This is a genomic window from Comamonas sp. AG1104 (assembly GCF_003350425.1).
In the GTDB taxonomy this organism is placed as follows: Bacteria; Pseudomonadota; Gammaproteobacteria; order Burkholderiales; family Burkholderiaceae_C; genus Comamonas; species Comamonas testosteroni.
This window is the reverse complement of record NZ_QQAS01000003.1, coordinates 227,117-683,531: the sequence shown is the minus strand read 5'-3', so window position 1 is coordinate 683,531 and position 456,415 is coordinate 227,117. Positions and strand designations below refer to the sequence as shown.

Annotated in this window: 415 protein-coding genes, 3 tRNA genes and 1 other RNA gene (2 of these 419 cut by a window edge); 251 read left to right on the top strand and 168 right to left on the bottom strand. The window is 62.4% G+C overall.

Annotated elements, in window-relative coordinates; genetic code table 11:
- The 6 genes from DFO48_RS11630 to urtE all read left to right on the top strand — a co-directional run.
- Nucleotides 1-982, top strand: partial view of an FAD-binding oxidoreductase gene (locus tag DFO48_RS11630; protein ID WP_114863466.1) — the 3' portion only. It extends 407 nt beyond the left edge of the window; only the last 982 of its 1,389 coding nucleotides appear in the window; the start codon falls outside the window, past its left edge; it ends in the stop codon at nt 980-982.
- 249 nt (nt 983-1,231) lie between these two features.
- Nucleotides 1,232-2,500 carry an urea ABC transporter substrate-binding protein gene (urtA, locus tag DFO48_RS11625; RefSeq protein WP_003060644.1) on the top strand — a complete coding sequence of 423 codons (1,269 nt, stop codon included), beginning with the start codon at nt 1,232-1,234 and terminating at the stop codon, nt 2,498-2,500.
- A gap of 105 nt (nt 2,501-2,605) precedes the next feature.
- A complete protein-coding gene (urtB, locus tag DFO48_RS11620; protein WP_114863465.1) occupies nt 2,606-4,219 on the top strand; it encodes an urea ABC transporter permease subunit UrtB in 1,614 nt (537 codons plus the stop codon).
- A 165-nt stretch (nt 4,220-4,384) separates the two neighbouring features.
- Nucleotides 4,385-5,593, top strand: coding sequence for an urea ABC transporter permease subunit UrtC (urtC, locus tag DFO48_RS11615; RefSeq protein ID WP_114863464.1), 1,209 nt, complete (start codon nt 4,385-4,387; stop codon nt 5,591-5,593).
- Nucleotides 5,590-6,465: an urea ABC transporter ATP-binding protein UrtD gene (gene urtD / locus DFO48_RS11610; RefSeq protein WP_003081012.1), complete on the top strand. Its 876-nt coding sequence runs from the start codon at nt 5,590-5,592 to the stop codon at nt 6,463-6,465. Before urtC ends, urtD begins: the two co-directional genes overlap by 4 nt.
- Before the next feature lie 211 nt (nt 6,466-6,676).
- Nucleotides 6,677-7,369 carry an urea ABC transporter ATP-binding subunit UrtE gene (gene urtE / locus DFO48_RS11605; protein ID WP_003081014.1) on the top strand — a complete coding sequence of 231 codons (693 nt, stop codon included), beginning with the start codon at nt 6,677-6,679 and terminating at the stop codon, nt 7,367-7,369.
- Nucleotides 7,370-7,446: 77 nt separating this feature from the next.
- Here the strand turns inward: urtE and DFO48_RS11600 are convergent, their stop codons facing one another.
- Entirely contained in the window at nt 7,447-8,436 is a 990-nt protein-coding gene (locus DFO48_RS11600; RefSeq protein ID WP_114863463.1) for a TauD/TfdA family dioxygenase, read from the bottom strand.
- 27 nt (nt 8,437-8,463) lie between these two features.
- Nucleotides 8,464-9,531 carry a tripartite tricarboxylate transporter substrate binding protein gene (locus tag DFO48_RS11595; protein ID WP_233506376.1) on the bottom strand — a complete coding sequence of 356 codons (1,068 nt, stop codon included), beginning with the start codon at nt 9,529-9,531 and terminating at the stop codon, nt 8,464-8,466.
- A 166-nt stretch (nt 9,532-9,697) separates the two neighbouring features.
- On the opposite strand from DFO48_RS11595, the gene DFO48_RS11590 reads away from it, so the two are divergent.
- Nucleotides 9,698-10,528, top strand: a complete 831-nt coding sequence (locus DFO48_RS11590; protein ID WP_003081024.1) for an urease accessory protein UreD — start codon at nt 9,698-9,700, stop codon at nt 10,526-10,528.
- 74 nt (nt 10,529-10,602) lie between these two features.
- Here DFO48_RS11590 and DFO48_RS11585 read toward each other — a convergent pair whose 3' ends face one another.
- From DFO48_RS11585 to DFO48_RS11575, 3 genes are all read right to left on the bottom strand, one after another.
- Nucleotides 10,603-11,910 (bottom strand): hypothetical protein, encoded by a 1,308-nt coding sequence (locus DFO48_RS11585; protein WP_114863462.1) that lies wholly within the window; start codon nt 11,908-11,910, stop codon nt 10,603-10,605.
- A 100-nt stretch (nt 11,911-12,010) separates the two neighbouring features.
- Nucleotides 12,011-14,362 (bottom strand): cytochrome P450/oxidoreductase, encoded by a 2,352-nt coding sequence (locus DFO48_RS11580; RefSeq protein WP_114863461.1) that lies wholly within the window; start codon nt 14,360-14,362, stop codon nt 12,011-12,013.
- A 103-nt stretch (nt 14,363-14,465) separates the two neighbouring features.
- On the bottom strand, nt 14,466-15,452 hold the full coding sequence (locus DFO48_RS11575; protein ID WP_114863460.1) for a tripartite tricarboxylate transporter substrate binding protein: 987 nt from the start codon (nt 15,450-15,452) through the stop codon (nt 14,466-14,468).
- A 199-nt stretch (nt 15,453-15,651) separates the two neighbouring features.
- Between DFO48_RS11575 and DFO48_RS11570 the strand changes: the two genes are divergently transcribed.
- On the top strand, nt 15,652-16,539 hold the full coding sequence (locus DFO48_RS11570; protein WP_114863459.1) for an IclR family transcriptional regulator: 888 nt from the start codon (nt 15,652-15,654) through the stop codon (nt 16,537-16,539).
- 8 nt (nt 16,540-16,547) lie between these two features.
- Here DFO48_RS11570 and DFO48_RS11565 read toward each other — a convergent pair whose 3' ends face one another.
- Entirely contained in the window at nt 16,548-17,375 is an 828-nt protein-coding gene (locus tag DFO48_RS11565; protein ID WP_003081039.1) for an IclR family transcriptional regulator, read from the bottom strand.
- Between the two features lie 147 nt (nt 17,376-17,522).
- On the opposite strand from DFO48_RS11565, the gene DFO48_RS11560 reads away from it, so the two are divergent.
- From DFO48_RS11560 to DFO48_RS11540, 5 genes are all read left to right on the top strand, one after another.
- Nucleotides 17,523-18,479 carry an MBL fold metallo-hydrolase gene (locus DFO48_RS11560; RefSeq protein WP_114863458.1) on the top strand — a complete coding sequence of 319 codons (957 nt, stop codon included), beginning with the start codon at nt 17,523-17,525 and terminating at the stop codon, nt 18,477-18,479.
- Nucleotides 18,480-18,734: 255 nt separating this feature from the next.
- Complete coding sequence (locus tag DFO48_RS11555; RefSeq protein ID WP_114863527.1) at nt 18,735-20,405, top strand: FAD-dependent oxidoreductase; 1,671 nt, start codon at nt 18,735-18,737, stop codon at nt 20,403-20,405.
- 131 nt (nt 20,406-20,536) lie between these two features.
- Complete coding sequence (locus DFO48_RS11550; protein ID WP_114863457.1) at nt 20,537-20,803, top strand: DUF2783 domain-containing protein; 267 nt, start codon at nt 20,537-20,539, stop codon at nt 20,801-20,803.
- Nucleotides 20,804-20,899: 96 nt separating this feature from the next.
- Nucleotides 20,900-21,874: a tripartite tricarboxylate transporter substrate binding protein gene (locus DFO48_RS11545; RefSeq protein ID WP_003081051.1), complete on the top strand. Its 975-nt coding sequence runs from the start codon at nt 20,900-20,902 to the stop codon at nt 21,872-21,874.
- A 107-nt stretch (nt 21,875-21,981) separates the two neighbouring features.
- Entirely contained in the window at nt 21,982-22,620 is a 639-nt protein-coding gene (locus tag DFO48_RS11540; RefSeq protein WP_003081054.1) for a response regulator transcription factor, read from the top strand.
- Between the two features lie 126 nt (nt 22,621-22,746).
- Here the strand turns inward: DFO48_RS11540 and DFO48_RS11535 are convergent, their stop codons facing one another.
- From DFO48_RS11535 to DFO48_RS11520, 4 genes are all read right to left on the bottom strand, one after another.
- Entirely contained in the window at nt 22,747-23,148 is a 402-nt protein-coding gene (locus DFO48_RS11535) for a GFA family protein (protein ID WP_114863456.1), read from the bottom strand.
- 41 nt (nt 23,149-23,189) lie between these two features.
- Nucleotides 23,190-23,666: a hypothetical protein gene (locus DFO48_RS11530; RefSeq protein ID WP_114863455.1), complete on the bottom strand. Its 477-nt coding sequence runs from the start codon at nt 23,664-23,666 to the stop codon at nt 23,190-23,192.
- 49 nt (nt 23,667-23,715) lie between these two features.
- Nucleotides 23,716-24,252 carry a DUF2867 domain-containing protein gene (locus DFO48_RS11525; protein ID WP_114863454.1) on the bottom strand — a complete coding sequence of 179 codons (537 nt, stop codon included), beginning with the start codon at nt 24,250-24,252 and terminating at the stop codon, nt 23,716-23,718.
- 178 nt (nt 24,253-24,430) lie between these two features.
- Nucleotides 24,431-27,094, bottom strand: a complete 2,664-nt coding sequence (locus DFO48_RS11520; RefSeq protein WP_114863453.1) for a PAS-domain containing protein — start codon at nt 27,092-27,094, stop codon at nt 24,431-24,433.
- 215 nt (nt 27,095-27,309) lie between these two features.
- Between DFO48_RS11520 and DFO48_RS11515 the strand changes: the two genes are divergently transcribed.
- Entirely contained in the window at nt 27,310-28,626 is a 1,317-nt protein-coding gene (locus DFO48_RS11515) for a dicarboxylate/amino acid:cation symporter (protein WP_042437594.1), read from the top strand.
- A gap of 113 nt (nt 28,627-28,739) precedes the next feature.
- Here the strand turns inward: DFO48_RS11515 and DFO48_RS11510 are convergent, their stop codons facing one another.
- Nucleotides 28,740-29,558 carry an RIO1 family regulatory kinase/ATPase gene (locus tag DFO48_RS11510; RefSeq protein WP_114863452.1) on the bottom strand — a complete coding sequence of 273 codons (819 nt, stop codon included), beginning with the start codon at nt 29,556-29,558 and terminating at the stop codon, nt 28,740-28,742.
- Nucleotides 29,559-29,628: 70 nt separating this feature from the next.
- Complete coding sequence (locus DFO48_RS11505) at nt 29,629-31,377, bottom strand: FMN-binding glutamate synthase family protein (RefSeq protein WP_114863451.1); 1,749 nt, start codon at nt 31,375-31,377, stop codon at nt 29,629-29,631.
- 180 nt (nt 31,378-31,557) lie between these two features.
- Between DFO48_RS11505 and DFO48_RS11500 the strand changes: the two genes are divergently transcribed.
- From DFO48_RS11500 to DFO48_RS11430, 15 genes are all read left to right on the top strand, one after another.
- Nucleotides 31,558-32,355 (top strand): YecA family protein, encoded by a 798-nt coding sequence (locus tag DFO48_RS11500; RefSeq protein ID WP_003076152.1) that lies wholly within the window; start codon nt 31,558-31,560, stop codon nt 32,353-32,355.
- Between the two features lie 209 nt (nt 32,356-32,564).
- Nucleotides 32,565-32,879: a helix-turn-helix domain-containing protein gene (locus DFO48_RS11495; protein ID WP_034348855.1), complete on the top strand. Its 315-nt coding sequence runs from the start codon at nt 32,565-32,567 to the stop codon at nt 32,877-32,879.
- 420 nt (nt 32,880-33,299) lie between these two features.
- On the top strand, nt 33,300-33,479 hold the full coding sequence (locus DFO48_RS11490; protein ID WP_114863526.1) for a Flp family type IVb pilin: 180 nt from the start codon (nt 33,300-33,302) through the stop codon (nt 33,477-33,479).
- Nucleotides 33,480-33,540: 61 nt separating this feature from the next.
- Nucleotides 33,541-33,720: a Flp family type IVb pilin gene (locus DFO48_RS11485; RefSeq protein WP_114863450.1), complete on the top strand. Its 180-nt coding sequence runs from the start codon at nt 33,541-33,543 to the stop codon at nt 33,718-33,720.
- Nucleotides 33,721-33,723: 3 nt separating this feature from the next.
- Entirely contained in the window at nt 33,724-34,194 is a 471-nt protein-coding gene (locus tag DFO48_RS11480) for a prepilin peptidase (RefSeq protein WP_114863449.1), read from the top strand.
- An 18-nt stretch (nt 34,195-34,212) separates the two neighbouring features.
- Complete coding sequence (locus DFO48_RS11475) at nt 34,213-34,749, top strand: TadE/TadG family type IV pilus assembly protein (protein ID WP_114863448.1); 537 nt, start codon at nt 34,213-34,215, stop codon at nt 34,747-34,749.
- 51 nt (nt 34,750-34,800) lie between these two features.
- Complete coding sequence (gene cpaB / locus DFO48_RS11470; protein WP_114863447.1) at nt 34,801-35,790, top strand: Flp pilus assembly protein CpaB; 990 nt, start codon at nt 34,801-34,803, stop codon at nt 35,788-35,790.
- A gap of 3 nt (nt 35,791-35,793) precedes the next feature.
- The gene (locus tag DFO48_RS11465; protein WP_114863446.1) at nt 35,794-37,158 is read left to right on the top strand and encodes a type II and III secretion system protein family protein; all 1,365 of its coding nucleotides are present in this window, start codon (nt 35,794-35,796) and stop codon (nt 37,156-37,158) included.
- Nucleotides 37,159-37,186: 28 nt separating this feature from the next.
- On the top strand, nt 37,187-38,524 hold the full coding sequence (locus DFO48_RS11460) for a histidine kinase (protein ID WP_233506375.1): 1,338 nt from the start codon (nt 37,187-37,189) through the stop codon (nt 38,522-38,524).
- The gene (locus DFO48_RS11455; RefSeq protein WP_114863444.1) at nt 38,521-39,855 is read left to right on the top strand and encodes a CpaF family protein; all 1,335 of its coding nucleotides are present in this window, start codon (nt 38,521-38,523) and stop codon (nt 39,853-39,855) included. Before DFO48_RS11460 ends, DFO48_RS11455 begins: the two co-directional genes overlap by 4 nt.
- Nucleotides 39,848-40,816: a type II secretion system F family protein gene (locus DFO48_RS11450; RefSeq protein WP_114863443.1), complete on the top strand. Its 969-nt coding sequence runs from the start codon at nt 39,848-39,850 to the stop codon at nt 40,814-40,816. The genes DFO48_RS11455 and DFO48_RS11450 overlap by 8 nt, the downstream gene beginning before the upstream one ends.
- Nucleotides 40,816-41,769, top strand: a complete 954-nt coding sequence (locus DFO48_RS11445) for a type II secretion system F family protein (protein ID WP_114863442.1) — start codon at nt 40,816-40,818, stop codon at nt 41,767-41,769. Before DFO48_RS11450 ends, DFO48_RS11445 begins: the two co-directional genes overlap by 1 nt.
- Nucleotides 41,766-43,442, top strand: coding sequence for a tetratricopeptide repeat protein (locus DFO48_RS11440; RefSeq protein ID WP_114863441.1), 1,677 nt, complete (start codon nt 41,766-41,768; stop codon nt 43,440-43,442). The genes DFO48_RS11445 and DFO48_RS11440 overlap by 4 nt, the downstream gene beginning before the upstream one ends.
- A gap of 20 nt (nt 43,443-43,462) precedes the next feature.
- On the top strand, nt 43,463-43,888 hold the full coding sequence (locus DFO48_RS11435) for a DUF3613 domain-containing protein (protein WP_114863440.1): 426 nt from the start codon (nt 43,463-43,465) through the stop codon (nt 43,886-43,888).
- 21 nt (nt 43,889-43,909) lie between these two features.
- Nucleotides 43,910-45,814 carry a TadG family pilus assembly protein gene (locus DFO48_RS11430; protein ID WP_114863439.1) on the top strand — a complete coding sequence of 635 codons (1,905 nt, stop codon included), beginning with the start codon at nt 43,910-43,912 and terminating at the stop codon, nt 45,812-45,814.
- On the opposite strand, the gene DFO48_RS11425 is transcribed toward DFO48_RS11430, so the two are convergent.
- The 6 genes from DFO48_RS11425 to apaG all read right to left on the bottom strand — a co-directional run bounded on the left by DFO48_RS11425 (nt 45,811) and on the right by apaG (nt 52,207).
- On the bottom strand, nt 45,811-46,329 hold the full coding sequence (locus DFO48_RS11425) for a CinA family protein (RefSeq protein WP_003076173.1): 519 nt from the start codon (nt 46,327-46,329) through the stop codon (nt 45,811-45,813). The genes DFO48_RS11430 and DFO48_RS11425 overlap by 4 nt on opposite strands.
- Before the next feature lie 23 nt (nt 46,330-46,352).
- Nucleotides 46,353-46,946 carry a phosphatidylglycerophosphatase A gene (locus DFO48_RS11420; protein WP_114863438.1) on the bottom strand — a complete coding sequence of 198 codons (594 nt, stop codon included), beginning with the start codon at nt 46,944-46,946 and terminating at the stop codon, nt 46,353-46,355.
- Between the two features lie 21 nt (nt 46,947-46,967).
- Nucleotides 46,968-48,584, bottom strand: a complete 1,617-nt coding sequence (locus tag DFO48_RS11415) for a DUF4139 domain-containing protein (protein ID WP_114863437.1) — start codon at nt 48,582-48,584, stop codon at nt 46,968-46,970.
- 187 nt (nt 48,585-48,771) lie between these two features.
- Nucleotides 48,772-49,749 (bottom strand): thiamine-phosphate kinase, encoded by a 978-nt coding sequence (gene thiL / locus DFO48_RS11410; protein WP_114863525.1) that lies wholly within the window; start codon nt 49,747-49,749, stop codon nt 48,772-48,774.
- Nucleotides 49,750-49,811: 62 nt separating this feature from the next.
- Entirely contained in the window at nt 49,812-51,779 is a 1,968-nt protein-coding gene (locus tag DFO48_RS11405) for a site-specific recombinase (protein ID WP_053283138.1), read from the bottom strand.
- Between the two features lie 20 nt (nt 51,780-51,799).
- On the bottom strand, nt 51,800-52,207 hold the full coding sequence (apaG, locus tag DFO48_RS11400; RefSeq protein WP_019043152.1) for a Co2+/Mg2+ efflux protein ApaG: 408 nt from the start codon (nt 52,205-52,207) through the stop codon (nt 51,800-51,802).
- 31 nt (nt 52,208-52,238) lie between these two features.
- Between apaG and rpe the strand changes: the two genes are divergently transcribed.
- From rpe to speE, 3 genes are all read left to right on the top strand, one after another.
- Nucleotides 52,239-52,919, top strand: a complete 681-nt coding sequence (rpe, locus tag DFO48_RS11395) for a ribulose-phosphate 3-epimerase (RefSeq protein WP_012840118.1) — start codon at nt 52,239-52,241, stop codon at nt 52,917-52,919.
- A 178-nt stretch (nt 52,920-53,097) separates the two neighbouring features.
- A complete protein-coding gene (gene gph / locus DFO48_RS11390; RefSeq protein ID WP_114863436.1) occupies nt 53,098-53,781 on the top strand; it encodes a phosphoglycolate phosphatase in 684 nt (227 codons plus the stop codon).
- 137 nt (nt 53,782-53,918) lie between these two features.
- Nucleotides 53,919-55,166: a polyamine aminopropyltransferase gene (gene speE / locus DFO48_RS11385; RefSeq protein ID WP_114863435.1), complete on the top strand. Its 1,248-nt coding sequence runs from the start codon at nt 53,919-53,921 to the stop codon at nt 55,164-55,166.
- 1 nt (nt 55,167) lies between these two features.
- On the opposite strand, the gene DFO48_RS11380 is transcribed toward speE, so the two are convergent.
- Nucleotides 55,168-55,773, bottom strand: a complete 606-nt coding sequence (locus DFO48_RS11380) for a chalcone isomerase family protein (RefSeq protein ID WP_114863434.1) — start codon at nt 55,771-55,773, stop codon at nt 55,168-55,170.
- Between the two features lie 439 nt (nt 55,774-56,212).
- Here DFO48_RS11380 and trpE point away from each other — a divergent pair, with 439 nt between their 5' ends.
- The 6 genes from trpE (at nt 56,213) to trpC (ending at nt 60,900) form a co-directional block, all read left to right on the top strand.
- Complete coding sequence (gene trpE, locus DFO48_RS11375) at nt 56,213-57,712, top strand: anthranilate synthase component I (protein ID WP_114863524.1); 1,500 nt, start codon at nt 56,213-56,215, stop codon at nt 57,710-57,712.
- A 166-nt stretch (nt 57,713-57,878) separates the two neighbouring features.
- Complete coding sequence (locus DFO48_RS11370) at nt 57,879-58,208, top strand: chorismate mutase (RefSeq protein ID WP_114863433.1); 330 nt, start codon at nt 57,879-57,881, stop codon at nt 58,206-58,208.
- A 4-nt stretch (nt 58,209-58,212) separates the two neighbouring features.
- The gene (locus tag DFO48_RS11365) at nt 58,213-58,794 is read left to right on the top strand and encodes an aminodeoxychorismate/anthranilate synthase component II (RefSeq protein WP_114863432.1); all 582 of its coding nucleotides are present in this window, start codon (nt 58,213-58,215) and stop codon (nt 58,792-58,794) included.
- Between the two features lie 111 nt (nt 58,795-58,905).
- Nucleotides 58,906-59,949: an anthranilate phosphoribosyltransferase gene (trpD, locus tag DFO48_RS11360; protein WP_114863431.1), complete on the top strand. Its 1,044-nt coding sequence runs from the start codon at nt 58,906-58,908 to the stop codon at nt 59,947-59,949.
- Nucleotides 59,946-60,107, top strand: a complete 162-nt coding sequence (locus DFO48_RS25440; protein WP_199406984.1) for a hypothetical protein — start codon at nt 59,946-59,948, stop codon at nt 60,105-60,107. Before trpD ends, DFO48_RS25440 begins: the two co-directional genes overlap by 4 nt.
- Nucleotides 60,100-60,900, top strand: a complete 801-nt coding sequence (trpC, locus tag DFO48_RS11355) for an indole-3-glycerol phosphate synthase TrpC (protein ID WP_114863430.1) — start codon at nt 60,100-60,102, stop codon at nt 60,898-60,900. The genes DFO48_RS25440 and trpC overlap by 8 nt, the downstream gene beginning before the upstream one ends.
- Nucleotides 60,901-60,921: 21 nt before the next feature.
- On the opposite strand, the gene DFO48_RS11350 is transcribed toward trpC, so the two are convergent.
- Nucleotides 60,922-61,326, bottom strand: coding sequence for a winged helix-turn-helix domain-containing protein (locus tag DFO48_RS11350; protein ID WP_114863429.1), 405 nt, complete (start codon nt 61,324-61,326; stop codon nt 60,922-60,924).
- Between the two features lie 172 nt (nt 61,327-61,498).
- Here DFO48_RS11350 and DFO48_RS11345 point away from each other — a divergent pair, with 172 nt between their 5' ends.
- The gene (locus DFO48_RS11345) at nt 61,499-62,236 is read left to right on the top strand and encodes a uracil-DNA glycosylase (RefSeq protein WP_114863428.1); all 738 of its coding nucleotides are present in this window, start codon (nt 61,499-61,501) and stop codon (nt 62,234-62,236) included.
- Nucleotides 62,237-62,256: 20 nt separating this feature from the next.
- On the opposite strand, the gene DFO48_RS11340 is transcribed toward DFO48_RS11345, so the two are convergent.
- From DFO48_RS11340 to DFO48_RS11325, 4 genes are all read right to left on the bottom strand, one after another.
- Nucleotides 62,257-63,162, bottom strand: a complete 906-nt coding sequence (locus tag DFO48_RS11340; RefSeq protein WP_114863427.1) for a DMT family transporter — start codon at nt 63,160-63,162, stop codon at nt 62,257-62,259.
- A gap of 124 nt (nt 63,163-63,286) precedes the next feature.
- Nucleotides 63,287-64,141 carry a Wzz/FepE/Etk N-terminal domain-containing protein gene (locus DFO48_RS11335; protein ID WP_114863426.1) on the bottom strand — a complete coding sequence of 285 codons (855 nt, stop codon included), beginning with the start codon at nt 64,139-64,141 and terminating at the stop codon, nt 63,287-63,289.
- 126 nt (nt 64,142-64,267) lie between these two features.
- Complete coding sequence (gene queA / locus DFO48_RS11330; RefSeq protein ID WP_114863425.1) at nt 64,268-65,356, bottom strand: tRNA preQ1(34) S-adenosylmethionine ribosyltransferase-isomerase QueA; 1,089 nt, start codon at nt 65,354-65,356, stop codon at nt 64,268-64,270.
- Nucleotides 65,357-65,443: 87 nt separating this feature from the next.
- Nucleotides 65,444-66,658, bottom strand: coding sequence for an HD-GYP domain-containing protein (locus tag DFO48_RS11325; RefSeq protein WP_114863424.1), 1,215 nt, complete (start codon nt 66,656-66,658; stop codon nt 65,444-65,446).
- 148 nt (nt 66,659-66,806) lie between these two features.
- Here DFO48_RS11325 and recG point away from each other — a divergent pair, with 148 nt between their 5' ends.
- From recG to ubiA, 5 genes are all read left to right on the top strand, one after another.
- Nucleotides 66,807-69,002 carry an ATP-dependent DNA helicase RecG gene (gene recG, locus DFO48_RS11320; protein WP_114863423.1) on the top strand — a complete coding sequence of 732 codons (2,196 nt, stop codon included), beginning with the start codon at nt 66,807-66,809 and terminating at the stop codon, nt 69,000-69,002.
- Nucleotides 69,003-69,144: 142 nt separating this feature from the next.
- A complete protein-coding gene (locus tag DFO48_RS11315; protein ID WP_003050465.1) occupies nt 69,145-70,113 on the top strand; it encodes a LysR substrate-binding domain-containing protein in 969 nt (322 codons plus the stop codon).
- 63 nt (nt 70,114-70,176) lie between these two features.
- A complete protein-coding gene (locus DFO48_RS11310) occupies nt 70,177-70,713 on the top strand; it encodes a Dps family protein (protein ID WP_003068377.1) in 537 nt (178 codons plus the stop codon).
- 97 nt (nt 70,714-70,810) lie between these two features.
- Nucleotides 70,811-71,659 carry a phosphatase PAP2 family protein gene (locus DFO48_RS11305; RefSeq protein WP_114863422.1) on the top strand — a complete coding sequence of 283 codons (849 nt, stop codon included), beginning with the start codon at nt 70,811-70,813 and terminating at the stop codon, nt 71,657-71,659.
- Nucleotides 71,660-71,709: 50 nt separating this feature from the next.
- Nucleotides 71,710-72,591 carry a 4-hydroxybenzoate octaprenyltransferase gene (ubiA, locus tag DFO48_RS11300; RefSeq protein ID WP_114863421.1) on the top strand — a complete coding sequence of 294 codons (882 nt, stop codon included), beginning with the start codon at nt 71,710-71,712 and terminating at the stop codon, nt 72,589-72,591.
- Nucleotides 72,592-72,677: 86 nt separating this feature from the next.
- Here the strand turns inward: ubiA and proC are convergent, their stop codons facing one another.
- Both proC and DFO48_RS11290 read right to left on the bottom strand, forming a co-directional pair.
- Nucleotides 72,678-73,517, bottom strand: coding sequence for a pyrroline-5-carboxylate reductase (gene proC / locus DFO48_RS11295; RefSeq protein WP_114863420.1), 840 nt, complete (start codon nt 73,515-73,517; stop codon nt 72,678-72,680).
- A 70-nt stretch (nt 73,518-73,587) separates the two neighbouring features.
- Nucleotides 73,588-74,766 (bottom strand): esterase-like activity of phytase family protein, encoded by a 1,179-nt coding sequence (locus tag DFO48_RS11290; RefSeq protein ID WP_114863419.1) that lies wholly within the window; start codon nt 74,764-74,766, stop codon nt 73,588-73,590.
- 100 nt (nt 74,767-74,866) lie between these two features.
- Between DFO48_RS11290 and aqpZ the strand changes: the two genes are divergently transcribed.
- Entirely contained in the window at nt 74,867-75,565 is a 699-nt protein-coding gene (gene aqpZ / locus DFO48_RS11285; RefSeq protein WP_012840095.1) for an aquaporin Z, read from the top strand.
- A 109-nt stretch (nt 75,566-75,674) separates the two neighbouring features.
- Here the strand turns inward: aqpZ and glpK are convergent, their stop codons facing one another.
- From glpK to DFO48_RS11270, 3 genes are read right to left on the bottom strand one after another with little or no spacing between them, the layout of a single operon-like run.
- Nucleotides 75,675-77,171: a glycerol kinase GlpK gene (gene glpK / locus DFO48_RS11280; RefSeq protein WP_114863418.1), complete on the bottom strand. Its 1,497-nt coding sequence runs from the start codon at nt 77,169-77,171 to the stop codon at nt 75,675-75,677.
- Between the two features lie 14 nt (nt 77,172-77,185).
- Nucleotides 77,186-77,665: a GNAT family N-acetyltransferase gene (locus tag DFO48_RS11275; RefSeq protein WP_114863417.1), complete on the bottom strand. Its 480-nt coding sequence runs from the start codon at nt 77,663-77,665 to the stop codon at nt 77,186-77,188.
- Complete coding sequence (locus DFO48_RS11270) at nt 77,662-78,426, bottom strand: DeoR/GlpR family DNA-binding transcription regulator (protein WP_003068405.1); 765 nt, start codon at nt 78,424-78,426, stop codon at nt 77,662-77,664. The genes DFO48_RS11275 and DFO48_RS11270 overlap by 4 nt, the downstream gene beginning before the upstream one ends.
- A 501-nt stretch (nt 78,427-78,927) precedes the next feature.
- On the opposite strand from DFO48_RS11270, the gene DFO48_RS11265 reads away from it, so the two are divergent.
- The 19 genes from DFO48_RS11265 to DFO48_RS11175 all read left to right on the top strand — a co-directional run bounded on the left by DFO48_RS11265 (nt 78,928) and on the right by DFO48_RS11175 (nt 89,872).
- Nucleotides 78,928-80,523, top strand: coding sequence for a glycerol-3-phosphate dehydrogenase/oxidase (locus DFO48_RS11265; protein WP_114863416.1), 1,596 nt, complete (start codon nt 78,928-78,930; stop codon nt 80,521-80,523).
- Between the two features lie 422 nt (nt 80,524-80,945).
- A complete protein-coding gene (rplN, locus tag DFO48_RS11260; protein ID WP_003050500.1) occupies nt 80,946-81,314 on the top strand; it encodes a 50S ribosomal protein L14 in 369 nt (122 codons plus the stop codon).
- A 12-nt stretch (nt 81,315-81,326) separates the two neighbouring features.
- Nucleotides 81,327-81,644 carry a 50S ribosomal protein L24 gene (gene rplX / locus DFO48_RS11255; protein WP_003050504.1) on the top strand — a complete coding sequence of 106 codons (318 nt, stop codon included), beginning with the start codon at nt 81,327-81,329 and terminating at the stop codon, nt 81,642-81,644.
- A gap of 10 nt (nt 81,645-81,654) precedes the next feature.
- A complete protein-coding gene (rplE, locus tag DFO48_RS11250; RefSeq protein WP_003050507.1) occupies nt 81,655-82,194 on the top strand; it encodes a 50S ribosomal protein L5 in 540 nt (179 codons plus the stop codon).
- A gap of 8 nt (nt 82,195-82,202) precedes the next feature.
- Nucleotides 82,203-82,508: a 30S ribosomal protein S14 gene (gene rpsN, locus DFO48_RS11245; protein ID WP_003050509.1), complete on the top strand. Its 306-nt coding sequence runs from the start codon at nt 82,203-82,205 to the stop codon at nt 82,506-82,508.
- Between the two features lie 20 nt (nt 82,509-82,528).
- Nucleotides 82,529-82,924: a 30S ribosomal protein S8 gene (gene rpsH, locus DFO48_RS11240; RefSeq protein ID WP_003050510.1), complete on the top strand. Its 396-nt coding sequence runs from the start codon at nt 82,529-82,531 to the stop codon at nt 82,922-82,924.
- A gap of 24 nt (nt 82,925-82,948) precedes the next feature.
- Nucleotides 82,949-83,482: a 50S ribosomal protein L6 gene (gene rplF, locus DFO48_RS11235; RefSeq protein ID WP_003073853.1), complete on the top strand. Its 534-nt coding sequence runs from the start codon at nt 82,949-82,951 to the stop codon at nt 83,480-83,482.
- An 11-nt stretch (nt 83,483-83,493) separates the two neighbouring features.
- Nucleotides 83,494-83,859: a 50S ribosomal protein L18 gene (gene rplR, locus DFO48_RS11230; protein ID WP_003050513.1), complete on the top strand. Its 366-nt coding sequence runs from the start codon at nt 83,494-83,496 to the stop codon at nt 83,857-83,859.
- 15 nt (nt 83,860-83,874) lie between these two features.
- Entirely contained in the window at nt 83,875-84,396 is a 522-nt protein-coding gene (gene rpsE / locus DFO48_RS11225) for a 30S ribosomal protein S5 (protein WP_003050515.1), read from the top strand.
- A gap of 14 nt (nt 84,397-84,410) precedes the next feature.
- Complete coding sequence (gene rpmD, locus DFO48_RS11220) at nt 84,411-84,593, top strand: 50S ribosomal protein L30 (protein ID WP_003050517.1); 183 nt, start codon at nt 84,411-84,413, stop codon at nt 84,591-84,593.
- An 11-nt stretch (nt 84,594-84,604) separates the two neighbouring features.
- Nucleotides 84,605-85,036 carry a 50S ribosomal protein L15 gene (gene rplO / locus DFO48_RS11215; protein ID WP_003050519.1) on the top strand — a complete coding sequence of 144 codons (432 nt, stop codon included), beginning with the start codon at nt 84,605-84,607 and terminating at the stop codon, nt 85,034-85,036.
- Between the two features lie 24 nt (nt 85,037-85,060).
- Nucleotides 85,061-86,374, top strand: coding sequence for a preprotein translocase subunit SecY (gene secY / locus DFO48_RS11210; RefSeq protein WP_003050520.1), 1,314 nt, complete (start codon nt 85,061-85,063; stop codon nt 86,372-86,374).
- Between the two features lie 118 nt (nt 86,375-86,492).
- Nucleotides 86,493-86,606, top strand: coding sequence for a 50S ribosomal protein L36 (rpmJ, locus tag DFO48_RS11205; RefSeq protein ID WP_003050535.1), 114 nt, complete (start codon nt 86,493-86,495; stop codon nt 86,604-86,606).
- A 22-nt stretch (nt 86,607-86,628) separates the two neighbouring features.
- Entirely contained in the window at nt 86,629-86,994 is a 366-nt protein-coding gene (rpsM, locus tag DFO48_RS11200) for a 30S ribosomal protein S13 (protein ID WP_003050537.1), read from the top strand.
- Nucleotides 86,995-87,011: 17 nt separating this feature from the next.
- Nucleotides 87,012-87,416, top strand: coding sequence for a 30S ribosomal protein S11 (rpsK, locus tag DFO48_RS11195; RefSeq protein ID WP_003050538.1), 405 nt, complete (start codon nt 87,012-87,014; stop codon nt 87,414-87,416).
- 89 nt (nt 87,417-87,505) lie between these two features.
- A complete protein-coding gene (rpsD, locus tag DFO48_RS11190; RefSeq protein ID WP_003068426.1) occupies nt 87,506-88,129 on the top strand; it encodes a 30S ribosomal protein S4 in 624 nt (207 codons plus the stop codon).
- Between the two features lie 112 nt (nt 88,130-88,241).
- Nucleotides 88,242-89,240, top strand: a complete 999-nt coding sequence (gene rpoA / locus DFO48_RS11185) for a DNA-directed RNA polymerase subunit alpha (protein ID WP_003050542.1) — start codon at nt 88,242-88,244, stop codon at nt 89,238-89,240.
- A 131-nt stretch (nt 89,241-89,371) separates the two neighbouring features.
- Nucleotides 89,372-89,755: a 50S ribosomal protein L17 gene (rplQ, locus tag DFO48_RS11180; RefSeq protein WP_003050544.1), complete on the top strand. Its 384-nt coding sequence runs from the start codon at nt 89,372-89,374 to the stop codon at nt 89,753-89,755.
- Between the two features lie 40 nt (nt 89,756-89,795).
- Nucleotides 89,796-89,872 (top strand) — tRNA-Met (locus DFO48_RS11175).
- A gap of 84 nt (nt 89,873-89,956) precedes the next feature.
- Here DFO48_RS11175 and DFO48_RS11170 read toward each other — a convergent pair.
- A complete protein-coding gene (locus DFO48_RS11170; RefSeq protein ID WP_114863415.1) occupies nt 89,957-90,274 on the bottom strand; it encodes a hypothetical protein in 318 nt (105 codons plus the stop codon).
- A gap of 268 nt (nt 90,275-90,542) precedes the next feature.
- Here DFO48_RS11170 and DFO48_RS11165 point away from each other — a divergent pair, with 268 nt between their 5' ends.
- Nucleotides 90,543-92,048: a DASS family sodium-coupled anion symporter gene (locus DFO48_RS11165; RefSeq protein ID WP_003073847.1), complete on the top strand. Its 1,506-nt coding sequence runs from the start codon at nt 90,543-90,545 to the stop codon at nt 92,046-92,048.
- Nucleotides 92,049-92,057: 9 nt separating this feature from the next.
- Here DFO48_RS11165 and DFO48_RS11160 read toward each other — a convergent pair whose 3' ends face one another.
- Genes DFO48_RS11160 through DFO48_RS11130 form a run of 7 tightly spaced genes read right to left on the bottom strand, consistent with a single transcriptional unit; the run spans nt 92,058 to nt 99,746 of the window.
- On the bottom strand, nt 92,058-92,648 hold the full coding sequence (locus tag DFO48_RS11160) for an alkylhydroperoxidase domain protein (protein WP_114863414.1): 591 nt from the start codon (nt 92,646-92,648) through the stop codon (nt 92,058-92,060).
- The gene (locus tag DFO48_RS11155) at nt 92,645-93,340 is read right to left on the bottom strand and encodes a CMD domain protein (RefSeq protein ID WP_114863413.1); all 696 of its coding nucleotides are present in this window, start codon (nt 93,338-93,340) and stop codon (nt 92,645-92,647) included. Before DFO48_RS11155 ends, DFO48_RS11160 begins: the two co-directional genes overlap by 4 nt.
- Nucleotides 93,337-94,455, bottom strand: coding sequence for a putative FMN-dependent luciferase-like monooxygenase (locus tag DFO48_RS11150; RefSeq protein WP_114863412.1), 1,119 nt, complete (start codon nt 94,453-94,455; stop codon nt 93,337-93,339). The genes DFO48_RS11155 and DFO48_RS11150 overlap by 4 nt, the downstream gene beginning before the upstream one ends.
- Nucleotides 94,436-96,121 carry an ABC transporter ATP-binding protein gene (locus DFO48_RS11145; protein WP_114863411.1) on the bottom strand — a complete coding sequence of 562 codons (1,686 nt, stop codon included), beginning with the start codon at nt 96,119-96,121 and terminating at the stop codon, nt 94,436-94,438. The genes DFO48_RS11150 and DFO48_RS11145 overlap by 20 nt, the downstream gene beginning before the upstream one ends.
- On the bottom strand, nt 96,118-97,062 hold the full coding sequence (locus DFO48_RS11140; protein WP_114863410.1) for an ABC transporter permease: 945 nt from the start codon (nt 97,060-97,062) through the stop codon (nt 96,118-96,120). Before DFO48_RS11140 ends, DFO48_RS11145 begins: the two co-directional genes overlap by 4 nt.
- On the bottom strand, nt 97,059-98,006 hold the full coding sequence (locus tag DFO48_RS11135; RefSeq protein WP_114863409.1) for an ABC transporter permease: 948 nt from the start codon (nt 98,004-98,006) through the stop codon (nt 97,059-97,061). Before DFO48_RS11135 ends, DFO48_RS11140 begins: the two co-directional genes overlap by 4 nt.
- Nucleotides 98,007-98,033: 27 nt before the next feature.
- Entirely contained in the window at nt 98,034-99,746 is a 1,713-nt protein-coding gene (locus tag DFO48_RS11130) for a TIGR04028 family ABC transporter substrate-binding protein (protein ID WP_199406983.1), read from the bottom strand.
- A 221-nt stretch (nt 99,747-99,967) separates the two neighbouring features.
- Here DFO48_RS11130 and DFO48_RS11125 point away from each other — a divergent pair, with 221 nt between their 5' ends.
- The 3 genes from DFO48_RS11125 (at nt 99,968) to DFO48_RS11115 (ending at nt 102,765) form a co-directional block, all read left to right on the top strand.
- Nucleotides 99,968-100,552: an OsmC family protein gene (locus DFO48_RS11125; RefSeq protein WP_199406982.1), complete on the top strand. Its 585-nt coding sequence runs from the start codon at nt 99,968-99,970 to the stop codon at nt 100,550-100,552.
- 22 nt (nt 100,553-100,574) lie between these two features.
- Nucleotides 100,575-101,396 carry a VOC family protein gene (locus DFO48_RS11120; protein ID WP_003073829.1) on the top strand — a complete coding sequence of 274 codons (822 nt, stop codon included), beginning with the start codon at nt 100,575-100,577 and terminating at the stop codon, nt 101,394-101,396.
- A gap of 118 nt (nt 101,397-101,514) precedes the next feature.
- Complete coding sequence (locus DFO48_RS11115; RefSeq protein ID WP_034348226.1) at nt 101,515-102,765, top strand: Hsp70 family protein; 1,251 nt, start codon at nt 101,515-101,517, stop codon at nt 102,763-102,765.
- 111 nt (nt 102,766-102,876) lie between these two features.
- Here the strand turns inward: DFO48_RS11115 and rsmI are convergent, their stop codons facing one another.
- Nucleotides 102,877-103,800: a 16S rRNA (cytidine(1402)-2'-O)-methyltransferase gene (gene rsmI, locus DFO48_RS11110; RefSeq protein WP_003073824.1), complete on the bottom strand. Its 924-nt coding sequence runs from the start codon at nt 103,798-103,800 to the stop codon at nt 102,877-102,879.
- Between rsmI and DFO48_RS11105 the strand changes: the two genes are divergently transcribed.
- From DFO48_RS11105 to DFO48_RS11095, 3 genes are all read left to right on the top strand, one after another.
- The gene (locus DFO48_RS11105) at nt 103,800-104,201 is read left to right on the top strand and encodes a YraN family protein (protein WP_114863408.1); all 402 of its coding nucleotides are present in this window, start codon (nt 103,800-103,802) and stop codon (nt 104,199-104,201) included. The two genes, rsmI and DFO48_RS11105, sit on opposite strands and share 1 nt — an antisense overlap.
- Before the next feature lie 89 nt (nt 104,202-104,290).
- Entirely contained in the window at nt 104,291-104,899 is a 609-nt protein-coding gene (locus tag DFO48_RS11100) for an SIS domain-containing protein (protein ID WP_003073820.1), read from the top strand.
- A complete protein-coding gene (locus DFO48_RS11095) occupies nt 104,896-105,549 on the top strand; it encodes a BON domain-containing protein (protein WP_003073818.1) in 654 nt (217 codons plus the stop codon). The genes DFO48_RS11100 and DFO48_RS11095 overlap by 4 nt, the downstream gene beginning before the upstream one ends.
- Before the next feature lie 61 nt (nt 105,550-105,610).
- Here DFO48_RS11095 and DFO48_RS11090 read toward each other — a convergent pair whose 3' ends face one another.
- The 3 genes from DFO48_RS11090 to DFO48_RS11080 form a co-directional block, all read right to left on the bottom strand.
- Complete coding sequence (locus DFO48_RS11090) at nt 105,611-106,522, bottom strand: NAD(P)-dependent oxidoreductase (protein ID WP_114863407.1); 912 nt, start codon at nt 106,520-106,522, stop codon at nt 105,611-105,613.
- Nucleotides 106,523-106,670: 148 nt separating this feature from the next.
- Nucleotides 106,671-107,807 (bottom strand): PilT/PilU family type 4a pilus ATPase, encoded by a 1,137-nt coding sequence (locus DFO48_RS11085; RefSeq protein ID WP_034373781.1) that lies wholly within the window; start codon nt 107,805-107,807, stop codon nt 106,671-106,673.
- 145 nt (nt 107,808-107,952) lie between these two features.
- Nucleotides 107,953-108,996 (bottom strand): type IV pilus twitching motility protein PilT, encoded by a 1,044-nt coding sequence (locus tag DFO48_RS11080; RefSeq protein WP_003073812.1) that lies wholly within the window; start codon nt 108,994-108,996, stop codon nt 107,953-107,955.
- Between the two features lie 37 nt (nt 108,997-109,033).
- On the opposite strand from DFO48_RS11080, the gene DFO48_RS11075 reads away from it, so the two are divergent.
- Nucleotides 109,034-109,765 (top strand): YggS family pyridoxal phosphate-dependent enzyme, encoded by a 732-nt coding sequence (locus DFO48_RS11075; RefSeq protein ID WP_114863406.1) that lies wholly within the window; start codon nt 109,034-109,036, stop codon nt 109,763-109,765.
- A gap of 132 nt (nt 109,766-109,897) precedes the next feature.
- Here DFO48_RS11075 and DFO48_RS11070 read toward each other — a convergent pair whose 3' ends face one another.
- Nucleotides 109,898-111,145, bottom strand: coding sequence for a branched-chain amino acid ABC transporter substrate-binding protein (locus DFO48_RS11070; protein ID WP_114863405.1), 1,248 nt, complete (start codon nt 111,143-111,145; stop codon nt 109,898-109,900).
- A 47-nt stretch (nt 111,146-111,192) separates the two neighbouring features.
- A complete protein-coding gene (locus DFO48_RS11065) occupies nt 111,193-111,975 on the bottom strand; it encodes a TetR/AcrR family transcriptional regulator (RefSeq protein ID WP_114863404.1) in 783 nt (260 codons plus the stop codon).
- Nucleotides 111,976-112,140: 165 nt separating this feature from the next.
- Between DFO48_RS11065 and DFO48_RS11060 the strand changes: the two genes are divergently transcribed.
- From DFO48_RS11060 to DFO48_RS11045, 4 genes are all read left to right on the top strand, one after another.
- Complete coding sequence (locus DFO48_RS11060) at nt 112,141-113,739, top strand: AMP-binding protein (protein WP_114863403.1); 1,599 nt, start codon at nt 112,141-112,143, stop codon at nt 113,737-113,739.
- A gap of 68 nt (nt 113,740-113,807) precedes the next feature.
- Nucleotides 113,808-117,104: a carboxyl transferase domain-containing protein gene (locus DFO48_RS11055; RefSeq protein WP_114863402.1), complete on the top strand. Its 3,297-nt coding sequence runs from the start codon at nt 113,808-113,810 to the stop codon at nt 117,102-117,104.
- A 211-nt stretch (nt 117,105-117,315) separates the two neighbouring features.
- The gene (locus DFO48_RS11050) at nt 117,316-118,458 is read left to right on the top strand and encodes an aminotransferase class V-fold PLP-dependent enzyme (RefSeq protein ID WP_114863401.1); all 1,143 of its coding nucleotides are present in this window, start codon (nt 117,316-117,318) and stop codon (nt 118,456-118,458) included.
- 89 nt (nt 118,459-118,547) lie between these two features.
- On the top strand, nt 118,548-118,958 hold the full coding sequence (locus DFO48_RS11045; RefSeq protein WP_003073797.1) for an FKBP-type peptidyl-prolyl cis-trans isomerase: 411 nt from the start codon (nt 118,548-118,550) through the stop codon (nt 118,956-118,958).
- Here DFO48_RS11045 and norR read toward each other — a convergent pair whose 3' ends face one another.
- Nucleotides 118,959-120,545, bottom strand: coding sequence for a nitric oxide reductase transcriptional regulator NorR (gene norR, locus DFO48_RS11040; RefSeq protein WP_114863400.1), 1,587 nt, complete (start codon nt 120,543-120,545; stop codon nt 118,959-118,961).
- A gap of 159 nt (nt 120,546-120,704) precedes the next feature.
- On the opposite strand from norR, the gene hmpA reads away from it, so the two are divergent.
- The gene (gene hmpA, locus DFO48_RS11035) at nt 120,705-121,883 is read left to right on the top strand and encodes an NO-inducible flavohemoprotein (protein ID WP_114863399.1); all 1,179 of its coding nucleotides are present in this window, start codon (nt 120,705-120,707) and stop codon (nt 121,881-121,883) included.
- A gap of 293 nt (nt 121,884-122,176) precedes the next feature.
- Here hmpA and DFO48_RS11030 read toward each other — a convergent pair whose 3' ends face one another.
- On the bottom strand, nt 122,177-122,422 hold the full coding sequence (locus tag DFO48_RS11030; RefSeq protein WP_003050615.1) for a DUF3297 family protein: 246 nt from the start codon (nt 122,420-122,422) through the stop codon (nt 122,177-122,179).
- A gap of 152 nt (nt 122,423-122,574) precedes the next feature.
- On the opposite strand from DFO48_RS11030, the gene DFO48_RS11025 reads away from it, so the two are divergent.
- From DFO48_RS11025 to DFO48_RS11015, 3 genes are all read left to right on the top strand, one after another.
- Nucleotides 122,575-123,900: a DUF445 domain-containing protein gene (locus DFO48_RS11025; protein ID WP_199406981.1), complete on the top strand. Its 1,326-nt coding sequence runs from the start codon at nt 122,575-122,577 to the stop codon at nt 123,898-123,900.
- Between the two features lie 349 nt (nt 123,901-124,249).
- Nucleotides 124,250-126,271, top strand: coding sequence for a ligand-gated channel protein (locus tag DFO48_RS11020; RefSeq protein ID WP_114863397.1), 2,022 nt, complete (start codon nt 124,250-124,252; stop codon nt 126,269-126,271).
- Nucleotides 126,272-126,352: 81 nt separating this feature from the next.
- Nucleotides 126,353-127,321 carry a siderophore ABC transporter substrate-binding protein gene (locus DFO48_RS11015; protein ID WP_114863396.1) on the top strand — a complete coding sequence of 323 codons (969 nt, stop codon included), beginning with the start codon at nt 126,353-126,355 and terminating at the stop codon, nt 127,319-127,321.
- A gap of 112 nt (nt 127,322-127,433) precedes the next feature.
- On the opposite strand, the gene DFO48_RS11010 is transcribed toward DFO48_RS11015, so the two are convergent.
- The 3 genes from DFO48_RS11010 to DFO48_RS11000 all read right to left on the bottom strand — a co-directional run bounded on the left by DFO48_RS11010 (nt 127,434) and on the right by DFO48_RS11000 (nt 129,891).
- Nucleotides 127,434-127,865: a hypothetical protein gene (locus DFO48_RS11010; protein WP_003073784.1), complete on the bottom strand. Its 432-nt coding sequence runs from the start codon at nt 127,863-127,865 to the stop codon at nt 127,434-127,436.
- 100 nt (nt 127,866-127,965) lie between these two features.
- On the bottom strand, nt 127,966-128,370 hold the full coding sequence (locus DFO48_RS11005; RefSeq protein WP_042437610.1) for a hypothetical protein: 405 nt from the start codon (nt 128,368-128,370) through the stop codon (nt 127,966-127,968).
- Nucleotides 128,371-128,469: 99 nt separating this feature from the next.
- The gene (locus tag DFO48_RS11000; RefSeq protein WP_003073780.1) at nt 128,470-129,891 is read right to left on the bottom strand and encodes a heavy metal sensor histidine kinase; all 1,422 of its coding nucleotides are present in this window, start codon (nt 129,889-129,891) and stop codon (nt 128,470-128,472) included.
- Nucleotides 129,892-129,950: 59 nt separating this feature from the next.
- On the opposite strand from DFO48_RS11000, the gene DFO48_RS10995 reads away from it, so the two are divergent.
- The gene (locus tag DFO48_RS10995) at nt 129,951-130,292 is read left to right on the top strand and encodes a DUF5713 family protein (RefSeq protein ID WP_114863522.1); all 342 of its coding nucleotides are present in this window, start codon (nt 129,951-129,953) and stop codon (nt 130,290-130,292) included.
- A gap of 10 nt (nt 130,293-130,302) precedes the next feature.
- Here the strand turns inward: DFO48_RS10995 and DFO48_RS10990 are convergent, their stop codons facing one another.
- Nucleotides 130,303-130,992, bottom strand: a complete 690-nt coding sequence (locus DFO48_RS10990) for a heavy metal response regulator transcription factor (protein WP_003073775.1) — start codon at nt 130,990-130,992, stop codon at nt 130,303-130,305.
- A 147-nt stretch (nt 130,993-131,139) separates the two neighbouring features.
- Here DFO48_RS10990 and DFO48_RS10985 point away from each other — a divergent pair, with 147 nt between their 5' ends.
- The 6 genes from DFO48_RS10985 to DFO48_RS10965 all read left to right on the top strand — a co-directional run bounded on the left by DFO48_RS10985 (nt 131,140) and on the right by DFO48_RS10965 (nt 141,093).
- Complete coding sequence (locus tag DFO48_RS10985) at nt 131,140-132,411, top strand: TolC family protein (RefSeq protein ID WP_114863395.1); 1,272 nt, start codon at nt 131,140-131,142, stop codon at nt 132,409-132,411.
- Nucleotides 132,412-132,426: 15 nt separating this feature from the next.
- Nucleotides 132,427-133,755 carry an efflux RND transporter periplasmic adaptor subunit gene (locus DFO48_RS10980; RefSeq protein ID WP_114863394.1) on the top strand — a complete coding sequence of 443 codons (1,329 nt, stop codon included), beginning with the start codon at nt 132,427-132,429 and terminating at the stop codon, nt 133,753-133,755.
- Between the two features lie 144 nt (nt 133,756-133,899).
- A complete protein-coding gene (locus DFO48_RS10975) occupies nt 133,900-137,022 on the top strand; it encodes an efflux RND transporter permease subunit (protein ID WP_114863393.1) in 3,123 nt (1,040 codons plus the stop codon).
- Between the two features lie 228 nt (nt 137,023-137,250).
- Nucleotides 137,251-137,424, top strand: coding sequence for a hypothetical protein (locus DFO48_RS25435; RefSeq protein WP_199406980.1), 174 nt, complete (start codon nt 137,251-137,253; stop codon nt 137,422-137,424).
- A 27-nt stretch (nt 137,425-137,451) separates the two neighbouring features.
- Nucleotides 137,452-139,686, top strand: a complete 2,235-nt coding sequence (locus DFO48_RS10970) for a phosphocholine-specific phospholipase C (protein WP_114863392.1) — start codon at nt 137,452-137,454, stop codon at nt 139,684-139,686.
- Between the two features lie 84 nt (nt 139,687-139,770).
- A complete protein-coding gene (locus DFO48_RS10965; RefSeq protein WP_233506374.1) occupies nt 139,771-141,093 on the top strand; it encodes a D-serine ammonia-lyase in 1,323 nt (440 codons plus the stop codon).
- A gap of 23 nt (nt 141,094-141,116) precedes the next feature.
- On the opposite strand, the gene DFO48_RS10960 is transcribed toward DFO48_RS10965, so the two are convergent.
- From DFO48_RS10960 to purU, 6 genes are all read right to left on the bottom strand, one after another.
- A complete protein-coding gene (locus DFO48_RS10960; RefSeq protein ID WP_114863390.1) occupies nt 141,117-142,379 on the bottom strand; it encodes a sorbosone dehydrogenase family protein in 1,263 nt (420 codons plus the stop codon).
- A 14-nt stretch (nt 142,380-142,393) separates the two neighbouring features.
- Nucleotides 142,394-143,941 carry an FAD-linked oxidase C-terminal domain-containing protein gene (locus tag DFO48_RS10955; RefSeq protein WP_114863389.1) on the bottom strand — a complete coding sequence of 516 codons (1,548 nt, stop codon included), beginning with the start codon at nt 143,939-143,941 and terminating at the stop codon, nt 142,394-142,396.
- 138 nt (nt 143,942-144,079) lie between these two features.
- On the bottom strand, nt 144,080-145,201 hold the full coding sequence (locus DFO48_RS10950; RefSeq protein WP_003073742.1) for an ABC transporter substrate-binding protein: 1,122 nt from the start codon (nt 145,199-145,201) through the stop codon (nt 144,080-144,082).
- Nucleotides 145,202-145,357: 156 nt separating this feature from the next.
- Nucleotides 145,358-147,277 carry a UvrD-helicase domain-containing protein gene (locus DFO48_RS10945; protein ID WP_114863388.1) on the bottom strand — a complete coding sequence of 640 codons (1,920 nt, stop codon included), beginning with the start codon at nt 147,275-147,277 and terminating at the stop codon, nt 145,358-145,360.
- Between the two features lie 113 nt (nt 147,278-147,390).
- Nucleotides 147,391-148,293 (bottom strand): LysR substrate-binding domain-containing protein, encoded by a 903-nt coding sequence (locus tag DFO48_RS10940; protein WP_114863387.1) that lies wholly within the window; start codon nt 148,291-148,293, stop codon nt 147,391-147,393.
- 24 nt (nt 148,294-148,317) lie between these two features.
- On the bottom strand, nt 148,318-149,166 hold the full coding sequence (gene purU, locus DFO48_RS10935) for a formyltetrahydrofolate deformylase (RefSeq protein WP_003073733.1): 849 nt from the start codon (nt 149,164-149,166) through the stop codon (nt 148,318-148,320).
- Nucleotides 149,167-149,217: 51 nt separating this feature from the next.
- Here purU and DFO48_RS10930 point away from each other — a divergent pair, with 51 nt between their 5' ends.
- Nucleotides 149,218-151,920 carry a GGDEF and EAL domain-containing protein gene (locus DFO48_RS10930; RefSeq protein ID WP_114863386.1) on the top strand — a complete coding sequence of 901 codons (2,703 nt, stop codon included), beginning with the start codon at nt 149,218-149,220 and terminating at the stop codon, nt 151,918-151,920.
- A 25-nt stretch (nt 151,921-151,945) separates the two neighbouring features.
- On the opposite strand, the gene DFO48_RS10925 is transcribed toward DFO48_RS10930, so the two are convergent.
- Nucleotides 151,946-152,851 carry a ChaN family lipoprotein gene (locus tag DFO48_RS10925; RefSeq protein ID WP_114863385.1) on the bottom strand — a complete coding sequence of 302 codons (906 nt, stop codon included), beginning with the start codon at nt 152,849-152,851 and terminating at the stop codon, nt 151,946-151,948.
- A gap of 147 nt (nt 152,852-152,998) precedes the next feature.
- Between DFO48_RS10925 and DFO48_RS10920 the strand changes: the two genes are divergently transcribed.
- Both DFO48_RS10920 and DFO48_RS10915 read left to right on the top strand, forming a co-directional pair.
- Nucleotides 152,999-154,099, top strand: coding sequence for an AbrB family transcriptional regulator (locus DFO48_RS10920; RefSeq protein ID WP_114863384.1), 1,101 nt, complete (start codon nt 152,999-153,001; stop codon nt 154,097-154,099).
- A 77-nt stretch (nt 154,100-154,176) separates the two neighbouring features.
- On the top strand, nt 154,177-154,341 hold the full coding sequence (locus DFO48_RS10915) for a hypothetical protein (RefSeq protein ID WP_233506373.1): 165 nt from the start codon (nt 154,177-154,179) through the stop codon (nt 154,339-154,341).
- An 86-nt stretch (nt 154,342-154,427) separates the two neighbouring features.
- On the opposite strand, the gene DFO48_RS10910 is transcribed toward DFO48_RS10915, so the two are convergent.
- The 3 genes from DFO48_RS10910 to DFO48_RS10900 form a co-directional block, all read right to left on the bottom strand.
- The gene (locus DFO48_RS10910) at nt 154,428-154,727 is read right to left on the bottom strand and encodes a DUF3567 domain-containing protein (protein ID WP_003073714.1); all 300 of its coding nucleotides are present in this window, start codon (nt 154,725-154,727) and stop codon (nt 154,428-154,430) included.
- A gap of 284 nt (nt 154,728-155,011) precedes the next feature.
- Nucleotides 155,012-155,770: a DUF3108 domain-containing protein gene (locus DFO48_RS10905; protein WP_370449569.1), complete on the bottom strand. Its 759-nt coding sequence runs from the start codon at nt 155,768-155,770 to the stop codon at nt 155,012-155,014.
- Nucleotides 155,771-156,197: 427 nt separating this feature from the next.
- Complete coding sequence (locus tag DFO48_RS10900; RefSeq protein ID WP_114863381.1) at nt 156,198-156,989, bottom strand: IclR family transcriptional regulator; 792 nt, start codon at nt 156,987-156,989, stop codon at nt 156,198-156,200.
- Between the two features lie 109 nt (nt 156,990-157,098).
- Here DFO48_RS10900 and DFO48_RS10895 point away from each other — a divergent pair, with 109 nt between their 5' ends.
- The 3 genes from DFO48_RS10895 (at nt 157,099) to DFO48_RS10885 (ending at nt 160,302) form a co-directional block, all read left to right on the top strand.
- The gene (locus DFO48_RS10895) at nt 157,099-158,169 is read left to right on the top strand and encodes a fumarylacetoacetate hydrolase family protein (RefSeq protein ID WP_114863380.1); all 1,071 of its coding nucleotides are present in this window, start codon (nt 157,099-157,101) and stop codon (nt 158,167-158,169) included.
- A gap of 24 nt (nt 158,170-158,193) precedes the next feature.
- On the top strand, nt 158,194-159,228 hold the full coding sequence (locus DFO48_RS10890; RefSeq protein ID WP_370449568.1) for a TraB/GumN family protein: 1,035 nt from the start codon (nt 158,194-158,196) through the stop codon (nt 159,226-159,228).
- A 99-nt stretch (nt 159,229-159,327) separates the two neighbouring features.
- Nucleotides 159,328-160,302 carry a tripartite tricarboxylate transporter substrate binding protein gene (locus DFO48_RS10885; protein WP_114863378.1) on the top strand — a complete coding sequence of 325 codons (975 nt, stop codon included), beginning with the start codon at nt 159,328-159,330 and terminating at the stop codon, nt 160,300-160,302.
- A gap of 110 nt (nt 160,303-160,412) precedes the next feature.
- On the opposite strand, the gene DFO48_RS10880 is transcribed toward DFO48_RS10885, so the two are convergent.
- The gene (locus DFO48_RS10880) at nt 160,413-161,315 is read right to left on the bottom strand and encodes a LysR family transcriptional regulator (protein WP_003050708.1); all 903 of its coding nucleotides are present in this window, start codon (nt 161,313-161,315) and stop codon (nt 160,413-160,415) included.
- A gap of 177 nt (nt 161,316-161,492) precedes the next feature.
- On the opposite strand from DFO48_RS10880, the gene DFO48_RS10875 reads away from it, so the two are divergent.
- The 5 genes from DFO48_RS10875 (at nt 161,493) to DFO48_RS10855 (ending at nt 166,968) form a co-directional block, all read left to right on the top strand.
- Nucleotides 161,493-162,212: a pirin family protein gene (locus tag DFO48_RS10875; RefSeq protein ID WP_114863377.1), complete on the top strand. Its 720-nt coding sequence runs from the start codon at nt 161,493-161,495 to the stop codon at nt 162,210-162,212.
- An 85-nt stretch (nt 162,213-162,297) separates the two neighbouring features.
- Complete coding sequence (locus DFO48_RS10870; protein WP_114863376.1) at nt 162,298-162,975, top strand: isochorismatase family protein; 678 nt, start codon at nt 162,298-162,300, stop codon at nt 162,973-162,975.
- Between the two features lie 73 nt (nt 162,976-163,048).
- On the top strand, nt 163,049-164,938 hold the full coding sequence (locus DFO48_RS10865; RefSeq protein ID WP_114863375.1) for an amidohydrolase: 1,890 nt from the start codon (nt 163,049-163,051) through the stop codon (nt 164,936-164,938).
- Between the two features lies 1 nt (nt 164,939).
- On the top strand, nt 164,940-165,350 hold the full coding sequence (locus DFO48_RS10860; protein WP_003073695.1) for a DoxX family protein: 411 nt from the start codon (nt 164,940-164,942) through the stop codon (nt 165,348-165,350).
- Complete coding sequence (locus DFO48_RS10855; protein WP_114863374.1) at nt 165,340-166,968, top strand: MFS transporter; 1,629 nt, start codon at nt 165,340-165,342, stop codon at nt 166,966-166,968. The genes DFO48_RS10860 and DFO48_RS10855 overlap by 11 nt, the downstream gene beginning before the upstream one ends.
- Before the next feature lie 91 nt (nt 166,969-167,059).
- Here DFO48_RS10855 and DFO48_RS10850 read toward each other — a convergent pair whose 3' ends face one another.
- From DFO48_RS10850 to DFO48_RS10830, 5 genes are all read right to left on the bottom strand, one after another.
- Nucleotides 167,060-167,605: a RidA family protein gene (locus DFO48_RS10850; protein WP_114863373.1), complete on the bottom strand. Its 546-nt coding sequence runs from the start codon at nt 167,603-167,605 to the stop codon at nt 167,060-167,062.
- An 18-nt stretch (nt 167,606-167,623) separates the two neighbouring features.
- Nucleotides 167,624-168,121: a cytochrome c gene (locus DFO48_RS10845; protein WP_003073688.1), complete on the bottom strand. Its 498-nt coding sequence runs from the start codon at nt 168,119-168,121 to the stop codon at nt 167,624-167,626.
- A gap of 30 nt (nt 168,122-168,151) precedes the next feature.
- Nucleotides 168,152-169,747 (bottom strand): flavin monoamine oxidase family protein, encoded by a 1,596-nt coding sequence (locus DFO48_RS10840; protein WP_114863372.1) that lies wholly within the window; start codon nt 169,745-169,747, stop codon nt 168,152-168,154.
- Nucleotides 169,748-170,051: 304 nt separating this feature from the next.
- A complete protein-coding gene (locus tag DFO48_RS10835) occupies nt 170,052-171,662 on the bottom strand; it encodes a sensor domain-containing diguanylate cyclase (RefSeq protein WP_114863371.1) in 1,611 nt (536 codons plus the stop codon).
- Nucleotides 171,663-171,806: 144 nt separating this feature from the next.
- Nucleotides 171,807-173,870, bottom strand: a complete 2,064-nt coding sequence (locus tag DFO48_RS10830; RefSeq protein ID WP_034348245.1) for a molybdopterin-dependent oxidoreductase — start codon at nt 173,868-173,870, stop codon at nt 171,807-171,809.
- 161 nt (nt 173,871-174,031) lie between these two features.
- Between DFO48_RS10830 and DFO48_RS10825 the strand changes: the two genes are divergently transcribed.
- Nucleotides 174,032-175,192, top strand: coding sequence for an ABC transporter substrate-binding protein (locus DFO48_RS10825; RefSeq protein WP_114863370.1), 1,161 nt, complete (start codon nt 174,032-174,034; stop codon nt 175,190-175,192).
- Between the two features lie 84 nt (nt 175,193-175,276).
- Entirely contained in the window at nt 175,277-176,488 is a 1,212-nt protein-coding gene (locus DFO48_RS10820) for a M20 aminoacylase family protein (RefSeq protein WP_114863369.1), read from the top strand.
- On the opposite strand, the gene DFO48_RS10815 is transcribed toward DFO48_RS10820, so the two are convergent.
- Nucleotides 176,475-177,497, bottom strand: coding sequence for an AraC family transcriptional regulator (locus DFO48_RS10815; protein ID WP_114863368.1), 1,023 nt, complete (start codon nt 177,495-177,497; stop codon nt 176,475-176,477). The genes DFO48_RS10820 and DFO48_RS10815 overlap by 14 nt on opposite strands.
- A 156-nt stretch (nt 177,498-177,653) precedes the next feature.
- On the opposite strand from DFO48_RS10815, the gene DFO48_RS10810 reads away from it, so the two are divergent.
- The 6 genes from DFO48_RS10810 to DFO48_RS10785 all read left to right on the top strand — a co-directional run bounded on the left by DFO48_RS10810 (nt 177,654) and on the right by DFO48_RS10785 (nt 183,626).
- Entirely contained in the window at nt 177,654-178,502 is an 849-nt protein-coding gene (locus tag DFO48_RS10810) for a TauD/TfdA family dioxygenase (protein ID WP_114863367.1), read from the top strand.
- A 118-nt stretch (nt 178,503-178,620) separates the two neighbouring features.
- A complete protein-coding gene (locus DFO48_RS10805; protein WP_003073674.1) occupies nt 178,621-179,679 on the top strand; it encodes a 3-keto-5-aminohexanoate cleavage protein in 1,059 nt (352 codons plus the stop codon).
- A gap of 17 nt (nt 179,680-179,696) precedes the next feature.
- On the top strand, nt 179,697-180,665 hold the full coding sequence (locus DFO48_RS10800) for a tripartite tricarboxylate transporter substrate binding protein (protein ID WP_114863366.1): 969 nt from the start codon (nt 179,697-179,699) through the stop codon (nt 180,663-180,665).
- Between the two features lie 107 nt (nt 180,666-180,772).
- On the top strand, nt 180,773-181,744 hold the full coding sequence (locus DFO48_RS10795) for a quinone oxidoreductase (RefSeq protein ID WP_114863365.1): 972 nt from the start codon (nt 180,773-180,775) through the stop codon (nt 181,742-181,744).
- 250 nt (nt 181,745-181,994) lie between these two features.
- On the top strand, nt 181,995-183,200 hold the full coding sequence (locus DFO48_RS10790) for a porin (protein ID WP_114863364.1): 1,206 nt from the start codon (nt 181,995-181,997) through the stop codon (nt 183,198-183,200).
- A 171-nt stretch (nt 183,201-183,371) separates the two neighbouring features.
- Nucleotides 183,372-183,626, top strand: a complete 255-nt coding sequence (locus tag DFO48_RS10785; RefSeq protein ID WP_003073666.1) for an acyl-CoA-binding protein — start codon at nt 183,372-183,374, stop codon at nt 183,624-183,626.
- Between the two features lie 168 nt (nt 183,627-183,794).
- Here DFO48_RS10785 and DFO48_RS10780 read toward each other — a convergent pair whose 3' ends face one another.
- A complete protein-coding gene (locus tag DFO48_RS10780; RefSeq protein WP_003073665.1) occupies nt 183,795-184,793 on the bottom strand; it encodes an isopenicillin N synthase family oxygenase in 999 nt (332 codons plus the stop codon).
- 155 nt (nt 184,794-184,948) lie between these two features.
- On the opposite strand from DFO48_RS10780, the gene DFO48_RS25145 reads away from it, so the two are divergent.
- From DFO48_RS25145 to DFO48_RS10755, 6 genes are all read left to right on the top strand, one after another.
- Nucleotides 184,949-185,155 carry a hypothetical protein gene (locus DFO48_RS25145; RefSeq protein WP_147282734.1) on the top strand — a complete coding sequence of 69 codons (207 nt, stop codon included), beginning with the start codon at nt 184,949-184,951 and terminating at the stop codon, nt 185,153-185,155.
- Between the two features lie 112 nt (nt 185,156-185,267).
- Nucleotides 185,268-186,284, top strand: a complete 1,017-nt coding sequence (locus DFO48_RS10775; protein WP_114863363.1) for an ABC transporter substrate-binding protein — start codon at nt 185,268-185,270, stop codon at nt 186,282-186,284.
- A 13-nt stretch (nt 186,285-186,297) separates the two neighbouring features.
- Nucleotides 186,298-186,798 (top strand): nucleoside deaminase, encoded by a 501-nt coding sequence (locus tag DFO48_RS10770; RefSeq protein ID WP_114863362.1) that lies wholly within the window; start codon nt 186,298-186,300, stop codon nt 186,796-186,798.
- Between the two features lie 53 nt (nt 186,799-186,851).
- On the top strand, nt 186,852-187,880 hold the full coding sequence (locus DFO48_RS10765) for an ABC transporter substrate-binding protein (protein WP_114863361.1): 1,029 nt from the start codon (nt 186,852-186,854) through the stop codon (nt 187,878-187,880).
- A 57-nt stretch (nt 187,881-187,937) separates the two neighbouring features.
- Nucleotides 187,938-188,786 (top strand): ABC transporter ATP-binding protein, encoded by an 849-nt coding sequence (locus DFO48_RS10760; protein ID WP_114863360.1) that lies wholly within the window; start codon nt 187,938-187,940, stop codon nt 188,784-188,786.
- A gap of 8 nt (nt 188,787-188,794) precedes the next feature.
- A complete protein-coding gene (locus DFO48_RS10755) occupies nt 188,795-189,565 on the top strand; it encodes an ABC transporter permease (protein ID WP_003073654.1) in 771 nt (256 codons plus the stop codon).
- An 89-nt stretch (nt 189,566-189,654) separates the two neighbouring features.
- Here DFO48_RS10755 and DFO48_RS10750 read toward each other — a convergent pair whose 3' ends face one another.
- On the bottom strand, nt 189,655-191,352 hold the full coding sequence (locus DFO48_RS10750; RefSeq protein WP_114863359.1) for a phosphoethanolamine--lipid A transferase: 1,698 nt from the start codon (nt 191,350-191,352) through the stop codon (nt 189,655-189,657).
- Between the two features lie 103 nt (nt 191,353-191,455).
- Nucleotides 191,456-192,637: an aminopeptidase gene (locus DFO48_RS10745; RefSeq protein WP_114863358.1), complete on the bottom strand. Its 1,182-nt coding sequence runs from the start codon at nt 192,635-192,637 to the stop codon at nt 191,456-191,458.
- Between the two features lie 42 nt (nt 192,638-192,679).
- On the opposite strand from DFO48_RS10745, the gene DFO48_RS10740 reads away from it, so the two are divergent.
- From DFO48_RS10740 to DFO48_RS10730, 3 genes are all read left to right on the top strand, one after another.
- Nucleotides 192,680-193,297 (top strand): hypothetical protein, encoded by a 618-nt coding sequence (locus DFO48_RS10740; protein WP_114863357.1) that lies wholly within the window; start codon nt 192,680-192,682, stop codon nt 193,295-193,297.
- A gap of 74 nt (nt 193,298-193,371) precedes the next feature.
- Entirely contained in the window at nt 193,372-194,643 is a 1,272-nt protein-coding gene (locus DFO48_RS10735) for a cyclopropane-fatty-acyl-phospholipid synthase family protein (RefSeq protein WP_114863356.1), read from the top strand.
- Nucleotides 194,644-194,655: 12 nt separating this feature from the next.
- Nucleotides 194,656-194,976: a DUF1840 domain-containing protein gene (locus DFO48_RS10730; RefSeq protein ID WP_003073644.1), complete on the top strand. Its 321-nt coding sequence runs from the start codon at nt 194,656-194,658 to the stop codon at nt 194,974-194,976.
- Between the two features lie 76 nt (nt 194,977-195,052).
- Here DFO48_RS10730 and DFO48_RS10725 read toward each other — a convergent pair whose 3' ends face one another.
- From DFO48_RS10725 to DFO48_RS10690, 8 genes are all read right to left on the bottom strand, one after another.
- Nucleotides 195,053-196,042, bottom strand: a complete 990-nt coding sequence (locus DFO48_RS10725) for a tripartite tricarboxylate transporter substrate-binding protein (protein WP_003073641.1) — start codon at nt 196,040-196,042, stop codon at nt 195,053-195,055.
- A 254-nt stretch (nt 196,043-196,296) separates the two neighbouring features.
- Nucleotides 196,297-197,544, bottom strand: coding sequence for a phenylacetate--CoA ligase family protein (locus tag DFO48_RS10720; RefSeq protein ID WP_114863355.1), 1,248 nt, complete (start codon nt 197,542-197,544; stop codon nt 196,297-196,299).
- A 161-nt stretch (nt 197,545-197,705) separates the two neighbouring features.
- Nucleotides 197,706-198,545, bottom strand: coding sequence for an ABC transporter ATP-binding protein (locus DFO48_RS10715; RefSeq protein WP_003073637.1), 840 nt, complete (start codon nt 198,543-198,545; stop codon nt 197,706-197,708).
- A 204-nt stretch (nt 198,546-198,749) separates the two neighbouring features.
- On the bottom strand, nt 198,750-200,066 hold the full coding sequence (locus tag DFO48_RS10710) for an ABC transporter substrate-binding protein (protein ID WP_114863354.1): 1,317 nt from the start codon (nt 200,064-200,066) through the stop codon (nt 198,750-198,752).
- A 182-nt stretch (nt 200,067-200,248) separates the two neighbouring features.
- Nucleotides 200,249-201,313: a branched-chain amino acid ABC transporter permease gene (locus DFO48_RS10705; protein ID WP_003068654.1), complete on the bottom strand. Its 1,065-nt coding sequence runs from the start codon at nt 201,311-201,313 to the stop codon at nt 200,249-200,251.
- A 17-nt stretch (nt 201,314-201,330) separates the two neighbouring features.
- Nucleotides 201,331-202,260, bottom strand: coding sequence for a branched-chain amino acid ABC transporter permease (locus tag DFO48_RS10700; RefSeq protein ID WP_034362866.1), 930 nt, complete (start codon nt 202,258-202,260; stop codon nt 201,331-201,333).
- A gap of 10 nt (nt 202,261-202,270) precedes the next feature.
- Complete coding sequence (locus tag DFO48_RS10695) at nt 202,271-203,056, bottom strand: ABC transporter ATP-binding protein (protein WP_003073630.1); 786 nt, start codon at nt 203,054-203,056, stop codon at nt 202,271-202,273.
- Nucleotides 203,057-203,067: 11 nt separating this feature from the next.
- Nucleotides 203,068-205,005 (bottom strand): long-chain fatty acid--CoA ligase, encoded by a 1,938-nt coding sequence (locus DFO48_RS10690; protein WP_114863353.1) that lies wholly within the window; start codon nt 205,003-205,005, stop codon nt 203,068-203,070.
- A 226-nt stretch (nt 205,006-205,231) separates the two neighbouring features.
- Here DFO48_RS10690 and DFO48_RS10685 point away from each other — a divergent pair, with 226 nt between their 5' ends.
- Together DFO48_RS10685 and DFO48_RS25620 are read left to right on the top strand one after the other, a co-directional pair.
- Nucleotides 205,232-205,963 carry a Crp/Fnr family transcriptional regulator gene (locus DFO48_RS10685; RefSeq protein WP_003068662.1) on the top strand — a complete coding sequence of 244 codons (732 nt, stop codon included), beginning with the start codon at nt 205,232-205,234 and terminating at the stop codon, nt 205,961-205,963.
- An 84-nt stretch (nt 205,964-206,047) separates the two neighbouring features.
- The gene (locus tag DFO48_RS25620) at nt 206,048-208,012 is read left to right on the top strand and encodes a pseudouridine synthase (RefSeq protein ID WP_233506371.1); all 1,965 of its coding nucleotides are present in this window, start codon (nt 206,048-206,050) and stop codon (nt 208,010-208,012) included.
- 206 nt (nt 208,013-208,218) lie between these two features.
- Here DFO48_RS25620 and DFO48_RS10670 read toward each other — a convergent pair whose 3' ends face one another.
- The 4 genes from DFO48_RS10670 to DFO48_RS10655 form a co-directional block, all read right to left on the bottom strand.
- Nucleotides 208,219-209,322, bottom strand: a complete 1,104-nt coding sequence (locus DFO48_RS10670) for a spore coat U domain-containing protein (protein ID WP_003073619.1) — start codon at nt 209,320-209,322, stop codon at nt 208,219-208,221.
- A gap of 10 nt (nt 209,323-209,332) precedes the next feature.
- The gene (locus DFO48_RS10665) at nt 209,333-211,777 is read right to left on the bottom strand and encodes a fimbria/pilus outer membrane usher protein (RefSeq protein WP_114863351.1); all 2,445 of its coding nucleotides are present in this window, start codon (nt 211,775-211,777) and stop codon (nt 209,333-209,335) included.
- 22 nt (nt 211,778-211,799) lie between these two features.
- On the bottom strand, nt 211,800-212,579 hold the full coding sequence (locus DFO48_RS10660) for a molecular chaperone (RefSeq protein ID WP_114863350.1): 780 nt from the start codon (nt 212,577-212,579) through the stop codon (nt 211,800-211,802).
- A gap of 266 nt (nt 212,580-212,845) precedes the next feature.
- On the bottom strand, nt 212,846-213,370 hold the full coding sequence (locus DFO48_RS10655) for a spore coat protein U domain-containing protein (RefSeq protein ID WP_114863349.1): 525 nt from the start codon (nt 213,368-213,370) through the stop codon (nt 212,846-212,848).
- Between the two features lie 665 nt (nt 213,371-214,035).
- Here DFO48_RS10655 and htpG point away from each other — a divergent pair.
- Nucleotides 214,036-215,985 carry a molecular chaperone HtpG gene (htpG, locus tag DFO48_RS10650; protein ID WP_114863348.1) on the top strand — a complete coding sequence of 650 codons (1,950 nt, stop codon included), beginning with the start codon at nt 214,036-214,038 and terminating at the stop codon, nt 215,983-215,985.
- A gap of 112 nt (nt 215,986-216,097) precedes the next feature.
- Here the strand turns inward: htpG and DFO48_RS10645 are convergent, their stop codons facing one another.
- Both DFO48_RS10645 and DFO48_RS10640 read right to left on the bottom strand, forming a co-directional pair.
- Nucleotides 216,098-217,306 (bottom strand): MFS transporter, encoded by a 1,209-nt coding sequence (locus DFO48_RS10645; protein ID WP_114863347.1) that lies wholly within the window; start codon nt 217,304-217,306, stop codon nt 216,098-216,100.
- A gap of 19 nt (nt 217,307-217,325) precedes the next feature.
- The gene (locus tag DFO48_RS10640) at nt 217,326-217,820 is read right to left on the bottom strand and encodes a RidA family protein (RefSeq protein WP_114863346.1); all 495 of its coding nucleotides are present in this window, start codon (nt 217,818-217,820) and stop codon (nt 217,326-217,328) included.
- A 200-nt stretch (nt 217,821-218,020) separates the two neighbouring features.
- Here DFO48_RS10640 and soxR point away from each other — a divergent pair, with 200 nt between their 5' ends.
- Nucleotides 218,021-218,488 carry a redox-sensitive transcriptional activator SoxR gene (gene soxR / locus DFO48_RS10635; RefSeq protein WP_114863521.1) on the top strand — a complete coding sequence of 156 codons (468 nt, stop codon included), beginning with the start codon at nt 218,021-218,023 and terminating at the stop codon, nt 218,486-218,488.
- 6 nt (nt 218,489-218,494) lie between these two features.
- Here the strand turns inward: soxR and DFO48_RS10630 are convergent, their stop codons facing one another.
- Nucleotides 218,495-219,703, bottom strand: a complete 1,209-nt coding sequence (locus DFO48_RS10630) for an MFS transporter (protein WP_114863345.1) — start codon at nt 219,701-219,703, stop codon at nt 218,495-218,497.
- Between the two features lie 120 nt (nt 219,704-219,823).
- On the opposite strand from DFO48_RS10630, the gene DFO48_RS10625 reads away from it, so the two are divergent.
- Nucleotides 219,824-220,531 carry a TetR/AcrR family transcriptional regulator gene (locus DFO48_RS10625; RefSeq protein ID WP_003073603.1) on the top strand — a complete coding sequence of 236 codons (708 nt, stop codon included), beginning with the start codon at nt 219,824-219,826 and terminating at the stop codon, nt 220,529-220,531.
- 11 nt (nt 220,532-220,542) lie between these two features.
- Nucleotides 220,543-221,004: a hypothetical protein gene (locus DFO48_RS10620; protein ID WP_114863344.1), complete on the top strand. Its 462-nt coding sequence runs from the start codon at nt 220,543-220,545 to the stop codon at nt 221,002-221,004.
- A 22-nt stretch (nt 221,005-221,026) separates the two neighbouring features.
- On the opposite strand, the gene DFO48_RS10615 is transcribed toward DFO48_RS10620, so the two are convergent.
- Entirely contained in the window at nt 221,027-222,061 is a 1,035-nt protein-coding gene (locus DFO48_RS10615; RefSeq protein WP_114863520.1) for a serine/threonine protein kinase, read from the bottom strand.
- 177 nt (nt 222,062-222,238) lie between these two features.
- On the opposite strand from DFO48_RS10615, the gene DFO48_RS10610 reads away from it, so the two are divergent.
- Nucleotides 222,239-222,904 (top strand): 2'-5' RNA ligase family protein, encoded by a 666-nt coding sequence (locus DFO48_RS10610; protein WP_114863343.1) that lies wholly within the window; start codon nt 222,239-222,241, stop codon nt 222,902-222,904.
- On the opposite strand, the gene DFO48_RS10605 is transcribed toward DFO48_RS10610, so the two are convergent.
- From DFO48_RS10605 to DFO48_RS10590, 4 genes are all read right to left on the bottom strand, one after another.
- A complete protein-coding gene (locus DFO48_RS10605; protein WP_003073596.1) occupies nt 222,901-223,317 on the bottom strand; it encodes an organic hydroperoxide resistance protein in 417 nt (138 codons plus the stop codon). The genes DFO48_RS10610 and DFO48_RS10605 overlap by 4 nt on opposite strands.
- Nucleotides 223,318-223,380: 63 nt before the next feature.
- On the bottom strand, nt 223,381-223,857 hold the full coding sequence (locus tag DFO48_RS10600) for a MarR family winged helix-turn-helix transcriptional regulator (RefSeq protein ID WP_114863342.1): 477 nt from the start codon (nt 223,855-223,857) through the stop codon (nt 223,381-223,383).
- Between the two features lie 139 nt (nt 223,858-223,996).
- Entirely contained in the window at nt 223,997-225,322 is a 1,326-nt protein-coding gene (locus tag DFO48_RS10595) for a serine hydrolase (protein WP_199406979.1), read from the bottom strand.
- 21 nt (nt 225,323-225,343) lie between these two features.
- Complete coding sequence (locus tag DFO48_RS10590; RefSeq protein WP_114863340.1) at nt 225,344-226,159, bottom strand: crotonase/enoyl-CoA hydratase family protein; 816 nt, start codon at nt 226,157-226,159, stop codon at nt 225,344-225,346.
- Nucleotides 226,160-226,306: 147 nt separating this feature from the next.
- Between DFO48_RS10590 and DFO48_RS10585 the strand changes: the two genes are divergently transcribed.
- Nucleotides 226,307-228,430 carry a radical SAM protein gene (locus tag DFO48_RS10585; protein ID WP_114863339.1) on the top strand — a complete coding sequence of 708 codons (2,124 nt, stop codon included), beginning with the start codon at nt 226,307-226,309 and terminating at the stop codon, nt 228,428-228,430.
- A 52-nt stretch (nt 228,431-228,482) separates the two neighbouring features.
- On the opposite strand, the gene DFO48_RS10580 is transcribed toward DFO48_RS10585, so the two are convergent.
- On the bottom strand, nt 228,483-229,331 hold the full coding sequence (locus DFO48_RS10580; protein ID WP_003050821.1) for a 3-hydroxybutyryl-CoA dehydrogenase: 849 nt from the start codon (nt 229,329-229,331) through the stop codon (nt 228,483-228,485).
- A gap of 196 nt (nt 229,332-229,527) precedes the next feature.
- Between DFO48_RS10580 and DFO48_RS10575 the strand changes: the two genes are divergently transcribed.
- Nucleotides 229,528-231,120 (top strand): GMC family oxidoreductase, encoded by a 1,593-nt coding sequence (locus tag DFO48_RS10575; protein WP_114863338.1) that lies wholly within the window; start codon nt 229,528-229,530, stop codon nt 231,118-231,120.
- 1 nt (nt 231,121) lies between these two features.
- Here the strand turns inward: DFO48_RS10575 and DFO48_RS10570 are convergent, their stop codons facing one another.
- Genes DFO48_RS10570 through DFO48_RS10560 form a run of 3 tightly spaced genes read right to left on the bottom strand, consistent with a single transcriptional unit; the run spans nt 231,122 to nt 235,921 of the window.
- On the bottom strand, nt 231,122-232,336 hold the full coding sequence (locus DFO48_RS10570) for a diguanylate cyclase (protein WP_114863337.1): 1,215 nt from the start codon (nt 232,334-232,336) through the stop codon (nt 231,122-231,124).
- 9 nt (nt 232,337-232,345) lie between these two features.
- Nucleotides 232,346-233,797, bottom strand: coding sequence for an AMP nucleosidase (locus tag DFO48_RS10565; RefSeq protein WP_034354761.1), 1,452 nt, complete (start codon nt 233,795-233,797; stop codon nt 232,346-232,348).
- Between the two features lie 45 nt (nt 233,798-233,842).
- Nucleotides 233,843-235,921 (bottom strand): bifunctional diguanylate cyclase/phosphodiesterase, encoded by a 2,079-nt coding sequence (locus DFO48_RS10560; RefSeq protein WP_034348210.1) that lies wholly within the window; start codon nt 235,919-235,921, stop codon nt 233,843-233,845.
- A gap of 160 nt (nt 235,922-236,081) precedes the next feature.
- Between DFO48_RS10560 and DFO48_RS10555 the strand changes: the two genes are divergently transcribed.
- From DFO48_RS10555 to DFO48_RS10545, 3 genes are read left to right on the top strand one after another with little or no spacing between them, the layout of a single operon-like run.
- Nucleotides 236,082-237,056: a cation diffusion facilitator family transporter gene (locus tag DFO48_RS10555; protein ID WP_114863336.1), complete on the top strand. Its 975-nt coding sequence runs from the start codon at nt 236,082-236,084 to the stop codon at nt 237,054-237,056.
- On the top strand, nt 237,053-237,502 hold the full coding sequence (gene dtd, locus DFO48_RS10550; protein WP_003073578.1) for a D-aminoacyl-tRNA deacylase: 450 nt from the start codon (nt 237,053-237,055) through the stop codon (nt 237,500-237,502). Before DFO48_RS10555 ends, dtd begins: the two co-directional genes overlap by 4 nt.
- Nucleotides 237,503-237,556: 54 nt before the next feature.
- Nucleotides 237,557-239,341, top strand: coding sequence for a dipeptidase (locus DFO48_RS10545; protein ID WP_114863335.1), 1,785 nt, complete (start codon nt 237,557-237,559; stop codon nt 239,339-239,341).
- 45 nt (nt 239,342-239,386) lie between these two features.
- On the opposite strand, the gene DFO48_RS10540 is transcribed toward DFO48_RS10545, so the two are convergent.
- The gene (locus tag DFO48_RS10540) at nt 239,387-240,712 is read right to left on the bottom strand and encodes an amidohydrolase (protein WP_003073575.1); all 1,326 of its coding nucleotides are present in this window, start codon (nt 240,710-240,712) and stop codon (nt 239,387-239,389) included.
- 163 nt (nt 240,713-240,875) lie between these two features.
- Here DFO48_RS10540 and dbpA point away from each other — a divergent pair, with 163 nt between their 5' ends.
- Nucleotides 240,876-242,285, top strand: a complete 1,410-nt coding sequence (gene dbpA / locus DFO48_RS10535; protein WP_003073573.1) for an ATP-dependent RNA helicase DbpA — start codon at nt 240,876-240,878, stop codon at nt 242,283-242,285.
- Nucleotides 242,286-242,407: 122 nt separating this feature from the next.
- Here the strand turns inward: dbpA and DFO48_RS10530 are convergent, their stop codons facing one another.
- Nucleotides 242,408-243,172: a sulfite exporter TauE/SafE family protein gene (locus DFO48_RS10530; protein WP_114863334.1), complete on the bottom strand. Its 765-nt coding sequence runs from the start codon at nt 243,170-243,172 to the stop codon at nt 242,408-242,410.
- A gap of 192 nt (nt 243,173-243,364) precedes the next feature.
- Here DFO48_RS10530 and DFO48_RS10525 point away from each other — a divergent pair, with 192 nt between their 5' ends.
- The gene (locus tag DFO48_RS10525) at nt 243,365-244,348 is read left to right on the top strand and encodes a tripartite tricarboxylate transporter substrate binding protein (protein ID WP_114863333.1); all 984 of its coding nucleotides are present in this window, start codon (nt 243,365-243,367) and stop codon (nt 244,346-244,348) included.
- A 145-nt stretch (nt 244,349-244,493) separates the two neighbouring features.
- Here DFO48_RS10525 and ybeY read toward each other — a convergent pair whose 3' ends face one another.
- Complete coding sequence (gene ybeY, locus DFO48_RS10520; protein WP_012839969.1) at nt 244,494-244,952, bottom strand: rRNA maturation RNase YbeY; 459 nt, start codon at nt 244,950-244,952, stop codon at nt 244,494-244,496.
- 49 nt (nt 244,953-245,001) lie between these two features.
- Nucleotides 245,002-246,015 (bottom strand): PhoH family protein, encoded by a 1,014-nt coding sequence (locus tag DFO48_RS10515; RefSeq protein ID WP_003073564.1) that lies wholly within the window; start codon nt 246,013-246,015, stop codon nt 245,002-245,004.
- 49 nt (nt 246,016-246,064) lie between these two features.
- Between DFO48_RS10515 and ruvA the strand changes: the two genes are divergently transcribed.
- Both ruvA and DFO48_RS10505 read left to right on the top strand, forming a co-directional pair.
- Nucleotides 246,065-246,640, top strand: a complete 576-nt coding sequence (gene ruvA, locus DFO48_RS10510; RefSeq protein WP_003073563.1) for a Holliday junction branch migration protein RuvA — start codon at nt 246,065-246,067, stop codon at nt 246,638-246,640.
- Nucleotides 246,641-246,689: 49 nt separating this feature from the next.
- Complete coding sequence (locus tag DFO48_RS10505) at nt 246,690-248,267, top strand: serine protease (RefSeq protein WP_114863332.1); 1,578 nt, start codon at nt 246,690-246,692, stop codon at nt 248,265-248,267.
- A gap of 23 nt (nt 248,268-248,290) precedes the next feature.
- Here the strand turns inward: DFO48_RS10505 and DFO48_RS10500 are convergent, their stop codons facing one another.
- The gene (locus DFO48_RS10500) at nt 248,291-248,824 is read right to left on the bottom strand and encodes a peroxiredoxin (RefSeq protein ID WP_003073559.1); all 534 of its coding nucleotides are present in this window, start codon (nt 248,822-248,824) and stop codon (nt 248,291-248,293) included.
- A gap of 141 nt (nt 248,825-248,965) precedes the next feature.
- On the opposite strand from DFO48_RS10500, the gene ruvB reads away from it, so the two are divergent.
- Complete coding sequence (gene ruvB / locus DFO48_RS10495; RefSeq protein WP_114863519.1) at nt 248,966-250,063, top strand: Holliday junction branch migration DNA helicase RuvB; 1,098 nt, start codon at nt 248,966-248,968, stop codon at nt 250,061-250,063.
- A 104-nt stretch (nt 250,064-250,167) separates the two neighbouring features.
- On the opposite strand, the gene DFO48_RS10490 is transcribed toward ruvB, so the two are convergent.
- The 9 genes from DFO48_RS10490 to DFO48_RS10450 form a co-directional block, all read right to left on the bottom strand.
- Complete coding sequence (locus DFO48_RS10490) at nt 250,168-250,887, bottom strand: MgtC/SapB family protein (RefSeq protein WP_003050868.1); 720 nt, start codon at nt 250,885-250,887, stop codon at nt 250,168-250,170.
- 105 nt (nt 250,888-250,992) lie between these two features.
- The gene (mgtA, locus tag DFO48_RS10485; protein ID WP_114863331.1) at nt 250,993-253,740 is read right to left on the bottom strand and encodes a magnesium-translocating P-type ATPase; all 2,748 of its coding nucleotides are present in this window, start codon (nt 253,738-253,740) and stop codon (nt 250,993-250,995) included.
- Nucleotides 253,741-253,752: 12 nt separating this feature from the next.
- A complete protein-coding gene (locus tag DFO48_RS10480; RefSeq protein WP_114863330.1) occupies nt 253,753-254,076 on the bottom strand; it encodes a hypothetical protein in 324 nt (107 codons plus the stop codon).
- Between the two features lie 235 nt (nt 254,077-254,311).
- Nucleotides 254,312-254,509: a hypothetical protein gene (locus DFO48_RS10475; RefSeq protein ID WP_003073550.1), complete on the bottom strand. Its 198-nt coding sequence runs from the start codon at nt 254,507-254,509 to the stop codon at nt 254,312-254,314.
- Between the two features lie 389 nt (nt 254,510-254,898).
- A complete protein-coding gene (locus DFO48_RS10470) occupies nt 254,899-256,701 on the bottom strand; it encodes a lysoplasmalogenase family protein (protein ID WP_114863518.1) in 1,803 nt (600 codons plus the stop codon).
- A gap of 74 nt (nt 256,702-256,775) precedes the next feature.
- The gene (locus tag DFO48_RS10465; RefSeq protein WP_233506370.1) at nt 256,776-257,636 is read right to left on the bottom strand and encodes a tripartite tricarboxylate transporter substrate binding protein; all 861 of its coding nucleotides are present in this window, start codon (nt 257,634-257,636) and stop codon (nt 256,776-256,778) included.
- A gap of 157 nt (nt 257,637-257,793) precedes the next feature.
- Nucleotides 257,794-258,894: a nitronate monooxygenase family protein gene (locus tag DFO48_RS10460; RefSeq protein ID WP_114863328.1), complete on the bottom strand. Its 1,101-nt coding sequence runs from the start codon at nt 258,892-258,894 to the stop codon at nt 257,794-257,796.
- Nucleotides 258,891-260,117 carry an acyl-CoA dehydrogenase family protein gene (locus tag DFO48_RS10455; RefSeq protein WP_114863327.1) on the bottom strand — a complete coding sequence of 409 codons (1,227 nt, stop codon included), beginning with the start codon at nt 260,115-260,117 and terminating at the stop codon, nt 258,891-258,893. The genes DFO48_RS10460 and DFO48_RS10455 overlap by 4 nt, the downstream gene beginning before the upstream one ends.
- 27 nt (nt 260,118-260,144) lie before the next feature.
- The gene (locus DFO48_RS10450) at nt 260,145-261,341 is read right to left on the bottom strand and encodes a CaiB/BaiF CoA-transferase family protein (RefSeq protein ID WP_114863517.1); all 1,197 of its coding nucleotides are present in this window, start codon (nt 261,339-261,341) and stop codon (nt 260,145-260,147) included.
- Between the two features lie 104 nt (nt 261,342-261,445).
- On the opposite strand from DFO48_RS10450, the gene DFO48_RS10445 reads away from it, so the two are divergent.
- From DFO48_RS10445 to DFO48_RS10430, 4 genes are all read left to right on the top strand, one after another.
- Nucleotides 261,446-262,411, top strand: a complete 966-nt coding sequence (locus tag DFO48_RS10445) for a LysR family transcriptional regulator (RefSeq protein ID WP_233506369.1) — start codon at nt 261,446-261,448, stop codon at nt 262,409-262,411.
- Nucleotides 262,412-262,602: 191 nt separating this feature from the next.
- On the top strand, nt 262,603-263,595 hold the full coding sequence (locus DFO48_RS10440; protein ID WP_114863325.1) for a tripartite tricarboxylate transporter substrate binding protein: 993 nt from the start codon (nt 262,603-262,605) through the stop codon (nt 263,593-263,595).
- 3 nt (nt 263,596-263,598) lie between these two features.
- Entirely contained in the window at nt 263,599-264,828 is a 1,230-nt protein-coding gene (locus DFO48_RS10435; protein WP_114863324.1) for a M20 aminoacylase family protein, read from the top strand.
- Nucleotides 264,829-264,835: 7 nt separating this feature from the next.
- On the top strand, nt 264,836-265,588 hold the full coding sequence (locus DFO48_RS10430) for a phosphoribosyltransferase (RefSeq protein WP_114863323.1): 753 nt from the start codon (nt 264,836-264,838) through the stop codon (nt 265,586-265,588).
- Nucleotides 265,589-265,714: 126 nt separating this feature from the next.
- On the opposite strand, the gene DFO48_RS10425 is transcribed toward DFO48_RS10430, so the two are convergent.
- From DFO48_RS10425 to DFO48_RS10390, 7 genes are all read right to left on the bottom strand, one after another.
- Nucleotides 265,715-266,899, bottom strand: coding sequence for a DSD1 family PLP-dependent enzyme (locus DFO48_RS10425; RefSeq protein ID WP_114863322.1), 1,185 nt, complete (start codon nt 266,897-266,899; stop codon nt 265,715-265,717).
- On the bottom strand, nt 266,883-267,524 hold the full coding sequence (locus DFO48_RS10420; RefSeq protein ID WP_114863321.1) for a histidine phosphatase family protein: 642 nt from the start codon (nt 267,522-267,524) through the stop codon (nt 266,883-266,885). The genes DFO48_RS10425 and DFO48_RS10420 overlap by 17 nt, the downstream gene beginning before the upstream one ends.
- Nucleotides 267,525-267,874: 350 nt before the next feature.
- Nucleotides 267,875-268,357, bottom strand: coding sequence for a DUF2501 domain-containing protein (locus DFO48_RS10410; protein WP_114863319.1), 483 nt, complete (start codon nt 268,355-268,357; stop codon nt 267,875-267,877).
- Between the two features lie 103 nt (nt 268,358-268,460).
- Nucleotides 268,461-269,192, bottom strand: coding sequence for a DUF4136 domain-containing protein (locus DFO48_RS10405; protein ID WP_114863318.1), 732 nt, complete (start codon nt 269,190-269,192; stop codon nt 268,461-268,463).
- Nucleotides 269,193-269,275: 83 nt separating this feature from the next.
- Nucleotides 269,276-270,271, bottom strand: a complete 996-nt coding sequence (gene ttcA, locus DFO48_RS10400; RefSeq protein WP_043375334.1) for a tRNA 2-thiocytidine(32) synthetase TtcA — start codon at nt 270,269-270,271, stop codon at nt 269,276-269,278.
- Nucleotides 270,265-270,636 carry a dihydroneopterin aldolase gene (locus DFO48_RS10395; protein WP_003050921.1) on the bottom strand — a complete coding sequence of 124 codons (372 nt, stop codon included), beginning with the start codon at nt 270,634-270,636 and terminating at the stop codon, nt 270,265-270,267. The genes ttcA and DFO48_RS10395 overlap by 7 nt, the downstream gene beginning before the upstream one ends.
- A 25-nt stretch (nt 270,637-270,661) precedes the next feature.
- Entirely contained in the window at nt 270,662-271,447 is a 786-nt protein-coding gene (locus tag DFO48_RS10390) for an SDR family oxidoreductase (RefSeq protein WP_034373473.1), read from the bottom strand.
- A 9-nt stretch (nt 271,448-271,456) separates the two neighbouring features.
- Here DFO48_RS10390 and DFO48_RS10385 point away from each other — a divergent pair, with 9 nt between their 5' ends.
- The gene (locus DFO48_RS10385) at nt 271,457-272,584 is read left to right on the top strand and encodes a class I SAM-dependent methyltransferase (protein ID WP_199406978.1); all 1,128 of its coding nucleotides are present in this window, start codon (nt 271,457-271,459) and stop codon (nt 272,582-272,584) included.
- Nucleotides 272,585-272,613: 29 nt separating this feature from the next.
- Here DFO48_RS10385 and DFO48_RS10380 read toward each other — a convergent pair whose 3' ends face one another.
- On the bottom strand, nt 272,614-273,600 hold the full coding sequence (locus tag DFO48_RS10380) for a tripartite tricarboxylate transporter substrate binding protein (protein WP_114863317.1): 987 nt from the start codon (nt 273,598-273,600) through the stop codon (nt 272,614-272,616).
- Nucleotides 273,601-273,808: 208 nt separating this feature from the next.
- On the opposite strand from DFO48_RS10380, the gene DFO48_RS10375 reads away from it, so the two are divergent.
- Nucleotides 273,809-274,009, top strand: a complete 201-nt coding sequence (locus tag DFO48_RS10375; protein ID WP_012839950.1) for a DUF2905 domain-containing protein — start codon at nt 273,809-273,811, stop codon at nt 274,007-274,009.
- A gap of 208 nt (nt 274,010-274,217) precedes the next feature.
- Nucleotides 274,218-274,652, top strand: coding sequence for a thioredoxin TrxC (trxC, locus tag DFO48_RS10370; protein ID WP_114863316.1), 435 nt, complete (start codon nt 274,218-274,220; stop codon nt 274,650-274,652).
- A 75-nt stretch (nt 274,653-274,727) separates the two neighbouring features.
- Here the strand turns inward: trxC and adhP are convergent, their stop codons facing one another.
- The 3 genes from adhP to DFO48_RS10355 all read right to left on the bottom strand — a co-directional run bounded on the left by adhP (nt 274,728) and on the right by DFO48_RS10355 (nt 278,001).
- The gene (adhP, locus tag DFO48_RS10365; RefSeq protein ID WP_003073495.1) at nt 274,728-275,762 is read right to left on the bottom strand and encodes an alcohol dehydrogenase AdhP; all 1,035 of its coding nucleotides are present in this window, start codon (nt 275,760-275,762) and stop codon (nt 274,728-274,730) included.
- Nucleotides 275,763-275,998: 236 nt separating this feature from the next.
- A complete protein-coding gene (locus DFO48_RS10360) occupies nt 275,999-277,261 on the bottom strand; it encodes a multifunctional CCA addition/repair protein (protein WP_114863315.1) in 1,263 nt (420 codons plus the stop codon).
- Nucleotides 277,262-277,320: 59 nt separating this feature from the next.
- The gene (locus tag DFO48_RS10355) at nt 277,321-278,001 is read right to left on the bottom strand and encodes a glutathione S-transferase family protein (RefSeq protein ID WP_003073486.1); all 681 of its coding nucleotides are present in this window, start codon (nt 277,999-278,001) and stop codon (nt 277,321-277,323) included.
- 116 nt (nt 278,002-278,117) lie between these two features.
- Here DFO48_RS10355 and queC point away from each other — a divergent pair, with 116 nt between their 5' ends.
- A complete protein-coding gene (queC, locus tag DFO48_RS10350; RefSeq protein WP_199406977.1) occupies nt 278,118-278,882 on the top strand; it encodes a 7-cyano-7-deazaguanine synthase QueC in 765 nt (254 codons plus the stop codon).
- A gap of 116 nt (nt 278,883-278,998) precedes the next feature.
- On the opposite strand, the gene DFO48_RS10345 is transcribed toward queC, so the two are convergent.
- Together DFO48_RS10345 and DFO48_RS10340 are read right to left on the bottom strand one after the other, a co-directional pair.
- Nucleotides 278,999-279,259 (bottom strand): hypothetical protein, encoded by a 261-nt coding sequence (locus DFO48_RS10345; RefSeq protein ID WP_003073480.1) that lies wholly within the window; start codon nt 279,257-279,259, stop codon nt 278,999-279,001.
- Between the two features lie 27 nt (nt 279,260-279,286).
- Nucleotides 279,287-279,859 (bottom strand): 5-formyltetrahydrofolate cyclo-ligase, encoded by a 573-nt coding sequence (locus DFO48_RS10340; RefSeq protein WP_003073478.1) that lies wholly within the window; start codon nt 279,857-279,859, stop codon nt 279,287-279,289.
- Between the two features lie 15 nt (nt 279,860-279,874).
- Between DFO48_RS10340 and DFO48_RS10335 the strand changes: the two genes are divergently transcribed.
- From DFO48_RS10335 to DFO48_RS10325, 3 genes are all read left to right on the top strand, one after another.
- The gene (locus DFO48_RS10335) at nt 279,875-281,854 is read left to right on the top strand and encodes a lytic transglycosylase domain-containing protein (protein ID WP_114863314.1); all 1,980 of its coding nucleotides are present in this window, start codon (nt 279,875-279,877) and stop codon (nt 281,852-281,854) included.
- Between the two features lie 357 nt (nt 281,855-282,211).
- Complete coding sequence (locus DFO48_RS10330) at nt 282,212-284,392, top strand: TonB-dependent receptor domain-containing protein (RefSeq protein ID WP_114863514.1); 2,181 nt, start codon at nt 282,212-282,214, stop codon at nt 284,390-284,392.
- Nucleotides 284,393-284,601: 209 nt separating this feature from the next.
- On the top strand, nt 284,602-285,174 hold the full coding sequence (locus DFO48_RS10325; protein WP_003073472.1) for a DUF4124 domain-containing protein: 573 nt from the start codon (nt 284,602-284,604) through the stop codon (nt 285,172-285,174).
- A 28-nt stretch (nt 285,175-285,202) separates the two neighbouring features.
- Here DFO48_RS10325 and DFO48_RS10320 read toward each other — a convergent pair whose 3' ends face one another.
- The 3 genes from DFO48_RS10320 to DFO48_RS10310 form a co-directional block, all read right to left on the bottom strand.
- The gene (locus tag DFO48_RS10320; RefSeq protein WP_003073470.1) at nt 285,203-285,883 is read right to left on the bottom strand and encodes a Fe2+-dependent dioxygenase; all 681 of its coding nucleotides are present in this window, start codon (nt 285,881-285,883) and stop codon (nt 285,203-285,205) included.
- Nucleotides 285,884-286,082: 199 nt separating this feature from the next.
- On the bottom strand, nt 286,083-288,440 hold the full coding sequence (locus DFO48_RS10315) for a catecholate siderophore receptor Fiu (protein WP_114863313.1): 2,358 nt from the start codon (nt 288,438-288,440) through the stop codon (nt 286,083-286,085).
- A 339-nt stretch (nt 288,441-288,779) separates the two neighbouring features.
- The gene (locus DFO48_RS10310) at nt 288,780-289,223 is read right to left on the bottom strand and encodes a MarR family winged helix-turn-helix transcriptional regulator (protein ID WP_012839938.1); all 444 of its coding nucleotides are present in this window, start codon (nt 289,221-289,223) and stop codon (nt 288,780-288,782) included.
- Nucleotides 289,224-289,290: 67 nt separating this feature from the next.
- On the opposite strand from DFO48_RS10310, the gene DFO48_RS10305 reads away from it, so the two are divergent.
- Complete coding sequence (locus DFO48_RS10305) at nt 289,291-290,091, top strand: siderophore-interacting protein (protein WP_114863312.1); 801 nt, start codon at nt 289,291-289,293, stop codon at nt 290,089-290,091.
- Between the two features lie 101 nt (nt 290,092-290,192).
- On the opposite strand, the gene DFO48_RS10300 is transcribed toward DFO48_RS10305, so the two are convergent.
- The 5 genes from DFO48_RS10300 to DFO48_RS10280 form a co-directional block, all read right to left on the bottom strand.
- Nucleotides 290,193-291,155 (bottom strand): MBL fold metallo-hydrolase, encoded by a 963-nt coding sequence (locus tag DFO48_RS10300; protein WP_114863311.1) that lies wholly within the window; start codon nt 291,153-291,155, stop codon nt 290,193-290,195.
- 94 nt (nt 291,156-291,249) lie between these two features.
- On the bottom strand, nt 291,250-291,702 hold the full coding sequence (locus DFO48_RS10295; protein WP_003073461.1) for a bacteriohemerythrin: 453 nt from the start codon (nt 291,700-291,702) through the stop codon (nt 291,250-291,252).
- A gap of 159 nt (nt 291,703-291,861) precedes the next feature.
- A tRNA-Val gene (locus tag DFO48_RS10290) sits at nt 291,862-291,936 on the bottom strand.
- 6 nt (nt 291,937-291,942) lie between these two features.
- Nucleotides 291,943-292,017: transfer RNA gene (locus DFO48_RS10285), tRNA-Val, on the bottom strand.
- A gap of 66 nt (nt 292,018-292,083) precedes the next feature.
- Nucleotides 292,084-293,793 (bottom strand): AMP-binding protein, encoded by a 1,710-nt coding sequence (locus tag DFO48_RS10280; RefSeq protein WP_114863310.1) that lies wholly within the window; start codon nt 293,791-293,793, stop codon nt 292,084-292,086.
- Nucleotides 293,794-293,980: 187 nt separating this feature from the next.
- Here DFO48_RS10280 and DFO48_RS10275 point away from each other — a divergent pair, with 187 nt between their 5' ends.
- On the top strand, nt 293,981-294,976 hold the full coding sequence (locus DFO48_RS10275) for an alpha/beta fold hydrolase (protein WP_114863309.1): 996 nt from the start codon (nt 293,981-293,983) through the stop codon (nt 294,974-294,976).
- Here the strand turns inward: DFO48_RS10275 and DFO48_RS10270 are convergent.
- From DFO48_RS10270 to hppD, 4 genes are all read right to left on the bottom strand, one after another.
- Nucleotides 294,916-297,363: a DUF3772 domain-containing protein gene (locus DFO48_RS10270; RefSeq protein ID WP_114863308.1), complete on the bottom strand. Its 2,448-nt coding sequence runs from the start codon at nt 297,361-297,363 to the stop codon at nt 294,916-294,918. The two genes, DFO48_RS10275 and DFO48_RS10270, sit on opposite strands and share 61 nt — an antisense overlap.
- 241 nt (nt 297,364-297,604) lie before the next feature.
- Nucleotides 297,605-298,489 carry a phenylalanine 4-monooxygenase gene (gene phhA / locus DFO48_RS10265; protein WP_003073454.1) on the bottom strand — a complete coding sequence of 295 codons (885 nt, stop codon included), beginning with the start codon at nt 298,487-298,489 and terminating at the stop codon, nt 297,605-297,607.
- 94 nt (nt 298,490-298,583) lie between these two features.
- The gene (locus DFO48_RS10260; protein WP_114863307.1) at nt 298,584-299,594 is read right to left on the bottom strand and encodes a tripartite tricarboxylate transporter substrate binding protein; all 1,011 of its coding nucleotides are present in this window, start codon (nt 299,592-299,594) and stop codon (nt 298,584-298,586) included.
- Nucleotides 299,595-299,905: 311 nt separating this feature from the next.
- A complete protein-coding gene (hppD, locus tag DFO48_RS10255) occupies nt 299,906-301,027 on the bottom strand; it encodes a 4-hydroxyphenylpyruvate dioxygenase (RefSeq protein WP_003073450.1) in 1,122 nt (373 codons plus the stop codon).
- A 219-nt stretch (nt 301,028-301,246) separates the two neighbouring features.
- Between hppD and DFO48_RS10250 the strand changes: the two genes are divergently transcribed.
- The 10 genes from DFO48_RS10250 (at nt 301,247) to DFO48_RS10205 (ending at nt 310,413) form a co-directional block, all read left to right on the top strand.
- Nucleotides 301,247-301,729: an Lrp/AsnC family transcriptional regulator gene (locus DFO48_RS10250; RefSeq protein ID WP_003050977.1), complete on the top strand. Its 483-nt coding sequence runs from the start codon at nt 301,247-301,249 to the stop codon at nt 301,727-301,729.
- Nucleotides 301,730-301,872: 143 nt separating this feature from the next.
- Nucleotides 301,873-302,595 (top strand): GNAT family N-acetyltransferase, encoded by a 723-nt coding sequence (locus DFO48_RS10245; protein ID WP_114863306.1) that lies wholly within the window; start codon nt 301,873-301,875, stop codon nt 302,593-302,595.
- A 188-nt stretch (nt 302,596-302,783) separates the two neighbouring features.
- Nucleotides 302,784-303,665 (top strand): HlyC/CorC family transporter, encoded by an 882-nt coding sequence (locus DFO48_RS10240; RefSeq protein WP_003073445.1) that lies wholly within the window; start codon nt 302,784-302,786, stop codon nt 303,663-303,665.
- A 206-nt stretch (nt 303,666-303,871) separates the two neighbouring features.
- Nucleotides 303,872-305,461, top strand: coding sequence for an apolipoprotein N-acyltransferase (lnt, locus tag DFO48_RS10235; protein WP_199406991.1), 1,590 nt, complete (start codon nt 303,872-303,874; stop codon nt 305,459-305,461).
- Between the two features lie 219 nt (nt 305,462-305,680).
- Nucleotides 305,681-306,205 (top strand): bifunctional 3-hydroxydecanoyl-ACP dehydratase/trans-2-decenoyl-ACP isomerase, encoded by a 525-nt coding sequence (gene fabA, locus DFO48_RS10230; RefSeq protein WP_003073442.1) that lies wholly within the window; start codon nt 305,681-305,683, stop codon nt 306,203-306,205.
- Entirely contained in the window at nt 306,202-307,425 is a 1,224-nt protein-coding gene (fabB, locus tag DFO48_RS10225; protein ID WP_114863304.1) for a beta-ketoacyl-ACP synthase I, read from the top strand. The genes fabA and fabB overlap by 4 nt, the downstream gene beginning before the upstream one ends.
- 79 nt (nt 307,426-307,504) lie before the next feature.
- A complete protein-coding gene (locus tag DFO48_RS10220) occupies nt 307,505-308,092 on the top strand; it encodes an HAD-IIIA family hydrolase (RefSeq protein ID WP_003068019.1) in 588 nt (195 codons plus the stop codon).
- A gap of 131 nt (nt 308,093-308,223) precedes the next feature.
- Nucleotides 308,224-308,964, top strand: coding sequence for a 1-acyl-sn-glycerol-3-phosphate acyltransferase (locus DFO48_RS10215; protein WP_114863303.1), 741 nt, complete (start codon nt 308,224-308,226; stop codon nt 308,962-308,964).
- 13 nt (nt 308,965-308,977) lie between these two features.
- Entirely contained in the window at nt 308,978-309,970 is a 993-nt protein-coding gene (locus tag DFO48_RS10210) for a M48 family metallopeptidase (RefSeq protein WP_114863302.1), read from the top strand.
- Nucleotides 309,971-309,996: 26 nt separating this feature from the next.
- Complete coding sequence (locus tag DFO48_RS10205; RefSeq protein ID WP_114863513.1) at nt 309,997-310,413, top strand: rhodanese-like domain-containing protein; 417 nt, start codon at nt 309,997-309,999, stop codon at nt 310,411-310,413.
- Nucleotides 310,414-310,437: 24 nt separating this feature from the next.
- On the opposite strand, the gene galE is transcribed toward DFO48_RS10205, so the two are convergent.
- Both galE and lysM read right to left on the bottom strand, forming a co-directional pair.
- Nucleotides 310,438-311,448: a UDP-glucose 4-epimerase GalE gene (gene galE / locus DFO48_RS10200; protein WP_114863301.1), complete on the bottom strand. Its 1,011-nt coding sequence runs from the start codon at nt 311,446-311,448 to the stop codon at nt 310,438-310,440.
- 82 nt (nt 311,449-311,530) lie between these two features.
- Complete coding sequence (gene lysM / locus DFO48_RS10195) at nt 311,531-312,001, bottom strand: peptidoglycan-binding protein LysM (RefSeq protein ID WP_114863300.1); 471 nt, start codon at nt 311,999-312,001, stop codon at nt 311,531-311,533.
- Between the two features lie 169 nt (nt 312,002-312,170).
- On the opposite strand from lysM, the gene DFO48_RS10190 reads away from it, so the two are divergent.
- The 5 genes from DFO48_RS10190 to rfbC all read left to right on the top strand — a co-directional run bounded on the left by DFO48_RS10190 (nt 312,171) and on the right by rfbC (nt 316,485).
- A complete protein-coding gene (locus tag DFO48_RS10190) occupies nt 312,171-312,944 on the top strand; it encodes a type III pantothenate kinase (RefSeq protein ID WP_114863299.1) in 774 nt (257 codons plus the stop codon).
- A gap of 69 nt (nt 312,945-313,013) precedes the next feature.
- A complete protein-coding gene (rfbB, locus tag DFO48_RS10185) occupies nt 313,014-314,084 on the top strand; it encodes a dTDP-glucose 4,6-dehydratase (RefSeq protein WP_114863298.1) in 1,071 nt (356 codons plus the stop codon).
- Complete coding sequence (gene rfbD, locus DFO48_RS10180) at nt 314,081-314,986, top strand: dTDP-4-dehydrorhamnose reductase (protein ID WP_114863297.1); 906 nt, start codon at nt 314,081-314,083, stop codon at nt 314,984-314,986. Before rfbB ends, rfbD begins: the two co-directional genes overlap by 4 nt.
- Nucleotides 314,987-315,049: 63 nt before the next feature.
- A complete protein-coding gene (gene rfbA, locus DFO48_RS10175) occupies nt 315,050-315,937 on the top strand; it encodes a glucose-1-phosphate thymidylyltransferase RfbA (protein WP_114863296.1) in 888 nt (295 codons plus the stop codon).
- Entirely contained in the window at nt 315,934-316,485 is a 552-nt protein-coding gene (gene rfbC, locus DFO48_RS10170) for a dTDP-4-dehydrorhamnose 3,5-epimerase (RefSeq protein ID WP_114863295.1), read from the top strand. Before rfbA ends, rfbC begins: the two co-directional genes overlap by 4 nt.
- Here rfbC and DFO48_RS10165 read toward each other — a convergent pair.
- Nucleotides 316,482-317,348 (bottom strand): LysR substrate-binding domain-containing protein, encoded by an 867-nt coding sequence (locus tag DFO48_RS10165; RefSeq protein ID WP_114863512.1) that lies wholly within the window; start codon nt 317,346-317,348, stop codon nt 316,482-316,484. The genes rfbC and DFO48_RS10165 overlap by 4 nt on opposite strands.
- A 346-nt stretch (nt 317,349-317,694) precedes the next feature.
- Between DFO48_RS10165 and DFO48_RS10160 the strand changes: the two genes are divergently transcribed.
- The 4 genes from DFO48_RS10160 (at nt 317,695) to DFO48_RS10145 (ending at nt 322,982) form a co-directional block, all read left to right on the top strand.
- Entirely contained in the window at nt 317,695-318,735 is a 1,041-nt protein-coding gene (locus DFO48_RS10160) for a putative 2-aminoethylphosphonate ABC transporter substrate-binding protein (protein ID WP_114863294.1), read from the top strand.
- Between the two features lie 194 nt (nt 318,736-318,929).
- The gene (locus tag DFO48_RS10155; protein ID WP_114863293.1) at nt 318,930-320,006 is read left to right on the top strand and encodes an ABC transporter ATP-binding protein; all 1,077 of its coding nucleotides are present in this window, start codon (nt 318,930-318,932) and stop codon (nt 320,004-320,006) included.
- A 2-nt stretch (nt 320,007-320,008) separates the two neighbouring features.
- Nucleotides 320,009-321,769, top strand: a complete 1,761-nt coding sequence (locus DFO48_RS10150) for a putative 2-aminoethylphosphonate ABC transporter permease subunit (RefSeq protein ID WP_114863511.1) — start codon at nt 320,009-320,011, stop codon at nt 321,767-321,769.
- A 97-nt stretch (nt 321,770-321,866) separates the two neighbouring features.
- On the top strand, nt 321,867-322,982 hold the full coding sequence (locus DFO48_RS10145; RefSeq protein ID WP_114863292.1) for a TIGR03364 family FAD-dependent oxidoreductase: 1,116 nt from the start codon (nt 321,867-321,869) through the stop codon (nt 322,980-322,982).
- A gap of 155 nt (nt 322,983-323,137) precedes the next feature.
- Here the strand turns inward: DFO48_RS10145 and DFO48_RS10140 are convergent, their stop codons facing one another.
- The 3 genes from DFO48_RS10140 to DFO48_RS10130 form a co-directional block, all read right to left on the bottom strand.
- A complete protein-coding gene (locus DFO48_RS10140) occupies nt 323,138-324,232 on the bottom strand; it encodes a TFIIB-type zinc ribbon-containing protein (RefSeq protein ID WP_114863291.1) in 1,095 nt (364 codons plus the stop codon).
- Between the two features lie 87 nt (nt 324,233-324,319).
- A complete protein-coding gene (locus tag DFO48_RS10135; RefSeq protein ID WP_114863290.1) occupies nt 324,320-324,703 on the bottom strand; it encodes a VOC family protein in 384 nt (127 codons plus the stop codon).
- A gap of 29 nt (nt 324,704-324,732) precedes the next feature.
- Nucleotides 324,733-325,842, bottom strand: coding sequence for an SPFH and helix-turn-helix domain-containing protein (locus DFO48_RS10130; RefSeq protein ID WP_003073404.1), 1,110 nt, complete (start codon nt 325,840-325,842; stop codon nt 324,733-324,735).
- Between the two features lie 390 nt (nt 325,843-326,232).
- On the opposite strand from DFO48_RS10130, the gene glyQ reads away from it, so the two are divergent.
- From glyQ to DFO48_RS10025, 21 genes are all read left to right on the top strand, one after another.
- Nucleotides 326,233-327,171, top strand: a complete 939-nt coding sequence (glyQ, locus tag DFO48_RS10125; protein WP_003073403.1) for a glycine--tRNA ligase subunit alpha — start codon at nt 326,233-326,235, stop codon at nt 327,169-327,171.
- 97 nt (nt 327,172-327,268) lie between these two features.
- Nucleotides 327,269-329,383: a glycine--tRNA ligase subunit beta gene (glyS, locus tag DFO48_RS10120; protein WP_114863289.1), complete on the top strand. Its 2,115-nt coding sequence runs from the start codon at nt 327,269-327,271 to the stop codon at nt 329,381-329,383.
- Between the two features lie 82 nt (nt 329,384-329,465).
- Nucleotides 329,466-330,761, top strand: a complete 1,296-nt coding sequence (locus DFO48_RS10115; protein WP_114863288.1) for a nucleotide sugar dehydrogenase — start codon at nt 329,466-329,468, stop codon at nt 330,759-330,761.
- A gap of 15 nt (nt 330,762-330,776) precedes the next feature.
- Complete coding sequence (locus DFO48_RS10110) at nt 330,777-331,724, top strand: Gfo/Idh/MocA family protein (protein WP_114863287.1); 948 nt, start codon at nt 330,777-330,779, stop codon at nt 331,722-331,724.
- Nucleotides 331,721-332,299, top strand: a complete 579-nt coding sequence (gene wbpD, locus DFO48_RS10105) for a UDP-2-acetamido-3-amino-2,3-dideoxy-D-glucuronate N-acetyltransferase (RefSeq protein ID WP_114863286.1) — start codon at nt 331,721-331,723, stop codon at nt 332,297-332,299. The genes DFO48_RS10110 and wbpD overlap by 4 nt, the downstream gene beginning before the upstream one ends.
- A 58-nt stretch (nt 332,300-332,357) precedes the next feature.
- A complete protein-coding gene (locus tag DFO48_RS10100; RefSeq protein ID WP_114863285.1) occupies nt 332,358-333,446 on the top strand; it encodes a DegT/DnrJ/EryC1/StrS aminotransferase family protein in 1,089 nt (362 codons plus the stop codon).
- A gap of 62 nt (nt 333,447-333,508) precedes the next feature.
- A complete protein-coding gene (locus DFO48_RS10095) occupies nt 333,509-335,350 on the top strand; it encodes an acyltransferase family protein (RefSeq protein ID WP_114863510.1) in 1,842 nt (613 codons plus the stop codon).
- 6 nt (nt 335,351-335,356) lie between these two features.
- A complete protein-coding gene (locus DFO48_RS10090) occupies nt 335,357-336,634 on the top strand; it encodes an oligosaccharide flippase family protein (RefSeq protein ID WP_114863284.1) in 1,278 nt (425 codons plus the stop codon).
- Nucleotides 336,622-337,584 carry a methionyl-tRNA formyltransferase gene (locus DFO48_RS10085; protein ID WP_114863283.1) on the top strand — a complete coding sequence of 321 codons (963 nt, stop codon included), beginning with the start codon at nt 336,622-336,624 and terminating at the stop codon, nt 337,582-337,584. The genes DFO48_RS10090 and DFO48_RS10085 overlap by 13 nt, the downstream gene beginning before the upstream one ends.
- Before the next feature lie 18 nt (nt 337,585-337,602).
- Nucleotides 337,603-338,568: a GNAT family N-acetyltransferase gene (locus DFO48_RS10080; protein WP_233506366.1), complete on the top strand. Its 966-nt coding sequence runs from the start codon at nt 337,603-337,605 to the stop codon at nt 338,566-338,568.
- Complete coding sequence (locus DFO48_RS10075; RefSeq protein ID WP_114863281.1) at nt 338,568-339,932, top strand: polysaccharide deacetylase family protein; 1,365 nt, start codon at nt 338,568-338,570, stop codon at nt 339,930-339,932. Before DFO48_RS10080 ends, DFO48_RS10075 begins: the two co-directional genes overlap by 1 nt.
- Nucleotides 339,933-339,938: 6 nt before the next feature.
- On the top strand, nt 339,939-341,162 hold the full coding sequence (locus tag DFO48_RS25140; RefSeq protein WP_233506365.1) for an O-antigen polymerase: 1,224 nt from the start codon (nt 339,939-339,941) through the stop codon (nt 341,160-341,162).
- Nucleotides 341,156-342,022, top strand: a complete 867-nt coding sequence (locus DFO48_RS10065) for a glycosyltransferase family 2 protein (protein WP_114863279.1) — start codon at nt 341,156-341,158, stop codon at nt 342,020-342,022. The genes DFO48_RS25140 and DFO48_RS10065 overlap by 7 nt, the downstream gene beginning before the upstream one ends.
- Before the next feature lie 2 nt (nt 342,023-342,024).
- Nucleotides 342,025-343,158: an N-acetyl sugar amidotransferase gene (locus DFO48_RS10060; RefSeq protein WP_114863278.1), complete on the top strand. Its 1,134-nt coding sequence runs from the start codon at nt 342,025-342,027 to the stop codon at nt 343,156-343,158.
- Entirely contained in the window at nt 343,155-343,769 is a 615-nt protein-coding gene (gene hisH, locus DFO48_RS10055; protein WP_114863277.1) for an imidazole glycerol phosphate synthase subunit HisH, read from the top strand. The genes DFO48_RS10060 and hisH overlap by 4 nt, the downstream gene beginning before the upstream one ends.
- Before the next feature lie 3 nt (nt 343,770-343,772).
- Entirely contained in the window at nt 343,773-344,570 is a 798-nt protein-coding gene (locus DFO48_RS10050) for an AglZ/HisF2 family acetamidino modification protein (RefSeq protein ID WP_114863276.1), read from the top strand.
- Between the two features lie 8 nt (nt 344,571-344,578).
- Nucleotides 344,579-345,625, top strand: coding sequence for a polysaccharide biosynthesis protein (locus tag DFO48_RS10045; protein WP_114863275.1), 1,047 nt, complete (start codon nt 344,579-344,581; stop codon nt 345,623-345,625).
- 3 nt (nt 345,626-345,628) lie between these two features.
- Nucleotides 345,629-346,759: a capsular polysaccharide biosynthesis protein CapF gene (locus tag DFO48_RS10040; RefSeq protein ID WP_114863274.1), complete on the top strand. Its 1,131-nt coding sequence runs from the start codon at nt 345,629-345,631 to the stop codon at nt 346,757-346,759.
- A 59-nt stretch (nt 346,760-346,818) separates the two neighbouring features.
- Nucleotides 346,819-347,949 carry a non-hydrolyzing UDP-N-acetylglucosamine 2-epimerase gene (gene wecB, locus DFO48_RS10035; RefSeq protein ID WP_114863273.1) on the top strand — a complete coding sequence of 377 codons (1,131 nt, stop codon included), beginning with the start codon at nt 346,819-346,821 and terminating at the stop codon, nt 347,947-347,949.
- 27 nt (nt 347,950-347,976) lie between these two features.
- On the top strand, nt 347,977-349,152 hold the full coding sequence (locus DFO48_RS10030) for a glycosyltransferase family 4 protein (protein ID WP_233506363.1): 1,176 nt from the start codon (nt 347,977-347,979) through the stop codon (nt 349,150-349,152).
- Between the two features lie 3 nt (nt 349,153-349,155).
- Nucleotides 349,156-349,656, top strand: a complete 501-nt coding sequence (locus tag DFO48_RS10025; RefSeq protein ID WP_114863271.1) for a WbuC family cupin fold metalloprotein — start codon at nt 349,156-349,158, stop codon at nt 349,654-349,656.
- Here DFO48_RS10025 and DFO48_RS10020 read toward each other — a convergent pair.
- A complete protein-coding gene (locus DFO48_RS10020; protein ID WP_114863270.1) occupies nt 349,642-350,751 on the bottom strand; it encodes a glycosyltransferase in 1,110 nt (369 codons plus the stop codon). The two genes, DFO48_RS10025 and DFO48_RS10020, sit on opposite strands and share 15 nt — an antisense overlap.
- A gap of 135 nt (nt 350,752-350,886) precedes the next feature.
- On the opposite strand from DFO48_RS10020, the gene argB reads away from it, so the two are divergent.
- The 14 genes from argB to DFO48_RS09950 all read left to right on the top strand — a co-directional run bounded on the left by argB (nt 350,887) and on the right by DFO48_RS09950 (nt 366,670).
- On the top strand, nt 350,887-351,786 hold the full coding sequence (argB, locus tag DFO48_RS10015; RefSeq protein ID WP_003068053.1) for an acetylglutamate kinase: 900 nt from the start codon (nt 350,887-350,889) through the stop codon (nt 351,784-351,786).
- Nucleotides 351,787-351,943: 157 nt separating this feature from the next.
- The gene (locus DFO48_RS10010) at nt 351,944-352,663 is read left to right on the top strand and encodes a response regulator transcription factor (RefSeq protein WP_003068054.1); all 720 of its coding nucleotides are present in this window, start codon (nt 351,944-351,946) and stop codon (nt 352,661-352,663) included.
- Between the two features lie 130 nt (nt 352,664-352,793).
- Nucleotides 352,794-354,293 carry a sensor histidine kinase gene (locus DFO48_RS10005; RefSeq protein ID WP_003081302.1) on the top strand — a complete coding sequence of 500 codons (1,500 nt, stop codon included), beginning with the start codon at nt 352,794-352,796 and terminating at the stop codon, nt 354,291-354,293.
- Nucleotides 354,294-354,469: 176 nt separating this feature from the next.
- Nucleotides 354,470-355,165, top strand: coding sequence for a nucleoid occlusion factor SlmA (gene slmA / locus DFO48_RS10000; RefSeq protein ID WP_003081301.1), 696 nt, complete (start codon nt 354,470-354,472; stop codon nt 355,163-355,165).
- Between the two features lie 185 nt (nt 355,166-355,350).
- Complete coding sequence (locus DFO48_RS09995; protein ID WP_114863269.1) at nt 355,351-356,148, top strand: TetR/AcrR family transcriptional regulator; 798 nt, start codon at nt 355,351-355,353, stop codon at nt 356,146-356,148.
- A 75-nt stretch (nt 356,149-356,223) separates the two neighbouring features.
- On the top strand, nt 356,224-358,020 hold the full coding sequence (locus DFO48_RS09990) for an acyl-CoA dehydrogenase C-terminal domain-containing protein (protein ID WP_114863268.1): 1,797 nt from the start codon (nt 356,224-356,226) through the stop codon (nt 358,018-358,020).
- A gap of 87 nt (nt 358,021-358,107) precedes the next feature.
- Complete coding sequence (locus tag DFO48_RS09985; protein ID WP_114863267.1) at nt 358,108-358,551, top strand: DUF2147 domain-containing protein; 444 nt, start codon at nt 358,108-358,110, stop codon at nt 358,549-358,551.
- 69 nt (nt 358,552-358,620) lie between these two features.
- Nucleotides 358,621-361,023 (top strand): 3-hydroxyacyl-CoA dehydrogenase/enoyl-CoA hydratase family protein, encoded by a 2,403-nt coding sequence (locus DFO48_RS09980; RefSeq protein ID WP_114863509.1) that lies wholly within the window; start codon nt 358,621-358,623, stop codon nt 361,021-361,023.
- A 180-nt stretch (nt 361,024-361,203) separates the two neighbouring features.
- On the top strand, nt 361,204-362,400 hold the full coding sequence (locus tag DFO48_RS09975) for an acetyl-CoA C-acyltransferase (RefSeq protein ID WP_114863266.1): 1,197 nt from the start codon (nt 361,204-361,206) through the stop codon (nt 362,398-362,400).
- A 14-nt stretch (nt 362,401-362,414) separates the two neighbouring features.
- Entirely contained in the window at nt 362,415-363,380 is a 966-nt protein-coding gene (locus tag DFO48_RS09970) for an alpha/beta fold hydrolase (RefSeq protein ID WP_003081293.1), read from the top strand.
- 37 nt (nt 363,381-363,417) lie between these two features.
- Complete coding sequence (locus tag DFO48_RS09965; protein ID WP_003081291.1) at nt 363,418-364,251, top strand: acyl-CoA thioesterase II; 834 nt, start codon at nt 363,418-363,420, stop codon at nt 364,249-364,251.
- Between the two features lie 46 nt (nt 364,252-364,297).
- Nucleotides 364,298-365,092, top strand: a complete 795-nt coding sequence (locus DFO48_RS09960; protein WP_114863265.1) for an enoyl-CoA hydratase — start codon at nt 364,298-364,300, stop codon at nt 365,090-365,092.
- A 176-nt stretch (nt 365,093-365,268) separates the two neighbouring features.
- Nucleotides 365,269-365,781, top strand: coding sequence for a thioesterase family protein (locus DFO48_RS09955; protein ID WP_114863264.1), 513 nt, complete (start codon nt 365,269-365,271; stop codon nt 365,779-365,781).
- A 241-nt stretch (nt 365,782-366,022) separates the two neighbouring features.
- A complete protein-coding gene (locus DFO48_RS09950; protein ID WP_114863263.1) occupies nt 366,023-366,670 on the top strand; it encodes a polymer-forming cytoskeletal protein in 648 nt (215 codons plus the stop codon).
- Between the two features lie 65 nt (nt 366,671-366,735).
- On the opposite strand, the gene DFO48_RS09945 is transcribed toward DFO48_RS09950, so the two are convergent.
- Complete coding sequence (locus DFO48_RS09945; protein ID WP_114863262.1) at nt 366,736-367,203, bottom strand: acyl-CoA thioesterase; 468 nt, start codon at nt 367,201-367,203, stop codon at nt 366,736-366,738.
- 212 nt (nt 367,204-367,415) lie between these two features.
- On the opposite strand from DFO48_RS09945, the gene DFO48_RS25430 reads away from it, so the two are divergent.
- From DFO48_RS25430 to DFO48_RS25610, 10 genes are all read left to right on the top strand, one after another.
- A complete protein-coding gene (locus DFO48_RS25430) occupies nt 367,416-367,907 on the top strand; it encodes a hypothetical protein (RefSeq protein ID WP_172590564.1) in 492 nt (163 codons plus the stop codon).
- Nucleotides 367,865-369,694, top strand: a complete 1,830-nt coding sequence (locus DFO48_RS09935) for an ABC transporter ATP-binding protein/permease (protein WP_003081285.1) — start codon at nt 367,865-367,867, stop codon at nt 369,692-369,694. Before DFO48_RS25430 ends, DFO48_RS09935 begins: the two co-directional genes overlap by 43 nt.
- Before the next feature lie 180 nt (nt 369,695-369,874).
- Nucleotides 369,875-370,639 (top strand): GntR family transcriptional regulator, encoded by a 765-nt coding sequence (locus tag DFO48_RS09930; protein WP_114863261.1) that lies wholly within the window; start codon nt 369,875-369,877, stop codon nt 370,637-370,639.
- 71 nt (nt 370,640-370,710) lie between these two features.
- Entirely contained in the window at nt 370,711-371,787 is a 1,077-nt protein-coding gene (locus DFO48_RS09925) for an aromatic ring-hydroxylating dioxygenase subunit alpha (protein WP_003081278.1), read from the top strand.
- 108 nt (nt 371,788-371,895) lie between these two features.
- Complete coding sequence (locus DFO48_RS09920) at nt 371,896-372,375, top strand: MarR family winged helix-turn-helix transcriptional regulator (RefSeq protein ID WP_003081275.1); 480 nt, start codon at nt 371,896-371,898, stop codon at nt 372,373-372,375.
- A gap of 172 nt (nt 372,376-372,547) precedes the next feature.
- Nucleotides 372,548-373,903 carry an MFS transporter gene (locus DFO48_RS09915; RefSeq protein ID WP_114863260.1) on the top strand — a complete coding sequence of 452 codons (1,356 nt, stop codon included), beginning with the start codon at nt 372,548-372,550 and terminating at the stop codon, nt 373,901-373,903.
- A gap of 14 nt (nt 373,904-373,917) precedes the next feature.
- Nucleotides 373,918-374,997 (top strand): Rieske 2Fe-2S domain-containing protein, encoded by a 1,080-nt coding sequence (locus DFO48_RS09910; protein ID WP_114863259.1) that lies wholly within the window; start codon nt 373,918-373,920, stop codon nt 374,995-374,997.
- 30 nt (nt 374,998-375,027) lie between these two features.
- On the top strand, nt 375,028-375,996 hold the full coding sequence (locus tag DFO48_RS09905) for a PDR/VanB family oxidoreductase (RefSeq protein ID WP_114863258.1): 969 nt from the start codon (nt 375,028-375,030) through the stop codon (nt 375,994-375,996).
- A 93-nt stretch (nt 375,997-376,089) separates the two neighbouring features.
- Nucleotides 376,090-377,031: a 2-hydroxyacid dehydrogenase gene (locus DFO48_RS09900; protein WP_114863257.1), complete on the top strand. Its 942-nt coding sequence runs from the start codon at nt 376,090-376,092 to the stop codon at nt 377,029-377,031.
- A gap of 182 nt (nt 377,032-377,213) precedes the next feature.
- Entirely contained in the window at nt 377,214-378,455 is a 1,242-nt protein-coding gene (locus DFO48_RS25610) for a PIN domain-containing protein (RefSeq protein WP_114863508.1), read from the top strand.
- An 88-nt stretch (nt 378,456-378,543) separates the two neighbouring features.
- Here the strand turns inward: DFO48_RS25610 and DFO48_RS09890 are convergent, their stop codons facing one another.
- The 3 genes from DFO48_RS09890 to DFO48_RS09880 form a co-directional block, all read right to left on the bottom strand.
- Nucleotides 378,544-379,581: a DctP family TRAP transporter solute-binding subunit gene (locus tag DFO48_RS09890; RefSeq protein ID WP_003081260.1), complete on the bottom strand. Its 1,038-nt coding sequence runs from the start codon at nt 379,579-379,581 to the stop codon at nt 378,544-378,546.
- 167 nt (nt 379,582-379,748) lie between these two features.
- Nucleotides 379,749-381,047 (bottom strand): TRAP transporter large permease, encoded by a 1,299-nt coding sequence (locus DFO48_RS09885; RefSeq protein ID WP_043008640.1) that lies wholly within the window; start codon nt 381,045-381,047, stop codon nt 379,749-379,751.
- Nucleotides 381,044-381,607: a TRAP transporter small permease gene (locus tag DFO48_RS09880; protein ID WP_114863256.1), complete on the bottom strand. Its 564-nt coding sequence runs from the start codon at nt 381,605-381,607 to the stop codon at nt 381,044-381,046. Before DFO48_RS09880 ends, DFO48_RS09885 begins: the two co-directional genes overlap by 4 nt.
- 425 nt (nt 381,608-382,032) lie before the next feature.
- On the opposite strand from DFO48_RS09880, the gene DFO48_RS09875 reads away from it, so the two are divergent.
- The 5 genes from DFO48_RS09875 to DFO48_RS09855 all read left to right on the top strand — a co-directional run bounded on the left by DFO48_RS09875 (nt 382,033) and on the right by DFO48_RS09855 (nt 386,733).
- A complete protein-coding gene (locus tag DFO48_RS09875; RefSeq protein ID WP_003081255.1) occupies nt 382,033-382,983 on the top strand; it encodes a LysR family transcriptional regulator in 951 nt (316 codons plus the stop codon).
- A gap of 430 nt (nt 382,984-383,413) precedes the next feature.
- Nucleotides 383,414-384,313, top strand: a complete 900-nt coding sequence (locus DFO48_RS09870; RefSeq protein ID WP_003081253.1) for a transporter substrate-binding domain-containing protein — start codon at nt 383,414-383,416, stop codon at nt 384,311-384,313.
- Between the two features lie 113 nt (nt 384,314-384,426).
- A complete protein-coding gene (locus tag DFO48_RS09865) occupies nt 384,427-385,179 on the top strand; it encodes an amino acid ABC transporter permease (RefSeq protein WP_003068095.1) in 753 nt (250 codons plus the stop codon).
- A 1-nt stretch (nt 385,180) separates the two neighbouring features.
- Nucleotides 385,181-385,852: an amino acid ABC transporter permease gene (locus DFO48_RS09860; protein WP_003068096.1), complete on the top strand. Its 672-nt coding sequence runs from the start codon at nt 385,181-385,183 to the stop codon at nt 385,850-385,852.
- A gap of 143 nt (nt 385,853-385,995) precedes the next feature.
- Entirely contained in the window at nt 385,996-386,733 is a 738-nt protein-coding gene (locus tag DFO48_RS09855) for an amino acid ABC transporter ATP-binding protein (RefSeq protein ID WP_003068099.1), read from the top strand.
- A 210-nt stretch (nt 386,734-386,943) separates the two neighbouring features.
- Here DFO48_RS09855 and DFO48_RS09850 read toward each other — a convergent pair whose 3' ends face one another.
- The 7 genes from DFO48_RS09850 to DFO48_RS09820 form a co-directional block, all read right to left on the bottom strand.
- Nucleotides 386,944-387,939 carry a tripartite tricarboxylate transporter substrate binding protein gene (locus DFO48_RS09850; RefSeq protein ID WP_114863255.1) on the bottom strand — a complete coding sequence of 332 codons (996 nt, stop codon included), beginning with the start codon at nt 387,937-387,939 and terminating at the stop codon, nt 386,944-386,946.
- 35 nt (nt 387,940-387,974) lie between these two features.
- The gene (locus tag DFO48_RS09845; protein WP_114863254.1) at nt 387,975-389,228 is read right to left on the bottom strand and encodes an alkyl sulfatase dimerization domain-containing protein; all 1,254 of its coding nucleotides are present in this window, start codon (nt 389,226-389,228) and stop codon (nt 387,975-387,977) included.
- 1 nt (nt 389,229) lies between these two features.
- Nucleotides 389,230-390,594: a DUF1254 domain-containing protein gene (locus DFO48_RS09840; RefSeq protein ID WP_114863253.1), complete on the bottom strand. Its 1,365-nt coding sequence runs from the start codon at nt 390,592-390,594 to the stop codon at nt 389,230-389,232.
- On the bottom strand, nt 390,591-391,982 hold the full coding sequence (locus DFO48_RS09835; RefSeq protein ID WP_114863252.1) for a DUF1254 domain-containing protein: 1,392 nt from the start codon (nt 391,980-391,982) through the stop codon (nt 390,591-390,593). The genes DFO48_RS09840 and DFO48_RS09835 overlap by 4 nt, the downstream gene beginning before the upstream one ends.
- Nucleotides 391,983-392,037: 55 nt before the next feature.
- Nucleotides 392,038-393,096: a tripartite tricarboxylate transporter substrate binding protein gene (locus DFO48_RS09830; protein ID WP_115597223.1), complete on the bottom strand. Its 1,059-nt coding sequence runs from the start codon at nt 393,094-393,096 to the stop codon at nt 392,038-392,040.
- Between the two features lie 94 nt (nt 393,097-393,190).
- On the bottom strand, nt 393,191-395,329 hold the full coding sequence (locus tag DFO48_RS09825) for an acetate--CoA ligase family protein (RefSeq protein ID WP_114863250.1): 2,139 nt from the start codon (nt 395,327-395,329) through the stop codon (nt 393,191-393,193).
- Nucleotides 395,330-395,341: 12 nt separating this feature from the next.
- Complete coding sequence (locus tag DFO48_RS09820) at nt 395,342-396,406, bottom strand: porin (protein WP_114863249.1); 1,065 nt, start codon at nt 396,404-396,406, stop codon at nt 395,342-395,344.
- A gap of 165 nt (nt 396,407-396,571) precedes the next feature.
- Between DFO48_RS09820 and DFO48_RS09815 the strand changes: the two genes are divergently transcribed.
- The gene (locus DFO48_RS09815) at nt 396,572-397,291 is read left to right on the top strand and encodes a Crp/Fnr family transcriptional regulator (RefSeq protein WP_114863248.1); all 720 of its coding nucleotides are present in this window, start codon (nt 396,572-396,574) and stop codon (nt 397,289-397,291) included.
- 28 nt (nt 397,292-397,319) lie between these two features.
- Here DFO48_RS09815 and rocF read toward each other — a convergent pair whose 3' ends face one another.
- Together rocF and DFO48_RS09805 are read right to left on the bottom strand one after the other, a co-directional pair.
- A complete protein-coding gene (gene rocF, locus DFO48_RS09810; RefSeq protein ID WP_114863247.1) occupies nt 397,320-398,273 on the bottom strand; it encodes an arginase in 954 nt (317 codons plus the stop codon).
- Nucleotides 398,274-398,286: 13 nt separating this feature from the next.
- Nucleotides 398,287-399,393, bottom strand: coding sequence for an ornithine cyclodeaminase (locus tag DFO48_RS09805; RefSeq protein ID WP_114863246.1), 1,107 nt, complete (start codon nt 399,391-399,393; stop codon nt 398,287-398,289).
- 162 nt (nt 399,394-399,555) lie between these two features.
- Here DFO48_RS09805 and pyrC point away from each other — a divergent pair, with 162 nt between their 5' ends.
- From pyrC to DFO48_RS09775, 6 genes are all read left to right on the top strand, one after another.
- Nucleotides 399,556-400,602, top strand: a complete 1,047-nt coding sequence (gene pyrC / locus DFO48_RS09800; protein WP_114863245.1) for a dihydroorotase — start codon at nt 399,556-399,558, stop codon at nt 400,600-400,602.
- 149 nt (nt 400,603-400,751) lie between these two features.
- Nucleotides 400,752-401,633 (top strand): NYN domain-containing protein, encoded by an 882-nt coding sequence (locus tag DFO48_RS09795; RefSeq protein ID WP_114863244.1) that lies wholly within the window; start codon nt 400,752-400,754, stop codon nt 401,631-401,633.
- Nucleotides 401,634-401,647: 14 nt separating this feature from the next.
- Nucleotides 401,648-402,466 carry a DUF3025 domain-containing protein gene (locus tag DFO48_RS09790; RefSeq protein ID WP_114863507.1) on the top strand — a complete coding sequence of 273 codons (819 nt, stop codon included), beginning with the start codon at nt 401,648-401,650 and terminating at the stop codon, nt 402,464-402,466.
- Nucleotides 402,467-402,539: 73 nt separating this feature from the next.
- Complete coding sequence (htpX, locus tag DFO48_RS09785) at nt 402,540-403,412, top strand: protease HtpX (RefSeq protein WP_003068113.1); 873 nt, start codon at nt 402,540-402,542, stop codon at nt 403,410-403,412.
- A 125-nt stretch (nt 403,413-403,537) separates the two neighbouring features.
- Complete coding sequence (locus tag DFO48_RS09780; protein WP_114863243.1) at nt 403,538-403,906, top strand: YXWGXW repeat-containing protein; 369 nt, start codon at nt 403,538-403,540, stop codon at nt 403,904-403,906.
- An 86-nt stretch (nt 403,907-403,992) separates the two neighbouring features.
- Complete coding sequence (locus DFO48_RS09775) at nt 403,993-404,787, top strand: oxepin-CoA hydrolase, alternative type (protein WP_003081219.1); 795 nt, start codon at nt 403,993-403,995, stop codon at nt 404,785-404,787.
- Nucleotides 404,788-404,805: 18 nt separating this feature from the next.
- On the opposite strand, the gene DFO48_RS09770 is transcribed toward DFO48_RS09775, so the two are convergent.
- Both DFO48_RS09770 and DFO48_RS09765 read right to left on the bottom strand, forming a co-directional pair.
- Nucleotides 404,806-405,381 carry a hypothetical protein gene (locus tag DFO48_RS09770; RefSeq protein WP_114863242.1) on the bottom strand — a complete coding sequence of 192 codons (576 nt, stop codon included), beginning with the start codon at nt 405,379-405,381 and terminating at the stop codon, nt 404,806-404,808.
- A 174-nt stretch (nt 405,382-405,555) separates the two neighbouring features.
- A complete protein-coding gene (locus tag DFO48_RS09765) occupies nt 405,556-407,340 on the bottom strand; it encodes an NAD(P)/FAD-dependent oxidoreductase (RefSeq protein WP_114863241.1) in 1,785 nt (594 codons plus the stop codon).
- 208 nt (nt 407,341-407,548) lie between these two features.
- On the opposite strand from DFO48_RS09765, the gene DFO48_RS09760 reads away from it, so the two are divergent.
- Nucleotides 407,549-408,583 (top strand): intradiol ring-cleavage dioxygenase, encoded by a 1,035-nt coding sequence (locus DFO48_RS09760; protein WP_114863240.1) that lies wholly within the window; start codon nt 407,549-407,551, stop codon nt 408,581-408,583.
- A gap of 8 nt (nt 408,584-408,591) precedes the next feature.
- Here the strand turns inward: DFO48_RS09760 and DFO48_RS09755 are convergent, their stop codons facing one another.
- The 4 genes from DFO48_RS09755 to DFO48_RS09740 all read right to left on the bottom strand — a co-directional run bounded on the left by DFO48_RS09755 (nt 408,592) and on the right by DFO48_RS09740 (nt 413,859).
- Complete coding sequence (locus DFO48_RS09755) at nt 408,592-412,023, bottom strand: SbcC/MukB-like Walker B domain-containing protein (RefSeq protein WP_114863239.1); 3,432 nt, start codon at nt 412,021-412,023, stop codon at nt 408,592-408,594.
- Entirely contained in the window at nt 412,020-413,264 is a 1,245-nt protein-coding gene (sbcD, locus tag DFO48_RS09750) for an exonuclease subunit SbcD (protein ID WP_114863238.1), read from the bottom strand. The genes DFO48_RS09755 and sbcD overlap by 4 nt, the downstream gene beginning before the upstream one ends.
- 48 nt (nt 413,265-413,312) lie before the next feature.
- On the bottom strand, nt 413,313-413,489 hold the full coding sequence (locus DFO48_RS25605; protein ID WP_233506362.1) for a hypothetical protein: 177 nt from the start codon (nt 413,487-413,489) through the stop codon (nt 413,313-413,315).
- A gap of 103 nt (nt 413,490-413,592) precedes the next feature.
- Complete coding sequence (locus tag DFO48_RS09740; protein WP_003068137.1) at nt 413,593-413,859, bottom strand: DUF2164 domain-containing protein; 267 nt, start codon at nt 413,857-413,859, stop codon at nt 413,593-413,595.
- A 242-nt stretch (nt 413,860-414,101) separates the two neighbouring features.
- Here DFO48_RS09740 and DFO48_RS09735 point away from each other — a divergent pair, with 242 nt between their 5' ends.
- Together DFO48_RS09735 and DFO48_RS09730 are read left to right on the top strand one after the other, a co-directional pair.
- Entirely contained in the window at nt 414,102-415,076 is a 975-nt protein-coding gene (locus DFO48_RS09735) for a quinone oxidoreductase (RefSeq protein WP_114863236.1), read from the top strand.
- Nucleotides 415,077-415,091: 15 nt separating this feature from the next.
- Entirely contained in the window at nt 415,092-416,036 is a 945-nt protein-coding gene (locus DFO48_RS09730) for a LysR family transcriptional regulator (RefSeq protein ID WP_003081198.1), read from the top strand.
- 78 nt (nt 416,037-416,114) lie between these two features.
- On the opposite strand, the gene DFO48_RS09725 is transcribed toward DFO48_RS09730, so the two are convergent.
- The 3 genes from DFO48_RS09725 to cysK all read right to left on the bottom strand — a co-directional run bounded on the left by DFO48_RS09725 (nt 416,115) and on the right by cysK (nt 420,600).
- Nucleotides 416,115-417,356 (bottom strand): LuxR family transcriptional regulator, encoded by a 1,242-nt coding sequence (locus DFO48_RS09725; RefSeq protein WP_233506361.1) that lies wholly within the window; start codon nt 417,354-417,356, stop codon nt 416,115-416,117.
- A 262-nt stretch (nt 417,357-417,618) separates the two neighbouring features.
- The gene (locus DFO48_RS09720) at nt 417,619-419,463 is read right to left on the bottom strand and encodes an ABC transporter ATP-binding protein (RefSeq protein ID WP_003081192.1); all 1,845 of its coding nucleotides are present in this window, start codon (nt 419,461-419,463) and stop codon (nt 417,619-417,621) included.
- A 216-nt stretch (nt 419,464-419,679) separates the two neighbouring features.
- On the bottom strand, nt 419,680-420,600 hold the full coding sequence (cysK, locus tag DFO48_RS09715) for a cysteine synthase A (protein WP_114863234.1): 921 nt from the start codon (nt 420,598-420,600) through the stop codon (nt 419,680-419,682).
- 156 nt (nt 420,601-420,756) lie between these two features.
- Here cysK and DFO48_RS09710 point away from each other — a divergent pair, with 156 nt between their 5' ends.
- The gene (locus tag DFO48_RS09710) at nt 420,757-421,698 is read left to right on the top strand and encodes a LysR family transcriptional regulator (RefSeq protein WP_003081186.1); all 942 of its coding nucleotides are present in this window, start codon (nt 420,757-420,759) and stop codon (nt 421,696-421,698) included.
- 178 nt (nt 421,699-421,876) lie between these two features.
- Here DFO48_RS09710 and DFO48_RS09705 read toward each other — a convergent pair whose 3' ends face one another.
- From DFO48_RS09705 to DFO48_RS09695, 3 genes are all read right to left on the bottom strand, one after another.
- A complete protein-coding gene (locus DFO48_RS09705; RefSeq protein ID WP_114863233.1) occupies nt 421,877-423,241 on the bottom strand; it encodes an amidase in 1,365 nt (454 codons plus the stop codon).
- 14 nt (nt 423,242-423,255) lie between these two features.
- Entirely contained in the window at nt 423,256-423,933 is a 678-nt protein-coding gene (locus tag DFO48_RS09700) for a DUF2848 domain-containing protein (protein ID WP_034377128.1), read from the bottom strand.
- Between the two features lie 74 nt (nt 423,934-424,007).
- A complete protein-coding gene (locus DFO48_RS09695; RefSeq protein WP_003081179.1) occupies nt 424,008-425,327 on the bottom strand; it encodes an MFS transporter in 1,320 nt (439 codons plus the stop codon).
- A gap of 404 nt (nt 425,328-425,731) precedes the next feature.
- On the opposite strand from DFO48_RS09695, the gene DFO48_RS09690 reads away from it, so the two are divergent.
- A complete protein-coding gene (locus DFO48_RS09690) occupies nt 425,732-425,896 on the top strand; it encodes a hypothetical protein (RefSeq protein WP_230847704.1) in 165 nt (54 codons plus the stop codon).
- Here the strand turns inward: DFO48_RS09690 and DFO48_RS09685 are convergent.
- The gene (locus tag DFO48_RS09685; protein WP_114863506.1) at nt 425,880-426,794 is read right to left on the bottom strand and encodes a DMT family transporter; all 915 of its coding nucleotides are present in this window, start codon (nt 426,792-426,794) and stop codon (nt 425,880-425,882) included. The genes DFO48_RS09690 and DFO48_RS09685 overlap by 17 nt on opposite strands.
- Before the next feature lie 91 nt (nt 426,795-426,885).
- On the opposite strand from DFO48_RS09685, the gene DFO48_RS09680 reads away from it, so the two are divergent.
- Nucleotides 426,886-427,710 (top strand): helix-turn-helix domain-containing protein, encoded by an 825-nt coding sequence (locus tag DFO48_RS09680; RefSeq protein ID WP_003081172.1) that lies wholly within the window; start codon nt 426,886-426,888, stop codon nt 427,708-427,710.
- Between the two features lie 21 nt (nt 427,711-427,731).
- Nucleotides 427,732-428,092: RNase P RNA component class A (gene rnpB, locus DFO48_RS09675), an RNA gene on the top strand.
- A gap of 41 nt (nt 428,093-428,133) precedes the next feature.
- Here the strand turns inward: rnpB and DFO48_RS09670 are convergent.
- Nucleotides 428,134-428,916, bottom strand: a complete 783-nt coding sequence (locus DFO48_RS09670) for a helix-turn-helix transcriptional regulator (RefSeq protein WP_034350167.1) — start codon at nt 428,914-428,916, stop codon at nt 428,134-428,136.
- A 136-nt stretch (nt 428,917-429,052) separates the two neighbouring features.
- Between DFO48_RS09670 and DFO48_RS09665 the strand changes: the two genes are divergently transcribed.
- Together DFO48_RS09665 and DFO48_RS09660 are read left to right on the top strand one after the other, a co-directional pair.
- A complete protein-coding gene (locus tag DFO48_RS09665; RefSeq protein WP_003081167.1) occupies nt 429,053-429,538 on the top strand; it encodes a DUF3237 domain-containing protein in 486 nt (161 codons plus the stop codon).
- 27 nt (nt 429,539-429,565) lie between these two features.
- The gene (locus tag DFO48_RS09660; protein ID WP_003081166.1) at nt 429,566-430,594 is read left to right on the top strand and encodes a tripartite tricarboxylate transporter substrate binding protein; all 1,029 of its coding nucleotides are present in this window, start codon (nt 429,566-429,568) and stop codon (nt 430,592-430,594) included.
- A 57-nt stretch (nt 430,595-430,651) separates the two neighbouring features.
- Here the strand turns inward: DFO48_RS09660 and DFO48_RS09655 are convergent, their stop codons facing one another.
- Complete coding sequence (locus DFO48_RS09655; RefSeq protein ID WP_003081165.1) at nt 430,652-431,419, bottom strand: pseudouridine synthase; 768 nt, start codon at nt 431,417-431,419, stop codon at nt 430,652-430,654.
- Between the two features lie 66 nt (nt 431,420-431,485).
- On the bottom strand, nt 431,486-433,180 hold the full coding sequence (locus DFO48_RS09650; protein ID WP_034350165.1) for an MBL fold metallo-hydrolase: 1,695 nt from the start codon (nt 433,178-433,180) through the stop codon (nt 431,486-431,488).
- Between the two features lie 159 nt (nt 433,181-433,339).
- Here DFO48_RS09650 and DFO48_RS09645 point away from each other — a divergent pair, with 159 nt between their 5' ends.
- From DFO48_RS09645 to murF, 21 genes are all read left to right on the top strand, one after another.
- Nucleotides 433,340-434,122, top strand: coding sequence for a crotonase/enoyl-CoA hydratase family protein (locus DFO48_RS09645; protein ID WP_114863232.1), 783 nt, complete (start codon nt 433,340-433,342; stop codon nt 434,120-434,122).
- Between the two features lie 38 nt (nt 434,123-434,160).
- The gene (locus tag DFO48_RS09640; protein WP_114863231.1) at nt 434,161-436,065 is read left to right on the top strand and encodes a feruloyl-CoA synthase; all 1,905 of its coding nucleotides are present in this window, start codon (nt 434,161-434,163) and stop codon (nt 436,063-436,065) included.
- Nucleotides 436,066-436,125: 60 nt separating this feature from the next.
- Nucleotides 436,126-436,893, top strand: a complete 768-nt coding sequence (locus DFO48_RS09635) for an SDR family NAD(P)-dependent oxidoreductase (protein WP_003081161.1) — start codon at nt 436,126-436,128, stop codon at nt 436,891-436,893.
- A gap of 179 nt (nt 436,894-437,072) precedes the next feature.
- The gene (locus DFO48_RS09630; RefSeq protein WP_003081160.1) at nt 437,073-438,080 is read left to right on the top strand and encodes a Bug family tripartite tricarboxylate transporter substrate binding protein; all 1,008 of its coding nucleotides are present in this window, start codon (nt 437,073-437,075) and stop codon (nt 438,078-438,080) included.
- A gap of 90 nt (nt 438,081-438,170) precedes the next feature.
- Entirely contained in the window at nt 438,171-439,178 is a 1,008-nt protein-coding gene (locus tag DFO48_RS09625; RefSeq protein WP_003081159.1) for a Bug family tripartite tricarboxylate transporter substrate binding protein, read from the top strand.
- 168 nt (nt 439,179-439,346) lie between these two features.
- Nucleotides 439,347-441,110: an acyl-CoA dehydrogenase family protein gene (locus DFO48_RS09620; protein WP_114863230.1), complete on the top strand. Its 1,764-nt coding sequence runs from the start codon at nt 439,347-439,349 to the stop codon at nt 441,108-441,110.
- A 96-nt stretch (nt 441,111-441,206) separates the two neighbouring features.
- A complete protein-coding gene (locus tag DFO48_RS09615; RefSeq protein WP_034350160.1) occupies nt 441,207-441,767 on the top strand; it encodes a MarR family winged helix-turn-helix transcriptional regulator in 561 nt (186 codons plus the stop codon).
- A gap of 50 nt (nt 441,768-441,817) precedes the next feature.
- Nucleotides 441,818-442,696 carry a diaminopimelate epimerase gene (gene dapF / locus DFO48_RS09610; protein WP_034350215.1) on the top strand — a complete coding sequence of 293 codons (879 nt, stop codon included), beginning with the start codon at nt 441,818-441,820 and terminating at the stop codon, nt 442,694-442,696.
- Nucleotides 442,693-443,406, top strand: coding sequence for a DUF484 family protein (locus DFO48_RS09605; protein WP_003069020.1), 714 nt, complete (start codon nt 442,693-442,695; stop codon nt 443,404-443,406). The genes dapF and DFO48_RS09605 overlap by 4 nt, the downstream gene beginning before the upstream one ends.
- Nucleotides 443,407-443,430: 24 nt before the next feature.
- Complete coding sequence (locus DFO48_RS09600) at nt 443,431-444,486, top strand: tyrosine recombinase XerC (RefSeq protein ID WP_114863229.1); 1,056 nt, start codon at nt 443,431-443,433, stop codon at nt 444,484-444,486.
- A 200-nt stretch (nt 444,487-444,686) separates the two neighbouring features.
- Nucleotides 444,687-445,808, top strand: a complete 1,122-nt coding sequence (locus DFO48_RS09595; protein ID WP_114863505.1) for a GTP-binding protein — start codon at nt 444,687-444,689, stop codon at nt 445,806-445,808.
- A gap of 254 nt (nt 445,809-446,062) precedes the next feature.
- A complete protein-coding gene (dksA, locus tag DFO48_RS25425) occupies nt 446,063-446,806 on the top strand; it encodes an RNA polymerase-binding protein DksA (protein ID WP_003069012.1) in 744 nt (247 codons plus the stop codon).
- Between the two features lie 46 nt (nt 446,807-446,852).
- Nucleotides 446,853-448,580 (top strand): STAS domain-containing protein, encoded by a 1,728-nt coding sequence (locus tag DFO48_RS09585; protein ID WP_114863228.1) that lies wholly within the window; start codon nt 446,853-446,855, stop codon nt 448,578-448,580.
- Nucleotides 448,581-448,727: 147 nt separating this feature from the next.
- A complete protein-coding gene (gene hslV, locus DFO48_RS09580) occupies nt 448,728-449,273 on the top strand; it encodes an ATP-dependent protease subunit HslV (protein ID WP_003051248.1) in 546 nt (181 codons plus the stop codon).
- 76 nt (nt 449,274-449,349) lie between these two features.
- On the top strand, nt 449,350-450,669 hold the full coding sequence (hslU, locus tag DFO48_RS09575; RefSeq protein WP_003051251.1) for an ATP-dependent protease ATPase subunit HslU: 1,320 nt from the start codon (nt 449,350-449,352) through the stop codon (nt 450,667-450,669).
- A gap of 354 nt (nt 450,670-451,023) precedes the next feature.
- Nucleotides 451,024-451,452 carry a division/cell wall cluster transcriptional repressor MraZ gene (mraZ, locus tag DFO48_RS09570; protein WP_003051254.1) on the top strand — a complete coding sequence of 143 codons (429 nt, stop codon included), beginning with the start codon at nt 451,024-451,026 and terminating at the stop codon, nt 451,450-451,452.
- Between the two features lie 9 nt (nt 451,453-451,461).
- A complete protein-coding gene (gene rsmH / locus DFO48_RS09565; protein ID WP_003081144.1) occupies nt 451,462-452,391 on the top strand; it encodes a 16S rRNA (cytosine(1402)-N(4))-methyltransferase RsmH in 930 nt (309 codons plus the stop codon).
- Between the two features lie 43 nt (nt 452,392-452,434).
- A complete protein-coding gene (gene ftsL, locus DFO48_RS09560; RefSeq protein WP_003081142.1) occupies nt 452,435-452,716 on the top strand; it encodes a cell division protein FtsL in 282 nt (93 codons plus the stop codon).
- Nucleotides 452,713-454,461 carry a penicillin-binding protein 2 gene (locus DFO48_RS09555; RefSeq protein WP_003081140.1) on the top strand — a complete coding sequence of 583 codons (1,749 nt, stop codon included), beginning with the start codon at nt 452,713-452,715 and terminating at the stop codon, nt 454,459-454,461. Before ftsL ends, DFO48_RS09555 begins: the two co-directional genes overlap by 4 nt.
- Nucleotides 454,458-455,963: a UDP-N-acetylmuramoyl-L-alanyl-D-glutamate--2,6-diaminopimelate ligase gene (locus DFO48_RS09550; protein WP_114863227.1), complete on the top strand. Its 1,506-nt coding sequence runs from the start codon at nt 454,458-454,460 to the stop codon at nt 455,961-455,963. The genes DFO48_RS09555 and DFO48_RS09550 overlap by 4 nt, the downstream gene beginning before the upstream one ends.
- Nucleotides 455,960-456,415 carry the beginning of a UDP-N-acetylmuramoyl-tripeptide--D-alanyl-D-alanine ligase gene (gene murF / locus DFO48_RS09545; protein WP_114863226.1) on the top strand. 972 nt of this gene lie beyond the right edge of the window, so 456 of the gene's 1,428 nt are visible here — the first part of the coding sequence; it begins with the start codon at nt 455,960-455,962; its stop codon lies off the right edge, out of view. The genes DFO48_RS09550 and murF overlap by 4 nt, the downstream gene beginning before the upstream one ends.

The following is a 456,415-nucleotide window of genomic DNA, read 5'->3' as shown; positions in this document are numbered from 1 at the left end:
GGAGCTGCGCTGGCTGCCGTCCACCTACCGCAGCGCCACCCTGGGCGGTCTGTTTGGCGGTGGTTTCGGCGGCGCCGGCTCCATCACCTACGGGCCGCTCGCCTCTGCGGGCAATGTGCTGGCTGCGCGCGTGATGACGGTGGAGGCCGAGCCGCGCATTCTGGAACTGCGCGGTGCCGACGCCATGCGCCTGCACCATACCTATGGCACGACCGGCATCGTGCTTGAGCTCGAAGTGGCGCTGGCAGATGCCACGAACTGGACGGAATGCATTGCCACGTTCACGGGTTTTGACGAGGCGCTGGGCTTTGCGCAGCAGCTGGGCAATGCGCCTGGCATCCGCAAGAAGGAACTGAGCCTGATGGCGGCTCCGGTACCGGCTTATTTCACCAGTCTGGCCGAGCATCTGCCCCAGGGCTGCCACGCGGTCATTGCGCTGGTGGCGCCCGAAGCCGAGGAGGCCATGCAGCTGTTGCTGGAGCGTCACGGCGGCACCCTCAGCTACTGCGAGCGCGGGCGCTGGTCTGCGCAGCCGGCTGCGGGCTACAAGTCGCTGATCGAGTATTGCTGGAACCATACGACCTTGCATGCGCTGAAGCTGGACCGGGAGCTGACCTATCTGCAGACCGGCTACAACCCCGCAAGGTTTGGCGAGCAGCTCAAGGCCTTGCGCAGCGAGCTCGGTGACGAGGTCCTGTTCCATCTGGAGTTTCTGCGCACCAAGGAGGGACAGTTCAACTGCAGCGGGCTGGAGCTGGTGCGCTTCAGCTCGGCCGAGCGGCTCAACGCGATCATGGACATCTATCGCAAGCATGGCGTGCAGATCAACAATCCTCATGTCTATGTGGTGGAAGACGGCAAGGCCAACAACCAGCTCGATCCCACGCTGCTGCAGACCAAGGCCGATCTCGATCCCTTGAACCTGCTCAATCCCGGCAAGCTGCGCAGCGCAGCGCTGCCGGCCTGTATCCAGACGGACTGAGGCAGTCATGCACTTCAATAGTGCCGGCAGCCCGGTGCGGTCTGCATCTGGTGCATGGGGCACTGCAATGGTGCTCGCTGACGGCCGTTGCTGAGCGCAGGAAGACGCATTCGGGCCGTGCCTGCCCCAAAAGAGGCAGCGGCGCCGATTCCGGCGGCTTCCTGGCCATGCTGCGAGGGACTGGCACGGTAATTGCACTTCAGGTTCTGCGGTCAATGTGACCGAACAAAACCTCCTGGGAGTGCTGAAATGAATCGTCGCGGAACCCTCACAACACTGGCTGCATCCATGGCTCTGGGCCTGGGATTGACTTCTCAGGTGCTGGCTGCAGACACCATCAAGGTGGGTGTGTTGCACAGCCTCTCGGGCACCATGGCCATCTCCGAGACCGTGCTCAAGGACACGGTGCTGATGGCCATCGACGACATCAATGCCAAGGGCGGCGTGATGGGCAAGAAGCTGGAGCCCGTGGTGGTGGACCCGGCCTCCAACTGGCCGCTGTTTGCCGAAAAGGCCAAGCAGCTGATCACCCAGGATAAGGTGGCCGTGGTCTTCGGCTGCTGGACCAGTGTGTCGCGCAAGTCCGTGCTGCCGGTGTTCGAGCAGAACAACGGCCTGCTGTTCTACCCCGTGCAGTACGAGGGCGAGGAACTCTCCAAGAACGTCTTCTACACCGGTGCCGCGCCCAACCAGCAGGCCATTCCCGCTGTCGAGTACCTGATGAGCAAGGAAGGCGGCGGTGCCAAGCGCTTTGTGCTGCTGGGCACGGACTATGTGTACCCGCGCACCACCAACAAGATTTTGCGTGCCTTCCTCAAGTCCAAGGGCGTGAAGGATTCCGACATCATGGAAACCTACACTCCCTTCGGCCACAGCGACTACCAGACCATCGTGGCCGATGTGAAGAAGTTCTCCACGGGCGGCAAGACGGCGGTGATCTCCACCATCAATGGCGACTCCAACGTGCCCTTCTACAAGGAGCTGGGCAATGCCGGCCTCAAGGCCAAGGATGTACCGGTCGTGGCCTTCAGCGTGGGTGAGGAAGAGCTGCGTGGTGTGGACACCAAGCCTCTGGTCGGTCACCTGGCGGCATGGAACTACTTCATGAGCGTGAAGAACCCGACCAACACGGCCTTCATCAAGCAGTGGGGCGATTACGCCAAGGCCAAGAACATCGCCGGCCACAAGGACAAGCCGCTGACCAATGACCCGATGGAAGCCACCTGGGTCGGCATCCACATGTGGAAGCAGGCCGTGGAGAAAGCCAAGAGCACGGATACCGACAAGGTGATCGCCGCCATGGCCGGCCAGACCTTTACCGCACCCAGCGGCTTCACCCTGAAGATGGACGAGAAGAACCACCATCTGCACAAGCCTGTGATGGTTGGCGAGATCAAGGCAGACGGTCAGTTCAGCGTGGTCTGGAAGACCAAGGGTCCGATCAAGGCCCAGCCCTGGAGCCCGTATATCGAAGGCAACGACAAGAAGAAGGACGAGCCCAACGGCAAGAGCTCCTGATTCGCTCCCGCGGACTGGAGAGGTCTGGTGGGCTCTCCAGTCCTGAAGAGATAGCTGCTTGCGCTTTATTGACAAGGGCTGCAGCGCTAGAAACCTGAAATTCCTATGAACATACTGCGCAAGTCATTGAGGCTGGCATTGTCCGCCGGACTGGGCTCGTTGCTGAGCTTTGCCAGTCACGCACTGACAACCGAGCAGGCCTATGCCATGGCTGCGGCAGACGACTCCGAGCAGCGCGTGCTGGCGATCAATCAGGCCGTGCTGGCGCCGGATGCACAGACCGACGGCGGTCGCCTGTCGGCCTATCTCGGCGCGCTCGCCAACGATGAAGTGCGCGTGTCCCAGGGCAAGGTCTATGTGATGAGCGGCGACGCGGTCACCGACCCGGTGACCGGCCAGGCCGCCCAACTCCCGGCGGATGCCGAGGAGGTCGTCAGCAACAATTACCTGCGCTCGGTCATCGACACGGCGCAGGCCGCGCTGGCGTTGGGCAGCAGCGATGTGCAGGCGCGCCGCAAGGCTGCCGAGCAACTGGCCTCCGAGCCTGATGCCGGGCGGCTTCCCCTGATCGAGAAAGCGCTGGCCGCCGAACAGGACGGGCAGGTCAGAGCGCTGCTGGAGCGCAGCCAGGCTGCCAGCCTGCTGGGCAGCGACGAGGTGCAGCAGCGTCTGAAGGCGGTGGAGCAGCTGTCGCGCCAGCAGACGCCGGAGACGCAGCTGCTGTTGAACCAGCGCCTGTCCGAAGAGTCCGATCCCGGCGTGCAAAAAGCCATCAAGGCCGCGCTGGCCGGCATTGCAGAAGGCCTGGCCTGGGGCGACAGGCTGGGGGCTATCTTCAGCGGCATCAGCCTGGGCTCGGTGCTGTTGCTGGCGGCGCTGGGTCTGGCTATCACCTACGGCCTGATGGGCGTCATCAACATGGCACATGGCGAGCTGATCATGATCGGTGCCTATGCGACCTATCTGGTGCAGGTCGCATTCCAGCGATGGCTGCCCGAGGCCTGGTTTGGCTGGTATCTGGTGGTGGCCGTTCCCGTGGCCTTTCTGGCCTCGGCGCTGGTGGGCGCGGTGCTGGAGCGCGGCGTGATCCGTTTTCTCTACGGCCGCCCGCTGGAGACCCTGCTGGCCACCTTTGGCATCAGCCTGGTGCTGCAGCAGACCGTGCGCAGCCTTTTCGGAGCGCAGAACGTGGGTGTGGAAAACCCCGTCTGGATGAGCGGCGGGATCGCGCTGCTGCCCAATCTGACCCTGCCCTGGAACCGCATCGCCATCATCGTCTTTGCGTTCGCCGTGCTGGCGGGCGTGGCCTTCATGATTGCCAGAACGCGGCTGGGCCTGTTCGTGCGCGGCGTGACACAGAACCGCGCCATGGCTTCCTGTGTGGGCGTCAACACGGCACGCACCGACACCTATGCGTTTGCACTGGGCTCCGGTATCGCCGGTCTTGCCGGCTGCGCCCTGAGCCAGATCGGCAATGTGGGTCCGGATCTGGGGCAGAACTACATCGTGGACAGTTTCCTGGTGGTGGTGCTGGGCGGTGTAGGGCAGCTGGCGGGCACCGTCTATGCGGCTCTGGGACTGGGCGTGCTCAGCAAGCTGCTGGAAGGCTGGACCGGAGCCGTGCTGGCCAAGATCGCCGTGCTGCTGTTCATCGTGGTCTTCATTCAAAAGCGTCCGCAAGGCATCTTTGCCTTGAAGGGCCGCAGTGCGGAAACATGAAACACCCCCTGAGTCGCTTCGCGACCTCCCCCGCTCTCGCATTGCTGCGCGCTGCGGGCAGGGGACGACACCCTCGCTGCGGGGCGGCCCTTGCTCGGTGTCTCGTACCTGGGCCGCGCCAGCTGCGCAGGCCATGTGCCTTGCTCGACTTGAGGGAAAACTGACATGACAACCCAATTCATACCCATCGAACTGCCCAAGCCAGCGCCGCTGCTATCCGCCAAGGGCTGGACGGCATTTCTGCTGGCCCTGACCATGGTCTGCGCCGTGGCTCCCGCACTCAATCTGTGGGTGCCCGAGGGCAGTGCGCTGCACCTTTCCGACTACATGCTGGGCCTGCTGGGCAAGTTCATGTGCTATGCCATCTGCGCGCTGGCGATTGATCTGATCTGGGGCTATACCGGCATCCTGAGCCTGGGCCACGGCCTGTTCTTCGCACTGGGCGGCTATGTGATGGGCATGTACCTGATGCGCGAGGCCGCAGGCCCTGATGCGTTGCCCGCCTTCATGGGCTTTCTGGACTGGAAGGAGCTGCCCTGGCACTGGGCGCTGTCGGGCAGCTTTGCCGCCACCGTGTTGCTGGTGTTTCTGGTGCCGGGCCTGATCGGCGGGCTGTTCGGCTACTTCGCCTTTCGCTCGCGCATCAAGGGCGTGTATTTCTCCATCATCACCCAGGCCCTGACCTACGCGGCCATGCTGCTGTTCTTCCGCAACGAGACCGGTTTTGGCGGCAACAACGGCTTCACGGGCTTCAAGACCCTGCTGGGTTTTTCCGTCAACTCGCAAGCCATGCATGTGCTGCTGTTCGCGCTGTCGGGGCTGGCGCTGCTGGGCTGCTTCCTGTTCTCGCGCTGGCTGATGCGCAGCAAGTACGGCCGCGTGCTGCAGGCCGTACGCGATGCCGAATCGCGCACCATGTTCTGCGGCTACAACCCGCTGCCCTACAAGCTGTCGATCTGGGTCATCTCGGCCATGATGTGCGGCCTGGCGGGCGCGCTGTATGTGCCCCAGGTGGGCATCATCAACCCCAGCGAGATGAGCGTGGGAAACTCCATCGAAATGGCGGTGTGGACGGCCGTGGGCGGACGTGCCTCGCTGGTCGGCCCCATCATCGGCGCGTTTGCCGTCAATGGCGGCAAGAGCTGGCTCACCGTGGCCGCACCCGAGTACTGGCTGTACGTACTGGGTGCGCTGTTCATCGTCGTGACGCTGTTCATGCCGGGAGGACTGATCCGGCTGCCGCAGCAGCTTCGCCAGTGGCGTGAGAAGCGCAAGGCGCAGGCCCCGGTGCCGTTGAACCAGACTGCAGTCGCAGCTGCCAAAACCGCTGCCGAGCCGGCTTCTGCCGATGCCATCGAAGGAGTGCGCGCATGACCCCCGATCTGATGCAGGAAGGCGAGCAGCGCCTGGCCTCCTACCAGCAGCGCGAAGCCGCGCTGCGCACCGAATCCGGCGGTCGCAACGCCAGTCTGGCTCGCCCCGTGGTGGCCGGCGAAGTGGATGTGACCCATGGCCGAATTCTCTATCTCGAAGACGTGCATGTGAGCTTCGACGGCTTCAAGGCCATCAACGGTCTGAGTCTCGATATCGCGCCCGGCGAGCTGCGCTGCATCATCGGTCCCAATGGCGCGGGCAAGACCACGATGATGGACATCATCACCGGCAAGACCCGACCCGACAGCGGCACGGTGTTCTTCGGCTCCACCATCGATCTGCTGCGCTACAAGGAGCCCGAGATCGCGGCCATGGGCATTGGCCGCAAGTTCCAGAAGCCCACGGTGTTCGAGCAGCTCAGCGTGTTCGAGAACCTGGAGCTGGCGCTCAAGACCCACAAGGGCATTGCCTCCTCCATGCTGTTCAAGCTCAACGGCGCGCAGAAGGACCGGATTGCCGAGGTGCTGCACACCATTCATCTGGCAGGCAGCGTAACGCGCCAGGCCGGGCTGCTCAGTCACGGACAGAAGCAGTGGCTGGAGATCGGCATGCTGCTGGTGCAGGAGCCCAAGCTGCTGCTGCTCGACGAGCCTGTGGCCGGCATGACCGACGAGGAAACGGTGCGCACGGCCGAGCTGTTTCTGACGCTCAAGGGCAAGCATTCGCTGATGGTGGTGGAGCACGACATGAGCTTTATCGACACCATCAGCGAGAAGGTCACGGTGCTTTGCGATGGCTCGGTACTGGCTGAGGGAACGCTGGCCGAGGTGCAAGCCGACGAGCGCGTGATCGAGGTGTACCTTGGGAGGTAGCCCCCTGAGGCACTTTGCCTGGGCGGCCCCGCGCCTTCCCCCTCTCTCTACGCGCTTCGCGCTAAGGGAGGGGGACGACTGCTTCGGTGCGCGGCGGCGCTTCCTCGCTGTCTCGTTAATTGGGTAGCGCCAGTTTCAAACGTCATGCGCTCCGCAGATAGTCAAATTAGATAGCTGCTTGCGCTTGCTGTGTAAGCGTTAGAGGTCGAAAATGCTTAAAGTTCAGAACCTGCATCAGTACTACGGCGGCTCGCATATCCTGCGGGACGTGAATTTCACGGCCGAGATCGGCAAGGTCACGGTGCTGCTGGGCCGCAACGGCGTGGGCAAGACCACCTTGCTCAAAAGCCTGATGGGGCTGGTTCCCATCAGAAGCGGCGGCATTGAATGGCAGGGCCGCGATATCGCGCGCAGGACGCCCTATGAGCGCGCGCGCAGCGGCATCGGCTATGTGCCCCAGGGGCGCGAAATCTTCTCGCGCCTGTCGGTGGAAGACAATCTGCGCATGGGTCTGTCCTATTGTTCGGCAGGCACCCGGATTCCGGGCGAGCTGTACGAGCTGTTCCCAGTGCTGAGGCAGATGCTGCACCGCCGTGGCGGCGATCTCTCGGGCGGGCAGCAGCAGCAGCTGGCCATTGCGCGCGCACTGGCGCCGCAGCCCAAGATCCTGATCCTGGATGAGCCCACCGAGGGCATACAGCCCAGCATCATCAAGGACATCGGCCGCGTGATCCGCATGCTGGCCAATCGCGGAGACATGGCCATCCTGCTGTGCGAGCAGTACTACGACTTTGCCGAGGAGCTGGCTGACCACTATGTGGTGATGGAGCGCGGCGAGGTGATCGCATCGGGCCCGGGCAGCGAGATGCAGGAGAAGAATGTGCGCTCACTGGTGGCGATTTGAATATCGGGCGGAGAAAAAAAGGTGCCGCAAGCGGCACCTCAAAGCCTCAGGCCATGCCCGCAGGACAACTCATTTCGTCAATACGCTGCGCCGTGCGCGGCCAGCACCGGATTGCCCTGTATGGCAGTGCTGGCGCGGCCGTCCGCGCCCCGGGGGACTTCGCCCACCAGCGTGGTGCGGTAGAGCTGGCGATCGAACTCCAGCGCAAAGATATCCTGTGGAGCCACATGGGCTGTGGAGCGGTTGTCCCAGAAGGCCAGCGAGCCGGGTTCCCACTTGAAGCGCACGGTGAACTCGCTGCTGACGGCGTGCTCCCAGAGCAGCTCCAGCAGCACGCGCGATTCGCGGGTGGAGAGTTCCACGATGGATTTGAGAAAGCCGGGGCTGATGTAGAGCACCTTCTCGCCGGTCTCGGGATGAATCGTGACCAGCGGGTGTTCGCTGATCAGGGTGTTGTCGCGCACCAGATCCAGATATTCCTGCGATGCCGTGGCTCCCTGCGGGGCGCTGAATCGGTGCTCGCCACGCAGGCCCTGCAAGAAGGCCTGCAGCGGTTTGGAGAGCGCTTCGTAGGCAGCGGCCAGATTGGTCCATTGCGTGTCGCCGCCATAGGGAGGAATCGTCACGCCGCGCAGAATCGATGCGGCAGGCGGGTTGTGGGCAGCCGTCACATCGGCATGCCAGCCGGTCCAGGGGCGCTGTTCGGCCTGGCCGCTGTGGCGGTTGGCCTTGCGGTGCTTGGCAATCGAATACAGCTCGGGAAAGCCTTCGACATGGCCGAAGACGGGGTGGCCGGGCGTCAGCTCGCCAAACTGGCGCGAAAAGGCGATCTGCTGCTCGTGGCTGAGGTGCTGGTCGCGAAAGAAGATCACCTTCCAGCGCAGCAATGCCGAGCGGATGGTGTGCACTTCGGCGGCGCTCAAGGCCTGCTTCAGATTGACGCCGCTGATCAGCGCGCCGATATGCGCCGACTGCGGCGTGATGCGGATATGCGGAGTGATGTTGCTTGCGGAGCTCAGGCGTTGGTCCAGATGCTGCAGCGGAGCGTGGGGAAGGGGCATGTTCATGGGATTTTTCCTGATGAGAGCGGGGCTTCAGCGGGCCTGGGCAATACGGGAGGCGCTGGGCTGCAGCAGGCCCAGCTCGGTGAGAAGTGCATGGCTGCGTTCGACCTGGGCATGCAGTGCGCGAGCCGTGTCCTGCGGGCCGAGAAACACGGGCTCCCACTGGTTCAGCGCCACAAACTCCTTCCATTCCCGGGTTTCGGAAACCTTGCGCAGCGCGTTCACCCAGTACGTCTGTTGCGCGGCGCTGGCACCGGGTGCCGTCATCACGCCCTGAAACGAATCGCTGACATAGTCGATGCCCTGCTCCTTCCAGGTGGGCGACTGGGCGAACACGCCGTCAAGCCGCTTGTCGGCGGCAATCGCCAGCACGCGCACGCGGCCCGACTGCAGATAGGGCAGCAGGTTCGGCGTGGTGGCCGAAACCACATCGAGATGGCCGCCTGCCAGCGCCACCATGGATTCGGCGGAGGACTTGTAGGGGACGATGCGCAGCTTCTGGATATTCACACCGCCCTGCTGCAAGGGCTGGGCCACGCCCAGATGGATGTGGTTGCCCAGCGTGGTGGCGATGCCGATGGAGTATTTCTCGGGGTCCTTGCGCAACTGTGCGATCAGGTCCTGGGCATTGCGCAGCGGCGAATCCGCACGCACGACCACCGTGGTGAACTCGCGCAGCAAGGTCACCAGCGGCGTGCCTTTCTGCAGGTGTGCGGGCAGGGCATTCTGCGCCAGGCTGTTTCCGTAGCTGGTGCTCAGCGTCATCAGCGTATGAGCGTCGCCAGGGTGGCGGTGCAAGCTTTCCAGCGCGGCGATCGCATGCGCGCCGGACTTGTTGCTGACCACGAACTGCGGTGCATAGCCATCGCGTGCCAGCAGCTCGGTGAGCTTGCGGGCCGCCTGATCCAGCGCCGCGCCGGCCCCGCTGGGGACAATGAATTCTGTAGCTTTGCTGGGCTTCCAGGCCGAGGCCGCTGCACCGCCGGATTGCGCAGCAGCAGGGCCAGTTGCCAGCGTGCAGCACAGCACCGCCATCGATGTCAGCCATGGGGCCAGAGTGCGATGCAGGCGGGAATGAGTTACGGTACTGGCCGACATGAAAGCTCCTGAAGTCAATCGCCATGCGCTTTGCGGGCTGGCGTGCTGAAGACTGTAGAAGCGCGGCAGCATTGCAACAACGAATGAATTTTCATGAGTTAGTAAGCAAAAGAGCTGAGCTACCCGGGCCTGAGCGGCAGGCCTGCTTGAAGAGGCGAGAAAGACAATGACCTGGCATGCGCAACTGGCGCTGAACTATTCCCTGCAGGCCGGCAAGACCTCGGTGCATTTCACGCACGATGGTCCGCTGCGCATCCTCAAAAGTCTGTATCCCGAGGGGCCGGCCATCTGCCACAACGTGCTGGTGCACCCCCCGGGCGGGTTGGTGGGCGGCGATGTGCTGGACATTGATGTCCATGTCGCAGAAGGTGCGCATGCGCTGGTCACCACGCCCGGTGCCACGCGCTTTTACAAAAGCAACGGCAAGCAGGCCATGCAGCGCACCCGGCTGCGCCTGGACCCCGGAGCAAGGCTGGAGTGGCTGCCGCTGGAGGCGATCGCGTACAACGCCTGCGATGCCGTCAACCACCTGGAGTTTGAGCTTGCCGAGGATGCGCAGCTGCTGACCTGGGATGTGACGGCACTGGGCCTGCCGCTGGCCTCCCAGCCCTATGAGTCCGGCAGGTTCGAGCAGCACATCGAATGGCCGGGCCGGTTCCTGGAGCGCGGCGCGATCAACGCGCAGGATGAGCTGCTGCTCAACGGCGACCTGGGGCTGGCCGGGCATCGCTGCCTGGGCAGTCTGATCTTTGCCAGCGGCTCACCCATTGCGCGTCATCAGCGCGAAGCCTTGCTGGAAGGCACGCAGGAGCTGCTTGCCAAGGCTGCCCCGGCAGTGTTGAGCGGGGTCACTGCGCCCAATGAAAACATGCTGGTTCTGCGCTGTGCATCACCTGTGGTTGAGCCTGTGATGATGCTGTGGAAAACCATGTGGAGTTTCTGGAGAAAAGAGCTTTGGGGTCTGCAGGGGGGAGTGCCGAGAATCTGGTCCATGTGAGCCTGTATTTGGCCGGTCTGCGGCTGCTGCAGCCCGGCATCCCTAACAGCTTTGGCACTGTGGCAGGCCCGGGTTCAAGGCGTCGATCGGCCGGTGCACCGGGCCAGCTCGGACCGGCTCCAGTCCAGCCGCTCGCGCAAGCGCGCACAGGCGGCGCTGCCGGCTTGCGGGTCGCGTTCCATGCAGCGCTCCTCGATCATGGCCAGGCTGGCGCGCGTGTAGCGGTATTGCTCCTGCGAGCAACTGCGTGTGCCGGCCTCGGCGCGTGTTCCGCCTTGCGCGCGCGTGCCGGGCGGCACGGCCGTCCAGCCCCGGTTGTGCCAGGGCGAGAAGGAGGCTGAAGGCGTGATCTCTACGTCGCTCACGCGTCCTTCCAGGCCGGGAAATGTGGACAGCATGGCGGCTGCCACCAGGGCCGGGTCGCTCATGCGTCCCAGGGCGGTATCGCAGTCCATGACATCGGGATTCAGGCGAGGCGGCAACAGCCTCAGCACGCCATAGATGCGGGTGGCATCGGTCTCCAGCTCCTTGACGCTGCGCCCGTTGCTGCCCGGCACCAGGCCCATGCCGACCAGTTGGTACTGCGTGTCGCGCAGGGCGGTATCGGGGCCGGCATGGATCTCGACCGCGCCCGAGGCCCGGCCCGCGAACATGAGCAGCCTGAATGCATCCGTGGAGAACAGCGCCTGCACCTCCAGATGGCAACGGGCCGGGGCGGCGGGGCGCAGCACGCTTGGCAATTCCTTGGTGGCGTCGCCGTGGACCAGCATGGCCGTGCGCGGCAGCATCTCCACGGCTATCCGTGCCTTGCCAAGGTTCACTGTGGCCGCCACGCTGGCGTCAATGGAGCCGGCTGCGGGAAATTGCGCCAGTGCCTTGAAGCCGGGCTGCAGCACGGACAGTCTGTCGTTGCTGACGATGCCGCCTGTGGCGATCTCCAGTCGCCCGTCGGCGAAGCGGTAATGGCTGGGCACTTCGTCGGCTTCGGTGTAGCTGCCGTGCCGGGTGGAGACGCGGTAACGGATCTCGCGCCCGCCCATCTCCATGAAGGGGCGTAGCGTCTCCAGCAGGGCCTGGCGTGTGGCGGCATCGTCCTGGCGCAGCGTGATCTCCACGCGTGTGGAGCCATAGCCCAGCAGCTTGTCAAACGCATGGCGCATGACTGCCTGGTTCGGAAAGGTGATGACAGCCCCCACCATGCCCGCCAGAGCAGCCACGCCGCCCAGCAGCAGCGGCCAGGTAGAGCGCTCGTCGGCTTGAACGCGAGTCACGGCGCTCCAGATGGCTTGCGCGCCATGGCCCAGCCAGCTGGTGGCCACGAAGGCAATGAGCGCTGCAGTCGGCGCCCACACAAGAATCAGCAGTATTTGCAACAGGCCCATATGGGCAGTGATTCTAGGCACAACCCATATATGGCCTGGCGGCAGCCGGCCAGGTGCCGCCCGCCCGGGACTGCCCGTCCGGGGCTGCCCGCCTGGGACGCTACAGCGCCAGAACGATTCTGGATTCCTGCGTCCTGGCGCGCGAGCAGCAGCTCATCATCTTGGTGCAGGCCGCACGCTCGGCACGGGTCAGCACCATGTCGCGATGATCGATATCGCCTTCGAGCACCGGCACCTCGCAGGAGCCGCACAGGCCTTCGCGGCAGTCACACTCGATATCGATATTGGCGCTGCGCAGTGCATCGAGCAGGGTCTCATCGTTGCGCACCTGCAGCGTGATGCCGGATTCGCGCAACTCGACTTCAAAGCCGTGCTCCTTGTCCGGGTCCAGCGCTCCCAGGGTGCTGGAGAAATGCTCCACGCGCAGGCTGTCCTCGGGCCAGTGCTGGCTGGCCTGGGCAAGGCCGTCGAGCATGCGCTGCGGACCGCAGGCATAGATCTGTGCGCCGGGCCTGACCTGGGCCAGCAGCGCCGGGTAGTCGGCTCGCCGGCCTTCTGCGCCCACATAGATCTGCAGACGCTCGCCATGCCGTGCCTGCAATGCAGTAAGCAGCGCCATGCGCTCGCGCTGGCTGCAGCTGTAGTGAATCTCATAGGGAATGCCCAAGGCCTGGGCGCGGGCCGCCATGGCTGCGATCGGTGTGATGCCTATGCCGCCGGCGACGAGAATCAGCTGCTGCGCGCTTTCGTCGAGCTTGAAGTGGTTGCGAGGGCCGCGCATCTGCACCTTCATGCCGGCCTGCAGCGCACCATGCACCCAGGCCGAGCCTCCACGGCTTTGCTCCTCGCGCAGCACGGCGATCTCGTAGGTATCCGCTTGCTGCGGGTCGCCGCATAGCGAGTACTGGCGCGAGATGCCCGTGTCGCCGCAGTGCAGGTCGATATGCGAGCCCGGCGTCCAGCGCGGCAGCCCGCGCCCGTCGGGCGCCTTCAGGCGCACGCGCAGCACGTCCTGGGCAATCAGCTCGGTGCTTTCCACCAGCATGCTGCGGCTGACGCCGCCTTGCGAGGATTCGCCGATGCGCACGGGCTGCTGCTCGGCCAGCACGGCGGGGTTGGCGCGTTCGGGGTTGCGGTTCACATCCCATTGCACCCACAGATGTTCGGGGCCTCGGAACGAGGTGTTGGGCACATAGGTGAAGCGTTGCTCGGCCAGCTGCATATGGGGCAGGCGGCGCGTGAACTCTTCAAGGAAGATCTGCATTTCCATGCGCGCCAGATTCTTGCCCATGCACTGGTGGGAGCCGTAGCCGAAGGTCAGGTGATCGCTGGCATTGTCGCGGTGGATGTCGAACAGGTCGGCATCGACAAAATGCTGCTCGTCGTGGTTGGCCGAAGAGGTGACGATGAGCAGCTTGCTGCCGGCCGGAATGGCCTGGCCGCCGATCACCACATCCTTGGTGGCCAGGCGCCGCCAAGCGGCCACCGAGCCGTTGTGACGCAGGCATTCCTCCACGGCATTGGGGATCAGAGAGGGATCGGCGCAGATCTCCTGCCAGACCTTGGGGTGCTGCAGCAGCAGCTTGACCGCATTGGCCGTGGCGTTGGCCGTGGTCTCGTGCGCGGCGACCAGGCCGGCCATCATCATGGAGTGCAGATAGGAGTCGGTGACGACCTCGGGCAGCTCCTTTTGCTTGCGAATGCCGTATTGCATCCAGCCCTCGGCGTCGGGATCGGCACGCATCTTGTCGAGAATCCGGCCCGCGTGCTGCCAGAAGTTGCCCACGGCATGGGCTACGGCCACCTGCTCCTCGGCCTGGGGCCGTCCCCAGGTGTTGACGGTGTGGGCGATGCTGTACTGGCGCAGCGTGTCCATATCGTCTGCGGGCACGCCCAGAAAATGCATGGCCACGGTGAGCGGTACTTCCCACAACATCTGATCGACGAGATCGGCGCGGCCGTCGTCGATGAAGCGGTCCACATATTCGCGGGCCAGCCGGCGCACCATGGGCTCGTGGTGCTTGAGCTCCTCGGGCGTGAAGGGCTGCATCAGCGCGCGGCGGCGCGGCATGTGGGCGGGCTCGTCCTCGTTGACCAGGGTGCGGTTCAGCGCAAAGCCGTAGCTGGCGAGCACGGCATTGGCTTCATCGCCTGTCGGTGTGATCTTCTCCAGTGCGATCGAGGGGCTGAAGGTCAGGTTGTCGCGGAAGATGGCCTTGATGTCGTCGAAGCGCGTGACCACCCAGTAGCCCAGCTGCGGGCTGTAGAACACCGGCTCCTGCTCGCGCGCCCAGCGCACATATTCGGGCGGGTCCTGCTGGTAGCCGTCGGCAAAGGGATTGAAGCTGGCGGCTCCGTGGCTGATGGGGCAGCCCGTAGGGCCGCTCTGGCCGGTGGGCTTGCCGAACTGGCTGTGATCGATGGGGCAACGGCTGGGGGTGGAAACGGTCATGGCTCGCTCGCAAACGCAAAGAGGCAGGAGATGGCTTGCGCCATCGGACGAGAGCGCAGAGGCGGCCTGCCGCCAGCCTCTGCGGCATGGGTCAGCGGGGCAATCAGTCCAGCGTGATGTTCAGATCCTTGATCAGCTTTTGCCAGCGTGTGCTTTCGCTGTGGATCAGCGCCTGGAACTGCTCGGGCGTGTTGCCCACGGGCTCAACGCCGAAGTCGATGAGCTTTTGCTTGACAGCAGGCTCGTTGATGGCGGCGACCACCTGCTTGTTCAGTGCCGTGACGACATTGGCCGGGGTCTTGGCCGGGGCCACCATGCCGACCAGGGCCGCAGCCTGCACGCCGGGCAGGCCCAGCTCGCCGAAGGTGGGCACATCGGGCAGCTGGGGCAGGCGCGTGGCATTGGCCACGGCCAGGGGGCGCACCTTGCCGCCCTTGATGAAGCCAGCGCCGGCGGCCAGGTCCACCATCATCACGGGAATCTGACCGCCTGCCACATCTGCCAGCGCCGGAGCAGCACCGCGATAGGGCGCATGGGCGAGCTTGAGGCCGGCCTCGGACTTCAGCAACTCCATGGCCAGATGATGGGGGCTGCCCGCACCGGCGGAGCCGTAGTTCACGCCCTCAGCACTGGCCTTGGCGGCAGCAATGAACTCCTTGGCGGTCTTGGCCTTCTCGGCGGGGCCGGCCACCAGAATCATGGGAAAGCGACCCATGAGCGTGACGGGCGTCAGATCCTTGCCGGGGTTGTAGCTCAGGCTCTTGTAGAGCACCGGGTTGAAGATCAGTGTGCCGTTGTCGGCCGACAGCACGGTATAGCCGTCAGCCGGTGCGCGTGCGGTCTCCGATGCGCCGATGGCCGTGTTGCCGCCCGGGCGGTTGTCCACGACGATGGGCTGATGGGCCTGCGCGCCCCAGGCCTGGCCTATGGTGCGGGCCAGGAAGTCCGAGCCGCCGCCGGCGGCGTAGGGCACGATCCAGCGCACGCTCTTGCTGGGGTACTTGTCCTGGGCCATGACGGCGCCGGGGGCTGCGGCCAGCCAGAGCATGCTGGTGGCCAGAACCGAGGCGGTGAAGAGGCGTTTTTTCATTGAGGGTGTCTCCTGGGCTGTGGTGTTGTTTGCCTGCGGGTTAACCAAGCTTCACTCCGCCTGCGGTTCCGCTTTAATACGGAGATTTTGCGTAATTTTTATACGCATTGCGTAAATTGAGTCTGAGGGATTTCCATGACCTGAGTCATGAATTTGAATCAGAATGCCGATCCAAGCCCTGCCATCAATCGCTACAGACATGAAAAAAGACCAGAAGACTGCGGACGCCGTGCTGCCGACCACCGCTGCGCAAGCGCCGCGCGCCACAAAGCTGCGCCAGCCTGGTGCCGTCGCAGAAGCTGCGGACGGGCGCGAGCGTCGTCAGCGAGTGCAGGCCGCCGAGACCTGTCTGGCCGTGCTCAAGGCCCTGGCAGGACTGGGCGGGCGTGCCAGCCTCACGGCCATCGGTGCTGCTGTCGATGAAAGTCCGGCCAAGGTACATCGCTATCTGGCCAGCCTCATGGCCGAAGGTCTGGTGGAGCAGGATCGTGGCGGCACCCAGTACGCGCTCGGACGCGAGGCCATCCATATCGGCCTGGCTGCGATGCGCCAGAACGACCCGGTGCGCATGTCCGAGCCCGCCTTGCAGCATCTGCGCGAGTCCTTGCAGGTCACGAGTTTTGTCGCAGTCATGGGCAATATGGGGCCCACCATCGTGCGTTTCGAGGAGCCCAGCCTGCCCATCACCGTCAATGTGCGCGTGGGCTCGGTCATGTCCATGCTGTGGTCGGCCACGGGGCGGGCATTTTTTGCCTTCATGGAGCCGCAGCCCGAGGTCGAGGCGCTGCTGGCGCGCGAGCTGGAGGCCGCCAGCCCCGAGCATCGCCGTCTGCTGCATGCCAGCAAGCCTCTGGAGCAGCTGCGCAGCGAGATTCGCGCGGCCGGCTGTGCGGCGATCCGGGATTTGAATCTGCCCGGAATCAGCGCCGTGGCTGCGCCCTTGCTCGACTACAACGGCCATGTGGTGGCCGTGCTCTGCGCGCTGGGTGCCAGCGGTGGCTTTGACCCCGATCCGCAGGGCCGCATTGCCCGGGCTGTATGCCAAGAGGCGCGCAGTATCAGCGCTTCGCTGGGCTACCGAGTCTAGGTCTGTGATCAGGCCCCGGTCAGCGCAGCCGGGGCTCCGAGGCGCTGGGACAGCGCACGCGCCTGGGCCTGCAGCTTGCGGGCCGGCAGACCGGCGGGGTCCAGCGTCAGCGTGACCGAAGGGCCGATGGCGGCAATCGCCAGCACCAATTGGCCGAAGCCGTCGAACACCGGCACCGCCAGCGCGCTTACGCCTGAGAGCAACTGGTTTTCGACCACGCTCAGGTGGTTGCTGCGAATGGAGTCCAGTTCCTTGGCAAACGCAGGCTCGTCCAGGCTGTGGCCTTCGGCCTGCAGCAGCGGTGCGATGCGGGCCGGCTCGCCAAAGGCCGCAAAAATCTTGCCCGTGGCGGTATGGCGCAAGGAGGCCGGGGTGCCGTGGCGCATGGCCACATAGACATGGGTCGGGCCTTCCTCGACGCGGATGATGGTCGGCCCCTGGCCGCTCCACATGGATACCGATACGGTGTAGCCCACCTCTTGCGCCAGAGCGGGCAGCTCGGCAATCGCCATGCGCACGGGATCTGCCTGCTGCAGGCTGATGAGACCCATCTGGATGGCCAGCGGCCCCAGGCCGTAATGGCCGCTGACGCGATCTTGCTCCATCAGGCCCAGTTTGCAAAAGCTCACCAGATAGGGGTGGGCCTTGGCTGCCGTCATCTCCGCCTCGCGTGCCAGATCCTTGAGCGCCATGCGCCGGCCCGTGCGCGCCAGCACCTTGAGCAACTGGCCGCCGACTTCCACGCTCTGTATGCCGCGCGGTGCGCGCGTGGGTTCGTCGTCACTGGATTCAAGCATCAAACGGGCGTCGGTCAAAGAAGAGTTGGCATGAGGCATGACGGCATTGTGACGGCGGAAAAGCGGCTGGAAGCCCTGCAGGGTTTTTCACTATGACAAATCGATTGTGCAATGTTGAATTTATATCTAGCATTCAGAAATTCGATAAAGCTGAATGCATTTGTTTAAAACAAAGAGATTGCAACGATGAGCACCAAGACCTTTGCCTCCGCCGCCGACCTTGAAGTCAAGAAGGTGAGCTTCGACAAGCTCTCCGAACATGCCTATGCCTACACGGCCGAGGGCGACCCCAACACCGGCATCATCATTGGCGACGACGCCGTGATGGTCATCGACACCCAGGCCACGCCCGTCATGGCCGAGGACGTGATCCGCCGCATTCGCGAGGTCACGGACAAGCCCATCAAATACGTCACGCTGTCGCATTACCACGCGGTGCGCGTGCTGGGTGCCTCGGCCTATGGCGCCGAGCACATCATTGCCAGCCAGGACACCTACGACCTCATCGTCGAGCGCGGCGAGCAGGACAAGGCCAGCGAGATCGGCCGCTTTCCGCGCCTGTTCCAGAACGTCGAGAGCGTGCCCGAGGGCATGACCTGGCCGACCATGACCTTCACCGGCAAGATGACGCTGTGGCTGGGCAAGCTCGAGGTGCAGATCCTGCAGCTGGGCCGGGGCCACACCAAGGGCGATACCGTGGTCTGGCTGCCACAGGAGAAGGTGCTGTTCAGCGGCGATCTGGTCGAGTTCGATGCCACGCCCTATGCCGGCGATGCCTACTTCCAGGACTGGCCGCAGACGCTGGATGCGATTGCCGCCCTCAAGCCCGAAAAGCTGGTGCCTGGCCGCGGTGCGGCACTGCAGAACGCGGCCGAAGTGCAGGCCGGCCTGGCAGGCACGCGCAACTTCATCAGAGACCTGTGGGCCGAGGTCAAGGCCGGTGCGGATGCCAGGAAGGACCTGCGCAAGGTCTACGAGGCAGCCTTTGCCAAGCTGCAGCCCAAATACGGCCATTGGGTGATCTTCAACCACTGCATGCCCTTTGACGTGACACGCGCCTACGACGAGGCATCGGGCCACGCCGACCCGCGCATCTGGACCGCCGAGCGCGACCGCGAGATGTGGCTGGCGCTGGAAGGCTAGTCGCCTCCTGGGCCGCCCGGCTGGCAGTCTTCTGCGCTTGGCGCGGCGGTCAACGACAAAGCTATCTAAAACAGGAGCTACTTGCGCTTGATTTGCAATGAATTCAAATTGAAAAGATATTGAATTCATTGCTTTACAAGCGGTAGCAGCTATCAAAAAGACAGAGTTTGAATCCGGTCGCCAAGAGCCGGAGGGGCGTTTATTGCCCCAAGAAACAGATCCACGCTTTTCAGGGTTTGCGCACCGATGAACGCCATGTCCACCACCGCCATTTCTCTTGACGCACTGCGCGGCAGCGCCGCCGACATTCAGTCCATCCAGATTCCCTATCGACGTCACGCGGACCAGGATGCCGATGCGCCAGCTCGCCACCCCGTGGTCGTCGTCGGCGCCGGGCCCGTGGGCCTGTCTCTGGCCATCGATCTGGCGCAGCGCGGCCAGCCGGTGGTGGTGCTCGATAACGACTGCAAGCTGTCCACAGGCTCGCGCGCCATCTGCTTTTCCAAGCGCACGCTGGAGATCTGGGACCGCCTGGGCGTGGGCCAGCCCATGGTGGACAAGGGCGTGTCCTGGAATCTGGGCAAGGTGTTTGCCAGGGATCAGTCGCTCTACCAGTTCGACCTGCTGCCCGAGGCCGGCCACGAGCGCCCGGCCTTCATCAATCTGCAGCAGTACTACGCCGAAGCCTATCTGGTCGAGCGCGCCCTGCAGCTGCCGCTGATCGACCTGCGCTGGCACAACAAGGTCACGGCGCTGGCGCCACGCGACGATGGGGCGGAGCTGACAGTGGAAACGCCCGAGGGCGAGTACCGGATCGATGCCCAGTGGGTGCTGGCCTGCGACGGATCGCGCTCTCCCTTGCGCGGCCTGATGGGCCAGGAAAGCCATGGCCGCATCTTCCGCGACCGGTTTCTGATTGCCGATGTGAAGATGCATGCGGATTTCCCGACCGAGCGCTGGTTCTGGTTCGATCCGCCGTTTCATCCAGGCCAGAGCGTGCTGCTGCACCGCCAGCCCGACGATGTCTGGCGCATCGACTTCCAGCTGGGCTGGGAGGCCGATCCCGAGGAGGAGAAAAAGCCCGAGAACATCCTGCCGCGCATCCGCGCCTTGCTGGGCAAGGACGCGAACTTCGAGCTTGAATGGGCCAGCGTCTACACTTTTGCCTGCCTGCGCATGGACCGTTTTGTCCACGGCCGCGTGGTCTTCGCGGGCGACAGCGCGCACGGCGTCTCGCCCTTTGGCGCGCGCGGCGCCAACAGCGGTGTGCAGGATGCCGAGAACCTGGCCTGGAAGCTCGACCGCGTGCTGCGCGGCCAGGCTGACTCTGGGCTGATCGCGACCTACGGCGCCGAGCGCGAATACGCGGCCGACGAGAACATCCGCAACTCCACGCGCGCCACCGACTTCATCACGCCCAAGAGCGAGATCAGCCGCCTGTTTCGCGATGCGGCGCTGGAGCTGGCGCGCGAGCACGAGTTTGCGCGTCGCATCGTCAACAGCGGGCGTCTGTCGGTGCCGGCCACGCTGCAGCATTCGCCGCTCAACACGCCGGATAGCGAGGTCTTCGCAGGCTCGCAACTGCCCGGTGCCGTGCTCAGCGACGCGCCCATGCGCCGCCCCGGCGACAGCCAGACCACATGGCTGCTGCGGGCCCTGGGCCCGGACTTCACGCTGCTGCATTTCGGCTCCACGCCGGCCTGGGCACGCGAGCTTGACGGTGTGCTCAATCTATCCATAGCCGCCGAGGGCGATGCCGGGGCCGCGCAAGCCGATCTGCTGGATGTGCAGGGTCTGGCCGCGCAGCGCCTGGATGCGCGCCCCGGCACCTGCTATCTGCTGCGCCCCGACCAGCATGTCTGCGCGCGCTGGCGCCGTCCCGACGAGGCTGGCGTGCGTGCTGCGTTGCAAAGAGCCTCCCCCTGAGTCGCTTCGCGCCTTCCCCCTCTCTCGCTACGCGGGAGGGGGACGACAGCCTCGCTGCGGGGCGGCCCTTGCTAGCTGTCCCTGGTGGAGGCCCACCAAAGGATTCCCCCCATTTTTGTCAGGAGACCGCCATGCTGCTGTCCACACACCCGAATCTGCAAGCCTGCGACGATTTCTATGAAGCCCTTATCGCCACGCATCAGGGCCTGGAAACCGCGCAAAGCCATGCCCTCAATGCCCGCCTGGTGCTGCTGCTGGCCAATCACATCGGCCATCAAGAGACCTTGCTGCATGCGCTCGAACTGGCCCGCGCCAGCGCAGGATTCGCTCCTGCCGGCGCAGACCCGGGCGAGCGCGGCGCCGTGACACCGGTTGCCCCGGTACACGCTGCCGTTTGAGATGCAGCGCGCCGCCGGCCTGGCGGCAGCTGCGCCATCCCCTAAAGGCCCCGTCACCAAAATCTATTCAAGGGGCCAAGAATCAAGGAGACAAGGATGATGCAACGCAAACAGTTTCTGGCCGCACTGGCCTGCTCGACGCTGGCCTGGGCGGCAGGGCCGGCCGCCATGGCACAGGAAAAGCCCCTGGAGTGGGTCATAGGCTACGCCGCAGGCGGGGGCTCCGACGTGGTGGCCCGCGTGATTGCAGAGGCCATGGGCCGCAATCTGGAGCGCCCCATCGTCATCAACAACAAGCCCGGCGCGGGAACCAATATCGCAGCCGAGTACAGCGCGCGCTCGCATGACTTTGGCAACCTGATGTTCACGGCCGACTTCGCCACGCTGGCTGCCAACCCGTTTCTGTTCCGCAAGCTCAACTACAACGCCGAGAAAGACTTCAAGCCCGTGGGCATGCTGGTGCGCTTTCCCATGCTGCTGGTGGTCAACAACGATGTGCCGGTCAGCAATCTGACCGAGTTTGTCGCCTGGGCCAAGCAGCAGAAGACCGGCGTGAGCTGGGGCTCGGCCGGCCTGGGCAGCCCTCATCATCTGGTTGGCGAGCTGTTCCGCGAAGAAGTGGGCCTGGGCAATATGACCCATGTTCCTTATCGCGGTGCGGCGCCCGCAGTGCAGGATGTGATCGGCGGCCAGATTCCCGCCATGTGGGCCGACAGCGCCACCATCATTCCCTTCCTCGGCGAGAAAAAGCTCAAGGCCATAGGCGTGGCCAGCCCGGCCCGCATCGATGTGCTGCCCAAGGTCGCCACCTTGCAGGAGCAAGGCCTCAAGGGCTTCGAGGGCTATGCCTGGCAAGGCATCGTCGTGCCCAAGGGCAGCTCGGCCGAGGTGGTCAAGAAGTTCAGCCAGTCGCTGCAGTTTGCGCTGGCCGACACGCGCACCAAGGCCCGTCTGGCAGCCATGGGGGTCGAGCCCATGCCTGGCAGCTCCGAGCAGATGGAGAAATTTGTCGGCAACGAGCGCAGCAAATGGGGCCGTGTGATCACGGCCAACAACATCAAGCTCGATTGAGATCCGGACTCAGTGGGCCGCAGCCTGGGTGACGGACAGGCCCGGGTGCTGCGGGATATGCGTTTTTGCAGATGCAGCGCCGTGCCAGCCGTGGCAGACTGCGGGCCATGTCCGAGCCCACTCTTCTCGTTGCCGACGATCACCCGCTGTTTCGCGCAGCGCTGATCCAGGTGCTGCACGACCGCTTTCCGCAATTTCGCATTGTGGAGGCGGCCAGCGCCCAGACCCTGGGCGCGGCGATGCAGGATCATCCCGAGATCGAGCTGGTGCTGCTGGACCTGGCCATGCCCGGCGCGCGCGGCTTCTCGTCCCTGCTGCATCTGCGCGGCGAATATGCGCAGGTGCCGGTGATCATCATCTCGTCCAATGACGACCCTCGCATCATCCGCCGCGCCCAGCAGTTCGGCGCGGCAGGCTTTATCTCCAAGTCCGCGGCGGCAGACGATATGAGTGCCGCGATTGACGATGTGCTGAGCGGGGATATCAGCTTTCCCTCCATGGTGGCCGAGCGCTCGGAGGCCGATGCGGCCCTGGCCGCTCGTCTGGCCCAGCTCACGCCCCAGCAGTTTCGCGTGCTGCTGTGCATTGCCGACGGGCTGCTCAACAAGCAGATCGCGCACGAGTTGGGCCTGGCCGAGAACACCGTCAAGGTCCATGTGACGGCAATTCTCAAGAAGCTCGAATGCTATTCACGCACCCAGGCCGCTGTGCTGGTCAAGAGCCTGGAAAACGATCACGAGGTTTGATTGCCCTGGTGGCTCAAGAGCCATCTGTCCTGATAGCTTGCTGCGCTTTGTTGGTAATGGATTGAGGCCTTTTTGACCTCTTTTCTACGCAGCTTGCCGCTGCAAGCCGTCGTCGCAGTTCGATGGCTACAAGTGCGAGAAAAACTCCGGCGTCGCGTCCCAGCGATCGTGCATGCCATCGACATAAGTGATGGGAATTCGCGAAAGCTCCTCCTCCGACAGATCTTCCAGGCAACCGATATTGATGCCGTACATCTGGCCTATCGGCGTGTCGTGGCCCACACCAAAGACGCGGATGCCGCAACGTTTGCAGAAGAAATGCTGGTTCTTTTGCGAGCCAAACACATAGAGGGTGAGTTCCTTCTCGCCCGTAATAAGGCGGAAATTTTCGGGGCTGGCGATGGCGGGCCAGAACCGGCTGCGTCTGCAGATGGAGCAGTTGCAGCGATAGCTGGGCTGGCTCAGATCGAGGCCGACTTCAACCTGAACCCGGCTGCAATGGCAGCTGGCACGATAGGACTTCAGCATCTGGCGATCCCCCTGTGTTGAGACGGGCCGCCATCGGGATGTCAGCCCTGGTCGAAGCTTAGATAGTTCAGATGCTCCTGGCTACGCCAGACCGCACACCATGCATTGATATCGCTGCCGTGGGAGAAAAAAATCTCCCAGCGATGATCGACCTCGTCCTGAAAACCCTGTCTCGCCGCATTGATGAAGCGATGGCAATGGACTTGGAGCGGGCCTTCTACATCTTGCGCATCGATCAGCCAGAGGAAATCCTCTTGCCAGTCGGCGTCCAACGATACTTCATGCACAGACTTCAGACGCAGCCTGCTGACCACATCGGGCCAATGAGCGAGATCGATTCGGCAGCGCACAGCCAGGTGGTCATCAATGCCGCTGCCTCCGGCATAAAAGCCCAGTGCATAGTGCAAGTCTTCCTCTGTAGGCAGAAAGCCAATCAGATTGGCGATGAGTGACATGGGCTTGTTCACGCACATGTCTTTGCTGCTGTGTCGATGAGCCAGGCTGTCGTAGTAGCGCATGTCTTCTGCAACCGTCTAATCAAGAGCTGGCATGCAGAGGTGTGCCTCCTCATGCGGCATGGGTTCGTCCTCCCAGGGAAGACAGTACGGCAGGGGCGATCAGCCTGTGCATGGGTTTGACGGGCAGCATGTAGAGGCGGCCCAGTGCGTTCTTGACATGCACGACGGTGGTGACGGTGATGACGGTGTCCAGGGAGCTGATGTCGCTCTTGCGGTGAATGCTGAGCACGACCTTCAGATGCTTGTCGTCGTCGCCGATCAGGGCTTCATCAAAGGTGTTCTCGAACATCGTGAAGATGCCGACCCTGTCGCCCGGGCCGTAGCTGGCTGCTGGCTTTCCGAGCTTCAGGGCCGACAGGGTGCCCAGGTTCTTGAGTCCCGCCAGGCCTCCCACCAGATTGCGCGCACGCATGCAGATTTCAATCCAGCGCGGCGTTTTGCGCGCGGCAAGAATGAAGTGGTCCAGTGCAGACAGGCCTGTGGCGTCCGAGATGATGCTCCAGGAGTCGTGAAAGCTGGCTCCGGCCAATCGATCTGCGATGCGGCTGCCGGGCGGAACGGCGGATTCAACGGGATGATGGTGCATGCGGTCTGGCCTGAGTGGCGTGAGCTGCGGGCCGGAAATACCGCAGAGGCTGCAGCAGCATATCGAAGAATCCGCCGCTCGGCTTGCGCAGCCACGGCGTGCAGAGGGTCGCTCTTCCTGAATTCATAGCGAGAGTGCAATGCGCTGAAAGCGCCGCCGCTGGAAATGACTTTGTTTCTCAGGCGCTGCCGCCATCTCGTCCGCGCAGAAAAGTCTGGCTCATCAGCGCCCGCAGCGCCGGCGGTCTGACCGGTTTGGCGAGAAAGCCCCAGCCGCGTTCGGCAGCCTGGCGGCGCAGGGTGCTGTCGCCTTCGGCGGTCAGCAGGATGACCGGAGGCTGCTGCCCCCAGCGCTCGCAGAGCAGGGCATAGACATCGGGGCCGTAGAGCTGGCCCAGATGCACATCGAGCAGCACCAGTTGCGGGGCATTGCCGGGCGCTGCATAGGCCAGGGCTTCGGGGGCGTTGGCGGCCAGCGGCACATCGCAGCCCCAGCGCTCGAGCAGGGCGCAGGTGGCGTCGCGGGTGGCGGGATCGTCCTCTACATACCAGACGGTGCCGCCCTGCAGCGGGCTGTCCACGCGGGCGCTTGGAGACGGCTGCTGCGATACCGGCGTCAATGCTGCAGCCTGCCCCAGTGGAACCTTGACCCAGAAGACGCTTCCCTTGCCCAGGGTGGAGCGCAGGCCGATCTCATGGTCCAGCAATCTGCCCAGGCGCTCCACGATGGCCAGGCCCAGGCCGGTGCCGCGGTCGTCGGCATGGCCTTCGTCGAGGCGGCGGAACTCTTCGAAGATTTCCTTTTGCAGGCTCTGGGGGATGCCCGGCCCCTGGTCATGCACCTCGATGCGCACCTGGTCGCCCTGGCGGCGACAGCCCACGACGATACGGCCCTTGCGCGTGTAGCGGATGGCGTTGGAGACGAAGTTCTGCAGTATGCGACGCAGCAGGGCCTCGTCGCTGCGCACGATCAGCCGGCTGGGCATGCAGTGCAGGCTCAGGCCCTCGCTTTCGGCCTGCAGCGCAAAATTGTTGTGCACCACTTCCAGCAAGGAACTGAGCGCGAAATCGCGCACACGGACTTCGAGCTGGCCCGATTCCATGCGCGAGATATCGAGCAGGCTGGTGAGGATGGCATCCTGCGAGGCCAGTGCCTTGTCCACCCGCTGGGCCAGCTGGCGGCCCGCATCATCATGCAGATAGGTGGGCAGCAGGCTGGTGAAGATGCGCGCCGCATTCAGCGGCTGCAGCAGGTCATGCACGGCCGAGGCGACAAAGCGGGTCTTGTAGCGGTTGGCGCGCTCGGCCTCCTGTTTGGCCTGGGCCAGGTCCCGGGTGCGGTCGGCAATGCGCTTTTCCAGCGTATCGGCCAGATTGCGCAGCTCGCGCGCCGTGTTCTTGTAGCTGGTGATGTCGGCATAGCTGGTGACAAAGCCGCCATCGGGCAGGGGGTTGCCGCGAATCTCCAGCACCGTGCCGTCGCCCTTGGCACTCTCGTGCAGATGGGGGCTGCCGCTGCGCAGATGCTGGAGCCGGCGCTGGATCGCGGGCTCCACATCGCCCTTGCCCAGCAGGCCGCGCCTGGCGTTGTGGCGTATCAGGGCCTCGATGGGCTGGCCCACATGCATCAGCTCGGGCGGGTAGCGGAACAGCTCCACATAGCGCGAGTTCCAGGCCACCAGCCGCAGCTGCGGGTCCACCACCACCACGCCTTGCGGCAGGTGCTGCAGGCTGCGCGAAAGTCCGGTGTCGGCCTGCTTGGCGGCCTGGACAATGCCGTCCTGCGCGGTGCGCAGCTCCTGCGCATGCTGGTGCAGAACGGTCTCCAGCTCCTTGCGGCTGCGCTGGCGCAGGGCTGCCAGGCGCTGGCGCTGGCGGATGTAGAGCACCAGCAGCGATGCGGCCAGCCACAGGCCGCCAGCGGCCACTGCCGCCCAGTGGCTGGCTGTCTGGCTATGGGCGATGTCGTGCAGCAGGTGCAGCTGCCATTGGCTTTCGGGCAGTTCCATGCGCAGCCAGAGCATGGGGTCGACCAGTGGCGGCTGGCTGAAATGGGCCAGCATGCCGATGCCAGCAGGCTGCCGGCTGGTGCGATAGCCCAGCGGAATCAGGGCCTGGCCCGCGTATTGATGGGTGTCTCGCACTACCTGCTGGTCGCTGCTGGACAGCGGCTCCAGCAGGCGGTAGCGCCATTCGTCGCGGTTGGAGAGAAAGACCACGCCATGCTCGTCCGAGGCGAAGACGATGTCGGGCGACTGGCTCCACTCGCCTTCGAGTTCCTGAAACAGGATCTTGATGGCGATGAGTCCAAGCACCGAACCGTCATTATCATGAATGGCCTGGGAAAGAAAGTAGCCGGGCAGACCGGTGGTCATGCCTATGCCGTAGAAGCGGCCACTGCCCTGGCTCAGCGCCTGGGTCACATAGGGGCGAAAGCTGTAGTCCTCGCCCACATTGCTGTGCGAGTCGCGCCAGTTGCTGGCGGCCAGGGCCTTGCCGCTTTTGTCGATGAGAGTCAGCGTGGAGGCCTGGCTGGCGCCGTTGGCCTGCTCCAGCTTGTGGTTGAGCCTGTCCACCTCGGTGGCGCTGAGCGGGTGGCTGAGCGCGCTCTTGAGTTCGGCATCGAGCGCCAGCACCTCGGGCAGGGTGCGGTAGCGATCCACGCGCTGCACCATGGCCTGTGCATAGAGCGTGAGCTGGCGCTGCACGCTCTCGCTTTCATCGTGCAAAGAGGTCTGCAGCGCGACGCGACTGGCAGCCCACATGCTCAACAGCATGCCGCTGAGTACGATGACAAGGGTCAGAAAGAGTCGGTTTCGGGCAAGGTTTCGCGCAAGACGCATGACGAGGGCGGGTGATCAAGGAGCCCAGTGTGGCTCTGGAGCAGGTTCAGTGCGGATTTTGACGCCTAGGGATTTCCCTAAGTTGGTGCATGCTCTCCCTAGGAGCGCACCCCGACCTAATACCAATGGGTTATCGGCACAAAAAGGGCGCGGGAGTACAAACGGCAGCAATTCGGCGCACCACGGTGGTGCGCCCGCAATCTTGGAGATGCAGCGTGCACACTCTGCCCACCGAATCTGCTCCGCGCGAGCACTTGCCGTTCTACCGTCAGCTCTACTTCCAGGTGGTGTTCGCCATCATCGTGGGCGTGCTGCTGGGGCATTTCGAGCCCGCCTATGGCGAGGCCATGAAGCCCTTTGGCGATGCCTTCATCAAGCTCATCAAGATGATCATCGCGCCGGTGATCTTCCTGACCATCGTTACCGGCATCGCCAGCATGACGCACCTGAGCGCCGTGGGCCGTGTGTTCGGCAAGGCTATGGCGTATTTCCTGACCTTCTCCACACTGGCGCTGGTCGTGGGTCTGATCGTGGCCAATGTGATGCAGCCCGGCGCCGGCATGCACATCAACCCCGCCGATCTGGACCAGACGGCCGTCAAGGGCTATGTGGCCAAGTCGCACGAGATGACGCTGACCGGCTTCGTGATGGACATCATCCCCAAGACGCTGATCAGTCCGTTCGTGGGTGACAACATCCTGCAGGTGCTGCTGGTGGCCGTGCTGTTCGGTGTGTCCCTGGCCATGGTCGGCGAGGCCGGCAAGCCCGTGCTGAACTTCTTTGAAAGCCTGACCAAGCCCGTGTTCAAGCTGGTCAACATCGTGATGAAGTTCGCTCCCATCGGCGCGTTTGGTGCCATGGCCTTCACCATCGGCAAGTTCGGTCTGGGCTCGCTGGTCAACCTGGCCGAGCTGGTGCTGACCTTCTACATCACCTCGGCCCTGTTCGTGCTGGTGATTTTGGGTGCCGTGGCGCGCTTTTGCGGCTTCTCCGTGCTCAAGCTGATCAAGTACCTCAAGGACGAGCTGCTGCTGGTGCTGGGTACATCGTCTTCCGAATCGGCTCTGCCTTCGCTGATGCACAAGATGGAAAAAGCCGGCTGCAGCAAGTCCGTCGTCGGTCTGGTCGTGCCCACCGGCTACTCCTTCAACCTGGATGGCACCAATATCTACATGACGCTGGCCGCGTTGTTCATTGCCCAGGCGACCGATACCCATCTGACCCTGGGCCACCAGATCGCGCTGCTGCTGGTTGCCATGCTGTCGTCCAAGGGCGCGGCGGGCGTGACGGGGGCTGGCTTCATCACCCTGGCCGCGACCCTGGCCGTGGTGCCCGAGGTGCCCGTGGCCGGCATGGCACTGATTCTGGGTGTAGACCGCTTCATGTCCGAATGCCGTTCGCTGACCAACTTCATCGGTAACGCCGTCGCCACCGTGGTGGTCTCCAAGTGGGAAAACGCGCTGGACTACGAAAAGCTGGATGCTGCTCTGGCAGGCAAGGAAGAAAACGAGGCGGTGTCCGCTCACGCCTGAGCGAGCACAGACCCCATGAAAAAAGCCCCGACCTGATGGTCGGGGCTTTTTTCATGGGCTTCAGGCTTGAGCCCAGTCAGGGAAAGCGCTGGTGGCTATTGCTTTTATGGAATTCAGGCGGAGAGCGGGGGCGCCGCCAGCAAGTCATGGGCTGCGAGCACGCGCAGGGTGTCGCGCCCCAGGCTCTTGCTGCGGGGCAGAAAGCGCACCCAGCTCAGTTTGTTGACGGTTCGCTCCAGTACCTGCCGGGCCTCGGCGGGAAGCTGCTGCACAAACTGCTGCCAGGCCTGTCGGGCCTGCTCCAGCGCACCTGCCTGCTGCAGAAACAGTGCCGTGGACTGGGCGTAGTTGAGCGCATCGCGCGCCATGCAGACAGCTTGCGGCAAATGGGCAGCAGGGTCGTCTTCAAAGTCGATGAAGCCTATGACCCCGTCGGCGCAGACCACCATATTGCGCGCCACGGCCTGGCTCAGCACCTCGCCGCGGGCATGTGCCTGCTGTATGGCCTCCAGGCCTCTTTGCCAGAGTTGCAGCGTGGCCTGTGCCCCTTGGGCAATCGCGTCTTCGATGGCATTGCTCAGCGATGGAGCCTCTTCGCCCGGGCGGCCCAGATGGCGCATCACAAAGGCCTGCTCGTGCGTGGCCAGCACTTGCGGCACGCGCAGGCCCTTGGCCATGAAACTGCGCAGGCGGCGCACCTCGGTTTGCAGGGACTCGGTCCCGCCGGGGTTGGGCACGGGCTGCAGCACGGCGGCCCTGAACAGCTTGGCCAGCGTGTTCAGCAGCCAGTAGTTGAGGGCCGGGTTGCCTTTGTTGGCGCGCTTGACCCAAAGGGTTTCATGCGCCAGTTCATAGCGCATGATGCTGTGAGGCTGGTTCAGATGCTCGCGCAGGAATGCCTGGTAATCGATGGCGTTCTGCGTAGAGGGCATCTGCTCTTGGGCGGAAATATCCTGAGATGGCACGGCTTGGGGTCTGTCGGGCGCGCGAAGCTCTGGCTTCTCAGGTCCAGATGCCGTTGCGCTGGGGAAAAGCCTGAGATTGTGCCGCGTTGTCGGCACTACCCGCAGCAGAGGGGCGCAATACGGGCTCGTGCAGCGGCTGAAAGCTCTGTGCCGTGGCCAGCGGCCAGTAGTTCTGGAAGACCTTGTGCTGGCGCTCCAGGTTCTTGAGCAGGCAGCCTGGCTCCACGCGCAGTATCAGGTTGGACAGCAGGCTGACCTGGGTGTCGTCCAGCCGGCGCACGATATGGTGGGCCGTGATTTCGTTGGGATGCCTGAGGCCGGCGGCCTGAACCAGCTCCTGCAGCGCATGCAAGGTGTTCTTGTGGAAGTTGGCCACGCGCGTGGCCTTGTCGGGCACGACCAGCGCCTGCTGGCGCACGGCGTCTTGCGTGGTGACGCCCGTGGGGCAGGTGCCGGTGTGGCAGCTCTGTGCCTGGATGCAGCCCAGCGCCATCATGAAGCCGCGCCCTGAATTGCACCAGTCGGCGCCCAGGGCCATCATGCGGGCAATGTCGAAGGCCGTGATGACCTTGCCGGCCGCGCCGATCTTGATGCGCTGGCGCAGGTTCGCTCCCAGCAGCGTGTTGTGCACCAGCAGCAGGCCTTCTTGCAGTGGCACGCCCACATGGTCGACAAACTCAACAGGCGCAGCGCCCGTGCCGCCTTCGGCACCGTCGACGACGATGAAGTCGGGCGTGATATTGGTTTCCAGCATGGCCTTGACCATGGCAAACCATTCCCAGGGGTGACCGACACAGAACTTGAAGCCCGTGGGCTTGCCGCCAGAAAGACGGCGCAGCCTGGCAATGAACTGCATCAGCTCCACAGGGGTGGAGAATGCGCTGTGGCTTGAGGGCGAGATGCAGTCCACGCCAATGGGTATACCGCGCGCTGCTGCAATTTCGGGAGTGACCTTGGCGCCGGGAAGCATGCCGCCATGGCCGGGTTTGGCGCCCTGGCTGAGCTTGATCTCTATCATCTTGACCTGCGGATCGGTGGCGTTGGCGATGAATTTCTCTTCGCTGAACGTGCCGTCCGCATTGCGGCAGCCGAAGTAGCCCGAGGCCACCTCCCAGATCAGATCGCCGCCATGCATGCGGTGGTACTGGCTGATCGAGCCTTCGCCCGTGTCGTGGATGAAGCCGCCCATCTTCGCGCCCTGGTTCAGCGCCTGGATGGCATTGCCCGACAGCGCACCAAAGCTCATGGCGGAGATATTGAAGACGCTGGCGTGATAAGGGCGGGTGCAGGGGTCCACTCCTTCAGCTGGTTGCTCCTGCGTGCCGCCAATCCACAGGCGGAAGTCATGCGAGCTGAGCTTGGTGGGTTGCAGGGAGTGGTTGACCCACTCATAGCCCTGCTGACTGACGTCGAGCTGGGTGCCGAACGGCCGGTTGTCGACCTGGCCTTTGGCACGCTGATAGACCAGCGAGCGCTGGGCGCGCGAGAAAGGCTGGGCCTCGGTATCGCCTTCGATGAAGTACTGACGAATCTCGGGACGGATGAATTCGAAGATGAAACGCAAATGTCCCATGACGGGATAGTTGCGCAGAATGGCATGCTGCTTTTGCAGCAGATCCCAGATGCCCAGCAGCACCAACAGGCCTGAAGCGACCAGCCATCCAAGCCCCCTGTCTGCTGTCGTCAGCGTGTAGAGCGAGATGCCCAGCACGACCACCGAAATGGCTAGCGCGCTATAGCGCAGAGGCAGACTGTTGAAGAAGCGATGCACTGCAGATACTCCCATGGCAGGGTGTGTTGATGGTGGCCCGCTAAAATTCAGCCTGTACGGGAGCATCCTGCCCCCAGCTCCATCTCCCGGCCCTGCACTTCGATAGTGATGAAACGGTCCGGGCCATCATAAAAGCCTTTCCCTATGCAAGAACAAGCACCTAACTCCGCAGCAGAAGACGCGGTCCTCGCCGACATGCCCGAGGGCGCACTGAGCAACGATCAGCTTGAAGAGCTGGATGCGCTGCTCGATGAGCTGCGCACCCGTGGCGACGAAATCCCCCAGTGGGAATTCTGTGACGGTTTCCTGACCGCTCTGGTCTGCACGCGTCGCCCCATCGCCGCAGCCGAATACATGCCCATGTTGCTGGGCGATGGCGAAGCCCTGCAAGTGGCCGAAGGCCAGCCCCTGCCCAAGCTGGAAGTCTTCAAGGACGAGGCCCAGCAGGCACGTTTCATGGAGCTGTTCGAGCTGCGCCTGGCCGAAGTGCGCGAGCAGCTCGATGCCGACATCAAGTCCCTGGCCGACGACGCCGCCTTCCAGCCCGAAGCACTGGACACGCGTGGCGCCATCGCCATCCTGCCCGAAGCCGAGCAGGCCGAGCTGGCCGGCGAAGAAGTGCCCTCGTTCTCGCAAGTGTGGGCGTTGGGCTTCATGTTTGTGGTGGAGAACTGGGCCGACGAATGGGCCGCTCCCCGCGACAAGGAAGCAGCCCAGTTGCTGGATGCGGCCATGGAGTTCATCGTCAACCTGACCGAAGACGACACCGATGAGCCGGCGCTGAATCTGTACGACGAAGCCGGCCCCGCCTCGACCAGCCAGGAGCGTGTGGACGCCTTTGGCGAAGCCATCTGGGCCGTGTATGACCTGTACCGCCTGTGGAAGAGCATGGGCCCCCGCCAGGAAACCATCGTGAAGGGCGAGCAGCCCGGCCGCAATGACCCCTGCCCTTGCGGTAGCGGCAAGAAGTTCAAGAAGTGCCACGGGGCCTGACCAGAGCCACCGCCTGAGGCTCTTTGAGCTTTCCCGCCAAGAGGCGGCAGCATCACCGCAGGGCGGTCTTTGCTTGCTGCCTCCGCGTTGGGGATAGCTGCGTTGCAGAGTCCTCTCTCAAGGCGTCTCGGTTGTCGGGAGGCTCAAACTAAAAAAGGCCGCGTGACATTTGCGTAGGCATTGCCGTTCAGTGTGGGTTAGTGGAATAGATGACGCATTTAGGTGAGCGCATACGCGCCCGGCGACAGGCGCTGGGTTTGAGTCAGGGGCGCTTGGCGCAGATGGCGGATGTCACTGCATCCGCCATCTCGCAGATCGAGTCGGGAGCCATTCGCACTCTCAAGAATGACACACTGGCAAGACTGGCCGTCGCGCTGCAGACCACGGCGCTGGAATTGATGGCAGGTCTGCATTCCGAGACCGCATCGCTACCCAGCGACGAGCAGCGCTTGCTCGATTGCTATAGAAAACTGCAGCCACCGCTGCAGGACATTGCTCTCAAACTGATTAAAGCTCTGCAGTGATTTCCGAGTCGCGGTATTGAGCGATCTCTTTTGTTTCAAAAAGGCCTGTTAACTACAGGCCTTTTTGTTTTTTCATTCAAGAACAAGGGTTAACCCGATTACTAAATGTAGGATGAAATCCAATGGTCTGTAGGAAATGAATGAAGATTGCGTAGATTGAACCGGAAGCTACACGTGAGGGATTAGTCGGAAGAATTGCAGATGATCTCTTTCGGTTTGTGAAGTGATTGTTTTTATTGGATTTTTTTGGTGCGATGGAGCTTGCTGCCAGAGGATTGAAATTGTTGAGAGCTATGCTGCATATTTGTTGATAGCTATTTCAAATATTTCAAGATGTTTCTTGATCCGTAAGATCAGTTCCGCGGTGGTCGAAAAGGTCGCCACGGCGATTCTTCAACCTGATTGTTCAAGGAGCTGATCATGAAAGACCAAATCATCAAATTCTGGCGTGATGAAGAAGGTGCAACGGCGATTGAGTACGGCCTGATCGCAGGGCTGATTGCTGTGGGAATCATTGCCTCTGTCACAAATATTGGGACACAGTTAAAGGCATTGTTTGATGCGGTCGTAAATAAGCTTACCGCAATACCGAAAACCTGATTGGGTAGTGAATGAGTATCTTCGATGAGAATTTATATTTCAGTTTCTCAAGGAAAAAATTATGAAGGATCAATTTATTAAATTCTGGATCGATGAAGAAGCTGCAACAGCGATTGAGTATGGATTGATTGCTGGATTGATTGCAGTAGGAATTATTGCTTCCGTTACCAACATCGGATCACAGTTGGTATTGATATTCGGTGCGATTGTGGATAAGTTGACGGCTATTTCAAAGACATGATCCATGGGAATATTGTTTTTGCTTTGGATGTGTTATGCGGCTGTCTACGATGCCTTGCACAGGCGTTGCGAGAACTGGGTGATCATCTTAGGAATATTGCTGGCATTGGCTTCAGTGTCAGTATTTAAAGATGCGCATCCAGTTTCCATCAGTCTTGGTGATTCTTTGTTAGGATTTTTCACTGCATTTGTGGTTCTTTTGTTTTTTTACTCAAGAAATATGATGGGTGCCGGTGATGTGAAATTTGCTGCAGTTGTCGGTTTGTGGGTCGGTTTTGATTTGCTCCTGCCTATCTGGGCACTCAGTTGTTTTTTTGCTGTATTGCATGGAATTTTTGCTAAATTCAGGATAGTATATTTTTTATCTGGTTCACTTGTTTGGGGTGAACGGAATTTTGTGAGAAATGATCGATTCATTCCTTACGTGACATATATGTCAGTCGCAACAGTGATTATCTTGATGTTCAATAAATAAAGGGGAAATGGAGGGTATATGCAAACAAAGAGCCAAAATGGTGCTGCCGCCATTGAGTTTGCAATCCTTTTTCCCATTTTTTTCCTGATTTTCTACGCAGTTGTTACCTATGGGCTGATTTTTGCTGCGCAGCAAACGTTGACGCTAGCTGCTGCGGAAGGCGCAAGAGCTGCGGTGCGTTATCCGTCTGTACCGTCAGGCAGCACCATGACCAAGGCCGCACAGTTGCAGGCCCGGCTCACTGCGGCATGCGCTACTGCCAATGTCGCGACTGATTGGCTGAAAAATATTGGAGCAGGCTTAGGGACTGCATCGTGCAGTACCGGAGTTAGTACTGCTGCTGGTGTTTATGCCACCTCTGGCCAATGCGGCACGGGTTCGGCGAGTTTCACTCCCTCTGGTGATACTAGTTTGGTGAACTGCGTCACGATGCAGGTGAACTACAACTACGCTGTCGCACCTCTAATCCCAAAGCTGCTCGGTCCTTTACTCAGTTTGCCCACGCCTAATCTTTTGCAAGGCAAGGCAGTGGCTCAGATTAGCTTGATTGACTGACTACAACGATAAAGCCCTGCCATAGATGGCAGAGCATGAAGAGAGGAAGTTATGGTGAATCTCGCAAAGATCGCTGTCGGTGTATTGCTGGCCATTGCGTTGGCCTTGGGTGTTTATGGCTGGATGCTGGCCAAGACGCCTCAAGCGAGTGACCCTCAAGTTCAGGCCAGCAATAGCGACAGCAAGTCCAGCGCCGACGTGAGCGTCGTTGTGGCGGCACAAGCCATTCCTGCTGGGCAAGCGCTCAAAGCCGAGGACCTTCAACTCTCCGCTCTTCCTTCCAAGCTTGATGGTGCTTATGACGATGTGGCTGCTGCAGTGGGGTCTGTGCCAGCGGTTGACATCCCCAAAGGCGCTCCTGTGCTCAAAGGGCAGATGGTGACGGGCCTTGCCCTGAAGGTCGCAGAAGGTGAGCGTGCTGTTGCTGTCAAGGTCGATGAAAGCATTGGCGCAGGCAACCGTATACGACCAGGCGACTTTGTCGATGTGTTTTTTGTTCTGCGCCGCGATGGCAATGAAATCGACCAGAGCCAGGCTCGCTTGCTGCTTTCGCGCAAGCGCGTGCTTGCCTATGGCGCTGCATCAGTCGATGCACTGACCACGGCTGAAAAAACTGACGGCAAGCAGGCCAGTGGCCCTGACAACGCACGCACCGCAGTGCTTGCAGTACCTGTGGCAGAGGTGAGTCAATTGGCCTTGGGAGGCTCTAGCGGCAGCTTGGTACTAGCACTGCGCAATCCGACGGATATGACAGAGCCGGACATGGAAAAGTTTGCGCCGCTGCCCGGCGTGCTGACTGTGGCCATGCCCAAAGGCGCTGTTGTAGCGCCGCTGGAAGGTGCTGACGCAGCGCAGGCCGGTGTGGCCATGAGCAGCCTGGCTGGGTCTGCAGGCACTTCTGCAGCGCGCACGAGTGCTGCCAAGCCGATGACAGCTGGTGTTGCCAAGCCTGCAGTGCCGCGCACGCGTACTGCATCTGCAGACACCTCCCTGCCTGTTGAATTTGTACGTGGCGCCAACTCTCAAACCGTGCGGTACTGAGCTATGAATAACAAGATTTTCTGGATCTCGACCCGCACTGCGCCAATGAAGCCGCTGCATCTGCTCTGCGGCCTGTCCTTGAGTGCCGTCACTGTCCCGGCCCTTGCGCAGCAGGCCCCCAATGCAGGCGAAAGCAGAGCGCAGCAAGCAACAGCAGCCAGGGAAATCAAGCTGGTCATGGGGGCTCAGCATGAGCTGGATCTGCCTGGCGGTGTGGAGCGCATTGCAATCGGCGACGACACGATTGCGGCGGTGCATATCAAGCGTGCGGGCAAGGGTGCTGCCGCCAAGATCTTGTTGAGCCCGCTCAAGCCCGGCAGTACATCTTTCATGGTGTGGCCGCGCGGTGAAGCGCAGGCGCAGAGCTATATGCTCAATGTGCAACAGCGTGTGGACTTGCGCACAGCCAGGGCCTCCAGCCTGATAGAGCAGCAGTTTGCCGGTGAGTTGGCGAACGCGCAGTCGGCTGACAAGGCCAAGACCGTCGATCTCTCCAGCGTCCAGCTCAAGAGCAATGTGGTGCAGGTCGATGTCAAGGTGGTCGAGTTCAACAAGACCCAGATGAAGAAGGTGGGTCTCAACCTGTTCAGCACGTCCCCTAACAGCTCCGGCTTCAGCTTTGGCATTTTTGGACGCGGCTCTTATGGCATTAGCGGGGGGAGTTCCACGACGGGCGCCTCTGCGAATCCTTTGACTCAGGCCTTCAACTTGCTGATGCAGTTCGACAAGGCCGGCATCGGTGTCAATATCGGCATGCTCGAAGGCAATAATCTGGCGCGGGTGCTGGCGGCTCCGACCCTGGTGGCTTTGTCCGGCCAAAGCGCCAATTTTCTGTCCGGCGGCGAAGTGCCGGTTCCCGTGCCTGCGGGCACGGGCATGGTGGCCATACAGTACAAGCCTTACGGCATTGGTTTGACGGTCTCTCCCACGGTGCTGTCCAACGATCGCATCGTGCTCAAGGTGGCGCCTGAGGCCAGCGAGCTGGACTATGCCAACACCATTGTTCTGAACAGCGCGACCGTCCCTTCGATTACCACGCGCCGTGCCGATACGACGGTGGAGCTGGGCGACGGCGAAAGCTTTGTGATTGGCGGCCTGGTCAGCCGCAACACCACATCAGGCACCGACAAGGTTCCTTTGTTGGGCGATATCCCGATTTTGGGTGTGCTATTTAAGCGCCAGGAGTTTCAGCAAAAGGAGAGCGAGCTGGCGATTGTGGTCACGCCGCGCCTTGTCAAGCCGCTGGCCCGCGATGTGAATGTGGAGCCGCTGCTGCCCGGGCGCACCGAGCAGCGTGATCCTGCGGTGTGGGGTCCATGGATCGCGGGAGGCCTGTCGTCTAGCGTGGCGCCAGGCTTCTCGCGCTGAGTGTCAGAGTAGAGACATGAATATGCGCATGGACTCATCCCAGCTCAATACCGCGCAGCCAGGGTCTGCGCGCAGCAATGTCCGCGTGGTGCTGGTGACGCAGTCGTCATCGCACGCTTTCTGGCTGGCGAGTGCTCTGGGCAGCGATGCGGAAGTGATACCGGTGGCTGGCGATCTGGCAACGCTTCACGCTGCGATTTCGGCGCCTGGGCTTGGCGTGGTGGTGGCGGATTTCTCGGCTCCCATGACGGAGGCTGCCATCGCCCTGGTCAGCGAGCTGCGTGCCGCATTCCCCGGTGTGGTGATCATGGGATCCGGCTCTGCAGCCGAGCCCGCTTCCATGCGTGCGGCCCTGCGCTGTGGTGTGGCCGAATTCATTGACTGGGATGCGTCCGAAGGAGAGGCCAATGCAGCCGTCAGGCATCAGATGCATGCACGCACTCAGCTGCCTGCTGCCGTGGCGCTGGAGCCGGAAACCAAGGGCTTTTCCCTGCCTTTGCTGGGAGCTCGTGTCGGGATGGGGGTGACTACGCTGGCAACGCATCTGGCCGTGATGTTCCAGGAGATGCATGCCTATGACGTGCGAGGCGCCCAGAACAAAAAGCAGCTTGCTCGGCCCTTTGGCGCAAGTCAGCTGCCGCAGGATGAGTCTGCGCACGCGGCATTGCTGGATCTGGGTTTGCCTGCACGCGATGGCTTGCTTTATCTGGGCATCGCGGGTGACTTCAGCTTTGTGGACGCGGTTCAGAATATGCGCAGGCTGGACGCGACGCTGATCAACTCGGCGTTTGCCAAGCACTCCACGGGCGCGGTGACTCTGGCCTGGCCTTCCGATCTGGGCATGCTGCGCGAAGTCAGCCCTGCGGCTGCAGCGGGCGTAGTCAATACGCTCAAGAGCCTGCTAGGGGTGCAGGTGATCGATCTGGGCGGCATGGTTCAGGCTGATTTTCTGGCGCCTTTGCTGCGCGAGAGCGGGCTAGGCTGGGTGGTTTGTGACCAGTCACTGGGAGGCATTGTGTCTACGGCGCAGATGCTCAAGGAGCTCGATGCCAAGGGCGTCAATCGCGGCACGCTCAAGCTGGTGCTCAACCGCTTCAATGCACAAGCCGGGCTGCCCGCCAAAGAGGTCGCGCAGCGCCTTGGTCTGGAGCTGCTACATGTGGTTCCGGACCGATCCACGGTTTTGCTGAATGCCGCCAGCTGCGGCCAGCTGTTGTCGCAGTCGCTGCGCGGTGACCCCTATGTGACTTGCGTCAGAAGCATGGCCAGAGCATTGCTCAGCGCAGCGGTTGCGGCCGACAAGGTCGCGGCGCCAGTGTCGGGCGTTCTGGGGCAATGGGCCAAGCGATTGAGGAGAGGCGAATGAGCATGGACATTGTTTTCGCCGAAAAAACCAGTCATTTTTCGGACTCCAAGCAACTGCTGCTGATCAAGAACGTCGCGCATGAGCATTTGCTGACGCGTGTGGAGGAACTGGGGGCAGTGTTTGCCAAGTGGTCAACCAGCCGTGTGCGCCAGTTTGTGCACCAGGAGCTGGAGCAGTTTGTGCGTCAGCAGCGCTTTCCCGTCAATGACGAGGAGGTGCAATGGATTGCGCAGGCACTGAACAAGGAGTTGTCGGGGCTGGGGCCGCTTGACGACTTGATGGCCGACCCGGAGGTCGAGGACATTCTGATCAACGGCTATCAGCGCGTATTCGTTTCGCGCAAGGGCATTTTGCAGCAGGAGGCCTTGCACTTCACCGACAACGCCCATGTGCTGCGCATCGTACGCCGCATCATCTCCCCGCTGGGCCGGCGCCTTGATGAATCCACGCCCATGGTCGATGCACGTTTGCCGGACGGCGGCCGTATCAATGTGGTGATAGAGCCTTTGTCGCTGGACGGGCCGGCGGTTTCGATCCGCAAGTTTCGCAATGATCCGCTGCGAGTCCAGGATCTGGTCGACTTCGGCACCATGGACGAAGGCATGGCCCGCTTGCTGGAGCTGGCGGTGCGCGAACGCTGCAATATTCTCATCAGCGGCGGCACCAGTTGCGGCAAGACCTCCATGCTCAATGCGATTGCGGGCTTTATCCCCGGCAATGAGCGGGTGGTGACGATTGAGGACACGGCCGAGCTGACGCTGCCTCACCCTCATGTGGTGCGCATGGAAAGCCGTCCCGGTGGCTTTGAAGGCGCGGGAGTGGTTTCCATTCGGGATCTGCTGCGCAACAGCTTGCGCATGCGCCCGGATCGCATTGTGGTGGGCGAGGTGCGTGGCGCGGAAGTGCTGGAGATGCTCCAGGCCATGAACACCGGTCACGACGGCTCCATGGCCACCATCCATGCAAGCTCTCCGCGCGAGTGTCTGCACCGCATGGAGATGCTTGCCGGCTTTGCGGGCTTTCAGGGCAGCGAGGTCAGCCTGCGCCGCCAGATTGCCAATGCGCTCGATTTCATCGTGCAGATCAGCCGCCTGCCCAATGGCAAGCGGCGCATCACATCGATCACCGAAGTCACGGGCATCATCGACAGCGTGATTGCCACCCAGGAGCTCTATCGTCACGAGCTGCTGCCCCAGCCCGACGGCGAGGATCTGGAGCGTTGGACCACGCTGGGCATGGTGCCGCATACGCCCAAGCTGGCACGCTATCGCGCGGTGCTGCAGCACGCGGGAGGTAACGGCGCAAGCCATGCGGGACTGCGTCATGGCTAGCAATGCGTTTTTACTCCTGAGCCTGGCGCTGCTGATTGCTGCAGCCGCCATGGCGCTGTGGATGTTTGTCAGCCGGCAGCAGAAGACGCACCGTATGACCAGGCATCTGGAGCAGAGCCTGGAGAAAAGCGCAGCAGCTGCGGCTGGGTTTGCGGCCAAGGATGCCGCGGCATCGGCTTTTGACGGCTCCGTGGCGGATGCTTTGCTGGGTCATGAGAAAAAAACAGGATGGCCGGTTCCCGCCGCTTTGTTGGGGACGGCCAGTGCCGGACTTTTCTATGGCGGATTGGTCCTGATTGCTGCGACGTTTTTGGCCGTTGGCTTTGCTGCTGGCTGGCTGGCCGGTAGTGCAGCGCTGGTGGTGCTGGGAATTGGCTTCTTCTTTTTGCTTTACACGCGGGCACAGAAGTACCGCACCAGGCTCACGCAGCAGTTGCCTGGCTTTCTCGACAACACGGTGCGCCTGGTGACCATTGGCAACTCCGTTCAGGCAGCGTTCCAGATGGCTGCAGCCAGCACCAAAGACCCGTTGCAGTCGGTCATGGAAAAAGCCGCCAGTCTGGCCCGCGCGGGCATGGATCTGGAAAATGCGGTGGCCCATGTGGCCAGGCAGACAAGACTGGACGAGCTGCACTTGCTGGCAGCTATTTTGCGCATCAGCGTGCGTTATGGCGGCCGGGTCGACCTGCTGCTGGAGCGTGTGGCCAATTTCATGCGCGACCGCGAGCAGGCCGAGCAGGACTTGTCTGCCATGACGGCCGAAACGCGATTGTCGGCCTGGGTGCTGAGTCTGCTGCCGGTGGCCGTGTGCTGTCTGATCATTTCCTTCAACGCGAGCTATTTCCTGAGGATGTGGAATGACGCCAGTGGCCGCAACATCATCTGGGCAGCGGCTGCGTTGCAGGTCTTTGGTGTGCTGCTGCTCTACCGCATGGCCAAGCTCGATGAGGGGGCCGACTGATGGAGACATCCCGTCTTTTGCTGATGCTGAGCGTGGCATTTGTGGCCTTGGCGGCGCTGATTGGTGCGGCTTTGATTGCCTATGCACATCAGCGACGCGAACGCAGCAGTCAGGTGGTGCAGGATGCACTGAGCCGCAGCGGCGCGGTTGCGGCGAATGAGGCGGCAGCGCCTGCCAGGCCCGCAGATCTGCTGCGCTCGCTCAATGGCGATGGCGATCTGCCTGCACACTGGCTCAATACCTCGTTTGGCAAGGCGCTGGTGGCACAGGAAGACCGCATTTTGCTGAGCAAATGCGGCTGGGGGTCGACTCGCGCGCAGCTGCAATACCTGATAGCGCGCTGCGTGGTCTCTGTATTGCTTGTGCTGCTTGCTGCCTTTGTTCTTTCGGGCAGCAAACAATTTCTGCTCTACCTGTTTGCTGCGTTCACCATAGGTTTTCTGCTTCCCAAATGGGTGCTGCGCAGCGTGGCGCGCCGCCGCAGGGCCAGCGTCGCCAGAGAGCTGCCTTTGCTCGTCGACTTGCTGGGCTTGCTGCAAGGCACGGGCTTGAGCCTGGATCAGACCCTGCAGGTGATTGGCTCTGACTTCGGCAATGTCATGCCCGTGCTTTCGCGAGAGATACAGCTGGCCAACCAGCAGTACAGCCGGGGCAGCACGCGCGAGCGTTCCTTTGGGCGCATGAGCGAGGTCTATCAGAACGACAACCTTGCCAATCTGACATCGCTGATGACTCAGATCGACAGATATGGCGGAGCCGTGCAGGAGCCGCTGCGCATTTTTGGCGAACGTCTGCGCGAGCAGCGCAAGGCCAAGATGAAGGAGTTGATAGGAAAGATCTCGGTCAAGATGACGGGCGTCATGGTGGTGACGCTGCTTCCTGCCCTGATCATCATTACAGCCGGACCGGGGTTTCTTGCCGTGATCCGGGCACTGGGAGGGATGACAAAATGAAAAAAGAAAGCCGATATCTGATGCTGCCATTGGCGGCTGCAACCATGGCTCTGCTGTCGGGCTGTTCCAGCATGGGCAATCTGCTGGGGCAGAACCAGTCCGTGCTGTCGCCCGCGGCCAAGGCCGCAGCAGACAGGCCGCTGGAGAAGGAGGCGGTGGTCGACACGCAGGACACCTACCTCTCTCTGGTCAAGCAGATGCAGTCCAAGTCGCTTTGGTATGCCTCCATCGCGCACCTGGATGCACTGGACAAGCAGTGGGGCGCTTCCAGCGATTCGAGGCTGTTGCGCGCCGATGCATTGCGTCAGGTGGGGCAGCTCAGTGCAGCCATCCCCATCTACCAGGGCCTGTTGGGCAGCGCCAAGGATGGTGCCGCACGCTACGGCCTGGGCCGTGTGGCCGCAGAGCAGGGCGACTTTCGCAGTGCCGCTCAGCAGATGGAGCAGGCGCGCATGAGCAATCCTGTGGATTCGCGCCTGTTGACCGATCTGGGCTATGCCTATCTGCGTGCGCGTGACCTGAATGCAGCGCGCATTCCCCTGATGCAGGCGGCGCAGCTCAACCCCGAGGATGCACAGGCCAACGTCAACCTGAGCCTGTTCATGATGGTCAGCGGCCAGAGCGCGCAGGCCGAGGAATTCATGCGCCAGCGCAAGCTGGATGCACAGACCCAGCAGCTGGTCAAGGAGCAGGCCGGGGAGTGGTTGAGGGATGCAAGTCTGGCCGCAGCAAAGCCTGCCGCGGCTGCGACCGGAAAGGTCGTCAACCTCTCTCGTCCGGAAGTGAAGACTGCACCTGAGGCCGTGGCCAGTTCCGGGAAATCCGCCGAAGTGCCGGAGCCTGCTGCAGTGCAGGAGGTACCCGCCGCAAAAAAGCCCGCACCGGAGCCTGAAGCCGCAAAGGCTCCGGTAGTGACAGTCAAGGCAGCGGACTCTGTGCCGTCTCGTTCCCATGTGACCCAGACCCTGTTGCCGCTGCCCGCAGCTCAGCCCATGGTGGCGCGGAGTGTGGAGCGGGCGCCCAGCGGTGGTCAGTGGATGGTCTCTGGCGGCAGCTTCGATGCAGGAAGGCCGCGTCACCCCGGTCAGGGGGCGAGCCAGCTGATGCCGGCGGCTGCGCAAACCTATGCCTACGTGCCGCCTGTGCCTGGGCAGGCAATGGATGCTCCTGATAATGTAGCAGCTACCGCTTCATTGGAAATACTTTCAGAAGTAAAGCAGTCTGAAATTGCTGTCAATAAAGCGCAAATAGCTCCTGTATCGATAGCTAAAACTGCACTGCCACTGGAGGCGGCCGTGGCGACGGCTTCTCGGTCAGCGAAGCAGGAGACGCCCAAACCTGAACAGCCTCTGCTTACCGAGGCGATGCCCGCCAAAGTGCAGCAGACGCGGCCAGCAATGGCTTTGCAAGCCGAGCCTGCACCGCAGTCCGTGATCCCGCGCCAGCCCGTGCGCCCGACAAGGTCGGTGCCGGAGGCTGCCGTGGTGATGGCTGCGGCAAACCCTGTCGCAGTGCGTCAGAGCGGTGAATCCGGCGGCAAGCAGGCTGTGCGAGCCATGCTGCCGCAGCGCGCAGCGGCGGGTGGATTGTTTTTTGAGACACCCGATGAAGATGCCGGCAGCAAGCCTGCAGCTTCTGCCAAGACGGGTGCGCCCGAGCGTGCCTGGCCCTGAACCTTCAAGGAGTAGTCCACATGAATACGCAGACAGCATCCATCCCATGGGCCCGCGCATTCACCCTGGCATTGATGGCACTGGGCATGGCCTCGGTCGCCATGGCGCAGGCCAGTGGCAATACCGGCCTCGGCACAGGCGTGACCAATATGAGTGCGCCCCGAAGTGCGGCAGCGATGCCCGCAGCAACTGCGCAGGCCGCAGTGACTCAGACTCCGGCTCCGGGCAATGCCTCCCTGACGCCACCGGCAAGCAATCGTGTGGGCGATGCCACCAGCCATCTGCTGGCGCTGCAGGCCGGCGGCCAGTACGCATCGCGCAATGCCTATCCCGTGACAAGCGATGTGGCCCAGCGCAGCTATCAGCGCTATCTGGAGAGCTTTACCCACAAGATCCCGGAGAGCGCTGAAACACAAGTGGGCAGCAAGACAGGTGGTAGCCGCTAAGCGGTCAGAGAGGTTCTCTGCATGCAGTCTTTTGCCAAAGGCCTGAGCGGTCTTCGCACTCGTCGCCAATCGGGCTCCGTGGCGATGCTGGGGGCGCTATGGCTGATGATTGCCGTGATCTGCCTGGCAACCATCGATATCGGCAATATGTTCTGGCAGAAGCGCGAGTTGCAGAAGATTGCTGATTTGGCGGCGTTGGGGGGGGCCGCGACCGTAGTTTCGGCCTGCCAGGACAATGCCCGCAGCAGTGCGCGGCAAAACGGGCTGAATGAAGCTGCGCTCGATGGCGATGCGCTTGTCGTGGAGTGCGGCAGCTGGAGTCCCCGGCGTGCGGGCGCTGCAACCGACTATTTCGTGGCTGGTGGTACGCCCTTCAATGCGAGCCGGGTCACTGTGACACGCGGCGTGCCGTACTTCTTCCTCCTGTCGGCCGGGCAGGCTCAGGGGCGGTTGGTGGTTGCCAGTGCCACCGCGGCGCGCAAGCCCCCTGCGGCGGCCTTGAGCGTTCGAAGCACGCTGCTGAGCGTAGACAGCAGTCAGTCGCCGTTGCTCGATGCGCTGTTCAGCGGTCTGCTGCAGTCGAGCGTGAAAATCGATGCCGTGGGTTGGCAGGGTTTGCTGGATACGCGGGTGAGCTTGCTGCAATTTCTTGATGCGCTGGCGGTCCAACTCAATGTGGCTGCCGGCGATTACGACGGGCTGCTCAAAGCCGATGCGCGTGTAGGCAGCGTGCTCACCGCCTTGCTGGACGTGGTGCGACAGAAGCAGACGGCAGGAGTGGTCGTGGATGCGCTGCAAAAACTCGTGCAAGCCGCCGCCAGTGTGGGCGGAGTGCCGTTGACGCTGGGCCAACTGTTGAAACTGCAGACAGGTCTGCCGGCTTCGGCGCTGGATCTGGGGCTGCGCGCCTTTGATCTCGTGCAGGCAGTCGCGCAGTTGGGCAACGCCAACAGTGCGGCCGTGGCGGCGCTCGATCTGCCGCTGGGTCTGGTGGGCATCTCTGTCAAGCTCAAGGTGATAGAGCCGCCGCAGCTGTCTGCTATAGGCGATCCGTCTCTGGCCAAGCAAAATCCCACGGGCGAGCACGCCATTTTTGTGCGTACGGCACAGGTGCGCACGCTGATTTCGGCGGAAGTGCCGCTGGCCTCGGCCGTAACGGGTCTGGTCAATGGCGTGCTGGTGCTGCTGTCGCCTGTGTTGACGACCGTGAATCTATTGCTCGGAGGCATTCCTCCGAAATGGATGGATATCCAGGTGCTGCCACCGCCTGTAAGGTTGGACATAGCACTGGATGTGGGCAGCGGCAGCGCGAGGCTGACGGATTACTCTTGTCAGGCCGGCAACAAATGGCTGCACACCCGCAGCACCACGGCCGTCTCCAACCTGCGCATAGGGAGGATGGGCAATACGCCGGCAGATGCCGCCAATGCGGCATTTTCCTCCAAGGTCTATCCCATAGTGCAGCCATTGGTCGTGGCCGACGTCGGTTGCCTCGGGTGCAATGGCGCCGGACGTACCCCGCTTTATTTCGGTGGGCTGGGCGCATCCGTGGACTCGCCCGTGGGCGAGAACATCGTCGATCCGCATGTCTTCGTAAATCCGCCGCGGCTTGAGCAGGCGCCGCTGTACCAGAGCGTGGCAGCAAAGAATATCGTCGGCAGCTTGGCTCCGACAGTCGGTCAAATCCAGCTGACGCGCATTCCCGCGACCGGCAGCCCCAACGGCCTTCTAACCGCTTTGCTAGGGACTGTGTTCGATCTGCTGGGTGGGCTGAGTGGCGCCGTTGCCGCTCTGATCGGTCAGGTGCTGTCGCCCTTGCTCGACCCACTGGTCAATGTGCTGCTGAAGGTATTGGGCATAGACCTGGCCACCACCGACGTGGGCGTGCAGCTCAATTGCGCTGCCGATGTTCAGTTGGTGTTCTAAGCCCGCTGGCTAGTCCGGCAGTCAGCATTCAGTTGCGTCAGCAGCCCCGCCAGGGCATGCCGAAGCGTTGCGGCCCGCACGGCGAAGCGGCCACCGGCGAACTGCTGCAGCTCGCTGATACTGCACCCATCCACATTCCAGCCGAACCAGACTGTGCCCACAGGCTTTTCGGCAGAGCCTCCGCTCGGGCCCGCAACCCCCGTCACGGCAATGCTGACCTGGGCGCGTGAATTGCGTATGGCGCCTTCGGCCATGGCGCGCACGACCTCCTCGCTGACGGCGCCGTGCTTGGCGATCAGCTCGGCAGGCACGCCCAGCATCTCGGTCTTGGCCTCGTTGGAGTAGGTCACGAAACCACGTTCGAACCATTGGCTGGAGCCTGCCAGATCGGTGCAGGCCGCAGCAATCATGCCGCCGGTGCAGCTTTCGGCGGTGGCCAGCATCCAGCCTTTTTCGGTCAGCCTGGCGGCCAGTTGCCGCACCAGTTCTTCGATGCCGCTTGCTTGTGTGCTCATCGTCTCCTCCATGGCTTGCGCGGTCAGAAGAAATGCCGCCAGAGGGCCACGACCAGTAGAGTGCAGAAGGCGGCTACCAGGTCATCCCACATGATTCCCCAGCCGCCGCGCGGGCCGAAGCCTTTGAACAGACGGTCTGCCCATTTGACGGGCTGGGGTTTGACGGCATCAAAAAAGCGGAACAGAGCGAAGCAGGTGAGCTGACCCCAGAAGCCCATGGGCATGCACAGCCACATAACCATCCACATGGCGACCACTTCGTCCCAGACGATATGGCCGGGGTCGGCCACGCGCATATGCCTTGCGGTGACGGTGCAGGCCCACCAGCCTACGGGAATGCTGGCGGCAATCAGCCAGCCGATCTGTGCCGGGCTCAGCCACAGTGCCAGCACCAGATAGGCCAGCCAGGCCCACAGGCTGCCCACCGTGCCGGGGGCGACGCGGGGCAGACCGGAGCCAAAGCCCAGAGCAATCAAATGGGCCGGATGCTGCAGCATGAACTTCACGCTGGGGTGGGCGATTCCTGCCGCACTCATGCCGTGGCTTGCTTTGTTATTGATAGCTGCTTGCGCACTATCCGTATGCGCTGCGGCGCTATCTGATAGATCATCCGTCATGGCGTGATGATACGCGCTGCCTTACTGCAGGCCGGTGATGGGCTGGTTTTCTGGGAAGCGGATCTGGTGCGTGGCCTGGAACTGAGCCGTGCTGCGGGCGGCCAGATTCTGCTCCCAGGCAACCATGCCGTTTTGCGCATTCCAACTGGTGGTGGCGGGCTGCGGGCTGTATTGCGACTGCACCTTGATCTGCTCATTGCGCGAAACAGGGGCCGAGTCCAGCACCTGCAGCGCGATGGGCTGGTTGTGGCGGTTTTCCACGGCGTAGTGGCGCACGATGCTGCGCTCGGTTTTGCTGCTGGCCCAGCCGCCGCTGCCGGTGTGGCTTTGCGCAGGCAGGCGGCGCACCACCACGTTTTCATCGCGACCAAAAGACAGTCCTTGCGCCAGCGCCTGGGCGTTGCCAAAGTCCAGTCTGCCGTTGCCAACCAGCGCCTCGTCCCGGAACAGAGCTACCGGGCCCGCTGGCCAGATGCCTGGCGGAGCCTGCAGCGTGGCAATCAGATAGGCCGCCTCTTCCATGGCCGGCGCGGTGCGGGTCAGCAAGCTGGTGGCCAGATTTTCCTGACCTAGCGACAGCGTGATGCGCTCGGCGCTGGAGGGCACGCTGATCTTGTACGGCACGATGAATTGCGTGCTGTAGGCCGTGTTGATGCTGGAGACATCGAGCACCGGCAAGTCCGGTGCCACTGCCTCTTCGCGCATCGCCCGGGCTCCGCTGCGCGCCATCATGGCGACGGGGGCCGGCGCCGGTACGGCGGGGGGCAGCGGCTGGGCGATATCTACCGTCCAGGGGCGCGGCATGACACCCTGGGTGCTGCGGCTGGGTTGGCCGGTGGACAGGCGCAGGCGCACATTGCTCCAGTCCTCGCCACTGGCCTGCACGACCAGGGCCTGGCGCTCCAGCTGCACCTGCTGCTTGGTGGTGTTCAACTGGGCGCGGTAGCTGGGCTGCCAGCTCGGCCCGCGCACCTGGTAGCTCAGGCGCACATTGGCCGCGCGTGCGCTGGCCAGCTGCACGCTGACTTTCATGACCTGAGACTGCTCGGAACCCGTGCGGTCGCGCTCCTGGCGCAAAGGCTGCAATTGCGCCAGCAGATCCTGCTTCTGGCGCTGAATCTGGTGGGCACGCAGGCTGTTGTCGCGGCTGGTCTGGCGCAGCACCTGGCTGGTGCCGGCGATCTGCGCGGGGCTGATTCTGGCTTCGTCACCGGGCTTGCTCATGCCCTGCAGAAAATCGCCCACCAGCCTGGCGGCGCCTTCTTCGGCCTCGATGTTCGCGAGCTGATCCTCAAGGCCGCGAATCTGCTGATCCAGCGGGCTGGTGCATTCCTTGGCAGCCATCTGCCTGGACTGCATCAGGGTCTTGATCTCACCCACGCGCACGCCTTCGTCGCCGCTGATCTGCAGGCTCTGCGTATCCACGCTGGCAGGCAGGCATTCAAAGCTGAGCAGACGGGTCTGGGCGTCGATGCGTGCCTCGCGCTGTACGGCGGCGATGCCGGGATAGAGCGTGACCTCGGTGATGGGCGCGCGATTGCCCGAGACACTGAGGCTGCTGGCGTCGGCCAGGGCGAGCCCGGGCAAAGCAGCTGCGACACAGACCATGGACACAGGCAGAAGACGGCTTGAACGCATTGGCAGCTCTTGTGGGCAGTGGACAGGGACATGACTTACGCAAAACGGGTTCAGGCAAGACGACTGCCTCAGCAGGCAGGCCCTTGTTGCATTCCTGTGTGCGTAAGCCCCAAGGGCGTGAGCTTAACCCAGGCGGTTTCCTATCCCTGTCCTGGCGCCTCTTGCGTCCGGGCCGAGTTCATTGCGTTCATCCGCCGAAGTGGTCGAAGGACTTCCAGCGGTTTTGCAGCAGGGTGCCGTCCGCATCGATCACGCGCAGACCCGGCTCGGTATCGATGCGGCCTATGCAATGCACCGGCGTGCCGCTGGCAGTGCCTGCTGCCAGTACGTCGGCATGCCGGGCTGCTGGGGCGGTAAAGCACAGCTCGTAGTCGTCGCCGCCGGCCAGCGTGCATTGCTGCTGCAGTCTTGCATCCAGTTGCCATGCACTGCCTGACGTGTAGGCGGCAGCCGCCATCAAGGGCGTGATGCAGCGACTGTCTACTGTGGCGCCGACGCTGGACAGCTCCAGGATATGGCCGAGGTCGCCGAGCAGGCCGTCGCTGACATCCAGCGCGCTGCTGGCAATGCCGCGCAGCGCCAGGCCCAGGGCCACGCGCGGCGTGGGGGCTTCAAGCCGCTGGCGGGCCTGCTGCAGCAACTCGGCAGGCAAGGGCGCATGGCCCAGCATGGCCTCCAGTGCCAGGCGTGCATCGCCCAGAGTGCCACTGACCCAGATTTCATCGCCAGCCCTGGCGCCGCTGCGCAGCAAGGCCTGGCCGGCAGGGACTTCGCCAAATACGGTGATGCAGATATTGAGCGGGCCGCCCGTGGTGTCGCCGCCGATGAGTTCGCAGTCATGGGCATCGGCCAGGGTCAGCAGGCCGGCCGCAAATTCGCTGATCCAGGCTTCGTCGGCACCGGGCAGGGACAGGGCCAGCGTGAATGCCAGAGGCCTGGCACCGCTGGCGGCCAGATCACTGAGGTTGACGGCCAGAGCCTTGTGACCCAGCAGGCGCGGGTTCACATCGGCAAAGAAGTGGCGGCCCTCGACCAGCATGTCGCTGGAGATGGCCAGCTGCATGCCGGGGGCTGGGGCCAGCAGCGCGCAGTCGTCGCCCACGCCCAGGGCGGCGCGACGCACGGGGCGCTGGAAGTAGCGGCGGATCAGATCGAATTCACCCATGAAGTCTCTGGCCGCCCGCGATGCTGCGGCCTGGTGGGCCGCTGGTCGGCGGCGGTTGATGGTCAAGGCCAGAAAAAGCTCAGCGGCCTGCGCCAGAAGCGCTGGCGTATAGCCTTGTAGATGCGCGAACGGTCCACGCCGCTGACGTTGTGGGCACGCAGGGCGACACGGAAAGCCAGGTAGAAGCTCACCCCCACATTCAGCGCCGCATTGAAGGGCAGCATGGCCACGGCCCACCACAGCAGATCGTCATGCAGCACCTCCCAGCCCAGCGATGCCACGGCCACGCCGATCTGGCCCGTGGATAGGGTGACGTGGCGTACTTCCAGTCCCAGGCCGAAGAAGGCCGCAAATGCAGGAACCAGGCCCAGCATGAAACCCAGCGAGATATTGGACGCCAGGCTGGAGACATTCTTGCGCAAAAAGCTTGCCCAGCGATCCGCGCGGCCCGTGCCCAGAAAGCGGGTGATGCGCGGGTTGTAGCGAATCACCGAATCGATGTTGCGCAGCACAAACCAGTTTTCCGCACCGCCGGCAATCAGGCTGCTGACAAACAGCAGCACGCCGGTAAAGGCGGCGAAGAGCACGGATGGCCCCAGCAGACTCAGCGAGTCCAGCACCTGGCGCGCATGCGGGGTGCTGAGCGCCTGGTGGCCGACAAGATAGGCATAGCCCAGCGACAGCAGCAACGCCCCTGGGAAGACGATGAGCACGTTGCCCAGAATGGCAGCCACCTGGGAGCGCACCAGATGAGCAACCTCATCGACGAACTCCTGGATGGAGCCATCACTTTGGATGTCCTTGAGCTTGGCGGCCATGGCAGGCGCCGTCATGGCAGGCTGCTTGGTGGCCACCGTGAAGTGCAGCATCTGGATCAGCACAAAGCTGATGGCGTAGTTGAAGCCCGCAGCCAGTCCCGACCAGAAGACGGACAGGCCCAGCGCATACAGCGCAAACTTGGCCAGCGTGGTGAAGGCCATCACAAAGCCGCCGCCCGCGGCCTTGGCCACCATCTTGCGGTATTCGCTGCCGTCGCGGGTGATGTAGTGCTCGCCGGTTTCGGCGCTGCGCTCGGCCACCTTGGCGGCCAGCAGCGATGAGTTGGTGGACATCAGCGCACGCACGCTTCGGCGCTCTATGCCCACGGCCACCAGGTTGGACAGCAGCTCTGACGTCTCGTAGGCGCGGTCTTCTGCCAGCAGGCAATCGAGCAGGCGGCGAATGCGCAGAATGCGCGCACGCACCTGGCGCAGGCGGAAGATCAGGCCGACGGAAATGCCTTCGGCCTCGACATAGGAGTACACCGACGATACGGCGGCGCGGCAGGCCTCGAGCCGTTCGCGCAGCTGGGCGGCTGCGGCGTCGCGCCTGTCGGTGGTGCGCAGCGGCAGCATGACCTCCACACGCAGGTTTTCCACATCGTGGATCAGCGCATGAAACGGCTTTTCCTCGCGTGCCTGCTCGCTCATGCGCAGACGCAGCTCCGGGGCAAAGCCTGTGGAGAGAATCTGTCCCGCGCAATAGGTGATGGCGTCAAGCAGGTTACGCTCCCAGAAGCTCACGCCTTCATCCTGCTGCTGCGGGGTCAGCAAGGTGGTAATGCGGGCCATGAGCTGGCTGTCCAGCGCATGCAGCCAGCGGGCGTCGAAACGCTCGGGAAAGACCAGCATGAACAGCTCGGAGGCATCCTCGGTCTCGGGAGTGCTGGGCAGTAACTTGTAGCGCAGGCGCTCGGCCACTTCGCTGGCCATGGCCGTGCGCGGGGCAAAGCCGAAATCTGCCAGCAGGGCGGTGATGTCCACCGTCTCCATCAGCGTCTGGCTCCAGCGGCGCAGCCGGGCCAGCGCTTCGGGGTCGGCCTCAAAGGCCTCGACGATCTGTTTCACGCGCTGCACGGCGCCTTCGACAGAGGGTTCGGCCGCGCGTATCCATTCGGCCAGATGGATCAGCCACAGATGGCGTTGTGCAAGGCCCGCACCAGGGTCCAAGGACGCCAGCAGGCCGGGCAGGTCAAGAGTGCTTTTCTTCATGCAAATGTGGGGTGGCCGCCTTAGTGCAGAACGCGCTTCTCGGGCATGGGCATGGGGTCGCCGGACTCATTCATCTGCAGCACGAAGAGCGGAATCTCGCACTCGAAGGTCTCGCCCTCGTGATTCACGCAGAGATAGCTTCCCCGCATGGTGCCCGTGGGCGTGCGCAGCTGGCAACCGCTGCTGTACTCGAAGGATTCACCGGGCTGCAGCAGCGGCTGTCGGCCCACCACGCCCAGGCCCTTGACCTCTTCGACATGGCCCAACTCGTTGGTGATGATCCAGTGCCGCGCAATCAGCTGCGCGGGCACCTCACCCGTGTTGGTGACGGTAATGGTGTAGGAAAACACATAGACGCCGGCGGCCGGGGCGGATTGCTCGGGCAGGTAGGCGGGCTGGACTTGGACCAGAAACTCATTCATCGGCATGAGCTAATGGTAACTGCGACAATTGCAATCCATGAGCCCCACCTACCGTATTGCCCCCTCCATTCTGTCAGCCGACTTCGCCCGTCTGGGTGAAGAAGTGCGTAATGTCATTGCAGCCGGCGCCGACTGGATCCACTTCGACGTGATGGACAACCATTACGTCCCCAATCTGACCTTCGGCCCCATGATCTGTCAGGCTTTGAAGCCCCATTCGGTCACACCCGATGGCAAGCCCGTGCCCATCGACGTGCATCTGATGGTGCAGCCCGTGGACGATCTCGCCACGGCTTTTGCCAAGGCAGGTGCGGACTACATCAGCTTTCACCCCGATGCGTCGCAGCATGTGCACCGTAGCGTTCAGAACATCAAGGCTCACGGCTGCAAGGCCGGTCTGGTGTTCAATCCCGCCGCGTCGCTGGAGGTGCTGGACTGGATGATCGAAGACATCGATCTGATCCTGCTGATGAGCGTGAACCCCGGCTTCGGCGGTCAAAGCTTTATTGATAGCACGCTGCGTAAGATCGAAAAGGCCCGCAAGTTGATCGATGCTTCTGGCAAAGACATTCGCCTGGAAGTGGACGGCGGCATCAAGGAAGCCAATATCCGTGCAGTGGCCGATGCCGGTGCCGACACTTTTGTGGCAGGCAGCGCCATCTTCGGCAAGCCGGATTACAAGGCTGTCATCGACACCATGCGCAAGAATCTGGCCTGACTCCCGCTTAAGGCGCTGCACAGAGGCGGCGAGGCCGCCCAGGCCTGGTTCCCAGCCCTGACTTCGGCTGCGCTCGATACACGAGCGCGGCTTTGGGAGTCGGGGGATGGATGTTTTAATTTTATTGGCTGCAAGCCCAATATTGAAAAGCGCATGCAGCTACTGAATTGATAGTTGTATGAAGCTGAATCTGCCCGCTCCCGCCGCCGCTCTGGAACTGGATGCCGTCATGGTCGACCTCGACGGCACCATGGTGAACACGCTGGGCGACTTTGCCGAAGCGCTCAACCGCATGCTGGCCGATCTGCAATTGCCGGCTATCAAGCCGCAGATCATCGAGAACATGGTGGGCAAGGGCAGCGAGCATCTGATCCGCTCCGTGCTGGCCCATGTGGGGGCCGCAGACATCGACGCCCTCTATCCCCAGGCCTGGCAGCGTTATGAGCACCATTACCTGGCCATCAACGGCCAGTTCGCCGATGTCTACCCGGGCGTGGCCCAGGGTCTGCATGCCCTGCGCTCCCTGGGCCTGCGCATGGCCTGCCTGACCAACAAGCCCCTGTCCTTTGCCCAGCCCCTGCTGGCCGCCAAGGGGTTGGACGGCTTTTTCGACTGTGTGTTCGGTGGCGACTCCTTCGCGCGCAAAAAGCCCGACCCCATGCCCCTGGTCGAGACCTGCAAGGCTCTGGGCAGCGAGCCCGCGCGTACGCTGATGGTGGGTGACTCCAGCAACGACGCCCAGGCTGCCCATGCAGCGGGCTGCCCCGTGGTGTTGATGACCTACGGCTACAACCACGGCCAGCCTATCACGGCGGTCAAGGCCAGGGCTCATCTGGATTCGCTGGCGCAGCTTGTTGCGTGATGCTGTGTTTTGTCCGCATATCTGGCATGAAAGAGTGCGGATAAGCATATTTGCTAGAGTCGGTCGCTTTGTCTGAATCCATGCCGGCTCCTGCATCACTGTGCGGTCGGCAGAGAACAAAGGGGGACTCGCGCCACATGCACGGACTGCACCTGACTGCCGACCTTTACCAATGCACAGGCCATGAGCGCTTCATGCTCGATGCCGACGCCATCGCCGGGCTTTGCCGCGAACAGACGGCGGCCTCGGGGCTGACCCTGGTGGACGACCGCTGGGTGAAGTTCCCGCCCTACGAAGGCCAGCCTGGTGGGGTGACGGGTACGGTGCTGCTGGCGGAATCCCATCTGGCCATACATACCTGGCCCGAGACGGGCAGCGTCACCATTGACGTCTATGTGTGCAATTTTTCCGCCGACAACTCGGACAAGGCCCGTCGGCTGATGGACGGCGTGATCGAGGCCTATGCCCCCGGGCAGGTGCTGCGCCAGCAATTGATGCGCGGCGATATCCGCATGGCCCAGCCCCATGTCCAGGAGTCCGAGGCCGGCTGGGCCATGGAGCCGCTCACGCCCCATGCCCGCTTTGGCTATCGCGCCACAGCGCTGCAATCGCTGCAGACCCCGTATCAGAAGCTGGAGCTGCTGCAGACGCCGCAATTCGGCAAGGTGCTGCGCCTGGATGATTGCTTCATGACCTCCGAGGGCGAGGAGTTTTTCTATCACGAGGCCCTGGTGCATCCGGCAGCCATGGCCCATCCCGCGCCGCGCAAGGCCTTGATCCTGGGCGGCGGCGACGGTGGGGCCGCCGAGGAGCTGCTCAAGCACCCGAGCATCGAGCGCGTGGTGCTGGCTGAGCTGGATGAGGCCGTGGTGCAGTTCTCGCGCCAGCATCTGCAGTCCGTGCATCGGGGCGCGCTCGACGATCCGCGTGTCGAGGTCTGTATAGGCGACGGTCTGGCCTTGATGGATGCAAGCGATGAGCGCTTCGATCTGGCACTCATGGATTTGACCGACCCTGACACGCCTGCCAGCGCCTTGTATGCACCTGACTCGCTGGCACGCATGAAGCGCGTGCTGGCGCCGGGCGGTGCGCTGGTGCTGCATCTGGGCAGCCCTGTCTTTCACGGTGCGCAGGTGGCGGAGCTGGTGCGCAGCCTGCGTCAGCAGTTTGCCGTGGTGCGCTGCTACGGCCTCTACATTCCGCTTTACGGCGCTTACTGGGGGCTGGCCGTGGCCTCCGATGAGCTCGATCCGCTGGAGCTGAAGGCGCAGCAAGTGGCCGAGCGCCTCAGGCAGCGCAAGGTGCGGGATCTGCAGTACTACAACGAGCAGGTACACGGCGCGCTGTTTGCGCTGCCCAACTATTACCGCGAGCTGCTCAAGTGAGTCAGCCAGTCTCGCCCAGCAGCGCTTTCTTGAGCTGCTGATCGGCGGGCCTGGGGCCCAGCCAGATGCCCAGCAGGGCGTTGAAGAACTCTGGCTCCTTGAAGGCCTCGCCCTGTGGCTGGCCCTTGACGGTGACGATGGCGCCCTGGCCGGGCAGCCAGTCCACCATGAAGCTCTCGCCCGCAAGCAGCTTCTTGTGCTGGGTGAAGATCTCGCTCATGCGCATCACCCCCGGAATCAGCTTGGAGAAGGCGGCGCGCTCCATATTGTCTTCCATGCCGCGTGAGAACAGCTTGCCCAGCTCGGCCGAGTCGATATCGCGAAGCATGGTCACGCTGATGCGCTTGGGCCCGGGCAGGGCGGCGATTTCCTGCAGGCTGCGCGCCGGCTTTTCCAGATACAGGCCGGCGGTATAGACCTTGAAAACGGCCTTGTAACGTGTGCCTGCACCGTTGAGCTGCAGGGCCTGACCCTGCAACTGCAAGCTGGGTGCGTAGTTCACACCATGCAACTTGACGGGTTCAGTCGGGCGCTCCTGAGCATGGGTGGCAAAGCTGGCAAGCGCAGCGGCCAGCAGCAAAGCCTGTGGCCAACGTAAGCTGGGCATGAATGTCTCCTCGTGTTGGTTGTTCCTGGCCTGCTCTGCAGGTGGCCTTGAATTGCGAACGGTCGTGCATATTTGTGTCTGCCAGATTTCGTCGCAATAAGGACTGTCCCCAGCATGGGGCTTTGAGATGGGTCTTTCCCCGGGTATCTGGACTGCGGAGAAATTCCGCAGTTCATGCGCTACACTGTCCGGCATCATGTTCATTCATCGCACGTTCAATGCAGGTTGTGGAGACCGGGGAGCCTGGCCCTGGCGTAAGCCTGCACATCTGAACTGCTGAAGCACCCGGCACGAGCCCGGCGTGCACCCCGCGGCCCCATGCATTGCATACTTCGGGCCAATTGGAATGAACCGGCGCATCCTCTCTTCAAACGCGTCATCTGCCCTGTAATCCATCCGTGCAGATGCACCATGCGCCATGACTCCCGGAGCTTCTCCCGTGATCACGGAACTGGAATTCAAATCGCTTGCGGCCCAAGGCTATAACCGCATCCCGCTGCTGATCGAGGCCTTTGCCGACCTCGAAACCCCACTGTCTCTCTATCTCAAGCTGGCCCATGCCAATGGCGACGGCAAGTACAGCTTCTTGCTGGAATCCGTCGTCGGCGGCGAGCGCTTCGGCCGCTACAGCTTCATCGGCCTGCCGGCACGCAGCTTTGTGCGCGCCTCGGGCTTCGGTGACCAGGCCAGGACCGAGGTTGTGACCGACGGCAAGGTGGTGGAGACTGCCGGCGGCAATCCGCTGGACTTCATCGCGGCCTATCAGCAGCGCTTCAAAGTGGCCGTCACGCCCGGCATGCCGCGTTTTTGCGGCGGTCTGGCCGGCTATTTCGGCTATGACGCCGTGCGCTTCATCGAGAAGAAGCTGGAGAGCAGCTGCCCGCCCGACAGCCTGGGCACGCCCGACATCATGCTGCTGCAGTGCGAAGAGGTCGCCGTCATCGACAACCTCTCGGGCAAGCTCTACCTCATCGTCTACGCCAACCCCGGCGAGGCAGAGGCCTATACCCGCGCCAAGAAGCGCCTGCGCCAGCTCAAGGACCAACTGCGCTATTCGGTCAGCGCGCCGCAGATTCGTGCCGGTGAAAGCTATCCCGCAGAGCGCAGCTTCGACAAGCAGGACTATCTGGACGCCGTGCAAAAGGCCAAGGAGCTGATTGCGGCGGGCGACTTCATGCAGGTGCAGGTGGGCCAGCGCATTCACAAGCGTTTCACGGCCTCGCCGCTGTCGCTTTACCGCGCGCTGCGCTCGCTCAACCCCAGCCCCTATATGTACTTCTACCATTTCGGAGATTTCCATGTGGTGGGAGCCAGCCCGGAGATCCTGGTGCGCCAGGAGCGCACGCCCGACGGCCAGAAGGTCACGATTCGACCCCTGGCCGGCACCCGTCCGCGCGGCAATACGGTGGAGGCCGACAAGGCCACCGAGCAGGAGCTGATCGCCGACCCCAAGGAGCGTGCCGAGCATGTGATGCTGATCGACCTGGCGCGCAACGATATCGGCCGCATTGCCAAGACCGGCAGCGTCAAGGTGACCGAAGCCTTTGCCGTGGAGCGCTACAGCCATGTCATGCATATCGTGAGCAATGTGGAAGGCATCTTGCAGGACGGTATGGACAATATGGATGTCTTCAAGGCCACCTTCCCCGCCGGCACGCTGACGGGAGCTCCCAAGGTGCATGCCATGGAAGTCATCGATCGGCTCGAGCCCAGCAAGCGCGGCATCTACGGCGGTGCCTGCGGCTATCTGAGCTTTGCCGGCGACATGGATCTGGCAATTGCGATCCGTACCGGCGTCATCAAGGACAACGTGCTCTATGTGCAGGCCGCTGCCGGCGTGGTGGCCGACTCCGTGCCCGAGCTGGAGTGGAGAGAGACCGAGCACAAGGCCCGCGCCTTGCTGCGCGCCGCAGAACTGGTTGAGGAAGGTCTGGAATGAAAAACGACTACCCCCTGAGGCGCTGCGCACCTTCCCCCTTGAAGGGGGACGACGGCCTTTGCTGGGGCAGCCCACGCTGCGGGGCGGCCCTTGCTGGCCGTCTCCTGCAAGGCGCTGCAAAAGTTTTGAGTGCAGTGACTGACCTGCCACGCGATGGAGAAATGCAATGAATCGTTCCATTGAGAAGGTGCAGCACTGCACCACCATGGAAGATGTGCGCCGCAATGTGAATGCGCTCGACGATGTGCTGGTGCCGCTGCTGGTCACCCGCATCGGCTATATGCAGCAGGCAGCACGCATCAAGGGAGACGTGGGCCAGGTGCGCGATGAGGCGCGCATCGAAGCCATCGTCAGCCGCGTGCGTGAGCGCACGGCGCAGGAGGGCGGCCAGCCCGATGTGATGGAGACCGTCTATCGCGCGCTGATGGAAGCCTGCATCGACTACGAACACCAGGAATTTGCGCGTCTGCGTGAACCCAAGAAATCAGGGGAGTAAGACCATGAAACTGCTGATGGTCGATAACTACGACAGCTTTACCTACAACATCGTCCAGTACTTTGGCGAGCTGGGCGCGGAGGTGACCGTGGTGCGCAATGACGAAACCACGGTGGCCGAAGTCGAGGCGCTGATCGCGCGCGAAGGCATCGAGCGGTTGGTGATCTCGCCCGGCCCCTGCTCGCCCAACGAGGCGGGCATCTCGGTGGCGGCGATCAAGCATTTCGCAGGCAGGCTGCCGATTCTGGGCGTCTGCTTGGGTCACCAGAGCATTGGCGCGGCCTTTGGCGGCGACATCATCCGGGCGGGCCAGCAGATGCACGGCAAGACCAGCGTGATCAGCACCGACCAGAAGGGCGTGTTTGCCGACCTGCCCAGGCAGTTCACGGTCAACCGCTATCACTCCCTGGTCATAGACCGAAGCACGCTGCCCGAATGCCTTGAAATCACGGCGACCAGCGAAGATGGTGAAATCCAGGGGGTGCGCCACCGCGAGCTGGCCGTCGAGGGCGTGCAGTTCCACCCCGAGAGCATTCTGACCGAGCATGGTCATGCCATGCTGAAGAACTTTCTCGATCAGAAATAACAGTCGATTTATTGATAGCTGTCAGCGCATGTCACTGCTTGATTTCAGAATGAAAACAATAGGAAGTCGATTGCTGATAAGCGGAGACAGCTATCAAAAACATAGAGAGATATTGCAATGATCACTCCCCAGGAAGCGCTGCAGCGAACCATCGAGCATCGTGAAATCTTCCATGACGAAATGCTGCACCTGATGCGCATGATCATGCGCGGCGAGCTCTCGCCCGTGATGACGGCCTCCATCATCACCGGCCTGCGCGTGAAGAAGGAAACCATTGGCGAGATCTCGGCTGCGGCCGAGGTGATGCGCGAGTTCTCCAACAAGGTGAACGTGCACGACAAGAGGAATCTGGTCGATATCGTCGGCACCGGCGGCGACGGCGCCAACACCTTCAACATCTCGACTTGCTCGACCTTTGTGATTGCGGCGGCGGGCGGCAAGGTCAGCAAGCATGGCGGGCGCAGCGTCAGCAGCAAGTCGGGCAGTGCCGATGCCATGGAGGCGCTGGGCGTCAACATCAACCTCAACGCCGCGCAGATCGCCGATTGCATACGCGATGTGGGCATCGGTTTCATGTTTGCGCCCAACCATCATCCGGCCATGAAGAACGTGGCCCCCGTGCGCAAGGAGCTGGGCGTGCGCACCATCTTCAATATCCTGGGCCCGCTCACCAACCCGGCATCCGCGCCCAATATCCTGATGGGGGTCTTCCACGAAGACCTGGTCGGTATCCAGGTGCGAGCCCTGCAGCGCCTGGGCGCCGAACATGCACTGGTCGTCTACGGCCGTGACGGCCTGGATGAAATCAGCCTGGGCGCTGGCACGTTGGTCGGCGAGCTCAAGGACGGCGTGGTGCGCGAGTATGAAGTCCATCCCGAGGACTTTGGCCTGCGCATGGCGGGCACGCGCTCGCTCAAGGTCGAGAATCCCGAGGAGTCCAAGGCCATGCTGATGGGCGTGCTGCAGGGTGAGCAAGGCCCGGCACGCGATATCGTCTGTCTCAACTCCGGCGCTGCCCTGTATGCCGCCAATGTGGCCAGCTCGATCGAAGAGGGGCTGGAGCGTGCGCAACAGGCCATCGACAGCGGCGCGGCACTGGCCAAGCTCCAGGAACTGGTGGCCTATTCGCAAAAGCTCGGCCAGGCAGCGGCATGAGCCTGCTGGATGCGCCCATCTGGAGTGATGCCGGCACCTGGATCGTGCTGGGCATCTCCCTGCTGTTCATCGTGGTGGGCATAGGCATGCACCGCATCATCGTGAAGGTCTTGCGCGGCCCGGCGGATGCCGCCACCAACAAGGAAAACCATGTCTGACATTCTCAAGAAAATCTGCGACGTCAAGGTCCAGGAAGTTGCTGCCGCCAAGAAGGCCGTGCCGTTTGCCGAGATGCGCCGCGATGCGCAAAGCCGTGTCTCCACGCGCGATTTCGTGGGTGCCATCCGTGCCAAGATCGCCAAGGGACAGGCCGGCGTGATCGCCGAAGTCAAGAAGGCCAGCCCCAGCAAGGGCGTGATCCGTCCCGACTTCGATCCTGCCGATATCGCCCAGAGCTATATGGTGGGGGACGGCAAAATCAGTGCGGCCTGCCTGTCGGTGCTGACTGATCGCCAGTTCTTCCAGGGGCAACCCGACTATCTCAAGCAGGCCCGCGCGAGCACGCTGCTGCCGGTGCTGCGCAAGGACTTCATGGTCGACCCCTACCAGATCTACGAATCGCGGGTGATGGGCGCCGACTGCGTGCTGCTGATCGCTGCCTGCCTGGACGATGCGCAGATGGCGGAGATGGAGCAGATTGCGCACAGCCTGGACATGGATGTGCTGGTGGAAGTGCATGACGGCCAGGAGTTGCAACGAGCACTCAAGCTCAAGACGCCGCTGGTGGGCATCAACAACCGCAATCTGCGCACATTCGAGGTCGATATTCAGACCACGATTGCCCTCAAGAAGGATGTGCCCGCCGATCGCCTGCTGGTGACCGAGTCCGGCATCCTGACCAGGGACGATGTGAAGACCATGCGTGATGCGGGCATTGACGCCTTCCTGGTGGGCGAGGCATTCATGCGTGCCCGCGAGCCGGGCGAGGCCCTGGCCCAGTTGTTTCAATAAAGGGTTGGCCGGTGTGCAGGCTCAGCGCAGAACCTGCACATCGGCATCCAGAAAATAGCCGGCGCCACGCTTGGTCTTGAGCAGCATGGGCGCGCGGCTCGATGCTTCGACCTTGCGGCGCAGACGCAGCATCTGCACATCGATGGCACGGTCAAAGACATCATCTTCGGCCTGTGTCAGATCCATGATCTGTTCACGGCTCATGATTTGCCTGGGGCGCTTGAGCAGGGCCAGCAGCAGCGCGAACTCGCTCTTTGTGAGCCCCACCTCATGCCCGGCAGCGCTGATGAGGCTGCGCGAGCGCAGCCTCAACTCCCAGTCGGCAAACTTGAAGCCCTGTGGACTCAAGGTGAACGCAGGGCGGGCGCAGGAGAAGAAGGCCTGCGCGGCAGAGGCTTGTGAGTGACTGGCAGAAGATGTGTGCATGAATAACTCCTTGTGAGCCTGAGCCGCCAGGTGGTCAGCTATGTTGGAGTCGATTCTTTGCAAATTGTCAGAATGTGTCACTCACTGAAATCAGGTATTTTGAGCCTCGAAATAGGTGAGAACCCTTGAGGAAATCATTCGAGGTGGGCGTGGAAGTTGAGAGAATCCACGCATGAACTTCACTAGCCAGAGCATGAGTGCCAACACCGCTGCGCCTACCCAGTTGATGAGTGCAGATCCGCAGGACTGGCCAGTCTCAACCGGCTGGCAAGCCGTTGTCGAGCCTTTCTTTGCTGGGAGCACGGGCCAGAAGCTGCTGCAGTTTTTGCAGCAAAGACTGGATGCCGGCGCCGTGATCTTTCCCCCTGCCCCCTTGAGGGCCCTGGAGCTGACACCGCCAGAGGACGTGCGTGTCGTGATTCTCGGGCAGGACCCCTATCACGGCCGTGGGCAGGCCGAAGGGCTGGCATTCTCGGTTGCCCCCGGGGTGCGCGTTCCGCCCTCGCTGCAGAACATCTTCAAGGAAATGCAGCGCGAGCTGGGCACGCCGTTTCCGGCTTTTCCCCAGCCCGGCGGCAGCCTGGTGAGCTGGGCTCAGCATGGCGTGCTGCTGCTCAACACCAGCCTGACGGTGGAAGAAGGGCAAGCCGCAAGCCATGCCAAAAAAGGCTGGGAAGAGCTGACCGATGCCATCATCCGACATGTCGCCGAGCAGGGGCGGCCCACGGTCTTCATGCTCTGGGGCTCGCACGCCCAGTCCAAGCGTGTGTTCATTCCTCAGGATCGTGGTCATCTGGTGCTGATGAGCAACCACCCTTCGCCGCTATCGGCCCTGAGGCCGCCTGTGCCCTTTATCGGTAACGGACACTTCGGCAAGGCCAGGGAGTTCAAGCTCAGACACGGCTATTGAGATGGCCGGATTGGGCTGTCTCAGCGCTTTTCCCGAATCCCCAGCCAGACCCCCATCAGGCCGCTGAGCGTCACCACCGCCATGCCGATCAGCGATGTGCTGTCGGGAAGCTGTCCGAAAAACAGCCAGCCCATCAGCATGGCAAAGCCAATCTGGCTGTAGAGGAAAGGCGCCACGGTTGCGGGCGTGGCGTGGGTGTATGCCTGCAGCAGCATCAGGTGGCCAATGCCGCTGCAAAGGCCCATCACAGCTGCCGCTGCGTAGATCTGCCACTGATCGATGGGCTGCCACACAAAGCCTATGAGAGGAGTGGTCAGCAGCAAGGGCAGCCAGGTCGAGTAGAGCTGGGTGGTCGGAGGCGAGTCCAGGCGCGACAGGCGACTTCCGAGGACCTGGTAGGTGGTGCCCGATATCAGCAGACCAACCGGCCACAGGGCGGCCAGGCCCAAGGACTGCCCGTCGTTTTCCGGCCGCACGATGGCAATCACTGCCAGCAGGCCGATCACCAGCAGCGACCAACGGGCAGGACTGACCTGCTCCTTGAAGAAGAGTGCCGATGCGACCACGATAAACAGCGGAGCCGCTGACCAGATGGCTGTGAAATTGGCCAAAGGCATGTTCTTTATGCAGAAAAAGGCGCAGACCGTAGTCAAAAGCCCTGAAGCTGCCCGCAGAAGCTGAAACCTCAAGTTCTGGGTTCTCAGTGTCGAAAAGCCGTGCCGAGGCAAAACCAGCACGCTGGTGACCATGGCCTGGGCCATGAAGCGCAGCCACAGAACCATGAGAGTCGGAAGCAGCGTGCCCGTGAATTTGGTGGCGCTATCCAGAACGGCAAACAGCGCACAGGCGAATATTGTGAGCAGAACACCGCGGATGGCAGACTGCGCTGACGGTGAAAGTGTGGGCGAGAGCCAGCGGGGGAGCATGTCCGTAGCGATTTGCGACAAGAGAATCGCAGAATTCTAGGTGCAGGAGGCTGCCTGCGTTGGTTGCTCCGCCCATAAAAATGCCCGCACTGTTAGGTGCGGGCATGGGATGGGAGGCGAAGGCTTACCAGGGCATGGCGTTACGAATACGCGCAATTTTTTTGGCCCGCTCGGTCGAAGACTCCTTGGCGGTACGCAGCGCTTGCCGGATGAACACAAAAAGCAGCAGGATGAAGCCGGAGCCCACAGCCGCACCAATGGCCAGCATGGATTTCTTGGGTTTGATGGAGAGCTCGGGCAGGGTCGGCATCTGGATCACATCGTCGTTGTCCAGGCCGCCGAGGCGGCGCTCCATGTCCAGGATCCCCTTCTGGCGATTGCTGTTGGCGGTCAGCAGCTCGCCATAGAGGCGGCTGGTCGCTTCGCTGACACTTTTCCCGGAGGAGAGATTGGCGGAGGTGTCATGCTCGAGCTTGAGGGACTCCTCCAGGCGCGTCTTTTCGGAGGCCAGTTGCACTTCCAGCTGCTTTTTTTCCAGGCCGCGTGGCCTGCTCAGGGGAAACAAGGTGTCCAGCAGCGCCTGGTTGAGCTTTTGAGCCGCTTCAGGCGATTTGGCCTGCGTTGCAATATTCAGCAGCTTGTCCTGCTTGCCGACATTGACGGTGATGCGCTTGCTGAGCTTTTTATAGATTTCCTCGTTGGTCAGGCCATCGTCCAGACCCGCAACGGGCGCAATCTGGTGCAGCACGTCTGCAGACATGGCCAAGCTTGCGGCCATGGGGGCGGTAAAGCTGGAGCCGGCACGCTCAACCTGAACCGATGAGCTGCTTTCGTAGGTCTTGGGAATCACAAAGCCGATTCCATAGGCGGCAATGCCCGCCAGTAGCGGGCCGAAAATCAGAATTTTCCAGTTTTCTGCGAGAGTTACCAACAGATCCAGCAGATCCAACTCTTCATCTTGTGGGGCTTGAGCTTCCATTGATTTTTATAAATGAATAAACATTTTGACAAAACAATGAAATCTACCATCAAGAAAAGATTGGACCCAGATTTTCTGTAACTCTATATGCCAGGAGCTGAGGTGGCGGGTCCAATGTGTTGCAGATCAGCGATGGCGCTCCAGCAGCATGGAGTCTCCATAGCTGAAGAAGCGGTAGTGCTGGGCAATCGCATGCTGATACATGCCCATGATGTGCTCATAGCCCGCGAAAGCGCTGACCAGCATCATCAGCGTACTTTTGGGCAGATGGAAGTTGGTGATCAGCAAATCGACCACCTGGTATTGAAATCCCGGGGTGATGAAGATGCTGGTGTCGCCGCTGATATTGCCGTACTTGGCCCAGGACTCCAGAGTGCGCACCGTGGTGGTGCCCACGGCAATGATGCGGCCGCCGCGCTGGCGACAGCGCTCCATGGCGGCCAATGTGGGCAAGGGAATGTCGTACCACTCGCTGTGCATGGTGTGGTCGGCAAGGTTTTCGGTCTTGACGGGCTGGAAGGTGCCGGCACCTACATGCAGGGTGACGCTGGCGCGCTCCACGCCCTTGGCCTGCAGGGCTGCAAGCACGGTTTCGTCAAAGTGCAGGGCTGCGGTCGGTGCCGCGACCGCGCCAGGGTGGGCGGCGAACACGGTCTGGTAGCGCTCGCTGTCTTCCTTTTCATCCGGGTCGTGGTCGGCGTTTTGCTGGCGCTCGATATAGGGGGGCAGTGGCAGGTGGCCGAACTGCTCCAGCAACTCATAAGGCGACTCGCCCTGGCTGCCCTTGAAGGAAAGCTGGAATAGCGGCCCGTTCTCGTCCGGCCAGCGGCCCAGCAGCGTGGCTTCGAAACCGCCGTTTTTGAGGCCGCCGCAAAGATGGATCTTGGCTCCGGGCAAGGGCTTCTTGCTCACGCGCATATGGGCCACAACCTCGTTGTTCTGCAGCACGCGCTCGACCAGCAGTTCGATCTTGCCGCCGCTGGCCTTTTCACCAAAGACGCGTGCCTTGATGACCTTGGTGTCGTTGAAGATCAGCAGGTCGCCGGGCTGCAGCAGATCGGGCAGTTCGCGGAAGATGCGGTCGGTAGCAGGGAGGCTGCGGCCGTCAAGCAGGCGCGAGGCGCTGCGAACGGCGGTGGGATGCTGGGCAATCAGGGATTCGGGCAGGTCGAAGTCGAAATCGCTGAGTGTGAATTCACGGGAGCAGGAAGACATGCGGTGCTTGAGGGCCGTACGAGGCCCGTTCCAAGTTCAATCAAACAAGTGGTCGATTGTCGCAAATCGCCATTAGGGCTGTCGGCTTCAGGGCTGTGCGGCGGTGGCTGGATTCCAGAGTTCATTGAGATTCCTGAAGGGCCAGTCGGCAGGGTCTTCGCGCCCGACGATGCTGTCGTTGGCATGGGGGCAGGCCAGGTCGAGAATCTCGGGCGTGATGCGGCGCTGCTGGCTGAGGCAGTAAAAGCGCCGCACCTTCGGGGTCAGCAGACAGGTTGGCGAGACATCCAGCACCACGGCAAGATGCTGCGACTGCAGTCGCACCAGCGAGCCCAGCGGGTAGATGCCTACCGTCTGCACAAACTGCTCGAAGATGGCTTTGTCGAAATGATGGGGCGCCCATTGCGCCATCCGCTGCAGCGCAATCGCCGGGTGCCAGCCTTGCTTGTAGGGGCGATCCGAGGTGATGGCGTCATAGACGTCGCAGACGGCCGTCATGCGCGCCATCAGGCTGATGTCGTCCTGCTTCAGTCCGTCGGGATAGCCCGTGCCGTCGACTTTTTCGTGGTGATGCAGGCAGGCGTCGGTGACGGCATCGTCCAGCCCCTGAGGCCGCAGGAGTTCGTAGCCCCAGCGCGGGTGGGATTTCATGATGACCCATTCCTCGGCATCCAGCGGCCCGGGCTTGTTGAGAACCTCGATAGGCACTTTGCTCTTGCCGATGTCGTGCAGCAGGCCCGCGATACCGGCCAGATGCACCTGGTGTTCGTCCAGGCCCATGCGGAGCGCCAGCCCGATCATCAGGGCACACACCGCGATGCTGTGCATATAGGAGTAGCTGTCCGCAGTCTTCAGGCGCGCCAGGCTGATCAGGGCATGGGGGTTGCGCTTGATCGACTCGGCCATCTCGTCGACCAGCAGGCTTGAGGCAGGCAGGTCCAGCGGACGGCCCAGGCGAACGTCGCTGAACATGGTCTTGAGGACATCACGTGCCTGCCCAATGATCTGATGGGCCTGCTGCAACTCCACGCTGGTTCTGGTGAGCCGTGCTGGCGAGCACGGCACAGCCTCGTCGACTGGCGACTCGGAGACCTCTGCGGGCGTGATGTCGGGGGCGATGTCGGCCCCCCTGCCGGTGTCTATCCACACCTGGCGGATGGTGGTGGCAAGCAGACGTTCCAGGTCCCTGGGCTGATCGAGCAGGAGGCTGGCACGCAAAAAGGGATGCTCCATCCAAGAGCCGCAGAACTCGTGCACAAACATTCCCGGGCGAAGGTGCTCGACATCAACTCGCTTCAACATGAATTTCTACGGAAACACAAAGTAACAATTTGAGAATGGTAGCGATTTTGACGTTGTTGCGCTGGAGGCAGTTGTTTGCAAACCTGAATATGCTGTATATACATACATTGCTTTCCTGGTCGCGGGGAGTGTAGTCAAGGAGTCTCAGTTGTCTGTGTCAAAAAAGCCTGTTGCCGAGCCGAAGTCTGCTGTCAAGCGCGCTGGCAGCCGCGCTGGCACTCGTGAAAAAAAGGCGGGCACGGATCTGGATGCGGCTCCCAAAAAGACCCTCAGCCCTGCGCAGCAGGCGCTGTTGAAGATGGGGCTGACACGCGATATCGACCTGGCTTTGCACCTGCCGCTGCGCTATGAGGACGAAACCCGCATCGTGCCGTTGAAGAACGCGCGCGATGGCGAGACGGTGCAGATCGAAGCCACGGTCACGCACAGTGAGGTGCAACTGCGCCCGCGGCGCATGCTCAAGGTCACCGTGGATGATGGCAGCAGCACCTGTCTGTTGACCTTCTTCAGTTTCTATCCGTCGCAGCAAAAGACCATGGCGCCGGGCGCGCGCCTGCGCATTCGCGGTGAGGTCAAGGGCGGCTTTTGGGGGCGTCAGATGATGCACCCCGCATTCCGGGTGGCGGGCGGAGAGTTGCCCACGGCGCTGACGCCTGTCTATCCCGCCACTGCCAGTCTCCCGCAGGCTTATCTGCGGCGGGCCATTGCCTCGGCGCTGCTGCGTGCCGATCTGTCCGAGACCTTGCCTCCGGGGCAGTCGCCTCCCATTGCGCAGTTCTATGGTCACGATGGGATTCAGCCCGCACATGACTTGCGCAATGCGCTCACTTTTTTGCATCATCCAACGCCCGATGTAGCACTTGTCACGCTGGAGGATCATTCCCACCCGGCCTGGCAAAGGCTCAAGGCCGAAGAGCTGCTGGCTCAGCAACTGTCCCAGTACGAGGCCAAGCGCGAGCGTGCCCGCTTGCGCGCGCCCGTGCTCAGGCCGCAGGCCGGCATGGCGGATTTGACGCAGCAGTTTCTCACGCAGCTGCCGTTTGGCCTGACGGGGGCGCAGCAGCGCGTGGTGGGCGAGATTCGGGCCGATATGGAGCGCCGCATTCCCATGCACCGTTTGCTGCAGGGCGATGTGGGCTCGGGCAAGACGGTGGTGGCGGCCTTGTCTGCCGTGGCCTGTATCGAGGCCGGCTGGCAGTGCGCCCTGATGGCACCCACCGAGATTCTGGCCGAGCAGCACTTCGGCAAGCTGGTCGGCTGGCTGGAGCCGATTCTGGCGCCGCTGGGCAAAAAGGTCGCCTGGCTGGCCGGTGCCCAGAAAAAGAAGGAGCGCGCCGCGATGCTGGCGCTGGTGGAAAGCGGCGAGGCGGCGCTGGTCGTGGGCACCCATGCCGTGATTCAGGAGCAGGTGCAGTTCAAGAACCTGGCCCTGGCCGTCATCGACGAGCAGCACCGCTTTGGCGTGGCCCAGCGCCTGGCGTTGCGGCAAAAGCTCGCAGCCACGGGCATGGAGCCGCATCTGCTGATGATGAGCGCAACGCCGATTCCGCGTACGCTTGCCATGAGCTATTACGCCGACCTTGATGTCTCCACCATCGACGAGCTGCCGCCAGGGCGCACGCCCATCGTCACCAAGCTGATCTCGGACAGCCGCAAGGACGAGGTGATCGAGCGCATCGGTGCCCAGGTCGCCAGCGGGCGTCAGGTCTACTGGGTCTGTCCTCTGATCGAGGAAAGCGAAGCGCTGGATCTGTCGAATGCCACGGCCACCCATGAATATTTGAGCGAAATGCTGCCCGGTGTCATGGTGGGTCTGCTGCACTCGCGCATGCCCACGGCCGAGAAAAAGGCCGTGATGGAGCTGTTTTCTGCCGGCGTCATGGGGGTGCTGGTGTCCACCACGGTGATCGAGGTGGGAGTGGACGTGCCCAATGCCTCGCTGATGGTCATCGAACACTCGGAGCGCTTCGGGCTCTCGCAGCTGCACCAGCTGCGCGGCCGAGTGGGGCGCGGCGCTGCGGCCTCGGCCTGCGTACTGCTGTATTCGGTCAATGACAACGGGCGGCTGTCCGATACCGGCAAGGAGCGCCTGCGTGCCATGGCCGAGACCAATGACGGTTTCGAGATCGCGAGGCGGGATCTGGAAATTCGCGGCCCGGGAGAGTTTCTCGGTGCCCGGCAGTCTGGTGCCCCCATGTTGCGCTTTGCCGATCTGGAGCAGGATGTGCTGCTGCTGGACTGGGCGCGCGAGCTGGCACCGCTTATGCTTGAGCAGTTTCCTGCGCTGGCTGCACGCCATGTCAGCCGCTGGCTGGGTGGAAAAGCCGAGTATCTGAAGGCCTGAAATACCCAAACCTGCGTTCAAAGACGTAAAAAGTTACGTTTTTGCAGGAATATATGTAATCTTTTGCCTTGGCAATTTGTGATTGAATGCAAAAACAGGATGAATCAATGCTGTTATTGATGATCCCAATGACCCACTCTTTATGACTCTTACCGAATTGAAGTACATCGTGGCCGTTGCGCGGGAAAAGCACTTTGGCCGCGCCGCCGAAGCCTGCTATGTGTCCCAGCCTACGCTGTCCGTGGCGATCAAGAAGCTGGAGGAAGAGCTGGATGTCAAGATTTTCGAGCGCAGTGCCGGTGAAGTCTCGGTGACCTCGCTGGGCGAGGAGATCGTGCGCCAGGCGCAAAGCGTGCTGGAGCAGGCCAACGAGATCAAGGAAATCGCCAAGCGCGGCAAGGACCCGCTGTCCGGTGTTCTGACCCTGGGCGTGATCTACACCATAGGCCCCTATCTGCTCCCCGATCTGGTGCGCAACTCCATCAATATGACGCCGCAGATGCCGCTGATGCTGCAGGAGAACTTCACCGTCAAGCTGCTGGAGATGCTGCGCACGGGCGAGATCGACTGCGCCATCATGGCCGAGCCCTTCCCGGATACCGGTCTGGCACTGGCGCCGCTCTACGACGAGCCCTTCATGGCCGCCGTGCCCAGCACCCACCCGCTGGCGCAGAAGAAAAGCCTGTCCACCACGGATCTCAAGAACGAGACCATGCTGCTGCTGGGCGCGGGTCACTGCTTCCGCGATCATGTGCTTGAGGTCTGTCCCGAATTCGCGCGCTATGCCAGCAACTCCGAAGGCATTCGCCGCACGTTCGAGGGCTCGTCTCTCGAAACGATCAAGTACATGGTGGCCGCCGGCATGGGCGTGACCCTGGTGCCGCGCCTGTCCGTGCCCGAGGATGCGCTGGCTCCCATTGAGCGCCGTCGCCGCGCCGATGAGCCTCATATCCGCTATCTTCCGATTCATGAGGAAGACGGCATTGCGCCGCCCACTCGCCGTGTGGTGCTGGCCTGGCGGCGCAGCTTCACGCGCTACGAGGCGATTGCTGCACTGCGCAATGCCGTCTACGCCTGCCCGCTGCCAGGAGTGCAGCGCCTGTCGCAGTAAGCGTGGCTTCAGCGGCTCCAAGAGGGCGGGAGTCTGGATTCGTTAAACCTGAAAGGTGAGTGCATGACCAAGCAAGGCAAGGACAAATCGCAGAAACAGAAGTCGGACGCCGCGCCGCAGGTGCCCGCAGGCATCCACATAGGCATCAGCGACGAGGACCGCGCCGCCATCGCCAAGGGGCTGTCGGCGCTGCTGGCTGACACCTATACGCTGTACCTGACCACGCACAACTTCCACTGGAATGTCACGGGGCCCATGTTCAACACGCTGCACACCATGTTCATGGCGCAGTACACAGAGCTGTGGAATGCCGTCGATCCCGTGGCCGAGCGCATCCGTGCACTGGGCCACCATGCGCCTGGCTCCTATGCCCAGTTCGGCAAGCTCACCAGCCTGCCCGATGCACCGGCGCAGCCGCCCAAGGCCCTGGAGATGGTGCGTATCCTGGTGCAGGGCCACGAGGCCGTGGCGCGCACGGCCCGCCAGCTGTTTCCCCGTGCCGACAAGGCCGGCGACGAGCCCACGGCAGACCTGCTGACCCAGCGCCTGGCTGTGCACGAGCAGACCGCCTGGATGCTGCGCTCCCTGCTCGAGGAGTGAGCTGCACCCAGGCCGTTGTTCTCGCGGACTCCCCAAGCCCTGACGGGCCCGCCTCCAGAGGCCCGTCAGGGCTTTTTCGCTTTTGCTCCTGAAAGGAATGCCTGTGTTTTCTGCGGCGACTCCCGTGGTCCTGCTGGCGCAGTGGGTGGACGGAAATGCCATCTGGCTGCTGCTGCTGTTGCTGCTGCTCGCGGCCGGCCTGCTGCGCTGGCGTGCGCAGGGTCGGGCCGCGTGGCTGTGGCAGGACCGCAGCGCGGATCTCAGGCCTGGCGGCAACTGGCTGCTGGTGGTGGCTGGGTTGGCTGGCGCTGCTCTGGCTCTGCTGGTCGTTGGCGTGCAGCAGTCCCAGTCCCTTCAGCCGCCTCAGGGGCTGATGGCCCTGGACCTGAAGCTGCAGAGCGCGGTGAGCGCAGGCCTGCCGCCCAGTCTGCAGCCCCTGGTGCGGGGCTGGACCATGCTCGGGGATTTGCGCGTCATGGGGCTGCTGAGCCTGGCCGTGGGTCTGTGGCTGCTGTGGCGACGCCAGGGCCTGCAACTGCTGAGCTGGCTGGTGGCCGTGGCCGGTACGGGACTGTGGGTGCGCTTCATCAAGGCGACCATGCAGCGCGCGCGTCCGCTGGATGGTCTGGTGCATGAGGCAGGCTTCAGCTTTCCCAGTGGTCATAGCGCAGGCACTGCCGCGATTTTCGGCATGCTGGCCTGGCTGGTCGCTCGCCGACTGCCGCCCGGCTGGCGGGCCTGGGTCTTTGCGGTTGCGGTTCTGCTGGCCCTGAGCACAGGCTTGAGCCGTGTGCTGCTGTCCGTGCACCATGCCAGCGATGTGCTGGCGGGTCTGTGCCTGGGTCTGGGCTGGACGGCTCTGGTGCTCTGGTTGACAGACCGTGTCGAGCATGGGGGCGGCGCCCTCAGAGCGGTGCAGGGCGAGGCACAATTGCCGCTGCGCTGACCGCGGCCTGGGGGCCCGGTCGTGATCTCCTGCCTTCCGGAACCCCTCTCATGTCCGCCTCCATTCCTGCTTCGCCGCGCTCCAAGCTGTCGCTGTATCTGGATCTGATCCGCTTCAACCGCCCCGCAGGCTGGCTGGTGCTGGTCTGGCCCACGCTGGTGGCGCTGTGGGTGGCAGGCCAGGGCTTTCCGGGCTGGCATCTGCTCGTGGTCTTTGTGCTGGGCACGGTGCTGATGCGTAGCGCGGGCTGCACCATCAACGATATTGCCGACCGCGACTTCGACAGGCATGTGAAACGTACCACCCAGCGCCCCGTCACCAGTGGCCAGATCTCGGTCAGGGAAGCCGCCATGGTCGGCCTGGTGCTTACTCTGGTGGCTTTCGGTTTGGTGCTGTCCACCCGCTGGGAGGCCGTGGCCTGGTCGGTGCCTGCCGTGCTGTTCACGATTCTCTATCCGTTCACCAAGCGCTTTTTTGCCATGCCGCAGGCCTTTCTGGGCATTGCCTTCAATTTCGGCATCGTGATTGCGTTTGCGGCGGTGACTGGTGAGGTCAGCGCCACGGCCTGGACGCTGTGGCTGGCGAATATGTTTCTGGTGCTGGCCTATGACACCGAATACGCCATGGTGGACCGCGATGACGATCTCAAGATCGGTATGAAGACTTCGGCCATCACACTGGGCCGTTTCGATGTCACAGCCATCATGCTGTTCTTTGGCCTGTGCTGGGGTCTGATCGCCTGGGTGCTGGCGCCTTATCAACTTGGCTGGCCCTTCTGGCTGGGCATGGGCGTGGCGGCGGCCCAGATCGTCTGGCATTTCAGCCTGATCAAGGACCGCACGCGCGAAGGCTGCTTTGTCGCCTTCAGCAAGAGCCACTGGATTGGCGCTGCGATCTTTGCGGGCGTGGCGCTAGGGTTTGCGTTGAAATAGTCCTGTTTTAATAGCTGAAAGAGCTTGACTGATAAGCGATAGAGACCTGAAAGATCAAATAAAAAAACCGGCCGAGGCCGGTTTTTTTATTTGCCGAACTCGGCGGCCAGCTCCTGTGCGCGGACCTGGGCCTTGCGCATGGCCTCGATGAAATGCTCGGGCAGCTTTTGCTCCTGCATATGCGTGATGGCCGCATAGGTGGTGCCGCCCTTGCTGGTCACGCGCTGGCGCAGCACTTCGGCGCTCTCGCTGGAGCGTGCCGCCAGTTCCGAGCCGCCCGCAAACGTGGCCACGGCCAGCTTGTAGCTTTGCTCGGCGCTGAGGCCCATGTCGACGCCCGCCTGGGTCATGGCTTCGAGGAACAGGAATACATAGGCCGGTCCGGAGCCGGAGATCGCCGTCACGGCATCCAGATGTGCTTCTTTGTCCACCCAGCTGAGTTCGCCGGTGCTGCCGATCACGGTCTCGATCAGGGCCTTGCCCTGGGCATCGACCTCGGGGCGGGCGAACAGGCCCGTCATGCCCTTGCCCACCAGGGCCGGGGTATTGGGCATGGCGCGCACGATGCGGCGGGTGCCGGTCCAGGCCGCAATGCTGTCGGTGGTGATGCCGGCAGCCACGCTCAGGTGCAGGGCGTTGCGGGTGTAGGCGGCAACGGGAGCGGCCGCTTCCTTGAAGCTCTGGGGCTTGACGGCCCAGACCACCAGCTGGGCGCTTTGCAGGGCCTCGGTGGCGGCGGGCAGGGCGTCGATGCCGAAGCTGGTCTTGATCGCAGCACGCGTGGCTTCAAAAGGCTCGACCACGGTGATGCTGCTGGCCGGAACGCCCTGGCGGATCAGGCCGCCGATGATGGCGCTGGCCATGTTGCCGCCGCCGATAAAGGCGATGGGAGGGAAAACGGAGGTCGAGTGGTCGGTCTGGCTCATGATGGTTTGATTCGCTCTGCGATGCAGCAAGTGGGCAAGCCTGTATTCGGATTCCAGGCGCACAACGGCACTATAAACCTGCTGCGCAGCGGCCGCGCTCCTCGCTCAGGGCGATGAACTGGGTGACTTCGGCGGGATTGAAGTTGTTGTCGCTGACCAGCAGCAGCACGCGCCGACCATCGGGCAGCGGCGGCCCCCAGCTCATGCCCTCCAGGTTGTCCATGGAGCGCAGGCCGGCATCGGCCAGGTCCAGCAGCAATTCCTTGTCTGCAGGGCGGTAGCTGCCCGGCACGAGCCGGGTCTGGCCCAGCGTATCGCTGCTTGCGTCGGCACGGGTGCTGATGCGGTAGATGCGGGCGCCGAAGCGCAGCGGCGGTGCAAAGGAGCGCTCCAGCACCAGCAGATGTTCAGGGCCGTCGGCCAGCACGGCGCTGATGCCGTTGATGGCGCCGCGTTGCAGCCACAGGCCGGCAGGCAGTGCATCGGGCTGGTAGGCCAGCTGGCGTACGGGCTGCCGCGTGCCCATGTCATAGGTGGTGATGCGAACTGGGCCGCCCAGGTGGTCAGCAGCGGGCAGGGGGCCGTCTTGCCTGAGCGCCGCCTCCATGGCCAGCCAGAGCGTTGCACCATCTTCGCTCAGCGCCATGCCCTCGAGCGTGAAGTTGCTGCGCGGCCCCTGGGACTTGCTGGCCGGCAGGCGCAGCTCGGGCGGCAGCGGCCATTCGCGCTGCCAGCGTCCGTCCGTGCCTGATTGCAGCAATTGCGGGCCGAATCCGCGTGCGAAGTCGCCCTCGCTGCTCCACAGCAGGGACTGTCCTCCTGGCAGCACGCGCAGGGCTTCCGCATCGGGCGTCGCGATGCCGGGCACGGACTGGCGGTGGCTGGGGTAGGGGGCCTGGGCGGAGCTGAGCAGCGGCCGCGCATCGTGCACTCTGACCTGATGCAGGCCGCTGGCGTCGTATTCGATGCGCGCCGTGTAAAAGCGCGCCGGCCCGTGGGCGGAGCGGTCGTCGCTGACCAGGTAGTACAGATGGCTGCCCGCGTCATAGTCGATCGACGACAGACCGCCCACCGGCGTGTCGGCAAACAGCTTGTCATGCTGCCAGCGGATTTCCCCGAGCAGGGACCAGGGCCGGGCCTGGGATGTGCTGCAGATGGGGTGTGGTGCGACCGGTTTCGTCGTGCAGGCAGCCAGGCCGGCGCAGATCAACGAGAGGCCCCAAAGGCAGAGCTGTCGTGGATTGTTCACATTTGTGCCTTGTACTTTTCGCCGATCGCTTTCTAAGATGCCAGCGGCTCTGTGCTGCGTGGGGCGGCACGGACAACGCCATCGGAAATAGGGAGCAATCATGGCATCCAATGTCAAAAAATGGTCGGCGGAGTTTCTGGGTACTTTCTGGTTGACGTTTGGCGGTTGCGGCAGCGCGGTGCTGGCAGCGGCATTTCCCGAAGTGGGCATCGGCCTGCTGGGCGTGTCCTTTGCCTTCGGCCTGACGGTGCTGACGGGCGCTTACGCCTTCGGTCCCGTCTCCGGCGGCCACTTCAACCCGGCGGTCTCCGTCGGTCTGGCAGTGGCGGGGCGTTTTCGCTTTGCCGAGCTGCCCGGCTACATCATTGCCCAGGTGCTGGGTGCCATTGTGGCGGCCGCCGCGCTGTACTTCATTGCCAGTGGCAAGGCCGGCGCCCAGGTGGCCGATCTGGCCACCAACGGCTATGGCGAGCACTCGCCAGGCAAGTTCAATATGGCGGCAGCACTGGTGACCGAAGTGGTGTTGACTGCCGTGTTTCTGCTGGTGATCCTGGGCTCCACCACCAAAAAGGCCGCCGTGGGCTTTGCGGGCATGAGCATCGGCCTGTGCCTGACGCTGATCCATCTGATCTCCATCCCCGTGACCAATACCTCGGTCAACCCCGCCCGCAGCACCGGCCCGGCGCTGTTCGGGCCGGCCATCGCGCTGGAGCAACTGTGGCTGTTCTGGCTGGCTCCCATCGTGGGCGCCATCATCGGTGCCGTGATCCACAAGGCGCTGCTGGGTGATGAAGACTGAGCGTTGAACGCGGCCGCTGCCCAAGCAAAAAGGGATGCCTTGGCATCCCTTTTTTGATGGTTCTTTGAGGGCTTGAGCGCTTGCCTGGCCAGCGCCCAGCGCAGCGGCTTTACTGCGCCGTGGTCTGGCGCACGGCTTGCTCCCAGCGCTGCATCAGCTCGTCGGCGCGGTCCTTGCCAAGGGTGGGCAGGAAGCGGCGCTCGGCCTTCCACAATGCCGACAGCTCCTCGGTGCTCTGATAGACGCCGCTGGACAGGCCCGCCAGATAGGCAGCGCCCAGGGCCGTGGTCTCCACGCAGGCCGGGCGCACCACGGGAATGCCCAGCAGGTCGGCCTGGAACTGCATCAGCAGATTGTTCACGCAGGCGCCGCCATCCACACGCAGCTCGCTGACCGGCGTGCCGCCCGTGGCCACGGCGTCGCGGCTCATGGCGCCGAGCAGGGCCGCACTCTGGTAGGCAATGGATTCCAGGGCCGCGCGGGCGATATGGGCCATTGTCGTGCCGCGCGTCAGGCCGGTGATGGTGCCGCGCGCGTCAGGCTTCCAGTAGGGGGCGCCCAGGCCGGTGAAGGCCGGCACCAGCATCACGCCGCCGCTGTCGGGCACGCTTTCGGCCAGTTGCTGCACCTGGCCGCTGTGCTCGATGGCCTGCAGGCCGTCGCGCAGCCACTGCACCACGGCACCGCCGACGAAGACGCTGCCTTCCAGCGCAAACTGGGGCTGGCTGCTCGCCTGGGCGGCCGAGGTGGTCAGCAGACCGTTGCTCGAGGTCTGGAAGCTGCTGCCCGTATGCATGAGCATGAAGCAACCCGTGCCATAGGTGTTCTTGGCCATGCCGGCGTCGAAGCAGGCCTGGCCGAACAGTGCGCTTTGCTGGTCGCCGGCCACGCCACCGATATTGATGGAGCCGCCCAGCACTTCGTTGGCCGTCTGGCCGAAATCGGCAGCCGAGGGCAGGACTTCTGGCATCAGACACGCAGGAATGTCCAGCAGGGCCAGCAGATCGGTATCCCACTGGTTGCTGTGCACATTGAAGAGCATGGTGCGGCTGGCGTTGCTCACATCGGTGACATGGCGCTTGCCGCCCGTCAACTGCCAGATCAGCCAGCAATCCACCGTGCCGAAGGCCAGCTCGCCGGCCTGCGCTGCGGCGCGTGCGCCGGGCACGTTGTCCAGCAGCCATTTGAGTTTGGTGCCCGAAAAATAGGCATCGATGCGCAGGCCGGTTTTGCGCAGAATCACGTCGCTGTGACCGGCTTCGCGCAGCTGCACGCAGGTGGGTTCGGCGCGGCGGTCCTGCCAGACGATGCCATGGTGAATGGGGGCGCCGGTCTTGCGGTTCCAGACGATGGTGGTTTCGCGCTGGTTGGTAATGCCCACCGAGCGGATATCGCCAGCCTTGAGGCCCGCCTTGGCCAGCGCCTCTTTGGCGGTGCTCAGCTGGGTGCGCCAGATCTCGCGCGGGTCATGCTCTACCCAGCCCGGCTGCGGATAGATCTGCGGCAGCTCCAGCTGAGCCGATGCCACGATGCGGCCTTGCGTGTCGAAGACGATGGAGCGGGAGCTGGAGGTGCCCTGGTCCAGGGCGAGCAGATAGGTTGTCATGGAATGTCCGTGATTCAGAGGGGGAGCACAAAGCGCGCCATTTCGGCCTGCTCGCTCCAGCCCTGGCGGGAGTAGAAGCCGCGCACATAGGAAGGGCGCTCGCGGTTGTTGACCAGCCAGATGCGTATGCAGCGGCGCTCGCGCGCAGCCTGTGTGGCGGCATCCAGCAGCTGCTGGCCCAGGCCGGCGCCGCGCGCCGCTTCGGCGACAAACAGCTCGCTCACATAGGCCTCCCAGCCTTGCTGCACGGCGACCGGCAGCCAGTGCACGGCGCAGTAGCCGTGAATGCGTTGCTGAGCGTCTTGCGCCACCAGCATCAAAGAGCGCTCCGGCCCGGCCTGCAGCTCGTCCAGCAGCGCCTGCACGGCCTGGGTGTTCTCGGAGGCGGAATGACTTTCGTAGGCCTGGAACCAGCCGATGTCATGCAGCAGTCCGGCAATGCCTGCTGCATCTTCGGGCAGCGCGGGACGGATCAGATAGGGGGCAGCATTCATTGGGCGATGGTGCATTGCACCTCGGCATCGCGCAACAGGGCATCGAAGGGGGCGGAGGGCGCAACGTCGGTGAACAGGCGGTCGATCTGGTTCAGTCGGGCCAGCTCCACCATGGCCTGACGGCTGAACTTGCTGTGATCGGCCGCCAGCCAGACTTCGCGCGACTGGCCGATGATGGTCTGGGCCACCTTGACCTCGCGCAGGTCGAAGTCGCGCAGGCTGCCGTCGGATTCGATGGCCGAGATGCCGATCACGGCAATATCCACCTTGAACTGGCGCATGAAGTCCACGGCGGCCTCGCCCACGATGCCACGGTCGCGTGTGCGTACCACGCCGCCCGCGACGATGACCTCGCAATCGGCATTGCTGCTGAGGATGGCGGCGACATTGAGATTGTTGGTGATGACGCGCAGCCCCTTGTGCTGCAGCAGAGCCTGGGCCACCGCTTCGGTGGTGGTGCCGATGTTGAGAATCAGCGAGCAGCCGTTGGGAATGGCCTCGGCGATGGCGCGCGCAATGCGCATCTTGCCTTCGGCGTGCAGCACCTGGCGCTGGGTATGGGCCAGATTCTCCACGGTGGCGCTGGGCACGCGCACGCCGCCATGAAAGCGCACCAGCAAGCCGGCATCGGCCAGCTTCTGGATGTCGCGGCGCACGGTCTGCAGCGTGACCCCGAGGATTTCGGCCAGTTGCTCTACCGAGGTGGATTGGCGGGCGCGGACTTCTTCGACAAGCTGCAACTGGCGGGGATTGCTGTTCATGACTGGTGACTGGTTATATAGGTGCTATTGGCGCATGGACGGGCCTGCAGGCGAAGAGCTCTACAGACGAGAGCGCCAGCCGCAGCGGGCAGTGCAGGGATTGTGAGCGAATCCAAACGAACCTCTAATAGGGTGATTTTCTATGGAATTGCCCGGTAAAAAACAAAAATGAATCCGCGCCGAGTCTGAAGTCTGACAGCAAGCTGCGGTTATATGTCATCGTGGTGAGTTGTTGCAGCAGTAACAATTGGCACGGCAAGAAGAATGCAGTTCATGCATCGAGAGTGTGCAAGCGCACCGATTGCTGATGTTGCGGCCTGGCTGGAGCGGCGCCGGATCGGTGGTTTTGTCTTGAATCGCGCAAAAACGAATCGATATTTGGGATTTGCAATGCACTAAAAGCGAAAAAGAGCGAAAATATTCGATCTGAAATTTGTTCTTTGCTGTGCGCGTCTCATCGCTGGATGATGGCGGCGCGGCGATCACCGCAGAAGTCGTTCCATGAACCAGTCCACTCAACCCTTGGCTACAACACGTGCTCAGCTGCTGGAGCGCCTGGCGCAGACCGAAAGCTTCGATCTGGCCATCGTGGGCGGTGGTGCCACGGGGCTTGGCGTGGCGGTGGATGCGGCGGCACGCGGCTTCAAGGTTGTGCTGCTGGAATCGCTGGACTTCGCCAAGGGCACCTCCTCGCGTGCCACCAAGCTGGTGCACGGCGGCGTGCGCTATCTGGCGCAGGGCAATATCTCCCTGGTGCGCGAAGCGCTGCATGAGCGCACGACCCTGTTGCACAACGCACCGCATCTGGCCCAGCCGCTGGCCTTTGTGATGCCCTCGTACAAGCTGCTGGATACGCCGTTCTACGGCATCGGCCTCAAGATGTACGACGCGCTGGCCGGCAAGGCCGGCCTGGGCTCGACCGAATTCCTCTCCAGCGCCAAGACCGTGAAATATCTGCCCACGGTGCAGCAAAAAGGTCTCAAGGGCGGGGTCAAGTACTGGGATGGCCAGTTTGATGATGCGCGCCTGGCGCTGGCGCTGGCGCGTACCGCAGCGGCCAAGGGCGCTTTGCTGATCAATTACTGCCCGGCAGAAAAGCTGATCTATGAAAACGACCAGATTGCCGGACTGATCTGCCGCGATGCGGAATCGGGTCGCAACTTCACCGTGCGTGCCAAGTGCGTGGTCAATGCCACGGGGCCCTGGGTGGATCTGTTCCGCCAGCAGGATGCCGAGGCCCAGGGTAAGCCCGTCAAGCCCATGGTTGCGCCCAGCCAGGGCGTGCACGTGGTGGTGGACCGCGAGTTTCTGCCCACGGATCATGCGCTGCTGATCCCCAAGACGGCCGATGGCCGCGTGCTGTTTGCCGTGCCGTGGCTGGGCAAGGTCATTCTGGGAACCACCGACACGCCGCGTCACGATCTGGCGCGCGAACCCCTGCCTTTCCCCGAGGAGCTGGACTTCATTCTCGGCGAGGCCGGCAAGTATCTGAATCGCCAGCCCACGCTGGCCGATGTGCGCAGCATGTGGGTGGGCCTGCGCCCGCTGGTCAAGCCGCAGGACGACGATGGCGAGAACACCAAGAAGATCAGCCGAGAGCACACGGTGATGGCCAGCAAGACGGGTCTGGTGACCGTCACCGGCGGCAAATGGACGACTTACCGGGCCATGTCCGAGGATGTGCTGGCCGAATGCTTCCAGATCGGCCGTCTGCCCAGTCGCCCTGCCGGGGTGACCGTGAACCTGCCCCTGGTCGGTGCGCCGGCCGAAGCTGCAGTCACGCACAGCATGAACCAGAGCCAGGGGCTGCACTCCTACGGCACGGATGCCGCCGCCGTGGCGGCCTTGCCGGGCGCGCAGAACTGGCTGATGGACGGTCTTTCCGAGGCCATGGTGCGCTTTGCCGCCCGCTTTGAGTACGCGCGCACCGTCGAAGACATGCTGGCGCGCCGCAGCCGCCTGCTCTTTCTCGATGCCCGCAAGGCGGCCGAGATCGCGCCCCGCGTTGCAGCCATCCTGACCGAAGAGCTGGGGCAGGATGTGCATCTCAACGACTTCCTGGCCCTGACCCGCCAATATCTGCCCGCTCAGGGCTGATCTGCGCGGCCGCGCTGCAGGGCGTGGCGTGCGGGCAACAGGCTGCGATCCGCAGGCCTTGTGAAAATGTGAGCTATCAGCGCTTTCTATCTCTTGATTTCAGATGATTTATTGTTTGAAATCAATGGTGTAAGCGCGTTGTGCGCTATTGTTTTGGGTGCAAGTGCGATAGACCTGTTTGCCAGGCTTTCCACCAGTGAAATCAGTGCGGGTATTGCAGGCTAAACGCTTGACGCACAAAGGATTTCCTGCGACAATCTCCTGCTTCACGTTTAAAAGCGTGGAACTTTCTGCCCAGCGGGAAGCCCTCCGGAATGGTCCGGAAGGTGGACGACGGGCCCAAGACTGACCGGCTGCTTGATCAGCCCTTGAGAAGACTCTGGGGCTGTCGAGCGTTGCTGGAGCAAGTTGGGAATATTGAAATGATCCAAACAGAATCTCGGTTAGAGGTTGCCGACAACACCGGCGCGAAGTCTGTTCAGTGCATTAAGGTGCTGGGCGGTTCTCATCGTCGCTACGCAAGTGTTGGCGACATCATCAAGGTGAGCGTCAAGGAAGCAGCTCCTCGTGGTCGCGTCAAAAAAGGCGAGATCTACAGTGCTGTGGTTGTGCGCACCGCCAAGGGCATCCGTCGTGCAGACGGTTCGCTCGTGAAGTTCGACGGCAATGCCGCCGTGCTGCTGAACGCCAAGCTGGAGCCTATCGGCACCCGCATCTTTGGCCCCGTGACTCGTGAACTGCGTACCGAAAAGTTCATGAAGATCGTGTCGCTGGCCCCTGAAGTTCTCTAAAGGAATAGCACCATGAACAAGATTCGCAAGGGCGACGAAGTTATCGTGCTGACCGGCCGTGACAAGGGCAAGCGTGGCGTGGTTTCTCTGCGCAAGGATGACTCCCACGTGATCGTGGACGGTATCAACCTGGTCAAGAAGCACACCAAGCCTAACCCCATGAAGGGCACCACCGGCGGTATCGTGGAAAAGGCCATGCCTATCCACCAATCCAACGTGGCTATCTTCAATGCAGCGACCGGCAAGGCCGATCGCGTGGGCATCAAGGTGAACGCCGACGGCACACGTGTTCGCGTGTTCAAGTCCAATGGCGCTGAAATCGCCGCCTAAGGAGTAACACATGGCACGACTGCAAAAACTCTATCGCGAAAAGATCGCGGCTGAACTGAAAGAAAAGTTCGGCTACACCTCCGCTATGGAAGTGCCCCGTCTGACCAAGATCACTCTGAACATGGGTGTGAGCGAAGCCGTGGCCGACAAGAAGGTGATGGACAACGCCGTGGCTGACCTGACCAAGATTGCTGGTCAGAAGCCTGTGGTGACCAAGGCCAAGAAGGCTATCGCTGGTTTCAAGATCCGCGAAGGCCAGGCTATCGGCTGCATGGTGACCCTGCGTGGCGTTCAGATGTACGAATTCCTGGACCGTTTCGTGACCGTGGCTCTGCCCCGCGTGCGTGACTTCCGTGGTATTTCGGGTCGTTCGTTCGACGGTCGCGGCAACTACAACGTTGGCGTCAAAGAACAAATCATCTTCCCCGAAATCGAGTACGACAAGGTGGACGCTCTGCGTGGTCTGAACATCAGCATCACGACAACAGCGAAGAACGACGAAGAGTGCAAGGCACTGCTCGCCGCTTTCAAATTCCCCTTCAAGAACTGAGGTGGCGCATGGCTAAAGTAGCAATGATTCAGCGCGAACTGAAGCGCGAAAAGCTGGCAGCCAAGTATGCTGCCAAGTATGCAGAACTGAAGGCAATCGCCGGCGACGTGAAGCGTTCCGACGAAGAGCGCGATGCCGCTCGCCTGGGTCTGCAGAAGCTGCCCCGTAACTCGAACCCCACTCGCCAGCGTAACCGTTGCGAGATCACTGGCCGTCCTCGCGGTACCTTCCGCCAATTCGGTCTGGGTCGTGCCAAGGTGCGTGAATTGGCCTTTGCTGGCGACATCCCCGGTGTCACCAAGGCCAGCTGGTAAGCAAGCAGGAGAGATTAAACATGAGCATGAGTGATCCCATCGCTGACTTGCTGACCCGCATCCGCAATGCACAACTGGTCTCCAAGGCCACTGTGTCGGCTCCTTCCTCCAAGGTCAAGGTTGCCATCGCACAAGTGCTGAAGGAAGAAGGCTATATCGACGGCTTCGAAGTGAAGTCCGAAGGTGGCAAGTCCGAACTCGAAATTACCCTGAAGTACTACGCCGGTCGCCCTGTGATCGAACGTATCGAACGTGTGAGCCGTCCCGGCCTGCGCGTGTACAAGGGTCGTCACGCAATCCCTCAGGTCCAGAACGGCCTGGGTGTGGCCATCGTCACTACTCCCAAGGGCGTGATGACTGATCGCAAAGCACGTGCTGCCGGTATCGGTGGTGAAGTGCTGTGCTATGTGGCCTAACGGACATTAAGGAGAAATACTGAAATGTCTCGCGTAGCAAAAGCTATTGTGACCATCCCCGCAGGTGTGGATGTGTCCATCAACGCTGGAACCATCAAGGTCAAGGGCAAGGGCGGCGATCTGTCGCTGGCTCTGAACGGCCTGGTGACTATCGGCAACAACGACGGCAAGCTGTCCTTTGCTCCCGCCAACGACTCCCGTGAAGCTGACGCTCTGGCCGGTACCATCCGCCAGCTGGTCAACAACATGGTCAAGGGCGTGACTGAAGGCTTCGAGAAGAAGCTGACGCTGATTGGCGTGGGCTACAAGGCCGCTGCACAAGGTTCCAAGCTGAACCTGGCTGTGGGCTTCTCGCACCCCGTCAACTTCGAGATGCCTGCCGGCATCACTGTCGCTACCCCCACTCCGACTGAAATCGTGATCAAGGGTGCTGACCGTCAAGTGGTCGGTCAATTGGCTGCTGAGATCCGTGCCGTTCGTCCTCCCGAGCCTTACAAGGGCAAGGGCATTCGCTATGCGAATGAGAAGGTCGTGATCAAAGAGACCAAGAAGAAGTAAGGAGCTGCATGATGTTGAACAAGAAAGAGCAGCGTCTGCGCCGTGCCCGTCAGACTCGCATCCGCATTGCCCAGCAAGGCGTTGCACGTCTGAGCGTGAACCGCACCAATCTCCATATCTACGCCTCCGTGGTTTCGGAAGACGGCACTACCGTGCTGGCTTCGGCCTCCACTGCAGAAGTCGAAGTGCGTTCGCAACTCGGCGCCGCTGGCAAGGGTGGCAACGTGGCCGCCGCCACGCTGATCGGCAAGCGCATTGCTGAGAAGGCTAAGGCTGCTGGCGTTGAGAAAGTGGCTTTCGACCGCGCCGGTTTTGCATACCACGGCCGCGTGAAGGCTTTGGCAGAAGCCGCTCGCGAAGCGGGCCTGCAGTTCTAAGCGGAGCGGATACAAATGGCTAAATTTTCCCCCAAAGTGCAAGACGAAGGTCGTGACGACGGTCTGCGCGAAAAAATGATCGCGGTCAACCGCGTCACCAAGGTTGTGAAGGGTGGTCGTATTCTCGGCTTCGCTGCACTGACCGTGGTTGGCGACGGTGACGGTCGCGTTGGCATGGGTAAGGGCAAGTCCAAGGAAGTGCCTGCTGCCGTGCAAAAAGCGATGGAAGAATGCCGTCGCAACCTGATGAAGGTTGCACTCAAGAGCGGCACCATTCACCACTCGGTGAAGGGCCATCACGGCGCTGCCAAGGTCGAGCTGCACCCAGCTCCCAAGGGTACCGGCATCATCGCTGGCGGCCCTATGCGCGCTGTTTTTGAAGTGGTGGGTATCACCGACATCGTGGCCAAGAGCCACGGTTCGTCGAACCCCTACAACATGGTTCGCGCAACTTTCGACGCTTTGAAGAACTCCACGACCCCTGCGAACGTGGCAGCAAAGCGCGGCAAGTCGGTCGAAGACATCTTCACCGCCTGATCGGAGTCCAGCACATGACAACACAACAAACTGTCAAGATTCAGCTGGTTCGTAGCCCCATCGGCACCAAAGAGTCGCACCGTGCGACTGTGCGTGGCCTGGGTCTGCGCAAGCTGAACAGCGTCAGCGAACTGCAGGACACTCCTGAAGTGCGCGGCATGATTAACAAGATCGCCTACTTGGTGAAGGTTCTCTGAAAGGATTGATGATGGAACTCAATAGCATCAAGCCTGCAGACGGCGCCAAGCACGCCAAGCGTCGCGTGGGTCGCGGTATCGGTTCTGGTCTGGGTAAGACCGCCGGTCGCGGTCACAAGGGTCAGAAGTCGCGTTCGGGTGGCTACCACAAGGTGGGCTTCGAAGGCGGTCAGATGCCTCTGCAGCGTCGCCTGCCCAAGCGTGGCTTCAAGTCGCATCTGCTGAAGTTCAATGCAGAAGTGACCCTGTCCGAGCTGGATAAGCTCGGCCTGGCCGAAGTCGATCTGGCTGCTCTGAAGCAAGCCGGTCTGGTTGGCTCTATCGCTAAGGTGGTGAAGATCATCAAGAGCGGTGAACTGACTAAGGCTGTCAAGCTCAACGGTATCGGCGCTACCGCCGGTGCCAAGGCTGCCATCGAAGCTGCCGGTGGCAGCATCGCCTGATTAAAGTTCTGAAAGAAGACATCCGTGGCTACTAGCGCAGCTCAAATTGCAAAGACTGGAAAATTCGGCGACCTGCGTCGTCGTCTGGTTTTTCTGTTGCTTGCGCTGGTCGTATACCGCATCGGGGCGCATATCCCCGTTCCGGGCATCGATCCAGCGCAGCTGCAGCAGCTGTTCTCTGGCCAGCAGGGCGGCATTCTCAATCTGTTCAATATGTTCTCGGGTGGAGCGCTCTCGCGCTTCACAGTGTTCGCACTGGGGATCATGCCGTACATCTCGGCATCGATCATCATGCAGCTCATGACCTACGTGGTCCCGACCTTCGAGCAGATGAAAAAGGAAGGTGAAGCGGGTCGTCGCAAGATTACCCAGTACACCCGCTACGGCACTCTGGGCCTGGCGCTGTTTCAGTCCTTGGGAATTGCTGTTGCCCTGGAAAGCTCCGCAGGCTTGGTTCTGAACCCTGGTTTTGGCTTCCGCATGACTGCGGTGGTCAGTCTCACGGCCGGTACCCTGTTCCTGATGTGGCTCGGTGAACAGATCACTGAACGTGGTCTGGGCAACGGTATTTCGATACTGATCTTTGGCGGTATCGCCGCAGGCCTGCCGAGCTCTATCGGCGGTCTGCTGGAACTGGTGCGCACCGGTGCCATGAGCATTCTGGCGGCAATCTTCATTGTTCTCGTTGTGGCAGCCGTGACGTATTTCGTCGTGTATGTCGAACGAGGTCAACGCAAGATCTTGGTGAATTACGCACGCCGACAAGTCGGCAACAAGGTGTACGGTGGTCAGTCTTCGCACTTGCCACTGAAGCTGAACATGGCAGGTGTGATTCCTCCCATCTTCGCTTCATCGATCATCTTGCTGCCCGCTACGGTGGTGAATTGGTTCAGTGCAGGAGAATCCATGCGCTGGCTGAAGGATATTGCGAGCACGTTGACCCCTGGTCAGCCAATCTATGTCATCCTTTATGCTGCCGCGATCATTTTCTTCTGCTTCTTCTATACGGCCCTGGTTTTCAACAGCCGGGAAACTGCCGACAACCTGAAGAAGAGTGGCGCTTTCATCCCCGGGATTCGTCCTGGCGAACAGACAGCCCGCTACATTGACAAGATTCTGGTTCGCCTGACCCTGGCTGGCGCGATCTACATTACCTTCGTGTGCTTGTTGCCCGAATTCCTGATCCTGAAGTACAACGTTCCGTTCTACTTCGGTGGTACATCGTTGCTGATCATCGTGGTCGTGACAATGGACTTCATGGCGCAAGTGCAGAACTACGTGATGTCGCAGCAATACGAGTCGCTCCTGAAAAAAGCGAACTTTAAGGCTGGTATTTGATGACAAGGCTGCCCAAGGGGGCAGCCTGCCAAAAGTTAGTAGACGCCCATCGATCTATCGCGGGCATTGTTTCCCGGTCGATAGGCCGATAGTGGATGGAAAGTTTTAGGAGAAAAGAATGAGAGTTTCGGCTTCGGTCAAGAAAATCTGCCGTAACTGCAAGATCATCCGCCGCAAAGGTGTTGTGCGCGTGATCTGCACTGACCAGCGCCACAAGCAGCGCCAAGGTTGATTGAAAGCATTAGAGGACTAATATGGCACGTATTGCTGGCATTAACATCCCGCCGCACAAGCATGCTGAAATCGGCCTGACCGCCATCTTCGGCATCGGTCGCACTACAGCTCGCAAAATCTGCGAAGCATGCGGTATCGAGTATTCCAAGAAGGTCAAGGACCTGACGGACGCTGATCTGGAAAAGATCCGTGACTTCCTGAATCCCATGACTCTGGAAGGTGATCTGCGTCGCGAAACCACCATGAACATCAAGCGTTTGATGGACATCGGTTGCTACCGCGGTTTCCGTCATCGTCGCGGCCTGCCCATGCGCGGTCAACGTACCCGCACGAACGCCCGTACTCGCAAGGGTCCGCGCAAGGGTGCAGCGGCTCTGAAGAAATAAGAGATTGAAAGATCATTATGGCTAAGTCTCCCGCAAACAACGCAGCTGCTCGCGTTCGCAAGAAGGTCCGTAAGAATATTTCTGACGGTATCGCGCACGTGCACGCTTCGTTCAACAACACGATCATCACCATCACCGACCGTCAAGGCAACGCTCTGTCGTGGGCTTCGTCGGGTGGCCAGGGCTTCAAGGGTTCGCGTAAGTCGACTCCCTTTGCTGCTCAGGTTGCTTCGGAAGTGGCCGGTCGTGCTGCTATCGAACAGGGCATCAAGAACCTGGAAGTCGAAATCAAGGGTCCCGGTCCTGGCCGTGAATCCTCGGTTCGCGCCCTGGGTGCTCTGGGTATCCGTATCACTTCCATCTCGGACGTGACTCCGGTTCCCCACAACGGCTGCCGCCCTCAAAAGCGTCGTCGTATCTAATTTTTTACCAAGCCCACCGCCGCCCAGGTGCATTTGCATCGCGGGCGGCTCCCGTGTTTGCGCACGGTAGATGACACAAAGGAAATCAAGTGGCACGCTATATTGGCCCTAAGGCAAAACTCTCCCGCCGCGAAGGCACCGATCTGTTCCTGAAGAGCGCCCGTCGCTCCATCGCAGACAAGGCAAAGTTCGACACCAAGCCTGGTCAGCATGGCCGCACTTCCGGTCAGCGCACTTCCGACTACGGTCTGCAACTGCGCGAAAAGCAGAAGGTCAAGCGCATGTACGGCGTGCTGGAGAAGCAATTCCGCCGCTACTTCGAAGCTGCTGACCGCAAGCGTGGCAACACTGGTGCCAACCTGCTGTCGCTGCTGGAATCGCGTCTGGACAACGTTGTGTACCGCATGGGCTTCGGCTCCACTCGCGCTGAAGCACGTCAGCTGGTGTCGCACAAGGCTATCACTGTGAACGGCCAGTCCGTGAACATTCCTTCTTTCTCCGTGAAGGAAGGCGACGTGGTTGCTCTGCGTGAAAAGTCCAAGAAGCAAGCTCGCGTGGTCGAGGCTCTGCAACTGGCGGCTCAAGTGGGCTTCCCCGCATGGGTTGAAGTGTCTGCTGACAAGGCAGAAGGTACTTTCAAGAAGTCTCCTGACCGCGATGAATTCGCAGCTGACATCAACGAATCCCTGATCGTTGAGTTGTACTCGCGTTAATCTTTAGCAGCGACATTTCTGTAAACCGTCCCCACGGCGCGAGGCATCGCGCCGTGGGTGCTTCACCAGCCTTACCGGTGTAACGAGCCGAGGGTATTGAGAGGAAGTCTGCATGCAAACGAATTTGCTGAAGCCCAAGACAATCAATGTCGAGCAACTTGGTCACAATCGTGCCAAGGTTGTTCTGGAGCCGTTTGAGCGTGGCTACGGTCATACGCTGGGCAATGCCCTGCGCCGTGTTCTGCTCTCCTCCATGGTGGGTTACGCAGCGACGGAAGTGACGATTGCTGGGGTGCTGCATGAGTACTCCTCCATCGACGGTGTCCAGGAAGATGTGACCAACATCCTGCTGAACCTCAAGGGTGTGGTGTTCAAGTTGCACAACCGTGACGAAGTCACCCTGAGCCTGCGCAAGGATGGCGAAGGTGTTGTCACTGCGCGTGACATTCAGACCCCCCACGACGTAGAAATCGTCAACCCTGATCATGTGATCGCCCATCTGTCGCAAGGCGGCAAGCTGGACATGCAGATCAAGGTGGAAAAGGGCCGCGGCTATGTGCCCGGCAACGTGCGCCGCTACGGTGACGAATCGACCAAGTCGATCGGCCGTATCGTGCTCGACGCCTCGTTCTCGCCCGTCAAGCGCGTGAGCTACGCTGTCGAATCCGCACGTGTGGAACAGCGTACCGATCTGGACAAGCTGGTTCTGGAAATCGAGACCAACGGTGCCATCACCGCTGAAGACGCAGTGCGTGCATCTGCCAAGATCCTGGTGGAGCAACTGGCAGTGTTTGCCCAGCTCGACGGTGGCGATATCGCCAGCGTGTTCGACGCTCCTGCCGGTGGCCGCGGCGCTGCCACGTCGTTCGATCCCATCCTGCTGCGTCCTGTGGACGAGCTCGAGCTCACCGTGCGTTCTGCCAACTGCCTCAAGGCAGAGAACATCTACTACATCGGTGACCTCATCCAGCGTACCGAAAACGAGCTGCTCAAGACTCCTAACCTGGGTCGTAAGTCGCTCAACGAGATCAAGGAAGTTCTGGCTTCCCGCGGTCTGACTCTGGGCATGAAGCTTGAAAACTGGCCACCAGCTGGCCTGGAAAAGCGTTAATTGCTACAATAGAGGACTTTGCTAGAGTTGATCTGGCAAAGTCCAAGTGCCTCGGGCAGTACCTGATACGGCTGCCTGATTTAATTTAGAAAAGATCTCCGGATAAAAACGGGGAGCAAAGGAAAAGCACCATGCGTCACGGCAACGGCCTCCGCAAACTGAACCGCACTTCTGCACACCGCAAGGCAATGCTGCAGAACATGATGAACTCGCTGATCGAGCACGAAGCAATCAAGACCACGGTCCCCAAGGCCAAGGAACTGCGTCGCGTGATCGAGCCCATGATCACTCTGGCCAAGGTTGATACCGTGGCTAACCGCCGTCTGGCTTTCGACCGCCTGCGCGACCGCGACAGCGTGACCAAGCTGTTCAACGTGCTGGGTCCCCGCAACGCTCAGCGTCCCGGTGGCTACACACGTATCCTGAAGATGGGCTTCCGCGTGGGCGACAACGCTCCCATGGCCTATGTGGAACTGGTCGAGCGCGCTGAAGAAGCCGCTGCAGCAGCTGAATAAGCCAGGGCAGGCTGCAAAGCCTGCTATAATTTGGAAATACCGCGCGATGGAGCAGTCTGGTAGCTCGTTGGGCTCATAACCCAAAGGTCGGAGGTTCAAATCCTTCTCGCGCAACCAAATTGAAAAAGGTCACGACATTGTCGTGACCTTTTTTTTGTCCATTTTCTCCATGGGCCAGAAGGCAGCACCCGCCTTAGCTCGTCATACCCCTGATTGCGTGCCTGAGCGACGGCGCAGGTGCTCGCGTACGCGGTCGGCGATCACCTGGGCGATCTCCGGGCTCAGCACCTCGCTGATATGCAGTACCTCGGTGTAGTGCAGATAGAGCAGGCCGCGCAAGGTCCTGAATGCCGTGTCATGTTCGGCACCGCAGATGCCGGCATCATTGGCCAGCACGCGCTCCACGGCACCGGGGTCGAGCAGCCGGATCTTGCAGATAGCTGCCTGATGCAGGATCTCTAGGTCTATTGCCTCAAGGCGGTTTTCCCATTCATCGGGCAAGAATCGATTCGCTGGCATGTAGGGTGGCTCTCCTGCTCAATCCATGGACGTCTGTCCCAGACCCGGATGCTGGCATACCCCGGGTCCGGCCGTTGGTTTTGCTTCTACAAGTCTTGATGCTTATCAAATGCCGGCAAGGTGAAGGTTGGCCTGGGGTCGCGACCGTGCGGCACTGCATCATGATGCCAGTCTGCGACCTGACCACCAATGCCCGTCCGTGTCTCCTGGAATTCTCCGAGCTGAGGTATGGTGTCTCGATGCGCTGCAGGTAAAGAAAAGGACTTGTATGTTCGAGAAAATCGTCTCGATGTTCCGCTACCTCAAATCGGCCGTGCCGTTTCGGCTGGTGCCTGCACTGGTTGCCACTCTGGTGCTGATTGGTCTGCTGCTGACGCCGGTGCCGGCCGGGCTGGATGCCAAGGCATGGCAGCTGGTGGCCATCTTTCTGACGACCATCGTGGCGATCATTCTCAAGGTCATGCCCATAGGCGTGATGGCGTTGATGGCGATTGTCATCGTGTCGCTGTCCCAGGTGACCTCCAGTTCCTCCAAGGGGGCGATCACGGATGCGCTGAGCAGCTTTGCGAATCCCCTGATCTGGCTGATCGTGGTGGCTGTTCTGATCTCGCGCGGCCTCAAGAAAACGGGGCTCGGCAACCGCATCGGATTGCTGTTCATTGCGCTGATGGGCAAGCGCACCATAGGCATAGGTTACGGACTTGCGATCTGCGAGTTGGTGCTGGCCCCGTTCACGCCCAGCAACACGGCGCGCGGCGGCGGCATCGTGCATCCGATCATGAAGTCCATTGCCAATGCCTTCGAGTCGGACCCGGCCAAGGGTACGCAGGGCAAGGTCGGGACCTATCTGGCACTGGTCAACTACCACTCCAACCCGATCACCTCGGCCATGTTTCTGACCGCTACGGCGCCCAATCCTCTGGTTGTGGACCTTGTGGCCAAGGCCACGGGCCAGTCCCTGCATCTGAGCTGGACAAGCTGGGCGCTGTACATGCTGCTGCCAGGCCTGCTGTGTCTGCTGTTGATGCCGCTGGCAGTCTATCTGCTGTCGCCACCCGAACTCAAGGCCACGCCCAATGCCGTGGAGTACGCGCGCGCCGAGATGGCCCGCATGGGGCCGCTGTCAGGCAAGGAGCGGGTGATGCTCGGGACTTTCGGTGGGATGCTGTTGCTGTGGGCGAATGTGCCGCAGATGCTGTTTGGTCCGGCTTTCACGCTGGACCCGACCGTGGTGGCTTTTCTCGGTTTGTTCGCCTTGATCATCACGGGGACCATCGATTGGGATGACGTGCTGTCCGAGAAAAGCGCCTGGGACACCCTGATCTGGTTCGGTGCCCTGGTCATGCTGGCCGAGCAGCTCAACAAGCTGGGGGTGGTTGCCTGGTTTGCCGAGGGCTTGAAGAATGCCATCGTCGCCAGCGGCCTGGACTGGCTGCCCGTGGCTGCCATTCTGGTGGGCATCTTCGTTTTCTCGCACTATCTGTTTGCCAGCACCACGGCCCATATCAGCGCCATGATGCTGGCCTTTCTGACCGTGGGGGCGCAACTGATCCCAGCCGACTACGTCGTGCCCTTTATGCTAATGATGACGGCCGGCTCGGCCATCATGATGACGTTGACGCACTACGCGACCGGCACATCGCCCATCATCTTCGGTAGCGGCTATGTGACTCTGGGTGTCTGGTGGCGTGTGGGGGCCGCGATGTGCGTGCTGGAGTTGCTGATCTTTGCTGTCGTCGGCAGTGCCTGGTGGAAGTTGCTGGGGCTGTGGTGACCTGCGGCCTCAGGTGGCCGTATGCAGGGGCTCGCCCAGAGACAGCATGAGCCGGTTGGCCCAGTTGAAGAAAGCCGTGCCTTGCAGGGCATCGGAGATGGCCGCGTCGTCGAGGCCGGCGGCGCGCAGCGCATCTATATGGCTGGATTCCAGCGCGGGCGGTGTCTGCGTCAAGGCCACGGCGGCGGCGACGATGGCATTCCAGCGAGGGCCCAGGTCGGTGCCCGGACCTTCATCGAGCAGGCGCTGCACATCGGCAGTGCGATGTGAGAAATGCGTGGCAAAGCGCGCATGTACCGAAGCGCAGTAGATGCAGCCGTTGGTGCGTGAGGTTGCAGCTGCTGCCAGTTCACGCTCGGCGCGCGGCAGGCCGGCGTCGGGGTTGTAGAAGATGTCCTTGTCGGTGCGCGTGCGTGCTCCCAGTGTGTCGGGGTCGCGCGCCAGCAGCCGGAAATAGGGTGAACGCGCGCGCGCCGCGTCCACAAGCCCCGCATGGTGGCGCTCGCTCAGCTCGCTCTCCTGCAGCGGAGCTATCCACGGCTGCCAGTCGAGCTGTTCCTGGGTGAAGACCTGGGGGGAGGTGTTGTGCGTAGTGGTCATGGCTGGGCTTGAAGGGCGATGGTGGAAGATGCCGTGGCGGCTGCAGCTCGTGCTCCGAGCACGCGCAGCCCCGCCACGAGGCGGATCTGGAAGGACAGGAAAGAGGCGAGCTGGGACAGGATGACGATATCGGTCTCGCTCCAGCCGGCCTGCTGCAGCGCCAGCAGGGCCTGGGCACTCGCATCGCGTGGGTGGTAGGCCAGCAGATGGGCATGGGCCAGCGCGGCGCTCAGGCGCGGGCCCAGCAAGGCCGCATGCGCCGGGTCCACGGCGTAGCTGGGGCCGCTCTGGTCCTCGCGGCTCAAGGGCCCGGCCGGATAGATCCCGTAGGGGCCGTGCGGGCCGCTGCCGGGCTGCAGGCTGGCAGCGCGCCCGCGCACCACTTCCGAGCTCACGGCATCGGCCAGATCGGCATCCTCGTCCGCCAGGGAGCGTGTGTAGAAGGCCGTGCTGCGTGGCTCGCCGTGCAGGCCTGCCGTGAAGGCAGCCAGCGTCAGGCGCTCCCGCAGGGAGACGGTTCCAGCAACGGGCTCGGCGGGGTTGAACAGCGCGGCAAAGCTTTGCTGAGCCTGGGTACGCGCCTCGCTGCGGTGGCGGCGCACCTGATCCAGCGTGCTGCCTGCAGCGATGTCGGCGAGATGGTCGATCACATCTTCGGGAAAGCGGGTCTGTGCGGTGTTGCTCATGATCATGCGGCTTGAAGCAGTTCGGTCTGGACAAGGGGTTGGGAAGCGCCTGTGGGGGCCTCGCTGCGGCGCCAGCCCAGAGCCGGCGCCACGACGGCTGCCGTCAGCTCGATGGAGCGCAGAATGCCCTGGTGCGGCGGGTCGATGGAGTGGACCTGGAACACGATGTCGGTGGCTTGCGCCAGCGCCGTGTCGGCGCGCAGCGAGGCGATCACCTCCTCGGGCGTGCCCACATGCACGTCATAGGCTTCAATGAGCTGCTGCAGCGGCGCCTGCGGATCGACGCGCGTTGCCCATTGCGTGGACGTGGATGAGGCCAGGGCCGCATGACGCTGGGCCGAACGGCGCAGACCGGCCTCGGCCCATTGCAGTGCCTGTTCGCGCCTGTCGGCAACCAGCAGGGTGCGCGACGCCAGGATGCGCTGTGCGCGCCCTGCGGGAAGGGCCGCGAGATAGGCCTCGATGATGGGGTTCTGTATCTCGGACAGCGTGGCCCGGGGTCGGCCTTCGGGTCGGGGCTGGGTGCGCGAGAGCATCAAGCCGTCCCCGTTGGCGCCGGCGCGTGCCCCGCCCTCGACCGAGAACGTGGCCTGCCAGACGCGCTCCAGCAGTTGCCGGGCTGCGGGGTACAGGCGCACGCCGCCTGCCAGCTCGCGCCCGGCCCAGGCATCCCGCAGCACAGCGAAGTTGCGCGCAAAGACTGCGCCGCGCTCGCTGCCTGTGACGCCGAAGGCCTCGAAGGACTCTGCCGTGCCGCCTGTGCCCAGGCCCACTTCGAGGCGGCCGTTCGACAGCAGGTCCAGCACGGCCGCATCCTCGGCCACGCGCAGCGCGTTTTCCAGCGGCAGCGTGACCACGCCAGTACCCAGACGGATGCGCCGCGTGCGGGCCGCCACATGCGACAGAAAGACAAAGGGCGAGGGCAGGCCGCCCTCGCTTTCGTGGAAATGATGCTGGGCGATCCAGGCTGAGTCGAAACCCTGGGCTTCGGCATGGGCGATCTGCTCGGTCACGAGACGGTAGCGTTCGCCGGCCGGTACCTCATCGAGCAGGCGGCTGAAGAAGCCCAGGCGCGGTGCAGGGCGCGCGCGAGCAAGAGTGTCAGGCGGGGTGGGGGACAAAATCAATGCTCCTTTTGCCGGGAATGGCGTCCATGAGTTCGCGCGTGTAGTCGCTGGTGGGGTGCAGGAACACGTCCTCGACGCTGCCTGCGTCCACCACCTTGCCTGCGCGCAGCACCGACACCGTGTCGGCGATCTGGCGCACCACGGCAAGGTCGTGCGAGATGAAGAGATAGCTCAGGCCCAGGTCCTGCTGCAGCTGCGCGAGCAGGGCCAGGATCTGGGCCTGTACGGTCACGTCCAGTGCCGAAACGGCCTCGTCCAGCACCACCACTTCGGGTTGCAGCACCAGGGCGCGTGCAATCGCCACGCGCTGGCGCTGGCCGCCCGAGAGCGCATGCGGGCGCCGTTCGAGCACGGCGGCCGGCAGGCCCACGCGCTCCAGCATGTCATGCACGCGCTGGCGTCGTTCCTGGGGCGGCAGCGGCTCGAAGTTGAGCAGCGGCTCCTCGATGATGTCGAAGACACGCTGGCGCGGGTCCAGCGAGCTGAACGGGTTCTGGTAGACCAGCTGGACCTTGCGCCGGAGCTGGCGCAGGGCCTCGCCGCGCAGGCCCGTGAGTTCGGCGCCGGCGATGCGGATGCGTCCCGATGTAGGGCGTGCCAGGCCCACGATGTCGCGTATGGTCGTGGTCTTGCCCGAGCCCGACTCGCCGACGATGGCATGCGTGGAGCCCCGGCGCAGGCGCAGCGACACGCCGTCCACGGCGCGGAAAACGCCGCCCCCCTGGCCGGGGGCATGGAAGTCGTGGACCAGGTCCTCGACCTCGATGGCCCAGTCTTGGACAGCGGCCGCCGCCGATGGCGCAGTGCGACGAAGGGCGTGCGTGAGCGACGGAGCATCAGACAGCAAGCGGCGCGTATAGGCGCTTTGCGGATTGCGCAGAAGCTCCAGTGTCGGGCCTTGTTCCTGGATGCGGCCGCCCTGCATGACGATGAGGCGATGCGCGCGGTCGGCCGCTACGCCCAGGTCGTGGGTGACAAGCAGCACGGCGGTGCCTGTTTCGCGGCGCAGCTCGTCGATCAGATCCAGGATGCGCCGCTGCACAGTGACATCCAGCGCGCTGGTGGGCTCGTCGGCGATGATCAGCGCAGGCCGCAGCGCGATGGCGATGGCGATCAGCACGCGCTGGCGCATGCCGCCCGACAGCTCGTGCGGATACTGGCGCGCGCGCAGGGCGGGCTGTGACAGGCCCACGCGTGTCAGCAGGTCGATCACGCGCGTCTCGATGGCGGAGCGGTCGCGCAAGCCGTGAATGCGCAGGATTTCGCCGACCTGGTCGCCCACGGTGCGCACGGGGTTGAGCGAGGTGGTCGGGTCCTGGGGCACAAGGCTGATCACGCGGCCGCGAATGCTGTTCCAGCGCGCGGCGCTCCAGTCCGAGACCTCGGTGTCCTGCAGCCGGATGCTGCCTTGCTCGCGGCGCCCGTTGTCGGCCAGCAGTCCGATCACGGCCTGGGCCGTTGTGGTCTTGCCCGAGCCCGATTCGCCGACCAGGGCCACGACCTCGCCGGGCGCCACGGAAAACGACAGGCCGTGGACCACGCGCTGTTCCTGGCCGCTGTGGTCGCGGTAGGCGATGACCAGATTCTGGACCTCAAGCAGCGGGGCTGCGGTGGCGGCAGGGATTGCGGTGGCGGGTCGGTCTTGCAGCAGGGCGCTCATGCCGGCCTCCGCGCGAAGGAGGCGCCAATGCGGTTGGCGGCCAGCACCACGGCCACCACGACCAGGCCCGGCGCCGTGGTCAGCCACCAGGCGGTGGCGATGTAGTTGCGCCCTTCAGCGATCAGCAGACCCCATTCGGGCGTGGGCGGCGGCGCGCCGTAGCCCAGAAAGCCCAGCGTGGAAATCGACAGGATGGCCGCGCCGAACTGCAGCGCGGCCAGGGCTACCACCGAGGTCAGCGAATTGGGCAGCACATGGCGCCACAGCACGACGGCAAAGCGTCCGCCGCTGCCGAAGGCCGCCTCCACATAGTCGGAGCGCCGCACGCGAACCACTTCCGAGCGCACCAGGCGCGCGAAGCCGGCCACGGATGCCACCCCCACGGCGATGGCAGCATTGATGGTGCCAAAGCCGAGCAAGATGATGATGGTCAGCGACAGCAGCAGCGAGGGCACGGCCAGCAGCACGTCGACGAAGCGCATCAGCGCATCATCGACACGGCCGCCCGTGGCACCGGCCAGCAGGCCGATCAGCGTGCCCGCCACCAGGCCCACGGCCACGGCCAGGAAAGCACCCGACAAGGAGTGCACCGAGCCATGCACCACGCGGGCCCAGAGATCACGCCCCAGCGCATCCGTGCCCAGCCAGTGCGCGAGGCCGGGCTCCAGCAACTGCTGGCCGGCCTGGCCGACGACGGGGTTCTGATAGGCAAACCAGCCCGGAACCAGGGCCCACAGCGCGGCCGTGGCAATCACCAGCCATGCCAGGGCCAGCGTGGGCGGCAGGCGCCTGAGCCTTTGCAGATCGGTCAGGGCGGGGCGCAGGCTTTTTGCGGCCGGTGCCGGTGCCGGTGCCGGCGAGGGCGCCAGCCTGGGCGCTGCGGACGATGCGACGCCGGATGCCAGGGGCTTGGGAATGGCGGTCGAGACGGCGGTGTTCATGCCCGGTTCTCCACAGAATGACGCAAACGAGGATCGAGCAGCGGGTAGAGCAGGTCCACGGCGAGGTTGATGAGCACGAAGGCGGCGGCCGAGACGACGACCACGGCCTGGAGCACGGCCGTGTCCTGGTTGCCCACGGCCTGCTGGGTCAGCGTGCCCAGGCCGTTGAGGCCGAACACGGCCTCGGTGACCACGGCACCGGCCAGCAGCTCGCCGAATAGCACGCCGGCAATGGTCAAGGTGGGCAGCAAGGCATTGCGCGCCACATGGTGCAGCAGCACCCAGGCGCGAGAGGCGCCCTTGGCGCGCGCCACGGCCACGAAGGGCTGGGCCAGCACGGTGTCGATATTGCGCAGCAGGATCTGGGCCAGCGGCGCTGAAATCGGGACGGCCAGCGTCAGCGTGGGCAGGACCAGGCCTTCCCAGGGGCCGGGATTGATGACGGGAATCCAGCCCAGACGGAAGGACAGCACCTGGATCAGCATGATGCCCAGCCAGAAAACGGGCACGGAGACGAAGACCGAGGGCAGGGTTTGCAGGGCATTGCGCAGCCAGGCCAGAGGCGCGAGGCTGGCTGCGGCCGCCAAAGCGATGGCCAGCAGCGCCGCCGTGGAAAAGCCCAGGGCCGCCAGACGCAGCGTGGGCGGCAAACTGGTGGCCAGGCCCTGGCTCACGGGCACGCCGGCCTGCAGCGAGTAGCCGAAATGGCCCGTGAGGAACTGAGCCAGCGTGTGCAGGTATTGCTGCCAGACGGGCTGGTCGGCACTATAGGCGGCGCGGATGTCGGCGATCTCCTGCGGGCCCAGGCCCAGCTCGGGGTTCAGGAACTTGATCAGCACGGCGTCGCCCGGCAGCAGCTGCAGCAGGATGAAAGAGGCCGTGAAAGCCGCCCACAGCACCAGGGCGGCCTGTGCGATGCGGCCAAGCAGATAGCGGCGTGGCATGGGGGCGCCTCCTTGATCGGTGCGCACTCAGCGCTTGGCCAGCCAGGTGCTGTAGAAGCTGGGGCGGCCCACGGCCTCGAAGCCCACCTCACGCACCCAGGTCGCACCCGCGAAGGCCTGGGGTTCCTCGAAGATCGGGATCACATAGGCCTGATCGATCAGATAGTTCTGCACCTCGCCGGTCAGCGCCAGGCGCCGGTTGGCATCGGTCTCGGCCGCGATGGCATCGAACAGGCGGTTGAGCTTGCCGTCCTCGAAGGACTTGACCTTCTGGCTCACGCCGCCTTTTTGCAGCAGCACATTGCGGTTGCTCGGGTAGTAGTTGCTCTTGATCACGTCGGGATCGGCGCGGCCCACCATGCCCGGCAGCACGCCGGTCTTGTCGGGGTCCAGCGTGTCCACCGTGCGGCTGCCCGAGTCTCCGGCCAGCACATTGAGCTTGATGCCCAGCCTGGCCCATTGCTGGGCCACGAGCTGCAAGGTCTCCTTGTTCTGCGGCTGGGGCAGGGATTCGTAGGTCGAGAGCACGAAGTCCTGGCCGTTCTTCTGGCGCAGGCCGTTGGCGCCCGGGCGCCAGCCGGCCTCGTCGAGCAATTGTCTGGCCTTGGCCTCGTCAAAGACCAGCTTGGCCGACAGGTCCACATAGCCGGCTGCCGTGGAGGCGATCACCGAGCGTGCCTGCGGGTAGCGCGGCGAGAAGAGGGTTTCGACGATCTCCTTGGTATTGGTGCCATGCAGCAGGGCCTGGCGCACCTTGAGATCGGCCACCAGGGCGTTGTCGGGACGGATGGCGATGCTGTTGTTCACGCCGCGCGTGGACGGCGCATAGATGGCGAACTTCTGCTGCTCCACGCGCTTTTCGTCATAGGCCTGGACCTGGCGGATGAAGCCGGCCTGGCCGGCCAGCAGTGCGCCTATGCGCACGCTGTCCTCGGGCGTGACGATGAACTTGACTTCATCCAGGCGTGCGCGGCCCTGGTGGGCCAGCTTGGCCGGGCCCCAGCTGTAGTCCTTGCGCGCCTTGAGCACCAGCTCCTTGCCCAGGGTCTCGCTGGCCACCACGAAGGGGCCCGAACCTATGATGCGCGTGGCATCGCCAAGCTCCTCGAATGGACGATCCAGCGTGGCCGGCGAGACCAGGCCCGAGCCGATCACCGAAGTGCCCTGGAGAAAGCCTGGCGAGGGTTTCTTGAAGAAGAATTTCACGGTCAGCGGATCGACGACTTCGCTGCGCTCGTAATTGTTGATGACCTCGGAAACCGGTTGCTTGAGCGCCTTGTTGCCCAGACCGTAGGTGTCGAAGTTGCGCGCCACGGCGGCCGCGTCCAGCGGCGATCCGTCCGAGAAGCTCACGCCGGAGCGCAGCTTGAAGCTGTACTCGGTGGCGTCGGCGTTCACGGTCCAGGACTCGGCGATCCAGGGCTGGATCTCCAGTGTCTCGGGGTCCTGATAGGTCAGCTTGTCCGTGATCTGGTTGAGCACGCCGCCGTTGGGATAAAAGCCCCCCGCAGGCGGATAGAGATTGGTGTGTGCCTGCTGTTCGAGGTAGACCAGGGTGCCGCCCTGGACCGGCTTGGCCGATGCATCGGCCTGGGCCGTGCCGGATTGCCTGGAGCAGCCGGCCAGCAGCATGCCGCCCGTCAGTACCGCCACTGCGGCCCACAGGGCCCGGCGTTTGGCCGACCTGTTCACTGGCTGTTTTATCGATGGATCCGTCTGCGAAGGGAAAAACACGTTCATACCTCGTCGCCGCATGGCGCTGAAAACTCAGGTTCCGGACGCATCGCCGCAGCGACCGACCGGATTCATGGTTCTCATGCTATTGACGCCAAATATTCGTGCTCATATATTGAGTAGCATCGTTATGCGAAAAACAACTAAGCAGCGTGAGCCTGCATATTTGCTACGCGCATAAGCGCAGACGAATTCCTTTGTTGGCCCGACGCGCCGCTCTCACAACAATGGCCTGGCATTCCTTTATCAAAAGCCCGCTCATGAGTCATCTCAACGAATATCTTTCCGAAAAACGCGCGGCCGTGCTGGCACGCAGCGCCGCCATCGAGGCGGGCACGGCCCAGGCCGCCAGACTCAAGGCCAGCGTGCGTGCCGAGGGGCGCAGCGGCGTGCGCCGCCTGCGCATCCGCGAACACCAGGTCATCAGCGACAGCCCGCCCGACTTCGCGGGCTACAACCTCGGCCCGAGCTCGCCCGAGCTGCAACTGGGCGTGCTGGGCACCTGCGTGACCCATATCTTTCTGATCCAGGCGGCCGAGCGCCAGGTGCCGCTGGAGAGCCTCGAAGTCGAGGTCACGGGCATCATCGACCCGCGCGGCGGCAAGCCCGGCCACGAAGCGACGCCGATCTGGCCGCACGATATCGGTTACACCGTGCATATCGATTCGCCGGCCAGCCGCGCCGAGATCGATGCACTGTTCGAGGCCGTGGAGCGAACCTGCCCCATCCTCAACCTGCTGCGCAGCCCCCAGTCCATCCGCGCCGAAGTGCGTCATACCGACTCCAGCGCGCCCGAGCGCCTGGCGGCCTGATAACCTTTAGAAAGACTTTTGCATGAGCCTGCCACTCGACCATATCGTCATCGCGGTCCAGGACCTGGAGCGCACGATTGCCGACTATCAGTCCCTGGGTTTCAACGTGCTGCGCGGCGGCGAGCACCCGGGCCGCTCCACGCACAACGCCCTGGTGGTCTTTGCCGACGGCGTCTATTTCGAACTCATTGCCTGGCGTGCGCCTGCGCCCGAGGAGCGCTGGTGGCAGCAGTTGCAGCAGCACGGCGAGGGGCTGGTCGACTTCGCGCTGCTGCCTTCCGAGACCGGCGCCGTGGTGGCAGCGGCCCAGGCGCGTGGCCTGGGCTATGAAGCACCTTATGAGGGCGGACGTCTGCGTCCCGATGGAGAGCAGCTGCGCTGGCGCAATGCACGCGCCCACAGCCAGGATCTGCCGTTTCTGTGCGGCGACCTGACGCCGCGTGCCCTACGCGTGCCCGAAGGCCAGGCCCGCGTGCATCCCAACGGCGCGACCGGCGTGGCCCGTCTGGAAGTGGCAGTGCAGGACCTGCAGTCCAGCCTGGCGCGCTGGCGGGCATTGCTCGGCGAAGGCGTGGATGTCAGCGCGCTGCGGGTCTCGGCCGACGGCAGCACGCAGCAGGTATCGCTGGGTCTGGGCACCACCGAGCTGGTGCTGGCCGCACCCGTACAGGCTGCAGGCTTCCTGGCCCAAAGACTGGCCACTCGCGGCGAAGGCCCTTATGCCATTGTGCTGTCGGTGCCGCAGCAGGCGGTAGCACGGGAACTGGACGAAGTTGCCACCCACGGGGTGCGCATTGAACTGGCACTGCATTCCGGCAGCGAGCGGGAAACCGCCGCCGCCTAGGCCCAATAACAGGGGCGCTAGAATAGCGCCCCCGCTGACACCCATGCCCACTTCGGTGGGCGTTTTCGTTGCGGCCGCGTCAGCCTTTGCGGGCCGGCGCGGTGCAGCGCCGCCTTCCATGACTACAGCTCTCACGCCTGCCACTCTGGGCATCGATTTCGGAACCTCCAACTCTGCTGCCGCCTATCGCCTGCCTGGCAAGACCGCTAGTCTGCTGCCGCTGGAAGGCGCTGCCACCGGCATGCCAACGGCACTGTTTTTCAATACCGAAGAGCACAGCACGCATTTCGGTCGCGATGCCATGCAGCAGTATCTGGCAGGCGAGGAAGGGCGTCTGATGCGTTCCCTCAAAAGCCTGCTGGGCAGCAGCCTGTTGCTGGAAAAGACTGCGGTGCACGAGCAGCTTGTCAGCTATCAGGACATCATCGCGATCTTTCTCAAGCGCGTGGCCGATCAGGCACGCCGGGCGCTGGACGGCCGTCTGCCGGAGCGTGTGGTGCTGGGGCGTCCCGTGCATTTTGTCGACGAGCACCCGCAGCGAGACCGTCAGGCGCAGGATGCCCTGGCCGCTGCGGCGCGCGCCGCGGGCCTTGGCGAAGTCAGCTTTCAGCTGGAGCCGATTGCGGCGGCGCTGGACTACGAGCAGCGCCTGAGCGAGGAGCAACTGGTGCTGGTGGTCGATATCGGCGGCGGCACCTCGGACTTCACAGTGGTGCGTCTGGGCCCGCAACAGGCCGGGCATGCCGACCGTACTCAGGACATTCTGGCCACCACCGGCGTGCATATCGGAGGCACGGATTTCGACCATCGCCTCAATGTGGCTCAGGTCATGCCGCTGCTGGGCTACAAGCATATCGGCCCCAGCGGGCGCGAGGTGCCCAGCAGCGTGTTCTTCGATCTCTCCACCTGGCATCTGATCCAGTGGCTGTACACGGCCAAGGCCCTGGCTTCGGCGCGTGGTCTCAAGAGCGATTACAGCGATCAGCAACTGCACCAGCGCCTGATGAAGGTACTGGATTGGCGTGAAGGCCATAGGCTGGCCGATGCGGTGGAGCAGGCCAAGATTGCGGCTTCGCAAAGCCATGCGCCCTCGGCCATTGCTCTGGACTGGCTGGAGCAAGACCTGCCAGCGGCCATCTCCCCGGAGGTTCTGCAGGAGCAGTTGCAGGCCTTGCTGCTGCAGGTGGTCGAATGTGCGCAGGACTGTGTGCGCCAGGCCGGCGTGGCGGCACCAGACGCCATCTATCTGACCGGCGGCTCGTCGGCCCTGCGTACCCTGCGCGATGCGCTGCGCGTCGCTTTCCCCGATGTGCCGCAGGTCGAGGGCGACCTGTTCGGCGGCGTGGCCACCGGTCTGGCCTATGCCTGAACTCGAAGCCCCCTGAGCTGCTGCACGGCTTCCCCCAAAGGGGGCGGCACCTGCGCTGCGAGGTAGCCCTTGCCAGGCATCTCCGGTTTGTACCGCGCTCGGTTGACGTGCTTATTCTTCTTCGGCGGCCCGCTTGAGCTCCAGCGCCCGGTCGTAGAGCGTGTTGCGGCTGGCTCCCGTGATTTCGGCGGCCAGTTTCACGGCCGTCTTGGTCGGTAACTCGGCCAGCAGCAGCTTGAGCACGCGCTCGGGCTCGCCCGACTCCTGTTGCACCGCCACAGGGTGCAGCACGATGGCGAACTCGCCCTTGACACGCTGTGGCGAGGCCTGCAGCCAGGCGGCCAGCTCGTGGGCCGGCATGCTCGCGATGTCTTCAAACTGCTTGGTGATCTCGCGCGCCAGCGTGACGCGGCGCTCGCCCAGCAGGGCCAGAGCCTGGGCCAGCTCGATGATGCGGTGCGGGGCTTCGAGCAGCACGGTGCAACGCGGCTGGTCGGCCAGTTTTTGCACGGCGGCCAGTCGCTCGGCATTCTTGGTGGGCAGGAAGCCGGCAAACACAAAGCCGTTTTCGCCCTGTGCCGGCGTGACGGCACCGGCCACGCTGATGGCCGATGTCACGCTGCTGGCGCCGGGCAGCGGAATGCTGCGCAGACCCACGGCCTGCAGCGCTGCGCACAGGCGCGCGCCCGGGTCGCTGACGCCGGGCGTGCCCGCATCGCTGACATAGGCGATGCGCTGGCCTTGCTGCAGGCGCTCGATCACCTGCTGGGCGGCTTCTGCCTCGTTATGCTGATGCACGGCCAGCAACTGGCTGCCGGGGCGGTCCAGCCCGTAGCTGCGCAGCATGCCCTGGGTGTGGCGCGTGTCTTCGCAGGCGATGCAGTCCACGATCTGCAGCACATGCAGCGAGCGCAGGCTGATGTCGGCCAGATTGCCAATCGGCGTCGCCACCACATACAGGGCTGCCTGCGGATAATGCTGGGAAGCGGCCGCGTCATGTGCGGCAGTCAGTGCAGAGGCGAAAGAGGTAGTCAATGGATTTCCTTGGAAAGCGGCCCAAGCCGGCGCAAAGCACAACCGCACGCGGGCAACAGGCCGAGGATGCTGCGTTGGCACATTTGCAGACGCGAGGCCTGAAGCTTGTCGAGCGCAATTATCGGACGCCGGGCCGTGGTGGCGGCGAAATCGACCTGATCCTGCGTGACCGCGACGGGTCTTTGGTGTTCGTCGAAGTCCGCAGCCGCAACACCGATCGCTTCGGCGGTGCAGCCGGCAGCATCGGCCGCCTCAAGCAGCAGCGCATTGTGCTGGCCGCCAGACACTATCTGATGAGGCTTGCGGCAGCGCCGCCATGCCGCTTTGATGTGGTGCTGGTCGACAGCTCCGGGAACCAGATGCGCATCGAGTGGCTCCAAGCGGCATTCGAGGCGCTTTAGTCGCCGCGTCATAGTTGTGCGCAACACTGATGCGCAAATAACGGTTTGCTACCAAAGAGATAACAGGTGGCGGGTATCATCGGGCCTCCATGCTAGAGCAACGAATTCAACAGCATTTCATCGACAGTGCCGACCTGAAGTACCAGGCCGCCCAGGCGCTGAGCCAACCTATCGCTTCCGCCGTACAGGCCATGCTGGCCTGCGTGACGGGCGGCGGCAAGGTGCTGGCCTGCGGTACGGGCGTTTCGGCCAGCGATGCCCAGTTATTTGCCTCCCTGTGCGTGACAGGGTTCGAGCGCGATCGTCCCGAGCTGGCGGCCGTGGCCCTGACTTCCGATGGCGGCCTGCTGGGCAGCGTGGGGGCGACGGGTTCGGGCGGCAATGCCAGCCAGTATCTGGCGCGTCAGGTGCGGGCGCTGGGGCAACCCGGCGATCTGCTGCTGCTCATGTCGGTGACCGGCAACGATACGGCTGTGCTGGAGGCTCTTGAAGCCGCCCACGAGCGCGACATGATGGCCGTGGTGTTGACAGGCCGCACCGGCGGAAATCTGGCCTCCGCCGTGCGCGAGACCGATGTGCTGATCTGCGTGCCCCACGACCGTGCGGCGCGTGTGCGCGAAACCCATACCTTGATCCTGCACTGTCTGGCCGACGGTGTGGACTCTCAACTGCTTGGTGACCAGGAGATGCCTTTATGAAGTTGAAGTGGACCCGTGTTGCATGCGCGGCCCTGACCGTTGCCGCTCTGGGCGGTGCCTTGAGCGGTTGTGTGGCTCTGGTGGGCGGTGGTGCCGCCGTGGCGGGCATGTCGGCAGTGGACAGGCGCACCACCGGCACACAGGTGGAGGACCAGGGCATAGAGCTGCGTGCCGGCAATCGCATCAGCGAGGTGATGGGCGAGAAGGCCCGCGTCAGCGCCACCAGCTACAACCGAGTGGTGCTGCTGACCGGCCAGGCAGGCAATGCGACGGACAAGGCGACCATCGAGAAGCTGGTGCGCGAACAATCCACCGTGCGCCAGGTCTACAACGAGATCGAGGTCGTGCCTTTCACGGCCACTCTGGGTCAGCGCTCCCAGGATTCTCTGATCACGACCAAGGTCAAGGCCAGTCTGGTCAACGCCAAGGACATTTCATCCTCGGCCATCAAGGTCGTGACCGAGAACAACGTGGTCTATCTGATGGGCATAGTCACGCCGCGTGAATCCAAGCGGGCTGCCGAGATCGCCCGTGGCGTCAACGATGTGAGCAAGGTTGTGCGCCTGTTTGAGGTCATCTCCGAAGATGAGCTGGCTGCTGCAACGTCCAAGGCAGCCCCTGTGGTCGAGGACCGCTCCAGCATGAACTGAGGCGAACTGAGGGCCACAAAAAAGCCGGACCCGAGTCCGGCTTTTTTCATGGCGCAGCGGCTCAGCGCAAGCGCTGGATCAGGCTGGAAGTATCCCAGCGATTGCCGCCCATGGCCTGTACATCGGCATAGAACTGGTCCACCAGCGCGGTGACGGGAAGGCGTGCGCCATTGCGCTGGGCCTCGGCCAGCACCAGTCCCAGATCCTTGCGCATCCAGTCCACGGCAAAGCCGAAGTCGAACTTGCCCACGGCCATGGTCTTGCCGCGATTGTCCATCTGCCAGCTCTGGGCGGCGCCCTTGCCGATCACGTCGAGGACCTTCTCCACGTCCAGGTCGGCGCGCAGGCCAAAGGCAATGGCTTCGGACAGCCCCTGGACCAGGCCCGCAATGCAGATCTGATTGACCATCTTGGTCAGTTGACCGCTGCCGCTGGCACCCATATAGGTAAAGGCGCGCGAGAAGGCATCAGCCACCGGTGCCACCTGGTCGAATACCTCCTGATCGCCACCGCACATGACAGTGAGCTGACCGTTGACCGCACCGGCCTGACCACCCGATACCGGGGCATCCATGAAGTGCAGGCCGCGTTTGCGTGCTTCGGCATACAGCTCGCGCGCCACCTGGGCCGAGGCCGTGGTGTGATCGACAAAGATGGCGCCAGGCTCCATCCCCGCAAAGGCGCCGTCGTCGCCCAGCACAATGGAGCGCAGGTCGTCATCGTTGCCCACGCAGGAGAAGACCATGCGTGCGCCCTTGACGGCTTCACGGGGCGTGGCCGCATGGCGGCCGCCGACAAATTCCTCGACCCAGGCTTCGGCCTTGGTGGTCGTGCGGTTGTAGACCGTGACCTGATGGCCAGCCGCAGCCAGGTGCCCGGCCATGGGATAGCCCATGACACCCAGACCCAGAAAGGCCACAGGAGTGGAAGTGCAGCGTGCGTAGCTGCGGGAGGCGATGGTGGCTGTGCTCATGAAATCCTCTAAGACTGGGTGCGGAACAGTTCGATCATGGTAGCGCCGCAGTGCATGGCCTTGGCGTAGAGCAGGGTCCTGGGCGGCCCTGCCGCCCCACAGCAAAGCCAGCGCTCCACCTGTGGGAGGAGATGCCGGCGCCTTGGGGTTAGACGATGGTCAGATGTTCGGTGCCGGCTGCCAGGTCCAGAGTCCGGGCGCGCTGGCTGTTGAGCTTGATCTGCAGACGCAGGTCGTTGACCGAGTCTGCATTGCGCAGCGCATCTTCGTAGGTGATGAGATTGGATTCGAACAGGTCGAACAGCGCCTGGTCAAAGGTCTGCATGCCGATATTGCGGCTTTTCTTCATGATCTCCTTGATCTCGACGACCTCGCCCTTGAAGATCAGGTCGGCAATCAGCGGAGAGTTGAGCATCACCTCGATGGCGGCGACACGGCCCTTGCTGTCCTGCTTGGGAATCAGACGCTGGGAGATGATGGCCCGCAGGTTCAGCGACACATCCATCAGCAGCTGTGGACGGCGTTCTTCGGGGAAGAAGTTGACAATACGGTCCAGCGCCTGGTTGGCACTGTTGGCATGCAGCGTGGCCAGACACAGATGGCCCGTTTCCGAGAACGCAATCGCGTGCTCCATGGTTTCGCGGTCGCGGATTTCGCCCATCAAAATCACATCGGGAGCCTGGCGCAGCGTGTTCTTGAGCGCCGCTTCCCAGCTGTCCGTATCCAGCCCCACCTCGCGTTGCGTGACCACGCAGTTCTTGTGCGGGTGCACGAATTCCACGGGGTCTTCCACCGTGATGATGTGGCCGAAGGAGTTCTCATTGCGCCAGTCCACCATGGCAGCCAGCGTGGTGGACTTGCCCGAGCCCGTCGCGCCCACCAGGATGCACAGGCCGCGCTTGGTCATGGTCACTTCCTTGAGCACCTGCGGCACGCCCAGGCCGTCAATCGTGGGCAGGGTGGTGGGAATGGTACGCAGCACCATGCCGACCTTGCCCTGCTGCATGAAGGCATTGACACGGAAGCGCCCCACACCGGCCGGCGAGATGGCGAAGTTGCACTCCTTGGTGTGCTCGAAGTCCGCCACCTGCCTGTCGTTCATGATGGAGCGCGCCAGGGCCAGCGTATGCAGCTGGCTCAGCGGCTGGGGCGAGACCTTGGTGACCTTGCCGTCAATCTTGATGGCAGGCGGAAACTCCGCCGTGATGAACAGGTCGCTGCCGTTGCGGCTGACCATGAGCTTGAGCAGATCGTTGATGAATTTACTGGCCTGATCGCGTTCCATGATCACTCCTTGTCCAGTGGTCGCAAGCAAAGACCACTCTTAAAAATTGGCACGGCCCAAGCGAGAGGCAGCCAGCAAGGGCCGTCCCGCAGCAAAGGCTGTCGTCCCCCTCAGGGGGAAGCGGCAAAGCCGCTCAGGGGGAACCTTATCCAGGGAAATTTTCGGGAATCTTCGCCTTGCTGCGCGCTTCGGCCGGGCTGATGAGGTTGCGGCGCACCAGATCGGTCAGGTTCTGGTCCAGGGTCTGCATGCCCATGTTCTGGCTGGTCTGGATGGTGGAGTACATCTGCGCCACCTTGGCTTCGCGGATCAGGTTGCGGATGGCGGGCGTGCCCAGCATGATCTCGTGCGCGGCCACACGGCCCTGGCCGTCCTTGGTCTTGCAAAGCGTCTGTGAGATCACTGCCTGCAGCGACTCGGACAGCATGGCGCGCACCATTTCCTTTTCATCGGCCGGGAACACGTCGATGATACGGTCGATGGTCTTGGCCGCCGACGAGGTGTGCAGCGTGCCGAACACCAGGTGACCGGTTTCGGCCGCAGTCATGGCCAGGCGGATGGTTTCCAGGTCGCGCATTTCGCCGACCAGGATCGCGTCCGGATCTTCACGCAGCGCGGACTTCAGGGCTGCCGCGAACGACAGCGTCATGGGGCCGACTTCGCGCTGGTTGATCAGGCATTTCTTGGACTCGTGCACGAATTCGATGGGGTCTTCCACCGTCAGGATGTGGCCGTACTCGGTCTCGTTGAGATAGTTGACCATGGCGGCCAGCGTGGTGGACTTGCCCGAGCCCGTGGGGCCGGTCACCAGCACCAGGCCGCGCGGCTTCAGGGCCAGGTCGGCGAAGATCTTGGGGGCGTTGAGCTGTTCCAGTGTCAGGATCTTGCTGGGAATGGTACGGAACACGGCCGCCGCGCCGCGGTTCTGGTTGAAGGCGTTGACACGAAACCGGGCCAGGCCTTCGATTTCGAACGAAAAGTCCACTTCCAGAAACTCTTCGTACTGCTTGCGCTGGGCATCGCTCATGATGTCGTAGACCATGGCGTGCACGGTCTTGTGGTCCAGCGGATCGATGTTGATGCGGCGCACATCGCCGTGGACGCGAATCATGGGGGGCAGGCCTGCCGACAAATGCAAGTCCGAAGCCTTGTTCTTGACACTGAATGCCAGCAATTGCGTGATATCCACGGAGATCCCTCTCTGGTTTGATACTCTGGCGCCAATTATGACGACGATTGAAAACAATCTGGGGCAGATTCATGCCCGCATTGCAGCCGCTTGCGCCAGTGCAAGCCGGCCCGTGACATCGGTGCAACTGCTGGCCGTTTCCAAGACCTTCGGCGCGGATGCGGTGCGCGAGGCGGTGCTGGCCGGCCAGCGCAGCTTTGGCGAGAACTATATCCAGGAGGCGGTGGAGAAAATTGCCGCCGTGCGCGCCATGCAGCTGGCGGGCGGCGAGGCGCTGCAATGGCATTGCATAGGCCCCATCCAGAGTAACAAGACGCGGCTGGTGGCCGAGAATTTCGACTGGGCCCAGACCGTGGACCGGCTCAAGATCGCCGAGCGTCTTTCGGCCCAGCGTCCGCAGGGCATGGCACGGCTCAATGTCTGCATCCAGGTCAATGTGGATGGCGGTGCCACCAAGTCCGGCGTCATGGCAGAGCAAGCCCTGGAGCTGGCCCAAGCCATGGTGAAGCTGCCCAATCTGCAGCTGCGCGGCATCATGAGCATTCCTGACGATGCTCCTGATTTCGAGGCGCAATGCGCAGTCCACAAAAAGGCCAAGGCTGTTTTTGAGTCCATCAAGACCAGTGGCCTCGCGGGGCTGGAGCATTTCGACACGCTGTCCATGGGCATGACCGGCGATCTGGACGCCGCCGTGGCAGCGGGCAGCACCATGGTGCGCGTGGGCAGCGGGATATTTGGAAGGCGTACCTACGGTACGCCCACCCCCTGAGCCGCGTAGCGGCTTCCCCCTCTCTCTTCGGGAGGGAGGACGACAGCCTCGCTGCGAGGCGGCTCTTGCTCGCTGTCTCTGGCTTGGTGCGCGCCGGTTTCAAGCTTCAGTTGCTGTGTTGCAGTCTTTTGCTCAAGGTCGCTTCATCTGGCATTCGGTCGGTAGATCAAGCTGCTGGGCGGAATAGACGGCATCGGTTCTGAACCCGTAGTTCGTGCCTTCCCAGCCGGTTTTGACCAGCTTGCCATCCACGGGGGCGATGGTATTGACGACCTGGGGCAGCAGCAGCTGATGGTCCTTGCCGCGCATCTTGACGGGGCCGAAGACAGTGTCCATGGACATGTCCTCCATGGCCTTGGCAATTTTCACGGGCTCGGTGGACTGTGCCTTGGCCATGGCAGCGGCCAGCATGCGCGGCACCAGGTCCATGCGCGGGGCCAGAAAGTCCTGGCTCATCCTGGCCTTGTACTCCCTGGCGCGGGCGTCGGCCTGGGTGCGGTCGGCCATGCCGGGGTGCCATTCCGCGACCCAGGTCACCTGGCCGATCCTGGCCTGGGAAATGGAGGTCACGGTGCCTGGAAAGCCGCCTGCGCTGTGGTTGAAGTAGCGCAGGTCGTAGCCCGAGTCTCCGGCGGACTTGAGCAGCAATGCCAGATCCTGGCCCCAGTTGCCGGTGATGATGGAATCGGTTCCGACTTCCTTGATCTTGGCCACATAGGGCGCAAAGTCCTTGATGCGGCCCATGGGGTGCAGGGTCTCGCCCACGAACTGCACATCGGGTCTTGCCTTGCCGACCATGCTGCGCCCGAAGCTGGCCCATTGCTTGCCATGGGCATAGTCCTGGTTGAGCAGAAAGACCTTGCGGATCTGGGGCTGGGTCTTGATGTAGTTGGCGATGGCCTGCATGCGCATGGCCGTGTTGGCATCGAACATGAAATGCCAGAAGCTGCAGGACTTGCCGGTCAGTTCGGGGTCGATGGAGCTGTGGTTGAGTACTAGCACCTCCTTGCCTGGATTGCGCTGGTTGTAGCGCGATGCTGCCTGCACCAGGGCCGTGACCACCGAAGAGCCCGAGCCCCCCGTCACCACCACGCGCGCGCCCTGGTCAATGGCGGCCTGCAGCGCGCTCTGGCTCTCCTGGGCCGAGAGCTTGCTGTCGAACTGCAGCAGCTGGAACTTTGCGCCGTTGTAGAGGCCGCCCTTGGCGTTCACGTCATCGACGGCATGAAGCACATGGTTGCGCATGACTTCACCCACATTGGCAAACGGGCCGGAGAGCGGGTCGATGAATGCGATCTTGAACGGCTCAGCCGTCTGGGCGGATACGCTGCCGGCGCAAAGACCGGCGGCCAGCGCAATGGCTGAGAAGCGAACGGACATGGTGTTGTCTCCAGGGAGTTGGAATGGCGCCTTGGCCGCAGGGGCTCTCAGCTGGCGCTGTGGCTGGTGGAGGAAGCGCTCTTGCGGCGCCTGGGGGGCGAAGGGTCTTGCGGTGGCGGCGCAGTGCGGCTCGCGCGCTTGCGTGGTGCAGGTGCAGGTGCAGGTGCAGGTCCAGGATTGCGCAGGCCCAGCACGCGCGAGGCCAGATCGGTGAGCTCGACCACCATCTCGGCCGGCCCCAGCTTGCCGCCGGGCTGGTACCAGTTGTAGAGAAAGCCCGGCAGGCTGCAGGCCGCCTGGGCCGTGATGCGGGTGTCGCGGAAGTCGAAATGCCCGCTGGCGCGGCCTTCGTCGAGCAGGGCGCAGAACTGCCTGTAGAACTGCTGGGCCACATTGCGGGAGGCCTTGAGATAGGCCGGGCTGAAGGCCTGCGGCTCACGGTAGGGGAAAAAGCCCGCTGGATAGTGCGCAATGGTGGCGGCGATCAGGCGCTGCAGGCCGTCCACGGCTTTCTCATGCGCGGGGCGCGGGTCGTCGGCCGCAAAGTCCAGCACCGTGAAGCAGGCCTCGGTCGGAGCCCAGCACAGGGTCTCGAAGATCTCCTGCTTGTTGCGGAAGTAGTAGTAGACAAAGGGCTTGGTCACGCCCAGCGCCTGCACGATCTGCTCGATGGTGGTGTTGGCATAGCCATAGCGATCGAACAAGGCTTCGGCGGCCTTGAGAATGCGCTCGCGCTTCTCGTCGGAGCCTGCCGTGGGCAGGCGCTGGCGGCCGTGCGGCGCCACGGGCGCAGCCGGCTTTTTTTCGGTCTTTCTGGGCGTGGCAGGCATGAGGGTTTGCGCGTGTCGCATTCGTTATACCAATGGGTAGCATTGTTCTACCGGCAGGTATACATTGACAAGACGCCGAGCAGCAGATTGCCCTAAGGCAATCCCTGAGAAAGCCCGCAAAGTGGCTCCAGACCTCGGTTTTCACGAGACACCCAGGAGACAACCATGGCTGAATCCGAAATCCTCATTCCCCTGCATGAGGCCTTGCGCCGCAATGCGCGCCAGCATCCCGAGCGCGATGCCTATATCTGGTACGGACAGCACATCAGCTGGCGCCAGGTGGATGAGGCCAGCGATGCCGTGGCCGCGCATCTGCAGCAACTGGGCGTGAAGCCCGGCGAGCCCGTCGCCCTGTTCATGAACAACTGCCCGCAGTACATCGTGGCGCACTACGCGGTGCAGAAGATCGGAGCCATCGTCTGCCCCTGCGGGCCGTTGAACAAGGAGCACGAGCTCGAATACCAGCTCAACGATCTGCAGGCACGGATCATCATTGCGGCCGATGTGCTGCTGCCCGTGGTCGACAAGGTGCGCGGCAGCACCGCGCTGCAGCATGTGCTGGCCGTGCGCTACGGCGACTGGTTGCCCGCAGCGCCCACGCTGCCCCTGCCTGCCGAGCTGCAGGCCCCCGTGCGGCGGCTGCCCGCCGATGTGACGTCGTTCTGGGATCTCATGCACAGCGGCGCCAGGCCTTCCCATGTCGAGGTGGACATGGACGAGGTGGCGCTGATGACCTATACCTCGGGGACCACGGGCCTGCCCAAGGGCGCCATGCTGAGCTTTGGCGCGGCCGCATACAAGACCGCCGGTGCGTCCCGGGTGACCGGGGTCAGCGCCGAGGATGTCCTGCTGGCCGTGGCGCCGCTCTATCACATCGCCGGCATGTCCATGGGCGTGAACATGCCTGTGCATTCGGGGGCGCCCTGCGTGCTGCTGCATCGCTTCGATCCGCTGGCCGTGGCGCAGGCGCTGGAGCGCTATCGCGTCAGCTGGTGGTACAGCATCGCGCCCATGAATGTGGCGCTGATGCAGGTGCCCGGCGTGGAGAAGATGGATTTCAGCGCACTGCGCCGCAACACCGTCACCAGCTTCGGCATCACCTACACCGAGGACCTGGCGCAGCAGTGGCGCCGGTTCGCACCCAATGCCATCTCCAGCGAGGCGGCCTACGGCCTGTCCGAAACCCACACCATGGATACCTTCATGCCGGGCGATGCCATCCGCTGGGGCACCCATGGCAAGCCCGCGCCGGGCAACGAAATCCGGGTGATAGATCCGGAGACCGGCGCACCGCTGGCGGCAGGCGAGGTGGGCGAAATCATCATTCGCGGCCCGGGCAACTTCAAGGGCTACTGGAACAAGCCCGAGGCCACGGCCAAGACGCTCAAGGACGGCTGGGTGCATACCGGCGATATGGGCAAATTCGATGCGGACGGCTATCTGACCTTCATCGGCCGCTTCAAGGAGATGATCAAGGTCTCGGGCTACAGCGTCTTCCCCGAGGAGGTGGAGACCATTCTGATCAAGCATCCGGCCATTGCCCAGGCGGCCGTGATCGGTGTTGCCGATGCCCAGAAAGGCGAGGTCGTGCGCGCCTTCATCGTGTGCAAGCCGGGGCAAAGCCTGGAGGCGGACGGGCTGCTGGCCTGGAGCAAGGAAAACATGGCCAGCTACAAGGCTCCGCGCGAGGTGCGCTTCATCGATGCCTTGCCTGCCACCGGCGCTGGCAAGGTGTTGCGCAGATTGCTCAGAGACATTCCCTGAGTCATTGCGCCAAAAGTGGGTGAACCCCTTGGTTGGTGAGTGCTAGAAGCTATTCAAACGAGAGTCCTATGTTCAAGAAAGTCCTGATCGCCAACCGCGGTGAAATCGCCCTGCGCATCATCCGAGCGCTGCAGGAGCTGGGCATTGCCAGCCTGGCAGTGTACGCCGCCGATGATGCACAGGCCCCGCATGTACAGGCCGCAGACGAGGCGCAGGCACTGGGAGCCAGCGGCCCGGCTGCCTATCTCGATGGCGCGCATCTGCTGCGTATCGCGCAGCAGCACGGTTGCGACGCGCTGCACCCGGGCTATGGTTTTCTCAGCGAGAACGCGGACTTTGCGCGCGCCTGTGCGGCAGCGGGGCTGCGCTTTATCGGCCCGACGCCCGAGCAGCTGGCGCTGCTTGGCGACAAGGCCAGAGCCCGCGCGCTGGCGCAGCAATGCGGCGTGCCCCTGATGCCCGGCAGCACCGAGGCCGTGACGCTGGAGCAGGCCCAGCAGTTCTTTGCGCGCCAGCAGGCCGACGGTGCCAGCGGCATCATGATCAAGGCGATTGGCGGCGGCGGCGGTCGCGGCATGCGTGCGGTCACCGAGGCTGGCGAGGTGGCGGCCGCCTACCAGCGCTGCCGCAGCGAGGCGCAGGCGGCCTTCGGCGTGGACGGCGTCTATGTCGAGCGGCTGATGAGCGGCGCGCGCCACATCGAGATCCAGCTGCTGGGCGACGGCAGCGAATGGCCGATGGCGCTGGGCGAGCGCGAATGCACGCTGCAGCGGCGCTTTCAGAAGCTGGTGGAGGTTGCACCCAGTCCCAGCCTGACGCAGCCGCTGCGCGAGCGCATCACCGAAGATGCGCTGCGCATGGCAGCCAGGCTGCGCTACGAAAGCCTGGGAACGTTCGAGTTTCTGGTCGATCTGCAGTCCGAGTCTCTGCCCTATGTGTTCATCGAGGCCAACCCGCGTCTGCAGGTGGAGCACACGATTACCGAAGAGGTCTTTGGCGTCGATCTGGTGCAGGCCCAGATCCGCATTGCGGCGGGCGAGCATTTCTCCGACCTGGGCCTGAATGTGAATGTCCCGCCCCGGCCGCGCGGCTATGCCATGCAGTGGCGCATCAATGCCGAAACCCTGGATGCCCAGGGCAACTCCCGCCCCGGCGGCGGCCGCATTGCCGAGCTGCAATGGCCGCAAGGGCCGGGCATACGCCTGGACGGTCATGCGCAGCAGGGGGCCAGTCCGTCGCCGCACTACGACACCTTGCTGGCCAAGCTCGTCGTGCACAGCAACGCGCCGCATTTCGAAGATGTGCTGCGCCGCTCCCGGCGCGCGCTGGCCGACTGCCGCATCGTGGGCCTGGCCACCAACTTGCCGCTGCTGCAGGCCCTGGCCCTGCGGCCCGAGATGCAGGTTCAGACGGTGCACACGCGCTGGCTGGAGGAGGTCCTGCCGCAGCTGGTGGAGGCTTCAAAAAAGATAGCTTCAAGCGCAAGTCATTCAACAAATTCAAATACTTTTGATACTGAAAGTAAGGCGCTTAAAGCGCAGCAAGCTCCTGAAAATGCTGTGCTGGCCCCCATGCCAGCCAGGGTCGTGCAGTGGTCTGTCGCGGTGGGCGAGACGGTGGCCAAGGGCGCCGAGCTGGGCATTCTCGAAGCCATGAAGATGCAGCATGTGTTGCTGGCGCAGGCCGCAGGCAATGTCTTGCAACTGCTGGCAGAGCCCGGCAGCTATGTGGCGCAGGACCAGGCCTTGCTGGTGCTCGCACCCGCACAGGGCGAGGCCGCGCATGCTGAAGTGCAGGCGCAGCTGCAGGACCCCGACCAGATCCGGGCCGATCTGCAGCGCGTCAAGGATCGCCATGCTTTCACGCTCGATGCAGCGCGGCCAGGCGCCATGGCCAGGCGCCATGGCCAGGGCAGCCGCAGCGCGCGCGAGAACATTGCCGATCTCTGTGATGAAGGCAGCTTCATCGAGTACGGGGCGCTGGCGATTGCCGCGCAGACACGCAGGCGCAGCCTCGACGATCTGGTGGCCAACACGCCGGCCGACGGCATGGTGACGGGCATGGGCTCCATCAATGCAGCCCAGTTCGGCACGGAGCGGTCGCGCGCCGTGATCATGTCCTATGACGCCACGGTGCTGGCCGGCACCCAGGGCGCGCGCAATCACGCCAAGACCGACCGCATGCTGGGCATCGCGCTGCAGCAGAAGCTGCCCGTGGTGCTGTTTGCCGAAGGCGGCGGCGGCCGGCCCGGCGATACCGACACACCCGTGGTCGCGGGCCTGCATGTGCATACCTTCGCGGCCTATGCGGCGCTCTCGGGTCAGGTGCCGGTGGTAGGCATTACCCACGGCCGCTGCTTTGCTGGCAATGCCGCGCTGCTGGGTTGCAGCGATGTGATCATCGCCACGCGCAGCAGCAATATCGGCATGGGCGGACCGGCCATGATCGAGGGCGGCGGGCTGGGCGTCTTCCGGCCCGAGGAAGTCGGCCCCGCCAGCGTGCAGCATGCCAACGGCGTGATCGACATCCTGGTCGACGACGAGGCCCAGGCCGTGGCTGCGGCCAGGCACTATCTGTCCTTCTTCCAGGGGCGCATCGACCAATGGTCCGAGCCCGATCAGCGCCTGCTGCGCCAGGTCGTGCCCGAGAACCGCCTGCGCGCCTACGACACCCGCGCCGCCATGGCCGGGCTGGTGGACGAGGGCAGCCTGCTGATGCTGAGAGCTGGCTTCGGCGCCGGCATCCACACGGCGCTGGCACGCATCGAGGGCCGGCCCGTGGGGCTGATGGCCAACAACCCTGGACATCTGGGCGGTGCCATCGATGCCGATGCGGCCGACAAGGCGGCGCGCTTCATGCAGCTGTGCAATGCCCACGGCATCGCCATCGTCAGCCTGGTCGACACGCCCGGCTTCATGGTGGGGCCGGAGATCGAGAGAACCGCCCAGGTGCGCCATGTCAGCCGGCTGTTCGTCATCGCGGCCAAGCTGCGCGTCCCGTACTTCAGCGTGGTGCTGCGCAAGGGCTATGGCCTGGGCGCCATGGGCATGACGGCGGGCAGCTTTCATGCGCCCATCTTCAATGTGGCCTGGCCCACGGGCGAGTTCGGCGCCATGGGCCTGGAGGGCGCGGTGCGGCTGGGCTTTCGCAAGGAGCTCGAAGCCCTGCCCGAGGGCGCTGAGCGCGAGGCGCTGTTTCAGAAGCTGCTGGCCCAGCAATACGCGCATGGCGAGGCCATGCACATGGCTGCCACGCTGGAAGTCGATGCCGTCATCGATCCTGCGGAGACCCGCGCCTGGCTGGTGCGCGGCCTGGCCGGTGCGCGCCTGCGCGAGGGCGAAGGCCGCTTTGTGGACACATGGTAAACGCTGATGGAGGTATCAAGATTTCAGCATCTAATCGGCTTCAAACTCCAATATGCAAAGCACTTGATGCTCATGTTTTTGATATGAACTCCATACGCAAAACCATATTCCGGCTCATGCTAAGCTGAATGTCTTGCACCAGCGCCCCGGCGGCCCGACGGCTGCTCCGGGGTGTTTTTGATTGCCCAGTATTTGCGATTGGAGATATCCCATGCCCGGACTTTTGCCCGACGTCGATCCCGATGGCCTGCTTGAATTCTCGGTGGTCTACACCGATAGAGCGCTCAACCACATGTCCAAGAAATTCGTGGGTGTGATGCAGGACATCCTGGGCATGCTCAAGGATGTCTATCACGCCAACACGGCCGTGCTGATTCCAGGCAGCGGCACTTTCGGCATGGAGGCCGTGGCGCGCCAGTTCGCCAACCGCGAGCGGGTGCTGATCGTGCGCAACGGCTGGTTCAGCTACCGCTGGACGCAGATCTTCGACGCCGATGCAGGCCTGGGCGGCGGCTCCGTGGTCTGCAAGGCGCGCAAGCAGGGCGAGGGCAGCCAGGACCCCTGGGCGCCATGTCCGGCAGCGGATGTGGCCGAGACCATTCGTGTGGAGCGTCCCAAGGTGGTGTTTGCCCCGCATGTGGAAACGGCCAGCGGCATCATGCTGCCTGACGAATACCTGCGCACCGTCGCCGACGCCGCACACGAGGCCGGCGCGCTGTTCGTGCTCGATTGCGTGGCCTCCGGCGCCATGTGGGTCGATATGGAGAAAACCGGCGTGGACGTGCTGATCTCGGCGCCGCAAAAGGGCTGGAGCAGCTCGCCTTGCTGCGCCATGGTCATGCTCTCGGCGCGCGCCCGCGAGGCCATAGAACACACGCAAAGCTCCAGCTTCTCCTGCGACCTGAAGAAGTGGATGCAGATTGCCGAGGGTTACGAAAAAGGCCAGCATGCCTATCACACCACCATGCCCACGGATGCGCTGCTGCGCCTGCGCGACGTGATGCTGGAGACGCGCGAGTACGGCTTTGCCAAGGTGCGCGAAGAACAGATGGAGCTGGGGCGCAAGGTGCGCGAGCTGCTGCAGTCGCGCGGCTTTCCCAGCGTGGCTGCCGAGGGCTACAAGGCCCCTGGCGTGGTCGTCAGCTACACCACCGACCCGGAAATCCAGAGCGGCCGCGCCTTCCTCAAGGCGGGCCTGCAGACCGCCTCGGGCGTTCCGCTGCAATGCGATGAAGGGCCGGACTTCAAGACTTTCCGCGTCGGCCTGTTCGGCCTGGATAAATGGCATGACTCGGATCGCTCCGTGGCGCATCTGTCCAAGGCGCTGGACGATATCGGCATTGCCCGCAGCTGAGGCCCTGCGGCCGGCGGCAATGCAGCCATGACATTTTTTCGACCCGACTTCGTACTACAGTCGGGTTTTGTTCATTCAGCGCATCCGATATGAAAAAAGCAATCTCCGTGATCGGTCTTGTATGGGCCATGGGTGCTGGCGCAGTGGTTCATGCTGCGCCGGTCACCACCGCCAGCGGGCTGATCTATGAAAGCCAGGTCGAAGGCAGCGGGCCCAGTCCCAAGGCGACGGATACCGTCAAGGTGCATTACCGCGGCTACTTCCCCGATACCGGCAAGGAGTTCGACAGCTCCTATGCCCGCAAGCAGCCCATCGAGTTCCCGCTCAATGGCGTGATCCCCTGCTGGACCGAGGGCGTGCAGAAGATGAAGGTCGGCGGCAAGGCCAAGTTCACCTGCCCGCCAGCCATTGCCTACGGCTCACGCGGCGCGGGCCGTGCCGTGCCGCCCAATGCCACGCTGAACTTCGATGTGGAGCTGCTGGGCATCCAGGGCCGCTGATCAAGGCCTGTCGATCTCCAGCCGCTTGGCCAGGCGCTGCAGATTGGCACGATCGAGCTGCAGCTCGCGCGCTGCGGCGGCCCAGCTGCCCTGGTGGCGGGCCAGGCTGGAGCTGACCAGCTGGCGTTCATAGGCGCTGACGGCGGCGCGCAGGCCGGCCTCGGGCGCAGCCGTCGGTGTGGCCGGGTCCATGGACGCAGGGGCCTGTTCGGTGGCTGGTGCCTCGGCCCGCTCCCAGAGATCGGCCAGCCCCAGCGTCACGATGCGCAGCCTGGCGCCGGCGCGGCTGGCACTGCCGTCATGGCGGCTCAGGGCCCTGAGCACGGCGCGGCTGATGCAGTGCTCGAGCTCGCGTACATTGCCGCTCCAGCTGCGATTGAGCAAGGCCGCCTGTGCGGCCGCATCCAGGCGCAGACCGCCCAGCCTGAGCCTGGAGCGGTTCTCCTCGAGGAAATAGCCCGCCAGCTGCAGCACATCGCTGTCGCGCTCGCGCAGCGGCGGCACATTGAGCGGATAGACGTTGAGGCGGTGATAGAAGTCCGCGCGCATGCGCCCGGCGCCGACTTCTGCAGCCAGGTCGCGGTTGGTGGCGGCGATCACGCGCACATCCACATGGTGCTCCCGGTCCGAGCCCAGGCGCTGCAGCTGGCCGCTTTGCAGCACGCGCAGCAGCTTGGCCTGCACGGGCAGCGAGAGTTCGCCGACCTCATCCAGAAACAGCGTGCCCTGATGCGCCTGCTCGAACTTGCCGCTGCGCTCGCTCAGCGCTCCCGTGAAGGCCCCGCGCACATGGCCGAACAGCTCGCTCTCGACCAGATTGTCGGGCAGGGCCGCGCAGTTGATGCTGATCATGGGCTTGTCGGCCCGGCCCGACTGCGCATGCACGGCCTGGGCCACCAGTTCCTTGCCGGTGCCGGTCTCGCCGGTGACGAGCACGCAAAGATCGCTGGCGGCGACCAGGGCAATGTCTTTTTGCAGCTGGCGCATGACGGGGCTTGCACCCTGCAGTGCGCGCTCCTGCGGCGCGGCCGCTGTGGCAGCGCCGGTGGCGCCGCGCGCGAGCTGGGCCAACTGGTGCACGCGCTCGGCCGTGGCCACGGTGGCTGCAGCCAGATTGCTGAAGGCCTGCAGCATGGCCAGCGCCGCAGGATCGGCAAACCGGCCCGGCTCCAGTGCATCCAGCGTCAGCAGGCCCCAGGGCAGGCCGCCCAGTTGCAGCACGCAGCCCATGCAGTCATGCACATGCAGCTCGGTGATGGCCTGGCCCTTGTGCGCCACCAGCCCGTCATAGGGGTCGGGCAGGGGGCTGTCGGGTTCGAAGCGCATGGCCTGGCCGGCCGCCAGCAGCTGGGCAAAGCGCGGGTGCTCGGCCAGACGAAAGCGCCGGCCCAGCGTGTCCGGCATCAGGCCGTCGATCGCCATGGGGCGCAGCCATTCGCCCTCCAGCTTCAGCAGGGCGACGGCATCGGCGGGCAACAGGTTGCGCAGTGCGGCCAGCAGACGGCGCAGACGTTCGCGCTCGGACAGGTCCTGGGCCAGATCGGCGATCAGCGGGCTGACGGCATTGAGAATGTGGGATGTTGTCATAACGACAGCGTTTGGTGTCAAAAAGACATCAATTGAGCAATGTCATATTGACTCATATTTCTGCAAGCCATTGCTTTGCAATGGTCTTGATGCTGGCATGCCGTTTGCATTTATCCGTTCAAGCCTTGCAGCTGGCAAGGCAGCAACCAGGAGATTTGCATGCTTACCGAACGTCAACGCGAGATCGTCAAGGCCACCGTACCGCTGCTGGAAACCGGCGGCGAGGCGCTGATCACGCATTTCTACCAGACCATGCTGGGCGAATACCCCGAGGTGCGCCCGCTGTTCAATCAGGCGCACCAGCAAAGCGGTGCCCAGCCTCGTGCTCTGGCGCACAGCGTGCTGATGTATGCCAAGAACATCGACCGCCTGGAAAACCTGGGCAATCTGCCCGCCCAGATCATCAACAAGCATGTGGCGCTGCAGGTGCAGGCCGAGCATTACCCCATCGTGGGTGCCTGCCTGCTGCGCGCCATTCGTGAGGTGCTGGGCGCCGAGATCGCCACGGATGAGGTGATCGCCGCCTGGGCCGCAGCCTATCAGCAGCTGGCCGATATCCTGATCGCGGCCGAGCGCAGCGTGTATGAGCAGACGGCGGCGGCCGAAGGCGGCTGGCGCGGTGCGCGCGCCTTCAAGCTGGTGCAAAAGCAGGCCGAATCGGCCGAGATCACCTCGTTCTACCTGGAGCCGGCGGACGGCGGCGCGGTGATCACCCATCAGCCCGGCCAGTACATCGGCCTGCGCGTGGTGGTCGACGGCCTGGAGCAGCGCCGCAACTATTCGCTGTCGGCGCCCGCCAACGGCAAGAGCTATCGCATCAGCGTCAAGCGAGAGGCGGGCGGCAAGGTCTCCAATCATCTGCACGACCAGCTGCAAGTGGGCGATACGCTGGAGCTGTTCCCGCCTGCCGGCCATTTCACCCTGCAGGCCGCCGCCAGGCCTCTGGTGCTGATCAGCGGCGGTGTGGGCATCACGCCCACGCTGCCCATGCTGCAGGCCGCGCTGCCCACGGGGCGCGAGATCACCTTCATCCACTGCGCGCGCGATCGCGGCGTGCACGCCTTTCGCGAGAAGATCGATGCGCTGGCCAGCAGCCACGAGCAGCTCACACGCCGCTATTGCTACGACCAGGCGGACGCGGGCGACGAGGTGGATGCCCAGGGCCTGCTGAGCACCGAGCGACTGGCCCAGTGGCTGCCCGAGTCGCGCGATGCCGATGTCTACTTCCTGGGCCCGCGCGGTTTCATGCGCAGTGTCAAGCAGTCGCTGCGCGAGCTGGGCGTGCCCGACGCCCAGGTGCACTACGAGTTCTTCGGCCCGGCCGAAGCCCTGGCTTGACGTTATCGCACCCCCTGAGCGGCTTTGCCTAGGCCCTTGCTCGGCGTCCCTCGTTTTTGGGTGCGCCGGTTTTGAGCGCTGTGATCTGCAAACCAATGGATGCTCATAAAAAAAGAGCTGCTAGCGCATGTTATTACTAGGTTTTAGTGCTTAAAGCATTTGAAATCCATGTAAATAAAGCGCAAGCAGCTCTCTTTATTGAGGCGGCGATTGGACTCATTGCTCTTTGAACTGGGCGATTGCCCAGTGAGATACATCGAGCAAGGGCCTGGTGGGGGGCACCGCCCAGGCGCTCAACGGTAGTACGCTTCGACCGTGCCCTTGAGCTTGATCAGCAGGGGCTTGCCCTTGCGGTCCAGGGTCTTGCCGGCGGGCACCTTGACCCAGCCTTCGCTGACGCAGTATTCCTCGACGTCAAAGCGATCCTTGCCGTTGAAGCGGATGCCGATGTCGTGCTCGAACACGGCGGCCACATGGTGGGGGCTGCGAGGGTCAACGGACAGATGGTCGGGCAGTTCGGGGCGGGTGGCTTCGGTCATGATTTCTCGAGAGTCAGGCAATACAAGAGCGCTATTTTCGGTGCAATTGCAAAAGCCTGCCGTCTGCTGTCGCAATGGTGCAGCGCAGGCCAAGCGCTGCCATCGGGGCCGTGGGCATAGGCGAGCCGGCTCGACTCGCCTATGCTTGCGCCATGCTCACCGAAGAACAACGCCTGTCCCTGCAGCGCGCCAAGCGGCTGCCGCTGATTTTGCTGCTGCTGGTGACGGCCGGCTTCATCGCCACGGCGCTGGCGGGCTCGCGCTGGGGACTGGAGGGCCAGGCCGTGCCGTTGTGGCTGGTGTGTCTGCGGGCCATCTGCGAGGCTGCCATGGTGGGGGCACTGGCCGACTGGTTTGCGGTCTCGGCGCTGTTTCGCCATATTCCGCTGCCGCTGGTGGGGCGGCACACGGCCATCATCCCGCGCAACAAGGATCGCATAGGGCGCAACCTGGCCACTTTCGTGCGCGACAAGTTTCTCGACGCGCCCTCGCTGGTGGCGCTGATCGAGCGCAACAACCCGGCCCAGGCGCTGGCCGACTGGCTGACGGCCCCAGCCAACAGCCAGCTGCTGGGCAGGCAGGTGGCGCGGCTGGCGCTGGCAGCGCTGGAGATGGTGCAGGACAAGCAGGTTGAGAAGTTTCTGACCCAGTCGCTCAAGGCCGTGATGCAGCATGTGGATCTGTCGCGCGCGGCCGCTTCGCTGCTGTCGGGGCTGACGGCGGGCGGGCGCCACCAGGAGGTGCTCGACGATGTGCTGGCGCGCATCAGCCGCGTGCTGCGCCAGGACCAGACCCATGTGCTGATCGCGCAGACCATCGTGGTCTGGCTCAAGCGCGAGCACCCGATCAAGGAAAAAATGCTGCCAACCGACTGGCTCAGCGACAAGGGCGCGAGCCTGATTGCCAGCGCTCTGGACAGCCTGCTGCAGGACGTGGCCCAGAACCCCGGCCACCGTTTGCGCCAGGCCTTCGACAGCTCCATACAGCGCCTGATCGACGGTCTGCAGAACGACCCGGCCTACGCCGAGAGGGTGGAAAAACTGCGCAACTATCTGCTGCATGACGAGAAACTGGCCGTCTATCTGCGCGAGCTATGGGCCGGCTGGCGTGCCCGGCTGGAGCGTGATCTGGCCGACGAGAATTCGGCCATGGCGCGCCGCGCCGCCGTGATGGGGCGCTGGCTGGGCCAGGCGCTGGCGCATGACGAGGCGCTGCGCGAGTCCATGAACGAGCGTCTCAAGCGCTGGGCGACCACGCTGGCGCCTGATGTCTCGCAGTTCATCGCCCGCCATATTGCGGACACCGTGCAGCGCTGGGATGCCGAGCAGCTGGCCACGCTGATCGAGGCGCATATCGGCAAGGATCTGCAGTACATACGCATCAACGGCACGCTGGTGGGCGGCGCCATCGGCTTGCTGCTGTTTCTGATCTCGCATGCCGCAGCCTTGTGGCGCAGCCTGCTGGCCTGGCTGGGATAAAGCGCTATGAGCAGCATGCCGGTGCCAGTCGGCGCTGGTCAGTCCTTGTCAAAGTACTTAACAGTAAAAATTCTTTGGAAGGTCTGTTGGTTACGGTTACAATGAGAACTATTCGCAACAAGAAGACCTTGCGGTAATCTTTGACTCAGCCAGGCGTGCCCATTGAATGGCCGCATGCCGCCATGCCCCGCTGCATGGTGTAGCCAGGACGATCTCATGCGCAGATCGTGATTGCCTTCTTCATCACTCCAACAGCGCGAATGCTTCGCTGACCTGTACCTGTTGTCCATGGCTCTCGCCATGGGGCGCAGCCGTGCCTGGTCGATGTGCATCTTTTTCCAAACTCATCATGCAAATTCATGCAGCCGCTGCTGCAGGCTTCGCCACGGCCTGCGCCTCTTCGTCTTCCCGTCCTTTGTCCACAGCCTGCCGGTCGCTGCGTCCCATGCTGGGCATGGCGCTGGCGGCTGCCGGCCTGCTGACCCACGGGCTGACGGCGGCTCAGGAGAAATCTCTGGAGACCGTGGTGGTGACGGCCTCGGGCTTCGAGCAGGAGATCAAGGATGCGCCGGCCTCGATTTCCGTCATCACCCGTGAAGAGCTGGAAAAAGGCAGCTACAACAATCTGCACGATGCGCTGCGCGACGTGCCCGGCGTGAATCTGGTGCCTTCGGACAACAACTCCAACGACATCAGTCTGCGCGGCATGGGCGTGAACTACACGCTGATCCTGGTGGACGGCAAGCGCACCAACACCCGAGAAACCCAGGCCAACGGCTCCACCGGAACCGACCAGAGCTGGGTGCCGCCGCTGGAGGCGATAGAGCGCATCGAGGTGGTGCGCGGCCCGATGTCCTCGCTCTACGGCTCGGACGCCATGGGCGGCGTGATCAACATCATCACGCGCAAGGTGGCCAAACAGTGGATGGGCTCCATCCGCACCGAGGCCACACTGCAGGAGCGCTCTTCCTCGGGCAATATCTACCAGAGCAATTTCTATCTGTCCGGCCCCATACAGACCGATCTGCTGGGGCTGAGCATCTACGGCAACTACAACAAGCGCGGCGAGGACAACATCCTCAACGGCTACAACGACTACGACAACCGCGCGCTCAACGTCAAGCTTGCGCTGACGCCCAACAAGGACCACGACATCATTGCCGAGCTGGGCACGGGCAAGCAGCACTACACCTCGACACCGGGCAAGACGCTGGCGGCCACGGCAGCACTCAGCGACCGCAAGTTCGAGCGCGACAACTTCTCGCTGCAGCACAAGGGTCGCTGGGGCTGGGCGTCCTCGGACACCTATCTGCAGCAGGAAAAGACGCGCAACCTGTCGCGCGACATGACCATCAAGAACACGGTGTTCAACAGCAGCTGGGTGACGCCGCTTGGGGCAAGCCATCTGCTGACCACGGGCGTGAGCTACAACGAGCAGGACCTGACGGACACCACCACCAACACCTTGCCCAATGCCAGCCGCACCAGCATCAACCGCAGCCAGTGGGCGGTGTTTGCCGAGGACGAGTGGCGTCTGCACAAGGACTTTGCACTGACCGGTGGCCTGCGCTACGACCACGACAGCCAGGCCGGCGGCCAGGTCAGCCCGCGCCTGTATGGCGTGTGGAATCTGGCCCCGCAGTGGACGGTCAAGGGCGGTGTCTCCACGGGCTTTCGCGCGCCGTCGCTGCGCCAGACCGTGGGTGACTGGGGCCAGAGCAGCCGTGGCGGCAATATCTACGGCAATCCCGATCTGAAGCCCGAGACCTCGCTGACCAAGGAAATCGGCGTGCTCTACGACAGCGGCGCCGGCACCACGGCGGGGCTGACGGTGTTCGACAACGAGTTCGAGGACAAGATCACGCGCGTAGCCTGCCCCAGCTGCGGCCCGCTTAACAGCTCGGGCCGCGTGCCCACCACGAACATCAATGTGGACAACGCCATCACGCGCGGCCTGGAGGCTTCGCTGGGAACCCAACTGAGCAGGACGCTGCGCCTGAAGACCAACTACACCTTCACCAAGTCCGAGCAAAAGAGCGGCGAGTTTGCCGGCATGCCGCTGAACCAGCTGCCGCGCCATCTGTTCAATGTCTCGCTGGACTGGAGCCCCACCGGGCAGCTCAACGGCTGGCTCAAGGCGTCCTACCGCGGCAAGGAAAGCGCCCCCACGGGCGGAGCGTCCTCGGGCAGCTTCACCCAGAAGAGCTACACCATGCTGGATCTGGGCGGCTCCTACAAGCTCAACAAGACCGTCACGCTGTACGCGGGCATCTACAACCTGCTGGACAAGCAGGTCATCTATGACGGTGTCAATTACGACACCGTGCTTGATGGGCGTCGCTACTGGCTGGGCATGAACGTCAAGTTCTGATCCTGGTCATCGCAGCCGTTGCCGGGATGCGCGGCAACCGGCTGCCGACTTTTCTTCTGTTTCCGCTTTTCAAGGTACTTCATGCAACAACTGATCAGCCGTCGCGCCGCCACTGTGGCACTGCTGATGATGGCCGGCTCCGCCTGGGCGCAAACGCCGCAGGCCTTGCCGTCTGCGACCCAGCCCGCCCGTATCCAGGTCGAGCATGCCAGGGGCGTGACCGAGCTGCCCCTGGCTCCTCAGCGCGTGGTGGTGTACGACCTGGCTTCGCTGGACACCATGCAGGCGCTCAAGTTGCCGGTGGCGGGCGTGCCCAAGGCCCATTTCCCCGCCTATCTGGCCGGCTACGCCGATGCCCGTTACCAGGTGGCGGGCTCGCTGTTCGAGCCCGACTACGAGGCGCTGAGCCGCATCCGCCCCGATCTGATCGTGGTGGCCGGCCGCTCGGCCAGCAAGTACGAAACGCTGAGCCGTATCGCGCCCACGCTGGACCTGAGCACCTCGGGCCAGGACTTGCTGGGCGATATGCAGCGCAACGTGACCGCACTGGCCAGCCTGTGGGGCAAGCAGGATGAGGGCGCGCAGCTCATGCAGCAGGTGCGCAGCGATGTGCAGGCCACCCGCGCTGCCGCGGCCAAGGCCGCGCCAGGCCTGCTGGTGCTGGCCGTCAACCGGAATATGAGCGGACAGACCCCGGGCTCGCGCTTCGGTCTGCTGCATGACGTGCTGGGCGTCAAGCCCGCCTTGCCCGCAGATCCGGCGCAGGCGCGCGGCATTGCGCTGAAGATGGAAGATATCGCCAGGATTGACCCCGAGTGGCTGTTCGTGATCGACCGCAATGCGGGCACGGGCAGCACCCGGGACAAGGACGGCAAGCCGGTCGTGCCGTCGCGGGAGCTGTTCGACAACGACACCATCAAGAACACCCGTGCAGGCCGCAGGCAGCAAGTGGTGTTCGTCGATCCGCAGCTCTGGTATTTGCTGGGCAGCAGCGGCCCCCAGGCCATGCGGGCCAATGCGCAGCAGATTCGCGCTGCATTCGAGCGCTAGGCTCCGCGAAAGACAGCAAAGTTAATAGCTGCTTTCGCCAATGAATAAAGGGTTTCAATGCATAAAAGCATTGAAACCCTTTTTTATTAAGCGCAGCAAGCTATCAAAAGTATCAGGCAGCGGGCTCCGAAGGCTCGGGCGGCAGCAGCTGCTTGCCAATCAGCTGCCAGGCCTTGGCGGCATCGGCCTGGCCGGCAAACAGATGGCAGCTGGCGGCCGTCATGGCGATGCGGCCGTTCTCGGGCTCCAGGTCAAAGGCCAGCTCGCATTGCGCAGCGGCGTTGGCCCACATGACCAGCGCGTTCTTGTTCTCTTCCTTTTGCAAGGCATGGGCCTCGGCCATCCAGGCCTGTGCCAGGCGAAAGGCGGCTTCGGGCTCGCTCATATCGGCCTTGTGAGCCAGATAGAACTCCTTGCCGGCGGCCTGCCAGAATGCGCGGGCCTGCTCGAAGTCCTGCGTGGCAATCTTCTGGGCCTGCTGCACCAGCGCGTTGCCGGCCTGCAGATGGGCCTGATAGGTGGATGCGTCTTGATCTTGGGACATGGCGCTTATTGTCCTCATTGCAGGGCCCGGCCGAGCCCGTCCGCGCGCATCGCCCCTGAACAGGCCCGGGGCATTGCCGGTGCCTGCCGGCGGCTTGCCGCTAGTAGCGAAAGTCCAGCTGATGCGGGCCCTTGCCGATCTCTGCCGCCTGGGTCTGGCTGCTGCCTTCCTTGGTGGTGGCCGTGATCTTGTAGCTGCCGGCGGGCAGCTGGATCAGACAGACCGGGCCGTTGGCCGTGAAGCGGCTGCTGTCCTTGGCTGAGCTGACCTCGACCGCCACGTTGGCCAGATAGGCGCCGTCCTTTTGCGCAAACAGCAGCGACAGCGGGTAGTCCTTCATCGCGGCGCGCATGAGCGTGGATTCGTCCTCGCCTATGCCGCCGCAGCTGTAGCGCAGGGCGCCGGCCTGCTGCATATCGGGAATCCGGCCCTGAGCCAGAGCGGGCAGGCCGAGAGCTGCGCTGGCGGCCAGGGCCAGGCAGGCAGCGTTTCTCAAGCAATGCATGGTGTTTCCTTTCTGCGATACACGGCCGGCCATCTTGCGGCCGGGACGCGCAGCTCCATGTCATCCCCGCGCGGTGCTGCTTGTGGGCATCCCCGGCATTTACGCCTGGTTGCTTCCGGAAACAGGTGCCTGGGCTGATGCGTTAAGGTCCGCAGGCAGACTCAGCCCGATGCTGGTGACGGACAGGTCGGAGCGTGCAAACGCCTGTCCGCCGTGCATGCGTGCAATGGCGGCCACGATGGACAGGCCCAGGCCGTGGTTGCGATCGGCCTGGCTGCGGGCAGCGTCTGCACGGTAGAAGCGGTCAAACAGCCTGGACAGATGCTCGGCTGAAATGGCCTGCCCCTGGTTCTGCACCGCCAGCGTGACCTGGCCGGCCTGCGGCGAGCTGATCTGTATTTCTATGTGGCTTCCCGGCGTGGCATAGCGGGTGGCATTGCCCAGCAGATTGGACAGCGCCCGGCGCAGTAAACGCGCATCGACCTGGGCCTGTGCATCGCCCTGTACCCGCACCTGCAGATCGGCCTCCTGCAGCGCGGCCTCGTGGTAGTCCACCACTTCGTGCGCGAGGCTGGCCAGGCTGGCCACCTGAATGCGGTGCGCGCTCTCGCCGCGATCGGCGTGAGAGAGAAAAAGCATATCCGCCACGATGCCGGCCATGCGCTGCAGATCCTCCAGATTGGAGGCCAGGATGTCGCGCAGCTCGCCCGCATCGCGGGGCTTGCGCAGAGCCAGCTCGCAGCTGCTGATGAGAGTGGTCAGCGGGGTGTTGAGCTCATGGGCCACATCGGCGTTGAAGGCCTCCATCTGGCGGTAGGCCACGGCCAGCCGCTCCAGCAGCGCGTTGAACTGGGCAATCAGCGGGCGCAGCTCCTGGGGCTGGTTGCTGTCGTCAAGTCTGGTCTGCCAGTCGTGCGTGAGATCCTTGGCACCCAGTTGCCGGGTCTGCTCGACCAGCGAATGCAGGGGCGCCAGCCCGCGGCGCACCAGCCAGGCACTGAGCAGCGACACCAGCAGCGCACCGCTGACGGCAGCCAGGCCCAGAATCCAGGCCAGCTGGCGCAGCAGGGCATCGTCGGGGCGGCGGTCCAGCATCAGCAGCACCTGCACGACCTGCTGCTCCTGCGGATCCACATGGGCTGGCAGCACGACGCTGAAGCTGCGCCGGGCGCTGTGAACATCGTCGAGGGGCTGGTGCAGTTTCTCGAACAGCAGCGCGCCACTGGCATAGCTGACGCGGATCGACATATCCTCGTGGCCCGTGAGGAAGTCGGACAGCATGTGCTGCATGCTGGACGCGGAGCGGTTGGCACGCGCCTGTTGCAGAAGATGGGTGACGGTGACTTGCTTTTGCTCCAGGCTTTCCTGCTGTCGCTGGGCCAGGGCCAGCCAGCTGCCCCAGTAAACGGCCACGCAGACCAGGCCCAGGCCCAGCATGGTCTGCAGGGCCAGCGAGCGCGACAGCCGCCGGCTCAGGTTCGGGATCTGAGGAGTGCTTGGAGAGGCGTGATCAGCGGTCATGAGTGGCTGCTATGCTGGACGATTCATCGTTTGCGGTTTGCTGGAAAAAGGAATGGACCATGAGTCTTGATAACGCCATCATGAACAACTACGCCTTCTTGCTGGAGATGTACGAGGACAGCTATTTCCCCGAAGAGCTGGTGCGCAAGGGCGAGGATATTCTGCGCGAACTGTGTCTGCAGATCGAGCAGCAAAAGCCGCAGAATCTGGAGCAGCTGTATCGATTGAGCCATGCTGCGACCGAGCGTTTCAACGATCTTCAGCCGGAGTTCGAAGAGCAGGGCAGTGAGCTAGAAACGGCGGCACGTGAATGCATTGCAGCTGACTTCGAGGCCATTGCCAAGGCTTATGGTTTTGAAGATGCGGATGTGGAGGAGCTGATCGCTCTACGCGAATGGTAAGCACCGGCCATCAGACATCAAGGCGAAGCTCCAGCACATAGCCCATGCCGCGTACCGTGTGCAGCAGGGGCAGCTCGAAGGGCGCGTCGAGCTTGAGACGCAGGCGGCGCACGGCGACCTCGACGACATTGGTTTCGCTGTCGAAATTCATATCCCAGACCTGGGAAGCCAGCTCGGTGCGTGACAGCACTTCGCCCTGGCGCCGCAGCAACAGACTCAGCAGATTGAATTCCTTGGCCGTCAGGTCCAGCCGCTGGCCCGCACGCGTGGCGCGGTGACGCAGCAGATCCAGCTCCAGATCGGCCATGCGCAGTACCGTGGCTTCGGGCGTGGCCTGAGCCTGCAGGCCGCGGCGCAGCAGTGCATGAATGCGGGCCACCAGCTCTGAAAATGCAAAAGGCTTGACCAGATAGTCATCGGCGCCGGCCTGCAGCCCTTTGACGCGGTCTTCCACCTGGGCGCGGGCCGTGAGCATGAGCACCGGCGTCTGGCGGGACTGGCGCAGAGCCGCCAGCACGGCCAGGCCGTCTATGCCGGGCAGCATGCCGTCCAGAATGATGAGATCGTAAGGCTGCTCGGTGGCCAGATGCAGGCCGTCAATGCCGTTGTGCGCGGCATCGACCACAAAGCCTTCCTCGCCCAGGCCTTTTTGCAGGTACTCGGCGAGTTTGGTTTCGTCCTCGATGACTAGAAGCTTCATGCGCAGATTGTCGAGCAAGTCGGTTGTTTGCGAAGATGACAAATTTGTCATCTTGAGGTCAGAACCCTGTGGGGTCTACGAGACTAGATTTGCTCCGCTTGCACAAGACTGCCAATGGAAGGGCAGGCATGCCGGCGGAGCATCACCATGACATTCATCACCAAGGCGGCCGCTGCGTTGCTGGGCAGCGGTTTGGGCCTTTTTGTGCCTTGTGCCTGGGCGCAACAAGCTGCGCCAGCAACAGCAACAGCAACAGCAACAGCAGCTCCCATCAGCCTGCAGGCCGCACTGTCGCTGGCCATGGAACACAACCCCAGTCTGCGAGCGGCAGCGCAGGCTCTGGCGGCCAGCGAGGGGGCGTTGATCCAGAGTCGCGCCAGACCCAATCCCGAGCTGGCCTATTCTCAGGAAGACACGCGCCGCGAAACCCGCTCCATGACCCTGCAATGGAACCAGTCCATAGAGATCGGCGGCAAGCGCGAGGCCCGCATGAAGGCGGCCGAGCATGGTCGCGAACTGGCCCGGGCCGAGCTGGAAGCCGCGCAGGCCGGCCTGCGTGCCGATGTGCGCACGGCATTTGCCAATGTGCTGGCCGGCCAGCAACGCGTGCAGCTGCATCAGAAGACGCTGGAGATTGCCAGCAGTGCCCGCGATGCTGCGGCCAAGCGCGTGCTGGCAGGCAAGGTGGCCCCGCTTGAGGAAACCAAGGCCCGTGTGGCTGAGAGCAGTGCCGAGCTGGCGCTGGTGCAAGCGCGCTCCGGTCTGCGTGTGGCACGTCAGCAGCTGGCGGCGCTGTGGGGAGCGCAGCCTGCGGCATTTGGCAGCGCGGTGGGGGAGCTGGCGCAACTGCCGGTGCTGCCCGATGAAGGCTTGATGCTGGAAAAGCTGGAGCATTCACCGCAGATGCTGCGCGCGCAGCAGGCCGTTTTTCAAGCCAGGTCCGTCGCCGAGCTCGAGCGTGCCAGGCGCCTGCCTGACCCCAGCGTGAGCCTGGGCATGAAGCGTGCACAGGAAGTGGGGCGCAATCAGCTGGTAGTGGGTATCTCGGTGCCGCTGCCGATTCTGGACAGCAACCGCGGCAATCAGCTGCAGGCACTGCGTCTGGCCGACAAGGCCGAGGACGAAATGCTGGCCACGCGCCAGCAAATGTACGCACAGTTGCAGCAGCAACGCGAGCAGCTGCAGACCAGCCGGGCCCAGGCCGAGCAACTGGCGCAGCAGGTCTTGCCGGCGGCCGAATCTGCTTACGAAGTCGCTGCCAAGGGCTTTGCCCTGGGCAAGTTCAGCTATCTGGAAGTGCTGGATGCCCAGCGCACGCTGGCCGAGGCACGTAGCCTCTATCTGGAGCAGCTGGTGGCAACCCATCAGGCGGCTGCCGACATCACCCGCCAACTGGGCGATGTGCCCGGTCTTGAGTAAGAACAAGCACGCATCATGAATTCCACATCCCCTAAGCCCCGCCGCACGGCGATTGCCATTGCCATCATCCTGGCGCTGGGTGCGGCCGCTGCTGCAGCCATTGTCTACGGTACGCAGCCAGCGGCTGTAAGCGCCGAAGGCCATGATCACGGCGCTGCAGACAAGAGTCATGCCCATGAAGAAAAGAACGGGCATGAACATGACGAAAAAGAGGGGCATGACCATGGCAGCGAGCCTGGGCATGAACAGGCTGCCAGCACCGGAAAACCCGCAGTCAAGCCCGAATCCGCTCATGCCGATGATGAGGATGAGGGCCTGCTCAAACTCGATGCAGAGCGTGCCAGGGCTGCGGGCGTGGCGCTGGCCGAGGCCGGCCCGGCGTTGATAGCCAGCATGCTGCAGTTGCCGGGCGAGATTCGCTTCAACGAGGACAGAACGGCCCATGTGGTGCCGCGGGTGGCGGGCGTGGCGCAGAGCGTGGCGGCCAATCTGGGGCAGGTGGTGAAGAAGGGGCAGTTGCTGGCCACCCTCACCAGCCCTGCGGTATCCGAGCAGCGCAGCGAGCTGATGGCCGCGCAAAAGCGTCTCGCACTGGCGGGCACCACCTATCAGCGCGAAAAGCAGCTGTGGCAGGAAAAGATCTCGGCCGAGCAGGATTATCTGCAGGCCCAGCAGGCACTGCGCGAGGCCGAGATCGCGTTCGCCAATGCGCAGCAGAAGCTGGCTGCGATCGGTGCCGGCTCAGGCTCTGCCGGGGCGCTGAACCGCTTCGAGCTGCGCGCGCCCTTCGATGGGGTGGTGGTGGAAAAGCATCTCTCCGTGGGTGAGGCCGTACAGGACAGCACGGCCGTGTTCACCATCTCCGATCTGCGTTCGGTCTGGGCCGAAATGAAGGTGGCAGCCAGCGACCTGCCCTTTGTGCGCGTGGGCGAACAGGCCACTGTGCGTGCGACGGCCTTTGAATCGAAAGCCACGGGGACGGTGGCCTATGTGGGCGCCTTGATAGGGCAGGAAACCCGCACGGCACCGGCACGCATCACCCTGGACAACCCGGATGGCGTCTGGCGTCCGGGCCTCTTCGTGAATGTGGATCTGACGGCATCCGGCCAGAAGGCAGCGGTGACGGTGGCCAGTGCGGCCATCCAGAAGATCGACGGCGACAAGCCCGTGGTGTTTGTGCCGGTGGACGGCGGCTTCAAGGCGCAGGCCCTGAAGCTGGGCAAGACCGATGGCCAGAACACCGAAGTGCTGCAGGGCCTGAGTACAGGTCAGCGCTATGTGAAGGACGGGGCCTTCGTCCTGAAGTCCGAGCTTGGCAAGGCAACGGCCGAGCATGTGCATTGATTGCCCCCTGAGGCGCTGCGCGCCTTCCCCCAAGGGGGACGACCCCCTCGCCTGGGCGGCCCCGCCGCGAGGCGGCTCTTGCTCGGTGTCTCTGGTTTGGATTGCGCCAGTGTGACAGGGCAGATGAAGATATTTGGAGTTTGAATGTTTGAGCGCATCATCCGCTTTGCCATTGCCCAGCGCTGGCTGGTCATGCTGGCCACGCTGGCCCTGGTGGGCCTTGGCATCTACAACTACCAGCGCCTGCCCATCGATGCCGTGCCAGACATCACCAATGTGCAGGTGCAGATCAATACCTCGGCGCCCGGTTATTCGCCGCTGGAGACCGAGCAGCGCGTCACCTTTCCCATAGAGACCGTGATGGCCGGCCTGCCGGGGCTGGAGCAGACCCGCTCGCTGTCGCGCTACGGCCTGTCCCAGGTGACCGTGGTGTTCAAGGACGGCACGGACATCTACTTTGCACGCCAGTTGGTTAACGAGCGCATGCAGCAGGCGCGCGACGCCCTGCCGGCGGGCGTCGCGCCTGCGCTGGGGCCTATCTCCACGGGGCTGGGCGAGATCTATCTGTGGACCGTGGAGGCCGATGAGGGCGCCACCAAGCCTGACGGTTCGCCCTATACACCCATGGATCTGCGCGAGATCCAGGACTGGGTCATCAAGCCCCAGCTGCGCAATGTGGCGGGCGTGACCGAGATCAACTCCATTGGCGGCTTCGCCAAGGAATATCTGGTGGCGCCGCAGCCGCAAAAGCTGGCGGCCTATGGTTTCACGCTGGCCGACATCGTCGCGGCGCTGGAGCGCAACAACGCCAATGTGGGCGCCGGCTATATCGAGCGCCAGGGCGAGCAGTATCTGATCCGCGCACCGGGGCAGGTGGGGGGCATTGCCGATATTCGCGAAGTCATCGTGGGGTCGGCGCAAGGTCAGCCAATTCGCGTGCGCGATCTGGCCGATGTGGGCCTGGGCCGCGAGCTGCGCACGGGGGCTGCCACGGACAATGGTCGCGAAGTGGTGCTGGGTACGGTGTTCATGCTGATTGGCGAGAACAGCCGTGCAGTGGCGCAGGCCGTGCATGAGCGCATGCAGGTGATCAACAAAAGCCTGCCGCCCGGCGTGAAGGCCGTGACGGTGTACGACCGCACCAATCTGGTGGACAAAGCCATTGCCACGGTCAAGAAAAACCTGATCGAAGGCGCGGCGCTGGTCGTGGCGATTCTGTTCCTGTTCCTGGGCAATCTGCGGGCAGCGCTGATCACGGCGCTCATCATTCCGCTGTCCATGCTGTTCACCTTCACGGGCATGGTGCAGATGCGCGTCAGCGCCAACCTGATGAGCCTTGGGGCGCTGGACTTCGGCATCATCATTGACGGCGCGGTGGTGATTGTGGAGAACTGCGTGCGCCGTCTGGCCCATGCGCAGGCCGCAGCAGGCCGATCGTTGACCCGCAGCGAACGTTTCGAGGAAGTGTTTGCGGCAGCCAGGGAGGCACGGCGTCCGCTGCTGTTCGGTCAGCTCATCATCATGGTGGTCTATCTGCCCATTTTTGCGCTCACCGGTGTGGAAGGAAAGATGTTCCACCCCATGGCGCTGACGGTGGTGATCGCGCTGCTGGGTGCCATGCTGCTGTCGATCACCTTCATCCCTGCCGCGATTGCGCTGTTCATGGGCGACAAGGTGGCCGAGAAGGAAAACCGTCTGATGGAGTGGGCGCGCCGTGCCTATGCGCCGGTGCTGGACAAGGTCATGCGTGCACCTGCAGTGGTGTTGACGGCGGCCAGTGTCATCGTCGCCCTGAGTCTGTTGCTGGCTACGCGCATGGGCAGCGAGTTTGCGCCCAATCTCAATGAAGGTGACTTTGCGATCCAGGCGTTGCGCATACCGGGAACAAGCCTGACGCAGTCGGTGCAGATGCAGATGCAGATCGAGAGCGAGCTCAAAAAGCAGTTCCCTGAAATCGAGCGTGTGTTTGCGCGCACCGGCACGGCAGAGATCGCCTCCGATCCCATGCCGCCCAATATTTCGGACGGCTACATCATGCTCAAACCGCGTGAGCAATGGCCCGATCCGGCGCGCTCGCGTGACGATCTGCTGGCTGCCGTACAAGAGGCTGTGGAAAGGATTCCGGGCAGCAACTACGAGTTCTCGCAGCCGATTCAGCTGCGCTTCAATGAGCTGATCTCGGGCGTGCGCAGCGATGTGGCCGTCAAGATCTTCGGCGACGACATGGCTCAGCTGGAAAAGTCCGCGCAGGCCGTGGCCGCCATGCTGCAGAAGATTCCTGGCGCTTCCGAGGTCAAGGTCGAGCAGACCACGGGCCTGCCCATGCTCACGGTGCAGATCGACCGTGAAAAAGCCTCGCGCTACGGTCTGAACATGGGCGATGTGCAAGATGCCATCAGCACGGCATTCGGCGGGCGCGAGGCCGGCACGGTATTCGAGGGAGATCGACGTTTCGCCATCCAGGTGCGTCTGCCCGAGGCCATGCGCAGCGATGTGGACAGCATAGGCCGCCTGCCGATTGCGCTGCCGCGCGGCGGCGACGGGCGTCTGGGCTTTGTGCCGCTGTCATCGGTGGCGACGGTGGAGCTGGCACCAGGCCCCAATCAGGTCAGCCGCGAGGACGGCAAGCGCCGCATCGTGGTCAGCGCCAACGTGCGCGGGCGCGATATCGGCTCCTTCGTGGCACAGGCTCAGCAGGAACTCGAAGGCGTTGCGCTGCCTGCAGGTTACTGGACACGCTGGGGCGGAACCTTCGAGAACCTGGAGTCGGCCCGCCAGCGTCTGATGATCGTGGTGCCCGTGGCGCTGGTGCTGGTGTTCACGCTGTTGTTTGCCATGTTCGGCAATGTACGCGACGGTCTCATCGTCTTCACCGGCATTCCGTTTGCATTGACGGGCGGGATTGCGGCGCTGTGGCTGCGCGGAATTCCGCTGTCCATTTCGGCGGCCATCGGCTTTATCGCACTCTGCGGCGTGGCCGTGCTCAACGGCCTGGTGATGATTGCCTATATCCGTTCGCTGCGCGAGCAGGGCATGGGCGTTGAACAGGCCGTCACCGAAGGGGCGCTCACGCGCCTGCGTCCCGTGTTGATGACGGCTCTGGTGGCATCGCTGGGCTTTGTGCCCATGGCGATTGCCACGGGAACGGGGGCAGAGGTGCAAAGGCCGCTGGCCACGGTGGTGATTGGCGGCATTCTCTCGTCCACGGTGCTGACGCTGTTGGTGCTTCCGCTGCTGTACAGACTTGGTTACCAGAAGCGCCAGTAGCCGTGCAAGTGCCAGCGTTCTGACTGGCGTTTCGATGTTTTCTGCACAGGGCCGATGCAAATGCATCGGCCCTTTTTGCATGGCGCTTCGTGCCGGGCAAGGCTCGCGAATCTTGAGCGCTGGCTCGATGCGAGGAAACGTACTGAAACACGGACGTCATCGGGATGACACGAGCTTTGCCTAGATTCTTGCCGGTCGAAACCTGTCGACATCCAAGCGAAAGACTCCATGCAAAACAAGCGTTTGATCAAGGCGCTGGCGCTCGTGTGCCTGACGGCCGCCACACTGGCCGCCTGTGGTGGCAGCGATGACAGCCCGCCTGCCCCGACGACCCCCACCAATCCCACCAATCCCACGAACCCCACCGAGCCGGCCAAGCCGGAGATGCGCTGTGCTCCCTGAGCGCAGTGACAGACAAGACGCCCTACCATGATTTCGCGACGCAATCTTTTGCAGGCCGGCAAGAACGCCGCCTTTTCCGCTGCCGCACTGGCCGCCTTTCCTCCCAGCATCCGCCGTGCGCTGGCCATTCCCGCCAACAATGCCACGGGCACGGTCATGGATGTGCAGCATGTGGTGATCCTGATGCAGGAAAACCGCTCCTTCGATCAGTACTTCGGCACGCTCAAGGGGGTGCGCGGCTTTGGCGACCGGATGACGATTCCCATGCCCAACGGCCGCAAGGTCTGGCAGCAGGAGCGTACCAACGGCACGGTCATCACGCCTTACCATCTGGACGGAACGGCCAACAATGCGCAGCGCGTTTCCGGCACTCCCCATTCCTGGCTGGACAGTCAGCAGGCCTGGGACAACGGCCGCATGTCGCGCTGGCCAGTGGCCAAGACGGACACCTCCATGGGCTATTTCAAGGAGCAGGAGCTGCCCTACCAGTTCGCGCTGGCCAATGCCTTCACGATCTGCGATGCCTACCACTGCGCCATGCACACCGGCACCGACGCCAATCGGTCATTTCACATGACAGGCACCAACGGTGCCATACCGCAGAACGTGGCCTTCGTGAATAACGAGTGGGATGCCATCAACGGCGTGCCCAGCGATGCCAACACCGGCTACACATGGAAGACCTATGCCGAGCGGCTGCAGGAAGCCGGGGTGAGCTGGATCAGCTACCAGAACATGCCCGACGAGTGGGGCGACAACATGCTGGGGGCGTTCCAGAACTTTCGCCGGGCGAATCTGGCCTCCGGCTTTCCTGTCTCCAGCGGCGGTGCACCCAATGCGCCGTATACCAACACCGGCCAGGCCTTGCCCTATCACGCCTATGATGCGGCCAGCGACAACGCTGCCAATCCGCTGTACAAAGGCGTTGCCAACACCTTGCCCGGCAACAAGCCTGAGGAATACCTGGACGCCTTCAAGCGCGATATCCGCGAAGGCAAGCTGCCGCAGGTGTCCTGGGTCAATGCACCGTCCATCTATTGCGAGCACCCCGGCCCATCAAGCCCTGTGCAGGGCGCCTGGTTTTTGCAGGAGGTGCTGGACGCGCTGACGGCCAATCCCGAGGTCTGGAGCAAGACCGTGCTGCTGGTCAACTTCGATGAGAACGACGGCTACTTCGACCATATGCCTTCGCCCTCGGCGCCATCGCAGAACGCCGACAAGACCTATGCAGGCAAGACCACGCTGCCGCAAGCCGATCTGCAGGCCGAGTACTTCACGCATGGCGCACCGGCGGGCAGCCGCAGCCAGCCGGCCCCCGATGGCCGTGTCTATGGTCCCGGGCCGCGCGTTCCGCTGTATGTGATCTCGCCCTGGAGTCGTGGTGGCTGGGTCAACTCGCAGGTGTTCGACCATACGTCGGTGCTGCGTTTTCTGGAGGCTCGCTTTGGCGTGCAGGAGCCCAATATCAGCCCGTTCCGTCGTGCGGTATGTGGAGATCTTCTGAGCACCTTCAACTTCAAGACTCCGAACAACGAGACACTGCCCGTGCTGGCCGGGAGATCCACACGCGGTGTCGCCGACCAGCTGCGTGCCGATCAGCAAAAGCTGCCTGCAGTGCCGGTGCCGCGCGACATGCAACTGCCTTTGCAGGCAGTCGGTACGCGTCCGTCGCGCGCCTTGCCCTACGAGCTGCACACCAGTGCGCGCTGTCAGGCCAACAGCCAGGTGGAGCTGGTGTTTGCCAACACCGGAACGCAGGCGGCCGTCTTCCATGTCTACGACCGCTACAAGCTCGATCGCACGCCACGCCGCTATATGGTGGAAGCGGGCAAGACGCTGTCCGATACCTGGGATGCCGTGCGTGACAACTTCGGCAAGTACGACCTCTGGGTGCTGGGCCCCAACGGTTTTCACCGCCACTTCAAGGGCGACCTGAATCGCCTGGGCAGTACAAATGCCGCCCCCGAGGTGCGTGTCTGCTACGACATCGCCAATGGCAACGTCTACGTGGATCTGATGAACAAGGGCGCTCAGGCTGCAGTGTTCACCATCACGCCCATGGCCTACCTGAGCGACGGTCCATGGACGGTTAGCGTTGCCGCCGCCGCCAGCGCCGAAAGGCATTGGGAGCTGAAGGCCAGCGGCCAGTGGTATGACTTTGCCGTGACCTGCAACAGCGATCCGGCGTACTACCGGCGCTTTGCCGGTCGCGTGGAAACCGGTCAGCACACGATCAGCGACCCTGCCATGGGCGAGGTATAGCGACCATGCTGCGCTTTTGCGGACCTGTCTGGCATGCACCATTGGCCCTAATATGGCGCTCTTGTATGACGATGGATGCCCGCCATGACTTTCTTCGCACTGCGCGACCTTGTTGAAGACCTGCGTGATGCCCGGCCCACGCTATGGGCCGGGCGCAGCGAAGGGGCTCGTTCCACACACGCTATAGACGCAGTCGAGGTTCAGCAGGCTGTACAGCGTTTTGAACGCTTTGCACCCTTGCTGGCGCGGCTGTTTCCAGAGCTGCAGGCGTCTGGCGGACGTATTGAGTCGGCGCTGTTGCCCGTGCCGCAGATGCAGCAGGCTTTGCAGCTGCCCGAGCAACTGGGCCGGCTGTGGCTCAAGGCCGATCACAGCCTGCCAGTAGCGGGCTCCATCAAGGCGCGCGGTGGCGTGCATGAGGTGCTGGAGTATGCGGAGCAGATCGCTTTGCAGCATGGCCTGCTGGCCGATGGCGACTATCTGCAGCTGGCCTGCGATGCTGCGCGTGCGATGTTCGCCCGGTATCAGGTGGCGGTAGGCTCCACCGGCAATCTGGGCCTGTCGATTGGCGTCATGGCTTCGGGCCTGGGCTTCAAGGCGACGGTCCATATGTCTGCCGATGCCAAAGAGTGGAAAAAGCAGCGCCTGCGAGCCCGTGGCGTGCAGGTGGTGGAGCATGCCGGTGACTATGCCCAGGCCGTTGCTGCAGGCCGCGAGCTGGCCGACCAGGATGCGCACTGTCACTTTGTGGATGACGAGCATTCGCTTTCGCTGCTGCTTGGCTATGCGGCGGCGGCTCCGCACTTGGTCGCGCAACTTGCAGAGAACAAGATTGCTGTGGATGAAACGCATCCTTTGTTTGTCTATATTCCCTGCGGCGTGGGGGGCGCACCCGGTGGCGTGGCGCTGGGTCTGCAGCAGGCGTTCGGGCCGCATGTGCATTGTTTTTTTGCCGAGCCCGTGCAGTCGCCCTGCTTCATGGTGGAGATGCTGGCCGGTGCTGCAGCGCTGCCTGGTCTGGAAGCCCATCCTTCGGTCTATGAGCTGGGCCTGAACAACCAGACCGAGGCCGATGGCCTGGCCGTGCCGCGTGCATCGGAGCTGGCTGCCGACGTGGTGCGCGGATTTCTCGGCGGAGTTTTCACGGTGGAGGACGAAACCCTGTTTCGCCATCTTTACCTGCTGAAGGATAGAGAGGGGCTGCAGATCGAGCCATCGGCGGCAGCGGGATTTGGCGGTCCGCGCGCCCTGCTGGAAAGTGCTGCGGGTCAGGACTATCTGCAGCGCCAGAAGCTGCTGCCGCACATGGCAAGCGCCACACATATCGTCTGGACCACGGGAGGCCTGTTTGTCCCCGACGAGGAGTACGCGAGGTTTCTGGCGCGCGGGCGCGATCTGTCGAACTGAGCGCCTTGCCCGGGTTAGCTGGGTTACTTGGGTCTTGGCGCCGTGCCCGCTTCACTCATCAGCATTAGCAGGCTGCGGTTGAAGTCCTCCACCACCAGCAGGCGGCCTGCATGATCGATGTCCATGCCCGTGGGGCGGCCGCCGGGGCGCAGTCCGTGCCTGGCATCCCAGTTGCTCAGCCATTGAATGGGCTTGCCTGAGGGGCGGCCCTTGCCATCACGCGCAAAGCCCACGATGCGTTGACCGTCTGCGCGCTGGCCGTGCCAGGCCACCAGCAATTGCCCGCCAAACGCGCTGCCCGCAGGCGTGGCCAGCATTTGCAGCGGAGCCACATGGGCGGGCCAGAGCATATGCGGCGCCTCGGTCCTGCTGCAGTCAAAGCGCTTTTCATAGCCTTGTGCGTTCTGGCGTGCGCCTATGCAGTAAGGCCAACCGTAGTCGGCACCGGCGCGCAGCAGGTTGAGCTCTTCCGGCGGCTGTTTGGGGTCGCGGTAGTCGATATTGTTTTCGCCTTGCCAGACGGTGCCAGCCGCTGGGCCGTCAGGCATCACGGCCAGCGCCATGGAGTTGCGCAGGCCGCTGGCAAAGGGTTTGAATTCCTTGACGGGCTGCTTGCCAGCCTGCAGCACCAGGCGCCAGACGGCAGCGCGCGGCATGGCCGTGCTGCGCTCGGGGCAGGGCACGGGTTGCTTCTGGTCTTCACCCCGGCAGGCATCGGTGGCCGATCCCATATTGACGTAGAGGCTGCCGTCCGGCGCAAACGCCAGCTCCTTGAGCAGATGGGCGCCGTCGGCCGGCAGGCCGCTGGCAAGCATCTCGGGCTGAGGTGGCTGTCCGAGTGCAGGCACCGCAGCGCGCCATATCTTGTCGGCCTCGCCGATATAGATTTTGCCGTCAGGTCCGCGCACCATGCCCGAAGGATAGTTGAGCTTGCTCAGCAGCACCCGGGCTTCCACGGCCTTGGCCGTGGTGTTGGCATTGGCGGGAGTCGCCGCGTCTGGCGGTAGGCGCAGCTCGATCAGCTGGCCCACCTGGGGCATCCAGTTGCCCATGTCCAGCACCCAGATACGGCCAGGCGCAATTTCCAGCACGCGACGCGGAAAGCGCAGGCCATGGGCGTCGTCGGCTATCAGCCCTACGCAGGTGCCTGAGGGGCTGGTGATGGCCAGGCGCGGATAGATACCGCATTTGCCAGTGGAGGCATAGCCGCGCGCATGCGCACCTGGGCTGGCAGCCATGAGCAGCAGCGCAGACAGACTCAGAATCAACCGGTATTTGCGCTGCATGGCTCTCCTGGAGGTTAAAAGCGCGGCAGATCGGGATGGGCAATCTGTCCGCCGCGCACCAGCATCTTGCCGTACTCGGCGCAGCGGTTGAGCGTGGGAATCACCTTGCCGGGGTTGAGCAGCGATTGCGGATCAAACGCCGCCTTGAGCGCGAACATCTGGGCGTTCTCGGCCGTGGTGAACTGGGTGCACATGCTGTTGAGCTTCTCCACTCCGACACCATGCTCTCCCGTCACCGTGCCGCCCATGGCAACGCTGGTTTCCAGAATGTCGGCGCCGAACAGCTCGCAGCGGTGCAGTTCGTCGGGGTTGTTGGCATCGAACAGGATCAAAGGATGCAGATTGCCGTCGCCAGCGTGGAACACATTGGCGCAGCGCAGCTGGTATTTCTTCTCCATCTCCTGAATCGCCAGCAGGATGTCGGCCAGACGCTTGCGTGGAATGGTGGAGTCCATGCACATGTAATCGGGGCTGATGCGGCCGCTGGCGGGGAAGGCGTTCTTGCGCCCGCTCCAGAAGCGCAGACGCTCTTCCTCGCTTTCGCTGACGGTGATGGCCGTGGCGCCGGCGTGGCGCAGAACTTCGCTCATGCGGGCGATTTCTTCCTCGACCTCCTCGGGCGTGCCGTCGCTCTCGCACAGCAAGATGGCTTCAGCCGTGAGGTCGTAGCCGGCACGCACAAAGTCTTCCACGGCAGCCGTCATGGGCTTGTCCATCATTTCCAGCCCGGCCGGAATGATGCCGGCCGCGATCACCGCAGCCACTGCGTCGCCAGCTTTGCGCACATCGTCGAAGCTGGCCATGATGCAGCGCGCCAGCTGGGGCTTGGGCACGAGCTTGACCGTGACCTCGGTCACCACGGCCAGCATGCCCTCGCTGCCTATCATGATGGCCAGCAAGTCCAGGCCGGGGGTGTCGAGTGCATCCGAGCCGAATTCGACGGGATCGCCTTCGATGCTGAAGCCCTTGACCTTGAGCACGTTGTGCACCGTGAGTCCGTACTTGAGGCAGTGCACGCCGCCCGAGTTCTCGGCCACGTTGCCGCCGATGGTGCAGGCGATCTGGCTGCTGGGGTCGGGCGCATAGTACAGACCGTAAGGTGCAGCGGCTTCGCTGATGGCGAGGTTGCGCACGCCGCACTGCACCAGGGCTGTACGGCTGTAGGCATCGACCTTGAGAATCTTGTTGAATTTGGCCAGCGACAGCGTCACGCCCATGGGGTGAGGCATGGCGCCGCCCGAAAGTCCGGTGCCCGCGCCGCGCGCAATGACGGGGGCCGCTATGGCATGGCAGGCCTTGAGCACGGCCTGCACCTGTGCATAAGTCTCGGGCAGGCAGACCAGCAGCGGGCGCTGGCGGTAGGCCGTCAGTCCGTCGCATTCATAGGGTGTGGTGTCTTCGCTCTGATAGAGCAGGGCATGCGCCGGCACATGGGGGCGCAGTGCTGCCAGCACCTCGGCCTGGCGCCTGGCGCGCTCGGACGGCTCGGGCAGGTGATGCGCGGCGTTGGCCGCCGTGCTGGAGGTGGCGACGAGATCGGTGAATGTGCTGGCGGACGTCATGCCTGCAAATGTAGGGGATGCGCCCGCGCCTTGGTGTGAGCTTTATTGCAAAGCTGCTTGAAATGCTTTGCGATGACAGTTATGAATGCTTTAGAAATAAGAGCATCAACCGATTTGTGGGTAAGCGATTGAGTCGATTTATTCTCTGAAATGGCCGCTTGCATCAATCATGGTCAACCCCACATAGCTGGAGCCGGTGCGAGGCGGTGTGAAGCGCAGATGCATGGTGCCGTAGCGAATCTCGCCCATGGCGTCGAGGGCGGTCAGCAGGCCCGCTCGATTGCTTGTGGGCGCAGCTTTACGCAGCGCATCCAGCAGGGTTCGGGTGTTGAGAAAGACTTCCAGGCCCAGATAGGAGGCAGGCGGCATGCCGCTGTGGCCGAGGAGCTGCTGGTAGTCCTTGATGGCCGGAACCGCACCCTTCCAGGGACTGGGCACCAGGGTGGTGAAGGCGATGCCGCGCGTATAAGGGCCCAGCCCTTGCACCACGGCACGGTTGGCCTGGGCGGCCAGGTTGTAGAACGGTACCGTGACATGAGTCTGTCTGGCCATGGTGATCAGACCTATGGTGGCGGGGGCGCCCGCCAGCACGATGACGCCTTGGAGATCGGGCAGGGCGGCCAGCTGCCTGGCCAGGTCCGGGGTGTTGCTACCCGATGCTTCCACTGCCAGCGTGATGACGGGTTTGAGGTCCTTGGCGGCAAAGGCGGTCAGGGCAATTTGCAGGCTGTCTTTGCCGAAGCCGTCGTTCTGGTGAACGATGGCGATCCGCCGCAGACCTATGGTCTGCATCTGCTGCAGCATAGCCGCGATTTCAGCCTGGGTGCTGGCGCGCAGCGGATAGACGAAACGGCCCGGCTGCTGGCGCATGCTGCCGGCTCCGGCAATCACGCCCACCAGGGCCGTCTGGCCTTGCTGAACCTCGGGTTGCATGGCTGTGCAACTGGCAGTTCCCCAGCAATTGAGCAGGGCCAGGGCTCCTTCCTGGATCAGCTGACGTGCATTGCCGGCGGCGCGCTGTGGCTCGTAGCCATCATCCAGCACCTTGAGTGTCAAAGCTTTGCCGCCCAGGCCTCCCTGCTTGTTGAATGCCTCCACCTGCGCCTGCATGATGCTCAGGCCTTCCTTGCCGGCCTCGGCCTGCGAGCCTGACAGCGGCAAGCTGGCGCCTATGGTGAGGTTGTTCTCCTGCGCATGCAGGGTCAGGCTGGCGGTGATGCCGGTGGCCAGCAGCCAGGCGCAGCGCAATGGGGTTTGCATGGGTCTCCTCCTCGTTGTTGTGAGTCCATGGTGAAAGGGCTGCAACAAGGGTGGGAGAGGGCAACTGTGGCTATGTCGGCTGCGGGCGACGTTATGGTGTTTTGACCCGCTTATGAGATACGGGCTTGATCTGCATCGCCCCATGGCCTTGCGCCGTCATCTGCTTTCCAGCATCCACAGGCGCTTGCTGGCACGGGTCATGGCGACGTAGAGCATGTTGCGTTGTGGGTCGTTCGCGTTGGGCGAGAAGTGCCCGGGATTGACGAAGGGTACGGCCACATACTCGTATTCATGGCCTTTGCTGCGTTCTACCGTGAGCAGTTGCAAGCTGGGTTTTTCATGGCGCTGATGCTGCGCGATGCTCGACTGGACCATGAGGCTGAGGCGGCCAAGGAATTCATCGACGGAAAGCCCGGTGCAGATGCGCGACAGCGCCTGCAGGCTGGCCAGACACTGGCGCAGTTCGTCCTGGCTGATGGGGGCCTGGGCAAAGAACTGTCGCAACAGAGGGTGCCGGAGCAACTGGCCGGCATCGGCGCACTGGTCGGCGGGCAGGGCCAGCAACCGGGCGCATGGGGAGTCCGGTGCGATGTAGGCGGCGAGGAAGCGGCGCATGGCGGCTTGCTGTCCCATGAGTTCGGCGGCAATGCGCAGCGTGTCGGACTCCGGCGGGGCGTCGCCCAGTGCAGTCATGTCGAACAGGCCGTTGGCCAGCAGATCCCGGTCGGGCGGGCTGGCATGGCGCACGTAACGCATCAGGCCTTTGGCTGCGCTGTTCAGAATACCTTGCGAGAGCAGCGCGCCGCCGCTGCAGCCCTGCATGGCCCACAGCATGGCCAGCACCAGGGCGATTTCGCGGCGCTGGTAGAAGCGCTGCATGCCTTTGCAGGCATAGTGCACGCCCTCGTGGGCGAACAGCCATTCAAGCAGTACCGAATCTTCGGGCGAATGCAGGATGACACGCAGCACGGCTGGCGGGTCCTGCGGTTTGCGGGGCAGGTGTGCCACAGCGGTATGAATATCCAGCAATTGCCGGGCGCAGTCCTCGTCATCGCCATGGCGATGTTCGAACCAGGCCGAGGCGTTGCGGTAGTGGGCGTCGAACTCCACGCCGAAGAGCCGGTTCAGTTCCTTGCAGATGACGGGGCCGAAGCGATAGGTCGTGTTGAGCGTGGCCTGGCCGGTGTCCGCGGGCAGCTCCTGCAGTATGCGCTGGGCGCTGTCGCCAAAGATGGAGGAGGCGCCCGGCAGGATGTGCTGGTTGAAGTCGCCGACACCGATGAAGCGCCCATTGCCGCGCGCCAGATGGCGCAGCACCAGCAGCGCGGCCTCGTCCAGGTCCTGCAGTTCGTCGAACAGCACGGCTTCGAAGCGACCCTGCAGCAGAGGGAAATCGGCATCGAAGTCCAGTGCGGCCAGCTGGCAGGCCAGCGCATAGGTGCAGTCGCCGGGTGCATAGAACAGCGGCTCCTGGGTGGGACCCGCGCGCAGCCGCTCATAGCTGCGCAACAGTCGGTACAGGCCGTAGTCCAGGGCGTTGTCTCGGCAATATGCCAGCGCGCCGAGGCCGCTGTCGTCGATGTCGAGTTCCAACATGCACTGCTTGGCCTGGGCCTCGAAAGCGAGGAAGGCACTGATGTCCAGAGGCCGGGCGAAGTAGTCCGCCAGCTCGGGTATGTCGAGCTCGGCATGCCGCTCGGCCTCTTGCGACAGCGCTTCATGCGCCTGCTGGATGAGCAAATTCTTCTCCAGGCCGGAGGAGAGCATGGGTACAGGGTCCCCCTGCTCTTCGAGTATCCGCGTGCAAAACTGCTCCAGAGTGAGCAGATGCAGGCCTTCGAGACGCACGGTGCAGAGGCGGTCCAGGCGAGCCTGAATGGCCTTGATGCCGGCCTCCGAGTAGGCCAGCATCAGCACGTTGCGTGCGCCCTGGGTTCGGATCAGGTCGGCGGCCTTGATGGCCAGCGTGGTCGTCTTTCCCGTGCCGGCCAAGGCGCGGATGAGCAGCGAAGACGCTTCGCTGTTGAGTGCCTGGTTCTGGTCAAGGCCGGGGTAAAGCCTGGGCTGCAGGTTCATGCCGTGAGTGCTCCATCTTCGTTATCCATCGAGCAGCCCGTGCAACGAGCTGCTCGTCGGGCCAGGGGCGGCGAGCAAGAGCTGCGCCACAGCGAAGCCGCTGGGGTTGCAGCTCAGCCCATTGCCTTGCGTAGCCACTCAGCGAAGGCAGCGCATTCCCAGCGGTCCATGATGCCGGTCTTCCAGCACAGGTAGTGGGCATGCGGGCTGGGTGCATCGACATCGAAAAGGCGTACCAGCGTTCCGTTTTCCAGCCAGGGGGCGCCGAGCTTGTGACGTACCAGGGCTACGCCCATGCTGGCCGATGCGGCGTCGCACATCAGACCGATATCGTTGAACTGCGAGCCTTCGTTGGGCTCGGCCATGTCGAGGCCGGTGGCGGCGAACCAGGTGCGCCAGGGCTCCAGCGGGCTGCGCAGCAGCGGCATGCCTTCCAGGTCTTCAGGGCGCTCGAACGGGCCATGTTCGCGGATGAAGCTGGGCGAGGCCAGCGGCGTGACCGTGTCGCGGGCCAGCTCGATGTGCTCCACATCGGCATAGTGGCCGGCGCCGAAGCGAACCATCAGGTCGGCATCCTCGCCGATCACGTCCAGCAGCGGAATCGATACCTGCAGCGCAATGTCGATCTCCGGATAGGCCTCGGTGAACTGGCGCAGGCGCGGGATCAGGATCACGCGTGCAAAAGTGGGGGTGACGGCCAGCTTCAGGCGTCTGCGCCCAGGCGAGGCCGATGCTCCTGGAAAGCGTTGCAAGGCGCCCAGGCCTTCACGCACATGGGCCAGATAGGAGCTGCCGTCCGTGGTCAGCGAGAAATCCGTGCGGCCGAACAGCCGCGCGCCCAGAATCTGCTCCAGCTGCTTGACCCGGTGGCTGACGGCGCTGGGCGTGACGCACAGCTCCTCCGCCGTCAACGTGACCGAGCGCAGCCGCGCCAGAGCCTCGAAGGTGAGCAGGCACTGTATCGGCGGAATCCGCCTGGCCGTAATGCTGTTCAAGGTGCCGGGGCTGCGGGTCATATGATCAATCCCAAGCCCAGGGATTTAGCGGAACACCACGGTCTTGTGACCGTTGAGAATGACGCGGCGCTCGCTATGCCACTTCACGGCCCGGGCCAGAACCTGGCTCTCGGTGTCGCGGCCGCGGGCCGTCAGGTCTTCCACGGTGTCGGTGTGGTCGGCGCGTGCCACGTCCTGCTCGATGATCGGGCCCTCGTCGAGGTCGGCCGTCACATAGTGGGCGGTGGCGCCGATCAGCTTCACGCCGCGGTCATGCGCCTGGTAGTAGGGCTTGGCGCCCTTGAAGCTGGGCAGGAAGCTGTGGTGGATATTGATGGCGCGGCCGGCCAGCTTTTTGCACAGGTCGTTGGACAGCACCTGCATGTAGCGCGCCAGCACCACCAGCTCGGCGCCTTCTTCCTCAATGATCTCGTACTGGCGCTCTTCGGCCTGGGCCTTGGTCGCGGCAGTCACGGGAATGTGATGGAAGGGGATGTTGTAGCTGGCCGCCAGTTGATAGAACTCGCGGTGGTTGCTGATGATGGCCTTGATCTCGATAGGCAGCAGGCCCGACTTCCAGCGGAACAGCAGATCGTTGAGGCAGTGGCCTTCCTTGCTGACCATGATGACGGTCTTGATGCGCTCGGCCTTGGAGTGCAAACTCCACTGCATTTGATATTGATCAGCTAATTCGGCAACGGATGCCTTTAGAGCGGCGGCGTCTTTGCCATCGCAGGCAAACTGCACGCGCATGAAGAACAGGCCGGTCACCGGGTCGTTGTACTGCGCTGCTTCTTCAATATTGCCGCCTTGTTCAAGCAAGAATCCGGAAACGGCATGCACCAGGCCCAGTCGGTCTGGGCAGGATAAAGTCAAAATATAGGCTTGGGTCATAGCTCGGCAATTGTCGCAGCAAGGCGAGGACCCTGCGGACAAAGGAAATTCATGAAAAGCGAGGAGGGGCATTCTGCGCTCACACCCTGGGTGATTGTCACCCTCTATTTGTGCGTGGGGATGCTTTGGTTGGGGGCGCAGGCGGGCGTGCTCGGCTATTTTGATGTATCGCTGAATCGACAGTCGCTGCGTTGGCAGATAGGCCTGTTCATTGTTTGGTTGCTGGCGACAGCGCTGGTTGCACTTTGGTTCATGCAGCGCAAGGCGCGCGCCGACCAGCGTGGCCGGGAGACGGCGCAGGAGCTGGAGTTGGTGGTGCGTCACGCACCGGCCGGAATGGCTCGCGTGCATGTGGGCGGGGCAGAGATTGTCTGGGCCAATGCCAAGCTGGCGGGTTGGCTGGGCCGCAGCGTGGAGTCGCTGCGCGGTCAGGATTTTCGCGTTCTGGTGCCGGTGAATGACCAGGACGAGGTTGCTCTGCAGCTGCAGCGCCTGCTGGACGGCAGCACTGATTACTTCCAGGTGCTGCGTCAATGCGTGCATGCCGGCACCGGCAAGGTTACGCCCGTGCTGTGCACAACCAGTCGCGTGGCGGCATCGGGTGTGGATGGGCCGGTGGCCCTGGTCTGCGTGTTGCAGGATCTCAGCGAGATGGTGAGCGCGCGCAATGCCATGGTGCGCAGCGAGACCATGTTGCGCCTGGCGCTGGAGGGCAGCGGCAATGGCGTGTGGGAATGGGATGCGCTGGAGCAGCGGCTGAACTTCTCCACGGGCATGAGCGCCTTGCTGCGCTACCAGGGCCAGGATCTGGCTCGCGAGTTCGATTTCCAACAGCGCCTGCATCCCGAAGATGCCGCAGGCGCGCGCGCCCAGGCCCTGCAGGCGCTGGAGCAGGGAAGCATGCTGGTGCTGACGGCACGTCTGCTGTGCTTTGACGGTCTGTATCGCTGGTTCCGCGCACGCGGCCAGGCCTACAAGGATGAGAGCGGACGCCTGATACGGATCTCGGGCCTGCTCTCCGACCAGACTGCGAGTCGTGAGGCCGATGAGCGCAGCCGTCTGGCCTCCACGGTGGTGGACAACACCATCGAGGGCGTGGTGGTAACCGATGCACACAGCCGGATTCTCTCGGTCAACCACGCCTTCACGCAACTGCTGGGCTTCAGCGAAGCGGAAATGCTGGGCAAGACGCCGCGCATGTTCAAGTCCGGCCGACATGACAAGGCTTTCTATGACGCCATGTGGGCCAGCATGCATGCCACAGGGCACTGGCAAGGCGAAATCTGGAATCGGCGCAAGAATGGAGAGGTCTTTCCCGAGCGCATGTCGCTGAGTGCGGTCAAGGATGCCAACGACAAGGTCACGCATTACGTCTGCATGTTCACCGATATCTCGGCCGAGAAGGCGCGCGAGCAGCAGCTGGAGTTTCTGGCCCATCGCGACACCTTGACCGGTCTGCCCAACCGCTCTCAGTTCACGCGCATGCTGGGTGAGGCGGTGGAGCTGAGTCAGAGCACCAACCGTCGCATGGCCGTGTTGCTGTTCAATATCGACCGCTTCAAGGACGTGAACGACAGCTATGGCCACTCCATCGGCGACGAGGTGCTCAGGCATGTGGCTGTGCAGATGCAGGGTGCTTTGCGGCACGGCGACATCATTGGCCGCCTGGCGGGCGATGAAATCTGCGTGGTGGCGCAATCTATTTGCGGTCGTGACAGCGCGGTGGACGTGGCCGAGCGCCTGATGGCCGCCGCCGGCCAGCCCTGGACCACGCCAGACGGGCTGTCTGTTGTGGTGAGTGTCAGTGCCGGTATCTGTCTGTATCCCGACCATGCACTGACGGCCGACGATCTGTTGCAGGGCGCCCATGCGGCGGTGTATGGGGCCAAGGCCAGGGGCTCCAATGCCTGGTGCTTCTTCCATGAAAACATGACCCAGGCCGCCCGCGAGCGCCTGGCGCTGGAGGCGCGCCTGCGCCGTGCGCTGGAGCTGGGCCATATGCGTCTGTATTACCAGCCACAGATTGAGCTGGCGACGGGACGCCTGATGGGGGCTGAAGCCCTGTTGCGCTGGCTGGACCCAGAGGAAGGCCTGATCTCGCCGGCCCGTTTCATTCCCGTGGCGGAAAACTCGGGCGTCATCGGCCCGCTGGGTCTGTGGGTGCTGGGTGAGGCCTGCCGTCAGGGCCAGCAATGGCGTGCTGCGGGCCTGCCTGATCTGACGATTGCGGTCAATGTCTCGCTGCATCAGTTTTTGCTGACCGATATTGCCGGTGCCACGGCCGATGCGCTCAACAAGTCGGGTTTTCCGGCCAGCTTGCTGGAGCTGGAGATCACCGAAAGTGCACTGGCCGAAAAGCCCGAAGAGGCGCTGGCCGTGCTCAACCGCCTGCGCGAACTGGGCCTGCGCCTGGCCATTGATGACTTTGGCACCGGCTATTCCTCACTGGCGCACCTCAAGCGCTTTCCGCTTGATCTGCTCAAGATCGACCAAGGCTTTATCCGCGACATTCCGCACAGCGCGGACGACATGACCATCAGCAGCTCGGTCATTGCCCTGGGTCATGCCATGGGTCTGAAGGTCCTGGCCGAAGGCGTGGAAACCCAGGAGCAGCTGACGTTCTTGCAGCAAAAAGGCTGTGACTACTTTCAGGGCTATTTCTGCAGCCGGCCCTTGCCGGCCGAAGACTTCACGCGCCTGCTGGAAAAGACGCGTGAGGGGCAGCCGCTGGTGTCTGTCGCAACCGTGGACTGAGGATCGCCAGCGCTGCATCAGCCTGTCAAGGCTTGGGCGCTGGTTTGTTTTTCCATTGTTCGCGCAGTTGCTGGCATTGGTCTTCGGAGGCATTGCCTTCCAGCGTCAGCTGCTTGTCTGCTTTCATCGTGATAGCAGCCTGAGCCTTGTCTGATTGGGCTATCGCCACTTTTTGCTTGAAGTCGCCAGGTAGCCAGGTCGGCACGCCGATATCGCTGCGCACATGACCACGGCCCGCCACCAGCAGCACGCTTTTGCCGGGCTGGCCCAGCTCGCGCACCGCTGTTTCAGTCACCCCGGCCATGGCTTCGTCGCGGGCCAGCTGAATGCGGGCCATGGGTGCGAACTGCGATTCGGGCAGCAGGCCGCAGTGGCCGTCCTTGATGGCATCGAGCTGCAGCTGCCAGCCCGCAGCCGGCAGATGTGCGTCGTAGCGGGACTCGCCCATGGCCTGCTTCATCCGGGGGCGCGGCAGATTGCCGCCGAGCACGGGCACGCCGGCTTTCACGGCAGCCATCACCACCGGACCATAGTCCTGCCAGGGCCAGCCGCCCGGGCCGCCGCCCTGAGCCCATTGAAGAGCGGTCTTCACCTCCTCGTCGCTGGCCGATGCGGGAAGGCCCCGGGTGCTGCCGCCTGCAGGGGCCATCTCGACCACCAGGGCTGCGAGCCTGTCTTGCGCTGCCAGGTGGCGCACGGTAGAGGCTTCCCACTGGTGATGGGCGATCTGGTCATGCTGCTCGCCGAGCAGAATGATCGGTGTTCCGGCCCATTGGCCCAGTGTCCGCTGCCATTCTGTGTCGGAGGTCAACCGAGCGCTTTGATGGGCACAGCCGCCCAGCAGCAGGGCGCCGGCAAGAGCCGTCATGGCCGAAGGATTGAAACGATTGAAGCGCTGGCGCGGCTGCGCCGCAGAAATGAAAGTCCACATATGAGCTGATTGCGTTCGTCTGAGACGGGGCATGGCTTCGTAGCTGTAGATTTCGTACCGGCTTTGCCCACCGAGTTTTACCGCGATACTGCGGGGCATTGCCCCTGTCGCGCGTCCATTGTCGTGCCTTGCCGGATTCCCGTGCACATGTCCGTATTGCTTCCCCCCGCGTTTCTGGCCCGTGTGGCCGCTACCCTGCTGCTGGCCTGGTTGGCCGCCCAGCTCTGTCTGATGCTGCATACGCCGCTGCCGTGGATGCTGGGGCCGCTGATTTCGATCTCCCTGCTATCGATTGGTGGAGCGCCCACCCAAAGCTGGGCCAGGTTGCGTGATCTGGGGCAGTGGACGATAGGCGGCGCACTGGGCCTGTATTTCACGCCTGCCGTGACCGAGCTGGTGGCAGGCCTGTGGTGGGCGATTGCGCTGGCCATTGCCTGGGCCTTGCTGCTGGGCTGGGTCTTCGGGCGCTGGCTGTATCGCGTGCAGGCGGCCTCCATGCTGGCGCAGCCGGGCATGGACAAAGAGCGCCTGCGCGCCACGACCTATTTCTCGGGTGCGATAGGCGCGGCCTCGGAGATGACGCTGCTTGCAGAGCGTGAGCATGCACGCACCGATCTGGTTGCTGCGGCGCATAGCCTGCGGCTGGTGATAGTCACGGTAAGCATTCCTTTTGCCTTGCAATGGGCCGGGCTGCAGGGAGACCCCGATCTGACGCTGCCCAGCGTGCGCAATGTGCAATGGCCGGGCTTTGCCTGGCTGGCGCTGGCCACTGGCGCGGGGGCACTGCTGATGCTCAAGCTCAGGCGTGCCAACCCCTGGTTTCTCGGCGCGCTGGCCGTATCCATGGGCCTGACCATGGCAGGCCTGGAGCTGTCCGCTGTGCCGCAATGGTTGATGAATGCCGCCCAGCTGGTGATCGGCGTCAGCCTGGGAGTACGCTTTCGACGTGAATTCCTGCACACGGCTCCGCGCTGGCTGGTCATGGTGGCGCTGGGTACCGTGGGCTTGATGGCAGTCTGCGCGGGCTTTGCCTGGCTCCTGCACGGTGCCACAGGCCTGCCCTGGGTGACCTTGCTGCTGGGCACATCGCCGGGCGGCATTACCGAGATGGCCATCACCGCCAAGGTACTGCAACTGGGCGTTCCCGTGGTCACGGCCTTCCAGGTCTGCCGGCTGATTGCCGTACTGCTGCTGGTGGCGCCGCTGTACCGGTGGCTGAACAGAGCGCTGCCGGGGACGAGGCCATGATCCGCGGCAGGCGAAATCCCTGGAAGCCGATCCTGATTATCAGCGCCTGCGTCGGCTTTGTAGTGGCCGGACTTCTGATGTGGATGGCCTGGGAGCACAACCCTCAGTGCGAGATTCACTGCGCAGAGCAGGGCATTGACTGGGGCTACTGGCTGGTGCTGGGGGCGGGAGGGGGGCTGCTGGGCTTTTTTGGCTGCATGCTGCCTGCCGGCGTGTTGATGCTGCTTTGCAGAAAGCCATAGCGGATCGCGCTTTTCCGACAGGCACTTCAGCGTGTTCCCAGACATCAAAAAAGCCACTCGAAAGAGTGGCTTTTTTGCGGGGGTGTTCAGTGAATGATGACCGGCTGCTGGGCCAGGCCCGTGTAGGTGTCGAGAATTTCCTCCACCTCTTCCTCGGTGGGGGCGTCCTGCTGCCAGGCGAGGATCTGCTTCTGGAACATTTCGGCCCAGGAGCCATCCAGATACACCTCCTTGCCCGAGCGCTTGTCCACGATCTCGAAGCCGTGGCGGGGCAGTTGATGGGCTTGCTCGGTCTCGGCCTTGGCTTTGCCTGCCGGAGCGTCTGCTTCCATATCGGGACGCAGATGGAGCACCGCAAAGGATTCAGAGTCGTAAAGCATTTGCATGGTGTTCCTCCTTTCACTTCCGTTATGAGCATGCCTGCCATGGATATGGCGACAGGGTGCCGCATTTCAAGGTGGAAATGCCTGCTCTTGGCACTTGGGCACAGTATTCCATGGATTTGACATGGTTGTGGGCAACCGGCTTTCCCGATCTGTAGTAGGCAAGTCCTTGAACGGCGCGACAGCGTTCAGCCCGAGCCGATGCAGGCTGCAGGCCTTGGCTGGGAGGCGAGTAAGCGCTTTGGGTGCGGTGGTCCCGGGGTTTACGCCAGGGTGCAGCATGGAGGCTATTGCGGCGTGGGCAGATATTTCTTGAGCTGCAGATCGACAAAGTCGTCTTGTCCCTGGGTGAGCTTGATGCGCACGGGCAGGTATTGCATGGACGGTGCCAGCCAGACCGAGCCGTGCTGGTCGCTGCTGCTTTTGCCGGGCAGCTTGTCCAGGCGCAGCGCCATGACACTGCCAAACGGCAGCTCCAGCGCCTCGCTGGCACCCACGCGGAACTGCCAGCGCACGGCCGAGCGTGCGCTGCTGGTGGTCAGCTCTATCAGTGTGCCTGGCGGATATTTTTCGGGGGCGGCAGCCATCAGGGCCGAGAGCTGCAGAAACACGCTGAGGCGGTCCTGCACGCCATCGCCAATGGCCGCATCGGGCTGGCCGCCGCTGTAGTGCGCCTTGCCGCTGGCCACGTCAAAGGCGGCGGACTGGGTTTTGCGCCCTTTGTCGCTGAAGTTGAGCGGCTGCAGGCCCTTGGGCGTGATCAGCCCCTCGCTGGTCTGGGCGCGCTCGCCCAGCAAGAACATGCTGATCGACTGCCTGGCCTGGTAATACTGGCCGTCATGCTGCCACTGCAGCTGTGCGCCGGCCGAGTATTGAAAACCCTTGACCTGACCCGAGGCATTGAACTCCAGCGTGGCGGAGTTAGGCAGCGTCACGGGCAGCACCGTGCCGGGCGGCAGCGGGGGTGTGCCTGCGGGGGTGACCCGGATGGGGCGGGCCGTGTCCGCACCATTGGCTTCGGGTGGCTCAGCCTCCGCTTCTGGCATCGGAGTGGCAGCAGGCTCTGGTGCTGGGGGCGGCGAAGGTGCTTCTGTTTCTGGAGCTGAATGCGCTTGTTGGTTCTGCTCCGAAGGCTGATTTTGGTCAAGTTCTGGCTCCGCCGGAGCAGGGCTTGGAGCGGGTGTAGGGGCTGGAGCACGCGGCTTGGGAGCCGGTCGGGGCTTTGGCGGCGATGGTGGCGATTTTGGGGGCGGCGGCGGAGCAGGCGGTGGTGGGGCAGGCGGCGCCTGAAGCATGCGTGTCTCCATCACAATCTGGGCGTCGACGGCCTTGTCTGGCTGACTCAGCTCGGGCAGCCCCCAGAGCAGCAGCCCATGGGCTGCCAGCACTACGCCGGTGACGGGTAGCAGTACTTTGCGTGTCTGGCTTGCCTGAAGGGTGCGGCCCATGAGCGTGACTTGGAGAGTACGGATGTCAGTGTGACTGGTCTGCGCGCCAGCCCAGATCGCTGGACAGCTGGCGGGCAGCAGCCTGCAGCGGCGCGTCAATGGCTCCACCATATTCGGGGTCGAAAGTCGCCAGCGAGCCCAGGGTCATGAGCCCCAGCACGATATGACCGGACGCGTCGAAGACCGGCACGCAAAAAGCCACTATGCCCGGCAGCACGGTGTCGACCACGCGGGCCGTGCCGCGCGCCCTGACTTCGGCCAGCATGTTCGCAACTGCCTCTTCGGTCTGGGGCAGGTCCTGGCGTCTGGCCTTGCGCGCACGCTCGATCTCGGGCTCCAGCAACGCGGCCGTCGCCTCGCGCGGCAGCCAGGCACCGAAGCAGCGCCCCGTTGCTGATGCCAGCATGGGCATGACGTCTCCCAGGCGCAGATTGGCGGTGACGGATTGCGCCGACTCCTCCCAATGCACGATGGTCGGGCCATGGTTGCCCCAGACGGCGATGGCCAGCGTGTGGTTGAGGGACTCAAGCAGTGCCGGAATGCGTTCACGCGCCAGACGCACCGGGTCGAGGCGGGCCAGCGAGGCCAGGCCGATCTTGAGCGCCGCAGGACCCAGGTCGTAGCGCGAATTGCGCTCGTCCTGCGTCACCAGTCCGATGCGCTGAAAGCTCACCAGATAGCGGTGAGCCTTGGCGGCACTCATGCCGGCGGCGGCGGCGACATCCTTGAGCATCAGCGGTCCGCTGGCCTGTGCCAGCGCCTCGACGAGGGAGAAACCCACTTCGACCGACTGAATCCCTGCGCGTTCCTTTTCCATTGCAATAGAATCGTGTTTTGTTTAGTTAAATCAATTTAACCAATCGTAATTTTGGCTAGCGTTGTCAGGCATTGTGCCAGCACCGCTGCCGTGAGCAGAGGGACAGAGAATGAAACTGGCAACCTACAAGGATGGCTCGCGCGACGGGCAACTGGTCGTGGTCTCGCGCGACCTGAGCCAGGCCTGCTATGCCACCGGCATTGCCAATCGCATGCAGCAGGTGCTGGACGACTGGAGCTATATGGCCCCCCAGCTGCAGGATCTGTCGCACGAGCTCAATCACGGCAAGGCCCGCCACGCGTTTCCATTCGATCCCCAGCGATGCATGGCACCGCTGCCGCGAGCTTATCAGTGGGCCGATGGCTCGGCCTATATCAACCATGTGGAGCTGGTACGCAAGGCGCGCAATGCCGAGGTGCCGGCCAACTTCTACACCGATCCGCTGATGTACCAGGGCGGCAGTGATGACTTCATCGGCCCCTGCGACGATGTGATCGTGCCCAGCACGGCCATGGGCATCGATTTCGAGGCAGAGATCGCCGTCGTTACCGGCGACGTGCCAATGGGCACGGATGCCAGGGATGCACTCGACGGCATCCGTCTCGTCATGCTGGCCAATGACGTGAGCCTGCGCAATCTGATTCCCGGCGAACTGGCCAAGGGCTTCGGTTTCTTCCAGAGCAAGCCCGCCACCGCCTTCAGCCCCGTGGCCGTGACACTGGACGAGCTGGGCGATGCCTGGAAGAGCGGCCGTCTGCATCTGACGCTGCAGAGCACCTGGAACGGCCGCAAGGTCGGCATGTGCGATGCGGGCGAGGAGATGACTTTTCACTTCGGCCAGCTGATCGCCCATATCGCCAAGACCCGCAATGTACGTGCCGGCTCCATCGTGGGCAGCGGCACGGTGAGCAACAAGGGTGTGGAGACCGGCAGCGGCAAGAACAAGCGCACGGAATGGCCCAAGGGCTATAGCTGCATCGCCGAAAAGCGCTGCATAGAGACCATTCAGGACGGCGCGCCCAAGACCGAGTTCATGCAGTTTGGCGACACCATTCGCATCGAGATGAAGGGCAAGGACGGCCAGAGCATCTTCGGCGCCATCGACCAGAACATTGCGCCGCCCGGCGGCAGCAAGGATGACTTGCCCGAAGCTCAGCCTGTGGATAGCTCTGAAGACTAAGCCCTCGTTGCCGCCGTCATGCTCATGCCAAGTCTTAATCTCTCGCGCTGGATCTTGCCTCTGAAGGCCGTGCCGGCCATGGCGCTCGCTTTGTTGACGGGCCTGTCCATGGCGGCAGAGCCGGCAGCCGAACCTGCTGGCAGTTGCCCGCCGTCGTTCAGCCCGCCAACGCCGGCCGAAGTGCAGGCCATGGCCCCCCAGATGCAGGACAGAGGCCTGCTCTGGCGCGTGCAGGACGGCGAGCGCACCAGCTGGCTTTACGGCACTTTGCATGTGGGCAAGCGGGAGTGGATCTTGCCCGGCCGCACCATCTTGCGTGCCATGGTTGCGACGGATTTGCTGGCGCTGGAGCTCGATGTGCTGAATCCGCAGGTCATGCAGCAATTGATCGAAGGCTTCCAGGCTCGTGTCGACGCCCCTGCGCTGCCCGCAGAGCTTGAGGCCAGGCTGGCGCAGCAGCGAAAGCAGGCCTGTGCCGAGCATCTGAGCACGCAACGTCCGGACGCCCAGCTGTTGGGGCTGCTCAGTCAACTAGGCCGCAGGTATGGGCTGATGGCCGAGTTTGGCGCCGATCTGCAACTGGCAAGCCTGGCCGGTGCCATGCACAAGCCTGTGCTGGGGCTGGAGTCGGCGCAGACCCAGCTTGAGGAGCTGCTTTCCGACGACCCTCTCGAGGTCCAGGAGAGCGTGCGTGAGGGGCTGGAGCAGCTCGAAGATCCCAAGTCCCCGCAAATCCTGCAGCAGCTGGCGAATATCTGGGCCAGCGGCAATGAAAGACAGCTGGAGAACTATGCCGATTGGTGTGACTGCATAAAGACCGAGCGTGACCGGCTTAAATACGCGCGCCTGATGGAGGGACGCAATCCAGGCATGGCGCAAGGCATCGCGAACCAGTTCAAACAGGGCAAGACGGTGTTTGCTGCCGTAGGCGCGCTGCATATGGTCGGGCCCATGGGCCTGCCCGAGCTGCTGCGGCAAAAAGGCTATCAGGTCGAGCGCGTGAGCTTCAAACTGCCACCCATACAGAAATCGGAGTCAAAACCGATTAAAACCGAATAGAGACAAGCGCAAGCTGCTATCAATTCTAAAAAAGCAGGCAGCTTGGCGGGGTCCAAAAATCATTCCACACCCCCTACATCACCCTCAAGGAGACAAACGATGGATCGTCGTCAATTCCTGGCTGCCGTGGCAGCCAGCTCGGCTGCTGCCGCATCCCCCTTCGCCATGGCGCAGGACTGGCCCGCCAACCCCGTGCGCTGGGTTGTGCCCTACCCACCCGGAGGCGGCACCGATGTGCTGGCCCGCACCGTGGCCGAGTCCATGCGCAAGACGCTGAACCAGACCATCGTGGTGGACAACCGTCCCGGCGCCTCGACCAATATTGGTGGCCAGCTCGTTGCCTCGGCCAAGCCCGATGGCTACACCATCATGTCGGCCGACAACGCCATCCTGGCGTTCAATGAACACTTGTTCAGCAAGCTTCCCTTCAGCCCCGACAAGGATTTCACCTATGTGGGCGGCATCAGCCGCTTCCCCATGGCGCTGGTGGTCAACCCCGCGTTCGAAGCCAAGGATTTCAAGGAATTCCTGGCCTATGCCAAGGCCAACCCCGGCAAGCTCAACTATGCCTCGCCCGGCAATGGCTCGCCCCACCATCTGGCCATGGAGCTGTTCAAGAACCGCACCGGCACCAGCCTGACCCATATCCCCTACAAGGGCGCCGCGCCCGCGCTGGCCGATGTGATGGGCGGCCAGGTGCCTTGCATGTTCCTGGATCTGGCATCGGGCCTGCCCGTGATTCAGTCCGGCAAGGTGCGAGCCCTGGCCATAGGCACGGCCAAGCGCGTGCCCAATCTTCCCAATGTGCCTACGCTGGCCGAGCTGGGTCTCAAGGATTCCGAGGTCTACGCCTTCCAGGGCATTCTGGGCCCCAAGGGATTGCCGCCAGCCATCGTGCAGCGCCTCAATGCAGACCTGCAAAAAGCGTTCAAGGACCCCGATGTGGTCAAGCGCATGGCCGACTTCGGCATGGAAGCCCTGCCTGGTACGCCCGAGCAGTTCCACCAGCTGGCACGCACCGAAGCCAAGCGTTGGGGTGAGGTCATCAAGGCGGCAGGCGTGAAGCTGGACTGATCGACCTTTTCCTGAGCTTCGCGAGGTCCCGGGCATGGCTTGAGCCGTTGCCGCAGACCTCGTCGGCGCGCATCACCACGGCCCTGCCTCCTTGCGTTGCAGGGCCGTTTTCAATAGGGCAGTATGCCCGGCAGCAGTGGGCGGCTGAGGCGCTCGCGCCACCATTGCTGGGCCCGGCCGCGGGCATCGCTGCGCCAGGCCAGCCAGAAGGTTTCGGGCGGGCGCGGCTCTTCCACCGCCAGTTCCACCAGCACCCCGGTCTCCAGCTCCACACGCACGCAGGCGCGCGGCACAAAGCCGTGGCCCAGCCCGGCGGCCTGGCATTCGATCTTGGCCTGCATGCTCGGCACGGTGATGCGTCGCTGGCCGGTGAGCAGGCCCACGGTGCGATCGGTCAGCGAGCGCGCGCCGTCACCCACCACCACGGCGGTGTGTTCCAGCAGGTCGCTGCGCGCCAGTGGCCGGCCCAGGCGCGCCAGCGGGTGGCTGGCCGTCACGCAGAACACGAAATCGAGCTGGCCCACGGCCACGGCCTTGTGGCCGCCGCCGGCCGGGCCTTCGCCCGCGGCCACGATAAGGTCGGCCCGGCCTTCGCGCAGGGCTTCCCAGGTGCCGGTCAGCGTCTCGCTGCCGATGCGCAGACGCGTGCCGCTGTTCAGCGCCTCGAAGGCCTGAATGTCGGCGCCGAAGGCGCTGGTGGGGATCAACGAGTCATGCACCAGGCGCACTTCGGTCTCGAAGCCCGTGGCGATCTGGCGCAGCCGCGATTCGAGCTGACGCGCGGCCGCCAGCAGCCAGCGCCCTTCCTTGAGCAGTTCTTCGCCCGCTGGCGTGAGACTGACGCGCGGGCCGTTGCGCACAAACAGGTTCAGACCCAGCTGTTCCTCGAGCTTGGAGACGGCATAGGAAATGGTTGACGGTACTTTGTGCAGGCGCTCTGCCGCACCGGCGAACGAGCCATGGCGCGCAATGGTGTCCACCAGTTCGATGGCTTCCAGAGAGAGTTTGAGCATATTGGGGTGCCTGAAAAATAATCATCGAAATTATCGATGATTGAGAAGATTTTCTTTCAGCATAACCGCATATCAGGCCACGGATACTTCATTCATCGCCACACGGAATGCAGCAGAAAAAGGCAGACAGGCCAGCCGCAGGAAGTGTGAACACCATCGATTGTTTAGGAGATAGAAATGCTTGAAGTTCGCCCATCCAACCACCGCGGTCGCGCCAACCATGGCTGGCTGCAATCGCGCCACACCTTCTCCTTCGGCCACTACCGCGATGCCAACCAGCAAGGCTTTTCGGATCTGCTGGTCATCAATGACGACCATGTATCCCCCGGCCAGGGTTTCGGCACCCACGGCCACCGCGACATGGAAATCTTCTCCTATGTGCTCGACGGCGCACTGGAGCACAAGGACTCCATGGGTACGGGCTCGGTGATCCGTCCCGGCGACGTGCAGATGATGAGCGCCGGCACCGGCGTGGAGCACAGCGAATTCAACCACTCGACCCAGGACCCGGTGCACTTTCTGCAGATCTGGATCGTGCCCGCCGAACGCGGCGCCGCTCCACGCTATCAGCAGGTCCATGTGGACGATGCCGACAAGCGCGGCCGCCTGCGCCTGATCATCGCCCCCGAAGGCCGGGACGGCACGCTGGCTGTGCGCCAGGACGCCCGGGTCTATGCCGGCCTGTTCGATGGCGCTGAATCCGCCGAGCTGGATGTGGGGCCCGAGCGCCATGTCTATGTGCATGTGGCCCGCGGCAGTCTCAGCGTGAACGGTGAGCGCCTGTCCGAAGGCGACGGAGCCCGCATTCGCAACGCCGGGGCCCTGCGCTTCGATCACGGTGAAGACGCCGAGGTGCTGGTCTTTGATCTGCGTCCCCGCGAACTGCCCACCTTGTAAGCAACAGTTTTCACATTCCGGTTTTCATTCTGCTTTCTTGTTTTCCTTGCAGCCTCTCGCTCACCTTTTACCCAGGAGTTTCACCATGACCAACGCCAATGCCTCCATCGCCCATCCCGTCGCCGTCGCCAAGCCCGGTGCCAAGCTGCTCAACCCCTATGACCACACGCTGATCATGATCGACTTCCAGTCGCAGATGGCCTTTGCCACGCACTCCATCGATCCCGTGCAACTGCGCTCCAACGCCGCCCTGGTCGCGTCGGCCGCCGCCGGTTTCGGGGCCTCCACCATCCTGACCACCGTGGCCGAGAAGAGCTTCTCCGGCCCCATGTTCGAGGAAGTGACTTCGCCTTTCCCTGGCCAGGCCCTGCTGGACCGCACCTCGATGAATACCTGGGAAGACCAGGCCGTGATCGACAAGGTCAACGAGATCGGCAAGCCTCGCATCGTGCTGGCTGGTCTGTGGACCAGCGTGTGCATCGTCGGCCCGGCCTTGTCGGCCCTGGACCAAGGCTTTGAAGTCTTCGTGATCGCCGACGCCTGCGGCGACATCTCCACCGAAGCGCACAACCGCGCCATGGACCGCATGGTGCAGGCTGGAGCCCAGCCCATCACCTCGCTGCAGTACCTGCTGGAAATGCAGCGCGACTGGGCCCGCACCGAGACTTATGACATGACCACAGGCATCGCCAAGAAGCTGGGCGGCGGCTACGGCATCGGCATCACCTACGCCAAGACCATGTTCGGCGCCCACGAAGGCTGAAAAAGCGCACCATCTACCTGCTTGCCACGAAACCCGGCGCAGTCTTTGCGCCGCCGAACTTCCTGAGACCGTCATGACCCAGCCCACCACTCCCGATCTGATCCTGTTCAACGGCCGCTTCACCACCCTGGACCGCGGCAAGCCCACGGCCACGGCCGTGGCCGTGAGCCAGGGCCGCTTCAGCGCCGTCGGCAGCGACCGCGAGGTCCTGCCCCTGGCCGGCCCGCAGACCAAGAGTATCGATCTGGGCGGGCGCAGTGCGCTGCCCGGGCTCATCGACAACCATCTGCACTTGATCCGTGGTGGCCTGAACTTCAACATGGAGCTGCGCTGGGACGGCGTGAAGAGCCTGGCCGATGCCATGGCCATGCTCAAGGCCCAGGTGGACGTGACACCCGCCCCCCAGTGGGTGCGTGTGGTGGGCGGCTTCACCGAGCACCAGTTCGTGGAAAAGCGCCTGCCCACGCTGGCCGAGCTGAACGCCGTGGCGCCCGACACTCCGGTCTTCATCCTGCATCTGTACGACCGTGCCCTGCTCAACGCAGCTGCCCTGCGCGCCGTGGGCTACACCAAGGACACGCCCGAGCCGCCCGGTGGCCAGATCCTGCGCGACAGCGCCGGCAATCCCACGGGGCTACTGCTGGCCAAGCCCAATGCGTCCATCCTCTATGCCACGCTGGCCAAGGGCCCCAAGCTGCCGCGTGACTACCAGGTCAATTCCACGCGCCACTTCATGCGCGAACTCAACCGCCTCGGTGTGACCGGCGCCATCGACGCGGGTGGCGGCATGCAGAACTACCCCGATGACTACGACGTGATCCAGGAGCTGGCCGATGCCGACCAGCTCACCATCCGCCTGGCCTACAACCTGTTCACGCAAAAGCCCAAGGAAGAGAAGGACGACTTTCTGCGCTGGACCTCTACCTCGCAGTACAAGCAGGGCACAGACTACTTCCGCCACAACGGTGCGGGCGAGATGCTGGTGTTCTCGGCCGCCGACTTCGAGGACTTCCGCCAGCCCCAGCCCGAGCTGGCGCCTGGTATGGAAGGCGAACTCGAAGAGGTGGTGCGCATCCTGGTCCAGAACCGCTGGCCCTGGCGTATGCACGCTACCTATGACGAGACCATCGACCGTGCGCTCAATGTGTTCGAGAAGGTAAACGAGGACACGCCCCTGGCCGGCCTGAACTGGTTCTTCGACCATGCCGAAACCATTTCCGAGAAGTCCATAGACCGCATCGCGGCCCTGGGAGGCGGCGTGGCCGTGCAGCACCGCATGGCCTACCAGGGCGAATATTTCGTCGAGCGCTACGGCGCGGCTGCGGCCGAAGCCACGCCCCCCGTCAAGCGCATGCTGGAAAAGGGCGTGAACGTGTCCGCCGGCACCGACGCTACCCGCGTCGCCAGCTACAACCCCTGGGTCTCGCTGTCCTGGCTCATCACTGGCAAGACTGTGGGCGGCCTGCAGCTCACCCCCCAGCGCAACTGTCTGAGCCGTGACCAGGCCTTGCGCATGTGGACCGAAAACGTGACCTGGTTCAGTAACGAACAGGGCAAGAAGGGCCGCATCCAGGTTGGCCAGCTGGCCGACATCATCGTGCCCGACCGCGACTTCTTCGCCTGCCCCGAGTCTGACATCGCCGATATCTCGGCCCTGCTCACCGTGGTGGGCGGCAAGGTGGTCTACGGCGCCGGCGCCTTTGCCGACTTCGACGAATCGGCCCCGCCGCTGGCCATGCCCGACTGGTCGCCCGTGCGCACCTTCAAGGGCTATGGCGCCTGGGGTGTGCAGGAAGGCGCGCCGCTGCAGTCCGTGATGCGCCATGCCGCCGCCAGCTGCGCCTGCGACAGCAACTGCAACATGCACGGCCACGCCCACGCTACGGCGTGGAGCAGCAAGCTGCCCGTGGCCGATCTCAAGGGCTTCTGGGGCGCGCTGGGCTGCGCCTGCTGGGCGGTGTGACATGGGTGAGGCGCTGCGCTCTGCCGCCACCGCACCCTGGGTGCAGTCGCTTGCCCTGCTGTGCCTGTGCGCCGCCTACCTGCAGGGCGGGGTGGACAAGGCCCGCAACTTCCGCGGGGCGGTCGCCGAGATGCGCCAGTTCGGTCTGGCGCCGGCCGTGCCCATCACGGTGGCCACCATCGCGCTGCAGTTGGGTGCTTCAGCGCTGATTGTGTCGGGCTGGTACCGCTGGGCGGGCGCCCTGGCGCTGGCGATCTTCACCGTGGCCGCTGCCTTCCTGGCCGACCGCTTCTGGGCGGCGCCGCAGGCCGAGCGCCAGCGCAGCGCCAACGCATTTTTTGAACATTGGGGCCTGGTGGGCGGCATGCTGCTCGTCGCCTGGCACGACCTGGGAGGCCACCGTGCCGGATAACACCACCACCACCAAAAACTCGGGCAGCTTCGCGCCGCTCGCCATTCCCGTCTTCGCCGTGCTGTGGGCCGCCACGGTGCTGGGCAACATCGGCAGCTTCATGCGCGATGTGGCCAGCGCCTGGATGGTGACCGAACTCTCGTCCAGTCCCACGGCCGTCGCGCTGATCCAGACGGCGGCCACGCTGCCGGTCTTCCTGCTGGCGATTCCCGCCGGTGTGCTGTCCGACATCCTGGACCGCCGCCGTTTCCTCATTGGCGTGCAGGTGCTGCTGGGCGCCGTGAGCGGCACGCTGCTGGTGCTGGCACAGACCAACACTCTCACGGTGGAATACCTGGTGGCCCTGACTTTTGTGGGCGGCATCGGCGCCGCCCTCATGGGCCCGACCTGGCAGTCCATCGTGCCCGAGCTGGTGCCGCGCAGCGAGCTGAAAAGCGCCGTGGCCCTGAACTCCCTGGGCATCAACATCGCCCGCGCCATCGGCCCGGCCGCCGGCGGCCTGCTGCTGGCCAGCTTCGGTGCGGCCGCCGCCTACGGCCTCGACGTGCTCAGCTATGTGTTCGTGATCGCTGCCCTTATCTGGTGGAAACGCCCCAAGGCCGAGGCCTCGGCGCTCAACGAGCAGTTCTTCGGTGCCTTCCGGGCCGGTGTGCGTTATGCCCGTGCCAGCCGCGAACTGCATGTGGTGCTGCTGCGCGCTGCGGTATTTTTCCTGTTCGCCAGTTCGGTCTGGGCCTTGCTGCCCCTGGTGGCACGCCGCATGCTGGGCGGCACGGCCGGTTTCTACGGTGTGATGCTGGGCGCTGTGGGGGCCGGTGCCATCCTGGGCGCCGTGCTGCTGCCCAAGCTGCGCAAGCGCCTCGACACCGACGGTCTGGTGCTGTTGGCCTCGGTGGTCAGTGCCGTGGTGATGGCAGTGCTGAGCCTGGCGCCGCCCCAGTGGGCTGCAGTGGCGCTGATGCTGGTACTCGGTCTGGGCTGGATTGTTGCGCTGACCACGCTCAACGGGGTGGCCCAGGCGGTGCTGCCAAACTGGGTGCGTGGCCGGGGTCTCGCCATCTACCTGATGGTGTTCAACGGCGCCATGGCCCTGGGCAGCCTGGGCTGGGGCCTGATCGCCGGCCAGTTGGGCCTGCCGGTCACGCTGCTGATCGGAGCCGTGGGCCTGGTGCTTGTGTCCCTGGTCTTCCACCGCGTCAAGCTGCCCACCGGCGAGGCCGATCTGCAGCCGTCAAACCACTGGCCCGAGCCTTTGCTGGCCGCACCCCTGGCCCACGATCGTGGCCCGGTCATGATTCAGGTCGAGTACCGGATTGCGCATCAAGACCTGGCCGCCTTTTTCCGGGCCATGCAGCAAGTGGCCCAGGAGCGCCGTCGTGACGGTGCCTATGCCTGGGGCGTGGCCGAGCACACCGGCGAGCCGGGTCGGGTGATCGAGTGGTTCCTGGTCGAGTCCTGGGCCGAGCATCTGCGCCAGCATGGTCGTGTGTCCAGGGCCGACGCCGACCTGCAGGCCGCCGCTTTGCGCTACCACCAGGGGCCGGACAAGCCCGTGGTCCATCACTTCCTGGCGCTCGATGCGCGCAGCACCCAGCAGGAAGCGGGCTCCCCCCACTGAGCGGCGCTGGAATCGGCATTCATCGCTGACGGGACAGGCGATGAATGCCACACGGTTTATTTTTCCAGAGGCTGGAGCAGAGGTCGTTGCATCACTTGACGGGCTTGGCGGCACGCACTGCCACGACCTCGATTTCCACATACCAGGCCGGGTTGGCCAGGGCCGCAATCTGGAAGGCCGAGCGTGCCGGCAGGTTGGGCTGGGCAGCCGTGCCAAAAAACTGGGTGTAGCCACGCATGAAGCCGGCAAAGTCCATCTTGTTGCCCTTGGCGGGATCGGCCACCAGGAAGACCTGCATTTTCACCACATCGCTCATGCCGAGATTCATGCCCTTGAGTTGATCTTCCAGGCCCTTGAGGATGGCGACGGTCTGACCCTCGGTATCGCCGCCGTAGGCCGCAGGATCAGTGGCGGGCTTGGACTTGTCCACCACGGGCGGTACCTTGCCGGAGAGATAGACAGTGCGTGCATCGGTGGGAATCTCCACGGCCGCAGCAATGGGGAAGGTCGAGCCCGGTGTCCTGTAACGCAGGACATCGCCACTTCCGGAGGTGGTGGCAGCGCAGCCGGTGAGCAGGACTGCCGCTCCCAGCAGGGCGGCAGTGGTGGCGGTCTTGAAGATGGATGGAACGTTCATGTGCTCTCCTGAATGGATTTATGGTGTTACGCGAAAGGGTTTGACGTCGGCGGCAGACAGCTTGTCCGGGTACTGATTGCCGAAGTTGCTGCGCACATAGTTCACGACGTCGGCAATCTGCTCGTCGGACAGCTTGCTGGCAAAGGACGGCATGCCGTGCAGGCCGTTCATGACGACCGAGGCCGGGTAGGCAGCGGCTGCCAGCTTGGGGTTGGAGGCCAGCGCAGGGTAGAAGCCCGCTCCCTTGGCGCCTTCGCCCTTGACCATGTGGCAGCCCTGGCAGATGGCCTGGTACAGGGTCTCTCCGCCGTTCTGGCTGAAGCGTGGACGGACTGCCGAGAAGTTCTGCATCAACGCCTGGGTATCTGCGGGCGAGATGGAAAGAACGGCGGCAGACTGCAGCGTTTGCAGGTTTTTCACATCCTGGGTTTTCACGCCCTGTGATTGGGCCAGGACGGCACCGGAGAAACCCAGGGCCAGGGCGCAAGCGGCGCAAAGACGGTGCAATGTGTGCATGGTGAAGTTCCTTGTGGCAGACATGGGCGATCAGAGACTGGAGGCCTTGGCGTGCAGACGCTGGATTGCGTCCAGCGAGGACAGCACGGCACCTTCCTGCCAGGCGGGGATGTAAGAGACATGCTCGCCCGCCAGCACCAGGCGACCGTCGATCTGGGCCAGATCCTTGTAGTGCTGCTCGCGCAGTGCATCGGTCCAGTTGCCAAAGCAGCCGTTGATCCAGGGCATGCGATGCCAGGCGACCGATACGCCGTTGAGGAACTCCTGCTTGTATTGCGGGTGGATCTGCGCGCCGTACTCCAGCGCCAGGCGAACGCGCTCGGCCGGCTTGAGTGAGGAGAAGCGGTAGCTGTTGGAGTTCTCGAATGCATAGGCGCCCAGCAGCACGGCGGGGCCGCGGCCCATATAGCCGGTGGAGGGGTAGGAGATCTGCTGGATCGGCAGGTCGGTGTAGCTGATGCCGCCGTAGATTCGCTCATCCTCTTCCCAGAAGCGGCGCTTGAACTCCAGTCCGACTTTCATGGAGCTGCCGTAGGGCACGGCAGCAATCGCGTTCTGCATGGCGCTTCCGGCCTGCACTTCGATCTGGCTCAGGATGGACAGTGGAATCGTGCATACGCACCAGTCGGCGCGGGCCTGCAGCGCGGCGCCAGGCTTGAGGGCGTCCGCATAGTCCACGATCACGCCCTTGTCGTTCTGGGCGATCCTGGTGACCTTGGCGTTGTAGCGGATGGCAGAGCCCAGATCGCGTGCCATGGCCTGGGCCAGCATGTCCATGCCGCCTTCGGGCTGGAAGATGGTGCTGTGGAATTCGTAGATATTGCCCACGCCCATCTGGCGCCACAGATTGGATTCAAGCAGCTCGTGCAGGCCCATGGGCGTCGAAGGTTTGGCCAGCGCCATCATGCCGCCGCCTGGGTCGATGTCGTAGCCACGGAAATCGCTGACCGCATTGCTGGCGCGGTAGCGGTACTCCTTGTCCAGCACGCCCCAGGCCTTCAGACTCTCCAGCAGGCGTTCCTTGTCTTCCCGGCTGACGCTCTGGTCCAGCGCGCCCTGATTGGTAGCCTTGGATAGCAGCTCGGCCACATGGCCGTAGACATCGGTCTGCACATGGCGAAAGCGCTGCGGCTTGCCAGCCAGGGCCTTGCTGTTGTGCAGATAGGCGTTGTAGTTGACCTGGTTGAAGGCTTCTAGCTTGATGCCGAAGCGCTTGTAGTAGTCCAGCATCGCATGATGGTGATAGGGCACGCGCCAGGGGCCGGGGTTGAAGTAGTTGCCCTTGGCAAAGCCCACTTTCTGACGTGTACCGTCGAGTTCGCTGAACTCATCGCCGCCGCGCAGCGTCCAGCAGCGGCCGCCGGCTCGACTCTGGTATTCAAGCAACTGCACCTTGTAGCCGGCCGCACGCAATTCGTGGGCTGCCACCATGCCTGCCAGGCCAGCGCCAAGCACCAGAACCGATGCACCAGGTCTGGCGTTGCCGAGCTTGACCGGACCGCTGTAATGCGATTCGGCGGCATATCCCAGTGAACTCATGGCTTGATACATGGCACTGCCGCCCGCGACCTTTCCGATCATCGAGAGCAGTTGTCTGCGACTGACATGTTTGCTTGGCTCTGGCATCTGAAATTCCTTTGCTGTTGTGTATTCCGCTGTCCATTCGGGGCTGCGGGGCAAGGGTTTTCAGCAAGAGCTGTGCCAGGGCTGGGGGCTCAGGGCATTAGTTCAATGAAATCAGTGGCTTGTTATGTATTTCAGGTCAACCTGTGTTCAATCCCCTTAACTTGTATGGTGCATGCTCACTAATTTGAAGCATTAATGACCAAATTGGTGCAACGGAGTCACACAATGAGCTGCAAAAAAGCGTATCGGCTGTGACAGCGGATACGCCTTGAAAGTGGGGGACTGAACTACGGCTCTGCCGGGCTCAGAGCTCGCTGGGAGGCTCGCTGGCCTCACTGACCATGACACGATTGCGTCCACCCCGCTTGGCCGCGTAGAGCATGACATCGGCCTGCTGGAAGACGGCCTTGATATCGGGGTCGCTGTCGGGCCAGTGGGCCACGCCCAGCGAGATGGTGATATGGCCCACAGGCTGTATCTCCATCTTCTCGACCATCTGGCGCAGGCGCTCGGCGACATGGGCGGCGGCCTCCAGCACCGTGCCGGGCAGCAGCAGCAGAAACTCCTCGCCACCCACTCGACAGGGCAGGTCATCGACACGCGAGACCTCGCGCATGGTGCGTGCGAGCTGTTTGAGCACCTCGTCGCCTGTATCGTGGCCAAAGCCGTCATTGATATGCTTGAAGTGATCGATGTCGATGGCAATCACCGAGAACGGCAGCGCCTGAGCCTGGAAGGCGCCGATGGCGGCCTCCAGATGGCGGCGATTGCCAAGGCCGGTCAGCGGATCGGTGTTCACGTCCTCGCGCAGCTTGGTGATATTGCGCTGCAGCAGGCCAAGGCCCTTGAGCATGGCTTTCTTGAGCTCGTAGGACTCGAAGTACCATGACTTGACGGCCTGAATGTTCTGCGCCGTCTCGGGCTTATCCATATCGTGCGCGCCGTTGGCCAGTTGGCGCAGCGGGCTGGCAATGCGGCGCGCGCTCCACCAGATGACCACCAGCATCAGCAGGGCGATGGGCAGGGTCTTGTAGAGCACGGAGCGCATCAGCTTGTTGAGCGGGGCCAGCGTGGCAGCCTTGGGACGCTGGGCCACAATGCCCCAGCCCGAAGCATGGATGACGGCATAGCCGGCCAGCATTTCCACGCCCTTGCTGTTGACGACCGGCGCCGTACCCGACTCGCCCCGGATCACGGAGTTGATGACATCGTTGTTGATCACCTGATCGCCGATACGGTGGTTGTCGGGGTGATAGATGATGTGCCTGTTCTGGTCCACCACGTAGACATAGGTGCCATCCTGGTAGAAGTGCGAGCCCAGCAGGGTGTCGAGGATGCTGTCTTCCTTGAGGTAGATGCTGCCGCCTACCGCTCCCAGGAATTCGCCCTGAGGGTCGAAAATGGGCTGCGATACAAAGACGATGTAGTTGCCGGCCGTTGACATGTAGGGCTGGCTGATGACGGGCCCACGAGTGCTCAAGGTCTGTGTCACCCCGGCACTTTGCAGCGTCTTACCCTTGATCTGCAGGGTTTCGGGCGATGTGGCCAGCACATAGCCCGTGGGGTCGATGATGGTGACGGAGTTGAAGCTCTTGGTTTGCAGGCGCAGACGCGTGGCCTCCTTGGCCAGATAGTCCACGTCATTCATGTGTGCACCCATCAGATTGGCGCTGTATTCCAGCTGCTGCAGGGCGGATTGCAGAAAATCATCCGTGCTCTGCGCCAGCTTGGTCGCATAGGCATGGTGACCCTCGAGCGTGTTGTCGATCAGCTGCTGGCGCTGCACCAGATAGCCGGCATAGAAAGTGTTGAGAAACGGGATCAGCGCGCTGCAGATGGTCAGGACCAGAATCAGGCGGCGCAGGTCAAGTCGGGTCGGTGCGAGGCGGCGTTGCCAGGGGAGAGATTTCTTCACAGATGATGTCGCGAGAGCAGGGCGGCTCTGCGCTGTACCTGTGTGCTCTGACAGGCTCAGACCCTGGCCGCATATTCATTGAGTGTCTGCATTATGGTTGCTTGCGCCGTGGCCCTGCTCATGGTCAACCACAATGCAGCAGCGTCAGGCTGACAACTCCTTGAACTTTTCCACCTGTACCGCGCAGTCGTAGAAGCAGGGCGCCCGGCCAATATCGGTGAGCTGCTGATGCGTCAGCTCATTCACATTCGTGCCGTTGGCTCCCTGCTTGCGCCACCAGATGCCCAGGCCCACAACCACGCCGGTGCGAGCGCGGCCGTTGACGGCGGCGTGGCAGACATGCTCGCCGCGCTGGTTGAACACTCGCAGCTGGTCACCGTCGGCAATGCCGCGCGCAGCTGCATCATCGGGGTGCATCTCCAGCAGCGGACGCTCTTCCATGCGGGCCAGACTGGCCACATTGGCAAAGCTGCTGTTGAGAAAGTTGCGTGCGGGTGGCGAGATCATGGCCAGCGGGTAGGCCGTCGTGGGCGGCTCGTAATTGGGCAGATAGTCGGGCAAGGTGTTGATGCCCAACCGGGCCAGGGCGGGGTTGTCGAATTCGCATTTGCCCGATGGTGTGGCAAAGCCGCCTTCGGCAAACGGCGCATCGGGCAGCGGGATATGGGCAAAGCCCTGTTGCAGCAGCACTTCAAAATCAATAGCTGTGCCCGAGACTGCTGTGCGACATAGAGTTTCATCAGACTCGGAAAAACATGCTGCTGCAAAAGCGGAGTCCAGCCTGGCCATATGCATGGCCAGATCGCGAAAGATCTGTGCATTGCTGCGCGCCTGACCTTGGGGCTCGATCGCTGGGCGATTCAGCAGCACATCGGTATGACCGTAGCTGCCGTGGATGTCCCAATGCTCTAGCTGCGTGGTGGCAGGCAGCACGTAGTCGGCATGGTCTGCGGTGTCGGTCATGAAATGCTCGAGAACCACGGTGAACAGATCTTCGCGCGCAAAGCCCGCAGCCACCTTGGCCGACTCTGGCGCCACCGCCACGGGATTGCTGTTGTAGACCACGACGGCTTCCACCTTGGGGCCGAAGCCGGCATCGCCCTCATGCAGCAGCACATCGCCAATCTGGCTCATGTTCAGCGTGCGTGGGCGACGCTCTCCCAGCAACTGCGGCATCTGAAGAGAAGCCCGCTTGAAAGGCGAGACGCCCGAGGCAGACAGCAGCAGCCCGCCCGCGCGGTGGCGCCAGGCGCCGACAAGAGCCGGCAAACAGGCCACGGCGCGCACGGCATTGCCGCCGCCGCGTGCGCGCTGCATGCCGTAATTGAGGCGAATCGCCGCTGGCCTGGTCGTGCCGTAATCACGAGCCAAAGACTGGATCTGCGCCACCGTCAGGCCGCAGATCAGGGCCGCACGCTCGGGCGGCCATTGCAAGGCTCTGGCCTTGAGTGCGTCCCAGCCCAGGGTGTGTTGGGCAAGGTAGTCATGGTCCAGCCAGCCGTGCACGATCAGCTCGTGCATCAGCGCCAGAGCCAGCGCCGCATCGGTGCCGGGCAGCAGTTGCAGGTGCTCGTGGCATTTGTCGGCGGTTTCACTCTTGCGCGGGTCTATGCAGATCAGCTTGGCGCCCTGGCGCTTGGCTTCCTGCGCATAGCGCCAGAAATGAAGATTGCTGGCAATGCTGTTGCTGCCCCAGATCAGGATCAGCTTGCTTTCGGCAAAGAACTCCACACGCATGCCCAGTTTGCCGCCATAGGTGGCGGTCAGCGCCTCGCTGCCGGCGCTGGCGCAGATGGTGCGATCCAGCAGGCTGGAGCCCAGCTGGTGGAAAAAGCGCCGGTCCATGCTCTCGCTCTGCACCAGTCCCATGGTGCCGGCATAGCTGTAGGGCAGTATGGCTTCGGGCGCGCGCCGAGCGATGCCGTGCAGGCGCTGTGCGATATCGCCGAGGGCTTCGTCCCAGCTCACGGGGGTGAAATGGCCGCTTCCTTTGGGGCCGCTGCGTTTGAGAGGCTGCAGCACTCGCCCAGCGTGGTAGGTGCGTTCGGTGTACTTGCTGACCTTGGCGCAGAGCACGCCTCCCGTGTGAGCGTGTTCTGCATTGCCTTGCACCTTGGTGGCCGTGCCATCGATCACCGTGGTGACCAGGGCGCAGGTGTCCGGGCAGTCATGCGGGCAGGCGCCGCGTACTTGAACGATATGAGGCATGTCGTGGGCTCGAAAAATCTGGAGCGGTTTGCGGCTGAGGACCGTTTTGTGGGCCTATTATGCGGCGCGCATCCATGTCAAAAAACCTGAGATGCAAGACCCCAGGAACGGGCTGATCCAGCCCGTGGCAATGAGTAGCCCGTAGAGAGAGATCGAGAGCAATGCAGGACAAGAGAGTGGAGTGGAATCGTCGTCAATTCATGACTGCTGGCGCAGTTGTGGCCGCCGGGAACTGGACCGGCGCCAGTTATGCCCAGGATTCGAGCGGGCCCATTGTGCTTGGGCAGTCCTGCGCGCTGAGCGGCCCTTCAGTGCAGCTGGGTATGCAGTTTGTGCAGGGCGCCAAGCTGTACTTCGATCAGCTCAACGTCCAGGGCGGCATCGGCCGCCGCCAGGTGGAGCTGCGCACGCTGGACGACGGTTACGAACCCGAACGCTGCGTGGCCAATACCCGGAAATTCATTGCCGACGATGTAATGGCCTTGTTCGGCTATCTGGGAACGCCCACCAGCATGGCCGCACTGCCTTTGCTGCAGAAAGCCAAGCTGCCACTGATTGCTCCACTGACGGGGGGCGCCGGCCTGCGCGACCCCAAGCTGGCGCAGACGGTCTTCAATCTGCGTGCCTCCTATGCCGACGAGACCGCGCTCATGGTCAGGCAACTGGTCTCCCTTGGCCTTAAGAAGATCGCGGTGTTTCACCAGAACGATGCCTATGGCCAGTCCGGTCTCGAGGGCGTGACGCAGGCGCTGCAAGGCCATGGCCTCAAGCCCGTGGGTTCTGCGACGGTTGAGCGAAACTCTCAGGATGTGGCCAAGGCGGTCAGGACTCTGGTGCCGCTGGGCGCCGATGTCATCGTGCAGGTCGGCACCTATGCGGCTAGCGCTGCCTTTGTGCGTGCGGCCCGCCAGGCTGGCTATGGTGGGCAGTTCTACAACGTCTCCTTCGTGGGCACCTCGGCACTGGCCCAGGCCTTGGGCAAGGAGGCAGAGGGGGTTGTGGTCACCCAGGTCGTGCCATCGCCGTTCAAGACCTCGCATCCGCTGGCACGCGAGTTTCAGGCTGCCCTGCAGAAAAGCGGTGCGTCGCTGCAGCCCGATTACTCGAGCATGGAGGGTTATCTGGCCGCCCGTGTCGTGGGCGAGGCGCTGAAATCTGCCGCTGCCGCCGGCCGTCTGAATCGCGAAGGACTAGTGGCGGCGCTGGAGGCCATGAACGGTCAGCAGGTGGCGGGTTTTCCCATCGCCTTCCGCCCACAGGCCGGCAAGCCGCGTTTTGTCGAGCTGTCCATGCTCACAGGCGACGGCAAGGTCCGCGTGTGAGGCTTAGAGGCGTGCAGGGCGCAGGCTCTCTCGCTTTGGGCCATCATGGCATCTTTGCCATTGATGACCCCAAGGAGAGAGCGCATGGCCCTGCTGCCCGAACTTCAAGCAAGCGCCCCTGACATTGCCGCGCTGCGTCGCGATATCCACGCCCACCCCGAGCTGTGTTTTGAGGAAATACGGACCTCGGATCTGGTCGCGGCGAAGCTGGAGCAATGGGGCATAGCGATCCATCGCGGCCTGGGCAAGACCGGTGTGGTGGGTATCATCCATGGCCGCGACGGCGGCAAGAGCGGCCGAGCCATCGGCCTGCGTGCCGATATGGATGCCCTGCCCATGCAGGAGTTCAACACCTTTGACCATGCCAGCCGCCATGCGGGCAAGATGCATGCCTGCGGTCACGACGGCCACACGGCCATGCTGCTGGCGGCGGCGCAATATCTGGCCGCGCATCGCGACAGCTTCGAGGGTACGGTCTACACCATCTTCCAGCCAGCCGAGGAAGGTGGTGGCGGCGCCCGCGAGATGGTCAACGACGGACTTTTCGAGCAGTTCCCCATGCAGGCCGTGTTTGGCATGCACAACTGGCCGGGCATGAAGGCCGGAACGATGGCCGTGGGGGCCGGGCCTGCCATGGCATCCAGCAACGAATTCAGGATCGTGGTGCGCGGCAAGGGCGGCCACGCGGCCATGCCGCATATGGTGGTGGATCCGGTACCCGTGGCGGCCCAGCTCATCATGGCTTTCCAGACCATCGTCAGCCGTAACGTCAAGCCCATTGAGGCGGGCGTGGTGTCGGTCACCATGGTCCATGCCGGCGAGGCTACCAACGTCGTGCCGGACAGCGTGGAGCTGCAGGGCACGGTGCGCACCTTCACGCTGGAGGTGCTGGACCTCATCGAGCAGCGCATGCAGCAGATCAGCGAGGCCGTTTGTGCCGCGCATGGCACGCAATGCACGTTCGAGTTCGTGCGCAACTACCCGCCCACCATCAACACGGCCCCCGAGGCCGAATTTGCCCAGGCCGTGATGCGCGAGATTCTGGGCGATGCCGGTGTGGTGCCGCAAGAGCCGTCCATGGGGGCCGAGGACTTTGCCTTCATGCTGCTGGAAAAGCCCGGTGCCTACTGCTTTATCGCCAACGGCGATGGTGATCACCGCGCCCTGGGGCATGGTGGCGGTCCCTGCACCTTGCACAACCCCAGCTACGACTTCAACGATGCGCTGATTCCGCTGGGCGCGACTTTCTGGGTCAAGCTGGCCCAGCGCTGGCTGGACCAGCCTACGCGCGCCTGAAGGCTTGGGTCCTGGGGGGAAGATTTCTTTCACGCCAGACCTCGGGCGGGCAGCCAAAGAGCGAGCTGAACCAGCGTGTGAAGGCACTGTGGCTGTTGTAGCCCAACATGGAGGCGATCTGGCCCACGGGGTAGTCAGGGTTGCGCACATAGCGCTGGGCAAGATCCGAGCGAACCTCCTGCAGCAGGTTGGTAAAGCTCAGGCCTTCACTGTCAAGCTCGCGCTGCAGGGTCCGTACGCTGCGCCCCAGACCTTGGGCCACGCAGATGCAGGTGGCATTGCCCGAAGGCAGCATGAGGTAGATGGCCTTGCGCACCTGCTGGCCGATGGAGGCCTGACGGTCCTGCTGCGTGGTGTCCACCATCGTCTTGGCATAGCGCACCAGAACCGGGTCGGCCAAGGGGTTAGGAGCATCCAGGTCCTCGGTGCGAAACACAATGCCGTTGAAGTCGGCATCAAACTCCACGCGGCAACGAAACATCTGCTTGTGTAGGCTGGTGTCGCCGGGCGCGGGGTGGCTGAAGCAGACGCGCTGCGGGCGCCATTGCTCATGCAGCAGCAGATTGCAGGTGCGAAACAGTACGCCAATTGCCAGCTCCATGGATTGCGGAAGCGCCTCCGGCAGGGTGAGCTCTTCGCGCAGCACCACGACGCCATTGGCGTCGTCCATATGAATCACCAGCGACTCATTGAGCATGTGCACATGCTCGATCAGCGTACTCAGCACCTTGCGCAAGGTGGGCTGGTGCAGCAACAAAAGGCTGACGACGCCGAAGTTTGAAACCTGCCGCGATTGGGCCATGCGCAGGCCGAAGTTTTCGCAACCGGTGATGCTTGCAGCTTCTTCCAGCAAGCGCCCGGCCGTCAGCGCATCAATCAGCTGGTCCTGTTCGCGCACCACGGCGGGTCGTAGCCCCGCGCGACGCAATGCCGCATCAGGGTCTCCACCCAGCTCGCTGAAGAGTTCCGAGAAATTTGTCAGAGATGCCGCGCGCACAAAAGTGACCATGACTGCTCCATGCATAGAGGCGTGGAAATTCTGGCATGAGATGCATAAGGTGCGGCATGAAATGCACAACCTATGTGACACAGGTTTTCTACAGTGGACTTACCGGGCGGCAGAGACCTGCAACAAGCCTGGGTTCAAAAAAGGTAGGAGACAGTTATGCAGATAAACCCTCAGACCTGTGCCATAGGCGCGGAGTTGGTCGATGTGCAACTGGCGGATGCGCTGCACGATGACGGGCTTTTCGCAGAGATAAAGGCGGCCTTGCTCAAGTACAAGGTACTGTTTTTACGTCGCCAGAGTATCAGTCGCGCCGAGCATGTCGGTTTTGCCCGGCGCTTTGGCGAGCTGGAGGATCACCCGGTGGTCGGCAGCGACCCCGAGCATCCCGGCCTGGTGCAGATCTACAAGACGCCGGACAAGCCGCTGGACCGGTATGAAAACTCCTGGCATTGCGATGCCACCTGGCGCGAGGTGCCACCCATGGGCTGTGTGCTGCGCTGCGTCGAATGTCCGCCGGTTGGCGGCGACACTATGTGGGCCAATATGGCGCAGGCTTACGAGATGCTTCCATCGCACATCAAGGACGTGATAGCCCCGCTGCGGGCACGTCACAGCATTGAGTGCACCTTTGGCGCTGCCATGCCTGCGGAAAAGCGTCTGGCCCTCAAGGCACAGTTTCCCGATGCGGAACACCCGGTGGTGCGTACACACCCGGAAACCGGTGAAAAAGTGCTGTTTGTCAGCGGCTTCACCACTCATTTCACGAACTTCCACACGCCCGCCAATGTGCGTGTGGGTCAGGACTTCACCCAGGGCTCATCCAGTCTGCTGCAGTTCTTGATCAGCCAGGCCGCGATCCCCGAGTACCAGGTCCGCTGGCGCTGGGAGCCCGGCAGCATCGCCATCTGGGACAACCGGGCGACACAGCATTACGCGGTGATGGACTACCCGCCCAGCCATCGAAAGATGGAGCGCGCGGGAATCATTGGCACACCGACTTTTTGAGCATCGGAAGACGCCCGTGGCAAGGCGCAGAACCTGACCGAGCGGTGCGACGCAAGCACAGCTGTACGCAAGGCTCTGAGCGCGGGCATGGCATTCATATAACAACGGAGACACCATCATGAATTTCCTCGACGGTCACCTGGTTGCCGAAAATCAGCAGCCTCTCATCATCACTGCAGCTCCTTATGCGCCTTCGTGGCTGCCTGAGGACTTCCCCGGCGAAATTCCCGTCACGATGGAAGAGCAGATTCAAAAAGCCGTGGACTGCTACAACGCCGGTGCCCAGGTGCTGCACCTGCATGTGCGTGAGCTCGACGGTCGCGGCAGCAAGCGGCTTTCCAAGTTCAACGAGTTGATTGCCGGCGTGCGAGCCCGCGTCCCGGACATGATCATCCAGGTGGGTGGGTCGATCAGTTTTGCACCCGAAACCGATGGCGCGGCCGCCAAATGGCTGTCTGACGATACCCGCCACATGTTGGCCGAGCTGGACCCCAAGCCCGATCAGGTGACGGTGACCATCAATACCTCGCAGATGAACATTCTGGAGCAGTTCGATGCGCGGGATATCCAGGGCACTTCGATGGAGGACCCAGCGGTGTTCAATGCCTACAAGGAAATGACCGTTCCAGCACAGCCAGGCTGGGCCGAAGAACATATACGCCGCCTGAGTGCGGCCGGCATTCAGAGTGCTTTCCAGTGCTACAACATCAACAGCTTCGAGTCGGTTGAGCGGCTGATGCGTCGCGGCATCTACAAAGGTCCGCTGGTGCTGAACTGGGTGGCCATCGGCGGCGGCATGGACCAGCCAAGCGTCTACAGCCTGGCCAATTTTGTGCGCGCCGTGCCCGACGGTGCGGTGCTCACGGTAGAGGCCTCGGTGCTGAACGTGCTGCCCATCAATCTCATGGGCATTGCCATGGGCCTGCATGTGCGCTGCGGCACCGAAGACAATCTGTGGAATCAAACCCGAACCCGAAAAATGGGTACGGTGGAGCAGATCGAGCAACTGGTGCGCATTGCCAAGGAATGCAGCCGCCCTATCGCCACTCCTGCCCAGGCGCGCGAGATCTGCCAGATCGGCGTGTTCTACGACACGGTGGAGGAGAGCCTGGCAAGGAACGGCTTTGCTCCGAATCGCAACGGTGCTCAGCAGGGTTTTCTGCGCAAAGTCGCCTGAGGTCAAAGGAGCGCACGATGCAACGCATTCCCGTTCTTTTATCCATGGCTCTGGCTGCTGCTTTGCCGCTTGGCAGCGCCCTCGCGTTCACCGACAAGCCTGTCAAGCTTATTGTTCCTGCCCCGCCCGGTGGCACGATCGATGTGTTTGCGCGCATCATCAGCGATCAGCTGGCGCATGAGCTCAAGCAGCCAGTGGTGGTCGAAAACCGCCCCGGTGCCGGCGGTGCCATGGCGGTGAAATACATGCTGTCCCAGCCCTCAGACGGCAATACCCTGTTGGTGACGGTGACCAATATCCTGACCGAGGTTCCTCATGTGCTCAAGGGGGGCTTTGATGCCATGAAGGATGTCAGACCCGTCTCGCAGATGGCACGCTCCGTCATGGTGTTCATTGCTTCGCCTCAGTTCCCGGCCAAGGATGCCAAGGAGGCCATTGCCTATATCAAGGCCCATCCGGGTCAGCTGTCCTTTGCCTCCTACAGCCAGGGGACGGCATCGCAATACGCAGGGGCGATCCTGAATCAGAAGGCCGGCCTGGATATGCAGCATGTGCCATTTCCAGGCTCTGCACCAGCATTGGCACAAATCATGGGCAATCAGATTCCGCTGATGTTCGATGGCTCCGTGACCACCAAACCGCTGGTTCCCAGCGGCAAGGTCAAGTTGCTGGCCGTTGCTTACAAGAGCCGACTGCCCGATTTTCCCAATGTGCCGACGATGGCCGAGGTCGGTTATCCGGAGCTTGATTTCAGCAACTGGGCGGGTGTGTTTGCCTCGACAAAGACGCCGCAGCCATTGCTGGAGAAGATCAATGCCACGCTGCAGAAGGTCAACGCCAGCCAGGCGGTGCAGGCCCGCTATCTGTCCACCGGCTTCGAGCCCATCAAGCAGGAGCGCACTCTGGAGCAGCTGTCTACCGATCTGCAGGCCGAATACCAGCGCAACGGTGAGATCGTCAGGAATTTCGGCATCAAGCTGAACTGAGTCGACTCATCAATCGGTCCGGACATGTCTGCGACTGAGGACGCCCGGACTTTTGCTTTGCAGCGCTTGCTGCATCTTGCTGTGAACAATAGAGACAGGAGCATTTCATGACTCAGGCCATTCGCTTTTACGAGACTGGCGGTCCAGAAGTTCTGCGACTGGAAAACGTTGCCGTGGGAGACCCCGGCCCAGGCCAGGCGCGTGTGCGGCATAGCTATATCGCGCTCAACTTCATTGATGTGTACTTCCGCTGCGGGCGTTACCCGCTGGCCTTGCCCAACGGACTGGGCTCGGATGCCGTCGGCGTTGTCGAGGCCGTCGGATCAGGTGTGACGGATATCCGGGTGGGCGACCGCGTTGGCTATCTGATCGGTCCGCAAGGCGCTTATGCACAGGCGCGTGTGATGCCTGCAGAAGTGCTGATTCCGCTGCCCGACGGAATTTCAGACCGTGCTGCAGCCACGCTCATGATGAAAGGCATGACGGCCCAGTATCTGTTCCGTCAGGTCTATCCGCTGCAGGGCGGTGAAACAATTCTCTACCACGCAGCTGCCGGAGGCGTAGGTCTGATTGCCTGTCAGTGGGCCCGCGCCATGGGGGTCAACATGATTGGTACGGTCAGCACGGATGAGAAGGCCGAACTGGCCAGAGCGAACGGATGCGCGCACACCATCGTGACTTCGCGCGAAAACATCGTCGAGCGAGTGAAGGAAATCACGGCAGGCAAGGGCGTTTCCGTGGTCTTTGATTCGGTAGGCAAGGACACTCTGATGGATTCGCTCGATTGCCTGCAGCCGCGTGGCTCGCTGGTCAGTAACGGAACTTCTTCCGGCTCCGTGGTGGTGGACTCATCGCTGCTGGCCGCCAAAGGCTCGATCTGGATGACCCGGCCGGCCATGATGCATTACATCCAGCCCCGCTCACATATGCTGGAGATGGCTGCAGAGCTGTTCGAGCACGTGCTGGCAGGGCGCATTGTGAGCGAGCCGCAGCAGGAGTTTGCATTGGCCGAGGCGGCACAAGCCCATCGCGCATTGGAAGCTCGCAAGACCGTGGGGGCCACGGTACTCGTGCCATGAGCTGCAGGGTGCAAATGTTGGGCGCGTAACGCCATTGCGAAGATCTGTGCCGGCTCCTTTGTCAAGGCGCCTGCTTTTTTCTGTCTGACATTGGCCATGCGGCGGGGCGACATTCCTAGGGATTTCACCTTGGGCTGATGGCACCAAATAAGCAATGAATGGCATCAACTGCACAAGAGCTGCAGCCTTCCTTTTCTAGAGTGACTTCGCGGATCAAGACCGCGAATTCATAACGAAAAGGAGACATGACATGCCACGTATTTCACGCTATATCTGGAGTTTTTTTGCCCTGTCCGCAAGCAGTCTGGCCAGCGCTCAGTCATCTGTGACGCTGTTCGGTGTCATGGATGCAGGCGTCAGCCGCTACATGGTGCGCAGCAATTCCTGGGATGGCTCCGGTCGCACGGCCAGCCAAGGTCTCTGGGCGCTGTCACCATCGGGTAATCTGGCCAGCCGTCTGGGTGTTCGTGCCGTTGAAGATCTGGGTGCTGGAATGTCTGCCAGTATGTGGCTGGAAGCGCCTGTGACCAACGACACGGGCGGCGGCGCGCTGAACTTCGGGCGACGCTCGACCGTCAGCCTGGCGGGCAATTGGGGCGAGCTGCGCCTTGGGCGCGATCACACGCCGTCGTTTCTGAATGACTGGGCTTTTGATCCCTATTCCGTCAACGGCGTGGGCGTCAATTTGCTGGCGGTGGTCAGCAGCAACCTGGCCATCAACCGTGCACTGAGTACGCAGAGCAGCGGCACGCTGCCCGAGCGCTTGCTGGGAAACGGTTTGTCGGCAGGCACGGACAATTATCTGCGCGCCAACAACTCTATCGGCTACCACCTGCCGACAGGGCTGGGCGGACTTTATGGTCAGATGATGTATGCCTTCCCGGAAAATGATGCCAGGCGCGGCCGCTATGCGGGAGGCCGCATAGGCTGGGCCAATGGCCCCACCGATATTGCGCTGGGATATGGCGAAAGCATGCTGGGCACTTTCAACGGCCGCAAGGAAACCATCAAGTCCCTGAACCTGGGAGGCTCGTACAACTTCGGTCCGGTCCGCGTGTTGGGCGAGTGGTCGCAAGTGCGCAATGCGCGTAGCGATGTGCGGGCCACAGACCGCTATGACGGGCTTCTGGCTGGTGTGCAAATCCCTGTCGGACTGCATCAGCTCAGGGCGTCGGTGGCTAGGGTGCAATTCAAAAATGGGCAGGGAACTGGCGACGCATCGGTGAACAAGCTGGCCTTGGGTTATGTGCATAACCTCTCCAAACGTACGGCGCTCTACACCACGGTGTCACGTATCAGCGTGAGCAATGGACACAGCAATCCTGCGGTGATGGGTGTGACGCCGCTGGCCGTCAGCAGCCCGGTCATCATGCCGCAGCCGGCCTATAACAGCAGCCCCGGCATGCAGCCGCGCAGTGCACTGGGCTTTGATCTGGGTCTGCGCATAATGTTCTGAAGGCTGTCCGTTGGGCGAATCACGAAGAGGCGGATTGGAGGGCTAGCGTGCCACAAAGGGCTGCTCGCATGCAGGCGTCTCGGTACTTTGTGAAATAAAAAGAACGGTCGTTCTAATTTGACGTTTTTTTGGCTACACTGACCTCGACTATTAAAGCCCAGGAGACCTTTCATGTCCGATCTCAACGCCCGGTTCGAAGAAACCGTCAAGAATTCCACCTCACTCGGCGAGCGTCCTGACAACGCCACCTTGCTCAGGATCTATGCCTTGTACAAGCAGGCCACCGAAGGCGACAACGAAGCCAAGAAGCCCAGCTTCACCGACATGGTGGCGCGCGCCAAGTGGGATGCCTGGGCCAAGCTGGAAGGCACGACGTCGGATGAAGCCAAGCAGCAGTACATCGATCTCATCGAGTCGCTGCGCTGATCTGCTCCCCCCTGATTGCCGACAAGGCCCCGGATTCCGGGGCCTTGTCGTTTCAATTCAGACCACATCACACTGCGCTAAAGACGGGGGCTGGTGCATCCTCAAAGGGGTATTGAGGAAGCGCCGCCCCGTTCCCTTGGGGGACGCGGCAGGGCTGCTCAGAGGGTCTCAGTACCGGTTCGAAAAATTGGCACTGATGCGCTGGCGCAGGTATTCCGCTCCCGTGATGGGCGGATATTTCTGGGCCGGCCCTTCGATCACCGCATCCTCATTGGCCTGGCAGAAGAAGGCCAGGCTGTAGCGTGCGCCCTGGTACTCATGGGGCTGGGGGTTGCGCACGCGGTGGAAGTTGCTGGGCAACTGGTCGTCGCTCCAGCGCATCAGCATGTCGCCGATATTGCAGGTGATGACGCCATCCACGGGCTTCACGGGCGTCCATTGCTGGGCATCTGCCTCCTTGCCAGGCAGCACCTGTAGCCCACCCTGGCCGGCGCGCTGGAACAACAGCGTCAGGCAGTCGAAGTCCGTATGTGCGCCTGCACGCCACAGGCCGATTTCGTCCTTGAGAGCAGGGTCCACGGCAAAGTAATGCAGCATGCGCAGCGTACTCTGGTAGCTGGGCACGGCGGGGTCATGTGCGCGGGTGAAGAACTCCTCATCAAAGCCCAGCTTGTAGGCAAAGCAGGACAGCAACTGCATGCCCACCTGCCAGCACTGGTGCTCGAAGGCCAGCGTGGCCTGCTGGAATCCCGGCAGCTCCTGCTCGCTGGGCCACAGACCCTGCATGCGGGGACGCGTGACCTGATAGGACTCCTTTTGGTCGGGGGTGCGCGTGGAGGGGCGGATCTGCGCCTTGTGCTCCCAGCCTGCGTTGCGCGATAGCGGCCATTGCGCCTTGGTTTCGGGCGGCAGGGCAAACAGCTGTTCGGCCCTGCCGAATGCGGCGTCGATATCGGCCTGGGCTATGCCGTGGCCGGACACCTGGAAGAAGCCGATTTCCACCGAAGCGCTCCAGATCTGCTCGGCAATCTCCTGCTTGCGCTGCTCGAAGTCGCTGATGTCTATGACGCGAACTTCGCGCGCCGAAGTTTCTGCGCCTTGCCCGCCCATACGGGCCTCCTTGTCCAGCTCGCCAAGGCTGTAAGAGTGGCTGTTCGTGGTCTGCATAGGAATTTCTCTTGCAATGACTTCAGGCGCCGGTGTTGCCTCTGCGGCTTGGTGTGGCGGGCATCTGAAGTGTGGATACCAGGCGCGGCTGTGTGCCGCACCCACTTCAAGAGCAATGACCCGCGAAGCTGCTGACCGACAAGGGCCAGAGCACCGTGCTGAACGCTTCTACTCTTGATTTGAGTGCAGCAAACAGCGTGCCAGTCATTTACCAGGGAACGCGCACTCTTGGTTTTGGTGCATGGCTTCAAACTGGTGCACTGGCGTGCATGAATCCATGCATGCGCGGCTCGGACGTGCACCTTGTTGATACCGCTGCAAGCGGTAAGCAAAAGCAGGCACGCCAATTGCTAGAAGGTTGAACGAGTAGAAGCGTTCAGCCTGCCTCTGTGTGCAGTGCCCGGAAATTGCTCAAGTCCTGCCAGTGGCTGCCGCCGCCGGCAATCCTGTCGCCAGAGACCTGAGAGTTCCTTCATGCAACGTCGCCAATTTCTTGCTGCTTTGCCTTTGTGCAGTGCGCCCTGGGTGCATGCCCAGGGAAAGTCGCTGACACCTCTGAAATTCACGCTGGATTTCCGCGTCAACGGCCAGACCGCACCGTTTTTTCTGGCCCAGCAAAACGGCTACTACCGCGATGAGGGGCTGGATGTGAGTCTGGACGTAGGGTCGGGCTCGGTGGCTTCGATTACTCGTATCGCCAGCGGTGCCTACCAGCTCGGACTGGGTGATATCAGTTCGCTGATCGAGTTCAATGCGCAGAACGCCGGCACGCCGCGCGTGCAGGCCGTCTACCAGTACTACAACCGCACGCCCTTTGTGATCATCGGACGCAAGGACAGAGGCATCACGCCGGACTTCGCAAGCCTTAGGGGCAAGAAGGTGGCAGCAGCGGCGGTGGAGTCCACGCGCCGTGCCTGGCCCATGGTGGCGCGGCGCAAGAACCTGCCCGCCGACCTTTTCGCCTGGTCGACGACGGAGTTCTCGGCACGCGACAACGTCATAGTGCGTGGCGATGTGGATGCCGCCACCTATTTCCATGACTCGGCGGTATCTCTGTTTGCGCGCCTCAAGCCCGAGGAGCTTTCCATACTGCGCTATAGCGATGCCGGCGTTCATCTGTATGGCAATGCGATCCTGGCGTCCAGCCAGCTGATCGCCGAGAAGCCGCAGGTCGTAGCCGCTTTCCTGCGCGCCACCAACCGTGCGATTGTGGAATGCCTTGCCAACCCCGCAGCAGGCATTGCCGCCGTGCGCCAGCGTGAGCCGATTCTCGATGAGAGGCTGGAGCTGGAGCGCTGGTCCATCACCGCGCAGTACGTGGCTGCGGCAGACACGAAAAGCCATGGACTGGGCGACTTCAGCAAGCGTTTGATGGAGCAGCAGCTAGACAGCGTGGTGCAGACCTTTGCGCTCAAGACCACGCCGTCTGCCGACGCACTGTTCAACAGCAGCATGCTGCCCGCCAGGTCGGCGCGCATGCTCAAGGCCTGAGGAGGAAGCCTCCATGTCTCTGCCTCAAGCCCAGACATTGAACGACAGCGATGGCCGCTATCTGCGTGAAGCCATTGCGCTTGCCGATATGGCGCGCGAGCGCGGCAACCGTCCGTTTGGCGCGCTGATCGTGGCGGCCGACGGACGCGTGCTGGCCCGGGCCAGCAATGCCAACGGCGAAAGCGGCGATTGCACGGCCCATGCCGAGCTGTCCGCCATCCGCCTGGCCAGCCCCCTGCATTCACGCGATGAACTGACGCGCGCCACGCTGTATTCCTCGGCCGAGCCCTGCGTGATGTGCGCTGGTGCCATCTTCTGGTCCGCCATCGGCCGCGTGGTCTATGGCATCGATGCCGAGCGGCTGCGCGTGTTCCGTGGCGAGCGGCTCGATCAGAAGGATGCAGAGCTGTCCTGCCGCGATGTGTTTCAGGCCGCTTCGCACGCCATCGAATGCATTGGGCCGGCCTTGATCGAAGAGGCCAGCAGTTCGCACCAGGGCGCCTGGAAGGTCTGAGCCCCGGCACGCATTCAACCGCAATTCATTGACATAGAGAGAGGGAAGCCACCATGCAAACCAAGCGCCTGTTTCTGCAATCCGTTCTGGCCCTTGGCAGCTTTGCCAGCGCCACGACAGCCTTTGCCGCAACGCCTATCAAATTTCAGCTCGACTGGCGTTTTGAAGGACCTGCGGCGCTGTTTCTGCAGCCAGTCGCCAAGGGCTATTTCCAGGCTGCTGGGCTCAATGTGACGGTGGATGCCGGCAGCGGCTCGGGCGGCGCCATCCAGCGCGTGGCATCGGGCTCCTACGACATGGGCTTTGCCGATCTGGCCGCGCTCATGGAGTTTCATGCCAACAACCCCGAAGTCAAGGACAAGCCCGTGGCCGTGATGATGGTCTACAACAACACGCCGGCCTCGGTCATGGCGCTCAAGAAGAGCGCCATCGCCAAGCCGACGGACCTGACGGGCAAGAAGCTGGGAGCGCCGGTCTTTGATGCAGGTCGACGCGGCTTTCCGTTGTTTGCCAAGGCCAACAAGGTCGGCGATGTGCAATGGACCACAATGGATCCGCCGCTGCGCGAGACCATGCTGGTGCGCGGCGATATCGATGCCATCACGGGCTTTACCTTTACCTCGCTGCTGAACCTGGAGGCGCGCGGCGTCAAGGCCGCCGATGTGACGGTCATGCCGTTCGCCGACAACGGCGTCAAGCTCTATGGCAACGCCATCATCGCCAGCGCCAAGCTGGTGCGCGAGAACCCCGAAGCCGTGCGTGCCTTCCTCAAGGCCTTCAGCAAGGGCGCCAAGGAGGTCATGGCCAATCCCGGCAGTGCCATCGCCTATGTGAAGGAGCGCGACGGCATCGTCAACTCGGCGCTCGAGACCCGTCGTCTGCAGCTGGCGATCGACACGGTGATCAACACCGCCGATGCGCGCGGCGAGGGCTTTGGCCAGGTCAGCCCCACACGCATGGCACTGATGGCTTCCCAGATCTCGGACGTCTATGCGACCAAGACACGCGTGAACCCCGAGACGCTCTGGAATGGCCGCTTCCTGCCGCCCGTCGCGGATCTGGACGTCTTCCCCAAAAAGTAATTGCTCATTGATTGATAGCTGGATGCGCTTGTGAGACAAGCGCTACAGCCTTGTTTTATGAAGTCATCAGATACAGAAGCTGCCCGGCCATTTGTCGAATTCAAGGACGTCTGGCTGGCCTATAACGAAGAGCTGCTGCAGGCCAACCACTTTGCGGTGGAGGCCATCGACCTCACGGTACAGCGCGGCGAGTTTATTGCCATCGTCGGTCCCTCGGGCTGTGGAAAGTCCACGTTCATGAAGCTCACGACGGGCCTGAAGATGCCGTCCATGGGGCGCATCACGGTCGATGGCCATCGAGTGACCGGGCCGCTCAAGATCTCGGGCATGGCTTTCCAGTCGTCCTCGCTGCTGCCCTGGCGCACCACGCTGGACAATGTGCTGCTTCCGCTGGAGATCGTGGAGCCGCACCGCTCGCAGTTCAAGCAAAAGCGCAAGGAATACGAGGCACGTGCCATCGAGCTGCTGGGCAAGGTGGGTCTGGCAGGGTATGAGCGCAAGTTTCCCTGGCAACTTTCCGGCGGCATGCAGCAGCGCGCCAGCATCTGCCGCGCCCTGATTCACGAGCCGCAGATGCTGCTGCTCGACGAGCCCTTTGGCGCGCTCGACGCCTTCACGCGCGAAGAGCTGTGGTGCATTTTGCGCGACCTGCAGGCCGAGCAGAAGTTCAATGTGATCCTGGTCACGCATGATCTGCGCGAGAGCGTTTTCCTGGCCGATACCGTCTATGTGATGAGCAAGAGCCCGGGCCGCTTCGTGGTGCGCCGCGACATCGACCTGCCGCGCCCGCGCGATCTGGAGGTCACCTACACCCCCGAGTTCTCGGACATCGTCTACGAGCTGCGCGGCCATATCGGCGCCCTGCGCAAAAGCGGCACCGACACCGCTGCAGCCATTCTTCAATAAGGCGCTCCATGAAACATCAAAAAACCGCCGAGCGCTGGGCCCCCTGGCTGCTGTTGCTGCTGATCGTCCTGCTCTGGCAGATCATCTGTTCGGGCTTCGGCGTCTCGGAATTCATCTTCCCAAGCCCCTGGGCCATAGGCCATCAGCTCTATGAGTTTGCGGGCACGATTGCCATGCATGCCTGGCGCACCTACTGGGTGACTATGGCAGGTTTTGCCTTGGCGATCGTGGTTGGCGTACTGCTTGGGTTTCTGATCGGCTCTTCGCGTCTGGCCTATGCAGCCTTCTACCCGCTGATGACGGCTTTCAACGCCTTGCCCAAGGCAGCGTTCGTGCCGATTCTGGTGGTCTGGTTCGGCATCGGCGCAGGCCCGGCCATTCTCACGGCCTTTCTGATCAGCTTCTTCCCCATCATGGTCAATATCGCCACGGGGCTTGCCACGCTGGAGCCCGAACTGGAGGATGTGCTGCGCGTGCTGGGGGCCAAGCGCTGGGACGTGCTGATCAAGGTCGGACTGCCGCGCTCCCTGCCGTATTTCTACGGCTCGCTCAAGGTCGCGATCACGCTGGCCTTCGTCGGCACCACGGTCAGCGAGATGACGGCTGCCAACGAGGGTATCGGCTATCTGCTGGTCTCAGCCGGATCTTCCATGCAGATGGGCCTGGCCTTTGCGGGGCTGATCGTGGTGGGGGCTATGGCCATGGTGATGTACGAGTTGTTCAATCTGCTGGAAAAGCACACCACGGGCTGGGCGCGCCGCGGCTCTCAGGGCGAATGATGCACTGTTTCTGAGCGCAGCACCTGAAAACGAGAAAGGCCAGCCGGATCATTGATCCGGCTGGCCTTTTTGTGCTTTGTAGTCAATGCCTAGCTGGCCGTGCGGCAGCTGGCAAATGCATCCAGTGGCTGCTTGTAGGTCGGTGAGGTGACATCCATCAGACCCATTACTGTATGAAACAGGTTGTCATGCGAGAGCGGCTGGTCCAGCGTCTTGCTCAGGCAGCTCTGATTCAGGCCGGTGCGAGCACCCAGCGTTCCCAGCCAGGCAATCATGGGCACATGTTTTTGATTGTCGGGCGCCATGGCGTAAGGCATGCCGTGCAAATAGACACCGAGCTCGCCCAGCGATTCGCCATGGTCGGACATGTAGAACATGCCGGTTTCAAACTGGCTTTGCTGAGTCTTGAGCCAGTCTATGGTCTGGGCCAGGAAGTGGTCGGTATAGCGAATGGAGTTGTCGTAGACATTGACCACGCTTTGCTGCGAGCAGCTGGACAGTGCATTGGTGGCGCACTCGGGCTTGAACGCCTTGAGGTCTGCCGTGGAGCGCTTGAAGTAATCGGGGCCGTGACTGCCCATCTGGTGCATGACCAGTACCAGGCCCTTTGCGCGGCGTGCGGGGTCCAGCTTGGCGATGCGCTCGTCCAGGCCGCTGAGCAGCAGTGCATCCAGGCATTCGCCATCCTGGGCGCACAGCGCCTTGCCGGCCGGCGTATTCACGCTGTCGGCGGTATCAGCCATGGGGATGCGCTTGCACACGCCTTTGCAGCCGGCCTGGTTGTCCACCCAGAGCACGGCCAGGCCGGCAGCCTGCAGTACGTCAAGCAGGTTGTCATGCTCGACCTTGGAGGCGTAAAAGCCTTCGCGGCCCAGGTTGGAGAACATGCAGGGCACCGATTCGCGGGTGCTGGTGCCGCAGGAGCGGGCATTGCGCCAGCTCAGCACGTCGCGCTTGGCCAGCTCAGGGTTGGTATCGCGCTCATAACCGTTGAGGCTGAAGTTCTTGGCGCGTGCAGTCTCGCCGACCACCAGAACCAACAGCGGCGGTTTCTGGGCTGCCGCATAGCTGGCACCCAGAGCTGCGCCACCCGTGATACTGACAAAGGGCCTGGGCTTGTTGAGTATGGGGTCCAGCGCCACCGAGGCAGCGGACAGCACGGGGTTGATCGGGTTGATCATGTAGCGCAGCCAAAGATTGTTGCGCACCACGGGGGCCAGATCACGGTACGAAACGGCCAGCGATGCGGCTATCAGGGCAATGCCGCCCAGCAGCAGCAATGCGGTGCGCAGCATATTGCGCCAGGCGCTGTTAGCACGCTTGAGCGGGGTTTTCCACAGCCAGATGGCGGGCAGTATGGCGATGATCAACACCTCGGCCAGCAGCTTGATGTTGAACAAGTCCGAGCTTTCGCGCGCATCGGTCTGCAGGATGTTGTGAATCATGCCCTTGTCCATCACGGTGCCGTAGCTGACCATGAAGTACTGGGAACTGGCCGCCACCAGCAGCAGCGCAACCCAGAGGGGCTTGGTAAAGCGCGGCCAGGCAAACAAAGAGGTCAGCAGAAGGCTGGCACCAAGCACCAGCGGCACAACCCGCAGGGCAAGCAGGGCCGGACTGCCGTGATAGCCGTCCAGGGAAGGCAGGCGCAGCCACAGGGCCCAGTTGGCCGTCAGTGTCAGCCAGATGGCCAGGGCCAGAGCGATGAACTGAGGCGTTCGAGGTTGAAAAAACCCCTTGAAAAATGGGGCAGAAACGGAGTCTTGGGTAGCCACGGCAGACGGCAAAAAATAGGTATCGGAGAAGTCTGGCGAGACTTTCTTAAAAACCGCTGAAGCCTCCTATATGGCTAACCCGTGTAAAAAATTGTTTTATGTCAATTTGACGTATTTATTGGCACTGAGTCGCTGTTTTTGCCGCTTCTCCCCATTGGGCGCATAGCCGCAGCTTGCGTTCTTCAGCAGGCAAGGCTGACAGCTCGCGCATCTGGGTATAGAAGCCGCGCCAGGTCTCTGGAGTGGCCGGGCCTTCGCCGCGCAGCTGCAGCCACCAGCGAGTCATGGCCGGCACCCAGTCGTCATAGGCGGCAAGGGCTCCGAAACTGGCGTTATTGGCCTGCGCCACCCATTCATCGGTCTGGGTCAGGCGCCGGTAATACTGCTCGCGCAGGGCGATGCTGGTCAGCAGGGGCTCGTCAGTGGCAATCCATTGCGCTCTGAGCTGCGTGTAAGTGGCGCGGAATTCGTCAAATACTTTGCTTTTGATGGCTTCCAGCGCTTTGGCATCAACGGTTTGAGTATTTTTCTGCTCATAAATTTGTTGCAGGCGCTGACGGGTCTCGCGCGTCAGCTGCTGCCATAGCTCGCGCCGCTGCAGGCTCTGTTGCCAGCGTTGTTGCGTGGCGGCGCTGGCATGGCTGTGCAGCCACAAGGGTGTGGCCATGCGTTCCACCGTGGTGGCAAAAGATTCGTTGAAGGCCGTGTCATTCTTCACATACAGCAGCTGATGGGCCAGTTCGTGGAACAGCAGGCCGGCAAAGTCGCCCTCCTGCCAGGAGGTGAAGGTGCTGAGCAAGGGGTCGCCGCCCAGCCAGTTCAGATAGCCCAGCGTGGAGTAGGCCGGCACGCCATAGACGCTGGTTTCCAACCCCAGGGACTGAAGCGTTTGTGCCTGCGCCTGTGCGTCGCTCTTGCTGAAGTAGCCTCGGTAGGCAATGCAACCGGTGACGGGAAAGCACCATTGGTGCATCTCCAGGCTGTAGGCCGGGGCTGCCACCACGTTCCAGACGGCAAACGGACGCTGCAGCTGGGCGTAGCGGGTGTAGCTGGCGTTGTCGGGCAGAGCCAGCTCCAGGCTGGCGAAGCGGCGCATCTGTTGCGCGGTCTGCAGGCGCTGACGCAGTGCTGCGGAGGTACTGTCTTCTGCCAGCCAGTCATCGATAGGTCGTGCGGCCTGAAGAATCTGCATCTGTCCCTTGAAACCTTGCCAGTAATAGCCGGCGCTGCTGCAGCCCGTCAGACCTGCAATTGCGGCACTAATTACCAGCAAAGCCCTCAGGCTGACTACACTCATCCTTTTTCTCATTGCGCTTGTCCGCCTGTCTGGTTTCGCTTCATGGATTTTCTAACGCTCGCCATCATTGTCACCACCGTGCTCTACGTGCTCAAGAAGCGGGAGCAGCGCCAGCACACCCAGCTTCTGGCCCAGCATCTGGCACGCTTTCAGATCGAGAAGCTCATGGCCAATCTGATGGAGGGATATCTGCGTGTCATCGGCGAGAAGGATGTGCAGCGACGTGAACAGATCTGGCCCGTGCTGGCCAATACCGAGAGCAGTCTGGTGAGCCAGTTTCAGCGTTTCGCGGATGAGTTCGCCACCTTGCCGGCCGAGCAGACGCGTGCAAGTACCCTGCCGCTGGCGCTGCCCTATATGACCCGGGTTCTGCCATCGGTTACCATGGATGTGCGCGAAACCATGAAGCTTCATGCCCAGGCGCTGGCGGCTGCCCGTGTGGGGGATGCGGCCGACGAGGAAGAGCGCAAGCGCCGAGCCTTCACCATGACGGCCGAGTTGATGCTGATGCAGCACACTTGCCACTGGTTCTGCCGCAGCCGCACCGTTGCTTCCATGCGCTTGCTGGCGCGTCACAAGACGGCTTATGAACAAGTGCTGCAGTCTGTGGCCCCCGCCACCCTTAAGGCCTACGACAGGCTGGTGAAAGCCCGCAACTGATCCTCTGCCAGACCTGGAGGCAGTTTTAGGCAGGGATGTTTTCCGTCTTGACCCTGCCATAGTCGATGTGAACAATGGTTTTCATGAAAAACCTGTTGAGCACATTGGAGCCGCTGCTAGCAAGACTTCCTGTGACTGCATCGATACAGCTTCCCTCGGGCGAGCATATCGGGCCTGAACGCAGTGCGGTTCAACTCATTTTTCGCTCTCCCAAGGCTGTTGCGGCGCTGCTGGATGGTCAGATCGGCTCGATTGGTTCGGCCATCGTCGAGGGCTGGGTGGAGGTCAAGGGCAGCTCCCGCGACATCATGGCGGCAGCGGCCGGGCTGCTGCGCGGTGATCCGGTCAGTCATACGCCCTCCTGGCTGGGGCAGACGGTCTCCAAGGCCAGGTCGCTGGCCATGCACACGCTGACCCGCGATGCCGAGCAGATTCAGTTTCATTACGATCTCTCCGACGACTTCTACGCGCTGTGGCTGGACCCGCGCCGCGTCTATTCCTGCGCTTATTACAAAGAGCAGGGCATGAGCCTGGCGCAGGCGCAGGAGGCCAAGCTCGATCACATCTGCAAAAAGCTCAAGCTCCAGCCCGGAGAGCGCTTCTGGGACATAGGTTCCGGCTGGGGCGGGTTGATCTTCTGGGCGGCCGAGCATTACGGTGCTCAGGCCCATGGCATCACGCTGTCGCGCAACCAGTTCGAGCATGTGCAGCGCCTGATTGCCGAGAAGGGCCTGCAGGGCAAGGTCCAGGTCGAGCTGCGTGATTACCGGCAAATGGGTGATGTGGAGCCGTTCGACAAGATCGGCTCGGTCGGCATGTTCGAGCACGTGGGCAGCGCCAATCTGGAGGAATACTTCCAAACCATTTATTCCATGCTCAGGCCTGGCGGTCTTGCATTGGTCCATGGCATCACGGCGGGCGGCGTCAGCAATGTGGAGCTGGGCGCCGGCATGGGCGAGTTCATCAACCGTTACATCTTTCCCGGAGGCGAACTCATGCATGTCAGCCGCGTGCTGCATGACCTGGCTGCCAGCGGGCTGGAGATGGTGGACACCGAAAACTTGCGCCCGCACTATGCACGCACGCTATGGGCCTGGTCGGATACGCTGGAGTCCCGGCTGGGCGAGGCACAGGCCATTTTGCAGACCCAGTATGACGAGGAAAAAGCCGCTAAGGCGCTGCGTGCTTACCGCCTCTATCTGGCAGGATCGGCCATGGGCTTCGAGCATGGCTGGATTGCGCTGCATCAGATGCTGTGCAGCAAACCTGATGGCGATCTGCGCAGCGGCGCGATGACCGGTGCGCAGAGCGGCTATCCTTTTAACCGCGAATACATCTACCGTTGAAGGAACCGCTCCATGCCCTACAAATTCAAATCGCGTGCCACGGCAGACCTCATCATGCTGGACGCCAACGGCCGCAAGCTGCTGGAAATCATCGGCAAGTCGCCCGACGAGGTACACGGCATCATCACCGTGGAGCAGATTCCAGCCGCCATTGCCGCGCTGGAGGCGGCTGCCGCCGAGGAGGCAGTTAGGCGCAAGCAGCCGGAAGACGACGCGCAGGACGAAGATGCCGCGCCTGCGAGCCAGGACAGCGTGGCCCTGGGCCAACGCATCGTGCCTTTTGTCGACATGCTCAGGCGCAGTGCCGCCGACGGCAAGGAAGTGACCTGGTAAGTTCCATCCCCTTCCGGGCACCCCAAAAAAAAGCCTGCAGATGCAGGCTTTCTGTTTTTTACGAGCTCGCGCCCTGTCAGTCGGCGTAGATGCCGGCGGCCTTGATGACCTTGCCCCACTTGGCGATTTCAGACTCCACAAACTTTTTGTGGCCGGCAGGGTTGGTGCGGTCGTCCGTGGCAATCACGGCACCCAGGGCTTCCTGGCGCTTGATGAACTCGGGGTCCTTGAGCGAAGCCTTCATGGCTTCGTTGATCTTTTGCACCACATCGGCAGGCGTGCCCTTGGGGGCGTACAGACCGTGCCAGATGGTCACGTTGAAGTCCTTCAGACCCAGGGATTGCAGCGTGGGCAGGTCTTTGAGTGCAGGCGTGGTCAGAGGCTTGGCAGTGGTCACGGCATAGGCCTGGACCTTCTTGGCGGCAATCTGCGAAGTGGTGTTGGTGGTCTGGTCGCACAGCAGGTCCACCTGGTTGCCCATCAGGTCGGCAATCGCAGGAGCTGCACCCTTGTAGGGAACGGGCGTCATGTCCTGCTGCAGCGAGGCCTGGAACATCAGGCCGCACAGGTGCGAGGCCGAGCCCACGCCGGCGTTGGCCAGATTCACCTTGCCCTGGTTCTTGCTGACCCAGTCCTTGACTTCGGCGAAGTTCTTGGCGGGCAGGGTGGGGCGACCGATCAGTGTCATGGGCACATCGTTGATGATGCCGGCGTACTCGAAGTCGTTGAGCACGTTGAAGGACAGCTTGCGGTACAGCGTCGGGATGGTGGACATGCCGATATGCGTCAGCAGCAGCGTGTAGCCGTCATTGCGTGCGCGTGCTGCCTTGGCCGTGCCAATCGTGCTGCCGGCACCGTCTGCGTTGTCGATGACGATGGTGGCGTTGTTCAGCTGCTTGCGCATGGATTCGGCCAGGTCGCGTGCCACCTTGTCGGTGGGGCCGCCTGCCGTGAAAGGCACAATGATCGTGATCGTCTTGCCAGCGGCAGGGTAGCTGTCGGCATGGCTGCTGATGGCAGCGGTGGCAGCCAGAGCAATGGTGGCGATCTTGAAAATAGTTTTCACAGTGTCTCCCTAAAAATAATGTGCAAGCAGACCAGGACGGTTCGCTTTTCGTGACGTAAAGCCGGATTCTAGGTAGCGCTAATCTGTGGGGTTTTTGTTATTTTCTAAGTGTTATCCCTTGATGGAGCGGGCGATCACATTGCATTTGCGTTAAAGCAAACTGGTTGCCTGTCGCGTATTGGCGACACATGATCAGGGGCTTGGTCCCGGTACACAGCCTTTAGGCCGCAGAGTCAGCCGAAGCCTGCTGCTCTTCACTGATAGGAACGCGCGTCCTCGATCACCTTGCCGTCATTGGGCAGGCTGCCAGGAGATACCATCTGCACTTCGCCGCGCAGCTTGGTGACTTCTCGCAAGGCGTCGATCACCTGCAGGGCAAAGCCCGGCGCGGTTTCTGTGGTTTCAACCAGCAACTGCATCTGGTCGTTGGCCATCTCACCCGTCACCACCAGCCTGGCCCTGGCGATCTGAGGAAAGCGCTTGGCGACCTCAGCCACCTGTTTGGCATGCACAAACATGCCGCGGACCTTGGTGGTCTGGTCGGCGCGGCCCATCCAGCCTTTGATGCGGGCATTGGTGCGGCCCGTGGGACAGGCTCCTGGAAGATAGGCCGAGAGATCGCCCGTGCCGAAGCGGATCAGCGGATAGTCGGGGTTGAGCGTGGTGATGACCAGCTCGCCCACCTCGCCCTCGGCCACAGGGTCGCCGGTTCCAGGGCGTACGATCTCCACGATCACGCCCTCGTCCAGAACCAGGCCTTCGCGCGCGCTGGTTTCATAGGCAATGAGGCCCAGATCGGCCGTGCCGTAGCTCTGGTATGCGTCGATGCCATGCTCGCGCATCCATTGGCTGAGTGAAGGCGGAAAGGCTTCGCCGCTGACCATGGCCTTGGTCAGGCTGGGCAGCTTCACTCCCATCTCCTGGGCCTTTTCCACAATGATTTTCAGAAAGCTGGGCGTGCCCACATAGGCGGCTGGCCGCAGATCGGCCATGGCCTGCACCTGCTGCTCGGTCTGGCCCGTGCCGCCTGCAAACACCGTGCAACCCAGTGCCTGGGCACCGGTTTCCATCATCGATCCGGCGGGCACGAAGTGATAGCTGAAGCAGTTGTGCACCAGCTCGCCGGCCCTGAAGCCTGCGGCGTACATGGAGCGCGCCATGCGCCAGTAATCGGGGCGACGGCTTTCGGGTTCGTAGATGGGGCCGGGGCTGGCAAACAGCCTGGGCATGTCGTGGCCCAGGTCGATGGCGTTGAAGCCGCCAAAAATCTGCTGCGGACGCTGTGCAGCCTGGCGCTCCAGCAGCTCGCTCTTGCGCGTCACCGGCAGTTGCGCCAGAGCCGCTCGGCTGGTGATGCTGGCCGCATCCACGCCCTTGAGGATCTCGGCAAACGCAGCCGAGCGCTGCTGGGCATGGGCGATCTGCGCGGGTAATGCAGCCATCAATGTCGCTTCGCGCTCATCAGGGCTGCGTATTTCCAGGGAGTCGTAGAAGTCACTCATGGCAAATCCTGTGGGGAAATCTGCAAACAAAACGGAAAACAATGGGCGCTAGCTCTGAGAACTGACCTGCACCCAGCGAGAGGCGGCGAGCAAGCGCCGCCGCGCAGCGAGGCTGTCGTCCCCCTTGGGGGAAGCGGTGCAGCCGCTCAGGGGGGTATCCGTTACGCCAGCCAGCGCTTGCGACGCTTGTAGCTTTTCACATCCTTGAAACTCTTGCGCTCACCGCCGCCCACGCCCAGGTAGAACTCCTTGACGTCCTCGTTGCTGGCCAGATCCTTGGCTGAGCCGTCCATGACGATGCGCCCGCTTTCCATGATGTAGCCGTAGTCGGCGTATTTGAGCGCCATATTGGTGTTCTGCTCGGCCAGCAGGAAGGTGACTTTTTCCTTGCTGTTGAGGTCTTTGACGATGTGAAAGACCTCGTCCACGATCTGCGGCGCCAGGCCCATGGAGGGCTCGTCCAGCAAAACCATACGCGGGTTGCTCATCAGCGCGCGGCCGATGGCGCACATCTGCTGCTCGCCGCCCGAGGTATAGGCGGCCTGGCTGGTGCGCCGGGTCTTGAGGCGCGGGAAGTAGTTGTAGACCTTCTCGAGATTGGCGGCAATCTCGCCCTTGTCCGTGCGGGTGTAGCTGCCCGTCAACAGGTTTTCTTCAATGCTCAGGTGGGCAAAGCAGTGCCGGCCTTCCATGACCTGCACCACCCCGCGCTTGACCAGGTCGGCCGGCGAGAGGTTGGCGATCTGCTCGCCCTCCAGCGTGATGCCGCCCTTGGTGACTTCACCGCGCTCGCCCTTGAGTAGATTGGAGATGGCGCGCAGCGTTGTTGTCTTGCCCGCGCCATTGCCGCCCAGCAGGGCCACGATGCTCTGGTGCGGCACTTGCAGAGAGACGCCCTTGAGCACCAGGATCACATGGTTGTAGATGACCTCGATGCCATTGACTTCCACCAGGGGCGTTGCCTGCGGGGAAGTGGAAACTGTGTGCGCGTTATCGGTCATGCGGTCACCTGGTAACTCAAAATAGATAGCTATAAACGCTTTTTTAGGTAAGCGATTGAGGCTGATTTTTGTCAATCCAATTGCGGCGAGGCGAGCCTTGGTCAGAGACATCAGGCAAGGGCCGATGCCGGCCGCTTGCCCCGCAGCGGGGATGTAGCCCCCCTCAGGCGCTTGGCGCCGGAGAGGGGGAAGGCGCGAAGCGCCTCAGGGGGTGCAGGTCCTTACCTTGACGTTCTTTTCCTTGGCGTACTTGTCCGCAAATTCCTTGTAGAGCGGATCGACCATGGACTTGTCGGCCTGGTACCAGTCGGAGCTCACCTTGAACTTGCTGCCGTCCCAGGTCGCAATGCGCGCCCAGTCGGCGCCCAGATGGTTTTCGCAGCTGGTCTTGAAGGGGCGGATGATCTTGCCGAAGCCCAGTTCATTGAGGCGCTCCTGCGTCAGGTTCAGGTTCTCGAGGCCCCAGCGGACTTGCTCGGGCGTCATGGCCTTGCCCTTGCCGTATTTGTCCTGCGCGGTGCGGATGGCCTCGACCTGCAGCATAGAGATCACCATGCCGCGGGTATGTGCCAGTTGGCCCAGCTCCTTGGCGTCCTTGGCCGTGCCCTGGCCCTTGTCGTAGAGCATGGACTTGATATCCGCATGCACCTTGTCGCTTTCGGCCGTGTTGTGAATGGTCACGGTGTTGTAGCCCTTGGCTCCGGCGCCTATGTCTCGCACGTCATGGTCGGAGCCGCCCCACCACACGGCGTACATCTTCTCGCGTGGGTAGCCCGTGGCCTGTGCCTCACGCACGGCCGTGGGCGTCATCACGCCGGCCGACCACAGCAGCACATAGTCGGGGCGGCTCTGGCGGATCTGCAGCCAAGTGGATTTTTGCTCCACGCCGGGGGCGGTCACGGGCAGCTTGATCAGCTCAAAGCCATCCTTGGCGGCGCGCTTTTCCAGCAGCGGGATAGGTTCCTTGCCATAAGGCGAGTCGTGATAGACCAGTGCGATCTTCTTGCCCTTGAGGTTGCCTTTTTCCTTCTTCAGAATGTCCTGCACGATGGAGTCGGCGGCTGTCCAGTAGTTGCCCAGCAGCGGGAAGTTCCACTCGAAGACCTTGCCGTCCACGGACTGGGACAGGCCATAGCCTGGAGTGACCACCGGCACCTTGTCGCCAGGGGCCTTGTCAGTCACGGCAAAGGTGATGCCGGTGGACTGGGTGTCGAAGCCGGAGGCGCCGCCGTCCTTGTTCTTGAGGCGCTCGTAGCATTCCACGCCCTTGGCCGTGTCATAGGCGGTTTCGCATTCTTCGAACTTGATCTTCACACCGTTGACGCCACCCTTGGCATTGACCAGCTTGAGGTAATCCTGCTTGCCGTCCGCCCATGGAATACCCAAGGGCGCGAACTGGCCCGTTCGATACACCAGCAGAGGCACGAACTGCTCCTGGGCCTGAGCCGCAGGCGAGGCCATCAAGGCTCCCATGCCTGCAGCAACAGCAGCGGCAGCAATCGCAACTTTCTTGAACATCATCGACTGTCTCCTTGGGTTGTATGGGACGCTGTCCCGGTTGCAGGCACTCTGCGGTGTCTTGAAGAAAAGAATACTGAGGTAGCTCAACGGTCCATGAACCTGCATGACTCGCTGCGCGGCATTGAGCCAGGGGGCCGTGCACACGGAGGAAGGCTTGCAGCGTTTCAGCAGATGCTTCATGCTCAATGCGGGAACGGCCAGACGCGCAGCTTCTGACGGGCCGTGGCCCAGAGCTTGGCCAATCCGTGGGGTTCCACAATCAGGAAGAACACGATGAGCGCACCAAAAATCATGTGCTCGAGATAGGTTGCCGTTGCCGTGGATAGCGGCAGGCCCAGCCAGTGAGGCACCTGGTTGAGCAGCAGCGGCAGCAGCACGAAGAAGGCGGCGCCGAAGATGCTGCCCACGACCGAGCCCAGGCCGCCGATGATGATCATGAACAGCAGCTGCAGCGAACGATCCAGACTGAAGGCTGCAGGTTCCCAGGCCCCCAGGTGGACAAAGCCCCAGAGTGCGCCGGCCACGCCGACGATAAAGCTGCTGACTGCAAAGGCCGACAGCTTGGCGTAGGTGGGGCGAATGCCGATCACTGCAGCGGCCACATCCATGTCGCGCATGGCCATCCATTCACGACCTACCGAGCTGCGCACCAGATTTTTGGCGGCCAGGCCGAGCAGACACAGAATCGCCAGGCACAGCAGGTACTTTTCCATGGGCGTGTCGATGGCCCAGCCCAGAATGGCCAGCGGCTTGGCGCTGACCGAGCCGGAAGAGGAGTTGTTCGTCACCCAGGCCGCGCGGGTCGCCAGCCAGTCGACAAAGAACTGGGCGGCCAGCGTGGCCACGGCCAGATACAGGCCGCGAATGCGCAGGCTGGGCAGACCGAACACCACGCCGAACGCCATTGCCACCACGCCGCCGCCCAGAAGTGCTACCAGCAAAGGCATGCCTTCAATGCGGGCCTGCAGGTTGTAGGCCGCATAGGCACCCACGGCCATGAAGGCGGCGGTACCCAGCGAAATCTGGCCGCAGTAGCCGACGAGAATATTGAGTCCCAGCGCTGCCAGCGACATGATGACAAAGGGAATCAGAATCGCCTGAAAGGTGTAGTCGCTGGCAATGAAGGGAATGGCAAGGAAGGCAAAGGCCAGCACCAGCAGGATGACCCAGCGGTCCTGGGCGACGCCAAAGATCTGCTGGTCTGCTGCGTAGCTGGTCTTGAACTGGCCGTTTTCACGATAAAACATTTTCTTGTTCTCCCCGTTCAGACGCGGTCAATGATCTTGTCGCCGAACAGACCTTGTGGCCGAACCAGCAAAAAGCAAAGGGCCAGACCATAGGCAAACCAGGTCTCGATGCCGCCTCCCACCATGGGGCCGATATAGACCTCGGAGAGCTTCTCTCCCACGCCGATGATCAGGCCGCCGATGATTGCGCCGGGCAGCGAGGTCAGGCCGCCCAGAATCACCACAGGCAGTGCCTTCAGGGCCACCAGCGACAGCGAATACTGAACGCCCAGCTTGCTGCCCCAGATGATGCCGACGACCAAAGCCACGCCGCCGGCCACCGACCAGACGATGACCCAGATGCGCGACAGCGGAATACCGATGGACTGAGCGGCCTGGTGATCGTCGGCCACGGCGCGCAGCGCGCGTCCGGTCTTGGTCTTCTGAAAGAAAAGGCTCAGGCAGATCACCAGGATGGCTGCAATGCAGGCCGCATACAGGTCTTCCAGGCTGATCATCACGCCGCCCTGAAACAGGCTGTCCATGATGAAGACCGGGTCCTTGGGCATGCCGACGTCAATCTTGTAGACCTCGCTGCCGAAGACCATGGGGCCGAGACCATCGAGCAAATAGGCAATGCCCAGCGTGGCCATCAGCAAGGTGATGGGCTCCTGATTGACCAGATGGCGCAGGGCCAGACGCTCGATCACCCAGGCCACGCCCACCATCAGCGCCAGAGTGACGACGATGGCCAGCAGATTGCCGACCAGTCCCGGCTCCAGGCCCAGCCAGCCGGGAATCCACTGCGAGAAGCGCGCCATGGCCAGGGCCGAAAACAGCACCATGGCGCCTTGCGCAAAGTTGAAGACGCCAGAGGCCTTGAAGATCAGCACAAAGCCGATGGCGATCAGTGCGTACAGCGTGCCCACCATGAGGCCGCCGAACAATGTCTCTAAGAAAAATCCCATGACTGCTCCTTCAGTGGCCTGCGCCCAGGTAGGCTCTGATCACGTCTTCGTTGTTGCGTACTTCATCGGGAGCGCCGTCGCCGATCTTCTTGCCATAGTCCAGCACCACGACACGGTCCGAAATGTCCATGACCACGCCCATATCGTGTTCGATGAGCACGATGGTGGTGCCGAACTCTTCGTTCACGTCAAGGATGAAGCGGCACATGTCCTGCTTCTCTTCCACGTTCATGCCGGCCATGGGTTCGTCCAGCAGCAGCACCTGCGGCTCCATGGCCAGCGCACGGCCCAGGTCCACGCGCTTTTGCAGGCCGTAGGGAAGCTGGCCCACGGGAGTCTTGCGATAGGCCTGGATTTCGAGAAAGTCGATGATGTGCTCGACGAACTCGCGGTGCTGCATTTCCTCGCGCTGCGCAGGGCCGATACGCAGGGCCTGCATGAGGATGTTGCTCCTGATCTTGAGGTTGCGGCCGGTCATGATGTTGTCGATCACGCTCATGCCCTTGAACAGTGCCAGGTTCTGGAAGGTGCGTGCGACACCCATCTCGGCCACCTGGCGGCTGTTCATATGACTGAAGGTCTGGCCGCGAAAGGTGATGGAGCCTTCGGACGGCGTGTAGACGCCGTTGATGCAGTTGAGCATGGAGCTCTTGCCGGCACCGTTGGGGCCGATGATGGAGCGGATTTCGTGCTCTTTGACATTGAACGAGATATCGGTCAAGGCCTTGACGCCGCCGAAACGCAGGCTGATGTTCTTGATGTCCAGGATCACGTCGCCGCTGGTTCTTGTATTCATGAAAATTCCTCTCAGGCGGCAGCCTTGGCCGAAGCCGGGTGGAGCTTGGCGTCGACAATGGTCAGCGTGGCGCTGACGCTGCCCGTGCGGCCGTCCTCGAACTTCACCAGGGTCTCGATGAACTGCTGCTGCTTGCCGGTGTAGAGTGCCTCCACCAGCACGCCGTACTTGTCGGCGATGAAGTTGCGACGCACCTTGCGGGTGCGGGTCAGCTCGTCGTCATCGGGGTCTAGCTCCTTGTGCAGCACCAGAAAGCGCGCCACCTGGGTGTCGGCCATGCCGGGCTCGCTGGCCAGGTCGGCGTTGACCTTGTCTATGCAGTCGGCCACCAGCTCCAACACCTTGGCCTTGCTGGCCAGGTCCACATAGCCGCCGTAGGGCAGACCCTGGCGCTCGGCCCAGTTGCCCACGGCCTCGTAGTCGATGTTGATGAAGGCGCAGACCTCGTCCTTGCCATGACCGAAGCACACGGCTTCCTTGATATGCGGGAAGAACTTGAGCTTGTTCTCTATGTAGTTGGGTGCGAACATGGCGCCGCGGCTGGTCTTGCCCACATCCTTGGCACGGTCGATGATGCGCAGCTGGCCGTTGGCATCGATCACGCCGGCATCGCCGGTATGGAAATAGCCGCTGGCGTCGATCACCTCGGCCGTGGCATCGGGGCGTTTGTAGTATTCCTTGAGCACGGACACGCCCTTGACCAGCACCTCGCCGTTGTCGGCAATCTTGAGCTCGATGCCCGGAGCCGCCTGGCCCACGCTGGAGAGCTCCACCTGGCGGTCGCGCTGCAGGCAGACATAGGCACAGGTTTCGGTTTGGCCGTAGAGCTGCTTGAGGTTGATACCGATGGAGCGGAAGAAGCGAAACAGCTCGGGGCCGATGGCGGCACCCGCCGTATAGGCCACGCGAATGCGCGACAGGCCCAGTGCATTGCGCAGCGGCCCGTAGATGAACAAGCTGCCCAATCGGTATTTGAGGCGATCCACGGCACCGACGTTCTTGCCGTCCAGAATGTCCGAACCGACGCGACGAGCCACCTCCATGGCCTTGGCATACATCCACTGCTTGATTGGCGACGCATCTTCCATGCGGATGGAGACCGAAGTCAGCATGCCCTCGAATATGCGTGGCGGAGCAAAGTAGTAGCTGGGACCGATTTCGCGCAGGTCGATGGCGATGGTCGAGGCGGATTCCGGGCAGTTGATGGTGAAGCCCGCTACCAGCCATTGCGCAAACGAGAACAGATGGTCTCCCACCCAGGCCGGCGGCAGATAGCAGATCACATTGTCCGAAGCATTCAGGCCATCGGTCTGCACGCCGCCGCGGGCCGATTCGCCAAAGCTGGCATGGGTCTGGCACACCCCCTTGGGCTTGCCCGTGGTACCCGAGGTATAGAGGATGACCGAGACATCGTCGGGCGAGATGGCCTGGACCATGGCCTCATAGGCTCCTGCGTGCTGTGCATCCCATTCCTTGCCCTTGGCCAGCAGCTCCTCGGTGCTGACGAGGCCGGGTTGATCATATTTGCGCAGGCCGCGCGGATCGTCATAGATGATGTGACGAATTCCGGGAACGCTCTCGCGAACTTCCAGCAGCTTGTCCACCTGTTCCTGGTTCTCGGCGAAGGCAAACGCGATCTCCGCGTCCTCCATCACAAAGCGCATCTCGGCGGCCACGGCATCCTGGTACAGCGGAATAGGCACTGCGCCACAGGCCTGAACGGCCAGAAAGCCCATGTAGACATGGGGCCGGTTATCGCTGATGAACGCCAGGTTCTGGCCGCTTTCAAGCCCCAGCGCGCGCAGGCCGCAGGCCATGTGGCGTACGGTCTGCGCAGCTTCGCGCCAGCTCCAGGTCTGCCAGATGCCATACTCTTTCTCGCGCAGGGCGGGCGCATCGGGGCGTTCTGTCGCGTGCTTGAGCAGCAGTTGCGGGAACGTGGTTGTCATGCCTGATCCTCTTGGTTGGGGTTGGAGCCGCCGTGGCTACCCTTCACGAAAGTCTTGCAGACATGCTATGAGTGACTTTGACGTCAGGATGTCTGTTTGACGACAATTTGAGGGAAAGCCTGCATAGTGAAAATCCGCTGTAACAAATGCTGCTGAAAATGGCGCATTTGCTGCCTCGTGGAAATCCCGCTGTTGCGCCAGCGCGGCTTTGGCAATGCTTCTGGGCATGAGTCAAGAACTGTCCCTGCATCAAAGGCGGCGCAAGCCTTTGAGCTCAGAACTCGATGGCATTCCCTGGTGGCCCGTTCTGTTGCCCATAGAGCGTGAAAACGTGGCACGCGTGCTGCTCGTTGGCGATGCCGAGCCGGGTGACTATGTCTGTCGCACCGGTCGCCCGCCTACCTACTGGTTTGGCGTGGTCGACGGTCTGCTCAAGATGAACACCGAAAGCGCCGACGGCGTCAGCATGACGCTGGCCGGGCTGCCGCCCGGCGGCTGGTTTGGCGAGGGAACGGTCATCAAGCGCGAGCCCTATCGCTACAACGTCCAGGCTATCCGCAAGACCGTTGTGGGCGGCCTGCCCATAGACATGTTCCACTGGCTGCTTGATCACTCCATAGGCTTCAATCGTTTTGTAATGAACCAGCTCAACGAGCGGCTGGGCCAGTTCATCGCAGCGCGCGAGATCGACCGCATGAGCAATCCCGATCTGCGCGTGGCGCGCACCCTTGCCGCCTTGTTCAACCCCTTGCTCTACCCTGGCGTGGGGCAGATTCTGCGTATCACCCAGCAGGAACTGGCCAATCTGGTCGGCCTGTCGCGCCAGCGTGTGAACGAGGCCTTGTCGGTGCTGCAGCGCGAGCGCGTGATACAGATCGAGTATGGCGGCCTGCGCGTACTGGACCTGGAGGCACTGCGGCATGGAGAGTTCTGCGCGTCGCGCAAGGCGCTTGCCTGAGGGACGTCCTATAACCTAGCTCCGCGCTGGAATTGTGGATAACTCTCGCCTCGCGCCCGCGCGTCGCGAGACAATTACGCCCAAATGTCAGTCAAACCTCCTAAAGAGTCCGGCGCCCCTGGTGCTGGCAAATCCTCCGCGCCCTCGGATTCCTCGTCGGCGCGCCCTGTTTTGCGTGCACCGGCCAAGCCAGCCAAGGCCGAAAAGCCTGCGGCAGCCCGTGGCCCCCGGCCCGCAGGCGGCTCCGATCGCGGCCCGCGCAGCGAAGGCCCGCGTGGCGAGCGTGGCGCACGCCCTCAGCGCGAGCGCGACGAGCGCCCTCGCGCTTCCGGCTTTGGTCGCCCAGACGGCGGTCGTCCTGCTCGTGACGATGGCGAACGCCGCGGCGGCTTCTCGCAGCGCGACGAGCGCCGTCCCCGCGCTGATCGCGATGACCGCTTTGCCGAAGGCGGCGAGCGCCGCTTTGGCGGCGGTGACCGCGGTTTCCGCCCCTATGGCGAGTCGCGTGATGGTGATCGCGGTGGCGAGCGCCGCGAGTTTCGTCCCCGTGACGACCGCCGTGATGACCGTCCGCAAGGCGGCCGTGACTTTGGTGACCGTCCACGTTCGTCCGGTTTTGGCCGCCCCGACCAGGGCCGCTTTGAGCGCTCCGAAGGCGCAGAGCGTCGCGAATTCCGTCCTCGTGACGACCGCCGTGATGACCGTCCGCAAGGCGGCCGTGACTTTGGCGAGCGTCCACGTTCGTCCGGTTTTGGCCGTCCTGACCAGGGTCGCTTTGAGCGTTCCGAAGGCGGCGAGCGCCGTGAATTCCGTCCTCGTGACGGCGAACGTCGTGGCGGTGATCGCTTTGAAGGCCGCCGCGATGAGCGTCCTCAAGGTCGTGAATTTGGTGACCGTCCGCAAAACCGTGGTTTTGGTCGCCCAGACCGCTCCGAAGGTGGCGAACGCCGCGAATACCAGTCCCGTGATGCCGAGCGCCGTGGTAGTGATCGCCCGCAAGGCCGTGACTTTGGGGACCGTCCGCAGAACCGTGGTTACGGTGACCGTCCCGAAGGCCGCTCCTTTGATCGTGACGACCGCCGCAATGACGAGCGCCGTGGTGAACGCCGCGAAAGCCGCCGCGACGAGCGTGGTGGCGAGCCTGAAAAGCGTCATATCCCCGGCTCGTTTGTGTCGGAGGCCACACGCCGCCCGACGACCGGAATCCGCACCTACCGTCCCGCTGCCGATGGCTCGGACCGTGCAATTCCCGTCAAGCGCGCACCCGAAGCCGAAGCGCGCCAGGACGATCGTCCCGGTGCCGTGCGCATCAACAAGCGCATTGCCGACATGGGCCTGTGCTCGCGTCGCGAAGCCGACGAGTGGGTTGAAAACGGCTGGGTCACGGTCAACGGCGAAGTCGCAACCATGGGCCAGAACGTGGTGCCCGGCGACAGGATCGAGATCGACCAGAAGGCTCAGGAACGCCAGGACCAGCAGGTCACCATCCTGCTGAACAAGCCCATGGGCTATGTCAGCGGTCAGGCCGAGGACGGCCATGAGCCCGCCGTGGTGCTGATCACCAACGAGAACCGCTGGAATGAAGACCGCAGCAAGACGCGCTTCAACTTCAGCCAGCTCAAGGGCCTGGCTCCCTGCGGTCGTCTGGATATCGACTCCGTGGGCCTGCTGGTGCTGACCCAGGACGGCCGCGTGGCGCGCCAGATCATTGGCGAGGACTCGGAAGTCGACAAGGAATATCTGGTGCGCGTGACCTTCGGCGACCGCGACGTGGATGTGCAGTCCGTCTTCCCCGAGGAAAAGCTGGCCCTGCTGCGCCATGGCCTGTCGCTGGACGAGCAGCCGCTCAAGCCGGCCCAGGTGGACTGGCAGAACCCCGAGCAGCTGCGCTTTGTGCTGACCGAAGGCAAGAAGCGTCAGATTCGCCGCATGTGCGAGCAGGTCGGCCTCAAGGTCGTGGGCCTCAAGCGCATCCGCATCGGAGGGGTGACCCTGGGCAATCTGCCCACCGGCCAATGGCGCTATCTGGCTGCGCATGAGAGCTTTTGATACCCCCTGAGCGGCTCCGCCGCTTCCCCCCAAGGGGGGCGGTCAGCTTCGCCGCAAGGCGGCTTTTGTTCGCAGCCCCTCAGAAAAGGGTGACGTTATTTTTAGTGAAAATGGCCTCTACCCCTTTGCTGGAAAGCGCAAGTAGCTATTCTTTTTGAATAAGCGCTTGCGCTTTTTTCATGGCGACATGAAAAGGGACCTGGCTCTCAATACAAGACGTTGACAATCACGTTGTCGGTGTATGAGCCGGGCCTGACATTGCCGTTGCTGATGCGCCCGTATATGTTGATGGGACTTGCGGCGTACGAGCCCGTACCGGTGCCACCGAAGGTATTGCTGTTGCTGACATTGCCCCAAGGCAGGCTGCGTCCGGCATCGCGATATAGCCCGTAGCTGACATAGGTGTCCGGGTTATTGCTTGCCGTGCCGGCATTGCGCAGTGTGCCTTTGCCATCGGTGGGAGTCGGTGTTCCGCTGGGTTCCAGTGCGATGTTGTAGGGCGTGGTGCTGGTGCAGCGGGCATTCAGGCTGCTGCTGGTGTCAAAGGGGCCTGTTGTCAGCGGATTAATATTGCCAAAATCCATATTGCTGGCGCTGCTGATCTGGATTTGGCAGGCTTTTTGCACCGTTGCCGTGACACTGAATGACAAGGTGGCCTGGCTCAGCACGACGTTGGCACTGCTGGTGGATTGGCCTAGGCAGGTCACCGTGTTGCTGCTGCCCGTGCGGACAATGATGCTGGCCTGGGTTGTGCTGAAATCGCTGCGGTAGGCCCCGGGAATGGTGGTGCTCTGGCCGGAACCGATGTTTGCCGTAAACGGTATGGTGGCTGATTGGTAGTTGTATGAACCAAAGACGCCATTGACCAGCCAGGCTGACGGGAGTTGCAGCACGATCTGAGGGGGCGACGAGCCCGCCAGGTTGTAGGAGCCCCAGACTGCGCCATCGCTGCGGTAGATCTGGTACTGCAGCGGCGTCAGGCTTCCTGTCGTGCTCATGTTGCGTGCAGCGGCCGTTCCACCTGCACTGCCGTCACCAAAATTGATGCAAATGGCCGCATAGATGGAGGTGATTCCTAAGAGGCTAATAGTGGTGTTGTAGCACTGAAAGGAAAGCTGTCCGCTGGTGCTGGCTGGCGCATCAAATGGCGTAAAGCTGCCGAAATTCACATTCGGCATGCTGAAGGTATTGCACACCACGTTCTGCGCCTTGGCGGTTGTTGGCACAAGCAGCCAGACCATGGAGACGGCCAGAAGGCTGAGAAGCATGCGAACGGTGGTCTGTTTCAGCAGAGAGATAAGGAATTCCATGGCGCAACCTTTATCGACAGGTGATCGGGCCTATCACGGGAATTTCATTCACGGACTCAGCGGTATCAGGCCAGCGGGCATGGGCAGTGCATTGACCTCCATCGGGCAGGTTGACCGTGATACGGTTGTCGGCAGCCAGTTGCTCGAAGTACACCATGCCGTCATAGCCGACGATGCTGCTGATCGTCGCTGCGTCCCTGCTGTGATCTTGCACGACAGCACGGCTGCCGGTGGCAACGGGCTGACCCGAAGCATCGTGCAGCACGATGCTGGCTGAGCGAATGCGCTGCAGATCGAACTTGACCAGTGTTCCCGCCCTATCTGTCGGGACGATGTTGAGCTCGGGCTGGGGCACTTTGAATTGTGCGGGAAGCTGCATGGGGTCAATGGAAATCCTGTTGTTGCGATAAGCCCCGAGTTGCGTGACCAGCAGCAAGCCTTGCTCGCTGGTCTGCCCTGCAGAATTGTTTTCCCGCTTGATGGGGATGTTTGCAAGTCCATTGGTGCTGACGAGGGCAAAGCCGTCGTAGATACGACGACTGGCCAGCAGATGCCCGTCCATCAGCACGAGCGATCCAGACGCTCCTGCGGAGGCGCTGCTGATGCCTCGGTTGCTGGCGATGGATGCGTTGGCTTCGAAATGCTGGGCCAGATAATCGGCTCGTGCCTGGCCAGAATTGCCATCGCCGTGCTGGGCGGCAACACTCCAGCCCCAGCCGCCATCGTTGGGGCGGGATTGGCTGGCGTAGGCACTCAACAGGCTCTGCTGGTTCTGGCGGCTGGCCGTGGCACCCAGGTTGAGCCTGCCATCGAGAAACCAGCTCAAGGCCAGTTGCACATTGCTCTGGCGGCTATCGTCCAGATCATGATTGACACTGAGGCTGAGGGCGCCTTGGCCTCCCAGGTTACGGCTCCACCCTGCAGTGGCATAGCGCTGTGTCTTGTTGCCATAGCTGGACAGGTACAGCAGGCCGATATTGAACGCTCCCAGTTTTTTATCGTTGTACCCCAGCATGGCGCGCCCGGATGCCTTGGGTCGAACCACGTCATACAAGGATGCCGCATCACGGAAGCTGCGGTTGGCGCGCATGCCTTGCAGTGCGGTGAAAAACGATTGGTTGTTCCAGGTGTGCCCCAGTTGGACCAGCGCTCCAGCCTCGCCATCCTTACGGCTGATGGCGCTGGCTGCAGAAAGCACGCCAAAGGCCCCGGCCTGCCAATGCGCACCAGCACCAAGGTTCAGCAAGCCCGAGGTGGCCTCTGCATGCGTGAGTACGGTCAATTGGTTGCTTACACCCCTGCTCCAGGAGCCGCTGACGACCGGGACGCGGCCATAGCTGAAAGACTCGTAGCCGTAGTTCTTGCGCACCCAGCCAGCCTCTACAGACCAATCGCTCAAACCCTCGGCCAGCAATTGCGTGCTGCCGTAGAGGCTGTATTGCAAAGTGGTGTTGCGGCCCAAGGCATCGGTCAGAACAACCTGTGCATTTCCCATTCCTGAGATGCCCACCGGCGTGTTCAAAGTGAAGGGGCCCGCATTCACCGTGCCCTGGTATTGCTTGATCCCGTTGATGTACAGCGCAATATCGGATGGCAATGCGCTGGTGCCCATCAGCGCCGGCATGGGTGATGTGATGCGATAAGGCTGCAGTGAAAAATTGCGTGAAATCTGGATGCCGCCGATGCGCGTGGCGCGTGACCAGGGCTGCATGCTGGTCAGCGTGTCGCCGAGGCGAAAGGTCAGCATCTGGTTGGGAAAGGACTGGCTGTAGGTCGTATCCAGTCGTACCTGGCGAAATTGATCATGGCTCGTTCCCAGCTGGCTGGTGCTCGAAAATTGGGACAGCATGGTCGTCGCGAGCACCTTGTCCGCCATGAAGGCTCGCCACTCGGTAATCGCACTCAGCGCGCGCGATCCCTTGCTATCAAAGCCATAGGCATCGTAGTTCAGCAGCAGGCCGTGAGAGCTGTGGGATGGCTGGCCTCGGACGCCGTTGGCGGTAAGCTGGGCGCTGGCCCATTGCAGCCGCGTGAAGGGAATGTTCAGCGTCAAACTCTGCATCGCCATATTGAGCTGAATTTGCAGCTCCTCGATGGCATCCAGTTCAATCCATGGATTGGTTGGGGCGGAGGTCTGCGCTGCAGGCGAGGGTAGGGATTCGTTTCTCAGGCCCAGTACGGCAAGTGTGTCCCGGCGCATGGATAAGCGCTTGCCTCGCAGCAAGGCCGGTTGCAGGCCGAAGTCCCGGGTGTTGAGCTGCACGGAGAGCATCAGCTCGATGCCTTCCTCTCTGGAGGCAAGAGAGGCCCGAGGCGCAAGCGGTGCAAGATCCGACAGGCGAAAGGGTTGATTGCTGCCCGGGGCTGGATCGCTCTGTGTCTGGGCCCAGCCACAGGATGTGCCCAGCAAACTCGCTGTGCCAAGGATGAGTGCAGCGTTTCTGCTAAATGCCATGGTGCTCGCGCATGGCACAAGATCACGGCTGAAGCTTGATCATCTGGGTGTCCGAGTTGATCTGTGCCTGAAAACCTTTGAGAGATTGCGCCCGGGGCGCCGCCGCGAGCTTCCATTGCCGGGTGCTTCCGGGGAGCACATAGCCGAGCATGCCGCTGATCAAAGGGCGTGTTTGTCCCTCCGTGGTGACTGCACTGAGATCTGCAAGCTGGGCGCGTACAGAGGCGTGGTTGGTGACACGCACGATCCACTGTCCTGTGGAGTCATCTTTATGGGAAGACCACTCAAGCTGTGAGCCGATATCTTTGATGGAGTCGTCTGTGGCGTCACCGATAAACACTGGGACGGAGTAGCGCATCAAGAAGTTCATACCAAAGGTTCGCCTGGAGGGGGTGGGTGTTGGCGGCCTCAGGGCTTCTGGCACTTCGGCCGGCAGCTCGTCAACGATGAGTCTGTAAGCCGTTTCCGTGCCAATGGCGGGTGCAGCGCCAGTGCGGATGATGCGCACAAGCTGCTTGCCTCCCGGCGGGATTTCCACCACCGGAGGGCTGATCGTGAGCTGAGCGGTGGAGGACATGAGATCTTCCCCGTCTGCTTGTGACCATTTGAAGACCCGAATCTGGGCCGTCAAAGGAGAAGAATTGGTGTTGCTCAGCCAGATGCCAGCGGCATTGTTGTTGATGGGCATCTGTATGGATGCGGGTGCCACCTGCAGTCCGCCCGCATATGCCAATGGCATGTGACAAAACACGCATGCCGCCAGCGAAGCGACGAAGCCCTGTTTTTGAGGCATGAAACGCATGGAGTCCCTCCGCAACTTCTCATTTTTTGATCACCGAACACGGCTCTTGGCGCGCTGCCGGTTTGCCTTGTGCGGGCTAGCGCCTCGTCACGCTCAACTTTTGGTTTTGTGATTCGTGTTGCAAGCGCTTTGTGAAAGCTGCTCACAAAGCTGTCAACCATGAAGCAACTGGAAAATGCAAAGCTTTGGTCAGTCCTGCGATAACCGGACTCTGCACGCATCATGCCAAGGCCTTTGCACTGCTTGGGGCCGTACGTCAGGCTTGATCAGTAGGTCACGGTCACCGTGACTATGTCAGCATAGTTGCCAGGCTCGACATTCCAGACCGTGCCTGCCACTGCTGCAGTTGCGACATAGGTTTGTACTGCGCCAGTGCCTGTCCCGGTGACGGTATTGCCTCCAGCACCCGTCTTGTTGCCCCAGGCGTTGCTTGACGGAGAATTGATTTGGTAGGCAATCCTTTGGTCAGCGGTGGGCGAGGCGGCTCCGACCTTGGTCATGGTCCCTGCGCCTGTGGTGTTGGCGTTAGAGGGTGTGAGGCCGATTTCGTAAGGCGTGCTCTTCGAGCACTGAACAGCAATCGACGTGGTTTTGCTCTGGGCTGTAGTGCTCGTGGTGTCTACAGTGTCAAAAACGATATCGGCCGGGTTGGTGGGCGTGACCGAGCAGGCTTTGAGCACCTGGACCTTGACATTGAACGAGCCGGTGACAGTTTGGGCAAAAGTGGCAGTGGTGGCTATGCCCAGCAGCATGGCTGCGATGCCTGACAGAACGGGGCGTTGACTACGCATAAAGACTCCTTCAAAGCGAAGAGGGACCTCTGCTGTGCCAACTCAGTGCGTCAAGACAAGATATGGAGAAGGTAGTTGAGAAAACTCATGGATCGCTTCATGGAAGATTTGAAAATCAAAATTCAATTCGAATATCTGAATCTCACCAAAAAACATTCATAAGAAGATCTACCTTTTATTTTTTAGCAAAGAGCTGGTGTTTCAAAATTCTCATAAGGATGAAATAGTTCGTCTTGTAGGAGAAAAGCCCGAGCAAATGTAGGAAATTGTAAATATGCTCTGAATTTGTATGGGTGAGAGGCAATTCTCGATCTTGCTTTTGATCAACGTTTCCTAGTGATTTGGTTTTTTGAAATCTTCTGTTGTCTAAAAATGAATCATGTATTCAAAAGTGATTTTGAAAATCAATATTGAATTCTTCATTTGAATGCGTTGATTGACTATTGGTTTATTTTTTGACGCGTTTGATAGGTTTTCGTCAATAGCACTCATGCAAGCAGAAGGAGCGTCGCAGACGCTTGAGGCTGTGACGGTCAGACCTCTATGCAACCCGATCGGGCAATGGATACCCGCAGACTGATGACGAGCTCTTGAATTTGCGCACTTCTGCACTACTTGTATAAACGACAGTTTTTGTGTTCAACGACATCCGTATCCCGAGAACGATGACAAAGCAAACCCATTCCTTCCAGGCCGAAGTGGCCCAGCTGCTGCACCTGGTCACGCATTCGCTGTATTCCAACCAGGAAATCTTCCTGCGCGAGCTGATCTCCAATGCTTCGGATGCTTGCGACAAGCTGCGCTTTGAAGCGCTGGGCGACGCCAGCCTCTACGGTGATCAGCCCGGGCTGGAAGTGCGCGTTTCCTTTGACAAGGCTGCCCGCACCCTGACCATCACCGATACAGGTATCGGCATGAGCGAGCAGGAAGCCATCGACAATCTGGGCACGATTGCCAAGAGCGGCACCAAGGCCTTCATGGAAAAGCTCAGCGGTGACCAGAAGGCCGACTCGCAACTGATCGGCCAGTTCGGCGTCGGCTTCTACTCCGGCTTTATCGTGGCCGACAAGATCACCGTGGAAACTCGCCGCGCCGGTGCGCCTGCTTCGGAAGGCGTGCGCTGGATCAGCGGCGGCACGGGCGATTTCGAGATCGAGCAGATCGAGCGCGCCGAGCGCGGCACCAGCATCATCCTGCACCTGCGTGACGATGCCGAGGAGTTTCTCAACGGCTACAAGCTCAAGCAGGTCATCTCCAAGTACTCCGACCACATCAGCCTGCCCATCCTGATGGAAAAGGAAGAGTGGAAGGAAGGCGAGAACGATCAGCCCGGCGAGATGGTCAAGACCGGCGAATGGGAGACCGTGAACAAGGCCAGCGCCCTGTGGACGCGCCCCAAGAAGGACATTACGGACGAGCAGTACAAGGAGTTCTACAAGGCCATCAGCCATGACTTCGAAGACCCGCTGACCTGGAGCCACAACCGCGTCGAAGGCAATACCGAGTACACGCAGCTGCTGTACATCCCCGCCAAGGCCCCGTTCGACCTGTATCAGCGTGACAAGCATGCCGGCATCAAGCTCTATGTGAAGCGCGTCTTCATCATGGACGATGCAGAGGCGCTGATGCCCCAGTACCTGCGCTTTGTGAAGGGCGTGATCGACTCTGCCGACCTGCCGCTGAACGTGAGCCGCGAGCTGCTGCAGGAAAGCCGCGATGTGCGCCTGATCCGCGACGGCTCGGCCAAGCGCGTGCTCTCGATGCTGGAAGACCTGGCACGGCATGACAAGCATGAAGCGGCAGCTGAGGCTGCGGATGGCGTGCAGGATGTCGTTAGCGAAGAGGACAAGGCCAAGGAAGGCAAGTTCACGCAGTTCTACAACGAGTTCGGCGCCGTGCTCAAGGAAGGTCTGGGAGAGGACTTCGGCAACAAGGAACGCATTGCCAAGCTGCTGCGTTTCGCCACCACCACGCATGAAGGCCTTAATACCTCGTTTGCCGACTACAAGGCACGCATGAAGGAAGGCCAGGACGCGATCTACTACATCACGGCTGACACCCTGGCTGCGGCCAAGAACAGCCCGCAGCTCGAAGTGTTCAAGAAGAAGGGCATCGAAGTCCTGCTGATGACCGATCGCGTGGACGAGTGGGCGCTCAACTATCTGCACGACTTTGACGGAACGCCGCTGCAGTCCGTGGCCAAGGGCGCCGTGGATCTGGGCAAGCTGCAGAACGAGGAAGAGAAGAAGGCCGCCGAGGAAGCCGCCGAAGCCTTCAAGCCCGTGCTGGCCAAGCTCAAGGAAGCCCTGAAGGACCGTGCCGAAGACGTGCGTGCCACCAGCCGTTTGGTCGACTCACCCGCTTGTCTGGTGGTCAGCGACGGTGGCATGAGCCTGCAACTGGCCCGCCTGCTCAAGCAGGCCGGCCAGGCAGCGCCCGAGTCCAAGCCGGTGCTGGAAGTGAACCCCGATCACGCCCTGGTCAAGAAGCTGGACGGCTCCGTCCACTTCAACGATCTGGCACAGATTCTGTTCGACCAGGCCGTGCTGGCCGAAGGCGGCATGCCCGAAGATCCGGCTGCTTATGTCAAGCGTGTGAACGCGCTGCTGGCCTGAGCGGTTCGGTTACCCCGATAAAAATCCCCGCAGAGTGGTGGCTCTGCGGGGATTTTTTATGATTTCTGGCTATATCGCTTATGGGTAGGGCGCTACCGGCTATCAAAATTGATTAACTGCGTGAACGTACAAGCAGGCTGCGATCCCAGAGCACCATGGCCAGGGTGAGCAGGCCAAGCAGGCCACCCATGAGGCTGGTGCCGGTCCAGCCATAGGTCAGCCAGGCCCACGAGCCCAGTGCCGAGCCGAGGGAGGCGCCGAGAAAGTAGGTGGTCATATAGACGGCATTGATGCGCGAGCGGGCCTCGGGCGCCAATGCATAGACCACGTTCTGGTTGCTGATGTGCAGGGCCTGCAAGGCGCCGTCGACCACCAGCAGACCCAGCAGAAACCACCAGATGCTGCTGCCGCCCAGCCACAGGCACAGCCAGCCCAGCAGCATCAGAATGGCGCCGGCCAGCGTGGCGGACTGCTCCAGTCCCTTGTCGGCCATGCGTCCGGCCACATTGGCCATCAGTGCGCCGGCAATGCCCACGATGCCGATCAGGCCGATCATCAGATCCGAGAGTTCAAAGCCCGGCCCGGCCAGCAGCAGCGCCATGGTGGAGAACAGTACGCTCACGGTGGCAAAGCCGGTGCCGCCAATCAGCGCACGGCTGCGCAGGCGCGGATGCCGGAGCAGCAAGTCTCCGAGGGACTTCATGACTTCGCCATAGCTGACGGGAGCGGCGGGAGCCGCCTTGGGCAGGGCCCGTGCCAGCAGCACGGCCATGAAGGCAGTGCTGATGGCCCCCACCCAGTAGACGGTGCTCCAGCCGCCCAGATCCGACAGAATGCCGGCCACGCTGCGCGAGGCCAGAATGCCGATCAGCAGGCCGCTCATGACCAGGCCGACGGCACGCCCGCTGGCGCCAGGCGCGGCAAAGGTGGCGGCCATGGGCACCAGTACCTGGGCGGCCACCGAGAACACGCCGGCCATCAGGGTGCCGGCGGCGAGCAGCGCGAAGCTGCCGGCCAGGCCGCTGATGCCCGACAGCAGCATGCCGCAGGCGGCCAGCAGCATCAGGGTCAGAACCAGGCGGCGGCGCTCCAGCATATCGCCCAGCGGCACCAGAAACAGCAGTCCCAGGCCGTAGGAGACCTGGGCCATGGTCACGGTGCTGGAGGCCTGGGCATCGCTGATGCGCAGATGCTGGACCATGGAGTTGAGCAAGGGCTGGTTGAAATAATTGGCTCCGGCGCACAAGCCGCAGGCCGTGGCCATGAGCAGCAGGGTGGTTCTGGAGAGGACTGTGGTGGCCGCTGGTGTTGTGGTTTTCATGAGGCGCTCAGGTGCAGGGTCAGGCGGGAATGGCGGCTTTGGCGCCCATCGCCATGGGCAGGGCCGCCGTGGCCTCCACCTCGATCAGCATGCCGGGCAGGGCCAGCTTGGGCACGGGAATCAGCGTGCAGGCCGGAAAGCGCGGCCGTTTGTCGCCGGGCTCGCCGCTGCCCCAATGCTCTCTCACGGCGCTTTGCCAGTGCTCGAAGCGCTCCAGCGAATGATCGACGATGAGCACGGTGAGCTTGAGCACATGGCCCATGTCCGCGCCACCGGCGGCCAGGGCGGTCTTGATATTGGCAAGAGCCTGCGCAGCCTGCAGGGCAAAGCTGTCTGGCAGCTCGGCCTGGACGTTTTCTCCGCCCTGGCCCGAGACGAAGAGCCAGCGCAGCGGCTCCTGAACGGTGACCACATGGGTGTAGCCATTGGGCAGGCTGTCATAGAGACCGGCGGGCTGCAGATAGCACGGTTGCGGGGCGGGGGCTTGGGCAATGAAACTGGGCTTGGCGTCCATGAAAGTCTTTCAGGCAAGGCGGCTTCGGCAGGGCCCGTCAGCGGTAGGCCTTTGTTCCCGAAGCTGCTGGAATTGTTCAACCTCAACTAAGCTTGAGGTCAAGCGGTTTGTATGACCACACAGGATTGCGGTCATGGCGGCCAGGTAGGGACAACGGGAAGCAGCGGGAGATGACTGTGCAGTGTGAAGAGGCTGGCGATATGAATGGATGCGGCAGCGGCCTGGTGGCCGAGGCTGAGGGGATGCCGGATCTCAGTGTGGGAGAGGTCGCCAGCCGCAGCGAGGTGGCGGTATCAGCCCTGCATTTCTATGAGAAGCAGGGCCTGATCGAGAGTGCGCGCACCGCAGGCAACCAGCGCCGCTATGCGCGAGTGGTGCTGAGGCGGGTGGCCGTGATCAAGGTGGCTCAGCGCATGGGCGTGCCCCTGGCCGAGATAGCGCAGGCACTGGCCCATCTGCCGGCCAACCGCGTGCCTGGCAAGGCCGACTGGAGTCGCCTGTCCTTGCATTGGCGGGCACAGCTCGATGCACGCATTGCCATGCTGACCCAGCTCAGGGATCAGCTTGACTCCTGCATAGGCTGCGGCTGCCTGTCTCTGCAGGCCTGCCCGTTGCGCAACGACCATGACTGTCTGGCGGCGCAGGGAGCCGGCCCGCATTTCAGATAGCCGGGCTTACTGGCGCGGAACGGGCAGCACGCGTGCTCTTGCGCTGATGACGCCCAGCAGGGCCGACAGCAGGCCTAGGCAGGCGCAAAAGCCTATCAGTGCGCCCGTCAGCCCGATATGGTCGGACAGCCAGCCCATGCCCAGAATGGGGACGATGGTGCCTACATAGCCCACGACCAGATAGGTGGAAAGCAGGCCTGTGCGGTTGGCGGGCTTGGAGACCTTGTTGACCACGGCCATGCCCGAGAGATTGCACAGTGCATGACCGCAGGACATGCTCAGCACACTCAGTGCGAACAACCATGGCGAGCCGGCAAACAGATTGAGAACCAGCAGGGCATTGGTCGCCGCCAGGGCGAAGAAGCCGATGATGATCAGCCGCTTGGTGGGATAGGGCCGGGCGATGAGCTGGATGCCGGCCGACAGAAACAGGATGACGCCGATGGACAGGCCCGAGACTGCAGGTCCATGCCAGGGCAGCATCTGGGCCATGAAGCTGGGGGCCATGGCGGCAAACAGGCTGAACATGCCGAAGGCGGAAAACGCCGCCATGCAGCCCAGCGCATAGTGGTAGAGAAAAGGCTTGCGCGGCTGGGAGATGCTGGGAAGTACATCTTTCAGCGTCAGGCCTGGCGCGCTGTGGGCGGGCGTGCTGGCCGCTGGTAGCTGGATCTTGAACAGCGCATGGATGCCCAGAAAGCTCAGTGCGATGGGCGGCAGATAGCTGCTGATCAGGGGGAATGGCACCCATTGCGCCATCAGGCCGCCCACCACGGGCCCCAGGCCGAAGCCGAAGGCAATCGTCAGGCTGGTGGTTGCCGCCGCACGCTGCAGGTCGCCCTTGTTGTTGAGCTGGGTCATGCCTATGGAGGCCGAGGTGGTGATCAACCCCGAGGCCAGGCCGATGATGAAGCGGGAAGCGCCCAGGCTCCAGGCATTCCAGGACAGGGCTGAGCCGATGACGCCCACGGTCATCACCATCAGTCCCAGGCGCAGCACTTTGAGAAAACCGAAGAGGTTGGTCAGACGGCCCAGAAACAGCAGGCTGATCAAGGCGCCCAACATATAGGTCACGAAAATCTGCGTGATATGGCTGGGCTGCAGCCCCCAGGCCTGCTGGTAGAGCGGGTAGAGCGGGCTGGCAAGCGCCGTTCCCATGACGCCGACGCACATGGAAAAGCACACCCAGGCATAGGGACTCAGACGGGATTGCATTGGGAAAGCTTTGGTGGGGCAGTCATCCGCATGTCCGGTGTGGGCAAGTCGGCTTGACCTAGAATTATTAAAAATGACTATTTGGTCAATTTTATGAATTCTAGAAAAGGATTTCAGCGCATGGCGGATGGTGCGGCGGCTGCCCCTTGTGCAGACCCGGATATCGGCACGCAGGCAAAGCGTCAGCGGCGCACGCGTGGCCCTAGTCTCGACAAGACGGCGCAGACGCGTCAGCAGATTGCGGAGGCCGCGCTGGCCGAGTTCGTGGAGTGTGGTGTGACCCGTAGCACCATGGAGCGCATTGCCTGCCGCGCGCAGGTGGCCAAGGGCACGCTGTATCTCTACTACCCATCCAAGGATGAGCTGTTGCGGGGCGTGGTAGAGCACGCGCTGCGGCATTCGGCCGTCTACCAGCCGCTCAGGCGCCGCAAGGGCGAGACGGTGCGCGCCTTGCTGCGCCGCAGTCTGCTGCCGACGCTGGAGGCCGTGGACAGCAGCGAGCGCGGCATGCTGGCACGCCTGGTTCTGAGCGAGGCACGGCATGCGCCCGAGCTGGCCCGACTGTACAAGGAGCTGGCTTTTGATGCCTGGCAGAACTATGTGCAGGATTTGCTGGCGCTGGCTGTGAAAGAGGGGGAGCTCAGGACCCGCTCGGTCAGCCGCAGTGCCCAGCTGCTGGCCAGCCCGTTCTGGATGGCGCTGGTGCACAACAACCTGCTGGCCTCCGAGGGCTCGCAGAAGCTGGCCCTCAAGCCACTGGTTGAGCTACTGATTGATAACCTTTTTGCGGGCACGGCCGGTGACAATGCGGCTGTCAAACGTCAGTGAGAGTCAGTGAGATGAATTCCATGCCAGTCACCATCAAGCCCGGTCATCACAGAATCCTGAGCGCGGTCTGCGCCGCTGCTCTGGTGCTGGTCTTGCCCGCCTGCGGCTCCGTCGGGGCCGGAGTGGGCGTCGGGATCCCGGTGGGGCCGTTTTCCGTGGGCGTAGGTCTTGGCAGCGGTGGTCTCAGCGCAGGCGTCGGCACGGGTGTCGGGCCTGTCGGTGTAGGCGTAGGCGTCAACCAGCGCGGGCAGGTGCTGGGCAGTGCCGGCGTTGGCGCTTCCACCGGGGTGGGTGGTGCCAGTGTGGGTGTCGGGGTGGGATCCTCCACCGTGCTGCATGATCCCAACCGCCCGCAGGCACCGCAGGCACCGCAGGCACCGCAGGCGCAGCCCGCGCAGAGCGGCGATGCCGTGCAATGGCGCGATGCACGCGGGCAGCTCGTGCCCGAATGCCGCTTGCAAGGGCGCTGCTAGCTCTTTGCCGGTATGGACCGCCCTAGGCGTAGAGCGGCTCCTGCTGCATGGCTTCGATCTGTTCGTTGAGCATGCCCACCTGGCCCTGCCAGTAGTCGGTGCTGCCAAACCAGGGGAAGTTGATGGCAAAGATCGGGTCCTGCCAGCGGCGTGCCAGCCAGGCGCTGTAATGCAGCAGGCGCAGAGTGCGCAGCGGCTCGATCAGTGCCAGCTCGCGCCGGTCGAAGCTGCGGAACTGCTCATAGCCTTCGAGCAGGGCCGACAGCTGCTGGGTCTGCTGGCTCCGGTCGCCCGAGAGCAGCATCCACAGATCCTGCACGGCAGGACCGCTGCGTGCATCGTCGAGATCGACAAAATGCGGGCCGCCGTGGCCTTCGTCATCCAGCGGCGTCCAGAGAATGTTTCCCGGGTGGCAGTCGCCATGCAACCGAATCTGCGTCGCAGAATGCAAGCCAAAATGGCCTGCAGCGCTTAACCCATCTGCGGATGGTGCTATCAATGAAAGAGCTTTGTCGCAGGCCTGCTGCCAGCGGCTGCGCACTTCGAGCGCGACGACCTCATGTTCGAGCAGATAGTGCATGGATTCGTAGCCAAAGCTTTTCAGGTTCAGCGCCGGGCGATGCGTGAAGGGCTGGGCGGCCCCCACGGTGTGGATACGGGCCAGAAAACGGCCTATCCATTCCAGCACCTCCCAGTCGTCCAGCTCGGGGCGGCGCCCGCCGCGCCAGGGGCTGATGCTGAACAGAAAGCCCGCATGCTCATGCACGGTCTGACCTTGCAGCGCCAGCGGCGCCACCACGGGAACCTCGCCAGCCGCCAGCTCCTGGGAGAAGGCATGTTCTTCCTCGATCTGGGCACGGCTCCAGCGGCCTGGGCGGTAGAACTTGGCGACGACCTTGTCGCCCTCGTCCTGGTGGGCCAGATAGACGCGGTTTTCATAGGAGCTCAGCGCCGTCAGCCGCCCGTCCGGCACAAGGCCCGTGCTGCACAGCGCATCGATCACGCAGTCCGGCGTGAGGTCCGCATAGGGGTGAGAAGGGTCTTGGGTATCGCTCATCCCCGCATTGTCGGGCTCAAACAGGCTCTTGCGAACCGGATGACATGGCACATGCGTCAGCAAAATTGCTTTTGATTTGATAGCTGCTGCCGTTTCTCTGGCGGATGTTGGCGGCCGGAAATCCCTGGAAAACCGAGCGGGCGCCGTGCATGTCGCCTAAGCTGGCACACTGCCCGCATGCAAGAGAGCGAAGCACTTTCACAGCCCTGCGAGGACCGGGATTTTGCCGAGTGGCATCAGGGCTGCCCCTGGTGTGCGGTCTGGGTGGTGATGCTGCAAGGCCATGGTCTGGAGTCTGTGCTGCAGCAGGCCAGGTCCAGGCTCGGTGATGCCCTGCTGCCGCGCAATGCGCGCCAGCCGCATATCACGCTGGCCTATAGAGGGCTGTGCGGGGGAGGGGACGAGCATGCGGCGCGGGAATATGACCGGCTGGCGCTGCGCGCCGATGTCGCCATGCTGCAAAGCCTGCGGCTGAGCCCTTTTGCCGTGGAGATCGCGGGGGCTGGCAGCTTTACCACCGTGCCTTATCTGGGCGTAGGTCAGGGTCAGGAATGCCTGCAGCACCTGCATACGGCACTGGTGCCCGTGGAGCCCGCGCCGGGCTGGCGCTATGTGCCTCATGTGACCCTGGGCCACTATGCGAGAAGGCTTCCGCTGCGAGAGACTGTGGACAAGTTGCTGGCACTGACCCGGGACTTGCCGGTTTTAGAGGTGAAGCAGCTGGCGCTGGCCCGCTATGCGGCGGCAGATATTGCCGGGCCGCTGACGATTGAAGGCGTCTTCGAACTGGACACCGGGCGCTATGTGGCTGCGCCCGGTGCTCTGTGGCCTGAGCCGCTTTAGGCGATGGTCAGCGTCACGCCGATATTGCCGCGCGTGGCGTTGGAGTAGGGGCAGACCTGGTGAGCGGCGTCCACCAGTTGCTGGGCTGCAGCCTTGTCCATGCCGGGCAGGCTGATCTTCATGCGCACGGCAATGCCGAACACTTCACCCACGGGGCCTAGATCGACTTCTGCGTCTACCGACAGGTCGGCAGGCAGGGTGATCTTCTGGCGAGCGGCGACGGCCTTCATGGCGCCGATAAAGCAGGCGGAGTAGCCGGCGGCAAACAGCTGCTCGGGGTTGGTGCCCTTGCCGGCGCCGCCGGGCGAGCTCAGCTGGATGTCCAGGCGGCCATCATCGGTGCGCGAATTGCCTTCGCGGCCGCCGGTGGTGTGGGCGTGGGCGGTGTAGAGAACCTTGTCGAGTTGGGCCATGGTGTCTTCCTTTGCGAGATTGCCCGGCAGTGCAGGCGGGTGGAGGAAATCGTCACTCCGGTATCAGCCGGAGTGGCTGCGGCGCGGTGCCAGCCGTGCGCGCAGTGTGCTGAGTTGGCCCGTAAGAGCCTGCAGTTCGGGCAGGGTGCACTGGGTGCTCTGAAGCACGCAGGCAGGTATTTTTTCGGCCTCGGCGCGCAATGCCCGGCCGGTATCCGTGAGGGCGATGCGCACACGGCGCTCGTCCTGTGCATCGCGCTGACGTGCCAGCAGGCCTGCGCTCTCCAGTCGCTTGAGCAAGGGCGTCAGCGTGCCTGAATCCAGATAAAGGCGCTCACCCAGTTCCGAGACCGTGAGCTGGTCGCCTTCCCAGAGCACCAGCATGACCAGGTACTGAGGGTAAGTCAGGCCTATCGCATCCAGCAAGGGTTTGTAGAGCTTGGTCATGGCCAGCGATGCCGAGTACAGCGCAAAGCAGACCTGATTGTCCAGGCGCAGCAGCTCGGAGCTGTCGGGGAGAAGGTTGTCATCGGATCGCATGAGTCTAATTATTGCAGGCAATTTAATTGCGTGCAATTTAATTTGCAGATCACCCAAACCAAGGAGACAGTGCAGAGGTTCGGAGCAATGCAAACAGGCTCCGTGAGCGGAGCCTGTTGCGGCTGAAGCTGTCTCGTGCCTAACGGGTGGTCAGTGCATCGGCCAGCGCCTGGTACATGGGCAGGCTGGTCGGGTCTATGCCCGCATTGCCCGCAATCGGGTGGGAGGCATAGCGCACCACCACCATCTGGGCCTTGGGGTCGATATAGATGGCCTGACCGTGAATGCCGCGCGCCATATAGGCCCCGTTGGCGTTGTGCGAGACCCACCACATATTGCGATACGACCAGCCGGGCAGCGTGGCATAACCAGCCTTCACAAACTTGGCGGGGTCGGCGCCGCGGCGGATGTCCTGGACCACGGCCCTGGGCAGCACCTGCTGGCCGCTGGCGGCGCGGCCTTCGTTGCGCATCAACTCGCCGAAGCGGGCCAGGTCGCGCAGTGTGGTGTTGAGGCCGCCGCCGCCCGATTCCGTGCCTATGCGATCCACCATGAAGTAGGCGTCTTGCTCCGCTCCGATTCGGCTCCAGATGCGTTCGGACAGCAGCTGGGCCAGAGGCTTGCCGCTGGCACGGCGCACGATCCAGGCCAGAACCTCGGCGTTGGCCGTCTTGTAGGCAAAGCCCTGGTCATGTTCGCCCTCTTTCTGCAGGGTCTGCAGAAATTCGTAGAAGCTCCTGGGGCCTGCATAGTCCTTGCCCTGGGGCATCATGCCGCCGGCACGGGCGTAGTCCCAGACTTCGGCCTTGGGATCGGCGTAGTTCTCGGAGTACTTCACGCCGATCGTCATGTCCATCACCTGGCGCACCGTGGCGTCGCCATAGGCGGTGTTCTTCATCTCGGGCAGATAGTTGGTCACCGGTGCTTCGGGCTTGATGAGGCCCTCGTGGGCCAGCAGGGCGGCCAGGGTTCCGACAAAGGACTTGGTGACCGACATGGCCAGGTGCGGGCGCTGCGGCTCCAGCGCACCCAGATATTTCTCATAGATCACGCGGCCCTTGTGCATGACCAGAATGCCGTCGGTGTAGTTGCGATCCAGTGCCTGGGCAAAGGTCAGCTCCTCGCCCGTGCCCATGACCTTGAAGCGCACTTGCTCGATGTCGACCGGAGCCGAGCGCAGGGCGCTGGGAGCGCCCGGGCCGCGCCAGACATTGGCCGTGGGCGTGATTTCGCGGATATGCGAGAAGGTCCAGCGTATGCGCGGGAAGGTATTGCCCACGGGGTTGTCGAAGGTGATGAGCTTGTCGGCAGCGGGCGGAAAGCCCTGCATCCAGCCCATGGCCTGCGCGCTGGTGCTGGCCGGGTCGGGCAGCGCGGGTGCGGCAGTCTGCGCATGGATTGCAGAAACCATAGCTGTCAGCGCAAGTGGCACAAGCGTTTTTCGCGTAAAAGACTTCAAGCTCATCATCACCTCTTGGAGTTGGAATTAATGACCGGTAAAACGTGCTGGGCGTTTCTCGACGAAGGAGCGCACGCCTTCGGCGGCATCCTCGCTACTGGCCAGGCGCTGCTGCACGGGGATGAAATCGGCCACGGCGGCGGCCTGGCCCAGTTCTATGGCCTTGAGGACATTGAGGCGTGTGGCCACCACGGCCTGCGGCGCCTGTGAGGCAATGCGCTCGGCAATGCGAAAAGCCTCGTCCAGTTCCTGGCCCGCAGGCACCACTTTTTGCACAAAGTGGCAGCGCAGGGCTTCGGCTGCATCGAACGTGTCGCCGGTCAGCAGATGCAGCATGGCATTACCCACGCCGGCGCGCTCGGGCATGCGCAGCGTGGCACCGCCCGTGGGCATGATGCAGCGCTGTACTTCCATCTGTGCAAAGCGGCTGCTGTCGGCAGCGACGACGATATCGGCGCCCAGCATCAGCTCGATGCCAACGGTAAAGCAGATGCCTTTGACGGCGACCACCATGGGCTTGGTGCGGCGGCGGTAGCCGGGCAGGCCATAGTCATGCGGCTCCACCAGGCCCGGTGGAATGACTTTCTGGCCGCTCTTCATGAACTCGGCGATCAGGGGCAGGTCCAGCCCCGCCGTGAAGTGTTCGCCAAAGGCGTGGAGCAGGCCCACGCGCAACTCCGGGTCGTCGTCCAGCCTTGTATAAGCCTGGGCCAGTTGCTGGAACATGGCTGGCGTCCAGCCATTGCGCTTGGCCGGGCGGTTGATGCCGATCAGCAGCACATGGCCGCGGACTTCACAAGAAATACAGCCCTCGGGCGGAGGGTTGGGAATGTCGATTTGCATGGTGAATCTCCTGCGCAAAACAATAGACCGCAGCGGTTTCCGCAGCAGTCGCATACAGGACGAGTCATCGCTTGCAGAGCTAGGTGTTAACGCCAGCGCCTTGCACGCAGCTATGCTTTGGGCGTGATCCCACGAATTGGAAAAAAGATGCCAGAAGCGCCGCACCGTCAACTGTTCAGAGACTACCCGCTGGATGGCGCGCTGCTGCGTTTCCACCCGGAAAGCGGCACCAGCATCCGCATTGAAAACGCTGAAACCCGGCATCTGCAGCGCGTGGCACCCCGGGTGGCCATGTTTGGCATTACCAATAAATGCAATCTGGGCTGTGACTTCTGCTCACGCGATGTGCAGCGCGAGAGCGCATGGACGGTCGATTCCGCCGCGCAGGTGCTGCAAGACCTGAGCGCAGCCGGTGTGTTGGAGGTTGCGTTTGGCGGCGGCGAGCCTTTTGTCTTTCGCGGCTTTGCCGATCTGGTTCAGCAGTTGCATGAAACCACGCCGCTGGCGCTGAATGTCACCACCAATGGCCTGCTGATTCGCCCAGGCAGCTTTGCGGCGTATGCGGGCCGCTTGGGGCAGGTGCGCATCTCTCTTTATGACGACCCGCGCTGGCGCGATACGGCGCAGGTTTTGTCCAGCTATGGGCAAAGATGGGGCGCTAATCTGCTGGTCGATGCGGCAGTGCTGACTATGCTGCCCAGTCTGCTGGGGGAGTTGGCGGCACTGGGTTGCCACGATGTGTCGCTGCTCTCGTATATCGGTGCCGATATGCGCAGGCATTTGACGGCTGAGGGGCGGCTGCAACTGGCGGCCATGGTGCAGGATGCTCCACTGCCTTGCCGCCTTTCTGTGTGCTTTGGCGATACCGTTCCATTGCCTCGCTTGTTTGATGGAGCGGACGGTAGCGGGGACTGCGGCGCGGGCGTGGATTTTGTGTCCATCACTCCTGATCAGCGCATGCAGGGTTGCTCGTTCCACGATGGCGGCCTGCCCGCGCGCAATGCGCAGGAGATTCTGGCGGGCTGGCAGCATCAGCGCTCGCGTCTGGCCCAGCCCAGTTTGCGTCATGGCTGTGCGGGCCGCAAACGGGCTGGCGTGCCGCAAGCGCAGCGCGCCCATGCCGCGGCGCCATCCATACGGGTGTGGCAGGCGTTTTCGGGCAATAACAGTGGCGAATGTGTGATGGTGGCCAAGTTCGACACCATTAGCGATGCCAACAGCTATCTGGCGCAGCTGCTGCCAGCCTGGAGGCCGGAAGCAGACTATGCACCTGAATGGCAGCAGCTCTTTCAGGCGCAGGCCGTGGCCGGGCCGGGGCTGGCCTATGGCGAGATGCCGCGCGATTTGCTGGCCATTGGCCGATCGGTGCTGGCAATGGGCTACGGTCTGGAAGACCAGTTCCCCGAGCTGCGGGCGCTGGCCTGGAAGCAGGGTGCAGCGTCGAGGTCCGGTGGCATACACAGCCATGAGGTGACGCTGCTGGCGGCAGTGCGCACCGCCGGTGCAGCTGAAGCCCTCAAGCTCGCTGCAGTCGAGTGGGCTGATGAATTCCAGGCCCGGCCGTTTGTTTATGGCGATACGCTGTTGCTGGCCATGGGCCTGATGGGGCAAGAGGGCGAGCTGGAGGCTTGCAAGCGCAAGCTGGAATCTTTGGCTGATGGGCGCCCTCTGGCCGTTGAAGTGCACTCTGATATTGTCAGCAGCGAGAACATGCTGGAGGTGATGAAGCGGCTCGGTGCGCAAATTCATCAGACGCCGAGGCTGGTGCTGCAGTTCTGGGATGGTGACCCTGTGGTGGCGCAGAAGAAAGCAGCGCATTTTGCCCAGATGGTGACCGAGGCCGAAGTGACTGTGGCTGCAGATTGTGTGCTGATCTCAGGCCTGAGCCGGCGTAAGCGGCTTGCGGTGCTCGCGTATCGCCAGGGGGCGACGGTCGGGGCCTTGGATACTGCTGAGCTGCAGGTGAGCGCGCGGTTGGTGCTGCCTGAGTTGCCCAGACAAAAAGGCAAGCGTGCGATGCAGCCACCCATCGACATTGAGCTATTGCAGGATGAGCTGCGGCTAAGCCTTTGGCCCGGTGAGCAGTTGCAGGTGGCGCAGGGCTACCGAGGCGCAGCCCAGGTGCGCGTGACCAGCACCCAGCCTGAGCGGGTGCTGGAGACCTTAAAGCAAGCGGCGCAAAGACTGGGCGCAACAACCCATTTCTGGGTCAGCGAGCCTCAGGCTCTGGCGATGGCTGTGCGTCGGCTGCTGGCAGAGGTTCGGGAGTAGTGCGAGTGGGCCTTGCTGGCCCTCGCTTCCTGACCGAGCCAGCGACCGTAGATCAGTAGGTGTAGACGCCCTGGCCGGTCTTGCGGCCCAGACGGCCGGCGGCCACCATTTCGCGCAGCAGGAAGCAGGGACGGTATTTGCTGTCGCCGAACTCCTTGAGGTAGACCTCCATCACGGCCAGGCACACGTCCAGACCGATCATGTCGGCCAGGGCCAGCGGGCCAATGGGCTGGTTGCAGCCCAGTTTCATGCCGGCGTCGATGTCCTCGGCCGAGGCCGTGCCTTCGCTGAGCACCTGGAAGGCCTCGTTGATCATGGGCACCAGAATGCGGTTGACCACAAAGCCGGGAGCGTTCTTGACGGTGATGGGCGACTTGCCCAGTTTTTCCGACAAGGCCTTGACCGCATCGTGGGTGGCGTCGCTGGTCTGCAGGCCACGGATGATCTCCACCAGGGCCATCATGGGCACGGGGTTGAAGAAATGCATGCCGATGAACTTGTCGGCACGCTGGGTGGCGGCCGCCAGCTGGGTGATGGAGATGGACGAGGTGTTGGTGGCAACGATCACGTCCTGTGCCAGCAGGGTATCGAGCTGCTTGAGGATCTTGACCTTGAGCTCGTAGTTCTCGGTGGCGGCTTCGATCACCAACTGTGCCGACTTCAGATCGTCGTAGCTGGTCGAGGTCTTGATGCGTGCCAGCGCTGCGCTCTTGTCGGCTTCGCTGATCTTTTCCTTCTTGATCAGGCGGTCCAGGCTGCCGGCCACGGTGGCCAGGCCTTTTTGCACGGCGGCCTCGGAGATGTCCACCATCACCACGTCGATGCCCGACACGGCGCAAGCCTGCGCGATGCCGTTGCCCATGGTGCCGGCGCCGATGATGCCTACGGTTTGGATTGCCATCTTTTTGTCTCCATTCAGATAAGTGCGGTTGAACAGGAAAATGTTATCCCGGTTCTGACCGGGTTTGACCCTAGTCGGGCATGGTTGGCGTGTTAAGAGTCATCACGATGACAGTGTTTTTTTCGCACGACCGTGTTTTTCCGCGTTTCGCCGCTGCAGACCTCTGGTCAGAATTCGCAGCAAAAGGAGTGCGGACATGCGTGACTATCTGGTAGTGGGAGGCGGCTCCGCTGGTGCGGTGCTGGCAGCCAGGCTCAGCGAGAACCCGCAGGTCAGCGTGACCTTGCTGGAGGCCGGTGGCGAAGACAAAAGCGTGCTCATCCACTGCCCGGCAGGGCTGGCGCTGATGGCCAAGCAGAAAAACTTCAACTGGGCCATGAGCACAGTGCCGCAGGCCGGCCTCAATGGTCGGCGGGGCTACCAGCCGCGCGGCAAGGTGCTGGGCGGCTCCAGCTCCATCAATGCCATGATCTATCTGCGCGGCCAGCCTACGGACTACGAATATTGGAGCGCTCAGGGCAATCCAGGCTGGGGCTGGAGCGATGTTCTGCCCTATTTTCTGAAGGCCGAATGCAATGCGCGCGGTGCAGATGTGCTGCATGGCGCAAGCGGCCCTTTGCATGTCAGTGATCTCTGCGACCCGAATCCGCTGGCGCAGGCCTTTGTGCGCGCAGGCGTGCAGGCCGGTCATGCGCACAATCCGGACTTCAACGGCACAGCTCAGGAGGGCGTGGGTCTGTATCAGGTCACGCACCACAAGGGCGAGCGCTGCAGTGCGGCCAAGGCTTATCTGATGCCGGTGCGCGGCAGCCGGTCCAATCTGGAAATCATCACCGCAGCCCAGGTGCGGCGGATCCTGATGGACGGGCGCAAGGCTGTCGGCGTGGAATACGTGCAGGGGGGTCATGCCAGAAAGCTGCTCTGCCGGCGCGAGGTCCTGCTCTGTGCCGGCGCACTGCAGTCGCCGCAGCTGCTGATGCTCTCGGGCATAGGGCCGGGGGAGCATCTGCAGCAGCTGGGCATCGATGTCGTCCACCACCTGCCGGGAGTGGGTGAGCATCTGCACGACCATCCCGATGTGGTGCAGGTGGTGGACGGCCCGCAGCTCAAGGACAGCTTCGGCATTTCGCTCGCCGGTCTCAGGAATGTCTGGCAGGGCATGGGTCGCTGGCGCCATGAGCGCCGGGGCCTGCTGACCAGCAATTTCGCCGAAGCCGGCGGCTTTATCCGCAGCCGGCCCCAGGAGCCGGTGCCCGATCTGCAGCTGCATTTTGTGGTGGGCAAACTGGTCGATCATGGCCGCAAGACCTTGTTGGGCCATGGCTACTCCTGCCATGTCTGCCTGCTGCAGCCAAGGAGTCGGGGCAGCGTGAAGCTCGCCTCTGCCGATGCGGGCACCATGCCTCTCATAGACCCGGCGTTCTTTGCCGAGGCCGAGGACATGCAGCGCATGGTGCACGGCGTACGCCGCATGCGCGAAATTCTCGATCAGCCGGCCTTGGCCCGCTTCGAGGGGCGGGAGCTGGAGTATTCGGCAGGCGCGCGCAGCGACGAGGAGATCGAGCAGTTCATCCGCCGTTACGCCGACACCATCTATCACCCCGTGGGAAGCTGCCGCATGGGGCCAGGCGCTAAGGATGTGGTCGATGCCCGCTTGCTGGTGCATGGTGTGCAGGGGCTGCGCGTGGTCGATGCCTCGCTCATGCCGCGCATCGTGAGCGGCAATACGAATGCGCCGACCATCATGATTGCCGAGAAGGCTGCAGATCTGATCAAGGCCACGTACTGACTCAGGCCAGCGGAGTCAGGTCGGAGGGGGCATGATCCTCGCCGGGCGGAGGTGTCAGAGTGGTGCATTCCACCCTTCCCCGGCCCTGATTCTTGGCTTGTTGCAGGGCGGCTCCTGCATGGCTGGCCAGCTCGTTGAGGCTCAGGCTCTTCCAGGCTGAAGGGACCAGGGCGCAACCCGCGCTGAAGTCCAGATCCATCTGCAGTTCGTACTGCGCGCCGATCTGGAATGCGGACTGGATGCGGGTCAGCAGCGACATGACACCCAATTGGTCGGCGTGAATCAGCAGGCAAAAGGATTCCCCCTGCCATCTGGCCACGACCTCGTCGCCGCGCATCTGCTTTCGCAGAGTGCGTGACATGAGCTGCAGCGCCGCATCTCCGGCCTGATAGCCATGGCGGCTGTTGACCCGGGAAAAGTGATCCATGTCGATCAGAATCAAGGCCAGAGGCAGGCCTTCGCGCCGAGCTCTGTTAAGCATGAAGCGGGCCTGGTTCTTGATGGCCTGGCGCAGCGGCAGGCCGGTCAGGCTGTCCTCTGGTGCGTTGGCAGATCGCTGACGGACTTCTTCGTCACGGCAAGCCATCAGGATCGATACGAAAAAAATGGCTGAACCTATGGGGATCAGCCACGAAAGCAGCATATGTGGACTGGGTTCCTCTGCAAAGCTGTGCAGCCAGGGAGCGTGCAAGGTGAAGTAGCCGCGTATGACCAGAATGCTGGCGACGCAAAGGCCCGCACCCAGTAGCAGATATCGCCAGGCCGTGGCGGAGTTGGTTTGCGGCGATAAGGTCAGGCAGACCAGGGTGGCAAGGCTCAAGCCGTAGCTGATATTGAACCAAGCCAGCCGGTAGGGCTTGCTCTCAATCAGAACCAGCACGCCCGCAAGTGTCAGCAGGCACAGCACGGCCAGGGAGCGGGTGAGTATCTTGTTGCGAGGTCCAAGCCAGCCCTTGAGTGCTTTATGCAGCTGCCACAGTGCACCGGTTGCAACAGCGGCGCTGGAGATCGACAGCAGCGCATTCCATGTGAAGGGTAGTACATGGCCGGCGCAGAAGACGAGCAGCCAGGCCAGCCCCTGCAAAAGCAGGAATTGCTGAGCATTTCTGGCTGCCCGGCTCATTTGCTGACCCATAAACCATGGCAGTGCAAAAGCGACCGTCATCAAATTGACGGCCACCATCAATGTCATGGAAAACTGGTCGGCCTCCGGCATGGCTGGGCTCTACTGGAAGGCCACTTCGTCAAAGCTGCGCAGCTTGCGGCTGTGCAGGCGGTCGGAGCCGCCTTCGCGCAGTATGTCGACGGCACGCATGCCGATGCGCAGGTGCTGGTCCACACGCTCTCGATAGAAATGGTTGGCCATGCCAGGCAGCTTGATCTCGCCGTGCAGCGGCTTGTCGCTCACGCACAGCAAGGTGCCGTAGGGCACGCGGAAGCGGAAGCCGTTGGCGGCAATGGTGGCCGACTCCATATCCAGCGCCACGGCTCTGCTCTGGCTGAAGCGACGCTGGGGCAGGTTGTCGGGCAGCAGTTCCCAGTTGCGGTTATCGGTGCTGGCCACGGTGCCGGTGCGCATGATTCGCTTGAGGTCGGCACGCTCCATCTGCGTGACATCGGCCACGGCCTGCTGCAGCGCGACCTGGATTTCGGCCAGCGCAGGAATCGGCACCCACAGAGGAAGCTCTTCGTCCAGCACATGGTCTTCACGCACATAGGCGTGGGCCAGTACATAGTCGCCCAGTTGCTGGCTGTTGCGCAGGCCCGCGCAGTGGCCCAGCATCATCCAGGCATGAGGGCGCAGCACGGCGATGTGGTCGGTGATGGTCTTGGCATTGGCCGGGCCCACTCCGATGTTGACCATGGTGATGCCGCTGTTGTCAGCGCGCACCAGGTGGTAGCCCGGCATCTGCGGCAGGCGCGGCGGTGCCGTGCCAAGTTCGTCAACGGCTTCTGCAGGCAGGCCTGCGCGGCGGGTCACCACATTGCCAGGCTCGACGAAGGCAATGTATTCGCTGTCCTCCTTGGCCATTTCGGCGTGACCCAGGCGGATGAATTCGTCGATATAGAACTGGTAGTTGGTGAACAGCACGAAGTTCTGAAACCAGTCGGGGGCTGTGCCTGTGTAGTGGCGCAGGCGATGCAGCGAGTAATCCACGCGCGGGGCGGTGAACAGCGACAGAGGCAGGGCCTCGCCTGCCGCCGCGCGCCAGGTGCCGTTGGCGATGCCGTCGTCCATGGACTCCAGATCCGGCAGATCGAACACATCGCGCATCAGCATGCGGCGCTCTGGCGAGAGCGAGCCTTCGATATGGTCGTTGTCAGCGAAAGAGAAATGAATCGGGATGGGCTTGTCGCTGAGGCCTACTTCGATAGGGACCTGGTGGTGCAGGATCAGCAGGCGCAGTTGCTCGCCGAAGTAGCTGGCAAACAGGTCGGGCCGGGTCAGCGTGGCCTCGTAGGTGCCTGGGCCTTCCACAAAGCCGTAGGTCAGCTTGGTATCGGCTTGCGCCACCGTGGTGGTCTTGATGCGTACAAACGGGTAGTAGGCATGAATGGGCGCGGCCGGAGTTTCACCCGCCACGAAACGCTGCATGGCAGCTCGCAGATGGTCGATTTGCTCGCGGTACAGCTGCTGCACATGGGCCAATGCCTGAGGGGCATCCGTATGGAACATGCTGCTGCTTTTATGAGAGGGTGTCGGTGTATTCGAGGCCATGCACTATTGTCTTTGTAGCAGTTGACAGTGTTGCGACATCCATGCCGAAGCCTGCTCGGCAGGTAATGGCGCTGACACGAGAAACCCTTGCATCATGGCACAGCCCATCTCTCTCAGAAGTTGCAGCTGTTCAGTGCTTTCCACACCCTCGGCCAGAATCTCCAGATGCAGGCTCTGGCCCATCTGCACGATGGCATTGACAATGGCGGCGGCATCCGGGTTGTGGGGCAGATCGGTCACGAATGAGCGGTCGATCTTGAGCCGGTCTATGGGGTGCTTGCGCAGATAGGCCAGAGACGAGTAGCCGGTACCGAAATCGTCGATGGCCAGTCCCACGCCAAGTGCCTTGAGGGCGTGCAGAGTCTGCTGCATCTGGTTGCCCGAGAGCATCAGCGTGGTTTCTGTGACCTCGATGTGCAGATAGCAGGCGTCCAGCCCCGTGTCGGCCAGGGCCTGTGCCACTTCCTTGACGACATCGCGCTGGCGGAATTCCTGTGCCGACAGGTTGACTGCCACAGGGATAGGGGGAAATCCTTGCTGCTGCCAGGCACGGGCTTGACGACAGGCCTGATAGAGCACCCAGCGGTCCACGGCTGCGATCAGCCCCCGGTTTTCGGCAAAGCCGATGAACTCGTCGGGCGAGACCAGGCCACGGTGCGGGTGCTTCCAGCGCACCAGGGCTTCGAAGCCTGAAAGCTCGCCCGTCTGCATGAGAGTCTGTGGCTGGTAATGCAGCTCGAACTCACCGCGTTCCACGGCGTTGCGCAGCATCTGCTCCTGCATCAGCATGCGTGTTGCGCGGCTCTCGAGTGCAGGAGTGTAGAACTGGGAGAAGCTGCGGCCGTGACTCTTGGCCATCTGCATGGCAGCCTCGGCATTGCTCAGCAGGGATGCCGGGCATTTCCCGTCCTTGGGATACATGGCGACGCCGACACTGACGGAGATCACCAGCTGGGTGCCCTCTATCAGATAGGGTGCCTCTGCAGTCGCGCGCAGTCGTGCCAGCAGGGCCTCTGTCTCCAGCAGGCCGGGGTTGTCTGGCAGCACGACCACAAAGTCGTCGCTGCCGGTGCGGGCCACGATATCCTGAGCACCTACAGTGCTTCTGAGCCGCTGCGCCAGCTCGCACAGCAGCAGATCTCCAGCCTGATGACTGAGCGAATCGTTCACCGACTTGAATTGGTCCAGGTCCAGCGACAGCACCGCCAGCCGCGATTGCTCGCCGGCAGCCCTGGCGATGGCATCGGCCAGCAAATGGTTCAGACGTGCCCGGTTGGGCAGATGCGTCAGCAGGTCATGCTGGGTCAGATAGTCCATGCGCTGGCGGGTCTGGAGGTTTGCGGTCAGGTCGCGCAGCAGGACGATGCGATGCCTGTCCTTTTCTCCAGGCATGGTGGAGGCCTCTATCTCGACGGGGATGAGTTGGCCGTTCTTGTGCACGACCACGGACTCAAGACGATCTTCGCGCTCGCTGCGCATGTTCTGCAGCGCTCGCAGACGTGCCTCGGGCGCCACGTAATCGAGAACCGGCGTGCCGCGCAGCTCGCCAAGCGAGTAGCCAACCAGCCGGGAAAGCGCATCATTGCCGTCCATGATGATGCCGTCGCGGTGCAGCACGATGGCTTCGGTGGTGATGGCGGCAAACTTGCGCATGCGCTCTTCGCTGTCGCGTATCTGTTGTGTCGCCAGATGGTGGTGGCTGACATCGGTCATCAGCGCCACGACCCCTTTGAGTACGCCTTTTTCCTCATGAGGGCGCAGCACTGCCTCGATGTGTTGCAGCCGGCCAATCTCGTTTTCGACCTGGCGGGTGTAGCGCAGCGTCTGGGTGTTGTCGACGGCCACGGAGTCCAGATAAGGTTCGATCTGTGTCCAGACCAGCTCGCCCACGATGTCACGCACGTCCATGCCCACTATGGTTTGCATGGTGTGGCCAAAGTGCTCTGCATAGCGCGCGTTGGCAAAGCGACAGGCGCGTGTGCCGGCATCAAAATAAGCCAGCATAGCGGGCGCTGTATCGGCCACCAGTCGAAGAATGGCGTCCTCATCCCTCGGTTGCTGTGCTATCAACGTATCAGGCATGCGCCTCCCTTTTCTCTGGGAGTATTTATATAGGAATCAGGTCAGCCTCGACCATGACATGTCCATCACGATAAGGGATTGTGAATTGCTTTTCAGACAACTGGCAAAGACTATTGATGTATCAAAGCACTTGGTGATATAGAGGCTCAGGAACCAGAACATGCTCAAATCCGACCTCTCAAGCTCTTCAAAATGGCTGCAGCCGCACAATCTGCTGCGCCTGTCCGTAGTGGTGGCACTGCTCACCATTGTGCTCAAGACCCTGGCCTGGTGGCTGACCGGCTCGGTAGGCCTGCTGTCCGATGCGCTGGAGTCCTTTGTGAATCTGGCCGGAGCCATGTTTGCTCTGACCATGGTGACCGTGGCCAAGCGACCGGCGGATACCGAACACCCTTATGGGCATTACAAGGCGGAGTACTTCTCGGCCGGTTTTGAGGGGGTGTTGGTCATAGGTGCCAGCCTGGCGATTGCCTGGGCGGCGCTGTCGCGGCTGTGGAACCCGCAACCCCTGGAGCAGCTGAGCTGGGGCCTGATGCTGTCGCTGCTCAGCACCGTCTTCAACGGGCTGCTGGCCTGGGTCATGTTGCGCTCTTCACGTAAATACCGCTCCATGGCACTGGAGGGCGATGCGCGGCATCTGCTGACCGATGTCTGGACTTCGGTGGGCGTGGTGGTCGGGCTGCTGGCCGCCGCCTTGACGGGCTGGCTGTGGGTGGATGCACTGGTGGCTCTGGCAGTGGCTGTGCATATCTGCGTGCAGGGTGTGCAACTGGTCTGGCAGTCCTCGCAAGGACTGATGGATCAGGCGCTGGATGCGCCGCAGCGCCTCAGGATTGACACTTTGCTGGATGGCTATGCCAAGCGCAACGAGGGTGTGAACTTTGACAACATCTCCAGCCGCCAGGCGGGGGAGCGCAGCTTTGTGGACTTCCACATGCATGTTCCCGGCCAGTGGAGCGTGCAGCGAGCGGCACAATTGCGCTCCGAGATTGAAGCCGCGCTGCTGCAGGCCATTCCAGGCCTGTATGCCCGCATCGAGCTGCTGCCCATGGGCATGAATACGGTCAGCGAAGTGGCTGACGGAGAGCAGGGCGGCGCAGCACAAGGCACGGCCAAGGAAGGTTTAAGTACATGATGAGTGTGATTCAGCGCGTCAAGCAGGCGCGCGTGGAGGTCGGCGGTCGTATTACGGGCCAGATCGACCAGGGTTTGCTGGCGCTGGTCTGTGCCGAGCGCGGCGATACCGAGGCCGAGGCCGACAAGCTGCTGGCCAAGATGCTCAAGCTGCGCATATTCAGCGACGAGGCCGGCAAGATGAACAAAAGCCTGCAGGACATTGGCGGAGGGCTGCTGGTGGTCAGCCAGTTCACGCTCGCGGCCGACACCAGGGGCGGCAATCGCCCCAGCTTCACTGCAGCTGCCGAGCCTGGCGAAGGTCGGCGCCTCTACGACTACTTTGTGAACCAGGCCAGGCTTGCCCACGCTCAGGTCCAGACCGGCGAGTTCGCCGCCGACATGCAGGTGCATCTGGTCAATGACGGGCCTGTGACCATCCCCATGCGCATGGAGCCTCAGGTATAGGCGAAGTCAGGCCTGAGACCACATTCACCACAACGATTCCTGCAAAAGCTGTCCATGAAGAAATCCTGCAAGCCCTCTTTGCCGATCATCGCTGCGAGCCTGACCTTGAGTCTGGTTGCAGGCGCCAGTCTGCCCATCCAGGCGCAGACCTTGAAGAAACCCGCGTTGGAGGCACTAGTCGCGTCATCCGCTGCGACCCCGCCCGAATCCTTCAAGGCCTTTGCGCAGCAGGCTGCCAAGGCCGAGCCTGGCGTGGCGGCAGCCGTGCAGCGCTACACGCTCGGCCAATCTCTGTCGGACGGCCAGCTCGCGGATATCGCCCGATTGCTGGGGGTGTACAACCGTATGACACAAGAGACGGCGGTGCTGGAGAGCCTGCAGCGCATGGTGGCGCTGCCCACGGTGCGCGATCCCAAGGTGCCTGCGCATGAGAGTCCGGCCATCCTGGATTTCGGCAAGCTCGTTGCGTCCATGGCAGCCGAGTTCGGGCTGCGCTTTCGCAATGTGGACAACCGCATCTTTGAAGTGACGCTGCCTGCCAATGCGGCGAGCCGCGCCAGCGAGGCCACCGAGTTCGGCATCCTGACCCATGCCGATGTGGTGCCGGTGGTGGCTGCCGAGTGGGTACTGGATGGCAAGCAGATCAACCCGTTCCAGGTCACCCGCGTGGGCGATCGGCTTTACGGGCGCGGCACGATTGACGACAAGGGCTCCATCGCCACCGTGCTGTATGCGATGAAGGCGGTCAAGGACAGCGGTCTGCCGCTGTCGCGTAGCATTCGTCTGATGATAGAGACCACCGAGGAAACCGGCGGCGATGCCATGAAGTACTACCAGAGCAAGACCTCGCTGCCGCAGTACAACATCGTGCTGGACAGCAAGTACCCGGCCGTGGTCGCTGAAAAGGGCACGGGCGCGCTCAAGGCCTTGTTTGCGGATGTTCCCGTGGATGCCGCCAAGCCCGCCATCACCGCCATGGCCGGCGCCGCCTCGGCCAACTCCATTGCGCAGACGGCCTCCGCCACCGTCTCTGCCACCGATGCGGCTGCGCTGGATCAGATCGCGCAGCGGCTGTCCAAGGACAAGGGCGACTTTGTGCGCAGGCATGAGGCGCAGGGGAAGTTCTCCATCGATGTGCAGCGCGCCGAGGGTACAGTCACGGTCAAGGTCAGCGGCGCATCGGCCCATGGCTCGCGCCCCGAGGAAGGGGTGAATCCCGTGCCGCGCCTGGCGCTGTTCCTGCAGCAGAGCCTGATGCTGGAACAGGGCGCCGCACTGGTGCAGCCCAATCAGTACAGCCAGGCCGTGCGCTACATCAATGGCGTGTTTGGCCTGGACTATCTGGGCCGGCAGCTGGGCATTGCCTATGCCGATGATTTCATGGGGCCGCTCACGCTGTCGCCCAATCTCATCAAGTCGGCAGACGGCAAACTGGAGGTGACTGCCAATGCGCGCATGCCGCGAGGCAAGACGCCCGAGCAGCTGCGCGCCGAGGTGGAGCAGGGCATTGCCCGCTGGAGTGAGGCGGCCAAGGTGCCGGTCAGCGTGCAGTACACCCAGGGCAACTGGATGGCTCGCGACCCCAAGGGCGCATGGCTGAGCACCCTGCTCAATATCTTTGGCGACACCACGGGACTGGACGCCAGGCCCGTGCCGACCGCAGGCAGCACCACGGCCAAGCTCATGCCCAACGCCATCAACTTCGGCCCGGCCATGCCCGGCAAGAAGTACACGGCCCACAATGCGCTGGAGTACCAGGAACTGCCGGATCTGCGCACGGACATGCAGATGTTCACCGAGATGCTGGTGCGCATCGGCAATCTGAAGCAGATGCAGTGACGCGCTGAAGGCAAGGCGCAGCCCCGATGGCGGGGCTGGCGCTGCTTACTGCATCACGTTCATGACAGCCAGGGTCATGGTTTCCACGCCGGTCTTGAACGTGGGTTCTGGCTCGGGGGCGAAGAAGGGTGAGTGATTGAAGGGCAGCGGCTTGCCGCCGGGCTGACTGGCCTCGGCCACCTTCTTGGGGTCGTACACGCCCAGGGTGTAGAACATGGATGGCACGCCCTGATTGATGAAGTCCGAGAAATCTTCGCTGGCCGTGATGGGTGAGATGGGGATCACATTGCGGTCGCCGAGTGCGGCCTTGAACAGCTTGACCGTGCGGCCTACCAGTGCCGCGTCATTGACCACGGCATCCGAGCCCTTGACCAGCTTGACCTCGGGTGCAGGAGCGCCCGACATGGCGGCTTCGGCCTTGGCCGTGCGCTCAATGCCTTCGTGCATTTTTGTGCGCACCTCGCTCTTGTAGCTGCGGATTGTTCCGAGCAGCCGCGCCTGGTCGGGAATGATATTGCCCGCGCTGCCCGAGTTGAAGGCGCCCACGGTGACCACGCCGAACTCCATGGGATCTTTTTCGCGGCTGATCACGCCTTGCACATTCACCACGAAGCGCGAGGCCATGAGCACGGGGTCTATGCCTTTGTCGGGCATGGAGCCATGGCTGCCGCGACCGTGAAACGTGATGTCCAGCGAGTCCGAATTGGAGGTCGCCGCCCCGGCCACATAGCCCACCGTGCCATAAGGCATGGAGCCGGTGTGCAGCGCAAAGGCGTAGTCGGGCTTGCCGAACTTCTGGAACAGGCCGTCGGCCAGCATGGCCTTGGCTCCGGTCACGGTTTCCTCGGACGGCTGGGCCACGAACATCAGCGTGCCCTTCCATTGCTTCTTCAGGCCCAGCAGCGCCTGGGCAGTGCCCAGCCAGCTGGTCATGTGCATATCGTGGCCGCAGCTATGGGCGACAAAGCTCTCCTTGCCGTTGTACTGGGCCTTGGCCTTGCTCGCATAGGGCAGGCCGGTTTTTTCCTCCATGGGCAGGGCGTCCAGCTCGGTGCGTACCATGACGGTGGGGCCCGCGCCATTGCGGTAGATGGCGACCAGGCCGGTCTTGCCAATGCCCTCGGTGACTTCAAAGCCCAGCTTGCGCATCTCGGCAGCCAGCTTGGCGGCGGTGCGTGTTTCCTGGAAGCCCAGCTCGGGGTTGGCATGCAGGTCTTCGTAGATGCCGCGCAACTGCGGATACATCTGGGCGATCAGCTGCTGCAGCTGGGGTTTGAGCGGCTGGGGATCCAGCTCTGCTGCCTGGGTCGAGCCCAGAGTGAAGGCCAGCGTGGCGACGGCGCAGAACTTGCGGGTAAGGCTAGGGTGCATGTGAGGGTCTGTGGTTGGCTTCAAACAGAGGCGGCCATTGAAGACCGCGCTTTCAGACTAGGAGCATGGCCGGCTCGAATTGAAGAGGGGCAACCCGCAAACGACACCGTGAATAGCGATGGCTCAAGGCTTTTGCGGCGCAGGCCCGGGATAATCCGCTCCCATGAATACCTCCACCAGCGCCGCCCAGGCCTCTGATTCCACCGCTTTCTCGGCGCTGCCCCTGTCCCCCGAAATGCTGGCCAACCTCCAGCAGCTCGGCTATGCGCAGATGACGCCCATCCAGGCCGCCAGCCTGCCGCTGACCCTGCAGGGCAAGGACCTGATCGCCCAGGCCAGCACCGGCAGCGGCAAGACGGCTGCCTTCGGCCTGCCCATGGTGGACCGCCTGAACCCGCGCTGGTTTGCCGTCCAGGCCCTGGTGCTGTGCCCCACGCGCGAACTGGCCGACCAGGTCGCCACCGAGATCCGCCGCCTGGCGCGTGCGCAGGACAACATCAAGGTCGTCACCGTCTATGGCGGCGTGCCCTCGCGCAACCAGATCGCTTCGCTGGAAAACGGCGCGCACATCGTCGTCGGTACACCCGGGCGCGTGATGGATCTGATGGAGCGCGGCAAGCTCGACATCGGCAACCTCAAGACCCTGGTGCTGGACGAGGCCGATCGCATGCTGGACATGGGCTTTCTCGGCGACATCGAAACCGTGGTGCGCCAATGCCCGGCGGATCGTCAGACCTTGCTGTTCTCGGCCACCTACCCTGAAGGCATTGCCTCGCTGGCCAGCCGCTTCATGCGCGATCCTCAGACCGTCAAGGTCGCGACCCAGCACAGCGCCGGCAAGATCGCACAGCGCTGGTACGAGGTTGGCGCTCGTGACAAGGTGGACACCGTTGCCAAGCTGCTGGCGCACTTCCGCCCCGAGTCGAGCATTGCCTTTTGCAACACCAAGCAGCAATGCCGCGACGTGGTGAGCGAGCTGCAGGCTCAGGGCTTCAGCGCTCTGGCCCTCTTCGGCGAGCTGGAGCAGCGCGAGCGCGACGAGGTGCTGGTGCAGTTTGCCAACAAGAGCTGCAGCGTGCTGGTCGCCACCGATGTGGCGGCGCGTGGCCTGGACATTGCCGATCTGTCGGCCGTCATCAATGTCGATGTCACGCCCGACCCCGAGGTCCATATCCACCGTATCGGCCGCACGGGCCGTGGCGATGCCGAAGGGCTGGCGCTGAATCTGGTGTCCATGGACGAGATGGGCAGTGTGGGCAAGATCGAGCAGCTGCAAGGCCGGGCTTCGCAGTTCTTCCCCGTGGAAGAGCTCACGCCCGCCGCCGGTGGCGAGCTGCTGCCGCCCATGATGACCATCCAGATCATCGGCGGGCGCAAGGAAAAGATCCGCGCAGGCGACGTGATGGGCGCCATGTGCGCCGACTTCGGCTACAGCCGCGAGCAGATCGGCAAGATCAGCGTCAACGACTTTTCCACCTATGTGGCCGTGGATCGCAAGATCGCCTCGGCGGCCTGCGCCAAGCTCAATGGTGGCAAGGTCAAGGGCAAGACCGTCAAGGCGCGGCTGCTCTAAGCACGTCAACACGTTCTAAGCACCGTCCATCAAATTGATCTCCAGCGCTTTCCCACAAAGCGCGGGATGCTCACAAAAAAGCCTTCTCGGTCGCGAGAAGGCTTTTTGCTTTGGACGCCGCTTCAGCCTTTGGCGAAGAACAGCCCTGCCATCACCAGCCCCGTGGCCACAATGCCCCAGCGCAGGACATGGGGCGCAATCTTGCGCGCCACGCGCGCTCCCAGATAGCCGCCCAGGGTGGCGGCCGCCATCATGACCAGGGCCAGCTTCCACTCCACAATGCCGCCCACGGCGTAGATCACCACGGCAATCGCCGTCAGCAGGGCCGAGACCAGGTTCTTCATGCCGTTCATGGCGTTGAGCGAGGTCTGGCCCAGCAGGCCGAACAAGGCCAGCAGCAAAATGCCCAGGCCGCCGTTGAAGTAGCCGCCATAGATGGCCACGATCAGCATGCCTGCAGCGGCCTTGGCCATCGATGGGGTGGCATGAGCGGCATTCTTGCCCGCAGCCCAGGCGCGCAGCTGCGGGCCGAAGGCGAACATGGCGGTGGCGGCCAGCAGCAGCCAGGGCACGACCTTGCGGAAGGTTGCGTCGGGCGTGAACAGCAGCAGCGCCGCACCCGCAGAGCCGCCGATCAGGGACAGCGCCACCACCTGTTTCATGGACAGGCCTGGCGGGGACTGCATATCGTCCTTGAAGCCCCAGGCACCCGCCATATAGCCCGGCAGCAGGGCCACGGTGCCCGTGGCATTGGCAATCACGGGCGGCACGCCGGTGAAGACCAGCGCGGGAAGGGTCAGAAAGCTGCCGCCGCCGGCGACCGCGTTGAGCGCGCCGGCCGTGAAAGCTGCGGCCAGCAAAAGGGCGAGGTGGCCCAGGTTCTCCATGTTCTTGTCTCCTGATTTTCTCTATCGGCTTTGCGCCTTGTGGTTGGGGTCGATCTTAGGTGCTGGCCTGTGTCGCCTCTTTTCTTTTTCTTGCGTAGTTAATTATTTTTGGAAATAAAAGAATGTGAAAACAGTATTTTGAGGAATAAGTGATTGTTTTGACAATCAACTCCTTAGTTAAGGAGTTTTGCCGTGAATCTGCCCCGTTTTCTCTCCCGCACCGCTTGGACCATGCTGGCCGCAAGCTGTGTATCGGGCGCAGCCATGGCACAGCAGCCGGACTTTCCGGCGCGCTCGGTCAGGCTGGTGGTGGCCAACGGCCCTGGCAGCGCTCCGGATCTGCTGGCTCGCCAGGTAGGCAATCTGGTGGGCAGGGACTGGAAGCAGGCCATCGTGGTGGAAAACAAGGGCGCGGCCGGCGGTGTCTCGGCCGTGGATTCCGTGGTCAAGGCCCAGCCCGATGGCTACACCTTGCTGGTGGGCGGCGACAGCGCCATCACCATCATGCCCAATGTGCAGCGCAATCTTCCCTATGACGTCAAGAACGACCTGGTGCCGGTGACCAAGCTGGGCCAGTCCGACTTCGTGCTGGTGGCCAACCCCAGGAGGGGTTTCAAGACCTTGCAGGACTTTGTGGCCTACGCCAAATCGCACCCGGGCAAGATCAACTACGCCTCCTCGGGCACGGGCGGCGCCCAGCACCTGGCCATGGAGCAGTTCAAGCAGCGCGCAGGCTTTTTCGCCACGCATATCCCCTATCGCGGCGGTCCTCAGGGTCTGCAGGATGTGCTGGCCGGCCAGGTCGATGTGATGCTGATTGCGATCGCTCCGGCGCTCACCCAGATCCAGAGCGGCAAGCTCACGGCACTGGCCGTGTCCGGCCTGCAGCGTCATGCTCTGCTGCCCCAGGTGCAGACTCTGGCCGAGAGCTACAAGGGCTTTGAGGCCGGCGCCTGGTTCGGCCTGTTCGCACCCAAGGGCACGCCGGCTGCCGTGGTCCAGACCATCGCCCAGGACACTGACAAGGCGCTCAAGGACCCCGAGCTGCGCAAGAGCCTGCTGCAGCAGGGCATCACTCCCGTGGGCGAGGGCCAGCAGGTGTTTGCCAGACAGATCAAGACCGAAGACGTGCGCGTGGCCCAACTGGTACGCAGCATCGGCCTGAGTGTGGAGTAAGCCCGGCCGGGGTGCTCTCATAAAAAGAGCTGCCTGCGCTTGTCATTATTGATTTTCAAGGCTAAAAGCCTTTGAAATACATGATTGACATGCGCAGGCAGCTCTGTTTTCAGGAGTCTACGGCACGCGGGCCGATGCCTGTCCGCTATTTGGCGTAGGGGTCCTCGTAACCCATCTCCTTCATGATGTCGGTCTCGTAGGCCTCCATCTCTTCCGCGTCTTCCTCGCTGGTCTCGTGGTCCCAGCCCTGGGCATGCAGCGTGCCATGCACCAGCAGGTGGGCGTAATGCTCTTCCAGGCTCTTGTTCTGCTCCTGGGCCTCGCGCTCCACCACGGGGGCGCAGAGCACCAGATCGGCCATCACGGTCGGCTCCTGCTGATAGTCGAAGGTCAGCACATTGGTCGCGTAGTCCTTTTTGCGGTACTCGCGGTTGAGCTTGCGGCCTTCCTCGGCATCGACGATGCGCACCGTGATCTCGGCATCCACGGCCAGCGCATGGCGGATCCAGCGCGTGACGCGGCTGCGGCTGAGCAGTTCGCGGTGGGCGGCCGCCTCGGCGCTGGGGCCGAATTGCAGCGATAGTTGCAGTTGATTCAAGGTCATTTTGGCTTTTAGCCCTTATTTGGTAAGTGCTAGTAGCTATGGATTTTGATTAAAGCTCGTCGGCCGTGGGCAGCGAGCGGGCCGTACGCGGGCTGCTGGCGCGGTGCTTGGGCGCCGAAGTGCCTTCGGACACGCGCCCGCGCGCGTCGTAGGCGTCCACGATGCGCGCCACCAGCGGGTGGCGCACCACGTCGGCGCTGGTGAAGTGGTTGATGGAGATGCCCTTGACGCGTCTGAGCACGCGCTCGGCATCGACAAGACCGCTGGGCGCTCCCTTGGGCAGGTCGACCTGGCTCACATCGCCCGTGACCACGGCCTTGGCGCCAAAGCCGATGCGGGTCAGAAACATCTTCATCTGCTCGGGCGTGGTGTTCTGCGCCTCGTCCAGGATCACGAAGGCGTTGTTCAGCGTGCGCCCGCGCATGAAGGCCAGCGGCGCGATCTCCAGCGCATTGCGCTCGAAGGCCTTCTGCACCTTCTCGTAGCCCATCAGATCGTAGAGTGCGTCGTACAGCGGGCGCAGGTAGGGGTCCACCTTCTGCGTCAGGTCGCCGGGCAGAAAGCCCAGGCGTTCGCCAGCTTCCACGGCGGGCCGGGTCAGCACGATGCGCTGCACGGCGCTGCGCTCCAGCGCATCCACGGCGCAGGCCACGGCCAGATAGGTCTTGCCCGTGCCGGCCGGGCCGATGCCGAAGCTGATGTCGTGGTTGGCGATGTTTTCCAGATACAGCGCCTGGTTGGGCGTGCGGGCGCGCAGATCGGCACGGCGCGTGGTCAGCTGCGGTGCCGTCAGATCGGCTTCCAGCATCTCGACATCGCCGGCCAGCATGAGCTGCAGCGTATCCTCGGCAATCACGTAGTCGGCGATCTCATAGAGCGCCTGCAGCAGCTCCAGCGCTTCATTGGCCTTGGCCTTGGGGCCGTCGATCTTGAACTGCTCGTGACGGTGAGCGATCTTGACGCCCAGCGCGACTTCGATGGTGCGCAGATGCGCATCCGCCGGGCCGCAGAGATGGGTCAGGCGCGTATTGTTATGGGGAGTGAAGGTATGGCGCAGGATCACGCGGATAATTTCTCAAAAGAATCGCCGCACGGTGCGGCAAAGGATTTCAATGATAGGCAAATTGACTGGAACGCTGCTGGAAAAAAACCCGCCCGAAGTCCTGGTGGACTGCGCCGGCGTGGGCTATGAGGTGCAGGTGCCCATGAGCACCTTCTACAACCTGCCCGCCAATGGCGCCAAGGTGGCCCTGCTGACCCATTTCGTGGTGCGGGAAGATGCCCAGCTGCTGTTCGGCTTCGCAACCGCCCGCGAGCGTCAGACTTTTCGCGAACTCATCAAGATCACCGGCATAGGACCGCGCATGGCATTGGCCGTGCTCAGCGGCATGAGCATCGATGATCTCGCGGACGCGGTATCGCAGCAGCAAGCAGGGCGATTGGTCAAGGTGCCCGGCATCGGCAAGAAAACCGCCGAGCGTCTGCTGCTGGAGCTCAAGGGCAAGATCGGCGCGGATACCGGTGCGCAGTCGCTGTTTGCCAACAACAACGAGCAAAACGATATCCAGCAGGCACTGATGGCGCTGGGCTATTCCGACAAGGAAGCCTCGGCCGCCCTCAAGAAACTCCCACCCGATGTAGGGGTGAGCGAGGGCATTAAGCTCGCGCTCAAGGCTTTGACCAAATAGCTTCGCTGGCCCTGTGCCAGTCCGATCGTGAACGGCAGGAGAACACGAGATGTATTGGTGGATACAGGGCAGGCGCGTTTCCTCTCGATGCGCAAGCCTGATGCTGGTGGTGCTGACCGCTTGCGGCGGCGGAGGAGGCGGAGGCGGAGGCGGAGGCGGAGGCGGAGGCAATGTTCAGGACCCGGGCCCTGGCGGCGCAGGTGTCGGTAACGGCGGCGGCAATGGTGCGGGCGTCTCAGAGACCAGTCCCCCACCGGGTCCGCCCACAGCATATGTGCTGGATTCGCTGATAGTGCCTGTCGCCCAGACTGCGGCTTCGGCCAGAGGCGTGGCCGTGGCATCCGTGGCCGTGCGGCCCAAGGCCGTCGATCTGGCATTGCCGCAGTGGAGCGACGCGCCTTCGCCGGTCATGCCCAGGCCCGGCATGCCCATGCAGATAGGGGCGCCGCGGGCGCTGTCATCGCTGCAGTCCGCAGGCGATATGGCACGCACGCTGCGCTGGTCCGAGACCCCGGAGGGCGGTCAGGTGGCGGCGATCAGCATCACCTCGGCCGGCGCCCATGGCCTGCGGCTGGGCCTGGTGGTCGATGCCATGCCCGATGCCGCCGAGCTCAGGCTGTACCGCAAGGATCGCAGCAAGACCGGGTTCGAGACCACTGGCAAGGCCGTCAACGAGGCCATTGCGCGCAACCGCCGCGCCGACGGCGATACCCGGGCGGCCGGCATCTGGTGGACCCCCGACCTGGGGGCCGATGAGGTCACGCTGGAGATTGCACTGCCTGCGGGACTGTCGACATCGCAGCTGCGCATTGCCATTCCCACGCTCACCCATGCCTATGTCAACCTGGCCCTGCCCGTGGAGCTGGAGCTGCGCGATAGTCTCGTGCCCAGAAATGTGGGCGATGCCGCGGGTTGCGAGCTCGATGCCAGCTGCGCCGATCAGTACGCCACCGAGCGCAATGCCGTGGCGCGCATGACCTATGTGGGCTCAGACAACCGCTACTACTACTGCACGGGCTCCCTGCTGAACAACACGCGGCGCGATTTAACGCCGTATTTCCTGTCGGCCAATCACTGCATATCGACCCAGGCATCGGCCACCTCGCTGCGCACGGACTGGTTCTTCCGCTCGGCCAGCTGCAACAGCTTCGAGCCCAGCGCCCAGACCACGGCGCTGCAGCGCGGCGCCACCTTGCTGTATGCCACGGCGGCGCACGATGCCACGCTGATGCGGCTCAATGACGCAGCGCCCGCCGGTGCGACGCTGGCCGGCTGGGATGCGAGAGGCACGGCAGTGACGGGGACGGCCATCTACGGCCTGCATCACCCGCAGGGCGACTTGCTCAAATACAGCGAAGGCCAGGTGCAGAGCTACCGAAACTGCAGCTTGAGTGCCGGCAGCATCACCTGCAACCCAGGCAATGCCCAGAGCGATTTCGTGAACGTCGGCTGGAGCAAGGGCGTGACCGAAGGCGGCAGCAGCGGATCGGCCATGTTTGCGGGCGGACGTGTCGTGGGCACGCTGTCCGGCGGCAGCAGCTCGTGCACGGTCAGCGGCGGCTCCGACGTCTACAGCCGCTTCGACCGGACCTTCAGCAGCCAGATCGGGAACTGGCTGGCACAGTGACGGAGTGCCGGACCGGGCCGGGTCTATTTCCCCTGCAACTGCCTGACGGCGGCCTTGGTCTGCTCCACATGGGCCAGCGGGTCGCTGCTGACAAGGGCGAACTTCACCTTGCCGTCCTGGCCCACCACATAGGAGATGCGGTCGGCCCTGGCCGGGTTGGCGGCAGCCCCCGCGTCATAGGCCTTGATGGTGACGGCCTTCGGGTCCGATGCCACGGCAAACTGGTCGCGGCAGGCCTCGGTGGAAAAGCGCTTGAGGGTGTCGATATCGTCATGCGACATGCCCACCACCGTGGCTTTCATGGCCGCGAACTGGGGCGTGGCTTCGGCAAAGGCATGGGCTTCCAGCGTGCAGCCCTGGGTGAAGGCCTTGGGGAAGAAATACAGCACCACCGGCCCTTTCTTGAGCGCCTCGGCCATATCGAAGTCGAAGGCCTTGCCGGCGACGGCTGCGGGCGTCTTGAAGCTCGGGGCCGCATCGCCGGGCTTGAGCGCGGCCTGGGCCGGGACGGACAGGCAAAGCAGGGCGGCCGTGCAGGCCAGGGTGTGAATACGCATGAAAAAGCTCCTGAGGTCTTTGCCGCCATTGTGCGCAAAGCCCGGGGCCGGCCATCAATGTGGGAGCTGCAACTGTGGGATTTTGTTTTCCCCTGTATTTTTAATCAGTGCTCCGACCTGGCTTGGGGCACAATTGCCGCCATGACGATTCATGTGGACGAATTTGCGGCCAGCCCCGCACCTGCACGCAAGGCCAGAAGCGCGGCCGCCGACCCCGAGGCGGTTGCGCCGCGCATGGTCTCGGCCGGGCATTCGTCCCAGGGCGAAGAGGCGCTGGAGCGCGCCCTGCGTCCCAAGCAGCTCGACGAGTATGTGGGCCAGGCCAAGGCGCGCGAGCAGCTCGAGATCTTTATCGGCGCTGCCAAAAAGCGCAGCGAGGCCCTCGATCATGTGCTGCTGTTCGGCCCGCCAGGCCTGGGCAAGACCACGCTGTCCCACATCATCGCGGCCGAGCTGGGCGTGAACCTGCGCCAGACCAGCGGTCCGGTGCTGGAAAAACCCAAGGATCTGGCGGCGCTGCTCACCAATCTCGAGCCCAACGATGTGCTGTTCATCGACGAGATTCACCGCCTGAGTCCGGTGGTCGAGGAAATCCTCTATCCGGCGCTGGAGGATTACCAGATCGACATCATGATCGGCGAAGGCCCGGCCGCACGCTCCATCAAGCTTGACCTGCAACCCTTCACGCTGGTGGGTGCGACCACGCGCGCCGGCATGCTCACCAATCCGCTGCGCGATCGCTTCGGCATCGTGGCGCGGCTGGAGTTCTACAGCTCCGAGGAGCTCTCACGCATCGTCAAGCGCAGCGCAGGCTTGCTCAATGCCCCGATTGACGAGGAAGGCTGTTTCGAGATTGCGCGCCGCTCGCGCGGCACGCCGCGTATCGCCAACCGTCTGCTGCGCCGCGTGCGCGACTATGCCGATGTCAAGGGCGACGGCCGCATCACGCGTGAGATTGCCGACAAGGCGCTGGCCATGCTCGATGTGGACCCTCAGGGCTTTGACATCATGGACCGCAAGCTGCTCGAAGCCGTGGTGCATCGCTTCGATGGCGGCCCGGTTGGCCTGGACAACATCGCGGCGAGCATCGGCGAAGAGTCGGGCACCATCGAGGATGTGATCGAGCCCTATCTGATCCAGCAGGGCTTTTTGCAGCGCACGCCGCGCGGGCGCATGGCCACGCAGGCCGCCTACCGCCATCTGGGCCTGCAGGCCCCCGCAGACGATTCGGCCACGTAAGCGCTGCCGCTAAAACCGGCGTGGCCAAGAACTGGCACGGCCAAGGCCAGAGACGCCGAGCAAGAGCCGCCTCGCAACGGGAAGCCGCGTAGCGGCTCAGGGGGTCAATTATTCTGCGGCCCGGCGTTCCAGAAGGCCTGCAGCACGCCGGGCAAGGCTTCGATCTGCGTGACCACCTGGTCCAGCTCCTCGGCATGCACGGCCGTGGCGAACAGCTCGGCCTCGATTTCGGTGTTGTGCGGCGGGATCTCGTGCTTTTCGACTGCGCGAACCGGGTAGTTGGCCGCCTCCAGCAGCTCCTGCATGCCCTCGCGAACATCGGCCTGGGCTTGCTGGCCGCAGATCACATAGACATAGTAGGTGGCCTCGCTGGCATGCTCGGCCACGGGGTGGCGGTTGATGTAGTTGACCACGGGGCGCAGCAAGGTGTTGCTGGCCAGCACGAACAGGGTGGCAATGCCTGCCTCGGGCAGCAGACCCGCTCCCGCGCAGGCGCCCACGGCGGCAGAACCCCACAGCGTGGCGGCGGTGTTCAGTCCCGTGATGTTGGCGCCTTCCTTCATGATGGCGCCCGCGCCCAGAAAGCCCACGCCCGAAACCACATAGGAGATGACGCGCGTGGCGCCGTCCGCTCCCGAGACGCGCATGGCCAGGTCGACGAACACGGCCGCGCCCACGGCGACCAGGGTATTGGTGCGCAGGCCCGCCGTGCGCTGGCGTATCTGACGCTCCAGGCCGATGATGCTGCCGCAGACAAAGGCCACGACAAGGCACAGCACCGTGTTCAGCGTGGCGAGCAGATTGAAGTTCTGTAGGGATTGCATGAAGTTCCGATTGTTATTGCTTATGGAGCGGTGTCTGGGTTCATGAAACATGCGGCCCGGGCTGGCGCGCCTGCCCCGCAGGGCAGACGCGAAGCGGCCCGGTGCTCACCAGCCGTACTTGCGGATATAGACGCGCTTGAGCAGCGTGGTCAGCACAGCATAGGCCAGCAATATGACGATGAGCCATGGGAAATAGCCGAGCGGCAGGGCCTGCAGCTTGAAATGTCCGGCCAGCGGGCCCATGGGCAGGAAGATGCCTATGGCCATGATGGCCGCCGTGGCGCCCAGCAAGGGCCAGGAGGCACGGCTTTGCACAAAGGGAATCCTGGGCGTGCGGATCATGTGCACGATCAGCGTCTGCGTCAGCAGCCCCACCACGAACCAGCCCGACTGGAACAGGCTTTGCTGTGCGGCCGTGCTGGCATGGAAGACGAACCACATCAGCGCGAAGGTGAGCACGTCGAACAGCGAGCTGATGGGGCCGAAGAAGAGCATGAAGCGACCCAGGTCCTGAGGGTTCCAGCGCAGCGGCCGCGCGACCATTTCCTCGTCCACGTTGTCGAAGGGAATGGCGATCTGCGACAGGTCGTACAGCAGGTTCTGCATCAGCAGCTGCATGGGCAGCATGGGCAGAAAGGGGATGAAGGCCGAGGCAATCAGCACCGAGAACACGTTGCCGAAGTTGGAGCTGGCCGTCATGCGGATGTACTTGAGCATATTGCTGAAGGTGCGGCGTCCTTCGAGTACGCCCTGCTCCAGCACCATCAGGCTTTTCTCCAGCAAGATGATGTCGGCCGCTTCGCGGGCGATGTCCACGCCGCTGTCGACGCTGATGCCGATATCGGCGGCGCGAAGCGCGGGCGCGTCATTGATGCCATCGCCCATGAAGCCCGTGACATGGCCGTTGGCGCGCAGCGCACGCACGATGCGCTCCTTGTGCAGCGGCGTCAGGCGGGCGAACAGCAGGTGTGACTCCACGCAGCGGCGCAGCTGCTCCTCGTCCATGGCTTCGATGTCGTTGCCGACAATCGCCTCGTCCACCTGCAGACCCACGTCGCGGCAGACCTTGCGTGCCACCAGCTCGTTGTCGCCCGTCAGCACCTTGACCGTCACACCGTGCTGCAGCAGCGCAGCAATGGCTGCCTGGGTGGATTCCTTGGGCGGGTCGAGAAAGGCCACGTAGCCGATCAGGGTCAGTCCGGACTCGTCTGCGATGCCGTAGGTGTTCTTGTCGGGCGCAACTTCCTTCATGGCCACGGCCACCACGCGCAGCCCCTCGCTGTTGAGGCCTTCGGTGACGGCACGCACCTGTTCGCGGCGCTCGGGCGTGAGCGGCAGCCGCGTGTCACCGTCGCTCCCGCTGTCTCGAATATGTGTGCAGACCTGCAGGATTTCCTCGACCGCGCCCTTGCAGATCAGCTCATGGTGATGGTCGCGCTCGGCTACCACCACGGACATGCGCCGGCGCTGGAAGTCGAAGGGGATTTCGTCGACCTTGCGGTAGTCCTCGTTGACATGCAGCCGCGTGCGCAGCTCCACATGCTCGAGCACGGCACGGTCCAGCAGGTTCTTGAGCCCGGTCTGGTAGTAGCTGTTGAGGTAGGCGAACTGCAGCACCTCGTTGCTGGGACGGCCCTGCACATCGGTGTGGCGCTCCAGCGCGATGCGGTCCTGGGTCAGCGTGCCTGTCTTGTCGGTGCACAGCACGTCCATGGCGCCGAAGTTCTGGATCGCGTCCAGGCGCTTGACCATCACCTTCTGGCGCGACAGCACCACGGCACCCTTGGCCAGCGTGGAGGTGACGATCATGGGCAGCATCTCGGGCGTCAGGCCCACGGCCACCGACAGCGCGAACAAAAAGGCCTCGCCCCAGTCGCCCTTGGTGTAGCCGTTGATGAACAGCACCACGGGCACCATCACGGCCGCGAAGCGGATCAGCAGCCAGCTGACGCTGTTCACGCCCTGCTCGAAGGCGGTGGCCGTGCGGTCCTGGTGCGTGATGCGCGCTGCCAGCGTGCCGAAATAGGTCTGGTTGCCCGTGGCGACGACCACGGCCATGGCCGAGCCAGAGACCACATTGGTGCCCATGAAGAGCAGGTTGCCGGCTTCCAGCAACTGGCCCGCCTGCAGGACAGCCAGGGTACGCGCATCCTTTTCCACGGGCAGCGATTCGCCGGTCATGGCTGCCTGGCTCACGAACAGGTCCTTGGCGGACAGCAGGCGGCAGTCGGCCGGGATCATGTCGCCGGCCGACAGGGCCACGATGTCTCCGGGCACCAGCTCGCGCATGGGCAGCTCGGACAGCGAGGCGTCATGGCCGCCGCCGCTGTCGCGAAAGTCTGCGGCCTGTGCATCGGGTCTGCGGCGCACGGTGACGCGGTTGCTGACCAGGGCCTGCAGGCGCGCGGCGGCGCGCCGGGAGCGACCCTCCTGCACGAAGCGCAGCAGTGTGGACAGCAGCACCATGCTTGCGATGACGATGGTGGCCTTTTCGTCCTCGGTGACATAGGAGACCACGGCCAGCAGCGTCAGCAGCAGGTTGAAGGGGTTGCGGTAGCAATGCCACAGGTGCTGCCATGCGGGCAGCGGCTTTTCATGCGCCACCTCGTTGGGCCCATGGCGCAGCTGGCGCTGCCGGGCCTGCTCGGGGCTCAGGCCCCGGCTCGATGTGTCCAGCTGCTGCAGCAGCGCAGCCACGGGGCTGCAGGCGGCGGATTGCAGGGCCTGTACCTGTGCCGGTGGCACGGTGACGGCGGTGGAGGGGCCGCCAGCGGGCATCGGCCGGCGGCCGAAGAGGCCGGCCAGGCGGTGGCTGTGCAAGAAGGCCCGGAACAGGTTTTTGAGGGTTTGCATCACGGCCTCCTGTCAGTGCAGCGTCTTGCCGGAGGTGCCGAATCGCGTCCAGGGCTGCTGCGCCTGGCTGGCGCGCAACTGGTTGTCGATGCGGCTGCGCTGCTCGCGGGTCAGCAGCGACAGCGCATCGGCGCGCTGGCGGATGCTCAGATTGGCCATGGCACTGGCCATGAGGGGCGCGCCGTGGCGGTCGACCAGGTGGCGCAGCACGTCGGTGCGGCGCTCGCTCAGTGCCGAGCTCACGGCATGGGTCAGGCCATGGTGGCGGGTGGTGTCATCGAGGCGGGGGGCGGGGCGGCTGCGTTGCAGCACGCGCAGCCAGGCGAGGCGTTGCATGGGCATACTCCTTGGGTGACCCGGGAGCTGCCCGCCGCTGCTACTGCATCAGGCGTCCAGCCCCGGGTCGGGGTTCCGGTCCCTGCGTGCAGCCCTCAAGGTCACGCGCAGGCCAATGGCTTGACAGCGCGCCGCACGGGGCGCGCTGCAAGATCGACTAGGGTCGGGATCCATACGTGTTCCTTGGTTGAAAGTGAATGAAATACGGGCCGGAGCCGGTCCGCGACGAGGCGGCTCAGCGCACGTTGCGGCTGCTCAGATAGCTGCGGATGCGATGCGTGGGCCAGCTGGTCAGTGCATCGAGTTCCAGCGTCTGTTCCAGCGCTTGCGGCAAGGCTGCCGGTGCGGCGGGCGCTGCCTGGTGGGGCGTGGCGCGGGCGCGCAGCAGCAGGGGGCGCAGCTGGTGCAGAGTGCGGGTCAGGCGGTTGCTCATGGCGTTCTCCTCATTGGTTGAGGGAGCGGGCCAGGCGGCAGCGCGGCACAAACGTTTTGGCGCGACCATGAACCGACGGAAAGCCGGAGCGGTTGGCGGCGCGAAAACTCAGTGATGAGCAGAGCTTGCGAGCTTGAGGGCTCTAGCCGTGCTGTGCACGGCAGGCCGCCCCGAACGTCGGGACGCCAAACAGCAAGTTGCGAGGGGCGCGGGGCAAGGGATGCGGGGCGGTCGATGACGACTCCCGATCCGGGGGAGTCTGTCAGTCGGCCAGCTTCGCAGCCATTGCGGCGTGCGATAAATCACTGGTTGAACTGGCACTGTCCACGTGGGGACTCCTGAAATTGCGATCTGCCGATTATCGGTCGAGACCGGTCCAAGGGTCAACCCTAGGTGGCTTTCAGTTGCAATTGCGCCGGGGCCTGGCGGGTTGCGGGCTCGGCCCATTGGCGCACACAGCCCCAGACAATCAGGGCCTGCGCGGCGTAATAGCTGCCGAGCACGCTCACCGACGACCAGGGCAGTGGCTGCACAAATCGGTTGATGGCCAGGATGGAGTCGCTGAGCATGAAAAAGCTGGCGCCCAGGGCGCTCAGCAGTGCGGCGCGGCTGCGCAGTTGGCGATAGCGTCCCCAGGCCTGGGCCGCCATCAGGGCGATGACGCCGACATAGGCGGCCACGGGCAGACGCAGGGCGGCAGGCAGGCCATGGGTCCAGAGAAAGACATACATGGCGGCGCCGATCGCGGCCACCAGCAGCAGTGCGCTGCGATCTGCAAACCAGGCCACATCAAGCCTGAACAGCGCAACGTAGCAGACATGGGCCAATAAAAAGCTGACCAGGCCGGGAATGAACAGACTGGTTGACAGCTGTCCGTCCAGCATCAGGAAGACATCGCCTGACATGGAAAAAACAATAGCTGTCAGCAGCAGATAGACATGCCTTTGAGGCAGGTTTTGCATTGTTTTCGAGGCATGACTTGCGCAAGAAGCTATGCATATGAGAGCAAAAACCATGGTGGCGGGCTTGAACAGCCAATGCCATGGCTGCAGACCGAGCGCCGCCGTGGCCGTTGCCAGTGCGCCGCTTTGCAGCATCAGTGCCAGCCACAGGCTGATGCGTCCCTGCATGGCAGCGCCCAGAGCCCATTGTCCGGTGAGCAGCACGCCGAACCAGATCAGATTGGTGGCCAGTGGCGACTGGTCGGCATGCCAGAGAAAGACCGAAGTGCCCGCAACCAGCGCCGCAAACTGCAGGCCGGCAAACCAGCGCAGCGCAGCGCTCATGGGGGGCGAATAGATGATGCGGTGCTCGTCCAGATCGAAGGCGGGCCTGGGAAAGCGCTGCGCCACATCGGCCGGCCGCCAGCCCGGCGGCTTGAACCAGACGCGAAGCTTGTCCATCCAGCTGCGTGCGTGCCAGCTGTCATGCGCCAGCTGGCGGTAGACGCTGAAGTTGGCCCACAGCGGGTCCCAGCTCTTGAGCAGGCCGCGCGTGCCGTAGACGCAGGGCTCCTCGTCGTCTTCGGTCTTGTAGGTGCCGAAGAGCCGGTCCCAGACGATGAGAATGCCGCCGTAGTTGCGGTCCAGATAGCGCTCGTTGACGGCATGGTGCACGCGGTGATTGCTGGGCGCGCAGAACCAGCGGTCGAACCAGCCCAGCTTCCTGACCTGCTCGGTATGCACCCAGAACTGGTAGAGCAGATCGATCAGCCCGACCACGGCAAACACCAGCGGCGGCACGCCGGCCAGGGCCATGGGCAGATAGAAGATCCAGCCCAGCAGCGCGCCGGAGCTGGTCTGGCGCAGCGCGGTGGAGAGGTTGTAGGCCTGGCTCTGGTGGTGCACGGCATGGGCGGCCCAGAGCACGCCCACTTCATGACCCATGCGGTGCAGCCAGTAGTAGCAGAGGTCGTAGAACAGCAGGGCCAGCAGCCAGCCCGGCAGGCTGAGCCAGAAGGCATCGGCCTCGATCAGCGCCACATGGCTGGCCACGACGGTGTAGATGCCCAGCGTCAGCAGCTTGGTGAAGACGGCGCTGGTCTGGCTCAGGACGCCCAGGTTCAGCGAGCTGATGGCATCGGCCAGCGCATAGGCATTGCGCCCGCGCCTGAGGCTGACGGCCCATTCCACGGCAATCAATGCAAAAAAGACCGGCGTGGCCACAACGATGACTTGGCTGGGGGAGAGCATGGTCATCGATTGTGGGCAGGGCGCGGCGCGCGGCGCCTCGCATCTTCCCTAGTTGCGGCTCTTGGCGCGGGCGCTCACAACCGTATGCCGCGCTTGTGGATCAACGCGCCCCAGCGCCTGGTCTCCACGGCGATAAGCTCGGTGAAGCGTGCCGCATCCAGTGCCAGGATTTCCGCATCGGTGGCAGCCAGCCGCGCGCGCACTTCGGGCGTCGCCAGCGCGCGCTGGAACTGCCGGCTCAGCCACTCGACCACCGGCACGGGCGTCTTCGCCGGTGCGCCAATGCCGTACCAGGACTGCACCAGGATATCGGGATAGCCGGCCTGTGCGATGGTGGGTACCTCGGGCAGCGAGCGCGTGCGCGCTGCGGCGTTGACAGCCAGAGCCCGTACCTTGCCGGACTGGATCAGCGGCAGCACCAGGCTCTGCGAGATCAGCGCGAACTGCAGCAGGCCGGAGCCCAGGTCCAGCAGCGCCGGCGGCTGGCCCTTGTAGCTCACGTTGGTCAAGCGGATGCCGGTGCGCTCGAAGAACAGTTCCTGCGCCAGGTGGATGGAGCTGCCGGTGCCGGGGTTGGCTGCGTTGAACTCGCCCGGTCTGAGGGCCGCCAGCGCAACGAACTCCTTGAGCGTCCTGGCGGGCACCGTGTCGTGCACCACGAACACCGTCGGCGCGGCGGCGATGCCGCAGATGCCGACGAAATCCCTGCTGCGCAGCCGGCTGTCGGGCATCAGGTGCTCGGCTGTCGTCAGGATCGGGGACGCCGCCAGCAGCGTATAGCCGTCGGCCGGGGCCCTGGCCACCGCATCGATGCCGATGCGCCCGTCGGCGCCCGGGCGGTTGTCGACCACGATGCGCTGCGGCAGTGCGTTGGAAAGCGGGTCGCAGACGGCGCGCAGCACCACGTCGACGACGCCGCCTGCGGGATAGGGCACGACGACGCGCAGCGGCCGCTCGGGATAGCCGCCCGGTCCGGGCGCAACGGAGGCGCGCGCCAGCCCTGGCAGCATCCCTGGCACAAGGCCCAGGCAGGCCGATGCGCCGGCGAGCAGCGCGTGGAGATTGAACTGCCGACGATCCATGACGCTCTCCTCAGTCTGCGGCGATATAGGCCGCCATCGATTGCAGGGCCTGGCGCGTCTCGGTCACCAGGCGGTCCATCACCGCGCCCACGGGCTCGATCCCGCGCAGCCAGTGCACGCTCTGCCCTGCGGCCTCGTACATCAGCGGCTCGATCCGGTGCTGCTCCACCGCCGCCAGCAGACCGCCGGTGAGAGCCTGCTGGTAGGGCATGAACAGCGGCTCGGGCGCGCCGGGCTGTGCCCAGGCGTCGCTGAACGCGCTGCGCAGCACGCGGCAGGGCTTGCCGCTGTGGGCGCGCGTGATCACTGTGTCTTCGCTGTCGGCCGCGATCAGCTTCTTCGCCAGCTCCTGCGGCATCTCGTGCTCGCGCGTGCCCAGCCATAGCGTGCCCAGCCAGGCACCCTGCGCGCCCAGGGCCAGCGAGGCGGCCACCTGCGCCCCGGTGCCGATGCCGCCGGCCGCGATGACTGGCCGGCCCCCGGCTGCAGCCACGATCTGCGGCACCAGCGTGAAGGTGCCGATGGGCCCCGTGTGGCCGCCCGCGTCATAGCCCTGGGCCACCAGGATGTCGGCCCCGGCTGCGATCGCCTTTTGCGCATGGCGCACGCTGCCGACCAGGGCGATGGTGTGCAGGCCGCGGGCCTTGATGCGTGCCAGCGCCTCCACCGGCGTGCCGACGCCGGCGGCAAAGACCTCGATATCGCTGCCCGCAATGGCGTCCACCTGCTCCTCGAACAGGCTCTGCGAGCGTATGTACTGCGAGAAGAAGTTGCCTTCGGTGGCCGGCGGCACGTCGTATTGCCTGAACAGGCCCTGCACGAAATCCCTGTGCCCCTGCGGCAGCGCGGCAGCCACGGCCACGCGGTCGTCGTGTTCGGGCAGGCCGGTGGGCAGCAGCAGGTCCACGCCCACCGGGTGGTCGGGGCACAGTTCGCGCAGCTGGCGCAGCTTCTGTTGCAGCTCGTGCGGGCCGTCACGCGCGGCGGCATAGACGCCCAGCCCGCCTGCCCGTGAGATCGCGGCGGCCACTTCGATACGGTGGGCCAGACCAAAGATGGGCAGGCGTATGCCCAGCCGGCTGCAGAGGTCGTTGGTCAGCGAATGGCTCATGTCCACAGCTCCGGCTCCATGTCCAGGCAAGGGTGCTGCGGCAGCGCTGCGGCGCGCCGCAGCACATGGCGGCCGATCAGCGTCTTGTGAATCTCGCTGGTACCTTCGCCGATCTGGTTCATCTTGGCGTCGCGCAGGAAGCGCTCCAGCGGGAAGGCCTTGAGGTAGCCGTTGCCGCCCAGCAGTTGCAGGCAGTCGACCACGATGCGCATGCACAGGTCGGTGGCATGCAGCTTGGCGATCGATGCATGGACGGCCACGTCGGCGTCGCCTGCGTCGTAGCGCTGTGCGGTGCTGTAGACCAGACAGCGTGCGGCCTCGATCTGCGCCGCCATCTCGGCCACCATCCACTGGATGCCCTGGTGCGCACCCACCGGCTGCCCGAAGACCTGGCGCTGGTTGGCGTACTGGGCGGCAATCTGCAGCGCACCTGCGGCGCGGCCCAGCGCGATCGCAGCGTGGCCGATGCGTGCGCGCAGCAATGTGTCCTGCGCCAGCGCCATGCCTTCGCCTTCCTTGCCGAGCAGGTGCTCCGGCGCGATGTGCACGTCGTCGAAGCTGACCAGCGCGATCGGCACGCCGTACCAGCCCAGCTTGGGAATCACCGGCGATACCGTGATGCCGGGCGTGTCGCGCGGCACGACGAAGGCGCTCAGTCCGCGGCCGCCGCCGGGACCGTCCGCCTGGCGCGCCACCACCACGAACATGTCCGCTACGTTGGCACGCGTGATGAACTTCTTCTGGCCATTGAGCGTCCAGCCGCCCTGCGGTGCCGGCGCATAGTGCGCCCCCAGCCGCGCCACGTCGCTGCCTGCGCCGGGCTCGGTCAGTGCGAAGGCCGACTGGCGTGCGCCGCTGGCCAGGTCGGGGATCAGCGCGCTGCGCAGTGCCTCGCTGCCGCCGGCCACGATGGGGCGCGAGGACAGGTCGGTGCCCGTGACCAGCGAAGCGGCCGTCGAACACACAGACGCTACTTCCTCGATGATGCGCACGCGCAGCATCATCGACGCCTCGCTGCCGCCGTGCGCGCGCGGGAATGCGGTGGCGACGATGCCTTCGCGACATAGCAGCCGGAAGGTATCCCAGGCGAAGACGTCCTCCTGCGCCACGCGGTCAGCGTCCGGACCGATGTGCTCGGTCACCAGCGTTTTCACGCGCTCAAGCAGTGCGGCCTCATCGGGCGACAGGCGCACAAGCGGGTGGTGGGGTTCAGGAATCGACATGGGGGCCTCCTTTGTTTCAGATCTGCCTCAGATGACGCCTGCCTCGCGCAGGCGGGCCAGTTCGGCGGCAGGCATTGCCAGCTCGCCCTGGTAGAACGCTTCGTTGTCCTGTCCCAGCGAACCGCCGGCGTGGCGGATGCCTCCGGGCGATCGGGCAAAGCGCGGCACGACATTGGCCATGCGCACGCTGCCGAAGTCCCGGTCGGGCACGTCGCAAAGGGCCTGGCGAGCGCGCATGTGCGGGTCGGCCTCGATCTGGTCGATGCCGTAGACCGGGGCGATGGTGCCCTGCGCCGCTTCGAAGGCGGTCAGAACCGCCGCCAGCGGATGTGCTGCGCACCAGGCCGCGAAGATGCCGTTCAGCTCTTGGGCATGCTGCACGCGGCTGCGGTTGTTGGCGAAGCATGGCTCGTCTATCAGCTCGGGCCGGCCTATGGCGCGGCAGTTGTTGGCAAACATGGCATTGGTGCTGCCCGACAGCGATACCCATTGCCCGTCGGCAGTGCGGTAGACCGCGGCCGGTGCAGAGTACTGGTTGGCATTGCCCGAACGCTGATACACGGTGCCTAGCTGCTCGTGCTGGATGGGCAGGAACTCCAGCAGCTTGAGCGTGGCCTCGGTCAGCGACAGATCGATTTCCTCGCCCGGGGCCTGCGGGTTGCGGGCGCGGCGCCACAGCGCTGCCAGCACGCCTACCGCGCCGAACAGCCCGCCGACGTTGTCGGCCAGTGGGTAGCCGCAGTGCATGGGTGCTCCCTGGGCTTCGCCGCTGATGTAGGTCAGGCCGCCCATGGCCTCGAACAAGCGTGCAAAGCCCGGCCGGTCGCGGTAGGGGCCGCTCTGGCCGAAGCCCGTGGTGCGCAGTATCACCAGGCTGGGCTGGGCCTGCCACAAGGCCTCTTTGGTCAGGCCCCAGCGATCCAGCGTGCCGGGGCGGAAGTTCTCGATCAGCACATCGAACTGAGGCAGCATGCGCAGCAGCAGCGCGGCCCCCTCGGGCATGCGCAGGTCGAGCGTGATCAGGCGTTTGCCGCGGTTGGTCACTTTCCACCACAGAGGCTTGCCGTCCTTGTGCGGTGGGAAGTCGCGCATGCCGTCGCCTGCGCCGGGCAGCTCGGCCTTGACGACACTGGCGCCGTAGTCGGCAAGGAGGGCCGCGGCCGAGGGTGCGGCAATGATGGTGGCGATGTCCAGGACGCGCAGTCCGGTGAGAGGTCCGTTCATGGTGTGCATGTCTCCTGAAGGTCAATGTAGGAAACAGCTAGCCGCGAGCCAACCAGAAATATGAGAATCAGATATCTCGCTTTCAGATGGATGCAGAAGCTGCCATGACCCACGCCACCGAAGCCCTGGAGTTGTTGACACTGAAGTCGCTGAGGACGCTGGCCGCCGCGATCCAGGGCGGCAGCCTGACACGTGCGGCCGTCGAGCGTGGACTGGCGCAGTCGGCCGTGAGCCGGCAGATCGCCGAACTGGAGCGCGCGCTGGGCGGTGCGCTCTTCTACCGCACGGGACGCGGCGTCAAGCCCACGGCACTGGCCGAGCAGATGCTGCCGCGCGTTTCGGCTTTGCTGTCCGAGGCCGAGGCGCTGTTGCGCATGGGCAAGGAGCTGAACGGTGTGCCCAGCGGCCTGGTTACGCTGGGCCTGGTGCCGGGTGTGGCCGGCTTCATGGCTGCGGCGCTGTATGGCGAGGTGGCGCAGCGCTTTCCCGAGATCCGGCTGCGCGTCATAGAGGGCTATAGCGGAGACATGGAGGTGGCGCTGAGCCAGGGCCGCATCGACATGGCGATCCTGAACCGCTACCGGGCCAGAGGCAGCAACAGCTACCGCAAGCTGGCCGATGCGCAGATATGCGTGGTGGGTCGCCAGAGTGTGCTGCAGCGCATGCTGGCGCCGGTGGATACGGCCCTGCCAGCCAGCATGGCCCTGCAGACGCTCGAGCGCCTGCCGCTGGTGCTGCCGGTGCCTCCCAACGCCATCCGCAACCTGCTCGATGAGCAGGCAGGCCGACATGGGGTGCCCCTGAACGTGATCCTGGAGGCCAGCTCCTCGGTGATCCTCAAGAGCATGCTGGCTCGGCACGACTGCGCCACGCTGCTGCCGCGCCATGCAGTCAGCGAGGAGCTGGCCTGTGGCCGCCTCGCAGCCATTGCGCTGGCGGAGCGGGTGTTTCGTCAGCATGTGGTGCTGGCTACCAGCAGTCAGCGCCCTTTCACTCTGGCAGGCAAGGCGGTGGCGGCCCTGATAACCGAGACCGCCGGCGCCTTGATGGCCCGACAGGCAGTGCTGTGAGGTCGTGGATCAGCGTTTTCTGGGGTAAGCATCGATTGCTAAGTATTTCTATTTATGAGATGGGGCGAGAAGCGAGCCGATAATTTCGCGCATCTCCCCGGTCGGCAAGCTGTCTTGACCCGCCGGCCTGCACGGGCACTTCGCCGTCCGCATGCTGCGGCAAGGTGCCCGTGACCCACTGCTGCCTTTACATGTCCATACCACGCCGCTCTCTTGTCGCGACCGCCGCCCTGATGGCTGCGGCCGGTTTTTCCGCTCCCGTTCTTGCCGCCGCCGATGCCTGGCCCGCCACCAAGCCCATCACGCTGATCGTGCCGTTCAGCGCCGGTGGCAATGTGGACACCACGGCACGCCTGATCGGCCAGAAGCTGGGCGAGCGCCTGCACCAGTCCATCGTGGTGGACAACGTGCCTGGCGCCGGCGGTGTGCTCGGGGTGAGCAAGGCCGTCAAGGCACCGGCCGACGGCTACACCTTGCTCATGGGCTTTGACGGCCCCATCAGCATTGCCCAGCTGGTGAATTCCGCCGTCAAGTACGACGCAGAAAAGGATCTGACCCCTGTGGGGCTGACCACCATCGCCCCCGTGGTCGCCGTGGCCCGTCCCGGCCTGCCGGCACACAATCTGAGCGAGCTGATTGCGCTGGCGCGTTCCAAGCCTGGATCGCTGACCTACGCCACTTCGGGCGTGGGCACCATGCTGCATCTGGCCATGGAAATGCTGCAGGAGCGTGCCAAGATCAAGCTGGTGCATGTGCCCTACCGCGGCGGTGCCCAGATCACCAGCGACGTGATGGGCGGTCAGGTCGATGTGGGCATGCTCACCACCGTGAGCGCCGTGCCCATGATCCAGCAGAAAAAGCTCGAAGGTCTGGGCGTGACATCGGCCAGGCGCATCGATGCCATCCACAACGTGCCCACCTTTGGCGAGACAACCGAGCTCAAGGGCTTTGACCTCAACACCTGGACGGGGCTGTTCGTGCCCGCCAAGACGCCTCAGGCCGTGGTCACGCGCCTGGCCACCGAGCTCGATGCCGTGCTCAAGATGCCCGATGTGCGCAAGCGCCTGGAAGACGGCGGCGCCACGCCCGGCTCCGGCACCCAGGCCAGCTTTGTCCAGTTCCTGAAGAAGGAAAAAGCCGGCTATGCGCAGATCGTGAAGTCGGCCAACATCCAGGCGGAGTAAGCCATGGCCGCGCCACTGAACCCTGTTCACGCCGAAATCCACCCTCCCGTGCTGCCCGAAGTGGCCGCTGTCGCGGACGAGATGCTGGCCCTGCGCCATGATCTGCACGCCCATCCCGAGCTGGCCTACGAAGAGCATCGCACCGGCGATATCGTGGCGGCCAGGCTGGCCGAATGGGGCTACGAGGTCCATCGCGGCCTGGGCGACACCGGCGTGGTGGGGACGCTGCGCTGCGGCGAGCATGCCAATGGCAAGCACATCGGCAAACGTCTTGGCCTGCGCGCCGACATGGATGCGCTGCCTATCCGTGAAGCCACGGGCCTGTCCTATGCGAGTCGTCACGACGGCAAGATGCATGCCTGCGGCCACGACGGGCACACGGCCACGCTGCTGGCCGCAGCCAGGGTGCTGGCCACGCGCAAGAACCAGCTCCAGGGCACGCTCAATCTGATCTTCCAGCCAGCCGAGGAAGGCCATGGCGGTGCGCAGAAGATGGTGGAGCAGGGCCTGTTCGAGCTGTTTCCCTGTGATGCGCTCTATGCGTTTCACAACGAGCCTGGCTACCCGGCCGGGCAGTTCGGCTTTCGCTCGGGCGTGATGTATTCCAGTTCGGACACGGCCATCATCACCATCCGCGGCAAGGGCGGCCATGGCGCCATGCCCCATGTGGCCGTGGACCCCATCGTCGTGGCCTCGCATCTGGTGCTGGCGCTGCAGACCATACGCTCGCGTGAGATCGACCCCAACGACATGGCCGTGGTCACCATCGGTGCCATCCATGCTGGCGATGCGCCCAATGTGATTCCCGAAACCTGCGAGCTGCGCGTGACCATTCGCGCGCGCTGCCCCGAGGTGCGCCAGCAGCTGCGCGAGCGCATCACGGCCATGGCCCATGCCCAGGCCGCCGTGCACCGCGCCACGGCCGAGGTGGACTACAAATGGCGCTATCCGCCCGTCATGAACGACAAGGCCGCGACGGAGTTTGCCGTCGGTGTGGCACGCGAATTTCCGGGCGAGGAATGGCTGATTCCCGACCTGCAGCCGCTGCAGGCCAGCGACGACTTCGCCATCATGCTCAACCAGGTTCCGGGCAACTATTTCATCGTCGGCAACGGCATGGGCGAGGGCGGCTGCATGGTGCACAACGCGGCCTATGACTTCAACGACAACCTGCTGCCCGTGACGGCCTCGTATTGGGTCAAGCTGGCCGAGAGCTATCTGCGCCGCGACTGAGTTTTGTATGAGTGAAATTGCATCCGTGGCCGATCTTTGCGGCCAGAACCTGCCCGGCTTCGATGCCACGACCGACTACTGGCAGGCCACCGTCACCGAGGCCGAGCTGACCCAGTCGCCGCTGCCGCCCTATGCGAAGAGCTACCCGGCCAGGTTGCCCGACGGCCGCTATCTGCTGCTGCCGCTGCGCGGCATGCCCACGGCCGATGGCTCGGCACCGGACCGCTGCGTGGCCTCCCTGATTGCCAATCAGGCATCGATGGAGGTGGTGGAGGAGCTGGCGCTGCACATGGCGCAAGGCGCCGGGGCGCATGACTTCGATGCAGTCATCGGCCTGCCCACGCTGGGCCTGGCCTTTGCGCCGCTGGTGGCGCGCCACCTGGGCCGCAGCCGCTACGTGCCCCTGGGTTATTCGCGCAAATACTGGTATCGCGACGAGCTCTCCGAGCCCGTCAGCTCCATCACCACACCGGGCAAGGGCAAGCTGCTCTATATCGACCCGAATCAGCTGGGCCTGATTGCCGGCAAACGCGTGCTGGTGGTCGACGATGCCGTGAGTTCGGGCACGACCATGGTGTCCGGCCTCAAGCTGCTCGAGCGTTGCGGCGCCGAAGTGGTCGCCATTGCCGTGGCCATGCGCCAGGGCACCCAGTGGCAGCAAAAGCTGGTGCGAGCCGATGGCAGTGCCATCCCCGTGGTCGCGGCCTACGACTGCCCGCGCATGGAGCGCCGCGCCGACGGCTGGTGGCCTGAAAGCTAATAAAAAAAGAGAGCTGTTGGCGCCTTTCAGGCATGAATTTTAGACTGTTTATGCCTTGAAATCATTGCATGAAAGGCGTTAATTGCTATTTTTTATATAGCAATCAAAGCTTGAATCAAGAGCACATCAGGTCAGCGCACCGCGCCCGTCCACGGTAAAGATACGCTCCACCACGCCCTTGAGGCGGCCGCCGCGCACGCCGATCAGATGGTCGTGCAGATTGACCGTGGGGTCGCAGTGGCCGGGAATCAGCCACAGCGTATCGCCCAGCGCGGGCAGCCAGCCGCTGTGGTTGCCAGCCTGGGCGTCGGGGTGCAGCACGCCGTGCTCGTCGCCGCCGTTGGCAAAGCGCAGCGCGTTTTCAGGCGCCAGCGCATGCAGCCTGGGCAGGCCGGAATCTATGGCATGGGCCTTGTGGCCGGCGTCGCAGACGGCGTGATCGCCACTGAGTGACATGACCTGGGTCTTGACGTAGAGCGCATGCTCGAACAGGGGCTGGGCCGCGTCGCGCTGGTTGGCCGCGTAGTCGGCGTCCATGAAGAGGAAGGAGCCGGGCTGGATTTCGCCATAGATACCGCTGGCGGCCTCGTTGACCATGGTGCCCGTGCCGGCTCCCGTGATCAGCGGAATGGCCAGGCCGGCGCGGTCGAACTCGTGGCGCGTGCGGTTGACGAGCTTGAGCACCTGCTCGATGGCTGCCTTGCGCTCCTCGGCGCTGCGCAGATGCTGGGCGCCGCCGTGATAAGCCTGCAGACCCGCAAAGCGTAGCGTGGGCTGGGCGGCAATGGCCTGTGCCAGCACCAGGGCGGCTTCGCCGGGCTCTGCGCCGCAGCGGTTCTGGCCGACATTGATTTCCACCAGCACATCCATGGCCGCGTCGCCGGCCTGCGCATCCTGCAGGGCCCGTGTCAGCCGCGTGATGCCTTCCTCGCAATCCACGGCCAGGGCCAGCCTTCCGCCCTGGGCATTCAGTGCCTTGGCCAGAGCCGCCACGCGCGCCAGCTTCGGCAGGGCAATGACTTCGTTGCTGATGAAGATATTGGTGATACCGCCCCGAGCCAGTGCCTCGGCCTCGCTGACTTTCTGCACGCAGTGGCCGCAGGCGCCGGCATGCTCTAGCAAATGGGCGATATGAGCGCTTTTGTGCAGCTTGGCATGCGGGCGCCAGAGCACGCCATGCTGCTGGGCAAAGCGGGCCATGCGCTCGATATTGCGGTCCATGGCGTCCAGGTCGATGACCAGCGCGGGCGTGTCTATGCGTTTGACGGCCTGGCCGACCAGGGTCTGCAAATGCTCAGGAATGTGCTTCATCTCGGCTGCCTTGCTGAAGGTGTGCGGTATCTGCCCAGCCTACCAAAGACAGACCGTCAGGCGTCCAGAGCAGGCGATTGATGGCGCAGTTGCTCAGATCCCAGGTGCGTGGCGTCTGGAAGTCCTGGCGCGTGGCCAGGCGGTAGAGCACATCCATCACGCCGCCATGGGCGACCAGCACGATCTGCTCGCCCTCATGCTGGCGTGCAATCCGGTCCACGGTGGCAAAGATGCGTTCGCGCAAGGCCTGCAGCGAGTCGCCACCTCCGGGCGGGGCATAGGCCGGGTTGCGAGTGCGCCAGAGCTGTGCGTCCTCGGGCTGGGTGGCTTCCACATCCTTGAAGGTGCGGCCCTGAAAATCGCCGAAGCAGCGCTCGCGCAGGCCGGTGGTGGTGTGCAGAGGTGCACCGGATCTCTGGGCAATCGCCTGCGCCGTGACATGGGCACGCTGCAGGTCGCTGCTGTAGATGGCGGCAATGCTCTCGTCGGCCAGCGCCTGGGCCGCCTGCTCGGCCTGCCACAGGCCGGTGTCGTTCAAGGGGATATCCAGATGCCCCTGGATGCGTCCATCGACGTTCCAGGTTGTCTCTCCGTGCCGGATGGCAATGATGCGCGTGGCGTGCATGTCTTGGCTCGTTCAGCGTAGGTTGTTTTATTGAGCAGTCATTGTCTTGCAAACAAAGTGTGCCTGTACCCCGGTCTGTTGTTACAGACTTTTTGAGAATCGACCTTCATCCGTCAGGCGCAGCGGGCGATGGTGTGCGAATCACCCGCTTGCACAGCCGCAGTCTGGCAGGGCGCACCTGGGGCATGGACGGCAGCGCCCAGTGCGGGCGTGATGATTTCGGTGCAAAGCGCTGCTTTTTCCTGGGCAAATGTTGCCGCAGCCAAGAAAAAAGGCCTGCAACCACGGTTGCAGGCCTTTGGGCATTGCAGCACTTGCGCTTCAAGCGCCGGCTGCCATGTCTTTTAGTGTCAGATCAGTGACTTGGCATTGTCCAGCACAAAGTCGCAGGCCTTTTCCTTGAGGTTGCTCTTGACCTTGTCCAGGCTGAAGCTCTTGCCGTCGGCGCCCGTGACCATGCCCATCAGACCGTTCTGGTAGCCCTGGTCCTTGGGTTCTTCCTTCTGGCCCAGGCCCAGCTTGCCCAGCAGCTGATTCTTGACCTGGGCGGCCTTGTCGGCGTTCAGGTAGTTGTTCTTCATGCAGTAGGTGAGGACACCGGCGGCGTTGCTGGCCGTGCCGGAGCTCAGGTTGCCCAGGCCCAGGGCCGACAGTGCCGAAGAGCCACCGGAGCCGCCGAGCATGCCGCCCAGGCCCGAGGCGCTGGAGCTGCTCTCGGTCGCACCGCCGCCCAGTTGGCCGCGCAATGCGTCGCCGAGGCCGCTGGCATGGGCGCTGAAGGAGCCCGCAGCCACTGTGGCGCAAAGCAGGGTGGAGAGAGCAAATTTCTTCATGACAGTCATCCTTTTCATGGCGAGGGCCCAGGCAGGAGGCCCAGGTTCAAGCCGAGCTGCACGTTAGCACGCGGCAGGCCCGGCAACTGTTGAAGATTGCAAATCAACGTGCCGGGGCCACGCTGGCCGGCGCCACGGCGGCCGGTGCTGCTGGCGCAACCGATGCGGCGGGCTGTGCAGGTGTTGCCGGCGTGCCGCTGGCAGGCTGGGCCCCGGGCGGCTGGATGACGGTGCGCACATTGCGCTGGCCCTGCGGCGGCTTGGGGAAGCCCGTCAGCGCGGCATCAAACAAGATGCCGAAGATGGCCGGGTCGTCGGTCCATACATCCTGGCGCTGGGCCGAGGTTTCGTAGACGATCTGCTGGGTCTTGATATCGCGCATGACGATGCTCACGGCGCGGTAGTACTCCAGCGGCGGTTCGTTGAACATCATGCTGCCGCCAAAACCCATGCCCCAACCGCGACCGTAACTCATGCCCCAGCCCCAGCGCGGGCCCCAGTAGGGGTCGTAGTAGGGCCAGCTCGCGTAGTCGCGCGCATAGCGGGCCATGGCGCTGATCTGCACCACCAGGCTGGCGTGCGAGTCATCGCGCGTCAGGCCGACGCGGGCCAGCGCATGCTGGGCCTGGGCTTCCACGGCCGCGAAGTTCACCTTGCCCTGCTGCGAGGGCAGGGTCTCCAGCCGGTAGGTGGCCGGCACGGGGATGGTGCTCAGTGCGGAAAAGCTCTGCACCGTGCTGTTGACCTCGCGCACCGTGCTGCAGCCGGCCAGCAGAGCCGTCGCAGTCAGGGCCACAAGGCCGATCCAGCGTAAGGAGGTTTTGCGCAGGTTCATGATGATTTCTCTGAAAACGACAAAGGCCCATGGGATGGGCCTTTGATTGGACTGCAGGGTCCGGTTTTAGTTCAAAAGTCCGCTCAGGACAGTTGTACCACTTGTACTCCGCCGGGCAGGGCGGCCATGGTTGGCAGCTCTTCATGGTCAAAGGCCATGTCGCCGTTGGGATCGGCAATGCCCGTGGCCTTGGCGTTCCTGAAGTCGTGCAGCTGGGGGTCCATCATGTGGGTGGTCACGATGTTGCCCATGGCGCGGAACATGCTCTCGATGCGGCCGGGGAACTTCTTGTCCCACTCGCGCAGCATATTGCCCACGGCCACGCGCTGCAGGCCGTCCTGGCTGCCGCAGAGGTTGCAGGGGATGATGGGGAAGTTCTGGTACTGGGCCCAGCGCGTCGTGTCCTTCTCGGGCACATAGCACAGCGGGCGGATCACCACATGCTTGCCGTCGTCGCTGACCAGCTTGGGCGGCATGCCCTTCATGCGGCCACCGTAGAACATATTGAGCATCATGGTCTGCACGATGTCGTCGCGGTGATGGCCCAGGGCCACCTTGGTGCAGCCCAGCTGGTCGGCCACCTTGTACAGGATGGCGCGGCGCAGGCGCGAGCACAGACCGCAGGTGGTCTTGCCTTCGGGCACGACGCGCTTGACGACGCTGTAGGTGTCCTGGTTCTCGATGTGGTAGTCCACACCGATGCTCTGGAAGTACTCGGGCAGCACATGCTCGGGGAAGCCGGGCTGCTTCTGGTCCAGGTTCACCGCCACGATGTCGAACTTCACGGGCGCACGCTTTTGCAGCTTGCGCAGAATGTCGAGCAGGGTGTAGCTGTCCTTGCCGCCGGACATGCAGACCATGATCTTGTCACCTTCCTCGATCATGTTGTAGTCGAGGATGGCCTTGCCCACTTCGCGGCACAGGCGCTTTTCGAGCTTGATCTGTTCGCGCTCGATCTTGATCTTGCCGGGCTTGGCGGCTTCTTCGCCGTTGGCGTTCTCTGCGGCCGCAGCATCGGCGGCTTCTGCCTCTTCGGCAATCCAGGGGTTGTCGTTTACTGCATTCATGGGGTTCACCATTGTCCGGTTTCGATGCGAATGGCTACTTCGCAGTCGTCAAAAATTTCCAGCTTCGCAATTTTCACACGCACGCCGCGCACGCCGGGCAGCTGCAGCAGGCGCTGGGCCAGCTTGCCGATCAGGCTCTCGAGCAGGTTCACATGCTCGGAGGTGCATTCGTCGATGATGATCTGGCGCACCTTGCGGTAGTCCAGCACATGGAGGATGTCGTCATCGCGCGGAGCCAGGGGCTGGGGGCCGAGGTTGAGTTCGGCGTCGACCTGGATCGGCTGAGGCTCTTGTTTCTCATGCGCAAGAATCCCCAGGCTGGCGTCAAAGCGCAGGCCGGTGAGCGTGAGAATCTGTTGTCCGGAAGTGGAAGTCATGGGAAAGGGTGCGGCCTCGGTGGGCTCACATCATCGAAAAATCGCGCTCGAAGCGCTGTAAATGTTGGCCGCCGTCCACCAGCATGGTGGTGCCCGTCATGGAGCGGTTTTCCAGTGCAAAGCACACGGCGGCGGCAATGTCCTCGGGCGAGGAGGAGCGTCCCAGCGGGCTCATGGCGTGCAGGGCCTCGAATTTTTCCTGGCTCAGCATATGGCTGGTCAGCGTCAGGCCCGGCGCCACGCCCACCACGCGCACGCGTGGAGCCAGCGCCAGGGCCAGCATGGTGTTGGCGGCTTCCAGAGCCGCCTTGGAGAGGGTGTAGCTCAGGAAGTCGGGGTTCTGGTTCCAGAGCTTCTGGTCCAGCACATTGACCACAGCGCCCTGGGCGGACTCTTCGCCCGCCGCCACGCGCTCCTGCACATGGGCGTGCAGAGCCTGGGACAGCAATATGGGCGCGCCCGTGTTGCTGCGCAGATGCGCTTCCAGAGCCACATAGCTGAAGCTCTGGGCATCGTCATGCTCGAACAGCGAGGCGTTATTGACCACGGCGTCGATGCGGCCAAAGCGCTCCACCACACGCGGCACCAGCGAGCGCACCGACTCCTCGTCAAAGAAATCCGCGTCAAAAGCCGCGCTGTCGCCCGACAACTGCGCGCAGGAAGCCACGGTCTGCATGGCTTGCTCGTGGGAGTCGCGATAGTGCACAGCCACTTGCCAGCCCGCGCGGGCCAGGGCCAGGGCCATGTCACGTCCGAGGCGACGGGCGGAACCGGTCACCAATACTGTGCGTGGTCGGGCGGGTGAGGACATTCGTGGAAAATGCGGGTTGTGACGACAGAACCCTCAAGTTTAACGAGCGCCTTGCAATCCCGCATTGCCAAGGAGATTGCCGCCGTGGGCGGCTGGCTGCCTTTCGACCGTTTCATGGAGCTCGCGCTCTATGCGCCGGGCCTGGGCTATTACGCCAATGAAACGGCCAAGTTTGGCACCATGCCGGAGTCGGGCAGCGACTTTGTGACGGCACCGGAGATTTCGCCTATTTTTGGCCAACTGGTGGCGTCCCAGCTACGGGAAGCGCTACAAAAAACGAATACCCGTGAGATCTGGGAGTTCGGCGCGGGCACCGGCGCACTGGCGCTGCAGATCCTCGACGAGCTGGCGGCTCAGGGGGCGTTGCCAGAGCGCTACACCATCGTCGATCTCTCGGGCACACTGCGCGCGCGCCAGAAGCTGGCGCTGGCCAAGTACGAACATCTGGTGCGCTGGGTGGACGCGCTGCCGGACGCCATGGAAGGCGTGATCATCGGCAACGAGGTGCTGGACGCCATGCCGGTGCAACTGCTGCAGCGCACCCAGGGCCAATGGCATGAGCGCGGCGTGGTGCTCGCAGGCGACGGTGATGAGGCGGCCTTTGCCTGGGAAGACCGAGCAACCGAACTGCGTCCGCCTGTGGATATCGGCGGGCCGCATGATTTTCTGACCGAAATCCACCGCCAGGGCGAAGCGTTTATCCACACCCTGGGCGAACGCCTGACCCGGGGAGCTGCCTTTTTCATCGATTACGGCTTTGGCGAGAGCGAGTACTACCACGAGCAGCGCCATATGGGGACCCTGGTCTGCCACTACCAGCATCAGGTGGACAATGACCCTCTGGTGCTGGTCGGCCTCAAGGACATCACGGCCCACGTCAATTTCACGGGAACGGCCGTGGCGGCCCAGGATGCGGGCTTCGACGTGCTGGGCTATACCAATCAGGCGCACTTTCTCATCAACTGCGGACTTGCGCCCAAGCTAGATGCGGTCGGCATCAAGGCCCGCTCCATGGCCTCCAAGCTGGTCATGGAGCACGAGATGGGTGAGCTGTTCAAGGTCGTTGCCCTGTCCAAGGGCGTGGAGCCCTGGACGCCGCAGGGCTTTGTGCAGGGCGACCGCACGCACCGTCTATAGCGGCTATAGCGTCTGCGTGCCCGCCGAGCTCACTGCTTTTCGAGCTTGGCGGCCTGGATGATGCTGCCCCAGTGCTTGTACTCGGTGCGCGTGAAGTCGCGGAACGCGCTTGAGCCGAGCAGGCGGGGTTCGCCGCCCAGGGCCGCGACGCGGGCCTTGAACTCTGGGCTGCTGGCCACCTTGAGCGTGGCCGTTTCCAGGCGCTGGACCACGGCGCGTGGTGTCCCCTTGGGCGCAAGCACGCCGTTCCAGGTGGCCGTGACAAAGGACGGGAAGCCGCTTTCCCTCATGGTCGGGACCTGGGGCAGCTGCGGCAGGCGCTCGGCGGAGGTCACGGCCAGCGCCTTGAGCTTGCCGCCCTGGATGAAGGGCAGCGCCGGCGTGATGTTCTCGAAGATGAAGTCGATCTGGCCGCCGATCAGATCGGTCAGGGCCGGAGCGCTGCCCTTGTAGGGCGCGTGAACCAGGTCCAGCTTGGCGGCGCTCTTGAGCAGCTCGCCCGACAGATGCACGGTGGAGCCCATGCCCGGCGAGCCATAGCTCATCCCGGCGCGGCGCTCGCGCGCGTAGCTCACCAGCTCGGCCACCGATTTGACCGGCGTTTTCGACTCGTTGACCACCAGCACATTGGGAATTGAGGTCACCAGAGCAACGTACTCGAAATCGTCCAGGCTTTTCTCGCTGAGATTGCGGTACAGGCTGGGATTGATGGCCTGCGTGCCCGCCGTACCGAACAGCAGGGTGTAGCCGTCATTGGCGGCGGCTGCGACGCGGCTGGCACCGATGGCACCGTTGGCGCCGGGGACGTTCTCCACCACGACGGGCTGGCCCAGCGCCTCGGCCAGACCCTGGCCGACCAGGCGCGCCACGACATCGGTATTGCCGCCGGGCGAGAAGGGAACGACCAGCTTGAGCGGGCGATTGGGGAAGCTGTCGGCAGATGCAGGCAGGGCCAGGCTGGCGCCTAGCAGCGCTGCGGTCAGGAGAAACTGTTTGCGTGAAAAGGTCTGGGGCACGGTATGTCTCGTCGTTTGTAGTTGGAGGGCCGCGACGGCAGACGCACGGGCCCGGACTCTGCATGGCGCAGGGCTTGGACATCATGGGCAGAGGGGGGAATTGAGGTCAATCAATCTTTGGGAAGCATGTCATGCATAAACGGAATGGCTGCCTGACAGCATGGGCGCGCAGGCCGTCAGGACAGTGCGCCCCTATACTTGCGTTCTCATGATTCGCTGGTTGATCGTCATTTTTCTGGCCCTGTTGCTCGTCAACGGGCTGCACGGCTGGCTGCAGCGCATAGGGCTGGGGCGTCTGCCCGGCGACTTCCGCTTTCGCCTGTTCGGCAAGGAGTTCTTCCTGCCGGTGGCCAGCACGGTGCTGCTCAGCGTAGTGGCCGCGCTGATTGCCCGCTTTGTGAAGCTCTGAGATCGCAGCCACGCTCTGACGCTGGCCGACTTGAATCTGCAGGCTTTGGCTGCACATACGGGCCTGAGCCCGAGCAGTGCCTGCTGGCATCGTCAGACATTGCCAAAGAAAGCAAGACTTGCGCAAAGCGGGTTCAGGCAAGGCGCCTGTCTCAGGAGGCGGGCCGTTGTCGCATTCTTGTTTGCGTGAATCCCAGAAAGGTTGCCCCGTGTCCGAATCCCTGCACTACGTCTGCCCTCATTGCCACACCACCAATCGCATCGCCAAAGAGCAACTGGGTAATCAGCCCGATTGCGGCAGCTGCCACCAGCCGCTGGTGACGGGCGAGCCCGTGGCCCTGGACAACGACAGCTTTGCCCGGCACACCGGTCGCAGCCAGTTGCCGGTGGTCGTGGATTTCTGGGCCCCCTGGTGCGGCCCCTGCCGCATGATGGCGCCGGCCTTTGCCCAGGCGGCGCAGCAGCTGGCGGGGCAGGCGCAGCTGGCCAAGCTCGATACCGAGGCTTATCCGCAGGCTGCAGCACCCTTTGGCATCCGCAGCATTCCGACCATGGTGATCTTCAAGGAAGGCCGGGAACTGGCACGCATCTCCGGGGCGCTGCCTGCAGCGGAGATCGTGCGCTGGGTGCGATCGGTGAGCTGAGCGGCGGATTTTCGCGCTCCCGGCTGCATCACCAGGGCATGGCCTGCGGTGACACGGCCGGGGCGCCAGCCTGGTTCAGGCGGCGATGTCCAGCACCACGCGGCCTTCGATCTTGCCTTCGTGCATGCGGGCAAAGATGTCGTTGATGTTTTCCAGCTTGTCGGTGGATACGGTGGCCTTGACCTTGCCCTGAGCTGCAAAGTCCAGCGACTCCTGCAGGTCCAGGCGCGTGCCGACGATGGAGCCGCGTACCGTGATGCCCTTGAGCACCATGGAGAAGATCGGCAGCGGAAAGTCGCCGGGCGGCAGGCCGTTGAGCGAAATCGTGCCGCCGCGACGCACCATGCCCAGCGCCTGCTCGAAAGCCTTGGGCGACACGGCCGTGACCAGCACGCCATGGGCGCCTTCAATCTCTCTTTGCAGATAGGCCGCCGGATCGGTGGTCCTGGCGTTGACAGTGACGGTTGCGCCCAGCTGACGCGCCAGAGCGAGTTTGCTGTCGTCGATGTCGACCGCCGCGACGTTGAAGCCCATGGCCTTGGCATATTGCACGGCCATATGTCCCAGGCCGCCGATGCCGGAAATCACCACCCAGTCACCGGGCTTGGCATCGGTGACTTTCAGCCCCTTGTACACCGTGACCCCGGCGCAGAGCACGGGAGCGACGTCGATAAAGCTCACGTTCGATGGCAGATGGCCCACATAGTTGGGATCGGCCAGTGCGTAGTCGGCAAAGCCGCCGTTGACCGAATAGCCGGTATTGGTCTGAGATTCGCACAAGGTCTCCCAGCCGCCTATGCAGTGGCGGCAGAAGCCGCAGGCGCTGTGCAGCCAGGGCACGCCCACGCGATCGCCTTCCTTGACATGCTTGACGTTCTTGCCCACTGCAGCCACATAGCCCACGCCCTCGTGGCCGGGAATGAAGGGCGGATGAGGCTTGACAGGCCAGTCGCCTTCGGCAGCATGCAGATCGGTGTGGCAGACGCCGGAAGCCGCGATCTTGACCAGGATCTGATCGTCTGTCGGTCGGGGCACCGGCATTTCTTCAATCGTGAGCGGCTTCCCGAAGGAGCGCACCACGGCGGCTTTCATGGTCTGGGGTAAGGACATCAGAGCACCTCCTTGAAGTAGAAGGCAAGGCCCAGACCTGTAGGCCGGACACTTGCCTGTCAAAGAACCATGCCGGTATGGCATGGGGGTTGCAGCGGGTTTCGTGATCCGCTGCATGGCCCGGGCGGAGCGAACCGCCGCAGCCGTCTCGTACTGTGCAATGGCTGCAGCATACCTTCTTTGACTTAACTCAAGCGGTGCCCATCCCTACCCCGTTGGCCTCGGCGCGCGGACTGCTAGGCGCCGCCTTCCAGATAGGAAGCAATCGCCTGCTCGCGCGCCTTGCTCACTGCGTCGCCAATGGCCTTGCCTTTGAGGCCGCGCTGCGCTGCCGCCTGGGCAACGGGGGCGGTTTCCACGGCCAGAGCCGCCGTCAGGGCATTGCCCAGGCGCTGGCGCTGCGGGTAGGCCGCCTCTTCAAAGCCCAGACGTCCGCGTGCGTCGCATTCGCAGGCCAGCAAGGCTTCCTCGAAGCGCTGGGGCTTGCGGATGGCATCGCAGCGCTCCAGCAGGCGCAGCAGGGCGGCGGCATTGAGCTCGTGGCTGCGATGGATGTTGCCATGCTCGCGTGCCACGACCTCGGCCAGCTCCTTGCAGTCGTTGGGCACGCGCCAGCGCTCGCAGACCTGCAGCAGCAGGCGGGCGCTGCGCTGTTCGTGGCCGATATGGCGGGGCAGTACATCGGCCGGCGTGGTGCCTTTGCCGAAGTCATGGCACAGGCAGGCAAAGCGCACGGACAGCGGTGTCTGCAAGCGGGCCGACATGTCCAGCACCATCATGGCATGCACGCCGCAATCGATCTCGGGGTGGTACTCGGCGCGCTGGGGCACGCCCCAGAGCTTGTCGAGTTCGGGCAACAGCCGGGCCAGAGCTCCGCATTCGCGCAGGATGTTGAACATGCGCGAGGGCTGGGCCTCCATCAGGCCGCGGCTGATTTCCTGCCACACGCGCTCGGGCACCAGGGCATCGACCTCGCCGGCCGCCACCATCTCGTGCATGAGTTCCATGGTCTCGGGTGCGACGGAGAAATCGGTGAAGCGCGCCGCAAAGCGGGCCAGACGCAGAATGCGTACCGGGTCTTCGCGGAAGGCATCGGTCACATGGCGCAGCACGCGATCCTTCAGATCCTGCTGGCCGCGATAGGGATCCACCAGGTCTTCGAGGTCGCCGTTGCCTGTCCAGTCTGCGGGAGCAGCGATGGAGTTGATGGTGAGATCGCGCCGCGCCAGGTCTTCTTCCAGCGTCACATCGGCGGCGGTGTGGACCACAAAGCCGCGATAGCCCATGCCGTTCTTGCGCTCGGTGCGCGCCAGCGCATATTCCTCATGGGTCTGGGGGTGCAGAAACACCGGAAAGTCGCGCCCCACGGGCACGAAGCCGCGCGCGCTCATCTGCTCCGGCGTGGCGCCAACCACCACCCAGTCCGTATCGTTGACGGGCAGGCCCAGCAATGCATCGCGCACTGCGCCGCCTACCTTGAAAACCTTGAATTCACTCATGCTGCAATGGTAGTGGCTGCGAGCCGGCGTGCAGATACCGCGATTGCGGGATTGCGGACTCAGCGCTGCTGGCGATAAGGCTCTTCGAACTGCAGAAAATCCTGCTCGGCCAGAGCCGCCTGAATCCATTCCTGGGTGGCGGGCAGCTGGGTGATGCGCTGTATATAGGCGCGTACCGGGGCCGAGGTCGGCAGGCCGTAGCTGTTGATGCGCATGCACACCGGCGCAAAAAAGGCATCGGCAATGCTGAAGTGGCCAAACAGCATGGGGCCGCTGGCGATGCTCAGCAGCGGGGTCCAGAGTTCTTCGAGCTGCTGGACATCGCTGCGCAGATCGGCATGCTCGGCCCAGAGCCGGGCACCGGTCTCCTGCAACTGGGCTTCGATATTCATGGGGCAGAGGCTGCGCAGTGCACCGAAGCCGCTGTGCATCTGTGCCACCAGGCTGCGCGCACGGGCGCGCTGGGCCACGGTCTGCGGCCATAGATGCTTTTCCGGGAAACGCTCGGCCAGATATTCGCAGATGGCCAGGCTGTCCCAGATGACCAGCCCCTCATCGACCAGCAGTGGCACCTTGCCGGTGGGGGCGAGTGCCAGCGCCTGCAGCTTGAAGCTGGAGTCGGGCGCAAAGCTGTCAAAGCGCAGTGTGAGCTCTTCGAAGCTGATGCCGCTTTGGCGCATCAGCACCCAGGGGCGCATGGACCAGGATGAGTAATTCTTGTTGCCGATATAGAGCTTCATGGCGGACTCCTGTGTGATTTGCCGAGCAGCTTATCAAGCTTGGGGCGGGCGGTCTGTGTGTTTTGATTCCACAGTCATGCCGGGGCGCTGCGGCTGATGATGTAATTGGCACCACTATGGCAAATACTTCCACTTCTTCTGCAAACCTGGCCGCGCATGTGGCAGGGGCTGGTCACCACAAGGGCGCGCTGGTGCTGTTCTCGGGTGGCCAGGACTCGACCACCTGCCTGGCTCAGGCCCTGGCCATGTTCGAGCGTGTGGAGACGCTGGGCTTTGACTACGGCCAGCGCCACAGTGTGGAGATGCAGGTGCGCGCAGGCGTGCGCGAGCAGCTGGCTGAGCGCTTTCCCCAGTGGGCGCCGCGTCTGGGCGAGGACCATGTGCTGTCGCTCGATGTGCTCAAGCAGATCGGCGGCTCGTCCCTGACCGAGGACGTGGCTTTTGCCATGCAGGCCGACGGCCTGCCCAACACCTTTGTGCCGGGCCGCAACCTGCTGTTTCTGACGCTGGCCGGTGCGCTGGCCTATCGGCGCGGCCTGACGGTGATCGTCACCGGCGTCTGCGAGACCGATTATTCGGGCTACCCCGATTGCCGCGACGACACCATGAAGGCCCAGCAACTGGCACTGAACCTGGGCCTGGAGCGCCGGCTGCGCATCGATACGCCGCTGATGTGGCTGGACAAGGCCCAGACCTGGCAGCTGGCCCATGATCTGGGCGGCAGCGAGCTGGTGGAGCTGATTCGCACCGAGACCCATACCTGCTACCAGGGCACGCGCGATGTGCTGCACGAATGGGGCTATGGCTGCGGCAGCTGCCCAGCCTGCGAGCTGCGTGCATCGGGCTGGCGCAACTGGCGCGCCAGTCAGTCTAAAACTTGAAATTGATAGCTGCTTGCGCTTGATAAAAAAGGACTTCAGACTGATAAAGCTCTGAAGTCCTTTGATTGAATACGGTAAATGCTCCTTCATAAGGAGCATTTTTTTGACGAACCCGATCAGGCGCTGGGCCGCGTGGCGATCTGCCCAGCCTGGATCTGCGCCGTCATCTGGCTGAGCCAGGTCTGGCTTTCCGGGCGCTCGAACAGAAAATCCCAGATGGCATCGTGCTGGCGCGGTGTCAGGCCGAGCGCGCCATGGCGGCGCATATGGGCTTGCAGCCGCTGCAGCTCTGGCGCAGTCAGCGGCAGCTGCATCACGGTCAGCGGAGGGCGCGGGCGGTAGCGGCGCTGGGGAATGTTCTTGCGGGGACGACTCATGGCAAAGCAATCAATGCGATTCAAAGTTTAGACAGGCCAGACCACGCCGTTGTCATTGAGGATGGCATCCAGCGGCAGGTCATGGGCCTCGGGCTGGAAGTCATCGACATAGCCATTGGTATAGCCCAGACCGACGGTGAACGGGCGCGGGCTCAGCTCGGCCAGCGTGCGGTCATAGAAGCCGCCGCCATAGCCCAGGCGGTAGCCGCCGGCCGCGTAGCCTACACAGGGGACAAACAGCAGCGTGGGCACCAGCAGTTCGGTATCCTTGGGCTTGGGAATGCCATAGGCGTCCTCCTCCATCGGGCAACCGGGGTACCAGGCGTGAAAACTCAGCGTCTTGCGCTGTTTGTCTATCACCGGCAGCCCGATTCTGCGCCTTTGTGGAGTACCCTGTAGCTCGCCGTCTTCCTTCCAGCGATGCAGGGCTGGCAGCGGATCGAACTCTGCCTTGATGGGCCAGTAGGCACCAATCACGGTATCGGGCCGCTCCATCAGCCAAAAGCGCATCACCTGCTGCAGCGCATCGGCGCGTTGCAGGCGATCTGGAAGGTTGAGGCGCAGTTCAATCAACTTGCGGCGTAACGCTGCTTTGTCCATCGGATAATTTCCTCCATGCACTGGCTGAAGATTTTGACACCGCTTTGTGCGGCATCCCTGCTGACTGTAGCTGCTCCGTTTGCGCAGGCACAGAACCCGGGCGATGCCGTGTTGCTGGACATGCAAAAAGCATTCCGCAGCCGCAATCAGACGGCGCTGACCCAGCTCCTGCCTCAGGCTGCCGGTCACCCTCTCGAACCTTGGGCCGCTTACTGGGAACTCAAGAACCGCCTGGAAACCGCATCGCCCGATGAAATCCAGGGCTTTCTGAACCGCTATGCCGGCACCTACCAGGAAGACCGCTTGCGTAACGACTGGCTGCTACTGCTGGGCAAGCAGCGCGACTGGAACACCTTCAGTCAGGTCTATCCCAAGTTCCGCATGCGCGACGACAAGTCCGTCACCTGCTACGCCCTGCTGGCCGACGCCTTGCAAGGCCGGGGCGCGCCCAATGTGGGCCAGCAGGTGCGCGATCTGTGGATGGCGCAAAAAGATGCCGATGACGGCTGCACCACGGCTGCCGGCCAGCTGTATGCGAACAAGCTGATCACCGACGCCGATGTCTGGCGCCGTGCCCGTGTGGCCACAGAAAACAATCGCCAGAAGGCGGCCCGTGATGCGGTGGCCATCGTCGCTCCCGAGTCCGCCGACCAGGTGGCGCAGGTGTTTGCCTCGCCCGCCAAATACCTGGCAGGCCAGAGCAAGGCACGCGGGCGCGAGCGCAAGGAACTGGCCCTGCTGGCCCTGATCCGCATGGCGGCCAGCGACCCCGATGCGGCCGCCACGCAGATCGACGGCGGCTGGGGCGCCCAGCTCAACGGCGAGGAGCGCAACTGGGCCTGGGCCGTGGCCGGCAAGCAGGCTGCCTTCAAGCTCTCGCCCGATGCCAATAGCTATTTCGGCAAGGTACGCCGCAACGAGGACCTGAGCGACGACCTGCTGGGCTGGAAGGCCCGTGCCGCGTTGCGCGCCGGCGACTGGAAGGCCGTGCGCCGCGCCATCGACGCCATGGGGCCGGAGCGCACCGACCCGACCTGGGCCTACTGGAAAGCCAAGGCCATGCTGGCGGGCCGCCCCAATGCCGAGGAAAAGGCCGAAGCCCGCCAGCTGCTGGAGGACACGGCCGGCAGCAGCAGCTTCTACGAGCAGCTGGCGCTGGAGGAAATCGGGCAGCGCATCACCGTGCCGCCCGCGCCCGCACCGTTGACGGCGCAGGAAAAGGCGGCGGCGCGCAGCAACCCCGGCCTGAGCCGCAGCCTGTATGCGATTGGCATGGGCCTGCGCGGCGAAGGCGTGCGCGAGTGGAACTACTCCACCAATCTGCACCAGCCGGGAGGCATGGAAGATCGCGAGCTGTATGCGGCGGCCGATCTGGCCTGCGAGCGCCAGGTCTGGGATCGCTGCATCAACACCAGCGAGCGCACCAAGACCTTTGCCGACTGGAAGCAGCGCTTTCCCATGCCCTATCACGACACGGTGCTGGCCAAGTCGCGCAATATCGGGCTGGATCCAGCCTATGTCTATGGCCTGATCCGTCAGGAGAGCCGCTTCATCATGGATGCACGCTCCGGCGTGGGCGCTTCGGGGCTGATGCAGGTGATGCCGGCCACGGCGCGCTGGACGGCCAGGAAGATCGGCATGACGGGCTTCACTCCCGACATGATCAACGACCGCGACACCAACATCACCATCGGCACCTCCTATCTCAAGCTGGCGCTGGATGACTTCGAGGGCTCAATGGCGCTGGCTGCCGCGGGTTACAACGCCGGCCCGGGCCGCCCGCGCAACTGGCGCAACGGCCCCACGCTGGATGCCGCCATCTGGGCCGAAAACGTGCCCTTCAGCGAGACCCGCGACTATGTGAAGAAGGTGCTCTCCAACACGACCAACTATGCGGCGCTGATCACCGGCCAGCCTCAGTCGCTCAAAAGCCGACTGGGCACCATAGGCCCGCGCCCGGCCAATGATCCAGAGACCATGAAGGACTTGCCATAAGTGGGTGTTTCGATGAGCTGATTGCTCATTTAATGATAGTAAAAAGCGCTCTGCCTGAAAGGTGTGGAGCGCTTTTTTTATTGAACTCTTCAAGTGCTCAAACAAGACCCGCGCCGAGGCGCGCGCGAAATAGCATGCAAAGCCCCTTGTAGGTGAATAACCTACAAACAGATGGCGAATGAGACTGGTTTGCGTTTACAAAAGTACATAATTGCAACCGTCAGAGCCCATAACGTCACATACAACCTCGGCTTTGTCTCCCATTAGCTGCTTGCCAGCTGTCCAGAAGGCCCACCGGGCCGCCGCTTCCTACCCGTATCTGTGAACGACCTGCCCAAGGCAGGCCGAGGAGTCATCATGTCCAACGCAGCTCTGAGCCGCGCCCGCCATATTCGCTGGCAACCCCGTTTACTGGCCCTGGCCGCTGCCGCCGCATGCGCCGGCAATGCCTTTGCGCAAGCCAAGGAGTCCACCATGGAGGAGGTGGTGGTCTCGGCCTCCGGCTTCGAGCAAGAGCTGAAAAATGCCCCGGCCTCCATCTCCGTCGTGACGCGCCAGGAGCTTGAGACCAAGAACTTCCGCGATCTGGCCGAAGCCCTGCAGGGCGTGGAAGGCATTGATGTGATGGGCGGCACAGGCAAGACCGGCGGTCTCGACATCAGCATCCGTGGCATGCCCAGCGACTACACGCTGATCCTGATCGACGGGCGCCGCCAGAACGTGCCGGGCGACGTCACGCCCAACGGCTTTGGTGCGGCGCTGACCAGCTTCATGCCGCCCATGTCGGCTATCGAGCGTATCGAAGTCATTCGCGGCCCCATGTCCACGCTCTATGGCTCGGACGCCATGGGCGGCGTGATCAACATAATCACGCGCAAGGTCAGCAAGGAGTGGGGTGGCGAAGTCAGCGTGGGCGCCGGCATTCCACAAGACAGCGAATGGGGCAACCAGTACAGGAGCAGCTTCTACATCAACGGCCCCATCAAGCAGGACGTGCTGGGCCTGGCCGTGCGTGGCAGCACCTTCAACCGCGATGCGGCCGACTGGGTGCTGGCCCCTGGCGCCGCACAGCCCGCCGGTGCACGCAACCCTGCGCCGGCACAGAGCCGCCAGCACAGTCTGGGCGCCAAGCTGACGCTGACGCCCAGCCGCTATCACGATATCTGGCTGGACGTGGACCAGGCCCGCACCTGGTACAACAACGAGGATGGCCGTCTGGGCAATCGCGATGCGGTTGCCAAGCCTGGTTCGCAGCCCGGTTATCGCGATGCGCTGCGTTTCAACCGCGATCAGGTCAGCATCGGTCATACCGGCCGTCTGGGCTTTGGCACGCTGGAAAGCAGCCTGATGCATACCGAAACCGAGACCATTGGCCGCACCATCCCCGGCGCGTCGGTGCCCAAGGGCGACCCGCGTGCTGGCGCCGATCGCGAGCTCAAGACCACCAATCTGGTGCTGGACAGCAAGCTGGTGGCGCCTCTGGGTGATGCCCATATGCTGACCGTGGGCGGCCAGTTCTGGGATGCCAAGCTCAAGGACGGGCTGCTGCCGCAGAGCCACAAGCAGACCATGTGGTCGCTGTTCGTGGAAGACGAGTGGCGCCTGCGCCAGGGCCTGACCGCCACGCTGGGCGGCCGCTATGACCACCATGACGCCTTTGGCGGCCAGTTCAGCCCGCGTGCCTATCTGGTCTGGGATGCGACGACGAACTGGACCTTCAAGGGCGGCGTGAGTCAGGGCTTCAAGGCTCCGCGCCTGAATCAGCTGATCGACGGTGTCAGCGGCATTAGCGGCCAGGGCCAGACCATCAATATCGGCAACCCCAACCTCAAGCCCGAGACCAGCACCAATGTGGAGCTGTCGGCCCTGTTCGACAACAAGGCAGGCTGGACCAGCGCAGCGACCTTCTTCCACAACGATGTCAAGGACAAGATCGCCTCGGGCGGCTCCTGCCTGACTTCGGCCATCTCCAGCTGCGCCTTCAATCCCACGGCCGATTACTCCATCAACGTGGACAAGGCCAAGACCTGGGGTCTGGAGCTGAGCAGCCGCGCCCAGCTGGCCAAGGACTGGGCTGTCAAGGCCGGCTATACCTGGACCAACAGCGAGGTGATCGAAGGAGGCCGCAAGAACGGTCAGCTGGCCAATACCGCCAAGCATATTGCCAGCGCCCAGCTGGACTGGACCCCGACCAGCCAGTGGCGTCTGTGGGCACGCGGCGAGTACCGCAGCAAGAGCCCGCGCTTCAGCGGCTCCTACGACAATCTGAGCTCAGCCAACAAGGCCGTGTTCGATGCCGTGGGCGATATCAAGGGCTATGCGCTGTTCCATCTGGGCGGCAGCTATCAGGTCAACAAGAGCCTGAGCATCAACGCCAGCATCTTCAATCTGTTCGACAAGGATTTCCGCAAGTACCAGCAGGTCAGCGTCAACGGCACGCCGACCTGGGTGAACAGCTACTTCCAGGGCGGCTCCTCGGTGTCGGGCGTGACCCAGGCCGGTCGTACCTTCTGGGTCACGGCGAACATGAAGTTCTGAGGCTGAGCGCTTCAGCCGCGGCATGAGCTTCTGAATCAGGAGCTGTCAGCGTACTTTAACCATGAGTTTCAAACTGATTTAGGTCTGAAATCAAGGATGAAGAAGCGCAGGCAGCTCCTGTTTTCATATTGCTGATTATTGTTTACACTTCTTTACAAAGATCGTTTCTGCGGATGGCAGATCCATACCGAGTGAGGGAGAAAGTAGCAATGTCAGCAGCAAGAGGCCGCGTGCTCATCGCCACGCTGGGACTGGTCTGGGTCGGAGCCCTGATGGCGCAGCCCGTCTACAAATGGGTGGATGCGCAGGGGCAGACGCATTACGGCTCGCAGCTGCCGCCGCAGCAGGCGGATGCGTCGCAGGTCAAGGTCTCGCCCAACGGCAGCTCGGGGGCGGGCGCGGGGCGCTTTGGCGAAGGAGCCGAGGCACGCAATCCCGACGGCACCAGGAAGCTGCCCAAGGGCGCTCAGGAGATGGCCGACGGTCTGGCCCAGGGCCTGAGAAAGGTCGACGGCAAGGAGGTGGCGCTGAACTGCGCGCTGGCGGTGGACAACATTCGCAGCCAGATCGAGACCATGCTGGAAAACGGCCAGAAAAACCTCAAGGGCGGCTATATCACCCAGGCCCAGTACGACAGCTCGGCGGGTAACTTCGTGAAGCTGCGCTCCCAGGCCACGGTCAGCGACTGCAAGGCCGCCACGGGACGCTCGCGCGATATGTACCAGTGCATGACCAGCATGTACAACCATCTGGTCGGCTGCGCCGAAAAGCACAGGCCCTGAGCAGTTCGGCCGCTTTCAGAACACGTTCTCAGGTCTCGGCCCACATGCGCAGCAGGTTGTGATAGTGGCCGGTCAGGCTCACGGTCTCCTCGGTTTCGCCAAGTTTTCCGCGCAGGCCGGTGATGGCCTGATCCATCTCGAACAGCATGGCGCGGCGCGCATCGTCACGCACCATGCTCTGTGCCCAGAAGAAGGAGCAGACCCGCTCGCCGCGCGTGACGGGCTCGACCCGGTGCAAGCTGGTGGAGGGGTAGAGGATGAGGTCGCCCGCAGGCAGCTTGACCTCGTGCGTGCCGTAGGTGTCGACCACGACCAGCTCGCCGCCCTCGTAGTCCTCGGGCTCGCAGAGAAACAGCGTGCAGGACACATCGGTGCGCAGCCACTGCTCGGAGCCTGCGACGCGGCGCGCCGCGCCGTCCACATGCAGGCCGTAGGTTTCGCTGTCGCTGTAGCGGTTGAACAGCGGCGGCATGGTGCGCGCGGGCAGGGCGGCGCTGAAAAACAGCGGGCTGGCTGCCAGCGCCTGCAAGATGATGCGGCCCTGCTCCTGGGCCACGGGCGAGTGCTCGGGCAGCTGCCGGTTGCGCTTGACCTGGGCGCCCTGGCTGCCCACGGTGGCGCGGCCGTCGACCCAGTCTGCGGCATCAATGGCAGCACGCATGCTGGCGACCTGCTCGCGGCTCAGGACCTGTGGGATATGCAGCATCATGGTGAGAATTCTTTGAAATGGAGAAGCCCCGCTTGGGCGAGGCTGCAAGTCGGAAAGTGGATCGCTGCCGCTGAAGACGGCGCGATCCAGGTAAGAGACAGCGAGCAAGCGCCGCCGCGCAGCGAGGCTGTCGTCCCCCTCCGGCGCTCAGCGCCAGAGAGGGGGAAGGCGCGGAGCGCCTCAGGGGGAGAAGCTCCAATCAGAACTTGAAGTTTGCCGTCAGGCGGGCCGAGCGTGCAATACCGGGGAAGTAGCGGTAGCCGCTCTTGTTGATGGCCGCCACATAGTCCTTGTCGAACAGATTGAAGACATTGAGCTGGATGTCCAGATTCTTGTTCACGCGGTAGCTGGCCATGGCGTCAAACACCCAGTAGGAGTCCGTGTGGCTGGGTGTGCCCACGGCGCCGTCGGTGCCGCGCTTGAGGCCGCCGGCATAGCGCGCGCCGCCGCCGACCGTCAGGCCGAAGGGCAGCTGGTAGGTGCTCCAAAGGCTGAAGGCATTCTTGGGCGTATAGGTCAGGCCGTTGCTGGCGTCGGCTGCCACCAGGGCGCCGGTGTCTACCTTGGTGTTCTGCACGGTGTAGCCCGCGCTCACGCCCCAGGCCTTGTTGATCTGGCCGATCACGCCCAGCTCCAGGCCCTGCACGATCTTCTTGCCGGTCTGGCCCACGGTGCCGTCGGAGTTGGTGACGATCTCATTGGTCACCTCGGTACGGAACAGCGCGCCGCTGAGCATCAGATTCTTTTCCGCCAGCTCCCATTTGCTGCCCAGCTCCAGCGTCTTGGCCTTTTGCGGGTCCATATTGGGGTTGGCGGCATTGTTCACCGCGGCCGACAGCGCAAAGTTGCTGCCGCCCGGGGGCTGCTGCGAGAGAGCGTAGTTCAGATAGACGCTGCCATTGGGGGCTGGCTTGTAGAGCAGGCCGGCCTTCCAGCTCAGCAAGGTGCCGGATTTGCTCAGGCCGTCCGACGTGGTGGGCACCACGGTGCCCACGGGGTTGCTGCCGCAGGGCTGGGTAGTCGAGCTGGCCGCGCAGACCGCCATGGCGTTGTACGAGGTCTTGTAGCGGTCCAGGCGCAGACCCAGATTGGCCTGCCACTGGTCGTTGAATTTCAGCGTGTCGAAGGCATACAGCGCCACGGTGTCGGTCTTGCCCTTGCTGTCGGCACCGTTGCGTACATAGGCAGGCAAAGTGACGCTGGCGTCGGGGTTGTACACGCTGACCCGGCTGGGTACCGAGCCCGAGGTGGCCAGGCCGTAATTGGTCTGTTCCTCGCGTGTCAGCTCCAGGCCCAGGCTCAGATCATGCAGCACGCTGCCGGTGGCAAGGCTGGTGTTCAGATTGGTCTGGTTGGTCAGGATGCGGTTGACCTGATCCTTGGTGTTGATGAGGCGCGCCATCGACCATGTGGATGGATCGGCGGGGTTGGGAGTCTGCAGACCATTGCTGCCCAGTACTCCGCTCGCGGAATAGCCCTGGCCCATGATGGCCGAGAGCAGATAGTCCTGCTTGGTCTCGCCCCAGCGCGTGGTGTTGCGCAGCTTGGTGGTGGATGTGAAGTCATGTTCCACCTTCAGCGTGGCCATGGTGGCCGTCACGTCGTCGTGATCGGAGGCCGTGCCGTAGAAGTTCTTGCTGTTGACGCGTGCTGCCGAATCCAGAAAGGCGCGGCGGCCTGCATAGCCTGCAGCGTCGGGCGAGGTGTAGCCGGGCAGGCCGATGGTGGCGACGCCGCCGTCGGGCACATTGCTCTGCTTGATGTGCAGCAGGTTCACGAACACGCGGGTGGGCGAGTTCAGGCCGAAGGCAATCGAAGGCGCAATGCCCCAGCGGTTGTTTTCGATGCCGTTGCGGCCCGCCACATTGGCGTCCTGCGCCATGGCGTTCAGGCGCACGGCCGTGCCGGTCTCGGCATTGACGACGCGGTTCAGGTCGATGCTGGCGCGCTTGTAGCTGGCCGAACCCAGGCCCAGCGAGCCGCCGAAGCTGTTGTTCAGATTGGCCTGCTTGCTCACCAGGTTGATGGCACCGGTGGGGGCGCTGCGGCCGTAGTCGGTGCCGGCCGGGCCCTTGGTGACCTCGACCTGATCGATGTTGAACATATCGCGCGAGATAGAGCCGATGTCGCGCACGCCGTCCACATAGATGCTGCTGGAGCTGTCGAAGCCACGCATATAGACGGCGTCGCCCGTGCTGGTGTTGCCGTTCTCGCCTGCGTAGAAGGTGCCGGCGCCGGGCACATTGCGCAGCGCCTCTGTCAGCGTGGTGGCGCCTTGCTCCTGCAGCAGCTGCTCCTTGATGACGTTGACGGTCTGGGTGGTGTTGACCAGCGGCTGGGTGAACTTGGGCGAAGACAGCTGGCCGGGCGTGTAGCCGGTGTCGGCATTGCCTTCCACCTTGACTTCCTTGAGTGTGGTTTCCGCAGACTGGGCCAGTGCCGGCATTGCCAGGGTAGCACCGGCCAGCACGGTGGCGCAGGCGACCAGACCGGCGGAGGAAGGCAAGCGGCCCGCAGAATGCTTGCGGCTTTGGATATAGATGTTGGATTGAGCCATGTTGAAAGGACTTGGGTGAAGACAGTTGGCTGGCTGGTACGGGCTGTCTGCACTTGTGATGCGGCCGCAGACGCCGGAGGGCGTGCTGGCGAAGTCCTGGCTGGCTAAAGCGTACTCGGGTACGAATGCAGCGAATGATAATGATTCTTAATATAACTTTGCGAAAGTTTACGGAGAATCATGTCTGGCGTTGTTGCACAGCAACATGGTCGGGATAGGCGGGCACTCGCTTCACTTCGAATATGAGAGCTGCTACCGCCTTTCCTATCTGCATTTCAAGGTGCTAGAGCATTGAAATCATCGAGCAGCGTGCGCTGGCTGCTTCTTTTTTAAGAGTCTTTACGGTCGCGTAGCCTGGGCGCTGTCCCTGGCCTGCAGCAGCAGCCCATGCAGCAAGCCCTGCTGGGCTTCGGGAAAGTCGCTGAGCAGCTCGGTGGCTATCTGCTCGCGCCGGTGTCTGAGCTGATCGAACAACTGCTGTCCCCGGGCGCTGAGTTGCAGGCAGCGCACGCGCTTGTCGGCTTCGCTGGCCGAGCGCTCCAGCCAGCCCTTGTCCTGCAACTGGGCCAGGGTGCGCGCCATCTGGGCCTTGTCGGTGTGACTGTGCTCGACCAGTTCCTTTTGCGTGATGCCGGGGTGGCGGCCGGTGTGCATGAGGATGCGGAATTCGTTGAAGGTCAGCCCTGGTTGCACTGCTTCAAGCGACTCAAGCAGGCGCGCGCGAAACAGGTGCAGCAGATCGTGCAGCACCTCGAACACTTCGGCAGCGATGGATGAACTCATGGTGGGAAAGGTTGTTTGTTGACTTAGTCAACTTATTAATGGATATTTAGTGGACTTTATCAACTTAATGAAAATCATGTCCAACACCGAGACAGTGTCCATCATGCAGCGTGTACGCCACGAATTTCGCTCGCGCCATGTGCAGTTGCTGGCGCGCGAGCAGCTCAGCCCCGGCTTTATCCGCCTGACCGTGGGCGGCCCCGAGCTGGCAGGCTTTGTCAGCGCGGGCTTTGACGACCATACCAAGCTCATCCTGCCCCAGGCCGGGATGGACAGGCCCAATCTGCCGCAGATTGTTGATGGTCGCCCCCATATCGACGGCGAGCGCCCCACCATGCGCGACTACACGCCGCTGAGCTACGACGCCGCCCGCAACACGCTGCAGCTGGAGTTCGCCGAGCATGGCTCGGGCCCGGCCGTGGAATGGGCGCGCACGGCACCCATCGGTCAGTGGCTGGGGCTGGCCGGCCCGCGCGGCAGCCTGGTCGTGCCCGCCGATCTGGACTGGCATGTGCTGCTGGGCGATGAAAGCGCCATGCCCGCCATGGAGCGCCGTCTGGCGGAACTGCCGGTCGGCAGCCGCGCCATCGTGCGGGTGCAGATCGGCAATCCGGCAGACCAGCGCCGCTGGAGCAGCGCTGCGCAGCTGGATCTGCAGTGGGTGGAGTCCCTGGCCGCTGCCGTCGATGCGCTGGAGCTGCCAGAAGGCGAGGGCTTTGTCTGGGCGGCGGGCGAGAATCGTGCCATGGCCGATCTGCGCAAGCGCATTCTGGCCAAGCCCGGCGCCAATCCCAAGCGCATGCGGATTGCGTCCTACTGGAAGCAGGGCGAGGCTGCTCACCACGAGGAACTGAGCGCGAATGACTGAGGAGGCAACCGCCTTCCTGATCCGCAGTCCTGGGGCGCCGAGCACTCGATGCTCCTCCTGCCGCCATCGCGCGTCACTGATCGTGCGTCATCCGACCCGCGTCAGCGGTTGAGCAGCATGGGAGTACCGGCCCCATCGCGCCGCAGCTCGGCTGCGCCGCTGGCCACAAGGCTCTCGATCAGGCTGTCCAGCCATTGCTGTGCAGTTTGCGCGCCAAAGTAGCTCTGGTGCAGAGTGTCGAAATAGGGGGTGGCATGAACCCAGTCCTGCAGCTCCTGCACTCCGATGCTTTGCCACTCCAGCAGCTTGTATTTGAGCAGCACCTTGGCGGCATAGCTGGCATGGCGCTCCGGCGCCTGGACAAAGCCGGCCAGCCGCTTGCGGGCAATGCCCAGAGCCGTCTGCACATCGCCAAACAAGCCGCCGTGTCCGGGTACGACAAGGCGAGGCTCCAGGCGCTCGATCACGTCCAGTGTCGCGGCGACCTCGTCAAAGGCGGCAATGCCTTCGATCTCGGGGAAGACCACGCCAAAGCCGTTTTCCCATAGCGCATCGGCAGAGATCAGGATGCGGCTGTCGGGCTCGAACAGAATCACCGAATGCGGATCATGGCCCGGGGCTGCATGGATCTGCCAGTCGCGGCCCGACAGGCGTACCGTGCTGCCTGGCTGCAGCAGGCCCGTGATGGCAAAGCGTGGGCATTCCTGGCCCGTGGGGGCGTAGCTGAGGGCGGCTTCGTCCCAGCTGCGTACCTGCTCGGCCTGGCCTGGTGCGATAAAGGTCTGCACCTGTGGATAAGCCTGCTGCAGCGCGGCATTGCCGCCGCAATGGTCGCTGTGCAGATGGGTGTTGAGAATGCGCGCCAGCGGCTGACCTGCCAGCGTGCTTTCGATCAGCGCCAGGGTTTGCGCGCTATGCGTGACATAGCCGGTGTCGATGACGGCAGCGCCTTCGGCATCGCCGGCCTGCGCGGCAAAGACGATGTTGTTGGCCGACAGCCAGCCGCGCTCCAGCACGGTCATGCCGGGCGGCAGTGGGACATGCATTGCCGGGGATGCATTCATCGAGCTGGTCTCCTGTGCGGTGCTTGGTGTTTTGCTCAAGCCTAGCAGGCTGATCATCGTGCAGCTGTCGCGCGGGCGGGCTGCTCAGTGCTGCTCAGTGCGATTCGGCCGAAGACAGGATGTTGCGGCGAATCACCACGGGCTTGCCGCCAAAGCGCTGCTTGGACAGCCAGTGCGCCAGGGCTGAATCGAGATGCGTGGCGTGGCCGGGAAACCAGTCCACCAGGGCTTTGGTCAGATCGCGGCAAAGGGCGACATTGCCTTCGGCGAGCTTGACGCGGACTTCTGCCACGGACTTGAGCACGGCCGCATGCTCGTCGATATGGCAGTCGCGTGGAGGGAAGCCGGTGCTCAGCATCCACTGATCCTCTTCGGCAAAGTGGTGCTGCAGATGGGCCTCCATGGCTTGCAGCAGACTGGGCAGCTCGCTGTCTTCGGCGGTTTGCAGCGGGGCAATCAGCTCGACGAATTCCTCGTGCAGCTCGTCCATGGGCCCGTGGCCCATGAGCAGATGGTCTCCCCAGACCAGGGTGGCGGTGTGGCTCATGGCAATGTCTTCTTGTGAATGTTGCGGAGTGTGCGCAGCTTGTCTCTGAAGACCATTATGCAAGCCGTATCGGTGGACAGGCATCCTGCAAAAGAGGGAGGCGGTCTGCCGTGCAGGCAAAGAAAAAGCCTCTTGAACCGAAATTCAAGAGGCTTTGTCTGGTGCGCGATACATGGATCGAACATGTGACCCCTGCCGTGTGAAGGCAGTGCTCTACCGCTGAGCTAATCGCGCTTTAACTGGTGGGTGATACATGGATCGAACATGTGACCCCTGCCGTGTGAAGGCAGTGCTCTACCGCTGAGCTAATCACCCGAAGACCGCAATTCTAGCAGCAACTTTGGATGTCTTCGGGAAAACTCGTAAATTTTCTGAAAAAAGTCAGTTCGAGCGCAGTTCGCGCCGCAGGATCTTGCCCACATTGGTCTTGGGCAGTTCGTCGCGGAACTCGATATAGCGTGGCCGTTTGTAGCCCGTCAGCTGCTCCTGGCAGTAGCGCATGACCCGGTCTTCTGTCAGCGAGGGGTCGCTGCGCACCACGTAGACCTTGATGGATTCGCCCTGCTGATCGTCCTTGACGCCCACGGCTGCACATTCGAGCACGCCGGGGCACATGGAGATGACGTTTTCCAGCTCGTTCGGATAGACGTTGAAGCCGCTGACCACCATCATGTCCTTTTTGCGGTCGATGATGCGGGTGTATCCCTCGTCGTCCAGCACACCGATATCGCCAGTGCGCATATAGCCGTCGGCCGTGAAGGCCTTGGCGGTTTCTGCAGGCTGGTTGTAGTAGCTGTGCATGACGTTGGGCCCCTTGATGCACAGCTCTCCCGCCTGGCCGTTGGGCAGGTTGCGGCCTTCATCGTCCTTGATGGCGACCGAGATGCTGGGCAGAGGCAGGCCTATGGTGCCGGTGAACTCCTTGTTGGTGACGGGATTGTTTGTGCCTATGGCGCAGGTCTCGCTCATGCCCCAGCCTTCAATCATGGCGCAGCCCGTGGCCTGCTGCCACTGACGTGCCGTGCCTTCGGACGCCGCCATGCCGCCGGCCTGGGAGATGAACAACTGCGAGAAATCGAGCTGGCGGAAATCCGGGTTGTTGAGCAGCGCATTGAACAAGGTGTTCACCGCAGGCAGCACATGGAAGGGCCGCTTTTTGAGCACCTTCACAAATTTCGGGATATCGCGTGGGTTGGGGATCAGACTCAGGCTGCCTCCCAGTCGCATGGCGAACAGGCTCACGGTGAGCGCGAAGATGTGATAGAGCGGTAAGGCCGCCACGATATGGGTTTCATTGGCCTTGACCCTGCCTTCCAGCGCAGGAGTGAACCAGGTATGGGCCTGCAGCGTGGCGGCGACGATATTGCGATGGGTCAGCACGGCCCCCTTGGACAGGCCTGTTGTGCCGCCCGTGTATTGCAGAAAGGCGATCGAGTCCAGCGTGGCCGTGCTTGGGATGAGCTTGCGTCCAGCGCCCTCGGCCAGGGCCTTGCTGAACTGGGTGACCTGGCGCTGCTGGCTGCCGGCGCCTGAATCCGAACCAAGGGGCAGGTCAAAGGCCGGCACCATCTTGGCCAGGTGGCGCACGGCAAAGGTGATCCAGCTGCCGTACAGGCCGCCGAGCAGATCGCCCATGCTGGTCAGGCAGATATGGCGGATATGGCTGCGCTCCAGCACCTGGGCCAGGGTGTGGGCAAAGTTCTCCAGGATGATGATGGCCGTGGCGCCCGAGTCCTTGAGCTGATGCTCGAGCTCGCGCGCGGTGTAGAGCGGATTGACGTTGACGCAGGTAAAGCCTGCGCGCAGCACGCCTGCCATGCTGACGGCGAACTGCGGCACATTGGGCAGCATGATGGCCACGCGTGCTCCTGGCTCCAGGCCCAGGCCCTGCAGCCAGGCCCCCATCTGTGCGGATAGCTTGTCCAGCTCGGCATAGCTCATCCAGCGGTCCATGCAGACGGAAAAAGGGCGTTCTGCATGCTGGGAAAAGGCTTCTTCGAGCAGATGTACCAGCGAGCGGTACTGCTCGGGCTGTACATCGTGCGGCACATTGGGCGGATAGTTCTTGAACCAGGGAGCGGCAGCGTCCATAAAAGAGGTACCTTGCAGAAGTCGCCCGTCGTCCAGGGACGCGGGCGGCGGGTTGAACAAAGAAGGCCAGCGTGCAAAACCTGCGCTGCGGCTGATTCTGCGGATGCGCTCTGTCAGGGTCTACGGGGGCTTGTCCTAGGCGCTGAGCGGCATGCTTGCTACGCTATAGCGCCTGGAGGTGCAGGCTTTGAATACCTGGTTCTGGCGCGCAGTGGTGATGGGCAGCTGGCTGGCGCTGCTGCTCTGGTGCGGCTATTGGTGGCCGCGCTCAGTGGCTGTGGCACTGCTGGGCGCGGGCCTGATTGCGGGCGGAGCCGGGCTGCAACTGGGCACGCAGATGCTGATGATGCGCATGGTGCTGCGCCGCCGCGGTGTGCCGCTGCCATCCGCCATGATTGCGCTGCGGGCCTGGCTGTCGGAGTGGCGCTGGGCCTGGTGGTTGTTTGGCTGGCAGATTCCCTTTGGCGAACATGCAGAGCCCGATGGAGTGCCTGTAGATCGCGAGAGCAAGCAGGTGCAAGGGCAGCCGCAAGGGCAGGTGGGCGTGGTACTGGTGCACGGATATTTCTGCAACCGTGGCGTGTGGACCGTCTGGCTGCGCAGGCTCAAGTCGCGCCGCATTGCCTGCATGGCCATGACGCTGGAGCCAGCGCATGGCAGCTCCGTCGACGCCATGGTGGACGATCTCGACAGATGCGTGAAAGCCATGGTCCAGCAAACCGGCTGTGCCCCGCTTCTGGTTGCGCACAGCATGGGTGGTCTGGTGGTGCGGGCCTGGCTCAAGCGGCTCGAAGCAAATGAGCGTGCGCGCCATGCGGCCCATGTGGTCACCGTGGCCACGCCGCATGGGGGCGCCTGGCTGGCGCGGTTTGCGCAGCGTCTGCCCGCCGTGGACATGCGCGAGGGCAGCGAATGGCTGCAGCGGCTGGGGCCGCCGCCCGAGGATGTGTCATTCAGTTGCTGGTGCAGCAGCAGCGACAACATCGTCTTTCCGCCCGATCTGGCTGTCTTGCCGAATGCGCAGCGCCATCAGGTCGACGATGCAGCGCATATGCAGCTGCTGTTCGATCCTCGGGTCTGGCAGCACTGTCTGCAGCTGCAGGCGCAACTGCAGGAGCTATATCAGACTGCCGAGAGGGGCACCTCGGCAGCCGATGCCGGGGCGCGGGCCTGCGGGTCCTGAATCAGGTGGATGTCGGTGGCGGAGACCAGGGCGATATTCTGCTCGGCGCAGCGCTGCAGCAGGCCGAACAGCAGGTCGCTGCGCGTGCTGTAGACATTGCGCGAGCTCGAGACATGGCCGAAGCTGGTGATGTTGACCACGCTGCCATTGATGGAGTCCACATACATTGAAGGGGCCGGGGTGCTCAGCACGGCCTCATGCTCGGCATAAAGGCCCAGCAGCACCTCGCGCAGCTTGACGATATCGGTGTTCAGCGGCACCGAGAACGCGATCGATATGCGGCCCAGCGCGCCATCCATGGTCAGGTTCTGCACGGACTTGGTGATGAACTCCGAGTTGGGCACGATGACGGTGGATTTGTCATCGGTCTGGATCTCGGTGGCGCGCACGCTGATGCGGCGGATGTCGCCGACCTGATCGCCGATACGCACGCGGTCGCCCAGCTTCACGGGGCGCTCGGCCAGCAGAATCAGGCCCGAGACAAAGTTCTGCGTGATGGCCTGCAGGCCGAAGCCGATGCCTACGGACAAGGCGCTGGCCAGCAGAGCCACTTTTTCAAAGCCTATGCCCAGGGCTGCCAGCGTCCAAAGGCCGGACAGCAAAATGCCCATATAGCGGGCCACGGTGCTGATGGAGTTGCGTGCGCCTATATCCAGCTCGGTCTTGGGCAGAAAGGTCTCCACCAGCCAGTGCTGCAGGGCGCCAAACAGCGTCAGCCCCGCCACCAGCACCAGCAGGCCGCGCAAGATCGTCATGGGACGCAGGAAGGAGTCCCCCACGGGCAGGCCGTTGGTCAGCGTATCGGCCAGCACGATCAGGCTGCTGGAGTTGCCAAAGGGCGCGATCAGCGCCATCAGCCCCAGCAGCAGCAGACAGACACGCGTGAATGCCGACAGCAGCACACCGATCTGCTCCAGGCGCGAGGGCTTGAGCCCCGTGCCGGCAGCGAAGCCCTGGCCGATACGGCTCTCGCTGGAGCACAGCCAGGTAAAGAGGTCGTCGGCAAACTTCATCAGCAGCGAGGTCGCCAGAACCACCACGGTGATCCAGACCATTTGCGTGGCTGCGAATACCGAGAAGTTCAGATAACCGATCAGCGCTGCGATCAGCGCGGCCAGCACTGTCAGATGTCCGCCCAGCCAGGCCAGCATCAGCCAGCGACTGGTTGCCGCAGGCCGGTAATCGTCGCCATGGTGAGCGGCTTTCTCGCGCTCGGCCAGTTGCTGGCGCTTGCGCTGCTTGTTGATGACCATCAGCACCGACATGATGAGCAAGGCATAGACAAGCGCAATCAGTCCGTCAAGGGCCACGCTGCTGACGGCGCTGGTGCGTGCGGCAATGTCCACCGCGTTGAGCATCATGGAGAACCAGGTCAGACCGGCAGCTCCCCAGGCAAAGCGTGTGAGCGCAGGGGCGGCAATGTCGTCGATGTTGAGCAGTCGCCAGGTCGGACGCTTTGGCACCAGCAGGCAGGCGCTGACGGACAGGAAGAAGGCAGCGACAAATGAGGATTGAATCCAGGCATCGGCCACGGTCTGCAGGCGCGGTGCAATCGCGTCTATGGAGCGCAGGCTCTCGATGAATACCAGGCTGGCCAGGCCGGGTAGGGCCGTGCCCACTACCAGCATCCAGACAGCCAGACCCGTGCGGCGCAGCCGCCCGTTGGGCGCGCGTTCGGAGGCCGCAAATTTCCGGCCCGCATAGCGCAGGCCGATGCGCAGCGGGAACATTACGAACAGCGCCAGGGCGATGCCGGTCAGCGTGGCCGACCAGCCATGCTCGGCAATGGCGGCGTTGAAGCTGGTACGGCCCTGACGTGTCAGGGCTGCAATGCGTTGCAGGTCGGTCGGCAGATGCTCGGCAAACTGCTTCCACAGCGAAGGCGACAGTGGGGACGCCACCTTGCGGGCGATCTGTGCGTTGAACTGCTGGGTGCGGATCTTCTCGATGCTGTCCGTGGTCTGCTTGGCCTCCATGGACAACAGCTTGCCGCGCTTGAGCGCGGAGTCCAGCTCGCTGTGTTGCTGCGCCAGATCCTTGCGCTGCAGGCTCAGTTCGGGGGATTCCTCGCTGCCTTCGGCCACCGGCCCCAGCTGGGCAATGCGGGCATCGATCTGCTTGAGCAGCGGCTCCAGCGCCGTGACGGCATTGTCGGCATCGCGTTTGGACTGCAGGGCTTTTTCGGACAGGGCCTGCAGCGTTTCGGACGTGTCGGCATCGTCCAGCGACTGGCGTACCTTGTCCAGCGTGTTCGATGCCTGTTGAATCTGGGCGATGGACGTGGTCTGGATATCGCCATTGGCAGGCAGTTCGGCCGCGACGGCCAGACCTATGCAAAGTTGGAGCGCTAAAAGCCAGCGCAGCAGTCGGTTGCAGCGGTAATGCATTGTGAAGAAGTGAGTGGGCGGCAGTTTGCCTCTGGCGCTCACTATAGGTGCAATGCTGCGGTCAGGGTTTCAGGGCGCAGCCAGGTCATGCAGTGCTTGCAGCCTGAATATTCTGCATTAATTGCTATTGAAAATGGAGCTGCATGCGCTTTTCTGAAAAGGGATGAAGCCGAATTTTCGTCAGAAAATTCGGCGCATGGACTCGCGCTTGCCGGGGCCCGAGCTGGTATACATCCGCTGACTAAATCAGCTGTTCGCCTGGCAGCAACTCCTTGGCACCAATGGTGGGCAGCTGACGCAGCTGCTCATACAGAGGCGCAAAGTCGGTATCGGCCAGGTTCAGCAGATGGGGCATGTCGTCGATCACGAAATAGGTCTGCTGATAGGTGTCGATCTTGTAGAGCGTGCGCATGGTGCGCTCCAGCTGCAGCGGCAGGCGATGCGGCTGCGGGCTGTTGACGCTGTACTCCAGCTCGCCCACGGAGCTGAGGATGCCTGCGCCATAGGCGCGTACGCCGCCGCTCTCACGGATCAGACCGAATTCCACCGTGTACCAGTACAGGCGCGACAGCATCTCGCAGGCGCCGAGCTCGGCGGCCTTGAGGCCACCCTGTCCGTAGGCCTGGATGAAATCGGCCATGACGGGGTTGAACAGCAGCGGCACATGGCCGAAGAGGTCGTGGAAGATGTCGGGCTCGACGATGTATTCGAACTCCTCGGGCTTGCGTATCCAGTCGGTGACCGGAAATTTGCGCTGGGCCAGCAGCGAGAAGAACGGCACCTCGGGAATCAGACCCGGAACGCCGACGATCTCCCAGCCCGTGGCCTTGAATAGTCGCTCGTTGACTTCCTCGAAGCGCGGAATGCGCTCCTTGGCGCCCAGCGACGGCAGGGCGTCGATGAAATGCTGGCTGGCGCGGCCCGGCAGCAGCGCGGATTGGCGCTCGTAGAGGCGGTGGTAGGTGTCATGCTCGGCCTCGGTATAGGCGGCATAGTCCTGCGTGCAGGTGTAGTCGGCATGGGCACGCGTGTAGTCGCCGCGTGGCGGACGATCGGACTGGCCATAGACGACGGGGGCCGCGCCGATGCCGCCGGTCATGGCGGTGCTGTTCTGGATGCTGTTCATAAGGCACTCCCTGAGATGAGGGGTCGCGAAAGCTGCGGCCGGAGCTCGTGGCCGGGGCGCAGCAGGGAAAAGGAGAAGCGAGCCGGGAGCTGGCTCAGTGCATCTGTATCTGGGCGCGCTTGACGAGCTGTCCGTAGCGCGCATGCTCGGACTGCACCAGACGGGCAAAGTCCTGCAGACGCAGGTCGTCGCGCACCACGCCCATGGCGTCGAAGTACTGCTGTATATCGGGCCTTTGCAGCGTCTGGGCAAAAGCGTCCGACCAGCGTTTGGCCTGGCTGTCCGCGATGCCGGCAGTGGCAAAGATGCCGAACCAGGTACTCAGATTCATGCCCTTGATGCTGTCGTCCAGGCTGGGCACCTCCGGCAGAGCCGGCAGCGGCGAGCGCCAGGTCACGCCAATGGCCTTGAGCCTGCCGGCGCGCAGATGGGGCAGGGCCGAGGCGATGTTGTCGAACATCAGATCGGCCGTGCCCTCGAGCAGGGCCGACAGAGCCGGTCTGGCTCCGCCAAACGGCAGGTGCTGCAGCGGAACCTGGGTCAGCGACTGGAACCACTGGCCCGCGATATGGCCGATGCTGCCGTTGCCCGCCGAGGCATAGCGCAGGGGCTGCCGGTGCTTGGACATGAAGCGTAGCAAATCTTCGGGCGTGTAGATGCGCCACTGCATGGCCAGCTCGCTGCGCATGACCAGCACATGAGGCATGCGGGCCACGAGTATCAGCGGCTGAAAGTCGCGCAGCGGATCGTAGGGCAGTTGGGGGTTGAGCCAGGGCAGGATGGCATGGGTGGCCACGGCGCCCATCAGCAGCATGGGCTCGCGCGCTCCCGCCCTGGCCACCATGGCTGCGCCCGTGGCTCCCCCCTCGCCCGCGACATTGAGCACATTGATGTTGCCCAGGGCCGTGGTTTCCTGCGTCAGCTTGCGCGCTGAACGGTCCAGTGGGCCGCCCGCTGTATAGGGCACGACCAGAGAGAGTTCGTTGCGGCTGCGGCTGGAATTTGACGGCAGGGCGCTGGCATCCCTGGCCGCATGCGCGCTGCTCGCGATCAAGGTAGTCGCGGAGGCCACCGCCAGCGACAGGGCCTGACGACGGGAAAGCACGGGCGCGTCCAGCCTCGGTGCTCTGCAGTCCTCTGGGGCTGTAGCGGGGGGCTGATGGGGGCGCGACACTTGATCCTTCCGGGCGTTGAAGCTGGCCGCGCCGACTCACGCCATGCGTGGATGCGGCAGTGCAGCATGACGGAAAGTATAGGGACGGAAAGCGATCGCCACATGGTCCGTTTGACGGAGTGGTAACCATTGGTATCTTTTTGAGGCAAGTCGTAGCGCCAGAGCCCAGGCCGGCCACGCGGCAAGCGAGCGCAAGTGGCAGGTGCTGGGCGAGGTGGCGCATGATCGGCTCCGGAAGCGGCTCAGGTCTTGAGCACGCCGCGGCGCATCTGGTCGAGCTCCATGGTCTCGAACAAGGCCTTGAAATTGCCCTCGCCAAAGCCGCTATTGCCCTTGCGCTGGATGAACTCGAAGAAGATGGGGCCCAGCTGGTTTTCGCTGAAGATCTGCAGCAGCAGCTCACCGGGCTGGCCGTCCACCAGGATATTGCGCGCCAGCAGCTCGGCAATGGGCTCCTGCAGGTCCGGGATGCGCTTGGGCAGCAGCTCGTAATAGGTCTCGCTGGTGTTCAGCAGCTTGATGCCGTTCATCTGCAGACCGTCTACGGTGTCATAGAGATTGGTCGAGCCCAGCGCGATGTGCTGTATGCCTTCGCCGTGGTACATGTCCAGATATTCTTGGATCTGGCCGGCCTTGTCGTTGCCTTCCTCGTTGATGGGAATGCGGATCTTGCCGCAGGGGCTGGTCATGGCCTTGCTCTTGACGCCAGTGGCCTGGCCTTCGATGTCGAAGTAGCGGATTTCGCGGAAGTTGAAGATGCGCTCGTAGAACTCGGCCAGCTCGGCCATGCGGCCGCGATAGACGTTGTTGGTCAGGTGGTCGATATAGGTCAGGCCCAGGCCCTCGGGGTGCAGATCGGCACCGGGCAGGGGCTCGAAGTCCACGTCGAAGAAGCTGATATTGCCCAGGTCCCCGTCTTTGGCGCCATTCTTGCCGCGCCATTTGTCGATGAAATAGATCAGGGAGTCGCCAATGCCCTTGATGGCGGGAATGCTCAGTTCACCAGGGGCGGCCTGCTGGGCATAGCCCCAGGCACCCAACGAGGTGGCGCGCTCATAAGCGTACTTGGCGTCATTGACGCGCACGGCGATGGCGCAGACGCTGGGGCCGTGCAGACGCGCGAAGCGCTGGGCAAAGCTGTCGGGCTCTGCATTGATGATGAAGTTGATCTCGCCCTGGCGATACAGGGTCACGTTCTTGCGGCGGTGCTTGGCGATGGCCTGAAAGCCCATGCGCTCGAACAGCTGACCCATGGCCACGGGATCGGGGGCGGCGTATTCGACGAACTCGAAGCCGTCCGTGCCCATGGGGTTGTCCCAAGTCTGGAATGGGCTGGCGTTGCTTTGGGGCAGTGGGGCGTTCATGGCAGAGGTCTCCATCGGGTAGGGCTGCAACACATGAAGAACAGGTGTCGACGATGGATGCACTGTAGGACAGGGCGCGAACAAGCTTCATGCAAAAATGCCTTGGCTGCAAACAGCTTGATGCATGAAAATTGCATGAAAAATCGATTTCGTGCAATTTAAATGGTTATAAAGGGTTAACCATTAATAAAAACTGCGCTGTTTTTATAATCTGCCGCCATGAGTCCCATGCACACCATCGACAAACTGGATAAGGCGATTTTGCGCCGATTGCAGGCCAATGGCCGAGAAACTTATGACGTCATCGGGGAGCAGGTTGGCCTGTCGCCCAGTGCAGTGCTGCGCCGTGTCAAGCGACTGGAGGAAAACGGTGTCATCGACCGCTATGTGGCTCTGGTGCAGCCCGAGACTGTGGGCCTGGGGCTGACTGCCTATATCAATGTGCGTCTGGAAAAATACACCGAAACCAGCAAGCGCAACCCCATGGATGTGTTCCGCGCCAGCGTGCAGACCTGGCCCGAGGTGGTGGAGTGCGTCTCCCTCACCGGCGAGATGGACTATCTGCTGCGGGTGGTGGTGGCAGACATGCAGCATTACAGTCGATTCATCATGGATACCCTGCTCAAACACCCCAGTGTGCAGGATTGCAAAACCAGCTTTGTCATGGATCGGGTCAAGGTCACGACGGCCGTGCCGCTGTAGACCTTCAGGGGAGTCCTTCATACGGACCATGACCTAGCTGGAAACAGGAGCTAAGGTGTTGAATTAGCGGAAAATCCTTACAGGATTGTTGCAATGCAACATGTGGCTTGTGAAACCTCGGGTTTTTACCTATATTTCAGGCTATGAACCTCCCCAAAGACTGGTTGAAATCGCCCTGGCAGGCCGGCTCCGGCTGGCTGCGAGACATGGGCAAGTCCCATGGCGCCGAGCGTCGCTCGCCGTCCTTGGTTCCCATCCGTTCGCTGAGTCCGCGCCATCGCGACCGCATCATCAAGCATCTGCTCAAGCTGGATGCGCGGGACCGCTATCTGCGCTTTGGCTATGCGGCCAACGATGAGCAGGTGCGCCGCTATGTCGAGCAGCTCAATTTCGATCGCGACGATATCTTCGGCATCTTCAACCGCCGCCTGGAATTGATCTCCATGGCGCATCTGGCGTTTGCCGGCCACCCCAAGCATGAGAAATGCGCGGAGTTTGGTGTCTCCGTGCTCAAGAGTGCACGTGGCAAGGGTCTGGGGGCGCGTTTGTTCGAGCGTGCCGTGCTGCATGCACGCAGCAAGAACGTGAGCATGATGTTCATCCATGCGCTGTCCGAAAATACGGCCATGCTCAAGATCGCCCGCAATGCGGGCGCCACGGTCAAGCGAGAAGGCTCGGAGTCCGAAGCCTATCTGGAGCTGCCGCCTGCCGACTTCGAGACCCATGTCAGCGAGCTGGTGACGGAGCACCTGGGCGAGATGGACTACCAGCTCAAGAAGCAGGCTGTCAATTTCTGGGCTTTCCTGGCCGGCGTGCAGGAAGTGCGCAAGGGTGTGCAGGAAGGCCGTCACAAGTCGGGCGAGTAAGCTGGCTTGTGAAGCTGGCAACGCTGCAGCCCAATAGAGACAAGTGCACGCAGCTATCAAAATAGCTTTGACCGAGCGGCCTCGGTGACAGCTGGTCATGGCTTTTGTGAGCTAGCAAGCCGTCTGTCAACACAATCCGTTATTCTTGGGGACTTGTTTGACTACCGCACGTCCTGCACTCCAAGACAGTGTCTGACCCCCATCCTGCGCGCCTTCCCGAGAAGGAAGACAAGCGAAGCTTCCTGCAAAAGGTGGCTGAGTTCATCCATCCGGCACCGGAATCTCCTGATGAACTGATCGAAACCCTGGCCGAAGCCGAAGACAACCAGGTCATCGGCACCGAGTCCCGCGTCATGCTGGAGCGCGTGATCCGAATGGCCGACATGAGCGCCGGGGAAGTCATGGTGGCTGCGCCACGCATGGATCTCATCAATATCGACGCTCCGTACGAAGAAATCCTGCACCAGGTTCTCACCACGGCGCATTCGCGCTTTCCGGTCTACCAGGGCGAACGCGAGAACATCATTGGCATTCTCATGGCCAAGGACTTGCTCAAGCTGCAGCGCTCTCCAACCCTGAATATCCGCGCTCTGGTGCGCCCGGCGGTCTTCGTGCCCGAGAGCAAGGGCTTGAACGACCTGCTGCGCGAGTTTCGCGCCAATCGCAACCATCTGGCCGTCGTCATCGACGAGTTTGGCCGTGTGGCCGGCCTGGTGACGATTGAAGATGTGCTGGAAGAAATCGTCGGCGAGATCGAGGATGAGTTCGACATCCCCGAGGATGAGGGCGATATCTTTGCCCTGGCCGACAACAGCTATCGCGTCGCGGGAGATGCCAGCATCGAGCATGTGAGCGAGGAGTTCGAGACCTCGCTGCATGCCAGCGACCCCGATGCCGAGTTCGACACGATTGGTGGATTGATCGCCCATGAGATCGGTCATATGCCCAAGCGCGGCGAGCAGATTCATCTGGGCGGGCTGGAGTTCACCGTACTCCACACCAAGGGCGGCGCGGTGCGCTGGTTCAAGGTGGTGCGCGATCCTTCGCCGGACAGCCTTGTTCGCAACTGATCGCGATTTGCGCAAATCCGGGTCAGGCCTGGTGTGATGCCGGTGGAAATACCGGTTGTGCCTCTTTGTTTGCGCAAGGCCTGCCGATACCTCGTATGCTTGAATTCACCCAACCACCCGGTTGGGTGTTTTGTTGGTACCCGTTGATTCCTATGACCACCACTGCCTCTTCCGTTCAGACTGCTGCTGTCATGCCCCAAGGCTGGATGCACCGGCTTTTGCTGGTGATTGCAGGCAGTCTGCAAGCGCTTTCCCTGGCCTGGCCATGGGCTCGTGGCCAGGGCGACGGTTGGTTGAGCCTAGTCGGAGGCTATGGTCGTCCGCTGTGGTGGCTGCAGATTCTGTCGCTGGCGGTGCTGGTTCATGCGCTGTTGGCAGCCCGCTGCGCTGCTCAGGCGGCCGGCCGGGCGTGGTTGTTTGGCACGGCATGGCTTGTGGCTACCTTCTGGTGGCTGTTTATCTCGATGCACACCTATGGCGGGCTGGCGGCGCCGCTGGCCGTAGCTGCAGTGCTGGCGCTGGCGGGCTTTCTGGGGGGCTATTACGCCGCGGCTGCATGGTGCTTCAAGCGTTTGGCAAGGACGCCGGATGCAATGTCAACGATGGTCTTTGCTGCAATATGGACGCTGGCCGAGCTGGCGCGCGGTTGGCTGTGGACCGGTTTTCCCTGGGGTGCAGGCGGCTATGCCCATGTGGAGGGCCCGCTGGCCGTGCTGCCGCGCTGGATGGGCGTTTACGGCACGGGTTTTGTGGCGGCCTGGGCTGCGGCCTGGCTGGCGCTGCTGGTCTGGCGCATGCAGACCAGGTCGGTGGTGCTGAAATTCAAGCCGGCTCTTGCATCTGCTGTGACCCTGGGTCTGGTTTGGGGCGGGCTGTGGTGGTCGCGTGATGCTGCCATTGAAGCACCTGGTCAGCAGTCCGGTATGAGCGTGGAGCTGCTGCAGGGCAATATTCCTCAGGATGAAAAGTTTGAAATGGGCTCGGGCGTGGTGGTGGCACTGCGCTGGTATGCCCAGCAGTTGCATGACGCCAGGGCCCAGTTGGTTGTGGCACCTGAGACAGCCATTCCCCTGCTGCCACAGCAGCTTCCCGAAGGCTATCTGGACTTTGTGCGCGCACCTTTTACCGCCAAGGAATCCCGCCGCGCGGCTCTGGTGGGCCTTCCGCTGGGCAATTGGGACAAGGGCTTTACCAATACGGTCGAAGGCTGGTTGCCGGGGCAGACTCAGGCCTATCAGTACGACAAGCACCATCTGGTGCCGTTTGGTGAGTTCATTCCGCCCATGTTCCGCTGGTTCACCGATCTCATGAACATTCCGCTGGGCGACTTCAATCGCGGCGCACTGGGCCAGCCTTCCATGAGCTGGGCGGGTGAGCGACTGTCGCCCAATATCTGCTACGAAGACCTGTTTGGCGAAGAGCTTGCGGCCCATTTCGGCAATGCGGCGACTGCACCCACGGTGCTGGTCAATCTGAGCAATATCGGCTGGTTTGGCGACTCCGTGGCCATCGATCAGCATCTGTCCATCAGCCGAATGCGGGCGTTGGAGTTCGAGCGCCCCATGTTGCGCGCAACGAACACCGGGGCCACAGTGGTGATTGATCACAAGGGGCAAGTGGTGAAAGCACTGGCGCCATTCGAACGTGCGGTTTTGCAGGGCCGGGTTCAGGGGCGCGACGGGCTGACGCCTTATGCGCGCTGGGTGCATGCTTTGGGTCTGTTGCCTCTAACGCTGTTATGCCTGGCGCTCTGCGCGCTGGCCTGGCGGTCGTCGAAAAGACCAGGGAAGGCGTAGTGACGCGCACGGAATAAGCCACGTTGACAGAAGCGGCTGTGGCATTTGTGGCAGAGTCTTGGGCCTGAAAACGGGTATTGTGTCCCGGGTAGGGCTGCGAGCCTTGATAATCCCCGGTTGTACCGCCCGCAGTGGGCGCGCGCAGCGGGCGCGGGTCCCGTCACCCAAAATACAGAGTAACAGGTAGCTTGCACAGGCTGCCGCGGAGCAATTGAGAGAATGGCTGAATCTTTTTCCTACGAACAACTGATCGCGTCCGGCGAAGGCAAGCTGTTTGGTGCCGATAGCGGACGTCTGCCCCTGCCTCCCATGTTGATGTTCGATCGCATCACACATATCTCCGAGGACGGCGGTGCCCACGGTCTGGGCAAGATTGTTGCGGAACTGGACGTCAAGCCCGACCTGTGGTTCTTTGATTGCCACTTCCGTGGCGACCCCGTCATGCCCGGTTGCCTGGGCCTGGACGCCATGTGGCAGCTGATCGGCTTTTACCTGACCTGGCTGCGTTTGCCGGGTCGCGGCCGCGCCCTGGGGGCAGGTGAAGTCAAGTTCACAGGTGAAGTAGGTCCCGATGTCAAACTCGTGACATATGAAATTGATATCAAGCGAGTGATCAAGCGCAAGCTGAACATGGCCATCGGCGACGCACGCCTGCTGGCCGACGGTAAGGAAATTTACGTGGCCAATGACCTGCGCGTGGGTCTGTTCCTGCGTGAAGGTGATGCCAAGGGAACGGCAGCATGAGCAAGAAGCGGGTAGTGATCACCGGAGCGGGCATTGTCTCGTGCATCGGCAATGACCTGGCAACCGTGGAGGCCTCGCTGCGCGAGGGCAAGAGCGGCATCAAGGCCATGCCCCAGTTCACGGAGCTGGGCATGCGCTCGCAGGTGGCAGGCATTCCCGAGATCGATATCGAAGCACGCATTGATCGCAAGCAGTTGCGCTTCATGGGTGATGCTGCGGCTTATTCGCAGATCGCTCTCGAGGACGCGATCAAGCAAGCCGGTCTCACACCCGAGCAGGTGAGCAACCCGCGCACCGGTCTGATCATGGGCTCGGGCGGCGGATCGCCCGCCAATCAGATCGAGGCAGCCGATACGCTGCGTGAAAAGGGCATCCGCCGAGTGGGCCCTTATCAGGTCACACGCTGCATGAGCTCCACGGTGTCGGCCTGCCTGGCAACCAATTTCAAGGTCAAGGGCATCAACTACTCCATCACCTCGGCATGCTCCACCTCGGCCCACTGTATCGGTGCCGCGGCCCAGCAGATTGCCTGGGGCATGCAGGATGTGATGTTTGCCGGCGGCGGCGAAGAGCTGTCCTGGGGCATGTCGCTGCTGTTCGACGGCATGGGGGCGATGTCCAGCAAGTACAACGAGACGCCAGAGAAGGCATCGCGTGCCTACGACGCCAACCGCGACGGCTTTGTGATCGCCGGCGGCGGCGGTGCCGTGGTGCTGGAAAGCCTTGATCATGCGCTGGCGCGCGGTGCCAATATCCTGGCCGAAGTGGTGGGCTTTGGCGCCACCAGCGACGGTGAGGACATGGTTGCCCCTTCGGGCGATGGCGCCATCGCCTGTATGAAGCAGGCCATGGAAACCGTGGATGCGCCCATCGACTACATCAACACCCACGGCACATCGACCCCCGTGGGCGATATGCAGGAAGTTCGTGCCATGCGCGAGCTGTTCGGCGACCAGGTGCCGGCGTTCTCGTCCACCAAGTCGCTGACCGGCCATTCGCTGGGCGCGACCGGTGTGCAAGAGGCGATTTACTGCCTGATCATGCTGAACAAGGGCTTTATCGCAGGGTCCGTGAACGTGGACACACCCGATCCGCTGCTGGGCGATATGCCTCTGGTCACCCAGACCCGCGATGCTGAACTCAAGACCGTGCTGTCCAACAGCTTTGGCTTTGGCGGCACCAATGCTTCCCTGGTGCTCAAGCGCTGGGAAGGGCAGTAAGCGCCGGAGTCCTGGATCGCGAGCCCGCTTGGCCTTGAGGTAAGCGGGCTTTTTTCTGTCGTCGACTACCGTCTCCCCCATGAAGATCGCAATTCTTGACCGTGATGGCACCCTGAACCAGTGGGGAGCTCAAGGTTTCATTGGCCGGCCCGATGAATGGGTAGCAGTTCCCAGTGCGCTGGAGGCCGTTTCGCGCCTGAACCGTGCTGGCTGGCATGTGGTGGTCGCCACCAATCAACCTGGGCTGGGGCGCGGGCTGTTTGATGTGATCGAGCTCAACGCCGTGCACGCCAAGATGCACAGGGAGATGGCAGCCGTCGGCGCGCGGGTGGAGGCAGTGTTTTTTTGCCCGCATGCTCCCGATGAAGACTGCCAGTGCCGTAAACCAGGCGTAGCGCTGTTCGAGCAGATTGCCGATCGCTACGGTGCGGAAGGCCATGAAATCTGGGCCATTGGCAGCGGCGTCGAGCATTTGCAGGCGGGCAAGGCTCTGGGCGCTCATCTGGTGTTCGTGGAGTCCACCGCCAGGCCAGAGTGCAGCAGCGATGCCGACCTGCCTGAAGGCAGCGAGCGCTATCCCGATCTGGAGGCCGTGGTGAATATGCTGCTGCCGCTTGGAGGGGATGAGGATGCTCAACCCCTGGATTCGGCGCCTGCCCCGCATTGAGTCCGGGTTTCAGGTCAAAATAGACTCAACTGCTTGAAAGAGCAGCGCAAGCTGCTATGTTTCTTGTTGAGAACCGTGCCAAATCAATGAGCCAGGCTTCAGGTCTGTGCTCATGTCATTCGATTGCTGTCATGCCCCTGATTCGCTCCGTCCTCCACATGTTGTGGATGGCTATTACCGTCATTCCCTACACTTTCGCGGTGCTGCTGGCCAAGTGGACCAGCGGTTCGTCGGCCAAGGCATACCGCGCTGCCCGCGCCTGGCTCAAGCTATCGGTGGATAGCGCCCGCGTGATCATGGGGGTCCGGTATCAGGTGCAGGGCATGGAGAACCTGCCTGCGGACCCGAATCAGGGGGTGGTGCTGCTGGTCAAGCACCAGTCCACTTATGAGACCTTTCTCATGCCTGCCATCATGCCGCGCCCGCTGGCCTACGTGTTCAAGAAGGAGCTGCTGAAGGTGCCATTCTTCGGTTGGTCCATCGGTGCGCTGGACATGATCCACATCGACCGAGCCCAGCGCTCGCGCGCTTTTCACAAGGTGGTGGAGCAAGGCAAGCGCCTGCTCGACCAGGGCATCTGGGTCATCATGTTTCCCGAAGGTACACGTGTGAATCGCGGAGAAGTGGGTGAGTACAAGACCGGCGCCACCCGTCTGGCCATCATGACGGGTGCTCCCGTGGTACCCATCGCTGTTACCTCGGCCAAGTGCTGGCCGCGCAAGGCCTTCATCAAAAAGCCCGGTGTGGTGGATGTTTCCATAGGCAAGCCTATTTCTTCGGTGGGTCGCAAGCATGACGAGTTGATGGTCGAGGTCGAGGCCTGGATCGAGTCCGAAATGCAGCGCCTGGACCCCGAGGCCTACCGCAAATAAGGCAAAACTGCCCATGTCCACAGGTGATAGCTTGCAGCAAGCTTGGCAATGGCTGGTGCCGCCTGTGGTGGGGGATGGGCGAGGCGGGTTGATGCCGCGCAAGCGCCAGCGCAGCGGCCCTGAAGCCGTTGAACAGCGTTTGGATCAATCCGAGCTGGAATTAGAGAATTATCAACCTGTAGCGCCCGTCAGTAATTCGGTGGGCGCTATCGATTCGGACGAGGATGAGCTGCCTGCAGAGCCCGCACTTCTGGTACATCCGGACGCCAGCCACAGCGCCCGCTTGCAAGGGCGTGAGGTGGCTTATCTGCTGCGCCGTTCGGCGCGCCGCAGCATCGGCTTCAGTGTAGGGCTGCAAGGGCTTGAAGTTACCGCTCCGCAATGGGTGGCCATGCGCGAGATCGAATCAGCGCTGCAGACCAAGGCCGGCTGGATTGTGCGCAAGCTGCAGGAAGCCGGACAGCGACAGCAGATCAAGCAGGAGGCGCGCATTCTCTGGCAGGATGGAGGCGTGCTGGACTATCTTGGGCAGCCCATGAGTTTGCGGCTGAGCGGGGATGCGCTGCAACTGCTGCGTACGCGCCAGACGCATAGAGAGCAGGGGATCGATGGCTCGCAAAGCCTGCATCTGTCCTTGTCGACAGAGGCACCGCCTGCCCAGGTGCGCGCAGCCGTTCAGGCCTGGATACTGCGGGAGGCGCGCAGCTATTTCACGGCCCGCATGCTGCACTTTGCCGCACTCCTGGGCGTGCGCTGGAATGCGCTGCGCCTGACAAGTGCCAGCACGCGCTGGGGCAGTGCCAACAGCAGCGGGATCATTCGTCTGAATTGGCGGTTGATGCAGCACAGCCCGCAAATCATCGACTATGTGGTGGTGCATGAGCTCGCCCATCTGCACCATATGGATCACAGCCAGCAGTTCTGGGCTGTGGTGGCTCAGGTGCTGCCCGACTGGAAGCACTTGCGCAGAGCCTTGAGAGACAGGCCCTTACCCGTTTGGGAATAGCGGCAATGACCGAGACGAGGAATGAAATGAGCAATACAACCCAAATCCAACCTGCTGCTGGCTATGCCGGCGATGTGCCGGCGGAATTGGCATGGCAATGGCTGCAGGCTGGCGAGGCGGTTCTGGTCGATGTGCGCACCGATGCCGAGCGCGAGTGGGTGGGCAAGGTGCCGGGCGCTGTTGCTGTGGCCTGGAAGCAGTGGCCCGGCATGGCTGCCAACCAGAACTTTGACGCCGAGCTGCGAGCAGTGGTACCAGAAGGCAAGAAAGTGGTGCTGCTATGCCGCAGCGGTGTGCGTTCTGTTGCGGCAGCCCAGCGTGCTGCGGGTCTGGGGATCGAGGCCTACAACATTCTTGAAGGTTTTGAGGGCGACGTTGACATCAACGGCCAACGAGGCAAGTTGGGTGGCTGGCGCAAGCGCGGCCTGCCCTGGCATCAGTAAAGCGCAGGGCCTGGCGTGCAGCTTCTAGGCTGAACGATAGCCGTTGGGGTTGCGGCTTTGCCAGCGCCAGGTGTCGGCGCACATGGTGTCCAGATCATGCTCGGCTTGCCAGCCAAGGGTTTTCAGGGCGTGATCGGGGTTGGCGTAATAGCTTGGCAGGTCTCCGGGGCGTCGTGCGGTAATGGCGTATGGAATGGCCTTGCCGCAGGCCTTCTCGAAGGCGTGCAGAACGTCCAGCACGCTGAAGCCCCTGCCTGCGCCCAAATTGAATGTCATGATGCCTGGCTGAAGCCTTTCCAAGGCCTTCACATGTCCGCGGGCGAGATCCACGACGTGAAGATAGTCGCGCACTCCCGTGCCATCCGGTGTGTTGTAGTCGCCGCCAAAAATTTGCAGCTTGTCGCGCCTTCCCACTGCAACCTGTGCGATGTAGGGTAGAAGGTTATTGGGAATATCTGCCGGGTCTTCGCCAATCAGGCCGCTGGGATGTGCTCCGATGGGGTTGAAATAGCGCAGAACTGCCATGCTCCACTTCGGGTCCGAGTGTGCCAGGTCGGCGAGTATTTCTTCTGCCATGAGCTTGGTTCGCCCATAGGGATTCATTGCCGCCGTGGGGTGTTTTTCGTCATAGGGCAGGTATTGGGGTGTCCCGTAGACGGTGGCGGAAGAGCTGAAGACAAGCTTGTGTATCGCCAGACTTTGCATCGCCCGCAGTAAAACAAGGGTTCCGTTGACATTGTTGTCGTAGTAGTCAACGGGCTGTGCGGATGACTCGCCCACGGCCTTCTTGCCAGCCAAATGAACGACGCTGTCAATGCCATGCTCCCGCAAGGCCTGCTCAAGTGCAGCTTGATCGCGTACATCGCCATTGATCACGGCAATGGTGCGTCCAGTGATTTTCTCCACGCGGCGGATGGCTTCAGGATGGCTGTTGCTGAAGTTGTCGAAAATCACGACTTCATGGCCTTTGCCTAGCAGTTCAATGGCGGTATGGCTGCCGATATAGCCGGCGCCGCCTGTGAGCAGAGTTTTCATAAGCTGCAGTCTAGCTTTGTCACGAATGAAAAAAGCGCTCTTCCGAGCGCTTTTCGGCCTAACCGTATATGCAGGGCCGTATTTACAGCGCCGGGATGCGCAGCTTCTGACCGGGATAGATCCTGTCCGGGTTGCTGAGCATGGGCTTGTTGGCTTCAAAAATCACGTTGTACTTGTTGGCGTCGCCATAGTACTTCTTGGAGATGGCCGACAGGGTGTCACCGCGCACCACATCATGGTACTGGGCTTCTGGCTCGGGGTTGGTGACTGTCATCAGGTTGTCCACGGACTGGACATTGGCGACATTGCCGCAGCACAGCGTCACTTTTTCCTTGACAGCCTGAGTTGGAGCCGTGCCGTTGACCGTTACCTTGCCTTGAGAAGCATCGAACTGAACCTGCAGATCGGATACGCCCAGATTCTGGGTGTTGATATAGCTGGCGATCGCCTGAGCCGCCTTGGCATTCAAGTCTTCGGCCGGTGCGGCAGCATGTGCGTCGCTGCCGCCAAACAGTTTTTCTCCGGCTTCCTTGATGAAACTGAACAGACCCATGGTTTCGACTCCTCAAAAGTAGTGGAAGAAAGCGGTTCACTTTAACGGGAAATCGAAATGATTCCTTGCAGGATATGGACTCTGCGTTTTTTTGACAATTTCCTGCCCGCTTGTAATGAATGTGACAAGCGGCTGTCTGTCACAGAGAAAAGTGCTGATAATCCGCCGCATGACATTTTTGGCCATAGACATTGGCAACACCCGTTTGAAGTGGGCCATGTATGAAGATCATCGCCCTGGTGCTGCCTTGCTGGCCCATGGAGCGGAGTTTCTGGAGCATATAGAGCGCCTGGCAGAAGGTGCCTGGGCCGGGCTGCCAGCTCCCGAGCGCATGCTGGGCTGCGTGGTGGCCGGTGAGACGGCAAGGCGCAGGGTGCACGAGCAGATCGAGCTCATGCTGGGATGGAATCTTGAGCCTCAATGGGTAGTCCCCTCCATCGCAGAAGCAGGGGTGACCAATGGCTATGACCATCCTTCCAGGCTGGGTGCGGACCGATGGGTGGCCATGATTGGTGCACGTCACCACATGTTGCAATTGGGCGAGGCCCGGCCCTTGATCACGGTTATGGTGGGTACCGCAGTGACGGTCGATGCCATGGACGCGCAAGGCTATTTTCTGGGCGGCCTGATCATTCCTGGGCATGGCATCATGCTCAGGGCCCTGGAAGGCGGTACAGCAGGTCTGCACGTGCCGACGGGTGAAGTCAGATGCTTTCCCAAGAACACCAGCGATGCGCTGACCAGCGGCGGCACCTATGCCATTGCGGGTGCGGTGGAGCGCATGTACCAGCACCTGGCCGAACACTGCGGAGCAGAGCCCATGTGCATCATGGCGGGCGGCGCCGGCTGGAAAATGTCTCCCAGCATGACCCGACCTTTTGAGCTGATCAACAATCTGATTTTTGATGGCTTGCTGGTGATGGCTGAAAAGCGCTGGGGTTGAGTGTGCTGGCTTGATGGCCGTGGGTTGGGCTCTTCTATCGCTATCACTGAAATTTAGAGGCAGCTCTCTATGATTTTCGTAACCGGCGGTGCAGGCTTTATCGGCGCCAACTTTGTTCTCGACTGGCTGGCACATGTGAACGAGCCTGTGGTCAATATCGACAAGCTGACCTATGCGGGCAATCTGGAGAATCTGGCCAGCTTGAAGGGCGATGCCCGCCATGTGTTCGTGCAGGCCGATATCGGCGACAGTGCAAAGCTGGAGCAATTGCTGGCGCAGCACCAGCCTCGTGCCGTGGTGAACTTTGCGGCCGAGTCGCATGTGGATCGCTCCATTCACGGTCCCGAGGATTTCATCCAGACCAATGTGGTGGGCACTTTTCGCCTGCTGGAGGCGGTGCGCGCCTATTGGAATGGCCTGGCAGGCGAAGCCAAGTCCAGCTTTCGCTTTTTGCATGTCTCCACCGACGAGGTCTATGGCGCGCTGGCGCCGGCGGACCCTGCGTTTACCGAAGAGCACAATTACGAGCCCAACAGCCCGTACTCGGCCAGCAAGGCAGCTTCTGACCATCTGGTGCGTGCCTGGCATCACACCTACGGCCTGCCGGTGCTGACGACCAATTGCAGCAACAACTACGGCCCGTTGCATTTCCCGGAAAAGCTGATCCCGCTGGTCATTGTCAATGCGTTGGCCGGCAAGCCGCTGCCCATCTACGGTGACGGCATGCAGGTGCGTGACTGGCTGTATGTGCGCGACCATTGCAGCGCCATCCGCCGCGTTCTCGAGGCCGGCCAGCTGGGCGAGACCTATAACGTGGGCGGCTGGAACGAGAAGGCCAATATCGACATCGTCAAGACCGTGTGCAGCTTGCTCGACGAGCTGCGTCCGCGCGCCGATGGCAAAGCCTATGCCGAGCAGATCACCTATGTGACCGACCGTCCTGGCCATGATCGCCGCTATGCGATCGATGCGCGCAAGCTCGAGCGTGAGCTGGGCTGGAAGCCTGCCGAAACCTTCGAGACAGGCATTCGCAAGACCGCGCAGTGGTATCTGGCCAACCCCGAGTGGGTGGCCAATGTGCAGTCAGGCGCATACCGCGACTGGGTGCAAAGGCAGTACACCGGCGAGGCTTCGGCATGAAGCTGCTCTTGCTGGGCAAGAACGGTCAGGTCGGCTGGGAGCTGCAGCGCAGTCTCGCACCGCTGGGGGAGGTGATTGCGCTGGATCGCCAGAGCGTGAATGTGGATGGAAATGGTCTGTACGGCGATATCGCTGATCTGCAGACACTGGCGCAGACCATTCGCAGCGTGCGCCCGGATGTGATCGTCAATGCCGCAGCGCATACAGCAGTGGACAAGGCCGAGAGCGAGCCGGATCTGGCCTTGCGCCTGAACGCCGAAGCTCCTGAAGTCATGGCGCTGGAGGCGAAAAGCCTGGGCGCCTTGCTGGTGCACTACAGCACCGACTATGTCTTCGACGGCTCTGGCAGTGCGGCACGCAAGGAGGATGATGCGACCGGGCCGCTATCGGTCTACGGCCGCACCAAGCTGGAGGGCGAGCGGAGGATTGCGGCCACAAATTGCCGCCATCTGATTTTTCGCACCAGCTGGGTCTATGCCGCGCGTGGCGGCAATTTTGCCAAGACCATGCTGCGCCTGGCGCAGGAGCGTGAAGCGCTCAGCGTGATCAACGATCAGTGGGGCGCGCCGACCGGCGCCGATCTGATTGCCGATGTCACGGCCCATGGCGTGCGCCATGTGAGCGCCCACGAAGGCGATGGCGGTCTCTACCATCTGGTCGCGGCAGGAGAAACCAACTGGCATGCCTATGCCTGCCATGTGATCGAACAGGCCAGACGTTTGCGTCCGGATCTGGACTGGAAGGTGCAGAGCATTGCAGCCGTGCCGACCACGGCCTTTCCGACACCGGCCGCGCGACCCTTGAACTCGCGTCTGGATACGCAAAAGCTGCAAGCGGCCATGCAACTGCATCTGCCCACATGGCAGCAAGGCGTGGAGCGCACGCTGCGCGAGATTCTGTAATCTTCCAATAATTCGCTTCAAGTGCCTATCAGTAGAGTGTTTGAAGCCATCCATTGATTCATCATGACGACACAGCGCAAAGGCATCATTTTGGCTGGCGGCTCCGGAACCCGTCTGCACCCCGCCACCCTGGCCATCAGCAAGCAGTTGCTGCCCATCTACGACAAGCCCATGATCTACTACCCGCTGAGCACGCTGATGCTGGCGGGCATCCGGGACATCTTGATCATCAGCACGCCGCAGGACACGCCGCGCTTTCAGCAACTGCTGGGCGATGGCAGCCAGTGGGGCCTGAACCTTCAATATGAGGTGCAGCCCAGGCCTGATGGTTTGGCGCAGGCTTTTTTGATTGCCGAGTCTTTCCTGAGTGGGTCCTCTTGCGCGCTGGTGCTTGGAGACAATATTTTCCACGGCCATGATCTGCAGACCTTGGTCAAAGTTGCCAATCAGACCCAGGATGGAGCGACGGTGTTTGCCTATCATGTGCAGGATCCCAGCCGCTACGGGGTGGTGGAGTTTGACCAGCAAGGGCAGGTGCTATCGGTAGAGGAAAAACCGCTCGAACCAAAATCCAATTACGCAGTGACGGGGCTGTATTTCTACGATTCGCAAGTGGTAGAGATTGCAAAGACTCTCAAGCCTTCTGGCAGAGGCGAGTTGGAAATCACAGACATCAATCGTATTTATCTGGAAAGAGGCCAGCTCAATGTGAAGCTGATGGGGCGAGGCTATGCCTGGCTCGACACTGGCACCCATGACAGTCTGCTGGAGGCAGGACAATTCATTGCCACCCTTGAGCAGCGCCAGGGGTTGAAGGTTGCGTGCCCGGAAGAAATCGCATTTCGTGCTGGCTGGATTGACGCGACTCAGCTCGCCGAGCTGGCAAGGCCGTTGCTCAAGAACGGCTATGGACGGTATCTGATGCAATGTCTGGAGGCTGGAGTGCGATGAAGGTGGTTCCGACCGCGATCCCCGAGATCAAGCTGTTCAAACCCACAATTCATCGGGATGGACGGGGGTTTTTCGCGGAAAGCTTTCGCCAGGATCTCTTCAACCAGGCTACGGGCACGAACTACGAGTTCATACAGGACAACCACAGCCGCAGTGGCAAGGGTGTGCTGCGCGGGCTGCACTACCAGTTGCCGCCCCATGCCCAGGGCAAACTGGTGCGCGTGATCTCCGGTGCGGTGTTCGATGTGGCCGTGGATATTCGCCGCAGCTCGCCCACCTTTGGCCAATGGGTGGGAGCAGAGCTGAGTGCCGAGAATCACCACCAGCTCTGGATTCCGCCGGGCTTTGCTCACGGCTTTGTGGTGCTCAGTGATACAGCGGACTTTGTGTACAAGACCACGGCCTATTACGCGCCGGAGTCGGATCGGGGCCTGCTCTGGAACGACCCAGACATAGCCATTGCGTGGCCACAGCTCGATATCGCTTTTTCCCTGTCCGAAAAGGATAGGAATCAGCCCGCATTCAAGCAGGCCGAACTGTTCGATTAGTTCTTTCTTGATTCGGCCATCTGCAGAAATGGCTGAATCAGCTGCGCATCGCGCCGCTCTCGCAGGCAGTACAGGTATTCGGGAAGACAGGGAACCTCGCCTTCCAGATCCAGCACGACGAGATCCGGGTGGGCCGATGCTTCGTGCCGCGCAAAAATGCTGATGCCCATCTGGCGTATCACGGCTTCGCGTATGGATTCGCGGCTGGCAATTTCCAGAATCCGGTGCGGGCTGACCTGAGCGGCCTCCAGCATCTGCTCGGTCATCTGCCGGGTCATGGAGCCGCGCTCGCGCAGGATCAACGTGTTCTTTGCCAGATCCCTGATGGCGACAGACTTCTGCCCAGCCAGCGCATGCAGCCGGTGCACGACCAAGGCCAGTGGGTCTCGCCCCAGCTCCAGGCGCAGCAGGCGCGGGTCGGTGTCCAGGTGCGAAGAGGTCGCCAGGTCCACCTGGTACTCGGCCAGCGCCTGAATCATCTGGCGCGAATTGCCATTGACGATGCTCACCTCCACCAGCGCATATTGCTGCTGATAGCGCTTGACGATGTCCAGCACATAGTAGGGCGCTGTTGCGCCTATGCGCAGCTGGCCCTGATTGACATGGCCCGACTGGCGCAGCGCCGATTCGATCTGGGCCGACTGCAGCAGCAGCTTTTCTATTTCCGGCAGCAGTTTCAGGCCCGCATCGGTGATGGCCAGCCTGCCGCTCTGACGTGTGAACAGCTCGACTTCATACTGCTCCTCCAAGGCCTTGATCTGCGCCGTGACCGTGGGCTGACTCAGCCCCAGCTGGCGTGCTGCCTGGGTGATGCTGCCGAGGCGGGCGACCCAGAAGAAGGATTTGAGCTGTGTGGCAAACATGACAAGGTCTTCAAGCAAGCGGTACCCGGATTTCACCATGAACGCTGCGAACAGCAATGTGCAAGAGTTGCTTTGATTTCAATAGCTTATTGCGCATATATAAGATAGTTTTTGGATGGTTTTATATATAAATATGAGACAGGTAGAGCGCAATACGCTTCTGATTCAATAGCATCTCGATGGCCAACGCTGGCGCGGCGCGATGACTACAAAGTTTGCTGATGACATCCTTGGCAGATTTCAGTTCTGTGACACCAGCGTTTCACAGTGAGTTTCTACAGTTCCCTCATGCCGCCAATGATCGCGTTGGTCGGGCGGCAACGATCAATCCAAGGGACTGTTATCCATGCGCCACGCTTTTGCACCCGCCACTCGCCGCTTCACCTTGATCGCCTTTGCCACGGCCTTGCTGGGCCTGACCTCCGCGGCCCACGCCAGGACCGATCTGCTCGTGTATTCGGCCCTGGAGGCCGACCAGATCAAGGCCTACAAGTCGGGATTTGAAAAAGCCCATCCCGACATCGAGCTGAAGTTTGTGCGCGACAGCACGGGCATCATCACTGCGCGCCTGCTGGCCGAAAAAGCCAATCCCCAGGCTGATGTGATCTGGGGCGTGGCCGCCACCTCGCTGATGTTGCTGGACAAGCAAGGCATGCTGCAGCCCTATGCGCCCAGGAACCTGGCCAAGGTGCGCTCCACCATGCGCGATGCGGCAGCCACGCCGACCTGGGTGGGCATGGATCTGTGGTCGTCAGCCGTCTGCTTCAACACTGTGGAAGGCGAAAAACGCAAGCTGCCCACGCCTGCCAGCTGGGCCGACCTGACCAGGCCCGAGTTCAAGGGCGCGATCACCATGCCTCACCCTGCGTCCAGCGGCACGGGCTATCTGATGGTCGCTGCCTGGTTGCAGATGATGGGTGAGGACAAGGGCTGGGCCTATATGGATGCGCTGCACCAGAACATCGGCGTCTACACGCACAGCGGCTCCAAGCCCTGCCGCCAGGCCGGCGCGGGCGAGTTTCCCGTAGGCCTGAGCTTTGAGTATCGGGCCAACAAGACCAAGAAGGATGGCGCGCCCATCGCCATCGTCTTCCCCAGGGAAGGCCTGGGCTGGGATGTGGAGGCCACGGCCATTATGAGAACCAGCAAAAAGCAGGAGGCCGCCAAGGCCCTGGCCGACTGGGCGGTGACGCCCGATGCCAACAAGCTCTACGCCGCCAACTTTGCCGTACTGGCCTTGCCTGAAGCCCAGGAGAAACACGAGTTCATTCCGGCCGATCTGGAAAAGCGCCTGGCCAGAAACGACTTCAACTGGGCCGCAGCCAATCGCGATCGCATTCTTTCCGAATGGAGCCGCCGCTACGAAGCCAAGGCGGAGAAGAAGTAACACCCCCTGAGGCGCTTCGCCTTTGCGGCGAAGCGCCTTCCCCCCTCTCTGGCGCTGCGCGCCGGAGGGCGACGACACCAGCGCGGCGGGGCGGCCCTTGCGCGGTGTCTCTGGGTTGGGGCGCGCCGGTATCGACCGGTATGCGCTCTGGTGGAGATAGCAGGCCGTCCGTTTTTGCACGTTGAAAGAGATACATGCTGCGCATTGACCATATCGCCAAGCAATACAGGGACCAGCCGGTGTTGCGCGACATTGACCTGTTGGTGGAGGGCGGCGAGTTCGTCAGCCTGCTGGGCCCTTCGGGCTGCGGCAAGACCACGCTGCTGCGCATTCTGTGCGGCATCGAGCAGGCCGACGCGGGTCGTATTCTGTTTCAGGGCGAGGACATCACGCGCTGGCCCGCCGCGCGCCGGGGCTTTGGCGTGGTGTTCCAGAGCTACGCACTGTTTCCGAACCTGACGGCGGCCCAGAATGTGGCTTTCGGCCTCAAGGGCCAGCCTGCGGCGCAAGTGCAGGCCCGGGTGCAGGAGATGCTGGCTCTGGTAGGCCTGGGCGCGCAGGCGCAGCGCTATCCGGCGCAGTTGTCGGGTGGCCAGCAGCAGCGCATTGCGCTGGCCCGCGCACTGGCGCCGCGCCCGCGCCTGCTGTTGCTGGACGAGCCGCTGTCTGCGTTGGATGCCCAGGTGCGCACCGAGCTGCGCAGCGAAATCCGCCAGCTGCAGCGCCAGTTGGGCATTGCCTGCGTGATGGTCACGCACGACCAGGAAGAAGCGCTCTCCATGGCCGACCGCGTGGTGCTGATGCACCAGGGACGTATCGAGCAGCAGGGCTCGCCCGAGCAGCTCTACGCCAAGCCGGTCAGCCACTTTGCGGCCGGTTTTGTGGGGCGCATGAATTTGCTGCACGCCGTGGCCGAGTCGGGCGATGCGGTGCGCGTGGGCGAGGGTAGGCTTGAATGCTGCACTGCCGGCTTTGAGGCCGGTGATGCCTTGCTGGTGGGCGTGAGGCCCGAAAGCGTGGTGCTGCACCCGGCCCAGCCCGCAGCACTGCCCAATCTGTTCCGGGCGCGGGTGGTTGAGACCTCGTTCCTGGGCTCACTGGTGCTGGTGCGCGTATTCAGCCCCACGCTGCAATGCCAGATCGATGTGCAATGGCCGCTGCGCCATGATGCGCGCCTGCCCGACTGGCTGCAGGGCGAGGTGCTGGTGGAGTTGCCGGCCGCGGCGCTGCAGTCGCTGGCCGCGCCAGAGATTCTGCGAAAGGCGGCATGAGCATGGATGCCTCTTCTTCTGCGCTGCCCGTGCGGAGCTATGCGCCCGCAGCAGCATCACGCCAGCAGCAAGGCACCTGCCCTGCGGCACCACGGCAAACGCGCTTTGTTCATTGGGAAAAGCTGTGGCTGGGCGCGCTGGTGCTGGGCCTGCTGGGCGCGCTGCTGGTGGCCATTGCACTGCCCGTGGGAGCGCTGCTGGGCCGCAGCTTTGTGTCGGCCGATGGCAAGTTCTCGGGCCTGGCCCAGTACCTCACCTATGCGCAAACGCCGGGCGTAGGCCAGTCGCTGTTCAACAGCCTGTGGCTGTCGGCCGTCAGCAGCACCTTGTGTGTGGCCCTGGCCTATGGCTATGCCTATGGCGTGATGCGCAGCTGCATGCCGCTGGCTCGGTTCTTTCGCGCCATTGCTCTGGTGCCTCTGCTGGCGCCGTCGCTGCTCATGGCCATCAGCCTGATCTATCTTTTTGGCGCCCAGGGGCTGCTCAGGAGCTGGTTGGCGGGCGGCACGGCCTATGGCCCGTTTGGCATCATCCTTGGCTCGGTGCTGTGGACGTTTCCGCATGCGCTGATGATTCTGTGCACCACGCTGGCCTCGGGCGATGCACGCCTGTATGAGGCCGCCGCCACGCTGGGCGCAGGCCGCTGGCGCAGCTTCTGCCAGGTCACGCTGCCCGCCAGCCGTTATGGACTGATGATTGCCTGGATCGTGGTGTTCGTTCTGGTGGTCACCGACTTTGGTGTGCCCAAGGTGATTGGCGGCAACACGCAGATGCTGGCCACCGATATCTACAAGCAGGTGATTGGCCAGCAAAACCTGTCCATGGGTGCCGTGGTGGCCATGCTGCTGCTGGTGCCTGCGGGCCTGGCCTTTGCGGCCGAGCGCCATTTGCGTGCCCGGCAGGCCGCTGCCATGAGCGTGCGGGCCGTGCCTCTGGTGCCGCAGCCCTGTGCGCCGCTTGACCGCGCACTGCTGGTGTATTGCAGCTTGATGGCTTTGGCGCTGCTGGCGGTGATGGGAGTGGCCGTGCTGGCGTCCCTGGTCAGCTTCTGGCCCTATAACCTGACGCTGACCCTCAGGAACTATCAGTTCGACCTGATGGATGGCGGCGGCTGGGCCAGTTACGCCAACTCGCTGACCATGGCCGTGGCCACGGCTGCGGTGGGCGCGCTGCTGAGCTTTCTGAGCGCTTATCTGGTGGCCAGGCCCACGGGCTGGGGCCGCGCGCGCCAGTGGCTGCACGCAGTGGCCACGCTGCCCATGGCGGTGCCTGGGCTGGCGCTGGGTCTGGGCTATATCCTGTTCTTCAATGCGGGCAGCAATCCGCTGCACTTTCTGTACGGGTCCATGGGCATTCTGGTGCTGTGCTCGGTGGCGCATTTCTTCTCGGTGGCGCACATCACCCAGCTCACCGCCTTGCAGCAGCTGGACGCCGAATACGAACGCGTAGCCGATTCCATGGGCGTGCCGTTCTGGACGCTGCTGTGGCGCGTGCACCTGCCCGTGTGCCTGCCTGCGGTGATGCAGGTGGCGGGCTACTTCTTCGTGAATGCGATGACCACGGTGTCGGCAGTGGTCTTCTTGTACTCGCCCGAAACCACACTGGCCTCGGTGGCCGTGCTGGCCATGGATGACGCGGGCGATATCGCTCCCGCCGCGGCCATGGCCACGCTGATCTTTGCGACCGCAGCCGCCGGTCGCCTGCTGATTGCGCTGCTGGATGCCTGGCTGCAGCGGCGTACCCAGCACTGGCGCCAGCGCTGAGGGTTTTCTCCACATCACTTGATTCCCCGAATGTCTTTCGCTGCATCGCTCTGGCGCTGCGGCAGGGACTTGGCTTGTCTGCTTTTCCTGTAACGCTATGAAAAACTACGATCTGATCGTCGTCGGCGCCGGCATTGTCGGCCTGGCGCATGCCTATACCGCTGCCACGCGCGGCCGCTCCGTGCTGGTGATAGAGCGCGACGGCGCCTGCCTGGGCGCCTCGATTCGCAACTTCGGCTTTGTCACCATCACGGGCCAGCGCGCCGGCTCCCATTGGCGGCGCGCCATGCGCTCACGCGATGTCTGGGCCGAGATCGCACCCAAAGCCGGTATCGATGTCCTGCATGCCGGCCTGTGGCTGACGGCGCGCCGTCCTGCGGCTGCTGCTGTGCTTGACGCATTCATGCAAACCGAAATGGGCGCAGATTGTGAGCTGCTGACGCCAGCCCAGGCCGCAGCGCGCCATTCGGCGCTGCGCACCGACGGGCTGCAATCCGTGCTCTACAGCCCGCATGAACTGCGCGTGGAGTCGCGCACCGCCATCCCGCAACTGGCCCTGTGGCTGCAGCAGACGCTTGGAGTGGATTTCGCCTATAGCGAAAGCGTGACGGAAGTGGCAACCCCGCGCGTCACCACCTCGCGAGGTACTTACCATGCTGAACGTGTGGTGGTCTGCAACAACGCCGATCAGGGTGGGCTGTTCGCCAGCGGATGGACTGATCACAAAGTGCAGCTGTGCCAGTTGCAGATGTTGCGCGTCAAGCCGCAAGCAGGCTTCAAGCTTGAAGGATCGGTCATGGGGGATCTGAGCCTGGTGCGCTACGAGGGCTATAGCGCGCTGCCCGAAGCCGCTGCACTGCGCGCTCAGCTGGAACTTGAGGAGGCGCAAAGCCTGAAGCACGGCATCCACCTGATTGCCGTGCAAAGCGCCGACGGCTCGCTCGTGGTGGGCGATTCGCACCACTACGGCAGCGCGCCCCAGCCTTTTGCCAGCGAAGCCGTCGACCAGCTCATGCTGCGCCATATGCACGAGGCGCTGCATATCGACAAGGCCCAGGTTGTGGAGCGCTGGACGGGCATCTACCCCGCAAGTGCCGAAGCCCCTTGTTTTGTCAAAGCGCCCGATGCCGCGACACGCGTTGTTGCGGTGACCAGCGGCTCGGGCGCGAGCACGGCGTTTGGCCTGGCCGAGGAAGTCTGGGGAAATTGGTAGTCACCCCCTGAATAGCCCCACCTTGGCGGCCCCACCTAGGCGGCCCCACCCTCTCCTCTTCTCTCGCTACGCGGTAGGGGCACGACACCAGCGCTGCGGGGCGGCGCGGCCGGCTCAGGCCCTTGCCCGGTGTCCCTGGCAAGGAGGGCAGGCGCTCAGCGCTGCACAAACAGCGGTGCAATCAGCACCAACAGCAAGATCACGGCCAGTACGGCAAACATGATCTTGACCCAGCTGTAAGGCCGCTCGCCCGCAATCTGGCCGGTATAGCCATTGGCCACGATCTGGTAGGTCTTGCTGCCATAGGTGTAACCCACCAGCCAGACAGGTACCAGCGTGTGCTTGAAGCTGCGGCCCGAGTATTGGCGCTGGACCTGCAGATTGCGCTGCGTGTCGCCCGGCACCTCACGCGAGCACATGCTGCGCAGCTGGCTGTCCATGTCTTCCTCGTTGATCCTGGCAGCCTTGGAGAGGTCTACCTGGTAGCGCTCCACCGTCCAGCCTCGCACGAACTCTGGGCTGTAGGGCTTGAGGTCGGTGGTGGTCGGGAAGGGCTCCACCTGGCGCAGCAGATGGGCGTGCACACCCACGGTGCCGGGCACCAGCTCATCGTCGAAGAAATGCTGCAAGCTGCCTGATGCCGGCTCCCAGCGCACATGCTGGACCTGGCGGGTCTGCAGATTGCCGTTGGCGTCGCGATAGGACTCGGTGGTGTAGTAGTAATAGCCGGCATCTGCCCGCCACTGTGCGCTGGCATGGGCGTCAAAGGTCCAATAGGGCAGATAGACGCCGTGCAGCGTGTCCGTCAGCGCGGCGCTCTTGAGCTTGCTGGGGGCAAACCAGCGGCTGCCATACCACTGGCGGATCTTGTCGCGAATCTGGCCGTCGCTGATCTTGAACGGCAGGATGCTCTGCGGCGTGATGGCGTCGCTGCGCTCCTCATGGGCGACGATGGCCGGCGAGCCGCAGAAGTCGCAGCGCTGGGCCACGTTCTTGCCGAGAAACACCGAGATGGCGCGGCAGTTCTGGCATTGCACCTCATAGCGCTCGTCCGAGCCCCAGCCGCGACCACTGGCCGGGTTGCGCAAGGCTTCGGCCAGATCCTGCTCCACCACGGAGCGTCCCAGCTCGGGCTGCGTCTGCTCGCTCCAGGGAACGACGGTGCCGCAGTAAGGACATCTGAGCGACTGTGCCTTGGCATTCCATTCCAGATTGCCGCCGCATTCGGGGCAGACATGCCTGCCCACCATGGAGGGGGGTGCCGTCTCGGAGACAGGGGTGAATGCAGATCCGGAAGAGCGAGAGGGAGAAGCGGGTGTGGCCACGGCAAAAACGGGTTAGGCGGCAGCAGCGGCGGGATGGGTTTCGTAGAAGGTCACGCAGTTGCCGTCCTCGTCGAGAAGACTGAATTCCTGGGTGCCCCAAGGCTGCTGGCGCAGACCGCCGTTGGGGTGAACTGCATTCTCGGCCAGACACTGCGCATGAAGGGCGGCAATGCCAGCCACCTGGATGCGGCAGCTGGTCTGCCTGGGAATCTCCGGGTCCTGGCAGGCCCAGAAATGCAGCTCCAGCCCGCCCAGCGAGACGATGGCGTACTCGCCGGGCTGGGCGTGAACGGTTCTGGCGCCCAGCACGCGGGCATAGAAAGCCACGGTGCGCGTCATGTCCAGCGATGCCAGCACCGGAGTGGTGCTGATGAAAACCGGTTTGTGTTCATTCATGACGTGCACCTAAGGCCATGGATTGGGGGTCAGCCGCGCAGGAATTCGTCCAGCGCAGCCTGGGCGATGCGCCACTGGCTGCCGATCTGGCGGGCCTTGAGGTTGCCGGCCTGGATTTCGGCCAGTACATCGGCTTCGGCCACGCCCAGCACCTGCGCCGCCTGGGCAGGGGTCAGCACCTGCAGACCGGCGGCGGCAGGGGCGGCAGGCGTCTGTGCAGCTTGGGCTGCAGCCGGCGAGAAGGGGTCTGCCGCAGCAGCGGCCGGGGCGCCTGCAGCGCCGCCGCCTTGCATGCCCTTCATCATTTCCTGGGCCATGCCGAAGCCCATGGCCATGGTGGCCGGAATGGTGGCTGCGGCAGCGCCTTCGCCGCCGTTGGCCATGGCCTGGCCCATCTGGTACTTCACATAGTCGTTGAGGTTGCCGATGGCGCCCATGCTGGAGCGCTTGTCGATGGCCTGCTCCACCTCGGGCGGCACGGAAACGTTTTCCAGCAGGAAGCTGGTGATTTCCAGGCCGTATTTCTCGCTGACGGCGGGGTTGATGAGCTGCAGCAGCGCGTCGCCCAGCTCGCTGTAGCGCTGGGCCACATCGAGTGCCGGCACCTGGGCCTTGGCCAGGGCTTCGGAGAAGATGCTGACAATGCGCGAGCGCATGGTGTCGGCAAACTCGTCGATGCGGAAGTTCTGATCCGTGCCCGCCACCTCCTTGAGGAACAGGGCGGCGTTGGTGATGCGGAAGTCATAGGTACCGAAGGCGCGCAGACGGATCACGCCAAAGTCCTTGTCGCGCATCATGATGGGGTTGGAGGTACCCCATTTGTTGCCCGTGAACAAGCGCGTGTTGATGTAGTAGACATCGCACTTGAAGGGCGAGTTGAAGCCGTACTTCCAGCCGCGCAGGGTGGACAGAACAGGGATGTTCTGCGTGGTCAGCAGGTGGCGGCCCGGGTTGAACAGGTCTGCGAACTGGCCTTCGGAGACGAACTGCACCTGCTGCGACTCACGCACGATGAGCTGGGCGCCGTTCTTGATTTCCTTGTCTTCATCGGGCCAGCGATACGACAGCGTGTCGCGCGAATCATCGGTCCATTCGATGATTTCGATCAGTTGCTTGGTGATGATTTTCATGAAATCCATGACGTGCTCCGAAAGAGGATGACGGGAAAGGAATCATTCTAGGAGGCAAACCGCAGCAGTCGGTTCCGGGATGCATGGCAGTTGCGCAGAAATTGTTAAAAAGTGAGCGCACTACGCTTGTTATTCAACAGTTTCATGGTCTATTGATACTGAATCTTCCTGTTCATGGTTGGTAAGCGCTAGCATTTTGATTTTCACATTTTGAAATCACCGGCTGGAGCCCTTTCGTGAAAATGCCTGCTGTGGGGCCGCGCAGACAGACTACGTCCGTGATCAGTGGCACAGACTTAGAATCTACCGCTTATGCGGTCGATACCGCACAGAACACCTCTTAATGAAGATGCCGCCCGCAATCGCCAGTGATTGCTGACGTGCGAACGTATACAAGTCATGCTGACCTTCCAACAAATCATTCTGAAACTGCAGTCCTACTGGGCCGAACAGGGCTGTGCATTGCTCCAGCCCTATGACATGGAAGTCGGCGCCGGTACCTCGCACACCGCGACCTTTCTGCGTGCCATCGGCCCCGAGCCCTGGAAGGCGGCCTATGTGCAGCCCAGCCGCCGCCCCAAGGACGGCCGCTATGGCGAGAACCCCAACCGCCTGCAGCACTACTACCAATTCCAGGTGGTGCTCAAGCCCGCACCCGACAACATCCTTGAGCTGTATCTGGGCTCGCTCGAAGCCCTGGGCTTTGATCTGAAGAAGAACGACATCCGCTTTGTCGAGGACGACTGGGAAAACCCCACGCTGGGCGCCTGGGGTCTGGGCTGGGAAGTCTGGCTCAACGGCATGGAAGTGACCCAGTTCACGTATTTCCAGCAAGTGGCCGGCATCGACTGCAAGCCCGCGACCGGCGAGATCACCTACGGGCTGGAGCGTCTGGCCATGTATCTGCAGGGCAAGGAATCGGTGTACGACCTGGTCTATACCGACGGCCTGTCCTATGGCGACGTGTTCCATCAGAACGAAGTGGAGCAGTCCACTTACAACTTCGAGCATTCGAATGCCGATTTCCTGTTCAGCGCCTTTGCGGCCCACGAAGGCACGGCCAATCAGCTGATCGACGCCCAGCTGGCGCTGCCTGCCTATGAGCAGGTGCTCAAGGCCGCCCATACCTTCAACCTGCTGGACGCCCGTGGCGCCATCTCGGTGACCGAGCGCGCTGCCTATATCGGCCGCATCCGCAATCTGGCCCGCGCCGTGGGCAAGAGCTATCTGGACAGCCGCGCGCGCCTGGGCTTCCCCATGGCCCCCAAGGCCCATGCCGACGAGGTGCTGGCTGAGCTGGCCAAGGCCGCAGAGCAGGCAGCCAAGAAAGCCGCTTGAGCCTGTCTGAGCCGCTTTCACGCTACCACCGTCCCAAATTCCAAAATTTCAGCAGCCAGCCTTGATCTAGAAAGCGCTGACTGCTATCAAAATCATCATGAACGCATCGAATCTACTGGTTGAACTGTTTGTCGAAGAGCTGCCGCCCAAGGCGCTGCAAAAGCTCGGCGATGCTTTTGCTGCCGTCATCTTCGAGCAGCTCAAGGCCCAGGGACTGCTGGCATCGACCGAGTCGCGCCTGACCGCCTACGCCTCGCCCCGCCGTCTGGCCGTGCACATCACCGAAGTGCTGCCCCAGGCCGAGGACAAGGCTGTCTCGCAAAAGCTGATGCCTGTCTCCGTGGCGCTGGATGCCGAGGGCAAGCCCACGGCTGCACTGCTGAAAAAGCTGGCGGCCCTGGGGGCCGACGAATCCGCCGTGGCCGCTCTGAAGCGCCAGGGCGAAGGCAAGGCCGAAGCCCTGTTCTACGAATCCACTGCCAAGGGCGTGCTGCTGACCGATGGCGTGCAAAAGGCGCTGGACGAAGCACTGGCCAAGCTGCCCATCCCCAAGGTCATGCGCTACCAGTTGCAGGACGGCTGGACCAGCGTGCACTTTGTGCGTCCGGCCCACGGTCTGGTCGTGCTGCATGGCACCCAGGTGCTGATCGGCGTGAAGGCCCTGGGCCTGACGGCCGGTGCCGCCACCCATGGCCACCGCTTTGAAGCCGCTGTGGACCCCGTGGTCATCCAGAATGCCGACAGCTATGCCGAGCAACTGTGCGAAGAGGGCGCCGTGATTGCCAGCTTCACCGAGCGCCGTGCCGATATCGTCCGCCAACTGCAGGCGGCTGCCGAACGCATTGGTGGCGACGTGCGCCCCATCGACGACCCGGCCCTGCTGGACGAGGTGACGGCCTTGGTCGAGCGCCCCAATGTGCTGGTCTGCGAATTCGAGAAGGAATTCCTGGCCGTGCCCCAGGAGTGCCTGATTCTGACCATGAAGGCCAATCAGAAGTACTTCCCGCTGCTGGACGCCAACGGCAAGCTGACCCACCAGTTCCTGATCGTCAGCAACATCCAGCCCCAGGACGCTTCGGCCGTGGTCGGCGGCAACGAGCGTGTGGTGCGCCCCCGTCTGGCCGACGCCAAGTTCTTCTTCGACCAGGACCGCAAAAAGACCCTGGCCAGCCGCGTAGAGCAGCTGGACAAGGTGGTCTATCACAACAAGCTGGGCACCCAGGGCGAGCGCATCGCGCGCGTACGCGCCATCGCCAAGAGCATTGCCCAGCAGTTGGGCAACTCCGAGCTGGGCCGTCTGGCCGACCAGGCTGCCATGCTGGCCAAGACCGATCTGGTCACCGACATGGTGGGCGAGTTCCCCGAGCTGCAAGGCATCATGGGCCGTTACTACGCCCAGAACGACGGCCTGGATGTGGCTGTGGCAGATGCCATCGAAGACCACTACAAGCCCCGCTTCGCCGGCGACGAACTGCCGCGCGGCGATGTGGGCGTGATCGTGGCCCTGGCCGACAAGCTCGAAACCCTGGTCGGCATGTTCGGTATCGGCAACCTGCCCACTGGCGACCGCGACCCCTTCGCCCTGCGCCGCCATGCGCTGGGCGTGATCCGCATGCTGGTCGAAAAGGACCTGGAGCTGGATCTGGAAACCTTGCTGGTCAGCACCTTGCCCGCTTTTGGCGACAAGATCCAGGACGCCACGCCCCAACTGGTCGAATTCATCTACGACCGCCTGGCCAATATGTTCCGCGAACAAGGCTATAGCGCCCAGGAAGTGGAAGCCGTGCTGGCCCTGCAGCCCCAGCGTCTGTCCGACGTGCAAAAGCGCCTGGAAGCCGTGCGAGCCTTTGCGACCCTGCCCGAGGCTGCTGCCCTGGCTGCGGCCAACAAGCGTGTGGGCAATATCCTGAAGAAGGCCGAAACCGACGTTCAGCCCCAGGTGAGCGAAGCGCTGCTGGTGGAGCAGGCTGAAAAAGACCTGTATGCGGTGCTGCAACAAGTGGCGCCCAAAGCCCAGCAACAGTTTGCAGCAGGTGATTACACCGCCAGCCTGCAAACACTGGCAGCATTGCGCGAGCCTGTTGATGCCTTCTTTGAGCATGTGATGGTGAATGCTGAAGATGAAGCACTGAAAGTTAACCGCCTGAGTCTGTTGGCCAAGCTGCATGCGGCGATGAATCGCGTGGCGGATTTGGCGAAGTTGGCTGTGTGATTTTCAATTGATTGGCCATGGTCAGGGTTGTGCGCGACGCCATGGCCAGTGCACAAGCGATTTTTTAAGGAAAACTGATTCCATGAATTTTTCAGATGCCACCATTGCCATCATTGGCCTTGGTTATGTCGGCCTGCCATTGGCGGTGGAGTTTGGGAAGCATCGTCCGGTGCTTGGGTTTGATATCAATCGGGCTCGCGTGGCAGAACTGCAAAGCGGCAAAGACCACACCTTGGAATGCACATCCGATCAGCTGCAAGCTGCAGCGCAATTGCGCTACAGCTGCGAGGTGGACGACCTAAAGAAATGCCGCGTCTTTATTGTGACCGTCCCAACTCCGGTGGGAGAGGCTAACCGGCCGGATCTCACGCCTTTGATCAAAGCCAGCCAGACCGTGGGTGCAGCGCTGAAAAAGGGCGATGTGGTGATTTACGAATCCACCGTGTATCCCGGTGCCACTGAAGAAGTCTGCGTGCCTGAACTGGAGCGAATCAGCGGCCTGAAGTTCAACCAGGACTTTTTCTGCGGCTACAGTCCCGAGCGCATCAATCCCGGTGACAAGGTCAACACGCTGACCACCATCAAAAAAATCACTAGCGGCAGCACCCCCGCAGTAGCGGATGCCGTGGATGGCCTGTATCGTGAAATCATCACTGCGGGCACCCATAAGGCCAGCAGCATCAAGGTCGCAGAGGCGGCCAAGGTGATTGAAAACACCCAGCGTGATTTGAATATTGCGCTGGTCAATGAGCTGTCCGTCATTTTTGCCCGTTTGGACATTGATACCTTGGATGTCCTGGAGGCCGCAGGCAGCAAATGGAATTTCCTGCCTTTCCGCCCCGGCATGGTCGGCGGGCACTGCATTGGCGTGGATCCATACTATTTGACGCATAAAGCAGAGCAAGTTGGCTATCACCCTCAGGTCATTCTGGCCGGGCGGCGTATTAACGACAACATGGCGCGTTACGTAGCTCGGGCTACCATCCAGCGCATGCTGAAAAACGGCATGGATGTGCCGCGTTGCCGCATCGGTGTGCTGGGCATCACCTTCAAGGAAAACTGCCCGGACATTCGGAACAGCAAGGTTGCTGACATGGTGCGTGAGTTCGAAGCCTGGGGTGCCCAGGTTGTGGTGGCTGACGCCTGGGCCGATGCGGCTGAAGTGCAGCATGAATACGGCATCCCCTTGGGGCAGATCAGCCCAGAGCAGCCAGTTGATGCTCTGGTGGTCGCAGTGGGGCATAACGAATACCGCGCCCTCACTCCCGCCCAGCTCAAAGCCCTGACCCGCAGTCCACAGCCTGTGCTTGCCGATGTGAAAAGCCTGTATGACCGCCATGCGATGGCCGAGGTCGGCTTTAGCGTGTTCCGTCTGTAAACCTCACATAACACAATGAAAAACTTTGCCCTCATTGGCGCTGCTGGCTATATCGCACCGCGCCACCTCAAAGCCATCAAAGACACAGGTAACAATCTGCTGGTGGCCATGGATGTGAACGACTCCGTCGGCATCATGGACAGCCACTTCCCTGAAGCCGAGTTTTTTACTGAATTTGAAGCCTTCTCCGCTTACGTGGAAGACTTGAAGCTCCAAGGTCGAAAGCTGGACTACATCGCCGTCTGCTCGCCCAACTATCTGCACCTGCCGCACATGAAGTTTGCGCTGCAAAACGGCATCGATGTCATTTGCGAAAAGCCCCTGGTGCTGCGCACCGCCGATTTGGACACCCTCCTGCGCTACGAGGCCGCCTATGGCGCCAAGGTCAATTCCATCCTTCAACTGCGCCTGCACCCCTCCATCCTGGCGCTGCGCGAAAAAGTGCAAAACGCGCCCGCTGGCAAAGTGTTTGATGTGGATTTGACCTACCTCACCTCGCGCGGAAAGTGGTACCTCAAATCCTGGAAGGGCTTTGACGAAAAATCTGGTGGTGTAGCCACCAACATCGGCGTGCACTTCTACGACATGCTGCACTTCATCTTTGGCAACATCGTCAAAAACGAAGTCCATTACCGCGACGACAAAACCACAGCCGGCTATCTGGAATATGAGCGCGCCCGCGTGCGCTGGTTTCTCTCGATTGATGCTGATCACTTGCCAGCCAACGCTGTCAAGGGAGAAAAACTTACCTATCGCAGCATTACGATTGAAGGCGAGGAGCTGGAGTTTTCCGGCGGTTTTACCGATCTGCATACACAAAGCTACCAACGCGTGCTGGAAGGTCAAGGCTACGGTACCGAAGACAATCGCGCTGCCATCGCCACGGTGGAAGTCATTCGCACTGCGCCCATTACCGCCAGTCCTGCCAACCCACACCCACTGCTGGCAAAGGTGAGTGCATGACTTACTCCAAGCACGACAGCGCAATTGTTGATGAAGGTGCCCAGATCGGGGAAGGTTCGCGCATTTGGCACTTTGTGCACGTCTGTGCTGGAGCACGCATTGGCAAAGGCGTCTCGCTCGGTCAAAACGTGTTCGTGGGCAATCGGGTCGTCATCGGCGACCGGTGCAAGATACAGAACAACGTCAGCGTGTACGACAACGTCACGCTGGAAGAGGGCGTTTTCTGTGGCCCCAGCATGGTGTTCACCAATGTCTACAACCCTCGCTCGCTCATTGAGCGCAAAAGCGAATACCGGGATACTTTGGTAAAAAAAGGCGCCACTCTGGGTGCGAATAGCACCATTGTTTGTGGGTGCACCATTGGTGAATACGCTTTCATCGGCGCGGGGGCCGTAGTCAACAAGGATGTACCTGCCTATGCCTTGATGGTCGGTGTTCCTGCCCGTCAGATTGGATGGATGAGCGAATTCGGCGAGCAACTGGATCTGCCTTTGCAAGGGCAGGCCGAGGCGACCTGCACGCATAGCGGCGCTCGCTATGTGCTGCAAGGCAGTGCGCTGACCCAGCTCCCTTGATCTTATTTCCCTGCATTTCCTTAGCAGAATATTGCGGGGGCCAAAAACTTACAGACCCATGGACTTCATCGATCTCAAAACCCAATACCAGCGCCTGAAGCGTGATATCGATGCAGGCATCGAACGCGTCTTGGCACATGGCCAATACATCCTGGGCCCCGAAGTGGCCGAACTGGAAGAAAAGCTGGCTGCCTATACCGGTGCCAAATATTGCATCAGCGTGGCCAACGGCACCGATGCGCTGCAGATCGCCCAGATGGCGCTGGGTATTGGGCCGGGTGATGAGGTCATTACTCCCGGCTTTACCTATATCGCTACTGCTGAAACCGTGGCTCTGCTGGGCGCCAAGCCGGTTTATGTGGACGTGGACCGTCACACATACAACCTGGATCCCACGCAGCTTGAAGCCGCCATTACTTCGCGTACCAAAGCCATTATCCCTGTCAGCCTTTACGGCCAGTGTGCGGATTATGATGCTATCAATGCAATAGCAAAAAAGCACCGTATTCCTGTCATCGAGGATGCTGCACAGAGCTTTGGTGCTTCGTACAAAGGCAAGAAAAGCTGCAATCTCACCACAATAGCCTGCACCAGCTTCTTCCCCAGCAAGCCTCTGGGTTGCTATGGTGACGGCGGAGCCATCTTTACCAATGATGACGAGCTCGCCAAGGCCATGCGCCAAATTGCGCGCCATGGTCAGGATCGTCGTTATCACCATGTGCGTGTCGGTGTGAACAGCCGATTGGATACATTGCAGGCGGCCATCTTGTTACCCAAGTTGGCCGTGCTGGATGAAGAAATAGCGCAGCGGCAGCAAGCCGCCCAGCGGTACACACAGCTACTTGGTCAGCACGGCATCAGCACTTCTCCCCATATTGAAGCGCATAACACCAGTGCTTGGGCACAGTACACCATCCAAGTGGACCGTCGGGAGCAAGTGCAGGAGCAACTCAAGGCTGCAGGCATTCCAACTGCCGTGCACTATCCGATTCCGCTCAACAAGCAGCCAGCGGTGGCGGATGCCGATGTGTATCTTCCAGTGGGTGATGCTGTAGCGCAAAAAGTGACAAGCCTACCCATGCACCCTTATCTGGATGAAGGCAGCATTTTGCGAGTGACCCAAGCGGTTGCCAACGCTTGCAATTAATGAAATCCCTGTAAACCATTTTCAGGCGGTCATTGGCTGCTATTGATTTTTTAGCACCACTCATGGGCACCACTCATTACCGTCCTGAAATTCAGGGTTTACGCGCAATTGCGGTGCTAGCCGTGATGCTGTTTCACTACAACCCCGCCTTGCTGCCTGGCGGGTTTGTGGGTGTAGATGTCTTTCTGGTCATCTCGGGCTACCTCATCGTCCGTATCCTGCTGCAGAAGAAGGTCCAGCCGGACTATCAGTTGACAGCTACGCTGCGCGATTTCTATATCAGCCGCATCAAACGCATTGCGCCAGCATATTTCGCGATGCTGGTGCTAGTGTCGATTTTGGCTGCAGTATTGCTATTGCCTCAAGATTTAGCGATCTACAAAAAAGGACTGAACCAGGCTGTCTGGTTTCACAGCAATAGCTACTTTGCCGGTTTTGGCGATTACTTCGCCCCAGCCACTCACGAACAGCCTTTGTTGCATACCTGGTCGCTGGCGGTGGAAATTCAGTTTTACCTGCTGGCGCCGTTTCTGGTTCTGTTGTTACCAGTCAGAGCGCTCAAGTGGATACTTGGCCTGTTACTTGTCGGTCTGACGGTCCTGGCGCAATACAGGCTGAGCGTGCTGGGCATTCATCAAGATACCTATTACAGCCTGTATGCCCGCCTGCCCGAGTTTTTCGCAGGTGGTTTGATTGCTGCGCATGCGCACAGTTACAGAGGTGGGCGGCACGCTTGGGCTGCGGCTGCGGGCTTGGTGCTGGTATTGCTGGCAGCTGCAGTGCAGCCCCGGTTAGGTCCCTTTCCTGGCCTGCCCGCGTTGTTGCCAGTGGTGGGCGCAGCACTCATCCTTTTGCAGCCAGCGCAAGGCTTTACCCGGCGCCTGCTCGGCAGCCGTCCCATGGCCTTGGTGGGCGAGCTGTCGTATTCGCTCTACCTGTGGCATTGGCCGGTACTTGCTTTGCTGCGCTACTACACCGGAGAACAATTACTGGACATGTCATCCAGTGTGCTGTTCCTTGCTGTTACTTTGTTGTTGGCCACCTTGTCTTTCTATCTGGTGGAGGCTCCGCTGCGAGGCAGTCGTACGGGCGCTCGCCAAGTCATGGGCTATGGCCTGGTGGCATGCGCAGCTTTGGTAACCGTACCGAGCATGGCAACGCTCAATCAGGCGTTGTCACCGCCGCCGCTGCCCATCGAGTATCAGCGTTATGCCGATCCATCCGTTATCTGCCATGGACAGATCGTTGGGGACTGCCTGAAAGGTGATCTGAGCAGCGACAAGGAGGTGCTGGTACTAGGTGATTCTCACGCGGCTATGCTTAACCTGTTTTTTGACCAGTTGGGCAAGGAGCTGGGTTTCAAGGCCAGAATCATTACTGCCAGCAGCTGTGTCACCATTCCAGGATTTGATTACCAGAGGATTTCCGAGTGGGCGCGAAAACCCTGCTTGGAGCAAATCGAACATGCTAAAAAATATCTACCCGGCGTCAAAGATGTATTCCTTGCCGCTAGTTGGAATTGGCAATTCGGTTCCGATGATTTCAAGAGTGCCTTGGATGTTTTTTTATCGCGGCAAAGTCAGGTGGGATCAAAAACTTACATTCTGGAGCAGGAACCCCTGCTCAGTAAAAATCCGCTGCGTGCGATCCGTATTAAGGCCTTAGGGCTTGATCCAAAAATAGAGATTGATCCAGCATATCGGCATACAAATGCCATATTGCAAGACTTGGCCACACGCCACTCAGGCGTTGTAAGCATGAATTTTGAATCGACAGGGATATTCGCCAAAGTGCCTTTTTCCGAAGGTGTGCCGATTTATCTAGATGAGCACCATTTGAACGAAGAAGGTGCCAAACGCTACGCAGTCGTGGCACGTAACGCATTCAAAAACATTATCAATTAAAGACGAATGCGCAGACTCCTTCCTCAAAGCGCCTACGCCCGAAACGTGCTTACCTTGATGACTGGCACCAGCTTGGCGCAGGCCATCCCGATCGCTATCAGTCCTATTCTTACGCGGCTTTACAGCCCGGAGGAGTTTGGCCGTTTTGCGCTTTATATGGCGGTCGCGCTGATTGCCAGCGTATTGGTCACCGGGCGCTATGAACTGGCCATCCTGCTGCCACGCCAGGATCGCGATGCGCTGCACATTGCTGCCTTGGCCATGGCGCTCAGCATCGCAATCAGCGCGGTGTTGCTGCTCGTCGTCCTCTTCTTTGCCCATCCGATCGCTGTACTGCTGGGCGATGCCGCGCTGGCGCCCTGGTTGTACTGGGTGCCTGCATCTACCCTGCTGCTGGGCCTATACCAAAGCCTCAACTACTGGAGCAACCGCAAAGCCCAGTACAAGCGCCTGGCCATCAGCCGGACGGTGCAAAGCGGCAGCGCCGCGCTGGCGCAATTGGGCAGTGGCTACGCAGGCAGTGGCGCCGTAGGCCTGGTGGGGGGGCAAATAACCGGGCAGGTGCTGGCTACCAGCGTGCTGGCGCGCCTGATCTGGCGCGAAGACCACAGCCTCATCCGCACCCTTCTCCCCCTGCGCAGCTTGGCGCTGGCCAAAAAATACATCAACTTTCCCAAATATTTGATCGTCGCTCACGGCTTCAACACCGCTTCAGGCCAGATGCCGGTACTGCTCCTCAGCGCCCTGTTCAATACCACAGCGGCGGGATTTTTCACCCTCACCCAGCGGGTCATGGCTGCCCCCATGGCTTTGGTTGCTGGTGCTCTGGGCGATGTGTTTCGGCAAGAGGCTAGCCAAGCCTATATGCGCCAAGGCCAGTGCAAGGCTATCTATCAGAAGACATTCAAGCGTCTACTGTTGATCTCGGTGGTGCCCTTCACCATCTTTTTCTTTGCCGCTCCTGCGCTATTTGCCTGGATGTTTGGCGAACAGTGGCGTGTGGCCGGTGAATATGCGCAAATCCTGACGCCCATGGCATTCTTGCAGTTCATTACCAGCCCTTTGAGCTCAATGTTCATGATTGCAGAAAAACAGAGGCTGGATTTGCTTTGGCAGATATTTCTATTGTTTCTGGTCATTGTTTCTTTTGCGTTGGGAAAATTTTTTTTTAATGCGGCAGATGCAATGAAAATTTTCTCTGCCGCCTACTGTCTTGCCTACGGAGTAAATGGGGTAATGACTTATCATTTTGCAAAGAATAGTACGTTGCTATGGAAAAATTAAGAATATTGTTGATCACGCAAGGTATTTCCAGGCTGGTGAGACCGTTATTCGCATCAGAACATCAGGTGATTGGGATTCTGGAATCCATGTCGCACGATTTTGATGGTTCAAAAAATAAATCTACATTATTTGGAATTCTGAAAAAAATCTATAGCGCCGTAAAAAGGCAAGATGTATTTCTTCCTGATTTCTGTAGAGGGCAAAATATTCCATATAACTTTATATGGAAGAAAAACTCAAAAGAAATCGCTGGATGGATTGAGGGTTTGAATCCGGATCTGATTGTTGTTTTCAGCATGTCCCAGCTTCTGAAAGACGACATTCTGAAAATTCCACGCTTTGGCGTTATCAATCTGCACCCGTCATTTCTGCCTAGCTACCGTGGCGCCAACCCAGATTTTTGGCAATATTACGATATGGAGATGAATCCCGGTGCCACAGTTCATTACGTGAATGCAGGTGAAGATACGGGCGACATCATCTATCAGGAAAGAGTGAATATTCCCTTGGGCACCAAATCCCCTGCGCGGCTGGACAAGCTGATTGGCGAGCTAGGTGTTTCACTGATGCTAAAAGCCACAGATGCGATTGCCCAAGGCAACGTGCTGCGTATACCGCAGCCAGCACAAAGCCCTACGTTGCGCGCCCGCAACCTGAAGCCCGAAGAGCATGCGGGCATCATTGATTGGGAACATTGGCCGATGGAGCGCATATGGCATGTGTTGCGCGGTACGGAACTGTGGCTGGACGCCATTGCACAACCTGTTGGCCTGTTAGCAGGTCAGCGCTGGTCAATTCAGGAATATGAAAAAACAGAGACGCAAAAAGGTATTCCCGGAAAAATTGGAAGATATAAAAACAGAAAATGTGTTTTTACCAAGGATGGGGTGATTTATATTGGTATTGATTTTGATATCAAAAAATCTATCCTGAAATTTTTTCAGAAATAATTTTTCTTGGAAATTGACTTGTACGATCGCATAGATAAATACCGCACCCTCTGCACCCAAGAGCCTTCCATTCCGCTGTTCAGCCAAGCATGGTGGCTGGATGCCACGGCAGGCGAAGGGGCGTGGGATGTGGCCTTAGTGGAAAAGGGCGGCGCCATCGTCGCGGCCATGCCCTATGTGCCGCGCAAGCGCTATGGTTTTACCCTGCTGGGTCAGCCCGCCTTGACGCAAACCCTGGGCCCCTGGCTGCGCGAGACGGACGGAAAATCTTCCACCAAGCTGGCGCAGCACAAGGATTGGTTGCAGGCATTGATTGATCAACTACCGCATTTTTCACACTTCACCCAGAATTGGCACTGGCGAATGGGGAACTGGTTGCCGTTTTATTGGGCGGGCTTTCAGCAGACCACGCGCTACACCTACATCCTGCAGGAGCTGAGCGATGAGCAGGAGCTTTGGCAGGGCTTGCAAGAAAATATCCGCAGAGAAATCAAAAAAGCCAGCAACCGCCTCCAACTGCGCGTACGTGATGATTTAACTGTCGATGATTTTCTGGTGCTTAACCGCATGACCTTTGCTCGTCAGGACATGGCCTTGCCCTATACCGAGGCCTTTGTGCACAAGCTTGATCAGGCGTGCGTTGCACGGCAGGCGCGCAAGATCTTCATTGCCGAAGACGAGCAAGGTCGCCGCCACGCCGGGGTGTACGTCGTGTGGGATGGCAACAGTGCCTATTACCTGATGGGCGGCGGCGACCCTGAATTGCGCAACAGCGGCGCAACCAGTCTGTGCATGTGGGAGGCGATCAAATTCGCGGCGACGGTTACCAAGCGCTTTGATTTTGAGGGGTCGATGATTGAACCCGTAGAGAAATTTTTTCGCGCGTTTGGAGCGCAGCAAACCCCTTACTTCACTGTGAGTAAAACTCCATCGTTTATCCTGAAAACGGCGCTGTTTGCCCGAAGCCTCAAGGAGGCGAAGTGATGAGTATTGCAACGTGGCATTCACCTGCAGCCCTTGCCTGGCTGCAAACCCTGCTACAAGAGCGTTTTGGCCACCTGTTTGAGCTGCAAGTAAAGCCAGATGGCAGCTGCATAACCATGCAACTGTCTGGCGATACGCGCTGTGTCACCCTAGCGTTGGATGGCGCGACCTTCACTCGCGCAGATTCGGATTTGCCCTGTGCCACATGGTCCGCCCCTGCCGAAGGCTGGGTCACCGCCTTGCCGGGCAATCTGCCAGCCCCTGGTGCAGTGCATTTGTCTTTGCCATTAATAGAGGCTACCGATAACGGCAGCTGGCATATAGGCTATGACATTCTTGGCTTAGCCTACTGGATGCTGACCCGCCAAGAGGAAGTGGGCCGCACGGATCTGGACAACCACGGGCGTTTTCCTGCGATCGCCTCACATGCCTTTAAGCACGATTACCTGGAACGCCCCATCGTCGATGAATGGCTGCATGTGCTGGGTCAGGTTATCACCCAGACCTGGCCGGACATTCCACTAAAACAGCTCCAGTTCAGCATGAAGGTCAGCCACGACGTGGACGTCCCCAGTCGCTACGGTTTTGCCAGTGCCAAGGGCCTGCTGCGCGCCATTGCGGGTGATGTAATCAAGCGTGGTGACATTAAAAATGCTCTGCGTGCACCCTGGATCGGGCTGAATACCCGTGATGCATTGCACTCCAGCGATCCATTCAACACCTTTGAATGGATTATGGATTTATCAGACCGGCATGGTCTGACCAGCGCCTTTTACTTCATTTGCGGGCGTAGCAGCAATATGGATGCCGATTATGAGCCTGAGCATCCGGCCATCCGGCATTTGATGCGTCGCATCCATGAGCGCGGCCATGAAATTGGTCTGCATCCCAGCTATGGGACTTATCAAAAACCAGAGCTAATCGCTCAAGAAGCTCGTCGCTTGCGTACCATTTTGGCTGAAGAGAATATCCAGCAAAATGAGATCGGCGGGCGCATGCATTACCTGCGCTGGGAGCAGCCAACCACCTTGCGCGCTTGGGCTGATGCCGGCATGGACTATGACAGCACACTTGGCTATGCCGACAGACCTGGCTTTAGGTGCGGTACCTGTTTTGAATACCCTGCATTTGATCCGGCGGCGCGTGAGCCTTTAAACCTGCGCGTGCGACCATTGGTGGCGATGGAATGTTCGGTGATTGATGCCTGCTATCTGGGGCTAGGCACTGGAGAGGCTGCACGAGCGAAGTTTGCACAATTAAAAGATGCTTGTAGGTCGGTGCTAGGGTGCTTTTCTGTGCTTTGGCATAATTCAACGGTGGGGCATCAAGCAAAGATATTATATGAAAGCAGTCTTGAGTATTAAAAATCCATGATCGGCTCATTTGTTAATTATAGAAATTGCGCGAATTTATGGTCGGCAATATTTTTGATATTCTATTTTCTAGTTCCAGGAATTATTTGGCTAAGTGGAACTTCTGAAGGTGCGTATGGTTTTTTGGCACTTGTCACCTTGTGCTCGGTGTCCTTTATGCAGTTGGGGTTCCGATTTAAAATCGAGAAAATTGTCTATTCGAGAAAAATAAAGAAGATAAATTTCAATTGGAATTTATTATTTTTCTTGGTATGGGTATTTTTTCCTGTTTATTTATATTTGGTGTATTCAACAGCAGAGTCGATACCCTTGCTAGATGCACTGCATGGGGCCTCAGATAATGAGAGTTCTTTATCTAGAGGAGCCTTTCTGAAGGGGCGGCAAGGATGGGAATCTGCATTTCAGTATATCAGTGCATTTTTTACTTATACGATTCTTCCATTGGTTTCTGCTAAATGCTTCTTTGATAGGCGAAGGTGGCGATATATATTTTTGATAATTTGCCTTGTTTATTGTGTGAGTTTTTTGCAAAAGGCATTATTTCTTAATATTTTGTTACCAGCAATTTTTGCCTCGTTTGCTGGCAGGAAATTTAAAGCAAAATATTTTTTCATTTTCTGTGGATTAATATTTTTGGTGCTATTTTCTCTTGTGTGGGCTACATCATCGGATTTGGGTGGTGAAGGAAGTGGCGCGGGATATTTTACGGCGCAGTACTTGCCGGTTAGTGCTTTAGATTATTTCTTGTGGCGTGCTTTTGCTGTTCCTGTTTTTACAGCTCAGGATATGCTTATCGTGTTTTTTAACCAATTTCAATCCATGCCACTGCTTGGCGCATCTAGTACATTGATTTCTGGAATTTTTGGCATGGAGAAGATTAATATTGAGCGTTATGTATTTGAATATCAATTTGGCTCATGGAACGAGATCGCAAATTCAAATGCATTTTTTGCGGTTGATCTGTATGTAAATTTTTTATGGCTAGGTGTCGCCATATTTTCTTTATTGATTGGTATGTTTTTTAGGCTGCTAAGTAAAAATAGGGACCCTGCAATTGGTGTTCAGGGGTTCTTGCTAGGATGGTATTTGTTTTCTGCCCCATTGCTGGGGCTGATGATTGGAAATGGGTATATTGTTTTTGTGGCGATGGTTGTGCTCATGCAAGAGAAATTATCGTGCCAAAGTAATAGCAGTAATGAGAGGTGTGAGAGTATATGTTGATCAGTGTAGTAATGGCTGTAAAAAATGAATCGGCATATATAGAATCTGCAATTCAAAGTATTCAAAGCCAAAATATTGAGGGAATGGAGATTGTTGTTGTCGATGATGGCTCAACTGATTCGACATATGAAATAGTAAAGGCTATCGCTTCCGTTGATAGTCGAATTACCCTTGATAAAAATCCATCATCTGGTAAGGTCTCTGCATTCAAACATGGATATGGACTGGCTCAGGGTGAATATGTCGCATTGTTTGCGGGAGATGACATTATGCCATCGGGCTCTTTGGCTAAAAGGGTGATGGATATTAAGGGAATAGTTTCGCCCTCAGTGTTGATGTCGAAAATTCAGGTCTTGTCAGAAGATAAAAAAATTGATGGAATTTTGATTCCTAAGAAGAAAGGGCTTGGTAATCCGTCGGGTGCATCTATTATTTTTAATAGAGAGGCAGCAAAATATCTGATGGATATTCCCGAAACCCTTCCAAATGAAGATACTTGGATGGATTTCTGTCTCACATATTTGCCGATGCTAAATGTGAGGTCGCATGATGATGTCTCTTGCTTGTGGAGAGTTCACTCTGGTAATTCAATCACCATCAAGGATAGCTACCAAACATTCAATAAGAAATTCTCAAAGCGGATGAATGTGATTGGTGAGTTTTTAAAGAAGTATAGTAATATTTTGCCTGCAGATCGCTCTGCGTATTTGAGGAATCTTGCTTGTGCTGAAGAGGCGCGTCGCAAGGGGGATTGGCTACAAATCTTGTTTGCAAAAATCTCATTTTCTGATAAGGCACGATTTTTGGCATACTCAAATAAATATTTCTACGCTGTACGAAAAATCATTCGAGCAATATAAATATGAAATACCAAATTTGTACCCGCTGTATCATGGATACCTCCGATCCGCGCATTCAGTTTGATGAGCAAGGGGTTTGTGAGTACTGCAGCAATTTCTTAGAAACCATCCAGCCCAATTGGGATACCGGTGCTCAAGGCGAGGCCGCTTTGGTCCGTATGGCAGAGCAGATCAAAGCGGATAGCCAAGGTAAAGAGTTTGATGCCATCATTGGGCTTAGTGGTGGACTCGATAGTTCTTACGCTGCCTATGTGGCGGTGAAGAAGATGGGGCTGCGTCCCTTGCTCTTTCATGTGGATGCGGGCTGGAATACTGATCAGGCCGTGGGGAATATTGAAAAGTTGGTTGATGGCCTTGGCTTGGATTTGTACACCGAAGTGATTAACTGGGAGGAGATGAAGGATCTACAAAATGCTTTTCTTAAGTCTGGTATTCCAGACCAAGATTTGCCCCAAGATGCATCCTTTTTTTCCTCGCTCTACAAATTTGCCCGTAAACACAGGATCAAGCATGTGATTACTGGCTCAAACTTTTCGACCGAGTGCTGCCGGGAGCCTGAAGAGTGGGGTGGGTACTTGGGGATAGACACAATGCTTTTCCATGATATTCATCGTCAGTTCGGTAAGCGTCCGCTGGAAACTTTCCCACTTAAAGATATATTGGTTTACAAGCTGTTTTATCAGAAGATCCTGGGGATGAAGGTTCATCATCCATTGAACCTTGTTCCCTTTGTCAAGAAGGATGCCGAGGATGAACTGGAGCGTTTGTTTAATTGGCAGCGCTTTCAACACAAGCACCATGAATCGCGCTTTACTCGTTTTTATGAGGACTACTGGCTTCCTCGCAAATTCGGATTCCATAAGCGCCGCGCACACTTCTCCAGCCTGATCATGACTGGGCAAATGACTCGTGATGCTGCTCTTGAGCGTATTGCAAAGCCAGAGATGGATGAGCATTTTTTGCAGCAGGAGTTCGAGTACGTAGCCCATAAGCTTGACCTGACGGTTGATGAACTGCAGCAGATATTCGATGCTCCCAACAAAACGTATCGTGACTATAAAAACAAGCGATGGCTGATTGGCTTTGGTGCCAATGCGATGCGCTGGTTGGGTCTGGAAAAGAGGTATTTCCGGTGATTCGAATCATTGATTATGGTGTCGGAAACATTCAAGCTTTTCTGACCATGTTTAAGCGCCTTGGTTTGGAGGCCTCTCGTGCGCGTACCGTCGAGGAGCTAGAGGGTGCCACCCGTCTGGTTTTGCCAGGAGTGGGCGCATTTGACCAAGCGATGGGGTTGCTCAACGAATCAGGTATGCGGCCGCGCTTGGAAGAGATGGTGTTGGCCCAGCATGTGCCAGTGATCGGCATCTGTGTAGGTATGCAAATGCTGGCCAGCGGCAGCGACGAAGGCGAGCTTCCCGGATTGAACTGGGTGCAGGGACGGGTCAAGGCATTTGCGTCTACGCCTGCCTCTAAAGATTTGCCAATGCCGCACATGGGGTGGAATGACATTCAAGCGCGGCCAGGGCATAAGCTGTTCACTGGTTTTGAGCCAGAGCCGCGCTTTTATTTTCTGCATTCGTACTATTTCGATGCGGATGACAAGGCTGATGTTGCCGCCACTGCTGAGTATGGTGTGAACTTTGACTGCATCGTCTCAAAGGGGAACATTCACGGTGTGCAGTGTCATCCAGAGAAGAGTCATCATTTTGGTGCCCAACTCTTGAAGAACTTTGTGGAGCTTTGAACCATGCTGCGTCCCCGCATCATTCCCTGTCTGCTTGTCCATAAAGGTGGGCTTGTCAAGACCCAACAGTTCAAGGCGCCAAAGTATGTCGGTGATCCCATCAATGCCGTCAAGATCTTCAATGAAAAGGAGTCCGATGAGCTGATGGTTATCGATATCGACGCTGCGGTGAATAAGGCCGAGCCGAACTATGCATTGATTGCAAAGTTGGCTGCAGAGTGTCGCATGCCTCTGTGCTATGGCGGTGGAGTTACTACTGCTGAACAGGCGTCACGGATTATCGATCTTGGCGTTGAAAAGGTGGCTGTCAGTTCGGCAGCCGTCTCTGATCCATCGCTGCTGACTCGCATGGCTAATGCGATTGGGAGGCAGAGCGTCGTTGCGGTGCTGGATGTTCGCAAGAAGACGGGTTTCTTCAGCAAAGGCTATGAACTCTGTACGCACAATGGAAAGATCTCGCACAAACTGGATCCGATTACCTTCGCACGTCAGTTGCAAGAGGCGGGAGCAGGAGAGATAGTTGTGAACTCCATCAACCATGATGGTGAAATGAAGGGTTATGACATTGAGTTGGCCAAGCAGATGAGGGCTGCACTGAATGTGCCTCTGACGGTTCTTGGGGGCGCGGGCTCACTGGAGCATATTGGAGATTTGCTAGGTGCTTGCGGAGTGATAGGTGCTGCAGCGGGTAGCTTGTTTGTTTTCAAGGGCCAGTATCGCGCAGTACTGATTAGTTATCCAACACCGCAGCAGAAAGATCTATTGTGCCGAGAGGCACTTGGCATTCTGCAAAAAAATTGAGTTGAACTATGTTTGCTAATAAAACCCTTTTGATCACCGGTGGTACCGGCTCTTTCGGCAATGCCGTCCTGAAGCGCTTCCTGGATACGGATATTGCCGAAATTCGCATCTTCAGCCGTGACGAGAAGAAGCAGGACGACATGCGCAAGCGCTACAACAGCGCAAAGCTTAAGTTCTATATTGGCGATGTGCGTGACGCGCGTAGCGTAGAGCAGGCTATGCGTGGCGTGGACTATGTGTTCCATGCTGCGGCGCTCAAGCAGGTGCCGTCATGTGAATTTCACCCGATGCAAGCTGTGCGGACTAATGTGCTTGGCACAGAGAATGTGCTGGAGGCAGCGATCCAGGCAGGCGTCAAGCGAGTGGTCTGCCTGAGTACTGATAAGGCTGTATATCCCATCAATGCCATGGGGATCAGCAAGGCGATGATGGAAAAGGTGATGGTCGCTGCCAGTCGTAACCTCGAAAATTCGGGCACGGTGATTTGCGGCACGCGTTACGGTAACGTGATGGCGTCACGTGGCTCGGTGATCCCGCTGTTTGTACAGCAGGTGGCCAGAGAGCAGCCTATCACGATCACGGATCCTGCCATGACGCGTTTCATGATGACGCTGGCAGACGCAGTTGACTTGGTGCTTTATGCCTTCGAGCACGGCAATAACGGCGATATCTTTGTGCAAAAAGCGCCAGCTGCCACTATTGAGACGCTTGCTCATGCTGTGACGGGTTTGATGGGTAAGCCTGATCACACGGTGAATGTGATTGGCACACGCCATGGTGAAAAGCTGTATGAAGCCTTGCTCAGCCGTGAGGAAATGGCCTGTGCGGAAGATATGGGAGAGTATTTCCGTGTGCCTGCCGACAGCCGCGACTTGAATTACGGCAAATATGTGGACCAGGGGCAGCAGCGCCTGACCCAAACCGCCCACGGTGAAGACTACAACTCTCATAACACCCAGCGCCTGGATGTGGATGGCATGCAAAAGCTGCTGCTCAAGCTTGAGGGGATGCAACGTATTGCCAGGGGTGAACTGGTTGACGTTGAGGAGTACTGAAGCATGAAAAAGGTCTTGATCACGGGCGCCAACGGCTTTGTGGGAAAGAACCTGCAACTGCATCTGGCCGAGCGCAAGGATGTGCAGGTACTGAGCTTTACGCGTGAGAGCGATGTGGCTCAACTGCCCGGTTTGCTGCAGGAGGTGGATTTCGTTTTTCACCTGGCTGGTGTCAATCGACCGCAAGACCCGCAGGAGTTCACTGTTGGCAACGCCGAACTGACACAGGCCTTGTGCCAGGCGGTGGGGGCGGTGGCTGTGGATACGGGGCGAAAGATTCCTGTGGTATGCACCTCGTCTACCCAGGCGGCCCGTGACAACCCCTATGGGCAGAGCAAGCGCTCTGCCGAAGATGCGCTGTTTGCCTTGCAACGTACGTCGGGCGTGCCTGTGCATGTGTTCCGTTTGCCCAATGTCTTTGGCAAGTGGTGCAAACCCAACTACAACTCGGCCGTGGCTACGTTCTGCCACAACATAGCGCGCGATTTGCCCATTCAGGTAAATGATCCTCAGGCGCCACTGACCCTGGTCTACGTGGACGATGTCGTTGAGCGCTTCATGCAGCTCATGGACGGAGCGGATGCCATGGTCGATGCCGATGGCTTTGCCACAGTGGCTCCGCAATACACGACGACCGTGGGTCATCTCGCCACCCAGATTCAGGCCTTCAAGGACAGCCGTGGCACGCTGATGACCGAGCGTGTGGGGACTGGCTTGGTGCGGGCGTTGTATGCCACGTACGTGAGCTATTTGCCTGTGGAGGCTTTCACCTATGCCGTGCCCCAGCATGGGGACCCGCGAGGCGTGTTCGTGGAGATGCTCAAGACACCGGATTGTGGCCAGTTTTCCTTTTTTACCGCACACCCGGGCATTACGCGGGGTGGCCATTACCACCATACGAAGACCGAGAAATTCCTGGTGATCAAAGGGCAGGCGCGTTTCAAGTTCCGCCATATGCAGACAGGCCAAGCGCATGAGCTTGTCACCAGCGGTGACAAGGCCGAGATTGTTGAAACGGTGCCAGGCTGGACGCACGACATTACCAATATCGGTGCTGACGAGATGATTGTCATGCTCTGGGCAAACGAAGTATTCGACCGCGCTCGGCCGGATACCTTTGCATGCCTTCTGTAACCAGCTTCGTTGAGCGCCCGGTGAGCTCGGGCGCCATCTCCCTTCTTTCCAGATTCCAAATGAAAAAACTCAAAGTCATGACCGTGGTCGGTACCCGGCCTGAAATCATTCGTCTTTCCCGTGTGTTGGCTCGCCTGGACGAGAATTGCGAGCATGTTGTGGTGCACACGGGTCAAAACTACGACTACGAGCTCAACCAGATCTTCTTTGACGACCTGGGCATTCGCAAGCCGGATCACTTCCTGAACGCTGCGGGTGGCAGCGCTGCAGAGACCATCGGCAAGATCATTGCCGCCATGGATGCTGTGTTGATAGCCGAGCAGCCCGAGGCGCTGCTGGTACTGGGTGATACCAACAGCTGCTTGTCGGTAATCCCGGCCAAGCGACGTAAGATCCCTATCTTCCACATGGAAGCGGGCAACCGCTGCTTCGACCAGCGTGTTCCCGAGGAGACCAATCGCCGCATCGTGGATCACACGGCCGACATCAATCTCACCTACAGCAGCATTGCGCGTGAGTATCTGCTGCGCGAAGGCCTGCCACCGGATCAGGTGATCAAGACCGGCAGTCCGATGTTCGAGGTGCTGACGCATTACAGCGAGCGCATCAATGCCTCCGATGTGCTGCAGCGACTGGGGTTGCAGCCGGGAGACTTCTTCGTGGTTAGCGCGCACCGTGAAGAGAACATTGAGTCCGACCGCAATTTCAGCAAGCTGGTGCAGGTGCTCAACAAGGTGGCCGAGGTTTATGGCTTGCCGGTGATCGTTTCCACACATCCACGTACTCAGAAGCGTGTGGAGACCATGGGGGTGCAGTTCCATCCCCTGGTTCAATTGCTCAAGCCGTTGGGATTCACTGATTACAACAAGCTGCAGTTGTCGGCGCGAGCGGTGCTTTCCGACAGCGGAACCATCAATGAGGAATCGTCCATTTTGAACTTCCCGGCTCTGAACCTGCGCGAGGCTCATGAGCGTCCGGAAGGCATGGAGGAAGCGGCTGTGATGATGGTTGGCCTTGAAGAGCAGCGGGTGCTGCAGGGGCTTGCGATTTTGCAGAACCAACCGCGGGGCAACGAGCGGTTGTTGCGCCAAGTATCTGACTACAGCATGCCGAACGTGAGCGACAAGGTGGTTCGTATCATTCACAGCTATACCGATTATGTGAATCGCGTGGTGTGGAAGAAATACTGAGACTGGTTGTGAATAATGAAAATAGCCTTGATCGCTGACACCTTTCCTCCTTTGCGAAATTCTGGGGCAGTGCAGCTAAGGGACTTATCGCGTGAATTTGTGGCTCAAGGTCATCAATTAACGGTAATTCTTCCATCATGGGAGATCAAGGAGGACTTTATTCTTGAACAGATGGAAGGTTTCCAGGTCTTGAGGCTGAAGTCCCCTAAAACGAAGGATGTTAATTACGCGAGAAGAACACTGTCAGAATTTCTGATGCCATTTTTCATGAAAAGGGGTTACAAAAAATCCCCTTTGCGTGACGAAAAATGGGATGGGGTTGCTTGGTATGCGCCTTCCATATTTCATGCTCCTTTTGTCAAAGGCTTGAAAAAATCCAGTGATTGCAAAGGTTATCTGATAATAAGGGATATTTTTCCTGAGTGGGCTGTTGATATGGGCTTGATGGGGAAGGGGATTATTTACCGCTTCTTCAGTGCAGTGGCCAATTATCAATATTCTGTGGCTGATGTCATTGGTGTCCAAACTCCAGGAAATCTCTCATACTTTGAGGCTTGGAAGAAAAAGGGGAAGAAGCTGGTTGTTCTTCAGAACTGGCTTGCGGATACGAAGCCAGATAGTTGCTCGATATCGATTAACAGGACGGCTCTGGCCGGGCGAAAGATATTTGTATATGCTGGGAATATGGGTGTCGCTCAGGGCATGGACATTCTGATAGATTTGGCAGAAAAACTTAGAGATCGAAACGATATTGGATTTTTGTTCGTTGGTCGCGGCAGCGAGGCCAAAAGGCTGGCTGAGGAATCTCGTAAAAGGTCTTTGGATAATATCGAGTTCAAAGATGAAATTCATCCTGATGAGATACCTGCGCTTTATGCTCAATGCTCCGTAGGTATTGTTTCTTTGGATCAGAGACACAAATCCCACAACATTCCGGGAAAGTTCCTTTCCTATATGCAAAGCGGCATTCCCGTACTGGCAAATATCAACCCTGGAAATGATCTTGCGGAGCTCATCAGGAGCGAAGGTGTTGGCGTGGTTTGCGAGGATGCTGATATTCAGGATCTGGAGTGCAAAGCCAATATCTTGATCAATTCTGTCGAGATGGATGCCGATTTCCAAAAAAGGTGCAGGGCCGTATATGAAAGAATGTTCTCGCCTTCTCAGGCGGTCAACCAAATCGTTCTGGAACTGAAGAACTAATATATGTCAGTACGAGTTTTCTCAGGGGACTTGATGGACTCATTGATAGATGAGGCCAAAACCAATCCTCGAAGACGAAAGCACAAGAACCTGCATGCTGACTACCAGGAGGCATGCCAGCGGTTCTTCAATGCAATTGAGCCCAGTAGCTATCTGAGGCCTCACTGTCATGGACCCTTGCAAGGAGCAGAAACCTTGATTGCCATCAAGGGTCTACTGGCTCTCATTGTCTTTGGCGGCGAAGGTGAGGTGCAGGCAGTTCACCTCTTTGGCGCAGGAAACCATGTCGATGAACTCGGCGTGGCTGTCGGGGTCGAGGTTCAGCCAGGGCAATGGCACACAGTCATTTCACTTGAAACTGGCTCTATATTGCTTGAGATGAAGGGCGGGCCTTTTGACCCAGCGGCTCCAAAATATTTTGCGCCATGGGCCCCAGATGAAATGACGCAAGAAGGTGAAATTTACCTTCAAGCTTTAAAGATGCATATTTCACTTCCAGGGTAACCATCTAAAGAGTGCAAGCTTCCGATAAAACATCAAATAGCAAATGAAGCTCAATATGAAGGATATGGCAGTTAATAGCTTGCTTTGATATGTCAAAACAGCTAGAGAGCAGGGAATTGCTGCGTAAATCCAGAGGAATGGTGAGGTCAGCCCGTTTTGCATGGGTTTTGAAAAATTAGAGAATATTTTTCTTGCCCAGCGCTTGTTTGCAAGTGAATGCAGGTGAAAGAAATCTGGCTCTGTCGGGCTGTAACCTTCGCGCATGGTTCGGCGCAAAATACTGAAGCCGACCTCAATAATTGGGTAGGAACAGATCAGTAAACTGGTCCACGGTGATACGGAATGATTTCGCTCAGGTAAAAGTACAGCAATCCAAGCTAGCGTAAATCCCAGGAAGTAGGCGCCGCCGTCGCCCAAAAATATTTTACCCTTGGGCCAGTTGACGAGAAAAAAGCCGGCGACCGCACCTGCGATGATCATGCAAGTGAAAGCGAGGGGAATATCACCCACATGCCTAGCGACGACGCCGAAGGCGGCCAAGATGATCAAAGCTGTGCCAGCCGTAAGACCGTTCAGTCCATCAATAATATTGATAGAGTTGGCGACGCCTCCCACTGCAATCGCAGTAAAGATGACGGAGATGACGGTAAAACCCAGTAAAAAGTCAATACCTGGCACGTCGACATGAGTGAGTGAGGTACCTGTAATGCCCCAGCCTAGTACGCCAGATGCCATGGTTGCCAGCAGTCGTATCTTTACAGAGACTTTTTTGGTCAGATCTTCCAGTAATCCAAAAATGAAAGCGGGTATGCCCGCCAGCAGAATGGCGCTGAGGATAGCTCTTTTTTCTGCTGCAGCAATACCATGACTGGAGGCCGCAAATCCTGCAAAAACCCCGATCGCAATCCCAATGCCGCCGATACGTGGTGTGGGGGTGGTATGAACTTTCTGGACTCCGCTGCTTGAATCCATGGATAAGCTGCCATGCCATTTTTGCGTAAGAACCAGGAGAAGGCAGGTTGCAAAAGATGCCAGTAGGGCAACTGTTGCGTCATATCGTATTAATTCAAGAAGCGAAAATTGAGTTGAAAACATGCAACTAGTTCTTGTTGGAAGGCGTGGTTATCGACCTGGGGCGGATCGGTGGAGCAATCTGTGCTGTAGCGCTGTTTGCGGCACAATGCAGCCCATCTGACTTGAACATTGTCCCACGGGACAGAGCCTTGATCTATGACCACCATTGACCCCACCACCCAGATCGCCCCTCGCGACAAAGCTGAAATCCTCGCGCAAGCGCTGCCCTACATCCGCAAGTTTCATGGCAAGACCATGGTCATCAAGTATGGCGGCAACGCCATGACCGATCCTGCCCTGCAGGCAGACTTTGCGGAAGATGTGGTGTTGCTCAAGCTGGTGGGGATTAACCCTGTGGTGGTTCATGGTGGTGGGCCTCAGATTGAAGCGGCGCTGGGTCGTCTAGGCAAGAAGGGTGAATTCATTCAGGGCATGCGTGTCACGGATGAAGAGACCATGGAAGTGGTGGAGTGGGTGCTGGCCGGCGAGGTGCAGCAGGACATCGTGGGTCTGATCCATCAGGCCGGCGGCAAGGCCGTGGGCCTGACGGGACGAGATGGTGGCTTGATTCGTGCCAAGAAGCTCAAGATGCTGGATAACAAGGATCCGAGCATCGAGCACGATGTGGGTCAGGTGGGCGATATCGTCGCCATCGACCCCAGTGTGGTGAAGGCGCTGCAGGACGATGCTTTCATTCCAGTGATCAGCCCTATCGGTTTTGGGGAGGAGAACGAAAGCTACAACATCAACGCCGACGTGGTTGCAAGCAAACTCGCAACAGTGTTGCAAGCTGAAAAGCTGGTGCTTTTAACCAACACTCCGGGCGTTCTGGACAAGGCCGGCAATCTGCTGACCGATCTGACGGCGCGCGAGATTGATGCGCTGTTTGCCGACGGTACGATTTCCGGCGGCATGCTGCCCAAGATTTCGGGCGCTCTGGATGCTGCCAAGGCCGGCGTGAATGCGGTGCACATCATCGATGGACGCGTGCCGCATTCCATGCTGCTGGAAATTTTGACGGACCAGGCGTATGGCACGATGATTCGCAGCCATTGATGAGCCTGTCTGGCCCTGACATGTGGTTGCTCTTGTCGAGTGACTTTTCACATATGGCGTTAACATCGCCGCAGGGCTTTCCCGGGTGGAGTCGCGCTCAGGACTCCGCCGCAAGCCGCCTTTGGGCGGCTTTTGTTTTTGAGCGAGGTAGGACTTTATGCGTTTGCTTCTGGTGGAAGATGATGTGATGGTGGCCAGCGGTATCAAGCTGGGTCTTTCCGATGCCGGTTATGCGGTGGACTGGGTGGGCAGTGCCGAGCGTGCGCTGGAAGTGCTGGCCCAGGAAGCGTTCGATGTGGCGGTGATCGATATCGGCCTGCCGGGCATCAACGGCCTGGAGCTGACGCGTCGCCTGCGCAGCAGCGATGTGGAAAGCAAGGCCATGCCGGTGTTGATCCTCACGGCGCGCGATGCGCTGCAGGACCGGGTGCAGGGCCTGGACTGGGGCGCCGACGACTATATGGTCAAGCCTTTCGAGCTGCCCGAGTTGCTGGCGCGCCTGCGTGCGCTGATGCGCCGCTCCCAGGCAGCAACTTCGGCTGTCCTGAACTTTGGCTGCATTGAGCTGGATACGGCGGGCCGTCGCGCCGGCGCACGCCAGCTGCCGCAGGAGGGCGAAACTGAAGGCAAGCTGCTGCCGATCGATCTGGGGCCACGTGAATGGACGGTGCTGGAGTATCTGCTGCTCAATGCTCCCAAGCCCGCCAGCAAGGAAAAGCTGCTGCAGGCACTGACCGGTTGGGACCGTGAAATCACGCCGAACGCCGTGGAAGTTTATGTGTCCCGCCTGCGCAGCAAACTGGAGCCGCATGGCGTGGCCCTGCGCTCCATTCGCGGTTTCGGTTATCGGCTGGAGTTGATGCCTGAATCCGTTTGATGCTCGATTTGATAGCTGTTAGCGCTTGATTGATATGGAGTTTAGTTATTTATATATCTGAACTGGTTATTAATAAGGCGCTTGCAGCTATAAAAATTGAATACCCAGAGTTCTCATTAAATAAGCATTAATGACCGCCAATCTGCGTTTTCGGCTGCTGGTTCTGCTTTTGGTGCCGCTGATGCTGTTGGCGGCCATGGGCGGCTGGTTCAGCTACAGCGCCGCAGATGAGGCCTCCACCCAGCATGACCAGCGTTTGTTGCGCTTGCTGCCAGCCCTGGCCGATTCGGTGCTCGCGCCCTCGATTGCGGATGGCACGCCGCCGCTGGTGTCGCTGACGCCAAGCGTCGAAGATTTTTTGCGCAATCAGGGCGATGAAGCAGGCTATGCCGTGGGCGATCTGCAAGGCAATGTGGTGGCAGGCGATACCTGGATCAACTTCGATGTGCCTGCGACCGGCACGGCGGAATTCCATAGCCAGGAGCACGACGGTGTGACCTATCGCGTTGCCGTGCTCAAGGCCGAAACCTATGGCGCCGGCGAGATGGTCGTCATGCTGGCCGACAGCAGCGATGTGCGCCAGCAATGGGTGCGCCAGCTGCTGATGCATGTGCTGCTGCCCAATCTGCTGTTGATTGCGGGCGCGGCCGTGGCCATTTACTGGTCGGTGAGCCGGGCCTTCAAGCCGCTGCACAAGCTGACGCAGGCGGTGGAGCGCCGCTCGCCGCGCGATCTGAGCCCGATCGACGAGCAGACCTCGCCAGCCGAGGTGCGGCCTCTGGTGCGCTCGCTCAATCGGCTGTTCTCCCTGGTCAATGCCCAGGCTGAAGGCCAGCGCCGTTTCGTCGCCGATGCAGCCCACCAGCTGCGCACGCCGCTGGCGGCCCTGCAGACCCAGGTGGAAGCCTGGGCCCTGAGCGGACAGGAGGCCAGGCGCCTGGCCAAGCGTACGGGTGAGCCGGCGCAGGTCGTGCTCACGGTGGAGCAGATCGAGCAGCTGCGCGATGCAACCCGGCGCACTTCCCAGCTGGCGCGTCAGTTGCTGGCCCTGTCGCGTGCCGATGCGCGCAATGCCGAGGTGCAGCCGCTGCAGGAGGTGGATCTCAAGGAGCTCTGCGAAAGCATGCTCGAGACCTTTATCGATCGGGCCTCGATCAAGCATCTGGACTTTGGTCTCGAGGTCGAGCCTGCATCAGTCTGGGGCCATAGCTGGTTGCTGCGCGAACTGGTTTCCAACCTGGTGGAAAACGCCATCAAGTACACGCCCCGCGGCGGCAGCGTCACCTTGCGCTGCGGTCTGCGCCCCCGGCCCGTGGGCACGGACGATGCCACCTTGCTGCAGATGGCAGGTGTGCAGCAATGGGCTTTTGTCGAGGTTGACGATGACGGCCCCGGCGTGCCCGAGGAAGAGCGCAGCCAGATTACCCAGCGTTTCTATCGCGCCCAGGGAGTGATTGAAGAAGGAACCGGTCTGGGCCTGGCAATTGCCGATGAAATAACGCAATTGCATCAAGGTGTACTGAGTTTTTCAGATGGAAGTTTCGGTAAAGGTCTATTAGTAAGACTTGAAATTCCGGTTCAATCAGTTTCAGAAGGCAGTCATGAGGTATCTGAAGCTCTCAAAGGTTAATTTCTCGGTTACGCTTGCGTGTTGGTGAGAGCGGGGGTGAAAGTTCGGGGTGGAGACCGCAAGCCTGCTGTGTATTAAGGTTGGTTTGACGCACCTGGCACCTGCCGGTAAGGATAGTCGTGTGCTTAACAGTGCAACTGGCTGTGAGAAAATTGCTAATAAATACTGAGTCGCCTATGTCTGAGTCTGAAGTCCTGTCGCCTGTTTCCAATATTGAAAATCCCGCGGAGGACAGTCCTGCCGCTCCCGCCATGGCTCCTGCGCGCAAGCGTCCCAAGCCCGGCGAACGCCGCGAGCAAATCCTGCAGGCATTGGCCTCCATGCTGGAAAAGCCCGGTGCCGACCGCATTACCACGGCGGCCCTGGCTGCCCATCTGAGCGTGAGCGAGGCGGCTCTGTACCGCCACTTCGCCAGCAAGGCCCAGATGTTCGAGGGCCTGATCGAGTTCATCGAGCAGTCCGTCTTCACGCTGGTGCAGCAGATTGTGGGTCGTGATGTGCCCGAGGCCGCGCATGATCCGGTCACAAGCGTGCGCAATGCCAACCGCGTGGTGGCATTGCTGCTGCAGTTTGGCGAAAAAAACCCCGGCATGGTGCGCGTGATGGTCGGCGACGCCATCGTTTTCGAGCACGAGCGTCTGCAGACCCGCATGAACCAGTTCTTTGACCGCATCGAGTCCACCTTGCGCCAATGCCTGCGCCCTGCCGCTGGCGCCATGGGCTCTGCTGCACCGACGGCCGAAGCATCGGTGGCTGCCAGTGTGCTGACCTCGTTTGCGCTGGGACGTCTGCAGCGCTATGCCCGCTCGGGCTTTCGCCGCCTGCCCACCGAGCACCTGGATGCCAGCCTGGCCATGATGGTCGTGGTCTGAGTCGCTCGTCGGGCACTCTTTCGGAACGCCGCAGTCTCAGGACTGGCGGCGTTTTTTATTGCGTATCGAGGCAACTGAGCCGGCAAAAGTCCGGGTAGGGAGGGCTAAGTATTTACCCTTGACGGATTCAAAACCGGCCGGAAACTGTGCAAAATAGAACGAACGTTCGTTTTATTGAGAGTTTCATGGCCTCGTCTTCCGTTTCCCGTTCTTCAACTTCGCCCGCAGGTCGGGATGTGGCGCATCCGACCGGCCGTGGGGGGGCTGCTAGCACGAAGACCAGTGCAAAGTCTCGCAAGCTGCACGCCCAGGCGCAAGCTGCGGTTAGCCCCAGTAAGGCCGTGGAAGGGGCTGCTGCAACCAGGTCTGCGGGCAGATCGCTCGCAAAAGGTCAGCAGACCAAGGCCACGATTGTCGAGGCAGCGCTCAATCTTGCCACGCATATCGGCCTTGAAGGCCTGTCCATTGGCGCGATTGCCGAGCTCACGGGCATGAGCAAATCAGGTGTGTTTGCCCATTTCGGCTCGCGCGAGGAATTGCAGATTTCCGTGGTGCACGAGTACCACGACCGTTTCGAGCAGGAAGTCTTCTACCCCGCCATCGAGGCGCCGCGCGGCATTCCGCGTCTGCGCGAGCTGTTTGGCAACTGGATGAAGCGCACTTCCATGGAGATCGATTCCGGCTGCATCTATATCAGCGGAGCGGTGGAGTTCGACGATCGTACGGGCCCGGTGCGCGATGCGCTGGTCGAGTCCGTCAGCACATGGCTGGCTGCCATGCGCCGCACCATTGTGCAAAGCCAGGAATGTGGCGATCTGCGTGCCGATGCCGATGCCAGCCAGTTGCTGTTTGAAATTCACGGTCTGATTCTTGCCCTGCATTACGAGGCACGCTTTCTGCATAGCGACGGCTCGATAGAGCGGGCTCATGCAGGCTTCAACAACATTCTGGCGCGCTATGCCAGCGAGCCGCCAGCCGCCTGACGCCACTCACAACCCGCGTCAGTTCCAACCCCAAAAGCAAACCGTTCAACGCGCAACCATTACAGGAGACGACAAATGCCCAGCTACAACCCGCCACTGCGTGACATGCAATTCCTCATGCACGAGGTCTTCAAGGTCACCGAGACCTATCAGCAGATTCCCAAGTACGCGGAGGTCGATGCCGACACCATCAATGCGGTGGTCGAGGAGGCGGGCAAATTTGCGGCCAATGTCGCGTTTCCCTTGAATATCTCCGGCGATGAAGAGGGCTGCACGCTGAACAAGGAGACCCACGAGGTCACCACGCCCAAGGGCTTCAAGCAGGCGTATGCGCAGTTCATCGAAGGCGGCTGGCCGGCACTGTCCTGCGATCCGGAGTATGGCGGCCAGGGTCTGCCGTTCGTGCTCAATTCGGCGCTGTATGAAATGCTCAATAGCGCCAATCAAGCCTGGACCATGTATCCCGGTCTGTCGCATGGCGCCTATGAGGCTCTGCATGCCTACGGCACGCCCGAGCAGAAGAAGACCTATCTGGGCAAGCTGACCAGCGGCGAGTGGACCGGCACCATGTGCCTGACCGAGCCGCACTGCGGCACCGACCTGGGCCTGCTGCGCACCAAGGCCGAGCCGCTGGCGGACGGCAGCTATCGTGTCACCGGCAACAAGATCTTCATCTCGGCCGGCGAGCATGACTTCACCAGCAACATCGTGCACCTGGTACTGGCGCGTCTGCCCGATGCACCCGTCGGCTCCAAGGGCATCAGCCTGTTCGTCGTGCCCAAGTTCAAGGTCAATGCCGATGGAACGCTGGGCGAGCGCAACCCGATTTTCTGCGGTGCGCTGGAGCACAAGATGGGCATTCACGGCAATGCCACGGCCCAGATCAATATCGATGGTGCCATCGGCACCCTGGTGGGCGAGCCCAACAAGGGTCTGCAGGCCATGTTCGTGATGATGAACGCGGCCCGTCTGGGCGTGGGCAACCAGTCGCTGGGGCTGACCGAAGTGGCCTACCAGAATGCACTGGCCTATGCCAAGGACCGCCTGCAGATGCGCAGCCTGTCGGGCGTGAAGGCCAAGGACAAGCCGGCCGACCCCATCATCGTCCACCCCGATGTGCGCCGCATGCTGCTCACGGCCAAGGCCTATGCCGAAGGCGGCCGCGCGCTGTCCACCTTCTGCGGCCTGCTGCTGGACAAGGAGCTGCACCATCCCGACGAGAAGGTGCGCAAGGACAGCGGCGAGCTGGTGGCATTGCTGACGCCCATCGTCAAGGCCTTCATCACCGACAACGGCTGGACGGCGACGACCCTGAGCCAGCAGGTCTTCGGCGGCCACGGCTTCATCAAGGAATGGGGCATGGAGCAGTTTGTGCGCGATGCGCGCATCAACATGATCTATGAAGGCACGAACGGCATCCAGGCGCTGGATCTGCTGGGTCGCAAGATCCTGGGCAACCAGGGCGCGACGCTCAAGAAGTTCGGCAAGCTGATCGCCCAGTTGGTGGAGGAAGAAGGCGTCAACGAGAAGATGAGCGAGTTCATCACACCCATTGCCGTGCTGGGCGAGCAGATGACCAAGTTCACCACCGAGATCGGTTTCAAGGGCATGCAGAACCCCGACGAAGTCGGCGCCGCCGCCGTGGACTATCTGCGTGTGGCCGGCCATCTGGTCTTCGGCTATCTGTTTGCCCGCATGGCCCAGGTGGCGCTGCGCGAGATCGCGGCCGGCAATGCAGATCCCTTCTACCAGGGCAAGCTGCAGACCGCGCGCTTTTATTTCGCCAAGCTGTTCCCCGAGACGGCGACGCTGATGCGCACCGCGCGCGCCGGCAGCCAGTCGCTGATGGACAGCGACGCGGCCCTGGCCTGATGCTGTGCAGGCGCATGCTGTATTGCTATTGAAAAAGTAGCTTCATGCGCCTATACATCCGTTGTTTTGAATATAAAGGACTCGGAAATGAAGAAGATCAAAGCGGTAGCAGCTCTTGTATTGATAGCGGGCAGCATGTCGGCCGCCTGGGCGCAGATGTCGCCCGTCGGCACCTGGCGCAGCATGGATGAAAAGGAAAACACGCCCAAGGCGCAGGTGAAGATCACCGAGGCCGGCGGCGTGGTCACGGGCAAGGTCGAGGCCCTGCTGCGCAAGGGCGCGGATCCGAATGCGCTGTGCACCGAGTGCAAGGACGAGCTCAAGGACAAGCCCGTGGTTGGCATGACGCTGATCAGCGGCGTCAAAAAGGCCGAAGGCAAGGAAGTCTGGGAGGGCGGCAGGATTCTCGATCCCGAAAACGGCAAGACCTATACCGTGCGCCTGACGCCCATCGACGCAGGCCAGAAGCTGGAAGTGCGTGGCTCCATCGGTCCTTTCTGGCGTACCCAGACCTGGATCCGCGTTCAGTAAATATCAAGACTCAAACAGCCAGCGCTGACGCCGATGGTGCGGCAGCTGGCCCTCAATGGAACATTGCTCATGTCCCGATTCAATGTGAAAAAAGTCGCCGTGCTGGGCGCGGGCGTGATGGGTGCGCAGATCGCCGCCCATCTGGTCAACGTCAAGGTGCCGGTCATTTTGTTTGACCTGCCGGCCAAGGAAGGCTCCAAGAGCGGCATTGCAGAGCGTGCCATTGCCAATCTGAAAAAGCTCAAGCCATCGCCGATCGGCGTGGCCGACGATGTGGAGCTGATCCAGCCGGCCAACTACGAAGAGCATATGAAGCTGCTCAAGGGCTGCGATCTGGTGATCGAGGCCATCGCCGAGCGCATGGACTGGAAGCTGGACCTGTATCACAAGATCGCGCCCTTTGTCGCCAAGCATGCGCTGCTGGCGTCCAATACCTCGGGCCTGTCGATCACCAAGCTGTCCGAGGCCTTGCCCGACGCCATCAAGCCGCGCTTTTGCGGCATCCACTTCTTCAACCCGCCGCGCTATATGCAGCTGGTGGAGCTGATCAACACGCCCACCACGCAGGCCGAGGTGCTGGACCAGCTAGAAGCCTTTGTCACCAGCACGCTGGGTAAGGGCGTGGTGCGTGCGCACGACACGCCCAACTTCATCGCCAACCGCATCGGCATCGCCGGCATGCTGTCCACGATGAAGGAGGTCGAGAACTTCGGCCTGTCCTTCGACGTGGTGGACGACCTCACGGGCAAGAAGCTGGGCCGTGCTTCCTCGGGCACCTTCCGCACTGCGGACGTGGTGGGCCTGGACACCATGGCCCATGTCGTCAAGACGCTGCAGGACAATCTGAGCCTGGAGACCGATCCCTTCTACGGCAGCTTCGGCACGCCGCCTGTGCTGGCCAAGCTGATCGAGCTGGGCAACCTGGGCCAGAAGACCAAGAAGGGCTTCTACAAGAAGGTGGGCCGCGACATCTTCCAGTTCGAGCTCGACAGCGAGGACTACATTCCCGCAGGCGGCAAGGCCGATGAGGTCTACGGCCGCATGCTCAAGAAGCCCGCTGCAGAGCGCCTGAAGCTGCTGCGCAATGCCGAGGGCAAGGAGGGCCAGTTCCTCTGGGCCATTTTGCGCAACAGCTTCCACTATGCCGCCGTGCACCTGCAATCCATTGCCGATTGCGCACGCGACGTGGACCAGGCCATGCGCTGGGGCTTCGGCATGAAGCAGGGCCCGTTCGAGCTGTGGCAGGAAGCCGGCTGGCTGGAGGTGGCCAAGATGGTCCAGGAGGACATCGACGCCGGCAAGGCGCTGTGCAAGGCTCCGCTGCCTCAATGGGTCTTCGAAGGTCCGGTGGCCGATGCCGGCGGAGTGCACACCGGCAATGGCTCGTGGAGCCCTGCGCAGAACAAGTTCGTGCCGCGCCGTGTGCTGCCCGTATACGAGCGTCAGCTGTTCCCTGAAAAGCTGCTGGGTGAGACCGATCTGCCCGACTGGCAGACGGCTGGCACGACGATTGCCGAAACCAGGGCGCTGCGCACCTGGACGCTGGACGGCAAGATCTTGATCGCCAGCATCAAGAACAAGATGCACGCCATCAGCCCCGAAGTCATGGAAGGTCTGATGGAGGCGGTGGATACGGCCGAGAGCGACTTCGACGGCATGGTCATCTGGTCCGGCGATGCGCCCTTCAGCGTGGGCGCTGACCTGGAGGCCACCATGCCTGCCTTTGTGATCGGTGGAGCGGACGCCATCGAGAGCATCGAGCAGGAGCTGCAGAATCTGATGCTGCGCCTGCGTTATGCACAGGTGCCCGTGGTGTCTGCCATCCACGGGCTGGCGCTGGGCGGCGGCTGCGAGATGGCGGTGTACTCGGCGCGTCGCGTGGCCCATATGGAAAGCTATATCGGCCTGGTGGAGGTCGGCGTGGGTCTGGTGCCCGGCGCCGGCGGCCTGACCTATATCGCCCGCCGCGCTGCCGAAAATGCTGCCACCAGCACCGGCAAGGATTTGCTGCCCTTCCTGACCGAGGGCTTCACGGCCGCCGCCATGGCCAAGGTGGGGACCAGCGCGCTGGAGTCGCGCAAGCTCGGCTATCTGCTGGACAGCGACATCATCGTGGCCCACAAGGACGAGGTGCTGTTTGTCGCCATCAACGAGGCCAAGGCCATGGCGGCCGGCGGCTGGCGCGCACCGCACAAGCGCAGCTTCCCCGTGGCGGGCCGCAGCGGCCAGGCCACGATCAAGGGCTCGCTGGTCAATATGCGCGACGGCGGTTTCATCAGCGAGTTCGACCAGCATATTGCGGGCCTGATCGCCAATGTGGTCTGCGGCGGCGATGTCGATGCCGGCACGCTGGTGGATGAGGCCTATCTGATGAGCCTGGAGCGCAAGGCCTTCTGTCATCTGATTGCCCACCCCAAGACCCATGAACGAATCCTGGGCATGTTGAACACCGGCAAGCCGGTTCGCAACTGATTTGATATGAGCATCCCCCTGAGTCGCTGCGCGCCTTCCCCCTTCTCTCGCTTTGCGGGAAGGGGGACGCCAGCAACGCTGCGGGGCGGCCCTTGCTCGCTGGCTGCTGGTATGCACCGCGAAGTAATGGAAGCCTTGCACTCAGGTTAAAGAGCTAAGAGACAACCAAGGAATTTGGTCATGAAACAAGTACAAGACGCCTATATCGTTGCGGCCACGCGCACTCCCATCGGGCGCTCGCACAAGGGCTTTTTCCGCAACTACCGTCCCGACGATCTGCTGGCCACCACGCTCAAGGCGGCGCTGGCCCAGGTGCCTGGCCTGGATCCCAAGGCGATCGAGGACATCGTCTGCGGTTGCGCGATTCCCGAAGCCCAGCAGGGCCTGAACGTGGCGCGCATCGGTGCCGTGCTGGCGGGACTGCCCACCAGCATCGGCGGCATCACCGTCAACCGTTTCTGCGCCTCCGGTCTGTCGGCCGTGGCCATGGCGGCGGACCGTATCCGCGTCGGTGAAGCCGATGTGATGGTTGCTGCCGGCGTGGAGAGCATGAGCATGGTGCCCATGATGGGCAATGCGCCCAGCCTCTCGCCCAGCATCTTCGAGCGCGATGGCGATGTGGGCATTGCCTACGGCATGGGCCTGACGGCAGAGAAGGTGGCCCAGCAGTGGAAGGTCTCGCGCGAGGCGCAGGATGCGTTTGCACTCGAATCGCACCGCCGCGCGATCGCCGCGCAGCAGGCCGGTGAGTTCGCTGCCGAGATCACGCCGATCGAAGTCACCGACCGCACGCTGAACATCGCCACAGGCGAAACCGTGGCCAGCACGCGTACCGTGAGCCTGGACGAAGGCCCGCGCCCCGATACCAGCCTGGAAGGCCTGGCCAAGCTGCGCACCGTGTTTGCGGCGCGCGGCTCGGTCACTGCGGGCAATAGCTCGCAGACCAGCGACGGTGCGGGCGCGCTGATCATTGCCAGCGGCGATGCCGTCAAGCGCTTTGGTCTGACGCCGCTGGCGCGCTTTGTCAGCTATGCCAGCAAGGGCGTGCCGCCTGCCATCATGGGCATTGGCCCCATCGAGGCCATTCCCGCCGCGCTGCGCTACGCGGGTCTCAAGCAGGACGATATCGACTGGTACGAGCTCAACGAGGCCTTTGCGGCCCAGTCCCTGGCCGTCATCAACACCCTGGGTCTGGATCAGAGCAAGGTCAACCCCATGGGCGGTGCGATTGCACTGGGCCATCCCCTGGGAGCAACCGGTGCCATCCGTGCCGCCACCGTGGTGCATGCGCTGCAACGCAAGCAACTCAAGTACGGCATGGTGACCATGTGCGTGGGCATGGGTCAGGGCGCGGCAGGCATCTTCGAGCGCGTCTGAACGCCGCAGCCGCCATGCATACCGCCCAGTCGCAAGCCTCTGTGTCGGCTCCGCTGCAAGCCGCCGTGCAATGGACGGAGATGGCTTTGCCCATCTCCGTGGGCTCGGCCCATCTGGCGCTGCGCCAGTGTCAGCCCCGGGCGGCAGCGCCGCTGGCGCAGGTGGTGGTGGCTGGCGCCATGGGCGTGCAGCAAAGCTATTACCAGGCCTTTGCCCGCTGGCTCGCGGAGCAGGGCTATGGCGTCACCACCTTCGACTACCGTGGTCATGGCCTGTCGCTGCAGGTGCCGCTGCGCGACGCCAGGGCCGACTTGCTGGACTGGGCCAAGGACTGCGAGCTGGTGGCAGCACATCTCAAGCAGCAGTTTCCCGAGCAGCCGCTGATCTGGATCGGTCATAGCGTGGGCTCGCAACTGCCGGGCCTGGCCTCCATCCCCCTGCCCATCAACGGCTTGCTTTCCGTGGGCAGCGGCAGCGGCTACTGGCGCGACAACGCGGCGCCCACCCGGCGCATGATCCGGCTGTTCTGGTGGGGTGTCGCCCCGCTGGTCACCGCCTTGTACGGCGCGTTTCCCGGACGCAAGCTGGGCATTGTGGGCGATTTGCCGGCAGGCGTGATCTGGCAATGGCGTCGCTGGTGTCTGAATCCTCTGTATGCCATGGGGGCGGAGGGGCGCTGGGCAGCCGAGGCCTATGCAGCGGCCCACTACCCCTTGCATGCACTGTATTTCGAGGACGACGAAATGATGTCGCTGGCCAGCGCACAAGCGCTGGTGGGCTGGTACAAAAGTGCGCCCAGCACGCTGGAGCGTGTGGACCCGGGGCTGGCTCCGGCCGGACGCATAGGCCATCTGGGGTATTTCAAGGAAGAGATGCGCGAGCTACTGTGGCAGCCCCTGCTGCCTTTGCTGCAGAGCTGGCGCGACGGTGACCGCGGCCCAGGCAAACCCTTGTTCGGGCCGCATGAGTCACCTGTTTGACGGCTTTCATTCCCGCCCTTGGGCAACACTGCCAATCATGAGCACAGACCTCCACCCCTTTGATCGTGCCGTGGCGCTGAGCGCTACGGGAGTGCCCAATCAGTACCAGGGAACGGCCTCGCCCGATTACTGGAATATGGTCGGCCCATATGGCGGCATCACGGCGGCCAGCCTGGTGCAGGCCATTCAGCAACATCCGCAGTGTCTGGGCGATCCGCTGTCCATCACCGTCAACTATGCGGCAGCCGTGGGGCCGGGCGCTTTCGAGATCGAGGCCAGGCCGGTGCGTACCAACCGCTCCACCCAGCACTGGCTGCTGACCCTCACCCAGCCCGATGCCGAAGGCCAGCCGCAGATCGTGACCACGGCCACAGCCGTGACCGCGGTACGCCGTCAGACCTGGAGCGTCAGCGATATGCCCATGCCCGAGGTCCGGGCTGCTGCCGAGGTGGAGCGCGTGCCGCCGCTGTTCAAGGCCTCCGAGTGGCTGACCCGCTATGAGATGCGATTTGTGGACGGAATCCTGCCGCGTGAGGAGGACGGAGCCGAGCGCGACAGCCTGACGCGGCTCTGGGTGAGAGACAATCCGCCGCGTCCGCTGGATTTCGCGTCGCTGGCTGCGGTCTCCGACGTGTTCTTTCCGCGGGCGTGGCTGCGTCGCTCCAGGCGCGTGCCGGCGGGCACGGTGTCCATCACGGTCTACTTCCATGCCGGACGCGAGGAACTGGCCGAGGCGGGCGACGGACTGCTGCTGGCGCAGGCGCGCGGGCAGGAGTTCCGCAACGGATTTTTTGACCAGACGGCCCAGCTGTGGAGCCAGTCCGGCCAGATGCTGGCGACCAGCCACCAGATTGTTTACTACAAGGAATAGCGCGCTGAAACCGGCAAGCTGTTCACATCATTCACAGGGCAAGATCATGAGCAATATCCAGGATAGCCAGGACATCCTGGTGCACACCGAAGAGGGCGTGTGCACCATCACCTTCAACCGTGCGGCGAAGAAGAACTCCTTCACCGAGGCCATGTACCGCCAGATGGCAGACGCATTGGCTGCCGCTAAGGTCGACGCAGGCGTGCGCGTGGTGGTGTTTCAGGGCGACATCGCCATCTTCAGCGCAGGCAACGATATTGCGGACTTCCTGAAGCAGGCCTCCACCCCCGATACCATGGGGGCCGATGCACCCGTGTGGCGTTTCCTGCAGGAAGTATCGGCCTTTCCCAAGCCGCTGATTGCTGCGGTCTGTGGTCCGGCTGTGGGCATTGGCACCACGCTGCTGCTGCACTGCGATCTGGTCTATGCCGGCGATAACGCCGCTTTCTCGCTGCCCTTCATCAACCTGGGCGTATGCCCCGAAGCGGCATCCAGCCTGCTTTTGCCCCAGATGCTGGGCTATCACCGCGCTGCCGAGGCACTGCTGCTGGGTGAGCCCTTCATGGCAGAAGCCGCGCTGGAAGTGGGTCTGATCAACCGCGTGGTGCCGCCCAGCGAATGCAATGCCGTGGCACAGGCCCAGGCCAGGAAGCTGGCGCGCAAGCCCTTGTCCTCGCTGATCGAGACCAAGCGCCTGATGAAGGGCGGCCAGGCCAAGGCAGTGGGCGAGCGTATCGTGGAAGAAGGCGCAGTCTTCGCCCGCATGCTGCGCGAGCCCGCTGCCAAGGAAGCACTGACGGCCTTCATGGAAAAACGCCACCCTGACTTCAGCCAGTGCTGAAGTCGGACATTGCGGCAGCAAGGCGAGCGCAGCGATGGGTGGCGGTTTTGCCCAAAGCGCCATCCGGATTTCGGCATGTGCCGAATCCGGGCCAGCTTCGCCAGCTTGCACCAGTGCCGATCTGAGAATCGCCCCTTGCCGGGCGATTTTTCTTTGACCGTTTTTCAAGGTTGCCTATGACATCCAGGTCCCTACCGTCCCGCAGTTCAGCGCAGGAGGCTGCCGAGTCCGTGCAGTTCGAGCCTGAGTTCATCTCCGGCTTGCGCGAGATCTTTGAAACGCGCGTGGCCTTCAACCAGACCATAGGGCTCAAGATCGGCGAGATCACGCCCACACTGGTGCAGGGGCATATCGCCATGCGACCTGATCTGATCGGACATTCGGCCTACCAGCGCATTCATGGCGGCGTGATCAGCGCAGGCCTCGATTCCATGGGCGGGCTGGCTGTGATGGCTGCCATTGCGGCCAAGCATATGGACGATACGCCCGCGCAAAGACTGCATCGTTTTTCCCGGCTGGGCACAATCGATCTGCGTGTGGACTATATGCGCCCCGGCATCGGCAAGGAATTTCTGCTCACTGCCAGAGTTCTGCGCCTGGGCTCGCGGGTGGCGAATACCCAGATGGAGTTTCTGTCGATGGATGGCGAGCTGCTGTCTACCGGCACAGCGGCCTATATCGTCTCTTGACGATCTCTGAAACGAGAGCGTAGAGCGCCAGTGAAATATGGACTGGCAGCAAAAAGTGCTTCAAAGACAGGCAAGTGAACACTTGCCCGGATGCAGCCAAATCTTTCATTGTGTGAGATCAGGCAATGCATGCAAGTAACTGAAACTTGTGAAAGCTTTGCTTACCGTTATTGCGAGATGACGGTAAATGTTGCTACTTATGCTGCATAGGATGGCACTTTCTGACTAGGAGATTCCTGCCATGGCTGTGCAAAACCCGTTCTTCGGCAAACGCGATAACGATAACTTTCCTTCACGCAGTTCCGTCACCGGGCTTTCGACAGCGAATACCGCTGCGACATCTGGCGCCAGCTCTCTGAGTAACGCGGGCCTTGGCACGGCACCATCCAGCACCATGCGTGCGGCTTCGACTGCAGCTCCCACCGCGCCTCTTGCGGAGGAAAACGGTGGCAGCAAGCTGACCGTCGGCCCGAACATCAAGCTCAAGGGCGTGGAAATTACGGACTGCGACACCTTGGTCGTGGAAGGAACGGTTGAGGCGACCATGAACTCCCGCGTCATCAAGATTGCCGAGCAGGGTGCGTTTCACGGTACGGCCGAGATCGATATTGCAGAAATCCACGGCAAGTTCGACGGCACTCTCACAGTGCGCGAAAAGCTGGTGATCTATGGCTCCGGCAAGGTCAGCGGCACGATCCGCTATGGCAAGGTGGTGATCGAAGAGGGTGGCGAGTTGACGGGGCAGATCGAAGCGGGAACCCGTTCCGGCACCAGCAGTTCCAGCAATGTCTCCGCTTCCGCCTGGAGCAAGAGCGGTGCCGGCAGCACCAGCAGCCAGGCGGCTGTGGCCAGCAGCAATGAAACGACGGGTAGCGCTGCAGTCGTCTGAATCTCTGCGCACAGCCCATGAAAAAAGCGACCTTCAGAGGTCGCTTTTTTTATGCCTGAACAATGTCAGCTCTTGGCGGTGGCCTGAGCCTGGAGTTTCTCGCGCCAGGCGCGTGTCTGCTCTGTATCAGGCAGAGACTGGGGCTTGCCGGTGGCGTCTATGGCCACATAGGTCAGGCGGGCCTCGGTCACCTTGACATATTTGCCCTGGTCGGAAAAGCGCTCGGCAAAGACTTCCACATCCACGGCGACCGAGGTGCGACCCACATGCTGCACGCCGGCATAAAAGGACAGAATGTCGCCCACACGCACGGGTTGCTTGAAGATGAATTCGTTGACGGCCACGGTCACCATGCGGGTGTGGCTGATGCGCTGCGGCAGCACCGAGCCGGCCAGATCCACCTGAGCCATCACCCAGCCACCGAAGATGTCGCCATTGGCATTGACATCGGCAGGCATGGGCACGACTTTGAGAACCAGTTCCTTGTCGGCGGGCAGGGCAACGCTGGGAAGGTCGGGCGAACGGGGGGGCATGGAAATCTGTGACACGAATGGAAAGATTGAATTGTCCCTCAACATCGGGTTTCTACCATGTTGGCCAGAGAAAGCCACTAACGACGGTTCGGGCAAGTAAGTAGGGAGTAACTATGGGACGGTGTTTGTGGTGGATGGGCGTGGGTCTGAGTGTGCTGCTGTCGGCCTGCAGCAGCCATCCGGTAAAAGCCCCAGTATCGGGTAGAGACGATGTGACATCTGCAACGTCGCTCAAGCCACTTGTACAGGCTGTGCAGCCCTCTTGCCATCCGGAACCCTTGACCGGCGCGGCAGCGCTGGCCGGGCCTTTCACGTCAATGACGCCCGCTCAGGCCTTGCAGGCCGGAGCACTGAATGCGCGTGTCTGCTGGGCTGGCGGGCTGCGTACCATAGAGTCGGTCAGTGAGCAGCGCGATTGCATGGTTGTGCTGCATGCCGAGTTCAGCGAGCAGGGCTTTCTGTCCTGGCCGCGCGAGGCAAGCTTCTTCAAGGCCTGCGGTGCCGGCCCGTATGACAGACAGCTGCTGCAGCCCTTCACCTTGGTCTGGGTGAGCGCAAAAGTGACGGGACAGGCAGAATTCGTGGGTACCCAGATTCCCGTCATAGAAATAGACGCCCTCTACCGCGGCTCCGACTGCCTGCAGGGCGACACAGCCCCACAATGCGTTCACAGTTACCTGCAACCCCAGAAGAAGCCGCAGTAGCGGCAAACCAGTCAGACGGCGCCACGCTGCGTCGCCTCTTTCCCTATATCTGGCGCTACAAATGGCATGCGCTGGCGGCGCTGGCGTTCATGATCTGCGCCAAGCTGGCCAATGTGGGCGTGCCCATCCTGCTCAAGCACTTGGTCGATGCGCTGGATATCAAGCCTGGGCAGGCACAGGCCGTGCTGGTGGTCCCCGTGGGTCTGCTGGCGGCCTATGGATTGCTGCGCTTTTCCTCCACCATGTTCACCGAGCTGCGGGATCTGGTCTTTTCCAAGGCCACGCAGGGTGCATCGCGCTCGATCGCGCTGTCGACCTTCGAGCATCTGCATGCACTGAGCCTGCGTTTTCATCTGGAGCGCCAGACCGGTGGCATGACGCGCGACATCGAGCGCGGCGTGCGCAGCACCGAGTCGCTGATCTCGTATTCGCTCTACTCCATCTTGCCCACGCTGATTGAAATGGCGCTGGTGCTGGGCATTCTGGCCGTGCGTTTCGACATCTGGTTTGCCGTCATCACGTTGGCCGCGCTGGTGTTCTATATCGGCTTCACGGTCACCGTGACGGAGTGGCGCACACGCTTCAGAAAAGAGGCCAATGCCCAGGAGTCGGCGGCCCATACCAAGGCCATTGACTCGTTGCTGAACTACGAGACCGTCAAGTACTTCAACAACGAGCAGTTCGAGTCCGCGCGCTATGACGAGAACCTCGAAAACCTGCGCCGCGTGCGGCTCAAGAGCCAGACCACGCTGTCCATGCTCAACTGCGGCCAGCAGCTCATCATCGGTGCCGCGCTGGTGGCCATTCTGTGGCGGGCCACGCAGGGCGTGGTCGACGGCAGGCTGACGCTGGGCGATCTGGTCATGATCAATGCCTTCATGATTCAGCTCTACATTCCGCTGAATTTCCTGGGCGTCATCTACCGCGAGATCAAGCAGAGCCTGACTGACCTGAACCGCATGTTCACGCTCATGGACAAGGAGCGCGAAGTGGCCGATGCGCCCGGTGCCCAGCCCTTGCAGATTGACAATCCGCCGCCCGAAGTGCGCTTTGAGAACGTGCAGTTCGCCTACGATAGCGCGCGCCCCATCCTGCACGATGTGAGCTTCACCATACCTGCGGGCAAGACCGTGGCCGTGGTCGGTCCCTCGGGTTCGGGCAAGAGCACGCTGGCGCGTCTGCTGTTTCGCTTCTATGACGTGCAGGGCGGCCATGTGCGCATTGCCGGGCAGGACATCCGCACGGTGACCCAGAGCAGTGTGCGGCACTGTGTGGGCATCGTTCCGCAAGACACGGTGCTGTTCAACGACACGGTGGCCTACAACATTGCCTATGGGCAACCGGGCGCCACGCAGGAACAGGTGGTTGCAGCGGCCAAGGCTGCGCGCATCCATGACTTCATCGAGCGCACGCCCCAGGGCTATGCCACGCGAGTGGGCGAGCGCGGCCTCAAGCTCTCGGGCGGTGAAAAGCAGCGTGTGGCGATTGCGCGCACTCTGCTCAAGAACCCGCCGATTCTGATCTTCGACGAAGCGACTTCGGCACTGGACAGCGCCAACGAGCGCGCCATCCAGAACGAGCTGCGCAGCGCGGCGCAGGGCAAGACCTCTCTGGTCATTGCCCACCGCCTGTCCACCGTGGTCGAAGCGCATGAAATTCTGGTCATGGACAGCGGCCGAATCATCGAGCGCGGCACGCACGAGGAGCTGCTGGCCGCTGGCGGGCGTTACTCCAGCATGTGGAATATGCAGCTCAACCAGGCGGAGTCATCGGAGATTCCCGCCTGAGTGCGGTCACCTTTCGCCAGACGTTCGACAAGCCACCTTCGGGTGGCTTTTTTTGGCTTTCTTGCTTTTATGTATACATGTTGCTAGGTGTTTACCCTCTAATTTGCAATTAATTCGCTGTTTTTTGATTTTTATGTATACATTTCTTCCGTCTACCAAGAACTAAATGCCCCGCGAGACATGCCACCCTCCATTGCCACCGCTGCTGCAGCGGAAGAAAACCATTCCCAGGTCGTGAAGGCGCAGCTGCAGCTGCGCGAAATGATTCTTGCCGGCGAGATGGCGGCCGGAGAGCGCATCTCCGAGCTGGTGCTGGCCGAGCGTCTGGGCATCTCCCGCACTCCCATACGTGCAGCGCTGATGCGGCTTGAGCAGGAGGGCATGCTGGAGGCCACGGCTGGCGGGCGCGGCTACAAGGTGCGCGTGCTGTCCGAAGCCGATGTGTCGGACGCCATCGAGCTGCGCGGTACGCTGGAAGGTCTGGCTGCGCGCATGGCGGCCGAGCGCGGGGTCGATGAAGCCCTGCTGGCGAGAGCCGCACGCTGTCTGGATGCCATCGACCGTGTGCTGGATGCCCAGAATTGGGGCGACGAAGCGTTTTCAGCCTATGTGGCCTTGAACTCCGAATTTCACGACATCTTGCTGGAGATGTCGGGCAGCAGCTTCATGCAGCGCGAGCTGGAACGGGTCAAGCGCCTGCCCTTTGCCTCCCCCTCGGGCTTTGTGGTGGCCGACTCCGAGTCGCCGCGCGCGCTGCGCAGCCTGATTCTGGCGCAGGAGCAGCACCGTGAAGTGATTGACGCCATCGAGCACCGCGAAGGCGCGCGTGCCGAGGCGCTGATGAAAGAGCACTCGCGCATTGCGCGGCGCAATCTGCGCGAAGCCATGCGCTCGCCGGAGACCACGCGTGTGCCCGGTGCGCAACTGATTCGCGCCAGCCGCTGATGCCCGGTCCGTGGCGCAGCAGGCGGTGCCCGGACCCGACCCCGATCGATAAATACAAGGAGACACCCACGATGAGCAAGCAAGCACAGCCTACCTATCCTCGCAACACCTGGTACGTCGCTGCCACGGCGGCCGAAGTCACGGACAAGCCGCTGGGGCGCCAGATCTGTGGTGAGCGCATGGTTTTCTACCGCGCCCTGGAAGGCAAGATGGCCGCCGTCGAAGACTTCTGCCCGCACCGCGGCGCACCGCTATCGCTGGGCCGCGTCTGCGAAGGCAAGCTGGTCTGCGGCTATCACGGGCTGGAGATGGGCTGCGACGGCAAGACGGTTGCCATGCCCGGCCAGCGCGTGCGCGGCTTTCCTGCCATCAAGAGCTATCCGGTGGAGGAGCGTTACGGCTTTGTCTGGGTCTGGCCGGGTGACAAGGATGCGGCCGATGCAGCGCTGATCCCGGATCTGCAATGGCATGACAACCCCGAGTGGGCCTATGACGGTGGGCTGTTTCACATCAAGGCCGACTATCGCCTGATGATCGACAACCTCATGGACCTGACCCATGAGACCTATGTGCATGCCAGCAGCATTGGTCAGGCCGAGATCGACGAGACGCCCTGCAAGACCGAGGTCATAGGCGACAGCGAAGTGGTCACCAGCCGCTTCATGGAGAACATCGAGGCGCCTCCGTTCTGGAAGATGGCATTGCGCAGCAATGGCCTGGCCGATGACGTGCCTGTGGACCGCTGGCAGGTCTGCCGTTTCACCCCTCCCAGCCATGTGCTGATCGAAGTCGGTGTGGCGCATGCCGGCAAGGGCGGCTATGACGCCGCGGACGAGCACAAGGTCTACAGCATGGTGGTGGACTTCATCACTCCGGAGACCGATGGCAGCATGTGGTACTTCTGGGGCATGGCGCGCAAGTTCAACCCCGGCGATGCATCGGTGACGGCGGCCATCAAGCAGGGCCAGCACAAGATCTTCAGCGAAGACCTGGAGATGCTGGAGTTGCAGCAGCGCAATCTTGAGGACTATCCGCAGCGTCAGCTGCTCAAGCTCAATATCGATGCCGGCGGTGTGCAGTCGCGCAAGATCATCGAGCGCCTGATCGACGAAGAGAAAAACGAGTCGCGCGTTGCAGCGCTGGCTTGAGCGGCGGCAGGTAGGGGCAGATCATGTCTGTAGATGGAGTAATCTTGCAGCTCCCCGAATCGGAGTCAGCGCTGTCCATAGTCAGCGCTGCCCTTGCTACGCTGCTGCATGGAATCGCCCACCACACCCAACCCGCTTTCCCTGGATCTCTACGACCAGCCAGGTCATCTGATTCGACGAGCCCAGCAGATTGCTGCGCTGCTGTTTCGAGAAGTGCTGGGACCCGATGTGACGCCGGTTCAATACGCCATCCTGCGCATGCTGCAGGAGTCTCCGGGCATCGACCAGGTGACGCTGGCGCGTCTTGTCGCGCTGGACAACTCGACCACAGCCGATATCGCTGCGCGTCTGGAAAGCAAGGGCTGGATTCATCGCGAGCTGCTGCCAAGGCGTCAGCGCCGTTTGAGTCTGACCACCGAGGGCGAAGCCATGCTGGCCGCGTTCGTGCCCAATGTCTACGAGCTGCAGCAGCGCATGCTTTCCGCGCTGGAGCCCGAGGAGCAGGCGGAGTTCAAGCGTCTGCTGCGCAAGTTCGTGCAGTTGCACGACAGCACTGAAGCCGGCGAGCAAGCGGCGATCAACGGCTAGCAGCCCGTTCTGGCGCGGCGGCTTCACCACGATCACGCTGGCCAGAGTCGGCGGTGAATAGGCGGTGAACCGGCACGACTAGGGAATTTACTTGTGCTGGATCAAGAGTTCATTCAGTAAACTGAATGTGATTCAGTATGCTGAATGAATGATAAAAAACAAGGAGACAACGATGGAACAGGATTTGCGCGCGCATCTGGACCAGCGGCCCATGACGACCTTTCAATGGTCGGTCATCGCGGTATGCATGGCCCTGAACATGATCGATGGTTTTGACGTGCTGGTGATGGCCTTCACGGCTTCGGCGGTGTCCGGGCACTGGAAGCTCAGCGGCTCGGAGCTGGGCTTTTTGCTCAGTGCCGGCCTCTTCGGCATGGCCGCAGGTTCGCTGCTGCTGGCGCCCATGGCCGACAAGTTGGGGCGTCGTCCCCTGATACTGCTGTGCCTTGCAGTGTCAGGGCTGGGCATGCTGGCTTCGGCCTGGAGCCAGACGCCGACGCAGCTTGCGGTGCTGCGCGTGATCACGGGCCTGGGCGTGGGCGGCATTCTGGCCTGCAGCAACGTGATTGCCAGCGAATATGCCTCGCTGCGCTGGCGCAGTCTGGCGGTCACGCTGCAATCGACCGGCTATGCGCTGGGTGCGACCATCGGCGGCAGTATCGCGGTCTGGCTGCTGGCCCACCATGGCTGGCGTTCCGTCTTCATGTTCGGCGGTTGCTCCACGCTGGCGGTGCTGGTTCTGGCCTGGTTTGCCTTGCCGGAGTCCATGGACTTTCTGCTGGTCAAGCGGCCCGCCAATGCGCTGCAGCGTCTCAATGCACTGATCCGCAAGATGGGCCTGCCTGCACTGGGCTCCCTGCCTCAGGCCATGGTGGCAGGCAGCGGTGAAAGCAAGCGCATGGGGCCTTTGCAGCTGCTGTCTCCCCAACTGCTGCGCCCCACGGTGCTGGTCTGGCTGTCCTTCTTCTCGGTGATGTTCGGCTTCTATTTCGTGATGAGCTGGACTCCCAAGCTGCTGGCGGCCTCGGGCCTGACGCCTGAGCAGGGCGTGACCACGGGCGTGCTGCTGAGCCTGGGCGGCATTCTGGGCGCGACCTTGCTGGGCCTGCTGGCGGCGCGCTTTGCGATTCACCGTGCGCTGGCAGTCTTCATGCTGGTGACGGCAGTGCTGCTGTGCTTTTTGGTGGGCAGCTCCGGTGCGCTGTGGATGTCGTACACGCTGGCCTTCCTGATCGGCGTGTTCGTGAATGCCTGCGTGGCCGGCCTCTATGCGATTGCGCCTGTGGTCTACGGCAGCGATGTGCGCGCCACCGGTGTCGGCTGGGGCATCGGCATTGGCCGCATCGGTGCGATTGTGTCGCCGCTGGTGGCCGGCGGCCTGCTGGATGCGGCCTGGTCGCCCGATCAGCTGTACCTGGGTTATGGCGTGGCGTTTGTCCTGGCTGCCGTCATCGTGTCCATGCACCGCATTGCCGGTCCGCAGGTCGCGCACAGTCGCGTCACGTCCGAAACAGTGGCCGCTCATTGACCAGGGAGACTTCGATGAACCAGATTTCTCACACCATGAGCGCAACTGCTCCGGCCTTTCCGCTGGATCAATGGTATGTGGCGGGCTTTGCCTGGGAACTGAAGGACCAGCCGGTGGCGCGCACCTTGCTGGGTCAGCCGGTGGTCCTGTTCCGCACGGCAGATGGCCGGGTCGCTGCGCTTGAGGATCGCTGCTGCCACCGCGAGTTGCCGCTGTCCTGCGGCACGGTGGAAGCTGCGGGTCTGCGCTGCGGCTACCATGGCCTGCTCTTCAGCCATGAAGGGCAGTGCCTCGAAATACCGGGCCAGGAAAGGATTCCAGCCAAGGCCTGCGTGAAGTCCTTCGAGCTGCGCGAGCGCGACCAGATTCTCTGGATCTGGATGGGCGCGACACCGGACTCCGTGCCGGACACGGAGCCGCCTGCCTATGCCGTGCACAGCGACCCCCAATATCGTTTTGGCGGCGGCGTGTATCACTACGACGCACCGTACCAGCTGATTCACGACAACCTGCTGGATCTGAGCCATCTGGGCTATGTGCACCTCAAGACCATCGGCGGCAACGCCAGGGTACATATGAACGCGGATCTCAAGGTCAGCCAGGACGGGGACAGCGTGAAGGTGGTGCGCTGGATGCCGGATTCGGACCCTCCACCTACTTATGCACAGGCCTGGCCTTTTCAGGGCCGCATCGACCGCTGGCAGGAAGTGGAGTTCCACCCCTCGCATGTGCGTATCTGGACCGGTGCCATGGATGCCGGCCAGGACAGGCTGGACAACCCGGCGCGCGAAGGATTTCATATGCGCGGCTTTCACGGCGTGACGCCGGAGACGGAGACCAGCGCGCATTACTTCTGGACGATTGCGACCAATCCGCATCCGCAGATGCAGGACACGACACAACTGGTGATCGATCAGACGGCGGCCACTTTCGAAGAAGACAAGGTGGTCATCGAAGCCCAGTTCCGCAACCAGCAACGCTTTGGCTCACGCGCCGTGGTGGATATCCACGTGGATGTGGGCCCCAATCGTGCGCGGCGCGTGATCGAGCGCTTGCGCAAGGCCGGCGCGCAAGCCTCGCAGGCGCTGGCCTAGCACCGCACAAGCAAAAGAGAAGTATCCGAGATGAAGAGTGAAACCACGTTCGAGGTGCGCATTGCGCACAAGCAGGAGCAGGCAGCCGGTATCTGCAGCCTGGAGTTGCGGGCTCTGGAAGGCAGCAGCCTGGCTCCGTTCAGTGCGGGTGCGCACATCGATGTGCACCTGCCTGGTGGGCTGGTGCGCCAGTATTCGCTGAGCAACGATCCGGCAGAGCTGGATCGCTATGTGATTGCCGTGCTGCGCGAGCCTGCCTCGCGCGGTGGCTCGGCCGCTGTGCACGAGCAGTTGCAGGCCGGCCAGCAGATCACCATCAGCCCCCCGCGCAACCATTTCGAGCTGCATGCGCCGGCCCGCAAGCATTTGCTGCTGGCAGGCGGCATCGGCATCACGCCGATTCTTGCCATGGCGCGCAAGCTGGCGCGTGATGGTGCAGATTTCTCCTTGCACTACTGCGGCCGCTCGCGCGAGCGCATGGCGTTTGCCCAGACCATCGAGACTGCGCAATGGGCTGACAAGGCGCAGATCCATGTGGATGACGTGAATGGAAAGTCGTCGCTGGGTTTGAGCGAATTGCTGCAGCAAAGAGAGCAGGGTCAGCATCTGTATGTGTGCGGACCCAAGGGCTTCATGGACGCCGTGCTCGACACAGCGCGAGAGGCGGGCTGGCCTGCCGAGCAGCTGCACTACGAGTTCTTTGCCGCCGAGGTGGAGCACCGGGCCGACGACGAAAGCTTCGAGGTGGAGGTCGCCAGCAGCGGCCAGGTGGTGCGCGTCACGCCGGCGCAGACCGTGGTGCAGGCGCTGGAGTCCATCGGTGTCTGCGTTCAGACCTCGTGCGAACAGGGCGTCTGCGGCACCTGCCTGACGCGCGTCATCTCGGGCCAGCCTGATCACCGCGATATGTATCTGACAGAAGACGAGCAGGCGGCCAACGACCAGTTCCTGCCTTGCTGCTCGCGTGCCAGGTCCGGCCGCCTGGTGCTGGATCTGTGACCCGCGGATCGGGCAGGCTTTGACCATGCGCGGGCAGGGCTGGCGCAGCCTGCTCAAAATAGGCGTTTTCCATGAAAGCGCCGCGTTCCCGCCATGAAGCCTGCCCTGCTAGTTCTGAATCTCCAGGTCCCCGCCCATCTGCAGCAGATGGAGCAGACCTTTGCCGACTTTGATGTGATCTATGCGCCCGAAGCCGATCAGGCCGAGGCCGCCATCGCCGCCCACGGCGCGCGCGTGCAATGTGTGTGCACGATTGGCGCGACGGGCCTGTCGGCCGCGCAGATGCAGCGCATGCCCCGGCTTTCGCTGGTCTGCGCCATGGGCGCGGGCTACGAGAACATCGATGTGGCCTATGCCAAGGCGCACGGGATTGCCGTCGGCAACGGCGTGGGCACCAACGACGACTGCGTGGCTGACCACGCCATGGGTCTGCTGATCGCTGCGGTGCGCGGCATCGTCAAGCTGGACAAGGCCACGCGTGCGGGCATCTGGCGCTCGGCCCTGCCGCTGCCGGCCAATGTCTCGGGCAAGCGCCTGGGCATCGTGGGGCTGGGCCAGATCGGCGCCAAGATCGCCAGGCGCGCGGCCGCCTTCGACATGCCCGTCGGCTATCACAACCGCAAGCCCCGCGAGGGCGTCGACTACCGCTACTTTGACGATCTGCTGGCGCTGGCCACCTGGGCCGATGTGCTGCTGGTGGCCACGCCCGGAGGCGCTGGCACCCGCCATCTGATCAATGCCGAGGTGCTCGAGGCATTGGGCGAGAAAGGTGTGCTGGTGAATATCGCTCGCGGCTCGGTGGTCGATACCGAGGCGCTGGCCGAAGCCGTGCGCGCAGGCCGTCTGGCCGGTGCCGGGCTGGATGTCTACGAAAGCGAGCCGCTGCCGCCGCAGCAGCTCATCGATCTGGACGCCGTGGTTCTGACGCCCCATGTGGGCGGCTGGTCGCCCGAGGCGGTGCAGAACTCGGTGGACCGCTTCATCGCCAATATGCGCTGCCATCTGGATGGCAAGCCCTTGGTTTCGCCGATCTGATTGCTATTGAATTGAAAGCTGCCTGCGCTTTCTGGATATCAAAATTCAGCTGATTCAATGCTGAAATCTATCTGCAGAATGCGTGGCTAGCTATTGATTTTGAGTAGGTGTGGGTCTTGCTGCTTGCCGTGCTTGTCTACCTTCTGGTACAAGCGCGGGCAAGAAGCAACGAGAGGGCATTCATGGATTTGAGCGCATTGCAGCAGCAACTGAAGGAGTTTGCCAGCGAGCGTCACTGGCAGGAGTTTCATACGCCGAAGAACCTGGCAATGGCGTTGATGGTCGAAAGCGCCGAATTGCTGGAGATCTTTCAGTGGATGACGCCGCAGCAGTCCCAAGGTGTCAAGGTCGATCCTGTGCAAAAAGCCAAGGCGGCCGATGAAATTGCAGATGTGTTGCTGTATCTGTTGCAGCTTGCGGATCAGCTTGGTATCGATATTCCTCAGGCCGTGGGTCAGAAGCTCCTCAAGAACGCGCAAAAGCATCCGGTGGCCTTACCGGTTCAGAATGCTGTGACACCTGTCCAAGAGGAGGCAATTGAGCTGCACGGCATGTCGGATGCCTGCGTTCACGCGAGTGAGGTGAACGCCGCCGCGACAAAAGCGGAGAGTGCCGATAGCGTGCATGTTCTGATCGATTGGGAAAACGTCCAGCCAGCCTGGAGTGAAGTGCAAGCCATGGTGCCCGACTGTACGCATGTCTGGCTTTTGCATGGCCCTCATCAAAAACAAATGGATGCAGGCTATCAAGCGCTGGGAGAGCGCTTTACCTCAGTGCCATCAGTACAAGTAGGTAAAAATTCACTGGACTTTCAACTCTCGTTCTATTGTGGCTACTTGGCTTCCAAGAAGGGAAAGCGTCTGGTCGTTGTAGCCAACGATCTAGGCTACGAGCCAATGATTAAGCATGCCAAGCTACTGGGGTTTGATGCAATACGGCTTGGTGTGTCTATGGCTAAGGTTGCAGAGCCTGTTTCTGCGGCAAAAGCGTCTGGTGCGAGTGCGGGTGCAGTGCTAAAAACGGCAGAGGTCTCTCCTCGTTCCGAGCCCCTGCCGAAGAGGAGCACAGTCGCAGCAGTGTCTACAGCAGAGGCGGGAGTTGTGCGCAAGCCCATAGCCTCAACGGAACCCGTAAAAGCGACGGCAGTCAAACCCGCATCAGCCAAGGTCAAGTCTCAGAGCGCTGCCGTTCCTGCAGGATTGTTGAACCCATCGGCGGCACAGTATGCATATCGGCTGCTCGTCACTTGGCGTGAAAATCAAAATCGTCCAGCAAAGCCCGCAGCTCTACTCAACGCCATCAAGGCGATGACTCGTAGCGAAAATCTTGAGGCACCGATGGTGCAGAAGGTGTATGCGCTGCTTCAGACTCGAGGTGATATCCGCTTGGATGAGTCTGGATCAAAGCTGTCCTACCGGCAGTAAGGCAGCATGTGCTGGCGTCTTGAATGATTAAGAGATGAAAAATCCCCGCACAGATCGCTCTGGCGGGGATTTTCATGAAGTGTGCAGCTTATTTCTGGCTGGCTGCAATGGCCTTTTCGGCCTTGTCGACCAGCGGTGCGCCGATCTGGCTCTTCCACTTGTCGTAGACGGGGCGCGTGGCCTTGACAAAGGCTTCGCGCTCGGCAGCGTTAGGCGTGGTCACGGTCACGCCCAGGCCGGTCAGGTCCTTGAGCAGGGGCTTGTCTGCCTCGACCAGGCCCTTGCGAGCGATGGCGATTTCTTCCTTGGCGGCATCCAGCGCGGCTTGCTTGACGATGGCCTGGTCAGCCGGTGTCCAGCTGGCCCACACGTCTTTGTTGACGACGAAGATCAGCGGATCGTTCATGTAGCCCCACATGGTCAGATGCTTCTGGCCCACGGACTGCAGCTTGGCCGCCATGTACACGCCGATGGGGTTCTCCTGGCCGTCCACGGCGCCGCTGGCCATGGCTGGCTGGGCATCGGCCCAGCTCATCTGCGTGGGGTTGGCGCCCAGGGCTGTGAAGGTGTCCAGGAACAGGGGCGAGCCCACGACGCGGATCTTCATGCCCTTGAGGTCGGCAGGCGTCTTGATGGCGTGCTTGGAGTTGGAGATTTCGCGGTAGCCGTTCTCACCCCAGGCCAGAGGCACCACGCCGCCTTTTTCCAGGGTCTTGAAGATTTCCTGGCCCACTTCGCCCTGGGTCACGGCATCCACGGCCTTGAAGTTGGGGAAGAGAAAGGGCATGGAGAACAGGTTCAGCGACTTGACCTGGGGCGACCAGTTGATGGTCGAGCCCACGGCCATGTCGATCACGCCCTGGCGCAGCGCGGAGAACTCACGCGTCTGGTCGCCCTGCACCAGCGAAGTGCCGGGGTAGAGCTTGATGTTGATGCGGCCCTGGGTGCGTTCGCGCACCTTGTCGGCCCACAGCTCGCCACCCTTGCCCCAGGGGAAGGCCGTGCCCAGCACCAGGGACATGCGGTATTCGCTCTTGTACTTGGCCTGGGCCATGGCCATGGGCGATGCAAAGGCCAAAGCGGCGGCGGTGGCCACGGCGGATGCGAGGAAGGTACGAAGTTTCATTTGGTTTGTCTCCCTTTTAGAAACGAAAAAATGCTTTGCTTGTTAGATGCATTGCACATTGAATAAGCACGGCCCATCTCAGCAGACACCGCGCAAGGGCCGCCCCGCCGCGCTGGTGTCGTCCCCTCCCGAAGAGAGAGGGGAAGCGGCAAAGCCGCTCAGGGGTGCTAGTACCCCATCTTTGCGGGCAGCCACAGAGCGAGCTGCGGGAAGGCAATGACCAGAATCATTACGACGAACATGGACAGCAGCATCCAGCCCACCCAGCGCACGGTGGACTCCATGCGCACGCCCGCAATGCGGCAGCTGACCATCAGGTTCACGGCCAGCGGCGGCGTGAACTGGCCCAGTGCCACCTTGAGCGTGAGGATCACGCCAAACCAGACGGGATCCCACTGGTAGTGATTCATGATGGGCAGCAGCAACGGCACAAAGATCAGGAAGATCGAGATGCCGTCCAGGAACATGCCCACGGTGATCAGCAGCAGGATCAAAAGGCCCAGCACGCCGTATTCGCCGAGACCGGAATTCACGATGGCATTGGCCACCGGATCGATCACGCCCAGGGTGGACAGCGAGAAGGCAAAAATGCCGGCCAGCGACACCACCAGCAGGATCACGGCCGACAGCTCCCCCGCTTCGCGCAGAATCGGAAACAGATCGCGCACGCCGATGGTGCGGTGAATCACCATGCCGACGAACAGCCCGTAGAACACGGCAACCACGGCGGCTTCGGTGGGGGTGAACCAGCCCATGCGCATGCCGCCCAGGATCAGCACCGGAGCTGCCAGACCCCAGGAGGCCTCGCGCAGGCTCTTCCAGAACGGCGGGCGCGGCATGGAGGCTTCGAGCGCGCCCATCTTGTGCTTGCGCGACATCCACACGGCGGGAATGATGAGCGCGATACCCGCCAGCACGCCGGGAATCATGCCGGCCGCGAACAGGGCCGGCACCGAAGCGCCTGGCACCAGCACCGAGTAGATGATGAAAGCCACCGAAGGCGGAATCAGGATGTCCGTCGCTGCGGCCGCTCCGACCACGCTGGCCGAGAAGCTCTTGGGATAGCCGGCGCGGCTCATGGCGGCAATCATCACGCCGCCCACAGCCGCTGCATTGGCCGGCCCGGAGCCGGAGATACCGCCCAGGAACATGGCCACGGCGATCGCCACCAGCGGCAGCATGCCGGGGCCGCGGCCCACGATGGCCACGGCAAAGTTCACCAGGCGCAGGGCAACGCCCGAGCGATCGAAGATGGAGCCCACCAGCACGAACATGGGAATGGCCAGCAGCGGATATTTGCCCAGCCCGGCATAGAAATTCTGCGGCACGGCCAGCAGGCCGAACCACTGCGTATCGGCATTGGCCAGAGCAATCGCCGCAGCACCGGCCAGACCGAGGGCCGCACCTATGGGCACGCCGATGAACATCAGGCCCAGAAAGGCCACAAACAGCAAGGTGGCGATCATGCGATCTCCTTGCTGTGGTCTTTTTCCACGGGCACGTCAGGGAAGGCACCGGGCTTGCCCTGGCGGATGAACAGGCCGATGGCGCGCAGCGTGATCAGTGCCGATACCACGGGCAGCCAGATCGAATACCACCACTGCGGCAGGCCGATGCCGGGCGAGGTTTCCTCGAAACGGAAGTCGTCCCAGACCACGCGCACGCTGAGCACGGCAATGATGGCAAACAGCAGCGCCACCATCAGAGAGCCGAAACGGGCCAGGGCCTTGCGGCGCTGGACGGAGCCGCTGTCCGAGAAGAACTCGATGCGGATATGCTGATTGCGCGCCACGGCGGCAGAGCCTGCGACCAGGGCCAGCAAGATCATCAGAAAGACCGAGATTTCCTCGGTCCAGGCAAAAGAGGAGTTGGTGAAGTAGCGCACCAGCACATTGGCAAACGTGATCAGGGCCAGAGCGGCCATGATGATCACGGTCAGCCAGTCTTCAATGCGCAGGGAGCGAGGCTCGTCCGGGCGCGCGCCGGCATCGGCTGCACCATCGGTCTCGGGAGGAGTGGAGGACATGAACGCGGAAAGTCAGAAAAACACACAGGAGTCAGGGCAGCTCGCCTGAATGGCGTGATCCGCGCGCACTCGATGAGAATGCCCTTATGTTCACGACTTACGCAAAACGGGTTCAGGCAAGACGATTGCCTCAGGAGGCAGGCCGTTGTTGCATTCTTGTTTGCGTAAGTCCTTATGTTGTTCCTTGACCTTCACGGCGTTGTGCGCCGGGATGGCTTGGAGCGAGTAGACACACCGGATAGATGTGAACAAATATTATCAAGGTATCTATGTCGCAGGGCTTACGTCCGGCGGCAGGCATTACCCTAGGATCTGGCGACCAAGGCATGGCTCATCGTCGAGTCTGTGATTGGTCCCGTTGACTAGCCAACAAGGATTACCTCCGTTGCACAGCTTTGGTGCAGGGCAGCGGATAATGAGAGTCTATGGAAACCAAATGGCTTGAAGATTTTGTCAGCCTTGCTGAAACCCGCAGTTTCAGCCGCTCGGCCCAGCTGCGCCACGTTACGCAGCCTGCGTTCTCGCGCCGTATCCAGGCGCTGGAGGCCTGGGCGGGAACCGATCTGGTCGACAGAAGCTCGTATCCGACGCGCCTGACGCCAGCAGGCAAGACCATGTACGAGCAGGCGCTGGAGATACTGCAGTCCTTGCAGAGCACCCGAACCATGTTGCGTGCCCACGTCAGTGCGGGCAAGGGCATGGTGGGCTTTGCCGTCCCGCATACTTTGGCGTTCACGTTCTTCCCGAACTGGGTTTCGGCCGTGCACGAGAAGTTCGGCCCCTTCCGCAGCCGTCTGTTCGCACTCAATGTGCACGATGCGGTGATGCGCCTCGTGGAAGGCGGCTGCGATCTGCTGATTGCCTACTACCACTCTTCCCAGCCCTTCCAGCTGGACCCTTCGCGCTATGAGATGGTGAGCCTGGGGCATGAGGTGCTGGCTCCCTACTCCAAGCCGGACGAGAACGGTAACCCCATCTTTGTCCTGCCCGGCCGTCAGGGTCAGCCGCTGCCTTACCTGGGCTATGCCGCTGGAGCCTATCTGGGGCGGGTGACGGAGCTGATCCTCAAGGAGGCGGCCGAGGCCGTGCACCTGGAGCGCGTCTATGAAACCGATATGGCCGAAGGCCTCAAGGCCATGGCGCTGGAAGGTCATGGCGTGGCCTTTCTGCCCTACAGCGCAGTTCGCGGCGATCTGGAGTCCGGTCGACTGGTGCGTGCAGTGCCGGAAGGTGTGACTGGTTTCCAGATGGACATGGAAGTGCGGGCCTATCGGGAAAAACCCACGGGTGATGCCCCGCAGGGAGGAGCGGCTGCGCTCTGGAACTTCCTCAAGGAGCAGGGCGAGATTGCGGGTGGCGAGGTCAAGGCTGTGTAACCTGATCGAGTGTTGCTTTTCTTCCAAAAGGGCCAATTGGCCCTTTTTTTGCTTGTGTGACCAGCTTGTCGTGATTTCAGGTGTTTTACTGGTGAAAACCCTAATGTTATGCATCGGGTTAATACTGAATATGCAAGTTGCGCATAAGGATTTTTGCCATCGGCATTGGCTTGTGAAATCACGAAAGCATTAGAGTTCGCAACTTGCACAAAAAGAGGTGCTGCTTTGCAACACAAGATTGAGGCTGTGAGTAGGTGGTTGCGTTCCTGAATCACCTACGGGAAAAGTCTTAGAAATGATTGCATTTCAGCCATCTTCATGACTGCACAATGTGTGCAGTACATTTGTTAACGCAACCTGTCCACCCTCACAAAGGGCGATGCGTTAAGGAGTGGCAAGCGTTTTTGGTCCTTACCAATAGGAGATCCGTATGAAGAAGCATTTGTTGGCCATCGCCGTAACCGCACTGGCAACTGGCACCGTGTTTGCCCAGGCCAATGACACCCTGGCCAAGATCAAGTCCTCCGGCAGCGTCACTCTGGGCGTGCGTGAATCGTCCGGCCTGGGCTATACGCTGGGCAATGGCAAATATGTAGGCTTCCATACCGAAATGGGTGAGCGCATTCTCAAGGACATCCAGAAGCAACTGGGCCTGACCGCGCTGGAAGTGAAGTACCAGCCCGTGACCTCGCAAAACCGTATTCCTCTGGTGCAGAACGGCACCGTGGACATCGAGTGCGGCTCCACCACCAACAACACGGCTCGTCAGAAGGATGCAGCCTTCGCCTTCACCACCTATGTGGAAGAAGTGCGCATTGCCACCCGTGCCAACTCCGGCATCACCGGCATCAAGGACCTGAACGGCAAGACCATCGTGACCACGACGGGTACGACTTCCGTGCAGACCCTGCGCAAGAACAAGCGCGCTGACGGCCTGACCTTCAAGGAAGTCATGGGCAAGGACCATGCCGACAGCTTCCTGATGCTGGAAACCGGCCGTGCCGATGCCTTCATCATGGACGGCTCCATCCTGGCCGCCAATATCTCCAAGTCCAAGGCTCCCAACGATTACAAGATCGTGGGTGAAGTGCTGTCGGTGGAACCCATCGCCTGCATGATGCGCAAGGACGATCCCGCCTTCAAGAAGGCTGTGGACGAATCCATCGTGCGTCAGATCAAGGACGGCTCTCTGACCAAGCTGTACGACAAGTGGTTCCTGCAGCCCATTCCTCCCAACAACGTGAAGGTGGGTCTGCCACTGTCGGCAGCGACCAAGGATGCGTGGGCTCACCCCAACGACAAGCCCATGGAAGCTTACGAAGTCAAGTAATCCCGCCTATAGGTGTACCGCCCCTTCTGCCAAGCGGTTAGAAGGGGCTTTTTTGTTGCGAGGGCCGGTGTGAGCGTTTGCCCTCATAAACCAAGAATGAAAGAGGTGCTCGTATGAGTTGGGATTGGCAGGTGTTCTGTCAGGACACCATTACCCAAGAGGTCGGGCAGAGTTGTTTTGGCAAGAACGGTGACATCACCTATCTGGATTGGATGATGTCTGCCTGGGGCTGGACCGTGTCGGTGGCATTGCTGTCGCTGGTCATCGCTCTGGTGCTGGGCGCAGTCATTGGTACCTTGCGTACCTTGCCCGATCGTCCGTGGATAGTGCGCCTGGGCAATGCCTGGGTGGAGTTGTTCCGCAATATTCCGTTGCTGGTCCAGGTGTTCATCTGGTACCACGTGGTTCCGGCCATCTTCCCCGCAATGAAGTCCCTGCCGGGCTTTGTGCTGGTGGTGTTTGCGATCGGTTTCTTCACCTCTGCCCGTATTGCCGAGCAGGTGCGCTCCGGTATTCAGGCTTTGCCGCGGGGCCAGCGGTATGCTGGCATGGCCGTCGGGTTCACGACCTTCCAGACCTACCGCTATGTGCTGCTGCCGATGGCGTTTCGCATCATCATTCCGCCGCTGACCAGCGAGGCCATGAACGTGTTCAAGAACTCGTCCGTGGCGTTTGCCGTGTCCGTGGCCGAACTGACCATGTTCGCCATGCAGGCCCAGGAAGAGACAGCCCGTGGCGTCGAAATTTATATGGCTGTGACAGGTCTGTATGTGATTTCTGCCTTCATCATCAACCGCATCATGGCCTTCATCGAGAAGCGTTCTCGCGTTCCCGGCCTGATTGCAGCCAGCGGTGGAGGCCACTGATATGAATCTCAACCTCGACTGGTCGTTTTTCTCGTGGGACCTGTTCAGCAACTTTGTGCTGAAGGGGCTGTATTTCAGCGTGTCCCTGACCGTGATCGCCACGCTGGGCGGCATCTTCTTCGGCACCTTGCTGGCGCTGATGCGCCTGTCGGGCAAGAAGTGGCTGGACCTGCCTGCCACCATCTATGTCAACGGCATGCGCTCCATCCCGCTGGTGATGGTGATTCTGTGGTTCTTCCTGCTGATGCCCATGCTGATCGGCAAGCCCATCGGTGCGGAGACTTCGGCCATCATCACCTTTGTGGCGTTCGAAGCAGCATATTTCTCTGAAATCATGCGTGCCGGCATCCAGTCCATTCCGCGTGGACAAGTGTTTGCCGGCCAGGCGCTGGGCATGACCTACGGTCAGAACATGCGTCTGGTGGTGCTGCCTCAGGCCTTCCGCAACATGCTGCCCGTTCTGCTGACCCAGACCATCATCCTGTTTCAGGATACCTCGCTGGTCTATGCGATCGGTGCCTACGACATGCTCAAGGGCTTCGAAATCGCCGGCAAGAACTTCGGCCGACCCATCGAATCCTATCTGGCGGCTGCCGTGACCTATTTTGTGATCTGCTTTGCACTGTCTTGGTTCGTCAAGCGTCTGCACAAGAAGATTGCCATTATTCGATGAAACACCCCCTGAGTCGCTTCGCGCCCTCCCCCTCAAGGAGGACGACGGCCTCGGCTGCGGGGCGGCCCTTGCTGGCCGTCCCTGGCCTGACCGAGCCCGTTGCAGGCGCTGCGATGGATCACTGACAAAAGTCGGAGTGAAAAATGATTGAACTCAAGAACGTTTCCAAGTGGTACGGCAGCTTTCAGGTGCTGTCCGATTGCTCCACCAATATCAACAAGGGCGAGGTGGTGGTGGTGTGCGGCCCTTCGGGCTCCGGCAAGTCCACGCTGATCAAGACCATCAATGCGCTGGAGCCTTTCCAGAAGGGCGAGATCTTTGTGGACGGCACGGCAGTGCATGATCCCAAGACCAATCTGCCCAAGCTGCGCAGCCGCGTGGGCATGGTGTTCCAGCACTTTGAGCTGTTCCCCCACCTGTCGGTGACGGAGAACCTGACCATCGCACAGATGAAGGTGCTGGGCCGCAGTGCTGCCGACGCCAAGACCCGTGGCCTCAAGATGCTGGACCGCGTGGGCCTGACCGCTCACAAGGACAAGTTCCCCGGCCAGCTCTCCGGTGGTCAGCAGCAGCGCGTGGCTATTGCGCGCGCTCTGTCGATGGATCCCATCGTCATGCTGTTCGACGAACCCACTTCGGCACTGGATCCCGAAATGGTCGGCGAAGTGCTGGACGTGATGATGGGCCTGGCCAACGAAGGCATGACCATGATGTGCGTGACCCACGAAATGGGATTTGCGCGCAAGGTGGCCAGCCGTGTGATCTTCATGGACGTGGGCGGCAAGATTCTGGAAGACTGCAGCAAGGAAGAGTTCTTCGGCCATCCCGAAAACCGTCAGCCGCGAACCAAGGAATTCCTCAACAAGATCCTGCAGCATTGATGCTGCTGCCCTCTGGGCCCAAGGCGCTCCTCGTGAGCGCCTTTTTTCATGGTCCCGTCATGAGAAGGTTTGAAAAAAGATGAGCTTGCATCGCTTTTCAATCAACAAATATGGATATGAAAGTATTCAGATTTATTGACTGGTGAGCGATGACAGCTCCTATTTTTAATGTGAATTTGTCTGCATCAGGCGCGGCCTGGCTGGCGCGCGCTAGTCGAGCTGCACGCCGGTTTCCTTGACCAGCTGGCTCCAGTCGTCCAGGTCCTGGCGCAGGGTCTGGGTGAATTGCTCGGGCGTGGTCAGCGGCAGGTCCGAGAAGTTGAGTTCGCGCATGCGCTGGATCAGGGCCGGGTCGCGCAGCGCGCGCAGCACCTGTTCGTTGAGCCGCGCGACGATGGCCGGCGAGGTCTTGGCCGGCGCGAAGATGCCGTACCACGAGTAGTTCTTGAATGGGTAGCCGGCCTCGGTCATGGAGGGCACCTCGGGCAGGGACGGCAGCCGCCCCGAGCTGCTGTGCGCCAGCGCCTTCACGCGGCCGGCCTTGACCAGTTCCACGGTGGAGGAGGTGTCGCCGAAGCCCGCATCCACCTGCCCGCCCATGATGTCCTGCACGCAGGGGCTGGAGCCCTTGTAGGGGATGTGGGTCATGGTGATGCCGGCCTGCTTCTTCAGGCTTTCCATGGTCAGGTGGCCGCCCGAGCCCAGGCCCCAGGAGCAGTAGTTGAGCGTGTCGGGATGAGCCTTGGCATAGCTCACGAATTCCTGCAGCGTTTTGACGGGCAGCTCCTTTCTGACCAGCAGCAGGTTGCCGCCGCGCCCGATCTGGGCGATGGGGACGAAGTCCTTGAGCGGGTCGTAGGGCAGCTTGCGGTAGAGGCTGGGGTTGACCGCCATGGTGGCTGCGTAGGTGAACAGCAGGCGGTAGCCGTCGGCCGGGGCCTTGGCCACGGAATCGACGCCGATGATGCCGTTGGCGCCGGGGCGATTGTCCACCACGAAGGGCTGCTTCATGGCCTTGCCCAGCGCGTCGGCGAACAGGCGGGCAATGGTGTCGGTGCCGCCGGCCGCCGCCGTGGGCACGATCAGGGTCACGGGCCGGCTGGGGTAGCCGGCGGTGCCTTGCGCATGGGCGGTGCCGCAGGTGGCGGAGGCCAGCGCTGCGGCGAGGGCCAGGCAGCGGCGCAGGTGGTGCGGTTGAGGGTGCATGGATGTCTCCTGGATGGGACTGGCTAGCGGGAGGGCTAGCGGATGCCGAAGCGGCCCTGCGTGCCTTGCTCGATCATGTCGGCGCTGACTTTGTAGAGATTGCGCGATACATAGCTGGCGACCTGGGCCGCGCGCTCGCGCAGCCAGGCGGCCTTGAGGGCACGCGCCTGGGCGAGTTCGGGCGCGTCACCATGGGCGGTGGCCAGCAGGTCGATGACGTGCAGGGCCAGCTGCCACTGGCCGGCGTCGGCCAGGGCCTGGGCGCTGGCGATGACGGCGGGCTTGTCGGTGATGGCCCGTGCCACGGCGGCGCCCACGGCTTCGGGTGGCTCGGGGTGCAGGGTGGTGGGATTGCGGTCCCACCAGCCGTTTTCCGAGCGGTAGATGTCGCGCACGATGTAGCTGGGGTCGCCATAGGTGGGTTTCATCCAGGGCACGCCGAACAGCTCCTCGGGGTAGTGCATCCGGGCCAGCACCTGCTGCTCGCCCAGGCCCTGGTTCATGAGGCTGACCACTTTGGCGCGCAGCCAGCGCAGCGCGCGGGCCGTGTGGGTGAGCACCTTCTGCACTTCGGCCTCGCCCTCGATCAGGGGGCCGAATTCGCGCACGGCGATGCGCGGATCAAGCGCGGCCAGGGCTTCGAGCGTTCCGGCCCAGCGCACGGTGTCGCGCAGCGTGCGAAACGGCGTGCCGATGTTGGGAATGGAGTCCAGCAGCGCCGCGCCGCCGTAGATCACGCGCTGCGCGGGGCTCCACAGGGCGATGGCGTCGTCGGTCTCGGACGGAGCCCACAGCAGTTCGATGCGCTGCTCGCTGCTGCCTATGACCAGGCGCTGGTCAAAGGTTTCGGTGGGCTCGTGCATGGCCAGCCGGCGCTCGAAGAAGCCGGGTGAGCGGTTGAACTGCACTTCGGCCATGCGGTGCTGCAGGGCCTCGGTCTCGCGGTAGCGTGCGTGGCGGCGCAGCACGTTGCGGTGGGCGATGAGGCGGGGCGCGGGCTCGCCGCGCTGGCGCGCATGCTCCAGCCACTGAGGCACGCCGGCGTTGTAGCCGATGTGGCCGTGGCTGTAGCACAGCGCATGCACGGGGGCGTCGCTGAGCGCACGCAGGCTGTCGATCATGCCCTGGGTGACGGAGCCGCCGGGGCCGGCGTCCACGACCACCAGGCCGGCGTCCGTCTCGGCCACGAAGGACTGGCCCTGGCCGCGCAGCATGTGCAGGCCCGGGGCCACGGTTTCGCTGCCCGTGCCCACGAGCAGGAAGGGCTTGTCGTCGTCTTTGCTGTCCATGTCAGGTCTCCTGTTCATCGTTCAGGCGCTGCAGCGGCGGCAGTGCGTAGCGCCCGTTCAGCATGTCGGTGCGCGGCAGATAGGCGCGCAGGCAGAGGTAGAAGCGGCCTTCTGGCGCGGGCAGCCAGTTGGCGCGCGCGGATTCACTGTGCGGCGCGGCGTGCTGTATGTGCAGGCTCAGGCCGCCGTCGGCGTCGCGGCGAAGGTCCGTGCTGCGGTCGCCTATGGCGTAGCGGTCCAGCGGGTTGTCCACCAGCATGTAGCTGCGCGCGTCGTACAGGGTGATGGACCAGAACGCGTCCACGGGCGGCAGGGTCTCGGGTGCGAAGCGCAGGCAGTAGCGCGAGCCGCCGTCCAGGGGCTGGCCCCGGGCATCGGTCCAGGCCATGGGGTAGACGGCTTCGCGCCCGTCCAGCATGCCTATGTACTTGAGCGCTACCTGGGCGCGGGTGGCGTAGTCGTCGCCGAAGCTGTCCATCACCAGCGGCGGCACGATCCAGCCCGAAGCCTGGCTCGTGCCGGACTGTGCGCTGCGCAGCCGCATCAGCACGGCGTCCAGCGCCTGTTGCAGGACCGGGGCCTGCTCCTCGTGCGGCCCGGTGCAGCCGCTGCCCAGGCCCACGGCTGCAAAGCGCTCCACCAGTTCGCGCTGCGCCGCGGGCGGCGGATTCTCCCGCAGCGCGGCGTTGACCTGGGCAGCGAAGTGGGCTGCCGTGGCCGTGGCCTGGGGGTCGCAGTCCGGCACAAAGGCGCGGGGTGCGGGCGCGACTGCCGCCTGGCCGGCCAGCCAGTCGGCCAGCGGGGCCATGCTGAAGCCGTCCTGCAGCGCATGCACGGCCGCCAGGTCCCGGGGGCCGTCCACCAGGATGCGGCCTATGATCCAGAGCCAGCGCGTGGGCGCCTGGATGTGGGCGCCGGGCGCATCGAAGCCCGCGGGCAGCGCGCCACTCCAGCCCGGCGGCGTAACCAGGAAGGAGCGCGCCTGGGTGCCGGTCAGGCGTGGGCCTATGTGGGCGAAGGGATTGGTGTAGAAGTCCAGCAGGCCCAGCACGTAGTAGCGCCCCGCGGTGTCGGGCACGTCGATGACCAGCGGTCCTGCGCCCAGGTCCAGCCAGGCATTGGTGTAGAGCGTGTCGTTGTTGGGTGTGACCACGCGGCTGGTGCCGGCGCGCAGCAGCTGGCGCGCGTGGGTGAACAGGTTGCACCAGCGCATGCCTTCGGGCGCGGCCAGGCCAGCCTCGGTGCGCCGGGGCGAGGTGGCCGCGCGCATGCGGCGCATCTCGTAGAGCGGGTAGGCCCAGGTCACGGCTTGCTCGGCCAGGGCCTGCAGTTCGGCGGCCGTTGAGGTGGCGGTCATGGCGGTCATGCGTGCACCGCCTGTGCCTGCAGGGCGGGAATGCGCCAGCTCTGCACGCCGTCGCGCGGGTAGTACATGCGCAGTATCAGATAGAAGCGGCCGGAGGGGGCGGGCAGCCAGTTGGCAGTGCTGTTGTCAGGGCGCTCGTGGCCTATCCCGATCTCCAGGCTGCCGTCGGCGCCGAACTGAAGGTCTGGCGTGCGGTCGCCGATGGCGTGGCGGCGGATGTCGTTGGGGTAGAGAAAGCGGTCGCTGTCATACAGCGTCACGGACCAGAAGGCATCGGCCGGAGGCAGGTCGCCCGCTTCGAAGCGCATCACATAGCGCTGCTGGCCGTTGAGCGGCTTGAGGTCGGTGTCGTAGTGCGAGGCGGAGTAGATGGCCTCGGTGGTAGCCAGCGCGCCCAGGCCCAGGTAGGCGGTGCGGGCGCGGATCAGGAAGTGGCTGCCGTAGCGGCCGGTATTGGTCGTCATGGTCCACGGCCGGGGACGGCGGTTGCTGCCCATGGCCGCCACGGTCTGCACGCCGTCGGCAAAGCCTTCGATGAGACCGGCGCGCGTGGGATCGTCCAGCGCCTCCCAGGAAAAAGGCACGCCGGGCACCAGGCCGGCCTGGCCCAGCCAGGCGAGCAGGCCGCGGTCCTCGATGCGGCCGGGGGCCTCGGCCAGCGCCTGGCAGAGATTGGTGAAAAAGCGCGGCGCCACCTGCTGCGCGGGCTCGCCGTTCTCGAAGGCTGCGGCCATGGCGTCCACGGGCTCGCCGCACCAGTGCGCGATGGCGGCGGGGCGTCCTTGGAGCACGGTGCCGTGCGCGGGCTCCAGGCGTATTTCCGATTGCAGAGCGCGCGCTGCGGGCCAGTCGCTCTCGTCGCCTGCGAGGATGCGGCCTATCAGCCAGACCAGGTGGGTGGGGCAGTGCACCGCGCGCAGATGGGACATCGATGCCGGCACCTGGCCGCCGGGGCCGAGCAGGACCACGGTCTCGCCTTCGGGATTGCAGTTGCGCGGACCCAGGTTCTCGAAGTTCTCGGTATAGGCGTCGTACAGCGGCAGCACGAAGTAGCGCCCCGGATGGCGGGCCGAGGACGGAATGGTCAGCAGCATGGGGCCGCCTTCCAGGTTCAGCCAGGCCATGGAATACAGCAGGTCGTTGGCCGGAGTGACCACGTCGCGGTCCTCGTGGGTGGAAGGGCGCGGCGCATGGTGCAGCGTGTTCATGGGCGCGCGCACATCCGAGCCGGCCGAGCTGCCGGGGCGCAGCCGCGCCTGCTCGGCGGTCTGCAGGGCGCAGGTGCGGTAGGTCTCGGTGAGCGGGTAGCCGTAGACGAAGGCGGCCTGGCCTATGGAGCGGGCCAGGGCCTGGCGCGCGTGCTGCAGGGTCGTGATGGACTGGGTCATGGAATCTACCTTTGCAAAAGGAACAGGAGGGCGTTCGGGGAAAGAGTGCGGGGCTTCAGTTCGGCTGCACGCCGGTGGACTGGGTCAGCGCAATGGCGACGGGCAGGTAGGACTGGTAGTCGCTGGCGGCCTGGGCGGGCGTGTTGCCTATGGGGTCGGCCCCCATTTCCTGCAGGCGGCGCAGCATCTCGGGCTGTCGGACCACCACGGCCACTTCGCGGCCTATGCGCTCGACGATGGCGTCGGGCGTCTTGGCCGGAGCCATCAGCGAGGTGGGCGCCATGAAGGTGTAGACGTCATCCCTGAAGCCCTGTTCGGCAAAGGTGGGGACGTCGGGCAGGGCGGTGGCGCGGCTGGTGCCGGGCACGGCCAGGGCGCGCAGCCGGCCGGACTCGATATAGGGCTTGAGCGTGGAGATGGAGGCCGAGGTCATCTGGATCATGCCGCTGATGAGGTCGGAGACCATGGGGCTTTCGCCCTTGTAGGCGGCGTGAAGTACCTTGACGCCGTACTTGCGCTCCATGAAGGCCTGTATCTGGTGCGGCTGCGTGCCCGCGCCCCAGGAGCCCATGGCGTAGTCGCCGGGCGCCTTGCGCACCAGCTCGATCAGCTCGGCAAAGGTCCTGGCAGGCACGGAGGAGTGCACGGCCATGACGGTGCGCTGGCCGGCCACGTCCGAAACCATGCGCAGGTCGGTGCGCGGGTCGTAGGGCAGCTTCTTGTACAGCACCAGGTTGGCGGCGATGGGGCCGGGCACGGTCAGCAGCAGGGTGTAGCCGTCGGCAGCACTCTTGACCACGTAGTCCGTGCCAATGATGCCGCCCGCGCCGCTGCGGTTTTCCACGATGACGGGCTGGCCCAGGCGCTTGGACAGGCCGTCGCCCAGGGTGCGCGCGAGGATGTCGGAGGAGCCGCCGGCCGCGAACTGCACGATGATGCGCACGGGCCGGCTGGGGTAGCTGCCCTGGGCGCGTGCGGCGGCCGGAGCCAGGGCGAATACGGGAGCAAGTGCGGGAGCCAGGCCCGCCAGATGCAGCAGGCAGCTGCGCCGGGACAGGCCTGTGTTGCCGGTGGTGGAACCGGCTGCGCAGCTGCCTGCAGGCAGGCCCTGCATGGCGCGGTCGTTGTGGCCGCCAGCGGCCGGGGCTTGGGTGTGATGGGTCTTCATGCGAATCCTTGGGTTGGGGCAGAGGACATGCGGGCCGCGCTCAGCGGGCTGGGACTGTGCAGCGGTCGGCGCCTATCACCAGCGCATCGACCGCCACGCAGCCGCCCTGCTCCCGGGGCAGGGCGATCAGCGGGTTGATCTCGGCGCTGGACAGGGTGTCGCCGCAGCGCTGGGCAAAGTCGGCCAGGGCCACCAGCGCATCGGCCAGCGCCTGCAGGTCCGCGGGCGGCTTGCCACGCGCGCCGGCCAGGATGGGGAAGGTGCGCAGCTCCTGCACCATGGCCAGGGCATCGTCCCTGGTGATGGGCAGTGCGCGCAGCGACACGTCGCGCAGGATTTCGACGTGGATGCCGCCCAGGCCGAACATCAGCACCGGGCCGAACACCGGATCGCGGTGCACGCCCGCAATGCATTCGACGCCGCCGTGCACCATGCGCGCGGCCAGCGCTCCGTCCAGCTGCGCTTCGGGCCGTGCCTGGCGCGCACTGGCGAGAATGCGCTCGAAGGCGGCGCCCGCATCCACGCCGTTGCACAGGTTCAGCGCCACGCCGCCGACCTCGGACTTGTGCGCGATGTCGGCGCTGGCCACCTTCAGCGCAATGGTGCCCCCCAGGGCCTGCACGGCCTGCGCCGCCTGCTGCTGGGTGCGCACCAGCTGGTGGGGCACCACGGGCATGCCGGCCTTGGCCAGCAGTTCCATGCTGCGGGCTTCGGACAGGCTGCCCGCGGGCAGCTGCAGCGCGGGCTGGGCCGGGCAAGCCGACGGCAGCGGCGCGGCGCGCGGCGCATCGGCCAGCGAGGCCAGGGCGCCTATGCAGCGTATGGCCGTGCTGGGGTCCGAGAACACCAGGCAGCCCAGGGCTTCCATCTCGGCGCGGCGCGCGTCGGAGCACAGCGTGCAGATGGCCAGCAGCGTGTCGGGGTGGGCGGCGCGCAGCTTCTCCACCAGGCAGCGCAGCACGGCCCAGAACGCGTCGGACAGGCCGCCCGCGGCGAAAAATCCCAGCCAGCTCGCGAAGTTCCGGTCGTGCATCATCAGCTCGGCGCTGCGCTCGAGCAGGGTGACGTCGTTGGTGACCTGGCCCGTGATGTCCACGGGGTTGCGTGGCGCGGCAAACGGCACCCATTCGAGCAACTTGCGCTGTGCGGCCTCGGACAGGGGCTGCACGTCGAGACCGGCGGCGCTGGCGTCGTCGGCCATCATGGCTCCCACGCCGCCCGAGACGGTGAGCAGGCCCAGGGAGCGGTTGCGCGGAATCGGCGCGATGGAGGCGCTGGCCGCCAGCGCGAAGAAGTCGCTGATGGTGTGTGCACGCAGCACGCCGTACTGGCGGAACACGGCGTCATAGACGGCATCGTTGCCGGCCAGCGATGCCGTATGTGAGGCGGCCGCAGCCGCACCCAGCTCGCTGGTGCCCACCTTGAACATGATCACGGGCTTGCCGCGCTCGCGCGCCAGCGCCAGGGCCGCGCGCAGGCGCTCGCCGTCGCGGCAGCCCTCCATGTAGGCCATGATGACATCGGTCTCTGGATCGCGGGCCAGCCAGGCCAGGCCGTCGGCCAGCTGCACGTCGGCTTCGTTGCCCGTGGTCGCCCACAGGGACAGGCCCAGACCGCGCTCGCGCGCCATGCTGTAGGCATAGGCTCCAAAGGCCCCGGACTGACTGACCAGGCCTATGCGCCCGGGTTTGACGCGGCCTGCATTGGGGGCGGGCGAGAAGGTGGCATAGGTCTGGTGGCCGGGGCGCATGAAGCCCAGGCAGTTGGGGCCTATGAGACGTATGCCGGCTGCGCGGGCGCGTTCCTGCAGGGCCTGCTGGGCCGCTGTGCCTTCAGCGCCGGTCTCGGCAAAGCCCGACGAGAACAGCACCATGGAGCGCACGCGGGCCGCAGCCGCGTCCTCGAGCACCGCAGTCACATGGGCCTGGGGCACGGCCACGATGGCCAGATCCACGGGCTCGGGGATGTCGGTCAGCCGCGCGTGGGCGGACAGGCCCTGCACCGTGGCTGCGCGTGGGTTCACGGCATGCAGGCGGCCCGTGTAGCCGAAGCGCAGCAGGTAGTCGAGAGGAATGCCGCCTATGCGCTGCGGCGAGTCGGTGGCGCCGACGACGGCGATGGAGCGTGGCGAGAACAGGGCGTCCAGCCCGGCGAAATCGAAGTCCATTGATGGTTGCATGAAGTTCCTCTGTCAGAAGTTGTGGCGAACGCCCAGTGCCAGCGAACGCACGCCGTTGCCGCTATCAGCCACCACGGGCACATTGGCGATGGATACCGAGGAGCCGCCCGCGTTGCTCAGTTGCAGCCAGCGCGCGTACAGCGTGGTGCGCTTGCTCAGGGAATGGTCGTAGCCCAGGGTCCAGGCGGTCTGACGGCGCTCGGATCCGTCGACCTTGCGGCGTGCCACCGACAGCAGCACCCTGGAGGTGAAGGTTGCGCTCCACTCCGTGCCCAGCTGCAGGAGGCGGGCGTGGCCCGTACCGACCTGGTTCACGCTGGCGCGGCTGTAGCTGCCGCTCAGGCGCAGCTTAGGCATGGCCTCCCAGCTGGCCACCAGCGTCTGGTAGCGGCTGGTGCGCGGCGTGGCCACGGGCGCTGCAGCGCTGCCTTCTGTGGAGTTCTGGACGCTGTAGGCCATGAAGAAGGGCTTCTGGTTCCAGCCCACGGTGCCGCCGTAGAGCCGGGCGTTGTTGCTGTTGGGCGAGGGCACCTCGCCGAAGGAGTAGGCCAGGTCCAGCACCCAGGGCTGGCCCTCGGGAAGGCGGTAGCGCACGAGATTGCTGCCGCGCGCTGCAAAGGCCTTCAGGAGCGGCTGGCCGTCGGTGCTATAGCCGAGGTTGGTGGGAGAGAACAGCGAATTCATGCCGAACGGATCGGCGCGGAACAGGGCACTGAACATGGGCGTGTACATGCGGCCCATATCGACGTGGCCCCAGGGCGCGCTCAGGCCGATGAAGGACTGGCGGGTGAAGGCCAGGGAAGGACCGGGAATGGTGCCCATGCCGGTGTCCGGAGTGACGCCTGCCTCGAGCAGGAAGCGGGCGCGCCAGCCGCCGCCCAGCTCCTCGACGCCGCGAAAGCCTATGCGCGAGGCGGCGCTGCCGCCGTCCTCCAGTCGTGTCAGCCGCTTGGCCCCCGATCGGGCGCTGTTGAGATGGACGTCCATGACGCCGAAGATCTCCACGCTGCTCTGCGCCCAGGCGGCACTGCCGAATATGGCCCAGCCTGCGGCGGCCAGCCGTTGCTTGTGCTTCACGATATGTCTCCTGTGTTTGTGCTTTTGCACGGGCGCACAGCCTTGCGCTGCGGTGTGACTGCTACTATCCGAACCAGTGCGGTTGGCACTCTGTCAACGCTTTGACAATTGGCGGCACTCGAGCCCGGGACTAACCCGGAGCCTGTTTCCCGCGCACACAGATCCATGCCTCGCAAACACCACCCCGCAGACAATTCCGTGGCGCTGATACGGCGTGCCCTGAGGCTGTGCCCGCTGATGAGGCACTGGCCGGATGACGTGCTGGACGAAGTGGTGGCCATGGCGCGGCTGAGGCGCTATGACAAGCGAACGCCTCTCATGGTCGGCGAGCGATCGCGCCGCGAGGTGCTGGTGGTAGCTTCGGGGCGTCTGGCGGTGGAGGGCGTGGATGCGGCGGGCGTGCGCTTCGTGCTGTCGCTGCACGGCCCCGGAGAGATCGTGAGCCTGGTGCGCATGCTGGGCAACACCTGCTTCGTCTATCACTTCGTGGTGCAAGAGGGCACGGTGCTCGTGCACCTGCCGGGCGGGGCGTTCATGACCGTGCTGGATGCGCATCCGGCGCTGTGGCGCGATGTCTGCATGCTGGTACTGGAGCGCCTGCATGAGCAGATCGCCACCCAGCAGCGCCGGGCTCTGGGCCATACCGCCAACCATGTGGCCGATGCGCTGGCGCGGCTGGCGCTGATCCACGGCAAGGCCGTCGAAGGCGGGCAGGCCGTGAGCCTGCGCATCTCGCAGGGCGATCTGGCGGCCATGGTGGCGGTCTCGCGCCAGACCGTGAACAAGGAGTTGCGCACGCTGGAGCAGATGGGCGTGATCAAAGCGGCCTACGGGCGCGTGACCATCCACGACCTCGAAGCCCTGCGCCAGGCGGCCGGCGGCTGATCCGCCTGTGGCGCGTGCTGTGCCGGCCTCAGCGGGGTGCCGCTTGCGGCGCGGGGCGCATCAGCGTGCTCTGGCCGAACAGGCTTTGCACCAGGTCCACCACCAGCTCCGCCGTCTGGTTGCGCAGGTCCAGCGCCGGGTTGAGCTCCACAATGTCCAGTGAGGCAAGACGGCCGGTATCGGCAATCATTTCCATGCACAGCTGGGCCTCGCGGTAGGTGGGGCCGCCGCGTACTGGCGTGCCGGTGCCGGGAGCAATGTCAGGATCGAGAAAGTCCACATCAAAGCTCAGATGCAGGTGGATGTCTTTGTCGTTGCGTCCCAGCAAGGTGAGCAGTGCCCGGCGCATCACTTCACGCATTCCCAGCTCGTCAATGGCCCGCATGTCGTAGACCTCCAGCCCCAGCTCTCGGATCATGTGCTTTTCGCTTTCGTCCACGCTGCGCAGGCCGATCTGACAGAACGATGAGGCGGGCAGGGCGGGAGTCGTGCCCGACAGCGAGGCCAGCTCCGCCGGCCCCAGTCCGCAGAGGCTTGACACCGGCATGCCGTGCAGATTGCCCGTGGGCGAGCTTTCGGGGGTGTTGCAGTCCGAGTGAGCATCCAGCCAGAGCACGCGCAGCTGCTTGCCCGTGGCGCGACAATGGCGGGCCACGGCGCTGATGGAGCCTGTGGCAAGCGTATGGTCGCCACCCAGCAGTATGGGCAGCCGATTTTGCTGCAGCACCTGCAGTACCGCGTCATGGGCGATCCGGTTCCAGCTCAGGCATTCGGCCAGGTTGCGCAGACCCTGGGCATCGCGCGCGCCACGCGGGTTGGCGGGGCCGCTCAGATTGCCCAGATCGCTGACCTGCACACCCAGCCGTTCAAGGGCTGGACCGAGCTGGGCCACACGCAGGGCATCGGGCCCCATGGCCGCGCCAAGGCGCGAGGCGCCGATATCGGTGGGCAGACCGATCAGTGTGGACGATGTGTATGCCATGAGCCGCTCCGCTTCAGGCCGTCTTTCGGGCCGCAAGATTGATGATCTGGGGATTCGATGCCTGCCTCACCATGGCAAACAGATCCTTGGGGTCTGCGAGCTCCGGCACCAGCTCGATCTGAGACAGCAGGCCCGCGCCTTGCGCCAGGCTGTGCATGGTGCGCAGCGCCGAGTAGTCCTCCAGTGCGAAGCCCACGGAGTCGAACAAGGTGATCTGGGCGTCCGATGTCCGGCCCGGCGCCAGCTTCTGCAGCACGCGCCACAACTCGGTCACGGCAAAGTCGGCCGGCATTTGCTGCAGCTCGCCCTCGATGCGCGTCTGCGGCTCGTACTCGACAAAGACCTGCGCGCGCTGCAGGGCGCTGGCATCGAACTCTGTCTTGCCGGGGCAATCTCCTCCCACCGCATTGATATGCATGCCGGGCTCCAGCAGGTGGCCGGGGATGATTGTGGCGCGGGTCTTGTCGGCGGTGGCAGTGGTCACGATGTCGGTGCCGGCCACTGCGTCCCGCACGCTGGTGCAGACGATGGCCGTGGCAGAGAAGCCGGGCAGAAACGGCTGCAGGTTGCGCAGCAGCTTTTGCGAGGCCGCTGGGTCGATGTCGAACAGGCGCAGCTCGCGCACGCCCAGCAGCTCCATGAAGGCCAGAGCCTGAAATTCACTTTGCGAGCCATTGCCGATCAGTGCCATGCTGCGGTTGCCGGCGCGCGCCAGATGGCGCGCGGCCATGGCGGATGTGGCGGCAGTGCGCAAGGCCGTGGTCAGCGTCAGCTCGCTGACAAAGCGCGGCATGCCGGTGGCGACATCGGCCAGCGCGCCGAAGGCCATCACCGTGGGCAGTCCCAGACGCGGATTGTGCGGGTGACCGTTGACGTATTTGAAGGCGTAGTCCCGCGCATCGGCCACCGGCATCAGCTCGATCACGCCGCTGGCTGAATGGGCGGCTGTGCGCGCGCTTTTGTCGAAGTCCTGCCAGCGGCCGAAGTCGGCCTCCAGGGCTTGGCTGATCAGGCGCAGCACCTGGGTGATGCCGATGCGCGCGACCAGCCGGGCAGCGTCGCTGGCGCTGAGAAAGTCGGTGCGCAATGGTGTGCCGGCGAGAGCTTGAGGAACAGACATGAGACCTCCTCCTTGGCTTCATTTTTGAGGATTTCAGCGCCAAATGCCAGAGAAATGCCTGGGAAATACCCAAGAGGTGGACCTATGACTGCGCTATGCGCAGGTCCGGGGCAGGGCACGAATGGGTTTGAGTGCGGGCCTGTCGACAGCGAAGATGGGACAATGTCGGCCATGACTCAGACCATCACGATTACCCGCCCCGATGACTGGCACTTGCATGTGCGCGATGGCGATGCCATGCGCTGCGTGGTGCCGCACACCGCCCGCCAGATGGGCCGTGCCATCATCATGCCCAACCTCAAGCCCCCGGTCACCACGGCGGAGATGGCAGCGGACTACCGCGCCCGCATTCTGTCGGCCGTGCCTGCAGGCAGCCAGTTCCAGCCGCTGATGACGCTGTATCTGACAGACAACCTGGGGCCTCAGGAAATCGTGCGAGCCAAGGCGGCCGGCGTGGTGGCCTGCAAGCTTTATCCCGCAGGTGCCACGACCAACTCCGACCATGGCGTGACCGATCTGCGCAAGATCTACCCGACGCTGCAGGCCATGCAGCGCGAAGGCCTGGTGCTGCTGGTGCACGGTGAAGTGACCGACCAGAGCATCGACCTTTTCGACCGCGAAGCCGTGTTCATCGAGCAGCAGCTCAAGCCTCTGCGCCAGGATTTCCCCGAGCTCAAGATCGTCATGGAGCATGTGACGACCAAGGAAGCCGCCGAGTACGTGGCCGCAGCCGATGATTTCCTGGCTGCGACCATCACGCCCCAGCATCTGCTGTTCAACCGCAACGCCATCTTCCTGGGCGGCGTGCGTCCGCACTTCTATTGCCTGCCGGTTCTGAAGCGCGAAACCCATCGCCTGGCACTGGTGCAGGCCGCCACCAGCGGCAGCCGCAAGTTCTTCCTGGGCACGGACAGCGCTCCTCACGCCGCTCATCTGAAGGAAGCCGCGACCGGCTGCGCCGGCTGCTACAGCGCCCACGCCGCCATCGAGATGTATGCCGAGGTGTTCGACGGCGTCGGCGCCCTGGACAAGCTCGAAGCCTTTGCTTCCTTCAACGGAGCCGACTTCTACGGCCTGCCCCGCAACACCGACACCATCACCCTGGTCAAGGAAAGCTGGACGCCGCCCGTGAGCTTTGAATACGGCGAAGGGGCGCAGCTCAAGCCTCTGCGTTTCGGCGAAGCCCTGCCCTGGAAGATGCTGGATTAAAAACAGTAGCTGCAAGCGCTTGTGTTCACTTGAATCACAAGTGTTTTCGGTCTGAAATCAATAAAGGAGTTGCGCAAGCTGCTCCTTTTTTTATTTGGCTTTGAGCATGGCCTCGGTTAGGCTTGGCCAAACAGCGCTCAGGAGATTGCATGCCCAACGATGTCCAGCCCAAGATTGCCTTGCTGATCGATGCGGACAACGCGCCCGCAGAGATGATTGACGAGATATTGACCGAGCTGTCTACCTTCGGCCTGATCAATATTCGCCGTGCCTATGGCAACTGGACCAAGGCCGGTCTGCATGGCTGGCAGAGCAAGCTGCTCGAATATGCCGTGCGGCCCATGCAGCAGTTCGATTACTCCAAGGGCAAGAACGCGACCGATATGGCCATGACGGTGGATGCCATGGAGCTGCTCTATACCGAAAAGCCCGATGCCTTCGGCATCGTCTCCTCGGATGCCGACTTCACCCCGCTGGTCATGCATCTGCGCGCCAAGGGCGCTGCCGTCTATGGATTCGGTGCGGAGCAGACGCCCAAGGCTTTCGTCAATGCCTGCTCGCGCTTTCTGTATTTCGATGCGCTCAAGGAGCTGGGCGACGGCATTGTCAGCCGCAGCGAACGCCGCGAGGCTCTGGAGGCCGATGCAGTGCCACGTGCAGTGCCTGCGGCAAGCCAGCCGCAGGGATCGAACCCCAACGCCGGCAATGGCCGGGTGGCTGGCGGCACCGGTGTGGCCGCACCCGCCTGCACCACGCTGCGCGTGCCTTCGCACATGCTCAAGGAAGACCGGCAACTCATCGCCATGCTGCGCGATGCCGTCAAGGCCACCCAGGACGAGGCTGGCTGGGCGCGTGTGGCTGCGGTGGGAACGCATATCGGCAACAAGCTGTCGTTTGATGCACGCAACTATGGCTATGCCTCGCTGACCAAGCTCATGGCCGCGACCCAGGTGTTCGAGCTGCGCGACGAAGGCACGGCCCGCGTGGCGGTGCGCGATCTGCGTGGGCATCAGGACGAGGTGCTGCCTTGATGCAGCCAGCCGCAATGCAGTCAGCGGATTGGGCCATTGACTGGCAGGCGCCCTGGCTGGCCTCGCTGCAGGTGCTGGGCCGCCAGGTGCATGACCGGGTGCAGGGCGGTGCCGGCGTGGCCCGGGCCTTGCAGGAGGTGGCTGCCGCTCACGGACTGCTGCCGGGCTGGCAGTTCGTCGATCAGCTGCAGCTGCCTGCCGGTCAGGCCTATGAGGCATTTATCCACAGCCAGCGCAGCATTCCCACGCGCGACAATCTGCACGACTTCTTCAACGGCCTGATCTGGCTGCACTGGCCGCTGCTCAAGCAACGGCTCAACGCGCTGCAGGCGGCCGAGATAGCGCGTCAGGGCGTGGGGGCGCAGCGCGGGCGATTGCGCGACTCGATCACGGTGCTGGACGAAAACGGCGGCCTGCTGCTGGCGCCTCAGGCACTGTGCGATGCGCTGCGCGACAAGCGCTGGCAGGAACTGTTCGTGGCCCGGCGTGCGCTGTGGCAGCAGGCGCGCTTTCTGCCCATAGGCCATGCCCTGCTGGAAAAGCTGGTTCAGCCGCGCAAGGCCATCACCGCACATGTGATCTGCGTGCCGCTGGAGCAGGCGCCGCGCCTGGCGTCGCCGGCCGAGGCCGACGGCTGGCTGGACGATCAGTTGCGGACCCAGTCTTGTAATCTGGCCAGCAAGCCCTATCTACCAATTCCCATATTGGGAATCCCGGACTGGTGCCTGCAGAACCAGAACTTTTCCTTCTATGATGACTCTCTAGTTTTCCGAGCCCCACGTACCGCACAAACAACACAACAACGGGTACTGCCAGAAAGAGAACTGGCTTGATGCGCATTCGTCCTGCACAGGCGGTGCCTCAGGGGTTCTGGCCATTTTGTCCCCTGTGTGGAGTACACCCTCGATGAAACGTATTGCCTTATTTCTATTGACCAATATCGCCGTGGTGGCGGTATTGGGCATCGTCGCCAGCTTGCTGGGCGTCAACCGCTACCTCACTGCCAACGGCCTCAATCTGGGCGCCCTGCTGGGCTTTGCCTTCATCATGGGCTTTGGCGGCGCCATCATCTCGCTGCTGATCTCCAAGCCCATGGCCAAGTGGACATCGGGCGTGCAGGTCATCAACGAGCCGCGCAACGCCGATGAGGCATGGATCGTCAATACCGTGCGCGGCTTTGCCGAAAAGGCCGGCATCGGCATGCCAGAGGTCGGCATCTATGAGGGCGAGCCCAACGCCTTTGCGACCGGCGCTTTCAAGAACTCGGCCCTGGTGGCGGTGTCCACAGGGCTGCTCGAAGGCATGACGCGTGAAGAGGTCGAGGCCGTGATCGGTCACGAAGTGGCCCACATCGCCAATGGCGACATGGTGACCATGACGCTGATCCAGGGCGTGATGAACACCTTTGTGGTCTTCCTCTCGCGCGTGATCGGTTATGCGGTCGACTCCTTTCTGCGCCGCAACGACGAACAAAGCTCCGGCCCCGGCATCGGCTACATGATCACCACCGTGGTGCTGGATATCTTGCTGGGCTTTGTCGCCGCCATGATCGTGGCCTGGTTCTCGCGCCAGCGCGAGTTCCGTGCCGACGCGGGTGCCGCACAGCTCATGGGTCGCAAGCAGCCCATGATGAATGCGCTGGCCCGTCTGGGCGGCATGCATCCGGGCGAGCTGCCCAAGAGCGTGGCGGCCATGGGTATTGCCGGCGGCATCGGCCAGCTGTTCTCCACCCACCCGCCCATCGAGCAGCGCATTGCTGCACTGCAAAACGCCCGATAAGCGTACACATGTGTAAACGGCAGTAGCCGGTCTTTACCGCTACTTCACAAGCCCCTGTCAACAACTGGCAGGGGCTTTTGCGTTGTAGGAGCATCTACATGTCCCCCGGACTTTCAGGAGTTGTGATGTCCCTCATCTCTCAAACCATGACCCGCCGCCTGCTGCCGGTCTTGCTGCTAGGCGGCTCGGCTGCCCTGCTTACGGGCTGTGTGGTGGCCCCGGCCTATCCGGCTTATGGAACCGAGGTGGTCGCGGGCGACGTCTATGCACCCATGGCCCCGCCTCCCCTGATCAACGAGGTGATTCCGGTGGCTCCCTCGCCGGCCTATGTCTGGATCGGCGGCTCCTGGGGCTGGGGCGGCGGACGCTACAACTGGCGTCCCGGTCGCTGGGCCATGCCGCCACGTCCCGGCTACGGCTGGCATGACGGGGGCTGGAACCATGGCCCTGGCGGCTGGCATCATGGCGGTGGTCATTGGGGGCCGCGCCGCTGAGGGCGTCCGCTAGGTGACAAGAGATGGCACAAGCCCGCTAGGCCGGCCATGCCGGCATCGCTAGAGTCGGATGCAGGAGGTTTGCCGTGAATCCTGCTCTTGTCACCCGCCGCGAAGGCGCTGTTCTTGTTCTCTCCAACAACAATCAGGCCGCGCGCAATGCGCTGTCGCCCGAGTATTACCACGCGGTCATGGAAGCGCTGCGTGCGGCCGGCACCGATGCCTCGGTGGCCGCCGTGATCCTCACGGGCGAGGGCGGTCATTTCTGCGCTGGCGGCGATCTGAACCAGCTGGCAACGCGGCGCGAGATGCCGCTGGCCGAACGCCGTCTCAGGCTCGAGGATCTCAACCATCTGATGCGTGCCATACGCGACTGCCCCAAGCCCGTGATCGCGGCGGTGGAAGGCGCTGCTGCGGGTGCGGGCCTGTCTCTGGCCATGGCTTGCGACATGCTGGTGGCGGCAAGGTCGGCGGTTTTCTCGGTGGCCTATGTGAAGGTCGGCCTCACCCCCGACGGTGGGGCGACGTCGTTTCTGGCCGAGTTCATGTCCCGCCAGTTGCTGACCGAGCTTTGCCTGACGGGCGAGCGCATCAGCGGCGAGCGCATGCATGCGTATGGCTGCATCAACCGCTTGACGGAGCCGGGCCAGGCCTTGGCCCAGGCGCTGGAGCTGGCCCAGCAACTGGCCCAGGGGCCGGAGGTCGCGACTGCGCGTATCAAGGCACTGTGCCGGGTGGCTCACAGCCACAGCCTGGAGCAGCAGCTGGCGCTGGAGGCTGACCATATGGTCGAGGCCCAGGGCAGCGAGGAGTCCCGCGAAGGCATTGCGGCCTTTCTGGAAAAGCGTGCGCCCGACTTTGCCAGGCTGCGTGGAGCCTGACAGGTCGTTCCCAGCAGCTTAGCGAACCGTGTAGTTGAGCTGGAACATCACGCCGGCATTGCCCAGCACATTGATCTGGGCTCCCCAGTTCCGATTGAAGTCATAGCCCACGGCCGGAATGGCCGTGATGCCCCAGCCATGCCGGTTGTTGAACGGGATCTTCTTGTTGTACGGAAACTTGTAGCCGTGAATGATGCCGCCCGTGACCTTGAAGAACAGGCCCGGTGTGCTGTCAAACGGCCTGAAGCGCCAGCCGTAATAGGCGTACTGGCTGGGCTGACCGAATGAATTCTTGAAATAGGCAAAGCCTGCGATATGGCGCTCGTCCAGCTCCTTTTCCGCCTGGATCAGCCAGACATAGGCATGCTTTTGTTCATCGGGCTCGAAATCGTTTTCCTTTTTGGCATCGGAGAAATGCCAGTCCAGGGGCGCGTAGCCAAACATCCAGCCCGACAGCGCAGAGGGCTTGTCCACGGCAGTGTCTGCCGCAGCAGTGGAGTCACTGGTTTGTGCGCTGGCACTGACTGCCGTCAGCCAGCAGGCCAGTCCCAGGGCTGCAGAAGCAGGTGCGAGTCGCAAAGGCAGAGGTTTCATGGTGACGCTTGGCGTGCGATGAAGCCTCCAGCGTACCGATGCCAAGCCTGGAGCACTGTCAGTCAGCGTCCAAAAACTTGTAAGAGCCATGACCTCCGGTGTGCTCACGCCCATCAAAGGCAGCCAGCCGGGGGCTGGCATACCTGGGGAGCAACGAGAGGCAAGCCGCGTGGCTTACAGGGCTCCGCCCGAGCCGCGCGCGCCCGAGGAGGGGACTTCGACTCCGAGAATCGCAGCCGCCACGGCTTCGCCGACCTTGATGCCGTCCACACCGGCCGACAGAATGCCGCCCGCGTAGCTGGCACCTTCGCCAGCTGGGTACAGGCCGCGTGTGTTGTCGCTCTGGAAGTCTGCTCCGCGGCCGATCTTGACGGGGGACGAGGTGCGGGTTTCCACACCGGTCAGCACTGCATCCTTCATGTCGTAGCCGCGAATCTTCTTGCCAAAGGCGGGCAGGGCCTCGCGCATGGCTTCGATCGCATAGGAGGGCAGGGCCTGGTGCAGATCGCCGAGGCTGATGCCGGGCTTGTAGGAGGGCTGAACTTCGCCAAATTCGGTGGATGGCTTGCCAGTCACAAAGTCGCCAACGAGCTGGCCCGGCGCGCTGTAGTTCTGGCCCCCAAGCACATAGGCTTGGGATTCCAGTTGGCGCTGTAGCACAATGCCGGAGAGCGGGTGATGCTCGCCTTTTTGCAGCTTTTCGACGCCGAAGGTCTTGCCGTCGAAGGCCCAGGCAAAGCTCTCGGCGTCCTGCGGGTAGTCTTCGGGGCTGATGGCGCAGACCATGCCGGCATTGGCATTGCGCTCGGCGCGTGAATACTGGCTCATGCCGTTGGTGACGACGCGCCCGGGTTCGCTGGTCGCTGCCACCACGGTGCCGCCCGGGCACATGCAAAAGCTATAGACGGCGCGGCCGTTTTTGGCATGGTGCACCAGCTTGTAGTCGGCAGCGCCCAGCAGCGGGTGGCCGGCATCCTTGCCCCAGCGGGCGCGGTCGATCACGCTTTGCGGATGTTCGATGCGAAAGCCCACAGAGAAGGGCTTGGCCTCCATGGCCACGCCGCGCTCGTAGAACATGGCAAAAGTGTCGCGCGAGCTGTGGCCCAGCGCCATCACAGCATGGTGGGTGGGCAGCGCATAGCTTTGGCCTGTGGCCTGGTCGAGCACCTGCAGGCCGACCAGCTGGCGCTGGCCGCCGACTTCTTCGATCTGTACATCGGTCACGCGCTGCTCGAAGCGGATTTCTCCGCCCAGGCGCACGATCTCCTCGCGAATGCCTTCGACCAGCTTGACCAGCTTGAAAGTGCCGATGTGGGGGTGAGCCGCATAGAGAATTTCGGGCGGCGCACCATAGGTCACGAACTCGGTGAGCACCTTGCGGCCCAGATGGCGCGGGTCCTTGATCTGGCTGTAGAGCTTGCCGTCGGAGAAGGTTCCGGCGCCGCCTTCGCCGTACTGCACATTGGACTCGGGCGTCAGCTCGCGCTTGCGCCACAGGCGCCAGGTGTCCTTGGTGCGCTCGCGCACGGTCTTGCCGCGCTCCAGCACGATGGGCTTGAAGCCCATCTGGGCCAGCACCAGTCCGGCAAACATGCCGCAGGGGCCAAAGCCCACGACCACGGGGCGCTCGTTCATATCCGCCGGGGCCTGGCCCACGGGTTTCCAGCTCATGTCGGGCGTGGGATTGACATGGGGATGGTCGGCAAACTGCGTCAGCAGCGCGGCCTCCTGGCTTTCGTCGGCCAACGTGATGTCGACGATGTAGACGGCCAGCAGTTCCGCCTTGCGCGCATCGAAGCTGCGCTTGTGCACATGCAGCTTGGCAATGGCGGAGGATGGAATCCCCAGACGCTCGGCCGCAAGCTGCGTGAGCTTGTCCGTGGGCTGGTATTCGGTGTGGTTCTCGGGGTGGTATTCAACCGCCGAGAGAGGGAGTTTGAGTTCTGCGATCCGGATCATGGCTTGTACCTATCAAGCAAGGGTCTGGATGGTAAGCCAAAGCCTTTGGGCCGGCTTGGCGCGGGCTGGGTGACCTTGGCGCCTGATCGGTGAAACTATCAAAAACCGTAGCGTATGACGCTTTACAGAAAAGGCATGGAGAGCATTTTTGTATAGCATCGGTAAAGATGCGGCAGCCGCTGGCTGCGTTGGCGGCTGTGGCGCTAGCATGGTGCGATTCACAGACGAGTCCTTATCGCCCATGACCCAGCTGCACTCCTCATCCGAAACGCTTGCACCAGCCGCGCGCGCAACCTCGCGCAGAAGCTGGCTGCGGCAATCCGCAGCCCTGCTGGGGGCACTGCCCTTCATGCCATTGCCCGGTCGTGCCGCGCCCGCTGCAATCGGTGCGGCAGCAGCGCCGGCCGCGGCCAGCGCGGCGAAAGCCGCTGCTCCCTGGCTCAGCGGCGGTACCAAGGCCATCACCGCTGCCGTGCGCGGCATCAATCCATTTGCTGCCGCCGGGCTGGCGGGCGGTTGCCGCCTGACCTGCGAGGCCACCATCGGCCCCTGTCATACGTTGTCGCCTGAGCGCATGGATGTCAGCGATGGATGGAATGGCCTGCCGCTGCATATGCAGATTCGCGTGGTCAACGAGTGCTGTGAGCCGGTGGCGGGCACGATTGTGGAGATCTGGCATACCAATCACACGGGCGGTTACTCGGGCCAGATTCACCGCATGTGCAACAACGATGCCGCCAATGTGAACAAGCAGTTCTTTCGCGGCTATCAGCGCACCGACGGCAATGGCGTGGCGCGCTTCGACAGCTGCTACCCCGGCTGGTATCGAGGCCGTGCCGTGCATGTGCACTTTCGCATTCTGCAAGGCAGCTACGACCCGGCGGACAGCGCTGCATCGTGGCTGACCAGCCAGCTGTTGTTCAGCGATGCGCTCAACAGCGAAATCTTTGCGCAGGCGCCGCTCTACAAGAACAAGGGCCAGCCCGATACCCGCCTGGATGTGGACAACGTGGTGGGGCAGGAGCCGGACAAGACGCCTTATGTCTTCGATGTGCAGAACCTGGGCGGGGTGATGCTGGCATCGAAGACCGTGGTGGTGCGCAGCGACAGTGCCGACAAGCTCTGCCAGGTCAAGGGCTCCATGCCGCCGGGCGGCCCAGGTGGGCCTGGAGGTCCGGGGCGGCCCGGCGGCATGCGGCCGCCGCGCCCGGGCATGATGCCGCCACCTCCGCCCGGCACCTGAACCAGGCTTTAGATCACCAGTCTGGAGTAGCCGATTCCGGCCGCTTTTTCCACGCGGATCTGCGCCGGAATGCGCTCCTTGAGCGCTTCCACATGGCTGATGACGCCAATCATCTTGCCGCTGGCATTGAGTGCATCGAGCGCGGCCAACGCCATCTCCAGCGTGTCGCCGTCCAGCGTGCCGAAGCCTTCGTCCAGGAATAGCGAATCGATCGAGGTCTTGCTGCTGACCAGATCGGACAGCGCCAGTGCCAGTGCCAGGCTGACGAGAAAGGCCTCGCCGCCGGAGAGCGTGCGCGTGTCGCGCGCCACATCGCCCTGCCAGCCGTCCACGATGTCCAGCTCCAGCTCGCCCGTGGGCTTGCGCCGCAGCAAATAGCGACCGTGCAGGCGCTCCAGGTGCCGGTTGGCCAGATGCAGCAGATGGTCTAGCGTCAGCCCCTGTGCAAATTTGCGGAACTTGTCGCCCTTGGCGGAGCCGATCAGGCTGTCCAGCCGCTGCCACAGGTCGCTGTCTTTTTCCTGCTCGGCAATCTGGGCCAGCAAGGCCTGCTGGCCAGCGCGGCGGTCATCGTCATCTTTGAGGCGGGCGCGGTGTGCGCCCAGTTGTTCGGCCTGCTGTGTGCGTTCGGCCTCCAGTTGCGTGATCTGATCGCTGATGCTCTCGGGCGCTTCGGCGCTGAGCGCCTGGGCCTGCAGCTCGGCCAGGCGCTGGCTGGCGTCGGCCTGCAAGGTGGCCGCGCGTTGTGCCGCTCCCTGAAGCTGGTCGCTCAGTGCCTGCAGACCTTGCTGTTCGGCATCGGACAGCAGGGCTGCGCTGTACTGCGCTTCGTCGGAGAACGGGCTGGCCTGCAGCGCCTGCTGCCATTCGAGCAGGGTCTGCTGAGTGGATTGCTGCAACTGCTCGAGCGTGGCTTGTGCCTGGCTTTCCTGACCTTGCAGCGTGGCCAGTTGCTGCGCAGTCTGCTCGAGCAGAACTCTGCAGTCCTGCAGCGTGGCGGCGGGTGGCGCTGTACAGGCGGTGGCTTCGGCGGGCAGATCGGGCAGGGCCTGGCTGCGTTGCTGCCAGTGCTCGGCATCCTCTGCGGCCTGCACGACCTGGCGTTGCAGCAGGTCGATCTGCTGGGTCAGCTCTTGCATTGCCTGTTGCTGGCGCTGCCATTGCTGCCATTCCTGCTGTCGTGCAGCCAGCCAGTGAGCGGTGTCCGCGCTGTCGGGCAATGCGTAGCCTGTCGTTTGCAGAGCAAGCTGCAAGCGATTTTGCTGGTCGCCGGCCTGCTGTATCAAGGCTTGCAGTGCCTGGTCGGTCTGCTGCTGCTGCGTCAGATTGTTCTGCAGAGCCTGCTGGGTGCTGGCTTGTGCATGCTCGATCTGCTGCTGGTGTTGCACAGCCGCCTGGCAGGCGTCCTTGGCCTGTTGCAGCTGACGTTCGGCGGCCTCGGCATCGGCCAGGCTCTGCTGCAGCTGCGCAATCTGCTGCCCGGCTTCAGCGCAAGCGGTGCGCAGTGCATCGGGCTGCTGCCATGCAGCCTCATCCAGCGGCACCGCGCTCTGTGCGCGCAAGTCAGCCCAGCGTGCCAGCCATTTCTCGATCTGCTGGGCAATGACCTGATGCTGCTCCTGCTGCTGGTGCCGCTGGCCCTGGGCCGTGGCCAGCGCGGTGTTCAACTGCTCGCCCTGGCGCTGCAGCAACTCGAGTTCGCTCTGCGCTTGCTGCAGTGCGGCGGCAGTGGCCGATACATCCAGCGCCGCGTACTCGGTGATGGCTGGGTGCTCGTGCGATCCGCACAGCGGGCAGGCTTCGCCGGGCTGCAGCGCGGCGCGGTGCTCTTGAAGGCTTTGGATGAGGCGCTCCTGGTCAAGCAGGGTTTGCTTGTCGGCCACCTTGTCCTTGAGCGCCTTGTACTGCGCACGCAAGTCATCGCGCTGTGCAAGCTGCTGCTGAATGCGGGCATCAACGGAGCTCAGCGCCTGCGCATTGCGCTGCTGCTGCACGTCCAGGGGCTGGCGCAGCGCGGCATGCTCCTGCAACAGCTGCCAGTGATGCAGTTGGCGTTGTGCGTTTTGCCAGTGGCTGCGCAGCTGAGGCAGACTGCCATGCATGGCCAGCTGCTGCTGCAGGTCTTGTTCAGCGGCCTGTTGCTGTTGCAGCGCCAGGGCGGCTTGCCGTGTCGACTGCGTGCCTTGCTGTGTCTGTGCCTCGGCTTGCTGCTGCAGCTGCAGGGCGACCTGCTGCAACTGCATTGCCTGCGCTTTTGTCTGAGCGGCTTGCTGCTGCAGTTGCTGGCCTTGCTGCAGCTGCTCGCGCCAGCCGCTGAGGTTCTCGCCCAGCAGGGCGTGGCTGGCATGGAGCTGCAGCCATGCGGCCAGATCAGTCTGCTGATTCTGTGCAGACTCCAGCTGCAGCCTTGACTGCTGCCGCTGCGCGTCAGCCAATTGCCGGGCCTGTTGGTGTTGGTGCCATTGCGCGCTTTGGGCTTGCAGCCGCAGGGTGTGCAGTTGCTGCAATCGCGCGGCCTGTTCGCTTTGCTGGTCTTGTGCCAGTTGCCAGCGATGGTGCATGGGCTGGATTGCCTGCGCAGGTCCGTGGGCCTGCAGGCGCAGTAAATCGTGCGCGGCATCACTCAGCGCTTGCCGGGCTTTCTCTTGTTCACTGCGAGCCTCTTGCACTGCCTGCATGGCCTGCATGGTTTGCGCCTGCCAGCGTTGTACGGTTTGCAGCTGCTGGTGGCGTGCCTGCAGATCCGTCAAGCCGGTTTGCAGCAGTGCCGCCTGGGATTGCAGCTGCTCGCGCGTGCCTGCATCCAGCAACTGCATGCCCTGTGCCTGGGCCTGTTGCTTTTCCAGGGCCTGGCGGGCGTCGCGCGCTCTCTCGAACACGGACTGCGAGATGCGGCCGTAGATATCGGTGCCGGTCAGCTCTTCGAGCAGCTCGGCACGCTCATTGGCCGTGGCCTGCAAGAAGGCGGCAAAGCCGCCCTGGGCCAACAGCATGGACTTGGTAAAGCGCGCAAAGTCCAGCCCGGTGATCTCGGCGATGCGCCGGGTTTTGTCCTTGACGTGGGTGGTGAGTATGCTGCCGTCCGCCACCAGTGCCAGCTCCACCCTGGGCGCTTGCAGGGCTGCGTCGGGCTTGCCGCGCGCGCGGCGCTGACTCCAGAAGGCGCGGTAGGCCACGCCCTTGACTTCGAACTCCACCTCGGCTTCGCACTCGCCGGTGTGGCGCGTCATGATGTCGTTGCTGCCGCTGATGGTGTCGAGGCGTGGCGTCTGGTGGTAGAGAGCAAGGCAGATGGCATCGAGCAGCGTGGACTTGCCCGCGCCCGTGGCTCCGGTGATGGCAAACAGGCCGTTGTCGGCAAAGGGGGCGACGGTGAAGTCCACGCTCCACTCGCCCTTGAGCGAGTTCAGATTCTTCAGGCGCAGTTTGAGAATTCTCATGCCGCTGCTCCTTGCTCGTCGTGGAGGCCGTGCAGCACCTGTTGATAGCGCTCGGTCAGCGCCGATTGCAGCGGCGGCTCCAGGCTCTCCTGGGCCAGTCGACGCGCAAACACATCGAGCGGAGTGAGTTCATCCAGTGACTCGCGGGCCTCGCCGGAAAGCAGTGCCGCAGCCTGGCCGCGCTGGCGCTTGATGCGCAGAATCTCCACGGGCAGTGACTCGGCCATGGCCTGCACGCGCGCCGTGAGGTCGGACAGGTAGTCGTCTTCCTGCACCGTCACCTCCAGCCAGACCGGCCGATCGGCTTGTGCCAGGGCCGAGGCAGATTCCAGCAAGGCAGACATCTGCGCCAGAGTGCCGGCGATGGAGGCCATGGGCTGGAACACCGGCACGGGCAGGGCGGTGACGGTCTGCAGTCCGTCGGCATTCAGATCCACCAGCAGTACCTGCTTGGTCTGCCTGGCTTCGTCAAAGCCCAGGGCGATGGGAGAGCCGCTGTAGCGAATGTGATCGAGCCCGCCGACGAGCTGCGGCTTGTGGATATGGCCAAGGGCGATATAGCAGGCTGGCGGGAAAGCATTGGTCGGAAAAGCCTCCAGTGCGCCCACATAGATTTCACGTACCGATTCATTGCTGCTGGCACCCACCGTGGTCAGATGGCCGGTGGCAATGATGGGCAGCATTTCGCCCTGGCTGGCCTGCATCGCCTGTTGCTGCTGCAGGGCTGCGGCATATACGCGCTGGTAGGTGGCAGCTATCGCGGTTTGCAGTGCCTGCTGCTTGTCCTGTGCGCTTTGCCCGGCCTGGCTTTGCTGCACATCACGAGGGCGGATGAAGGGCAGGGCGCAGACGATGCAGCCCGGCCTGCGCGCCGTGCCGCGCTGCGGCAACGTGACCACATGACGGGCCTCGTCGCCGGTCGAGCTGACCACCTGGGCGCCCAGGTAGGTCAGCAGCTCGCGGCTTTCATCGAGCACGCTGACCGAGTCATGATTGCCCGCCAGTATCAGCAAGGCCGCGCCTGCGTCGTGCAGGCGCACGATGAGCTGGTTGTACAGCTCGCGCGCATAGCTGGGCGGGGCTCCGGTGTCGAAGATGTCGCCGGCGATCAGCACGGCATCCACGCAATGGGTCTGGACCTGGGTGAGCAACCAGTCGATCAGGGCCTGATGCTCGGTCTGGCGGCTGCGGCCCATGAAGTGCTGGCCCAGATGCCAGTCGGAGGTATGGAGAAGACGCATGCGGCGATGGTATGCCAGACGGGCCGACTGGCGGGTGCAGGCGCTGTCTTATTCGCTATCCAGCCGTGCTTGCGACAGCTCTTGTTCGAACAATGCATGGCCCTTGGCCCAGCCGCCACCCCAGATCAGATCCATGGTCTCGGCCAGCGCCTCCAGGCGCGGTTCGTCGAGGTCGCTGCGTGCATGCTCGGCCTGGAACAGGCGGTAGAGCTCGGCCTGGCTCATGCCTTCATCCCTGAGGGCATGAGCCAGTTTCTTCAATGCCGCCGCAGTCGGAGCCGGCTGATCTGGCTGCAAAGCTGCTTGCAGGCGTCTGGAAGGAATCATTTCAGCGCTTGCCTGTGCGCTTGGCCGTCCAGTAGCTGAATTCTTCCTTGCCCACTTCATAGTCCAGCTCCTGCAGCCGGGCCTGCAGGTTCTCCTGCACATCGGCCACGGCACGGTTGTAGATGCTGGGGCCTATTTCCGCGAGAAAGAAATTCAGCAGGGCACCGGATTGCATATTGCCTATGGGCTCGTCCATGTTTTCGCGGAAATAGCGTTCTATGGAGGCAATGGCCTGCTGCTGTGCGTGTTTGGGGAGTTCTATGCTCATCGATCAAGCTTTCTTGTAAAACTTCTTTCGCTTCAGGCGTCTGATTTCGTTTCAGCTGACTGGCTATCCTGTCTCGCAACAGGCGGCGTGACAGTGGCACTCTGCTTCGAGACTTCGGAACAAGCTCAGGGTTTGAGGCGGATATTGCTGCACCACATGCACTTATTATGTGCATGCGCTCATGTTGATGCACGTAGATGGCACGAATACGATGGCTGCTTCATCATTCGCAAGGAAAAGCCATGGCCCTCGCCATTCGAATCTACAGCTCAGGTGCACCCGAAGTGATGCAGCTCGAAGAGCTGGATCTGCCGTTGCCAGGGCCGGGCGAGGTTCTGCTCGAGCAGACCGCCATCGGTGTCAATCCTCTGGATGTCAATCAGCGCAAGGGCATGGTCCCGATTGCATTGCCTTCGGGTTTGGGCCTGGAGGGCGCGGGTATCGTGGCCGCAGTGGGCTCGGGGGTGTCGGGTCTGAAGTCAGGAGATCGGGTCGGCTACGCCACCGGTCCCCTGGGCGCGTATGCCAGTGCGCGCCTGTTTCCGGCTGATCGCCTGATCAGGCTTCCGGACGCACTTGGGGAAGAAGCTGCCGCGTCGGTCCTGTTCAAGGGCATCACGGCCCAGTACCTGCTCAAGACCACCGGCCAGGTGAAGCAGGGCAGCCGCGTGCTGATCTATGGCGCTGCGGGGGCTCTGGGGCAACTGATGTGCACGTGGGCAAAGCATCTGGGCGCCCAGGTTCTGGGCGTCGTCTCCAAGCCCGCCAGCGTGGAACGCGCCAAGGCGGCAGGCTGCGACCATGTGTTTGTCTTCGAGGCGCAGTCGCTGCCATCCCAGGTGCTGCAGGCCACGCAGGGCCAAAAGGTGGATGTGGTCTACGATTCCATCGGAAAAGACACTTTCTTCGCTTCGCTGGACTGCCTGCGACCCAGAGGGCTGATGGTGTCGTTTGGTGCCACATCGGGCCTGCCGCCTGCCGTCGAGGTAGGCGTGCTCAATGCCAAGGGCTCGCTGTTTCTGACCCGTCCGTCTCTGGCCGCGCATACGGCAACGACAGAGGAGTATCAGAGCCGTGCGCAGGACGTGCTGGATGCCATCGCAGCCGGCATACTCACGCCTCGCATATGGAAAAGCTACGCGCTCAAGGACGCAGCCCTGGCGCACGCAGACCTGGAGCAAGGACGCTCGCAAGGATCGATCATCCTCACTCCCTGAATCGCCACAGACACCATGGACATACTCGACAGTCAGCGCACGGATGAGCTCGCCACGTTGCTCGCACTGGCAGAGCAGGGTTCATTTGCCGCTGCGGGACGGTCTCTCGGGCGTCATCCTTCGGTGCTTTCCAAGCGCATGCAGGCTCTCGAGCGAAGACTGGGCGTGCGGCTGGTGGAACGCACCACGCGTCAGCTGCATTTCACCAGTGAAGGCCTGCGGCTGGTCGAGAAGGTGCGTCAGGCCAGCGACCTGATTCGGGAGGCGGAGCAGGAAGCGGCGCAGGGTGCTCAGGAAACGCAAGGACGCCTGCGCCTGTCCATACCCGCTTCGATGGGGCGGCGCTGGATCAGTCCCATGCTGGCAGATTTTTCCCTGGCCTATCCGGAGGTCGTGCTCGAGGTGGAGTACAGCGACCGCATCGTGGACATCGTGGGAGAGCGTTTTGATGCCGCCATACGCATCGGCCATCTGTCGGACAGCCGGCTGGTGGCCACGCGGCTGTGCGATCAGTACCGCCTTCTGTGTGCATCCTCGAGCTATCTCGAGCGCCATGAAGCGCCAGACAGGCCTGCAGATCTCGTCCGTCACAACTGCCTGGGCTACACCGGCCTGCTGGATTTTCCGCAATGGCGGCTGGTTCAGCCGGCAGGAAAGAAGGTCGCCAGTGTTGCCGAATCGGTGCGGGTCAGCGGCTCCATCCTCAGCAACGACAACGAAGCTTTGCTGCATGCGGCAATCAAAGGTGTGGGCATCATCGCCGGCAGTGACTGGCACCTCATGCCTTCCATCCATGCTGGAGAGCTGGTCCGTATATTGCCGCAATGGACATTGGGGGAAGCCGGAGGCATCTACCTGGTGCGCCCATCGGGGCAGTACAACACGGGCGCCATGAAGGCGTTCAAGCAATGGGTGACCGAGGCCTTTGCGGCAGCGCCCTGGCGACCCGCAGACCGCTGAGGATCCCTGCCTGTCCCGCTGCTTCAGGGCGATGAGGACGGACCGCCCAATGTCTGGGGTGCGGTTGCCGCGCGAGGATCAGGAGCCGCTCTTGCTTCCCAGCCAGGCAGCGCTATTGAGAAAGAAGCGTACCAGCTCGCTTTGACGGCGGGCGCCGGTCTTGGAGAAGATGGAGCGCAGGTGAGCTCTTGCAGTATTGAGGCGAATGCCCAGCGCTTTGGCTGCTTCCTCCAGCGTCAGGCCATGGGTCAGCTGGATCACCAGCGCGGTCTCCGAAGATGTGAGCTGAAACAGCTGCTGGGCCAGGTGCGCTGACGGATCGGCCTTGTCATCGGTGTTGCGCATGAACACCGCGACGCAGGGACGGCTCTTGGCCTCTGCGTTGTCACCCGAGGAAATGCTCTGGACGACAAGCCCCCAATTGAGCTGACCCGAAGGACGGGCAATCGAGATGCCTTCGGTCATGACGGACGCCGATGCCAGGGAGGACAGCAAGGCATCCTTGACCAGTCGCTGGAGCTTTCGGTTGTCGCTGGCATATTCAGCCTCCAGCATGCCGCCGGAGATCCTGAGTCCATCCTGAGCATCGAGAATGCCTTTGGCCGCAGGATTGCTTTCCAGCACCTGGCCATTCTGGTCCAGGATGACGACACCCACCATCAAGCGAGCCGTGACAGTGCTGTACAGCGACATGACCTGGCGATCATGGTGCAGCGCCAGATGCATGTTCAGCGCACGGCGGATATGCGGCATGATCATGCGCCCCAGATCCAGATCCCGCTGGCTGAAGGCCGGTTCTGATTCGGGGCGCGTGATCCGCAGGCCGTAGACACTGCCATCGGTGGTCACGATATCGGCAGCCATTACATGGAAAATATTGTGCACACGGCACCAGTCCTTGTAATAGACGCTGCTGCGCCATTCGCTCTCGGACATCAGGTCGGGAATGGTCTTGAATTGCTCCTTGGGCATGCCAAGGAATGGACTTTGCTCGCTGTAGACATCGTGCGTAAGCAAGCCCTCGAGCCCTCCGGATGCGGTGACCACCAAACCGATATTGTCCCCCTCGGTCTGGCGGATGATCAGCACCGCAAAATTGCTGCGCATATGTGTGCGAATTACCTCCAGGCAGGGAACCCAGGCCTCCGGCAAAGAAGCCGCATCGTAGAGGTGGTTGATGAATTCGCTGAAGCGCTCCGCACTGATCAGCTCTGTTGCCTCTGGGTTCGGGATCTCGGATGTCGAGCCATCCTTGATTGCAAAAGTCATTGAGGCTTGTGCGTAATCGATGGGTTTCAGTTTGCCGTAGGTGGGGCTCATTGCATTGACCTCTTGCTGTCTTGCATTATCAGTGCCCGTCATCGGCTTGCCTCTTTCAATGCCGTCGTGTGAACGACACAAAGCCATCTGGCAGCTCTTGAACGGAGCGGTGTGTAGTACATGTTCCAGCAAACCGAGCATCGAATGTGCGGTGAACCTGTCCAGCAACCAATTCAACGCGCCCCTTTGTGATCTCTGGCGCACTCATGCAATGAGCGGCGTGCGCCAGGCGCTGCCGGCCTGAGCGCGCGACAACACTGGCCTATTGCACGGCTTCGTCCTGTTCGGCCAGAAAGCCGCCGCTCTGGTGCGCCCAGAGCTTGGCGTAGATGCCGCCGCGCTGCAGCAGTTGCTGGTGCGTGCCTTCTTCCACGATATGGCCTTCGTTCATCACGATCAGGCGATCCATGGCCGCGATGGTGGACAGGCGGTGGGCAATGGCGATCACGGTCTTGCCGTCCATCAGCGAGTCCAGGCTTTCCTGGATGGCGGCTTCCACCTCGCTGTCCAGCGCGCTGGTGGCTTCGTCGAGCAGCAAAATCGGAGCGTCCTTGAGCATCACGCGTGCAATTGCCACGCGCTGGCGCTGGCCGCCCGAGAGCTTGACGCCGCGCTCGCCGACCTGGGCGTCATAGCCGCTGCGGCCCTTGAGGTCGGTCAGCGTGGCGATGAAGTCCGACGCCTCGGCCTTGTCGGCAGCGGCATGCATGTCGGCTTCGCTGGCGTCGGGGCGACCGTAGAGGATGTTGTCGCGCATGGAGCGGTGCAGCAGCGAGGTGTCCTGCGTCACCATGCCGATGGCGCTGCGCAGGCTGTCCTGCGTCACGCTGCGGATGTCCTGGCCGTCGATGGTGATGCGCCCGCTTTGCGGCTCGTGAAAGCGCAGCAGCAGATTGACCAGCGTGGACTTGCCCGCGCCCGAGCGTCCGATCAGGCCGATGCGCTCGCCGGGACGGATGTGCAGGTTCAGATGGTCCAGCACCTTTTTGCCGTCCGCCTTGTAGCCAAAGCTCACATCCTCGAAGGCAATCGCTCCTCGCGTGACCTGCAGCGGCTTGGCGTCGGGTGCGTCGACGATGGTGCGCGGCTTGGTCAGCGTGGTGATGCCGTCCTGGATGGTGCCCACGTTCTCGAACAGGCCCGTCATCTGCCACATCACCCAGTGCGAGTAGCCCATCAGTCGCAGCGCCATGGCAATCACGGCAGCAACCACCCCGGCGGAGGCCTGAGCCTGCGTCCACAGATAGAGCGCCGTGCCGCCGCTGCCCAGCAGCAGCAGGGCAATCATCAGGTGGTTGGTGATCTCGAACAGGCTGACCAGACGCATCTGCGCATAGCCCGTGGCCTTGAAGGCCTCCATGGCATTGCGCGCGTATTCGGCTTCGCGGCGCGTGTGGGCAAACAGCTTGACGGTGGCGATATTGGTATAGGCATCGGTGACGCGGCCCGTCATCATGGAGCGCGCATCGGCCTGTTCCTTGCCAATCTGGCCCAGGCGCGGCACGAAATAGAAGCAGGCGCCGGCATAGGCGACGAACCACAGCGCAAACGGAATCATCAGCCGCCACTCGAAGCTGGCCGCCAGAATCAGAATGCCGATCATGTAGACGCCCACGCCCACAAACACGTCCACCACCATGAACACCACTTCACGCACCGACAGCGCGGTCTGCATGATCTTGGTGGTGATGCGGCCGGCAAACTCGTCCGCATAGAAGGACATGCTCTGGCCGAGCATCAGCTTGTGGAACACCCAGCGCAGCCGCATGGGGAAGTTGATGGCCAGCACCTGGTGCATCACGGTGGTGTGCAGGGCCAACAGCGCCACGCTGCCCAGCAGGATGGCGGCAATGCCCAGCACCGTGGCCTGCTGTTCGGCCCAGAAATTGGCGGGCGAGACCGTGCCCAGCCAGTCCACCACGCGGCCCATGATGGCGAAAAGCACTGCTTCATAAGCGGCCAGGAGTGCCGAGGTCAGGGTCATCAGACCAATCCAGCCGCGCATGCCTTGCGTGCAGGCCCAGACAAAGGCAAAGAATCCCTTGGGCGGAACCTTGGGCTCCTGGCCGGGATAAGGGGCTACCTGTTTTTCAAAAAATCGGAACAAGATGGAAATACTCCCGTGTCATGCTTGTGGCATATCTTGTCCCCATGGTAGGGGAGTGCCCTGGTTTGGTGTCAAGCGGACTCGATGACCGCTTGTCCCATGGGCCATTGGCATGGGCCGATGACCGCGCGGCGAACTCGGGCTATGCGCAAGATGTGCGACGGGCATGAAAAACGCCGCATCTTGTGCGGCGTGGCAGGAAAGCGCGCGGCGCGATCAGGCGTTGGGCAGGAAGCCTTCCACCGACAGATAGCGCTCGCCCGTGTCGTAGGCAAAGCCCAGCACCTTGGCACTGGGCGGCAGCTCGGGCAGCTTCTGGGCAATGGCGGCCAGCGTGGCGCCCGAGGAGATGCCGACCAGCAGGCCTTCCTCGCGAGCGGCGCGGCGTGCGTATTCGCGTGCGGGCTCGGCCTCCACCTGAATCACGCCGTCGAGCAGGCTGACGTCCAGATTCTTGGGCACAAAGCCGGCACCAATACCCTGGATCGGGTGGGGCGCGGGCTGACCGCCCGAGATCACGGGCGATGCTGCGGGCTCCACCGCATAGACCTTGAGGTTGGGAAACTTGGCCTTGAGCACCTTGGCCACGCCGGACAGGTGACCGCCTGTACCCACGCCGGTGATGAAGGCGTCGATGCCGTCGGGGAAGTCGCGCAGGATTTCCTGGGCCGTGGTGGCCTCATGCACGGCCACGTTGGCGGGGTTTTCGAACTGCTGGGGAATCCAGGAGCCGGGCGTCTGGGCGGCCAGTTCCTGGGCGCGGGCGATGGCGCCCTTCATGCCTTTTTCCTTGGGGGTCAGATCGAACGATGCGCCATAGGCCAGCATCAGGCGGCGGCGCTCGATGCTCATGCTCTCGGGCATGACCAGGATCAGCTTGTAGCCCTTGACGGCCGCGACCAGGGCCAGGCCCACGCCGGTGTTGCCGCTGGTGGGCTCGATGATGACGCCACCGGGCTTGAGTGCACCGGATTTCTCGGCGTCCTCCACCATGGACAGCGCAATACGATCCTTGATGGAGCCGCCGGGGTTGCTGCGCTCGGACTTGATCCAGACGTTGGTATTGCTGCCGAACAGACGGTTGATGTGAATGACGGGCGTGTCGCCAATCGTTTGCAGAATGTTGTCAGCTCTCATCGGACCTCCGCGAATAAGGGGTGGTGGGACAGTGGATCGCAGCGCAGGCGGTCTGCGCAGACACAGAGCATTGTGCACGCAAGCGTTGTGCGAATGGGCTATATCGATATGACCCGAAAAGTGGGCAAGGCTGCGGGCGGTGATTAACATCGGCCCATGAATCTACGGTTTCTGGAAACCTTTGTGCTGCTGGCCGAGCTGCGCAACTTCCGCATGACGGCCGAGCGGCTGTTCACCACACAGGCCGCCGTCTCCAGCCGCATCGCCACGCTGGAGCAGGAGTTCGGCGTGCGCCTGTTCGACCGTGGCGTGCGCGAGGTCACGCTCACGGCCGACGGCGCCAAGGCCCTGGTGCATGCCGAGCGCATGCTCAGGCTGATGCGCGAGATGCGCGAGGACATGCTGGACAAGCAGGCCTATGCGGGCGTGATCCGCATCGGCGCCATCGAATCCATCGTGCACAGCTGGTTCCCCGACTTTCTCGCGCTGCTGCAGCAGCGCTATCCGCGCCTGCAGGTGGAGATTGCCTGCGACACCACCATCCACATGTCGGAGCAGCTGCTCAAGGGCCAGCTCGATGTCTCGCTGCAGGCCAAGCCCGTGTCCGGCGGTGCCATCGCCAATCTGTCGCTGGGCGAGTTCGCCATGGCCTGGGTGGGCAGCCCCAAGCTGGGCATAGGCGACGAGACCCTGAGCCTGGCCGAGCTGGCGGCTTTTCCCATCATGAGCTTTGCACGCGGCTCCGAGCCGTATGCGGTGATCGAGCAGCTGTTCAGCGCAGAAGGTAACGCCACGCCGCACATGAACTGCATTGCCTCGGTGGCGACCATGATCCGCGTGGTCTGCGACGGTCTGGGCGTGGCGGCCGTGCCGCCGGCCATCATCCAGCGCGAGCTGGCCGAGCAGCGCCTGCGCCTGCTGCGCGTGGATCGCGAGTTCCCCTCGCTGCCGCTGGTGGCCTGCTGGCGCAACGATCACCAGAACCCGCTGGCCGAAACCGTGGTGCGCGCCGCCGAAGAGGTGGCCACGGCGTTTGCGCTGAACCATGGCCAGGCCGTGGCGCGGCTGCCGGGCACCCGTCTGGCAGGAGATGCATAGAGCGCAGGAGCAGGCACAGATGGTGCGGGCGCCAATGCCTGCCGTGCATTGGGGTGGGCTTCTATACTGAATAAAAAAGGAGCTGCTAGCGCCTGATGCCTATCGATTTCAGAGTGTTTTCTATCTGAAATCGATTGCAGTCAAGCGCTTACAGCTCCTGTTTTTTTTTGATCCGCATTCAGGCCCGAGCCAGCAAGTCCTCTACGGCCAGTGCCACCGACAGCAGGCGCTGGTCCTGACCGGCCGTGCCAGCCAGGCTCAGGCCCACGGGCGCTTCGCCAGCGCGGTGGCAGGGCAGGGACACCGCGCAGCCGTCGAGGAAGTTGATCGGCGTGGGATTGCGCAGCATCAGCCCGTTGGCCGCGAAATAGGCTTCGTCGCTGGCCTCGAGCTCGGCAATCTTCGGCGCGATCACGGGCACCGTGGGCATGAGCATCAGGTCGTGATCGGCCATCTGCGCCTGGACGCGGGCAATCCACTGCTGGCGGAGTGCCAGCAGCTCGATATAGTCGGCCGCGCTGATGTCCTTGCCGCGCAGAATGCGCGTGCCCACGCGCGGATCGTATTCGGCCAGGCGCCCGGCGCCGTCGATATGGCTGCGGTGCCAGGCCCAGGCTTCGGCGGCGGTGAAGCCGCCCTTGGCATTGATCTGCGCAAGCTCGGAAAACGGCTGCACCACGGCCTCGGTGATCTGCACGCCGGCCGCGTACAGCAGCGACAACGCACGCTGCCAGGCAGCGGCCACGGCGCTGTCCATGCCGTCCAGCACCACATTTGTGGGCGCCAGCAGGCGCAGGCCCTGCAGCGAGGCCGCGCGCAGCTCACCATGCGATTGGCCCGACAGCACCGCGTCCAGCGCGGCGCAGCAGCGCACGCTGGGCGCCAGCGGTCCGATGGAGTCGAGGTTGGCCGACAGCGGCAGCACGCCCTGCATGGGCACGCGGCGCGCCGTGGGCTTGAAGCCGGTCAGGCCGCACAGCGCCGAGGGAATGCGCACCGAACCGCCGGTGTCCGAGCCGATGGCCGCCAGCGCCATGCCATCGGTCACAGAGATGGCTGCGCCCGAAGACGAGCCGCCGGGAATGCGGCCGCCGTCGATATCGCGCTGCCAGGGATTGCGCGGCGTGCCGTAGTGCGGATTCAGCCCCAGGCCCGAGTAGGCGAACTCGGTCATATTGGTCGTGCCCACGATGACCGCGCCCGCGCGGCGCAGACGCTGCACGACTTCGGCCGTCTGCGTGGCGGGTGCGGCATCGGCCAGCAGCCTGGAGCCGCCCAGCGTGGGGTGGCCGGCGATGTCGAACAGATCCTTGACCGAGATGGGCAGGCCTTCCAGGGGCGAGCGTGCCAGGCCGGCTGCGCGCAGCACATCGCTGGCGCGGGCTTCGGCCAGGGCCTGCTCGCGCAGCACGCGCGTGAACACGCGCGGGCCTTCGCCTTGCGCGGCGCGCTCCAGGGCCTGCTCGGCCAGTTGCACGGCGCTGGTCTGGCCTTGGGTCAGGCGCTCGGAGACCTGGTCCAGGCGGGGAGAGACTGAAGTCATGGGTAGCTCCGTGTTCAGGCGACGATGTCCAGCAGCTCGCTGCGGTAGCGGTGGCGGATGCTGCGCTGGCTGCGCGGGTCGTACAGCTCCATGGCGAACTGCGTGGCAGGGCGTATGCCGCCGATGGCGGCCATGGTGCCGCAGGTCATGCCGCTGCCTTCGGGCAGCTGGCTCTGGCCGCCGGTGTAGCCCGCGATCAGGTCCTGGGGCGTGCGCAGGCTGGCCAGCGTGCCTTCCTGGTACAGCACTTCGCGGCCGTCCTCCACGATCCAGGAGCGCAGGATCAGCTCGTCCCAGTGGCCGGCCACATCGGCAAAGCGCCAGGCCTGGGTGGCCACGGGCTTGATGCAGGCCTGCTTGGAGAAGGCCACGCTATAGGCTTCGAGCTTGCGGTCGGTGTGGTCCGAGGCCAGGCTCACGAACATCTCGCCGTCATGGCTGAAGACGAAGACCTCGGCCTCGCCCGAGGAGTCCGGGCCCAGCACCTGCAGCGTGCTGCTCTGGCTCAGCTGGTTGCTGGCGATGCGGTAGTACAGCGGCACGGCGCTGGGGCGCGGAATGCCGAGCGCGGCCAGCTCCTCGATATGGTGCTCGATGGCCGCATGGTCGCGTCCGGCCCAGCCGGCGACGATCAGGGTGTCGAAGATGGGGGCCAGGGTCTGGCCTTCGGGGGTGGTGAATTGCAGTTGCATGGCGGAAAGCTCAAAAAGGGGAAGGCGGGGCCGTGGGCCCCGCAAAGCGGCGCTGCGCAGGCAGCGTCAGGCGATCACTGCTTCTTGACGAAGAGCACGACCAGGAAGGCGGCGAGGAACTCCAGCGCGGCCACGAAGTACAGCCCCGAGGACAGCGAGCCGGTGCTGGTCTTGAGCGCGCCGATCATGTAGGGCGCCACAAAGCCAGCCAGATTGCCGATGGAGTTGATGAGGGCGATGCCGCCAGCGGCCGCCGTGCCGGCCAGAAAGGCCGAGGGAATGGACCAGAACACGGGGAAGGCAGCGAGGATGCCGACGGAGGCCAGCGTCAGCGCGCACAGGGCCAGCACGGCGTTGTGCAGGAACATGCCTGTCAGGATCAGGCCTGTGGCAGCGATCAGCGCGGGGATGGCGCTGTGCATGCGGCGCTCGCCGGTCTTGTCCGAATGCATGCCGTTCCAGACCATGGCCAGCGTGCCGGCGAGAAACGGAATGGCCGAGATCAGACCGATCTGCAGATTGTTCTGGATGCCGATCTCCTTGATGATGGACGGTGACCAGAAGGCGATCGTGGCGTTGCCGCTGACGATGCAGAAGTACACGGCGGCGCACAGCCAGACACGGTAGTTGCGGCAGGCATCGGCGAAGGAATGCTGCTTGTGGCCTTGCTGGCTCTCCTGGGCGACGGCGGCGGTGACGGCGCGCTGCTCGGCGGCGCTCAGCCACTTGGCGTTCTCGGGCTTCTCGGGCAGCCAGGCCAGCACGAAGAAGCCGGCGATCACCGAGGGAATGCCTTCAAGGATGAACAGCCATTGCCAGTTGGCCAGATGGCCCACGTCCTGCATGCCGTTCATGATGGCGCCCGCGATCGGGCCGCCCACGGCGCCGGCGATGGCGAACGAGGTCATGAACAAGCCGTTGATGCGCGCGCGGTGGCGGGCCGGGAACCAGTAGGTCAGATACAGCACCACGCCGGGGAAGAAGCCCGCCTCGACCACCCCCAGGATGAAGCGCAGCACATAGAACATGGTGGGCGTGGTCACATAGGCCATGGCCATGGAGGCCGCGCCCCAGAGGATGGTGATGCGCGCCAGCGTCTTGCGTGCGCCGATCTTCTCCAGCAGCAGGTTGCTGGGCACTTCGAACAGGAAATAGCCGATGAAGAAGATGCCGGCGCCCAGGCCGTAGACGGCCTCGCTGAACTGCAAGTCCTGCAGCATCTGCAGCTTGGCGAAGCCGACGTTGACGCGGTCTATCCAGGCCAGGACAAAGAGAAAGACCAGAAAGGGGATCAGGCGCCAGGTGATCTTGCGGTAGGTGGCGTCCATGTCGGGGTGCGCGTGCGCACCGGCATGGCCGGCAAGAGGGTGGGTGGCGGAAGCCGGGCTGCTCATGGGGAGTCTCCTGTATGCGAAAGTGCAGCGGGCACATGGGGCGCTTTTGCTGGCGCTCCTGTGTGTCTTGGAACATGGGGATGCGGCGCGGGCCGGTGTTCCTGTGGCGGCAGTATCGAAAGGCAGCGAGGGGCTGTCCAACAAGAAATTCTGAGCGGCCCTGAATGCAAATTCTTATGAGCAGAGATGGTGCGGGCTGTGCACCGGCATGAGGCAGGCGTGCACCGATAAAACGCGGGAAAACCCTAGTGATTGCACGCGGCCGATGGCAGCGCCGGGCAGGCCGATGGCCCGGACCTGCAAGGCTTGTGCTTGATTCAGGTCAAGCCTAGGGGCGATGGTGTTTCCTCTGGAGCCTGCAATCGGGAACAATGGAACGAAGTCTGTTTGAGGGAGGACTGTTCTTGCTCACGTTCAACACAATTTTGATGCTGCTGGGGGCCTGCTGCGTAGGCCTGCTGGTCGGTTTTTCCTGGCGCGAGCAGCGCTGGGGCCCCTGGGTCATGCTGGTGTTCGTGGTGAGTCTGCTGTCGCTGATGAGCTACGCGATTCTCAATCTGCTGCTTTAGCACCGCAGGCCAAGGCAGGTCGTGCGCGCAGCGGGGCCTTCCACAGCTCGGCCAGTAGCAGGCCGGCAATCGTCATGACGCCGCCTACGGCGTGGTAGGCCGCCAGGGGCTCGTTCAGCGCGAAGGCCGCGATCAGGGCGGTAAAGACCGGGATCAGATTGAAGAACATGCTCGATCGCCCGGGCCCCAGCGTCTGCACCGCCTTCATCCACAGCAGCGGCGCGGCGATGGACGCCATGATGCCGGCGTAGCCCACCAGCGGCAGGTTGCTGGCGTCAAGCCCGGTCTTGGGCGAGAAGAGATAGAGCGGGAACTGCACGACCACGGCAACCAGCACCTGCAGATACAGCAGCTGCACTGTGACCAGGCGCGGCATGGGCCAGCGCTTGAGCAGGATGTTGTAGACCGCATAGGCCAGCATGGCCAGGAACATCATGGCGTCGCCCAGGTTCAGGCCCTCGGAGGCCAGATGGCTGAGCCGGCCCGAGGAAACCACCAGCGCGACTCCCACAATTGCCAGCAGTGAGCCCCAGATGCCGCCATGCGTGAGCGGCTGGCCCAGCATGAACACGGCCAGGGCCAGCACCAGCATGGGCGTGAGAGAGCCGATGATGCCCATGTGCGTGGCCGTGGTGAAGTGGGCGGCGTAATAGGCCAGGCTTTGGTAGATGACCATGCCCAGCACGCCCAGCACGACGATCCGTGGCAGCAGGGGCCTGATGTCGGCGCGCTGGCGCCAGATCGAGGGCAGAACGAAGGGCGTGAAAAGCACGGCGGCCACCAGCCAGCGGAAGAACCCGATCTCGGCCGCGCTGATGCTGTCTGCGGCCAGCTTGCTGACCACGGTGTTGACCGACCAGATCAGCACCGCGCCCAGTGGTAATAGGTATGCACCCATATGAAACTCCTTGAGGTGCTTATGATGCGCTTGACGTATTTGAAGCGCATTGCTGATTTCAGACATTTCATAACTCAAGCCGGACGAACCCATGCCCGTCTCTGCCCCGACTCCCGGTCCGGTCGCCAAGCGCCATGCCGTACAGATACTGGACACCGACAAGGTGCCTGGCAGCTATTACTTCCGCTATGACGAGTTCGGCGAACACAGCGAGGCTCCGCCGCACAGCCACCGCTGGGGGCATCTGAACTATGCGGCCCACGGCAGCCTGAGCATGGATGTGCCCACGGGTCATATCCTGTGCCCGCCGCAGCACGGGGTGTGGATTCCGCCGGGCGTGGTGCACAGCTGTTATCTGCAGCATGCGGTGCAGTACCGCTCCGTCTATCTGGCCCCCGATCTATGTGCGGATCTGCCGCAGACGGCGGGCTGCATGCGCCTGGGGCCGATTGTCAAAGCCGTGCTGGCGGACTTCGGCGCCAGGGGCGTGCAGGTCCCGGTGACTGATGCAGACCTGCGGCTGGCCCGGGTGGTGCATGACCAGTTGCGAGCCACGCCGCTGGAGTTGAGCTTTCTGCCCGTGGCCCGGCATCCTGCTCTGGTGCAGGTGCTGGATGCCATGCAGTCGCGCCCCGACGACCACCGCAGTCTGGCCGAATGGGCCGAGACCGTGCACATGACGGAACGAACCCTGGCGCGCCACTGCCAGCGAGAGCTGGGCATGAGTCTGGGGGAATGGCGCCAGCGCATGCGTTATCTACAGGCGATCGACGCGCTGGAGGCCGGTCATACCGTGCAGCGCATCGCCTACGACCTGGGTTACAGCACGCCTTCGGCCTTTATTGCCATGTTCCAGCGCGAGTCAGGCCTGCCGCCCGAGCAGTTCAGGCGCGAGTTCTGTGCAAGTTCTTTCTGAACGCGGGATAATGCGCGCCGTGAAGTGCGCCAGACCGCCGCTGGTACTAGCCGAAAGGCCAACGCTTGCGTTGGGTCGAAAGACCGTACTGGAGGAACGTCCGGACTGCATAGGGCGGCGTAGCAGCTAACAGCTGTCCACCGTGAGGTGAGGATCAGAGCAACAGAGACGAGTCTGGCAGGAGTGCCGCAAGGCAGACCAACCAGGGTGAAACGGGCAATCTCTACGCGCAGCAATACCAAGTAGGCACACGTTGACGGGGCCCCCGGAGTGTGCGGGTAGGTAGCACCGAGCCATCAGGCGACTGATGGCCAAGATTAATGGCGGTCACATGGCGGGCAACCGTTGTGCACAGAATCCGGCTTATCGGCGCACTTCACACTTTCTTTCTCGGCCGGACACAGTCCGGCGAATCCACTGCATTCACTCCACCATCAGCGCGAACAGCTGATGGCGGTGGTGGATATCGAGCCGCGCAAAGGCGCGGTTGCGATAGGTCTTCACGGTGGCTGCGCTCAACCCGAGATCGGCAGCAATGCCGTCCTGGGTCATGCCGCGCAGCAGGCGCAGGCAGACCTCGAGTTCGCGCGCCGTCAGACCCGGTGCCAGCTCCCGCAGTCGAGCCGGCCACCTCTCATCGCCGCCAGCCATGTCCACCGTCAGCGCCAGGTGCTTGTGCGTCAGAGCCATCAGGGCGCTGGACAGGTCCGCGAAGTCGCTCAGATGCCGGTCAGCAAAGGGTTTCTGGTGCGCATGGCGATAGAGGTTGACGGCAAACACCGAGCCATCGGCACCGGGCTCGGCAATCGAGATGCGCTCTGCCACGCCATGCGCGTCATACACGCACTGGCGATGCAAGGGCGTGACCTCGTTGGCCTGCACATGGACCAGATTGCGGGCGCCTGGCGTGCGCATATGCCCGGGCCATTCCTGGCCCCAGCTTCTGTCCTCGTGCTGGGGTCCCGAGAGATAGGCGCTCCAGCACTGGCGTGTGGTGTCCGCAACGCCCTGGGAGGCCGAGAGAAACAGCCGCGGCCGGCAGTTGCCGATGCGATACACCGACAGCGAGGCCGTGGGCGCGATGGCGCTCAGCTGCTCGAGAGCGGCCTGGGCAAAACGGCTCTGCCCCAGATGCTCCACCAGACCGGCCAGCAAGATGCTGGCCTGGGCCATGCCGCTGGCTTGGGCCATATCACTGGCCGGCATGGCGTCAGTCGTCGAAGGGAGCGTCCAGGTTCTCATCAGTGTGTCTTGGTGTGGGCTGTCATCTTCTTGGGGGACAGAGAAATCTTCAACAGTGCTTACGCTCATGTTCCTGTGCTTGGACATCGCAAGGAGAGCCATGCTGTCGCCAAACCATGATTTCCAGATTGCCGCTCCAGGGCTGCGCCACTTTGCCGAATTTCGCGTACAGGTGGGGCCGGCGCAGGAGGTGGGCGCGACAACGCGCGGCTTGCGGCGTGTGATTCCCATCGTCGGCGGGCAGGTGCAGGGAGAGGACTGGTCGGCGCGTGTGCTGCCGGGCGGGGCCGACTTCCAGCTGCTGGTCAGTGAGGAAGTTGCCGAGCTGGACGCGCGCTACGTCATCGAAACCGACGGTGGCGATCTGATCTATGTGAGCAACCAGGCATTGCGAACCGGGCCGGCCGAGCTGATGCAGCGCCTGCGCCGCGGCGAGACCGTCGATCCCTCGGCGATCTACTTTCGCTGTGCACCCCGCTTTGAAACGGCCTCCAAGCGCTTTGCCTGGCTAGGGCAGCGCCTGTTCGTGGGCGCGGGGGCGCGCTTTCCGGAGCAGGTCGTCATGCGGTTTTTCGAAGTGCTGTGAAACAGCATCGCAACAAGGAGACAAAACATGAAAGTACTGCAAGCCCGGAACCTGCCCGGACCCGCTTTAGCACGCACCTGGCGACGTCGGCTGATGGCCCTGGCGCTGTTGGCTGGCGGCGGCGCAGCCGTAGGAGTCGCGCAGGCCCAGACGGCTTATCCGAGCAAGACGGTGCGCATGATTGTGGGATTTCCAGCAGGCACGGGACCCGATGTAGTGGCCCGGCTGCTGGCTCAGAAGCTCTCTGAAGCCTGGGGTGGCGTGGGCGTGGTGGTGGACAACAAGCCCGGTGCCGCCGGCCTGATCGCAGCCAGCGAGGCGGCGCGTGCACCGGCCGACGGCTACACCATCATGCTGGCCGAGACCGGACAGCTCAGCATCGCGCCCAATACCTACCAACGGCTTGCCTACCAGCCGCGCAAGGATTTCGTTCCCGTCAGCCAGGTGGTGAGCTCCGACTTCGTGCTGCTGGTCAATCCCGAAAAGGTCAAGGCGCGCAATGTCAGGGACTTCGTGGCCTGGACCCGGCTGCAAAACGGCTTGTTCATGGCCACTTTCGGAGCGGGCACGCCGGGGCATTTCGGGGCCTATATGTTTGGCGATGCCGTGCAGTCCAAACCCGAGGTGGTGCACTACAAGAGCACTTCGGATGCCTTGAGCGGCATTTTCAGCGGCGATGTGCAGGGCGTGTTCGCTTCCTCCGGCATGGCGATCCCGCAGGTGCGTGCCGGCAAGCTGGTGGCCCTGGGAAGCACGGGCAGCGCGCGCGTGGAGCAGTTGCCCGAGCTGCCGACCATGAAGGAGCAGGGCTTTGGCAGCCTGGAGTTCAGCTCCTGGTTCGGCATCGTGGCGCCAGCAAGGACACCTGCGGAGGTGGTGAGCAAGCTCAATGCCGATCTGCTCAGGGTCCTGCAATCGAGAGACGGCAGGGCGCGGCTGCAGGAGGCCGGCTTCAGGGTCACGGGCACCAGCGCGCAGCAGTTTGCCGACATCATTGCTGCCGATACCGTCAAATGGGGCAAGGCGGTGGCAGCGACGGGCTTCAAGGCGGATTGAGCGGACCGGAGCGCGCCGCAGCCGAGTCCGGTTCGAGGCGCGCGAAGGTCGATCCGCTCAGAACCTTTCCCAGGGCATCAGATAGCGCCACTGTCCCTCGGGCACTTTGGCCAGAGAGACGCGGCCAAGGCGCAGCCGGCGCATGCTGACCACCGTCAGGCCGATGGCGGCGCACATCTTCTCGATCTCTTCGGGTGCAATGCCCTTGAGAGCGAAGCGCAGGTGGTTGTCGCTTTGCCAGCTCACATGGCAGGGGGGCATGCGGCGATGGCCGTTACCGCCGGGAATGGGCAGACCTTCGTACAGGATCTCCAGGCCATCTTCAATGATCTGGCCCTCCACGCCGACGATGATTTCCTGCTCCAGCCACATGCCTTCCTCGGTCAGCTTGCGTGCCACGCGCTTGTCCTGGGTGTAGACGATAAGGCCGCTGGCAGGCAGCGGAATCGTCAGAAACGACTCCAGATTCCTGAAGTGATGATCGAGCACCAGCTGGGGCATGGGCGTGTCCAGCTTGGCCTTGGTGTCTTCGCTCAGCAGCGAATGCGCGCTGCGCACGCGGCCATAGGCCGGGCCCTGGGTCATGCCCGCAGGCTTGTTCATGAGGATGGTGACAGGCGGAATGGCTTCAGGCTTGGCATCCTTGCGCAGGATCACTACCTGGTCGGGGCGCACACGGGTTTCGGGCACTTGCACCACTTTGCCATCCACCTGGACATTGCCCGCGACGATATGGAGCTCGGCCTCGCGGCGCGAGCATTGTTCTTGCTCCGCCAGGCGCTTGGCCAGGCGGATGCTTTCTTGTTCAGGCAGGGATTCAGACATGGCGAGAGCTTAATGCTCCGGCCATGTCCTAGTTGTCCACAGGTCTAGCGCGGCGGTCGCGGCGCGCTATCGGCCCAGGCAGAGCTTCTGGATGCGTTCCACATGCGCCAGCAGCGATTGCTGGGCCACGGGCCACAGGGCCTGCGGCGTGTCGGCATAGGCAATCGCCACCCAGTCCTGAATGCTGCCGTCCGGCTTGGTGCGCATGGCCTGATGCACCTTGGCCTCGCGCGCCAGGCGGTGGGACTTGAGGCGGGTGATCTGATGACGCGCAAAGCCCAGCACATAGCCATGGGCGGGCAGGATGTAGCGAATGTCGTGCTCCAGACACATGGCATGCAGCCGGTCCAGCGAATCGAGGTAATCGATCATGTTGCCGTCCGGCGGGCTGATGACGGTGGTGCTGCCATTGAGGATGTGATCGCCGCTGAATAGCAGTGCGTCCTCCTCCAGCACAAAGCACAGGTGGTTGGCCGCGTGGCCGGGCGTGAAGATGGCTTGCAGCGTATGCGTGATCTCGCCCTCTGTGCCTTGTCCGCTAAGTGTGATGCGCTCTCCGTCCTGTAGCGTCACCTCGGGTCTGAAGCGGCTGTTGGCGCGTGCCGTGGGTGCCGAAGGCAGGCCCATGATGGGCGGCCTGGCGTGGCCGGAGAGCAGGACCATGGCCTGCAGCGGCGCGGCACCCGGCGAGTGATCGGGGTGGGAATGGGTGCAGACGATGAAACGGATATCGCCGCCGGCTGCATCGTGCAGGCGCTGCAGATGATCAGCATCGTCCGGGCCGGGATCGATGGCGATATAGCCGGTATGCGCATCGCCGACCAGATAGCTGTTGGTTCCGGGGCCGGTCATCATGCCGGAGTTGGGGGCCGTCAGGCGCAGCAGGTTCTTGCGCAGCGGCACGGCCTTTTCAGGCTGCCAGTCCAGATGGTGAATGCCGTGGCCGTCAGGCAGCACCATCTCCAGCTCGCCATAGGCCATATCGGTTTCGGTATGGCGTGTGTCTTTGCCTTTGAGGTGGCCGCCACGGGGGCAGGCCTGCCACAGCGGCTTTTCGCTGAGCAGGGTGTGGATCACGGCCTGAGCATCGGGCAGGTGAGCGATGCGCTGCAATGTACGCTGGGTGGGAAAGAGGATGAACAGCTTTTTCTCTTCAAAGCGCGCAATCGCATCCTGCGGAGAGATCCAGGTGGGCTCGAACTGCTCGGTTTCATCGGCCACTGCCGTTTGCCCCTCGGGCATGCGGGCCACAAAGAACGGCACGTTAAAGCGCTTGGGCAGGTCCAGTGGTGCGGTCCAGTGGGCCAGATACCAGAGCTGGTCCACGGCCAGCGTCCAGCCGCGCGCACGGCATTGCTCATACAGCGATGCCTTGCGGTCCAGTTGCTGAACCTGGGCCGGTGGAACGGGTTGGCCGGCCTGGTCATAGGCCAGCAGGATGCCCAGCTCCTCAAAAGTCTCGCGAATGCCTGCCAGAGCCTGGGTAATGCGTTCATCTCCCGCCTCGGCGATCATGCTGGGACGCACGCGCGCCAGCGCATGACTGGCGGGGGCTGCATCTTCATCTTCCTGGCCACCGCCGGGGAAAACATAGGCATTGGCAAAGATGCCTTGATCGGCACGCCTTGTCATCAGCACTTCAAAACCATTGCCGTCGGCGCAGTCGCGCAGCAACAAAAGCGTGGAAGCATCTCGCGCGGGAACTGGCGCGCGCTGGGGCTGAAGCAACTGGCTGGGACGGGGCTGGCGGGGTGATGTCATGAGGTCACATTATGCGAAGTCGCCGCGTTCGTGAATGTCACACCCGGACTAGTTGTGCACTCATGCTGCGCGAATCGGGGAAAGCACTGAGAGCAAACAGCCTGGGATGTCTTGCATTTAGTTATTTTAAATAACAATAATGATGCAAAAGGAATGGTTATGAATCATAAAGAAATTGCAATTGAGTTCCGTGGTGAAGCCGAGCAGGTTGCCGTTATTCGTCTGATGCGTGCCGCCAAGCGCAACGCCTTGTCCGATGGGCTGGTGCTGGGTCTGCGCGATGTGTTCATGAATCTGCCCGCCAGCGTGCGCGCGGCCGTGGTGGATGGCGATGGACCGCATTTCTGCGCCGGCCTGGATCTGAGCGAGCTCAGCGAGCGCGATGCTGCCCAGGGCGTTCTGCACTCGCGCATGTGGCACGAGGCGCTGCGTCAGGTGCAGTTTGGCGCGGTGCCCGTAGTCGCCGCCTTGCATGGTGCAGTGGTGGGCGGCGGCCTGGAGCTGGCCAGCGCCTGCCATATCCGTGTGGCCGACAGCAGCACCTTCTATGCCTTGCCCGAAGGTTCGCGTGGCATTTTCGTGGGCGGCGGCGGCTCGGTGCGCATCCCGCGCCTGATCGGAGCCGCACGCATGGCCGACATGATGTTTACGGGCCGTGTGTACAAGGCTGAAGAGGGTGAGCGAATTGGTCTGTCGCAATATCTGGTACCCGAAGGACATGCGTTGGACAAGGCCGTGGAGCTGGCGCTGCGCATTGCCGAAAACGCGCCCATGACCAACTACGCTCTGATGCACGCGTTGCCCCGGATTGCCGATCAGCCCGCCGATCAGGGGCTTATGACAGAAGCTCTGATGGCCGCCGTGGCGCAGAGCGCGCCAGAAGCCAAGTTCCGGTTGCAGGAATTCCTGTCCGGGCGGGCCGCCAAGGTCAGCAAGGACTGAAAGCAACCTCAAAGAACAACGCTGTGGAGACAAAGACAATGCAGGAGACAAACACAGCCATGCAGGCCCTCGGCCAGGTAGTAGAGGGGGACATGCCCCGCTACCGCGAGCTGGAGTTCGGCGTGCGCAGCATCCAGGTCAGGGAAGCAGGCGAGGGTACTTTCTACGTGCGCTCCGACCAGGCGCTGGCAGAGCACGCAGCGCGCATGACGGACAGGCTGGTGCACTGGGCGCAGACCACGCCGCAGCAGACCTTCATCGCCCAGCGGCAGCGATTGGCAGACGGCAGCACAGGAGACTGGCAACGCATCAGCTATGCCCAGACGCTGGCCGCGGCGCGCAGCATCGCGCAGTCCTTGCTGGACAGAAAGCTCTCGGCAGAGCGCCCTGTCATCATCCTCAGCGAAAACGACCTGGACCATGCCATGCTGGCCATGGGCTGCCTGTATGCAGGCGTGCCCTATTGCTCGGTCTCCACGGCCTATTCGCTGGTCAGCACCGATTACGCCAAGCTGCGCCATGTGGTCGACACGCTCACGCCAGGCCTGATCTTTGCCGCCGATGCCGCGCGCTATGACAAGGCGGTACGCGCCGTGCTGCCCAAGGGCTGTGAGGTGGTCTACCGCAAGCCGGCCGTCGACGCCCAGATCTGCACCTTGTTTGCTGATCTGCTGGAGACCGCGCCCACAGCTGAGGTGGATGCTGCCATGCAGGCCACCGGGCCCGACACCATCACCAAGTTCCTTTTCACCTCGGGATCGACCAAGCTGCCCAAGGCCGTGATCAACACCCACGGAATGTGGTGTGCCAACCAGCAGCAGATTGCCCAGACCATGCCCGATATGGTCAAAGGCCCACCCGTGCTGGTGGACTGGCTGCCCTGGAATCACACTTTCGGCGGCAACAAGAACATCGGCCTTGCGCTCTACCACGGCGGCACGGTCTACATCGACGAAGGCAAGCCGACGGCGGCGGGCATTGCCGAGACGCTGCGCAATCTGCGCGAGATTTCTCCCACCGTTTACTTCAATGTACCCACGGGCTTCGAATACATCGCCCGCGCCATGGAGAGCGATGCGCAGTTGCGCAGCAGCCTGCTCAAGCGCGTCAAGATGTTCTTTTACGCCGGAGCCTCTTTGGCGCAGCCCGTCTGGGATAGCCTGCATCGCACCCAGGAGGCAGAGTGTGGCGAGCGCATCGTGATGGGCACGGGCCTGGGCATGACCGAGTCCTCGCCATCCGCCCTGTTCATCAACCGTCCCGACGTGCGTTCCGGGGACCTGGGCGTACCGGTGCCGGGTCTGGAGCTCAAGCTGGCGCCTGTGGACGGCAAGCTGGAGGTGCGCTACCGCGGACCGAACGTCACGCCCGGCTACTGGCGCGCGCCCGAAGCCACGCACGAGGCGTTTGACGAGGACGGATATTTCCGCACCGGCGACGCCGTGCAATGGCGCGACCCGCAGGATCGAAACCAGGGTCTGCGCTTCGATGGCCGCATTGCAGAAGACTTCAAGCTGGCCACGGGCACATTCGTCAATGTGGGGCCGCTGCGCGCGAGGATCATTCACGCAGGCGCGCCCTATATCCAGGACGTGGTGCTGACGGGCCTGGACCGCAAGGAGGTCGGTGCCATCGTTTTCGGGACCCCGGCCTGTGCGGCCTTAAGCGGCCTGGCAGCGGGAGCGACGATGGAGCAGATCATGCACAGCGAGCCCGTGCAGCAGCATCTGCAGACGGTTCTGAACCAGCTGGCGCAGACGGCAACCGGCAGTGCCACCCGCATTGCGCGTGCGGTGGCTGCGATCAAGCCGCCATCGCTGGACCTGGGCGAAGTCACGGACAAGGGCTCCATCAACCAGCGTGCCGTGCTCCAGCACCGTGCCGATGTGGTGGCAGGCCTGTACGACGAAACGCTGGCCTTGATCCTCAAGCCCAATCTCTGAGCCAGAACAGGCTTGAGCCCGATAACAGAAAGCACAAGCAGCTTTTAAAAGGATAGTGATATGCAAGTTCAGGATCAGATTGCCATAGTGACCGGGGGGGCCTCGGGCCTGGGTGAAGCCACGGCGCGTGCGCTGGCTGCCGCAGGGGCCAGGGTTGCCGTGCTCGATCGCCAGCTCGACAAAGCCAAGGTGGTGGCTGCCGAGATCGGCGGACTGGCGCTGGAGTGCGATATCTGCGATGCGGCCAGCGTCACGGCGGCGCTGGATGCCGTTCGCGAGCAATGGGGAGGCGATGCGCGCATTCTCATGAATGTGGCCGGCATCGGTACCGCCAAGCGCGTGATCGGCCGCGACGGCGAGCCCGCTCCGCTGGAAGACTTTGAGCGCGTGATTCGCGTCAACCTTGTCGGCAGCTACAACATGACGCGACTGTTTGCTGCACGCTGCGCCAAGCTGGCAGCGCTGGAGGATGGCGCGCGTGGCGTGATTCTCTACACCGCCTCGGTGGCGGCCTTTGATGGCCAGGTAGGGCAGCAGGCTTACAGCGCATCCAAGGGCGGCCTGGTTGGCATGACGCTGCCCATGGCACGTGATCTGGCCCAGCACGGCATTCGTGTCTGCACCGTGGCGCCAGGCTTGTTCGCCACACCGTTGATGAAGGAGTTGCCCGAGCCCGTGCAGCAGTCGCTGGCGGCATCCATCCCCTTTCCTTCGCGCCTGGGCAAGCCTTCGGAGTTTGCCGATCTGGCTGTGCATATCGTGCACAACGATCATCTCAATGGCGAGGTGATTCGTCTGGATGGTGCGCTGCGCATGGCTCCTCGGTAAGTGTTACCCCCTGAGGCACTTTGCGCCTTCCCCCAAGGGGGACGACACCATCGCTGCGGGGCTGTCCTTGCTCGATGTCTCTGGCTTGGAGAGTGTCAGAGCCAGCTCAGTGCCAAAGATTGAGACAGGTATTGATTCCACAGGACCGAAGAGTCCGTATTTCAAGCAGGAGACAAGTCATGCAAGGTCGTCGCAATTTTGTCAAAGGACTGGGCGCTGGCGCAGCGCTGGCCGCATTCGGCGGCATCGCCGGTCGCAGTGCTTATGCCCAGGGAGGTGGAACGCTGGAGCAGGTGCGCATTCTGTACGGCTTTCCGGCAGGCAGCGCTGGTGACTCGGTGGCCCGCCGTGTGGCCGAGAAGATGGGTGGCAGCAGCTACACGAGGAATATGGGCGTGGTGGAGAACAAGCCCGGTGCCGGTGGCCGCATTGCGCTGGAGAATCTGCGCAATGCCGTGGGGGACGGCTCGGTGATTGCGCTGTCCCAGGTCTCGGCCTTCTCCATCTATCCCCATATCTACAGCAAGCTGACCTATCAGGCCAAGGATTTCGAGCCGATCTCCATCGGAGCCATCATGCACCACGGTCTGGCCGTCGGCCCCGCCGTGCCGGCCGAGGTCAGGACGCTCAAGGATTTTCTGGCCTGGTGCAAGAACAACCCCGACAAGGCCAGCTTCGGCAGCCCCGGTGCCGGCAGTCAGCCGCATCTGCTGGGGGCGCTGCTCAGCCTGCGCTCCGGCGTCAGACTCAGCCATGCGCCCTATCGTGGCATGGCACCCGGTGTCTCGGACGTCGTGGGCGGCCAGATCGCGGCCATCATGGGGCCTTGCGGCGACTATCTGAGCTATTACAAGGCCGGCAAGCTGCGCGTGCTGGCCACCAGCGGACCGCAGCGCAACCCCTATCTGCCCAATGTGCCCACTTTTGCCGAGCAGGGATTTGCCGACCTGACGGCTGAAGAGTGGTTTGGCTTCTACGCCAATGCCAGGACACCGGCCGACGTGCGTGCACGCGCCCATGCGGCCATCACGACAGCGCTCAAGAGTGATGCACTCAAGGAAAGCCTGGGCGTGGTGGGCCTGATTGCTACCAGCTCCACGCCCGAGGAGATGGCCCGTTCGCAGCAGGCCGAGTTCGAGCGCTGGGGTCCTCTGGTCAAGCAGATCGGTTTTACGGGCGATTCCTGATGGCCCTCGGTATCGAATAGCATTCGGGTCGGGATTTTTCAGACAGGCTCAAGCCTGCACATAGCGATCGAACAATAAAGGAGACAAACCATGCAAGATCGTCGCAATTTCGTCAAAGGCCTGGGCGCTGGCGCAGCGCTGGCCGCATTCGGCGGCATCGCCGGCCGCAGTGCCCATGCCCAGGGCAGCGGGCCGCTGGAGCAGGTGCGCATTCTTTACGGCTTTCCCGCAGGCAGTGCCGGTGACTCGGTGGCGCGCCGCGTGGCCGAAAAGATCGGCGGCACCAGCTACTCCAAGAACATGGGCGTGGTGGAAAACAAGCCCGGTGCCGGTGGCCGCATCGCGCTGGAGAATCTGCGCAACTCCGTGGGCGATGGCTCGGTCATCGTGCTGTCCCAGGTCTCGGCCTTCTCCATCTATCCCCACATCTATAGCAAGCTGACCTATCAGGCCAAGGATTTCGAGCCGATTTCCATCGGAGCCATCATGCACCACGGGCTGGCTGTCGGCCCCGCCGTGCCGGCCGAGGTCAAGACGCTCAAGGACTTCCTGGCCTGGTGCAAGAACAACCCCGACAAGGCCAGCTTCGGCAGCCCAGGTGCGGGTACCCAGCCGCATCTGATCGGCTCCCTGCTCAGCCTGCGTTCGGGCATCAAGCTCAGCCATGTGCCTTATCGCGGCACGGCGCCTGCCGTGTCAGACCTGGCCGGTGGCCAGATTGCTGCCGTGATGGGTCCCAGCGGCGACTTCCTGAGTTACTACAAGGCCGGCAAGCTGCGCGTGTTGGCCACCAGCGGCCCGCAGCGCAACCCCTATCTGCCCAATGTGCCCACCTTTGCCGAGCAGGGCTTTGCCGATCTGACGGCCGAGGAATGGTTTGGCTTCTATGCCAATGCCAAGACGCCCGCCGATGTGCGTGCACGCGCCCATGCGGCCATCACGGCAGCGCTCAAGAGCGACGCTCTCAAGGAAAGCGTGGGTGTGGTCGGCCTGATTGCCACCAGCTCCACGCCCGAGGAGATGGCCCGCTCGCAGCAGGCCGAATTTGAGCGCTGGGGGCCGCTGGTCAAGCAGATCGGGTTTACGGCTGATACCTGATCACTCCCATGAGCCGCTTTGCGGCTTCCCCCTCTCTCGCTGCGCGGGAGGGGACGATGCCCTCGCTGCGGGGCGGCCCTTGCTTGGCATCCCAGGCTTGGGCCGCGCGTCGGCATGAATGGGGCAGCCTTTAGAGATTTTTATTTGCTGCTTGGCAGCCGGTTTTGTATGTCCTATTTGCCCGCCAGTGCCGATAACGCGTTTCTTCTTTTCGATGTGCTCAAGGCCGATGAGCAATTGCAGCGCCTGCCGGCGCATGCGGCAACGGACCGGGGGCTGATGCAGCAGGTGCTGGAGGAGTCCGGCAAATGGGTGGGCGAGGTGGTGGCGCCGCTGTCGCGTGAAGGCGATGAGGTCGGCGTGCAGTTTGCAGCGGGCAAAGTCACCACGCCGCCTGGATTTGCCCAGGCATATCAGGACTTCTGGCAGGCGGGCTGGCCTGCTCTGGCCTGTGCCGAGGAGGATGGCGGCCAGGGGCTGCCCTGGGTGCTGGAAGGCGTGCTGTATGAATGGCTGAGCGCTGCCAACCATGGCTGGACCATGGCTCCGGGCCTGCTGCATGGTGCTTATGAGTGCCTCAAGCACCATGGCAGCGATGCGCTTAAGGCAGCCTATCTGTCCAAGGTGGCCAGCGGCGAATGGCTGGCGACCATGTGCCTGACGGAGGCCCATGCGGGCAGCGACCTGGGGCAGGTGCGCACGCAGGCCGTGCCGGTGGGCGAATCCGAGCTGGGCGAGCGCTTCGAGGTCAGTGGCAGCAAGATTTTCATTTCGGGCGGCGAGCATGATCTGAGCGAGAACATCGTGCATCTAGTGCTGGCGCGTCTGCCCGGGGCCCCTGCAGGGCCCAAGGGCCTGTCGCTGTTTCTTGTGCCCAAGCTATTGCCAGATGGCGAGCGCAACCGAGTGGTCTGTGAGCGCATCGAGGAAAAAATGGGCCTGCATGGCAGCCCTACCTGCGTGATGCGCTTTGATGGGGCTGCAGGCTGGTTGATAGGCCAGCCCGGAGCGGGCCTGAACGCCATGTTTGTGATGATGAATGCCGCGCGCCTGCATGTGGCGCTCCAGGGCATAGGGCTGCTGGACGCGGCATGGCAGAAGGCCCATGCCTATGCGCTGGAACGCCGCCAGATGCGCGCGCCAGGGGCGGTGCCTGCTTCGCGTGGCGCTGGCGATGCAGCAGATTTGATCATCGAGCATCCGGCCATTCGCCGTACGCTCGATTTGCAGCGCGCCTGGGTGGATGGCGGGCGTGTGCTGGCCTACCAGACCGGTATCTATCTCGATATGGCGCGACATGCCGAAAGCGCACGTGAGCGTGATCAGGCCCAGCAGTGGTGCAGCGTGATCACGCCCGTGCTCAAGGCGGCCTGGACCCAGCAGGCATTCGAGGGCTCAAGCGCCTGCCTGCAGGTATTTGGCGGCCACGGCTATATCCGCGAGTGGGGCATAGAGCAGATCGTGCGTGATTCGCGCGTGGCCATGATTTACGAAGGCACGAATGAAATTCAGGCCATCGACCTGCTGGTGCGCAAGGTGCTGCCCGACGGTGGTCAGGCCATGGGGCAATGGCTGCTGACTTTGCGCAACAGCCTGGATGCTGGGCGGGCGCTGGATGCAGAAGTGCTGCGCTGCCTGGCACAGCTGCGCTACTTCACCACGGTGCTGGCGCAGGCCTGCAAGGAAGATGACACCCTGGCCTGGCGCGTGGCCGACGACTATCTGCGCTGCGTGGCCGTGGTGCTGCTGGGCTGGGCGTGGGCTCGTATTGCGGCCACAGCGGGGGGCGATAGGGAGCGCTGGCGAGGCCCCTGCAAGCAGGTGCAGCAGCGCATATTGCCCGAAATGGACTGGCGTCTGAATCTGATGAAGGCGCAGTGGGCGCAGGCTTCCGTCGTACACGGCAACCAGCTTTTCACCTCTGCGCATTGATCTAAATGGCTGCAAGATGCGAGCAATACCGGCACAATTGCAGTCTTTTCATCGCGCTCCTGGATTGCTCTTTTGCCTTCGAAGTTGACATCGCCAATGCTCGCTCACAAGACTGCTGAACCAGATTCCAAACCTGCACGCTCTTTGCGCGGCACGCGCTCCACAGAGGCCGGCTCGGGCGTCCCGGGCTCGGGGCAGGAGCCCAGGGACAGTGCCGGGGTTTTTGCCGTCGATCAGGTCAATGCCAGCTTTCTGGAATCCCTGCTGGGCTACAACGCCAGGCGCGCCTCGCTGGCTCTGGTGGGGGTCTTCATGCGCTGCATGGAGCGTTTTGACCTCAAGATCGTCGAATTCTCCGTGCTCTCTCTGGTGGGCAGCAACCCGGGCATCACCTCGCGTCAGCTCTGTCAGCAACTGGCCGTGCTGCCGCCGAATATGGTGGGCATGATCGATGCGTTGGGCAAACGCGGCTTTCTGGAGCGGCGTCCGCACCCGCGAGACGGCCGCGCCACGGGCCTGTACCTGACCGCCGCGGGGTGCGAGCTGGTGGATACGGCCGAGCCCGAGCTCAAGAGCAGCGAGACCCGTGCCATCGCGCATCTGAGTGCTGCCGAGCAGGTGCAGCTCATGGAGTTGTTGCAAAAGCTGTATCGCTGATCCCATGGCATGGCGCAGATCCTGCGCCCGGCGCGATAATGTGCGGCATCATGCAGATTCGCTTTACCAAGATGCAAGGCGCGGGCAACGACTTTGTCGTGCTCGACGAAACCCAGGCTCGTCTGGGCTTGAGCGCCGCCCAGTACCGCTACCTGGCCGATCGTCACTTTGGCGTGGGTGCCGACCAGATCCTGACGGTGCGCCCTGCACCCGCAGAGGACGTGGACTTTGAATATGTCATCCACAACGCCGATGGTGGCGAGGTCGAGCAGTGCGGAAACGGCGCGCGCTGTTTTGCGCGCTATGTGCATGACAAGGGTCTGACCGACAAGAGCGTGATCCGCGTACAGACCCTCTCGGGCGTCATCGCCCCCGAAATTCATGGCAACGGCCGCGTCACGGTCGATATGGGCGCGCCTCAGCTGGATCCGGCCAAGGTGCCCTTCACGACCGACGGTCTGGAGCCAGAAGCCTTGGGGTCAACGCAAAAATGGCCTCTGACGATTGATACACCTTTGCAGCCCGCTACAGTCTGGATGGCGCCCGTTTCCATGGGCAACCCGCATGCGGTGCAACTGGTGGACGATGTGAATGCCGCTTTGGTGGAGTTGCACGGCCCGTTGATCGAGAACCATGCCCGTTTTCCTCAGCGTGTGAACGCCGGCTTCATGCAGATCCTCAACCGTGGTGAGGTCCGCTTGCGCGTCTATGAACGCGGTGCCGGCGAGACCCTGGCCTGCGGCACGGGGGCCTGCGCCGCCGTGGTGGCCGGCATCGGCTGGGGACTGCTCGACCAGCGCGTCGATGTGCATACCCGCGGCGGTCTGCTGACCATTGAATGGGCGGGTGGTGCGCAGGATCGCGTGCGCATGACAGGCCCTGCCGAATTTGTTTTTGAAGGCCAGATCGACATACCTGATACCTTATGAACAGCTTGACCGATACCGCCATGACCGAAGAGTCGATTGCCGACTACCTCCAGGAAAATCCCGATTTCTTCGAGCGCCACGCCGAGATGCTGACGGGCGTGCGTTTGATCAGCGGCCACGGCCCACGTGCCGTCAGCCTGCAGGAGCGTCAGGCCGAGATGCTGCGCGAAAAGATCAAGGGTCTGGAGCATCGCATCATGGACATGGTGCGCCATGGCAGCGAGAACGCCTCCATCGCCAACAAGATTCACCAGTGGACCCATGCTCTGGTCAAGGTACAGGACCTGCGCGAGCTGCCCCATGCGCTCACCGCCAGCCTGCAGCACACGTTTGATGTCCCCCAGGTCGCGCTGCGTCTGTGGAATGTGGCGGGCGCGCACAGCGGCACCGTCTACACCATGGGAGTGAGCGATGATGCCAAGGCCTTTGCCTCGTCTCTGACCATGCCGTTCTGCGGCCCCAATATGGGTTTCGAGCCCGTGACCTGGCTGCCCAACCCCAATGCGGTGCAGTCGGTGGCGCTGCTGACCCTGCATGACGGTGCCATGGACAGCACTTCCAACGCCTTTGGCATGCTGGTGCTGGGCTCGCCCGACCCGCTGCGTTTCGATGCCACCATGGGCCTTGAATTCCTTTCACGCATCTCCGAGCTGGCCAGTGCCTCGCTCTCGCGCATGCGCGCTCCTGCGCTGACGCTGGCGCACGGCTGAGGCTGCAAAAGGGTGTAGATACCGATGCAAGAGCGCGAGCAGCCCTCTTTTGAGGAGCAGTACGCGCAGCTTCCGGAAGTTGTCCACAGCTATCTGGAGCATGTGCGTGTGCAAAAGCGCCTGGCCGAGCGCACGCATACCCTGTATGCACTGGACCTGATCAAGCTGCAGAGCTTTGCGCAGGCGGCTGACCAGGAGCTCTTGGCGCTGCAGCCCGCACATATCCGCCGCTTTGCTGCGCAAATGCATGGCGGCGGCCGCAGCGCACGCGGCATCGCACTGATTCTTTCGGGCTGGCGCAGCTTTTTTCGCTGGGCGGCCCAGCGGGAACTGGTGCCTTTCAACCCCGTGGAGGGCGTGCGCGGCCCCAAGGCTGCCAAGCCTCTTCCCAAGGCTCTGGCGGTGGACGACGCCGTGCAATTGGCCAGTTTTCAGAACCCCGAGGCCGATCCGTGGATAGAGGCGCGTGACGTCGCCATGACCGAACTGCTCTACAGCAGCGGCCTGCGTGTGGCCGAGCTGGTGGGGCTGGATCTGCGGCCCGGCCAGCAAAGCCGGTATGAAGGCCGAGGCTGGGTCGATCTGGAGGCGGGCGATGCCCATGTTCAGGGCAAGGGCGGCAAGCGCCGCATTGTGCCAGTGGGGCGCATGGCGATTCTGGCCTTGCAGCGCTGGCTGGCGCTGCGCAGCAGCGCGCTGGTCGGGGCCGCACAGCTCAAGGCACAGGATGAAGCGGCCTTGTTCGTCGGTCGCCGGGGCGAGCGGCTCGGCGCCCAGTCGGTCTGGTCACGTCTCAAGCAGCGAGGCCAGCAGGCAGGGCTTGCGACTGGCGTGCACCCGCATGTGCTGCGTCACTCCTTTGCCAGTCATATGCTGCAGTCCAGTGGCGATCTGCGTGCCGTGCAGGAGCTGCTCGGGCATTCCAGCATTGCCACCACGCAGATATATACGCGGCTGGATTTCCAGCATCTGGCCCAGGCTTATGAAAAAGCCCACCCGCGTGCGCAGCGCAGCAGTGTCGGCGAGACGTCCGGTCCATTGCGCAAGCCGGACGACAAAGAGCAAGACGAAGAGTCCTGATTTGATAGCTTGAAGTGATTGTTGGGTATATGACGGATGTGATTTTTGGCTGAAATTTCTGCCGTCCCTGCTGCCCATGAGCGCTTGAAAGCGCCGCTACACTCCCCAGCTGTTATCACCGGAGCGCGCATAGGGATGCGCCGCCCGTGTTTTTTGGACAGCCGCATGTGGCGGCTGGCCGCAGCAAGAGGTTTCAACGCATGGCTCTCATTCCAGTCACCATCCTCACGGGCTTTCTGGGCTCGGGCAAGACCACGCTGCTCAAGCGCGTGCTGCACGAATCCCACGGCATGAAGATTGCCGTGATCGAGAACGAGTTCGGCGAGGAGAACATCGACACCGACATTCTCAAGACCGAATCCAAAGAACAGATTCTGCAGATGAGCAACGGCTGCATCTGCTGCACCATCCGCGAAGACCTGCGCGAGGCTTTGCAGTTGCTGGCCGCCAAGCGCCGCAAGGGACAGGTGGACTTCGACCGTATCGTGATCGAGACCACCGGCCTGGCAGACCCTGGCCCCGTGGCCCAGACCTTCTTCATGGATGACGAGATCGCCGAGACCTATCTGATCGACTCCATCATCACATTGGTGGATGCCAAGCATGCCAACCAGCAGCTTGACGATCGCCAGGAAGCGCGCCGCCAGGTGGGCTTTGCCGACCAGATGTTCCTGTCCAAGACAGATCTGGTGACGGAAGCAGAAAAGGAGGCGCTGATCCATCGCCTCAAGCACATGAACCCGCGCGCGCCCATCCGTGCCGTTCATTTTGGCGATGTGCCCCTGAGTGAAGTGTTCGATCTGCGTGGCTTCAACCTGAACGCCAAGCTGGACATCGACCCCGATTTCCTCAAGGAAGATGATCACGGCCACGATCATCACGACCACAGCGCTTGCGACCATGACCATGGCCAATGCGAGCATGATCACGATCATGGACACCAGCACGACGAGCATTGCGGCCACGACCACCATGACCACGAGCATGGCGAGCACTGCAATCACCCGCACCACCATCATCACGACGATGATGTGAAGAGCTTTGTCTACCGGGCAGATCGCGCGTTCGACCCGGCCAAGCTGGAAGATTTCCTGGGCGCCATCGTCAATATCTACGGCCCCAAGATGCTGCGCTACAAGGGCGTGCTCGACATGAAGGGCACCAGCCGCAAGGTCATCTTTCAGGGCGTGCACCAGCTCATGGGCAGCGATCTGGGCCCCGAGTGGGAAGCCGATGAAAAGCGAGTCAGCAAAATGGTCTTCATCGGTATCGATCTGCCGCAGGATATTCTTCGCCAGGGACTGGATCAATGTCTGGTGTAAACCCTGGGTTTGGGAGCTGTTTCGGCGAAAGCTAACGGTTTGCTGACAATGACTGACGGCCTGCCAAGCAGGCCGTTTTGTTTGTCTGTTATTTCTCGCAAACTGACCGAAACAGGCGCAGGCTTTGTTGCAAATTGTGGGGTATGTGCAACGGAGCCGGGCTGGGGCGACTGGCGTGGCTACAATGCCGGCCCTAAAGAGGGTGTTGGAGCAATCCGGCCCTGCAAGGGCTCTGTACTGTAAGGAGACAGGACGTGACCGCTGTGAAAAGTAATCTGCCCAAGGCTGCAGCCAAAGCTGCGGCAGCGGCTGTGCACCCCCGCAGCGTCGAGACCTCTTTGGTGGACGCCGCGTTGGACAACCCGGTGCTGGTACCTGCAGCAGCGGGAGAATCTTCCAAATCGTCCAGATCCAAGCGTTCTGCATCGCCTCCAGCGCGGCAGCCTGAAACAGATGTTCCGCCCCTGGCAGCTTCGGCAGTCAAGGCTGCGGCAACCATGAGAGATACGAAAGCAATGACCAACACAAAGCAAGCTGTGCCCAAGAAAGATCCCAAGCTGGCCAACGCCTGGAAGACCAAGTCGGTAGAGGAGCTGACCGATGCTGAAGTGCTGGCCATGTCTGATGACGATTACATGAACGACGCCCAGCTGGCCTATTTCCGTCGCAAGCTGGTCGCGCTCAAGAACGATATGCATGTGAATGCGGGCGAGACTGCGGAAAACCTGCGTGAAGACACCGTCGTGGTGCCCGACCCTGCCGATCGTGCCACCATCGAGGAAGAGCACGCTCTCGAGCTGCGCACCCGTGACCGCGAGCGCAAGCTGCTCAAGAAGATCGACCAGTCCATTGCCCGCATTGATGCTGGTGACTACGGCTACTGCGACGAAACCGGCGAGCCCATCGGTGTGGGACGCCTGTTGGCTCGCCCCACGGCTACACTGTCGCTGGAAGCCCAGCAGCGCCGTGAGCTCAAGCAGAAGATGTACGGCGATTGATCTGCGTCAGGCGTTGATGGGGCTGCAGGCAGCAAAGTAGAGGACCATGGCAAAAGAAGAAAACAAGTCGGGAGGGTTGCTGTCCAAGGTGGTGCGTTTTGTGCGCCACCCGACCGTGAATTGGTCCGATTTGGAAAATCTCAACCAGGAAAGCGAAGAAAGCCAGTACAGCAAGCAGGCGCTCAAGGAGATGCTGGAGCGCAAGCGCCAGAACGACTTTGTGCGAAAGCGCGAGTTTGACCAGTTGCGCAAGCTGCGTCAGGCTCAGTTGTCCAAGATGGCAGTGACTGCCAGGGCTCCACTCGAGACGCCGACCCCGCTAGCGCCTTCCTCTTTTTTGCAGACTGCCCAAAGCTCCGTGCCGGGCGAGCGCGCAGAAACCATCAAGAAGATCGACGAGATCGAAGCGCAGATGGCCCAGCAATGGTGGCGCGGAAAGCTGGCTGCTGATGCCGCCACCATGCCGCTGCAACTGCCCGAGGGCGGTGGCGGCATGCCTTCGGTATTTAAAAGCCAGCCGCTTTCGATCAGCACACTGCCTCTGCTTCAGGATGTGTTGCCAAGCGATCTGGAACTGCCGCAATCGGGTCGGCAGGGCAATCCTGTTGCTTTGCCGGGCCTGCGGGGCGAGACAGACTTTTCGCCGGCGTTTGCCACAACCGAGGTCTCTGCTCCCACCGATATCAATATGGTTCCGCCGTCCTTTGCGCGCTTCGAGCATGATGCCGCGCTGGAGGATGCTGCGATTGTCTTTGCCAGCGGTGACAGCGTCGCAGCCGAGACCAGTCTCAAGGCCTTGATTGCCGAGCGTGCTCAGGATACGCCGGCACAGTTGCAGGTATGGCTGGCACTGCTGGACATGTATCGCGCAGCAGGCATGCAAGCTCAGTTTGAAGACGCTGCCATGGACTTTGTGGCGCGCTTCGGTCGTTCGGCCCCGCAATGGTTTGTGATGCCGCAGCAGGCGGGCAGGCTTAGCGAAACCGCGCCGGATGCCGCAGCAGTGCAGACCGGCTTTCGCTGGCAGGCTCCTGTGCGTTTGGATGAGCCTGGTTTCAAGGCGCTGCTGGCCAGCAAGGCGCGCAGCGCCGGCAGCTCGGTCATGGACTGGAGCGTTCTGGAAAGCCTCGACCCCGGCGTGAAGAAGCCGCTGCTGGATATGGCGCAGCGCTGGGCCGACGAAAAAGGATCACTGGTTTTTGCCGGTCACGAGAGATTGCTGGCGGTTCTCAGCAAGCACACCCCTTCCGGTGATCGCGCCGTCGATCAGGACTGGTGGTATTTGCGTCTGGCCATGCAGCGCCTGATGCATCTGCAGGACGAGTTTGAGCTGACGGCGCTGGACTATTGCGTGACCTACGAGCTGTCGCCACCCTCATGGGAAGATCCGCTGTGCGCGTATGCGAACGAAGGGCAGGCGCAGAACCTGCGTGCCCAAGATAGCCGGCTCTTGGGGCCGGAGACGATTCAGCCCGGCATGCTCTGGAAGGAGCATCAGCCGCGTTTTGCGCTGCAAGGCGTGATCGACGGCGATGCACTGCCCTGGCTTGCCGAGGTTCAGGAAAAGGCCAAGCTTGGCGAAGCCATTGCCGTTGACTGCTCGCGCCTGGTGCGCATGGACTTTGCTGCCGCAGGCTCGGTGCTGAACTGGGCTGCGCAGATGCAGGAGCTGGGTCACGTGTTGCAATTCAGTCAGTTGCACCAGTTGCTGGCGGTGTTCTTCAATGTTGTTGGCATTCAGGAACATGCTCAGGTGATTCCAAGACGGGACTAGCTCCCGAAGTGGCCATGCTGCCTCCCCTAAGGGGCTGCGTCTGTGGTGGGGAGTCTGGCCGTTTGAGGCGATATCCACAGCAAGCGCTGCAAATTTAATTTTTCTGGGCCCCTTGAGGTCGATCTTGCCTGCCCCCATCTGCGCCAGATGGAACAGTTTCACGGCACCACCATTTTGAGCGTGCGCCGCCAGACTCCCGAGGGCGTGCAAGTCGCCATCGGCGGTGATGGTCAGGTCACATTGGGCAATATCGTCATCAAGGGCACGGCGCGCAAGGTGCGCAAGCTCTATCACGGCAAGGTGCTGGCGGGCTTTGCGGGGGCAACCGCAGATGCCTTCACGTTGTTCGAGCGTTTCGAGGCCAAGCTGGAAAAACACCAGGGCAACCTGACCCGCGCCGCGATCGAGCTGACCAAGGAGTGGCGCACCGACCGTGTGCTGCGCAAGCTCGAAGCCATGCTGGCAGTAGCCGATGCGACGACCTCGCTCATCATTACCGGCAATGGCGACGTTCTGGAGCCCGAGCAGGGCATTGTGGCCATCGGCTCCGGCGGCGCCTATGCGCATTCCGCAGCCAAGGCCTTGCTCAACAACACCGAGTTGTCGGCCGAAGATGTGGTGCGCAAATCCCTGGCGATTGCCGGCGAGCTGTGCATCTACACCAATATGAATCACACGATCGAGACGCTGTAAGCGCTCGTCTATCCGAATTGATAGCTGCTGGCGCTTTATGGATAAGCGCCAGAGGCATATTTGACTGAGAATTCACATGTCTTCTGCCATGACTCCCCAGGAGATCGTCTCCGAGCTTGACAAGCACATCGTCGGCCAGCATGGTGCCAAGCGCGCGGTGTCGATTGCATTGCGCAATCGCTGGCGCCGCCAGCAGGTGCCCGAGGGCCTGCGCCAGGAAATCACACCGAAGAACATTCTGATGATCGGTCCCACGGGCGTGGGCAAGACGGAGATAGCACGTCGCCTGGCAAAACTCGCCGATGCTCCCTTCATCAAGGTCGAGGCGACCAAGTTCACCGAAGTGGGCTATGTGGGCAAGGATGTGGACGCCATCATCCGCGATCTGGCCGAAGTTGCCGTCAAGCAGACGCGCGAGTCGGACATGAAGAAGATGCGCGCCCGCGCCGAAGATGCTGCCGAGGAGCGCATTCTCGATGTACTGATCCCGCAGGCCCGCACCGGCGAAGTACCGGCGGACAACACGGCGCGTCAGGTTTTCCGCAAGAAGTTGCGCGAAGGTCAGCTTGACGACAAGGAGATCGAGATCGACATCGCCGAGCAGATGCCTCAGGTGCAGATCATGGGCCCCCAGGGCATGGAAGAGATGGCCGAGCAGCTGCGCGGCATGTTCAGCCATATGGGCCAGGAAAAGCGCAAGACGCGCAAGCTCAAGATCGCCGAGGCCCTGAAGCTGTTGACCGATGAGGAAGCAGCAAAGATGGTCAACGAGGAAGACGTCAAGACCCGCGCCATTGCCAATGCCGAGCAAAACGGCATTGTCTTCATCGACGAAATCGACAAGGTGGCGACGCGCCAGGAAACCAGCGGCTCCGACGTCTCGCGCCAGGGCGTGCAGCGCGACCTGCTGCCCCTGGTCGAGGGCACCAGCGTCTCGACCAAGTATGGGGTGGTCAAGACCGATCACATTCTGTTCATCGCTTCGGGCGCTTTCCATCTGTCCAAGCCAAGCGATCTGATTCCCGAGCTGCAGGGGCGCTTTCCCATTCGCGTGGAACTGGAATCTCTGTCGGTACAGGACTTCGAGGCGATTCTGATGCAGACTCACGCCTCCCTGGTCAAGCAATATCAGGCGCTGCTGGCGACCGAAGGCGTGACCCTGGAGTTCAAGCCAGAGGGCATCACGCGTCTGGCAACGATTGCCTTTGACGTCAACGAGAGTACCGAAAACATCGGTGCGCGGCGTCTGTCCACAGTGATGGAGCGTTTGCTTGACGAGGTCAGCTTCGATGCGGCCAAGCTTTCGGGTCAGACCGTGGTGATCGATGCAGCCTATGTGGATCAGCGCCTGCAGGTGCTGAGCAAGGATGAGGATCTGTCGCGCTTCATTCTTTGAAGAACCGAGCGCTTGAAGCGAGCTGCCCGCCTGTGCGGGCAGTTTGCATTTGTAGGAGAAGGTCGAGACTTCAATCAGTTCTTTCCATTGAATTGAATGGTTGCAATTGACGCCTCCTAATGAGAGTCCACTTGCATTGACTTTGCTAAGTGCTTGTAAAGGAAAGATATTTTCAGAATAAGGCTTTTCTTTTTCTCTCTAAGTGCTTGATTTCATTGCAAATAATTGTTCATTCGGGTTTGGATTCACCTTGAATTGCTGATACAGTGCAAAAAAGTGCAATTAAGTGGTGAAAGCTGCCCTCGTGCCCATTTTTGGGGAACGAGCGGCTCCAGATGACCGGAGTAACTTGCCGTGTTTCAAGGGGCGTCTTCGCTGAATCTCGATGGAAAGGGGCGGCTCTCAGTGCCGACCCGGCATCGTGACGCCCTTTTGTCCTTGGCTGAGGGGCAGGTCACTTTCACCAAGCATCCCGATGGCTGTCTGTTGCTGTTTCCGCGCCCCGAGTGGCTGCAGTTTCGCGAACGCGTCGCGCAACTGCCGATCACGGCTCAGTGGTGGAAGCGGATTTTTCTGGGCAATGCCATGGATGCGGAGATGGATGCAACCGGTCGGCTGCTGATTTCGCCCGAGTTGCGTGAGGCCACAGGTCTGACCAAAGAGGTCTTGATGCTGGGCATGGGGGCGCATTTCGAGGTCTGGGACAAGGCCACTTATGAAATGCGCGAAGCGGAAGCGCGCCAGCAACCGATGCCGGCGGCTTTCCAGGATTTTGTTTTGTAGGAAGTGCTTGTGAATCAGCCGTTGCAACATATCACCGTCTTGCTGGATGAGGCCGTGGACGCCCTGCTGGGTGGTGCCGCCGAGCCGCCCGCCGGCCAGTGGGTCGATGCGACGTTCGGTCGAGGTGGTCATTCCCGGCTCATTTTGCAAAGGCTGGGGCCGGACGGGCGCTTGATCGCGTTCGACAAAGACCCGGACGCAATTGCTGAGGCGGCGCGCATCACCGATGCGCGTTTTTCGATTCGGCATGAAGGATTTCGCCACCTGGGCGAACTGCCCGAAGGCAGTGTGCAAGGGGTGTTGATGGACCTGGGGGTGAGTTCGCCCCAGATCGACAACCCGGACCGGGGCTTCAGCTTCCGCTTTGACGGCCCCCTCGACATGCGCATGGACACCACGCGTGGTCAGAGCGTGGCCGAGTGGCTTGAAGATGCGGAAGTGCAGCAGATTGCGGAGGTGATACGTGACTACGGCGAAGAACGGTTTGCTGGCCCCATTGCAAAGGCGATTGTTGCTCGGCGCGAAAGCCAGGGCCCATTACGCACCACTGCCGAGCTGGCCCAACTCGTGGCTGGCGCGGTCAAGACCCGCGAGGCTGGGCAGAACCCGGCAACACGGACCTTCCAGGCTCTTCGGATTTTCATCAATGCCGAACTTCAGGAGCTTGAGCAAGCGCTAGAAGCCAGTCTGCGCGTGCTGGCCCCCGGCGGCCGTCTGGCCGTGATCAGCTTCCACTCACTGGAAGATCGCATCGTCAAGCAGTTCATTGCCAAGCATTCCAAGGAGGTCTACGACCGCCGTGCACCGTTTGCGCCTCCCACGCCCATGCGTCTGAAGGCGCTGGAGCGCATCAAGCCCAGTGCTGCCGAGGTGGATGCCAATCCGCGCTCGCGCTCTGCCGTGATGCGCGTCGCAGAGCGCACCGAGGTGCCTGCATGATGTATCGCCATGCCGCTGCAAGCACGGTTGCGGGAGGGCTGCCATGCTGCGCATAAACCTGCTGCTGTTGCTGGCGGTCATGACCAGCGCCATTTTTCTGGTGCACACCCAGTATGAGTCGCGCCGCCTGTTCACCGAGCTGGACCGCGCCGAGGCAGAGGCGCGTCGGCTGGCGACGGATCAGCTGCGCCTGCAGGTGGAAAAACGCGCCCAGGCCACGCCTCAGCGCATCGAGACAGTGGCGCGAGAAAAGCTGCAGATGAAGCAGGCTTCTCAGGCGATTACGCAGTACGTGCATGAAACGGCTGCAGGAACTGCGCAATGACACGCAGCGTGCTCTATACCACCAGCCCTTTGCTGGCTTCGAAAACACCGCTGTGGCGCAGCAAGTTCATTGTGGCTGCGCTGGCGCTGGGTTTTGTGGGCCTGGGTGCGCGTGCAGCCTATGTGCAGGTCTTCGGCAACGACTTCTTCAAGCGTCAGGGTCTGGTGCGCTTTGCGCGTACTCTGGAGCTGCCAGCCAATCGTGGCCGTTTGCTGGATCGCAACGGCCTGATTCTTGCGTCCAGCGTGCCAGCGGCCAGTATCTGGGCTATTCCCGAGGACGTGGATCTGAAGGATCCTGAAGTCCAGCAAAAGCTCAAGGAGGTGGCACGCCTCATGGACATGCCGCTGCGCTCCCTGATGGAGAAGCTGGATGTCGAGGACAAGACCTTTGTCTGGGTCAAGCGTCAGCTGGACTGGGACGTGGGCCAGAAGATCGTGGCGCTCAATATCAAGGGCATCTACAACCGCAAGGAATACAAGCGCCAGTACCCCGAAGGGGAGTCTGCGGCGCATATCGTGGGTTTCACCAATGTGGAAGACCATGGTCAGGAAGGCATGGAGTTGGCGTTTGACAAGGAACTAGCCGGCAAGGCTGGTTCGCGTCGTGTGATCAAGGATCGTCTGGGCCGCGTGGTGGAGGGCGTGGGCGATGAAGTGCCGCCTCAGGACGGTCAGGACATTCAGCTGTCCATTGACAGCAAGGTCCAGTACTACGCCTACCAGAAACTCAAGCAGCAGGTCGAGACCTTCAAGGCCAAGGCAGGCAGCGTGGTGGTCATGGATGCGCACACCGGCGAGTTGCTGGCCCTGGCGAACTATCCCAGCTATGACCCCGGCCACCGCAAAAACCTGACGGGCGAGCAGCTGCGCAATCGCGCGCTGACCGACACCTTCGAGCCGGGTTCGACCATGAAGCCCATCACTGTGGCCGCCGCCCTGGAGCTCAAGCGTGTCAAGCCGAGCACCATCATCGATACCGCACCGGGCCGCTACACGGTGACGGGCTCCACCATCACCGACACGCACAACTACGGCGCGCTGACGGTGGAGGGTGTGATCCAGAAGTCCAGCAACGTGGGCGCGACCAAGGTGGCGCAAAAGCTCTCAGCCCAGGAAATGTGGGAGTACTTCAGTGCGCTGGGCTTCGGCCAGAAGCCTCAGATCCAGTTCCCGGGCGCGGTCTCGGGTCGTCTGCGTGCCTGGAAGACCTGGAAGCCTATCGAGCAGGCCACCATGTCCTATGGCTATGGCCTGTCGGCCTCGCTGTTCCAGATGGCACGTTCCTACACCGTGTTCTCCAACGACGGCAACGTCATTCCCTCGACGATTCTGAAAACAAGCGAGCCTCCCGTGGGCGTGCGTGTGATCTCCAAGGAAAACGCCGAGGCGGTGCTGCACATGCTGCGTCTTGCTGCCGGTCCAGGCGGTACCGGCCAGAAGGCCCAGGCCGAGGGCTACACCATTGGCGGCAAGTCGGGCACTGCCCGCAAGCAGGTGGGCAAGAGCTATGCCGCGGGCAAGTACCGCGCCTGGTTCACGGGCATTGCTCCCATCGACAAGCCGCGCATCATCGTTGCCGTGATGGTGGACGAGCCTACGACAGGTTCCTACTACGGCGGCACGGTGGCCGGCCCGGTGTTTGCGGACGTGGTCCAGCAGACATTGCGTTTCATGGGCGTTCAGCCCGACAAGGAAGTCAAGCCTCAGATCGTGGCTGCACCCGCTGAGGAGCCTGTGCTATGAGCACCCCCATTCAAATCCTGAACAATGCAGCCGAGGCCGTTGCCTGGCTGCGCAGCCGCGTGCAGGGTGACCTGCAGACCGATAGTCGCAAGGTCAAGGCAGGCGATGCCTTTGTCGCCTGGCCCGGAGCTGCCACTGATGGCCGAGCCTATGTGGGCAAGGCACTGGAGCAGGGCGCCGCTGCCGTGCTGGTGGAGGCCGACGGCCTGCAGGCCTTCGATCTGAGCGGTGGCCGTATTGCAGCTCTCAAGGGTCTGAAGGCCGCGACGGGACTGATTGCCGACCAATGGTTTGCACATCCCAGCGGCGAGCTCGACGTGCTGGCCGTGACCGGCACCAACGGCAAGACCACCACCGCCTGGTGGCTGGCGCATGCGCTCTCGAAAGTGACGCTGAACGCGCGCACCGGCTGTGCGCTGGTGGGCACCCTGGGTGTGGGCGTACCGCCTGCGCTGGAGTCGACGGGCATGACCACCCCGGACCCGGTGCTGCTGCAGCGCGCGTTCCGCAGCTATGCCGACCAGGGCCTCGCGGCCTGCGCCATCGAGGCATCGTCCATTGGCATCGTCGAGCATCGCCTGGACGGCAGCAAGATTCGCGTGGCCCTGTTCACCAATTTCACGCAGGACCATCTGGACTACCACGGCAGCATGGATGCCTACTGGCAGGCCAAGGCCCAGTTGTTCGACTGGCCCGGCCTGCCGGCGGCTGTGGTCAATATCGATGACGCACACGGCGCCAGGCTCTGGGCCAGGCTGCAGGGCCGTGCGATGGATGTCTGGAGTGTTTCCATTCAAGGACCTGCGCGACTGCAGGCCAAGGACATCGGACTGGGCGACGAAGGCCTGAGCTTTACCGTGCTGGAAGCCGGTCACAGCCTGCGCATGAATACGCGTCTGGTCGGCCAGTACAACGTCTCCAATCTGCTGGGGGTGCTGGCCACGCTGCGCTGCCTGGGACTGACGCTGGAGCAGGCCGTGCAGGCCTGTGCAGATCTGGAGCCCGTGCCCGGTCGCATGCAGCAGATCGTCAAGCCTGGCCTGCCTCTGGTGGCCGTGGACTATGCCCATACCCCCGATGCGCTGGAAAAAGCCCTGCGCGCCTTGCAGCCTGCAGCGCGCCAGCGCCAGGGCAAGCTGTGGTGCGTGTTTGGCTGCGGTGGTGACAGGGACAACAGCAAGCGCCCGCTGATGGGGCAGGCCGCACAGGCGAATGCTGACGGCGTTTTCGTCACCAGCGACAACCCGCGCAGTGAGGTGCCCGAAAGCATCATCGACCAGATTCTGGCCGGCATGCAGGCGGGCGAGACATTGCATGTTCAGGCCGACCGCGCGGCGGCCATTGCCCAAGCCATTGCCCGTGCCGATGCGCGCGATGTGGTGCTGATTGCCGGCAAGGGACATGAGGACTATCAGGAGACGAAGGGCGTGCGCCATCCGTTCTCCGACATGGCTGAGGCGCACAAGGCGCTCGCAGCCCGCGAAGGAAAGATTCGGTCATGATGACCCTGGTAAAAGCGCTGGAGCTGATCCAGACGCATATCCCCCAAGCCCGCCTGGTTGGCAACGGCCAGCTGGAGCTGGCACGCGTGCACACCGATACGCGCACGTTGCAGAACGGGGACTTGTTCGTGGCCCTGAAGGGCGAGCGTTTTGACGCCCATGATTTTCTGCCGCAAGCGCAGGCCGCCGGTGCTGTGGCGGCCATTGCCAGCCATGGACTGGAGGCCGCAGGCATGGCTGGCATCGAAGTGCCGGATACGCTGCTGGCATTGGGCGCGCTGGCACGAGCATGGCGTGCACAGTTCGATCTACCCTTGATTGCCGTGACCGGCAGCAATGGCAAGACCACGGTCACGCAGATGATCGCGTCCATCCTGCGCGCGCACGTGGGCGGGCAGGGCGAGGCAGCACTGGCCACGCGCGGCAATTTCAACAACTCCATCGGCATGCCG

Coding starts and splice junctions, on each gene's coding strand:
- urtA (WP_003060644.1), top strand. CDS start 1,232: ATGAATCGTCGCGGAACCCTCACAACACTGGCTGCATCCATGGCTCTG.
- urtB (WP_114863465.1), top strand. CDS start 2,606: ATGAACATACTGCGCAAGTCATTGAGGCTGGCATTGTCCGCCGGACTG.
- urtC (WP_114863464.1), top strand. CDS start 4,385: ATGACAACCCAATTCATACCCATCGAACTGCCCAAGCCAGCGCCGCTG.
- urtD (WP_003081012.1), top strand. CDS start 5,590: ATGACCCCCGATCTGATGCAGGAAGGCGAGCAGCGCCTGGCCTCCTAC.
- urtE (WP_003081014.1), top strand. CDS start 6,677: ATGCTTAAAGTTCAGAACCTGCATCAGTACTACGGCGGCTCGCATATC.
- DFO48_RS11600 (WP_114863463.1), bottom strand. CDS start 8,436: ATGAACATGCCCCTTCCCCACGCTCCGCTGCAGCATCTGGACCAACGC.
- DFO48_RS11595 (WP_233506376.1), bottom strand. CDS start 9,531: ATGTCGGCCAGTACCGTAACTCATTCCCGCCTGCATCGCACTCTGGCC.
- DFO48_RS11590 (WP_003081024.1), top strand. CDS start 9,698: ATGACCTGGCATGCGCAACTGGCGCTGAACTATTCCCTGCAGGCCGGC.
- DFO48_RS11585 (WP_114863462.1), bottom strand. CDS start 11,910: ATGGGCCTGTTGCAAATACTGCTGATTCTTGTGTGGGCGCCGACTGCA.
- DFO48_RS11580 (WP_114863461.1), bottom strand. CDS start 14,362: ATGACCGTTTCCACCCCCAGCCGTTGCCCCATCGATCACAGCCAGTTC.
- DFO48_RS11575 (WP_114863460.1), bottom strand. CDS start 15,452: ATGAAAAAACGCCTCTTCACCGCCTCGGTTCTGGCCACCAGCATGCTC.
- DFO48_RS11570 (WP_114863459.1), top strand. CDS start 15,652: ATGAAAAAAGACCAGAAGACTGCGGACGCCGTGCTGCCGACCACCGCT.
- DFO48_RS11565 (WP_003081039.1), bottom strand. CDS start 17,375: ATGCCTCATGCCAACTCTTCTTTGACCGACGCCCGTTTGATGCTTGAA.
- DFO48_RS11560 (WP_114863458.1), top strand. CDS start 17,523: ATGAGCACCAAGACCTTTGCCTCCGCCGCCGACCTTGAAGTCAAGAAG.
- DFO48_RS11555 (WP_114863527.1), top strand. CDS start 18,735: ATGTCCACCACCGCCATTTCTCTTGACGCACTGCGCGGCAGCGCCGCC.
- DFO48_RS11550 (WP_114863457.1), top strand. CDS start 20,537: ATGCTGCTGTCCACACACCCGAATCTGCAAGCCTGCGACGATTTCTAT.
- DFO48_RS11545 (WP_003081051.1), top strand. CDS start 20,900: ATGATGCAACGCAAACAGTTTCTGGCCGCACTGGCCTGCTCGACGCTG.
- DFO48_RS11540 (WP_003081054.1), top strand. CDS start 21,982: ATGTCCGAGCCCACTCTTCTCGTTGCCGACGATCACCCGCTGTTTCGC.
- DFO48_RS11535 (WP_114863456.1), bottom strand. CDS start 23,148: ATGCTGAAGTCCTATCGTGCCAGCTGCCATTGCAGCCGGGTTCAGGTT.
- DFO48_RS11530 (WP_114863455.1), bottom strand. CDS start 23,666: ATGCGCTACTACGACAGCCTGGCTCATCGACACAGCAGCAAAGACATG.
- DFO48_RS11525 (WP_114863454.1), bottom strand. CDS start 24,252: ATGCACCATCATCCCGTTGAATCCGCCGTTCCGCCCGGCAGCCGCATC.
- DFO48_RS11520 (WP_114863453.1), bottom strand. CDS start 27,094: ATGCGTCTTGCGCGAAACCTTGCCCGAAACCGACTCTTTCTGACCCTT.
- DFO48_RS11510 (WP_114863452.1), bottom strand. CDS start 29,558: ATGCCCTCTACGCAGAACGCCATCGATTACCAGGCATTCCTGCGCGAG.
- DFO48_RS11505 (WP_114863451.1), bottom strand. CDS start 31,377: ATGGGAGTATCTGCAGTGCATCGCTTCTTCAACAGTCTGCCTCTGCGC.
- DFO48_RS11500 (WP_003076152.1), top strand. CDS start 31,558: ATGCCCGAGGGCGCACTGAGCAACGATCAGCTTGAAGAGCTGGATGCG.
- DFO48_RS11495 (WP_034348855.1), top strand. CDS start 32,565: ATGACGCATTTAGGTGAGCGCATACGCGCCCGGCGACAGGCGCTGGGT.
- DFO48_RS11490 (WP_114863526.1), top strand. CDS start 33,300: ATGAAAGACCAAATCATCAAATTCTGGCGTGATGAAGAAGGTGCAACG.
- DFO48_RS11485 (WP_114863450.1), top strand. CDS start 33,541: ATGAAGGATCAATTTATTAAATTCTGGATCGATGAAGAAGCTGCAACA.
- DFO48_RS11480 (WP_114863449.1), top strand. CDS start 33,724: ATGGGAATATTGTTTTTGCTTTGGATGTGTTATGCGGCTGTCTACGAT.
- DFO48_RS11475 (WP_114863448.1), top strand. CDS start 34,213: ATGCAAACAAAGAGCCAAAATGGTGCTGCCGCCATTGAGTTTGCAATC.
- cpaB (WP_114863447.1), top strand. CDS start 34,801: ATGGTGAATCTCGCAAAGATCGCTGTCGGTGTATTGCTGGCCATTGCG.
- DFO48_RS11465 (WP_114863446.1), top strand. CDS start 35,794: ATGAATAACAAGATTTTCTGGATCTCGACCCGCACTGCGCCAATGAAG.
- DFO48_RS11460 (WP_233506375.1), top strand. CDS start 37,187: ATGGACTCATCCCAGCTCAATACCGCGCAGCCAGGGTCTGCGCGCAGC.
- DFO48_RS11455 (WP_114863444.1), top strand. CDS start 38,521: ATGAGCATGGACATTGTTTTCGCCGAAAAAACCAGTCATTTTTCGGAC.
- DFO48_RS11450 (WP_114863443.1), top strand. CDS start 39,848: ATGGCTAGCAATGCGTTTTTACTCCTGAGCCTGGCGCTGCTGATTGCT.
- DFO48_RS11445 (WP_114863442.1), top strand. CDS start 40,816: ATGGAGACATCCCGTCTTTTGCTGATGCTGAGCGTGGCATTTGTGGCC.
- DFO48_RS11440 (WP_114863441.1), top strand. CDS start 41,766: ATGAAAAAAGAAAGCCGATATCTGATGCTGCCATTGGCGGCTGCAACC.
- DFO48_RS11435 (WP_114863440.1), top strand. CDS start 43,463: ATGAATACGCAGACAGCATCCATCCCATGGGCCCGCGCATTCACCCTG.
- DFO48_RS11430 (WP_114863439.1), top strand. CDS start 43,910: ATGCAGTCTTTTGCCAAAGGCCTGAGCGGTCTTCGCACTCGTCGCCAA.
- DFO48_RS11425 (WP_003076173.1), bottom strand. CDS start 46,329: ATGAGCACACAAGCAAGCGGCATCGAAGAACTGGTGCGGCAACTGGCC.
- DFO48_RS11420 (WP_114863438.1), bottom strand. CDS start 46,946: ATGACGGATGATCTATCAGATAGCGCCGCAGCGCATACGGATAGTGCG.
- DFO48_RS11415 (WP_114863437.1), bottom strand. CDS start 48,584: ATGCGTTCAAGCCGTCTTCTGCCTGTGTCCATGGTCTGTGTCGCAGCT.
- thiL (WP_114863525.1), bottom strand. CDS start 49,749: ATGGGTGAATTCGATCTGATCCGCCGCTACTTCCAGCGCCCCGTGCGT.
- DFO48_RS11405 (WP_053283138.1), bottom strand. CDS start 51,779: ATGAAGAAAAGCACTCTTGACCTGCCCGGCCTGCTGGCGTCCTTGGAC.
- apaG (WP_019043152.1), bottom strand. CDS start 52,207: ATGCCGATGAATGAGTTTCTGGTCCAAGTCCAGCCCGCCTACCTGCCC.
- rpe (WP_012840118.1), top strand. CDS start 52,239: ATGAGCCCCACCTACCGTATTGCCCCCTCCATTCTGTCAGCCGACTTC.
- gph (WP_114863436.1), top strand. CDS start 53,098: ATGAAGCTGAATCTGCCCGCTCCCGCCGCCGCTCTGGAACTGGATGCC.
- speE (WP_114863435.1), top strand. CDS start 53,919: ATGCACGGACTGCACCTGACTGCCGACCTTTACCAATGCACAGGCCAT.
- DFO48_RS11380 (WP_114863434.1), bottom strand. CDS start 55,773: ATGCCCAGCTTACGTTGGCCACAGGCTTTGCTGCTGGCCGCTGCGCTT.
- DFO48_RS11370 (WP_114863433.1), top strand. CDS start 57,879: ATGAATCGTTCCATTGAGAAGGTGCAGCACTGCACCACCATGGAAGAT.
- DFO48_RS11365 (WP_114863432.1), top strand. CDS start 58,213: ATGAAACTGCTGATGGTCGATAACTACGACAGCTTTACCTACAACATC.
- DFO48_RS25440 (WP_199406984.1), top strand. CDS start 59,946: ATGAGCCTGCTGGATGCGCCCATCTGGAGTGATGCCGGCACCTGGATC.
- trpC (WP_114863430.1), top strand. CDS start 60,100: ATGTCTGACATTCTCAAGAAAATCTGCGACGTCAAGGTCCAGGAAGTT.
- DFO48_RS11350 (WP_114863429.1), bottom strand. CDS start 61,326: ATGCACACATCTTCTGCCAGTCACTCACAAGCCTCTGCCGCGCAGGCC.
- DFO48_RS11345 (WP_114863428.1), top strand. CDS start 61,499: ATGAACTTCACTAGCCAGAGCATGAGTGCCAACACCGCTGCGCCTACC.
- DFO48_RS11340 (WP_114863427.1), bottom strand. CDS start 63,162: ATGCTCCCCCGCTGGCTCTCGCCCACACTTTCACCGTCAGCGCAGTCT.
- DFO48_RS11335 (WP_114863426.1), bottom strand. CDS start 64,141: ATGGAAGCTCAAGCCCCACAAGATGAAGAGTTGGATCTGCTGGATCTG.
- queA (WP_114863425.1), bottom strand. CDS start 65,356: ATGTCTTCCTGCTCCCGTGAATTCACACTCAGCGATTTCGACTTCGAC.
- DFO48_RS11325 (WP_114863424.1), bottom strand. CDS start 66,658: ATGTTGAAGCGAGTTGATGTCGAGCACCTTCGCCCGGGAATGTTTGTG.
- DFO48_RS11315 (WP_003050465.1), top strand. CDS start 69,145: ATGACTCTTACCGAATTGAAGTACATCGTGGCCGTTGCGCGGGAAAAG.
- DFO48_RS11310 (WP_003068377.1), top strand. CDS start 70,177: ATGACCAAGCAAGGCAAGGACAAATCGCAGAAACAGAAGTCGGACGCC.
- DFO48_RS11305 (WP_114863422.1), top strand. CDS start 70,811: ATGCCTGTGTTTTCTGCGGCGACTCCCGTGGTCCTGCTGGCGCAGTGG.
- ubiA (WP_114863421.1), top strand. CDS start 71,710: ATGTCCGCCTCCATTCCTGCTTCGCCGCGCTCCAAGCTGTCGCTGTAT.
- proC (WP_114863420.1), bottom strand. CDS start 73,517: ATGAGCCAGACCGACCACTCGACCTCCGTTTTCCCTCCCATCGCCTTT.
- aqpZ (WP_012840095.1), top strand. CDS start 74,867: ATGGCATCCAATGTCAAAAAATGGTCGGCGGAGTTTCTGGGTACTTTC.
- glpK (WP_114863418.1), bottom strand. CDS start 77,171: ATGACAACCTATCTGCTCGCCCTGGACCAGGGCACCTCCAGCTCCCGC.
- DFO48_RS11275 (WP_114863417.1), bottom strand. CDS start 77,665: ATGAATGCTGCCCCCTATCTGATCCGTCCCGCGCTGCCCGAAGATGCA.
- DFO48_RS11270 (WP_003068405.1), bottom strand. CDS start 78,426: ATGAACAGCAATCCCCGCCAGTTGCAGCTTGTCGAAGAAGTCCGCGCC.
- DFO48_RS11265 (WP_114863416.1), top strand. CDS start 78,928: ATGAACCAGTCCACTCAACCCTTGGCTACAACACGTGCTCAGCTGCTG.
- rplN (WP_003050500.1), top strand. CDS start 80,946: ATGATCCAAACAGAATCTCGGTTAGAGGTTGCCGACAACACCGGCGCG.
- rplX (WP_003050504.1), top strand. CDS start 81,327: ATGAACAAGATTCGCAAGGGCGACGAAGTTATCGTGCTGACCGGCCGT.
- rplE (WP_003050507.1), top strand. CDS start 81,655: ATGGCACGACTGCAAAAACTCTATCGCGAAAAGATCGCGGCTGAACTG.
- rpsN (WP_003050509.1), top strand. CDS start 82,203: ATGGCTAAAGTAGCAATGATTCAGCGCGAACTGAAGCGCGAAAAGCTG.
- rpsH (WP_003050510.1), top strand. CDS start 82,529: ATGAGCATGAGTGATCCCATCGCTGACTTGCTGACCCGCATCCGCAAT.
- rplF (WP_003073853.1), top strand. CDS start 82,949: ATGTCTCGCGTAGCAAAAGCTATTGTGACCATCCCCGCAGGTGTGGAT.
- rplR (WP_003050513.1), top strand. CDS start 83,494: ATGTTGAACAAGAAAGAGCAGCGTCTGCGCCGTGCCCGTCAGACTCGC.
- rpsE (WP_003050515.1), top strand. CDS start 83,875: ATGGCTAAATTTTCCCCCAAAGTGCAAGACGAAGGTCGTGACGACGGT.
- rpmD (WP_003050517.1), top strand. CDS start 84,411: ATGACAACACAACAAACTGTCAAGATTCAGCTGGTTCGTAGCCCCATC.
- rplO (WP_003050519.1), top strand. CDS start 84,605: ATGGAACTCAATAGCATCAAGCCTGCAGACGGCGCCAAGCACGCCAAG.
- rpmJ (WP_003050535.1), top strand. CDS start 86,493: ATGAGAGTTTCGGCTTCGGTCAAGAAAATCTGCCGTAACTGCAAGATC.
- rpsM (WP_003050537.1), top strand. CDS start 86,629: ATGGCACGTATTGCTGGCATTAACATCCCGCCGCACAAGCATGCTGAA.
- rpsK (WP_003050538.1), top strand. CDS start 87,012: ATGGCTAAGTCTCCCGCAAACAACGCAGCTGCTCGCGTTCGCAAGAAG.
- rpoA (WP_003050542.1), top strand. CDS start 88,242: ATGCAAACGAATTTGCTGAAGCCCAAGACAATCAATGTCGAGCAACTT.
- rplQ (WP_003050544.1), top strand. CDS start 89,372: ATGCGTCACGGCAACGGCCTCCGCAAACTGAACCGCACTTCTGCACAC.
- DFO48_RS11170 (WP_114863415.1), bottom strand. CDS start 90,274: ATGCCAGCGAATCGATTCTTGCCCGATGAATGGGAAAACCGCCTTGAG.
- DFO48_RS11165 (WP_003073847.1), top strand. CDS start 90,543: ATGTTCGAGAAAATCGTCTCGATGTTCCGCTACCTCAAATCGGCCGTG.
- DFO48_RS11160 (WP_114863414.1), bottom strand. CDS start 92,648: ATGACCACTACGCACAACACCTCCCCCCAGGTCTTCACCCAGGAACAG.
- DFO48_RS11155 (WP_114863413.1), bottom strand. CDS start 93,340: ATGATCATGAGCAACACCGCACAGACCCGCTTTCCCGAAGATGTGATC.
- DFO48_RS11145 (WP_114863411.1), bottom strand. CDS start 96,121: ATGAGCGCCCTGCTGCAAGACCGACCCGCCACCGCAATCCCTGCCGCC.
- DFO48_RS11140 (WP_114863410.1), bottom strand. CDS start 97,062: ATGAACACCGCCGTCTCGACCGCCATTCCCAAGCCCCTGGCATCCGGC.
- DFO48_RS11135 (WP_114863409.1), bottom strand. CDS start 98,006: ATGCCACGCCGCTATCTGCTTGGCCGCATCGCACAGGCCGCCCTGGTG.
- DFO48_RS11130 (WP_199406983.1), bottom strand. CDS start 99,746: ATGAACGTGTTTTTCCCTTCGCAGACGGATCCATCGATAAAACAGCCA.
- DFO48_RS11125 (WP_199406982.1), top strand. CDS start 99,968: ATGGCCTGGCATTCCTTTATCAAAAGCCCGCTCATGAGTCATCTCAAC.
- DFO48_RS11120 (WP_003073829.1), top strand. CDS start 100,575: ATGAGCCTGCCACTCGACCATATCGTCATCGCGGTCCAGGACCTGGAG.
- DFO48_RS11115 (WP_034348226.1), top strand. CDS start 101,515: ATGACTACAGCTCTCACGCCTGCCACTCTGGGCATCGATTTCGGAACC.
- DFO48_RS11105 (WP_114863408.1), top strand. CDS start 103,800: ATGGATTTCCTTGGAAAGCGGCCCAAGCCGGCGCAAAGCACAACCGCA.
- DFO48_RS11100 (WP_003073820.1), top strand. CDS start 104,291: ATGCTAGAGCAACGAATTCAACAGCATTTCATCGACAGTGCCGACCTG.
- DFO48_RS11095 (WP_003073818.1), top strand. CDS start 104,896: ATGAAGTTGAAGTGGACCCGTGTTGCATGCGCGGCCCTGACCGTTGCC.
- DFO48_RS11090 (WP_114863407.1), bottom strand. CDS start 106,522: ATGAGCACAGCCACCATCGCCTCCCGCAGCTACGCACGCTGCACTTCC.
- DFO48_RS11085 (WP_034373781.1), bottom strand. CDS start 107,807: ATGGAACGCGATCAGGCCAGTAAATTCATCAACGATCTGCTCAAGCTC.
- DFO48_RS11075 (WP_114863406.1), top strand. CDS start 109,034: ATGACGACGATTGAAAACAATCTGGGGCAGATTCATGCCCGCATTGCA.
- DFO48_RS11070 (WP_114863405.1), bottom strand. CDS start 111,145: ATGTCCGTTCGCTTCTCAGCCATTGCGCTGGCCGCCGGTCTTTGCGCC.
- DFO48_RS11065 (WP_114863404.1), bottom strand. CDS start 111,975: ATGCCTGCCACGCCCAGAAAGACCGAAAAAAAGCCGGCTGCGCCCGTG.
- DFO48_RS11060 (WP_114863403.1), top strand. CDS start 112,141: ATGGCTGAATCCGAAATCCTCATTCCCCTGCATGAGGCCTTGCGCCGC.
- DFO48_RS11055 (WP_114863402.1), top strand. CDS start 113,808: ATGTTCAAGAAAGTCCTGATCGCCAACCGCGGTGAAATCGCCCTGCGC.
- DFO48_RS11050 (WP_114863401.1), top strand. CDS start 117,316: ATGCCCGGACTTTTGCCCGACGTCGATCCCGATGGCCTGCTTGAATTC.
- DFO48_RS11045 (WP_003073797.1), top strand. CDS start 118,548: ATGAAAAAAGCAATCTCCGTGATCGGTCTTGTATGGGCCATGGGTGCT.
- norR (WP_114863400.1), bottom strand. CDS start 120,545: ATGACAACATCCCACATTCTCAATGCCGTCAGCCCGCTGATCGCCGAT.
- hmpA (WP_114863399.1), top strand. CDS start 120,705: ATGCTTACCGAACGTCAACGCGAGATCGTCAAGGCCACCGTACCGCTG.
- DFO48_RS11030 (WP_003050615.1), bottom strand. CDS start 122,422: ATGACCGAAGCCACCCGCCCCGAACTGCCCGACCATCTGTCCGTTGAC.
- DFO48_RS11025 (WP_199406981.1), top strand. CDS start 122,575: ATGCTCACCGAAGAACAACGCCTGTCCCTGCAGCGCGCCAAGCGGCTG.
- DFO48_RS11020 (WP_114863397.1), top strand. CDS start 124,250: ATGCAAATTCATGCAGCCGCTGCTGCAGGCTTCGCCACGGCCTGCGCC.
- DFO48_RS11015 (WP_114863396.1), top strand. CDS start 126,353: ATGCAACAACTGATCAGCCGTCGCGCCGCCACTGTGGCACTGCTGATG.
- DFO48_RS11010 (WP_003073784.1), bottom strand. CDS start 127,865: ATGTCCCAAGATCAAGACGCATCCACCTATCAGGCCCATCTGCAGGCC.
- DFO48_RS11005 (WP_042437610.1), bottom strand. CDS start 128,370: ATGCATTGCTTGAGAAACGCTGCCTGCCTGGCCCTGGCCGCCAGCGCA.
- DFO48_RS11000 (WP_003073780.1), bottom strand. CDS start 129,891: ATGACCGCTGATCACGCCTCTCCAAGCACTCCTCAGATCCCGAACCTG.
- DFO48_RS10995 (WP_114863522.1), top strand. CDS start 129,951: ATGAGTCTTGATAACGCCATCATGAACAACTACGCCTTCTTGCTGGAG.
- DFO48_RS10990 (WP_003073775.1), bottom strand. CDS start 130,992: ATGAAGCTTCTAGTCATCGAGGACGAAACCAAACTCGCCGAGTACCTG.
- DFO48_RS10985 (WP_114863395.1), top strand. CDS start 131,140: ATGACATTCATCACCAAGGCGGCCGCTGCGTTGCTGGGCAGCGGTTTG.
- DFO48_RS10980 (WP_114863394.1), top strand. CDS start 132,427: ATGAATTCCACATCCCCTAAGCCCCGCCGCACGGCGATTGCCATTGCC.
- DFO48_RS10975 (WP_114863393.1), top strand. CDS start 133,900: ATGTTTGAGCGCATCATCCGCTTTGCCATTGCCCAGCGCTGGCTGGTC.
- DFO48_RS25435 (WP_199406980.1), top strand. CDS start 137,251: ATGCAAAACAAGCGTTTGATCAAGGCGCTGGCGCTCGTGTGCCTGACG.
- DFO48_RS10970 (WP_114863392.1), top strand. CDS start 137,452: ATGATTTCGCGACGCAATCTTTTGCAGGCCGGCAAGAACGCCGCCTTT.
- DFO48_RS10965 (WP_233506374.1), top strand. CDS start 139,771: ATGACTTTCTTCGCACTGCGCGACCTTGTTGAAGACCTGCGTGATGCC.
- DFO48_RS10960 (WP_114863390.1), bottom strand. CDS start 142,379: ATGCAGCGCAAATACCGGTTGATTCTGAGTCTGTCTGCGCTGCTGCTC.
- DFO48_RS10955 (WP_114863389.1), bottom strand. CDS start 143,941: ATGACGTCCGCCAGCACATTCACCGATCTCGTCGCCACCTCCAGCACG.
- DFO48_RS10950 (WP_003073742.1), bottom strand. CDS start 145,201: ATGCAAACCCCATTGCGCTGCGCCTGGCTGCTGGCCACCGGCATCACC.
- DFO48_RS10945 (WP_114863388.1), bottom strand. CDS start 147,277: ATGAACCTGCAGCCCAGGCTTTACCCCGGCCTTGACCAGAACCAGGCA.
- DFO48_RS10940 (WP_114863387.1), bottom strand. CDS start 148,293: ATGACCCGCAGCCCCGGCACCTTGAACAGCATTACGGCCAGGCGGATT.
- purU (WP_003073733.1), bottom strand. CDS start 149,166: ATGACCCAAGCCTATATTTTGACTTTATCCTGCCCAGACCGACTGGGC.
- DFO48_RS10930 (WP_114863386.1), top strand. CDS start 149,218: ATGAAAAGCGAGGAGGGGCATTCTGCGCTCACACCCTGGGTGATTGTC.
- DFO48_RS10925 (WP_114863385.1), bottom strand. CDS start 152,851: ATGTGGACTTTCATTTCTGCGGCGCAGCCGCGCCAGCGCTTCAATCGT.
- DFO48_RS10920 (WP_114863384.1), top strand. CDS start 152,999: ATGTCCGTATTGCTTCCCCCCGCGTTTCTGGCCCGTGTGGCCGCTACC.
- DFO48_RS10915 (WP_233506373.1), top strand. CDS start 154,177: ATGTGGATGGCCTGGGAGCACAACCCTCAGTGCGAGATTCACTGCGCA.
- DFO48_RS10910 (WP_003073714.1), bottom strand. CDS start 154,727: ATGCAAATGCTTTACGACTCTGAATCCTTTGCGGTGCTCCATCTGCGT.
- DFO48_RS10905 (WP_370449569.1), bottom strand. CDS start 155,770: ATGCCAGAAGCGGAGGCTGAGCCACCCGAAGCCAATGGTGCGGACACG.
- DFO48_RS10900 (WP_114863381.1), bottom strand. CDS start 156,989: ATGGAAAAGGAACGCGCAGGGATTCAGTCGGTCGAAGTGGGTTTCTCC.
- DFO48_RS10895 (WP_114863380.1), top strand. CDS start 157,099: ATGAAACTGGCAACCTACAAGGATGGCTCGCGCGACGGGCAACTGGTC.
- DFO48_RS10890 (WP_370449568.1), top strand. CDS start 158,194: ATGCCAAGTCTTAATCTCTCGCGCTGGATCTTGCCTCTGAAGGCCGTG.
- DFO48_RS10885 (WP_114863378.1), top strand. CDS start 159,328: ATGGATCGTCGTCAATTCCTGGCTGCCGTGGCAGCCAGCTCGGCTGCT.
- DFO48_RS10880 (WP_003050708.1), bottom strand. CDS start 161,315: ATGCTCAAACTCTCTCTGGAAGCCATCGAACTGGTGGACACCATTGCG.
- DFO48_RS10875 (WP_114863377.1), top strand. CDS start 161,493: ATGCTTGAAGTTCGCCCATCCAACCACCGCGGTCGCGCCAACCATGGC.
- DFO48_RS10870 (WP_114863376.1), top strand. CDS start 162,298: ATGACCAACGCCAATGCCTCCATCGCCCATCCCGTCGCCGTCGCCAAG.
- DFO48_RS10865 (WP_114863375.1), top strand. CDS start 163,049: ATGACCCAGCCCACCACTCCCGATCTGATCCTGTTCAACGGCCGCTTC.
- DFO48_RS10860 (WP_003073695.1), top strand. CDS start 164,940: ATGGGTGAGGCGCTGCGCTCTGCCGCCACCGCACCCTGGGTGCAGTCG.
- DFO48_RS10850 (WP_114863373.1), bottom strand. CDS start 167,605: ATGAACGTTCCATCCATCTTCAAGACCGCCACCACTGCCGCCCTGCTG.
- DFO48_RS10845 (WP_003073688.1), bottom strand. CDS start 168,121: ATGCACACATTGCACCGTCTTTGCGCCGCTTGCGCCCTGGCCCTGGGT.
- DFO48_RS10840 (WP_114863372.1), bottom strand. CDS start 169,747: ATGCCAGAGCCAAGCAAACATGTCAGTCGCAGACAACTGCTCTCGATG.
- DFO48_RS10830 (WP_034348245.1), bottom strand. CDS start 173,870: ATGCCTCATATCGTTCAAGTACGCGGCGCCTGCCCGCATGACTGCCCG.
- DFO48_RS10825 (WP_114863370.1), top strand. CDS start 174,032: ATGCAGGACAAGAGAGTGGAGTGGAATCGTCGTCAATTCATGACTGCT.
- DFO48_RS10820 (WP_114863369.1), top strand. CDS start 175,277: ATGGCCCTGCTGCCCGAACTTCAAGCAAGCGCCCCTGACATTGCCGCG.
- DFO48_RS10815 (WP_114863368.1), bottom strand. CDS start 177,497: ATGGTCACTTTTGTGCGCGCGGCATCTCTGACAAATTTCTCGGAACTC.
- DFO48_RS10810 (WP_114863367.1), top strand. CDS start 177,654: ATGCAGATAAACCCTCAGACCTGTGCCATAGGCGCGGAGTTGGTCGAT.
- DFO48_RS10805 (WP_003073674.1), top strand. CDS start 178,621: ATGAATTTCCTCGACGGTCACCTGGTTGCCGAAAATCAGCAGCCTCTC.
- DFO48_RS10800 (WP_114863366.1), top strand. CDS start 179,697: ATGCAACGCATTCCCGTTCTTTTATCCATGGCTCTGGCTGCTGCTTTG.
- DFO48_RS10795 (WP_114863365.1), top strand. CDS start 180,773: ATGACTCAGGCCATTCGCTTTTACGAGACTGGCGGTCCAGAAGTTCTG.
- DFO48_RS10790 (WP_114863364.1), top strand. CDS start 181,995: ATGCCACGTATTTCACGCTATATCTGGAGTTTTTTTGCCCTGTCCGCA.
- DFO48_RS10785 (WP_003073666.1), top strand. CDS start 183,372: ATGTCCGATCTCAACGCCCGGTTCGAAGAAACCGTCAAGAATTCCACC.
- DFO48_RS10780 (WP_003073665.1), bottom strand. CDS start 184,793: ATGCAGACCACGAACAGCCACTCTTACAGCCTTGGCGAGCTGGACAAG.
- DFO48_RS10775 (WP_114863363.1), top strand. CDS start 185,268: ATGCAACGTCGCCAATTTCTTGCTGCTTTGCCTTTGTGCAGTGCGCCC.
- DFO48_RS10770 (WP_114863362.1), top strand. CDS start 186,298: ATGTCTCTGCCTCAAGCCCAGACATTGAACGACAGCGATGGCCGCTAT.
- DFO48_RS10765 (WP_114863361.1), top strand. CDS start 186,852: ATGCAAACCAAGCGCCTGTTTCTGCAATCCGTTCTGGCCCTTGGCAGC.
- DFO48_RS10760 (WP_114863360.1), top strand. CDS start 187,938: ATGAAGTCATCAGATACAGAAGCTGCCCGGCCATTTGTCGAATTCAAG.
- DFO48_RS10755 (WP_003073654.1), top strand. CDS start 188,795: ATGAAACATCAAAAAACCGCCGAGCGCTGGGCCCCCTGGCTGCTGTTG.
- DFO48_RS10745 (WP_114863358.1), bottom strand. CDS start 192,637: ATGAGTGTAGTCAGCCTGAGGGCTTTGCTGGTAATTAGTGCCGCAATT.
- DFO48_RS10740 (WP_114863357.1), top strand. CDS start 192,680: ATGGATTTTCTAACGCTCGCCATCATTGTCACCACCGTGCTCTACGTG.
- DFO48_RS10735 (WP_114863356.1), top strand. CDS start 193,372: ATGGTTTTCATGAAAAACCTGTTGAGCACATTGGAGCCGCTGCTAGCA.
- DFO48_RS10730 (WP_003073644.1), top strand. CDS start 194,656: ATGCCCTACAAATTCAAATCGCGTGCCACGGCAGACCTCATCATGCTG.
- DFO48_RS10720 (WP_114863355.1), bottom strand. CDS start 197,544: ATGAGTGACTTCTACGACTCCCTGGAAATACGCAGCCCTGATGAGCGC.
- DFO48_RS10715 (WP_003073637.1), bottom strand. CDS start 198,545: ATGACCGATAACGCGCACACAGTTTCCACTTCCCCGCAGGCAACGCCC.
- DFO48_RS10710 (WP_114863354.1), bottom strand. CDS start 200,066: ATGATGTTCAAGAAAGTTGCGATTGCTGCCGCTGCTGTTGCTGCAGGC.
- DFO48_RS10705 (WP_003068654.1), bottom strand. CDS start 201,313: ATGTTTTATCGTGAAAACGGCCAGTTCAAGACCAGCTACGCAGCAGAC.
- DFO48_RS10700 (WP_034362866.1), bottom strand. CDS start 202,260: ATGGGATTTTTCTTAGAGACATTGTTCGGCGGCCTCATGGTGGGCACG.
- DFO48_RS10695 (WP_003073630.1), bottom strand. CDS start 203,056: ATGAATACAAGAACCAGCGGCGACGTGATCCTGGACATCAAGAACATC.
- DFO48_RS10690 (WP_114863353.1), bottom strand. CDS start 205,005: ATGACAACCACGTTCCCGCAACTGCTGCTCAAGCACGCGACAGAACGC.
- DFO48_RS10685 (WP_003068662.1), top strand. CDS start 205,232: ATGAGTCAAGAACTGTCCCTGCATCAAAGGCGGCGCAAGCCTTTGAGC.
- DFO48_RS25620 (WP_233506371.1), top strand. CDS start 206,048: ATGTCAGTCAAACCTCCTAAAGAGTCCGGCGCCCCTGGTGCTGGCAAA.
- DFO48_RS10670 (WP_003073619.1), bottom strand. CDS start 209,322: ATGGAATTCCTTATCTCTCTGCTGAAACAGACCACCGTTCGCATGCTT.
- DFO48_RS10665 (WP_114863351.1), bottom strand. CDS start 211,777: ATGGCATTTAGCAGAAACGCTGCACTCATCCTTGGCACAGCGAGTTTG.
- DFO48_RS10660 (WP_114863350.1), bottom strand. CDS start 212,579: ATGCGTTTCATGCCTCAAAAACAGGGCTTCGTCGCTTCGCTGGCGGCA.
- DFO48_RS10655 (WP_114863349.1), bottom strand. CDS start 213,370: ATGCGTAGTCAACGCCCCGTTCTGTCAGGCATCGCAGCCATGCTGCTG.
- htpG (WP_114863348.1), top strand. CDS start 214,036: ATGACAAAGCAAACCCATTCCTTCCAGGCCGAAGTGGCCCAGCTGCTG.
- DFO48_RS10645 (WP_114863347.1), bottom strand. CDS start 217,306: ATGAAAACCACAACACCAGCGGCCACCACAGTCCTCTCCAGAACCACC.
- DFO48_RS10640 (WP_114863346.1), bottom strand. CDS start 217,820: ATGGACGCCAAGCCCAGTTTCATTGCCCAAGCCCCCGCCCCGCAACCG.
- soxR (WP_114863521.1), top strand. CDS start 218,021: ATGAATGGATGCGGCAGCGGCCTGGTGGCCGAGGCTGAGGGGATGCCG.
- DFO48_RS10630 (WP_114863345.1), bottom strand. CDS start 219,703: ATGCAATCCCGTCTGAGTCCCTATGCCTGGGTGTGCTTTTCCATGTGC.
- DFO48_RS10625 (WP_003073603.1), top strand. CDS start 219,824: ATGGCGGATGGTGCGGCGGCTGCCCCTTGTGCAGACCCGGATATCGGC.
- DFO48_RS10620 (WP_114863344.1), top strand. CDS start 220,543: ATGAATTCCATGCCAGTCACCATCAAGCCCGGTCATCACAGAATCCTG.
- DFO48_RS10615 (WP_114863520.1), bottom strand. CDS start 222,061: ATGAGCGATACCCAAGACCCTTCTCACCCCTATGCGGACCTCACGCCG.
- DFO48_RS10610 (WP_114863343.1), top strand. CDS start 222,239: ATGCAAGAGAGCGAAGCACTTTCACAGCCCTGCGAGGACCGGGATTTT.
- DFO48_RS10605 (WP_003073596.1), bottom strand. CDS start 223,317: ATGGCCCAACTCGACAAGGTTCTCTACACCGCCCACGCCCACACCACC.
- DFO48_RS10600 (WP_114863342.1), bottom strand. CDS start 223,857: ATGCGATCCGATGACAACCTTCTCCCCGACAGCTCCGAGCTGCTGCGC.
- DFO48_RS10595 (WP_199406979.1), bottom strand. CDS start 225,322: ATGAGCTTGAAGTCTTTTACGCGAAAAACGCTTGTGCCACTTGCGCTG.
- DFO48_RS10590 (WP_114863340.1), bottom strand. CDS start 226,159: ATGCAAATCGACATTCCCAACCCTCCGCCCGAGGGCTGTATTTCTTGT.
- DFO48_RS10585 (WP_114863339.1), top strand. CDS start 226,307: ATGCCAGAAGCGCCGCACCGTCAACTGTTCAGAGACTACCCGCTGGAT.
- DFO48_RS10580 (WP_003050821.1), bottom strand. CDS start 229,331: ATGGCAATCCAAACCGTAGGCATCATCGGCGCCGGCACCATGGGCAAC.
- DFO48_RS10575 (WP_114863338.1), top strand. CDS start 229,528: ATGCGTGACTATCTGGTAGTGGGAGGCGGCTCCGCTGGTGCGGTGCTG.
- DFO48_RS10570 (WP_114863337.1), bottom strand. CDS start 232,336: ATGCCGGAGGCCGACCAGTTTTCCATGACATTGATGGTGGCCGTCAAT.
- DFO48_RS10565 (WP_034354761.1), bottom strand. CDS start 233,797: ATGTTCCATACGGATGCCCCTCAGGCATTGGCCCATGTGCAGCAGCTG.
- DFO48_RS10560 (WP_034348210.1), bottom strand. CDS start 235,921: ATGCCTGATACGTTGATAGCACAGCAACCGAGGGATGAGGACGCCATT.
- DFO48_RS10555 (WP_114863336.1), top strand. CDS start 236,082: ATGCTCAAATCCGACCTCTCAAGCTCTTCAAAATGGCTGCAGCCGCAC.
- dtd (WP_003073578.1), top strand. CDS start 237,053: ATGATGAGTGTGATTCAGCGCGTCAAGCAGGCGCGCGTGGAGGTCGGC.
- DFO48_RS10545 (WP_114863335.1), top strand. CDS start 237,557: ATGAAGAAATCCTGCAAGCCCTCTTTGCCGATCATCGCTGCGAGCCTG.
- DFO48_RS10540 (WP_003073575.1), bottom strand. CDS start 240,712: ATGCACCCTAGCCTTACCCGCAAGTTCTGCGCCGTCGCCACGCTGGCC.
- dbpA (WP_003073573.1), top strand. CDS start 240,876: ATGAATACCTCCACCAGCGCCGCCCAGGCCTCTGATTCCACCGCTTTC.
- DFO48_RS10530 (WP_114863334.1), bottom strand. CDS start 243,172: ATGGAGAACCTGGGCCACCTCGCCCTTTTGCTGGCCGCAGCTTTCACG.
- ybeY (WP_012839969.1), bottom strand. CDS start 244,952: ATGACCTTGAATCAACTGCAACTATCGCTGCAATTCGGCCCCAGCGCC.
- ruvA (WP_003073563.1), top strand. CDS start 246,065: ATGATAGGCAAATTGACTGGAACGCTGCTGGAAAAAAACCCGCCCGAA.
- DFO48_RS10505 (WP_114863332.1), top strand. CDS start 246,690: ATGTATTGGTGGATACAGGGCAGGCGCGTTTCCTCTCGATGCGCAAGC.
- DFO48_RS10500 (WP_003073559.1), bottom strand. CDS start 248,824: ATGCGTATTCACACCCTGGCCTGCACGGCCGCCCTGCTTTGCCTGTCC.
- ruvB (WP_114863519.1), top strand. CDS start 248,966: ATGACGATTCATGTGGACGAATTTGCGGCCAGCCCCGCACCTGCACGC.
- DFO48_RS10490 (WP_003050868.1), bottom strand. CDS start 250,887: ATGCAATCCCTACAGAACTTCAATCTGCTCGCCACGCTGAACACGGTG.
- mgtA (WP_114863331.1), bottom strand. CDS start 253,740: ATGCAAACCCTCAAAAACCTGTTCCGGGCCTTCTTGCACAGCCACCGC.
- DFO48_RS10480 (WP_114863330.1), bottom strand. CDS start 254,076: ATGCAACGCCTCGCCTGGCTGCGCGTGCTGCAACGCAGCCGCCCCGCC.
- DFO48_RS10475 (WP_003073550.1), bottom strand. CDS start 254,509: ATGAGCAACCGCCTGACCCGCACTCTGCACCAGCTGCGCCCCCTGCTG.
- DFO48_RS10470 (WP_114863518.1), bottom strand. CDS start 256,701: ATGCTCTCCCCCAGCCAAGTCATCGTTGTGGCCACGCCGGTCTTTTTT.
- DFO48_RS10460 (WP_114863328.1), bottom strand. CDS start 258,894: ATGAGCCATTCGCTGACCAACGACCTCTGCAGCCGGCTGGGCATACGC.
- DFO48_RS10455 (WP_114863327.1), bottom strand. CDS start 260,117: ATGTCGATTCCTGAACCCCACCACCCGCTTGTGCGCCTGTCGCCCGAT.
- DFO48_RS10450 (WP_114863517.1), bottom strand. CDS start 261,341: ATGAACGGACCTCTCACCGGACTGCGCGTCCTGGACATCGCCACCATC.
- DFO48_RS10445 (WP_233506369.1), top strand. CDS start 261,446: ATGACCCACGCCACCGAAGCCCTGGAGTTGTTGACACTGAAGTCGCTG.
- DFO48_RS10440 (WP_114863325.1), top strand. CDS start 262,603: ATGTCCATACCACGCCGCTCTCTTGTCGCGACCGCCGCCCTGATGGCT.
- DFO48_RS10435 (WP_114863324.1), top strand. CDS start 263,599: ATGGCCGCGCCACTGAACCCTGTTCACGCCGAAATCCACCCTCCCGTG.
- DFO48_RS10430 (WP_114863323.1), top strand. CDS start 264,836: ATGAGTGAAATTGCATCCGTGGCCGATCTTTGCGGCCAGAACCTGCCC.
- DFO48_RS10425 (WP_114863322.1), bottom strand. CDS start 266,899: ATGAAGCACATTCCTGAGCATTTGCAGACCCTGGTCGGCCAGGCCGTC.
- DFO48_RS10420 (WP_114863321.1), bottom strand. CDS start 267,524: ATGCACGCCACGCGCATCATTGCCATCCGGCACGGAGAGACAACCTGG.
- DFO48_RS10410 (WP_114863319.1), bottom strand. CDS start 268,357: ATGAAGAAATTTGCTCTCTCCACCCTGCTTTGCGCCACAGTGGCTGCG.
- DFO48_RS10405 (WP_114863318.1), bottom strand. CDS start 269,192: ATGAACCTGCGCAAAACCTCCTTACGCTGGATCGGCCTTGTGGCCCTG.
- ttcA (WP_043375334.1), bottom strand. CDS start 270,271: ATGGTGAACCCCATGAATGCAGTAAACGACAACCCCTGGATTGCCGAA.
- DFO48_RS10395 (WP_003050921.1), bottom strand. CDS start 270,636: ATGACTTCCACTTCCGGACAACAGATTCTCACGCTCACCGGCCTGCGC.
- DFO48_RS10390 (WP_034373473.1), bottom strand. CDS start 271,447: ATGTCCTCACCCGCCCGACCACGCACAGTATTGGTGACCGGTTCCGCC.
- DFO48_RS10385 (WP_199406978.1), top strand. CDS start 271,457: ATGCGGGTTGTGACGACAGAACCCTCAAGTTTAACGAGCGCCTTGCAA.
- DFO48_RS10375 (WP_012839950.1), top strand. CDS start 273,809: ATGATTCGCTGGTTGATCGTCATTTTTCTGGCCCTGTTGCTCGTCAAC.
- adhP (WP_003073495.1), bottom strand. CDS start 275,762: ATGTCCTTACCCCAGACCATGAAAGCCGCCGTGGTGCGCTCCTTCGGG.
- DFO48_RS10360 (WP_114863315.1), bottom strand. CDS start 277,261: ATGAGTGAATTCAAGGTTTTCAAGGTAGGCGGCGCAGTGCGCGATGCA.
- DFO48_RS10355 (WP_003073486.1), bottom strand. CDS start 278,001: ATGAAGCTCTATATCGGCAACAAGAATTACTCATCCTGGTCCATGCGC.
- queC (WP_199406977.1), top strand. CDS start 278,118: ATGGCAAATACTTCCACTTCTTCTGCAAACCTGGCCGCGCATGTGGCA.
- DFO48_RS10345 (WP_003073480.1), bottom strand. CDS start 279,259: ATGAGTCGTCCCCGCAAGAACATTCCCCAGCGCCGCTACCGCCCGCGC.
- DFO48_RS10340 (WP_003073478.1), bottom strand. CDS start 279,859: ATGGACAAAGCAGCGTTACGCCGCAAGTTGATTGAACTGCGCCTCAAC.
- DFO48_RS10335 (WP_114863314.1), top strand. CDS start 279,875: ATGCACTGGCTGAAGATTTTGACACCGCTTTGTGCGGCATCCCTGCTG.
- DFO48_RS10330 (WP_114863514.1), top strand. CDS start 282,212: ATGTCCAACGCAGCTCTGAGCCGCGCCCGCCATATTCGCTGGCAACCC.
- DFO48_RS10325 (WP_003073472.1), top strand. CDS start 284,602: ATGTCAGCAGCAAGAGGCCGCGTGCTCATCGCCACGCTGGGACTGGTC.
- DFO48_RS10320 (WP_003073470.1), bottom strand. CDS start 285,883: ATGATGCTGCATATCCCACAGGTCCTGAGCCGCGAGCAGGTCGCCAGC.
- DFO48_RS10315 (WP_114863313.1), bottom strand. CDS start 288,440: ATGGCTCAATCCAACATCTATATCCAAAGCCGCAAGCATTCTGCGGGC.
- DFO48_RS10310 (WP_012839938.1), bottom strand. CDS start 289,223: ATGAGTTCATCCATCGCTGCCGAAGTGTTCGAGGTGCTGCACGATCTG.
- DFO48_RS10305 (WP_114863312.1), top strand. CDS start 289,291: ATGAAAATCATGTCCAACACCGAGACAGTGTCCATCATGCAGCGTGTA.
- DFO48_RS10300 (WP_114863311.1), bottom strand. CDS start 291,155: ATGAATGCATCCCCGGCAATGCATGTCCCACTGCCGCCCGGCATGACC.
- DFO48_RS10295 (WP_003073461.1), bottom strand. CDS start 291,702: ATGAGCCACACCGCCACCCTGGTCTGGGGAGACCATCTGCTCATGGGC.
- DFO48_RS10280 (WP_114863310.1), bottom strand. CDS start 293,793: ATGGACGCTGCCGCTCCCTGGTTCAAGAACTATCCGCCCAATGTGCCG.
- DFO48_RS10270 (WP_114863308.1), bottom strand. CDS start 297,363: ATGCATTACCGCTGCAACCGACTGCTGCGCTGGCTTTTAGCGCTCCAA.
- phhA (WP_003073454.1), bottom strand. CDS start 298,489: ATGAACAGCATCCAGAACAGCACCGCCATGACCGGCGGCATCGGCGCG.
- hppD (WP_003073450.1), bottom strand. CDS start 301,027: ATGAACGCCCCACTGCCCCAAAGCAACGCCAGCCCATTCCAGACTTGG.
- DFO48_RS10250 (WP_003050977.1), top strand. CDS start 301,247: ATGAGTCCCATGCACACCATCGACAAACTGGATAAGGCGATTTTGCGC.
- DFO48_RS10245 (WP_114863306.1), top strand. CDS start 301,873: ATGAACCTCCCCAAAGACTGGTTGAAATCGCCCTGGCAGGCCGGCTCC.
- lnt (WP_199406991.1), top strand. CDS start 303,872: ATGCACCGGCTTTTGCTGGTGATTGCAGGCAGTCTGCAAGCGCTTTCC.
- fabA (WP_003073442.1), top strand. CDS start 305,681: ATGGCTGAATCTTTTTCCTACGAACAACTGATCGCGTCCGGCGAAGGC.
- fabB (WP_114863304.1), top strand. CDS start 306,202: ATGAGCAAGAAGCGGGTAGTGATCACCGGAGCGGGCATTGTCTCGTGC.
- DFO48_RS10220 (WP_003068019.1), top strand. CDS start 307,505: ATGAAGATCGCAATTCTTGACCGTGATGGCACCCTGAACCAGTGGGGA.
- DFO48_RS10215 (WP_114863303.1), top strand. CDS start 308,224: ATGCCCCTGATTCGCTCCGTCCTCCACATGTTGTGGATGGCTATTACC.
- DFO48_RS10210 (WP_114863302.1), top strand. CDS start 308,978: ATGTCCACAGGTGATAGCTTGCAGCAAGCTTGGCAATGGCTGGTGCCG.
- DFO48_RS10205 (WP_114863513.1), top strand. CDS start 309,997: ATGAGCAATACAACCCAAATCCAACCTGCTGCTGGCTATGCCGGCGAT.
- galE (WP_114863301.1), bottom strand. CDS start 311,448: ATGAAAACTCTGCTCACAGGCGGCGCCGGCTATATCGGCAGCCATACC.
- lysM (WP_114863300.1), bottom strand. CDS start 312,001: ATGGGTCTGTTCAGTTTCATCAAGGAAGCCGGAGAAAAACTGTTTGGC.
- DFO48_RS10190 (WP_114863299.1), top strand. CDS start 312,171: ATGACATTTTTGGCCATAGACATTGGCAACACCCGTTTGAAGTGGGCC.
- rfbB (WP_114863298.1), top strand. CDS start 313,014: ATGATTTTCGTAACCGGCGGTGCAGGCTTTATCGGCGCCAACTTTGTT.
- rfbD (WP_114863297.1), top strand. CDS start 314,081: ATGAAGCTGCTCTTGCTGGGCAAGAACGGTCAGGTCGGCTGGGAGCTG.
- rfbA (WP_114863296.1), top strand. CDS start 315,050: ATGACGACACAGCGCAAAGGCATCATTTTGGCTGGCGGCTCCGGAACC.
- rfbC (WP_114863295.1), top strand. CDS start 315,934: ATGAAGGTGGTTCCGACCGCGATCCCCGAGATCAAGCTGTTCAAACCC.
- DFO48_RS10165 (WP_114863512.1), bottom strand. CDS start 317,348: ATGTTTGCCACACAGCTCAAATCCTTCTTCTGGGTCGCCCGCCTCGGC.
- DFO48_RS10160 (WP_114863294.1), top strand. CDS start 317,695: ATGCGCCACGCTTTTGCACCCGCCACTCGCCGCTTCACCTTGATCGCC.
- DFO48_RS10155 (WP_114863293.1), top strand. CDS start 318,930: ATGCTGCGCATTGACCATATCGCCAAGCAATACAGGGACCAGCCGGTG.
- DFO48_RS10150 (WP_114863511.1), top strand. CDS start 320,009: ATGGATGCCTCTTCTTCTGCGCTGCCCGTGCGGAGCTATGCGCCCGCA.
- DFO48_RS10145 (WP_114863292.1), top strand. CDS start 321,867: ATGAAAAACTACGATCTGATCGTCGTCGGCGCCGGCATTGTCGGCCTG.
- DFO48_RS10140 (WP_114863291.1), bottom strand. CDS start 324,232: ATGGTGGGCAGGCATGTCTGCCCCGAATGCGGCGGCAATCTGGAATGG.
- DFO48_RS10135 (WP_114863290.1), bottom strand. CDS start 324,703: ATGAATGAACACAAACCGGTTTTCATCAGCACCACTCCGGTGCTGGCA.
- DFO48_RS10130 (WP_003073404.1), bottom strand. CDS start 325,842: ATGGATTTCATGAAAATCATCACCAAGCAACTGATCGAAATCATCGAA.
- glyQ (WP_003073403.1), top strand. CDS start 326,233: ATGCTGACCTTCCAACAAATCATTCTGAAACTGCAGTCCTACTGGGCC.
- glyS (WP_114863289.1), top strand. CDS start 327,269: ATGAACGCATCGAATCTACTGGTTGAACTGTTTGTCGAAGAGCTGCCG.
- DFO48_RS10115 (WP_114863288.1), top strand. CDS start 329,466: ATGAATTTTTCAGATGCCACCATTGCCATCATTGGCCTTGGTTATGTC.
- DFO48_RS10110 (WP_114863287.1), top strand. CDS start 330,777: ATGAAAAACTTTGCCCTCATTGGCGCTGCTGGCTATATCGCACCGCGC.
- wbpD (WP_114863286.1), top strand. CDS start 331,721: ATGACTTACTCCAAGCACGACAGCGCAATTGTTGATGAAGGTGCCCAG.
- DFO48_RS10100 (WP_114863285.1), top strand. CDS start 332,358: ATGGACTTCATCGATCTCAAAACCCAATACCAGCGCCTGAAGCGTGAT.
- DFO48_RS10095 (WP_114863510.1), top strand. CDS start 333,509: ATGGGCACCACTCATTACCGTCCTGAAATTCAGGGTTTACGCGCAATT.
- DFO48_RS10090 (WP_114863284.1), top strand. CDS start 335,357: ATGCGCAGACTCCTTCCTCAAAGCGCCTACGCCCGAAACGTGCTTACC.
- DFO48_RS10085 (WP_114863283.1), top strand. CDS start 336,622: ATGGAAAAATTAAGAATATTGTTGATCACGCAAGGTATTTCCAGGCTG.
- DFO48_RS10075 (WP_114863281.1), top strand. CDS start 338,568: ATGAGTATTGCAACGTGGCATTCACCTGCAGCCCTTGCCTGGCTGCAA.
- DFO48_RS25140 (WP_233506365.1), top strand. CDS start 339,939: ATGATCGGCTCATTTGTTAATTATAGAAATTGCGCGAATTTATGGTCG.
- DFO48_RS10065 (WP_114863279.1), top strand. CDS start 341,156: ATGTTGATCAGTGTAGTAATGGCTGTAAAAAATGAATCGGCATATATA.
- DFO48_RS10060 (WP_114863278.1), top strand. CDS start 342,025: ATGAAATACCAAATTTGTACCCGCTGTATCATGGATACCTCCGATCCG.
- DFO48_RS10050 (WP_114863276.1), top strand. CDS start 343,773: ATGCTGCGTCCCCGCATCATTCCCTGTCTGCTTGTCCATAAAGGTGGG.
- DFO48_RS10045 (WP_114863275.1), top strand. CDS start 344,579: ATGTTTGCTAATAAAACCCTTTTGATCACCGGTGGTACCGGCTCTTTC.
- DFO48_RS10040 (WP_114863274.1), top strand. CDS start 345,629: ATGAAAAAGGTCTTGATCACGGGCGCCAACGGCTTTGTGGGAAAGAAC.
- wecB (WP_114863273.1), top strand. CDS start 346,819: ATGAAAAAACTCAAAGTCATGACCGTGGTCGGTACCCGGCCTGAAATC.
- DFO48_RS10025 (WP_114863271.1), top strand. CDS start 349,156: ATGTCAGTACGAGTTTTCTCAGGGGACTTGATGGACTCATTGATAGAT.
- DFO48_RS10020 (WP_114863270.1), bottom strand. CDS start 350,751: ATGTTTTCAACTCAATTTTCGCTTCTTGAATTAATACGATATGACGCA.
- argB (WP_003068053.1), top strand. CDS start 350,887: ATGACCACCATTGACCCCACCACCCAGATCGCCCCTCGCGACAAAGCT.
- DFO48_RS10010 (WP_003068054.1), top strand. CDS start 351,944: ATGCGTTTGCTTCTGGTGGAAGATGATGTGATGGTGGCCAGCGGTATC.
- DFO48_RS10005 (WP_003081302.1), top strand. CDS start 352,794: ATGACCGCCAATCTGCGTTTTCGGCTGCTGGTTCTGCTTTTGGTGCCG.
- slmA (WP_003081301.1), top strand. CDS start 354,470: ATGTCTGAGTCTGAAGTCCTGTCGCCTGTTTCCAATATTGAAAATCCC.
- DFO48_RS09995 (WP_114863269.1), top strand. CDS start 355,351: ATGGCCTCGTCTTCCGTTTCCCGTTCTTCAACTTCGCCCGCAGGTCGG.
- DFO48_RS09990 (WP_114863268.1), top strand. CDS start 356,224: ATGCCCAGCTACAACCCGCCACTGCGTGACATGCAATTCCTCATGCAC.
- DFO48_RS09985 (WP_114863267.1), top strand. CDS start 358,108: ATGAAGAAGATCAAAGCGGTAGCAGCTCTTGTATTGATAGCGGGCAGC.
- DFO48_RS09980 (WP_114863509.1), top strand. CDS start 358,621: ATGTCCCGATTCAATGTGAAAAAAGTCGCCGTGCTGGGCGCGGGCGTG.
- DFO48_RS09975 (WP_114863266.1), top strand. CDS start 361,204: ATGAAACAAGTACAAGACGCCTATATCGTTGCGGCCACGCGCACTCCC.
- DFO48_RS09970 (WP_003081293.1), top strand. CDS start 362,415: ATGCATACCGCCCAGTCGCAAGCCTCTGTGTCGGCTCCGCTGCAAGCC.
- DFO48_RS09965 (WP_003081291.1), top strand. CDS start 363,418: ATGAGCACAGACCTCCACCCCTTTGATCGTGCCGTGGCGCTGAGCGCT.
- DFO48_RS09960 (WP_114863265.1), top strand. CDS start 364,298: ATGAGCAATATCCAGGATAGCCAGGACATCCTGGTGCACACCGAAGAG.
- DFO48_RS09955 (WP_114863264.1), top strand. CDS start 365,269: ATGACATCCAGGTCCCTACCGTCCCGCAGTTCAGCGCAGGAGGCTGCC.
- DFO48_RS09950 (WP_114863263.1), top strand. CDS start 366,023: ATGGCTGTGCAAAACCCGTTCTTCGGCAAACGCGATAACGATAACTTT.
- DFO48_RS09945 (WP_114863262.1), bottom strand. CDS start 367,203: ATGCCCCCCCGTTCGCCCGACCTTCCCAGCGTTGCCCTGCCCGCCGAC.
- DFO48_RS09935 (WP_003081285.1), top strand. CDS start 367,865: ATGCGTTCACAGTTACCTGCAACCCCAGAAGAAGCCGCAGTAGCGGCA.
- DFO48_RS09930 (WP_114863261.1), top strand. CDS start 369,875: ATGCCACCCTCCATTGCCACCGCTGCTGCAGCGGAAGAAAACCATTCC.
- DFO48_RS09925 (WP_003081278.1), top strand. CDS start 370,711: ATGAGCAAGCAAGCACAGCCTACCTATCCTCGCAACACCTGGTACGTC.
- DFO48_RS09920 (WP_003081275.1), top strand. CDS start 371,896: ATGGAATCGCCCACCACACCCAACCCGCTTTCCCTGGATCTCTACGAC.
- DFO48_RS09915 (WP_114863260.1), top strand. CDS start 372,548: ATGGAACAGGATTTGCGCGCGCATCTGGACCAGCGGCCCATGACGACC.
- DFO48_RS09910 (WP_114863259.1), top strand. CDS start 373,918: ATGAACCAGATTTCTCACACCATGAGCGCAACTGCTCCGGCCTTTCCG.
- DFO48_RS09905 (WP_114863258.1), top strand. CDS start 375,028: ATGAAGAGTGAAACCACGTTCGAGGTGCGCATTGCGCACAAGCAGGAG.
- DFO48_RS09900 (WP_114863257.1), top strand. CDS start 376,090: ATGAAGCCTGCCCTGCTAGTTCTGAATCTCCAGGTCCCCGCCCATCTG.
- DFO48_RS25610 (WP_114863508.1), top strand. CDS start 377,214: ATGGATTTGAGCGCATTGCAGCAGCAACTGAAGGAGTTTGCCAGCGAG.
- DFO48_RS09890 (WP_003081260.1), bottom strand. CDS start 379,581: ATGAAACTTCGTACCTTCCTCGCATCCGCCGTGGCCACCGCCGCCGCT.
- DFO48_RS09885 (WP_043008640.1), bottom strand. CDS start 381,047: ATGATCGCCACCTTGCTGTTTGTGGCCTTTCTGGGCCTGATGTTCATC.
- DFO48_RS09880 (WP_114863256.1), bottom strand. CDS start 381,607: ATGTCCTCCACTCCTCCCGAGACCGATGGTGCAGCCGATGCCGGCGCG.
- DFO48_RS09875 (WP_003081255.1), top strand. CDS start 382,033: ATGGAAACCAAATGGCTTGAAGATTTTGTCAGCCTTGCTGAAACCCGC.
- DFO48_RS09870 (WP_003081253.1), top strand. CDS start 383,414: ATGAAGAAGCATTTGTTGGCCATCGCCGTAACCGCACTGGCAACTGGC.
- DFO48_RS09865 (WP_003068095.1), top strand. CDS start 384,427: ATGAGTTGGGATTGGCAGGTGTTCTGTCAGGACACCATTACCCAAGAG.
- DFO48_RS09860 (WP_003068096.1), top strand. CDS start 385,181: ATGAATCTCAACCTCGACTGGTCGTTTTTCTCGTGGGACCTGTTCAGC.
- DFO48_RS09855 (WP_003068099.1), top strand. CDS start 385,996: ATGATTGAACTCAAGAACGTTTCCAAGTGGTACGGCAGCTTTCAGGTG.
- DFO48_RS09850 (WP_114863255.1), bottom strand. CDS start 387,939: ATGCACCCTCAACCGCACCACCTGCGCCGCTGCCTGGCCCTCGCCGCA.
- DFO48_RS09845 (WP_114863254.1), bottom strand. CDS start 389,228: ATGGACAGCAAAGACGACGACAAGCCCTTCCTGCTCGTGGGCACGGGC.
- DFO48_RS09840 (WP_114863253.1), bottom strand. CDS start 390,594: ATGACCGCCATGACCGCCACCTCAACGGCCGCCGAACTGCAGGCCCTG.
- DFO48_RS09835 (WP_114863252.1), bottom strand. CDS start 391,982: ATGACCCAGTCCATCACGACCCTGCAGCACGCGCGCCAGGCCCTGGCC.
- DFO48_RS09830 (WP_115597223.1), bottom strand. CDS start 393,096: ATGCAGGGCCTGCCTGCAGGCAGCTGCGCAGCCGGTTCCACCACCGGC.
- DFO48_RS09825 (WP_114863250.1), bottom strand. CDS start 395,329: ATGCAACCATCAATGGACTTCGATTTCGCCGGGCTGGACGCCCTGTTC.
- DFO48_RS09815 (WP_114863248.1), top strand. CDS start 396,572: ATGCCTCGCAAACACCACCCCGCAGACAATTCCGTGGCGCTGATACGG.
- rocF (WP_114863247.1), bottom strand. CDS start 398,273: ATGGCATACACATCGTCCACACTGATCGGTCTGCCCACCGATATCGGC.
- DFO48_RS09805 (WP_114863246.1), bottom strand. CDS start 399,393: ATGTCTGTTCCTCAAGCTCTCGCCGGCACACCATTGCGCACCGACTTT.
- pyrC (WP_114863245.1), top strand. CDS start 399,556: ATGTCGGCCATGACTCAGACCATCACGATTACCCGCCCCGATGACTGG.
- DFO48_RS09795 (WP_114863244.1), top strand. CDS start 400,752: ATGCCCAACGATGTCCAGCCCAAGATTGCCTTGCTGATCGATGCGGAC.
- DFO48_RS09790 (WP_114863507.1), top strand. CDS start 401,648: ATGCAGTCAGCGGATTGGGCCATTGACTGGCAGGCGCCCTGGCTGGCC.
- htpX (WP_003068113.1), top strand. CDS start 402,540: ATGAAACGTATTGCCTTATTTCTATTGACCAATATCGCCGTGGTGGCG.
- DFO48_RS09780 (WP_114863243.1), top strand. CDS start 403,538: ATGTCCCTCATCTCTCAAACCATGACCCGCCGCCTGCTGCCGGTCTTG.
- DFO48_RS09770 (WP_114863242.1), bottom strand. CDS start 405,381: ATGAAACCTCTGCCTTTGCGACTCGCACCTGCTTCTGCAGCCCTGGGA.
- DFO48_RS09765 (WP_114863241.1), bottom strand. CDS start 407,340: ATGATCCGGATCGCAGAACTCAAACTCCCTCTCTCGGCGGTTGAATAC.
- DFO48_RS09760 (WP_114863240.1), top strand. CDS start 407,549: ATGGTGCGATTCACAGACGAGTCCTTATCGCCCATGACCCAGCTGCAC.
- DFO48_RS09755 (WP_114863239.1), bottom strand. CDS start 412,023: ATGAGAATTCTCAAACTGCGCCTGAAGAATCTGAACTCGCTCAAGGGC.
- sbcD (WP_114863238.1), bottom strand. CDS start 413,264: ATGCGTCTTCTCCATACCTCCGACTGGCATCTGGGCCAGCACTTCATG.
- DFO48_RS25605 (WP_233506362.1), bottom strand. CDS start 413,489: ATGAGCCAGGCCGAGCTCTACCGCCTGTTCCAGGCCGAGCATGCACGC.
- DFO48_RS09740 (WP_003068137.1), bottom strand. CDS start 413,859: ATGAGCATAGAACTCCCCAAACACGCACAGCAGCAGGCCATTGCCTCC.
- DFO48_RS09735 (WP_114863236.1), top strand. CDS start 414,102: ATGGCCCTCGCCATTCGAATCTACAGCTCAGGTGCACCCGAAGTGATG.
- DFO48_RS09730 (WP_003081198.1), top strand. CDS start 415,092: ATGGACATACTCGACAGTCAGCGCACGGATGAGCTCGCCACGTTGCTC.
- DFO48_RS09725 (WP_233506361.1), bottom strand. CDS start 417,356: ATGAGCCCCACCTACGGCAAACTGAAACCCATCGATTACGCACAAGCC.
- cysK (WP_114863234.1), bottom strand. CDS start 420,600: ATGAGAGCTGACAACATTCTGCAAACGATTGGCGACACGCCCGTCATT.
- DFO48_RS09710 (WP_003081186.1), top strand. CDS start 420,757: ATGAATCTACGGTTTCTGGAAACCTTTGTGCTGCTGGCCGAGCTGCGC.
- DFO48_RS09705 (WP_114863233.1), bottom strand. CDS start 423,241: ATGACTTCAGTCTCTCCCCGCCTGGACCAGGTCTCCGAGCGCCTGACC.
- DFO48_RS09700 (WP_034377128.1), bottom strand. CDS start 423,933: ATGCAACTGCAATTCACCACCCCCGAAGGCCAGACCCTGGCCCCCATC.
- DFO48_RS09695 (WP_003081179.1), bottom strand. CDS start 425,327: ATGAGCAGCCCGGCTTCCGCCACCCACCCTCTTGCCGGCCATGCCGGT.
- DFO48_RS09685 (WP_114863506.1), bottom strand. CDS start 426,794: ATGGGTGCATACCTATTACCACTGGGCGCGGTGCTGATCTGGTCGGTC.
- DFO48_RS09680 (WP_003081172.1), top strand. CDS start 426,886: ATGCCCGTCTCTGCCCCGACTCCCGGTCCGGTCGCCAAGCGCCATGCC.
- DFO48_RS09670 (WP_034350167.1), bottom strand. CDS start 428,916: ATGCCGGCCAGTGATATGGCCCAAGCCAGCGGCATGGCCCAGGCCAGC.
- DFO48_RS09665 (WP_003081167.1), top strand. CDS start 429,053: ATGCTGTCGCCAAACCATGATTTCCAGATTGCCGCTCCAGGGCTGCGC.
- DFO48_RS09660 (WP_003081166.1), top strand. CDS start 429,566: ATGAAAGTACTGCAAGCCCGGAACCTGCCCGGACCCGCTTTAGCACGC.
- DFO48_RS09655 (WP_003081165.1), bottom strand. CDS start 431,419: ATGTCTGAATCCCTGCCTGAACAAGAAAGCATCCGCCTGGCCAAGCGC.
- DFO48_RS09650 (WP_034350165.1), bottom strand. CDS start 433,180: ATGACATCACCCCGCCAGCCCCGTCCCAGCCAGTTGCTTCAGCCCCAG.
- DFO48_RS09645 (WP_114863232.1), top strand. CDS start 433,340: ATGAATCATAAAGAAATTGCAATTGAGTTCCGTGGTGAAGCCGAGCAG.
- DFO48_RS09640 (WP_114863231.1), top strand. CDS start 434,161: ATGCAGGAGACAAACACAGCCATGCAGGCCCTCGGCCAGGTAGTAGAG.
- DFO48_RS09635 (WP_003081161.1), top strand. CDS start 436,126: ATGCAAGTTCAGGATCAGATTGCCATAGTGACCGGGGGGGCCTCGGGC.
- DFO48_RS09630 (WP_003081160.1), top strand. CDS start 437,073: ATGCAAGGTCGTCGCAATTTTGTCAAAGGACTGGGCGCTGGCGCAGCG.
- DFO48_RS09625 (WP_003081159.1), top strand. CDS start 438,171: ATGCAAGATCGTCGCAATTTCGTCAAAGGCCTGGGCGCTGGCGCAGCG.
- DFO48_RS09620 (WP_114863230.1), top strand. CDS start 439,347: ATGTCCTATTTGCCCGCCAGTGCCGATAACGCGTTTCTTCTTTTCGAT.
- DFO48_RS09615 (WP_034350160.1), top strand. CDS start 441,207: ATGCTCGCTCACAAGACTGCTGAACCAGATTCCAAACCTGCACGCTCT.
- dapF (WP_034350215.1), top strand. CDS start 441,818: ATGCAGATTCGCTTTACCAAGATGCAAGGCGCGGGCAACGACTTTGTC.
- DFO48_RS09605 (WP_003069020.1), top strand. CDS start 442,693: ATGAACAGCTTGACCGATACCGCCATGACCGAAGAGTCGATTGCCGAC.
- DFO48_RS09600 (WP_114863229.1), top strand. CDS start 443,431: ATGCAAGAGCGCGAGCAGCCCTCTTTTGAGGAGCAGTACGCGCAGCTT.
- DFO48_RS09595 (WP_114863505.1), top strand. CDS start 444,687: ATGGCTCTCATTCCAGTCACCATCCTCACGGGCTTTCTGGGCTCGGGC.
- DFO48_RS09585 (WP_114863228.1), top strand. CDS start 446,853: ATGGCAAAAGAAGAAAACAAGTCGGGAGGGTTGCTGTCCAAGGTGGTG.
- hslV (WP_003051248.1), top strand. CDS start 448,728: ATGGAACAGTTTCACGGCACCACCATTTTGAGCGTGCGCCGCCAGACT.
- hslU (WP_003051251.1), top strand. CDS start 449,350: ATGTCTTCTGCCATGACTCCCCAGGAGATCGTCTCCGAGCTTGACAAG.
- ftsL (WP_003081142.1), top strand. CDS start 452,435: ATGCTGCGCATAAACCTGCTGCTGTTGCTGGCGGTCATGACCAGCGCC.
- DFO48_RS09555 (WP_003081140.1), top strand. CDS start 452,713: ATGACACGCAGCGTGCTCTATACCACCAGCCCTTTGCTGGCTTCGAAA.
- DFO48_RS09550 (WP_114863227.1), top strand. CDS start 454,458: ATGAGCACCCCCATTCAAATCCTGAACAATGCAGCCGAGGCCGTTGCC.